The following is a 445885-nucleotide window of genomic DNA, read 5'->3' as shown; positions in this document are numbered from 1 at the left end:
TGCGGCAGCTTCGCGATGCCAAGCTGATGTCCCGCAGCGCCAGCGGCCCGAACTTCCTCAAGAAGCACGCGCCCTACCTGGAAGTCTCGCCCAACTACCTGCGGCTGAAGTGATGGAGATCGACTGGGCGCGGCCGTGGTTCGCGCCCTGGCGCGAACCGGGGCAGGCCGTGGCGCGGGCGGTCGCGGGCGGCGTTCCGCTGCAGGAGGCGCTGCAGGCCGCCGGCACCGCGCCCGTGCGCTTCGTGCCGCAGGAGGCGCTGCCTGCCGGGCGTGCCTACGAGCAGTTCATCTTCGAGGCGCGCGAGTGCCCGGTCCGGCCCGGGCTGCACGATTTCTTCAACGGTCTCGTCTGGCACGCCTTCCCGCAGGCCAAGTCCGCGCTGAACCGGCTGCAGGCCGCCGAGATCGCGCGCGACGGCGTCGCCGGGCGGCGCGGGCCGGTGCGCGACGCGATCACGGTGTTCGACGAGAACGGCGCGCTGCTGCAGGCGCCGCCGCCCTTGTGGGAGGCGCTGCGCGCGCGCGAGTGGCGGCGGCTGTTCGTCGAGCTGCGGCCGCTGTGGCGCGAGGCGCGGCTCGCGCTCTTCGGCCATGCGCTGCTGGAGCAGCTCGCCCGTCCGAGAAAAGGCCTCACCGCGCACGTGTGGTGCGCGCCCGCCGCTACGGAACCGGGAGCAGGCGGGGACGCCTGGCTGGCCGCTCAATGCAGGTCGGAAGTTCTCGCGGCCAAGCCGTTCACGCCGCTGCCGGTGCTGGGCGTGCCGGGCTGGTGGGCGGAGAACGAGAACTTTTCCTTTTATGATGACTCCCTCGTATTCCGTCCACGCAAGACGCCAGAACGCACCACAACAACAACGTCCGCGGGCCCTGCGCGCTCTTGATTCCGGTTCCTCCAGCCTCATCTGGAGGCGCGTGGGGTGAACGTGTTCCACCCTTCGGAGTTTTCCAGACAATGAAACGCATCCTCCTGTTCGTCCTGACCAACCTGGCGGTGGTGGTGGTGCTGGGCGTCGTCGCCAGCCTGCTGGGCGTCAACCGCTATCTCACCGCGAACGGGCTCAACCTCGGCGCCCTCCTGGGCTATGCCCTCATCATGGGTTTCGGCGGCGCGATCATCTCCCTGCTGCTGTCCAAGCCGATCGCCAAGTGGAGCTCCGGCGTCCAGGTGATCGACGGCAGCGAAGGCCCCGACGAGCGCTGGATCGTCGACACGGTGCGCCGCTTCGCCGACCAGGCGCAGATCGGCATGCCCGAAGTCGGCGTGTTCCACGGCGACCCGAACGCCTTCGCCACCGGCGCCTTCAAGAACAGCGCGCTGGTCGCCGTCTCCACCGGCCTGCTGCAAGGCATGACCCGCGAGGAGGTCGAGGCCGTGATCGGCCACGAGGTGGCGCACATCGCCAACGGCGACATGGTCACCATGACGCTGATCCAGGGCGTGATGAACACCTTCGTGGTGTTCGCCTCGCGCGTGATCGGCTACCTGGTGGACAGCTGGCTGAGCCGCGGCGAGGAGCGTCGCGGGCCCGGCATCGGCTACATGATCACGACCATCGTGCTGGACATCGTGCTGGGTTTCCTGGCGGCCATCATCGTGGCCTGGTTCTCGCGGCAGCGCGAGTTCCGCGCCGACCGCGGCTCCGCCCAGCTGATGGGCCGTCGCCAGCCCATGATCAATGCGCTGGCGCGCCTGGGCGGCATGGTGCCGGGCGAACTGCCCAAGAGCATCCAGGCCTTCGGCATCACGTCGGGCGTGGGCAAGCTGTTCTCGACGCACCCGCCGATCGAGGAGCGGATCGCGGCGCTGCAGCAGAGCGCGTAAGCGCGCCCGTTCCTGCCGTCATCCCCGCGAGGCGGGGAAACCAGTGAAGGGCCCGCGCACGCGGGCTCTTTTCTTTTCAAAGCCCTGGATTCCCGCCCCAGCGGGAACGAGGGTGTGCCGCGTTGCGGGATAATCGTCGGCGTGAAGCCCGCCAGGCCGCCGCTGGTGCAATCGCCGAAAGGCCGCACTGGAGGAACGTCCGGACTGCACAGGGCAGCGTAGCAGGTAACACCTGCCCACCGCGAGGTGAGGATCAGAGCAACAGAGACGAGTCCTTTGTCTTCGGCGCAAGCCGGGGATGGAGGGGTGAAACGGGCAATCTCTACGCGCAGCAATACCAAATAGGCCAGCGGCGACGTGGTCCCGCGGAGCTGGCGGGTAGGTAGCACCGAGCCGGCGGGGTGACCCCCGGCCCAGATGAATGGCGGTCACGCCTGGGCGACCAGGCGCACAAGATCCGGCGTATCGGCGGGCTTCACACTTTTCTATCGGCACGCCTGCGCGTGTCCTTCCTTGAGTTCCCGCGCGCGCAGCGCCGTGTCGGGATGGCTGCTCAGGAGGTTCATCCACGAGGGGCCTTCCCTGCGCGCCGCCTTCTCGCCCCCCGCTCCCGCGTCGATCCCGAGCAGCAGGTCCGCCATCGGCGCGGACGGCAGGCCGGCATGCCGCATCAGGCCCGCCGCGAAGCAGTCCGCTTCCGCCTCGTGTCCGCGCCGGTAGGCCAGCCCCGTGAGCAGCGAAGCGCCCGTGGACACCAGCGCCGAGACATCGCCCAGCGCCAGCCCCAGGCCGATGTTCAGCACGCCCTGTTCCACGATCATGCGCGTCGTGTGCCGGTGCATCACGTGGCCGATCTCGTGGGCGAGTACCCCGACGAGCGCGTCGTCGGACAGCTTCTGGTCCGCGGCCTGCTGCACCATCGCGTCGGTCATCACGATGGTGCCGCCCGGCAGGGCGAAGGCATTGGGCGGCATGCCGGAGCGGAACTGCAGCACCAGTCGCGGCTGGTAGCCGGCATAGCGGCGCAGCGGCGGCGCGACCTGCGCCGCCAGCGCCTCGAAGCGCGCGCGCAGTTCGGCCTGGCGCTGCGGCGGCAGCTTGCTGGGCTTGAGCCAGCTCGTGTCCATGTCGGCCAGGACACGCTGCGACAGCCCGAGCTCCCATTCCAGCGGCACCTGCCGCGTGAGCTGCGTCGCGGCCCAGGGCGTGCCCCAGCGATAGAAGGCGAGCAGGACGCCGGCCACCACGGCGAGCACCAGCAGGAAGGCGCTCCAGCGCGTCTGCATGCGCTGCGCCAGCGGAGCCCGGTGGCCTGCCGCCTGCACGGCCGCCTGCCAGCCGGCCGCGTCCGCGATCTCCAGGCTGCCGTGGTCCCCGAGGTCCACCACCACCTTGCGCGGCGCCCGGCGGCTGCTCCAGGCCTCGGGCCAGCCGACCTGGTCGTGCCGCAGCGGCGGCGGCACGCTGCCGCCATCGAGCGCCTCTAGGGCCAGCGTGGGACCGCGGGGGCCCGGCGCGAGCCGCACGCCGACCTCGCGGGCGCGGCTGCTGCGCCCGTCGAACCAGGCGCCGCGCAGCACCGGGTCCATCAGCCGACCAGCCCCAGCCCCACCGCGTCGGCGATGGCGTCGCCCAGGCCCTGTTCCTCGCGCGCCAGCTGGCCGGCGAGCTGGTCGAGCCCGCCCTTGACGTGCAGCGTCACGGACTCGGTCCTCATGCGGTATTCGGCGACCACCGCGAAGGGGCGGAAGAAGCCGAGGGTCAGCAGCGTGAGGAACACGTTGCGCAGGCGCAGGCCCATGTAGCGGCCGGCGCGCAGCTGGCAGCGGAAGCGGGCGACCTGGCTGACGCCGATGTTGTTCCACACCAGCTGGAACATGCGCGCCTCGCGGTAGGCGCGCGCCGGGGCCGAGGCGAGGAACAGCAGCAGCACCGTGCCGACGGCGATGGCCAGGCCGATCAGGACCGCCAGGAAGCCCGGCTTCTTCAGGCTCGCCAGGGCGGCGATCGACCCGCCGAGGCCCAGCGCGAGCACGACGCCCACCACCAGCAGCGTCAGCAGGAACACGCCCACCGTGGCGAGCCAGATCCGAACGAAGTCGCCGAACACCGGCTTCCAGCGCCCGGGCTGGCCGCCGATGCGCCCGCGCAGCACCAGCAGGCTCTTGTAGTTGTACTCGAGGCGCATCAGGCAGGCGACCGTGGCGAGCACGGCGGCGAGCACGTGGGCGAACAGGATGGACAGCCGCACCGCCAGCCGCGCCCCGGGCGATCCGTCTTCCGGCCACAGCGCCCCGATCGACATGAAGGCCGCGATCCAGGCCAGCGCGATCACGAACAGGGGCCAGCTCGCGCGGTACACCTCGCCCCAGCTGCCGGTGAACTGCAGGCGCACGCCGCGCCAGCGCGTGGCGTTGAGGCGGAAGCGCATCGCGCTGCCCCAGAACCAGGGCACCAGCGCGGCGCCGGCCAGCAGCATGAGCGAAGCGACAGTGTCCTGCCCGGTCTGTTCCGCGAACTTGAAGGCGCCATAGAGCACGACCAGCAGCACGAAGCCGATCACCATCTTGCGCTGCTGCGCCGTGAATTCGAGCGGGCTGCCGGCCACCACGGTGTGGCCGTAGAAGTACTGCGCGGTGCGGCGGCGGGCGAACGGCGTGTAGAAGCCGAGCGTCACCACCGACAGCAGCACGTTGACGATCCAGACGCGGAAGTACTCGCCGCCGCTGCCCGAGAACTCCACCGGGTAGCTGTCGATGCCCGGCCGCGCGCCCGGCCGCACCATGTTGTCCGCCATAGCCCTCCCCCCCACTGCGGCCAGTGTAGCCGGGGACGGTCAGCCGGCGAGTTGCAGCGCCTCGATCCGTTGCACGTGCGCCAGCAGCGAGCGCCTGGCCATCGGCCACATGCGCGGCGGCACGTCGGCGTAGGCCAGTTCCACCCAGTCGTCCAGCGTGCCGCCGGGGCGCTCGCGCATGGCGGCGACCACGCGCGACTCGCGGTGCAGCCGGTGCGCCTTGAGCTGCTCGATGGCCTTGCGGGCGGGGCCGAGGACGTGGCCGTGCGCGGGCAGGATGAACTCGATGCCGTGGCGGTCGCACGCGGCCATCAGGCGGTCCAGCGAATCGATGTACGCGTTCATGTCGCCGTCCGGGGGGTCCACCACCGTGGTGCTGCCATTGAGCACGTGGTCGCCGGAGAACAGCAGGCCGTCTTCCAGCAGGACCAGGCAGACGTGGTTGGCGGCATGGCCCGGCGTGTGGATCGCCAGCAGGCTGTGCTGCTGCCCGGCGCCCGCGACACTGAGGACCTCGCCGTCGGCGAGCACCCGGTCGGGCGTGAATTCGCTGGCGGCGCGCGCGGTGGGAGCGGAGGGCAGCCCGTAGATCGGCGGCTGGTTGCGGCACATCGCCTGCAGCGGACGCGCCCCCGGCGAGTGGTCCGGATGCGAATGGGTGCACACGATCAGGCGGATGTCGCCGCCCGCGGCGCGCCAGAGGCGCTGCTGGTGTTCGGCGTCCTCCGGGCCCGGATCGATGGCGATGTAGCCGGTCTCGGGGTCGCCCACCAGGTAGCTGTTGGTGCCGGGGCCGGTCATCACGCCCGGATTGGGCGCGGTCACGCGGGTGACGTTCTTCAGCAGCGGCACGGGCTGGTCGGTGCGCCAGTCCAGGTGGTGCAGCAGCTGGCCGTCGGGGCAGACGAGGGCCAGTTCGCCGTACTGCATCTCGTGCTCCATGAAGCGCGCCTCCGCGCCCTGCACGAAGCCGGCGCGCGGGCAGCTGGTCCACAGCGGCTGCTCGCTGGCGCAGGCGGCCAGCACGCCGTCCACCGTGCCGTAGGGGCGCAGGCGCTCCAGCGTGCGGATGGTCGGGAAGATCATGAAGAACTGGCCGGCCCGGTGCCGCTCCAGCGCGTCGGCGGGGCGCACCCACACGGGTTCGAACTGCTCCGCCTCGTCGGCCACCGGCGACTGGCCGGGCGGCATGCGCGCGACCAGGAAGGGCACGTCGAAGCGGCGCGGCAGGTCGCGGTCGGTGATCCAGTGCGCCAGCAGGAAGACCTCGTCGGCGGCGAGCACCAGTCCGCGCTGGTGGCACTGGGGAGCGAAGGGCGCGTGGCGGTCGAGGCCGGCGACTTCGCCCGGGGCGACGGGGCTGCCGTCGGCATGCCGGGCCAGCAGCACGCCCAGCTCCTCGAAGCTCTCGCGGATCGCGGCGATCGCCTGGGTCAGGCGTTCGTCCGACTGCGTGGGGCGCCGCGCCGCGAGCCCGTGCGCCTGCGCGTCGGCGGCGTCGATGCCGCCGCCGGGGAACACGTAGGCGCCGGGCGCGAAGCTGGCGGTGGGGGAGCGGCGGGTCATCAGGACCTCGAGCCCGGCTTCGCCGTCGCGCAGCAGCAGGACGGTGGCCGCCGGGCGCGGCACTGCGGGTTCACGCGGAGGGTGCAGAAGCTGGCTGGCTCGTACCATGCCGGCGATTACATCACGGAGGTGCCCGTGAACCCGACCCGCCGCATCCTCTTCGCCGCGCTGGCGCTGCTGGCCTGCGCCGCCGCGCCCCTGCAGGCCCAGACCGGGGACTGGCCGAAGCGGCAGCCGGTCAGGCTGGTCGCCGTGTTCCCGCCCGGCGGCTCGGTCGACCAGGTCTCCCGCATCCTGGCGCAGCAACTGACGACGCAGCTCGGGCAGACGGTGATCGTCGAGAACAAGGTGGGCGCCTCCGGCGTGATCGGCACGCACGCCGTGCTGTCGGCGCCGCCGGACGGCTACACGTATGCGGTGGTGTTCGACACCCACGGCGTCAACCCGAGCCTGATGCCCAGCATGCCCTACGACACGCGCAAGGACATCGCGCCCGTGATCGTGATCGGCACCGCGCCCATGGTGATCGCCACGCCGGCCGCCTCCGAGTACAAGACTTTCGCCGACGTGCTGGCGGCGGCGAAGGGGAAGAAGAACATCAGCTTCGGCTCGGTCGGCTCCGGCAGCCTGAGCCACCTGGCCATGGCCATGCTCGTGCGCCGCGGCGGCCTGGAGATGACGCACGTGCCCTACAAGGGCGGCGGGCCGCTGATGCAGGATGCCGTGGCCGGCCACGTGCCGCTGTCGGTGGCCTCGGTGTTCGTGACCAAGCCGCACATCGACAGCAAGCGGCTGCGGCCGCTGGCGGTGACCACCGCGAAGCGCGCGCCGGAACTGCCCGACGTGCCCACGGTGGCGGAGAGCGGCTTCCCCGACTTCGACGCGCGTGCGTGGTGGGGCGTGCTGGCCTCGGCCAGGGTGCCGCCGGAGATCGTGCACCGCATGAACGACGAGATCAACAAGGCGCTGCAGGTGCCGGAGATCGCGCAGAAGCTCGCCGGCCAGGGCATCGCGCTCATGGGCGGCAGCCCGGAGGCGGCCACGGCGTTCATCGACCGGCAGATCGAGACGTGGGCGGTGGTGGTGAAGGAGAACAACATCAAGCCGGAGTAGGCTTGCGAGCGGGACGGGACGGGACGGGGCGAGGCGAGGCGGGAACCGCGGCGGCCGCCATGGTGCCCGCTGCTTCTGCGCCGGGCCGGGACGGGCCACTGTCCGCCTCTGCGACTGTCCCCCGGCGCGGATGAGAGCCCCGGCCCGGACGAGGGCCGCGCCCGCGCCTCCTCCTTTATGTCGCCGAGTCGGACAGTGACCCGTCCCGGCCCTGCCGAGCGCGATCTCCGGAGGCCCTGGCCTTCTCGACCGCCCTCCGATCCGGCGCCGAGGCAACGGACGCAGGCGACAGCGTACGTGGAAGCCTCACCGCGACGGCAGCGCAGGCAGAAGCCAAAGCGCCTCAGTCTTCCGGGGTGACACCGAGCGCCAGCAGGAAGCGCGCGACCATGTTGTACGTCGCGATGGCGGAGGTGATCTCCACCAGTTCCGTCGTGTCGAAGCGCGCCTGCATGCGCGCGAACAGCGCGTCCTCGACCTTCACGTCCCGCGTCATCTGCGCTGCGTACTGCGCCACCAGCGCCTCGTCGCCCGCCAGCCCCTGCGGCTCGCCGCGCGCACCGGAGCGCACGTAGGCCTGCAGCGCGTCCAGCCCGGCCTGCGTGCCGCCGGCGGCCAGGTAGTCCGGCGCGTGGTGGTGGTACTCATAGTGCGCGCCGGTGAGGAGCGCCACGGTGCAGATGCCCAGCTCGCGCAACTGCCGGCTCGCGCCGAGGCCCGTGCGCACGGCCTTCAGGTAGGTGTTCCAGCCGCGCGCGAGCGGCTCGCTCCAGAGCAGGGCGCGGTCCAGGTTCAGGAGGGCGCCGCCGCGACGCTCCAGGATTGCCTGTACCAGTTCCTGCGGCTGCGGCTTGCGTTCGGGGGTCCAGTCGGGGATGCGCATGGCTCTCTCTCGTCCAGGGATCGACCCGCAAGAATAAGCTTCTGGTGGCACGGAGGCGCGCGGCTTGCCAGAATGGGGTATCGACCATTCCGGAGCCTTCGCTTCATGCGCCTGCCGATCGCACGCCGCGTCTTCGCCGCGGCCCTGTCCGTCCTGTCCGCCCTGTCCCTCGCCGCCTTCGCCCAGGCGCCCGCCGACTGGCCGCAGCACCCCGTCACCTTCGTCATGACCTTCCCGGCCGGCTCCGGCGTGGACGTGGTGGCGCGCACGATCCAGGAGCCGCTCGGCAAGGCGCTGGGGCAGCCGGTGGTGATCGACTACAAGGTGGGCGCGGCCGGCAACGTGGCGAGCGAATACGTGTCGCGCGCCAGGCCGGACGGCTACACGCTGGTGTTCGGCACCGCCGCCACGCACGGCGTGAACGCCGCCCTCTACAAGAAGCTGCCCTTCGACGTCGAGGCCGACTTCGTGCCGGTGGCGCCCATCCTGGACGTGTCCAACGTGCTCACCATCAATCCCGAGGTGATGGACGTGAAGACGCTGAAGGAGTTCGTGGACCTGGTTCGCGCCAATCCCGGCAAGTACAACTACGCCTCGACGGGGCAGGGCACCGGCACGCACATGGCCTTCGCCGAACTGAATTCGCGGCTGGGGCTGAACATGGTGCACGTGCCCTACAAGGGCGGGCCCGAGGCCATGCAGGCGGTGCTGAAGGGCGAGACCTGCTGCATCATGAACCAGGTGCAGACCGTGCTGACGCAGTACAAGGCGGGCAAGGTGCGGCTGCTGGGCGTGACGACGCCGAAGCGCGTGGCCGCCGTGCAGGAAGTGCCCGCGATCGCCGAAAGCGGAATCCCGGGCACGCAGGCCTTCGACAGCTCCACCTGGTTCGCGCTGTTCGCTCCGAAGGGGACGGATCCGGCCGTGGTCGGCAAGCTGAATGCCGCGGTGCGCCAGGTGCTGCAGCAACCGGAGATCCGCGCCAGGCTGGAGGGCGCGGGCAACACGGTGCGGCTGGAGACGCCGGAGCAGTTCCGGGTGACGGTGCGCAACAACCGCCAGAAGTGGGCGGAGGTGGTGCGGGCGGCGAACATCTCGATCGAGTAGGGCGCTGAGCAGGCGAAAACCAGACAACCGAACGCAGAGGGCGCAGAGGGTCCGCAGAGGGCGCAGAAAAATCCTTTGAAGGTTTGTTCTGCGGCTTTTGCGTACTTCTGCGCCCTCTGCGTTCGGTTGTCTGGTTTGTTTTCCTACACCCTCACCGCTCCCCCGGCGGCACATACCAGCGCGTCGGCAGCAACTCCGGCTCCTCCAGCGCCTGCAGGCGCGCCCAGTGCAGGTCCGCATCGGCCACGAACAGGTCGCGCGCGATGGATTGCGCCAGCCGCCCCGCGCCGATCGCCAGGCCGGGGATGTCCCCGGCCAGCGCGCCCTGGCTCATCGTGCTGCCCCAGTTGAACAGGTGGATGCCCGCGAGGGCCTGCGCATGCGCTGCGCCGGACCCGCGCAGTTCGAAGCCGGGACCGAGATAGGGGAAGCGCGCCGCCTCCGGGTGCGCCGCCGCCTGCTCCGGCCGCACGTGCCGGGCCCAGGTGTCGATCGCATCGACGTAGCGGGCCAGTTCCGGGCGCTCCAGCAGGTCCACGTCGAAGCCGGTGCCGAAGAGGACCGCATCGAACTGCTCGCTGCCCTGCGGCGTCACGACGCGGACGCCATCGCGCTGCGGCTGCACGTCCAGCCACGGCGTCGCCAGGCGCGCGCCGAAGCCCGCATGCGCATCGCAGCGCCGCACGGTCTCCCACGGCGGCGGCACCTGCTCGTCGAAGATGTAGGTGTAGAAGCGCCACTTGCGCTGGTCATCGAGCGACTCATAGCCGCGGAAGAAGCCCGGGAACGAGGTCCACTTGCTCTTGTTCACCTGCGGCAGGAAGGGTCGGCGCGCGAACAGCTCCACGCGCGCGCCCGCCTCCAGCGCGCAGGCCGCATTGTCGAAGGCGGAGGCGCCCGCGCCCAGCACGCCGATCCGGCGCCCGCGCAGCGCCTCGAAGGGGATCGCGTCGGCGGAGTGGAACACGCGGCCGGCCGCCAGCGGGTCCTCGCGGCGCAGGGAGGAGAACGCAGGCCAGCGCGGGGCGCCGCTGCCTTCGCGCCCGAGGGCCAGCACCACCTTGCGCGCCCACACGGTCTCGGGGCCGGCGGCGGATTGCAGGCGGGCCCGCAGCAGCCCCGCCTCGTCCTCCAGCGAGACCAGCGAGACGCCGTTGTCCACGCGCAGGCCGACCGTGTCGCGCACCCACAGCAGGTAGTCGCGCCAGTCCAGCCGGCCCACCTTGTGCAGCGCCGCCCAGCCTGCCTCGCCGTGCTGCGCCTCGTACCAGGCGCGGAAGGTCAGGGAGGGGACGCCCAGGTCGGGGCCGGTCAGGTGCTTGGGGCTGCGCAGGGTGACCATGCGGGCATAGGTGCCCCAGGGCCCTTCCTCGCCGCGGGCGGCGCGGTCGATCACGCGCACGTTGGCGACGCCCTCGCGCAGCAGCGCGCAGGCGGCGGTCTGGCCGCACATGCCGGCGCCCACCACCAGCACGTCGAGCACGGCCTGACCTTGGGGACCCTCGGCGGACGGGACCCAGTTCGCGGGCGGCAGGTTCAGGCGGGCCAGGTCGGCGCGAGCATCGCGTGCCAGGCGCGCCAAAGCTTCGGGCTGGCGTTCGCTGGCGACGGACTGCGCCGGGACCGGCGGCAGTTCGGAGAAGGAGGGGATCACAGGCTGATAATCCGCGGATGACGATTCAACTGGACTGCTATTACAGCCTGTCATCGCCGTGGGCCTATTTTGCCGGGCCGCAGTTGCAGGACATCGTCCGCCGCCATCGCGTGAAGCTGGTGCTGAAGCCCTACGACTTCCAGGCCGTGGTGGTGCAGACCGGCGGCATCCCGATCCGCACGCGGCCGCCGGCGCGGCGCAGCTACCACGCCGAGGAACTGGCGCGCTGGCGCGACTACCTGGGCCTGCCGCTGAACCTCGAGCCGAAGCACTATCCGCAGTCCATGCCGGCGGACCCCGAGTGGAACAAGTACGCCGGCTGGATGGTGATCGCGGCGCAGCAGCAGGGGCTGGACGCCTTCGTGCTGTCGCACGCGCTGCTGCGAGCCCTGTGGGCGGAGGAGCGCGACACCTCGCTCGCGGACGTGCGCATCCGGGTCGCCGAGGAGAACGGCTACGACGGCGCGGCGCTGCAGGCGCTGGAGCGCTCGGAGGCCGTGCAGCAGCAATACCGTGCCTACAGCGAGGAAGCGGTGCGGCTGGGTGTGTTCGGCGCGCCCACCTTCATCATCCCCGGCCACCCGGAGCGCTGGTGGGGCCAGGACCGCCTCTTCTTCGTCGACCGCGCGCTCGCGCAGCTGCGACAGCGCGGATAATCGCCGCATGCGCATCCGCTTTACCAAGATGCAGGGCGCGGGCAACGACTTCGTCGTGCTCGACGAAACACGCCAGCGCCTGAACCTCGCGCCGGAGCAGTACCGGCAACTGGCCGACCGCCACTTCGGCGTCGGCGCCGACCAGATCCTGAGCGTGCGGCCGTCGCCGGCGCCGGGGGTCGATTTCGAATACGTGATCCACAACGCCGATGGCGGCCAGGTGGAGCAGTGCGGCAACGGCGCGCGCTGCTTCGCCCGCTACGTCGTCGACAAGGGGCTGGTGCGCGGCGAGCGCATCCGGGTGCAGACGCTGTCCGGCGTGATCGAGCCCCGGCTCAATGCCGATGGCCGGGTCACCGTGGACATGGGCGCGCCGGTGTTCGACCTGCCCGCCGTGCCCTTCGATGCGGCGGGCCTGAGCCCGCACCGCGACGGCCAGTGGCAGAAGTGGCATCTCGCGCTGGAGGTCGAGGCCGGCTCGGAGATCGTCGCCGTGGCGGTGCTCTCCATGGGCAACCCGCACGCGGTGCAGGAAGTGGCCGACGTGGAAGCCGCGCCGCTGTGCGTCCAGGGCCCCGAGATCGAGAACCACCCGCGCTTCCCGAAGCGCGTCAACGCCGGATTCATGCAGGTCGTGGACCGCGGCCGCATCAAGCTGCGGGTCTGGGAGCGCGGGGTGGGCGAGACGCTCGCGTGCGGCACCGGCGCCTGCGCCGCGGTGGTGGCCGGCATCCGGCTGGGCCGCCTGGGCCCGCGCGTGGACGTGGAGACCCGCGGCGGCCTGCTCACCATCGAATGGGCCGGCGGCGAGGCGCCCGTGTCCATGACGGGGCCGGCGGTGACCGTCTTCGAAGGCGAAATCGAACTGCAGGACTGAATAGGATGATGGCCCACGACCCGATGACCCCGATCACCGAAGACGACATCGCGAACTACCTGGTCAACAGCCCGGATTTCTTCGAGCGCCATGCGCAGCTGCTGGCCTCGGTGCAGCTCACCAGCCCGCACGGCAACCGCGCCGTGAGCCTGCAGGAGCGCCAGGCCGAGATGCTGCGCGACAAGATCAAGGCGCTGGAGCACCGCATCATGGACATGGTGCGGCACGGCAACGACAACATGGTGATCTCCGACCGGGTGCACCGCTGGGCCCGCGCGCTGCTGCTCGTGACGTCCTCGCGGGCCCTGCCGGCGACGCTGGTGACCGAACTGCAGAACCAGTTCATGGTGCCGCAGGTGGCGCTGAAGGTCTGGGAGGTGGACGAGCGCTACCGGGAAGAGCCCTTCGCGCAGGGCGTCAGCGAGGACGCCAGGGCCTTCGCCACCTCGCTCGCCCAGCCGTATTGCGGCGTGGTGACCGGCATCGAGGCCGTGGGCTGGCTGGAGCAGCCGGACACGGCGATGTCGCTGGCGCTGATCCCCCTGCGGGCCGGCGCGGTCAACGGGGTGGCGCCGGCCTTCGGCATGCTGGTGCTGGCCTCGCCCGACCCGCAGCGCTTCGAACCGGGCATGGCGACGGACTTCCTCGAGCGCATCGCCGAACTCGCGAGTGCCGCGCTGTCGCGGCTGCGCCCGCGCTGAGTGCCATGGACGACGGCGGGCTGGTCGAGAAGTACCTCGAACACGTCCGCGTGCAGAAGCGGCTGGCTGCGCGCACGGTCGAACTCTATGCACTGGACCTGCAGAAGCTGTCGGAGAACGCCGCGAAGGCGGGCGTGCCCCTTGGCGAGGTGCAGAACGCGCACGTGCGGCGCTGGGTCGCCCAGATGCATGCCGGGCGCCGCAGCGGCCGCGGCATCGCGCTGATCCTCTCCGGCTGGCGGGGCTTCTATGCCTGGCTGGGGCGCGAGGGGCTGGTCAAGAGCAATCCGGTGCAGGACGTGCGCGCGCCCAAGGCGGCGAAGCCCCTGCCCAAGGCGCTGAGTGTCGACGACGCGGTGCAGCTAGCCGAGTTCAGCGAGGACGCGGCCGATCCCTGGCTGGAAGCGCGCGATGCGGCGATCGTCGAACTGCTCTATGGCTGCGGCCTGCGCGTGGGCGAGCTGGTCGGCCTGGACGTGCAGGCCAGCGGCAGCGCGAAGGGCTGGATCGACGCGCAGGCCGGCGAGGCGCACGTGCTGGGCAAGGGCAGCAAGCGGCGCACCGTGCCGGTGGGGTCCAAGGCGCTGGAGGCGCTGCGGCACTGGCTGGACCAGCGTGCCGGGGGGCGGGCTGCGGGCGACGCCGCGCTGTTCATCGGCCGCAACGGCGGGCGCCTGAGCGCGCAGGCGATCTGGGCGCGCCTGAAGCGGCGCAGCCTGCAGGCGGGGCTGGCCACGCCGGTGCATCCGCACATGCTGCGGCATTCGTTCGCCAGCCACGTGCTGCAGTCGAGCGGCGACCTGCGGGCGGTGCAGGAGTTGCTGGGGCACGCGAACATCGGAACGACGCAGGTGTACACGCGGCTGGACTTCCAGCACCTGGCGAAGGCGTACGACGCGGCGCACCCGCGGGCGAAGCGGAAGTAGCCCCCGCCCGTCCTTCCTTCGCCGGCGGGACTCCAGCTACACCACCTGCTCGCGCAACGCCCTCTTCAAAACCTTTCCATTCGCATTCCGCGGCAGGGGCTCCGCCAGCCAGCTCCAGCCGTCCGGCGTCTTGTAGTCCGCCAGTTCCGTCCTGCAGCGCGCCACCAGTTCCGCCCGCAGCGAGCCGCGGTCGCTCGCGCCCGGCGCATACACGAAGGCGTGGATGCGTTCGCCCAGCACGGGGCAGGGCACGCCCACTGTCGCGGCTTCCTGCACCGCGGGATGGCCCACCAGGCAGTTTTCGACTTCCACCGAGAACACCTTGTAGCCGCCGCGGTTGATCATGTCCTTCTTGCGGTCGTGCACGCGCAGGTAGCCCTCCGCGTCCAGGGTGCCGATGTCGCCCGACTGCCAGTAGCCCGCCGCGAAGCCCTCGGCCGTGGCCTTGGGGTTGTCCCAGTAGCGCGGCACCACCATGGGGCCGCCGATCCACACCTCGCCCGGCGTGCCGCGCGGGACCTCGCGGCCCTGTTCGTCCATCACGCGGATGTCGGCGCAGGGCAGCGGCTTGCCCACCGCCTCCAGCACGTCGGAGCCGGGCGGGGTCATGGTTGCCGGCGAGGCGGTCTCGGTGGAGCCGTAGGCGTTGAACAGGCGGATGCCCGGGCAACTGGCGCGCAGGCCCTCGATGGTGGCCGGCGCCATGGGCGCACCGCCGAAGCCCGCCAGCCGCAGCGACGAAAGATCGGTTCCGCGCAGCGCCGGGTCGCGCAGCCACAGTGCGTACATCGCCGGCACCATCAGCGTGTAGGTGACGCGTTCGCGCGCGACCAGGGCCAGCGAGGCCGCCGCCTTGAAATCCGCCAGCAGCACCACGCTGCCGCCGACGCCGGCCATCGCGAGGATCAGCGCCACCAGCCCCGTGACGTGCGAGCCTGGCACGGCGAGCAGGCCGCACTCGCCCGCGCGGAGGCCGAGGCCATGGCGGTAGTGCAGCACCGAGTGGACCAGGTTCAGGTGCGCGAGCACCGCCCCCTTGGGCGCGCCGGTGGTGCCCGAGGTGTAGAGGATCACGGCCGCTTCCTCTTCGCCCGGGGCCGCGTCCATGAAGCCGGCGGTGGGCTGGTCCAGCAAGGTCTCCCAGCGCATCCAGCCGTCGCTGGCGCTGGCGCCGGGCAGGCACACGCGCTGCAGCGGCTCGCCGTCGGCGAGCGCCGGCGGCACCAGCATCATCATCACGGGGTCGGCGATCACGACCGAGGCGCGGCACTGGTTGAGGATGAAGGCGATGCCGGGGCCGGCCTCGCGCATGCTGACCGGCACCAGCACGGCCCCCAGCCGCAGCACCGCGTGGGTGGCGATCACGAACTCGGCGCGGTTCGGCGCCAGCAGCACGACCCGGTCCCCCGCCTTCACGTCCAGCCTGCGCAGCCCCACGGCGAGCCGGGTGCTCTCCTCGCGCAGGGCTCGCCAGTTCCAGCGGCGCGGGCCGTCCACGAGCGCGGGCGCGCCCGGGTCCCGCGCCTCGGCGGCGGCCAGCAGGGCCGGCAGGTGGGGCGGGCGTTCGGCGAAGCAGCGCAGCACGCGGTCGTCGAAATGCCGCTCGTCGCGGAGGAGGACTTCAGGCCAGTGATTGCGGTTCATGCGGACGCCCCTCCCGGCCTCCCTGCCGGGCGAAAGAGAGTTGTCGCACCCCGCCGGCGCGGGCGGCTCGGGACTTTCCCGAGTGGGAAATGGCTCAGGCGATGGGCAGGAGCGTGGACAGGCCGCCGGCCTTGGACAGCATGAACACGGCGCGCCGGCTGTCCGCGGGGGCACCCGCCAGCAGCATCTCGAGGCGGCCGAGCAGCTGGACGGGATCGGTGCCATCCATGGGGATCAGCCCCTGGGCGACGCGGACCTGGGCCGACCATTCGAGCGGATGCCCCTTGAAGGGCATCAGGCAGCGCGCCACGATGCGCGGCCCGGCCTCGGCCACTTCCTCGGCGTGCAGCGGCCCTTCCATCAGCACGCCGAAGCGGTGCTCCGACAGCCGCGCCACCGTGTCGATCTCGCGCGCCACCGACAGCAGCCGGCCCGCCACGCGCAGCGTGAGTTCGCGCGCCGAATCCGGATCGAAGTCGCGCCGGATCTGCTCGATGTTGGAGATGTCCACCAGCAGCATGGCGCTGCGGAATTTCAGCCGCTGCGAACGCGCGATCAGCCGCACCAGGCGCTCGTGGAAGACCGCGGCGTTGATGAGGCCGGTGGCGGGGTCGATGCGGTCCAGCCCGTGGATGCGTCGCACGTGCTCGCGCCGGTGCTGGCTGCGCAGCACCATCACCACCAGCAGGATCGGCAGTTCGATGGCGATCGCGATCTGCATGCCGTGCGTGGTCCAGAAGCCGATCGGCAGCAGGCCGGCGGTGCGCGCCAGCGGAAAGAGGGCGCCGATCGCGACGGGGGCCGCGCCCACCAGCAGCCAGGGCGCGTAGCGGTCGCCGCGCAGCGCGGTCCACGCCACGACGCCGAGCCCGGCCACGGTCTCGGCGACGAAGTAGGCGATGATGAAGCGCATGCGCTCGATCGTCTCCGGCGTGGACATCATGTAGGCCGCCAGCGGCAGCGACAGCAGGCCGCCGGTGACCATCAGGCGATAGAGCAGCCGCGAGCGTTCGCGCAGGGAGACCAGTTCGGCCAGGAACAGCTGCAGCGAGGCGATGGCGAACAGCGGCAGCACCTGCGGCGCGAGGTTGTTCCACCAGGTCGCGTTGCCCCACGCGTGCAGGCCGGCCACCCCCGTGATCGTCGCCTGGGTCAGCGCCATCAGCACCGCCGACATCGCGTACAGGGTGTAGACGTGGTCCTTCATGGTGATCGCGCCGCCCACGGACAGCATCACCGCGAGCGCCACCAGGCCGAAATAGATGCCCAGGGCGAGCGAGATGCGCTGCTCGCTGCGCATCACGTGCTGGTCGCTGACGAACTGCATGGGCGCGCCGAACATGGTGCCGTTCTTGACCCGCACGTAGTGCACCTGCGGCGTCTGCGGCGAGACGACGACCGGCACGATGGGGTGCCGGTGCGGAAGCGGCCAGTTGGCGACCGGCACGCTGTCGCCCGCCGAGCGCTCCGTCCACTCGCCCGCGGCGTTCTGCACGTACAGGGTGACCCGGTCCACGCCGGGATAAGGGACCTCGAGGTACCAGCGCTCCGTGGTGGGAGTCGGGGGCACGGTGAAGCGCACCCAGAGCACCCGGCCCTTGTCGAGCCGGTAGATCGTGCTCGGGTCGGTCGCGTGCCAGGGGGTGCGGGCGTCGGCGGCCACGTTGGCGATGGACTTGGCGCCGGTGTTGTCCACCCAGGCTTCGCCGCTCTGGGCCAGCATGACCGGCTGGCGGCCCGGATCGAATGCGAGCACGGGGCCGGCCGCGGCCCGGCCGGCCACGAGCGTCATGGCCAGCCACAGCAGCAGCACGAGCGCCCGGCACACCCGGGACCTCCACGCCATCGACGTTCTCCTTCCGGCAGTTCTGTTGCACATTCTTACGCCTGAGCTGCCAGTCGACAATAGGGGCATGAAAGTCATTCGGTTGCGGGAGGGTCGCGAGCGCTCGCTCTTGCGTCGCCACCCATGGATCTTCGATTCGGCGGTCGCCAAGGGGGGGGCCGACCCCGGGGAAACCGTCAGGGTGGAGGGGAACGACGGCCGCTTCCTGGCCTGGGCGGCGTTCAGCCCGCAGTCGAAGATCCGGGCGCGGGCCTGGAGCTTCGAGGAGGGGGACCGGATCGATCCCGCCTTCTTCCGCCGCCGGTTAAGCGAAGCGCTTAGTGCACGCCAGAGGCTTAAGGTGCCGAGCGATGGCGTGCGCCTGGTACACGGCGAATCGGACGGCCTGCCCGGTTTCGTCGTGGACCGCTACGGCGATGTCCTCGTCGCCCAGTTCCTGTCGGCCGGCGCCGAAAAATGGAAAAAAGTTCTCGCCGACACCCTGCTGGATGTCTCGGGAACGCAACGCCTGTACGAGCGTTCCGATGCCAGCGCCCGCGGCCTGGAGGGTTTGCCGGAGGTCAGCGGCTGGCTGCGGGGCGACGGTCCAACCGAGCTGGCGATCGCCGAATCCGGCTGGAAGTTCGGGCTGGACGTGGCCACCGGCCACAAGACCGGCTTCTACCTCGACCAGCGCGAGAACCGCGCCCGCTTCGCCGAGTGGGTGCGCAGGCTGGGGGCGCAGCGCGTCCTGAACTGCTATTGCTACACCGGCGGCTTCACCGTGGCGGCGCTGGCGGGCGGCGCCGGCGAGGTGACTTCGATCGATTCATCGGGGCCGGCGCTGGAGCGCGCCCGGGCCAACGTCGCCCTCAACGGCTTCGACCCGGGCCGGGCGGAATTCCTGGATGCGGACGTCAACGCCAGCCTGCGCCGCTTCGTGGAGGCCGGCCGCCAGTTCGACGCGATCGTGCTCGATCCGCCCAAGCTCGCGCCCACCGTGGCGCACGCGGAGCGGGCCGCGCGGGCCTACAAGGACATCAACCGGCTGGGGCTGAAGCTGCTGGCGCCGGGAGGCGTGCTGTTCACGTTCTCCTGCTCCGGCGGCATCTCGGCCGACCTGTTCCACAAGATCGTGGCCTCCGCCGGCACCGACGCCGTCGTCGACGGCTACATCGCCGACCACCTGGGCGCCGCCCCGGACCACCCGATGACGCTGGCGTTTCCCGAGGGGGAGTACCTCAAGGGGCTGGTGGTGATCAGGAAATAACAGCCGAAATCCGGACATCCGGACGCAGAGGGCGCGAAGGGTACGCAGAGGACGCAAAAGAAGGCAAAGAATCCCTTAGGGGATTTCCTTTGCGTTCTCTGCGTACCCTTTGTGTCCTCCGCGTCCGGATGTTCTCGCGGCGCTAAACTGGGCTCAGTCCCCATTCGTACCCCATCATGAGCCTCATCCCCGCCACCATCCTCACCGGCTTCCTCGGCTCCGGCAAGACGACACTGCTCAAGCGCGTGCTGGGCGAGGCGCACGGGCAGAAGATCGCCGTGATCGAAAACGAATTCGGCGAGGAGAACATCGACAACGACATCCTGGTCTCCGAGACGAAGGAACAGATCGTGCAGATGAGCAACGGCTGCATCTGCTGCACCATCCGCGAGGACCTGCGCGCCACTTTGCAGCTGCTGGCCGCCAAGAAGCGCAAGGGCATGCTCGATTTCGACCGCATCGTGATCGAGACCACCGGCCTGGCCGATCCCGGCCCGGTGGCGCAGACCTTCTTCATGGATGACGAGATCGCCGAGAGCTACCTGCTGGACTCGATCCTCACCCTGGTCGACGCCAAGCACGCCGACAAGCAGCTCGACGAGCGCCAGGAGGCGCGGCGGCAGGTGGGCTTCGCCGACCAGATCTTCATCAGCAAGACCGACCTGGTGGGCCAGGACGAGGTCGATGCCCTCACGCACCGCCTCAAGCACATGAACCCCCGCGCGCCCCAGCGGGCGGTGCACTTCGGCGACGTGCCGATCAAGGACGTGTTCGACCTGCGCGGCTTCAACCTCAACGCCAAGCTGGATATCGACCCGGACTTCCTCAAGGAGGAAGACGAGCACGAGCACCACCATCACGACGATCACGACCACGAGCACGGCGAGCACTGCGACCACCCGCACCACCATCGCCACGACGACGACGTCAAGAGCTTCGTGTTCCGCTCCGAGCGCGCCTTCGACCCGATGAAGCTGGAGGATTTCCTGGGCGCGATCGTCAACATCTACGGGCCCCGCATGCTGCGCTACAAGGGCGTGCTCCACATGAAGGGCACCGAGCGCAAGGTGATCTTCCAGGGCGTCCACCAGCTCATGGGAAGCGACCTGGGCCCCAAGTGGGCCGAGGGCGAGATGCGCCAGTCCAAGATGGTCTTCATCGGCATCGAGCTCCCCAAGGACATCTTTTTGCAGGGGCTCGAGCAGTGCCTTGTCTGACGCGCCGCCGCGGCGCGGTCTGAAACCCCGCCGGGCGGCCCCGGGGCTACGCTGGCGCCCTTCATGCACCAGCATCCGCCGCCCGTGTTTGTCTCAGTTCTGCAACTGGCCGTATCCGCCTGTCCATGGGCGGCACGGGCGCATCATGACGAAAAGGAGGTTCACGGTCGTGCAGAGCCGAACAATCAGGGTATAAATCGCGGTCATGACGGCGTTGCACCTAGAAAAAAAGGCTCGTTGGCGGAGTTCGCACCGCGGCCAGCCTGCGCCGACGCGAGGAGACGGGAAGTGAAGGCTCAGCCCAAGGCCGCTGCCAAGACCACGAAGAAGACCGCGGCGAAGGCTCTGCCTGCGTCCAAGACCGCCCCCAAGCCGGTCGCCAAGGCCGTCAAGCCCGCGGCCAAGACGGCGGCGGTGAAGACTCCTGCCAGGACGGCGGTCAAGGCCGTCGCGAAGGCGCCTGCCAAGCCGGCCGCCAAGGCCCCGGCGAAGACCCCTGCCAAGGCCGCTCCGGTCAAGGCGGCCAGGCCCGCGGAGAAGGCCGCGCCCAAGGCCGCCAAGACGACGGCCGGCAAGGTGGTCGGCGCGGTGGCGAAGGCGGTGGTCACGGGCGCCAAGGCAGTCGTCGCCGCCGCCAAGAAGATCCCTGCCAAGGCCAGCCCGGTTCCCGCAAAGACCGCGCCGCCCAAGGCAGCCCAACCACCCGCGGCACCCGCACCCGCCGCAGCGAAGCCGGCCCCCGTGTCCGCGCAAGTCCCGAGGCCGGCGCCTGCCGCGCCGCGGGCCGCGCAGCCACCGGTCGTCAGCGCGCCCGCCGCTCCGGGTGCCGCCAAGGCAAGCTATATCCCCATGGCCACCCAATCCGTACTGACGCCCCCGCCGGTCGTCGCCATCAAGAAAGACCCGAAATTGGCGAACAACTGGAAGACCAAGTCCGCAGAAGAGCTCACGGATGAAGAAGTGCTCGCCATGCCGGACACCGAGTACATGAACGAGAAGCAGATGGCGTACTTCCGCCTGAAGCTGCTGCAGCTCAAACAGGACATCCTCAATAGCGCCGGCGAGACCACCGAGCACCTGCGCGAGGACACGGTGATCGTCCCCGATCCGGCCGACCGCGCCACGATCGAGGAGGAGCACGCGCTCGAACTGCGCACCCGCGACCGCGAGCGCAAGCTGCTGAAGAAGATCGAGCAGTCCATCGCCCGCATCGACGCCGGCGACTACGGCTACTGCGACGAGACGGGCGAGCCGATCGGCGTCGGCCGCCTGCTGGCGCGCCCCACGGCGACCCTGTCGCTCGAGGCGCAGCAGCGCCGCGAGTTGAAGCAGAAGATGTTCGGGGACTGACCCCTCCCTCGCTGACTCCTGCAGTACTCGCAACCGTCCATGCCGCAGAAAGACGATTCCGCGCCCAGTGGGTTGCTGTCCAGGGTGGTGCGGTTCGTCAAGAGTCCCGCCACCGCCTGGGGAGAGGGCAGCTCCGAAGCCGAGGGTGACCGCGAAAGCTCGTACTCCAAGCAGATGCTCAAGGAGATGATCGAGCGCAAGCGGCGCAACGACTTCGTGCGCAAGCGCGAGTTCGACATGCTGCGCAAGATGCGCCGCAGCGAGGTGCTGGCCGGGCAGGACCTGGGCCTGCGCCCGTCCTTCTTCCAGAGCTCGATGCCGTCCAAGCCGGACGACCGCGCCACCACGCTGAAGAAGATCGACGAGATCGAGGCGCAGATGTCCATGCAGTGGTGGAAGACCAAGCACGGCGGGCAGTCGCAGCAGCCCGCGAGCACGGGCTTCACCATGTCCTCGCACATGCCGCCCGAAGCGGTGCAGCAGCAGCCCGGGCCGGCCGCGACTTCCTATTCGCGCACCGCGCCGCAGCAACTGGGCACTGCGCCCACTGCGGCGACGCCGTTGCAGCAGCAGCCGCTGATGGAGTCGGTGCTGCCGAGGGGAGTGGCGCAGGCAGGCGGCATGGCGCCCCAGCCCGCAGCTGCCGCACGGCCCGCTGGCAGCGCGCCTGGGGCACCGGCGCGTCCGGCCGCCGCGGCGCCGCTGGACGGCGCAGCCGGTGCGCCCGCTGCGGCGCCGCCCCGCAACGACGCTGCCATCGCCGGCTCGCCGAGCGTGCCGAGCGTGTTCTCGCAATCCAAGCAGTATGCGATCCAGGTCGAGGAATTCGCCCACGACCCGGAACTGGAGGAGGCCTCGATCCGCTTCGCCAACGGCGACGACGAGGGCGCCGAGGCCGGCCTGCTGGAGGTGCTGGCCCCGCAGGGCTCGCGCGTGAACCACGACGAGACCTGGCTCACGCTGTTCGACCTCTATCGCGCCACCGGCAAGCAGGACCGCTTCGAGACCGCGGCCATCGAGTTCGCCGGTCGCTTCGGCCGTTCCGCCCCGCAGTGGTTCTCGATGCCCGCGATCGTGGGCCGCCTCAGCGCGCCGAGCACCATGGCGCCCTTGACCCCCGGCCAGACGGCGGCCGACTGGAATTCGCCGGCGATCTTCGGTTCGCAGACGGTCGCGGCGCTGAGCGCGGCGCTCGCGCGCGCCCCGCAGCCGTTCAAGCTGAACTGGACCAAGCTGAACTCCATCGTCGAATCGGCGATCGAGCCGCTCACCCGCCTGTTCACGCAATGGGCCGGCCAGTCCCTGCAGCTGCGCTTCATCGGCGGCGAGGCGCTGGAAAAGGTGCTGAAGGACAACACGCCCTCGGGCGACCGCGGCGTCAACCCCGCGTGGTGGAAGCTGCGCATGGAAATCCTGCGCGTGATGCACCGGCCGGACGAATTCGAGCTGGTCGCCCTGGACTACTGCGTGACCTACGAGGTCTCGCCGCCCTCGTGGGAAAGCGCACGCTGCGAGTTCAAGTCCATGCAGCCGGACGGCAGCCTCGCCACGCGCAACACCATCGTGGGCGAGGCCTTCCACGAGTCGGTCATGTCCAGCATCATGACCTACGGCGATTCGCAGCTGGCGGCAGTGACGTCGCAGATGTCCAGCGTGGCCACCGTGGAGTTCTCGGGCCAGGTGCTGGGCGACGGCAAGGAAGCGCTGGAGTTGCTGGACGCCAAGCTCGGCGACGCCGACGTGATGATCATCAACTGCGCCCGCCTGATGCGCATCGACTTCACCGCGGCGGGCACGCTGCTGAACTGGGTGACCGCCCGCGTATCGGAAGGCCGCCAGGTGCAGTTCGTCGAAGTGCACCGCCTGGTCGCCGCGTTCTACAACGTCATCGGCATCAGCGAGCACGCGCGCATCGGCATCCGGACCGACTGAGCCTGCCGCCCGTCCGGCGGCTTCGATGACAAAATGACTTGAGAAGGCGCAGGGCGCCCCAAGCTCTTCCTTTTGTCACCTCATCCCCCATGGAACAGTTTCACGGCACGACCATCGTCAGCGTGCGGCGCAAGGCCGCCGACGGCCGCTGGCAGGTGGCGATCGGCGGCGACGGCCAGGTGACCCTGGGCAACATCGTCATCAAGGGATCCGCCCGCAAGGTCCGCAAGCTCTACCACGACAAGGTGCTGGCCGGCTTCGCCGGCGCGACCGCGGACGCCTTCACGCTGTTCGAGCGCTTCGAGGGCAAGCTGGAGAAGCACCAGGGCCACCTCGTGCGCGCCGCGATCGAGCTCACCAAGGACTGGCGCACCGACCGCGTGCTGCGTCGACTGGAGGCCATGCTGGCCGTGGCCGACCGCGAGTCCTCGCTGATCATCACCGGCAACGGCGACGTGCTCGAGCCCGAGCACGGCATCGTCTCCATCGGCTCGGGCGGCGGCTACGCGCAGGCCTCGGCGCGCGCGCTGCTGGAGAACACCGAGCTAGGCGCGCGCGACATCGTCAAGAAGTCGCTCGAGATCGCGGGCGAGCTGTGCATCTACACCAACATGAACCACACGATCGAGGTGCTGGAATGAGCTCCATGACGCCCCAGGAGATCGTCTCGGAGCTGGATCGCCACATCGTGGGCCAGCACCAGGCCAAGCGCGCCGTGGCGATCGCCCTGCGCAACCGCTGGCGCCGCCAGCAGGTCGAGGAGAAGCTGCGCCCCGAGATCACGCCGAAGAACATCCTGATGATCGGCCCGACCGGCGTCGGCAAGACCGAGATCGCGCGCCGGCTGGCCAAGCTCGCCGATGCGCCCTTCATCAAGGTGGAGGCGACCAAGTTCACCGAGGTGGGCTACGTCGGCAAGGACGTCGATTCGATCGTGCGCGACCTCGCGGAGATGGCGGTGAAGCAGACGCGCATCGCCGAGATGCGCAAGGTGCGCACCCGCGCCGAAGACGCCGCCGAGGAACGCATCCTCGGCGTGCTGGTGCCGCCGGCGCGCGGCGAGGAGCCCGGCGAGAACACGGCGCGGCAGGTCTTCCGCAAGAAGCTGCGCCAGGGCGAGCTCGACGACAAGGACATCGAGATCGACGTGGCGGAGCCGAAGCCGCAGCTGGAGATCATGGGTCCGCCCGGCATGGAGGACATGACCGAGCAGCTGCGCGGCCTCTTCACGCAATTCGGCGGCACCAAGCGCAAGAGTCGCAAGCTCAAGATCGGCGAGGCGATGAAGCTGCTGGTCGACGAGGAGGCGGCCGGCATGGTCAACGAGGACGAGATCAAGGCGGCCGCGATCCAGAACGCGGAGCAGAACGGCATCGTCTTCATCGACGAGATCGACAAGGTCGCGTCGCGCAGCGAGGCCGCCGGCGCCGACGTGTCGCGCCAGGGCGTGCAGCGCGACCTGCTGCCGCTGGTGGAAGGCACGACCGTCTCCACCAAGTACGGGCCGATCCGCACCGACCACATCCTGTTCATCGCCAGCGGCGCCTTCCACCTGTCCAAGCCGAGCGACCTCATCCCGGAACTGCAGGGCCGCTTCCCGATCCGGGTGGAGCTCGGCTCGCTGTCGGTGCAGGACTTCGAGGCCATCCTCACGACCACGCACGCCTCGCTGGTCAAGCAGTACCAGGCGCTGCTGGCGACCGAGAACGTGCAGCTCACGTTCCAGCCCGAAGGCATCACGCGGCTGGCGCAGATCGCCTACGAGGTCAACGAGCGGACCGAGAACATCGGCGCCCGGCGGCTTTCGACGGTGATGGAGCGCCTGCTGGACGAGGTGAGCTTCGAGGCGACCCGGCTCGAAGGCCAGTCTGTGACGATCGACGCGGCCTACGTGGACGCGCGCCTCAGCGAGCTGAGCCGCAACGAGGACCTGTCGCGGTACATCCTCTGATTCCGTGAGGATTCACATGCAGAGCCTCACGTAAGTGCTTGCTCTGGAACGGTTTTTTCGGCGGCCTCGGGCCGCCGAATCGCTTCTAAGTGCTTGATTTCATTGCCAATTCTTACCGCCGCTCCCTTGCGATCCCCCTTTTTCCTGCTACAGTGCAAAAAAGTGCAATGAAGTGGGGGATTGTGGGAGTTCCCGCCGCGATTTGCGGTTTCGCAGTGAGGGCAGAACAAGGTGTTCCAGGGCGCGTCGTCGCTGAATCTCGATGCCAAGGGGCGGCTGTCCATGCCGACCCGGCATCGTGACGTCCTGGCCGCCACCGCCGCCAACCAGCTCACGATCACCCGCCACCCCCACGGCTGCCTGATGGTCTTCCCGCGGCCGGAATGGGAAAAATTTCGTGACCGCATCGCGCAGCTCCCCATGGACGCGCAGTGGTGGAAGAGAATCTTTCTGGGCAACGCCCAGGACGTGGAGCTGGATTCGACCGGCCGCGTGCTGGTGGCGCCCGAACTGCGTGCCGCGACCGGCATCGAGAAGGAAACGATGCTGCTGGGAATGGGAACGCACTTCGAGCTTTGGGACAAGGCGACCTACGAGGCGAAGGAGGCCGAGGCCATGCGCGGCGGAATGCCCGAAGCCTTCAAGGACTTCTCTTTCTGAAGGCAGGCGGTGGAAGGCAGATGGCAACACACCACCGTCTTGTTGAACGAAGCAGTCGACGCCCTCGTCACCAAGCCGGATGGAACCTACATCGACGCGACCTTCGGTCGCGGCGGGCACTCGCGCCTGGTCCTGTCGCGGCTGGAGCCGCAGGGCCGGCTCATCGCGTTCGACAAGGACCCCGAGGCGGTCGCGGTGGCCAATGCCATCGAGGACACGCGCTTCGAGATCCGGCACGAGGGCTTCGCGGCCCTGCGCGAACTGGAGGCCCGCAGCGTGGCCGGGGTGCTGATGGACCTGGGCGTCAGCTCGCCGCAGATCGACAACCCCGCGCGCGGTTTTTCGTTCCGTTCCGACGGCCCGCTGGACATGCGCATGGACCCCACGCGCGGCACCAGCGCCGCGGACTGGCTCGCCACCGCCCCGGTGGAACAGATGGCGGAGGTGATTCGTGAATATGGCGAAGAACGGTTTGCTTTTCAGATTGCAAAGGCGATTGCAGCTCGCCGGCAGGAGAGGGGGCCACTTGCCAGCACCTCCGAGCTGGCCCAGCTCGTGGCTGGCACGGTCAAAACCCGCGAGCCGGGCCAGGACCCTGCAACGCGCACATTTCAGGCTCTTCGGATTTTCGTCAACGCCGAGCTTGAAGAGCTGCAGGCCGCGCTAGAAGCAAGTCTCGACGTTCTCGAACCCGGAGGCCGGCTGGTCGTGATCAGCTTTCATTCGCTGGAAGATCGCATCGTGAAGCAGTTCATCGCGAAGCATTCGCGCGAGGAAGTGGACCGCCGCGTGCCCTTCGCCGCACCCAAGCCCATGAAGCTGAAGTCGGTGGAGCGCGTGAAGCCGAGCGCCGCCGAGGTGGGAGCGAACGCCCGCGCGCGCAGCGCCATCATGCGGGTGGCCGAGAGGACGGACGCGTGATGCTGCGCCTGAACCTCACGCTGCTGGTCGCGCTGGTCGCCAGCGCGCTGTACCTGGTGCAGGTGCAGTACGAGTCGCGCCGCCTGTACGCCGAGATCGAGCGGGCGGAGAACGACGCCCGCAAGCTGGGGAGCGAGAACGAGCGGCTGCAGGTGGAGAAACGCAAGCAGGCCACGTCGGCGCGCGTGGAGAAGGTCGCCCGCGAGCAGCTGGGGATGCGTCCGGCCACGCCGGCCATCACGCTGTACGTCACGCACAAGGGCGTGGGACAGGGGGCGTCGCAATGAGCGGTCGCGTCGTCGCCTACTCCTCCAGCCCGCTGCTGGCCAGCCGCACGCCCGTGTGGCGCAGCAAGTTCATCGTGGCCGGCATCGCGCTGGGCTTCCTGGCGCTGGCCGGCCGCGCTGCCTGGGTGCAGGTGTTCGGCAACGAGTTCTACCGCAAGCAGGGCGAGGTGCGCTTCGCCCGCACCCTGGAGCTGCCCGCCAACCGCGGCCGCATTGTGGACCGCAACGGCCTGCTGCTTGCGACCAGCGTGCCCGTGCCCAGCATCTGGGCCATCCCCGAGGACGTCGAGCGCGACAAGCTCAAGCTGGCCCAGCTCGCGAAGCTGCTGCAGCTGCCGCTGCCGGACCTGATGAAGAAGCTGGAGGAGGACGAGCGCAACTTCGTCTGGCTCAAGCGCCAGGTCGACGAGGCCACGGCCCGCCAGATCGCCGCGCTGGACATCAAGGGCATCTACCAGCGCAAGGAATACCGCCGCCAGTACCCCGAGGGCGAGGCCGCCGCGCACGTCGTCGGCTTCACCAACGTGGAGGACCACGGCCAGGAAGGCGTGGAGCTGGCGTTCGACAAGGAACTGGCCGGCCGTCCGGGCTCGCGCCGCGTCATCAAGGACCGCCTCGGCCGCATCGTGGAAGACGTGGGCGAGCAGGTGCCGCCGGCGGCGGGCAGGGACCTGCAGCTGTCCATCGACAGCAAGGTGCAGTTCTTCGCGTACCAGAAGCTGCGCGACGCCGTCGTCGAGAACAAGGCCAAGGCCGGCAGCGTGGTGGTGCTGGACGTGCAGACCGGCGAGGTGCTGGCGCTGGCCAACTACCCGAGCTACGCGCCCGCCAACCGGCAGAACCTCACGGGCGCGCAGCTGCGCAACCGCGCGCTGACCGACACCTTCGAGCCCGGTTCGACCATGAAGCCCTTCGTGGCGGCGCTGGCGCTGGAGAAGGGGCTGGTGCAGCCGACCACGCCGATCCAGACGGCGCCGGGCCGCCTCACCATCTCCGGCTCCACGATCAGCGACTCGCACCCGCACGGCGTGCTCACGGTCAACGAGGTGATCCAGAAGTCCAGCAACGTCGGCACCGTGAAGATGGCGATGCAGCTGCAGCCGCGCGAGATGTGGGACATGTTCAGCCAGGTCGGCTTCGGCCAGCGCCCGCAGCTGCCCTTCCCCGGCGCGGTGAGCGGCAAGCTGCGCGCCTGGAAGACCTGGCGTCCGATCGAGCAGGCCACCATGAGCTACGGCTACGGCCTGTCGGCCAGCCTGTTCCAGCTGGCCCGCGCCTACAGCGTGTTCGCCCGCGATGGCGAGCTCGTGCCCGTGACCTTGCTGAAGACTTCGAGCGGCACTCCGGCGGCCGGCATGCGCGTGCTGCAGCCCCCGACGGCGCAGGCCGTGCGCCACATGCTGCACCTCGTCACGCAGAGCGGCGGCACGGCGCCCAAGGCGCAGACCATGGGCTATTCGGTGGGCGGCAAGACCGGCACCGCGCACAAGCAGGAAGGCAAGGGCTATGCGGACCGCAAGTACCGCGGTTTCTTCGTCGGCGTCGCGCCGGTGGAGCAGCCGCGCATCGTGGTGGCGGTGATGATCGACGAGCCGAGCGCCGGCCGCTATTTCGGCGGCGACGTCGCCGCTCCGGTGTTCAGCGCCACCGTGCAGCAGACCCTGCGCATGCTGGGGGTGCAGCCGGACATGAACGTGAAACCGCAGATCCTGGTGCAGGCCGTGGAGGAGTCGTTCTGATGCGGGTCCTCCGCACCCCCCGGGAAGCCGCCGACTGGCTGCGCGCGCGCGTGGCCGGCGAAGTGCACTGCGACAGCCGCCAGGTCCAGGCCGGCGACGGCTTCATCGCCTGGCCCGGCGCCGCCACCGACGGCCGCAAGTTCGTGCCCGCCGCCTTGCAGCAGGGCGCGCGCGCCTGCCTCGTCGAAGCGGCGGGCAGCGAGGGGTACGGCTTTTCTTCGGAGGCGGTCGCCGCCTACGAAGGCCTCAAGGCCGCCACCGGCCCGATCGGCGCCCTGTTCTACGGCGAGCCGACCGCGCAGCTCGACGTGCTCGCCGTGACGGGCACCAACGGCAAGACCTCCACCGCGTGGTGGCTCGCCCAGGCGCTTGCCAACCTGCGGCCGCCGGTGCCCTGCGGGCTGGTCGGCACGCTGGGCATCGGCCGGCCGCCGCACGTGGAGCACACCGGCCTCACCACGCCCGACCCGGTGCTGATGCAGCGCCACTTCCGCCGCTTCCTCGCCGAAGGCGCGAAGGCCTGCGCGATCGAGGCTTCCTCCATCGGCATCGAGGAGCGGCGCCTGGATGGCACGCGCATCCGCGTGGCCGCCTTCACCAACTTCACGCAGGACCACCTGGACTACCACGGCAGCATGGATGCCTACTGGGCGGCGAAGGCGCAGCTGTTCCACTGGCCCGGGCTGCAGGCGGCCGTGCTGAACCTCGACGACGGGAAGGCCGAGGTGCTGGAACGCCAGCTCGAAGGTTCGCTCGACGTGTGGACGGTCTCCTGCGAGCGCCCCGCCCGCCTGCAGGCGCAGGAGATCGGCTACGGCGACGAGGGCCTGCGCTTCGTGGTGGCGGAGGGCGCCGAACGCCATCCGCTGCAGACGAAGCTCGTCGGCCAGTACAACGTGTCCAACCTGCTGGGCGTGCTCGGGATGATGCGCGCCATCGGCGTGCCGCTGGCCGACGCGGTGGCGGCCTGCACCGACCTGCTGCCGGTGCCCGGGCGCATGGAAAGGCTCCTCGTCCCCGGCCAGCCGCTGGTGGCGGTCGACTACGCGCACACCCCGGACGCGCTCGACAAGGGCCTGCAGGCCCTGCGCCCGCTGGCGGCGCAGCGGGGCGGCAAGCTGTGGTGCGTGTTCGGCTGCGGCGGCGACCGCGATGCGACCAAGCGCCCGCTGATGGCGGCGGTGGCGGAGAAGAACGCCGACCGCGTCGTGGTCACCAGCGACAACCCGCGCAGCGAGAAGCCGGAAGCGATCATCAGCCAGATCCTGCTGGGCCTGTCGCACCGCGAGTGCGTGCAGGTGGAAGTCGATCGCGCCCGCGCGATCGCCGAGACGATCGCCGCCGCCGACGGCGGCGACGTGATCCTGCTGGCCGGCAAGGGCCACGAGGACTACCAGGAGATCGCGGGCGTCAAGCACCCCTTCTCCGACCAGGCGCACGCGCAGAAGGCGCTGGAGGCACGCAGATGAGCGAGTCCATGTTCAGCCTGAAGCAGGCTGCCGAGTGGACCGGCGGCCGCCTGGTCGGCGACAGCGCCGTCGCGGTGCAGCGCGTGCACTCCGACACCCGCACGCTGCAGCCGGGCGACCTGTTCGTCGCGCTCAAGGGCGAGCGCTTCGATGCCAACGACTTCCTGGCCGATGCACGCGCCAGGGGCGCGGTCGCGGCGATCGCGCAAGCGGGCCGGCTGCCCGCCGGCATGCCCGGCATCGAAGTCGAGGACAGCAAGCTCGCGCTCGGCGAGCTGGCCCACGCCTGGCGCATGCAGTACAAGCTGCCGCTGATCGCGGTGACGGGCAGCAACGGCAAGACCACGGTGACGCAGATGATCGCGTCCATCCTGCGCGCCTGGCAGCCCGAGGCGCACCTGGCGACCCAGGGCAACCTGAACAACGACATCGGCCTGCCGCTCACCCTGCTGCGCCTGCGCGCCAAGCAGCGCATCGGTGTCATCGAACTGGGCATGAACCACCCCGGCGAGATCGGCTACCTCGCGCGCATCGCGGCGCCGACCGTGGCGCTGGTCAACAACGCCCAGCGCGAGCACCAGGAATTCATGGCGACGGTGGAAGCCGTGGCCCGCGAGAACGGCAGCGTGTTCGCGGCCCTGCCGCCCAGCGGCGTGGCCGTGTTCCCTGCCGACGACGCCTTCACGATGCTGTGGACGGCGCTGGCCGACGCGCGTCCCTGCATGACCTTCGGCGACGCGCGCGACACGGACGCCGACGTTTTCCTGGCCGGGTCTGAATGGCACCAGGAACACTGGCGCGTCGGGGCGGAAACCCCGGCCGGCGCCATTGCGTTCCGACTCCATATCGCCGGCCGCCACAACGTGCGCAACGCGCTCGCCGCGGCCGCCTGCGCTCTTGCCGCGGGCGTCCCGCTGCAGGCCATCCAGCAAGGGCTGGAGGCCTTCGAGCCGGTGAAGGGCCGCTCGCGCGCGCTCGGCGTGGCGCTGGCCGGCCGCACGCTGACCGTGGTGGACGACAGCTACAACGCCAACCCCGACTCGGTGCGCGCGGCCATCGACGTGCTCGCCGAACTGCCCGGCCCGCGCCTGCTGGTGCTGGGCGACATGGGCGAGGTGGGCAACCAGGGCCCGGCCTTCCATGCGGAGGTCGGGGACTACGCGCGCCAGCGCGGAATCGAGCAGCTCTTCACGCTGGGCGAGCAGGCGGCGGGCATGAATGGCACGCACTTCGCGGACCTCGACGGGCTCAACGCCGCGGTGCTGCTGGCGCTGGCGGGGACGGAAAGCGTCCTGGTCAAGGGATCGCGCTTCATGAAGATGGAACGGGTGGTCGAGGCGATCGCCGCGCACGCACGACAACAGGACAAGGGGAGCCCCGATGCTCGTTAGCCTGGCCTCGTGGATGCAAAGCCACGGTCACGAATTCGGATTCTTCCGCGTCTTCCAGTACATCACCTTCCGCGCCGTGATGGCGGCGATGACCGCGCTGCTGATCGGGATCATTTTCGGCCCCTGGGTGATCCGCCGCCTGACCGAACTGAAGATCGGGCAGCCGGTGCGCGAATACGCCATGCAGTCGCACCTGAAGAAGAGCGGCACGCCCACCATGGGCGGCGTGCTGATCCTGATCTCGGTGACGCTGTCGACCCTCCTCTGGTTCGACTGGACCAACCGCTTCGTGTGGATCGTGATGCTGGTCACGGTGGGCTTCGGCGCCATCGGCTGGGTGGACGACTGGCGCAAGGTGGTCAACAAGGACCCCGAGGGCATGCGCTCGCGCGAGAAGTACCTGTGGCAATCGCTGATCGGCCTGGTCGCCGCGCTGTACCTCGCCTTCAGCGTCTCGGAGACGACCAACGTGCGGGTGCTGGGGCTGTTCTTCGACTGGGTGCGCTCGGGCTTCGACATGAACCTGCCGCCCAAGGCGAACCTGCTGGTGCCCTTCTTCAAGGAGATCAGCTACCCGCTGGGCGTGTTCGGCTTCGTGCTCATGACCTATCTCGTCATCGTGGGCTCCAGCAATGCGGTGAACCTCACCGACGGCCTCGACGGCCTGGCGATCATGCCGGTGGTGATGGTGGGCTCGGCGCTGGGCGTGTTCGCCTACGTCACCGGCAGTGCCGTGTACTCGCGCTACCTGCTGCTGCCCCACATCCCCGGCTCGGGCGAACTGCTGATCTTCTGCGCCGCCATGGCCGGCGCCGGCCTCGCCTTCCTGTGGTTCAACGCCCACCCGGCCGAGGTGTTCATGGGCGACGTCGGCGCGCTCGCGCTGGGCGGCGCGCTCGGCACCATCGCCGTGATCGTGCGGCAGGAAATCGTGCTGGCCATCATGGGCGGGATCTTCGTGGTGGAAGCGCTCTCGGTGATGGCCCAGGTCATCTACTTCAAGTACACGAAGCGCAAGTACGGGGAGGGCCGGCGCATCCTGCTGATGGCGCCGCTGCACCACCATTTCGAGAAAACCGGCTGGAAGGAAACGCAGGTGGTGATCCGCTTCTGGATCATCACGATGCTGCTGTGCCTCGTCGGCCTGTCCACCCTGAAGCTGCGGTGATGGAAAGCTTGCGCGATCAGGACGTCCTGGTGCTCGGCTGCGGGGCCTCGGGCCTCGCCATGGCGCGCTGGTGCGCCGGGCAGGGCGCGCGCGTGACGGTGGCCGACACGCGCGAAGATCCGCCGCAGCTGGCGACCCTGCGCGAGCAGGTGCCGGATGCGGGCTTCATCGGCGGCGCCTTCACGGCCGAACTGGCGCAGGGCCGCCGGCTGGTGCTGCGCAGCCCCGGCCTGACGCCGGCGCAGGTCGCCCCGGTCGAAGCAGCGGCGCGCGCGCAGGGCATCCCCGTGCGCGGCGAGCTGGGCTTGTTCGCCGACGCGCTGGCGGCGATGCGCCAGGCCGATGGCTACCACCCCGCGGTGCTGGCCGTGACCGGCACCAACGGCAAGACCACGGTGACCTCGCTCACCGGCCAGCTCGTCGAGCGCAGCGGCAAGACCGTGGCCGTGGCCGGCAATATCGGCCCGACGCTGCTGGACACGCTGGCGCAGAAGCGCGAGGCCAATGCGCTGCCGCAGGTCTGGGTGCTGGAGCTTTCCAGCTTCCAGCTCGATGGCGAGACCGGCTTCGAGCCGACCGCGGCCACCGTGCTGAACGTGACGCAGGACCACCTGGACTGGCACGGCACCATGGAAGCCTATGCCGCCGCCAAGGCGCGCATCTTCGGCCAGACCGGCACCCTGGTCCTCAATCGCGAGGACCCGCTCGTGATGAAGATGCTGCCCGGACCGGTGCGCCTGAAGGGCGGCAAGTACGAGCAGCGCCGGCACGTGACCTTCGGCGGCGACCTGCCGAAGCGTCCGGGCGATTTCGGCCTGGAGGTCGTGCACGGCATGGCCTGGCTGGTGCGGGCGCACGAGGCCGACGAAACGGAACGACGCCGCAAGGATGCCGAGCAGGAAATCCACCTGCAGCGCCTGATGCCCGCGGACGCCCTGCGCATCCGCGGCCGCCACAACGCGATCAACGCGTTGTCCGCGCTGGCCCTGGCCACTTCCGCCGGCTGCCAGCTCGCGCCCATGCTGTACGGCCTGCGGGAATACCGCGGCGAGCCGCACCGCGTGGACCCGGTGGGCATCGTCAACGAGGTCGAGTACTTCGACGACAGCAAGGGCACCAACGTCGGCGCCACGGTCGCCGCCCTGCAGGGCCTGGGCGCCGAGCGCAGGCTGGTGATCATCCTGGGCGGGGACGGCAAGGGCCAGGACTTCGCGCCGCTGGCCGAGCCGGTGGCGCGCTTCGCCCGCGCCGCGGTGCTGATCGGCCGCGACGGTCCCCGGATCCGCGCCGTGCTGGAGCCCACCGGCGTGCCGCTGGCCGATGCCGCGACGATGGAAGAGGCCGTGCGCATCGCGACCCAGCGCGCCCACGCCGGCGACGCCGTGCTGATGTCCCCGGCCTGCGCGAGCTTCGACATGTTCCGCAACTATCCGCACCGCGCCGAGGTGTTCCGCGCCGCGGTGCAGGCGCTGGCGGACGAAACGGGCGCGATGCTGGACGGAGGCGAGGCTTGAACCTCTCGCTGCCCGACGCCCTCGCGGGCTGGATGCGCAATCCCTTCCGGCGTTCGACGGACGCAGCCTGGATGCCGTCGCAGCCGCGGGACAACCTCAGGATCCACGCCTTCGACCCGGGCCTCCTGTGGGTCACGGTGGCGCTGCTCGCCTGGGGCATGGTGATGGTCTATTCCGCCTCCATCGCGCTGCCGGACAACCCCCGCTTCGGCCGCTACGCCCACACCTATTTCCTCAGCCGCCACGCGCTGTTCCTCGTGTTGGCCTTCGTTGCCGGGCTGCTGGCCTTCCAGGTCAGGGTGGAAACCTGGGAACGCCTGGCGCCGTGGCTGTTCGTGGCCTCGCTGCTGCTGCTGATCGTGGTGCTGATCCCCGGGATCGGCAAGGGCGTCAACGGCGCGCGCCGCTGGCTGGCGCTGGGCCCCCTTTCGTTCCAGCCTTCGGAGCTCGCCAAGCTGGCGGTCCTGCTCTACGCCGCCAACTACATGGTGCGCAAGATGGAGGTGAAGGAGCGCTTCTTCCGCGCCGTGCTGCCGATGGCCGCCGCCGTCGCCGTGGTCGGCGTGCTGCTGCTGGCGGAGCCGGACATGGGCGCCTTCATGGTGATCGCGGTGATCGCCATGGGGATCCTGTTCCTGGGCGGCGTCAACGCGCGCATGTTCTTCCTGATCGCGGCGGTGATCGTCGTCGCCTTCATGCTGATGATCGCGTTCTCCGACTGGCGGCGCGAGCGGATCTTTGCCTACCTCGATCCCTGGAACGAGAAGTACGCGCTGGGCAAGGGCTACCAGCTGTCGCACTCGCTGATCGCCATCGGCCGCGGCGAGATCTTCGGCGTCGGCCTCGGCGGCAGCGTGGAGAAGCTGCACTGGCTGCCGGAAGCCCACACTGACTTCCTGCTGGCCGTGATCGGCGAGGAGTTCGGCCTGGTCGGCGTGCTCTCGGCCATCGTGGCGTTCCTCTGGATGACCCGCCGCATCATGCACATCGGCCGCCAGGCGATCGCGCTGGACCGCGTGTTCGCCGGGCTGGTGGCCCAGGGCGTGGGCATCTGGATCGGCTTCCAGGCCTTCATCAACATGGGCGTGAACCTGGGCGCGCTGCCGACCAAGGGCCTGACCCTGCCGCTGATGTCCTATGGCGGCTCCGCGGTGCTGTTGAACGTGGTGGCGATCGCGGTGGTGCTGCGCATCGACTACGAAAACAGAACTCTGATGCGCGGAGGCCGCGCATGAAGGTTCTGTTTCACCAAAACAGCACCAGCGCGAAGCGCTGCAAGACGCCGAAGGCGGCTTGGCTGATGCGCGGAGGCCGGGCATGACGGAACGCACGGCGCTGGTCATGGCAGGGGGTACGGGAGGCCACATCTTTCCGGGCCTGGCCGTGGCCGAAGCGCTGCGCCAGCGGGGCTGGCGCGTGCATTGGCTGGGCGCGCCGAACAGCATGGAAGCGCAGCTGGTGCCGCCGCGGGGCTTCCCGCTCGAGGCGGTCGACTTCGGCGGTGTGCGCGGCAAGGGTCTCAAGACCCTGGTGCTCCTGCCCCTGAAGTTGCTGCGCGCTTTCTGGCAAAGCATCCGCGTCGTACGCCGGGTGCGGCCGCAGGTCGTCGTCGGCCTCGGCGGCTACATCACCTTCCCGGGCGGGATGATGAGCGTGCTGCTCGGCAAGCCGCTGGTGCTGCACGAGCAGAACTCGGTGGCGGGCATGGCCAACAAGGTGCTCTCGGGCGTGGCCGACCGCGTCTACAGCGCCTTCCCGAACGTCATGCGCAAGGGCGAGTGGATCGGCAACCCGTTGCGCGACGCCTTCCTGCGCCAGCCCTCGCCCGAAGAGCGCTTCGCCGGCCGCGGCGGCCCGCTGAAGGTGCTGGTGGTGGGCGGCAGCCTGGGCGCCAGGGGCCTCAACGATGCCGTGCCCAAGGCGCTGGCCCTGATCCCCGAAGGCGAGCGCCCGCACGTGCTGCACCAGAGCGGCGCGAAGCAGATCGACGAACTGCGTGCCAACTATGCCGCCGCCGGCGTGCAGGCCGAACTCACGCCTTTCATCGACGACACCGCCAGCGCCTTCGCCGAAGCCGATCTCGTGATCTGCCGCGCCGGCGCCAGCACCGTCACCGAGCTCGCCGCGGTCGGTGCCGCGGCGCTGTTCGTCCCGTTCCCGCACGCGGTGGACGACCACCAGACCACCAACGCGAAGTTCCTGGTCGACGCCGGCGGTGGCTGGCTCGTCCAGCAACGCGATCTCACCCCCGAATCCCTGGCCACCCTCCTGCGCGGCACCGACCGCGCCGCGCTGCTGCAGCGCGCCGTGGCGGCCCGGAAGATGGCCAAGACCCAGGCGACCGAGCAGATGGTCGCCGCCTGCGAGGCCCTCGCACGATGAAACACGCGATCAAGCACATCCATTTCGTAGGCATCGGCGGCGCCGGCATGTCCGGCATCGCCGAAGTGCTGCGCAACCTCGGCTACCTCATTTCCGGTTCCGACATCGCCGACTCGCCCACGCTGGGGCGGCTGGCGGAGCTGGGCATCCAGACCTTCGTGGGCCACGCCGCGGCCAACGTGATCGGCGCCGATGCCGTCGTCACGTCCACCGCGGTGCAGCAGGACAACCCCGAGGTGGTCGCCGCGCGCAAGCGCAAGATCCCGATCGTGCCGCGCGCGGTGATGCTGGCGGAGCTGATGCGCCTGAAGCAGGGCATCGCGATCGCCGGCACGCACGGCAAGACGACGACCACGAGCCTGGTGGCGAGCCTGCTGGCCGAAGGCGGGCTGGACCCGACCTTCGTGATCGGCGGCCGGCTGAACAGCGCCGGCGCCAACGCCAAGCTGGGGTCGGGCGACTACATCGTGGTGGAGGCGGACGAATCCGACGCGTCCTTCCTCAACCTGCTCCCGGTGATGGCGGTGGTGACCAACATCGACGCCGACCACATGGACACCTACGGCCACGACTTCAACAACCTGAAGAAGGCCTTCCTCGAGTTCCTGCACCGCATGCCCTTCTACGGCACGGCCATCCTGTGCACCGACGACGAGGCGGTGCGCTCGATCATCCCGCAGGTGCAGTGCCCGGTGACCACCTACGGCCTGGGCGAGGACGCCCAGGTGCGCGCGGTGGACGTGAAGGCGGTCGGCCCGCAGATGCACTTCACGGTGCAGCGCCGCAACGGCGTCACGCTGCCCGACCTGCAGGTAAAGCTGAACCTGGTCGGCATGCACAACGTGCTGAACGCGCTGGCGGCCATCGCCATCGGCGTCGAACTGAACATCCCCGACGACGCGGTGGTAAAGGCGCTGGGCGAATTCCGAGGCGTCGGCCGCCGCTTCCAGAGCTATGGCGAACTGCCGGTGCCGGAGGCGCAAGGCGGGGGCACCTTCACCGTGATCGAGGACTATGGCCATCACCCGGTGGAGATGCGCGCCACGCTGGCGGCCGCGCGCGGCGCCTTCCCGGGACAGCGCATCGTGCTGGCCTTCCAGCCGCACCGCTACACCCGAACGCGCGACTGCTTCGAGGACTTCGTGCAGGTGCTGGGCACGGCCGACATCGTGCTGCTGGCGGAGGTCTACTCCGCCGGCGAGGAACCCATCGTGGCGGCCGACGGCCGCTCGCTGGCCCGCGCCGTGCGCGTGGCGGGCAAGGTGGAGCCGCAGTTCGTGGGCGAGATCGGCGAGATGCCGGCAGCGGTGCTGTCCACCGTGCGCGACGGCGACGTGGTGATGTGCATGGGTGCCGGCTCCATCGGCGGCGTGCCGGCGAAGCTGGTGGATGCGACGGGAGGGGCCAAGGCATGACGGGCCCGATCAATCCCAAGGACTTCGGCAAGGTGGCCGTCCTCATGGGCGGCAAGTCGGCCGAGCGCGAAGTGTCCCTCATGTCCGGCAGCGGCGTGCTGAAGGCGCTGCAGTCCAAGGGCGTGGACGCCCATGCCTTCGACCCGGCCGAGCGCGACCTGGTCGAACTGAAGCGCAAGAACTTCAGGCGCGTCTTCATCGCGCTGCACGGCCGCTTCGGCGAGGACGGCACGGTGCAGGGCGCGCTGGAACTGCTCGGCATCCCCTACACCGGCTCGGGCGTGATGGCCTCGGCGATCGCGATCGACAAGACGATGACCAAGCGCGTGTGGCTGGCCGAAGGCGTGCCGACGCCGAGGTACACGCTGCTGCGCCGCGGCGCCTACGAGCGGGAGCAGGTCATGAAGGTCCCCGACGACCTGGGCCTGCCGCTGATCGTCAAGCCGGCCCGGGAGGGGTCGTCCATCGGCGTGGCCAAGGTGCAGGGCTACTCGGAGGTGCAGGCCGCGGTCGATGCGGCCGCGGCGCTGGACGCCGACATCCTGTGCGAGCAGTTCATCGCCGGCGACGAGGTCACCTGCCCGATCCTGGGCACCGGCGACGGCGCCCGCGCGCTGCCCGTGATCCGCATCGTGGCGCCCGAAGGCAACTACGACTACCAGAACAAGTACTTCACCGACGACACCAAGTACCTGGTGCCCTGCGGCCTGCCGGAAGGCGAGGAAGCGGCGATCCAGGAGCTGGTGCTGAAGGCCTACCGCGTGCTGGGCTGCCGCGGCTGGGGCCGCATCGACGTGATGATCGACGGCGCCACCCGCAAGCCCTACCTGCTCGAGATCAACACCTCCCCGGGCATGACCGGCCACTCGCTGGTGCCGATGTCGGCGCGCGCGGCCGGCATCAGCTACGAGGACCTGTGCCTGCAGCTGCTGGCGGACGCCACGCTGGACCAGCCCGCGCAGGAGGCCGCGAAGAAATGAAGACCAAGCAGGCGACCCCGCCGCCTTTCGACGTCCGGCTGATGAACCTCACCGCCACGGTGCTGTTCGCGGTGTGCGGCGTCATGCTGGTGGCGGCGCTCGCCTGGTGGGCCGTGCGGCATCCCGTGTTCGCCATCCGTTCCATCGTGGTGCAGGGCGAAGTCACGCACAACAGCGCGGCGACGCTCCGGGCGAACGTCGCGCCGCGGCTGGCCGGCAACTTCTTCACCATCGACCTGGAGCAGGCGCGGGCGGCCTTCGAGGCCGTGCCCTGGGTGCGCAAGGCGGTCGTCACGCGGCAGTTCCCGGACAAGCTGCGCGTGCGGATCGAGGAGCACCGGGCCGAGGCTTTCTGGGGCGCCGATTCCGAGTCGCGCCTGGTCAACACCTTCGGCGAGGTGTTCGAGGCCAACGCCGGCGACGTGGAGCAGGACGACATGCCGCGGCTGGCGGGCCCGGACGGCTCCTCCCCGCAGGTGCTGGCGATGTACCGCTCGCTCGGTCCGCTGATGCAGCCGCTGGACCTGGCCGTGGAGCAGGTCGTGCTGACGGGGCGCGGCGGCTGGACCCTGCAGCTGGATAGCGGGGCGATCGTGGAACTCGGTCGCGGCACGCTGGACGAGGTGCTGGCGCGCAGCCGGCGCTTCGCCCACACGATCACGCAGGTCACTTCGAAGTACGGACGGCGGCCGGAGGCGCTCGTCGCGGCGGACCTGCGGCACGCCGACGGCTATGCAATCAGGTTGAGGGGCGTGGTGACCGCCGAAGCGGCGGCGCCACGGAGGAACTGAGGAACAACGAGGATGGCGAAGGATTACAAGGATCTCGTCGTCGGCCTGGACATCGGCACCGCCAAGGTGATGGCAGTGGTGGCCGAGGTCATGCCGGGCGGCGAACTGAAGATCGCGGGGCTGGGCGTCGCGCCCGCCAATGGCCTGAAGCGCGGCGTGGTGGTCAACATCGACGCCACGGTGCAGAGCATCCAGCAGGCGCTCAAGGAAGCCGAGCTGATGGCGGACTGCAAGATCACGCGCGTCTACACCGGCATCACCGGCAGCCACATCCGCGGCATCAATTCGAGCGGGATGGTGGCGGTGAAGGACCGCGAGGTGACGCCCGCCGACGTGGCGCGGGTGGTGGAGACGGCGCGGGCCATCAACATCTCGACCGACCAGCGCCTGCTGCTGGTGGAGCCGCAGGAATTCGTGATCGACGGCCAGGACGTGAAGGAGCCGATCGGCATGAGCGGCATCCGGCTGGAAGCCAAGGTGCACATCGTCACCGGCGCCCAGAGCGCGGCCGAGAACATCCTCAAGTGCGTGCGGCGCTGCGGGCTGGAGGTGGAGCAGCTGCTGCTGAACCCGCTGGCCACTTCGGCGGCCGTGCTGTCCGAGGACGAGAAGGAACTGGGCGTGGCCTGCGTCGACATCGGCGCCGGCACCACCGACGTGGCGATCTTCACCGGCGGCGCGATCCGCCACACCGCCGTGATCCCGATCGCCGGCGACCTGATCACGAGCGACATCGCGATGGCCTTGCGCACGCCGACCAAGGACGCCGAGGACATCAAGGTGGAGTCGGGCTATGCCAAGCAGCTGCTGGCCGACCCCGAGCAGCAGGTCGAGGTGCCCGGGCTGGGCGACCGCGGGCCCCGCATGCTGTCCAAGCAGGCGCTGGCCGGCGTGATCGAGCCGCGCGTGGAGGAGATCTTCTCGCTGGTGCAGCAGGTGATCCGCGAGTCGGGCTACGAGGAGGTCCTGTCCTCCGGGATCGTGATCACCGGCGGCAGCGCGGTGATGCCCGGCATGGTGGAACTGGGCGAGGACATCTTCCTGAAGCCGGTGCGCCGCGGCGTGCCGCGCTACGCCGGCGCGCTCGCCGACATGGTGGCGCAGCCGCGCGCCGCCACCGTGATGGGGCTGCTGGAGGAAGCGCGCCTGGCGCGGGTGCGCGGCGCCCGCGTGGCGCAGAAGCACGGCTCGGTGAAGACCGCCTTCGGCCGCATCCGCGACTTCATCGTGGGGAACTTCTGAAGCCATGACGAGATACAAGCTCTGGCTCGCGCGGGGCAGTCCCCCGCGAAAGGAGCGCTGGCGGTCCACCGATCCGCCCGTTCCGCGTTAAGCACCCCAACCAACAACATTCGCAAGTGGCAACTGCAGAGAGTCAGGAGAATCACATGAGCATCGAAATGATCGAAGTCGAGGAGTTCCACCAGGGCACGCAGATCAAGGTGATCGGTGTCGGCGGCGGCGGGGGCAACGCCGTGGCGCACATGATCGAGCGCAACGTGCAGGGGGTGGAATTCATCTGCGCCAACACCGATGCGCAGGCGCTCACGCGCAGCACCGCGCACAAGCTGATCCAGCTGGGTGGCACCGGCCTGGGCGCCGGCAGCAAGCCGGAGAAGGGCCGCGAGTGCGCCGAGGCCGCGGTGGAGGACATCCGCCAGGCGATCGCGGGCGCTCACATGCTGTTCATCACCGCCGGCATGGGCGGCGGCACCGGCACCGGCGCGGCGCCGGTGATCGCGCGCGTGGCCAAGGAGATGGGCATCCTCACCGTCGGCGTCGTCACCAAGCCCTTCGACTGGGAAGGCGGCCGCCGCATGACCAACGCCGACAGCGGCCTGTCCGAACTGGAAGCCAACGTCGACTCGCTGATCGTGGTGCTGAACGAGAAGCTGCTGGAGGTGCTGGGCGACGACATCACCCAGGACGAGGCCTTCGCGCACGCCAACGACGTGCTGAAGAACGCCGTGGGCGGCATCGCGGAGATCATCAACGTGCCCGGCCACGTGAACGTGGACTTCGAGGACGTGCGCACGGTGATGGGCGAGCCGGGCAAGGCCATGATGGGCACCGCGCTGGCCTCCGGCCCGGACCGCGCCCGCATCGCCGCCGAACAGGCCGTGGCCTGCCCGCTGCTGGATGGCATCGACCTCTCCGGCGCCAAGGGCGTGCTGGTGCTGATCACCGCGGCCAAGGGCAGCCTGAAGCTGTCGGAGTCCAAGCTGGCCATGAACACGATCCGCGCCTATGCCTCGGCGGACGCGCACGTGATCTACGGCACGGCCTACGACGACTCGCTGGGCGACCAGGTCCGCGTGACCGTCGTGGCCACCGGCCTGTCGCGCCAGGGCCAGCAGCGCCGCACGGCGCCCCCGCTGCAGGTGCTGCGCACCGGCACCGACAACGTGCCCTTCAACGTGCCGACGATCCACAACGCGGTGGCGGGCCCGGGCGCGATCGTGACGCGCGAGATGGACGGCCGCGGCGCCGCCGCCCCGCAGCAGCCGGACTACGGCGGCCTGGCCGTGCCGAGCGTGTGGCGCACCAACCGCTCTCAGGCCGCGGCCAAGGTGGACGCGCTGTCGAGCGGCGGGATGGACGACTTCGAAATCCCGGCGTTCCTGCGCAAGCAGGCGGACTGAACAACCAGATACCGAACGCAGAGGGCGCAGAGATTACGCAGAGGACGCAGAAGAACATCCAGAAATTGGGGTTTTCTGCGTCCTTTACGAGTCCTCTGCGACCTCTGCGTTCGGCTGTTCGGTTTTACTTCTCCTTCATAAGCCATTAACGGCTTCGCGCGAGGCTCAGCCGATGGCCTGGCTCTATCACGGACATGTGGAAAGTCAACGGGGGGCATCCCTGCCCGGCCGTAAAATGACGGCCATGCTGCGCCAGCGAACCCTCAAGACCCTGACCAAGGCCGTGGGCGTGGGCCTGCACAGCGGTCAGCGAGTGGAGCTGACGCTGCGCCCCGCCCAGCCCGATACCGGCATCGTGTTCCGCCGCACGGACCTCCCGTTGCCGGTGACCATTCCCGTGTCCGCCCAGGCCGTGACCGATACCCGCATGGCCTCCACGATCTCCAACGGCGGGGCCAAGGTCCACACCGTGGAGCACCTGATGTCGGCCTGCGCCGGCCTCGGGGTGGACAACCTGTACGTGGACATCACCGCGGAAGAAGTGCCGATCCTCGACGGCTCCTCCGCCTCCTTCGTCTACCTGCTGCAAAGCGCCGGCATCGAGCCGCAGGACGCGCCGCGGCGCTTCATCCGGGTCACCCGCCCGGTGGAAGTGCGCGAAGGCGAGGGCGAGAACCTGAAGTGGGCGCGGCTCGACCCGTACCACGGCTTCAAGCTCGGCTTCGAGATCGAATTCAACCACCGCGTGGTGAATTCCACCGGCCAGCGCTACGAGTTCGACCTGAGCTCGGGGCAGTACTCGCGCGACATCGCGCGTGCCCGCACCTTCGGCTTCACCAAGGACCTGGAGATGATGCGGGCCCGCGGCCTCGCCATGGGCGGCGGCATGGACAACGCCATCGTGGTGGACGACTACCGCGTGCTCAATGCGGACGGCCTGCGCTACGACGACGAGTTCGTGAAGCACAAGATCCTCGACGCCATGGGCGACCTGTACCTCATCGGCAAGCCCCTGCTGGCCGCCTACAGCGCCTTCCGTTCGGGCCACGCCCTGAACAACAAGCTGATCCGCGCGCTGCTGGCGGACCAGGACGCGTTCGAGGTGGTGAGCTTCGGCGACGAGCGCGAGGCGCCCGTCGGCTTCGCCCAGCCCGCGCGCGCCTGGTAGGCGTGGCCGTCGTCCGGACGATCGTCCTGCTGCTGCTCCTGACAGCGGGGGTCAGTTTCGCGATCTATGCCCTCACCGGGCAGGTGAAGTATCGGCGCTTCGGGCTGACCGTGCTGAAGTGGACGCTGCTGGCGGCGCTGGCCTTCTTCGCGGTGCTGTTCATCGATCGCGCGCGTTCGTAGGCCCGCTTCCGGTTGCAAAGGTCCGTTGCCTCGGGCCGGACCAGGGAGGGGACAGTCGCTGAGACGGACAGTCCCGGTCGGGTCCGGCAAGAAGGCAGCGAACTCGATCGGCAGCGGTCTTCCTAAACCACCCGTCCGGTCTTGTAGTAGCCCGTCTTCCGGCGCGCGACGCCGCCCGCCTCCTGGATCCTCGCCGTCGCGATCGCCGCATGTGCATGCGTGATCGCCAGCCCCAGCGCATCCGCCGCGTCCTTCCCCGGGATCCCGGGCAACTGCAGCAGCCGCTGCACCATCAGCTGCACCTGCGTCTTCGCCGCCTTGCCGGTGCCCGCCACCGCCAGCTTCATCTGCATCGGCGTGTACTCCGCCACCGACAGCGCATTGGCCACCAGCGCGGTCACGCACGCGCCGCGCGCCTGTCCCAGCAGCAGCGTCGACTGCGGATTGACGTTGACGAACACGATCTCGACCGCCGCCGCATCCGGCTGGTAGCGCGAGCGCAGTTCGCCGATGCCGTCGAACAGCACCTTCAGCCGCGCCGGCAGGTCGCCGCGCTCCATGTGCATGGTGCTGATCGTGCCGCTGGCGACGTACTGCAGCGCGTGGCCGTGGGCGTCGATCACGCCGAAGCCGGTGCGCTGCAGGCCGGGGTCGATCCCGAGGATGCGCATTAGAGAACCTCCCCCAGGCTCGTCCGCTTCGCGGCCTTCTCACCGTCCACCCCGAAAAAAAGCTGAAGCTTTTTCTCGGGGACCCCGCCGGCCCCCCTCCGCAAGCGGAGGGGGCGCGCGTCTTCGGGCGGCCGTGCGGCGCGCATCACGGCAGTTCCGCCGCGGACATGCGCGCCACGATGGTCGCGGTGCGCCCGGCCAGGTAGCGCGAGCCGGGCATCTTCTCGAAGCGCTTGGGCTGCGGCAGCATCACGGCGAGCCGGGCGGCCTCGTACGGGGTGAGCCGGCTGGCCGGCTTGCGGAAGTAGTGCTGCGCGGCCGCCTCGGCGCCGAACACGCCCTCGCCCCACTCCACGTTGTTGAGGTAGATCTCCAGGATGCGCTGCTTCGACAGCGTGTGCTCCAGCGCCATCGTGAGCACGAACTCCTGCCCCTTGCGCAGCAGGTTGCGCTCGCCGGACAGCAGCAGGTTCTTCGCCAGCTGCTGCGTGATCGTGGAGCCGCCCACGATCTTCGGCGGCCGGGCGCGCATGGGTGCGAACTGCGCCTGCCTCGCCGCCCGTTCCTCGGCCTTCTCGTTGCGCGCCCAGGCCCTCTCCAGGGCGTCCCAGTCCACGCCATCGTGCTCGGCGAAGGTGCTGTCCTCCGAGGCGATGACGGCGCGCTTGAGGTTGTCGGAGATGTGCGCGTAGGGGACCCAGTGCTGGCTCCAGCGCAGCTTGTCACGTTCGTTGGTGATGCGCCAGGCCTCCGAGCGCTGGAAGGTGGTGGACTCCGGGTCCGCGATGGCCATCAGCGCGACGCGGCCGACGAAGAACAGCTGCAGCGCGACGCTTGCGATCACGACCAGCCCCAGCCAGCGCAGGACGGCTTTCACTTCGCCAGCTCCCGCCGCAGTTCCGCCAGGACCTCGCCCGAAGGGGGCCGCACGCCGCGCCACACCAGGAAGGCCTCGGCCGCCTGTTCCACCAGCATGCCCAGCCCGTCGCGGCCGATCGCGCCATGCGCGCGGGCCCACTGCAGGAAGCCCTCGGCGGCGGGCCCGTACATCATGTCGTAGCCGAGGGCGCCGGGCCGCAGCACGGACGCCGGCACCGGCACGTCGGCGCCGCTCAGGCTGCTGGCCGTGCCGTTCACCACCACGTCGAAGCGGCCCACGACTTCGTCGAGCCCGCTGGCGGAGACTTCCACGCCGCCGGCCCGGGCCAGCTCCGCATGGCTCGCGACCAACGCCTGCGCCTTGCCCACCGTGCGGTTGGCGACCACGATGCGGCGCGGCTTCGCCTCGACCAGCGGCCCCAGCACGCCGGCCGCCGCGCCGCCGGCGCCGATCAGGAGCAGCTCCCGCCCGGCGAGCGCCACGCCCGCGTTGTGCTGCAGGTCGTGCACCAGGCCGACGCCGTCGGTGTTGTCGCCGTAGATGCCGTCCGCATCGAAGCGCAGCGTGTTGCAGGCGCCGGCGAGCTCCGCCCGGGCGCTGCGCCGGCCGGCCAGCGACGCGGCCTCGAACTTGAAGGGCACCGTGACGTTGCAACCGCGGCCGCCCTGGTCGCGGAAGGCCTGCAGCGCCGCCGCGAAGCCGTCCAGCGGCACCAGGCGCTTGCCGTACTCCACCGGCTGGCCGGTGAGGGCGGCGAAGCGGGCGTGGATCCACGGCGACCTGCTGTGCTCCACGGGATTGCCCATGACGCAATAACGATCCACGGGGCTCCTCAGCGGCTGGTGAGCTTCGTTTCCAGGGTGTCGTCGCGCGTGAACTTGAAGCGCGACACCACCACGATCTGGTCGGCCTTGTGCCGCATCGGCTCGTTGAAGCGGCCGAAGGGCCCGGCCGCGCGCGCGATGGTGGCGGCGCGGCGGTCGAGGGTGCGGTTGCCGGAAGTCTCCACCACCTCGGTGTCGAGCACCCGGCCGTCGTGGTTGACGGTCACGATCATCGTGAGCTCGCCGTACAGCTTGCGGCCCGCCGCCTCCGGGAAGTTGCTGGTGCCGCGTTCCTCGATCTTGCGGCGCAGCGAGTCGTAGTAGACCGCGTACACCTCCTCGCGCGTCGAGGGGCTGATGTAGCGCTTCTTGGGCCGGGCGTTTTCCTCGTTGATGCGCTTCTCGATCTCGGCCAGCAGCTTGACCAGGTGGCGCCGCTTCTCCTCGCGCGCGGCCGCTTCCGGGTTCGCGCGGGCCTGCTTGGGGTCCGCCGGCGGCATGGCCGCGAGGGTGCGCTTCAGGTTGGCGAGCATGAGCATCTGCTGCTCCTGCATCGTCTCGATCTTCTTCTGCTCGTCGTCCGCGGCGTCGCCGATGGACGTGAGGGCGGACGCGGGCAGGGGCGAGGTGGCGCGGCCGCTCTCGGCCTCGCCGCCGCCGGCCAGCGACGCCTGCGCGATGGCCTGCGCCTTGTCGACCCGCTCGTGGGTGCGCGCGTTGACCAGCACCACTTCCAGCGGCGTGTCCTGGAACACGCGGTTGAAACCTTCGGGGTCGACGATGCGCACCGTGAGCAGGGCCGCGTGCACGGCCACGGACATGCCCAGTGCGATCTGCAGGGTGCTGAGGGACTTCAGGTTCACGAACTCACGTCGGCGCCGGCGGGCGCGATAACCGGATTGTCCTCGGAAGTGTCCGTGACATCCACGGCGATCGCAATCGGACCCGCGACCGTTTCCTCTTCGCTGTCGTCTTCAACCGACGCCGGCGCGGCAATCGTATCGAGTCGTTGCAGCACCGTGCCGCTCACGTCCAGGGTGATCAGGTCGATCTCGCCCAGGCGCAGGCGCACCCGGGCGCCCCGCGGCAGGTCCGCCGCGCCGAGCAGCGGCAGCACCAGCGGCAGCGTGTCGGCGCGGGCGAGGTTGTCCTTGAAGACGGTGGCTTCCAGTTCGCGCACCCCGTTCTGCTGCAGGTACTTGAGCGTCCAGAAGCGCTCCATGCCGGCCTGGTGCCCGTTGTAGGCGCCGTAGGCGGCGTCGAAGCCGGAGATGATCGAGAACAGCTCCGCGTCCTTGGGCTTGAAGGGCGCCGCCAGGGCCGCCGTGCGCCCGTGGCGGGCCGCCGCGATGATCTGCCACTGGTTCACCAGGTCCGTGTAGCGGCGCAGCGGCGAAGTGCTCCAGGCGTAGCTCTTCACGCCGATGCCGGCGTGCGGCAGCGCCTTGGTGCCCATGCGCACCTTGACGCCGGGGGCCAGGCTGGCCTGGCTGCGGTAGATGCCGGGCACGCCGTTCTCGGCCAGCCACTGGCCCCAGGTGCTGTTGGCGAGGATCATGGCTTCGGCCACGATCAGGTCCAGCGGCGCGCCGCGCTTGCGCACGGTGATCTCCACCGGCTCCTCGCCCGTCGGCCCCTGCTCGCCGGCCGTCGGGACGCGGAAGTTGTAGTCGGGACGCGTGAAGTTTTCCGGCTTTCCGCGCAGTACTTCGCGCTGCGCCTTCAGCTGCTTCGCGAGCCGGAACAGGAAGGACAGTTCGGCGCGGAAACGCAGCGCCGGCTCCGGAATGCCCGCGCCGGGGGCGGTCGGGTCTTCCAGGAATTCCGCCGGCAGGTGTTCGTCGAGCTGGTCGTGGCGCAGGTTGACCGCGATGGGCACCCGCTCCAGGCGCGTTTCGCTGGCCTGCACCTCCAGGGTCGATTCGTCGTAGCGCACGTACAGCGACACGGCGGGGCAGTCGCGGCCTTCCAGCAGCGTGTAGGCCTGCACCACGTCGTCCGGCAGCATCGTGATCTTGTGCCCCGGCATGTAGACGGTGGACAGGCGCTGGCGCGCGAGCTGGTCCAGCGGCGTGCCGGTCTGGATCGCGAGGCCGGGCGCCGCGATGTGCACGCCCACGGTGACGGTGCCGGTCCCCAGCCCCTGCACGGACAGCGCGTCGTCGATCTCGGTGGTGCTGGAGTCGTCGACCGAGAAGGCCTGCACGCCCGCGAGCGGCAGCTCGTCGCGGATCGCCGGCGCGGCCAGGGGCGGGAAACCCGTGCCCTTGGGGAACCACTCCAGCAGGAAGCGCTTCCAGTGGAACTGGTAGGGCGAGGTGATGGCGCCCGCGCGCTGCAGCAGCGCCAGCGGCGCGGTCTGGGTGTTGCGCGAGGCCTCGACCACCGCCTTGTATTCGGGCGCGTTCTTGTCCGGCTTGAACAGGATCTTGTACAGCTGCTCGCGGATCTCCGGCGGGCAGCCGCCCGAGGCGAGTTCCGCGGCCCAGGCGGAAATCTGGGCCTGCAGCTGCTTCTTCTTCTCGATGGCGACGAGGGCCTGCTGCAGGATCTCGGCGGACGCCTTGCGGAAGCGCCCCTTGCCGGCGCGCCGGAAGTAGTGGGGCGCCTCGAACAGGCGCAGCAGCGCGGCGGCCTGCTGCACCAGGCTGGCGTTGGCGCTGAAGTACTCGCGGGCCAGGTCGGCGAAGCCGAATTCCTCCTCGGGGGCGAACTCCCAGGCGAGGTCCAGCTCGATGCCGGAGGCCTCGGCCTGCGCGTCGCGCAGCAGCTCCGCGGGTTGCGGCTTCTCGAACCTCAGCAGCACGTTGGCGGACTTGACCTTGACCCGCTTGCCGCTTTCCAGCTCGACCTGGGCCGAGGCATCGCTCTCGGACAGGACCCGGCCGCCCAGGAACTTCCCGGCATCTTCGAACAGAACGAACATTCCCCGATTTTCCCATGCGGGGGGGAGCCGTCCGTCCGGGCGGGCAATTCAACACCAGACAGCCGAACGCAGAGGGCGCAGAGGTTTCGCAGAGATCGCAGAAGAATTTCCCCCTTTATGGGGTTCTTCTGCGTCTTCTGCGGATCCTCTGCGCCCTCTGCGTTCGGCTGTTCGGTTTTGCCCTCTTCACGCGAGCTGCAGGAATCGCAGGATCTCCTCCACGTGCGCGTCGAAATCCGTCAGCCCGTGGTCGCTGCCCTCCAGCAGCTTGAGCCGGATGCCCGGATAGCGGGCCGTCATCTCGCGCCAGTCCAGGAGCTCGTCGCCCTTGGCGATCACGGCGAAGTAGCGCTCCGGGCGGGCCACCGGGCCGCGCTGCAGCGCCCGGAGTTCGTCGACGAAGGCGGGGGCGAAGTAGAAGTGCTGCGACGGGTCGTGGAAGGCCGTCTGCTCGCCGATGTAGCCGGCCAGGTCGCGGGCCGGGTCCACCGCCGGATTGAGCAGCACGGCGCGGCAGCCGGTGTCTTCGGCCAGGCAGGTGGCGTAGAAGCCGCCGAGCGAGGACCCCACCACGGCCATGCGCTCGCGCGGCCAGTCCCTAATGGAATCATGGATCAGCGCCATCGCCTCTTTGGGTGAGGGCGGCAGTTGCGGGCAGTTCCAGTCCACCCGCGGATGCCGCTCCTGCACGAGGGAATGCATGCGCTGCGCCTTGAAGGAGCGGGGCGAGGAACGGAAGCCGTGCAGGTACAGCAGGTGCGTGGTGTGCATCGGACGTATGGTATTCGTCAGCCTTGCGACATTGTCGCCACGGCCGTTCTTTGCCAAACTGACTCCTTCAGGAGAAAAGTGGTGGAACACACCGAGGCTGCGGCAGCAAGGGAGGCGTCGCAGGAGTTGATCGAGCGCAGCGTCGCCGTGATCGTGGCGCAGGCGCGCGGGGGGCTGGTCACCGCGCTGTTGATGGCTGCCCTGCTCGGGGTCATCGTGGTTCCCCATTCCGGCTGGCTCCTCTTCCTCGCGTGGTACGTCGTGTTCGCCAGCGGCATGCTGGCGCGGCAACCGTACTTCCGGTGGGTGCTGGCGCGCCACGGCACCACCGAGCGCGCGCTGCACCGCATCGCGGTGGGCGCGGCGGTGACGGGCTGGTTCGTGTCGACCCTCCTGCCCGTTTTCTCGCCCTACCTCGGCGTCACCGACGTCGGCGTGCTCACCATGATCGTGGTCTGCTGGATCTCGCTGGGCGTCTCGCTGCTGGCCGTGCGGCCGCGGGTCTACATCGGCTACCTGCTGGCCAGCATGGCCACCATCTACCTCGGCTGGGCGCAGCACGCCGATGCGGAGGCGATGGTGATGATGGCCGTCGCCATGGCGGTGGGCGCGCCGATCATGGCCCGGCTCGCCCGCACCCTGCACCAGCAGCTGATCGACCTCGTGGACGCCGGCCAGGACAAGGCCCGTGTCGTGGAGCAGCTGCGCCAGTCGCTGAAGAACCTGCAGGAGACGCAGCGCGCGCGCTCGCGCTTCCTCGGCGCAGCCAGCCACGACCTGCGGCAGCCGGTGCAGGCGCTGCTGTTCCTCTCCGACATCTTCCGCAAGTCCACCGACCCGGCACGGCGCGACGCCATGGCGCAGCAGATCATGCGCACGGGGCAGTCCATCGACGGCATGTTCCGCCACCTGGTGGATTTCGCGCAGATCGACGCCGGCACGATGAAGGCCGTGGTGCAGCCGGTGCAGCTGGAGCGGCTGCTGGCCTCGGCGAGCTCCGGCTTCGCCGAGAAGTGCGCCGCGCGCGGCCTGGGCTTCCGCATCGAGATCGCCGGCTCCTGCAACGTGTCGGCCGATCCGGTGCTGCTGGAGCGGATGCTGCGCAACTTCCTGGACAACGCCTTCAAGTACTCGCTGAAGGGCGAGATCGTGGTGCGCGCCGACTGCACGGGGCAGGAGGCAGTCCTCACGATCTCGGACCAGGGCGTGGGCATGGACCCGGACGACCTGGCGCAGGCCTGCAATGCCTTCTTCCGGGGCCGCTCCGCCGTGAAGACCGAGGCCGAGGGCATCGGGCTGGGTCTGGCGATTTCGCGGCACATGGCGGACCTGATGCAGACCGGGCTGGAGATGGACTCGCAGCCGGGGCAGGGCACCCGCGTCACGATGCACCTGCCGCTGGCGCGGGAGGCAGGGGCGCGGGCGCCGGCCGCGGCGGCGCACGGCGGGGCGCCGCTGAAGGGACTGCTGGTCGCGGTGGTGGAGAACGACCGGCTCGCGCGCGACGCCCTGGCGGCGTGGCTGCAGGAAGCCGGCGCGCGCGTCGCGGCCGGGGGCACGCTGGCGGAAGTGCAGCAGGTCCTGCAGGGCGAGCGCGAGAGGCCTGATTTCCTGCTGGCGGACTACCGGCTCGCCGAGGGCTCCGGCCTCGACGCCGTGGAGGCCCTGCGCGAGCGCTTCGGCCCGGTGCCGGCCCTGATCCTTTCCGGGGAGGCCGACATCCGCGAGCGCGGGCTGCCGCTGCCGGTGCTGCAGAAGCCGGTCGCGCCGGACCTGCTGCTCGAGACGATGCAGGCCACGCTGGCGCGCGAGCGGGCGCCGGCCCTGCATCCGGCGGCGTGACCGTGGCGGGCGCGCCGCGCTGTCGTGACTTCTAGCAGGCCCGCGTCGGGGCGGGTTCCAGGTCCCGCATGGTGAGGCCCGCGCGCGCGAGCGCATAGACGGCCTCGGTGCGGTTGGACACGACCAGCGCGTCCAGGATGTGCGCCACGTGCGACTTCACGGTCGTGTCGGACAGGCCGAGGTCGCGTGCGATCACCTTGTTCGGCTTGCCCTGCACGATCCCCAGCAGCACCTGGCGCTGGCGGTCCGTGAGGCGCGCGCCCAGGCGCGCCCAGGCATCCTGCTGGGCGCGGCTGGCCGGCGAGCCCACGCTGAGGCTCGTGGGCGGCAGGTACACGCCCCCGGACAGCACCAGCGTCAGCGCGGCGTGGAATTCGTCGCTGGGCGCGGACTTGGGCACGAAGCCGCAGGCGCCGAGGTCGATGCAGTCGCGCACGATCGCCGGGTCTTCGTTGCCGGAGAGCACCAGCACGGGCAGTTCCGGCAGGCGCATGCGGACCGCGCGCACGGAGTCGGTGCCCTGGTAGCCGGGCATCTGCAGGTCGAGGATCACCAGATCGAACTGCTGGCCCTCGCTGGCGCGCTGGAAGGCCGTTTCCAGCGCGGCGCATTCGACCACGTTCACCTCCATGCCGGTGTTCTGCAGCGTGTGCACGACGCCGCTGCGGTACAGGGGGTGGTCGTCGACGACAAGGATGTTCATGGGGTGCCTTCGGGGTTCGCGACGATGGTAGCAGCCGGGTTGGAGCCGAAAACTGTCCTTTTGGAGGATTGGACGGCCGCGGATGCGGCGGGCCCTGCCGGGATGGCCGCTCCCGGATAATCCCGCCATGGCCGCAGTCTTCGACAAACCCTCGGTGCGCCAGCGCCTCACCCCCATGCTCCAGGGGTTCGACGGGCCGCTGGCCTTCGCCGTCTTCCTGCTCGCCTGCGCCGGCCTGCTGACCATGTACAGCTCCGGCTACGACCACGGGGTGCGCTTCTACGACCACGCCCGCAACATGGTGCTGGCCGGCTCCATCATGTTCGTGGTGGCGCAGGTTCCGCCGCAGCGGCTGATGAGCTTCGCGGTGCCCTTGTACGTGGTCGGGGTCGGGCTCCTGATCGCGGTGGCGCTGTTCGGGATCACGAAGAAGGGCGCCCGGCGCTGGATCAACCTGGGAGTCGTGATCCAGCCCAGCGAGATCCTGAAGATCGCCATGCCCCTGATGCTGGCCTGGTGGTTCCAGAAGCGGGAGGGGCAGCTGCGGCCGCTGGACTACCTCGTGGCCGGCGCGCTGCTGGCCGTGCCCGTGGGCCTGATCGTCAAGCAGCCGGACCTCGGCACGGCCGTGCTGGTGCTGACTGCGGGCATGGCGGTGATCTTCTTCGCCGGCCTGTCCTGGAAACTGATCATCCCGCCGGTGGTGCTGGGCATCGTGGCGGTGGTGCTGGTGGTGTCCTTCGAGCCCATGCTGTGCGCCGACGGCTACCGCTGGCCCGTGCTGCACGACTACCAGCAGCAGCGCATCTGCACCCTGCTCGATCCCACCAAGGACCCGCTGGGCAAGGGCTTCCACATCATCCAGGGCATGATCGCGATCGGCTCCGGGGGCCTGTTCGGCAAGGGCTTCATGCAGGGCACGCAGACGCACCTGGAGTTCATCCCCGAGCGCACCACCGACTTCATCTTCGCCGCCTACTCGGAGGAATTCGGTCTGCTGGGCAACCTGTTCCTGATCGCCAGCTTCCTGTTCCTGGTGCTGCGCGGGCTGGCCATCGCCATCGAGGCGCCGACGCTGTTCGCCCGGCTGCTGGCCGGGGCGATCACCATGATCTTCTTCACCTATGCCTTCGTGAACATGGGCATGGTCAGCGGCATCCTGCCGGTGGTGGGCGTGCCGCTGCCCTTCATCAGCTACGGGGGCACCGCCATGGTGACGCTGGGGCTGGGGCTGGGGATCCTGATGTCGATCTCCAAGTCGAAGCGGCTGGTCCAGAGCTGAGGCTGCCGTGGCGCGCACGGTCGGCATCGTCGGCGTGGGCAACATGGGCGGCGGCATGGCCGCGCGACTGCTCGAATGCGGCTGGCGGGTGCAGGCCTGCGACCTGGTGGCGGACAAGGTGCAGGCGCTGGTGCGGCAGGGCGCGCGGGCCGCCGCCAGCCCGGCCGAGGCCGCCGACGGGGCCCAGGCCCTGGTCGTGTGCGTGGTGGATGCCGCGCAGTCGCGGGAGGTGCTGTTCGGCCCGCAGGGCGCGGCCGCGGCACTGGGGGCCGGTCGCGCCGTGCTGCTGTGCCCCACGATCGCGCCGGAAGACACGCAAGGGCTGGCCAGCGCGCTTGAAGAACGAGGCTTGGCGCCGATCGACGCGCCGATGTCGGGCGGGCCGGCCCGGGCGCGCGACGGGAGCATGAGCCTGATGGTGGCCTGCGCCGAGCCGGTGTTCCAGGCCAACCGCGAGTTGCTGGAAACCTTGTCCGGCCGGCTTTTCCGCATCGGCACGCGGGTCGGCGACGGCGCCCGCACCAAGCTGGTCAACAACCTGCTGGCCGGCATCAACCTGGCCGGCGCGGCCGAGGCCCTCGCCCTGGCCGAACGGCTGGGCCTGGACGCGGCGCGCACGCTGGCGGTGATCGAGCAGTCCAGCGGGCAGAGCTGGATCGGCTCGGACCGCATGCACCGCGCCATCGCCGGAGACTACGCGCCGCGGGCTCACGTCACCCTGCTGCAGAAGGACATCGGGCTGGCGCTGCAGGCCGCCCGCGAGGCGGGCTTCCCGGGGTGCCTCGGGCCCGTGGCGCACGAGGTCTTCAACCGCTCGGTGGCGGCCGGGGATGCCGGTCTCGACGACGCGGCGCTGCTGCGCCTGTTCCGCGGGGACACATGAGCGCGCCCCCACGCCCCAGCTGCCGCCCCGGCCCCTAGGCAAGCGCCGTAGCGGGCGCGACCGTCGCAAGCCGGGGGCGGCACCTACAATGGTCCGATGATCTCCCGCGAACCCACCATCGAGCGCCTGGCCACGGCCCGGGCGCTGCTGCTCGAACCCTTCGGCCTCGACGAAACGCACCTCTCGCGCGCCCTGGCGGAGATCCGCGCGCACCGCGTCGACGACGCCGACCTCTACTTCCAGTACACGCGCAGCGAGGGCTGGAGCCTGGAGGAGGGCATCGTCAAGACGGGCAGCTTCAGCATCGACCAGGGCGTGGGCGTGCGGGCCGTCAGCGGCGAGAAGACCGCCTTCGCGTACTCCGACGACATCTCGGAAACCTCGCTGCTCGATGCGGCGCGGGCCGTGCGGACGATCGGGGCGGCGGGGGACGGCGGGCGCGTGCACGTGCCGCCCCAGCAGGTGGCGGGCAGCCGCTCGCTCTACCAGGGGCTGGATCCGATCGCCACGCTGGACAGCACGGCGAAGGTCAAGCTGCTGGAGCGGGTCGAGCAGATGGCGCGCGCCAGGGACCCGCGCGTGGCGCAGGTGATGGCGGGCCTGGCGAGCGAATATGACGTGGTGCTGATCGCCCGCGCGGACGGCACCCTGGCCGCCGACGTGCGGCCGCTGGTGCGGCTGTCGGTCACCGTGATCGCGGAACAGAACGGACGGCGCGAGATGGGCACCGGCGGCGGCGGCGGCCGCTTCGGGCTGGCGTACTTCGACGACGAGCGCCTGCAGAGCTACGTGAACGATGCGGTGAAGGCCGCGCTGACCAACCTGGAGTCGCGGCCGGCCCCGGCCGGCCACATGACGGTGGTGCTCGGCCCCGGCTGGCCCGGCATCCTGCTGCACGAGGCGGTGGGCCACGGCCTGGAGGGCGACTTCAACCGCAAGGGCTCCAGCGCCTTCTCGGGCCGGCTGGGCCAGCGCGTCGCCGCCCCGGGCGTGACGGTGCTCGACGACGGCACCATCGCCGACCGCCGCGGCTCGCTCAACGTGGACGACGAAGGCAACCCGAGCCAGCGCAACGTGCTGATCGAGGACGGCATCCTGCGCGGCTACATCCAGGACTCGCTCAATGCCCGCCTGATGGGCGTGCAGCCCACCGGCAACGGCCGTCGCGAAAGCTACGCCCACATCCCGATGCCGCGCATGACCAACACCTACATGCTGGGCGGCGACAAGTCCGCCGAGGAGATCGTCGCCAGCATCGACAAGGGCCTGTACGCCACCAACTTCGGCGGCGGCCAGGTGGACATCACTTCCGGCAAGTTCGTGTTCTCGGCCAGCGAGGCTTACTGGGTCGAGAACGGCCGCATCCTCTACCCCGTCAAGGGCGCGACGATCGTCGGCAACGGGCCGGACGCGCTCACCCGCGTCTCCATGATCGGCAACGACATGAAGCTGGACACCGGAGTGGGCACCTGCGGCAAGGAAGGCCAGAGCGTGCCGGTGGGCGTCGGCCAGCCCACGTTGCGCATCGACGGACTGACGGTCGGCGGCACGGCCTGATTACCCCTGGCCCATTCTGGGCCATTTTGGCGCGGTGCAGCTCGGCCGCGGTGTGATACTTGGGGGTTAAGCGCCATGCCGAACCCGCCCCCGTCCACCACGCTGCGGCTCCCGATCGATCCGCTCACCAACCTGCCGAGCATCAATACGTTCGACGGGTTGAGCGATTTCCTGCGCACGGCCATCGCCGACGAGGACAGCCAGCTGTTTTCCGAGAGCATGGCGGCGCTGGCGCGGCAGGCCGAGATCGTGGTCTCGGACCTGCGCAAGAGCCGCCACCGCAACCGGGCCAGCCCCGTGCTGATGGACATGCTCACGGTGCTGCGCCAGCACCGCGCCTTCGTGGTGGAGCTCGGGCCCTCCTGGCGCGGCCTCTACGAATACGCGGCCTACCTGCAGGCGCTGAACAACTTCCGCGTCCTGATCGGCCAGTGGCTGCTCAAGGTCGCGCCCTGGGATGACGACCTGCCGGTGACCCCGGCGGACTTCGAACTGGTCGCCTGGCGGACCATGGGCGAGGGCATGCTGCTGGTGGACATGTACGAGCAGCTGCTGCTGCGCCCGGACGTCCCCGAGCCCCGTTCGGACTTCGACCGCCTGCGGGAAAACCAGGTCGCCCGGGTGCTCCAGTGGTGGCAGAAGCTGCGGCGGTGATGCAACGCGCCGACGATCGTGCTGGACAGCCCACCAGCCTGTGTTAAATTGACTCCATGCGTTCCGTTCGCGCCTTCTTTTTTGGCTACTTTTGGTTCTCCTGCGCCCCCGGCGGAAGAGAGATCTGAGCGTACCCGCAACAAACGCAAGGAATCCTCGAAAAACCGCCGGCAACCCCGGCGGTTTTTTCTTGGGCCCCCAAAACCAACCACCAGCGAGAACCGTGTCATGAACCCGCCCAAAGCAGCCGCCGCCGATGCCTGGCATGCGCACCCCGTCGACCGAACCAGCCAGACCGACGACCAACGCATCAAGGACATCACCGTGCTGCCCCCGCCCGAACACCTGATCCGCTTCTTCCCGATCCGGGGCACCGCGGTGGAGAGCCTGATCAGCGCGACGCGGCGCAGCATCCACAACATCATGGCGGGGCAGGACGACCGCCTGCTGGTGGTGATCGGGCCGTGCTCGATCCACGATCCGGGCGCGGCGCTGGACTACGCGCGCCGGCTGAAGGAGGCGCGCGACAAGTACCGCGATTCGCTGGAGATCGTGATGCGGGTGTACTTCGAGAAGCCGCGCACGACCGTGGGCTGGAAGGGCCTGATCAACGACCCGTACCTCGACGAGAGCTTCCGGATCGACGAGGGCCTGCGCATCGCGCGCCAGCTTCTCATCGAGATCAACCGGCTCGGCCTGCCCGCCGGCAGCGAGTTCCTGGACGTGATCTCGCCGCAGTACATCGGCGACCTGATCTCCTGGGGCGCCATCGGCGCGCGCACTACCGAGAGCCAGGTGCACCGCGAACTCGCCTCGGGCCTGTCGGCGCCCATCGGCTTCAAGAACGGCACCGACGGCAACATCAAGATCGCCACCGACGCGATCCAGGCCGCGGCGCGCGGGCACCACTTCCTGTCGGTGCACAAGAACGGCCAGGTCGCGATCGTCCAGACCAACGGCAACCGCGACTGCCACGTGATCCTGCGCGGGGGCAAGGCGCCCAACTACGACGCCGACAGCGTCGCCACCGCCTGCCGCGAACTGGAGGCCGCGAAGCTGCCGCCGGTGCTGATGGTGGATTGCAGCCACGCGAACAGCAGCAAGCAGCACGAACGCCAGGTCGTCGTGGCCAGGGACATCGCCGGCCAGATCGCGGGCGGCTCGCGGAATGTCTTCGGCCTGATGGTCGAGAGCCACCTGTGCGGGGGGGCCCAGAAATTCACGCCCGGCAAGGACGATCCCACCGGACTGGATTACGGCAAAAGCATTACCGATGCCTGCATCAGCTGGGACGAATCGCAGGAGGTGCTCGAAGTCCTGGCGCAGGCCGTGAAAGATCGCCGGAATCGGGCCTGAGGACTTGTTCACATTCAGTAACTAGTCCGGTATATTTGTTTCCACTCGGCCCGCAGGGGGGCGGGGGAGGGGACAAATGACGATCGAGGTGCCGGTACTGCGCCTGGGATTGGCCGGCTTTGGCGAGGCGCAGCAGAAGTTGGTGGAAGAGGCGGCGAAGGCCGCCTCCTCGCCGCGCGCCGCCTGGGAAACCGGCCCGTTCGCGGACGCGGACGCCTGGTGGCTGGAGGGCCGCCGCACCTTGCTGATGCCCAACAAGCACCTGCGGGTGCAGCCCGCCGTGCCGTCCGGCCGCTCGGTCCAGATCGCCCTGGCCGACGTGGACCGGCCGGTGGCCTTCTCGCTGCCGCTGGCGGCCCCCGATTTCAAGCCGGCCGTGAGCTTCGAGCTCGAGAACCGGACCGCCGCCGTGAAGGTCCTGCACCAGTTCGCCAGCTGGATGCAGCTCGCGCTGGCGCATTTCTGCCTGGGCTCCAGCATCGCCGAAAAGCAGCCGACCCTGGGCGCCGGCTCCTGGGAGGTCCTGCACGAAGGCGATCTCGTGGCGGTGGTGGACCTCAAGCTGGGCGCCGCGGTGGACCCGCAGGCGGGGCCGGCCGATTTCGACGACGCGACCTGGTGCGTGCGCGCGCACGGCGGCGTGGTGATCCCCCCGGGCTGGCCGCGCGCCAGCGTGTCGCAGCTGATGTGGCAGTACGCCCAGCGCACCCAGCGCGACCTGCTGCCGCCGCACTACCGGACCAGGCCGCTGTTCTTCCGCCGGCCGCCGCGGCTGGCGCAGCGGCAGCTGAAGGACGCCCACCTGCTGCTGATGCGCGAGCTGGTCGCGCAGCCGGGCATGGACTTCGAGGCGCTGCAGCACGCCACCGGCCTCGCCGACGCGCCGCTGGCGCGCTGCCTGTCGGCCCTGTACGTGGTCGGCTCCATCACATCGAACCCGCGCCGCGCGAGCGCGGCCACGCAGCTGGCGGCGGCGGTGCGCGACTCCGGGCCGCCGTCCCGCCAGAGCCTCTTCGAGTCCGTGGGGGACACGGTGCCGCGCCCCTCGGACCTGGCGCCGCGGCGGGCGCTGGACCTCACCGCACCGCTGCCGCTGATGCGGGACTAGGAGTCCCGGCTCCTAGCCGGCCCGGCCCAGGGCATCCAGCAGCGTCGCGTGGATGCCGCCGAAGCCGCCGTTGCTCATGCAGAGGATGTGGTCGCCCGGGCGTGCGGTGGCCACCACCTGGTCGACCAGTTCGGGCACGGTCGCAGCGACGCGCGCCTTGTCGCCCATGGACTGCAGCACCTCCTTCGGATCCCAGCCCAGGCCGCCGGCGTGGCAGAAGGACAGGTCGGCCTGCTCCAGGCTCCAGGGCAGCTGCGCCTTCATCATGCCCAGCTTCATCGTGTTGCTGCGCGGCTCGAACACCGCCAGTATGCGCTGCGCGCCGACCTGCCGGCGCAGGCCGTCGATGGTGGTGCGGATCGCCGTGGGGTGGTGCGCGAAGTCGTCGTAGACCGTCACGCCGTTGGCGACGCCGCGCACCTCCATGCGCCGCTTCACGTTGCGGAACTCGCGCAGCGCCTCCGCCGCGACGGCCGGCGTCACCCCGACGTGCTGCGCCGCGGCGATGGCGGCCAGCGCATTGAGCTGGTTGTGCACGCCGGACACCTCCCAGTGCACCTGCGCCGCGCGGTGGCCCTGTTCCAGCACGTCGAAGCGGGTCGGCTCGCCCTCGGCGCGGAAGTCGCTCACCGCGGCGCCGAAGCTGCGCACCTCGCTCCAGCAGCCCTGGTGCAGCACGCGCTGCAGGCTTTCCTCCAGCCCGTTGACGACGATGCGGCCGGTGGAGGGGATGGTGCGCACGAGATGGTGGAACTGCCGTTCGATCGCCGCCAGGTCGTCGAAGATGTCGGCGTGGTCGTATTCCAGGTTGTTCAGGATCGCCGTGCGGGGGCGGTAGTGGACGAACTTGCTGCGCTTGTCGAAGAAGGCGGTGTCGTATTCGTCGGCCTCGATCACGAAGGCGGTGTTGGGCCGCGCCATGTTGCCCAGGCGGGCGGACACGCCGAAGTTCAGGGGCACGCCGCCCACCAGGAAGCCGGGCTGCAGGCCCGCGTGTTCCAGGATCCAGGCCAGCATCGACGTGGTCGTCGTCTTGCCGTGGGTGCCGGCCACGGCCAGCACGTGCCGGCCTTGCAGCACGTTCTCGGCGAGCCACTGCGGGCCGCTGGTGTAGCGCAGCCCCTGGTCCAGGATGGCTTCCATCAGCGGGTAGCGGGGCGTGCCGTCGGCGGTGCGGGCGCGCGAGACCACGTTGCCCACCACCCAGACGTCGGGGTTCAGTGCCAGCTGCTCGGTGCCGAAGCCTTCGATCAAGTCGATGCCCAAGGCGCGGAGCTGGTCGCTCATGGGCGGATAGACGCCGGCGTCGCAGCCGGTCACCTTGTGTCCGGCCTCGCGCGCCAGGGCGGCGAGCCCGCCCATGAAGGTGCCGCAGATGCCGAGGATATGAATGTGCATGGGCCGCGATTATCGCGGCGGGGTGTAAGTCGGCCGTAACGGGGGAGGGGAACACCGAACATCCGAACGCAGAGGGCGCAAAGATTTCGCAGAGGGCGCAAAAAATGCCGAAATCAATTGAAAGGCATTCTTTGCGCCCTCTGCGGATCCTTTGCGCCCTCTGCGTTCGGCTGTCCGCTTTCGGCGGCCTACTTCGGGAACATCTGCCGCAGTTTCAGCTTGTAGAACTTGCCCGTCGACGTGCGCGGCACCGCCTCGATGAACTCGTAGCGTGCTGGCAGCTGCCACTTGGCGAAGCTGCGTTGCAGCAGGTGGGCGTCCAGTTCGCCGGGCTGCGTGGCGGCGCCTTTCTTCAGCACCACGCAGGCCAGCGGGCGCTCGCCCCATTTTTCGTGCGGGATGGCGATCACGGCGGCCTCGGCCACCGCGGGGTGCCCCATCAGGGCGTTTTCCAGGTCCACCGAACTGATCCACTCGCCGCCGGACTTGATCAGGTCCTTGGTGCGGTCGGTGATGCGCACGAAACCGAGATCGTCCACGCTCGCCACGTCGCCGGTGCGCAGCCAGCCGTCCGGCGTGAACTTGCCCGCGTCGCGCGGGACCTGGTGGTAGCTGCCCGTGATGAAGGGGCCGCGCACCTGGATCTCGCCGACGCTCCTGCCGTCCCACGGCTGCTCGCCCCCGTCGCCGACCACGCGCAGGTCCACCAGCGGCACCGGCACGCCGGCCATGGCGGCGCGCCGGCACTTCTCGTCCTCGTCCGCGCCCTGCAGCTCCGCGCGCGGATAGGAGATCGTGCACACCGGCGAGGTCTCGGTCATGCCCCAGCCCTGCTCGATCCAGATGCCGTGCCGGTCGAAGGCCCGGATCAGGGCCTCCGGCACCGCGGCGCCGCCCACCAGGGAGCGCATGCCGCGCGGCAGCTTCCAGCGGCCGTGATTCGGCGATTCGGGCTGCTGCGCGGCGTCGAAGGTCTGGATCAGCGACAGCCAGATGGTCGGCACGCCCAGCGACAGCGTCGGCGGCTCCAACTGCATCAGGTCCAGCAGGTCCTCGGGGTGCAGGTGCGGGCCGGGGAACACCAGCTTCACGCCCATCATCACCGCGCCATAGGGCATCCCCCAGCTATTGGCGTGGAACATGGGGGTGACCGGCAGGACGACGTCGGTGCCCCGCAGGCCCCAGAAGTCGCCCAGGCTGGCCACCAGCGTGTGCAGGATGGTGGAGCGGTGGGAGTAGGCTACGCCCTTCGGCCGGCCGGTCGTGCCGGACGTGTAGCACATGGCCACCGGATCGTCCTCCTCGTGCTCCGCGTAGCGGAAGCGCCCGGGGTCGGCGCCGGCCAGCAGCCGCTCGTAGTCCTCGAAGCCGGCCGGCACCTCGGCGCCCGAGAAGGGAAAGACGATCACCTTCTCGAACTGGTGCAGGCCGGCGATCTGCCGGTACAGGGGCAGCAGCACGTCGTCGACGACCAGGAAGCGGTCCTGCGCGTCGCTGGCGATCCAGCCGATCTCGTCCGGCGCGAGGCGCAGGTTGAGCGTGTGCATCACGCCGCCCGCCGCCGGAATGCCGAAGTAGCACTCCAGGTGCGCATGGTGGTTCCAGCAGAGCGTCGCCACGCGATCGCCCTTGCGCAGCCCCAGCTGCTGCAGCACGGCGGCCAGGGCGCGGGTGCGGCGGTGGAACTCGCCGTAGCTGTGGCGCCGCAGGGACTTGTCCGGCAGCCGGGAGACGATCTCGTTGCGGTGGAACAGCTGCCCCGCCCGTTCCAGCAGGTGGTTGAGCGACAGCGGCGTGGTCATCATCGTGCTCTGCATGCCTGTCTCCTCGGCGGCCGGATGGGGAGCCTGGGCGGCAGAGAAACGGGCCTGCGTTGGGCCTGCAAGGGGCTGGATGCTAGGCGCGGGAACGGGTCAAGCCCGGGCGGCTTGACCCGTTCCTGCAACGACGCAGCCGGCCCCTTGCAGGCCCAACCCTCCGGGCCGGGGCCTGGGAGCCTGCCATCCGTCGTTGCAGTCGCCCTTGCGTACGCAAAGTACGCGGCGGTCGACCGCGCCTAGGCTGGCAGGCTCCCAGGCCCCGGCGCAGGTCCGTTTCTCTGCCGCCCAGGCTCCTGGCGCACTGTACGGCTCCAGTGGGGCCCGGGCAATGCAGAATGCCCGGATGGACACCCTGCAGTCGGAAATCGCCGCCGCCGCCGCGCGGCTGGTGGTGGAGGAAGGCCTGGAATACGGGCCGGCCAAGCGGCGGGCCGTGAAGCAGATGGGCCTGAGCGCGCGCACCGCGCTGCCGGACAACGATGCGCTGGAAGACGCCGTGCGCGAATACATCGCGGTCTTCTGCGCCGACACCCAGCCGGCCGAACTCGCGGCCCTGCGCCGCCTGGCCCTGACCTGGATGGAGCGGCTGGCGGAATTCCGGCCCCACCTGGGGGGCGCGGTCTGGCACGGCAGCGCCACCCGCTTGTCCGACATCTACCTGCAGCTGTTCTGCGACGATCCGAAATCCGCGGAAATCGCCCTCATCGAGCATCGGGTCGACTACACGCCTCGCACGGTGACCGGCTTCCATGGAGAATCGGTGGAGGCGCTCAGTCTGAGCAGCATGAGCCCCGAGCTGGGGGAGCCGATCGGCGTGCACCTGCTGGTGTACGACCACGACGACCTGCGCGGGGCGCTGAAACCGGATACGAAGGGGCGCACCCCCCGCGGCGACCTGGCCGCGGTTCGTGCATTGGTGGAGGAAACTGGAAATGGATGAAGCAGTCAAGCCCGCCGGTTCGCCGGCGTCGGGTCGCCGGGGGCTGATCGTGGGCGTGGGCACGGCGGCGGTCCTGGCCGGCGCGGGCTACGCCTGGTGGCGTACGAAGCAGAAGCCCGCCGGCGGCGGCGCGCCGACGATCGACCAGTCCGGCGTGCAGCAGTTCTGGCCGCTGGAGTTCGAGACGCCACAGGGCACGAAGCTCGCCATGGCCTCCCTCAAGGGCAAGCCCCTGATCCTGAACTTCTGGGCCACGTGGTGCGCCCCGTGCATCGAGGAAATGCCGATGCTCGACAGCTTCTACCGCCAAAATTCGGCAAAGGGCTGGCAAGTGCTTGGACTTGCGATCGACCAGCCGAGCTCGGTGCGCAAGTTCCTGGAGAAGACGCCGGTCAGCTTCCCGATCGGCCTGGCCGGTTTCGGCGGCACCGACCTCACCAAGCAATTGGGGAACATGGCCGGCGGCCTGCCGTTTTCCGTGCTGTTCGATCCGGATGGGCGCGTGCGGCAGCGTAAAATGGGCAAGCTCTCCGAAGCCGACCTGCAGGCCTGGGTCGGTTCGGCCTGAGTGCACCCAGCCGCCTTCGCCGGCGGTCCCGAGGACGTCTCCCGCGTGAACTTCGTCCAACATAGTTGTATGTAGTTGACGCGAAAAGAGAGAAGTAGGCGGATTTTGCTGTAAATTCGCGTCCTCTCAAGAACGAGGCATCCCATGGACTTGCGCAAACTCAAGACGCTGATCGACCTGGTGTCGGAATCGAACGTATCCGAACTGGAGATCACGGAAGCGGAGGGCAAGGTTCGCATCGTGAAGGGCGGTCCTGCGACGGTGCAGGCCGGGCACATGCCGATGCAGATGCAGATGCCGATGCAGGCGAATGTCGGCGCCGCCCCGGCTCCCGCACTGGCCCCCGCTGCGGCGCCGGCCGCCGCGGCCCCCGAAGTCCCGAAGGGCCATGTCGTGAAGTCGCCGATGGTGGGAACCTTCTACCGCGCCTCCGCGCCGGGGGCCAAGTCCTTCGTCGAAGTGGGCAGCCAGATCAAGGAAGGCGACACCGTCTGCATCATCGAGGCGATGAAGATCCTCAACGAGATCGAGGCCGACAAGGCCGGCACCATCACCGAGATCCTGTGCGAGAACGGGCAGGCGGTCGAATACGGCCAGCCGCTGTTCGTCATCGAATAAACAATGTTCAAGAAGATTCTTGTTGCGAACCGCGGTGAGATCGCGCTTCGCGTCCAGCGCGCGTGCCGCGAACTCGGAATCAAGGCCGTGATGGTCTATTCCGAGGCCGACCGCGAAGCCAAGTACGTCAAGCTGGCGGAAGAGGCGGTGTGCATCGGCCCCGCGCCCTCGGCGCAAAGCTACCTGAACATGCCGGCCATCATCTCGGCGGCCGAAGTGACGGACGCCGAGGCGATCCACCCGGGCTACGGCTTCCTGTCCGAGAACGCCGACTTCGCCGAGCGGGTCGAGAAGAGCGGCTTCCAGTTCATCGGCCCGACGCCCGAGTCGATCCGCATGATGGGCGACAAGGTCTCGGCCAAGCAGGCCATGATCAAGGCCGGCGTGCCCTGCGTGCCGGGTTCCGAGGGCGAGCTGCCGGACAACCCGGCCGAGATCCGCCGCATCGCCAAGACGGTGGGCTACCCCGTGATCATCAAGGCCGCCGGCGGCGGCGGCGGCCGCGGCATGCGCGTCGTGCACACCGAGGCGGCGCTGGTCAACGCGGTGCAGATGACCAAGGCCGAGGCGCTGGCCGCCTTCGGCAACGGCGCGGTGTACATGGAGAAGTTCCTCCAGGACCCGCGCCACGTCGAGATCCAGATCCTGGCCGACAAGTACAAGAACGCCGTCTACCTCGGCGAGCGTGACTGCTCCATGCAGCGGCGCCACCAGAAGGTGATGGAAGAGGCGCCGGCCCCGGGCATCCCCCGCAAGCTGATCGAGAAGATCGGCGAGCGCTGCGCGGCGGCTTGCAAGAAGATCGGCTACCGCGGCGCCGGCACCTTCGAGTTCCTGTATGAAAACGGCGAGTTCTACTTCATCGAGATGAACACGCGGGTGCAGGTGGAGCACCCGGTGACGGAGCTCATCACCGGCGTCGACATCGTCAAGACGCAGATCATGGTGGCCGCCGGCGAGAAGCTGCCCTTCACCCAGCGCGACATCGTGCTGCGCGGCCACGCGATCGAGTGCCGCGTGAACGCCGAGGATCCCTACAACTTCATGCCCTCGCCGGGGCGCATCACCCTGTGGCATCCGCCGGGCGGGCCGGGCGTGCGGGTGGACTCGCACGTCTACAACAACTACTTCGTGCCGTCCAACTACGACTCCATGATCGGCAAGATCATCGTCCACGCGGACACCCGCGAGATGGCGCTCGCCCGCATGCGCAGCGCGCTGGGCGAGATGGTGGTGGAAGGCATCAAGACCAACATCCCGCTGCACCGCGACCTGCTGGTGGACGCCAAGTTCATGGCCGGCGGCACCAACATCCACTACCTCGAGGAGTGGCTGGCGCACCACAAGCGCTGAAGAATCATGGCCCCCACGCTCCGCACTTCGTGTCGTCGCTGCCCCCCGAGCGGGCCCAACTCGCCTTGGGGCGGCCCGGCGGCGAGTTGACGATGTTCGAACTGCGGCTGCTGTGCCCGGAAGAGCGCGTCGAGGCGGTCGGCGACGCGCTCGAGGCGCTCGATGCGCTGAGCGTCTCGGTGGAGGACGCCGACGCCCAGACCCCCGCGGAGCAGGCGCTTTTCGGCGAACCCGGGATGCCGCCGCCCAAGGAGGGCTGGCAGCGCTCGCTGGTCGTCGCGCTGTTCACCGAGGAGGCGCAGGCGCGGGAGGCGGCGCAGCTGCTGCAGCCGCAGGACTTCTTCCAGGGCTGCAAGCTCCTCGGCATCCAGGCCGTGCCGGACCAGGACTGGGTGCGCCTGACGCAATCGCAGTTCGAGCCGGTGGAGATCACGCCCACCTTCTGGATCGTGCCCAGCTGGCACGAGCCGCCCGCGGGGGCGCGGCAGGTGATCCGGCTCGACCCCGGGCTGGCCTTCGGCACCGGCACGCATCCCACCACCCGCATGTGCCTGCGCTGGATCGCGCGCCATGCGCCCGCGGGGCAGCGCGTGCTCGATTACGGCTGCGGCTCCGGCATCCTCGCCATCGGTGCGGCCAAGCACGGAGCGGCGCAGGTCGATGCAGTGGACATCGACGAGGCCGCGGTGCGTTCCACCGAAGCGAACGCGCAGGCCAACGGCGTGCAACTCACGGCCGGACTGCCGGAGCGCGCCAAGGGCCGCTACGACTCCGTGCTGGCCAACATCCTGGCCACGCCGCTGAAGGTGCTGGCACCCCTGCTCGCGAGCCACGTGGCCCCCGGCGGCGCGCTGGTCCTCGCGGGCATCCTGGCGCGGCAGGCGCAGGAGCTGAAGGACGCCTACGAGCCTTACTGCCAGCTGGACGTCAGCGACGAAGAAGACGGCTGGATCCTGATGACGGCGAAACTCTAGCCGCCATCTCTACAATCGCGGGCTCATGAGCCTGATCACCAGCTGCCCTGCCTGCGGGACCATGTTCCGTGTCGTGCCGGACCAGTTGAAGATCTCCGAGGGCTGGGTGCGCTGCGGCCATTGCAGCGAGGTGTTCGACGCCTCCGCCCACATGGTCGACGAATCGGTGCTGGAGCAGGTCCGCACGGCGGAAGCCGCCCGGCCGCCGGAGGTACCGTCCTTCCTGGCGGCGACGCCGCCCGCGCTGCGCCCGGAGCCCCCGCCGGCGGAGGCGGACAGCTGGCTGCCCTCCACCGGCTTCCCGGACAGCATGGACCCGGCCCCGCTGCCGGCCCCGGAACCGGCGCCGGCCGAGCCACTGGCGGCGGCGGCCGAGCGCACCGTCGCGCCTGCGCTGAAGCGGCAGGACGACTCCGGCTACCTGGACGCCGTCAGCCACGCCCTCGAACCCTCGCCCCTGGACGGGCCCTTCGTGTTCCGACGCTCGGACCTGATGGTCGACGACCTCGACCCGTCGACCCCGCCGGCGCCGTCCGAGCGCCGCCCGCGCGGGGAGGAGGACGAGGAGGAGTACACCGAGGAGCAGCTGCACGACGTCTCCTTCATGCGCCAGGCCCGGCGCCGCGCCTTCTGGCGCCGGCCGGCGGTGCGCGGCGGGCTCCTGCTCGCCGCCTTCGTGCTGGGCACGCTGCTCGCGCTGCAGGTCGCCTGGCACGACCGCGACCGGCTCGCGCTGCAGCAGCCGGCCCTGCGGCCGGCGCTCGCGCAGATGTGCGCGCTGCTGCAGTGCCGGCTCGGACCTCCGCGGCAGATCGAGTCCATCGTCATCGAGAGCTCCGGCTTCACGCGCGTGCGCAACGACATCTACCGCCTCGCGTTCACCGTGCGCAACACGGCGCGCACCCAGGTCGCGCTGCCGGCCATGGAGCTGACCGTCACGGACGCGCAGGACCAGGCGATCGCGCGGCGCGTCCTGCTGCCCGGCGAGCTCGGCGCGGCGGGCGAGGCACTCGCCCAGGGCGCCGAGTGGACGGGCGCGGTGGGCGTGTCGCTCACCATGCCGAACGCGTCGCGCGTGGCCGGCTACCGCCTGCTCGCCTTCTACCCCTGATCCTCCCCACCGAAAGAGAACCATGGCCGCCGTCATCTGCGGATCCCTCGCCTTCGACAACATCATGAACTTCGAGGGGCGCTTCGCCGAGCAGATCCTGCCGGACCAGCTGCACATCCTCAACGTCTCCTTCCTCGTGCCTTCGCTGCGGCGCGACTTCGGCGGCTGCGCGGGCAACATCGCCTACGCGCTGAAGCTGCTGGGCGGCGAGCCGCTGCCCATGGGCGCGGTCGGCAGCGACGGCGGCGACTACCTGCAGCGCTTCGACAAGCTGGGCATCCGCACCGAGTTCGTGCTGCGCGTGGACGACACCTACACGGCGCAGGCGATGATCATGACGGACCAGGACAACAACCAGATCACCGCCTTCCACCCCGGCGCCATGATGCAGGCGCACCAGGTGAAGGTGCCGGCGCGGCAGGACATCCGGCTGGGCATGATCTCGCCCGACGGCCGCGACGCGATGCTGCAGCACGCCGAGCAGTTCCAGGCCGCCGGCATCCCCTTCGTGTTCGACCCGGGCCAGGGCCTGCCGATGTTCGACGGCTGGGAACTGGCGAACTTCATCGAGCAGGCGACCTGGGTCACCGTGAACGACTACGAGGGCAAGATGCTCAGCGAACGCACGGGCTGGAGCAGCGCCGAGATCTCGCGCCGCGTGCGCGGCCTGGTGGTGACGCTGGGCGGCGACGGCTGCGAGGTGTGGGTCGACGGCGAGGTGACGCGGGTGCCGCCGGAGCAGCCGGCCGCCATCGTCGATCCCACCGGCTGCGGCGACGCCTGGCGCGGCGCGCTGCTGTACGGCCTGGAGCAGGGCTGGACGCTCGCGCGCTGCGCCGAGCTGGGCAACAAGGTGGGCGCGATCAAGATCGCGAGCCGCGGGCCGCAGAACTACACGCTGGACGGGCTGAAGCGCTAGTCGGAAAAGGCAAGACCGAACAGCCGAACGCAGAGGGCGCAGAGAGAGCGCAGAGGACGCAGAAGAACATCCGGAAGGAAGGGAAATCCTTCTGAGGTCTTTTCTGCGTCCTCTGCGTATCCTTTGCGCCCTCTGCGTTCGGCTGTTCGGTTTCTCCCTTCAAGACCCCCGCGCGAACGTCACCCCGCCGTCCACCACGATCGTCTCCCCGACGACGAAATCCCCCGCCCGCGACGCCAGGAAGATCGCGGCCCCCGCCATGTCCTCCGGCTGCCCGATCCGGCCCGCCGGCACCCGCTGCGCCACCTCGTCGCCGTGGTCGCGCGCCTGCTTGTTCATGTCCGACGCGAAGGGACCCGGCGCGATCCCGTTCACCACGATGCCGTCCTGCGCGAGCCGCAGGGCCATGCGCCGGGTGAGGTGGATGAGTCCGGCCTTGCTCGCCGTGTACGAGTAGGTTTCCCACTGGTTGACGGAGATGCCGTCGATCGAGGCGATGTTGATCACCTTGGCCGGCCGCTGCGCTGTCGCCGCCTTGCGCAGGTGCGCGTGCAGGGCCTGCGTGAGGAAGAAGGGCGCCTTCATGTTCAGGTCCACCACCTTGTCCCAGCCGCTCTCGGGGAAGGTGTCGAAGGCCTCGCCCCAGGCTGCGCCCGCGTTGTTCACCAGGATGTCCAGCGAGGGTTCGCGCTCCATCACCTGCGCCGCCAGCGCGCGCGCGCCCTCGACCGTGGACACGTCCGCCGGCAAGGGGACGCAGGGCCCGATCGCCGACAGCTCCTCGGCCGTGGCCTCGCAGGCCGCTGCCTTGCGCGCGCTGATGTAGACCTTCACGCCGTGGTGGAGGAAGCCGGTGGCGATCATGCGGCCGATGCCGCGCGAGCCGCCGGTCACGAGGGCCACGCGCCCTTGCAGGGAAAACAGGTCTTTCATCGGGGAACTCCTTTCGCGTCGGCGCAGCCTAATGCAGGCGCGCGCCGGCTCCAATCACCTTCAGGACAACCCCCAGCGCGTCGCTTTACTGCGCGCACCGACCGCCGCTGGCAAGGAGACGACATGCAGAGACGTGCCCTGGTTTCCCTCGCCGCGCTCGCGGCCCTCGGTGTCGCGGGCTGCGCGACATCCGTGTCCGACCCGCAGGCGGTGCTGCGCCAGGCCGACGTGGCCATGGGCGGCAGCCAGCTGAAGACGCTGCGCTTCGCCGCCAACGGCACCGGCGGCATCTTCGGCCAGGCCTACGTGCCCGGCCAGCCCTGGCCGCGCATCAACATCCCGACCTTCGCGCGCTGGATCGACTACGACAACGCGGCGATGCGCGAGGACTCCGTGCGCACGCGGGCCGAACCCAACGGCGGCGGCGCCTTGCCCCTGATGGGCACGGGCGAGCAGCGCGTCTCGGCCTGGGTGCGCGGCGAGCAGGCCTGGAACATGGTCGGACCGGCGCCGCAGGCGGCACCGGTCGCGCTCGACGGCCGCATCCACGACCTGTGGACCACGCCGCACGGCGTGATCAAGGCGGCGATGCGCAACAACGCGACCGTGCGGTCCGAGGGCGGCCTGTCCGTCGTGGCCTTCGCCCAGCCCGGCCGCTACCGCGCCACCGCGTACATCGGCGCCGACGGACTGGTGCAGCGGGTCGAGTCGGTGGTGCCGAACCCGGTGACCGGCGACACGCCCACCACCACGGTCTATTCGGGCTGGCGCGACTGGGGCGGCGTGAAGTTCCCGGCCCGCATCGTCCAGACGCAGGGCGGCCATCCCGTGTACGACCTGACCGTCACCGAGGTACAGGCCAACCCCGCGCTCGACATGCCGGTGCCGCCGCTGGTGGCGTCCTTTGCCGAGAAGGTGGACGCGCAGCAGGTCGCGCCGGGCATCTGGTACCTCGCGGGCGGTTCGCACCACAGCGTGCTGGTGGAGTTCGCGGACCACACCATGCTGATCGAAAGCCCGCTGTACGACGGGCGCTCGCTGGCGGTGCTGGCGGAGGCGCGGCGCCTCGTGCCCGGCAAGCCGCTGCGCTACGTGGTCAACTCGCACCACCACTTCGATCACGCGGGCGGCTTGCGCACCGCGGCCTCGGCCGGCGCCACGCTGGTGGTGAGCGAGCAGGCGCGGCCCTGGTACGAGCAGGCCTTCGCCACGCCGAACGCGATCCGCCCGGATGCGCTGCAGCAGTCCGGCCGGCGTCCCACGCTGCTGGGCATCAATGGCTCGCGCACCTTCAGCGACGCCTCGCGCACGGTGGAAGTGCGCTTCATCGAAGGCAGCGTGCACGCGCAGGGCTTCATGATGGCCTGGCTGCCGCGCGAGCGCCTGCTGGTGGAAGCGGACGCCTACACGCCGGGCGCGCCCAACACGGCCCCGCCTTCGCCGCCGAACGCGAACAACGTCAACCTGGTGCAGAACATCGAGCGGCTGGGATGGACCCCGGACCGGATCCTGCCGCTGCACGGGCGGATCGTGCCGTACACGGAACTGCGCACCTGGGTCGGGCGGAGTTGAAAACCTGACAGCCGAACGCAGAGGGCGCAGAGGATGCGCAAAGGACGCAGAAAAGACCAAAGACTTTTGAAGTTTCTTTTCTGCGTTCTCTGCGTATCCTCTGCGCCCTCTGCGTTCGGCCTCTTGTTTCTTCGCCCCTCAAACCCGCGTCTTGCGCCGCTCGAGCAACGCCAGGATCTCCCCGACGATCCCCTTGCGGAACGCCAGCACGCATATGACAAAGATCGCGCCGATGATCACCGTCACCCAGGCGCCGACCTTGTCCGCCAGCGTGTCCTGCAGCGAGATCACCAGCCCGGCGCCGATCACCGGCCCCAGGAAGGTGCCGACGCCGCCCAGCAGGCTCATGAGGATCACCTCGCCCGACATCGTCCAGTCCACGTCGGTCAGCGACGCCAGCCCCATGACCAGGCACTTCAGCGCCCCGGCCAGGCCCGCCAGCGTCGCCGACAGCACGAAGGCGAGCAGCTTGTAGCGGTCCACCTCGTAGCCGAGCGAGATCGCGCGCGGCTCGTTCTCGCGGATCATCTTCAGCACCTGGCCGAAGGGCGAGGTGACGATGCGCTTGATGCCGAGGAAGCAGGCGACGAAGACCGCCAGCACCACGTAGTACATGACGGTGTCGTTCGCGATCGGCAGGATGCCGAAGAGGGTGCCGCGCGGCACGGCCTGCAGGCCGTCCTCGCCGCCGGTGAAGGGCGCCTGCAGGCAGACGAAGAACACCATCTGCGCCAGCGCCAGCGTGATCATGGCGAAGTAGATGCCCTGGCGCCGGATCGCCACCAGCCCGAACAGCAGGCCCAGCAGGGCCGCCACCGCGGTGCCGCCCAGGATGCCGACGACGGGCGGCCAGGCCTGCACCTTCACCACCCAGCCGGTCACGTAGGCGGCGAAACCGAAGAAGGCCGCATGGCCGAAGGACAGCAGCCCGGTGAACCCGAGCAGCAGGTTGAAGGCGCAGGCGAACAGGGCGAAGCACAGCGCCTTCATCACGAACACGGGATAGAGGCCCACCAGCGGGGCCGCGATGGCCAGGGCCAGCAGCACCAGGTAGGTGACGAGCACCGCGGGGCTCGTGCGCACGGGCGCGGCGGCGGCCGGAGCGGCGGCCGTGACCGGCACCTCCTCGGCGACTGCGGCGGATGTCGTATTCAATTCAGTTCTCCCATCACGCCTGCGGCACACGCGCGCACGGCCGAATCCAGTGCCACCGCGGAACCGGCTTTGCCGGGCCGCGGGTGGCGCCCCCTCGAGGGGGAGGCGCCGAAGGCGCTTCGGGGGGGAGCCATATCCTCAGGCTTCCTTTCCGAACAGGCCCGCGGGGCGCACCATCAGCACGATCACCATGATCACGAACACCACGACGTTGGAGGCCTCGGGATAGAACACCCGGGTGAAGCCCTCGACCACCCCGAGCAGCAGGCCCGTGATCACCGAGCCGAGGATGGAGCCCATGCCCCCGATCACCACCACGGCGAACACCACGATGATGAGGCTGGAGCCCATCACCGGCCGCACCTGGATGACCGGCGCGGCCAGCACGCCGGCCAGTGCGGCCAGCGCCACGCCGGCGCCGTAGGTCAGGGTGACCATCATCGGCACGTTGACGCCGAAGGCCTGCACCAGCTTCGCGTTCTCGGTGCCGGCGCGCAGGTAGGCGCCCAGCCGCGTGCGCTCGATCAGGTACCAGGTGCCCAGGCACACGGTGATGGAGGCGAAGACCACCCAGGCGCGGTAGTTGGGCAGCACCATGAAGCCGAGGTTGGTGGAGCCGGCCAGCAGCTCCGGCACCGGATAGGACTGGCCCGACACGCCGTACTGGTCGCGGAAGATGCCTTCCAGGATCAGCGACAGGCCGAAGGTCAGCAGCAGGCCGTAGAGCGGGTCCAGCCCGTACAGCCGCTTGAGGAAGAAGCGTTCGATCACCACGCCCAGCGCGCCCACGATCAGCGGCGCGAGCACGAGCGCGGCCCAGTAGTTCACGCCCCACTTGTCCAGCATGATCCACGCGGCGAAGGCGCCCACCATGTACAGGGCGCCGTGCGCGAAATTGACGATGTCGAGCAGGCCGAAGATGACGGCGAGGCCGAGGCTCAGCATGGCGTAGAAAGCGCCGTTCACGAGCCCGAGCATCAGCTGGCCCAGGAAGGCCTGCAGCGGGATGCCAAAGATTTCGGTCATGGGGGCAGGGCAGAGGCCGGCCCCCTGCGGGGCCGGCGGTTCATCACATCAGGCTCGGGTCACTTCCACATCGCGCACTTGCTCTCGGCCTTGGTGGTCCAGGGCTCCTCGCCCTTGAACACCTGGACCACCTTGTAGTAGTCCCAGGGCTCGGTCGACTCCTTGGGCGACTTCACCTGCATCAGGTACATGTCGTGGATCACGCGGCCGTCGCCGCGCACCCAGCCGTTCTTCATGAAGACGTTGTTGAACTTCGCCTTCTTCATCTGGCCCAGCACCTTGTCGGCGTCGTCGCTGTTCACGGCCTTGACCGCGTTCAGGTACTCCAGGGCGGCCGAGTAGTCGCCGGCCTGCACGGAGGAGGGCATGCGCTTCATCTTGTCGAAGAACTTGCGGGCCCAGGCGCGCGTCTCCTGGCTCTGGTTCCAGTACCAGGAGTCGGTCAGGAACATGCCCTGGGTGGTGTTCAGGCCCAGCGAGTGGATGTCGTTGATGAACACCAGCAGGCCGGCCAGCTTCATCGTCTTGGTGATGCCGAACTCGTTGGCCGCCTTGATCGAGTTGATGGTGTCGCCGCCGGCGTTGGCAAGGCCCAGGATCTGGGCCTTGCTGCCCTGCGCCTGCAGCAGGAAGGAGGAGAAGTCGCTGGCGTTCAGCGGCGCCTTCACCGAGCCCACCACCTTGCCGCCGTTGGCTTCCACCACCTTGGTGGTGTCGGCCTGCAGCTGGTGGCCGAAGGCGTAGTCGGCGGTCAGGAAGTACCAGGTCTTGCCGCCCTGCTTGACCACGGCCGCGCCGGTGCCCTTGGCCAGGGCGGCGGTGTCGTAGGCCCAGTGCAGGGTGTAGGGAGAGCACTGCTCGTTGGTCAGCGCGGAGGTCGCGGCGCCCACCGAGATGAAGGGCTTCTTCTTCTCCTGCGCCACCTTGGCCATGGCCAGGTTGGTGCCGGAGTTGGTGCCGCCGATCAGCATGTCGACGCCTTGGGTGTCGAACCATTCGCGCGCCTTGGTGGCGGCGACGTCGGGCTTGTTCTGGTGGTCGGCGGAGATCACCTCGATCTTCTTGCCGCCGATGGCGCCGCCGAGTTCGGCGATCGCCATGCGGATGGCTTCCACGCTGCCCTGGCCGCCGATGTCCGCGTACACGCTGGACATGTCGGTGATGACGCCGATGCGGATCACGTCACCGGAGATCTGCGCCTGCGCCGGCATCGTGGCGCCGAACAGGGCGGCCGCACCCAACGCAGCGGCGGCAAACGTCTTCTTCACTTTCATGGCTTCTCCTTCGGTAAATGCGCCCGGCGTGCTCACACACCCAGGTATTCGTTGAGCATCGAGGCGTTGGCCGCGAGTTCCTCCTGGCGGAACTCGCGCACCATGCGCCCGTGCTCCATCACGTAGAACCGGTCCGCCAGCGGCGCGGCGAACCGGAAGTTCTGTTCGACGAGGATGATCGTGTAGCCCTTGGCCTTCAGCGTATGGATCATCTCGGCGAGCTTCTGCACGATCACCGGCGCGAGGCCCTCCGAGATCTCGTCCAGCAGCAGCAGGCGCGCGCCGGTGCGCAGGATGCGGGCCACGGCCAGCATCTGCTGCTCGCCGCCGGAAAGGCGCGTCCCGGGGCTGTTCGCGCGCTCCTTCAGGTTGGGGAACATCTCGTAGATCTCGGCGACGCCCATGCCGCCCTGGGCGATCTCCGGCGGCAGCAGCAGGTTCTCCTCGGCCGACAGGCTGGAGAAGATGCCCCGCTCCTCCGGGCAGTAGCCCACGCCGAGGCGGGCGATGCGGTGCGGCGCCAACTGGATCGCCTCGGTGCCGCGCAGGCGGATCGAACCGGTGCGTCGGCCCGTGAGGCCCAGGATGGCGCGCAGGGTGGTGGTGCGGCCGGCGCCGTTGCGACCGAGCAGCGACACGACCTCGCCCTCGTCGACGCTCATGTTCACGCCGTGCAGGACGTGCGACTCGCCGTACCAGGCGTGCAGGTTCTCGATGCGGAGCAGCTCGTTCGATGCCATCAGTGCGCCCCCTGCAGCTCGGCTTCGGTGGAGCCCATGTAGGCCTCGATCACCTGAGGGTTGCGCGACACCTCGGCATACGGCCCGTCGGCAATCACGGCGCCGCGCTGCAGCACCGTGATGCGGTCGGCGATCTTCGAGACGACGTTCATGTTGTGCTCGACCATCAGGATGGTGCGGCCGACGGAAACCTTCTTGATCAGGTCGGTGACGCGCGAGACGTCCTCGTGGCCCATGCCCTGCGTCGGTTCGTCCAGCAGCATCAGCTCGGGCTCCAGCGCCATCGTGGTGGCGAGTTCGAGCGCGCGCTTGCGGCCATAGGGCAGGTTGACGGTCAGCTCGTCGGCGAACTCCTGCAGGTCCACCGCGGCCAGCAGTTCGAGCGCGCGGCCGTGCAGGTGGTGCAGCGACTTCTCGGGCTTCCAGAAGTGGAAGGAGGTGCCCAGGTTGCGCTGCAGGGCGGCGCGCACGTTCTCCAGCGCGGTGAGGTGCGGGAACACGGCGGAGATCTGGAACGAGCGCACGATGCCGCGGCGGGCCGTCTGCGCGGGGCGCTCGTGCGTGATGTCGGTTCCCCGGTAGAGAATGTTGCCGCGCGTGGGGGCGAGGAACTTGGTCAGCAGGTTGAAGAAGGTCGTCTTGCCGGCGCCGTTCGGGCCGATCAGCGCGTGGATGTCGCCGCGCCTGACCTTCAGGTCCACGTTGTTCACGGCGACGAAGCCCTTGAACTCCTTGGTCAGGCCCTGGGTTTCCAGGATGGTTTCAGCGGACAAACGGGCTCCTTCGGGGGTCGTGGCCGGGCCGCGCCGGGCCGTCCAGTCGAAGGGGCCTATGGTGCTCATCGTGCTGCAACGCGAAAAGAGGGTCCAACCCTAGGTCCTCCTTCGTGCGGGGTCTGCAGGCTTGCAGGAGGCTGACTCGGCCCAACGGCGCGCGACAATCGACCAGCGCAACGCACAGGAGAGTCCCATGGACGACGAACGCGTACGGGTCGAAACGGATGGCCACGGCGTGGCCGAGGTCGCGCTGGTGCGCGCGGACAAGATGAACGCGCTCGACACGGCGATGTTCCAGGCGCTGGTCGACGCGATCGCGCGCCTGCGCGCCGACGCGAAGGTTCGCGCCGTGGTGCTGCACGGCGAAGGCCGCGGCTTCTGCGCCGGGCTCGACAAGGCCATGTTCCAGGGCCTCGCCGGCGGCGCAGTCGGCGACCTGGTCCCGCGCACGCATGGGCTCGCCAACCTCTGGCAGCAGGTCGCCTGGGGCTGGCGCGAACTGCCGGTGCCGGTGATCGCGGCGCTGCACGGCGTCGCCTTCGGCGGCGGCCTGCAGGTCGCGCTGGGCGCCGACATGCGCCTGGTTCATCCGGAGACGAAGCTGTCGGTGATGGAGGTGAAGTGGGGCCTGGTGCCGGACATGGCCGGCTGCGTGCTGCTGACCGAACTGTGCCGCCCCGACGTCGCGCGCGAGCTGACCTTCACCGGGCGCGTGGTGTCGGGCGCCGAGGCGGCGGTGCTGGGGCTGGCCACGCGCGTGAGCCAGGATCCCCTGGCGGAGGCACGGGCGATGGCGCGGCAGATCGCGGCCGGCAACCCGGATGCGATCCGGGCGGCGAAGCGGCTCTTCAACACCGCGACGCCGGTGGATGCGGCGAGGGTGCTGGTGGCGGAGGCCTTCGAGCAGCAGCGCCTGATCGGCAGTGCGAATCAGCGGGAAGCGGTGCAGGCGCAGTTCGAGGGGCGCCCCCCGGTCTTCGTCATTCCCGCGGAGGCGGGAATCCAGGGCGCCACGAAGTGAAGATGCGCCGCGGTGCGGCGCTTCCCCGGTCCCCTCGCTGTGCGGGGGCGACGACCAGGTGGAACGGGCTTCAGCGAACGACCAGCCGCGCGCCCGCGCTGGCAGGCCGTGCCTGGCCGATCACCGTCGCCTGCCCGAACCCGTGCTGCCGGAACACCGCCAGCACCTGGTCGACCGACTCCGGCGAGCACGACACGAGCAGCCCCCCGCTGGTCTGCGGATCCGTCAGCAGCGCGCGCTCCGCATCGCCGAGCCCGGCCGGGAGCGCCACGTCCGCGCCATAGCCCGCCCAGTTGCGCCCCGAGGCGCCGGTGACGAAGCCACCCTCGGCCAGCTCGCGCACGCCCGCCAGCACGGGCACCTTGTTCCACTCGATCTCGATCGACAGGTCGGCGCCCCGCGCCAGTTCGAGCGCATGGCCCGCCAGCCCGAAGCCGGTGACGTCGGTCAGCGCGTGCACGCCGGCGATGGCCGCGAGCTCCGGGCCGGGCGTGTTCAGGCGCGTGGTGGTCGCGATCATGCGTTCGTAGCCGGCGGCATCGAGCTGCTCCTTCTTGAGCGCGGCGGACAGCACGCCCACGCCCAGCGGCTTGCCCAGCACCAGCACGTCGCCGGCGCGCGCGTCGGCATTGCGCTTCACGCGCTTGGGGTGCACCAGCCCCAGCGCCACCAGGCCGTAGATCGGCTCGACCGAGTCGATCGTGTGGCCGCCCGCGATCGGGATGCCCGCGGCCTTGCAGACCGATTCGCCGCCTTCCAGGATGCGGCCGATGGTGGCCGTGGACAGCACGCTGATCGGCATGCCCACCAGCGCCAGCGCCATGATCGGCTTGCCGCCCATGGCGTAGACGTCGGAGATCGCGTTGGTGGCGGCGATGCGGCCGAAGTCGAACGGATCGTCCACGATCGGCATGAAGAAGTCCGTGGTGGCGATCAGCGCCTGTTCCTCGTTGAGCTTGTAGACGGCGGCGTCGTCGGCCGTCTCGATGCCCACCAGCAGTTCCGGCGGCACCGGCAGGCGCGCCGTGCCCTTGAGGATCTCGGACAGCACGCCGGGCGCGATCTTGCAGCCGCAGCCGCCGCCATGCGACAGGGAGGTGAGGCGGGGTTCGGCGGCAGTGGGCAGGGGAGCGTTCATGGGGCGGTGTCCAGTTCGTGCAGGAGGTTCAGGAGCGCGCTGCGCTCCGCGGCCGCATCGAACAGCGGCGCGCGCAGGGCGCATTGTGCGGCCAGCCGGCCGAGCAGATGGGACGCAGGGGCTTCCGCGCGCTGCCCCGCCCGGCAGGCCAGCAGAAGCTGGGCCAGCGCGCCGGCGTCGCCGTGCGCGAAATAGCCCTGGTAGTCGGGGCCCAGCATGCCGACGTTGCCTGGCACCCGGCTCGCCAGCACCGGCGTGCGGCCACGCACCGCCTCCAGGATCGCATGCGCCCCGCCTTCCATGGCGCTGGGGTGCACCAGCACGTGGGCGCGCCGGATCTCCTCCAGGGTCGCCGCGTGCGGCAGCGGGCCCAGCCACTCGTAGTGGGGGCAGTCGCGCTGGGTCGCGCGCGCCTCGTCGCCCAGCGCCGGCTCGGCCGTGGCATCGCCGATGTGACGGATCCGGATGTCGTCGCGCTGGCCCAGCAGGCGCGCCACGGCGAACAGGGTCTGGGGCGACTTCACTTCGCGCAGGTGGCCCACCGTCACGGCGGTGAGGGTCGCATCGTTCCGGTCCAGCGGAGGCAGGGCGGGGCTCGACTGGTAGATCACCCGCGCCTTGTCGCGCTGCCATGCCGGCAAGGCCTCGGGCCCGCATTCCTGCAGCACCACCAGCCGCTGCGCCAGCTCCAGCGAGCGCTGCGCGGCCGCATCGGCCAGGATGTCGCGGTACAGGTCGGTGCCGGTCAGCACCACGGCGAGTCCCCGGCCCGGATGGGCCTGCGCCCAGGCGGCGATGGGCGCGGCCGAGCGGCGCGCGTGCAGCGCCAGCATCAGCCCGTCGGCAGCCGCCGCGGCGTCCGGCCAGGCGTTGGTGATGCGAACCTCGCGCTCGCCCGCCAGCAGTTGCTGCCACCGCCTGGCCGTCCGCCAGTTGCCGTTGTTGGCGTCCGCGAGGGCGGGGCTTACGATGACCACCGATGAGGATTGAGGCATCCACCGGTTATAGCGCCGCGGCGCCGACCGAGGCACTCGCCTTGCGCCAGGGGCCGCCTTCCGCCGTGCGTTCCGCGCTGCGGGCGGCGCGCCAGCGCACCCTGCAGCTGGCGGAGGATTTCCGGCAGGCGCTGGGCCCCGCGCCGCACGTTCCCTATGCGCCGGAACTCAATCCGCCGCTGTGGGAGATGGGGCACGTCGCCTGGTTCCAGGAATGGTGGATCACGCGCAACCCGCAGCGGCACCTGGGCGTGCACGCCGACCCGGGCGCGCACCGACTGCCCTCGCGCGTGCCGCAGGCGGACGCCTGCTACGACTCGAGCCGGGTCGGTCACCGCGTGCGCTGGGAACTGCCGCTGCCCGATGCGGATGCGACCGGCGACTACCTCGCCCGGACGCTGGAGCACACCCTGCAGCTGCTGGGCGCGCTCGACGGGGCCGACGACGACAGGCTCTACTTCTTCCGGCTCGCGGCCGTGCACGAACAGATGCATGCCGAGGCCGCGGTGTACATGGCCCAGGCCCTCGGCATCCCGCTGCGCGAATGCCAGGAGCCGCCGCGGGTGGAGCACCTGGCCGAACTGCCGGTGGGGCCGCTGCGTTTCGGCATCGGCGTGAGCTGCGCCGGCTTCGCCTTCGACAACGAACTGCCGGCGTACGAAGTGGAGCTGCCGCGCTTCGAGATCGACTCCAGTCCGGTGAGCTGGGGCGCCTTCCTGCCCTTCCTCGAAGCGGGCGGCTACGAGGATCCGCAGTGGTGGACCGAGCCGGGCCGGACGTGGCTGGCGTCCCTGCGCGAACGCCGGCCCGCCGGCGTGCGCCGCGTGGCCGATCACTGGGAACAGATGCGCCACGGCAGCTGGCGCCGCCTGCGGGCGCAGGAGGTGGCCGTGCACCTGAGCGCCCACGAAGCCGACGCCTGGTGCCGCTGGGCCGGCCGGCGGCTGCCCACCGAGGCCGAATGGGAGTGCGCGGCCCTCACCCAGCCGCGCTTCCGCTGGGGCCAGGCGTGGGAGTGGACCGCCAGCCCGTTCGCGCCGTATCCGGGCTTCGTGCCGCACCCCTACCGCGACTATTCGCAACCCTGGTTCGGCACCCGCCGGGTGCTGCGGGGCGCCTCGCCGGCCACCGCGCCGGCGCTGGCCCATGCGCGCTACCGCAACTTCTTCGAGCCGCACCGGCGCGACGTGCTGGCCGGCTTCCGCAGCGTGCACGGCGCCCGGGTGCCGCCATGTCCCACCGGCTGAAGGGACGGCGGCAAAATCCTATACTTGGCGCCCTCCGCGCATGCCTCCCGCGCTGCCATCTGTTGCCCAATCCACCGGAAGAACCCATGACCCCGCAACTCTCGCGCCGCGATCTCGTCAAAGCCGCCTCCGCCGCACTGGTCGTGGGCGCCGGGCCGCTCGCGCGGGCCGAGGAGCCTGCCCGCCGCTTCGAACCCCGCCCCGCGGGATGGCGCAGCTTCGAGGTGACGACGACCGTGCAATTGCGCGAACCTTCCGGTGCGGGAATCGTCTGGCTGCCCGTCCCTTCGCTCCAGACCGCGTGGCAGCGCACGGCGGACGTGAGCTGGTCCGGCAACGCCAGCGACGTACGCCTCGCCGCCGACGGCGCGACCGGTGCCAAGGTGCTCGTGGCGCGCTTCGACGCCGGAACGCCGGACCCGCGCCTCGTGCTGACCAGCCGGGTGGAAACGCAGAACCGCGCCGTCGACTGGACGGCGGCGGCCCCCGCGGCCGCGGATCCCGCGGACCTGCGGCACTGGCTGCAGCCCAGCGAACTGATCACCACCGACGGCATCGTGCGCAAGGTGGCCACGCAGATCGTGCTGGGCGCGCGCAGCGACCGCGAGAAGGTGCAGCGCATCTACGACTGGATCATCGTCAGCACCTACCGGGAGCCCAAGGTGAAAGGCTGCGGCTCGGGCGACATCAAGGCGATGCTGGAGTCGGGCAGCCTGAGCGGCAAGTGCGCCGACATCAATGCGCTGTTCGTCGGACTGTGCCGCGCGGCGGGCGTCCCGGCCCGCGATATCTACGGCATCCGTCTGGTGCCCAGCGCCTTCGGCTACCGCGAACTCGGGGCGAACCCGGCCAGCCTCAAGGGCGCGCAGCATTGCCGGGCCGAGGTGTACCTGAAGGAGCAGGGCTGGGTGGCCATGGACCCCGCCGACGTCACCAAGGTCATGCGGCAGGAAACGCCGGAGTGGATCAAGGACGCCGGCCACCCCGTGGTGGCGCCTGTGCGCAAGGCGCTGTTCGGCAGCTGGGAAGGCAACTGGATGGGCTACAACAGCGCCAGCGACGTCAAGCTGCCCGGTGCGAAGCAGGGAAGGCTCGGTTTCTTCATGTACCCGCAGGCCGAAACCGCCGCCGGCGCACGCGACCCCTACGATCCCGACAGCTTCGCGTACCAGATCACGGCGCGCGAGATCACGGTCTGATCCGCCGATGAAGACACTTTCCGCTCCGGTTCCGCAGCAGCCCGCCGACGCGCCGGGCACCGCTCCGGTCCTGACGCTCGCCGGCATCGCCGCGCTGCTGTCGTCGGCCTGCTGCGTGATGCCGCTCCTGTTCGCGATCGTGGGCATCTCCGGCGCCTGGATCGGTCAGCTGCGGCGGCTCGAGCCCTGGTCCCTGGCCCTGTCGGCCCTGGCCGTCGTCTCGCTGGGGCTGGCCGGCTGGCGCCTGTATCGCCCGTCGGCTGCCGCCGCGTGCGACGCGACCGGCGACGCAGCCTGCCGCCGCGTCGGCGGCGCCGCCCGACGCTGGTTCTGGCTGGTGGCGGTCCTCACCCTGCTGCCGCTCGTGGTGCCGCTCGCGGCACCGCTGTTCTATTGAAGAGGGAGTGCTGACATGACCAAGTTCTTCACCGTCCTGGCTGCCGCGCTCCTCGTGGCCGCCGGCCCGGCATCGGCCGCGCCGCGCCAGGTGACCCTGAGCGTGCCGACGATGGACTGCGACACCTGTCCGGTGACCATCCGCATCGCGCTGCTGAAGGTTCCGGGCGTCAGCCGCGCGGTGGTGAGTTATGAGCGCCGCAATGCGAAGGTGACGTTCGACGACGCGAAGACCAGCGTCGCGGCACTCACCAAGGCGACCGAACAGGCGGGCTACCCGTCCTTCCCGGCCGACGACGCCAGATAGGCTGTCTACAGCTCCGCCACCCAGCGCGCAGCCTGCGGGCTGCTCCAGTCGAATTCGCCGGTCACGACAAAGCGCGCCCGGCCGCGCCGGTCGATGCCGATGGTGCTCGGAAAGATGCGGATGCCGAAGGCCTTCGCCGCCGCGCCCTCGCGGTCCAGCAGCACGGGCAGGTCCAGCCCCGTCGTGGCAATGAAGCGACGCACCGCGGCTTCGGTTTCGCGGTAGTTCACGGCCAGCAACTGCAGGCCGTCGGAGCCGCGCTCGCGGGCGAGTTGCTGCAGCGCCGGCATCTCCGCGCGGCATGGTTCGCACCAGCTGGCCCAGAAATTGAGCAGCACGGGCCGGCCGCGCGCGGAGTCGAGCCGCCACGTGCTGCCTTCGATCCGATCGAGTTCGAGCGCGGGGGTCTGGCGCTGGGGCGGCCAATCCCGGCGCGGGCTTTCCCCGCCGGCGGCGAACGCCGCGGGGAGCCAGGGCAGGCAGGCCGCGGCGAGCAGGCAGCGGCGACGGGTGGGAGGGAAGCTTGGAGCTGTCACGGGGGCGATGTCCGGCGCCCGGATCGTAGCGTCTGACGGCTTCCGGTGCCGCGCAAGGGCTTCCATGCCGCGCCGTCAGCGGGCCCCCGTCCGCTCGCCAGGCACCTGCCAGGTGGTGCCGTCGAACTCACCCACGACAGGGTCGGAACGGCGCTTCGCCGGCATCGCAGTGTCCGTGGGGGCGGCGCGACCATGCGATCTGCGGTGTAATCCGTCGTCGTCTCCGAAAGGGTCGCCATGAAAAAAACAACATCTTCAGCCGCGTCCTCGCCCAGGCGCGGCCCGCAACGCCGGGCTGCCGAAGTGGGCGCATGAGAGTCGCCCTCCACGCCGTCTCCGGCCGCCATCCGGGCGCGCCTGCAGCCAGTTGCCCGGCGCTGCGGCGGCTGACCCTGGAGGTCGAGCCGGGCGAGCAGCTGGCCGTGATCGGCCCCTCCGGCGCGGGCAAGACGACCCTGCTGCATCTGCTCGCCTGCGCGCTGCAGCCGGCCTCCGGCACCGTGCTGCTCGATGGCCAGAACCCCTGGAGCCTGACGACGCGCCGGCTGCAGCAGCTGCGCGGCTCGCTGTTCCTGGCGCCCCAGGTGCCGCCGCTGCCGCCGCGGCAGCGCGTCGTGACCTCGGTGCTGGCCGGCCGCCTGCCGCAGCAAGGCCTGTGGCAGAGCCTGCGCAGCCTGGTGTACCCGACCGGCATCGCGCAGGCCGATGCGGCACTGGAGCGCTTCGGCGTGTCCGACAAGCTGTTCGCACACGTCGACCGGCTCTCCGCCGGCGAGCGCCAGCGCGTCGGCCTGGCCCGCGCGCTGCTGTCGCAGGCGAAGCTGCTGCTGCTGGACGAGCCGCTGTCGGCGCTCGACCCCGCGTGTACGGCGAAGGCCGTCACCACGCTGACGGCGTCGGCCCGCGAGAGCGGCGCCACCGTGATCGCGACGGTGCGCGACGCGCCGATGGCGCTGCGGCACTTCCCGCGCATCGTCGGCCTGCGCGGCGCACGCCTGGTGTTCGACCTGCCTTCACCGCTGGTGACGGAGGAATTGCTGCGGGAGCTGTACGCGCAGGAGGGTGAGCCACAGCCCTCGCTGCCGCTGGACGAGCCGTCGCCGCAGCCGGCAGTCATGAACTGGCGCTGACGTGGCCGCCATCCTGCCGCGCCCGCCGGAGCATCGCGATCCGGCCTGGACCGCCCGCCTGTCCTGGACGCTGGCCGGCCTCGTGCTGCTGTGGCCGCTGCTGGTCTGGACCGAGTTCCGGCCCTGGCGGCTGTTCGCGCCGGACAGCCTGAAGCCCACGCTGAAGTTCCTCGCCGGCTTCGTGCCGCCGCGCGTCGACGCCGAATTCGTGGGGCTGGTGGTGCGCGAGACCTGGCGCACGGTGGCCATCGCCACCGCCGGCCTCACGCTCGCCCTGATGCTGGCGCTGCCGCTCGCGCTGCTGTCCGTGCGGGCCCTGTCGGTCTCCGGCCTGTCCGGCCGCATGGCGCCGTTGCCGGCCGTCGTGCGCCTTGCCTCCCGCGGACTGGCGCTCGTGCTGCGCAGCGTGCCGGAGCTGGTCTGGGCGCTGGTGTTCGTGCGCCTGGTGGGCCCCGGTCCCACGGCGGGGGTGCTGGCGATCGGCCTCACCTATGGCGGCCTGCTGGGCAAGGTCTACGGCGAGATCCTGGAGAGCAGCGATGCGCATGCCACCACCTCGCTGCTGCGCAACGGCGCCAGCCGCCTGCAGGCCTTCTTCTACGGCCTGTTGCCGCAGGAGACGGCGGAGCTCACGAGCTACACGGTCTACCGCTGGGAGTGCGCGATCCGCGCTTCGGCCGTGCTCGGATTCGTCGGCGTGGGCGGGCTGGGGCAGCAGATGGCTTCCTCGATGAAGCTGTTCAACGGCGGCGAAGTGGCGACCATGCTGGTCCTGTTCGTCCTGCTGGTGGCGGGCGCCGGCCGCCTCGGCGCGTGGCTGCGGCGGGTGCTGGCGTGAGGGACGACATGGCCGACTTCCAGACCAAGGTCGCCGCCAACGAGGTCTACCGGCTTCCGCCCAAGCTGTTCGACGCCCGTTGCCGCGTCTGCTGGTTCGTGGCCGCGGCGCTGGCGGTGGTGTTCGCGAGTTTCTGGTCGCTGGACCTGCAGTGGGCGCGTTTCCTGTCGCTGGACGCGCTGCGGCGCATGGGTCGCTTCGCGACCGAACTGCTGTCGCCCAACCTGCAATGGGCCTTCCTCGCGAAGCTGCTGCCCGCGGCGGCGGAGACGCTCGCCATGGCGATGCTGGGGACCGCGCTGGCCGCCGTCTTCGGCCTGCTGCTGGCGCTGCCCGCCAGCCGGCTGCATGCGGAGGACCCGGCGCGCTGGCGCGCAGTGGCGCGCCTGCTGCTCAACGTGCTGCGCAGCGTGCCCGAGCTGATGTGGGCCGTGCTGCTGCTGATCGCGGCCGGCCTCGGTCCCTTCGCCGGCACGCTGGCGCTGGCCGTGCACACCACGGGCGTGCTGGGGCGGCTGTTCGCCGAGGCCATCGAGAACGCCGCGCCCGGGCCCGCCTTCGCGCTGCGCGTGCGCGGCGTGCCGGAAGGCCGCGTGCTGCTCTACGCGACGCTGCCGCAGGTGCTCCCGCAGCTCGTGAGCTGCACGCTGTACCGCTGGGAGAACAACATCCGCGCGGCGGCGATCCTCGGCGTCGTCGGCGCCGGTGGCCTCGGGCAGATGCTCGCCTTGCACCTGGGCCTGTTCCAGATGGGCGAGACCGGCTCGGTGCTCGCGGCCATGATCGTGCTGGTGGCGATCGTGGACGTCGCCAGCTACGCCGCGCGGCGGGTGATGTCGCGGTAGACCGGCGCGGCGCGGGGACTGCAGCGGTGGCTTTGAAGCAGGTTGCGAAAACATGACAGCCGAACGCAGAGGACGCAGAGGATGCGCAGAGGACGCAGAAGGACATCCACCAAAGGCTTCCTTCTGCGTCCTTTGCGTCCCTTTGCGCCCTCTGCGTTCGGCTGTCGGGTTTTGACGGCGCCGACTACCGCACCGCCATCGGCTCGCCGAAGCCCTGCCAGGTCTTGCCGTCGAACTTCACCAGCTGCATGGTCTGGAAGGGCGCGAAGTCGCTCGCGCTGGTCTCCGCCACCACGCCGGGCAGCATCAGCGGGACCTGGAACTTCAGGCTCGCCGCCTGCTTCATCACGTTCTCGCGCGTCAGGTCGTTGCCGCACTGCTTCAGCAGCTGCACGACGAGCTGCGCCACCGCCATGCCGTAGGTGGCCGTGCCGTCCATCGGGTCCTCGCCGGGCAGGTACTTCTTCATGAAGGCGAAGTACTCCTGCATCGGCTTGTCGTTTGCCCACTTCGGGTCGGTGGGATCCTTGAAGTACTGCATCGAGATCAGGCCCACCGACTTGTCGAGGCCGGCCGGCTTCAGCACCGAGCCGACGCTGGAGGACACCTGGTTGAGGTAGTGCACCGGCTTCCAGCCGATGTCCGCCACCTTGCGGATCGCCTGGGCCGCGAACTTGGGCGTGGTGATGTTGAAGAACACGTCCGCGCCGGAGGACTGCAGCGTCACGATCTGCGAGTCGATGGTGGGGTCGGTGACCTCGTAGGTCGCCGTCTTCACCACCATGGCCTTGCCCTTCTCGCCCAGGCCTTCCATGAAGCCCTTGAGGTAGTCCTTGCCGTAGTCGTCGTTCTGGTACAGCACCGCGATCTTCGCGTTCGGCCGGCTGCGCAGGATGTCCTGCGCGTACAGCTTGCCCTCGCTCTGGTAGTTCGGGTTGAAGCCCATGGTCCAGGGGAAGTCCTTGGGGTCGTTCCACTTCGAAGCGCCGGTGGCCACGAACAGGTGCGGCACCTTCTTCTGGTTCATGTACTTGTGGATCGCCGAGTTGGACGGCGTGCCCAGCGTGCTCACCGTGAACAGCACCTCGTCCTGCTCCACCAGCTTGCGGACCATCTCCACCGTCTTCGGCGGGCTGTAGCCGTCGTCGAGGCTGATGTAGTTCAGCTGCCGTCCGCCGATGCCGCCCTGCTCGTTGACCATCTTGAAGTACGCCGCCTGCACCCGGCCGATGATCCCGTAGGCGGAGGCGGGCCCGCTGTAGGGGATCGTGTTGCCGATCCTGATCTCCTTGTCGCTGGCGCCGGGGCCGTACTTCTTCTGGCCCAGGGCGGGGAGCGCCGCGAGCGCGAGGCCCCCGGCCACAACGGTGCGTCTTTGCATACCCATGACAAGTCCTTTCAGGCGAGAAGGGCGGCGCTCAGGCCGCGGGATGGTCCCTGCCCGTGCGGCGCGCGAGGCGCTGCCGGGCCAGGCGCAAGGCGCCGGCGATGCCGGTGGGCATCACGTACATGAAGAGGATCATCAGCGCGCCGTAGATCGCCCACGGCGCGGCCTTGGAGACGTGGTCGGCGAGGTTCGGCACGAACTGGATGAAGAGGGCGCCCCAGAGCGCACCCGCGATGGAGGCGAGCCCGCCCACCACCATGCCCACCAGCAGCGAGATCGACAGGAAGATCGTGAAGCTGTCCGGCGCGACGAAGGCGACCGCGATCGCGCCCAGCGCGCCGGCCACGCCCGTGAACAGGGCGCTCACGCCGAATGCCAGCGACTTGTAGAGGCTGTTGTCGATGCCCATGCTGGCCGCGGCGATCGGATGGTCGCGGATCGCGATCAGGGCACGGCCCACGCGCCCGCGCAGCAGGTTCCAGCCGACCGCGAACATCGCCACCGCGACCAGCAGCGTGAACAGGTAGAGCCAGCGGTCGGCGTTGAGCTCGAAGCCGAACAGGGAGGCGAAGGGCGGCTCCGGCTTGGTGAGGATGATGCCCTGCACGCCGCCGGTCCATTCCTCCAGGTGCTTGTATTTCAGCAACTGCGGCAGCGCGACCCCCAGCGCGAAGGTGGCGAGCGCGAGGTACACGCCTTCGAGCCGCAGCGCCGGCAGGCCGAACAGGAAACCGGCGACCAGGCACACCGCGCCGGCGAGCGGGATGCAGGCCCAGTAGGGCACGCCGAACTTGTCCATCAGGATCGCCGTGACGTAGGCGCCGATGGCATAGAAGGCGCCGTGCCCCAGCGAGATCTGGCCGTTGTAGCCGGTGAGGATGTTGAGCCCGAGCAGCGCGATCGCGTAGATCAGCACCATGGTGTACTGGAACACGCGGTAGTTGCTGGAGAAGAAGGGCAGCAGGGCTGCCGCGAGCACGAGCGCGGCCAGCGCCGCGATCCCGGCCAGGGACGCGCCGCGCACCCCGCCCGCGAGCCGCGGCGACGCGACCGGCGCCAGTTCGGTGGGAGTGGCGGCCTTCATGCTCACACCCGCTGCACGATGACGCGGCCGAACAGGCCCGCGGGCTTGACCACCAGCACGCCCACGATCAGCACCAGGGCCACCGTGAGCTTCAGCTCGGTGCCGATCAGGTAAGCGCCCACGAGGTTCTCCAGCACGCCCACGATGAAGCCGCCGACCACCGCGCCGTGCGGGCTGTCGATCCCGCCCAGCAGCGCCGCCGCGAAGGCATAGAGGATCACGCCGGTCATCATGTTCGGCTCGAGGAACACGATGGGCGCGACCATCATGCCGCCGGTCGCGCCGATCGCCGCCGCCAGCCCCCAGCCGAGGGCGAGCATCCAGCCGACGCGGATGCCCACCAGCCGGCTCGACTCGGGGTTCTGCGCCGCCGCCCGCATCGCCAGCCCCAGCGGCGTGAAGCGGAAGAACAGGTACACCAGCAGCAGCACCACCAGCGTCACGCCGATCGCGCCAAGTTCGTGCGCCGACACGATGGTGAGGCCGAAGGGCGCGCGGCTCGGGAAGGGGCTCGGGAAGGACTTGATCGTGTAGCTGTAGATCCAGCCGGCCAGGCTGTTGAGGACCAGCAGCAGCCCGATGAACACCACGACCACGGTGAGCACCGGCGCGCGCTCCACCGGCCGGATCAGGATGCGTTCGATCGCCGCGCCGAGGACCAGCGCCAGTGCGACCGTCGCCAGGAAGGCGCCCCAGTAGGGCCAGCCGGCCTGCAGCATCGACCAGCACAGGTAGGTGGCGAACATCGCCATCTCGCCCTGCGCGAAGTTCACCAGCCGCGTGGCGTTGTGGATCATCACCAGCGCCAGCGCCAGGCTGGCGTAGATGCCGCCGGTGGCGAGGCCCGCGAACACCTGGTGCAGCACGGCTTCCATGGCGCTCCTTCAGTAGCCGAGGTAGGCGCGGCGCACCGCGTCGTCGTTCATCAGCTCGGTGCTGCTGCCGGAACGCACCAGGCGCCCGGTCTCCAGCAGGTGCGCGCGGTCGGCGAGGCGCAGCGCCATCGCGGCGTTCTGCTCCACCAACAGGATGGTGACCTGTTGCGTCCGGTTGATCTCGCGCATGGCCGCGAAGATCTCCTTCACCACCATCGGCGCCAGACCGAAGGAAGGTTCGTCCAGCAGCAGCAGGCGGGGCCGCAGCATCAGCGCGCGCGCCACCGCCAGCATCTGCTGCTGCCCGCCCGAGAGCGTGCCGGCCTGCTGGTGGCGCCGTTCCGCGAGGATGGGGAACAGCCGGTACACGCGGGCGGAGTCTTCCGCCAGGGCGCTGCGGTCGCGGCGCGCGTAGGCGCCCAGCCGGAGGTTCTCCTCCGTGCTCAGGTCGGTGAAGGTGCCGCGGCCGTCGGGCACGTGGGCGACGCCAAGCCGCACGATGTCCTCGGTGGCGCGGCCGTCGATGCGCTGGCCGCCGAAGCGCACCTCGCCGCCGGTGCGCACCATGCCGCACAGCGCGCGCAGCGTCGTGGTCTTGCCGGCGCCGTTGGCGCCCAGCAGGGCGGTGATGCTGCCTTCCTCGATCTCGAAGTCCAGGCCGTGCAGCACCTGGGTCGGGCCGTAGCCCGCGTGCAGCGCGCGCACCTGGAGCAGCGGCGCCGCCATCAGGCCTCCGCCCCCAGGTAGGCCTGGATCACCTCCGGGTCGCGCTGCACTTCGGCCGGCGTGCCTTCGGCGATCCGACGGCCGAAGTTGAGCGCGACGACGTGGTCCGACACGCTCATGACGAGGCCCATGTGGTGTTCCACCAGCAGCACCGTGAGCTGGAACTGGTCACGGATGGCGCGGATCAGGTCGCCGAGCGCGCCGACCTCCTCGTGGTTGAGGCCCGCCGCCGGTTCGTCCAGCAGCAGCAGCGTGGGCGCGCTCGCGAGGGCCCGCCCCAGTTCCACGCGCTTGCGGGTGCCGAAGGGCAGGTCGGCCACGGGCTTGCGCGCGACCTGCTCCAGCCCGAGGAAGCGCACCAGCTCGGCCGCGCGCTGGCTGCAGGCCTCTTCCTCGGCGGCCACGCCGGGCAGGCGCAGCGCATGCGCGAGGAAGCCCTTGCGCGTGCGCGCGTGCTGGCCCACCTTGATGTTGTCGAGCACGCTCATGCTGGCGAACAGGGCCAAGTTCTGGAAGGTGCGGCCCATGCCGAGGGCCGCCATGCGGTGCCGCGGCAGCTTCTCGAGCGGCTGGCCGTCGAAGGTGATGGCGCCTTGCTCGTAGGCATACAGGCGCGACAGGCAGTTGAAGAGGGTGGTCTTGCCGGCGCCGTTGGGACCGATCAGGCCGGCGATCTGGCCGCGCGCGACATCGAAGGAGACGTCGTCCAGCGCGGTGATGCCGCCGAAGCGCACGCGCAGCTTGCGCACCGACAGCAGCGGGCCGGCCGCGGGGGCCGGGGGCGGGACCGTGTGCGAATCCTGGCGAAGTTGCACGGGCTGGACCTCGGCCGGGCGGTGGAGGCCAGCATGCTTTCACGCAAAGCGGCCGGCCTTGGAGGGTGTTTTCCCGCAGCGCCTTCTTGCGATGCACAAAAGACAGGACAGCCAGGAGGCAGTTGGTCTTGGCGGTTTGGCCTTCAGTGGTCCCTGATTACACCGCGCGACCGCAGCTCCTGCAGCACGCGCCCCGTCAGGTCGCTGCAGCGTTGCCCCGCGAAGTCGTGCAGGTAGGCCGCCTCCGTTTCCGGGTCGAATGCGAGCAGCGCGCGCAGTTGCGCGCGGGCCCGCAGGAAGCGCGTCTTCACCACGTCGGCGGAGACCTGCAGGCCCTGCGCCGTGTCTTCCACGCTGAGGCCCTGCACCGCGCGCAGGATGAACACGCTGCGGTAGATGGGCGCGAGCGAGTCGATGGCCTGTTCCAGTTGGCGCAGCACCTGCAGGCGGGCGACGCGTTCTTCGGGCGACTCCATGGCGTCGCGGCCGTGAGGGTACTGCGCCATGTCGCTCTCCCCGCTCTCGAAGTCCTCGTTCCACGCCACCCACCGGCCGAGCCGGCGCTGCTGCGTGAGCGCCTGGTTGATCACGATGCGCGTGAGCCAGGTGCCCAGCGCCGCCTCGCCGCGAAAGCCCTGCAGGCCGGTGAAGGCGCGCAGCCAGGCCTCCTGCACGCAGTCCTGGGCCTCGGCGTCGTCGCGCACGATGCCGCGCGCGGCGCGGTACAGGAGGCGGTTGTAGCGGCGCATCATCTGCTCGTAGGCGCGCGCCTGGCCCTGCCGGAGCCCGGCCAGGAGCGCGCGGTCGTCGGGAGCGGTGATGGAGTGGTTCTCTGCTTCCGGCATGGTCCTCGGGCGGGTCCCCTCAGCTCACAGCGACTTCAGGTACTCCACGAGATCCGCCATTTCCTGCGGCGACAGCCCGAGCGTCCGCTTCGTGTTGTAGGTCGCGACCACCGCCGCCAGCGTGGGCGCCGAGCCGTCGTGGAAGTACGGGGCGTGCTGCCAGATCCCCCGCAAGGGCGTCGTGCGATACAGCTTGGTGGCGGAACGGTCCGCGTGGCTCGGCACCTCGGGCTCGGCCATCGAGTCCGACTTCGGATGCAGCGTCACGTTGGCATCGGTGAAGGTCGATCCCGAGTGGCAGGTGGCGCATTGCGCCCTCACGTTGAAGATCACCTGGCCCCGCGCCGCCGCGGCGGCATCGAAGGAGCCTGCCGGCGGCGCCGGCGGCTGCAGCGACAGTTGGTAGGCCTGCAGCGCAGGCAGCTTGGCCGTCACCAGGTCGTCGGTGCCGTTCTTCACGTTGAGGCTCAGGCGCGGCTCGGTGAAGGTGCCGTGGCCGCCGAACTGCGTGACCGCGACGTAGCGGTTCCAGTAGGCGATGTTGTCGCCGTCGCCGGTGAAGGTGGTCTTGTCGACGCCCTGCAGGCCGAACGCCGGCGGGATCACGGAGGGCTTGTTGAGGCCGTCGCCGTGGCCGGGCGTGCCGCCGTCCACGATATTGAAGCGGGCGTCGTACATGCCCGGGCCCCAGGAGTTGTAGACCGCCTTCTGTGCCGCGTTCAACGCGGGCGACAGCGCGATGATCGCGCCCACGTTGAGGGTGCGGTTGGGCCATCCATCCAGGCGCTTGCCGATGCCCTGGGCGAAGCTGTTGTCCACCGTGGAGTGGCAGATGGCGCAGGTGACGCCGAGGCGAACGAGGTGGTCCTTGCCGTCGGCGCCGGTCTGCACGTCGCCCTTCAGGCCGATGACGGCGTTCAGCTTGAGAAGCGCCAGCGTGGTGGCCGTGCTGTCGAGGTTCACCGTGCCGTTCTGGATGCCCTGCTTGACCGAATCGGGCAGCGCGTCCGCGTCGACCTTGAGGCCGACGGTCAGCGCCACGCGCGGCGTCACGGCCTGCTCGACGGGCTCGTTCAGGCGCAGCACGTCGGTGAAGAAGCTCTCGTCGCCGAAGGTCTCGGAGCGGAAGACCGTCTGTCCCTGCGCGACCAGCGCGGGGTCGGGCGGCGTGAAGTTGCTGCCGCCGGTGATGCCGCCCGAGCCGGCGAAGGTGCCACCGCCACCACCGCCGCAACTGGCCAGGCCGAACGCAGTCGCGGCTGCCAGCGCAACGGGTGCGACACGCGAGGAAACGAAACGAACCGTCGACTTCATGGGGCCTCCCGATTACTCCGCAGCACATTGGCGGAGTCGAAGCAATAGATGTAGCGACTTGGCACTACGTGACGGCGGCATCGAAAGAAATTGTTACGGCGCTGGCCCGGCTCGAAAGCCTGGAATGGGGCGTATAGGGCCTGCGTCCCCGTTGGGGAGCGCACCAGGCTAGGGTAAGTCCTCAGGCCGGAGCGCGGCCCGCCTCGGCCAGCAGTGCCCGCGCCAGCGCCGCCTTGGGGCCCTCGCTCCAGACCAGGCCCATGCGGCGCACCGGCGCCGGCGGCGGGAGCGGGATGCGCAGCACCCGCAGGCCCTCGGGCCAGGGCGGCGTCCAGTCCGGCACCAGCGCCACGCCGAGCCCCTGGTGGACGAAGGAGGCGATCGCGTTGAGCGCGTCGATCTCGATGCGCTCCTGCGGCTGGATGTGGTGCTCGCGCAGGTAGGCGTCGGCCATGCGGCCGCCCCACATGCTGCGGTCGTAGCGGATGAAGGGCTCGCTCGCCAGCAGGTCGAGCGGGTCGCGGCCCGCGAAGGCGGCCGGGGCCAGCACGCACAGGGGCTCTTCCGCCAGCACCTGCCAGCCGCAGGACTTGGGCAGCGTGAACTGCGGCTCCACGATCACGGCGGCATCGAGCACGCCGGCCGTCACGCGCTGGAAGAGGGTGCCCGAGTTGCCCGGTTCCATGTACACCGCGAGCTTCGGGTGCTTTTCGTAGAGCCCGCGCAGCAGGGGCGGCAGCAGCCCGGTCAGCGCGGAGGCGGAGACGCCGAGCCGCCACTCGCCGAAGGGCGCGTCGTCGTTGGCCAGGGCGTGCAGGTTGCGCACGTCGCGCAGCACGCCGCGCGCGTGGTTGAGGATGCGCAGGCCCGCTTCGGTGGGCTTGACGGTGCGGCCGGCGCGCCGCACCAGCGTGCTGCCCATGGCTTCCTCGAGCGACTTGACCCGGGCGGCGACGGCCGCGGGCGTCAGGTCGAGCCGGCGCGCCGCCTCGGCCATCGAGCCGCAGTCGACCACCATCACGAAGCTTTGCAGGAACTGCGTGTCCATCCGGAACAAAACTTCATTATCGATTGAATGTGGGAACGCACGATTGGTCGCGTCCGCGCTTGCGGCCATGATGGCGGGCCCAACCCGGAGACAAAGCCAGAATGAAGTTCACCCGCCGCGCCCTGTGCGCCGCCGCCGCAGCGGCCGCCGTGCTCCCCGCCTTCGCCGCCGGCTACCCGGACAAGCCCGTGAAGATCGCCGTCGGCTTCGCCGCCGGGGGCGGCGCCGACATCATCGCCCGCCAGGTGGGCACGCAGATGGGCGCGCAGGTCGGCCAGTCCTTCGTGGTGGACAACAAGCCGGGCGCCACCGGCACCATCGCCGCCACCTTCGTGGCCAAGGCGCCGGCCGACGGCTACACCATCTTCCTCGGCTCGCAGTCCACCATGCTGGTGGCGCCCGCCATCTATCCCAAGCTGGCCTTCGACCCGCTGAAGGACTTCACGCCGATCTCGATGCTGGTGTCGATGCCGATGATCCTGGCCGTGCACCCCAGCGTGCCGGCGAAGAACATGCAGGAGCTGATCGCGCTGGCGAAGCAGGGCAGGCTGTCCTATGCCTCCGCCGGCGCCGGGGGCCCCCAGCACGTCGCGGGCGAGCTGTTCAAGACGGGCCTGGGCCTGGACATGACCCATATCCCGTACAAGGGCGAGGCGCCGGCGCTGACCGACGTGGTCGGCGGCCAGGTTCCGGTGCTGTTCTCGAACGTGCCCGCGATCACGCCCTACCTGCAGTCCGGCAGGCTGCGCGCGATCGCCGTCACCAGCCTGAAGCGCCATCCCGCCTTCCCGGACGTGCCCACCATCGCCGAGTCCGCCAGGCTGCCCGACTTCGAGGTGCTGACCTGGTACGGCCTGTTCGCCCCCGCCGGCACGCCCGCGGACGTCGTGAAGAAGCTGCAGGACGAGGCGATCGCCGCGATGAAGTCGAAGGAACTGTCCGCCAAGGTGGCGGGCCAGGGCTTCACCGTCGTGGGCAGCACCAGCCAGCAATTCACCGACCTGATGAAGGCGCAGGTGCCGCGCATGGACAAGCTGGTCCGCGCGGCCAACATCCGCGCCGACTGAGGAGACCCGCCATGATCGAACTCTCCGCCAAGAAAGTCGCCGGCCCCATCATCCGCCTGCACCCCGACGACAACGTCGTGGTGGCGCGCGTGGACGTGGGCATCGGCACCCCGGTGCCCAGCGAGGGCTTCACCAGCCGCAGCCAGGTGCCGGCGGGCCACAAGCTCGCCGCCCGCGCGATCCGGGCGGGCGAGGCGATCCTGAAGTACAACGTGTGCATCGGCTTCGCCGCGCAGGACATTCCCGCCGGCACCTACGTGCACTCGCACAACGTCAGCTTCCGGGAGTTCGACCGCGACTACGCCTACGGCAGGGACTACGTGCCGACGCCGGTGCTGCCGGAGTCCGAGCAGGCGAAGTTCATGGGCTACGTGCGCGCGGACGGCGAAGTCGGCACGCGCAACTACATCGGCATCCTGTCCACGGTGAACTGCTCCGCGACCGTGGTGCACAAGGTGGCCGAGTGGTTCACCGAGGAACGCCTGAAGGACTTCCCCCACGTGGACGGCGTGGTGGCCCTGTCGCACGGCCTGGGCTGCGGCATGGAAATGAGCGGCGAGCCGATGGACCTGCTGCGGCGGACCATCGGCGGCTACGCCAGGCACCCGAACTTCGCCGCCGTGCTGATCATCGGCCTGGGCTGCGAGCGCAACCAGCTCTCGGGCCTGATGGCGCAGGAGGGCCTGGCGGCCGATTCGCGCCTGCAGACCTTCGTGATGCAGGAAACGGGCGGTACGCGCAAGACGGTGGAAGCCGCGGTGGATACGGTGCGGAAGATGCTGCCGCGCGCCAACGACGTGGCGCGCGTGCCCGTGCCGGCGCGGCACCTGAAGGTCGGCCTGCAGTGCGGCGGCTCGGACGGCTTCTCCTCGATCACGGCCAACCCCGCGCTGGGCGCGGCGATGGACATCCTGGTGCGCCACGGCGGCACCGCGATCCTGTCGGAGACGCCGGAGATCTACGGCGTGGAGCACACGCTGACGCGGCGCGCGGTGAGCCGCGCGGTCGGCGAGAAGCTGATCGAGCGCATCCGATGGTGGAAGGAGGAATACTCCCCCGGCCGCGACGTCCAGATCAACGGCGCCGTGAGCCCGGGCAACAACGCGGGCGGGCTCGCCAACATCTTCGAGAAGTCGCTGGGCTCCTCGATGAAGGGGGGCACCACGGGCCTGATGGAGGTGTACCGCTACGCGGAGCCGGTGAAGCAGCACGGCTTCGTGTTCATGGACACGCCCGGCTTCGACCCGTGCTCCGCCACCGGCCAGATCGCCGGCGGGGCCAACATGATCCTGTTCACCACCGGCCGCGGCTCGATGTTCGGCGCCAAGCCGGTGCCCTCGATCAAGCTGGCGACCAACACGCCCATGTACTCGCGCCTGACGGAAGACATGGACTACAACTGCGGCGAGATCCTCGACGGCACCAGGACGATGCCCGAAACGGCAGAGGAAATCTTCCAGCTCATGCTGAGGATCGCGTCGGGCGAGCGCAGCAAGAGCGAACTGCTGGGCCTGGGCGACCACGAGTTCGTGCCGTGGAACATCGGCGTGGTGAGCTGAACCGAGCGTGCGGCGCCGCCCAGGGTGGGCCGCCAAAAACCTGACACCCGAACGCAGAGAGCGCAGAGGATTCGCAGAGGACGCAGAAGAACATCCTTTCAAAGGAGTTTTCTGCGCCCTTTGCGAATCCTCTGCGTCTTCTGCGTTCGGCTGTCAGGTTTTCCTGTCCTGAAAGCCCGACCTCAAATCGGCGTATCCCTGAGCAGTTGCATTGCCTTCTTGTGCACGTGGTCCGCGGCCAGCCGGTACCTCAGCAGCCGGTCCGGTTCTTGCAACGCGCAGGGCGACTCGATGCACTCGATGGCGTCGGCGGCCTGGGTTGCCGCGCGCCATTCCTCGTGCAGGCGCTCGAACTCCCGCAGCAGCTCGCGCTGCACGGGTGGCATGGTCAAGGGCCGCGTGTTCATGGGGACCAAGTAGAAGTGAAGACCCCCTCGCTTCCCTTGACGCAAGTCATTTCCCAAGAGCGGGAACGCCGCATGGCGCCCCCGGTTGATCCAGCGCAATCCGGCGTCAGCCTCGTCAGCCGAGCGCCCCGGCGTTGGGCATCGTGAAGCCCACCTTGTCCAGCGCGGCCTGCAAGGTCTGCTGCTGTTCGGCATCCAGGTCGACCAGCGGCGGCCGCACGTGCGCCCAGTCCCTGCGGCCGGTCTTCCAGGCGATGGCCGCCTTCATGGCCGGGATCATGGGGAACTGCGCGAAGGCGGCGCGGGTCGCGTCCAGCGCCTTCTGCTGCGCGTCCGCATCGGAATCGCGCCAGCTCTTGTAAAGCTGGACGATCTTCGTCGGGTTGACGTTGGCCGTGGCCGTGATGCAGCCGGGGCCGCCGGCGCGCAGGTCCGCCAGCAGGAAGTTCTCGCTGCCCGCGAACACGTCGAAGCCCTGCGGCCCGAACTCCTCGATGAACGCCTTCGTGTTGTTCCAGTCGCCCGAGCTGTCCTTCATGCCGGCCACGACCTTGGGATAGGCCTTCAGCAGGCGCGCGACCAGCCCGCGCGGGATCGCCACGCTGGAGACCGGCGGGATGTGGTACAGGTAGACGCGCAGGCGCTCGTCGGCCACGGCGTCGATCACGCTGGCGAAGGCCCGGTAGAGGCCTTCCTCGCTCACGCCCTTGTAGTAGAAGGGCGGCAGCATCAGCACGCCGCCGACGCCGGCCTGCACGGCCATCTTCGTCAGCTCGATCGAGTCGCTCAGGGCGCAGCAGCCGGTGCCGGGCATCAGGCGCGCCGGCGGGATGCCCGCCTCCAGCAGGGCTTCGAGCAGCCGGCGCTTCTCCCCCACCGACATGGAGTTCGCCTCCGAATTCGTGCCGAAGACCGCCAGCCCGACTTCCTGGTCCAGCAGCCAGCGGCAGTGGCGGATGAAGCGGTCCGGGTCCGGCGTGTAGTCGGCGTCGAACGGGGTGAGGACGGGCGAGAAGACGCCCTGCAGGCGGGAGGGGGTGGCGGTCATGGTGGACGATTGTCGTGAGCCGGACCGCAAGATATTTTGTGTTCTGAAGATAAGGGGAGTGGGTTTCCCCCGAGCGCCGGGCTGCGCAAACTCGCAAGCTCTAGTGTCCTGTCCCACAAATATCTAGGCTCTCGTTCGGTGCATGCGGGGACGACCGCCGAGGGCCCCGCATGCGCCGAACCCTCCGGGCTGTCCCGTATCGGGCCGCATGCCGCGTTGCGTGCACGGGTCAAGCCCGCCAGGCTTGACCCGCGCCCGCGCCTTGCCTGCGGCCCGATACGGGGCAGCGAGAGCCTAGATATTTGTGGGACAGGACACTAGTTCCGAGCGAAACCAACAAGGAGACAGACAAGATGCCATCGATGCTGCGCCGCGCCCTCTGCGCCGGCCTCGCCACCGCCGCCCTGCTGCCCGCCGCCGCGCTGGCGGCCTGGCCGGACCATCCGGTGAAGCTGGTGGTGCCCTACCCGCCGGGCGGCGCGACCGACGTGATCGGCCGCATCGTGGCGCAGCGCCTCTCCACCGCGCTGGGCCAGCAGGTGGTGGTCGACAACCGCGGCGGCGCCGGGGGCAACATCGGCGCCGACCTGGCCGCCAAGTCCAGGCCGGACGGCTACACGCTGCTGATGGCGGCGATGACTTCGCATTCGACCATGGCGAAGCTGGAGCGGGGCAAGCTTTCGTACGACCTGGTGAAGGACCTCGTGCCGGTGCAGGTGGTGGGCTTCGTGCCGCTCGTGTTCGTCACGCATCCCTCGGTGCCGGCGCAGAATTTCCAGCAACTGGTGAGCTTCGCCAAGTCCAACCCGAAGAAGCTGACCTACGCCTCCTCCGGCGCCGGCGCCCCGCAGCGCATGGCGGTGGAGATGTTCCGCGTCCAGAGCGGCGCCGACATGATCCACGTGCCCTACAAGGGCAGCGGCCCGGCCATGACCGACCTCGTCGGCGGCCAGGTGCTGATGGCGGCGGAGACGGTGCCCGCGGCCCTGCAGCAGGTCAAGGCCGGCAAGCTGCGCGCCCTGGCCGTCACCACGCCGCAGCGCATCTCGATGCTGCCGGAGGTGCCGACCGTCCAGGAGTCCGGCTGGAAGGACTTCGAGGTGGTGTCCACCTTCGGCGTGATGGCGCCGGCCGGCACCCCGGCCGACGTGCTGGCCCGCCTGAACGCGGAACTGGGCAAAATCATGCAGGACCCCGCCGCGAAGGAGCAGTTCCTGCAGCAGGGCGTCTATGTCCTGCCGCCGCAGACCCCGGCCCAGGCCGCCGAGCGCCTGAAGGCCGAAGTCGCCAAGTGGGCGAAAGTGATCGACGAGACCGGCGTGAAGGCCGACGAGTAATTCCATGAGCCAATCCGACCAGCCCACGGGCATGCGCAAGGGCCTCACCAACTACGGTGACGCCGGCTTTTCGCTGTTCCTGCGCAAGGCCTTCATCAAGGGGGCGGGCCTGACCGACAACGCGCTGGACCGCCCCGTGATCGGCATCACCGACACCGGCAGCGGCTACAACCCCTGCCACGGCAACATGCCGCAGCTGCTGGAGGCGGTGCAGCGCGGGATCATGCTGGCCGGCGGCCTGCCGGTGAAGTTCCCGACCATCTCCATCGGCGAGAGCTTCGCCGCGCCCACCAGCATGTACCTGCGCAACCTCATGTCCATGGACACCGAGGAGATGCTGAAGGCGCAGCCGATGGACGCCGTGGTGCTGATCGGCGGCTGCGACAAGACCGTGCCCGCGCAGCTGATGGGCGCCGCCTCGGCGGGGCTGCCGGCGGTGCAGCTGATCACCGGCTCCATGCTGACCGGCTCGCACCGCGGCGAGACGGTGGGCGCCTGCACCGATTGCCGCCGCTACTGGGGCAGGTTCCGCGCGGAGGAGATCGACCCGCAGGAGATCTCGGACGTCAACAACCAGCTGGTGCCCAGCGTCGGCACCTGCTCGGTGATGGGCACGGCCAGCACCATGGCCTGCATCGCCGAAGCGCTGGGCATGACGGTGCCGGGCGGCGCCTCGCCGCCGGCCGTGACCTCGGCGCGCATGCGCGTGGCGGAGCAGACCGGCGCGCTCGCCGTGCAGGTCGCGAAGAGCCGCCTGACCATCGACAAGGTGCTGACGGAGAAGGCCTTCGAGAACGCGATGCGCGTGCTGCTCGCCATCGGCGGCTCCACCAACGCGATCGTGCACCTCACCGCCATCGCGGGGCGGCTCGGTTTCGAGGTGGACCTGCAGGCGCTGGACCGCATGGGCCGCGAGACGCCGGTGCTGGTGGACCTGAAGCCCTCGGGCCAGCACTACATGGAGCACTTCGATGCGGCCGGCGGCATGCCGGCGCTGCTGCGCGAACTCAAGCCGCTGCTGCACCTCGATGCGCTGACCGTCACCGGCCGCACGCTGGGCGAGGAGCTGGAATGCGCGGCCCCGCCGTTCAAGCAGGACGTGATCCGCCCGCGCGACAACCCGATCTATCCGCAGGGCGGGATCGCGGTGCTGCGCGGCAACCTCGCACCCGGCGGCGCGATCATCAAGCAGTCGGCGGCCGATCCGAAGCTGATGGAGCACGAAGGCCGGGCCGTGGTGTTCGAGGGCCTCGAGGACCTGGCGAACCGCATCGACAGCGAGGACCTCGACGTCCGGGCCGACGACATCCTGGTGCTGAAGAACATCGGTCCCAAGGGCGCCCCCGGCATGCCCGAGGCCGGCTACATCCCGCTGCCGCGCAAGCTGGCGCGCCAGGGCGTGAAGGACATGGTGCGCATCTCCGACGGCCGCATGAGCGGCACCGCCTTCGGGACCATCGTGCTGCACGTGACGCCGGAATCCGCCATCGGCGGGCCGCTCGCGCAAGTGCGCAACGGCGACCGCATCCGACTGTCGGTGAACCAGCGCGAGATCAGCCTGGAGGTCTCCGACGAGGAACTGGCGCGGCGGGCGAAGGAGCAGCCGGTGCGGGAGCCGGCCGCCGAGCGCGGCTACCGCAAGCTGTTCCTCGCCACCGTGACCCAGGCCGACAAGGGCGTGGACTTCGACTTCCTCGCCGCGCCCGACGTGCGCGGCCGCGTGCCGAAGGCCTGATCCTCACTCCCCCGCCCTGCGGGGGAGGGCCGGGGTGGGGGCGCTCCCCCGCTCCGCATGCGCCCTCAAGTCCATCCGCGGCGCCCGCCACGCCGCGAACGCGCCCAGCGCAGCGAAGCCCGCGAGCACACCGAAGACGATGTGGAACGCCTGCATCACCCGCGCCGGCTCCAGCTGGCCGACCTGCAGGCTGCCCTCGCTCGACCCCAGCAGCACGAACGCCAGCCCGCCGAAGGCGGCGGTCCCGAGCGTGGCGCCGCTGGAGCGCGTGAGCGACAGCAGCGCGGCTGCGGCGCCGAGCCGCTGCCGCCCCGCGAGGATCTGCGTGGCGAGCTGCGCATTGGGCATCACGGTGCCGAAGCCCACGCCGCAGAGCGCCGCCGCCGGCGTGATCACTCCCGGCAGCGGCGGCAGCAAGGCAAGCGCGAGGATGGCGAGCGCCGCCAGCGCCAGCCCGAAGGGCGGGAGCCGGCCGCTGGTGCCGGTGCGGGCGCTGTAGCGGCCGTTGAGCGTCGAACCGACCACGATGCCCGCGGTCAGCGGCAGCAGTTGCAGGCCGGCGTCGAGCGCGTTGGCGCGCAGGGCGACCTGCAGGTAGATCGGCAGCAGGAACAGCAGGCCGAACAGGGTGCCGGCGAAGCCCGCGACCGAGGCGCACACCCAGGGCACGCCCGGAAGCCGCAGGATGTCCAGCGGCAGGAAGGCATTGGCGTGCCGGCGCTGCTGAAGCGCGAGCGCCACGCCCGTGCCCAGCGCGGCGGCCGCGATCAGGGCGCTGGGCAGGGACACCAGCGCGAAGCCGTGCCCCACCTGCCCGAACCACACCAGCGCGCTGGCCGCGCACAGCGCGAACAGGACGAAGCCGAGCGGGTCGTAGGGCGCGTGCCGCTGCGCGGAGGGGTGGGGCCGCGGCAGCAGCGACATGCGCCAGAACGCGAGCGCCGCCAGCGGCAGGTTGGCCAGGAACAGCCAGCGCCAGTCGCCGTGATGCACGACGAAGCCGCCGATCAGCGGCCCGCCCACGCTGGAGGTCGTGAAGATGACGGCGAAGTAGCCCTGGTAGCGCGGCCGGTCCCAGGGCGGAACCAGCTCGCCGATCAGCGCCTGCGACAGCACCATCAGCCCGCCGCCGCCCAGGCCCTGCAGCACGCGCGCGGCGACCAGCAGCCGCAGCGAAGGCGCCAGCGCGCACGCGAGCGAGCCCAGCGCGAACATGACCAGCGCGACCAGCATGACGTTGCGCCGGCCGAAGCGATCGCCGAGCCGGCCGTACAGCGGCGCCATCACGGTGGAGGCGAGGAGGTAGCCGGCGGCGATCCACGAGGTCTGGGCGAGGCCGCCGAGCTCGGCCGCGATGCGCGGCGTGGCGGTCACCAGCAGCGTCTGGTCGACCGCGCCCATGAACATGGGCAGCATCACGGCGCTGAACAGTGCGGCGAAGGAGGAGCGCGCGGGCTCGTCCGCGGCCGCGCCGCGCGCGTCGGCATGCGCGTCCTCGGTGCCCGTGGTGGAGGAGGGCAGGCTGCCCTCGGAGAGAAGGTGCGGCTCGCCCGCGGCCGCGCTGGCGCCGCGGGCGGGCGGCAAGACTTCGTCGTCGCTCACCGGGCCATCCTAAGCGAGGCGGCGCGCGCCTGCAGGCGCGGGTGGGATCGCCCCTGCAGCCCCCGCTCGCGCCGTCCTGCGCTATCGTCCCCCGGATGCACACCCGGGCCATCCCCTCCAGCGGCGAGCCCCTGCCGGTGATCGGCTGCGGCACCTACATGGGCTTCGACCGCGCGCCCGGCAGCGCGGACTTCGCGCGCCTGCCCGCCGTGCTCTCCGGGCTGCACGCAGCGGGCGGCACGGTGGTGGACAGTTCGCCGATGTACGGCAAGGCCGAAGCGGCCGTCGGGCAGGCGGTGGAAGAGGCCGGCTTGCAGGGCCAGGTGTTCCTCGCCACCAAGGTGTGGACCCGCGGACGGGCCCCCGGCCTCCGGCAGATGGAGGACTCGCTGCGCCTGCTGCGCACGCAGCGCATCGACCTGGTGCAGGTGCACAACCTGCTGGATTGGGCGAGCCACCTGGCCACGCTGAGGCAGTGGAAAGAGGCGGGGCGCGTGCGCTACCTCGGGATCACGCACTACAGCGCCCCGGCCTACGCCGAGGTCGAGGAGGTGCTGCGCAGCGAGCGCCTGGATTTCCTGCAGATCAACTATTCCGCGCAGGAGCGCGAAGCCGAACGCCGCCTGCTGCCGCTGGCCGCGGAGCGCGGCGTGGCGGTGCTGGTGAACCGTCCCTTCGGCGGTGGCGGCCTGCTGCGCCGGCTGGGCGCGAAGCCCCTGCCCGCGTGGGCGGGCGAGATCGGCTGCGGCACGTGGTCGCAACTGCTGCTGAAATTCGCCCTCGCCCCGCCGGCGGTGACCTGCGCGATCCCGGGCAGCGGCTCGCCGGAGCACATGGCGCAGAACGCCGCGGCCGGCAGCGGCACGATCCCGCCGCCGGAGTTCTGGCGCGACAAGATGGACGCCTTCGCGGCCTGAGCCGGCCGGGCCACCTGCGGTTCCCCCGGATGGACGGGGCGGCACCGCCCCCGCAGGATGGCGGCCCATGAAGGACCAGCGAGTCCGCGCCCTTCCTTCCAGGAGACCCCGACGATGAAACTCGGCACCTTCATGATGCCCCTGCACCCGCCGGGCCGCATCGCCACCGAGACGCTGGCGGAGGACCGCGAGGCGATCCTGCTGGCCGACCGCCTGGGCTTCCGCGAGGCCTTCGTCGGCGAGCACGTGACGGACCTGTCCGAGAACGTGACCTCCTGCCTGATGTTCCTTGCGTCCCTGGCGCACGACACGAAGGACATCGTGCTGGGCAGCGGCACCATCAACATGCCCAACACGCATCCCGCGGCGGTGGCCGCGCAGGTGGCGATGCTGGACCACATGCTGGAGGGCCGCTTCATCATGGGCATCAGCCCGGGCGGCCTGATGTCCGATGCCGAGGTGTTCGGCAACTACCAGAGGAACCGCAACGCCATGTTCGTCGAGGCCATCGACATGGTGCTGAAGATCTGGGCCGGCGAGCCGCCCTACGACCTGCAGGGCGAGTTCTTCAAGGTGTCGACCAAGCAGACCTCCATCCTGGAGATCGGGCAGGGCGCGATCCTGCGGCCCTACCAGAAGCCGCATCCACCCATCGTCGGGACCGCGGTGGCGCCGTTCTCCGCGGGAGTGACCGAGATGGCCAAGCGGGGCTGGACGCCGATTTCCGCCAACTTCCTGCTGCCGGAGTGGGTGAAGACGCACTGGCCGAAGTACGTCGAGGGGCGCACGGCGGTGGGCGCGCAGGCCTCGCCGTCGGACTGGCGCGTGGCCAAGTCGATCTTCGTCGCCGACGACGACGAGGTGGCGCAGCGCTATGGCAAGAGCCCCGAAGGCCCGTATCACTTCTACTTCAGGCAGCTGGTGCGCAAGCTGGTGGGCTTTTCGGGACGCTCGAACCTGTTCAAGCTGGACCCGAACCAGCCTGATGGCGAGATCACGCCGGACTACGTGACGAACCGGCTGGTGATCGCGGGGACGGTGAACAGCGTGGTGGACCAGATCCTGGCCTTCCGCGAGCAGATCGGCGACTTCGGGACGCTGCTCTACGCCTGCCACGACTGGATGGATCCCGCGCTGGGAAGGCGCTCGATGCAGCTGATGGCGCAGGAGGTCATGCCGCGCGTGAATGCGGCGCTCGCGCAGTCGCCATGAGCACGGCGCCCCCAGGCGACCGCGCGGTCGCGTACCGCCTCCACGGCGCCCGCAGCTTGTCCTGACGCAAGGAATGGGGTCGCGCCCGACCCGGGCGCGCGCCGCCGTGCCAAGATCGGGGCACGCCGGCGCAGACCGGCGAGCGACACAGATCCGACAACGCGCCTGCCACCGGCCCCACCCCCGGCGCAGGACGAGGAGACATCATGCGGAACGCCCCCTTCGGGGACGGGCAGGCGCTCGCCCCGCCCGAGGTCGTGCGCGAGTCGCGCGCCGACGGCAGCTTCGTGCTGCGCCATCCCTCCCCCCTGCAGCCCTACGCGCGCTGCGTCGGCGACTGGCTGGAACACTGGGCGGCGACGACGCCCGATGCGCTGTTCCTGGCCGAGCGCGACGCCGCCGACGCCTGGCGCAAGCTCACGTACCACGAGGTCCGCGACCGGGTCGGCCGCATCGCGCAGGGCCTGCTCGATGCGCAACTCCCGCCGCGGCGCCCGGTCGTGATCCTTTCCGACAACGCGATCGAGGCGGCGCTGCTGGGCCTGGCCGCCATGCACGTCGGCCGCCCCTTCTGCACGGTCTCGAGCGCGTACTGCCGCCTGACGACGGACTACACCCGCATCGCCGGCATCCTCGACATGCTGCAGCCGGCGCTGGTCTACGCCGCCGATGCGCGCGTCTACGGTCCGGCGGTGCGGCATTGGGGCGGCAAGTGCACCCTGGTGTTCGGCGCGCACGCGCAGGAGGTGCCGGGCGCGCGACCCTTCGCGGCGCTGACCGAAGCCGGCGAAAGCGAAGCGGTCGCAGCGGCGTTCGCGGCGATCCGGCCCGAGCACCACGCCAAGTACCTGCTCACCAGCGGATCGACCGGCCAGCCCAAGGTGGTGGTCAACAGCCACCGCATGCTCTGCGCCAACCAGCAGATGATGACGCAGGCCTGGCCCTTCCTCGCCCGGCACCGGCTCGTGCTGCTGGACTGGCTGCCCTGGAGCCACACCTTCGGCGGCAACCACAACTTCCACATGGTGCTGGCGCACGGCGGCGCGCTGTACATCGACGAAGGCCGGCCGGCACCGGGCCTGGTCGAGAAGACCCTGCGCAACCTGCGCGAGGTGCGGCCCAACTTCCACTTCAACGTGCCGCGCGGCTTCGACATGCTGCTGCCCTTCCTGGAGGCCGACGAGGCCTGCGCGCGCGAGGTCCTGGGGTCCCTGGAAGGCGTGTTCTATGCCGGGGCCGCGCTGCCGCAGAGCATCTGGTCACGGCTGGAGGCGGTGGCGGCGCGGGTGCGCGACCGGCCGCTGTGGTTCACGTCCTCCTGGGGCGCGACCGAGACGGCGCCGGCGATCACCACGGTGCACTGGCGCATAGACCGCGCGGGCTGCCTGGGCCTGCCGCTGCCCGGCGCGGAACTGAAGTTCGTGCCCAACGGCGAGAAGCTGGAGCTGCGCGCCCGCGGCCTCAACGTCTTCCCCGGCTACCTGGACCGGCAGGACCTCACCGACGCGGCCTTCGACGACGAGGGCTACTACCGCATCGGCGACGCGGGCCGGCTGGTGGACCCGGCCGACATCGCGCAAGGCGTGGCCTTCGACGGCCGGGTGGCCGAGGACTTCAAGCTGACCACCGGCACCTGGGTGAGCGTCGGCACGCTGCGGCCGCGGCTCGTGACCGCGCTGGCGCCGCACGTGGCCGACGTGGTGGTCACCGGCCACGAGCAGGCGGAAGTCGGCCTGCTGGTCTTCCCCACGCCGCAGGCGAAGGCCTTGCCGGAGGCCGCGCTGGCGGCGCACGTGCGCTCGGTGCTGCAAAGCCTGCGCGACGAAGGCGCGGGCTCGGCGCAGACGCCCACGCGCGCCCTGCTGCAGGCGGAGCCGCCGAGCGCCGATGCCGGCGAGATCACCGACAAGGGCTACCTCAACCAGCGTGCGGTGCTCTCGCGCCGGGCCGCCGACGTGGCGGCGCTGTACGCGGGAGAGGATCCGCGCGTGATCCGCGCCTGACCCGGCGGGGTGACTTCCTCACTCCCCCCCGAGGGGCGAGGGAGAGGTTCAGGCCGCGGTGGTGACACGGATCCCGCGGATCTGCCCCGCTTCGCGCGACGGCGCCGGACGCGCATACGTGGCGGGATCGAACCTGTGGAGCAACTCCGCCTCGCGCATCCGCGCCAGCGCCACGTTCGCGAGCTTCACGTGCCCGAAGCCGCGCATCGCCAGCGGCAGCGCCGCGATCTCGGTCGCGGTCTTCAGACGCTCGGGCGAGAGCGCCGGCAACAGCGCTTCGATCCGCGCCCGGTAGGCCTCGACCAGTTCCCGCTCCATGCGCCGCTCCGCCGTGCGGCCGAACGGGTCGAACACCGTGCCGCGCAGGCGCCGGCCCTGCGCGAGCAGCTTCATGAAGGGCATCATCCAGCCCCCGAGCCGCACCTTGCGCGGCGGCTGGCCGTCCTTCGCGCGCGAGAGCGCCGGCGGCGCCATGAAGAATTCCAGCGCGATGTCGCCCTCGAACTGCTGCCGCAGGGTCCGCTGGAACTCGCCATCCGTGTAGAGCCGCGCCACCTCGTACTCGTCCTTGAAGGCCATCAGCTTCAGCAGCGACTGCGCCACGACGCGCGTGAAGGGCAGGGTGGCGTCGCCGCCCAGCGCCTGCTCGCGCACCCGCACCTTGGCCACGAAATCGGCGTAGCGGCGCGCAAGGCGCGCATCCTGGTAGCCCGTGAGGTGCGCCATCCCGCGCGCGACGATCGCATCCAGCGTCTCGGGCGCGGCGGGCGCGCCCACGGCCTCGCCGCGCAGCAGGGCCGCGATCGCCTCCGGCGCGCCCACGGCCAGCCGCCCCAGCGAGAAGGCGAGCTTGTTGTGCTCCACGGCCACGCCATTGAGCTCGATGGCGTGCAGCAGCGCTGGCAGGCTCACCGGCACCAGGGCGCGCTGCCACGCGGCGCCCAGCGCCACGATGTTGGAGAAGATCGAGTCGCCCAGGAAGGCTTCGGCGAGCGCCTGCGCGTCCAGGGTCTCGACCCGCTCGCCGCCGGCCGCGAAGCGCAGCTTCTCCAGCAGCAGCGGCACCTTCAGGCTGGCGTCCGGGTTGCGCAGGCTCTCTGCCACGGGCACCTCGTGCGTGTTGGCCAGGATGCGGGTGCGGCCGTGGCGAACCGTCGCCAGCGCATCGGGCGAAGCGCCCACCACCAGGTCGCAGGCGAGCAGGGCGTCTGCCTGCTGCGTGTCGATGCGCACCTGGTTGAGGCGCGAGGCGGTGTCCGCGAAGCGCACGAAGCTCAGGACCGAGCCGCCCTTCTGCGCGAAGCCCATGAAGTCCAGCACGCTGGCGCTCTTCCCTTCCAGGTGCGCGGCCATCGCGACCAGCGCACCGAGGGTGACGACCCCGGTTCCGCCCACGCCCGTGACCAGCAGGTCGTAAGGCGCGTCCCACACGTGCGGCGCCGGACGCGGCAGCGCGTCGACCTGCTCCATGAAGTGGGCGGCGCCGTCCGCCAGCACGCCCACCCGCTTGCGCGGCCGGCCCCCCAGCACGCCGACGAAGCTGGGGCAGAAGCCCTTGGCGCAGGAGTAGTCCTTGTTGCAGCTGCTCTGGTCGATCCGGCGCTTGCGCCCGAGCGGCGTCTCCAGCGGCTGCACCGCGACGCAGTTGCTCTGCACGGAGCAGTCGCCGCAGCCCTCGCAGACACGGTCGTTGATGACCAGCCGCCGCGCCGGGTCGACCAGCTCGCCCTTCTTGCGGCGGCGGCGCTTCTCGGCCGCGCAGGTCTGCTCGTAGATCAGCACGGTCACGCCCGGGGTCTCGCGCAGGCGCCGCTGGACCGCGTCGAGCGCATCGCGGTCGTGGAACTCCGTGCCGGCCGGAAAGCGGTTGCGGATAGCGGCGTACTTGCCGATGGCGTCCGACACCACCACGACCTGCTTCACGCCCTCGGCCTCGACCTGGCGCGCGATGCCGTCCACGCTGATGATGCCGTCCACGGGCTGGCCGCCCGTCATCGCCACGGCGTCGTTGAACAGGATCTTGTAGGTGAGCGTCGCGCGGGCGGCGACGGCCTGCCGGATCGCGAGGTAGCCCGAGTGGTAGTAGGTGCCGTCGCCCAGGTTCTGGAACACGTGCGGCACCTTGGTGAACATCGCGTGCGACACCCAGTCCACGCCTTCGCCGCCCATCTGGATCAGGCCCTCGGTGTCGCGGTCCATCCAGCTCGCCATGAAGTGGCAGCCGATGCCGGCCTGCGCGTGCGAGCCCTCCGGCACCTTCGTCGAGATGTTGTGCGGGCAGCCGGCGCAGAAGTAGGGCATGCGCTTCACGCTGTCGCTGTCGTTGGACAGCAGTTCCGGCAGGGTGAAGTCGCGCACCAGGTGCTGGCGGTCGAGGTCGGGGAAGTGGCCCACCAGCCACCGCGCGACGACCTCGATCAGGCGCGACGGCCGCAGCTCGCCGAGGGCCGAAACCAGCGGGCGGCCCTCGGTGTCGGTCTTGCCCACGATCGCGGGCCGCTCGCGCTCGTTGTAGAACATGGAGCGCAGCTGCTCCTCGACCACCGGGCCCTTCTCCTCGATCACCAGCACTTCCGACAGGCCGCGCGCGAACTCGCGCATGCGCGTGGGCTCGATCGGGTAGGTGAGGCCCAGCTTGTAGATGCGCACGCCGTGCGCGGCGAGGGTCTCCAGCGGCACGTCGAGACGCCGCAGCACTTCCAGCAGGTCGTAGTGCGCCTTGCCCGCCGTGACGATGCCCACCGTCGCGCGCGGGCTCTGCACCACGTGGCGGTCGATGCTGTTGATGCGGGCGAAGGCGCGCACCGCATCGAGCTTGGCGTGCAGGCGCTGCTCGATGGTCAGCGAAGGCAGGTCGGGCCAGCGGTAGTGCAGGCCGCCGGGCGGCGGGGTGTATCCCGTGAGCTGGCGCACGGTCCCGGCGTCCTGCCAGGTCGCGACGCGGGCGTTCACCAGGTCGAGGTCCACGGTCGCTCCGCTTTCCACCACTTCCGACAGCGCGGTGAAGCCGATCCAGTTGCCGGAGAAGCGCGAGAGGGACCAGCCGTACAGCCCGAACTCCAGGTACTCGGCGACGTTCGCCGGCGCCACGATGGGCGCGTGCCAGGACTGGAAGGCCTGGTCGCTCTGGTGCGGCATGGAGGAGGAGACGCAGCCGTGGTCGTCGCCCGCCACCATCAGCACGCCGCCGTGCGGCGAGGTGCCGTAGGCGTTGCCGTGCTTGAGCGCGTCGCCGGCGCGGTCCACGCCCGGCCCCTTGCCGTACCAGAGGGCGAACACGCCTTCGCAGGTGCGCTCCGGGTCGGCCTCGACGCGCTGGGTGCCCAGCACCGCCGTGGCGCCCAGCTCCTCGTTGATCGCCGGCAGGAAGCGCAGGCCGGCCTCCTCGAACTTGCGTCCGGCCTTCCACACGGCCTGGTCGAGCATGCCCAGCGGCGAACCGCGATAGCCGCTGAGGAAGCCGCGCGTGGCCAGGCCCGCTGCCGCATCGCGCTGGCGCTGCATCAGCATCAGGCGCACCAGGGCCTGGGTGCCGGTGAGGAAGATGGCGCCGCCGGGGGCCCACAGGCTGTCGGCGAGGCGGTAATCGGGGCGGACGATGGGGGACGGGCTCTCGGTACTGCGCTCGGCCATGACGGGTCTCCTTGGGGAGGCATAGCTTATTTGCCGCGGCGAGAAATGTGCTTCTTCTTTTCGCCGCGGGCCGCAGTATCGGAGAATCGTGTTCCCGAACAAGGCGAGAATCAGGAATGAATGAACTCGACCGTCACGACGTCCTCCTGCTCGCCGAACTGCAGCGCGATTCGCGCCAGACCGTACAGCAGCTCGCCGCCGCCGTCGGCCTCTCGGCCACGCCGGCCTGGAAGCGCGTGAAGGAACTGGAAGCCGCGGGCATCATCCGCGGCTACACCGCCCTGGTGGACCGCGAGAAGGTGGGGCTGTCGCTGTGCGTGCTGGCGGAGGTCAACCTGACGCGGCACAACGAGGACGACGTCCGCCGCTTCGAGCAGGCGGTGGCGGCCACCCCGCAGATCGTGAGCTGCTACGCCACCACCGGCCAGGCCGACTACGTGCTGAAGGTGCTGGTGCCGGACATCAAGAGCTACGAGGCCTTCCTCCACGAGACCGCGTTCAAGCTGCCGGGGGTGACCCACGTGCGTTCCAGCGTGGTGCTCAAGGAGGTCAAGGCCGAGGCGCGCCTGCCGCTGGAGGGCGCCGCCGGCCCCCCGCCCGCGCGCCGGCGCAGGGCCTGATGGGCGTTCGGCTCCGGCGTCGGGCATGGGTCCAAGGTCCAATGGGCCCGCCGGCATGGCGGTCCTAGGCTGGATCTCATTGCCCGACGAACCGGGAACGGGAAGGACTGCCAATGCACACCGCGCCGCTGCACGCCCGCAAGCAGGACCCTGTGCCACAGGCGCCGGAGGATGCTGAGTTGCAGCCCGCCGGCACGCTGGCCGCCGGGCACGAGGGCAGGAAGCTTTCGGAAAAGGCCTACGAGAAGCAGCTGAAGAAGCTGCACGTGGAACTCGTGGCCCTGCAGCAATGGGTCGTGGACCGCGGGCTGAAGGTCTGCATCGTGTTCGAGGGCCGCGACGGCGCCGGCAAGGGCGGCACCATCAAGGCCCTCACGGAGCGGGTGAGCCCGCGCGTGTTCCGGGTCGTGGCCCTGCCGGCCCCGACCGAGCGCGAGAAGAGCCAGATGTACGTGCAGCGCTACATGCAGCACCTGCCGGCGGCCGGCGAGGTGGTGATCTTCGACCGCAGCTGGTACAACCGCGCCGGCGTCGAGCGGGTCATGGGCTTCTGCACGGAAGAGGAAGTGCAGAACTTCCTGGGCATCACCCCCATGTTCGAGCGGGCGGTCGTCAATTCCGGAGTGATCCTCCTGAAGTACTGGCTCGAAGTCGGCATGGAGGAGCAGACCCGCCGGCTGAAGGCCCGTTTCGAGGACGGGCGCAAGATCTGGAAGCTCTCGCCGATGGACCTGAAGTCCTACGGCCGGTGGTACGACTACTCGCGGGCGCGGGACGCCATGTTCGAGGCCACCGACACGGGCTGGGCGCCCTGGTACGCGGTGCACTCCAACGACAAGAGGAGGGCGCGGCTGGCGATCATCGAGCACATCCTGAAGCACGTTCCCTACAAGAAGCTGCCGCGCGAGAAGCTGGAACTGCCCAAGCGCCAGAAGCGCGGGAACTACGTGGAGAGCGCGTTCCGCGTGAAGTTCATCAACGAGATGAATTGAGCCGTCCACCGGGCGTGGACCTTCCTTGATTTGCCTCAAGGACGCCGGATCCCTTAACATCTACCGATCGGTCGGCAATAAGCCGGGCCGCAAGGAGATCCGATGTACACGCAGGCCATGGACACCCAGGGCAAGGACGCGGACGCCCGCAAGCCGGTGCGGTCCGCCGAGGACGCGCAGCGCGAGGAGAAATTCGAGGCGCGCATCGCCGCCGGCGAATTCATCGAGCCCAAGGACTGGATGCCCGAGCACTACCGCAAGACGCTGGTGCGGCAGATCTCGCAGCACGCGCATTCGGAGATCGTGGGCATGCTGCCCGAGGGCAACTGGATCACGCGCGCGCCCACGCTCAAGCGCAAGGCCATCCTGCTGGCCAAGGTGCAGGACGAGGGCGGCCATGGCCTCTACCTCTATTCCTCGGCCGAGACGCTGGGCACCTCGCGCGACCAGATGATCGAGGCGCTGCACAGCGGCAAGGCCAAGTACAGCTCCATCTTCAACTACCCCACGCTCACCTGGGCCGACGTGGGCGTGATCGGCTGGCTGGTGGACGGCGCGGCGATCATGAACCAGGTGCCGATCTGCCGCTGCTCCTACGGACCGTACGCGCGCGCCATGATCCGCATCTGCAAGGAGGAAAGCTTCCACCAGCGCCAGGGCTTCGAGAGCCTGCTGACGATGATGGAGAAGGGCACCGATGCGCAGCGCGCGATGGTGCAGGACGCGGTGGACCGCTGGTGGTGGCCCTCCATCATGATGTTCGGCCCCCCCGACGACCAGTCGCCCAACACCGCGCAGTCGATGCGCTGGGGCATCAAGCGCGTCTCCAACGACGAACTGCGCCAGCGCTTCGTCGACGCCGCCGCGGAACAGGCGAAGGTGCTGGGGGTGACGCTGCCCGACCCGGCACTGAAGTGGAACGAGGAGCGGCAGCACCACGACTTCGGCGCGATCGACTGGGATGAATTCTGGCGCGTGATCGGCGGCCACGGGCCGTGCAACCGCGAGCGGCTCGCCGCGCGCGTGCAGGCCTGGGACGACGGCGCCTGGGTGCGCGAGGCGGCTCTGGAATACGCGCGCAAGCAGGAAGCGCGGGATCAGAAGGCTGCATGAAAACAAGACAGCCGAACGCAGAGGGCGCAAAGGATGTGCAGAGGACGCAGAAAAATATCCATATGAATGGTTCTTTCTGCGTCCTCTGCGTCCTCTGCGGCATCTCTGCGCCCTCTGCGTTCGGCTGTCTTGTTGTTCTCAAAAGGAATTGAAATGAGCGACGCGAAGCAAGAGTGGCCACTGTGGGAGGTCTTCATCCGCAGCAAGAGCGGCCTGGACCACAAGCACTGCGGCAGCCTCCACGCGGCCGACGGCCGGATGGCGATCCAGATGGCGCGCGACGTCTACACGCGCCGGCAGGAAGGCACCAGCGTGTGGGTGGTGCGCAGCGACCAGATCGTCGCCAGCGACCCGGGCGAGAAGGCCATGTACTTCGATCCGGCGGAGGACAAGGTGTATCGCCACCCGACCTTCTACCGGCTGCCCGACTCCGTGGACCACATGTGATGCAGGCCTCGATCCGGATCGCCGCTGGGCCCGCGCTCCAGTACCTCCTGCGCATCGGCGACAGCGCCCTGGTTCTCGCCCAGCGCCTCGCCGAGTGGACCGGCCACGCGCCGGTGCTGGAGGAGGACATCGCGCTGGCCAACATGGCGCTGGACCTGCTGGGGCAGTCCCGCGCGATCCTCTCGCATGCGGGCACGCTCGAAGGCGCGGGCCACGACGAGGACCAGCTCGCCTTCCTGCGCGAGGAGCGCGACTACCGCAACGTGACGCTGGTCGAACTGCCGCGCGGCGACTTCGCGTTCACCGTGGTGCGCAACACGATGATGGCCACCTTCTTCAGGCTGCTGTGGGAGCGGCTCGCCGCTTCGGCCGACACCGAACTCGCGGGCATCGCCGGCAAGGCGGTGAAGGAGGCGCGTTACCACCAGCAGCACGCAGCCGACTGGCTGGCGCGGCTGGGCGGCGGCACCGTGGAATCGCGCCGTCGCACGGAGAAGGCCTTGGCGGAACTGTGGCCCTACCACGCCGAGCTGTTCGCCTCCGACGAGATCGACGAGCACGCGGCCTCCTCCGGCCTCGGCCCGCGCTGGAGCGAGCTGCGCGAGCCCTGGAGCGCCGAGATGGCGCAGATCCTCGGCGAGGCCGGCTTGGCGCCGCCGGCGACCGTCCCCTTCCTCAGCACCGGCAAGCGCGGTGTGCACAGCGAGCACATGGGCTTCATCCTGGCCGAGATGCAGCAGCTGCAGCGCGCCTACCCCGGAGGCGTGTGGTGACGCGCACCGAGCGCGCCTGGCAGGTCCTGGACGGCGTCCTCGATCCCGAGGTGCCGGTGCTGTCCGTGCGCGACCTGGGCATCGTGCGCGACGTGATCGACCACGGCGCGGAACTGGAAGTCGTCCTGACCCCCACCTACTCGGGTTGTCCCGCGACCGAGGCGATCGAGCAGGGCGTGCTGTCCGCCATCGAAGCCGGCGGGCTCGGCCCCGCCCGCGCCACGCTGCGCCGCGCGCCGGCCTGGACCACCGACTGGATCAGCGACGAAGGCAGGCGCAAGCTTCGCGAGTACGGCATCGCACCCCCATCCCACGTCATTCCCGGGGAGGCGGGCCTCCAGGGCATCCGGCTGTTCCGGCGCAAGCCGGAGACGATCCCGTGCCCCCACTGCGGCAGCCCGCACACCGAGCGCCTCTCCGCCTTCGGCTCCACCGCCTGCAAGTCGCTGCACCGCTGCCTCTCCTGCCGCGAACCGTTCGAACACTTCAAGCCGATCTGATGAGCGCCCTGTTCCATCCCCTGCGCGTGCGCGCCGTCCAGCCCGACACCGAGGAAGCCGTGATCGTCTCCTTCGACGTGCCGCAGCAACTCCAGCCGGTGTTCGGCTTCACGCAGGGCCAGTACCTGACGCTGCGCAAGGAGATCGACGGCCAGGACCTGCGCCGCTCCTACTCGATCTGCGCCGGCGTGGACGACGGCGAGCTGCGGGTCGGCGTGCGCAAGGTCGCGGGCGGGGTGTTCTCGAACTGGATCAACGAGCACCTGAAGCCCGGCGACACCCTGCAGGTCATGGCGCCGCAGGGCCGCTTCTTCGTGCCCATCGAGCCGCAGGCGCAGCGGCACCACCTCGGCATCGCCGGCGGCAGCGGCATCACGCCCATCCTGTCGATCATGAAGACCGTGCTGGCGCGCGAACCGGCCAGCCGCTTCACGCTGGTCTACGGCAACCGCAGGCTGCGCTCCACCATGTTCAAGGAGGAGCTCGACGACCTCAAGGACCGCTACCTCGCGCGGCTGGCGATCCACCACGTGTTCTCCGACGAGCACACCGAATCGCCCGTCAGCATGGGCGTCATGAACCGCGACAAGCTCGGCGAGTTCCTGGGCACGCTGGTGCCGGCCGGCAGCGTCGCGCACGCCTACGTCTGCGGCCCCTTCCAGATGAACGACGAGGCCGAGGCGGCGCTGCTCGCCGCCGGCGTGCCCGAGGAGCGCATCCACATCGAACGCTTCGGCATCGCGCAGAAGGGCGGCGGCCACGTGGGCGCGGTGCTGCACCAGGCGCACGCCACCGACGCCGCCAAGGCCCGCGTCACCATCGTGCGCGACGGCCTGCAGCGCGAGTTCCTGTTCTCGCGCGAGCAGCCCAGCATCCTCGACGCGGCCTCGGCGGCGGGGCTGGAAGTGCCGTACTCCTGCACCTCGGGCGTCTGCGGCACCTGCCGCGCCAAGCTGGTGGAAGGCAAGGTGCGCATGGAGCGCAACTTCGCCCTCGACAAGAAGGAGGTCGCGGCGGGCTACGTGCTGACCTGCCAGGCCCACCCGCTGACCGAGCGCGTGGTGCTGTCGTTCGACGAACGCTAGGAGGAAGACGCGCTCATGGGCCGCGGACGCCATGCCGGCTACGACGGGCAGCGCGAATTGATCCTCGCGCGCGCGGCGGCCCTGTTCGCGCGCGGCGGCTATGCGGGCACGTCGATGAATCAGGTGGCGGAGGCCTGCGGCCTGTCGAAGGCGACCCTGTACCACTACTACCGCGACAAGTACGAGCTCCTCGTGAGCATCGCCGAGGGCCACGTCACGCGCCTGCAGGGCATCGTCGACGAAGCGCTGGCGGAGGAGGCCGCGCCCGCCGGCCAGCTGCGCATGCTGGTCCGCCGCCTCGTCGAGGAATACGCCAATGCGCAGAACGAGCACCGCGTGCTGACCGAGGACGTGAAGTTCCTCGAGGGCGACGACCGCGAGCGCATCCTGGCCAAGGAACGCGAGGTGGTGGCGGCCTTCGCGCGCGTGGTGGCGGCGCTGCGGCCGGACCTGCAGGATGCGGCCATGAGCACGCCCCTCACCATGCTGCTGTTCGGCATGGTCAACTGGATGTTCACCTGGATGAGGTCCGACGGCCCGCTCGCCTACGAGGAGATGGGCCCCGTCGTGACCGACCTCTTCCTCGGCGGCCTGCAGGCGGTGCAGGCGCCGCTGCGGACGGCCACGCTGGATTAGCACTGGCCGCATTGCGCGTAGCTCGCGCTTCGACTAGGGTGGCGGTCCGTCCAGCCCTTGGAGGCGACCGATGCTGCTGCCCAGCGCAAGAGTCCTGGCCCTCGCGGCCTGCGTGTCCACCGTCGTCGTCGCGGCCGGCTGCGTCGGTCCGGCGCTGGGCCCCGATGCGGGCACGGCACCCGCCTTCCAGGTCGATCCCTCGTGGCCGCAGCCGCTGCCCAATCGCTGGATCCTCGGGCAGGTCAGCGGGGTCGCCGTCGGGCCGGACGACCACGTGTGGGTGCTGCAGCGTCCGCGCAGCCTCACCGAGGACGAGGCCGGCGCGGCGCAGAATCCGCCGCATGGCGAATGCTGCCTCCCCGCCCCGCCGGTGCTGGAGTTCGCGCCGGACGGCCGCCTGCTGCGCTCCTGGGGCGGACCCGGCGCCGGCTACGAGTGGCCCGGCAACGAGCACGGCATCCACGTCGATGCCAAGGGCTTCGTCTGGGTCACGGGCAACGGCGACAACGACGGCCAGATCCTGAAGTTCTCGCCCGACGGCCGCCTCGTGCTGCAGATCGGCAAGACGGGCGCGCAGACCGGCAACGCGGACCTGACGCGCCTCGGGCGCGCCGCCTCGGTGGAAGTCGATGCGGCGGCCAACGAGCTCTACGTGGCCGATGGCTACCACAACCGCCGCGTGATCGTGTTCGACGCCGACACGGGCGCCTACAAGAGGCACTGGGGCGCCTATGGCCGGGCGCCGGTCGATGCCCGCCCGGAATCGCGCCGCAACGCGCCGCCGACCGAGCAGCAGCTGCAGCAGTTCGGCACGCCTGTGCATTGCGTGCGCGTCGCGCGCGACGGCCTGGTCTACGTCTGCGACCGCCTGAACAACCGCGTGCAGGTGTTCCGCAAGGACGGCAGCTTCGTCCGGGAATTCATGGTGGAGCCGCGCACCACGTCCAACGGCTCCGTGTGGGACATCGTGCTCTCGCGGGATCCCGCGCAGCGCTGGCTGCACCTCGCCGACGGCCGCAACAACCGGGTGCTCACGCTGGCCCGCGACAGCGGCCAGGTGGTGCGCACGCTGGGCCGGCCGGGCCGCTACGCCGGCGAGTTCCACTGGGTGCACGACCTCGCGATCGACTCGCAGGGCAACCTGTATGCCGGCGAAGTCGACACCGGCAAGCGGGTGCAGAAGTTCGCGCGGCGCTGACGACGTCAGGCCAGCAGGCGGGCCCACTCCGGCCCGGGTGGCGCGACTATGCGCGCGCGGCCCGGCAGCTCCATCCACTCGCAATGCAGCCACAGGCGCGCGGTGCCCAGCCACTGCGCCACCGCCCGGTTGTGCGCGCCCTTGCCGTGCGTGGTGTCGCCCACCAGCGGATGCGCGATGTGCTTGAAGTGGCGGCGGATCTGGTGGCGGCGTCCGGTGAGCGGCTCCGCGGCCACCAGCGCATAGCGGCTCGTCGCGTGCCGCGCATCGACCCGGAAGGGCCATTCGAAGCAGGCCAGGCGCTCGAAGCGGGTCACGGCGGCGATGCGTTCCTGGCCCTGCGAGGGCAGCTCCGGGTCGCGGGCCAGCGGCTGGTCGATCTCGCCGCGCTCCGGCGGCCAGCCGCGCACCAGTGCGAGGTAGCGCTTGCCCACGCGGCCCTCCTCGAAGGCACGGCCCCATTCGCGCGCGCCCTCCTGGTGGCGCGCGAACAGCAGCACGCCGCTCGTGCCCTTGTCCAGCCGGTGCAGGGGCCACAGCCACTCGCCGCGCTGGTCGCGCAGCAGCTTGAGGGCGCTGCGCTCCTCGCGCGCGTCCAGTCCGCTCGGATGCACCAGCAGGCCGGCGGGTTTGTCAATGGCCACCAGGTCGCTGTCGGCGTGAAGCACGGAAAGAGGCTGCGAGTCCATGGCCGGAAGTGCAACGAATCGTAGGAGGATTCCCACAGGAACGGTGGATGAGCCTGTGGAAAACAAGGTGCGGAAGTGGCGCGAGCCGCGCCACTGCTGGGGCTGGACGGAATGAGCATTCGGCAGGCACCCCGCGGCGGGATTCCCCGGCGGGGAGATCATCGCATCCTTCCGTGTCACTGCTGCGACAGGAGGGGATCGGCCCCGGGGGGGCCGCGCCGATCGCTGCGGCGATCGGCTCACCTCACGGCGGCGCGCGGGGCGCCGCGCGGATCAGGCGGTCGCGGCGTATTCGAGCGCGAGCTCGCCGTCGGTGTCGGGGTCCAGCAGGTCGTCCAGCAGCGGCAGCACCGCCATCGTCTCCTTCTGGATGTGCGAGACCTGGCGTTCGATCAGCTCCAGCGTGCCGAGGCGCAGGCGGTCCCAGGCCTCTTCGTCGACGACGCCCTGCGCCACTTCGCGCGCCAGCGGCAACAGTTCCCCGGCCACCTCGCGGATCGCCTCGTGCTCCTCGCGCATCAGCGCCGCGATGGATCCGTCGCCGGCCTCGGCGAGGCGCGGGAACAGCTGCTGCTCCTCGAATTCGAAGTGGCGGCCGATGTCCACCTCCATGCTGCGCGCGAACGCGTCCAGCAGCTGGCGCAGTTCAGGCGTCGCCGCCGGCGCGCCGGCGATGGCGCGCTCCATGCGTTCCAGGAGGTCGAGATTCCTGCGGTGCTCCTCGTCGAGCATGCGCCCGGTTTGCGTGGTCATGGTGCTGTCTCCTTGCGCTGTCGTTCGTCAAAGTTACCGGGATGCAGGCACTGCGGCTTGCGCCACCTCAAACACCCGCCGCGCGCAGCTTGCGCAGCAGATGGACGTGGAAGAAGGCGAAGGCGGCCGCCCCGCCCAGGCCGGCGAGGGCGGCCAGTCGCGCCAGCCAGCCGGCGTCCAGCGCGAGCGCGAGCGCGCATCCCGCGAGCGCGGCGAGGTGGCAGCCGAAGTGCACCTTCAGCGCCTTCTCGTGCGTGAGCATGGAGGCGGTGGGCCCGCGCCGCTTGCCCGCCGCCGCATGCAGCGCGCCGAGGAAGGGCAGGATGCGCTGCAGGATCCCCAGCAGGAAGGTGAGCAGCCACGCGATCATGGCGAAGGCGAACGCGGGTTCCGCGCGCGGCAGCGGGATGCCGCTCCACAGCACGGCGGCGAGCACGAGCGTCGCCAGCAGCGCGCACCAGCTCACCTTCAACAGCACGAAGGAGCGACCCAGTTCCTTGCGCATGCCGGTGGCGAGCGCGCGGCGCATCAGGTGCAGGTGCAGCAGCACGCCGGTGCTGCCGAGGGCCCAGGCGAGGGCGCGCGCCAGCGGCGGCAGCAGCCCGCACGCGGCGCCGGCCGCCAGCAGCAGGGCCGTCACCATCAGTGCGCACGAAGCCAGCTGCGTGCCCTCGCGCGGCGGCTGCGAGAGGGCGAACATGGGCACCAGCAGGTAGGACAGGCCCAGCGCCAGCAGCCCCATGAAGCCGAAGGGCGCGAACAGGAGGTGCAGCGGCAACGTCAGCTGGCGACCGGGCACCGGCCATCCGAGCCACGCCCCGGCCAGCAGCAGCGCGCTGGCCAGCAGCAGGAACAGCGAGACCAGCGCCGACCAGGCATGGGCGCACACGCCCGGCATGCCGCGCGCGCCGCGCAGGTGTTTCGCCGCGAGCGCGGCCCAGGTCGCCAGCGCCAGCGCCACCGCGCAGCCGCCGAGCGCCAGCAGCGGCGGCTGCGCGAAGCCCATGCCCAGCGCCAGCAGGGCCACGCCCGGCGTGTACAGGCGCCAGATCCACGCCAGGGCGCGGTCTCCCACCGGGGACTGCCGCGTCGCCACCGGCAGCAGTTGCGCCGCCGCGCCGAGCGCCGTCATGCCCAGCACGCCGAGCGTGAACAGGTGCAGCGCCGCCAGCGGCCAGCCCAGGCCGCCGCGGAAGGCCAGCCAGTCGCCGGGCGCGAAGGCCAGCACCAGCCAGCCCAGCACGTGGTAGGCGACCGCGGCGCCGAAGAAGCGCAAGGGCAGGGCCGCCGGCAGCAGCCGCCCGCTGGCACCGCCGAGGAAAGCTCCAGGCACGCTCATGCGATGGCCTTCAGGCGCAGCCGCACCTCGCCCGCGGGCGCGGCGATGCGCTCGGCTTCCCAGCCGATCTCGGCCAGCTCGGGATACAGCAGCATCGGCTCGCGGTCGTGATGCACCACCAGGGCCTCCTGCGCCGCCAGCGTGTGCACGCGCCGCAGGATGGCGACCAGGGGCTGCGGCGGCGGCAGGCCGCGCACGTCGATGTGCGCGAGGCCGTCCTCCATCCACTCGCGCGCGGCCGGGGCGTCGCTCATGAGGGCACGCGCGGCGCGTCCGCCTGCAGGATCACGGTGGTGCCGCGCCGCAGGGCCCGCAGCATTCCGAGCATCGTGCGCGCGGGCGTGAGCGCCAGCACGCCGGGCTGGGAGCTGAGCGTGAGCGCGAAGCGGTGCGGCAGCACGCGCGCGCGGCCGCCGCTCCAGACGCGCGGCTCGGTCCAGCAGGCGGGCGCCAGCGGGTCGCAAGGCCGTTCCGGGGCGGGAACCATGTCGCGCAGGTCCGCCGTCCAGGGCGTCCAGCGCGTCGCGCCGTTGCCATTGACCACCCCGGCGTGCGCGCGCGAACCGTCGAGCGCGAATTCCACCGCAGCGGCGCCTTCCTCGCCCTCGTGCGGCAGCGGCGCGCGCATCGGGACGGGGACGGCGCCGGCCCACATCGCACCGAGGAAGGCGATCGCGTGGTCCATGCCGTGGTCGCCGCGGAGCATGACCACTTCGCCGGCTTCGACGCCGCGCGCATGCCAGGCGCTGGCGGCCCGCGCCACCATCCTGCGCAGCTCGCCGTAGGACACGCTGCGCTGGCCGCAGACGAGTGCCGGCCGCGGCGTGGAGCCGCGCGCCAGCAGCAGGGCCGCGGCGTTGATGCGCTCTGCTCTCTCCATCCTGCCTCCTTCGCCTTACTCCCCAGGTCGTTGCTTTCAGGCCCCGGTCCAGAGCTCGTCGACGAGCCGGCGCACCAGGGCCTGCATCATGCGGCGCCGGTACTTCACCGGCGCGACGGTGGTCGCCAGGACGTTGCTCGTGGCCTGCACCGCCTTGGCGAGCGACTTCGTGGCCTCATCGTCCCACGGCCGGCCGACCACGCCCTCCGTCGGCACGACCAGCGGCGCCGAGTTGGTGCCGGTGATGGCCACGCGCAGGCCGGCCAGCCGGTCGCCGTCGCGGTGCAGCGCCACCGCGGCGCCGGCCAGCGGGAAGTCGACGGCGTCGCGCACCCGCGCCTTGGCGTAATCGGCGCGCCAGCCGGCGGCCGGCGGCACGACGACGGCGGCCAGCCACTCGCCTGGCTCCAGAGTCAGGCGGCGCTTGCCGTCCTCGACGAACAGCGCCGCCACCGGCTGCGTGCGCGCCCCGCCGGGGCCGACGATCTCGGCGCTCGCGTCGAGCGCGATCAGCGCCGGCGCCACGTCGCCGTGGTAAGTGGCATAGCAGCGGTCGCTCTTGACGACGACGTGGCACTTGTCGCCGCGGTGCTTGAGGCAGTAGCCGTTCCCGGCGCGCCACCATTCGCTCTGGTTGTAGAACACGCAGCGCGTGTCCTGGCACAGGTTGCCGCCGAGCGTGGCGGCCTCGCGGTGCGTCGGGCCGGCGACCAGGCTGGCCGCCGTCGCCAGCGCCGGCCAGCGGGCGCGCACCTCGGCATGGCCGGCCAGCGCGGCCAGCGTCGCCGCGGCGCCCAGGCGCAGGGAGCCGTCGGCCTGCACGGCGATGGCGTCGAGCGCGGCCACGGCCGTCAGGTCGACCAGCACGCGCGGCGTGCCGAGGCCGCGGCGCAGGTTGGGCAGCAGGTCGGTGCCGCCGGCCAGCGCCCGCGCCCCGTCTTCGGCCAGAGCGCGCGACGCCTCGTCGACGGTGGTCGGGCGCAAGGTGCGCAGTTCGTGCAGCGCGTTCATGTGTTCGCCCCCTTGGCGCTGCGCGCCGCCTCTGCCTTGTCCAGCAGTTCGACGATGCGGTCGGGGCTGAGCGGAAACTCGTCGCAGCTCACGCCTGCGGCCTCCTGTACCGCCTCGCGCAGCGCCGGCAGGATGCCAGCAAGCATGCCTTCGGACGCCTCCTTGGCGCCGAACGGCCCGTTCGGATCGACGCTCTCGACGATGATGACCTCGATGTCCGGGCTCTCGGCCATCGTTGGCACGCGGTAGTCGAGCAGGTTGCCGTGCATCATGCGGCCGGCGTCGTAGTCAGTCGCCTCCGACAGCGCCTGGCCCAGGCCCATCCACACGCCGCCCTGCGCCTGGCCTTCGACGGCCAGCGGGTTGAGCGCACGCCCGACGTCCACAGCCACCCACACCTTGTGCGCCGTGACCTTGCCGGTGAGCTCGTCGACCGAGGCCTCGACCACCTGCGCCGCGTAGCAAAAGCCCATGGTGGCGCCGATCGCGCTGCCGCGGATCTTCTTGTCGCCCTGGAACTCGATCGGGCAGGTGTAGGTGCCCTTGACCGTGACGGCGCCGGTGTCGACCATGGCCGCGCGCACCGCCTCGATCCAGGTCAGGCCGGCCTGGTCGCTGCCGCGCACGCAGAACACCTCGTCGCGCACCTCGATGTCGGCCTCGTCGGCCTTGAGCCGGCCGGCGGCGGCCTTCACCAGCAGCGCCCTCAGCTCGATGGCCGCGGCGATCGACGCGCGGCCGACCATGAAGGTCACGCGCGACGAATAGCTTCCGTTGTCCTTGGGCGTCACGGCGCTGTCGGACGAGATGACGCGGATGCGCTCCAGCCTGATGTCGAGCACCTCGGCGGAGCACTGCGCGGCCATCGTGCTCGAGCCTTGTCCGATGTCGGCGGCACCGGTGAACAGCGTCACGCCGCCGTCGAAGTCGAGCCGCAGTTGCACCGTGGCATGCGGCTCGCCGGTCCAGTGCTTGGGCGTCGACGTGCCGGAGACGAAGTGCGAGCAAGCCATCCCGAGGCCGCGGCCCTTGGGCATCCGGCCCTTGCGCTCGTTCCAGCCGGATGCCGACTTCACCTTTTCCAGGCACTCGGGCAGGCCGTAGCTGAGCACGTTCTGCGCGTACATCGTGCGGTAGGGGATCTGCGGCAGCAGGTTCTTCTGCCGCACGGCCAGCGCATCGAGGCCGAGCTCGGCGGCCATCTCGGTGAGCAGCGCCTCGAAAGCGGCGCGCGTGTCCACCGTGCCGTGACCGCGCATCGCGCCGCACGGCGGCGTGTTGGTGTAGACGCGCCAGGCGTCGTGCTTGATCGCCGGGATGTCGTAGAGGCCGTGCATCAGCGCCCCGGTGTAGAGGATCGTGATGATCCCGTAGCCGGCGTAGGCGCCGCCGGCCTGCGTCGCCTCGAGCGCGAGCGCGGTGATGCGGCCGTCGCGCTGCAGGCCGATCTTCATCTTCACCAGCGTCCACGGCCGGCCGCGGTGCGAAATGAAGGTCTCCTCGCGCGTCTGCAGCAGGCGCACGGTGCCGCGCGCCTTGCGCGCCAGCAGCGCGGCGATGATCTCGAAACTCAGGCACTCGGTGCGCGCGCCGAAGCCGCCGCCGAGGAACGGCTTGATCACGCGCACCTGCGACTCCTCGATCTGCAGGCAGGCCGCGACCTTGAGGTGCACGTAGTAAGGCACCTGCGTCGTGGTGTGCAGCGTCACGCCGTCGCGCTCGATGTCGTACTCGGCCAGCGTGGCGTTGGGCTCCATGTGCGCGTGGTTGACCTCGGCGAAGGTGAAGGTCTTCTCGCGCACCAGGTCCGCGGCGGCGAAGCCGGCGGCGGTGTCGCCGAACTCGGCGTGCACCTCGCGCAGCACGTTGTTCGCCTTGTCGGCGTGGATGGCGACCGCGCCGGCCTTCATCGCCGCCTTGGTCGTGATCATCGCCGGCAGCACTTCGTACTGGACCTCGATCAGCGCCAGCGCGCGCTCGGCGGTCGCCTCGTCGACCGCCGCCACCGCGGCCACCGGGTCGCCGCGGTAGCGCACCTTGCCGCGCGCCAGCGGGTACTCGTTCTCGGCGATCGGCAGCACGCCGAAGGGCACCGGCGTGTCCTCCCCGGTGCACACCGCGTGCACGCCCTCGAGCGCCTGCGCGGCGCGGGTGTCGATGGAGACGATCAGCGCGTGCGGATGCGGGCTGCGCAGGATGCGCCCGACCAGCGCGCCGGGCGCCGCAATGTCGGCCGTGTACCTGGCGCGGCCGGTGACCTTGTCGATGCCGTCGATCAGCGGCGTGCGCACGCCGATGCCGCCGGCGCGGGTCATGCGAGGGGTCATCATCGCGCGTCCTCCGCGGCGGCGGCCGCCTGCACCGACTCGACGATCTTCACGTAGCCGGTGCAACGGCACAGGTTGCCGGCCAGCGCCGTCTTGATCTCGTCGACCGACGGGTTCGGATTGCCGCGCAGAAGGCCTTCAGCCGCCATCACCATGCCCGGCGTGCAGAAGCCGCATTGCGCGCCCAGCTTGTCGTGGAACGCCTGCTGCACGCGCGACAGGCGCCCGTGCCGGGCCAGGCCTTCGACCGTCTCGACGCGCTTGCCCTCGACCTGGACGGCCAGGGTCGAGCAGGCCAGGCGCGGCCGGTCGTCGACGAGCACGGTGCAGGCGCCGCATTCGCCGCCGTCGCAGCCCTGCTTGGTGCCGGTGAGCTGCAGGATGTCGCGCAGCACTTCGATCAGCAGCGCGCCGTCGGCGGCGGCGACGGTGTGCTCGCGGCCGTTGACCTGCAGAGTGAGCAGACGCTTGGCCATTTCAGAGCACCTTCGGCCGCAGGTCGCGCACGCGCACGGCCTTGCCTTGCGAGCGGGCGACCGCGCCCGGCTCCAGGACCTTGACCCGGGTGCTGATCCCGCACTGCACCTTCACTGCGTGGATCAGCTCGCGCCCGAGTGCGGTGTAGCTGTCGGCGGCCACGCCCGGCTGGGCCTCGATCTCGATCGCCACCTCGTCCAGGATGCCTTCGCGCGTGACGACCAGCTGGTAGTGGGGCGTGAGCTGCGGCCGCCCCACGATGACCGCCTCGATGTGCGAGGGATAGACGTTGACGCCGCGGATGATCAGCATGTCGTCGTTGCGGCCGGTGATGCGCAGGATGCGCGCGTGCGTGCGGCCGCAGTCGCAGGGCTCGGTGGTGATCCGCGTCATGTCGCGCGTGCGGTAGCGGATCATCGGCAGGGCCTGCTTGGTCAGCGTGGTGATCACCAGCTCGCCGACCTGGCCCTCGGGCACCGGCTTGCCGGTCTCGGGATCGATCACCTCGAACAGGAAGTGGTCCTCCCAGCCGTGCAGGCCGTCGCGGCATTCGCATTCGCAGGCCACGCCGGGGCCCATGATCTCCGAGAGCCCGTAGACGTCGACCGCCTTGAGGCCGATGCGGGCCTCGATCTCGGTGCGCATCGCCGCGCTCCAGGGCTCGGCGCCGAACATCCCGATCCGCAGCTTGCCCTGGCGCAGGTCGATGCCCTGCTGCTCGGCGGCCTCGGCCAGCGCCAGCGCATACGAGGGCGTGGAGCAGAGCACGGTGGCGCCGAAGTCCTGCATCAGGGTGATCTGCCGCTCGGTGGCGCCGCCCGAGACCGGCACCACGACCGCCCCCAGGCGCTCGGCGCCGTAGTGCGCGCCCAGGCCGCCGGTGAACAGGCCGTAGCCGTAGGCGTTGTGCACCACGTCGCCCGGCCGCGCGCCGGCGGCGTAGTAGGAGCGGGCCATCAGGTCGGCCCACTGGTCCAGGTCCTGTGCGGTGTAGCCGACGACGGTGGGCTTGCCCGTCGTGCCGGACGAGGCGTGCAGCCGGGCGAGCTGCTCCGGCGGCCGCGCGAACAGGCCGAAGGGGTAGTGGTCGCGCATGTCCGTCTTGACGGTGAAGGGCAGCAGGGCCACGTCGTCCACGCTGCGCAGGTCGCCGCCGCGCACGCCGGCCGCTTCCATGCGGCGGCGCACCGGGGCGACGTTGGCATACGCGTTCTCGACCGTGTCGCGCAGCCGGCGCAGCTGCAGCGCGCGCAGCTGCTCGCGCGGCATGGTTTCCAGTTCGGGATGCAAGTGGCGCTGCGCGGCGGGGGTGGCTGCGGGGCGGACGACGGCTGCCATGGTCACTCCTTCAACGGGGGGCGGTGCGGGCCACGCCGCGCACGGGCATGCGCGGCAGCGAAAAACCTTGCTGGTAGGCGGTGCGCGTGACCAGCGTGAACTTGAAGACCCAGCCCGTGGCGGTGGCCAGCAGGCCGGCCAGCGCGAGGAGCGCGGCCGCCAGGGCGGGGACGGTGGAAGTCGTGGCGGCCAGGGCCAGCAGCGCGAGCGGTGCGGCGAGGCCCAGCCAGCGCATGGCGGGCGCGATGCTGTCGATGGCGCGCAGCGCGGGCGCGCTGGCTTGCTCGCCGAGCCGCAGGCGCCACAGGCGCCCCAGCAGGCCGCGGGCCAGCAGCAGCATGGCGAATGGCACGGCCTGCAGCAGCGGCGGGTTCGCCCAGGCCCCGAGCAGCCAGAACAGGCCCATGCCTTCGGTGAGCCCGGTCAGGACCAGCAAGGGCACGGTGAGCGGGTGCCGCCAGGTCGGGATGCCGCGCGCGGCGCCGAGGATGCGCGCCTGGCAGTAGAGGAACACGGCCGCGGCCACCGCGGTGGGCCACAGGCGCCAGCGCAACCCCGCGATGAGGCCCGCGCCCAGCACGAACAGCACGACCGCCGCCAGCGCCTCGCGCGACATCCAGGAGGTGCGCAGGTGCACGAACACGTTGACCGCGCGCAGCGGGCGGCCGATCTCCAGCCAGACGAAGAACAGGCCGAGGCCGACCAGCCCCAGGCCGGCCAGCACCAGGGGCACCACCAGCCCCGGGGGGGCGCACAGCGCGCCGAAGAACACCAGCCCCGACCCCGCGCCGCCGCAGATGAAGTTGCCCGAGGCGCGCCAGTCCCAGTATCCCTGCAGGCGCTGCAGATGCCGCGTGTTCATCGATCGACCTCCCCCAGCCTTGTTCGCTTCGCGGCCTGCGCCCCCGGGCGCCGGTGCGGCGCTCATGGCGTACGGTCCCACAGGTAATGGAAGCCGGGGCCCGTGCCCAGTTCCTCGTTGATGCGGAAGTGCTTGTGCGTGGCGAGCAGCCGCGACACGTTGCTCTGCGGGTCGTCCGTGTCGCCGAAGTGCAGCGCCTCGGCGATGCAGGAATTGACGCAGGCCGGCGTGGCTTCCGGGTCGACCCCCGGCTTCAGGCCCTTGGCCGTGCCGGCGTCGATGCGCTCGACGCAGAAGGTGCACTTGGTGGCCACCTGGCGCTTCGCTTCGTCCTCGCGCAGCTCCTCGTTGTCGGTGGGCTTGTCGCCATAGGCGAACACCCCCTTCGGCGAGAGGAAGCGGGCCTGGTACGGGCAGGCCACGGTGCAGTAGGCGCAGCCGATGCACAGGTCGTAGTCGATCGTGACCACGCCGTCCTCGCGCTTGCGCGTGGCGGTGGTGGGGCAGACGTCGGCGCAGGGCGGCTCGTCGCAGTGCTGGCACCCCATCGGGACGAAGGCGCGCTGCACGTCGGGGAACTCGCCCATCTCGATGTCCAGCACCCGGCGCCACTGCACGCCCGGCGGCGTGGCGTTGGCGTGCTTGCAGGCGGCGGTGCAGGTCTGGCACCCCACGCAGCGCCGCAGGTCGGCGACCATGGCCCAGCGTGTCATGCCGCCTCCTTCACGCGCTTGAGGCTCACGCGCACGAGGTCGGCGCCGGAACCGGTGGCATCCGTGAGGTCCATTCGCATGGGGGTGAGCGCGTTCATGCTCGGTACGTCGAAGTCCTTGGCCAGGGGTGTGGCCCAGTGGCCGAACTGCCCGATCGCCAGCAGGGTGTCGGGGCGGATGCCCTGGCGCAGCACGGCGCGGCCGCGGATGCGCGCCTCTGGCGTGGCGACCTCGATGGTGTCGCCCTCGGCGATGCCCAGTTCCGCGGCGGTGCCCGCGTTGAGGATCACGCCGCGGTGGCCGGCGATGTTGTCGGCCACTTCCTTGATCATCTGCATGCCCACGTTGCCGCCCCAGGCGTACTGCATGCTGCGGGCCGTGATCAGCCAGAAGGGATAGGCCGCGGGGCTGCCGCCCTGCTTCTCGACCACCGCGAGCCACGGCGCGCCGAAGTCCTTGCAGGCGGGCAGCGCCTGGTATTCCTTCAGCTGCTCGTCCCACCAGTCCATGCCGTTCTCGTGCAGGCGGCGGCCCAGTTCCACGCCGACGCGGGCGAGCCGCTCCTGGTAGGGCAGTTCGAAGCGCAGGCCGCGTTCCACCATCGTGGGATAGAGGTACCACTCGCTGCGCGGGAAGGGCCGGGTGGCGAGGCCGTGTTCCTTCCACCAGTCCAGCCCGTGCTGCTCGGCGCCCTCGGTCAGTTCGGCGCTGGCGGCGCGGCATACGGCGTCCCAGATCTCGTCGCGTGCGGGGAGGTGGTCGGTGGGCAAGGAGGCGTCGGCGTGCTCGTTCTTCAGCGGCACGCCGGCCGCGCCCTTGTTGATGGCGCGCACGTAGCCCTCGGTGAGGCCGGTGCGCGCCGCGAGCTCACTCGCGACTTCGGTGAAGTCGCGAGCCTCGCCGCGCGGCGCCACCACGGGCTGGCGCAGCGCGAAGCCCTGGTGGTCCCAGAACTGCTCGACGTACTTGGTGCCGCCGATGCGGATCAGCTGCAGGCTCTCCAGGTCCACCGCGTCGGGCAGCAGCACGTCGGCGAAGTGGTTGGTCTCGTCGCGGGTGTAGGCGAAGGCCACCACGAAGGGGAAGCGGGCCATCTTGTCGGCGATCGCCGCGGTGTCCCAGAAGGAGATCGCGGGGTTGGTGCGGTAGACGAACCAGACCTCCGGCAGCGTCACGCGCGGCAGGCCGGTCGGCGTGGCGTCGAGGAACATCCAGGAGAAGTGGGTCGGGCCCAGGGCCTGGCTCCAGGGGCCGTCGCTCGCCAGCGGCACCATGGTGCGGTAGGCGTTGCGGATGTTGGGCCGGGCCGACCAGTGCTCCTTGTCGGTCGGGTTCAGCTGGAAGTGCATGAAGCCGTCGGCGCCCGGCTTGGCGCTTTCCAGCCGCTGCGACATGGGGCGCGCCAGCCGCACGGTGGTGCCGATGGTGCCGCCGGGCACTTCCAGCGCGCCCACCAGCGTGGCCAGCACGGTGCGGGCCCAGCAGCATTCGTAGCCGCCCCACCCGTTGTTGACGGTCTTGCCGAGCGTGACCGCCACCGGCCGGTAGGGCAGGGTCTTGCCGTCGATCTCGATCGTCTCGCCGACGCAGGCGTGCTCCAGGTATTCGTTGGCGACCTGGCGGATCGTCTCGGCCGGGATGTCGCACACGCCGGCCGCCCATTCGGGCGTGTAGCCGGCCATGTGCTGCGCCATGCGGGTGAAGGCGGTCTGGCCGCACAGGAGGCCTTCGGCCAGCACCTCGCCGTCCGCGCCGGTCTCGATGGCGTCGACTTCGTACCCGCCTTCGAGCGCTTCGGCGATGCCGGGCACGTCGTGCGGCCGGGCCGAGCCCGTCAGCGTGTCCCACACCAGCGGCTTGCGGCTGGCGCGGTCGCGCAGGAAGTAGCCGTGCGGACCCACCAGATAGGGCGAGCCGGTGCGGCGGCCGAGGAATTCCAGGTCGAGTGCGCCGCGCGGCGACTCGTGCAGCATCACGTGGATCAGCGCGAACAGGAAGGCGGCGTCGCTCTTGGGCTTGAGCGGCACCCACTGCGCCGAGCAGGCGCCGGTGATGGACAGGTGCGGCTCCACCTGCACGCGCTTCATGCCGCGCTCGCGGGCGCGCGAGTGGCGCCAGATGCCCACCACGCCGCCCGAGGCCTCGATGTTGGAGCCGCAGGAGATCAGGTAGTTGCACAGGGGCGTGTCGGCCGACACGATGAAGGCGCGGTGCCAGTACTCGCCGTACAGGTGCTCGGAGTGGTAGCACTTGACGCCCTGGCCGGAGCCGAGGCCCATGTCCACCGCGCCCCAGGCCGCGAGGAAGGCCGGGAAGGTGCCCATGTAGGACTGCGGCGTGCCGCCGCCGCCGAAGCTGGCGGCCACGCGCGGATAGCCGGATTCGTCGGTGAGGCCGGTGGCGCGGATCGCATTGAGCTTGTCGGCGATCAGCGTCAGCGCCTCCTCCCACGAAATCGGGACGAAGCCCGGGTCCTCCTTGCGGCCCTTGCGCGGGTTGGTGCGCTTCATGGGCGTGAGGACGCGGTTCGGGTTGTAGGTCTTCTGGATCAGCCCGAAGGCCTTGACGCAGACCTTGCCGCCGCCCGGGTGCACGGCGGCGGCGCAGAAGTTGGGCTCCACCTCCGTGGCCACGCCGCCCTGCACCTTGACGGTGAGCAGGTCGGGGCCGGCCACGCACTGATAGCAGTACGTGGGCACCTTCCGGGTGGCAGCCACCGGGGTCATGCCAGGCCTGCCTTCTTCGCCTTTTCGGCGAGGCGCTGCTCGGTCGCGGCCTTGTCCACGACGAAGCGGTTGTGGACGGCGCGGCAGATCGTGTCGACGCCGTCGCTGCCGCTCACGGTGAAGGTCACGGCGCGCTTGTTGACCGCGCTGATCTCCACCTCCAGCGTGATCGGCATGCCGAGCAACGAGGCGGCCAGGTGGTCGATCTCGACGCGGGTGCCCACGGAGTCCTCGCCGGCGTCCAGGTGCTTGAGCAGCAGGTCGCGGCACGTTTGCTCGATGTCGCGCACCAGCGCGGGGGTGGCGTAGACGCGGGCTTTCTCGCCCATGAAGTCGATGGTGCGGTCGCGGGTGACTTCGAGTCGGGCGGTGTGCTTGACGCCGGCTTGCAGGGTGGCTTTCATGGTTTCCTTCGTTCAGGCGGATCCGAGGTAGGCGCGCTGCACCTGGGGGTCGTGCAGCAGGTCGCGGGCGCTGCCTTCCAGCACGATGCGGCCCGTCTCCATGACGTAGCCGCGGTCGGCCACGCCGAGGGCGGCGCGGGCGTTCTGGTCGACCAGCAGGATGGTGGTGCCCACTTTGCGCAGGGCGTGGATGCGGGCGAAGATCTCGGCGACCAGGCGCGGGGCCAGGCCCATGCCGGGCTCGTCGAGCAGGAGCAGGCGCGGGCGCGCCATCAGCGCGCGGGCGATGGCCAGCATCTGCTGCTGGCCGCCGGAGAGGTTGCCGGCGAGCTCGCGGAACTTGTCGCGCAGCACCGGGAACAGGTCCAGCACCGGCTCCATGTGGTCCAGGCTGCCGCGGGCGAAGGTGCCGAGCTTCAGGTTGTCCTCCACCGTCATGGGCGCGAACACCTGCCGGCCCTCGGGCACCTGGATGATCCCGGCCTGCACGCGCTGGCGGGCGTGCAGCTTCAGCAGGTCCGCGTCTTCGAACCGGATCTGTCCGCCGCTGGCCGGCTGCACGCCCGAGATCGTGCGCAGCAGCGTGGTCTTGCCGGCGCCGTTGGCGCCCACGATCGCGACCAGTTCGCCCGCGTTCACGCGCAGGCTCACGCCGCCGAGAGCGGGGATGCGGCCGTAGCGGCTGGCGAGCGAGGCGACTTCAAGCATGCGCTGCCTCCGCTTCTTCCGCCGGCGTCTCGGCGCTGCCCAGGTAGGCCTCGATCACGCCGGGATGGCTGGAGACTTCGTGCGGCGTGCCTTCGGCCAGCTTGCGGCCGTGGTCCAGCACCACGACGTGGTCGGAGACCTCCATCACCAGCGCCATGTTGTGCTCGACCAGCACGATGGTGGTGCCGGCTTCGGCCAGGCGCTGGATCAGCGCGTCGATCTCGCGCGCCTCGGTGGCGTTGAGGCCCGCGGCCGGTTCGTCCAGCAGCAACAGGCGCGGCTGCGCGGCCAGGGCACGCGCGATTTCGAGCCGCTTCAGCGCGCCGTAGGACATGGCGTCGGCCCGCGTGTCGTCCTGTCCGCACAGGCCCACCAGCCGCAGCAGGTCGTGCGCGGCCTGGCGCGATTGCGCCTCGGCGCGCTGCAGGGCGCGCGTGCGCAGCAGGGCGGCGGCCAGCGAATGGCGCTCGCGCAGGTGCCGCCCCGTCATGACGTTCTCCAGCGCCGTCATATTGAAGAACACCTGCAGGTTCTGGAAGGTGCGGCCGATGCCGGCCGCGGCGAAGCGGTGCGCGGGCTGGCCCGCGAGCTCCTGGCCTTCCAGCTGGATGCTGCCGGCATCGGGCCGGTAGATCCCGCTCAGCATGTTGATCAGGCTGGTCTTGCCGGCGCCGTTGGGGCCGATGACCGAGTGCACCGCACCGCGCTCGAAGCGCAGGTCGACGCCGCCGATCGCCTTCACGCCGCCGAAGGACTTCTCCAGACCCCGCACCGCGAGCAGCGTCATTGGAGAACCTCCCCCAGGCTCCGCACTTCGTGCTGCGCCTCCCCCCTCCGCGAGCGGAGGGGGCGAGCGCCTTCGGGCGGCCGTGCGGCGCTCATTGTGGCCTCCCGTTCCACCAGCGCGCCACGGTGGGCACCAGTCCCTGCGGGAACAGCACCATCGTGGCCACGAGCACGGCGCCGAAGACCATCATCTCGTAGTCCTTCAGCACGGTCAGCAGTTGCGGCAGCAGGGTCATGACGGCCGCGCCCACCACCGCCCCGAACACCGAGGCCATGCCGCCGAACACCACCATGATCACCAGCTCCACCGAGTGCAGGAAGGTGGCCTTGGCCGGGGTGATGAAGCCGGCGTAGTGGGCGGTGAGCGCGCCGGCCAGCGCGGCCAGCATGGCGGAGAGCGTGAACACCTGCAGCTTGAAGCGGGTGCAATCGATGCCGAGCGTCTGGGCCGCCACTTCCGAGCCGTGCAGGGCGCGCAGCGCACGGCCGTTGGGCGAGTCGATCAGGTTGAGCGCGAGCCACACCGTGCCCACCAGCAGCCCGCCCGCGATCCAGTACCAGGCCTGCTCGCCCTGCACGGCGAGGCCGAACAGCACCAGCGGCGGCACCGGCATCCCGTCCGGACCACCGGTCCACTTGTCTTCGGTGGTCAGCGCGATCGAGATGATCACGCCGAGTCCGAGGGTGGCCATCGCGAGCGGATGGCCCTTCAGCCGCAGCGTGGGCCGCCCGAGGACGTGGGCGAGGGCGCCGACGGCGATGCAGGCGCCGGGCAGCGACAGCCACACCGGCACCCCGTAGCGGGTGGCGAGGATCGCGCTGGCGTAGCCGCCCAGCGCGAAGAAGCCGGCGTGGCCGAGGCTGATCTGCCCGGCATAGCCGATCAGGAGGTTCAGCCCGACGCACACCACCGCGTTGATCGCGATCTGGATCGCGACCTCGTAGGCGTAGTTGTTCGGCAGCGCCAGCGGGGCGAGCACCACCAGCGCCGCCAGCAGCAGCGTGCCGCCGCTGCGCGGACGGGCCAGCCAGGCGCGCGCGGGCGCTGCCGGCGGTTCAGACGCGGTCGCTGCTGCGGGCACCAAGAAAGCCTCCGGGAAGGAAGAACAGGACGCCCAGGATCACCACGAAGGCGATCGCGTCCTTGTACGCGGACGAGACGAAGCCGGCGCCGAGCCCCTCGAGCAAACCGAGCACGAGGCCACCCAGCACGGCGCCGGGAAAACTGCCGAGGCCGCCCAGCATGGCGGCGGCGAACCCCTTGAGGCCCAGCATGATGCCGGCGTCATAGGAGGTGAAGGCGATCGGGGCGATCAGCACGCCGGCGACGGCGCCCAGGAAGGCCGCGAGCCCGAAGCTCGCGAACAGCACGGCGCGCGTGTTGATGCCCACCAGCAGCGCGGCGAGCCGGTTGAAGGAGGTGGCCAGCATCGCCTTGCCGGCCAGCGTGCGGCCGTAGAAGAAGCGCAGCGCGATCACCGCCAGCGCGGCGCCGCCCAGCACCCACAGGCTTTGCGGCAGCAGGGTGGCGCCCGCGAAGGCGATGGGCTCCTCGCCGGAGAAGGCCGGCAGGCGGAACACGCCCTTGCCCCACACCAGCTGGGCCAGCCCGCGCAGGAACAGCGAGACGCCGATGGTGATGATGATCAGCGTGACCGTGCCCGCATGGCGCGCCGGCGAGATCGCCACCCGCTCGATGACGAGCGCGACCACGATCGCCGCGGCCAGCGCGAGCAGGATGGCGAGCGGCAGCGACACGCCGGCCGCCACCAGCGTCGCGGCGCTCATGCCGCCCACCATCACGAACTCGCCCTGGGCGAAGTTGATCGCCCCGCTGGCGTTGAACACGATGGTGAAACCGAGCGCGACGAGCGCGTAGATGGCGCCAGCGGTCAGGCCGCTGGCGACGAACTGGAGCCAGGCTCCGCCCATGGTCGTGTCCCGCGGTCCGGCGTTACTTGGCCAGGGACCACTTGCCGTCCTTCACCTCCAGCATGCGGAAGGCGGTGAGGTCCAGGCCCATGTGGTCGTTGGCGTTCATGTTGACGACACCGCCGGTGCCGACGTAGCCGCGGGTGGCTTCCAGCGCATCGCGCACCTTGGCCTTGTCGGTCGAACCCGCGGCCTTCATCGCGCCCAGGGCGAGCATCAGGCCGTCGTAGGCGTGGCCGCCGAAGGTGGAGACGTCGCTCTTGAACTTGTCCTCGTAGTGCTTGCGGTAGTTGCTCACCACCGGCTTCTGCGGGTCGCCGGCGGGCAGGATGTCCGACACCAGCAGGGCGGCCGCCGGCAGGCGCACGCCTTCCGCGGCGGGGCCGGCCAGCTTGATGAACTCGCGCGAGGCGACGCCGTGCGACTGGTACAGCGGCGCCGTGAGGCCGACCTGGCGGTAGTTGCGCGTGACGATCGCCGGGCCCTGGCCGAAGCCGGCATTGAGCACCGCCTGCGCGCCGCTGGCCTTGATCTTGGTGAGTTGCGCGGTCATGTCGGTGTCGGTGGCGCCGTAGGTCTCGTCGGCCACCAGGTCCACGCCGTACTTGGGCGCGACCTTCACGCACTCGGCGCGCATGGACTTGTCGAAGCCGCCGCTGCCGGAGATCAGCGCCACCTTGGTGAGCTTGCGCGCCTGGGTGTCTGCGAAGATCTTCTCGCAGGCCATGCGGTCGGTGTGCGGCGTCTTGAAGACCCACTTCCTGGTCGGCTCGACGATCGGCACCGCGCCGGCCAGGGAAATGAAGGGCGTGCCGGACTGCTCGGCGAGCGGCACGGCGGCCATCGTGGCGCCGGTGGTGGAGCCGCCGACGATCACGTCGACCTTGTCCTGCTCGATCAGGCGCTTGGCGAAGGTGCGGGCCTTCTCGGCGTCGCCGGCGTCGTCGTAGGAGAAGAGCTGCAGCTTGCGGCCGAGCACGCCGCCTTCGGCATTGATGCGCTCCACGTACATTTCGAGGGTCTTGAGCTCCGGGTCGCCGAGGAAGGCGGCGGGACCGGTGACGGAGAGGAACGCGCCGATGCGGATCGCTTCCTGCGCCTGCGCACCGCCGGCGAACATGCCGAACGCGACCGTGGCCGCGACCGCAGGCCGCGCGGCGACCCTCATGAACGTGGAAAGGCCCATTGCTTTGTCTCCTGTCTTGTGGACCCCGGCTCGGTGGTTGGCTGGGGTTCGGGCCATTGTGGTAGCCTGATGCCGGAATTCCTTGATCTGCCACAACCTTGACCCGTACTGCATCTCCGCGCTTACCCTTGGCCCGCCGTCCGCGCGCGCCGATCCCGCCGACTTCCGGCGCCGTCACCGTGCGCGCCGTGCGCCGCTCCGACCTCGACCAGGTGATCGCGCTCGACGCGCAGGAAACCGGCCTGGAGAAGCGCGACTACTGGGAGCGCGTCTACAAACGCTACGGCCGCGCTGGCCGGGGCGAACAGAGCTGGTTCCTGGTGGCTGTCGCGGGAAACACCGTCGTCGGCTTCGTGATCGGCGAGGTGCGCGACTGGGAGTTCGGCTCGCCGCCGTGCGGCTGGCTGTTCGCCATCAACATCGAACAGGAAGCGCGCCAGGCGGGGATCGGCTCGCGGCTGATGACCAGCTTCTGCGACGGGTTGCGCGCGGCGGGCGTGCGCAAGCTGCGCACGATGCTCTCGCGCGACAACACGCTGGTGCTGTCCTTCTTCCGCAGCCAGGGCATGATGGCCGCGCCCATCATTCCGCTCGAGCTGGACGTGGCCGCCGCGGCCGGGAAGGGGCGCGCATGAAGCTGCAGGTCAACACCTTGCTGGCGCTCTACAGCGTCATGGAGTTCGCCGCGGACCCGCAGCGGCACATCCCGGCCTCCGAGATCGCGGACAAGTACGGCGTCTCGGCGCATCACCTGGCCAAGGTGCTGGCCGAGCTGGCGCGTGCCGGCGTGGTGATGTCGGTGCGCGGCGTTGGCGGCGGTTACCGCTTCACCGCCAACGTGCGGCGGCTGACGCTGATGGACATCATCCAGCTGTTCGAGGACTTCTCGCCGGTCCACCACCAGCACGGCGAGCCGGAGACGCCGGTGGACCGCGCGATCGGCCAGGTGATGACGGAGATCGACCAGATCGCGCGCGCGACGTTCAGCTCGATCACGGTGGCGACGATGCTGCGGCTGGTGGAGCGGCAGGGCTCGGGGGAGTAGGGGCGAAAACCGGACAGCCGAACGCAGAGGGCGCGAAGATACGCAAAGGACGCAGAAAAGACAAAGAAAACCTTAGAGGGTTTTCTTCTGCGTCCTCTGCGTAACCTTTGCGCCCTCTGCGTTCGGCTGTCCGGTTTTCGGCTTCAGGGCAGCGCCTGCACTTCCTCCGCCTGGATCAGGCGCATCAACCATTCCCATCCCCGGTCCACCTCGGCCTGCAGCGCGGCCACTTCGGCCTCGGCGAGGCCGCGGTAGCGTTTCTGCAGCGCCAGGTAGTCGCCGACCTTGCGCGGGCGCAGCGAGTAGTTGAGGGTGTACCGGCTCCCGTCCTCCACCTCGTACAGCGGGAACGCGCCGCACTCCACCGCGTAGCGCGCGGCCTGCAGGCCGCCGTCGTCGTCCAGCCCCCAGCCGTCGATGCAGGGCACCAGCAGCGTGAGGATGCGGAAGCCGCGGATCGCCTTGGCCTTCTCCACCTTGCGCAGCATGTCGTCCATGAAGCCCACGCTGGCCGTCGCCGCATACGGCACGCCGTGCGCCGCCATGATGCCCGTGAGGTTCTTCTTGCGCGTCGGCTTGCCCTCGGGCGTGGAACTCGTGCGGGCGAACAGCGGCGTCGAGGAGGACTTCTGCGCGCCGGTGTTCATGTAGCCCTCGTTGTCCAGGCAGACGTAGAGCATGTCCTCGTTGCGCTCCGCCGCTGATGACAGGCACTGCAGGCCGATGTCGTACGTGCCGCCATCGCCGGCCAGCACCACCACCTGCGTGTCGCTGCGGCCCTGCGCATCGAGCGCCCGCCGCAGCCCGGATGCGGCGGCGGCGCTCGCTTCCAGCGTCGGCTGGTACACCGGGATGCGCAGCGAGCTGTAAGGCTGCGGACCGGCGATGATCGCCATGCAGGAGGGCGGGATCACCGCCATGGTGTCGGGGCCCATGCGGGCGAGCACGTGGCGTGCCGACAGGGCTTCCATGCAGCCGGGACAGGCCGCATGGCCGGAGCACAGCATCGGGTCGCGGCGTTCAATGCGTTCCATGGTCACCCCCAGGTCGATTCGGGCGCGGCCGCACCCTGCAATGCCGCAGCCACCAGCTCGCGGATGCGCCGCGGCTGCACGTCGACACCGCCCACGCCCGCCAGCACCCCGTGCACGCGCGGCGCATCCGGCAGCCCGTAGAGGGCGGCACGGACTTCCTGGTGCAGGATGCCCCCGAGCCCCGGCGAGTGGTTTCGATCGAGCACCAGCACGTCCGGCACGCCGGCCAGCGCGACGCGCAGCGCCTGCTGCGGCAGCGGCCGGAACAGGCGCAGCTTCAGCAGGCCCGCAGCCAGTCCGTCCGCGCGCAGCTGGTCGATCGCCTCGCGCGCCGTGCCGCACATGCTGCCGAGCGCGACGACCACGATGCGCGCGTCCTCGCATCGGTAGCGCTCCACCAGGCCGTAGCTGCGCCCGGTGAGTTCGCCCCAGACCCGGTCCGCTTCCTGCGCCACTTCGAGCGCGCGCGCCATCGCCTCCTGCACCGCCTGCCGGTGGCGGTTGTACATGTCCGGGGTCACCACGTTGCCCCACCCGGAGGGCGCTTCCGTGTTCAGGTGGCGCACCCGCCGGCAGGCCGCGAGGTAGCGGTCCGCCGTCTCCTGCGAGGGCACGTGCACCGGCTCCAGCGAATGCGAGACGTAGAAGGCGTCGTGGCTCACCATCGCGGGCAGCTGCACGGTCTCGGCGATGCGGAAGGCCTGCAGCACGGTGTCCAGCGATTCCTGCGGGCTCTCGCTGTAGAACTGGAGCCAGCCGGTGTCGCGCTGGGCCAGGCTGTCGGTCTCGTCGGGCCAGAAGGCCCAGGGCGAGGCCACCGTGCGGTTGACGTTGCACATCACGATCGGTGCGCGCGCGCCGCTGGCGTAGTGCAGCACCTCGTGCATCAGCAGCAGGCCCTGCGAGGCGGTGGCGGTGAACACACGCGCCCCCGCCAGGGAGGCCGGGATGCAGGCCGCCAGCACCGAGTGCTCGGATTCGGGCGTGAGCACCTGGGCATGCAGTTCGCCGCGCGCCTGGAATTCCGTGATCAGTTCCAGGATCGGCGTCTGCGGCGTGATCGGATAGACCGGGATCACTTCGGGCCGGGCGAGCCGCGCCGCCCAGGCGGCGGCGTGGTTGCCGTTCAGGAGCAGGGTCTGGCCGTCGCTCATCGCAGTTCCTCCTGCAGGACCATCGAACCCGTGGGGCATTCACGGACGCAGATGCCGCAGCCCTTGCAGTAGTCGGCCAGCACCGCGTAGCCGTCCTGGCCGTGCGTGATGGCCAGGTCGGGGCAGAACTGGAAGCAGTTGTCGCAGCTGGTGCAGGTGCCGCAGGAGAAGCAGCGCGCCGCCTCCGCCTGCACTTCCCCGGGCGAGAGGGCCAGCTGCACCTCGTCGTCGCCCGCCACTCGCTGCGGCACGCCCAGGCGCTGGTGCTCCGGCCGCCGGCGTGGGGGGTGGTACCAGGTGGCGATTTCCTGCAGGCCCACCGGCTGCGCGGGGGGGACCTCCGTCCGCTGCGTCCCGCGCAGGGCGCGGTCGATGTCGAGCGCCGCCCGCTTGCCCATGCCGACCGCTTCGCTGAGGAAGCGTGCCATGCTGGCGAGGTCGCCGCCGGCCCAGACGCCCGGCAAGTCGGTGGCCTGCCGGGAGTCGACGCGCAGCAGCCCCCCGGCCGTGGCGCCGGCCGGGAACAGCGACAGGTCCGCATCCTGCCCGATCGCCGTCAGCACGGCATCGGCCTGCAGCGTGAACGCGCCCTCGCCGCTGGCCTCGACGCGCGGCGGCGCCCCGGCCGCGCCCGGCTCGAAGCGGACCCGCACGCATTCCAGCTGCAGGGGATCGCCCTCGACGCTGCGCACCATGGTGCTGTCGCACAGCAGCACGCCTTCCTCCAGCGCCTCCTGCACTTCCTCCCGTTGCGCCGGCATCGCGCTGCGCGCCTCCAGCGACACGACGGTGACGGAGCAGCCGTTGCGGCGCGCGCTGCGCGCGACGTCCATGGCGCTGCTGCCGCCGCCGATCACGACGATGCGTTGCCCCAGCCGCGGCGCGTCGCCCTCGGCGCAGCGGGCGAGATAGTCCGTGCCCTGCATCAGCCAGGGCGCCTGCGCGGGCAACTGCGGCAGCGCCCTGGGCCGGGCCGCGCCCAGCGCGAGGTACACCAGGTCGTGCCGCTCGCGCATCCGCTGCAGGTCCTCCGGGGTGCGCAGCGTGAAGCCGCAATGCACGTCGACGCCCAGCGCCACGATGCGCTCGATCTCGCCATCCAGCACGGCGCGGGGCAGGCGGTAGGCAGGGATGCCGTAGCGCATGAGGCCGCCCAGTTGCGGCTTCGCCTCGTAGAGGCTGACGCGCCAGCCGCGCCGGCGCAACTGGTAGGCGGCGGACAGCCCGGAGGGCCCGCCGCCGATCACGGCGACGTGCGCTTCCTGCGCCACGGCCGGCGGTTCGAACGCCCAACCCGCCTCCAGCGCGGCGTCGCCGACGGCCCGCTCCAGCCGGCACACGGACACCGCCTCGTCGTAACCGGCCCGGTTGCAGGCCGATTCGCAAGGGTGGTGGCAGATGCGCCCCGCGATGGCGGGGAAGGGATTGTTGACGGCCAGCACCTCCCAGGCGCGGCGCAGGTCGCCGGCGCGCGCATGGCCGATCCAGTCGGCAATCAGGCCGTTGACCGGACAGGCCTGGTGGCAGGGCGACGGGCGCGCCAGGTACTGCGGCATGGCCGCGCGCCAGGTGCCCGTCTTGAAGACTTCGGTTGTGCCCGTGGTCCAGGCGGTGGGGGGCAGGACGGTGCTCACGATGAAACCTCCTCGGCGCCGGCCGCCGCGTAGCCCAGCGCGCAGGCCGCGGCGTTGGCGTCGCCCTGACGGCCTTCCAGCAGCAGGTCGCGCAGGACCTCCAGGCGCGGCGAAGCCAGGGCCCGCGCCAATGCCCCGAGCAGGGCCGAGTTCACGATGCGTCCGAGTCCCTGCGAACGCGAGATCCCGATGGCATCGACCGGCAGCACCCGGTACCCGGGCAGGTTCTCCCGCCACTCGGCGGCGGTGTGGACCGAGTTCACCACGATCACGGTGTCGGGCCGCGCGCGCGCGAGCAGCGGCGGCTGCAGCAGGCTGGCATCGAAGCAGAGGATGGCGTCCGCCTTCTCGATGTCGCAGCGCAGCCGGATCGGCCGCTCCGCCACGCGGATGAAGGAACTCACGGGGGTGCCGCGGCGGGCTCCGCCGTAACTGGCGAAGGCCTGCACCTGGCGGCCCTCGGCGAAGAAGGCGCGGGCGAGCAGGTTGCCCGCCGTCTGCGCGCCCTGGCCGCCGCGGCCCTGGATCACGATCTGCAGCATGGCCGCGTCGTTCATTGTTGTCTCCTCAGCACAGCTTCGGCACCGCGGGGCGCGGAGGTTCTCCGCGCCCCGCGGTGCGTGTCTTCAGGCCGCGGGCAGGACCGCGGTCGCCTCCAGCTCGATGACCCCCGGGCGATCCAGCAGGTCGGCCACGAAGATCATGCTCATCGCGGGGTAGTGGCGCCCCATGCGCTCGCGCCAGATCGCGCCGAGCTCCTTGCGCGCGGCCATGTACTTCGGCTTGTCGCAGCAGAAGGCCGTGATGCGGCAGATGTGCTGCGGACCGCCGCCGGCTTCGCGCAGGACGGCCAGGATGTTGTCCAGCGCCTGCGCGAACTGCGGGGCGATCTCTTCGGAGTGGAAGCGCTGCTGCGCATCCCACCCCACCTGGCCGGCGAGGAAGACGATGCGGCCCGCGGCGGGCACTTCGATGCCGTTGGCATAGCCCTGGGCCGGCGCCCAGCCTTCGGGAAGGAGGGTTCTCATGCGTCAGTGCGGATAACGGGGTGGATCGGGATCGTCGTCCCAGCCGGCGGGCGGCTCGGGCACGCGCTTCAGCCAGTCCTGCAGCAGCACGATGTGCTCCCGCTCGTCGGCCTGCAGCCGCTCGGCGGCGCGGCGCATGTCGTCGCCCTCGCAGCGCTGCACCAGTTCGGCGAAGAAGTCGTGCGCGCGCTGCTCGGCGTCGAGCGCCAGGCGCAGCGCGTGCCACGGGTGCATCAGGTAGTGCGTTTCGTCGTAGGCCGGCGCCGAGGGCGCACCGGGCAGGCCGGGCGGCTCCGGTGCGCGCGTCCAGCCCATGGTGCGCAGGATCTCGGCTGCGTGCAGGGCCTCCTGGCTGGCCAGCCGCCGGAACAGCGCAGCCACTTCCTGGTTGTTGTGGGTGGCCAGCACATCGGCCAGCTCGCCATAGCGCTCGACCGCTTCGCGCTCCAGCGCATAGGCCTGGGCCATCAGTTCCGTCATGTCGCGCGGAGTGGGCACGTTGTGGATCCTCATGATTGCGACTCCGTTCAGAGGGCGAACTCCTCTTCCATCTGTTCCAGCGTGCGGCTCGGTTCGCCGGGACCGCCGCTGTAGGGCGCTCGGTGGCCCGCATAGAGCACGCCGATGTTGAAGCCGTCGTCGGTCATGATCCGCTTGGCGGCTCGGGCCGCGTCGTCGGTCGGGCCGACCGGCGCAGCATGGACCTGGTTCTTCCATTCCTTCTGCTCGGGGCGGAAGGTCACGCAGGGGCTCAGGATCTCGATGAAGGAGAAGCCCGGGTGGCGGATGCCTGCCGCGATGATCTCCGCCGTGCCGTTCTGGTCTCCGGCGAAGGCGCGCGCGACGAAGTTGGCTCCCGCGGCCAGCGCGATCACGAGCGGGTGGAACGAGCGCACGCCGGTGCCGCCCGGAGACAGCTTGTTGTCCCAGTCCGGCTCCGTGGTCGGCGAGGCCTGGCCCTTGGTCATGCCGTAGACGTGGTTGTCCATCACGATGTAGGTCAGGTCCACGTTGCGGCGGCAGGCGTGCAGGAAGTGGTTGCCGCCGATCGAATAGCCGTCGCCGTCGCCGCTGGCCACCAGCACCGTCAGGTCGGGCCGCGCGACCTTCAGGCCGGTGGCGGCGGCCAGCGAGCGGCCATGCACGCCATGGAAGCCGTAGCAGGAGGTGTAGGCCGGGATGCGCGAGGAGCAGCCGATGCCCGAGACCACCGCCACTTCGTGCGGCGGCCGCTGCACCAGCGCGAGGGCCTTGGTCACCGCATTGAGCACGGTGTAGTCGCCGCAGCCCGGGCACCAGATCGGCTTGGTCGCGGACTTGTAGTCGACAGGCGTGTACGGCTCGGCGACCGCGTCACTGGAGCACATGGCGCTCATTTCGTCTCCTTTCGGTCGGCAGCCCATTCGAGCAGGGCGGCACAGATGTCGGCGGGGCGCAAGGGCAGCGGGCCGGGGCGGTGGAAGCCGGCGGGATCGCCGGGCAGGCGCGCCACGCCCTTGAGGTAGCGCAGCAGCTGGCCTTCGTGGTTCTGCTCGACGACGATCACGCGTTCGACGCCGGCGAGCGCCTGCGCCATGGCTTCGGGCTGCAGGGGCGCGATCAGCCGCAGCACGATCACGCGGACCTCGACGCCGTGGGCGGCGGCGCGCCGCGCGGCTTCCCGCACCGGGCCGGCCGCGGACCCGAAAGCGATCACGGCCAGTGGCCCGTTGCCTTCGATGTCGGCCCAGCGGCTGCCGTACTCGTGCTGCATCAGCTTGCGCAGGCGCTTGTCCAGCTGGCGGCGGTGGTCGGCGGCCTGGCTGCTCGGCACGCCCGTTTCGCTGTGCTCCAGGCCGTCGGCGGTGTAGGTGTTGCCGGGCGTGCCCGGGATCGCCATCGGCGAGATCCCGCTGGGCGTGTCGCCATAGCGCTTGTAGTTCGGGGAGTCGGCTTCGGCCACGAGGCGCTTCGCGTTCGGAGCGGGCAGCTTCGGCATGTCGACGATCGAGCGCGACTGGCCCATGAACTGGTCGGACAGCACCAGCGCGGGCGACTGCAGCGCCTCGGCCAGTTCCACCGCCCACTGCGTCGTCTCGATGCAGTCGGAGATCGAGCTCGGCGCGAGCACCAGCCGCGGCGCGTCGCCGTGCAGGCCGCCCACCGCGAAGGAAAGATCGCTCTGCTCGCTCTTGGCCGGAATGCCGGTGGACGGGCCGCCGCGCATCACGTCCATGACCACGATCGGCACTTCGGCCGCGACCGCCAGCCCGATGCCTTCGGTCATCAGCGACAGGCCCGGGCCTGCCGTCGCGGTGAACGAGGGCACGCCGCCGAACGAGGAGCCGATGATCATGTTGATCGAGGCCAGTTCGTCCTCGGCCTGCAACAGCGATCCGCCCGCCTGCACCAGCGCCGGCGCCATCCACTCCAGCACTTCGGTGGCCGGCGTGATGGGGTAGGCCGCGACGAAGCGGATCCCGCCGCGGATCGCGCCGTAGCCCGCGCCTTCGTTGCCGCTCACCAGCCAGCGCTTGCCGTGTTGCCCGGCCAGGGGGCGTGCCTGCGGCGCGTAGTCGCGGGCCGCTGCCGCGCCTTCGCGCACCGCGCTCAGGTTGGCGTCGAGCGCGGCCTCGTTGCGGGTCCAGCCCTTGCGCACGGCCGCTTCGAGCGCCTCCACCTGGAGCCCCGACATCGCCCCCGTGATGCCGAGCGCCAGCATGTTGATCCAGCTGCCCGGGATGGCCTTGGCCATCTTCTTGAGCGGCAGCGACAGCACCCGCGCGCCGCTGCGGGCGAAGACCTCGGGAATCTCGCCGCCTTCGGAATCGCAGACCAGCAGGCCGCTGGCCCGCAGCGGGATCTCGTCGGCGAAGCGGTGCACGTTCTGCCAGTCGATCGCGAGCAGCACGTCGAAGGCATCGTCGAGCGACTCGAGCTGGGAGGTCGCGAGCCGCACCAGCGCGGCCGCTTCGCCACCGCGGATCTGCGGGCCCATGGTCTTGACCATGAGGCCGTAGAGGCCGCTTCGCGCCGCGGCTTCGAGCAGCCAGTTGCCGGCGCTCATCACGCCGCTGCCGCCGCTGCCGGCGATGGCGATGGACACGCTGTCGAGCGCGGTGGTGGGGGAGGGCGGAGCCGCCGTGCGCGGCCGGGACTCGCTGATCAGTGACGCATCCACGCTGTTTGTCTCCTCGGTGGTGATGGACCGAGTAAACGGTGAGGGGCGCGTCGGGACCTTGAACCAGATCAAGGTTTTGCTTCGAAACGGCACCCAGAATGCGCTAAATCGGCATTCGGGTACCTATTTACCGTTTGCCTGCGGGTTAACCCGGATTTGGAGGAGACAGATGAGCATCGATGCATACCGCTGGCTGATGACGGCGCCCCAGGAACCGATGGTGAAGCGGGACTTCCTCGCGACGCCAGGCGATGGCGAAGTGGTGGTGGAAATCGCGGGCTGCGGCGTGTGCCACACCGACCTCGGCTACTACTACGACGGCGTACGCACCAACCAACCCCTGCCGCTCGCGCTCGGCCACGAGATCAGCGGCCACGTCGTCGCGACCGGCGCCGGCGCCGAAGCGTGGAAGGGCAAGGCAGTGATCGTGCCGGCCGTGCTGCCCTGCGGCGAGTGCGACCTGTGCAAGCGCGGCCTCACCACCATCTGCCGCGCGCAGAAGATGCCCGGCAACGACATCCAGGGCGGCTTCGCCTCGCACATCGTGGTGCCTTCGCGCGGGCTGTGCCCCGTCGACGAGCAGCGGCTGGCGAAGGCGGGACTGGAACTGTGGCAGGTGTCCGTGGTGGCCGATGCCCTCACCACGCCTTACCAGGCGGTGCAGCGCGCGGGTGTCACGCCCGGCAGCCTGGCCGTGGTGATCGGCGCGGGCGGCGTCGGCGGCTACTGCGTGCAGGTGGCGAATGCCTTCGGTGCCAAGGTGCTCGCGATCGACGTCGATGATCGCAAGCTGGAGGCCATCGCCCGCTACGGCGCGGCGAAGACCCTCAACAGCCGCGGCCTGGATGCCAAGCAGGTCAAGCAGGCGGTGCAGGCCTTCGCGAAGGAGCACGGCCTGCGCCCCACCGAGTGGTTCATCTTCGAGTGCTCGGGCACGTCCGCCGGCCAGCAGAGCGCGTGGAACCTGCTGGTGCACGGCGCGACGCTGAGCGTGGTGGGCTTCACCATGGACAAGGTCGAAGTGCGCCTGTCCAACCTGATGGCCTTCGATGCGCGCGCGATCGGCAACTGGGGCTGCCCGCCCGAGCAATACCCGGCCGCGCTGGAGCTCGTGCTGGACGGCAAGGTGCAGGTCGCGCCCTTCGTCGAGGCGCATCCCCTGTCCGACATCAATCCCATTTTCGCGGCGGTGCATCGCCACGAGATCCGCGCCCGCGTGGTGCTGCAGCCCCGCTGATCCCAAGAGAGGAGACAGACCGAAATGAACGCCCCCATCGCTCCCGTGCTGGAGTTCAAGAACCACGACCTGGCGCCGCAGCCGAAGACGCCCGGCGTGCGCTACGAGAAGCGGCCGGCGCGCAGGCCGGACGGCTCCGTCGCGCCCGGCCTGTTCAACGCGTGGATCACGCTGGACAACCCGACGCAGTACAACTCCTACACGACGGACATGGTCAAGGCCGTGATCCTGGCGTTCAAAGCGGCCTCCAATGCGCGCGACGTCAACTGCATCGTCTTCACGGGCGTGGGCGACAAGGCCTTCTGCACCGGAGGCAACACCAAGGAGTACGCCGAGTACTACGCCGGCCAGCCGCAGGAATACCGCCAGTACATGCGCCTGTTCAACGACATGGTCAGCACGATCCTGGCGGCGGACAAGCCGGTGATCTGCCGCGTGAACGGCATGCGCATCGGCGGCGGCCAGGAGATCGGCATGGCCTGCGACTTCACCGTGGCGCAGGACCTCGCGAAATTCGGCCAGGCCGGCCCGAAGCACGGCTCCGCGCCCATCGGCGGCGCCACCGACTTCCTGCCGGTGATCGTGGGCGCCGAGCGCGCCATGGCGGCCTGCGTGCTGTGCGAGCCTTTCTCGGCGCACAAGGCCTACCAGATGGGGATGATCACCGACGTCGTGCCGGCCCTGAAGGTGGACGGCAAGTTCGTGGCCAACCCGCTGGTGGAAACCCAGCGCATGGTCGACGACTACGGCCGCAACGCCTACGGCGAGTTCAAGACCGGTGACGCGGCCAAGCAGGGCAAGGCGGTGCTCGCGAGCGGCGAAGTGGACCTCTCGCTGCTCGATCAGAAGGTCGAGGAGCTGTGCGCCAAGGTCCTCATGACCTTCCCCGAGTGCACGCTCAAGACGATCGAGGAGCTGCGCAAGCCCAAGCTGGCCGCCTGGAACGCGAACAAGGAGGACGCGCGCGACTGGCTGGCCCTGAACATGATGACGGAGGCGCGTTCCGGCTTCACCGCGTTCAACGAGGGCACGAAGGAGGACCGCGAGGTCGACTTCGTCCTGCTGCGCCAGAAGCTCGCCGCCGGCCAGAGCTGGATCGGCTCGCTGCACGACGAGATCCAGCCGAAGGCGAAGAAGGACTGAGATGGAGAACGACGCTCCCCTGAAGGTCTGGCTGGAACGCGACGGCGCGCTGCTGCGGCTGCGCCTGAACAAGCCCAAGGCCAACCTGGTCGATGCCGCCATGATCGCGGCGCTGCACGCGGCGCTGGGGCAGTACCGGCGCCACGTGATGCTGCGCGGCGTGCTGGTCGACGCCGAAGGCCCGCACTTCAGCTTCGGCGCCAGCGTGGAGGAGCACCTTCCCGACCGGTGCGCGGCGATGCTGACCTCGCTGCATGCGCTGCTGCTGGAGATGCTGGAGTTCCCCGTGCCCGTGATGGTGGCGGTGCATGGACAGTGCCTGGGGGGCGGCCTCGAACTGGCGCTTGCCTGCGGCCGCATCTTCGCCGCGCCCTCCGCGCAGTTCGGCCAGCCCGAGGTCAAGCTGGGCGTGTTCGCCCCGGCTGCCTCCGCGCTGCTGCCCTACCGAGTCAACCAGCCCGACGCCGAGGACCTGCTGCTCACCGGCCGTTCGATCGGCGCGGAAGACGCGCTGCGCATCGGGCTCGTGCAGGAAGTGGCGGAGGACCCCTCCGTCGCCGCCAAGGCCTGGTTCGACCAGCACCTGGTCGGCAAGAGCGCCGCGGCGCTCGCCTGCGCCACCGTCGCCGCCCGTGGCGTGATGCAGAAGCAGGTGCGCGAGCGCCTGGCCGAACTCGAACGCCTGTACCTCGACTGGCTGATGCGCACGCACGACGCCAACGAGGGCCTCGCGGCTTTCCTGGAAAAGCGCCAGCCCGCCTGGACCCATCAATGAAGGAGCGCTCGCAATGACTGCAATTACTCCCGTACAGGCGATCGTCGAGCGCTGCCAGGCGCTCTTCGACGACCTCGATTTCAACGCCGTCAAGCAATGGAAGGCGGCCGACCCGGCGCGCAAGGCGATCGGCTACATGCCCTGGTACGTGCCGCGCGAACTGATCCACGCCGCGGGCTTCCTGCCGGTAGGCATCCTCGGTGGCGGCGACAGCCTGGAAGTGATCCAGGGCGACGCCTACTACCAGAGCTACATCTGCCGCATCCCGCGCTCCACCATCGAGCTGGGGCTCACCGGCCGCCTCGACTGCATCGACGGCATGCTGTTTCCGTCGATCTGCGACGTGATCCGCAACCTCTCCGGCATGTGGCAGGTCCTGTTCCCCGAGAAGTACGTGCGCTACTTCGACGTGCCCCAGAACTACCAGGACAACGTCGGCGGCCACTTCTACATCCACGAGATGCAGGGGCTGCGCGAGGACCTGGCGAAGCTGCGCGGCAAGCCGATCACCGACGAGGAGCTCAATGCCTCGATCCGCGTCTACAACGACAACCGCGCGGCGGTGCGCGAGCTCTATGCCTACCGCGCGCAGAACCCGCAGCAGGCGCCCACCTCCGAGGTCTACCTGCTCGGGCGCGCCGGCATGGTGCTGCCGCCCGAGGAGCACACGCAGCTGATGCGCGACTACATCCGCGAGACCGACAAGATCCCGCGGCCGAAGCGCGACAACGCGCGCGTCGTCGTCACCGGCTCCTTCTGCGAGCAGCCGCCGCTGGCGCTGATCAAGTCGCTGGAGATGGCCGGCTGCTACGTGGTGGACGACGACTACATGCTGGTCTCGCGCTGGCTGCTGGACGAAGTCCCGGCCGACGCCGACCCGCTGGACGAACTGTCCAAGGCCTTCCTGCACCGGTCCGCCTCGATGGCGGCGAAGTACGACGCCACCCGCGCGGAGAAGGGCGTGTTCCTGCTCAAGCAGGTGAAGACCCGCGGCGCCGAGGGCGTGGTCTTCGCGGCGCCTTCGTTCTGCGACCCGGCCCTGCTGGAGCGGCCGATGCTGCAGGACGTGCTGGCGAAGAACAACATCCCGTACACCGCATTCAAGTACGCAGAGAACACCGGGCAGATGGCCCCCATCCGTGAACAGGCTGGCACCTTCGCCGATTCGATCAAGCTCTGGAGCGACGCAGCATGAACGACACCGTGATCCCGATGCCGGCCTCGAAGAAGGCCAAGCCGACGGCCGTCAAGGACGACGCGATGAACCTCCAGAAGGAGCTCATCAACGCGAACTACATGGACCTGGCGCAGGCGCACAAGCAGGGCCGCAAGGTCGCCGCGACCTTCGTGCCCGGCAACCTGAACGAGCTCCTCATGTGCTTCGACCTCGCGCGAAGCCTGCCCGAGACCAACGCGCTGCAGAACGGCATGCGCAAGAAGTCCGGCAAGTTCATCATGGACGCCGAGCGCGATGGCCACTCCGAGGACGTCTGCACCTACGTGAAGGCGGACCTGGGGATGATGATGGGCGGCGAAATCGGCCCCACCGGCGACCCGCTGCCGGTGCCCGACGTGCTGCTGCTGTCGTACACGGGCTGCTTCACCTTCATGAAGTGGTTCGAGCTGATCCGCCACAAGTACGACGTGCCCACGCTGATGCTGCACGTGCCCTACCAGGGCTCCGGCCGGATCGACCCGAACATGCGCGACTACGTCGTGCGGCAACTGAAGGAAACGATCATCCCGGGGCTGGAGAAGATCTCCGGCGTCAAGTTCGACATCGACCGCCTGCGCCAGTACATGAAGGAGTCGGTGAAGGCCGAAGACGACCTGGTGAAGGTGCTGCAGTCGGCCAAGAACCGGCCTTCGCCCATCGACGGCTACTTCGGCGCCGTGTACTACATCGGCCCGATCTTCACCGCCTTCCGCGGCACCCCGGAAGCGACCAACTACTACCGCGTGCTGCGCGAGGAGATCGAGCAGCGCGTCCGCGAAGGCCGCGGTCCGGTCACGCCCGAAGGCGACATGAAGAACGAGCAGTACCGGCTGATCGTCGAGGGCCCGCCCAACTGGACCAGCTTCCGCGACTTCTGGAAGATGTTCTACGACGAGGGCGCCGTGGTGGTGTCCTCCACCTATGCCAAGGTGGGCGGCCTCTACGACTTCGGCTTCCGGCACGACCCCGATCATCCGCTGGAGTCGCTGGCGGAGTACTGCCTGGGCTGCTACACCAACCTGAACCTGCCTTCGCGGATCGACATGATCTGCAACTACATCGAGGAGTACCAGGCGGACGGCCTGCTGATCAACTCGATCAAGAGCTGCAACAGCTTCTCCGCCGGCCAGCTGCTGATGATGCGCGAGGTCGAGAAGCGCACCGGCAAGCCGGCGGCCTTCATCGAGACCGACCTGGTCGACCCGCGCTACTTCTCCGCGGCCAACGTCAAGAACCGGCTGGAGAGCTACTTCCAGATGGTCAAGCAGAAGCGCACCACGGGCATCGGCGAAGGCGTCCGGCCGGTGATCCCGCTGCACTCGGTGCAATAAAAGGAGACGACCCATGCGCTGTTTCATCGGCATCGACCTGGGCTCGACGACCACCAAGGCGACGGTGGTCGACGAGAACCAGAACATCATCGGGCGCGGCATCACCAACTCGCGCTCCAACTACGACACCGCGGCGGCGGTCGCCAAGCAGGAGGCCATGCTCAATGGCCGCTTCTACCTCTTCCGGCAGGCACTGACGCGCACCGGCGCGCTCAACGGGGGGCTGGACACCTTCATCGAGCAGCTCGAACGCGACTTCCGCGCCGAGCAGTACCTCGAGCAGCTCGGTGACCTGGAAGAGACCTGCGTCAAGAACGTGGAGACCGGTCACTTCGGCGCCGCCAAGGGCGCGGTGGCCGAGGCGCTGCAGGAGGTGTTCCGCCGCCTGAAGGCCGAGGCGCACCTGCTGTTCGCGCCCGGCGCCAAGCGCAAGAGCGACTTCTTCCGCGACATCGCCGGCAGCCAGTACCTGGCCATCGGCGAGCAGGTGGCGAAGGAGGCCGGCACCCGCTACGAGTACCTGCTGAACCTGTTCGACCGCTCGATCATCGAGGTCGAGAACCACGTCTACGGCGACCAGATGCGGCACCACCTGCTGGCGGCGCTGGAGAACACGTTCAAGGCGCTGCCGGACACGGCGGACAAGCGCACCAGGGTGGAAGCGCCGATCAAGGGCGTGCTGGACACCACCATGGAAGAGACCTACGTGGTCGGCACCGGCTACGGGCGCGCGCGGCTGCCGTTCTCGAAGGAGCACGTGCGCTCCGAGATCCTGTGCCACGGGCTCGGCGCGCACGTGATGTACCCCGAGACGGCGACCGTGCTGGACATCGGCGGCCAGGACACCAAGGCGATCCAGGTGGACCCGAAGGGCATCGTGGAAAGCTTCCAGATGAACGACCGCTGCGCCGCCGGCTGCGGGCGCTACCTCGGCTACATCGCCGACGAAATGAACATGGGCCTGCACGAGCTGGGCCCCATGGCCATGAAGTCGACCAAGGCGATCCGCATCAACTCCACCTGCACGGTGTTCGCGGGCGCGGAACTGCGCGACCGCCTGAGCCTGGGCGACAAGCGCGAGGACATCATGGCCGGCCTGCACCGCGCCATCATCCTGCGCGCCATGTCGATCCTGGCGCGCTCGGGGGGCGTGCGCGACCAGTTCACCTTCACCGGTGGCGTCGCCAAGAACGAGGCGGCCGTGAAGGCGCTGAAGGAACTCGTGTTCGAGAACTACGGGAACCTGCAGCTGAACATCGATCCCGATTCGATCTACACGGGAGCACTGGGCGCCGCCACCTTCGCCTGGCGCGCGGTGATGGAAGAGGGCAAGACGGCGGAACACCGGGAGGCAGCATGACCATCCACACCATCGGCATCGACATCGGCTCGGGCGCCGTCAAGAGCACGCTGTTCCGCGTCGAGGCGGACGGCAGCGCCCACTGGGTCGCCAAGCGCTGCGAGCGGATCCGCCGGCGCGATCCCATGACGCTGGCGCAGGAGGGCTTCGACTCGGTGCTGCACGACGCCGGCCTGGCCGCCAACGACATCGAGTACATCGCCACCACCGGAGAGGGCGAGAACGTCAAGTTCTCCACCGGGCACTTCTACTCGATGACGACGCATGCGCGCGGCGGGGTGTTCCTGCAGCCCGGCATCGCCGCCGTGGTGGACATCGGCGCACTCAACGGGCGCGCGATCTACGTCGACCAGCGCGGCAAGGTGCTGGCGTACAAGATGACGTCGCAGTGCGCTTCCGGCTCCGGCCAGTTCCTCGAGAACATCGCCCGCTACCTGGGCGTGGCGGTGGAGGAGATCGGCAACCTGTCGAAGACCTCCGCCGACCCGGAGAAGGTCAGCTCGATCTGCGCCGTGCTGGCGGAGACCGACGTGATCAACATGGTGAGCCGCGGCATCGCCACGCCGGACATCCTCAAGGGCATCCACCTGTCGATGGCTTCGCGGATCGTGAAGCTGCTCAAGGTGACGGGCATCAAGACGGGCACCGCGCTGATCACCGGCGGCCTCGGCATGGACGAGGGCCTGACCGCCGCGATCCGCGAGGAGATGAGCAACGAGAAGGTGCCGGTGGAGGTCGCGACGCATCCCGACGCGATCTATGCCGGCGCGATCGGCGCGGCGCTGTGGGGCGCCTACAGGCACGCGAAGCTGCAGGAACTGCAGCAGCGCGCGGCCGCGTGATTCCGGAAGTGAGAGGAGAGTGAAATGGCTTTGCTGATCAACGACGACTGCACGGCGTGCGATGCCTGCCGTCCCGTGTGCCCCAACGAGGCGATCACCGCCGGGGACATCATCTTCGTGATCGACCCGCTGCGCTGCACGGAGTGCGTCGGCGCCGAGGACGAACCCCAGTGCAAGCTGGCCTGCCCGGCCGATTGCATCGTGCAGCACCCGGACTTCGTGGAAACGCAGGAAGAACTGCTGGAAAAGTACACCCAGCTGCACGGATAGCGCGCTCCCCCTTCCCCTCTGCCTCTCCCGCTTGCGGGAGAGGGCCGGGGTGAGGGTCCGCTAGACCTCCGCCGGTTCTCCCGCCAGTTCCTCCGGCGCCGTCTCCGTCCGCGCCGTCCCCAGCAGCTGCTGCATCCGCGCATCCTTCTTGGCCCAGAGCGCGTCGAGCCAGCGCCCGAAGCGCTTGCGCCCCTGCGAGTCCCCGGCGTAGTCCAGCCCCACGAATTCCGTGGGCACCGGCAGCGCCTCCAGGTGCACCGCCACGCGCTCCACCCGCCCGCAGGCGAAGTCCCAGAAGCTGGGGATGGTCGGCGAATAGGCGATCGTCACGTCGAGCAGCGCGTCGAACCTGTCCCCCATCGCGCCCAGCGTCAGCGCCAGCGCGCCGGCCTTCGGCTTCAGCAGGTGGCGGTAGGGCGAATTCTGCTGGCTGCGCTTCTCCGCCGTGAAGCGCGTGCCCTCGGCGAAGTTCATGACGCTGGTGGGCACCACGGCGAACTTGCGGCAGGCGCGCAGCGTCGCTTCCTTGTCGTCGGCGCGCCGCTGCGGATTGCGGCGCAGCGCCTCCTTGCCGTGGCGCTTCATGAAGGGGAAATCCAGCGCCCACCAGGCCAGCCCGATCACCGGGACGTAGATCAGTTCCTGCTTGAGGAAGAACTTCAGCATCGGGACGCGGCCGTGCAGGAGGTGCTGCAGCACGAAGATGTCGGCCCAGGACTGGTGGTTGCAGTTCACCAGGTACCAGTCGGTGCCGCGCGTCGCCGGCAGCTTGTCGACCTCCCACCGCGTGGGGTGCAGCAGGCGCATCCAGAGGCTGTTGCCCGCGACCCAGGCGTTCGCGATCCGGTGCAGGACGGGGTCGATCCGGCGCCGTACCGGCGTGAAGGGCAACACCAGCTTCAGCACGGCGAAGGCGAACAGGGGCAGGGAGCAGAGGACCGTGTTGGCGGCCAGGGCCAGCAACGCAATGCCGCCGCGAACCGGCGCGGGCAGGTAAATCAGGGGAGATCGCATGGAACGACGCATGCTACCGGGTGCACGGGCGCTTCCAGCCTCAATTGCCGGCTGTTTCTCGCGCCAGCCTGCCCCAGATCAAAGGCGCCCCGACCGACGGCCGCGCCCAGGGCCTGCAACCGTGACCATTTACCGGATTTCAGGCTCACGCACGGCCGCGGGTTGCCCATCCGCTCCATGGGCACGAAGGAGCTCGTCGACTTTCGCCCCGGTCCGGCCCCCAAGCCGCCGTGGCGTCGGCAGAATGAGGCCATGTCCGCGTCCACCCTGATGCCCGCGGCCTTCATCGGCCACGGCAGTCCCATGAACACGATGGAGCGCAACCGCTTCACGGAGCAGTGGGCCGCCTTCGGCCGGGCGCTGCCGCGGCCGCGCGCCGTCCTGTGCGTCTCGGCGCACTGGTTCATCCCCGGCACGGCGGTCACCGCCATGGAGCGACCGCGCGTGATCCACGATTTCTATGGCTTCCCGCCCGAGCTGTTCGCCTTCGACTACCCCGCGCCGGGCGCGCCCGAGGTGGCGCGCGAGATCGTGGAGGTGGTGAAGCCGGCGCACATCGGCCTGGACCAGGACAGCTGGGGGCTCGACCACGGCGCCTGGTCGGTGCTGACGCACGTTTTTCCGGCCGCCGACATCCCGGTGCTGCAGCTGTCCATCCACAGCGGCGAGGATCTCGGCTACCACGTGGACCTCGGCGCGCGGCTGGCGCCCCTGCGCGAGCGCGGCATTTTCATCCTCGGCAGCGGCAACGTCGTGCACAACCTGCGGCGGCTCGACTGGAACCGCCCCGACGCGGGCTACGAATGGGCCGAGCGCTTCGACGGCGCCGTCCGCAGCGTGATGACCTCGGAGCCGGCGAGCCTGCCCAGCGTGGAGCGGCACGCCGATTTCCCGCTGGCGGTGCCGACGCCGGAGCACTTCCTGCCGCTCGCCTACCTGGCCGGCCTTTGCCAGGCCGCGGGCGAGACGGCGAGCGTGTTCGCCGCAGGCGCCACCATGGGTTCGCTGACGATGACCAGCTACGTCCTTGGCGCCCCTGCGGCGCGCGCCGCCGACGGCGCCGCGGCGGGCGGCGGCGCGCCGCTGCCCGATCCGCACCGGATTCCCCCGGAACAGACCAACACCTGAAGGGCGGGGGAGGCCGAAGAGGCCAGTGTCGAGCAGTTACGTCTGTTGCACGGATGGGCTTGCTTCTCATCCGTGGGGCGGCAATCCTCCGCCCGTACATAAGACCGGAGGATTGCCACTCCATGGAGTGCGGACGGAACCCCCAAGAAGACGCGGACGAAACCAGCCAGGAAGGCGCGCGCTCCCTTTTCCTGCGCCTGCTGGAGAGGCTGAAGCGGGTCGACCCCCCGCCCTCCGGCGAGCAGGCGGCGCCCGATTCGCTGCTACCCCCGGGGCGGCGCAGCGGCCGCGGGACGGAGAGCCTGGAGCCTTACCTGAACCAGTACCGCAACAGCCGGCCCAGTTCGCTCGAGTGAGCGCCGGCTGAAGCCGGCCGCGGCCGGCTACTCCCCGATCCTGCAGCGGAACAGCTTCAGCGACCGCGGCGGGATGTGCGTGTGCGCCCCGCACGGGGACTTCCCGCTCGCCTCGTCGTTGCTGGTGTCCATCAGCAGTTCCCATTCCCTGCAGCCGGGGACTTCGGGCAGCTGGAAGTCCAGCGCCAGCGACGAGGCCGACAGGATCAGCAACAGGTGGTCGTCGCGCACCACCCGGCCCTGCCGGTCGGTTTCCGTCAGGCCGTTGCCGGCCAGGAACATGGCGAGCGACTGCGTATGCGGATTGCGCCAGTCCTCGTCGCTCATCGCCTCGCCATCGTGGCGGAACCACATGATGTCGCTGATCCCCGTGCCGCGGATCGGCCTGCCGGAGAAGAACTTCTGCCGGTGCAGCGCCGGATGCTCGCGGCGCAGCCGGACCAGGCGGCGCGTGAAGGCGAGCAGGCGCTCGTCCATGTTCCCCCAGTCGTGCCAGCTGGTCTCGTTGTCCTGGCAGTAGGCGTTGTTGTTGCCCCCCTGCGTGCGGCCGATCTCGTCGCCACCGCAGATCATGGGCGTGCCCTGGCTCAGGACCAGGGTGGCCAGCATGTTGCGCTGCTGGCGCGCGCGCAGCGCGTTCACCTCCGCGTCGTCGGTGGGGCCCTCGGCGCCGCAGTTCCAGGAGCGGTTGTCGTTGTGGCCGTCCCGGTTGTCCTCGCCGTTGGCGTCGTTGTGCTTGTCGTTGTAGCTCACGAGGTCGCGCAGGGTGAAGCCGTCGTGGGCGGTGATGAAATTGACGCTCGCCGAGGGCTTGCGGCCGTCGTCCTGGTACAGGTCGCTGGAGCCGGTGAGCCGGTAGCCGATGTCGTCGGCGAGCCCGCCGTCGCCCTTCCAGAACGCGCGCAGCGTGTCGCGATAGATGCCGTTCCACTCGGCCCACTTCACCGGGAAGTTGCCCACCTGGTAGCCGCCTTCGCCCACGTCCCAAGGTTCGGCGATCAGCTTCACCTGGCTGAGGACCGGGTCCTGGTGGATGATGGTGAAGAAGCCGGAGAGCTGGTCCACCTCGTGCAGGCCCCGCGCGAGCGTGCTGGCCAGGTCGAAGCGGAAGCCGTCGACGTGCATCTCCTGCACCCAGTAGCGCAGCGAGTCCATGATCAGCTGCAGCGTCTGCGGGTGCCGCACGTTGAGCGTGTTGCCGGTGCCGGTGTAGTCGAAGTAGAAGCGCGGGTTGTCGGGCACCAGGCGGTAGTAGGTGGGGTTGTCGACGCCCTTGAAACTGAGGCTGGGGCCCATGTGGTTGCCCTCGGCCGTGTGGTTGTAGACCACGTCCAGGATCACCTCGAGCCCGGCGCCGTGCAGCGCCTTCACCATCTCCTTGAACTCCCGCACCGCGCCCGGCGCATCGCCCTTGCGGAAGGCCGCGCTGTAGCGCAGTTCGGGGGCGAAGAAGTTGAGCGTGGAGTAGCCCCAGAAGTTGGTCAGGCCCTTCGCCACCAGGAAGGAGTCGTCGAGGTGCGCGTGCACCGGCATCAGCTCGATCGCCGTGACCCCCAGCTCCCGGAGGTACGACAGCATCGCCGGGTGCGCCAGGCCGGCGTAGGTGCCGCGCAGCTCCTGCGGCACGTCCGGGTGCCGCATGGACAGGCCGCGCACGTGCACCTCGTACAGCACGGACTGGTGCAGCGGGGTGTTGGGCGCGCGATCGCCGCTCCAGTCGAAGCGCGGGTCGACCACCACCCCCAGCGGCACGCCGCGCTGGTCTTCCTCCAGCCGGGCGTGGTCCTCCTCCGGCGCGCCGGTGCGGTAGGCGAAGAGGCCGCGCTCCGGATCTTCGAGGCCGTCGAGGGCCTTGGCGTAGGGATCGAGCAGCACGACGGCCGGGTTGAAGCGCAGGCCCTTGTCCGGCTCGTAGGGCCCGTGCACGCGATAGCCGTAACGCTGCCCGGGGCTGATGCCGGGCAGGTAGCCGTGCCAGACGAAGGCCTCGCATTCACGCAGCTGGATGCGCGTTTCCTTCCCCTGCGCGTCGAACAGGCACAGTTCGACCTTCTGCGCATTTTCGGAATAGAGCGCGAAGTTGGTGCCTTCGCCGTCCCAGGTGGCGCCCAGCGGATACGGATCGCCGGGACAGAGCGGCAGCTTGCCTTGTTGGAGTGTCGTTTCGCCCATGCCGCATCATGGCGCGACAGCACCCCCCGGGGACTGTAGGAACTTTTCGCCGCGTGGCTGGACGGTTGTCGACGTATCGCGTCCGGCGAAGGCCGGGACCCGCGCGCCCCGCAACCGCCGGGCAGCTCGGCCGTGTCAGGCAGGAGGAGGAGGCCGGTACCCCGGCCCCGTGCTCAGAGCTGGAGCCGGTTGAACTTCGTGCCTTCCAGGCTGAGGTTGGCCATGAAGCCCGACTGGTTGCGCACCAGGCCGATCACCTCGCTGCGCGCCGTCTGGGTGTCCACGCGACCGTCTGCACCGACGTTGACGAGCGCCACCGACGCATCCCCGCCGACGGTCCACCCGTTGCTCTGCTCGAACTTGCGCAGCGCCTCCTCCGTCATGAACAGCATGAAGACGGACTTGGACTGCGCCCCGGCCAGCAGGCCCGCGGAGCCGGCGCCGAGGCTGTAGTAGCCGGCGGTCTGCCCCTTCTTGCGCAAGGCGCCCTGGCCGTAGGAGCCGCCCACGATGAAGCCGGCCGTCACGACGTCGGGGACGACGAGAACGCCAGCCGCGCGGTCGACCAGCTCCTTGACCGAGGCGGAACGCTGGAGCTCGGCCAGCGCGTTGTCCACCTTGCCATCGATCTCCCGGCGCTTGGCGGCCGGGTCTACCGTAGTCGAGGCGCATCCCGCGAGCACGAGCGCGGCGGCGATCAGCAGGCTTCTTCTTGACATGCGTTCTCTCCTTGGACGAACGGTTGATTCTGATCGCCGTCCGTCCGGGCGGGGCTTGGACCAACGTCCAATGCCGGGTGGCGTGGGCGGGGAGGATCATGGAGCGCTTTGGCTCGCGCAACCGATCCGGGGGCGCACGTGACCGGGCGCCACGAAGAGGAGGAAACCCATGGGCACGCGCATCGAGAAGGACTTCCTGGGCCAGAAGGAAATCCCCGACGACGCCTACTACGGCGTGCAGACCCTCAGGGGCAAGGAGAACTTCCACATCACCGGCATCCCGATGTCGCTGGAGCCGGAGTTCGTCCGGGCATTCGGGTACGTGAAGAAGGCGGCCGCCCTGGCCAACCGCGACCTCGGCGTGCTCGATCGCCGCATCGCCGACGCGATCGTCGTCGCCTGCGACCGTCTCATCGGCGGCCAGATGCGCGACCAGTTCGTCACCGACTTCATCCAGGGCGGCGCGGGCACCTCCACCAACATGAACGCGAACGAGGTCATCGCCAACCTCGCGCTCGAGCACCTGGGGTACCGCAAGGGCGAATACCAGCACGTCAGCCCGAACGACCACGTGAACTTCGGGCAGTCCACCAACGACGTCTATCCCACCGCGTTCCGGCTCGCGCTGATCCTGCGGATCTCGAGCTACGCCGACGCGCTGCGCCGCCTGCAGGAGGCGTTCAACGCCAAGGGCCGGGAATTCGAGGGCGTGCTGAAGATGGGCCGCACCCACCTGCAGGACGCGGTGCCGATGTCGCTCGGCCAGGAATTCCACGGGTGGGGAACGACCATCGGCGAGGAGGTGCAGCGCATCGAGGAGGTGCGCTCGCTGCTGCGCGAGATCAACCTCGGCGCCACGGCGATCGGCACCTCCGTGACCGCCGCACCGGGCTACCCCGAGCTGGCGACGAAGCACCTCTCGGCGCTCACCGGCATCGAATTCATCCTCGCGGGCGACCTGGTCGAAGCGACCTCTGATACCGGCGCCTACGTGCTGCTGTCGGGCGTGCTGAAGCGCACCTCCTCCAAGCTCACCAAGATCTGCAACGACATCCGGCTGCTGGCCTCCGGCCCGCGTTGCGGCCTGAACGAGATCAACCTCCCGCAGTTGCAGCCGGGCAGCTCGATCATGCCGGGGAAGGTGAACCCGGTCATCCCGGAGGTGGTCAACCAGGTGGGCTTCCTCGTCATCGGCCTGGACCTCACCGTGACGCTGGCCGCCTCGGCCGGCCAGCTGCAGCTCAATGTGATGGAGCCGGTGATCACCTTCGCGCTCTTCACCTCCATCTCCACCATGCAGCACGCGGTGTCCACCCTGCGCGTCCACTGCATCGAAGGCATCACGGCCAACGTCGAACACTCGCGCGAGATGGTGCTGAACTCGCTGGGCATCGTCACGGTGCTCAAGCCCTCGCTGGGCTACAAGCAGTGCGCCGAGATCGCGCGGGAAGGCTACGAGACGGGCAAGTCGCTGCACGACATCGTCGTCAACGAACGCAAGCTCCTGACGCAGGAGAAGTGGGACGAGGTCTTCTCGTTCGAGAACCTCATCAGGCCGAAGTTCGAGCAATAAGAGCAAGCGAAGAGCGCGGGGCGGCCGCGTCGCGGCCGTGAGGAGGGCGCATGGCGGTTTCCATCATCCTGCAGTTTGCAGTGGTCCTGCTTGCGATCTGGCTCGGCGCGCGCTATTCGGGCGTGGGGCTGGGCCTGTGGGGCGGCGTGGGACTGCTCGTCCTGGTGGTGGTGTTCGGCGTGAACCCGACGTCGCCGCCGATCGACGTGATGCTCATCATCCTGGCGGTGATCATGGCCGCCTCGGTGATGGACGCCGCGGGCGGCATCGACTTCCTCGTGCGCATCGCCGAGGGCATCATCCGCGCCAACCCCCGGTATGTGACGATCGTGGCGCCGCTCACCACCTGGAGCTTCACCTTCGTCGCCGGCACGGGGCACATCGTGTACCCGCTGTTGCCGGTGATCTACGAGACGGCGCACCAGACCGGCATCCGGCCGGAGCGGCCGATGGCCGTGGCGACGATCGCGTCGCAGCAGGCGATCACGGCCAGCCCGGTGGCTGCGGCCACGGCCGCCATGATCGGCCTGTTCGCCGAGAAGGGCGTGCCGCAGTGGGGGCTGCCGCAGATCCTGATGATCTGCGTGCCGTCCACGCTGGTGGGCGTGCTCGCGGCGGCGATCGTGTCGATGTTCATCGGCAAGGACCTCGCCAAGGATGCGGAGTACCAGGCGCGGCTGAAGGAAGGCCGTGTCCCCCCACCCAAGGCGACGGAGCAGCGGCCGCCGCTGCAGCCGGCCGCGAAGGCCTCCGCGCTCATGTTTCTGGGCGGGGTGGCACTGGTGGTGCTGTTCGGGTTCTTCCCGGCGCTGCGCACCCTGCCGGGCGCCAAGGGGCCGCTGGCGATGCCGATCGTGATCGAGATCGTGATGCTCGCCGTCGCGGCGCTCATGCTGCTGGTGACCAAGGTCGATGTCGACGCGGTCCCCAAGACGCCGACCTTGCGCGCCGGCGTGGTCGCCGTGATCGGCATCTTCGGCCTGGCGTGGCTCGGCGACAGCTTCATCTCCGCGAACAAGGACATCATCGTTCCGGCCATCGGGCGCTTCGCGCAGGCGGCGCCGTGGACCTTCGCGTTCGGGCTGTTCTTCGCGTCGGTGCTGCTCTATAGCCAGGCGGCGACGACGCGGGCGCTGATGCCGCTGGGCATCGCGCTCGGCATCCCGCCGCAGTTCCTGATCGCGATGTTCCCCTCGGTCAACGGCTACTTCTTCATCCCGACCTACGGTTCGCTGATCGCGGCGATCAACTTCGACCTGTCGGGCACCACGCGGATCGGGAAGTACGTGCTGAACCACTCGTTCATGATCCCGGGCCTGGTGGCGACCGCCACCGCGGTGGTCACTGGCTTGTTCCTGGCCCGGGTGATGTTCTGACGGGATGGCCCGAAGGTCGTGCGCCGGCGCACGTCAAGGAATGGCGCAACGGCGCGGTGCTGCTTTGAGCAGCACCGCGGCCTTTGCGCTTCCCCTTATTGGACGTCCAGGTTCAGGACGGCCTCTCCGGTCCATTGCGCGCCGTTCGCCGTATAGGTCACGGTGAACGTGCACTGGAAGGCCCCTGCCTGGGTGGGATGACCGTCGATGGCCCCGGTCGCGCTGGACGTCACTCCGGCCGGCAATGTGCAGTTCCCCGGCTTGGGTGCGAACGTTGCCGTCACGGGCGGCGGCGGAACGAGCATGGCGGGGTTGGACGCCCACAGGGGCGTGATGGTGTTGAACGTGGCGTCGGCGCGCACGGAATTGCTGTCCGGATACAGGACGCGGCCAGGCACGCGGATCTCGTAGCTCGCACTCGCGCGTGCGCGGGTCCCGACGCCCGCCTTGGTGATCGTCGCCTCGACTTCGAAGTCCGTGGCGGGACTCACCCTGTTCGGGACGCCGGCAACGAGGCCCGTGGCGGAATCCAATGCGAGCCCCGGGGGCAGTGCGCCGCGGACCAGCGCGAAATTGCCCATGGTGTTGGATGAATCGGTGCGCGGCTGCAGCGCGGCGGGCAGCCCCAGGAAGAGGAGGCTGTCGCCGGAGGCGTTGGTGAGGGCCAGTGGCGGGTACGAGAACGTGGGCACGTCCACGTCCACGGAATAGGCCGTGGATGCCGTCTGGTAGACACCCAGGGGCGTGGTCAGCGTGGCGCCGATCTGCGCCGTGAACGAGCCTTGGGCGGCGAGCGTTCCGGAGATCACCCCCGAGGCCGGGTCGACAGCCAGGCCCGGCGCGAGCGTTCCGGACACGACGGAGTAGTTCCACGACGCGCCTGCAACCGGTGCCGGCCACCATGACAGGCCGGGAGCGCTCGACACGGCCGACCCCACGATTCCGGATGCCGGCTGGTACTGGATCCCGGGCCCCTGTGCGCCGATGCTTCCGGTGAAGTCGAGGGTGTTGGACACTCCCGCCGCGGACACGCGCGCCGTGAATGCGTAGCTGCCTTGCACCGTCGGCGTACCGGCGATCGTGCAGTTCCCGTTCAACTGCATCCCCGGAGGGATCTGTCCGCTGACCAGCGTGCAAGCCGGCGTGTGCCCCTCGAATCCGGAAAGCGCGGGTTGAACCTGGGCGGGCTGGAACAGCGAGAGGGTTTGCTGGGGGAAGCTGACGGAGACTTCGAGCGTCTTGTCGCCACTCCCCGAGCCGTCTGCGCCACCCCCGCCACCGCCTCCGCAGGCGGACACGAGCAATCCGGCCGCGACCGCGAGCCCAATGGGGTACTTCATTTTTCATCTCCTCTTTGCCGGAAGACTGCGAGTTTCCGGGCTGATTTACTTGTTGGATTTCGCCTTGGGTGCCCTTGGCCGAGGTCCTGGACGCTGTGCCAGGCGACCAACGCGTCGCCACGCAGTCGCACCCGCGGGCGAGTGTAGCGGGTGGCAAAGCTTGCGCCGGGCTGCAAGCGGTCGCCGGCAAGCTGCGTGTCAACTTTCGATCGCCCGCACGGAGGAGGGTTCTCTTATGCGACGACGGGCAGTGCACCTGCTTCGCTAGATCCGCCGCGCCATGTGCACGGACATCGACGGTCCGAGCTACCACCCAACTCAGACGGTCGAGTGCTGATATTCGCTCGGAAGGTGCTCGGCGCGCCCCGCATAGTCCGCGAGGCATGCAGCGCCGAAGCCAATGACGCCTCCGCCGAAGTCCAGGATGGCATGAGACGCAGCGGCTTTGTCGACAGGAATCCAGATCTGCACCATCTCAACGCAGGTCGCCACGGCAAGAATGCCGGCCGCGGTCTGCCACATGCCGCCCTTGGGCCAGGTGAAGCGGGTCATGAACCCGAGAACTCCAAAGGATAGGAGGTAGATGGGCTCCCACCCCGGTGCCACGGTGTCAAGGAAGTTGAGCACCCGTTGAATCCATTCGAACTCACGCGGTCCGCGCCCGCCGTAAGGCGCCACCACCCCGATGACTATGCTCACCGGCACCAGAAGGAGACAGGCTCGAAGCAAACCTTGAAAGACTACGCGCATGGCGGCCAATAGTAGGCACAGCTCCTAGGCTCCATGCGCCCGGAATTTCCCCGACTGGACAGCGTGGCGCTGGCGTGACAGCGATCATGCTGTCATGGGCAATTCAACCTGCTTCCCCGCAGCGGCAGCGCTGTGGCCATACAGATCGTCAGTCGGCAACCGGATCAGGGCCGCGGCTTCGGCGGGCGTGACGTACACCCAAGTTGCGTGCCGCGCGCGAATCTGGGGACGAAATGCGACGGCCCTTTTCCGGAACTCACAGCGATGCGCGGCCTCCTCCATGCGGAGGACTACGTACATGAGTAAGACGTACGATACGCGGAAATGCGCAAAGTCCGGAGGTCCCTGTTGCGGACCTGCCTTCTGCTGGTGCTTGTGAGCGTGATCGTTGGCATGGTGGTTCCGTCCAGCACCATCGAGTACGTGACGGGTGAGTTCGAGGGCGTTCAACAGGTACTCGATTTCCTCGACACGGTGGGTCCGGGGATGCAGCTTGACCATCTGGTCGCCTTTGCCGTTCTAGGTTTCGTGACCCATTTCGCGTGGCCCGTTGGGCGTTCGTGGCAGGTGGCGACTGCGATTCTTGCTGTCGGGACCCTCCCTGAAATCGTGCAAATCTGGATTCCCGGCCGTGAAGCCGCCGTTTCACACGCCGTCCTGAACATCGTGGGAGGAGTCATCGGCTTCAGCGTTGCTTGGCTATGTACCTATGCGTGGAGCGACCGAAGCCTTCCAAGCGATTCCATGCTTCGAACCATTGGTCTGGAGCCAACGCGGACCACAGACGCTACGGACCGATCGGTCTGCGATTTCTTGTGCCTGCAACCTCGCGCCGTGGGAGTTTGCAACGTCACTTCGCGCCCCTGTGAAAGAGCGAGTTTCGTCACTCAACGGCTGGCACGGCGCTTCACTTGGTAGTCCGCGCACGGCTGCGGCACATCCCAGATGTGTGTTGCCCGCGCGGCCGCGAAAAAGGCCCGGGCTGCAGCGGCCCGATGCCGGCGGTGCGTTACCGCTTCTCCATCGGTGGGCCGGACTCGAAGTAGGTGAGGCCGAAGCGGTCCCGGATGCGGGTCACGCTGGCGCGCGGAAGCGGTTGCACATTGCCCAGGGTCCCGGTGGTTGCACCGAGTCGCGGCCGGCGGACTGGTACTGGACGAGGGCTCGCAGTCCGGAAGGATTTGGGCAGCGTGCCTACAGATTGACTACAAGGCCACGGACAAAAAAGGGTCCGCTGCGCCTTCAATAGCAGCGGACCCTTGTCCTATCTGGTGCCGGAGAGAGGAATCGAACCCCCGACCTTCTCATTACGAATGAGCTGCTCTACCGACTGAGCTACTCCGGCGAAGCCTCGAATTATAAGCCAAAGTCCAGTACCTTCCCGCGCAGGACGCGCCCGGGCCGGTTTCCCGGCGCGCGCTGCGCAGGGAGACGCGCATCAACCGACCGGGGATCCCGGTCGCGTCAGCGAACTGTCGCTCTCCAGCTACACGCGCAAACTGTCGCAGCGGAAGCGGGCCCTGCGTGGCCGTGCCCGTGTCCCTTTCGCGCGCTTTCCGCCGCACCGCCAACCAGGACTGAACCTCCCCACGTCACTTCGTGTGGTACGAAGTGACCCGCTCCACCTCGTTCTTCGAGCCGAGGATCACCGACACGCGCTCGTGCAGCTTCTTCGGCTGGACGTCGAGGATGCGCTCGCGCCCGTTGGTGGCGGCGCCGCCGGCCTGCTCCACCAGCCAGCCCATGGGGTTGGCCTCGTACATCAGGCGCAGCTTGCCCGGCTTCTCCGGCTCGCGCTTGTCCCAGGGGTACATGAAGATGCCGCCGCGCGTCAGGATGCGGTGCACGTCGGCCACCATGGAGGCGACCCAGCGCATGTTGAAGTCCTTGCCGCGCGGGCCGTCCTTGCCGGCCAGGCACTCGTCGATGTAGCGGCGCACCGGTGCGTCCCAGTGCCGCAGGTTCGACATGTTGATCGCGAATTCCCGGGTGTCCTCCGGGATGCGGACGTCTTCCTCGGTGAGAACGAAGGAGCCCTCCTGGCTGTCCAGCGTGAACATCGCCACGCCGTCGCCCACGGTCAGCACCAGGGTGGTCTGCGGGCCGTAGATGCAGTAGCCCGCCGCCACCTGCTTGCTGCCGCTCTGCAGGAAATCCTGCTCGCTCACGCCTCCGTGGGGGCCGCCGTTCTCCGGCTTCTTCAGCACGCTGAAGATCGTGCCGATGGAGACGTTGACCTCGATGTTGGAGGAGCCGTCCAGCGGGTCGAAGAGCAGCAGGTATTCGCCCTGCGGGTAGCGGTTCGGCACCACGTAGATGCCTTCCATTTCCTCGCTCGCCATGGCGGCCAGGTGCCCGCCCCACTCGTTGGCGTCGATCAGCACCTCGTTGGCGATCACGTCGAGCTTCTTCTGCGCCTCGCCCTGCACGTTGTCGGTGCCGGCGGCGCCCAGCACGTCGCCGAGCGCCCCCTTGTTCACCGAGATGCTGATGCGCTTGCACGCGCGGGCCACCACCTCGATCAGCAGGCGCAGCTCCGACGGGATGTGCCCGTGGACGCGCTGCTGCTCCACCAGGTAGCGGGTGAGGGAAATGCGTTGGGTCATTGGTATGTTCTCCGTCCTTCCGAATTCATTCGGCCAGTGCGCGCGAAACCACCTCGCGCACGTCGTTGCTCAGGTCCGGCCGGGCGGCCACGCGGGCGATCGCCTCGCGGGCGGCGCTGCGCAGGGGCTCGGCCAGCTTCCTCCAGCGGTCGAGGGCGCGCGCCAGGCGCGCGGCCACCTGCGGGTTGATCGCATCCAGCTCGATCACGCGCTCGCTCCAGAACACGTAGCCGGCGGCGTCGCTGCGGTGGAAGGCGCCGGGGTTGCCGCTGCAATAGCTGAAGATCACGCTGCGCGCGCGGTTCGGGTTGCGGATGTTGAAGTCCGGGTGGTGCATCAGCTGCTTGACGATCGGCAGGATGTTGCCGCCGCGGTCCGGCGCGCCGGCCTGCAGCGCGAACCACTTGTCCAGCACCAGGGCCTCGTCCTTGAACAGGGCGTGGAAGCGCTGCAGCGCGGCGGCCGCCAGCTCGTGGCCGCTGATCACCAGCGCGGCCAGCGCGTTGAAGCGGTCGGTCATGTTCGACGCGTCCTTGAAGCGCTGGTAGGCCTTGCCCGGCCAGACCGGGTCGCCGTTCCTGCGCGCGGCCAGGCACAGGTGCGTGAGCGCCAGGCCGGCGAGCGCGCGGCGGCCGCCGGACACCGGGTCGGGGCGGAAGGCGCCGCTGTCCCTGTGCGTCTCGTAGGCCCATTCCCAGTCGGCGTACAGCGCGGTGGCGAGCTGCTCGCGCATCGCTTCACGCACCGCGTGGATGCGCTGCGGATCGACCACCTCCAGCTGCTCCGCGATGTAGGTCTCGGCGGGCAGCGTCAGCACCAGCTCCTTGAAGGCGGCGTCGAGCTGCGGGTGGCGCAGCACGCTGCGCATCGCCTCGATGAAGGGCGCATCGAGCTGCATGGGCGCGTCGCCGCGCAGGCAGGCGAGGGCGCGGCCGGTGGCCAGGCGCTGCGCCGCCTCCCAGCGGTTGAACGGATCGCTGTCGTTGGCGAGCAGCGCCAGCAGCTGGCGGTCGCTGAAGTCGTACTCCAGGATCACGGGCGCGCTGAAGCCGCGCAGCAGCGAAGGGACCGGCTCCTCGGCGTAGCCGGGGAAGGTGAGGGTTTCGCTCTGGGCGGTGAGCACGTGCATGCCGCTGGTGAGCTCGCGGCCGTCGGGCGCCAGCAGGCCCAGGGCCACGGGGATCACGAAGGGCTCCTTGTCCGGCTGGGCCGGCGTGGGCGGGCAGGACTGCGACAGCGTCAGCGAGTAGATGCCGGAGACCGCGTCGAAATTCGTCTGCACCCGCACGCGGGGCGTGCCGGCCTGGCTGTACCAGCGCTTGAACTGCTCCAGGCGCTGCGCCAGCTGCGATTCGGGGTTGGCGTCGGCGATGGCCTGGGCGAAGTCGTCGCAGGTCACGGCCTGGCCGTCGTGGCGCTGGAAGTAGAGCGACAGGCCCTTGGCGAAGCCTTCACGGCCCACCAGGGTCTGCATCATGCGCACGACCTCGGCGCCCTTCTCGTACACCGTCACGGTGTAGAAGTTGTTGATCTCCAGGTACTGGTCGGGGCGCACGGGGTGGGCCATCGGGCCGGCGTCCTCGGGGAACTGCGCGGTGCGCAGCACCCGCACGTCCTCGATGCGCTTCACGGCGCGGGCCGAGGCGTCGCCGGCCAGGTCCTGGCTGAACTCCTGGTCGCGGAAGACCGTGAGGCCCTCCTTCAGCGAGAGCTGGAACCAGTCGCGGCAGGTGACGCGGTTGCCGGTCCAGTTGTGGAAGTACTCGTGGCCGACCACCGATTCGATGTTGGCGTAGTCGGTGTCGGTGGCGGTGGCCTGGTTGGCGAGAACGTACTTCGTGTTGAAGATGTTCAGGCCCTTGTTCTCCATCGCGCCCATGTTGAAGTCGCTGGTGGCGACGATCATGAAGCGCTCGAGGTCGAGCGGCAGGCCGAAGCGGGATTCGTCCCAGGCCACCGAGGCCATCAGCGAGTTCATCGCGTGCTCGGTCTTGTCCAGGTCGCCGGGGCGCACGAACACCTGCAGCAGGTGGTCCTTGCCGCCCCGCGAGGAAATGCGCTGCTCGCGGCACACCAGCTGGCCCGCCACCAGCGCGAACAGGTAGCAGGGCTTGCGGTGCGGGTCCACCCACTTGGCGTAGTGGCGGCCGTCTTCCAGCTCGCCCTGGTCGACCAGGTTGCCGTTGGACAGCAGCACCGGGTAGCGCTGCTTGTCCGCGCGCAGCGTGACGGTGTAGCTGGCCATCACGTCCGGCCGGTCGAGGAAATAGGTGATGCGGCGGAAGCCCTCGGCCTCGCACTGCGTGAAGAAGGAATCGTTGCTGACGTACAGGCCCATCAGCTTGGTGTTCTTCGCCGGCGCGCAGGTGGTGAAGATCTCCAGCTCGAAGGGCTCGTTGCCGTCCGGCAGGTGCTCCAGCACCAGCTGGCCGTCTTCCATCTTGAATGAGGTTCCCTGCCCGCCCACCAGCACGCGAGCGAGGTTCAGTTCCTCGCCGTCCAGCCGCAGGGGCTGCGGCATGACGTCGGGATTGCGGCGCATGCGCATGCGATTGAGCACGCGGGTCTTGGCCGGGTCCAGGTCGAAGCACAGTTCCACGGAATCGATCCAGAACGCCGGCGGCTGGTAGTCGGCCCGGTGGATCACCTTGGATGTCCCTTCACGCATGGAGGCTCTCCAGAAAATCGTTGTTCATCAGTTCTTGGTAGTTCCGGGCCTGCGCGATCACGTGCGGCCCGGCGAGTTCTTCCGGGGAATGGGTGGTGCAGACGGCCACCGCGCGCATGCCGGCGCGCCGAGCCGCCTCGATGCCGAACGGGGCGTCCTCGAACACGATGCATTCCGCCGCCGGCGTGTGCACGCGGCGCGCCGCTTCCAGGAACAGGTCGGGTGCGGGCTTGCCGGCGAGGCCCTCGTCGCCGCCGACGATGGCGTGCGGCGGCTGGGCGAGCTCGAGGCGTTCGAGGGCGAAGGCGATGTTGGTCCTGTCGCCCGCCGTCGCCACCGCGATCTTCAGCCCGCGCTGCAGCGCCTGTTGCGCGAACGCCCGGAAGCCCGCCACCTCGCGAAACTCGCGCGCGAACACCTCGCGATAGATCGTTTCCTTCTCGGCGATCAGCGCCAGCGCGCGCGGCTCCCCGACCTCCGGTCCGAACAGCTCGCGGATGCACTCCACGCCGGTGCGGCCGGTGGTGCGGCGCAGGACCTCGGCGACCGGCATGGCGATGCCGTGCCGGCGCGTGAAGGCCTCCCAGCTGCGCGCATGGGCGGGCATGGAATCGACCATGGTCCCGTCCATGTCGAAGAGCAGGGCGCGCGCGGGAAGGGCCCCCACGCTCGTCACTTCGTGTACTTCGCTGCCCCCCGAGGGGGCCTTCGAACCCAGGGGCGGCCCGTCGGTTCTCATCACACGCCCTGCTTCAGCGAGGCCTCGATGAACGTGTCGAGGTCGCCGTCCAGCACCTTCTGCGTGTTCGAGATCTCGACGTTGGTGCGCAGGTCCTTGATGCGGCTCTGGTCCAGCACGTAGCTGCGGATCTGGTGGCCCCAGCCGACGTCCGTCTTGGAGTCCTCCAGCTTCTGCTGCGCCTCCATGCGCTTGCGCATCTCGAAGTCGTACAGGCGCGAGCGCAGCCGCCGCCACGCGACGTCGCGGTTGCTGTGCTGGCTGCGGCTGTCCTGGCACTGCACCACGATGCCGGTGGGCATGTGCGTCAGGCGCACCGCCGAATCGGTCTTGTTGATGTGCTGGCCGCCGGCGCCGGAGGCCCGGTAGGTGTCCGTGCGCACGTCCGCCGGGTTGATGTCGATCTCGATCGAGTCGTCGATCTCCGGATAGACGAACACGCTGGCGAAGCTGGTGTGCCGGCCGCCCGAGGAGTCGAAAGGCGACTTGCGCACCAGCCGGTGCACGCCAGTCTCCGTGCGCAGCAGGCCGAAGGCGTAATCGCCCTCGATCTTGATGGTGGCGCTCTTGATGCCGGCGACGTCGCCCGGCGTCTCGTCCTCCACCGTGTACTTGAAGCCCTTGCGCTCGGCGTACTTGATGTACTGCCGCAGCAGCATGGAGGCCCAGTCGCAGGCCTCGGTGCCGCCGGCGCCGGCCTGCAGGTCGAGGAAGCAGTTGCTCGGGTCGGCCGGCTGGTTGAACATGCGGCGGAACTCGAGGTCCTTGACGATGTCCTCGAGCTTGCGCGTCTCGGCCTCGATGGTCTGGAGGCCGGCCTCGTCGCCTTCCTCCTTGCTCATCTCGTAGAGCTCGAGGTTGTCGGACAGCTCGCGCTCCAGGTCCTGGATCACCAGGACCACGCCATCGAGCTGCTTCTTTTCCTTGCCCAGTTCCTGGGCCTTCTTGGGATCGTTCCAGACCGCGGGGTCTTCCAGCGCGGCGCTGACGGTTCTCAGGCGCTCCGACTTGGCATCGAAGTCAAAGATACCTCCGGAGATCGACGGTCCGAACCTGCAGGTCCTGCAGGGTGGTGCCGATGAGGTTGATGCGTTCTGCGTCCATTTGGGATGTTCCTTGGGAAACCGCGCATTTTCTCACGCCGCCTGCCGCGCAGGCTCCTGCGCGCGGACGGGCAGCGACAGCACGAATTCCGCCCCTTCCCCGGGGGTGCTGCGCACCTCCAGCCGGCCCTCGTGGGCCTGGGCGATCTGCCGGGCGATGTAGAGGCCCAGCCCCAGGCCGGGCACCTGGTTCGTGCCTTCGGCGCGCTCGAACTGCTCGAAGATGCGCTCCTGGTCGGCCGACGCGATGCCGAGGCCCTGGTCGCGCACCGACACGAAGGCCTCCGCTTCCTGCTCCCGCTGCCCCACGGTCACGGCCACCGGCCTGCCGCGGCCGTAGCGCAGGGCGTTGGTCAGCAGGTTGATGATCACCTGCTCGATGCGGAATTCGTCGCCCACGACGGGCAGCGCCTCGGGCGCGGCGATGGTGATCGCGACGCCGGCGCTGGCGGCCTGTTCCTGGATCGCCGCCACCACCTCCCGGCTCGACAGGGCGAGGTCGAAAGGGGCCGGGACCATCGCCAGCCGCCCCGTGCGGACCCGCGACACGTCCAGCATGTCGTCGAGCAGGCGCACCATGCTGCGGATCTGGCGCTCGTCGCGCTCCACCATCTTCAGCATGGTCGGGGCGTCCAGCCCCCTGGGCCCGCCCAGCATGCGCCGGCGCAGCTGCGTCTGCAGGTAGACCGAGTTGAGCGGATTGCGCAGCTCGTGCGCGATCATCGACATGAAGTCGTCGCGCATGGCCACGGCGCGCTGCAGCTCCGCCTTGGCGGCCTGCAACTCCTGGCGCTGGCGGAACAGCTCGACGAACACGCTGACCTTGCTCCGCACCGCCACCGGGTCCAGCGGCTTGTACAGGAAGTCCACCGCGCCGCTCTCGTAGCCGCGGAAGGCGTAGTTCAGGTCGCGGGCGGCGGCGCTCACGAACACGATGGGGATGGCGCGCGTGCGCTCGGTGCCGCGCATCAGCTCGGCCAGCTCGAAGCCGTTCATGGACGGCATCTGCACGTCGAGGATCGCGAGGGCGAAGGCGTGCTCCAGCATGAGGGACAGCGCCTCCTCGCCGGAGCGGGCGCTAAAGACGCGGCGGCCGGGTTCGCGGATCAGCGCCTCCAGCGCGACCAGGTTTTCCTGCAGGTCGTCGACCAGCAGGACGTTGGCGTCGGGGATGGGATCGGTCATCAGCGAATCGCAGTGTGCAGCAGCTGCCGCAGTCCTGCCAACGGCAGCACGTAATCGGGTTGGACCAGGCGCAGGGCCGCGGTCGGCATGGTCGGATAGGAAGCGTCGTGGGGGTCCTGCACGGCGGTGGTGCCGCCATGTCCGGCGATCCGCGCCAGCCCGCAGGCACCGTCCTCGTTGGCCCCGGTCAGCAGCATGCCGAGGACCCGGCTGCCCAACGAGTCGGCGCAGGATTCGAACAGCACGTCGATCGAAGGCCGCGAGAACAGCACCGGCGGCTCGCAGCTCAGCGAGAAGCTGCGGTCCGCCTCGACGAGCAGGTGGTAGCCGGCCGGCGCGACGTAGATGTGCCCGGGCCGCACCGGTCCGTGCGGCTGCGCCTCCGCCACCGGCACGCCCGCGCGCATGCTGAATACCTCGACCAGCCGGTTGGGGTGGCGTTCGGCCAGGTGCAGCACGATCGCGATGCTGGCCCGCATCGGCGGCAGCAAGCCATCCAGCAGGGTGAGCAGCGCGTCGACACCGCCGGCGGAGGCGCCGATGGCCACCAGCTCGGGGGCAGGGACCGGCTTCGCCGTCACGACAGCTCCGCGCGGCGCCGGTACAGGCGCTCGGAACGGCTCACCGGCTCGAAGGCCCCGGCGAAGGCCGAGAAATCCAGCGTCTCCCTCGAGCCCAGCCCGAGGAAGCCGCGGTGGGCCAGCGACTCGTGGAACAGGCCGAGCGCCCGGTCCTGCAGCCCGCGGTTGAAGTAGATCAGGACGTTGCGGCAGGAGACGAACTGCGTCTCGGCGAACACCGCGTCGGTGGCCAGGCTGTGGTCCGCGAAGGTGATCGCGTCGCGCAGCGACTTGTCCATCAGCGCGCCGCCGTAGGCCGCGGTGTAGTAGTCGCCGAAGCTGCGCTCGCCGCCCGCCTGCTGGTAGTTGCGCGTGAAGCCCTGCATGGCGTCGAGGGCGAAGATGCCCTGCCGCGCCTTTCCCAGGGAGGCGTGGTTGATGTCGGTCGCGTAGAGGATGGTGCGTTCCAGCAGCCCTTCCTCGCGCAGCAGGATGGCCATGGAGTAGGCCTCCTCGCCCGTGCTGCAGCCGGCAACCCACACCTTGAGCGAGGGGTAGGTGCGCAGCACCGGGGCAACATGCCTGCGGATCGCGAGGAAGTAGCCGGGGTCGCGGAACATCTCGCTCACCGGCACGGTGAGGTACTGCAGCAGTTCCGCGAACTGCCCGGGGTCGTGCAGCACGCGCTCCTGTAGCGCCGAGATCGAGGGCGCCCCCATGCGCTGCTGCGCCTGCCGCACCCGCCGCTGCAGCGAGGCCTGCGCGTAGTCGCGGAAGTCGTGGCCGTAGCGCAGGTACACCGCCTCGACCAGCAGGCGCAGCTCGATGTCCGCCACGCCGGAGCTCACTGGGTAACCTCCCCCAGGCTCCGCACTGCGTGCTCCGCCTCCGCCCTCCGCAAGCGGAGGGGGCGAGCGCCTTCGGGCGGCCGTGCGGCGCTCATGCTCGTTCCAGCTTGGGCATCCACACGCGCATCAGCGAGAACAGCCGCTCCAGTTCGATCGGCTTGGCCAGGTAGTCGTTGGCGCCCGCCTTGAGCGCCTTCTCCTGGTCCTCGCGCATCGCCTTGGCGGTCACGGCGATGATCGGCAGCTTCTGCCAGCGCGCGTTCTTGCGGATCTCGTGGGTGGCGGTGAGCCCGTCCATCTCCGGCATCATGATGTCCATCAGCACGAGGTCGATGCCGTCCGGGTCCTGCTCCAGCTTGCGCAGCGCCTCGACGCCGTTGCGCGCCACCTCCACCTCCGCGCCCTTGTGCTCCAGCGCGCTGGTGAGCGCGAAGATGTTGCGCATGTCGTCGTCCACCACCAGGATGCGGCGCGCCTCGAAGGCCTTGTCGCGGCTGCGCGCCGTGCGCAGCATCTTGCGCCGCTCGGAGGACAGCTGGTTCTCCACCTTGTGCAGGAACAGGGTGACCTCGTCCAGCAGGCGCTCGGGAGAGCGGGCGCCCTTGATGATGATGGAGTGCGAATAGCGCATCAGCTCCGCCTCCTCGTCGCGCGTGAGGTTGCGGCCGGTATAGACGATCACGGGCGGGAAGGAGCGGCTCTCGCCGGCGGCCATGCGGCGCAGCAGTTCCTGGCCGCTCATGTCCGGCAGCTTCAGGTCGATGATCATGCAGTCGAACACGGATCCGGACAGGGCCCGCAGCGCCTCGGCGCCTTCGGCGACCGCCACGATCTCGATGTCGCTGTCGCCGATCAGGGCCTTGACGCTGTCCTGCTGGCGCGGGTCGTCCTCCACCAGCAGCACCCGCTTGAGCTTCTGGCTCAGCTTGGCTTCCAGGCGCGAGAACACCTCCTTGAGCTGCTCGCGGGTGGCCGGCTTGTGCGCGTAGCCGATCGCGCCGAGCTGCAGCGCGGTCTCGGCGTAGTCCTCGACGGAGATCACGTGCACCGGCACGTGCCGCGTGCGCGGGTTCTCCTTCAGGTGCTGCAGCACCGCGAGTCCCGAGTCGTCGGGCAGCTTCATGTCCAGCAGCACCGCGTCGGGCCCATGCTCGGTGGCCAGGCGGCAGCCTTCGTCGCCGTGGTGCGCCACGAGGCAGCGGTAGCCGAGCTCGTGCGCCAGGTCGAACAGGATGTGCGCGAAGCGTTGGTCGTCCTCGATGACCAGCACCGTGCGGCGGCCGTCGGCCGGCCGCTCGCGGTCGTCGGGAAAGGAGGGCGCCGCGGCGGGCGCGGGCCTGGCGCTGGCGGCCGGGGAGGGCGCCGGCGCCGGCGCGGGCGTCGCCAGGCTGCGCGGGGGCTGCGCCAGCGCCGGCCGGTACTCCCGCGGCAGGGTGACGGTGAAGGTGCTCCCCTCGCCCGGCGCGCTGGCCACGGCGATGTCGCCCCCCAGCAGCCGCGCGAGGTCGCGCGAGATCGACAGGCCCAGCCCGGTGCCGCCGTACTTGCGGCTGGTGGTGCCGTCGGCTTGCCGGAAGGCCTCGAAGATCACTTCGTGCTGCGCCGGGGCGATCCCGATGCCGCTGTCGCTGACCTCGAAGGCGACCGCTCCGGGACCGGCGGCGCGCACCCGCAGCGTGACGCTGCCGCGCTCCGTGAACTTGACGGCATTGGCCAGCAGGTTGCGCAGGATCTGCTCCACGCGCTGGCGGTCGGTGTGCAGGGTCTGCGGCAGGTCCTCCGCCCGTTCCAGGCGCAGCTCCAGCCCCTTGCGCGCGGCCAGCGGTTCGAACATGGTGCGCAGGCCTTCGCACACGGAGGCGATGGACGCAACCTCCGGCCGCACTTCCAGCTTCCCGGCCTCGACCTTCGCGATGTCGAGGATGTCGTTGATCAGGTTCAGCAGGTCGTTGCCGGAGGTATGGATCGAGTCCGCGAAGCGGACCTGTTCCTCGGTCAGGTTGCCCTCGGCGTTGTCGGCCAGCAGGCGAGCGAGGATCAGCGAGCTGTTCAGCGGCGTGCGCAGCTCGTGCGACATGTTGGCGAGGAACTCGGACTTGTAGCTGCTGGCGCGCTGCAGTTCCTCGGCGCGTGCCTGCAGCGCTGCCTGTGCCTCGCGCAGCTGGTCGCGCTGGGTCTCCAGCCGCAGCGCCTGCTCGGCCAGCTGCTCGTTGGTCTGCTCCAGCTCGGCCTGCTGGCTTTCCAGGTGCGCCTGCGATTCCTGCAGGGCGCGGGACTGCTCCGCCAGTTCCTCGTTGGCCGTGCGCAGTTCTTCCTGCTGCGTCTGCAGTTCCTCGTTGAGCTGCTGGGTGCGCGCGAGCGCCTCCTGCAGCCGCTGGCGATAGCGCGCCGATTCGATCGAGGACCCGAGGATGCTGCCGATGCCGCGCACCAGCTCGCCGTCGCGCGCTTCCACGGGACGCATCCAGCCCAGCTCCAGCACGCCGGCGAGGCGGCCTTCGTGTTCCACGGGCGCCAGCAGCACCGAGCGGACCGTCGCCTCGCCGAGGCCGGAGCTGACGCGCAGGTAGTCGCGGGGCAGGTCGGCGAGCTCGATCTGCGTGCGCTGCGATGCGCACTCGGCCACCAGCGTGCGACCCTCCGCCACCCACTCGCCGGGCGCGCCGGCCCCGGCCGGCCAGCCCCAGGTGGCGGCGAGGCGCAACCCGCCGGGTTCGGGGATGTACAGCGCGCCCACGAGCACCCCGAGGTACTGCGCCAGCGACTCCAGTGCCGCGTGGCCGACGGCGCGCAGCTCCTGCTCGCCGGCCAGCCGGTCGGTGAGCCGCGACTGCCCCTCGCGCAGCCAGGCCTGGGCCTGCAGCGCCTCGGCCTGGCGCTGCTGTTCCTGCAGCGCCGCCTCGTAGGTCGACGACAGGCCGAGGAGGTCGCGGCGCCCCCGCCAGGCGAGCAGGCCGCCGATGGCCAGCATGAACAGCACGAAGGCTGCCGCGGTGGCGATCGCATTGCGGTTGGCCGCCGCGATGCGCTCGGCGCGGTCGCGCCGCTCGTGGCGGACGAAGTCGTCGAACTCGCGCCGCACCTGGTCCTTCAGGTCGGCGCCTTCGGAGGTGGAGATCTCGCCGTCGGGGTTGCGGCGCTTGCGCGCGATGCGGTCGCGCGCGTACTCGCCCCAGGCCGCCTGCAGGCCGGTGATGCGCTTGAGCCGCTCCAGCTGCTCGGGGTTGTCGCGCTCGGCCTGCCGCAGCTGCTCCATTTCCGTCGTCCACGGCTTGGCCGCGCGGTCGTGCTGTTGCAGGTAGCGTTCGTCCTGGTTCAGGAGGAAGCCTCGCACGCCCGACTCCATGTCGAGATCGTGGCGCTGCACGGCCGACGCGTGGGACAGCAGTTCGTCGCTGCGCTGGACCTCGCCGATGGCGGCGGCCAGGTAGGCGAGCAGGCCGAGGAACACCACCGCGCTCAGCACGCCTAGCAGGAGCGGCAGCGCGACGTTGCGGGTGAGGATGCGGCGGAAGGTGCCGGGTGCGTGGGGGCTGGTGAACGGCATGGCGGCCGGCCAGTGTGCCGGAAACACGCTCGGCCATGGGGGCGCGCGCCATGCAGAAGGGGCCCGGAGGCCCCTTGTGCGAAGAAATAGGCGGAAGGGCTTAACGCGCGGTGGCGGCGCCCAGGCGGGCCTGCGCCGTGCGGCTGCCCAGGGTGGCGGCGCGCTGCAGCCAGCGCACGGCCTGGTTCGGGTCCTGCTGCACCGTCGCGCCTTCGAGGTAAGCGATGCCGAGGAAGTAGCTCATTTCCATGCGGCCGAAGCGGATGCCCTCGTCGGTCGACTTGCCGGAACGCTTGACGATCATCGGCACGTCGCCCTTGCCGTCGGCGAAGGCCTGCATCTGGTCGATCGTGCGGGCGAAGAAGCGGTCGCGCGCCTGCGCGGCCTTGTCCTTGTCGGGCATGGTGCCCACCAGTTCGTCCGCCAGCACCGGCAGCACCTCGAAGGGCGTCATGCCGCCGCGCATGCGCGGGGAGTACCAGGCGCGCAGCATGGCCTTGTCGAGCGGCATCAGGCCGTCGACCTTGGCCGGGAAGTAGCTCAGGACCGTCTTGCCGGCCGGGTGGCCGCGCACGCCCATCACGTGCATGGACTCGTGGTAGGCGCAGCGCCAGGCATCGCGGTTGCGCATCTGCATGGCGGCGGAATCGATGCGGGTCTCGGTCTGGAAATTCAGGTAGGTCACGCAGGGCTGGTTGTCTTCCAGCATGTTGTCGGGCGTGATCTCGATGCTGACGTTGGCGACCTGGGCGGCGTCGGCGCGGTCGCTCACGTCGATCACCTTCACGCCGGCTTCGATGCCGGCGTCGCGCAGCGCCTGCAGGGTGTGCTGCTTGTGGGCGTTGACGTTGACGCCGAAGATGCGGACCTTGATGTCCTGTTCCCAGCGGACGAGGCGCGTGGGCGTGCCGCTCTGGTGCCAGAGCACTTCCCACATCGTGCTCATCCCCTGCTCGAACTCATCGGCCTGGGCGAGGCACGGATTCATCACCACAGCCGCCAGCAGGGCAGCGACACCCGACTTCCACATCGAGAGACCCCTCTATCGAAGAATCCCGACTATGGGGTAGGACGCCTCCTACGGCAAGGGGTGTTACGAACGATTGGTTGCACGCCCAGCAGCAGCTGGAAAATTTCACGTTTTTGCGCGGGGCTGCGCAGCGTCACCGGGGGTTTGTGCTAGGGGCGTGGAGGAATTCCTCGATCAGTTTCGCGAGCGCGGCTGGCTGGTCGTGGTGCAGCATGTGGCCGGCGTCCGCGACCTGGCCCATGCGCACGTCGGACACCGCCTTCAATCGTTCGTGGTATTCGGCCAGGGTGTAGCGGCCCTTCCACCAATGGCCGAGGCTGTCGTCGCTCGCCTCGACGCTGAGCACGGGTGCCGTGATCCGGCGGTACACGGCCAGGACCTCGTCCACGCGGTAGAGGCTGGCATTGACGATCTTGTGCGCCGGGTCGCCGAGCACGCGCCAGCGTCCGTTCGCGTCCTGGCGCGCCCAGTGGCCGGCCAGCCATTCGGCTTGCCCGCGCGGCAGGCGCCGGTTGTTCTTCATCAGGCGGCCGGCCACGCCGTCCAGCGTGTCGTAGGCGTTCAGGTCCAGCTCGCCGCGGTGGCAGGCCTTGAGTTCGTCGATCCACTTCGCGTAGCGGCCGGGCGCCTGTTCCGCGACGGTGGCCGGCATGCCGAAGCCTTCCAGGTTCACCAGCCGCCGGATGCGCTGCGGCCGCACGCCGGCGTAGAGCATCGCGATGTTGCCGCCCATGCTGTGGCCTACCAGGTCCACCGGGCCCTCGCCCGCGTAGCGATCGAGCAGGAAATCGAGGTCGGCCAGGTAGTCGGGGAACCAGTAGTTGTCCGCGTGCGGGACCTCGGTGAGGCCGTAGCCGCGCCAGTCCGGCGCGACCACGAAGCGCTCGCGCGCGAAGGCATCCACCACGAACTGCCAGGAGGCCGAGACGTCCATCCAGCCGTGGACCATCACCAGGGGCGGTTCGCCGGGCTGCGGTTCGCCCCAGGTGCGCACGTGGTAGCGCAGGTTCCGGATCGGGACAAACTCGCTGCGGGAGGCTCGCTTCGGTTGGTACATTCGGCCGATCATAAGGAGGGTGCAGCATGGAGCGCCGTCAGGGCCGCGACAACTGGGCCGCCATGCACGGCGGCTTCCGCTGGCAGGTGCCGGATTCCTTCAACATCGCGCAGGCCTGCTGCGGCCGCTGGGCCCGGGAGGCGGATGCCGGGGAGCGGGTCGCCATCGTGGCGCACGGCGCGGGCCGGGTGCTCACCTTCGCGCAGCTGCAGCAGGAGGCGAACGCCATGAGCAACCTGCTGCTGGGCCTCGGCGTGCGGCGCGGCGACCGGGTCGCGATCGTGATGCCGCAGCGCTTCGAGACCGCGGTCGCCTACATGGCGGTGTTCCAGCTCGGCGCGGTGGCCATGCCGCTGTCCATGCTGTTCGGCCCCGACGCGCTGGAATTCCGCCTGCAGGACAGCGAGGCCGTGGCCGCGATCTGCGACGAAAGCTCGATCGCCAACCTCGCGCAGGTGCGAGCGCTGTGCCCCTTGCTGCGCACGGTGGTCGGCGTAGGTGGCGCGGCGGCGGAGGCCGACATGGGCTGGGAGGCGCAGCGCGCCGGACTGCAGCCGGAGTTCGCGCCGGTGCCCACGCGGGCCGACGAGGGCGCGGTCCTGATCTACACCAGCGGCACCACGGGGCCGCCCAAGGGCGCGCTCATCCCGCACCGGGCGCTGGTCGGCAATCTCTCCGGCTTCGTCTGCAGCCAGAACTGGTTCGGCTTCGATCCGCGGCGCCCCGGGTCCGGGAGCGACGCGATCTTCTGGTCGCCCGCCGACTGGGCGTGGACCGGCGGCCTGATGGACGCGCTGCTGCCCTCGCTCTACTTCGGCCGGCCCATCGTGGCCTGCAGCGCGCGCTTCCATCCGGAGACCGCCTTCACGCTGCTGCAGGAGCACGGCGTGACCCACACCTTCCTGTTCCCGACCGCGCTGAAGGCGATGATGAAGGCGTACCCGCAGCCGCGCGCGCAATTCGATCTCAAGCTGCAGGCCGTCATGAGCGCGGGGGAGGCAGTCGGCGACGCGGTGTTCGCCTATTGCCGCGACCAGCTGGGCGTGACCGTCAACGAGATGTTCGGCCAGACCGAGATCAACTACGTGGTCGGCAACTGCGCGATGAATGGCCGCACCCAGGAGGGCACCGGCTGGCCGGCCCGCCCCAACAGCATGGGGCGGCCGTATCCGGGTCACCGGGTGGCGGTGATCGACGACGAGGGCAGCGAATGCCCGCCCGGCATGACGGGCGAGGTGGCGGTGCATCGCCTCGACGTGCACGGCGACCCCGACCCCGTCTTCTTCCTCGGCTACTGGAAGAAGGACGACGCCACGTGGCGCAAGTACACCGGCGACTGGTGCCGCACGGGCGACCTCGCCACGCGCGATGCCGACGGCTACCTCTGGTACCAGGGCCGCGCCGATGACGTGTTCAAGGCGGCGGGCTACCGCATCGGGCCGAGCGAGATCGAGAACTGCCTGGTCAAGCACCCGGCGGTGGTGAATGCCGCGGTGGTGCCCAAGCCGGACCCGGAACGCGGCGCGCTGGTGAAGGCCTACGTGGTGCTGGCCCCGCACGTCGCGGAAGCGCGTGCGATCGCCACGCGCGGCAGGGAGAGCTTCGACGCCGCGCTGATCGCCGAACTGCAGACGCACGTGAAGGACAAGCTCGCGCCCTACGAGTACCCGAAGGAGATCGAGTTCATCGACGCGCTGCCCATGACCACCACGGGCAAGGTGCAGCGGCGCGTGCTGCGGCTGCAGGAGGAGGCGCGGGCGCGGGCCCGCGCGCACTGATCCGCCCGTCGAGGCTCCTAGTGCATCATCAGCACGGGCAGCGTCATCGACTGCAGGATGGTGCGGCTGGCCCCGCCGAGGATCCACTCGCGGGCGCGGCTGTGGCCGTAGCAGCCCATCACCAGCAGGTCGGCGCCGAGATCGAAGGCGCGTGACAGCAGCAGCTCGCCGATCTGCTGGCGCTCGGCGCCGGCCCGGTCCCAGGTGAAGCGCACGCCGTGCGCGCCGAGGTAGCGCTCGAGGTCCAGCGGCTGGCCGCCGACCGGCGCCGGCGTTTCCTCGCCCCAGCTCAGCACGTGGACCCGCTTCGCCTGGCGCAGGAAGGGCAGGGCGGCCGTCACCGCGCGCGCCGCTTCCGGGGTTTCCTTCCACGCGATCGCGACGGTGCTGCCGATGGCGGCCGGCGCGCCGATGTGCGGCACGACCAGGGCCGGGCGGCCGCAGGCCAGCAGCACGGACTCGACGAAGTCCGCCGGCACCGACGCCGCGTCCTCGTCCGCGGGATCGCGCTGCCCGAGCACCAGCAGGTCCGCGAACAGGGCCTGCTGCGCGAACGTTTCGGTGATTGGAACGCGGCTGGTCTGGGCCCAGGCGGCCTCGGTGCCGGAAGCGCGCCGTGCCTCGTCGAACACCTTGCGCGCCTGGCTGCGGCGGCGCTCGTCGATCTCCGCCAGCGAGGCGGACAGGCCCGGCCCGCCGATCGCGGGCGCGTAGGGCAGTTCGGCGAAGCCCGGGGTCGCGGCATAGAGGGCGGTCACGGAAGCGCGCAGGTTCTTCGCGACCGTGTTCGCGGCTGCGAGGCGGCGCGCGGCGGCGAGCGTGGGGTCGAGGTGCACGAGGATCTGGCGGAGGTCGGCCGGCACGGTATCTCCTTTGCAAAGGATGGTTCGACGGTAGTGCGGCGGCCGGTGCCGGTATTGACGGGCCTCAACGGAACGCCGTAGGAGCGGTCTGTCCCCGCGATGCCCTGCCGTCCCGCCTGCCGGGGGTCGCCGGCCCGCTACCTTTCCCGCCATGGCAATGAACTGGCAGAAGGGAACCCTGTTTGCGCTGGGGATCGTCGTCGGTGTCGGCGCGGGCGTGGGTGGCGTGCTCGGCTGGCGGGGCGGCGACGCGCCGTCGGCGCCGCCGGCGGCGGCTCCGACCACGCGCACGATGGGCGCCGCCCCGGCAGCGCCTTCGGCCGCGGGGGCGCCCTCGGCCGCGGCCGCCGCGGCAGCCGGCGAATGCGACCAGAAGCCGATCCTGGGCCGCAAGGGCGAGGAAGACGGGCATGCGAGCCTGCAGGCCAGGCCGGCCGGCGCCAGCGACAGCGAGGTGGCCTCGCTGATCCTCGGCGGCAAGGAGGCTGCGGCCGCGGGCCGGCAGCGCGATGCCGAGACCGCCTTCCTCAACGCCTGCCGCAACGCCGCCCTGCTGCAGGGCGACGGCGTGCCGCTGGCGGATGCGATGTACCAGCTCGCGCGCCACTACGCCAACGCCGCCGCCTTCGGCGCCCAGCCGGCGAAGGAATTGTTCGAGCGGGCCGAGCGGCTCTACAGCGCCAGCCTGCAGGCCTATACCGCGCGCTACGGTGCCTCGCACGAGAAGACCCGCTTCGCCCAGGAAGGGCTGAAGACGGTGCAGCAGGTGACCGGGCGCAGCGGGCCGGTGCCGACGCTCGCCCGGGCGGTTCCCGCTCCCGCGCCTGCACCGGCGCCGCGGGTCTCAGCGGCGCCGGAGCCCGCGCCCGCAACAGCCGCTGCGCCGCCGGCTCCGGCAACGGCCGCGGCGCCCACACCGGCGCCCGTGACGCCACCCGCGGCGGCTGTGACGCCGCAACCCGTGCCTACGCCTGCCGCCACGGCGACAAAGCCTGCGGCAGACTCCACACCCGAAAAGGTCGCCGCCAGACCGAGGCCGGCGCAGGTGACGCCCCGCGCGTCCGAGGCCGCCCGCGAACACGAGCGCGCGAAGCCGCCTGAGCAGGACCTGGCACGCGCAGCACCCGAGCCGCGGCCCAGGCGCAGCGAACGTCCTCGCGCGAACTCCGTGGAACCCGTGCAGGCGCCGGAGCCCCGGTCGCCGGCGGCGGCCCGCGACGAAGCGCCGTCGGTGGTCGCCCAACCGCGCCGGGTCGCACCGCCGCCCGAGCCGCGGGCGATCGACGAGGTGCCCGCCCCGCGGACCCGCGAACTGCCGCCGCGCATCCGCGAGCCCGAGCCGGCCAGCGAACCGCTCGCCAGCCCCGGCGTCGCCAGCGGCAGTTCGAACGCGCCGCCGCCGGCGGAGAGCGCTTCCGAAGAGCCTTGACAGGCAGCGGCTTGCATCCAGCGGGCCTTGGGCCCGCTTCTTGCACTTTTCCCTCGTCTTCTTCGTCTGCGTCTGGAAACCGTTCTCCCTTCGTCGTCGTCCTTCGTTCAATGGAATGTTTTCTCGATCAAGCTTAAGAGCGTCTTAACAATAAAAAGGATTTTGAAATCGGATCGTTTTCTCGTTCGCTTTTGGAAGTAAGGGGAAGCCCCAACCAATGTTGAATTCGCCCCCGCAGGCGGGGAATTATCGCCCGCCCTCGGGTGAATTTCCCCATAAGGCAGGCACCTAAGTGCCCCCTCGCGGCACCTCCGTTCTCCCTCGTAAGAAGCACAAATAAGTTGCGACGCGGTGGGCGGGCACGCTTGATGCGCTTGCCCGCTTCGCGCACCTTTGCGCGAACGACGAGGAAGAGGACGAGATGATTGCAAGACGACAATTCCTGGGCGTCGGCAGTGCTGCGGCCGCCAGCCTGCTGGTTCCCATGGGTCTGCTGCCACGGGCGGCGCGCGCCCAGTCCGTGGCCCTGCTGGATCCGCTCACGCAACCCCGGTTCGTGAATCCCCTGCCCAATCCGCTGGCGCCCAAGTACCACTTCTTGCCCACCGGCATCGACGGGGCTTCCGGCCTGCCGCTGTTCGAGATCAAGGCGCAGCAGATCCGCCACGACGCCGGCCTGGTGGACCCGGTGACCGGCGCGCGGCTCACGCACACCGCGTGGGGCTACGGCACCGCGCTGCAGCCCGCGCTGTACCCGGGCTATACCTTCGAGCTGCCCAAGGGCCTGGCCGTGAAGGTCCGCTACTCCAACGCGCTCAACGGCGTCACCTACCCCGCGGACGTGCCGCTGGACCAGACCCTGCACTGGGCCGACCCCCAGAACAACGGCTCCCTCCCGGGCGTGCCGTACACCGGCCCCGTGCCGCTGGTTGCGCACCAGCACGGCGGCGACACCGCGTCGCTCAGTGACGGCCTGCCCGATGCGTGGGCCACGCCGAACAACGAGATCAAGGGACGCCTGTTTAACCCGCTGTACCAGTACGACAACTCGCAGGAAGCCACCCAGCTCTGGTACCACGACCACGCGGTGGGCGCCACGCGGCTCAACGTGTACATGGGTCTGGCGGGCAACTACTTCATCCGCGACGCCAACGAACTGTCGCTGAACCTGCCGAAGTACCCGTACGAGGTTCCGCTGCTGATCCAGGACCGCACCTTCCTGTCGAACGGCGAACTGTTCTACGCCGCGCAGGACCCGGAGACGCCGGACCTGCCGGTTCCCACCCACCTGCCCGAGAACTTCGGCAACACGATCCTCGTGAACGGCGTGGCCTGGCCGGTGCTGGACGTGGAGCCGCGCAAGTACCGCTTCCGCGTCCTGAACGGTTCGGACTCGCGCGTGTACGACATGACCCTGTCCAACGGCATGGCCTTCACGCAGATCGGGTCCGACCTGGGCCTGCTGAATTCGCCCGTGGCGGTGCAGATGCTGAGCGTCGCCCCCGGCGAGCGCTGCGACGTGATCCTCGACTTCGCGCGCATGGCGGGGCAGACGATCATCATCAACAACACCGCCAACGCCCCCTATCCGGGCGGCGACCCGGTCGATCCGGCAACCACGGCCCAGGTGATGGCTTTCCGCGTCTCCTTGCCGCTGTCCGGCGTGGCCGACCCGAAGATCCCGGCCAACCTGCGGCCGCTCTCGGGGCCCGTGCCAGTGCTGAAGGCCCCGGTGCGCACGCGCAAGATCCTGCTGTTCGAAGGCACCGACACGCTCGGCCGCCTGCAGACCATGGCCGGCATCGTGGATGCCACCCGGCCGAACCTGAACGGCACGCTGGTGTTCGACGACCCGATCACCGAGAACCCGAAGGTGGGGGACACGGAGGTCTGGGAGTTCTACAACACGACGGCGGATGCGCACCCGATCCACATGCACCTGGTGGACTTCCGCATCCTGAACCGGCAGGCGTTCACCGGCACGATCACGCCGAAGACGAACAGCGACGGCTCCGAGGGCGGGGTGCTCGACGAGCGGAGCATCAAGCTCCTGGGCAAGCCGCGCGTCCCGCCGGCCAACGAGCAGGGCAAGAAGGACACCGCCAAGATGTTCCCGGGCGAGGTCACGCGCGTGATCGCGAAGTTCAACCGCCCCGGCGAGTACCTCTACCACTGCCACATCCTCTCGCACGAGGACCACGAGATGATGCGGCCCTACTTCGTGGGGCCGATCCCGCCCGGCCGCTGATCGGCGCGCCGATTCTCATCGTGGCATCGGAAGGGCCCGGCGGGCCCTTCCTCCCGGGTGCGGCCGGAAGGCTTCACTTCGCCCGACGAACTGCCGGCGCAGCAGCGCCGCCTCGCCCAGGGGACTGAAGGAAGCCGCTGGCGCGGACAACCGCGCGCCGGAACCCAGCGGGGCCGCCTCTCCTCGAGGCGCCCTGAGAGGCATTCACGTTCGCATCCGCGGGCCCGGCACGCCGGGCCCGCTTTTTGCTGTTTTTGCTTCATCTTCCTCGCGTTCTTTCGGCAATCGCTCTTCTTCCTTTCCGCGCTTCCTCGCGCTTCATGATCAAGGCAACTTAAGGGGACATTAACGACAGAGAAGACTTTCGAGATCATTCGTTTTCTCATTCGCTTCAAGCCATCGCAAAGGCGGCTGCGTCGAGCGGTTATTTCTCCCCGCCATTGGGGAAGTGCTTACCCGACAGCGGGTAGAAATACCCAATGGAGTTGCAAATAACGCCTGGCGAGAAGTATTGTTTCCCCTCGTGAACCGCCCTCGGAAAGGGTGGAGGCCACCCCGGCACGCTTGATGCAACGGGGCCGGCACGCGCACTACAGCGCGATAACGAGGAAGAGGAATCCAATGATCGCGAGAAGACAATTCCTGGGGCTGGGAGGCGGCTTCGCGGCCGGCCTGCTGCTCCCGACGGGACTCATGGCCAAGACGGCGCGGGGGCAAGTCTCGCCGCTGCTGGACCCGCTGAAGCAGCCCAAGTTCGTCAACCAGCTGCCCAATCCCCTGGCCCCCAGCTACATCTACGCTCCCACGGGCATCGATGCGGCATCCGGCCTGAACCTGTACGAGATCACGGCGCAGAAGATCACGCACAGCGCCGGCCTGGTCGACCCGGTCACCGGGACGGCCCTGAGCTTCACGGCCTGGGCCTACGGCACCGCGAACCAGCCGCCCGTCTATCCGGGCCGCAGCTTCAACCTGCCGAGCGGCACCGGCGTCAAGGTGCGCTTCCGCAACGGGCTCGACCCCGCCACCGATACGTATCTCCCTGACGTGCCCGTCGACCAGACCCTGGACTGGGCCGATCCGCTCAACGGCGGCAACCCCGCCAACGCGGTCTACACCGGCCCCGTGCCGCTGGCGGCGCACCAGCACGGCGGGGACACCGAGTCCCTCAGCGACGGCCTGCCGGATGCCTGGTCCACCTTCGACAACCGGCGGGGCCGGCTGTTCCAGGACCTCTACACCTACGACAACACGCAGGAAGCCACGCACCTCTGGTACCACGACCACGCCGTGGGCGTCACGCGCCTCAACGTGTACATGGGCCTGGCCGGCAACTACTTCCTGCGCGACGCCAACGAGGCCGCCCTGCAACTGCCCGCGTATCCCTACGAGGTGCCGATCTGCATCCAGGACCGCACCTTCCTGTCCACCGGCGAGCTGTTCTACGACGCGGTGGACCCGGCCAATCCGCTGGCGCCGGTGCCGACCCACCTGCCCGAGAACTTCGGCAACGTGATCCTGGTGAATGGCGTGGCCTGGCCGGTGCTGGACGTGGAGCCGCGCAAGTACCGCCTGCGCGTGCTGAACGGCTCCGACTCGCGCGTCTACGACATGACCCCCTCCAACGGCATGCCCTGGGTGCAGATCGGTTCCGACCTGGGGCTGCTCAACGCCCCGGTGGCGCAGCAGACGCTGAGCGTGGCGCCGGGCGAGCGTTGCGACGTGATCCTCGACTTCGCCGGCATGGCGGGCCAGACGATCGTCATCCGCAACAATGCCAAGGCGCCTTATCCGAGCGGCGCGGCCGTGGACCCGAAGACGACGGGCCAGATCATGGCCTTCCGGGTCTCGCAACCGCTGTCCGCCATCCCGGACCGCCCGATCCCCGCGAACCTGCGCCCGCTGCTCGGCCCGGTGCCGGTGCTGGCCGCCCCGGTGCGCACGCGCAAGATCCTGCTGTTCGAAGGCACGGACACCGCTGCCCGCCTGCAGACCATGCTGGGCATCGTCGATGCCACCCGGCCGACGCTGAACGGCACGTTGGTGTACGGCGACCCGATCACCGAGAACCCGCAGGTCGGGGACACGGAGATCTGGGAGTTCTACAACACGACGGCGGATGCGCACCCGATCCACATGCACCTGGTGGACTTCCGCATCCTGAACCGGCAGAAGTTCAGCGGCACCATCGCGCCGAAGACCAACAGCGACGGCTCCTCCGGGGGCGTGCTGGACGAGGCGAGCATCAAGCTGTTGGGCCGGGCGCGCGCACCGGGGGCCGAGGAGGCGGGGAAGAAGGACACGGCCAAGATGTTCCCGGGCGAGGTGACGCGCGTGATCGCGAACTTCAAGCGCCCCGGCGAATACGTCGTGCACTGCCACATCCTCTCGCACGAGGACCACGAGATGATGCGGCCCTACTTCGTGGGCCCGATCCCGCCCGGCCGCTGAACGGCACGCCGATTCTCATCGTGACACCGGAAGGGCCCGCGGGCCCTTCCTTTCCCGCAGGAGAGCCCCCTTGTCCACGATCCGGAACTTCCTTCGCTTCGCCCCGCTCCTCGTGGCGCTCGCCCTGGCCGGCACCGCGCTGCGGGCCCGCGCCGGCGACGACGCGCACCACCACCACCATCAACACATTGCCGCCGCCGGCTACGAGCGCCAGGTGGCGCAATACCGGTTGCCGGCGATCGAACTCGTGCGCGCCGACGGCACGAAGGCCAGCTTCCCGCAGGAGCTCGACGACGGCCGGCCCGTCGTGCTCAACTTCATCTACACCAGCTGCACCGCGATCTGCCCGATCCTGAGCCAGAGCTTCGCGGAGTTCCAGCGCAGGCTGGGCGCCGAGCGCGAGCAGGTGCGCATGGTGTCGATCTCCATCGACCCGGAGGAGGACACGCCGCGGCGGCTGTCCGAGTACGCGCAGCGCTTCGACGCGGGGCGCCAGTGGGGCTTCTACACCGGCAGCAACGCCGCCAGCGTGAGCCTGCAGAAGGCCTTCCAGGCCTACTACGGCGGCAAGATGCACCACCGCCCCGTGACCTTCCTGCGCCCCGCGCCGGGCCAGCCCTGGGTGCGGCTGGACGGCTTCACCTCGCCCGACGAACTGCTGGCGGAGTACCGCCGCCTCGCGCCCCGGCACTGAAGGAGCTTCCATGCGCAGATCCTGGCGCGCCGCGTTCGGCGCACTGCTGCTGTCCCTGGTCGGAAGCTGGGGGGCGGCGGCCTTCGCCGCCGACGCCGCGTCGGCGCCCGGCGACCTGCTGGCCCTGGGCCGCGCGCTCTACCTGGAGGGCCGGCGCGCGGACGGGAGCCCGCTGGTCGCCGGGCGCGCGGGCGGCCTCCTGCTCACGGGCGCGGAGGCGGCCTGCGCGAACTGCCACCGGCGCAGCGGGCTGGGCGGCGCGGAGGGGCGCAGCTACATCCCGCCCGTCACCGGCGCGGCGCTCTTCACCGCGATGCCGGCCGGCAAGGGTCCCTCGGCGCTGGGCGACGGCCGGCCGGCGTACGCCGAGGCGAGCCTGGCCCATGCGCTGCGCGAGGGCGTGGACGCGTCCGGACGCAAGCTCGATTTCCTGATGCCGCGCTACCGCCTGGACGACCGCGAAGTGAAGGCGCTGCAGGCCTGGCTGCGCGCGCTGCCGCAGGCGCCCGTGGCCGAGGCCGGCGTGCTGCACTTCGCCACCGTGATCGCGCCGGAGGTGCCGCCCGAGCGCGGCGAGGCGATGGTGGGCGTGCTGCAGGCCTGCTTCGAGGAGCACAACGCCGGCCCGCAGCCGGAGCGCGGGCGCAGGAAGCTGGCGGCGGACATGCGCCAGCGCGAAGGGCGCAAGTGGCAACTGCACGTCTGGCAGCTGCAGGGGCCGCAGGACGGCTGGGAGCGGCAGCTCTCGCAGCGTGCGGGCGAGCAGCCGGTGTTCGCGCTGGTGGGCGGCATCGGCAGGCACTGGCAGCCGGTGCATGGCTTCTGCGAGCGCTCGGGCGTGCCCTGCCTGTTTCCGCACGTCGATGCGCCGGTGACCGACCCGGCGGGCTTCTACCCGCTGTACCTGGGCAAGGGCGCCCTGCTGGAGGCGGGGCTCGTGGCGCGCGACATCGCGCCGCGCGCCGAGGCGCGCGTGACGCAGGTCCTGCGCGAGGACGACGCGGCGGCCGAGGCGGCGGCGGAGGCGCTGCGGCGCGCGCTCGCGGAGCAGGGCATCGCGACGCGCGAGCTGCGCATCCCGGCGCAGGCCCCGCTCACGCCGGGGACCCTGGCGGCGGTGCAGCCGGACGACACCCTGATGCTGTGGCTGCGGCCGGCCGACCTGCAGCGCCTGGCGGCGGTGGCGCCCGTCGCCGCGCAGGTGTACGTGTCCGCGACCCTGGCGCAGAACGACAAGCTGCCCCTGCCCGAAGCGTGGAAGGCCCGCATCCTGGTGGCTTATCCCTTCGAGCTGCCGCAGCGGCGCGCCGTCCGCATCGGGCAGCTGCGCCAGTGGCTGCAGGCGAACGGCCTCGCGCTGTCCGACGAGCGCGTCCAGGCCGACGCCTACGTGGCCTGCAAGGCGCTGCGCACCGCCATGATGGAAGCCGAGGACCACCTCGGTCCGGACTACCTGGTGGAGCGGCTGGAAGTGAACATGGAGCGCAGCACCGCCACGGGGATGTATCCACGGCTGGCGCTGGGCAACGGCCAGCGCTTCGCCTCGAAGACGGGTTATCTCGTGCGGATCGACGACCGGTCGGGCGGGCTGGTGCCGGTGGGCGAGCGCACCACGCCCTAGCTAACTGTAGAGAATCTGGCAGTTCTCGCAGAAGAAGCTGCGCCTGTGGGTCTTCCCCAGGTGCGCCTTCTTCAGCGGGATGTCGCAGCGCGGGCAGGTGCGCTTCGTGTGCGCCAGCCAGTGCTTCTTCAGCTCGTACTGCTTCTTCCACTCGTAGAAGTCGAAGCTGTAGCGCCGCGCCTCGTCCACCAGCTCGCGCAGCTTCTTCGCCGGCAGCGCGCCGACGGTGGACAGCGGGTGCACGCGGATGCGGAACAGCACCTCGTTCTTGATGATGTTGCCCACCCCGGCAAAGAGGTCCTGGTCCAGCAGCGCGTCGCACACCAGCGTGCCGGGCTGCGCGCGCAGGCGCCGCAGCGCCAGCTTCGGGTCCCAGTGCTCCGACATGACGTCGGCCCACCAGTCGTATACCAGGTCCAGCGGCTCCTCGATGAAGCGCACCGAGCAGGCGTAGAAGTTGATCTCGCCGCCCCCGTCGAAGGCCAGCGACAGCCGCGGCACCGCCCAGCTCTTGGACTCGTTGATGCGGTAGCTCCCGAACAGCATGAAGTGCACGCGCAGGCTGAAGTCCGGCAGCTCGATCAGGAAATGCTTGCCCCAGCTGCGGAAGGCCTCCACGCGCTGGTCGACCAGCCGCTCCTTCTCGATGGTGGTGTTGCCCTGCACGGCCCGCACGGTCCGCCCCGCGAAGGGGGCCGCCTGCTCCTTCAGGATCACGATGGAAGGACCTTCCGGCATGGTTCGTACTATGCTCGACGGGATGCACTCCACGACAACGACGTAACACCATGCAAACCGTCCAGCTTGGCCAGAGCGACCTGGAGGTCTCGCCCATCTGCCTCGGCACCATGACCTTCGGCGAGCAGGTCACGGAGCGCGACACGCATGCGATCCTCGACCGCGCGCTGGAGCGCGGGATCAACTTCCTTGACACGGCGGAGATGTACCCGGTGCCGCCGCGGCGCGAAACCTACTCCACCACCGAGACCTTCATCGGCAACTGGCTGGCGGCGCGCCCCGGTGCGCGCGCGAAGATCGTGCTGGCCACCAAGGTGGCGGGCCCCTCGCGCGGCATGCCCTGGGTGCGCGAAGGGCAGGGGCTGGCGGCGGACGACATCCTCGCCTCCTGCGAAGCGTCCCTGCGCCGGCTGAGGACCGACACGATCGACCTGTACCAGATCCACTGGCCCGAGCGCCACGTGCCGGCGTTCGGCGAGCTCTACTACGACCCGAAGCGGGAGACCAGCCGCACCTCGATCGCCGAACAGCTGGAGACGCTGAACCGGCTGGTGCGAGAAGGCAAGGTGCGCCATGTCGGCCTGTCGAACGAAACGCCTTACGGGGTGCACGAATTCGTGCGGCTCGCCGAGCGGTTCGACCTGCCGCGCATCGCGTCCGTGCAGAACCCCTATTGCCTCACGAGCCGCGCGGTCGACAACGGCCTCGACGAGACGATGCACCGACTGGGCGTCTCGCTGCTGGCGTATTCGCCGCTGGCCTTCGGCGCGCTGACGGGCAAGTACGACGAAGCCGGCACCGGCGCAGGCGCGCCGCAGGGGCGGCTCGCGAAATTCGAGCGGATGCGCACGCAGCGCTGGGGCCGGCCGGAGGCGCTGGCCGCCGCGCGCCGCTACAACGCCCTGGCGCGCGAGCACGGCCTGACGCCCACGCGCATGGCCCTGGCCTGGTGCTACGGCAACTGGCGCGTGGCCAGCACGATCATCGGCGTGACCTCGCTGGCGCAGCTCGATGAGAACGTGGACGCCTGGGGCACCCCGCTGGCGCCGGAACTGCTGGCGGCGATCGACGGGATCCGCCGGGAGCTGCGCGACCCGGCGCAATAATTCCGGCATGGCCCGCAAGGAACACGTCAGCGAGACTCCCGCCACCGCCTTCCTGAAGGCGAACCGCGTCGCCTTCACCGAGCATCCCTACGAGTACGTCGAGCACGGCGGCGCGCAGCACAGCGCCGAGGTGCTCGGCTTCGACCCGTTCACGGTGGTGAAGACGCTGGTCATGGAGGACGAGAAGGCGCGGCCGCTGGTGGTGCTGATGCACGGCAACCGCACGGTGTCCACCAAGAACCTGGCGCGCCAGATCGGCGCCAAGTCGGTGGCGCCCTGCAAGCCCGAGGTGGCCAACCGCCACAGCGGCTACCTGGTCGGCGGGACCTCGCCCTTCGGCACGCGCAAGGCGATGCCGGTGTACGTGGAGGAGAGCATCCTCGCGCTGCCGCGGATCGTGCTCAATGGCGGACGGCGCGGCTACCTGGTGGGCATCGTCCCGCAGGAGGTCGTCAGGCTGCTCGGTGCCAAGCCGGTGAACTGCGCGCTGGAGGAATAGGTCCCTCCGGCTCGCGGCCGGCTTCCTGGACGGACCTGCGCCGCCGGGGGCGGCCCGGACAAGTGGATGCACAATAGCCGCCGTGCAGAACCTCGCCCCCCTCCTCGCCGTCCTGGCTTCCTATCTCCTCGGCTCGCTTTCCTTCGCCGTGATCGTCAGCCGGGCGATGGGGCTGTCGGATCCGCGCACCTTCGGGAGCAAGAACCCGGGCGCCACCAACGTGCTGCGTTCCGGCAGCAAGGCCGCGGCCATCCTCACGCTGCTGTTCGACGCCCTGAAGGGTTTCGCGCCGGTGCTGCTGGTGAAGCTGTACGGGCGCGACTACGGGATGGGCGACACCACCATGGCCCTGGCGGGCCTGGCGGCCTTCCTGGGCCACCTCTACCCGGTGTTCTTCCGCTTCCAGGGCGGCAAGGGCGTGGCCACCTTCATCGGCGTGGTGTTCGGCATCCACTGGCTGCTCGGCGTGGCGACGGGCCTCACCTGGATCATCATCGCCGCCTTCTTCCGCTACTCCTCGCTGTCCTCGCTGATCGCCGGGGTGTTCGCGCCGACCTTCTACCTGCTGGTGGCCGGCGGCCCGTGGTATGCCGAAGGGCCGGTGGCGATGGCGCTGTTCGTGATGGCGCTGCTGCTCGCCTGGCGCCATCGCGCCAACATCCAGCGCCTGCTGCAGGGCCGGGAAACGCGGCTGGGGGCGAAGAAGGATGCGCCCGCGGCGCACCATGCTCCGCACCCCCCGCACCATCACCACCACCACCATCACAAGCACTAGGACTCCTGCCGTTGCCCCCGCGGTTCGGCCGGCGCCGGGGCGGGCTGGTCAGGCGAGTTCGCCTGGATTGGCGCTCACTCCTGCTCGATCAGGTAGCGCGAGACGCGCGGCGGCTCCTCCCCGAGGTGGCAGGCGTTGCGCCTGTCGCGCAGCGCCACGTCCGCCGCGCTGATGCGGTCGAAGCGGCGCAGGTGTTCCGTCCACGACGGGTCGACGATCTGCTCCACGTAGCGCCCGGGCTCGTAGATGTCGTGCAGCAGCTGCCACTCCAGCGCGCCCTGGCGCAGTCGGCTGCGGCGGCTTTCCTGCATCAGGGCCAGGAATTCGTCGGTTCGCGCCGGGTCGATGCGGTATTCCACGCGGACCAGGATGCGGCCGGGGCGCGGCGGCTCCAGCATCTCCGGCACGCGCAGCGCGTGCGAGGGCGTGAGTTCCTCCTCGATGCCGCGGTCGATCTTGAGCCGCTGCGCCGCCAGCATGGTGGCGATGCTGGTGGCGGCCGAGACGGCCAGCGCGACCTGGATGGAACTCGAGGTGGCGACCTGGCCCCACAGCGCGGCGCCGGCCGCCGTGGACCCCATCAGCGCCATCTGGTAGACCGACATTCCGCGGGCGCGCACCCAGTCCGGCAGCGACATCTGCGCCGCGACCGTCAGCGAATTTGCCACCGTGATCCAGGCGGCGCCCGACAGCACCATCGCCGGCACGGCCACGTAGATGTTGGGCGCGAAGCCCACGACCACGGCGGCGAGCGCCTGCACCACGGTGCCGAGCAGCACCCGCCGCTGCAGCGGCAGCCAGCGGCGGATGTGCGGCATCAGCAGCGCCGCGATGATCGCCCCCGCGCCCATGGACGCGAGCAGCACGGTGAAGGTGCCGGCCCGGCCGCCAGGCAGGGCGCGGGCCACCAGCGGCAGCAGCGCCATCAGCGCCGTGGAATGCAGGAAGAACAGGGCGATCCGCAGCAGCACCGCCCGCAGGCGGCTGGAGTGCCAGACGAACTGCATGCCCACGCGCATGGCGCTCACCAGCGGCTCGCGCCCCAGCGGGCTTTCCTTGTGGACCCGCCGCCAGCGCATGATGGTCAGGGCGGCGAGGATCGAGATCGTGGCGTTCAGCACGAACACGTAGACGCCGCCCACGCTGGCCAGCAGCGCGCCGGCGATCAGCGGGCCGATGATGCGCGAGGCGTTCATGGCCACGCCGTTGAGGGCCAGTGCCTGCGCGAGCTGCGGCCGGGTGACGATTTCCGGCACGATCGCGGCGAACACCGGCCAGCGCATCGCCAGCCCGATGCCGTTGGCGAAGGTCAGGGCGAGCAGCAGGGGCGCCGTCAGCCGGTCCAGCAGGATCACGGCGCACAGCAGCGTGGCGATGCCCGCGACCCAGAACTGGGTGGCCATGAAGTAGCGCCGGCGGTCGAGCGTGTCCGCCAGCGCGCCGCTGGGGAGGCCCAGCAGGAACACGGGCAGGGTCGCCGCACTCTGCACCAGCGCCACCCACAGCGGCGAGGGCCCGATCGACGTCATCAGCCAGGCGGAGGCGACGTCGTTCATCCACATCGTCGTGTTGGCCGCCAGCCAGGTGAACCACAGCATGCGGAACACCGGCGTCTTCAGCGGGCCGAGCGCGCTCTCGGGCGGGCGCGAGAGGGTCGTGGTGCCGGAGAGAGTGGAGTCGGGCAAGGACTCAGTACCTGCGTTCGAGGACGAGCTGGTCGTTGAACCGCGTCATCTGGAAGCGGGTGAGGAAGCTGTTGCCCAGGAGGATGGGGCCGGAACTGGCCGGCAGCACCGAGGCGTCGACGTCGTACACCTCCACGTCGCCGACCCGCACCGAATTGAGCTTCACGATGTACATGGCGACCAGGCCGTTGGCGGTCTGCGTGCGGGCGACCTGCCCCTTGCGGTAGTCGATGCCGAGCCGCTCGGCCTCGTTGGCGCCCATCGAGACCGAAGTGGCGCCGGTGTCCACCAGGAACTGCACGGCGCGGCCGTTGATGGCTCCGGGGGTGAGGAAATGGCCGCCGGAGCCTGCCGTCAGCACGATCTTGCTGCCGCGCGCGGGGCCCGCGCCGCCGCCCACGCTCGCGGGCGCTTCGCCCAGGCGCAGGGTGTGACGCTGGCCATTGATCTCCACCACCGCCTGGTCGCCCTGCGTGGACAGGACCTTCACGCCCTTATGGCTCTCGCCAGGCGCCACGCTGCGGGGCGGCGCTCCGTCGACGATCAGCAGGGCCTTGTTCCCCAGCATGCCTTGCAGCGCGACGGACTGCGCCACGGCGGCGCCGGCCGCGAGGGCGAGGCAGATGGGAACGAAAGACTTCATGCTCAGTCGCGGAAATTGTCGAAGGACAACGGAAGCTGCGTCATCTCCTTGCGCACGAGGGCGATGGCCTGCTGGAGAACGTCGCGGTCCTTGCCGGTCACGCGCACCACGTCGCCCTGGATGGCGGCCTGCACCTTCAGCTTGCTGTCCTTGATGAGCTTCTGGATCTTCTTGGCGTCTTCCGAGCCGATGCCGTTGCGGATGTCGACCACCTGCTTCACCTTGTCGCCGCCCATCTTCTGCACGTCGCCGATGTCCATGAACTCGGCGGGCACCTCGCTCTTGGCGAACTTCGCCCGCAGCACGTCCATCAGCTGCTGCAGCTGGAAATCGCTCTCGCCGATGAGCGTGATTTCCTTCTCCTTGATGTCGATGGCGGCGGCCGTGCCCTTGAAGTCGAAGCGGTTGACGACTTCCTTGCTGGAATTGGAGACGGCGTTGTTCACCTTCACCATGTTCGGCTCGCACTTGATATCGAACGACGGCATGTCGAGATCCTCCTGCACCCTGTCCCTGTCGGTTTGGGCACAATTCTCCCATGATCGTCGAGTCGAACGCAGCGCTGCAGCCCTACAACACCTTCGGGATCGTCGCGAAGGCGCGCACGCTCCTGCGGGTCCGCGGCGCGGCCGACGTGCACGCCGTGCTGGCTCATCCGGACTACCGCGACGAGCCGAAATTCATCCTGGGCGGCGGCAGCAACATCGTGCTGACCGGCGACGTGAAGGCGCTGGTGCTGAAGGTGGAAGTGACCGGCCGGCGCGTGCTGGAGGACGGGCCCCGGTCCACCGTGATCGAGTTCGGCGCCGGCGAGAACTGGCACGACGCCGTGACCTGGACGCTGGACCAGGGCTTCGGCGGGCTGGAAAACCTGGCGCTGATCCCCGGCACCGTGGGGGCCGCGCCGGTGCAGAACATCGGCGCCTACGGCATCGAGCTGCAGGACCGTTTCGAGTCGCTCGACGCCGTCGACCTCATGACCGGGCGCGAATTCACGCTGGACGCCACCCAGTGCGCCTTCGGCTACCGCGACTCGGTGTTCAAGCATTCGCCGGCCCGCGACAGCGACTTCGGGCTGGCCGGCCGGGCCCTGATCCTGCGCGTGCGGGTGCGCCTGCCCAAGCCCTGGAAGCCCGTGCTGGGCTACGTGGACCTGCAGCGCAAGCTCGCGGAAAGCGGCGTGCAGACGCCCTCCGCGCGCCAGATCTACGACTGGGTCTGCGCCATCCGCAGCGCCAAGCTGCCGGATCCGCGGGTGATCGGCAATGCGGGGAGCTTCTTCAAGAACCCCACGGTCACCCAGGAGCAGTGCCAGGACATCATCGCCCGCGACCCCAACATCGTGCACTACCCCATGCCCGACGGCACGGTCAAGCTGGCCGCCGGCTGGCTCATCGATGCCTGCGGCTGGAAGGGCAAGTCGGTGGGGCAGGCGGGCGTGTACGAGAAGCAGGCGCTCGTGCTGGTCAACCGCGGCGGCGCCACGGGCGGGGAGGTGGTCACGCTGGCGCGGGCGATCCAGACCAGCGTGTACGAGCGCTTTGGGATCCGGCTGGAGCCGGAACCCGTGGTCGTGTAGCGCTCAGCTCTGGATCCGTTCCCAGGAGGCGGCGAATTCGTCGTCGGTGACCAGCACCCAGATCGCCAGCGCCGTCACCAGGCCGCCCGTCACCAGGGCGTTCTGCAGCGCGGGGGCCACGGCGTCGAAGCCGAGCAGCGCCGGGGTCATCATCAGCAGGGCGCCCAGGCCGGCGTCCAGCCATTCCTCCCAGGCCTGCGGCACCTGCATGGCCTCCAGGCTGGAGGCGATCAGGAGGGCGCCGATCGCCATGGTGCTGACCATGGCCACGACGACGTTCTGGTACCCGAGCACCCAGGGAGAGACGACCAGCCAGGCACCGAGGACGGCATTGACTGCGTCCTGCCAGTGCTTCACTCGCTTCATGGCGCACTCCTTTCGCCGCGCGCGGCGGCATCGCTATGACGGCGGCACGGGAACATCGTAATCCCGTGCGCGGCCGCAGGCTAGGGGGCGTGCGACGAAGCAGCTCAGTCGTTGCGCCGGTAGAAGGCCTGGACGGTGTCCCAGGCGACGGTCTGCAGGTGGCGCGCGACCGCCGGGTCGAGCCCCGCCGTGTAGCTGGAGCCCACCGGCGAGCGCTTGAACAGCGCCGCGTAGCTCGTCGCGGCGGCCAGGTAGGTGCCGGCCAGGCTGGGATGGCGCTTGTCGGCCACGTAGAGGTTGACGTCCGGCCGCTGGGCGACCGAGCGCGCGAAGGCCAGCCCGGCCGGGATGACGAAGGCGTCGTTGGCATTCGCCTCGCGGACGTAGGCCTCGGCCAGCTGCGCGGTCATCTCGGGCTTGTCCTGGTAGGCCCAGGACATGAAGTACACCGGCTTGGCGCCATGCTTGCGCACCGTGTCGGCGTTGCTCTTCGCGTACTTCGTGAACACGGGCGCGAGCTGCGGGTGCAGCGGGCACTGGCTGCAGTCCATCATGATCGCGACGTCGAACAGCCGCTCGATCTTGTTGAAGACCACGTTGTTGTTGGCGTCGAAGGAGTAGTTGCCGATCGCGTTCGGGCGGAAGTAGGCGTCGACGTCGTGCCAGTCGAAGCCCGAGCCGCTGATCGTCACGGAGGTGGCGCGATGGCGGAAGCCGGGCATGCCGGCCGCGATGAACTGGCCGACGTGGCCGTGCATGCTGTTGTTGTAATAGAAGAAGCTGTTGCCGATCCAGATCGCCGAGGCCGGGTCGCTGATGCCGGCATCGGTGAGTTTCGGCCGCGGCGCGCCTTGCGCGCAAGCGCCGGCGGCCGCGGCGGCGAACAGCAGGGTCAGGCAGAGGCGGGCGAGGTGCCGGGTCAGCTGCAGCATGAAGTCTCCTTGGGGGGCAGGCCGGCGCAGCTTACGCCCGTCGGCAGCGGGCCACATCGGCGCGGACCGCAATTGACGGGCGCCGCGGCTTCCCGATTTGGACCGGCCGGCACCGCGCGGATTTTCGATTTTGGGAAGCGCCGGGCCGAAGGATGGGCTGATGCGTGCGATTGTTGGCGGATCCCGGCGCCCCGGCCCGCGGCCCGGATCTTGCCTCGCAAGCCTCATAGAGCAAAACGCGCGGCCCGGACCGCGAATCCAAATGTCGATGCGAATCCTCCTGGCCCTGCTCCTCTTCCTGTCGGCTGCATGGTGGAGCCCGGTCCAGGCCCACGGCGGCAAGGAGCACGGCGTGCCGACGCTCGCCGCCCCGGCGGACCCGGCGCCCGAATCTCCCGCGCTGCCTGCCGAGGCCGCTGCAGCGGCCGAAGCGGCTGCGCCTGCCGAAGCCGCGGCGGCGGCACCGGAAGCCCCGGTCGAGAACATCATGATCCACCCCGGCATGCCGGAAGAGTGGGTGCAGGGCGCCGCCATCGTGATGCTGCTGATCGCCGTGTGGGCCGTGTTCGCGAAGGCCGCGAGCGAGTCGCCCGCGCGCAGCCTGAACCTCTCGCAGCTGCCGGTGGTCGGGCCGGTCGTGCGCTTCCTCAATCGCAGTCCCTATCCGCTGCTGGCCGCGCGGCTGGCCTCCGTCAGCGTGTTCCTGTTCATCATCGCGGCCGGCTTCTTCGGCACCGAGCATCCGGAACACAACATCGCCACCTCCTTCGTGTGGAACATCTGGTGGCCGCTGGTGATCGTGGCCGTGTTCTTCATCGGCTCCGCCTGGTGCGCCATCTGCCCGTGGGACACGCTGGCGGGTTGGATCGTGCGGCGCAGCTGGTGGAAGCGCGTGGCGCCCCACCCGGGCCTGAACCTGAAGGTGCCGCGCGCGCTGCAGAACGTGTGGATCGCGCTGCTGATGTTCATGGGCCTGAGCTGGCTGGAGCTGGGCGCGGGCGTCACCGGCAAGCCGGTGCTGACCGCCTCGCTGGGCGTGATCATGCTGGTGCTGTCCATCGTGTTCCTGCTGTTCTTCGAGCGCAAGGCGTTCTGCCGCTACGCCTGCCCGGTGGGCCGCACGGTGGGCTTCTACTCGCGCCTGTCGCCGATCGAGGTGCGGCCGGTGAACCAGTCGACCTGCGACAGCTGCAAGACCCTGGAATGCTTCCACGGCTCGCAGAAGATCGAACCCTGCCCCAGCAAGCTGGTGGTGGGCCGCTTCAGCGAGAACTCCTTCTGCCTGTCGTGCGGCAACTGCGTCCTGAGCTGCCCCTCGCAGAACGTCTCCTGGCGCCTGCGCACCATGGACACCGAGGCGAAGAAGGCCGGCACCCCCGGCTGGGACAGCGCCTGGTTCATGCTGGCCCTGCTGGGCATCACCATCTTCCACGGCATCTCCATGATCCCGCAGTGGAGCGAGTGGCTGCTGGCGATGGCCCGCCTCACGGGCGAGACCGGCTCGCTGTTCTTCAGTTTCGCCACCGGCATGCTGGCTTCCACCGTGGTTCCCGTGGGGGTCTACGCGCTGGCGATCTGGCTCGTGAGCCTGTGCGTGCAGGACGGCACCTCGTACAAGAAGCTGTTCGGTGGCTTCGCCTTCACCGCGCTCCCGCTCGCCTTCGCCTACCACCTGGCGCACAACATGGACCACCTGCTGGGCGAGGGCGGCGACGTGCTGCGCGTCATCGCCAACCCCTTCGGCTGGGGCCTGGCGCCGCTCACCAGCGCGCAGCGCCACGACATCATGATGCAGCAGGTGGTGCCCGAGACCGTGATGTTCGCGCTGCAGGCCGGCTTCATCGTGATGGGCTTCTGGCTGGCGGTGCAGATCGCGCGCTACCAGGCCCGCAAGCTGATCGCCGGCGATGGCCTGGTGGACCGGGCCCGCAAGATGCTGCCGCTGATCGGTTTCTTCGCCGTGGTCACCGCGGCCAACGTGTGGCTGCTGGCGCAGGACATGGAAATGCGTTTCTGAACCCGGGAGGGCCGACGACCCGGCCTCCGGTCCCGAGCGGCGGCGAATGGATCGCTACTCGGGCTGGAGGCCGGCGGCGTTCCGGGTTTCCGCCGGGGCCGCGCAGCCGCTCCCCTGGCGCAATCCCTTCAGGAAGGCCCGCCGCACGGTGCCCGCGGCAACGGCGGCGGTATGGTCCCTGGCGTAGCGGTCCGCGCCGGTGAGCTTGCGCACCCACCCGCGGAAGGGAAGCACGCCTTCCGTGGTGTTGCGCAGGGCGCCGATCATGGCCTCGGTCGCCTCGGTCGTGCCGCGTTCCACCAGGCCCGGATTGGCCCCCGTCGCGGCCGTGTCCAGGTCGGCGCCGAGCGCGGCGTCCAGCAGTTCGATCTCCGCGGCCAGGGCCGGGCAGGACAGGTCTGGCGGGGTGGCGTAAGGCGCCTGGCGCGCGGCGGCGAGGGCCGGCGGCAGCGGCGTGCGGACCAGGTTCAGATCGACCAGCGGGGCGATGAAGGCCTCGCCCAGCCTTTTCTCCATGGAGGCCGACGAAGCGCCTGCAGGCGCTGATGCTGGCGCCCGCGCCGCGGACGCCGCGGCGTCGCCCGCGGCGTCGGGCGCGGGCTGGGTTGCCGGCGTCGCGCAACCGGTGACCAGCACCACGACCAGCAGGGGCAGCAGCAGCCTCATGGCGATGGCGGAAGGCGAACGCCTTCCCGCCAGTGCCATTCTTGTCGCTCGCGGCGCCGGCGTCGACCCGAGGGCCTGCGCCAGATCAATGAAACGCGGAGAAGCCGCCGCTTCCGGGCTGGCGGGGGCCGGCCGGCGTCAGTGCCGGGCCTCGACGAAGCCGCCCTCGCGCGCCTCGTGGGGCAGCGACCAGCCGAAATACACCTCCACGTCGGTGATTTTCCCGTCGCGGATGGTGAGGATCTCCGTATTGCGGAAGCCGTGCCCCTCGCGGGTGTGGCCCTCGTAGGTGACGACCACCTCGTCGCCGGCGGGGATCAGGCGCACCAGGGTGAAGGACGCCGTCCACTCGCTGTTCGGCCAGCAGCGCGCGAAATAGGTGGGGCGGTCGATGCGGTTGTCCAGGGGGCTCGTGAAGTGGAAGTCCTCGGCGACCAGCGCCTCGATGGCGGCACGGTCCTTCCGCACGTAGGCCTCGTACGCGGCGCGGGCGACTTCGATCGGGTCGCGTGACATGGGACTCCTTGCGCTCAGACGAGGGCCTTCAGGCGGCGATGCTCCTCGAGGGTGAGCACCTGCGGCGCGGCCTTGGGCTGCCCCGTGGCGGGATCGAAGAAGGGATTGCTGCGGTACCGGCCGCCGAGGCGCGCCACCGCCAGCCGCGCGACGAAGCGCAGGATGGTGGTGAACGAGCGCAGGGTCGACGAGGCGGGCGGGCGGCCGTGCGCGCTCTGGCGGTCCGCCCGCAGCCGCACCGGGCCGAAGGCCGCATCGAGATCGCGGCCCTCGCCCTCCAGCGCGGTATGGACCAGCCCGAGGTGCGACAGCCGGATGTCGCGCGGCGTGTTGCCGATCGGCGTGCGGCAGCAGCTGGTGAACCAGCGCAGCGTGCCCTTCGGCGTGAGCGACATGCAGGCCAGGTGTTCCGCGCCCTGCAGCAGGCGCACGTCGCGCGGGCTGACCGCGACGATGTCGGTGCCGCCGTGCGCGTCCAGCATGCCCGGTGGCGGGCCCAGGAAATGCGCGAAGGCCTGGCAGTCCTTGCAATAGCAGACGGCGCGCGTGCCCCGCTCCGGGTGGACCACTTCGGCCCGGAAGCTGCCGCAGCGGCACCGGACGGGGTGGGGCGCGGACATGGCTACTGCAGCACGAACACGACGCCCAGGGCGCCGACGGAAAGGACGCGGTCGCCTGCCCGGGTGTACGAAGCGACGCCCAGGGAGTGGTAGTTGGAGGCGAACGCGGCCAGGGCGCCGAGCCCCAGCAGGCCCGCGACGGGGCTGCGCTCGCCGGTCACGTCCCGGATCGTCTGGCGATGGCGCTCGGGCGAGGGATTCAGGAGGAGGGACAGGACCAGCGCGGCTCCCGCCACCAGCGCGGGTACGAGTTTGCTCTTCACCATGCGGTCAGGTTAGCCGGAAATGCGCAGAGGGGGCGGCGGGAGGATGTGAAACATCGCAACAGCCCGACAATGGAAAAGGCGGCCGGTGGCCGCCTTTTTTCCAATGCCCCTGGACCCCCCGCCTGCGCGAGGGTACGAGGAGGGCGCCTGGACGACGCGAGGCGCGTCAGTCCTTGCCCAGCGACGGCAGGGGGGCGTCCCCGCCGGAAGTCAGCAGGCCCGTGCGCGCGTAGATGCCCAGCTTTTCGCGCGTGTCGCTGATGTCCAGGTTGCGCATGGTCAGCTGGCCGATGCGGTCCTTGGGGGTGAAGGGCGCGTTCTCCACCTTCTCCATCGACAGGCGCTCCGGCGCGTACGTGAGGTTGGGCGACTCGGTGTTCAGGATCGAGTAGTCGTTGCCGCGGCGCAGTTCCAGCGTCACTTCGCCCGTGACCGCGCGGGCCACCCAGCGCTGGGCCGTCTCGCGCAGCATGATGGCCTGCGGGTCGAACCAGCGGCCCTGGTACAGCAGGCGGCCGAGGCGGCGCCCGTTGTCGCGGTACTGCTCGATCGTGTCCTCGTTGTGGATGCCGGTGACGAGCCGCTCGTAGGCGATGAACAGCAGCGCGAGACCGGGGGCCTCGTAGATGCCGCGGCTCTTGGCCTCGATGATGCGGTTCTCGATCTGGTCGCTCATGCCCAGGCCGTGGCGGCCGCCGATGCGGTTGGCTTCCAGGAACAGTTCGACCGGGTCGCCGAAGGTCTTGCCGTTCAGGGCGACCGGCTGGCCTTCCTCGAAGCGCACGCGCACCTCTTCGGCCTTGACCTGCACTTCGTCCTTCCAGAAGGCCACGCCCATGATCGGGTTGACGATCCGGATGCCGGAGTTCAGGTGCTCGAGGTCCTTCGCCTCGTGGGTGGCGCCCAGCATGTTGGAGTCGGTCGAATAGGCCTTCTCCGCGGACATCTTGTAGCCGAAGCCCGCCGCCGTCATGAACGCCGACATCTCGGCGCGGCCGCCCAGTTCGTCGATGAAGGCCTGGTCCAGCCAGGGCTTGTAGATGCGCAGCGCCGGATTGGTCAGCAGGCCGTAGCGGTAGAAGCGCTCGATGTCGTTGCCCTTGAAGGTGCTGCCGTCGCCCCAGATGTGGACGTCGTCCTCCTTCATCGCCGCGACCAGCATCGTGCCGGTGACGGCGCGGCCCAGCGGCGTGGTGTTGAAGTAGGTGACGCCGGCGGTGGAGATGTGGAAGGCGCCGCACTGCAGGGCGGCGATGCCTTCGTGCGCGAGTTGCTGGCGGCAGTCGACCAGGCGGGCCTTCTCGGCGCCGTATTCCATCGCCTTGCGCGGGATGGCGTCGTAGTCGGGCTCGTCGGGCTGGCCCAGGTTGGCCGTGTAGGCGTAGGGGACCGAGCCCTTCTTGCGCATCCAGTGGAGCGCGGCGCTGGTGTCCAGGCCGCCGGAGAACGCGATGCCGACCTTCTCGCCGAGGGGCAGGTTTTCGAGGATGGTGCTCATGACTGCTTTCAGCCGAAGTGGCAGATGTAGTGGTAGGGCTCGGTCGTGCGGATCTCGAAGCTGGAGTTGGCCGGCACCGAGAACTTCTCGCCCGCTCCGGACTTCTTCCACTCGCCCGTGCCCGCCAGCTTGTACTCGCAGGAGCCGGCCACGCACTCCATGATCTCCGGCGCGCCGGTGTTGAACGTCAGGCTGGCGGGCAGGATCACGCCCACGGATTTCTTCGTCCCGTCAGCCAGCGTGATGCTGTGGCTGACGCACTTGCCGTCGAAGTAGACGTTCGCTTGGGTCGCGACGGCGACGCCGTCGAATTTCTCGGTGGTCATGGCGGGGAGGGGAGTGCTTCGGGGGAAACCCTCGATTTTAGGCGAGTGCCCGGACGCCCCCTTGCGGACCGGGCCGAAAAGAAAAACCCCGCAGCGCGGGGTTTTTCCAGGGTGAGCCGCGGGGCTCAGCGCCAGCGGCCGTGACCATGGCCGCTGAACACGAAGCCCAGCGACACGCCGACCGGCGGGTAGTAGTACGGCCGGTACGCCGGGTACACGGGATACGGGTAGGCCGGAGGATAGGCGGCCGCCGGATAGGCCGGATAGGGCTGCACGACCACCGGCGCGGCCAGCACCTGCGGCGCCCCCGAGGGCAGCACCTGCGGCGCGGGAACGGGCTGCGGCGCCACGGCGACCGCGCCCTGCACGGGCGGGGCGCTCACGGTGCCCGCGACGCCCTGGGCCGGCGCGAACGGCGCCGACGGCGCCATGCTGCCCTGCGCCACCGGGGAGACCTGCAGGCGGACCGTCGGGCCCGGGTCGTACGGCAGGCGCGTGGCGTACTGGCGGCCGCCGTATTCGTAGACCACGTCGTAGCCGACGGTGCGGTTCTCGATCGTGTTCTCGGTGGTGCAGGTGGGCGTGGCGGCCTGCTGCGCGCGCATGTTGTTGGCCTCGACGCTGTTGCCCAGGAGCGCGCCGCCGATGGTGCCGATCAGCATCGCCGCGGCGGTGCCGGAGCCGTGGCCGACGGCGCTGCCGAGCGCCGCGCCGGTGATTCCGCCGGCGAGGCCGCCCATGCCGGAGGTGTAGGGCTGGGCCTGGACCATGCCCGGGGCGCAGGTCTGCCGCGGCACGGTGACCTGCTGGACCACGGGGGTGGCGGAAATGACGTTGCCGACTTCCTGCGCGGCGGCACCGAAGGCGACGAGGCCGAGGGCCGCGAAAAGGACGGAATGTTTCATGGCAAGAACTCGTTCTGAACTGCTGGTGCCCAAAGTCTAGACACCCGGCCCAGCCGTTGCCACCCTTTACGGTAAAGCGGCGGTAAAAATGCCCCGCTCAGGTACTCGTTCGCGCTTTCCACGCGGCGGCGTCGAAGCCGACCGTCACGGCGCCGTCCGGCCACTCGACGATAGGCCGCTTGATCACGCTGGGCTGCGCCAGCATCAATGCGCGCGCCCCGCCTTCGTTGCCGGAGCGCAACTGCGCGTCGGCGTCGAGCTTGCGCCAGGTGCTGCCCTGGCGGTTCAGCAATCTTTCCCATCCCGCGGCCTGCAGCCACGCATCGAGCCGGCCGGGCGGCACGCCGGCCTTCTTGAAGTCGTGGAAGGCGTAGTCGACGCCCTGGTCCGCCAGCCAGGCGCGGGCCTTCTTCACCGTGTCGCAGTTCGGGATGCCGTAGAGGATCGCGGTCATGCGGCATCTTAGACAATCGCGCCATGAACCAACTGAGCGACTGGCTGGCGCACTGCGAGCGCCTCCATCCCAAGAACATCGACCTCGGCCTCGAGCGCGTGCAGGCCGTGGCGCAGCGCCTGGACCTGCGCTTCGAGTGCCCCGTCGTCACCGTCGCCGGCACCAACGGCAAGGGCTCCACCTGCGCGATGCTGGAGGCGATCGCGCTGCAGGCGGGCTACCGCACCGGGGTCTACACCTCGCCGCACCTGGTGCACTTCGAGGAGCGCTGCCGCATCGGCGGCGAGATCGTGCAGGCCCAGGACCTGCTGCCCCATTTCGAACGGGTGGAGGCGGCCCGGGCGGCGGGCGGCGTGGCGCTGACCTACTTCGAATTCACCACGCTGGCGATCCTGAACCTGATGGCGGCCAGCGGCCTCGACCTGGCCATCCTCGAAGTGGGCCTGGGCGGGCGGCTCGACGCGGTCAACGTGATCGACACCGACTGCGCGATCGTCACCAGCATCGACCTGGACCACCAGGAGTTCCTGGGGCCGGACCGCGAGAGCATCGGCCGCGAGAAGGCGGGCATCCTGCGCGAGGGCAGGCCGGCGATCGTCAGCGATCCCATGCCGCCGCACAGCGCGATCCAGTACGCCGGCGCGCTCGGCGCGGACCTGTGGCTGCTGGGGCGCGACTTCAACTTCTCGGGCGACAAGCAGCAGTGGGCCTGGGCGGGGCGCGGCCGGCGCTACGCGGGGCTCGCCTATCCGGCCCTGCGCGGCGCCAACCAGCTGCTCAATGCCTCGGGCGTGCTGGCGGCCTTCGAGGCGCTGCGTTCGCGCCTGCCGGTGACGGCGCAGGCGATCCGCAACGGGCTGGCGATGGTGGAGCTGCCCGGCCGCTTCCAGATCGTTCCCGGCCAGCCGGTGCTGGTGCTGGACGTGGCGCACAACCCGCATTCGGTGGCGGCCCTGGCGGCGAACCTCGACGCGATGGGCTTCTACCCCACCACGCATGCCGTGTTCGGCGCCATGGCCGACAAGGACCTGGGGCCGATGCTGGCGAAGATGGGGCCGCTGGTGGACCGCTGGTACTTCACGGACCTGCCGACGCAGCGGGCGGCGTCCGCCCGCGCGCTGCGGGAGCGCTGGCAGGCCGCGCCGGGGCGGCGCGACGTGCCCGCGAGCACCCACGCGAGCCCCGAGGATGCCCTGCGCGCGGCCACGGCCGCTGCCGAGCCCACTGATAGAATCGTCGTGTTCGGATCGTTCTACACGGTGGGCGGCGTGCTCGCGCATGGCGTGCCTCGCCTCTCCTCCAAACATCTGGGCTGATTCGCCCTTCCCGATGCCCCTGTTCAAGTTGCGCAAGAAGGTCGACGAACCGAAGGCCGCGCCATCCCCCGCCGAAAGCATCGAAGTGATGCGGCGGCGCGCCCGCCACCGCCTGATCGGCGCCGTGGTCCTGGTGCTGGTCGGCGTCGTCGGCTTCCCGCTGCTGTTCGACACGCAGCCCCGCCCGGTGGCGGTCGACATCCCGATCGAGATCCCCGACCGCAACAAGGTCAAGCCGCTCCCGCCCCTGCCGCCCCTGCCGCCCGCGCCCGCGCCCGCCGCGACGGGCAAGGTCGCGGCCCCGGCTGCGAGCACGCCGATGATCACCGAGAGCCGCCAGGAAGCCGGCCTGCCGCCGGTCACGGCGCCGAAGGCCGAAGCGGCCAGGATCGAAGCGCCGAAGGCTGAACCGCACAAGGCCGAAGCGCCCAAGGCTGAACCGCCGAGGGCCGAAGCGCCCAAGGCCGAACCCAGGCACCCGCAGGAGGCCGCCAAGGCCCAGGCCCTGCTGGAAGGCAAGTCGGTCGACACGGCCGGGGGCCTGCGCTACGTGGTGCAGGTCGGCGCCTTCGCCGAACGGGACAAGGCGCGCCAGGCCCAGCAGAAGCTGGATCGCGCGGGACTGAGGAACTACACCAACGTCGCCGAGACCAGGAACGGGCCGCGCATCCGCGTCCGCGCCGGCCCCTTCGCCTCGCGCGCGGAGGCCGATCGCGCGGCGGAGAAGATCAAGGGCCTGGCGCTGCCGGCCGCGGTGCTGTCGCTGTAGTGGCGGTCCTGGACTGGGTGGTGGTGGCCGTGCTGGCGGCGTCGGTGCTGCTGGGCCTGTGGCGCGGTCTCGTGTACGAGGTCCTGTCGGTGCTGAACTGGGTGGCGGCCTTCCTGCTGGCCCAGTGGCTGGCGCCGAAGGCGGCAGCGCTGATGCCCCTCGGCCACGCGGGCGAATCCATCCGCTACGCTGCGGGGTTCGCGGTGGTGTTCATCGCCGCGCTGTTCGTGGGCGGGCTGCTGGCCTGGCTCGTGAAGAAGCTGGTGGCGGCCACGGGGCTGGCGCCGGTGGACCGCGCGCTGGGCGGCCTGTTCGGGCTGGTGCGCGGCGCGGTGGCCGTGCTGGCCCTGGCGGTGGTGGTCCATCTCGCCGGCTTCAAGGACAGCGGGTGGTGGACGGAATCGGTGACGGCCGGCGTGGCGACGGCGGCCTTGCGTGGATTGAAGCCGGTGGTGCCCGAGCGGTTCGGCACCCATCTCCCGGCGTGAAGGAAAGCGAAACACTATGTGCGGAATCGTCGGGGTCGTCAGCCAGGGCCCGGTCAACCAGCTGATCTACGACGCCTTGCTGCTGCTGCAGCACCGGGGCCAGGATGCCGCCGGCATCGTCACCCAGCAGGGCCGCAAGGTCTACATGCACAAGGCCAAGGGCATGGTGCGCGACGTGTTCCGCACCCGCAACATGCGCGCGCTGCCGGGCAACCTGGGCCTGGGGCAGGTGCGCTACCCCACGGCCGGCAACGCCTTCAGCGAGGAAGAGGCGCAGCCCTTCTACGTCAACGCGCCCTTCGGCATCACCCTTGCGCACAACGGCAACCTCACCAACGCGCAGGCGCTCAAGGCCGAACTGTTCTCGACCGACCACCGGCACATCAACACCGAGAGCGACACCGAGGTGCTCGTGAACGTGTTCGCGCACGAACTGGAACGGACGACGCGCGGCCTGCCGCTCGCGCCCCACGACGTGTTCGCGGCGGTGGCCAACGTGCACCGGCGCGTGCGCGGCTCCTATGCGGTGGTGGCGCTGATCGCGGGCCACGGCATGGTCGCCTTCCGCGACCCCTTCGGCATCCGGCCGCTGTGCATCGGCAAGGGCGCGGGCGGCACCGTGATGGTCGCCAGCGAGTCGGTCACGCTGGAAGGCACGGGGCACAGCCTGGAGCGCAACGTCGCGCCGGGCGAGGCGGTGTTCATCGACCTGCAGGGCAAGGTGCACACGGCGCAATGCGCGCAGGACCCGAAGCTGGCGCCCTGCATCTTCGAATTCGTCTACCTCGCGCGGCCCGACTCCGTGCTGGACGGCATCTCCGTGTACCAGGCGCGCCTGAACCTGGGCGAGACGCTCGCCAAGCGCGTGATCTCCACGGTGCCGCCCAACGAGATCGACGTGGTGATCCCGATCCCCGAATCGAGCCGGCCCAGCGCCATGCAGCTGGCCCAGCTGCTCGGCATCCCCTACCGCGAGGGCTTCGTCAAGAACCGCTACGTGGGCCGCACCTTCATCATGCCGGGCCAGTCGGTGCGCAAGAAGAGCGTGCGCCAGAAGCTCAACGTGATCCAGAGCGAGTTCAAGGGCCGCAACGTGCTGCTGGTGGACGACTCCATCGTGCGCGGCACCACCAGCCGGGAGATCGTGCAGATGGCCCGCGACGCCGGCGCCCGCAAGGTCTACATGGCCAGCGCCGCGCCGCCGGTGCGCTTCCCCAACGTGTACGGCATCGACATGCCCACGGCCACCGAGCTGGTGGCGCACGGCCGTACGGTGGAGGAGGTGCGCGAGATCATCGGCTGCGATGCCCTGATCTACCAGGACGTGGAAGGCATGAAGAACGCCATCGGCAAGCTCAACCCGCGGCTCGACGGCTTCGACGCGTCCTGTTTCGACGGCGTGTACGTCACCGGCGACATCAACCCGGAGGACATCGCCCGCATCAACGAGGCGCGCATCGGCCAGGAAGACCCGCTGGAAGAGAGCGCTTCGCGCCTGTCCATCCCGAATCCGCAGGAGGCCTGAGCATGAAAGGCAAGACCCTGCCTCAGGGGCTGCGCCGCGAGACGCTCGCCGTCCGCGCGGCGCTGCCGCCCAGCCAGTGGGGCGAGAACTCCGAGGCCCTGTACCTGACCAGCGGCTTCGTGCAGCCCGACGCCGAGACCTCGGCGCACCGCTTCGCCAACCCGCAGGAAGGCTACACCTACGCCCGCACCTCGAATCCGACGGTCACCAGCTTCGAGCTGCGCCTGGCCGCCATGGAGGGCACGGAGGCCGCGATCGGCACCGCCACCGGCATGGCCGCCATCCTGCTGCTCGGGATGGGCACCCTGAAGGCGGGCGACCACGTGGTCTGCTCGCGCTCGGTGTTCGGCTCCACGATGAACCTGTTCGCCAAGGAATTCGGCAAGTTCGGCGTGGAAAGCACCTTCGTCTCGCAGACCGACCTGCAGGAATGGCGCGCGGCGCTGAAGCCCCACACGAAGCTGCTGTTCGCCGAGACGCCGACCAACCCGCTGACCGACGTGTGCGACATCGCCGCGCTGGCCGACCTGGCGCACAACGCCGGCGCGCTGCTGGCGGTGGACAACTGCTTCTGCTCGCCGGCCCTGCAGCGCCCCACCGAGCTGGGGGCGGACTTCGTGATCCACTCCGGCACCAAGTACCTGGACGGCCAGGGCCGCGTGATGGCCGGCGCGCTCTGCGGCTCCGCGCGCTGGATCAACGACGTGTTCGCGCCCATCGTGCGCACCGCCGGCATGACGCTGGCGCCGTTCAACGCCTGGGTGGTGCTCAAGGGCCTGGAGACGCTGGACATCCGCATGAAGCAGCAGTGCGCCAACGCGCTGCAGGTCGCACGCTTCCTGGAATCGCATCCGGCCGTGACGCGCGTGTACTACCCCGGCCTGGAGTCGCATCCCCAGCACGCGCTGGCGATGCGCCAGCAGTCGGGCCTGGGCGGCGCCGTCGTGTCCTTCGACGTGAAGGGCGCCGACCCGGCCAGCCTGCGCCGCAATGCCTTCAAGGTGATCGACAGCGCGCAGGTCATGAGCATCGCCACCAACCTCGGCGACACCAAGTCGATCGTCAGCCATTCGGCCACCACCTCCCACGGGCGGCTCACCGAGGACCAGCGCCAGGCGGCCGGCATCGGCCAGGGCCTGGTACGGCTGGCCGTCGGCCTCGAACATCCCCTCGACATCCAGGACGACCTCTCCCGGGGTCTGGACGCGCTGTGAAAGTCAGAACCCGCTTCGCCCCTTCGCCCACCGGCTTCATCCACCTGGGCAACATCCGCTCCGCGCTCTACCCGTGGGCCTTCGCCCGCTCGCAGGGCGGCACCTTCATCCTGCGCATCGAGGACACCGACCTGGAGCGCTCCACCCAGGCCGCGGTGGACGTGATCCTGGAAGGCATGCGCTGGCTGGGGCTGGATCCCGACGAAGGCCCGTTCTACCAGATGCAGCGCATGGACCGCTACCGCGCGGTGCTGGCGGAGATGCGCGAGAAGGGGCTGGTCTATCCCTGCTACATGAGCGTCGCGGAACTGGACGCCCTGCGCGAGCGGCAGATGGCGGCCAAGGAGAAGCCGCGCTACGACGGCACCTGGCGCCCGGAACCCGGCAAGACCCTGCCGGCCCTCCCCGAAGGCGTGCAGCCGGTGTGGCGCTTCCGCAATCCCATCGGGGGCAAGGTCGTCTGGGACGACAAGGTCAAGGGCCGCATCGAGATCAGCAACGACGAACTCGACGACCTGGTGATCGCGCGCCCGGACGGCACGCCCACGTACAACTTCTGCGTGGTGGTCGACGACATCGACATGGGCATCACGCACGTGATCCGCGGCGACGACCACGTGAACAACACGCCGCGCCAGATCAACATCTTCCGCGCCCTCGGCCAGGAGCCGCCGGTGTTCGCGCACCTGCCCACGGTGCTGAACGAGCAGGGCGAGAAGATGAGCAAGCGCCACGGCGCCAAGCCCGTCACCTGGTACCGCGACGCCGGCTTCCTGCCCGACGCGATGGTCAACTACCTGGCGCGCCTGGGCTGGTCGCACGGCGACGACGAGATCTTCGGCCGGGAGCAGTTCCTGCAGTGGTTCGACCTCGACCACCTCGGCCGCAGCGCCGCGCAGTTCGACGACGCCAAGCTGCGCTGGGTGAACGCGCAGCACATGAAGCTCATGCCCGACGAGGCGCTGGCCGTGCTGGTGAAGGACCTGCTGGCGCAGCGCGGCGTCGCGGCCGATGCACGCCTCCCCGCGATCTGCGGCCTGTTCAAGGACCGTTGCGACACCACGCTCGCGCTGGCCGACTGGGCGCAGCGCTTCCATGCCGACGTGCAGCCCGATCCGGAGGAAGTGCGCAAGCACATCACCGAGGGCGTGCGGCCCGCGCTGGGCATGCTGGCGAAGATGCTGGAAACCTGCCCCTGGACCAAGGACGACATCGCCCAGGCGATCAAGGAAACGCTGCGCGCCACCGGCCTCAAGATGCCGCAGCTCGCCATGCCCGTGCGCGTGCTGGTGATGGGAACGGCGCAGACCCCCTCGGTCGATGCGGTGCTCGCGCTCAGCCAGCGCGAAGTTGTTGTCGAGCGCCTGAGGAAGGGGTGATTTTCAGTGTAGAATTCAAGGCTCGACACCTGCAGGGGGTATAGCTCAGCTGGGAGAGCGCTTGCATGGCATGCAAGAGGTCAGCGGTTCGATCCCGCTTACCTCCACCACAGTGTCGAACGGAGTCCAAGAGGTTTTCGACCCTATCGTCTAGAGGCCTAGGACATCACCCTTTCACGGTGAGTACCGGGGTTCGAATCCCCGTAGGGTCGCCAAGTTTTGCTGGCACTTGTGTCCGAAAGGCAGAAGTCAGCAACCGACGCGGAGTGGTAGTTCAGTCGGTTAGAATACCGGCCTGTCACGCCGGGGGTCGCGGGTTCGAGTCCCGTCCACTCCGCCAGTCATTCGAGACACGGGCTTCGGCCCGTGTTTCTTTTAAGTCAGAGAGACGGATCCACGCGGGGGTATAGCTCAGCTGGGAGAGCGCTTGCATGGCATGCAAGAGGTCAGCGGTTCGATCCCGCTTACCTCCACCAGGCATCCGTTGGTTGGTCAGTCAGTCCAGGTTACGACCCTATCGTCTAGAGGCCTAGGACATCACCCTTTCACGGTGAGTACCGGGGTTCGAATCCCCGTAGGGTCGCCAAGTTTGGCCGGCGCTTGCGCTCGAAGGAGCGGAAAGCCGGCACCGACGCGGAGTGGTAGTTCAGTCGGTTAGAATACCGGCCTGTCACGCCGGGGGTCGCGGGTTCGAGTCCCGTCCACTCCGCCAGACCTGCAAAGCCCCGCTGAATCAGCGGGGCTTTTTTCTTTCCGCCTGGTCGTCGCCGCGCCTCGCCCGTTCGCATGAAGCGTCCGCGCCGCGTCACCGTTGCGAATTTCACCATCCTGCTTGCTTTTGCTTACAGGCGGTCGCCGACCGGAACTGCCGGGCGGTTGGGCGGTCAACCCTGCTCGATGACAAGGCCAGTATTTCGTGCCAGAGGCTCTGTGGGGCCAGTGAGGGCCTTGCGCCGGGCAGGTTCCGCGCGGGCAGATGCAGCAACGAATGCCCCAGCCTGTCAAGTCGCACAAAGCCTGAGGATGCGACACCGCTTATCTTATTTCGTGGCACTTTCGTGCCGAGTTGATCGTGACGAATTGCAAGTTCGTGGCGAATCCTTCAATAATGAAAACGCCTTTATGAGTTGTGGCGTCAGTGGGGTCTTGGGCAGCCCGAGAACTGACACCAGGAGGATCTCCGTGAAGCCTCTCGCCGGATTGCCTGGCGACCGCTTGAGTTTCCCGACGGGCCTGCGCCGTGGCCGGTGGCGCTGGCCCCGCTTTGCCTCGACCGCGGCCACCTCCCAAGCCATTGAAACCGCGCCGCCAAGCCAGCCTGTGCCCGCAGTAGCCCCCGTCCCATCGGCCAACACGAAAGAGCCCCGTCCGGCTGCGCCGGTGCGGCCCTTCAACCTGTTGCGGTGGTTCTCCATCGCCAGTCTCGCGGCGCTGCTGCCGGTGGCCGCCGTGACGGGCACGGTGCTGTCCCACTTCGTGACCCAGCAGGCGCTGCAGCGCGACGCCCTGCTGACCGCGCAGTTCATCTACAACTGCCTCGGCGTCGAGGCCGCGCAGATCGGCGCCGTCAGCCTGGTGCCCTTCCTCGATCCGCGCGGGGATACGTGGAGCGCGGGCCTGTCGCCGAAGGTGGTGGCGCAGGCGCGGTCCGAGGTGTACGAGCACCTCGAAACCCTGCCCGACGTGCTGCTCACGAGCGTGTACGCCCGCGACGGCAAGATCGTCTGGTCGACCAACCGCGACCTGATCGGCACCTTCACGCACGAGAACGAGGAGCTCAGGGAGGCTTTCGCCTCCAAGATGGACGTGGCCAAGCACCACGCCGGCAACATGTCGGAGCGCTCGGAGCAGCGCTTCGTGGTGGAGCCCAGGGAATTCTTCATCGAGAACTACGTGCCGCTGACCGACCCCAAGGGCGAGGTCGTCGCGGTGGTGGAGGTCTACAAGGAGCCGCGGCACCTGATGGACTCGATCCGCGCGGGCCAGCTGCTGGTGTGGATGACCACCCTGGCCGGCGGCGTCGTGATCTACCTCGGCCTGTTCAGCATCGTGCGGCGCGGCTCGCGCGTGCTGCAGCAGCAGCAGAAGCAGCTGCTCGAGGCGCAGTCGCAGGTGTTCGCCGGCGAGATGGCCACGGCGCTGGCGCACAGCCTGCGCAACCCGCTGGCGAGCGTGCGCTCCAGCGCGGAGCTCGCCGCCTGTACCGACGACCTGCCGGTGCGCAAGAACGCGCAGGACATCATCACCCAGGTCGACTTCCTGTCGCAGTGGGTACGGGAGTTGCTCCTGTACTCGCGCCCGATCATGGGCGAGACCGAACCCGTGGACCTCTGCGCCATTCTGGACACCCTGCTGGCCTCCTTCGCGCCCACCTTCGATCGCTCCGGCGTGCGCTTGCACTGGGAGCGCGGCGAGGTCTGCGGCACGCAGGTGCAGGGCAACACGTCGCTCGTGCGGCAGGCCCTGCACAGCGTGATTTCCAACGCCGTGGAGGCCATGCCCCGCGGCGGCGACCTGCGCATCGAGATGCGCAAGGTGAAGAATCCGGACGGGGTGGACCTGGTGTTCAGCGATTCGGGGGTGGGGATGACGGAGCAGCAGCTGGAAACGGCCTTCCGGCCGTTCCACACCACCAAGTCCCATGGGCTGGGGGTGGGGCTTCCGATGTTGAAGCGAGCGATGGAGCGCTTCGGTGGTTTCGTGGCGCTGAGCAGCGAGCCGAACGTGGGCACGCAGGTGCGCCTGCATTTCAAGGGATAGGAAGAGAGCAATGGGCAAGACCGTACTGGTGGTGGAAGACGACGCCATCCAGCAGGCCAACATCAGCGCCTACCTGACGCGCAACGGCTGGGAGGTGCAGGCCTGCAGCACCGCCGAGGAAGCCCTTGGGTTCTTCGAGACGCTCCATCCCGACGCGGTGGTGACCGACCAGCGCCTGCCGCGCATGACCGGCATCGAGCTGCTGACGAAGCTGCGCGAGAGCGACCCGCTGGCCAAGTGCATCGTGATGACGGGCGACGACAGCGCGCAGACGGCCGTCGCGGCCATGAAGGCCGGCGCCTACGACTACGTGTGCAAGCCGGTGTCGATGGCGGAACTGAACCTGCTGCTGGAGCGCGCCGTGGGCACGGCCAAGATGGAGCAGGCGCTGCAGTTCCACCAGCAGCGCCAGGCGAGCGGCGCGGGCCTCGCCGCGCTGGTCGGCGACTCCGCGGCCATGCAGGAGATGAAGGCCACCATCCGCCAGGTGCTGGAAGCCGAGCGCCGCGTGGCCGACGGCGACCTGCCGGCGGTGCTGGTGCACGGAGAGACGGGCACCGGCAAGGAGCTGGTCGCGCGTTCCATGCACTTCGACGGCGCCCGAGCCAACGGGCCCTTCGTCGAGATCAACTGCGCCTCGATCCCCTCGCACCTGCTCGAGTCCGAACTGTTCGGCCACGAGAAGGGCGCGTTCACCGACGCCAAGGAGCGCCGCACCGGCCTGGTGGAAGCGGCCGATGGCGGCACGCTGTTCCTCGACGAGATCGGCGAGATCGACATGTCGCTCCAGGCCAAGCTGCTGAAGCTGCTGGAGGAAAAGACGGTGCGCCGCATCGGCGCGGTGAAGGAGCGCAAGGTCAACCTGCGCATCATCAGCGCCACCAACCGCGACCTCGCGGCCATGGTCAAGCAGGGCACCTTCCGCAGCGACCTGTATTTCCGCCTGCGCATCATCTCGGTCAACGTGCCGGCCCTGCGCGACCGCGGCAACGACATCCTGCTGCTCGCGCGCCACTTCCTGCAGTCGCACGGCCGCCGCTACGGCAAGCCGAACCTGCGCTTCAGCCCCGACGCCGAGAAGAGCCTGCTTGAGTACTTCTGGCCCGGCAACGTGCGCGAGATGCGCAACATGCTGGAGCAGACGGTGCTGCTGGCGCCCACCGACACGATCGGCGTGACTCAGTTGGCCCTGTGCCCGAGCCTGGCGCCGGAGTCGAAGTTCGAGCGTGACTTCCGCGGCTGCAACGAACCCTGCATGTCGGTGCCCAAGAGCGGCGCGGACATGGCCGACCTGGCGGAGATGGAGCGCACCCTGGTCGTGAAGACGCTGGAGCGCACGGGCTGGAACGTCACCAAGTCCGCCAAGCTGCTGGGCCTGTCGCGGGACATGATGCGTTACCGCATCGAGAAGATGGGCCTCCAGCGCCCGGTGGACCAGCCCGGGTCGGGCTTCGGGACGCTGCAGGAGTACTGATTCGTCCACCGGCCGCCGCGCGGCCGGCCTGTCGAGGGTTGGGCACGGGTCCGCAAGGGTCCGTGCCCTTTTCAATGGGCTCCGGCGCCGCGCGCCATGAAAAAGGGCCGGCATGCGCCGGCCCTCTGCCTCCTCAGGCCCTCCTCGTCATCGGATCGATCCCGCCAGCTCGAAGATCGGGATGTACATCAGGATCACCACCACGCCGATCACCGCGCCGACGAACACCATCAGCAGCGGCTCGAACAGGCGCACGAACCATTCGATCCAGCGGCCCATCTCCTCGTCGTAGAAGTCCGCCGTCTTCTCCATCATCGCGCCCAGGTTGCCGGCCTGCTCGCCGGCGTGCAGCATGCGCAGCGCCACCGGCGTGGACAGGTGGTTGGCCTCGAAGGCCTGCGACAGCGGCTGCCCCTCGCGCACGCGCTGCGCGGCCTGGTCCAGCAGGACGCCCATGCGCGCCCCGATCAGCCCGCGCGCCATGCCGATCGCCTGCAGGATCGGGATGCCGCTTTGCAGCAGGATGCCCAGCGAGCGATAGAGGCGCGTCACGTGGTACAGGAACACCCGCTCGCGCACGCCGGGCAGGGCCAGGATGGCCTGTCCCAGCGCGGCCCGCACGGCGGTGACCTGCCACAGGCCCGCCGCGACCGCGGCCAGCGCGACCGCCGACAGGGCGAGGGCGCCCACGTGCTGGTTGATCATGCTGCCGAAATTCATCAGCACCTGCGACAGCCAGGGCAGCTTGGCGCCCACCTCGCCGAACACCGTGCTGAAGCGCGGCACGACGTAGCCCACCAGGAACAGCAGCACGCCCATGCCCACCAGCAGCAGCAGCACCGGGTAGACCGAGGCGCTGACGATCTTCTGCGTGAGCATGTCGATGCGCGTGCGGTAGGCCACGTAGCGCTGCAGGCCGCCGTGGATGGCGCCGGTCTTCTCGCTGGACTGGATCAGGGCCACGTACAGGTCCGGGAAGGTCCCGGGGAACTGCGCCAGCGCCTGCGAGAACGACTTGCCTTCGTAGAGCAGCCGTACGATCGACGCGAGCACCTTGCGCGTGCCGCTGTCGTGCTCCTTCTCCGCGAGGCTCTCCAGCGCCGTGATCAGCGACAGGCCGGCGCTGAGCAGCGTCGCGAGCTCCTGGCTGAACAGCACCAGTGGGAAGTCCTTGCTGCGCCCGATCGACGTGCCCAGCGAGGCCAGCTTGCGCACCGGCGCCACCGCGATGACGCGCAGGCCCTGGTGCTCCGCCTGCTGGCGTGCCGAGTCGAGCGTGCCCGCGTCCAGCGTGAGCTGGATGATGCCCCGGCGCCCGTCGAGGGCCTTGACCTGGAATTGCATGGTCCGCGCTCCGCGGGATCAGTAGGTGATGTCGGCGTTTTCTTCGGTGCCGCCGGGGGCGCCGTCCTTGCCGAAGGACATCAGGTCGAATTCGGCGGTGTCGCCGGGCGACTTGTAGACATAGGCGCGGCCCCAGGGATCCGCCGGGACGGTCTTGGCCAGGTACGGGCCGCGCCAGCGCGCCTCGTTGGCGGGCGCCGCGCTCAGGGCGGCCAGGCCCTGCTCGGTCGTGGGGTACTTGCCCACGTCGAGGCGGTACATGTCGAGCGCCTTGACGATGCTGGCGATCTGGGTCTGGGCCGCCTTGCCCTCGGACTTGCCGAGCTGGCTGAAGTAACGCGGGCCCACGATGCTGACCAGCAGGCCGAGCACGACCAGCACGACCAGCAGTTCGAGCAGGGTGAAGCCGCGCCGCAACCGGCGCGACTGGCAGGGGTGGGGAATTTGGCGCATGGAGAGTCCCTATGGTTTGTTGGCTTGCAAGCCGTCGCAAATTTGGTGCCCGCGTAAGGAGGTGCTGGCGTGGGACTTGCGACTGCGATCACAGCACCGGCTGCAGGGCCGGTCAATCCCCCGGAGCCCCAGTCGATGTCCGATCCACGTACACGCTGGCGCCTGCGGGCCGGCGCCGCCGCCTTGTGCTGCGCCGCCCTCGGCGCCGCCCAGGCCGCACAGGCGCCCATCCAGGTCACGGATGAAGGCGACGAAGGCTTGCTTTTGAGCAATCTTGACGGCCCGTTCGAACCCGAACCTGCGGTCCCGGGGGCCCCGCGCGCCGCCACGCCGGCCCTGGCGGCGGCCACCGCCGGCAAGTCCGGCACGCTCGCGAAGCGGCGCGAGGCCTGGTCCCCCCTGGTGAGCGCCGCTGCGCGCACCCACGGCCTTCCGGAGGCGCTGCTGCAGGCCGTGATCGAGACGGAGTCCGGCTTCAATCCGGCGGCCGTCTCGCCCAAGGGCGCGCTGGGCCTCATGCAGCTGATGCCCGGCACGGCCCGCACCCTCAATGTCGCCAACCCGCGCGATCCTGCCGCCAACGTCGACGGTGGCGCCCGCTACCTGAAGGATCTGCTCGCCCGCTTCGGCAACAACCTGGCGCTGGCGCTGGCCGCCTACAACGCCGGCCCCGGCGCCGTGGAGCGCACCGGGGGCATTCCGCGCAATGCCGAGACCCAGGCCTACGTGCCCCGCGTGATCTCGCGCTACCACCGCCTCCAGAGCGGCGCGGACTGAACCGCCTTCCGGTTCCCTGGGGGAACGGGGTTCCGCACCCCCACCCAATCGTGGGGAATTCCCCCGGTCCCATTCCCCACCGTCTTTTCCCGTTTCCACGCCCTCCAGCCTGTCCTTAGGGTTTTGTCGGAGCTTTGATCTACATCAAAGAACTTCCGAGCACCTCTGCCGTCCCGGGTGTGCCCACCCCCCGCGGTCCTAGGTGCCGGAATGCGAGGCACTTTCGTTCTTGGTCTGGCCCTTGCGTAACACGAGTTACATCCGCGCTGTGTTTGCAGCACGGGGACACAACCGAGGAGAAGTGCAGATGAACAGGAAGAAAGCTCTCGCAGTTTCGGCATTGATGCTGGGACTGGCCCTTTGCATGCCGCGCGCCTGGTCGCACGGCGACGGGCACGAGGGGCATTCCTCGAAGCCGCCGGCCTCGGTGACGGGCAAGCCCGTGCGCCCCGTGGACGCGCAGCTGGTCGACCAGGACGGCCGCAAGCTGCGCCTGGCCAGCGACGCGCTCGCCGACAAGATCGTGGTCGTCGGCTTCGTCTACACGAACTGCACCGACATCTGCCCGATGGTGTCGCAGACCTTCGCGCAGCTGCAGGCGAGCCTCGCGCCGCTGATGGAAAAGAAGGTGCGCCTGGTGTCCATGACGGTGGACCCGGTGCGCGACACGCCGGCGCGCCTGAAGGAGTACTCGGCGCACTTCGAGCCGAAGGCGGGCTGGCTGTGGCTCACCGGCGATGTCAGCAACGTCGCCCAGGCGCTGCAGTCCTTCGGCATCCACATCACGAGGCCGGAGAACCACCCGGCCCAGATCCTGGTCGGCGACGCGAAGAGCGGCCGCTGGACCCGCCTCTACGACGTCGACCGGCCGCAGCAGGTGCTGGCCAAGGTCGACGAACTGATCGCAGCGCAACGCGCCACGAAGTCCGCAGCGGACGAAGGCGCGGGACGCGAACCGTGCAACCGGGCAGCGCCGCAAGCGCTGTCCACGGGAGCAAAGCCTGGCTGTGTCGCTCAGCCTGGTTGATCGCAGTACCAGCGACAAAAACCAATGAACGTGGGCAAGCGTAATCCGGTAGTTGCTCGCGATCACCATCACCCCTTGACAGGAAAGACTAATTTCATGAAACCGAAGCGCAACATGATTTCGGCGGCGGTGGTCCTCGCCATGGCTGCCGCGTCCGCCACCACGGCCTACGCCGGCCTCGAGCGGCTGGGCCCGATCGACCGCTCCCCGCAGGTCGGCGGCTTCCCGGCCTGGTTCCAGGACAAGTCCGGCATCACGATGGAGTTCTGCGCTCCCTCGACGCAGGGCGAAGTGGATGGCGGCTGGTGCCTGCTGCTGCCGGGCGACGTCACCATCCCCGAGCAGTTCCCGAGCAACTACTTCGACGAGCATTTCTATTTCGCGACCGACAACGTGCTGCTCGATGCCGGCACCGGCCTGAAGGCCACCCTGGTGCTGGCGCTCGAGTCCGCCTTCGTCAACGGCGCGCCCGTCGACGGCGACCAGATGGTGTTCACCCGCCTGCGCGTGAACATCCCGCGCCTGCCCTTCGACGGCGACTACCGCGTGATCACGCCCTTCTCGGACGTGAGCTACTACGACCAGGTCGCCGGCGGCCGCATCTTCGACACGCTGGACATCGGCACGAGCTGCCCGACCACGTTCGAGTGCGCGCTGAACGGCACCCTCGGCCCCTTCCTGCTGCCCTCGGCCTCGGCCGGCGGCGCCGAAGTGCCCCCGATGCCCGACCTGCAGAGCGCCCCCGCCGGAACCGACCCGTTCTACGATGCGGCCGTCGCCGCCGGCGCCGCTCCCGCCGCGAACCCGGGCACCGGCAAGAAGTACATCGCCGACCCCGGCCGCGTCGGCGCGGTCACGGGCAGCCCGCTGCCGCCCTACACCTCGTACGAGATCGACTCGTCCGGCGCCACCTCCGGCACCCCCGTCACGCGCAACCACAACACGTTCCGCATCGAAGTGCGCGTTCCGTCGCCCACGCATGACGGCCACGTGTTCTATACGGCCGACGGCGAAACCAACTTCACGATGATGGGCCGCCTGATGACCGGCGTGATCCCCGGCAACGTGTCCAACACCCGCTCCACCTACAAGGCGGACGCGAACGGCGCTCTCACCGACCTCGACGTGTTCGCGCAGGCCTCGCCCACCGTGCAGGCCCGCATCCCCGGCCAGCCGGTGCAGCCGCTGGTGACCCCGGTGATCTCCTTCTACGACCAGGCCTGCGGCGGTGCCCTCACCACCGATCCGGCCACCGGCCTGACGAAGGTGAACGCCGGCCCGTACACCGCGCCTGTCGGCACCGCCCACGACATGGGCAACACCGGCCACGACTTCTGGGGCCAGAGCTCGCCCGGCGCCGCCGTGCCGAGCCACGTGTGCATCGAGGACACCAGCTCGCGCAACGCCGCCGGCCAGGTCGTCCCGTCGTACACGCTGGTGCCGGTCACCGACCACGTGATCATCAACACGGCCCACTACGTCGGTCCCGAGAACGGCACGCTGACCGTCGCCGCCGTGTCCAGCGACCCGACCGCGACCCTGACGCTGGCCGGCTACGGCCCCGGCGATGCCGCGACCCCCGGCGTTTCCATCGGTGTCGGCGCGGGCGCGGGCCTGGAGCTGTCGGGGACGTCCGCCCAGGTGCTGGCCCTGAAGGCCCCGCCGTCCCAGGTGAACGTCGTTTCGTCCAAGGGCGGCGCCGTGCTGCGCAAGGTCGACACCGCCCACGGCGCCGCCATGCTGGTGGGCCAGCCGGCGGCCGTGAACGACGCCGCCTCGGTCAACGAGGACTGCTCCGCGGAAGCCGCGACGATCTGCCCGGCCGGCCAGGGCGTGCAGATCGACCTGCTGGCCAACGACCAGGTCCTGCTGAACGGCGTGATGACCAGCCTGCGTGACGCCGTCTCGCAGAACCTGGCGACCGTGACCGTCACCGCGCAGGCGCCCCGCCTGGGCCTGGCGAGCGTGTCCACCAGCGGTGTCCTGACCTACATCCCGAACGCCAACGCGAACGGCATCGACAACGTGAACTACACGGTGACGGTGGACGGCCAGGTCTCCAACCAGGCCGTGGCCGCGATCACCATCACCCCGGTGAACGACAAGCCGGTGGCCGGCAACCAGACCATCAACGGCGTCGTCGCGAAGACCAACGTGATGAACCTGCTGCTGGGCGCGACCGATCCGGACGGCGCCACGGACGTGAAGGATGCGGTGCTCACCACGTGGCCCGCGCAGCTCGGCCCGCAACCGACCCCGGTGAACGGCTCGATCTCCTTCAGCCCCAACGCCACCGGCAACTTCACCTTCGGCTACCAGGTGAAGGACGCCGCCGGCCTGCTGTCCGACAACACGGCCACCGGCACGGTGACGGTCGTCGCCGCCGAGGACATCCAGTTCACGGTGCAGGACTACCGCGCGGCCAAGCTGCGCTGGACCGTCGGCGGGACGGACCTGGTGCGCGCCGGCCAGCGGATCACCATCGCCTACGCCAACGGCACGTCGCGCAACGGCGAGATCTGCAACGGCACCGACGCCATCCCGGCGTGCGTGGTCGGCACCGCCGTCGTGGACGGCACCGGCGCCTGGTTGTTCGACCAGATCATCGCGGGTGGCTCGACGCAGGATCCGCGTGGTTCGTACTGGCCCACCAACAGCCGTCCGACCAGCATCCGTGCGTTCTCGAGCGCCCCGGTGCTCGGTGGCTCGCGGACCACCGCCATCACCTTCCGCTGATCGGGAGGACGAGCGATGACCCACGACCGAGGACGCAACGACTGTGTGTCTACACGCAGCAGGTGTCCCCGGTCGTGGGGGAATTTCCCCGAGTCGCCGCGGGCGTGGGTGACGCAGACCGAAAGGCGGCCCCCACCGCCGATCGCGTGTGCCGTCCCTGCGGGTCGGCGGCGACAGTGAAGGAGCTGGAACGCGGGCAGCACTCTCGTCAGGGGGTGCTGCCCGCGGCCTTGAGGTGGGCCCGGATTGTGCAATTGGTACTACGTCGCTGGGGCAAAGGCCCACGGCGACTCCATAACCACACAACTCCTTTTAGAGGGGCACCCCACATGAAGCATCAACGCAACCTCATCGCCGCGGCAGTCCTGCTGTCGTTCGCGACCACCCCCGCCTGGGCCGTGCTGGAACGCATGGGCCCGGTCAACAACGCACCCTCGGTCGGCGGCTTTCCCGCCTGGTTCCAGGACAAGACCGGCATCGCGATGGAGTTCTGCGATCCGAGGACGGCGGCCGAAGTCGATGGCGGCTGGTGCCTGCTGCTGCCCGGCGACGTCGTCATCCCCGAGACCTTCCCCACCAACTTCTTCGACGAGCACTTCTACTGGGCGGCCGACAACGTCATGCTCGATGCGGGCAACGGCTTCCGCGCGAAGCTGGTCATCGCCCTCGAGGCGGCGTTCGCCAACGGCGCCCCGGCGCCCGGCGACCAGATGACGTTCGCTCGCCTGCGCGTCTTCATGCCCAGCCTGCCCTTCGACGGCGACTACCGCGTGATCACGCCGTACTCGGACGTGACCTACCTGGGCCAGAGGGCCGGCGACCGCATCTTCGACACGGTCGACATCGGCACGGCCTGCATCGCGACCTTCGAGTGCACGCTGAACGGCCCGGTGGGCCCCTTCCTGCTGCCGTCGCCGGCGGCCGGCGGCGCCGAAGTGCCGCCCATGCCCGACCTGCGGGCCGCCGCTCCCGGCACCGATCCGTTCTACGACCAGATGGTCGCGCTCGGCGCCGGCCCGACCGCCGATCCCGGCACCGGCAAGAAGTACATCGCCGATCCGGCGCGCGTCGGCACCGTCACCGGCAGCCCGCTGCCGGCCTTCACCGCACGCAACACCGACGGCACGACCGCCCTGCGCAACCACAACACCTTCCGCGTCGAAGTGGCCGCCCCGTCGCCCACCAATGATGGCGCCGTGTTCTACACGCTCGACGGCGAGAGCAACTTCACCCTCATGGGCCGCCTGATGACCGGCACGCTGGCCGGGCAGGTTTCGAAGGCGCGTGCCACCTACAAGGCCGACGCCGCCGGCACCGTGACCAACCTGGACGTGTTCGCGCAAGCCTCGTCGACCTCGCAGTCGCGCATCCCCGCCACGACGCAGGCGCCGGCGGTCAAGCCGAACCTGCAGTACTACGACGTGCCCTGCGCGGGCGCCCTGGTCACCGATCCGGTCACCGGCGTGGTCACCGTCAGCGACGGCCCGTACAGCGCGCCGGCCGGCGTGCCGCACAGCATGGCCTCCACCGACCCCGACTACTGGGGCCAGAGCCAGCCCGGCGGCCTGCCGCCCAGCCACGTCTGCATCGTCGACCAGAGCGCGACCAACGCCACCGGCCAGGTCGTCCCCGCCTACTACCTGCGCCCCGTGACCGACGACGTGCAGATCAGCGTCGCCAACTACGACGGCGCCGCCAACGGCACGCTGACCGTCAACGCGGCGTCCAGCGACCCGACCGCAGTGCTGACCCTGGCCGGCTACGGCCCGGGCGTCACTGCCGGCACGACTGTCGGCAGGGGTGCGGGCACCGGCCTCGAACTCGCCGGCGGCGCGGCCAGCGTCTCGGCCCTCGCGGCTCCGCCCTCGCAGGTGCAGGTGTCGTCCAACAAGGGCGGCTCGGTCCTGCGCACCACCAACACCGCCACCGGTGCGGCCGTGATCTTCGGCGTGCCCACCGCGGTGGCCGACACCCTCGGCATGTTCGAGGACTGCTCGCCGACTGCCGCCCTGGCCTGCGCCGCCGGCCAGAACGTGACGATCGACCTGCTGGCCAACGACGTGATCTCGCGCGGTGGCGTGCTGACCAGCATTCGCAGCGCGATCGCCAGCGGCGCGGTGGTGTCGGTCACGGCCTCGGCGCCCCGCCTCGGGACGGCGACGGTGACGGACGGCGTGCTGACCTACGTGCCGAACGCCAACGCGAGCGGCGTCGAGGCGATCAACTACACGGTCACGGTCGATGGCGCGGTGTCCAACCAGGCGACGGCGACGATCATCATCAACGCGGTGAACGACACGCCCGTGGCCGGCAACACCACCGTCGGCGCGGTGGTGGGCAAGCTGAACGTGATGAACCTGATCGGCAGCTCCACCGACCCGGACGGCAACGGCGACGTCAAGGACGCGGTGATCGTGACCTGGCCGGCGGGCATGGGCACCCAGCCCGTGCCGGTGAACGGCGTGATCAGCTACACCCCCACCACGACCGGACCCAAGACCTTCACCTACCGGGTGACGGACGTGGCCGGTGCGCAGTCCGCCAACCTCGCGACCGGCACGGTCAACGTGGCGGCCAACGAACTGATCACCTTCGGCAAGCACCAGTTCGTGCAGAACAAGAACCGCTGGACGATCGACGGCACCGACAACATCATCCAGGGCCAGACGATCACGGTGGTGTACGAGAACGGCACGCTGGTCGGCGCCGCGGCGCCCTGCAACGGCACCGCGACCAACCCGAACTGCGTGATCGGCACCGCCGTGCTCGATGGCCTGGGCAACTGGGCGATGGACAAGCTTGTCCCGGCGACCGGCGCGATCAACCCGAAGTCCGGCACCAGCGTCTGGAAGGTGGCGCCCACCTTCATCCGCGCGTTCTCGACGCTGCCCTCGCTGGGCGGCACGGCCGCGATCGACATCGTGTTCAAGTGATCTGAAAGATTCGCAAGGAGAGCGAAGTTGCCCGCCCGGAAGCGCCAATCCTGCATGCCCTCACCGGCATGGCGCTTCCGGGTCGGGCGTTTTTTTCGCCGGCGCATCGTGAGCGCCACCCGGATGTCCTGCGGCGACGCACTCACCGCGTTCGCACGCTGATCCCCCGGCGGGCCAGCGGCCCGCAGCCCTCCTGCCGGAGGCGATCGGGCGACCCGGACCCTCTTAATTCCACGTTAAGTTCCCTGACCCAAGCTCACGGCATGGAACACGGGCAGGAAGACGATCACCCCAAGGCATTGTTGCTGCGGCGACTGGAGCAGGAGGTCGCGCGCGTGCATCCGTTGCGCGCCGCGGACGTGGCGCTGCTGGTCGGCCGCCGGGCCCGCGACCTGGTCCGGGATTCGGAGCGCCCCGCCGAGACGCGGCATCTTCCGGCGGACCTGCGCCTGCAGTCGCACCTGCGCCAGGTCGTGGCCATCGTCAGCATGGCGTCGAGGCACTGCGACAGCCTGTCCGAGGCCCTGCACTGGTACCGCAACGCCAAGCTGGCCGGCGAAGGTGGGCGGACCCCCGAGGACCTGACGGCCCAGGGCAGGCAGTCGCAGGCGTGCCGCAGCCTCGCGCTGCAGGCAGCCAACGAGGACAGTTGCTTCAGCGCTTCGTGCTGATCACCGGGCCGGGTCGTACCGGCGCGGGCGCAGGCGCGGTCGTGCCGGGAGTTCCACCGGCGGTTCCACCCGCAGACCCACTCGGAGTCCCACCGGGAGTCCCACCCGCAGTCTCAGCGGCGGTTCCACCTGCGGTCGCGTCAGCGGCCGTGGCCGGCGCGGCGGTGCCCGGAGCGGCGGTGCCGGGAAAGGCGGTGCCTGGGAAGGCGGTGCCCGCAGCGGCGGGACTGGTGGCGCCACCCGCGGTGGCTCCCGCAGCACCCGCTGCACCCGCGGCCGTCGGGCGGGACGGCGAGCCCGGCAGGTTGTCCGCGATGAACAGCCAGTCGGAGTAGCGGGTCGTTCCCTTGAAGTCGCGGAACTTCACGGGGAAGTTGTCCTGCTTCAGCGGCGTGTTGTCGGAGTGGCTGCGCACGCCGCCGATGCGTCCATCCTGCGACAGCACGACGTCGAAGCGTTCGCGCGTGATCGGGTCCGCGTACAGCTGGCGCAGGTGGCGGCGCGGCACGGGGAAGCGGCGGTCCTCCACCAGGTCCTCGAGCTGCGAGGGGAACTGGCGCACGCCCGGCGACTGGTTGTAGTAGGCCTTGATGGCGCGCGCGTACTGGTTGCCCGTCCACAGCAGCTCGCGCTCCCGGGCGCGCCGGCTGGCAAGGGTCCAGGTCTCGCCGGTGCCCGCGAGGCCGAGCCCCAGCAACACCAGCAGGAACAGGACGCCGAAGTAGGTGAAGCCGCCCTGCCGACGCGGGGCCTTACCAGCTCGCATAGGGAGTGCCGTCCTTGGCGTTGCCCGGCGCGCCGCTGTGCACGTCGCGCACGCCGCTGGCCTGGCCCGCCTCGCCGCCCATCTCCAGCACCCACTGGTCGGGCATGCCTGTGATCGGGTCCGACGGGATGCTGCGCAGGTACTTCGCGGTCACCAGTTCCTGCAGGTTCTCCGGGTACTTGCCCAGGTCGCCCTTGTAGTGGTCGATCGCCGTGCGCATCACGGAGAGGCTCTGCCGCAGCGAGGTTTCCTTGGCGTTGTCCAGGCTCGCGAAATAGCTCGGCACCGCGATGGTGAGGAGGGTGCCGACGATCGCGAGCACGATCAGCAGCTCGATGAGCGTGAAGCCCCTGGTGCGTGCGGTGCGGGTGACCATGTCACCACTCCTTGTAGTAGCTGCCGTCCAGGGCCTTGCCGTCGGACAGCGAGCGGACGTCGAAGACGTCCTTGCCGTCGCGCGGGGCGTCGGGCGGCGTGTCGGAGGCGCGCAGGCCCCAGGTCTGCGTCGCGGGGAGGCTGCCGTCGGCGAACGGGTCGCGCGGGACGCGGCGCAGGAAATAGATCTTGCCGCCAGTCGGGCTGGCCTTGTCCACCACGCCGTTGGCCAGCATGTCCAGGTTCGCGGGGTAGCCCGTGTCGCTGGCGGCCTTGGCGATGCGGCCGGAGTCGGCGGCGTCCTTGTAGGCGTCGATGGCGTCGCGGATCTGCATCAGGGCTGCCTTCAGGTCCTGTTCCTTGCCCCGGCGCACCACGGTCTCCGCCACCGGCGCGGCCAGGGCCGCGAGCAGGCCGATGAGGGCCACGGTGATCACCAGTTCGATCAGCGTGAAACCGCGGGCGCGTCGCATCTCAGGGCTGCTCCACGGAGAGATCGACGGAGGTTGCGGCGGGCGACGGGACGATGCGGTTGTTGGGGCCGATCGCGGAGAAGCCCGTCACGCGAAGCGGCGCCGACGGCGTCGCCGCGATGCCCTGCAGGCGCACCTGCACGAGCGTGCCTTCGCCGCTGGAGCCCTCGCCGCCGGCCGGCCGCGACACCCCGACGAACACCATGCCTGCCGTTTCGTCCTTGCGCGCCGAGAAGGTGGTCTGGGCGCCGTCGGTCTTCAGCACCTCGCCCTCCGTCACGTCCACCAGCCTCACGAACTTCGGGTCGTAGGCGATCTGGAAGGCGGTGCTGACCAGGGGCTGGCCCGCCTTCAGGTGCAGGGTGAGCGTGGTTTCCTCGCCGACCTTGATGCTGCTTTCGCCCTCGATGGCCAGCGTCACGGGGCCCGAGGCCGGCGCGCTGCTCTGGGGGGCCGACGGAGCGGCCGGCGTGCCGGGGGCGGCGGGAGCCGCGCCGGGCGCACCCGGTGCCGTCACGGGCGCGGCCGGGGTGGCCGTGCGGCCGCGGGTCGGGCCGCGCGAGCCCGTGCCCAGCGGCGTCGCGCCGGCCGGCGTGCCGGTGGCGGGAGCAGAGCCGGTGGCGCCGCCACTCGCTCCCGGAGGCGCCGTCAGCATGACGGCATCGGGCGCGCCGGCGGCGCCGGGCAGCGTCTCGCTGCCCTGCAGCGCCAGCGACAGCGGCCGCGAGCGCAGGCTGCCCTCGGTGCCGGAGGCGTACTCCAGCTGGTAGGGCGGCAGGTAGGGCGTGTTGCGCACGATGCGCGGCGTGATCGACAGCACCAGCTCGCGCTTGGCCCAGGTGTCCTTCTTCGAGCCGAACAGGCGGCCGGCCACGGGGATGTCGCTCAGGCCGGGGATGCCGTCGCCGCTGCCGCCGTGGTCGCTGCGGATCAGGCCGGCCAGGATCTGCGTCTCGCCGTTCTTCAGGCGCAGCGAGGTCGAGGCGTTGCTGGTCTTCACGCGCACGAGCGTTGTGCCGTTGTTGGTGGAGCCGGCGTCCTGCGAGTCGCTCACTTCCAGCACCAGCTTGATCGCGACCTCGTCGCTCTGGTAGATGGTGGGCTCGACCTCCAGCTTGATACCGGTGTCCAGGTACTGCACCGTCTCGGTCGTCACCGGACCCTGCGTGGACGGCACCGAGGTGGCGTTGACGATCGGGATGCGGTCGCCGATGTGGATCTTGGCCTTGTCCTTGTTGCGCACGCGGATGCGCGGAGAGGCCAGCGTGTTCACGTCGGTGGTGGTCGTCTGGGCGGTGGCGCTGACGGTGCGGTCGAGGCCGATCTGTCCGCGCGGGATGTTCCGGTGCAGGTCGCTCAGGAGCGATGCGGGGTTGCCGTCGACGTTCAGCACGCTGAAGGTCGAGGGCCAGGTGATTCCCAGATCGAGCAGGCGGTCGCGCGAGACGTCGAGCAGTTCGACTTCCAGCACCACCTCGCCCTCGGCCTGGTCCTGCGCCTGCAGCAGCTTCTCGGCCAGCCGCACGGCGTCCGGCGAGTCGCGCATCGTCAGCGAGTTCAGCTTCTCGTCGATGAACAGGTCCTTGGTCTTCAACATGGTCTTGATCAGGGTCTGCGCCTGCTTGACGTCCATGTTGGTGATGAAGAAGGTGCGGATCACCCAGTCCTGGTACTCGCGCAGCTTGGCCGGCGAGTTGGGATAGACCAGGACCGTGTTGTCGTTGATGACCTTCTTTTCCAGCTGGTTCTGCGCCAGCAGCAGGTCCAACGCGTCCTCCACCGCCACCTGGCGCACGAAGATCGTGGCCTTGACGTCGGTCTTCACGTCCTTGTCCAGGATGAAGTTGATGCCCGTCGTGCGCGACAGGGCGTCGAGGATCATGCGGATGTTGGCGTCGCGGAATTCCAGCGTGACGGGCCGGGTGAACTTCGTGCGCAGGCGCGGGTAGGTGCTGGTGGTGCGCGCGTGCTCCAGCTCGATCTCGCGGCGCAGCGCCAGCGCGTCCGGCGCGGCCGGGTCCAGCGCCAGGATCTGCGCCAGGTGCTTCTCGGCCAGTTCCACGTCGCCGCGGCGGAAGGCCGCGCGGGCCTGCTTGATCATGTCGTCGAGATTGCGCCGCTGCTCCAGGGTGCGCATCGCGTCGATCGCGCGCGTGTTGCGGGGGCTCAGGTTCAGCACGCGCTGGTACGCCTGCAGCGCGCCGTCGTAGTCGCCGGCGATGCGCAGGCGGTCGGCACGCGACAGCAGCATCGCGATCACGCGTTCCTGCTCCAGCACCAGGGTGGAGCGGTACTGCGGCTCATTCGGCGAGTTCGTGGCCGCCTCGCTCAGCCGCGCCAGCCCTTCCTCGTAGCGCCCGGCGTCGATCAGTGCCTGGCCTTCCTTCTGTGCCTGCTGGGACGCGCAACCTGCGAGAGCGATGGAGAGAGCGATGGGTGTCAAAAGCCAGCGGCGTGCGTACTCCGTGCGAAACATCAAGACTTTCCGATCGTTATGGTTTGTTGAACGTTCATCGGCAGGTAGGTGAACAACACCGTGGTCGCTTCGATGCGGTCGACGCGGTACTGGCCGTCGATCACATCGCCTGCGGCGACCGCGTACAGGCGTTCCCCGCGCTGCAGGAACACCTTGGGCTTCCCGTCGTCGATCCGTCCCAGGAAGGAGAATGGAACGGGCGGTGCGGCGGGAGGCGGAGGAGGAGGAGGCGGCGGCGGCGGGGGAGCCGGCGGCGGCGGCGGCGGGGGCGGCGGCGGCGGAGGCTGCCACGAATTCGCCGCGAACGGCCCGGCCGGCGCCGCGGAAGCGGCCGCTTCCGGCGGGGTCGCGGTGTCGGGCGTGGCCGCCGCGGAGGCCGCGGCGGTGGCTGCCACGGCCCGCAGGCTCGCCAGCGGCGCCGAGGCGCCTTCGACGCCCGCCATCGCGACGGTGGCCGAGGCGGCACGCTTGGCCCCTGCGGCCCGCGAGACGCTGGCCACCGGCTCGGGCGCCGGGGCGGGCTGGAGGTAGTCGTACGCGGCGAGCGCGCCGGCGCCGCCGAGGAAGGTGGTCCAGAAGATCAGGCGCTTGCGGTCCATTTCAGCGCCTCGTGAGGAAGAGGGACAGTTGCACGCGGGCTTCCACCTGCGTCTCGCCGATGTTCTGGCGCTGCAGGGTCACGTCGTCGAGCGCGAGGCCCGGCACGGTCTTGAGCGACTCGGTGATGAAGCGGCGGACCTGCTCGTAGTTGCCCTTCAGGGGCAGCGTGATTTTGTAGCGGACCAGTCCGGCGGTCTGCAGCTCGGCGCCGCTGTACTCGCCGTGCATCAGCGAGAGCTTCTCGGCGTTCGCGGCGGCGTAGATCCGCTCGACGGACTGGGTGACTTCGGCGACCGCCGGCAGCGTCGCGTAGAAGCGCTCGCGGCGCTGGGCGGGCGTCAGCGGGGCGGCTTCGGTGCCGCTGCGCACGGCCTCGGCCTTGCGCTCCGCGCGCTGCACCTTCAGCTCGCTGGCCTGCAGCTGCTCGCGCAGCGGCAGCAGCATGCCGGCGCCCCAGGCGAGGCCGCCGGCGAGCATCAGGGCGCCGATGGCCCCCGGCCAGCGCAGCGCCAGCAGCTTCTCGGCGAGGATCAGCTTAGGGATTTGCATTCTGCACTCCCCACTGGGCCAGGATGTGGAAACGCACGGGCGTGAAGGGCATGTCCTTCATCACGGTGTGATCGGACAGCACCACGTGCGCGAGCCCCGGGCTCTGCTGCAGCTGGCGCTGGTAGGCCAGCATGGCGTCGAGGTTGCGCGCCTCGGCGTGGATCTTCACCTGGCGGCGCTGCGCGTCGGGCGTGACGGACAGCAGCGCCACGTCCTTCGAGCGGGCCGACTCGAGCGCCCCGAACAGCGTGTCCCAGGGCAGGCGGGACTTGTCCAGGAACTCGCGCGCGGCCTTCACCGGCGCTTCGTCGGGCTCGTTGCCGGTCAGCGCCGAGGCGCCGCCGGGGGCCTGCACCTTCGCCAGCCGGGCGGCCTGCGCGGCGCGCTGTCCATCGAGCTCGTGTTGCAACTGGCCGAGGCCGGCGAGACCTGCGGCGCCGGCGAGGAGAAGCAGCCAACCGGTCGCGCTGGGCGCCGGCTTGCGCTGGAAATCGAACTGCAGGGAGCGCATTTCAGTTCACCGACATGGCCATGGCAAGAAAGGGATCGTCGGCGCCGTGCGGCAAACCGAGCGTGCGCGGGGTCACGCCCTGGCAGGGCGGTACCTTGAGCGTGTCGAGGCCCGGCGCATGCACGAACACGGGCGGCATGCCCTCGTCGGCCAGGCCGGCGAGCTGCGCCTCGCGCTCGATCAGGTGGGCGAGCTCGTGCGGCAGCGCCGTCGTGGCGGTGTTGCGCAGGCTGCGCCAGCGCCCGCCGGTGGCGACCAGCACGCAGCTGCGCGACGGCTCCGCCAGCACGAACATGAAGTCGCGCGCGCCGACGGTGCGGCGCATCCGGTCGAAGGCCGCGGACAGGTAGGGCTGCACCGAGACCAGCTTCAGCCTCGAGGCGGCCACCGCGCTGCGCAGGCCATGCAGCAGCGTCGAATCGATGCCGGCCGCGATGCGGGCGCTGCCCGCGCGCTCGCGCCCGATCAGGATCTCCCGGCCGCCGGCGTCGTTGCCGAAGGTCTCGTCGAACAGGAGGCCAGCGTAGGCGGCGAGCTCGGACGGCCGGCTCACCTCGGCGCGCCAGGGCAGCAGCACGTACTGGACGAAATGGTTCGACAGCACGATGGTGATGTCGCCCCTGCCGATCTCGGGCCGTGCCAGCAACTCGGACAGCGCCAGCAATGCGGCCTTGGCCGTGGGCTGCTGGCAGGGCACCTGCGCATGCAGCTCCGGCGGCCGGCGCCAGCCGGCGCGCCGCGCCAGCACCACGCGGTCGGGCCCCACCACGGCGGTGAAGCGCTCACGCAACAAACGTGACACGATTGATCTCCTGCAGGGTCGTTCGGCCCGCCGCCACCAGTGCCACCGCGGACTCGCGCAGGAAGCGCAGGCCACGCTTCTTGGCGGCCTCCTTCACGCGGGCGATCGGCTGGCGGTCGATGATCAGCTGGCGCAATTCGTCGTCGAACAGCAGGATCTCGGCGATGGCGGTTCGGCCGCGATATCCGGAGCCGCGGCAACGGCCGCAGCCCTTGCCCACGACGAAGTGGTAGTCCTTGACGGCTTCGGGATCGAGCCCCGACTCCACGAGTTCGGCGATGCCGGGCTTGTGGGGCGCGGCGCAGCTCGAACACACCTGGCGCAGCAGGCGCTGCGCGAAGATGCCGTTCAGGGCCGACACCACGCTGTACGTGTCCACGTTCATCTGGTTCAGGCGCCCGATGACGTCGAACACGTTGTTGGCGTGGATGGTGGTGAACACCAGGTGGCCGGTCAGCGCGGACTGCACCGCGATCTGCGCGGTCTCGGCGTCGCGGATCTCGCCCACCATGATCTTGTCCGGGTCGTGGCGCAGGATCGAACGCAGGCCGCGGGCGAAGGTCAGGCCCTTCTTCTCGTTGACCGGGATCTGCAGCACGCCGGGCAGCTGGTATTCGACCGGGTCCTCGATGGTGACGATCTTGTCCTGCCCGTTGTTGATCTCGGAGATCATGGCGTACAGGGTGGTCGTCTTGCCGGAACCGGTGGGGCCGGTCACCAGCACCATGCCGTAGGGCTCCTTGGCCAGCCGGCGCATCACGCGGATGTCGTCGTCCTCGAAGCCCAGCGAGCTGAGTCGCACGCCCTGGGCGCTGTCCGCCAGGTCCTTCTTGTCCAGGATCCGCAGCACGGCGTCCTCGCCGAACACGCTGGGCATGATCGAGACGCGGAAGTCGACCGGGCGGCCCTGGATGCCGACCTTGAAGCGGCCGTCCTGCGGGACGCGGCGCTCGGCGATGTCCAGTTCGGCCATCACCTTGATGCGCGAGATCACCTGTTCGGCCATCTCGACGCCCTGGGCGCGGCTGATGTGGACCAGGACGCCGTCGACGCGGTACTTGATCGCCAGCCCGCTGTCGGTGCTTTCCAGGTGGATGTCGCTTGCGTGGGCCTTCAGGGCGTCGTACAGCGTGGAGTTCACCAGCTTCACGACGACGCTGGAGTCCTCGTCGATGCGGACCAGCGACAGGTTCTCGACGTGCTCGCCGGCGACGCCTTCGCCATGTTGCGCGGTGGCGACACTGTCGACCGCCCGGAACTCCTCCTCGTGCCGCGCCAGCAGGGCGGCGAGGTCGGCCGGGTGGGCCAGGTAGAGGGGCGCCCCGCCCAGGCGGGCGTCGAACCAGGCCACGAGGGCGTTGTCGAAGGGGTCGGCGAACACGCCGACCGTCTCCCCCGTTGCCAGCCGGACGACCGTGCATTCGCGTTGCAGCGCCTTGGTCAGCGGGATGGTGCTGAAGTCGGGCGTGCTCGCGAACAGCAGGGAGCTCGGGAGCCAGGGGTAGTGCAGGGTGGTGGCCACCGCCTGGAGGAAGGCGGCGGGGTCGAGCCCCATCACCTCCTCGAGTTCGGCGATGACCCGGCGCCCGGAGGAGGCGGCACGCTCGCGCGCGGCCTTCAGAAGGCCCGGCGCGACGCCGCCCGTCTCCGGCAGCGCGTGGAGCAGGGGGGTACCGATTTTCTCCTCCTCACTTTTTCGCAGAATTCGCAGCCTGGAAGGCCGCGCTGCCCTTCTCGAGGAAAGACAGGACCGATTCGATTTCGCCGTCCGTCAACTTCAGGTTCGGCATCGCGATTTTGTTGTACTTCTCATACAGGGCCGTGGCAATCGGGTCCTTCTCCGACAGCATCGCGTCCGGCTCCTTCAGCCAGCGTACCAGCCAGCCACGCTGGCGCGTGCGGGTCACGTGGGTCAGGTCCGGGCCGATGGCGCGGGCCGATTCGTTCGGCTGGCCCACCGTGTGGCAGCCCACGCAACGCGTACGGAACATCTCCTCGCCCTTGGAAAGTTCGGGCAGCCGCACCGGCGCATTCGCGTACGACGGGTTCTGCTGCGCCGGCTTCACTTTCCAGTTGCTCAGCCAGCTACCGAGCTGGGTGGCGAGCACTTCGGCATTTTCCATGGGGGAAGCCTTCTGCCAACGTCCGGTGGCCTGGTTTCCGATGATGACCGCCAGATCGTGGTCAATTTCACCGAGCTTGGCCTTCTCCTTGTCGACCGGGGGCATGTAAAGGCCAAGCCGGTTGCGCAGCAGGTCGATGTCCTTCTGCTTGCCGGTGAGGAAGGTCCAGCCGGGGCCGACGTTGAATTTCGCTGCATAGGCCTTGAGCGCTTCGGGCGTGTCGTTGTCCGGGTCGATCGAGATCGAATAGAAAAAGACGTCCTTTCCCATGCGCTCGGGGCCGATCAGGTCCTGCACCTGGCGCAGGCGGGCGGTTTCCATTCCGCAAGCCGCCGAGCAGCCAGTAAAGATGAAGTTGATGGCGACGACCTTGCCCTTGATCAAGTCGTCGAAGAAACGCACCTGCTTTCCGTCCTGGGTGACGAGCGGCACGTTCGGGAAGTAGTTGCCGCCCCAGGGGTTCTGGGAGCTGTTGGCAGCCCGGGAGGGGACGTTCCACCAGATGCCGGTGATCACCAGCAGGAAGAGGACCGTGCGGAGGAGATCGCGAAGGGTGACGGGGATCATGGTTATTTCCTCTCTCTTTATTGACCGGGAGACTGCATGCAAGAACCGCGCTAGCTCGAAGGGCGGGTGGTGCGCCGGTGCCGCATCCACCCGCCCGCCTACTTACTCACTCACTGCTCATTGGCCACCGAAGGTGCCGGAGCCCGTGCGGAAGGTGGGGATGCCCACCGACGGCGCGTACTCCACCCCATCCCACGTCGGCAGCGGCGTGGGCATCACCACGAACTGGCCGGGGCGCTCGATGTCCCACCGGACCAGCATGGCGTTGTCCTCGTGCTGCGTGTTGTGGCAGTGCTCCACGTAGGTCCCGGCGAACTCGCGGAAGTGCAGGGCCACGTCCAGGACGCCGCTGCTCTCGGGGCCGCCGCCCACGCGGTAGACGTCCTTGCGAGACCACTTCTCCCACTCCGGCGGCGGGGCGCCATCACGCGAAAGGATGATCCCTTCCTCGAAGTGGATGTGCACCGGGTGATCCCAGCCACCGCCGGACTTGATGCGCCAGACTTCCAGCGTGCCGTCGCCCGAGAAGCCGGCGTCGGTCGGGCCGTTCGCCAGTTCCGGGGCACCGCTGATACGCCGCGGGTTGGCGTGGTAGGAGATGCCGCCGTCGGCCTTGACCGTCCACGGGTTGACGTCCGTGCCGCTGGAGCGGCCGAACTCGAACACGCGGAAGCGGGCGTTCGCGAGCTTCGCCTGGTCGGCGGGGTTGCTGCGATCCAGCCAGAGCGGGATCATCTTCTTGCCGGCGGCCTTGCCGGGCTTGGCGGGCTCGTACTCGGCCGGGTTCATGCTCAGGTCGGTGCCGCTGTACGCCTGCACCGTCAGCTGCAGCGCCTTGCCGACGGTCGGGTCACCCTTGTCCCACTGCGTGCCGTTCTTCAGGACCGCCTTGTAGGTCTCGCTCAGGATGTCGGCCAGCGGGACCTTGCGCTTGGCGATGATGCCCGTCTGGTGCTCCATCGTGTTGACCAGGAACAGCTTGGTGCCCGGGGCGAACTTGGAGAAGTCCACGACGATGTCGTAGCGCTCCGCGATGGCCTGGGTGGGCAGCTGGCCCTTGTGCTCCGCCTTGTTGCCGTTGCCGTCCAGGTCCATGGACCCGTCGAACGGAACTGCGTGCTCCAGGACGTTGCCGTCGTTGGAGATCAGGTGGAACGGCACGCGGTTGTACGAGACGCCGGAACCCGCCGGACCCTTCATCTCGCCGCTGGAGCCCTTGACCTCGGCGACCAGGGCCAGCGCCAGGTAGCGCGACACGGAGCCGTTCAGGATGCGGAAACGGTACTTGCGCGCCCGCACGTCCAGCACCGGCTTGTACTGCCAGTTGGTCAGCAGCTGGTCGCCGATGAAGCCGTCCTTGTTGAAGGGGTTGAACCAGAGCTGGCCGGTCTTGTCCCAGGCCTTGTCGCCGATCACCAGGTTCACGTCGTAGTCGCGGTTGCCCCAGGGCAGCGCGGAGCCGGACGGGAAGCGCAGGTTGACGCCGTCGTTGAACGCCTCGTTGCCGCGGTCCAGGCCCGAGTAGTAGTTCATCATCACGGCATTGCCCTTGTAGACGTTCTGCGCCGTGAAATCGATCATGTGGTCGTGGAACCAGTGGGTGCCCACCGTCTCGCGCCAGTCGCCGCGGATGTTGATCTTGCCGTTGACGCAGTTCTTCAGGCCCGGATTGGCATCGTTCACCCACAGCTGCTCGCCGTCGGCGCAGGGGAAGGAAGCGCGCGGGTCGGTGGCGGACGTGTTGATCGAGTCGTAGCCGGCGAGCTGCAGGGGCCAGCGGTAGTCGTAGAACTGGCCGGGGAAGAAGAAGGCGTTGGCGAAGCCGTCGCTCTCGGCCGGCGAGTGGCCGTTGTGCTCGTGCGTCGAGATCGTGTGCAGACCGAAGCCGCGGTTGGCGGAGGGATCGATCGGCAGCGCGTTGTAGTGGCGCATCAGCATCGGCTGGCCGTGACGGGCCATCAACAGCTTCGGGGGCAGCGTGCCGTCGAAGGTCCAGATCGAGTGCTTTTCCTGCACCGGCATGTTCGGGTGGATCTTGATCTGGATCCCCTTGGTCGTGCCGTCCAGGCCGGGCAGGCCCGCGGTGTTGTGGTACAGGCCGCCGGGCCCGAACTCGCCCACCTGGTACTTGTGCATCTGGAGGCTGTCGCGGATGCCGCCGTTGGGACGCGAGGGAGCCTGCACGGTCTTGAAGAAGACCTGCGGGTAGAACTCGTTCCAGCGCTGGTGCGCCCAGCCCTCACCCTGCGGACGGCCTTCGCCCGGGGGGTTGGTCAGGAAGCGGCCCAGGTACTGCTCGATCTCCGACTTCCAGGGGTTGCCGATGGAGGTGTTGGCCTCGCGGGTCGGGAACGGGGAGATGCCGGCCTGCTTCAGGAAGGCGTCCATTTCGGCCGTGTCCGGCGCGCTGCGCGCGACTTCGGAATCCTGGAACGGCGCGGCGCCGGCCTTGGGCAGGGGGAAGGGCAGCGTGCCCGCCTGCACGGTGGGGTCCAGCTTCTCGGGACCGAACTCTTCGAACATCAGCATCTTCTGCGTGAAGGGAAGGGCGCCGAAGAGGGGGCTGGGATAGCCGTTGGTGGGGTAGTTGAACGAGCTCAGCTCGTCGCGCTGGATGAAGTTCTCCGCGGACAGTTCCTGCTTGTGCATGTAACCGCCGGGGATTTCCATCGCGCCTTCGTTCGGCTCCGGCTGGTCCAGCAGCTGCTGCAGGGCCTGGGTCGGATCGGCGGGTTGCTCCGTGCCCGCGGACGGATCCGTGGCCGGCGGGTTGCCGAAGTAATCCAGGCCGGCGGCCATGCCGGTGTTGAGGCTGAACGTGCTGATGGCGGCCACGCACACGGCCGTCAGCATGAACAACGGTTTGCTGGCGGCTTTCTTCCTCCGCCCCTTTTCGATGCTCGAATTCATAGTGTTAGCGCTCCTGAAGGTGTTTTTTTCGCGTTGCGTTTTGCAACGCGTCCTGGTCTCCTGCAACAAAGGCGTCGCATCAACCATGCCAACGCTGATACATCGAGAAACAGGTTCGTACACACTCGCGAAAATCCTCCCGAATCGGCCTGTCGGAGGAGCCCGAAGGTGCCGCACCTGTGGGTCATGGCCCGGGGGTGGGGAAAAACCCCCGGAATCCGCCATCCGACTACGGTCGAGCAGCCTCGAGGGCCTGTGCCGGCATGGGAAATGCCGGAATCGCGGCAGTGCCGCGTTGGGGAACCTGGGGGGAAAGGTTGGGGAAAGCGGGGGGAAACCCCCGGGGACGCCCCGGGCTCAGGCCGGGTGCGTGCCGCAGTTGCAGCGGCCGGCTTCCTGCTGCAGCCACTGCTCCATCTCGGCCAGCGCGAACGGCTTGTACAGCACGTGGTTGATCTGGTGCTGGCGCGCCTGCGTCACCACGATCTCGCCGGTGTGGGCGGTCATGAGGATGCAGCCGCAGCACTGGTGGCGGGCGCGGATCGCGCCCAGGGTCTGGAAGCCGTCCATCCCGGGCAGCTCGTAGTCCATCAGCAGCAGGCAGGGGCGAATCCGCTCGAATGCTTCCAGGGCGCCCTCACCGCTGCGGGCGAGCTGCGCCTGCCAGCCGTGGCGGCGCAGGTATTCCTGCAGGTTGTTCCCCAGCAGGTGCTCGTCTTCCACGATGAGAACCGATCCCCGAGACACGGTAATTCCTTGCTTTTGCCGACGCGACAGTGCAGTGGTACCAGCACGTGCCATGCCATATTTACAAAGGCAGCTCCGGTCCGTCAGGGAGGGGAAGAAAGGGCGGCGACCTCCCAGCCGCCCCCGAGGGCACGGATGAGGCGGACGGTCGCCTGGTACTGGGCCGAGCGCACCTGCAGGGCGTCGCGCTCGTTGCGCAGCTCCGTCCGGCGCGCGTCCAGCACGTCGAGCTGACTGGCCAGCCCGCTGCGGTAGCGCGATTCGGCCAGCGTCGTCGCCCGCCGGCCGAGATTCACGGCCGTGGTGGCGGTCTGGGACTGGTTGGCCAGCAGCTGCACGGAGGCGAGCTGGTCTTCGACCTCGCGCAGCGCGACTAGGATGTGTTCGCGGTAGTCCACCGCGGCCGCCTCGAGGTCGGCGTCCGCCTGCAGGATGCCCGCTTCGCGCCGGCCGCCGTCGAACAGGACGGCGCCCACCAGCCCGGCGATGCCCCAGGCGCGGGTGGAAGCCTGCAGCAGCTGGGCCAGGTCCGGGGAGGCGGAGCCGCCGGAGGCGGTCAGCGTGAGGGTGGGGAACCAGGCGGTGCGCGCCAGGCCGGCGCGCGTCTGCGCCGCCTGCACCCCGCGCAGGGCCGCCGCGATGTCGGGCCGGCGCGTCAGCACGGTGGCCGGCACGCCCGGGGGGATGGCGGGCAGGGGCGCGCGCCAGTCGCGCGGCGGCAGTTCGAAACTCGAGGCCGGCACGCCGGTCAGCAGGGCCAGCGCGTGTTCGAGCTGGATGCGCCGGCGCTGCAGCGCCTGGCCATCGGTTTCGATCGCGGCCAGTTCGGCCTGCGCGCGCACGAGCTCCAGTTCGGCCACCGAACCGGTACGCAGGCGCTGGCTGGTGATGGCGACGGTGTCGCGCCAGGACCGGGCCGCGGCGTCCACGATCGCCCGTTCGGCGTCCAGGGCCCGCAGCTCGAAATAGGCCTGGGCCATGTTGGCCTGCACCAGCAGGCGGGTGTCGCGCAGCAGCGCCTCCTGCGCCTGGGCGTCCAGCCTGGCCGCGTCCACGCCCTGCTGTAGGCGGCCGAACAGGTCGGCCTCCCAGCTGAAGTCGGCCAGCAGGGTGAACAGGTTGCCCTGGGTTCCCGCGGCGTTCTCGATCGGGCCGGCCTGGCGGCTGGCGCCGGCGCGCAGTCCGACCTGCGGATTGCGCGCGGCCTCGGCCCCGCGCACCAGCGCACGGGCACGGGCGAGGCGGGCCGCGGCGGACTGCAGGCTGGTGTTGCCGGCCGCCGCGGTGGCCTGGAGTTCGTCGAGCACCGGGTCCTGGAAGACCTGCCACCACGCCTCGGTGGCGGCCGGCGTGGCGGCGGGTGCGCTTGCCGGTGCGGCATGGCGGAACGCGGCGGGCAGTGCCGGCTCCGCCGGCTGCCCCGTGGGCGCCGACGCGCAGCCGCCCAGCGCCAGCACGAGCAGCAGCAGGGCGGGGCGCAGGGCGGCGACGGGACGGCGGGAAGTCATGGCTTGGCGCGTTCTCCGGAAGGAAGGAATCGGGGGCGGATGCCGGTGAGCCATCGGCCCCCGCGAGAGACCTGGAGCCTCGGCTTCAGATTCCCCCGCAACGGCTGATCGGCGGCACGTAGCTCACCTTGTCATCGTCGGCGCCGTAAGGGCGACCGTCCAGGTAAACGCAATTCACGGGCCTGCGCGGGATGAATTCTTTCTCGTGCCTTTCGAGTTCGCCCGGCTTGGCGAAGTGGGGGAAGGTGGGGAAAGCAGTGGGTGCGATCACCCAGATTCCCCAATCACCGGGGAACGGGTCCCGGAGCGACAGGCCGGCGAGGGTGCGGGCGCGATGCATTGCGGGGGAGGGAAGAAGGGGGGAGGAGAGGAGAAGGCGGGGGCGGATGTCGGTGAGCCATCCGCCCCCTGGGGACTCAAGGGGCCGTCTTCAGGGGCTCAGATCCCCACACAGCGGCTGATGGGCGGCACGTAGCTGACCACCGTGTTGTTGAGCAGGCTGCTCTTGGTGCCCCTGCCAGCGCGAACGTTGGATTTGATTTTCATGGCTAACTCCTTGTCGAGGGTTGGGTGTGCTCTAGGCACTTTGGGGTTTGCCGGTCACCCGGCGATATGGAACTGCAATTACCGTTCCAGGCAGGAAGTCGAAAGTACGCATGAAAAACAAGCGGGGCGGACGCTTGTGAGCGTCCGCCCCGCAGGGTGGGGAGGAAGGCGTGCGCCTCAGATTCCCACGCAGCGGCTCACCGGCGGAACGTAGCTGACCACCGTGTTGTTGATGAGGCTGCTCTTGGTGCCCTTGCCGGCGCGGACGTTGGACTTGATCTTCATTGCTATCTCCTGTCGAGGGTGCGTTGACTTCATGTGCTCTGGGCACTTCTTTCATTGCCGGCCCGATGCCGGCAATGCATCCGGCCTGCGTCGGTGCAGGACTCAGGCCTGGATTCCATCGTGGATCTCCAGGCGTTCGCGGGTGATCGTCACCCGGACGCCGAGGAGTCGCTCCAATTCGTCGAGCAGGTGCGGCAGCCGCCGCGCCTCGTCGCCCTGCAGCAGGACGTGGATGTCCACGTCGGTGGCGCTGAAGGGCCGGCTGGGTTGCTCCCGTCCCAGCAGGGTGTTGATGCGCCCCTGCGTCTCGCTCGCGAGGCAGAGGGTCTGCTGCGTGCGGGCGAAGCAGTGCATCAGCGTGTCCACCAGCAGGTCGACGCTGCCCGCGTCGCCGCCGTCCTCGCCGCTGCAGCGGCGTTGCAGCACCTTGCGCAGCGCTTCCGACGGCGCGCGATGCTGCTCGCCCAGGCGACCCGAGACGCGTTCCGGCAGCGACTGCCGCACCGGGTCGCCGAGGCCCGCCGCGCACTGCGCGTAGATGTCGGCGTAGACGCGTTCACGGTTCGCGCGCCACTCCTCGGTGGCGTGGAACGTCTCGTTGCGCAGGATCTCCGCCTTGTCGCGCAGATAGGTGTCGATCTGGTCGAGCGTGGCGGTGCGCGGGCCGATCCAGTCGTGCACCACCTGCGCCATCCGGGCGTAGGTGCGGGTCATGATCGGCCATAGCGAGAAGATCACGGCGAAGTTCTGCAGCCCCAGCAGCCCGTAGTCGATGGCGGGCTCCATGTCGGCCAGCGCCTGCTTCACCGGTTCCGCCAATTCGGCGTTGGCGAACTGCTCGCGGTCGCCGCCCTCGACCAGCACGCGCAGGAACTGGTCCACCATCGCGGTCGGGCCGGCGCACACGCCCTGCGTCGAATGGAAGGAGTAGTTGCGCTCGGCGTAGGCGTGGATGTCGGCGACGCTGACGCGCGTGTCGGGCGACATCGTCGCTTCGGCCACGGGCACGAACAGCATCTGGTGCGTGGTCATGCGCAGGCCGTCGGTGACGCGGAACATCGCGGACAGCACGGGGTGCAGCTTCCCGTTCTCCACGCGGCCGTCGTTCTTGACCAGGGGGTAGGTGGCCACCGCCAGCACCAGGGTGGACAGCCGCTCGACGTCGCCCAGGGTCATGCCGGCCCGGGCCGCGGGGAAGCGCTTCAGGTAGGCATCGCGGACCTGCAGCAGGGCCGCCATCGCCGGGGCCCAGTGGGCGCGCATCGCCTTGAGCGCGCTCACGTTCATGGGCTTGTCGTCCAGGTAGCGGCTGCCCGGATAGATGCAGGTGCGCCAGCGGGTCGGAACGTCCAGGCGCAGCGGGCGCGGGAACACGTTGGCCTCGCCGACCTGGCGGCCGTCGGTGTCCAGCGCGATGTGGGCCACGCGGAACACGGGCACCACCAGCTCCAGCCAGCCGGGCTCCAGGGCGCGGCCGGTCAGTTCGCGGGTGATCGCCTCGCATTCGTCCCAAGTGCGCGCTCGCTCGCTTTGCGCCACGGGCAGCGGCGAGGGCTGGTCCTTGCCTTCCGGGCCGCCGGCCACGCTTTCGTCGGCCTCCGTGCCCTGGACCAGCACGCCTTCGGCGACCAGCGCCTCCAGCAGCTCGCGCACCCGGGGCCAGTCGTAGCCGACCGTCCACTGGACCGAGCTGCCGGCGATGAAGCTGGCATGCTTGGCCAGGGTTTCGCCGAATCCGAACAGTTCCGGCTCGTCGAAGATGACTTCCTTGGGTCCGCAATAGAGGTGCAGCTCGCGGGCGCCGTCGCCGCCGGCCGCATACTGCACCACCACCCGCTTGTTCAGCGGCAGGAACAGCTGGTCGTGGGGCTCGATCCTCACTTCTGTCTCCTCCGAGGATCCGTCATCCTCCGGTGGGGCCGACTGTACGGTGGCATGGGCGAAGGGGCACACCCCCGCGCTCGCGGCAGGATGGCCCGGGACGGCAGGGGTTTGCTGGAGGTTCGACATGGGACGGATCCTAGGCATCTCCCCCAAGGCAGACCACGGCGGAGATGCGCGATTTGACGGCTCATTGGGTATGCCGGATGCGGCACCTTGGTGCCTTGCGAAATACGGTCGCGCTGCTACATTGCCTCCTAGGGGCTTTTTGTTTCAAAGTGTTTGCACGCTCTCCGCGGTATGAAGACCTTCTTTTTCCGGTTGTCGCTCTCGCAGCAATTCATGCTGCTGAGCTTTCCCATCCTGCTCGCCGGGACGCTCTTCATCGGCCGCTGGATCGGCCAGCAGGTCGAAGACAGCGTCGTCCACCGCGTGGGGGGCGTTACGGCGCTGTACGTGGACAGCTTCATCGCGCCGCACGCGCAGGCCCTGCTGCGCAGCGACGACCTCCCGGAGAGCGACAAGGACGCCCTGACGGCGTTGCTGAACAACACCGCCCTGGGCAAGCGCATCGCCGGCCTGAAGATCTGGCGTCCCGACGGCATGGTCGTCTACAGCAACGAGCCGGGCCAGATCGGCCAGCGCTTCGAGCTGGAAGACGGCCTGATCGCCGCCCTGCGCGGCGAGATCTACTCCGAGATCTCGGAGCGCATAGAGACCACCAAGCACGGCCAGCCGCTGCCGCGCGTGATCGAGACGTACACCCCGATCCGCGCCGACCGCCAGGGCAAGATCATTGCGGTGGCGGAGTTCTACCAGCACCCCGAGGAGGTCGACCGCGAGGCCGGCGTGGCGCAGCGCCAGAGCTGGATGACCTTCGCGGCCACCATGCTCACGATCTACCTCGCGCTGTTCGCGGTGGTGCGCCGCGGCAGCGAGACCATCGTGCGGCAGCAGCGCGACCTGAGCGAGAAGGTGGCGCAGCTCACCGCGCTCAACGCGCAGAACTCGCTGCTGCACCAGCGCGTCAAGCGGGCCGCCGAGCGCGCCACCGCGCTGAACGAGAACTTCCTGCAGCGCCTCTCGGCCGACCTGCACGACGGCCCCGGCCAGGACCTCGGCTTCGCCCTGATGCAGCTGAAGACGGTCGACTCGACCTGCCCCGGCACGTCCGGCGACAAGTGCGCGGCCGGCAACCTGGAGCCGGTGCGCGTCGCGGTGCAGTCGGCGCTGACCGACCTGCGCGCGATCTCCGCCGACCTGCAGCTGCCCGACATCCGCCATCTCTCGCTGCCCGAGCTGGCGGCGCGCTCGGTGCGTGACTACGAGACCAAGACCGCCTCGAAGGTGCAGCTCGATTGCACGGTGCCCGACGTGGCGGCGTCGATGCGCGTGAAAATCACCCTGTGCCGCGTGCTGCAGGAATCGCTGGCCAACGTCTACCGGCACGCCCACGGCAAGAACGCCCGCGTGAAGGTGAGCGGCGACGCCGAGACGCTGGTGATCGAGGTGAAGGACGACGGACCCGGCTTCCAGCCGGGCAACAGCCGCCGCCATGGCCGCCTGGGCCTGGCCGGCATGCGAGAGCGGGTGGAGGTGGCGGGAGGGACGTTCACCATCCAGTCCGCGGCGGGCCAGGGCACGACGGTGCGGGCCACGCTCCCATTGACGACGAACGAGGAGGAGTTGCATGTCTGACCGTATCAGCATCGTGGTGGTGGACGACCACCCCCTGTTCCGCCAGGGGGTCGTCTCGGCCCTGCAGGGCGAGCCCGATTTCCAGGTCGTGGGCGAGACCGACTCGGGCGAGCAGGCGTTGCAGCTGGCGCGCACGCTGATGCCGCAGGTGATGCTGCTGGACGTCAGCATGACCGGCTGGAACGGGATCACCACCGCGGAGAAAGTCAGCATCGCCTGTCCGGCGACGGCGATCGTCATGCTCACGGTCTCGGACGACAAGGACCGCCTGCTGGCCGCCTTCAAGGCCGGCGCCCGAGCCTATGTCCTCAAGGGCGTGTCGGCCCAGGAGCTGGCACGGGTCGTGCGTGCGGCTGCGGCAGGGGAGGTTTACGTGTCGCAATCACTCGCCGGAGAAATGCTGGTCTCGCTGACCCAGGGCAAGGCGCCCGATCCGCTGCAGGAACTGACCGCGCGCGAGCGCGAGATCCTGGCGCTGATCGGCAACGGATTCACCAATCGCCAGATCGGCGAGAAGATCTTCCTGTCCGAGCAGACGATCAAGCATTACGTGACCAACATCCTGCAGAAGCTGCAGGTGCGCAGCCGGGTCGAAGCCGCCCTGCTGGCCAATCGGCACGACCGCGGCACACGCTGACGTCCGTGGAAGTGTCATGCCGACCCGTTTCGTCCGCACCACACGATCGCTGGCGCACGATGGTGGCCGCCGCCCGCTGATCGGCTTCCTGGCCGCGGCCCTGCTGCTGGCCGCCTGGCTCGCCTGGTTCCTGTTCGGCCGCGTCACCGTCTACGAGATCTCGCGCCAGGCGCGGCTGGAGGTGCAGCAGTCCGCGCACCCGATCGCCGCGCTCGTCCAGAGCCGCATCGCCACCAATCCGCTGGTGCTGGGGCAGGAGGTCCGTGCCGGGGACCTGCTGATCGAGCTCGATGCCCAGGCCGAGAAGCTGCGGCTGAAGGAGGAGCAGTCGCGGCTGGAGACCCTGATCCCCCGCATCGCCTCGCTGAAGAAGGAAGTGGCGGCGCTGGAGCAGGCCGCCGCCCGCGAGCGCGCCGCCGCGCAGGCCGCGTCGCAGGGCGCCGCCTTCCGCACCCGCGAAGCTGCCGCCGCTGCCGACTTCGCGCGCGAGAACGAGCGCCGCCTGAAAGAGGAAAGCGCCCTCGGCGGCGTGGCCCAGATCGAGGCCGTGCGGGCCCAGGCCGAGTCGCTGAAGCTCGCCGCCAGCCGCGAGGCTCTGGCGGCGGAGCAGCGCCGCCTCGGCACCGAGGCCGAGGCCCGTGCCTTCCAGCAGCAGGCGCAGGTCGAGTCGCTGCGGCGCACGATCCTGTCCATGCAGGGCGAGGCGCAGGCCGCCGAGTCCACCATCGCGCGCCTGGGCGAGGAGATCGAGCGCCACACCGTGCGCGCGCCGGTCAGCGGCACCATCGCCGACGTCGCCGTGCTGCGCACCGGCGCCTATGTCGCCGCGGGCCAGAAGCTGGCCACGGTCGTCCCGCACGGCGGGCTGATCATCGTGGGCGACTTCGTGCCGGCCGCGGTGCTGGGGCGCATCCGGCCCGGCCAGGCCGCGCGCCTGCGCCTCGACGGCTTTCCCTGGGCGCAGTACGGGATGATCGACGCCCGCGTCGTGCGGGTCGCCGGCGAGGTGCGCGACGGCCTCGTGCGGGTCGAATTCGAGCCCTCGCAGCACGGCGCGGGCAGGCTGGTCCTGCAGCACGGCCTGCCCGGTTCGATCGAGGTCGGGATCGAGGAGGTCTCGCCGGCGCAGCTCGTGATGCGCACCGCCGGCCGCTTCGACACGCCCCTGCCCGCCGCGGCCCCCATGGCGGCGCGCGACCTCACGGCAACGCAATGAGCGCCGCACGGCCGCCCGAAGGCGCTCGCCCCCTCCGCTTGCGGAGGGGGGAGGCGGAGCACGCAGTGCGGAGCCTGGGGGAGGCGTCCCAATGAGCGCCGCACGGCCGCCCGAAGGCGCTCGCCCCCTCCGCTTGCGGAGGGGGGAGGCGGAGCACGCAGTGCGGAGCCTGGGGGAGGCGTCCCAATGAGCGCCGCCGTGTTCGCGCCGGGACGACGCTGGATCGTCCCCGAGGTCGTGCAGACCTCGGCGATGGACTGCGGGCCCGCCTCGCTCAAAAGCGTGCTGGAGGGCTTCCGCATCCCGGTCAGCTACGGGCGCCTGCGCGAGGCCTGCCAGACCGACGTGGACGGCACCTCCATCGACACGATCGAGGTGCTGGCCAACCAGCTCGGGGTCGCCGCCGAACAGGTGATGATCCCGCTGGACCACCTGTTCCTCGATTCGGCCCGGGCGCTGCCCGCGGTCGTGGTGGTCCGCCACTCCGATGGCGCGACGCACTTCGTCGTCGCGTGGCGCCGCGTCGGGCCGTGGGTCCAGGTGATGGACCCGGCGGTGGGCCGGCGCTGGATCCGCTGCACGCGCCTGCTCGAAGAAGCGTTCCGCCACCAGACGCACGTGGGCGCGGGCGCCTGGCGCGAGTGGGCGGCCTCGGACGACTTCCTCGATCCGCTGCGCGAGCGGCTGGCGCGCCTGGGCGCCTCGCGCGCGCAGGCGGCGACGCTGGTCGACGAGGCGCTGGCCGACGCCACCTGGTTCGGCCTGGCGGCGCTGGACGCCAGCGTGCGCTTCATCGCTTCCGTGATCGACGCCGACGGCCTGCGCCGCGGCGCCGAGGCCATGCAGGTGACCGAATCGCTGTTCCGCGACACCCATCGCAGCACCGGCGACATCTTCCGCGTCATCCCGCCGCGCTACTGGTCTGCCCACGCCTGGGACGAACTGGGCGAGGACGGCGAGTTGCAGCTCACGCTGCACGGCGCGGTGCTGGTGCGCCTGAGCGGCCGCACGCCGGCCGACGCGGCGGAGAGCCCCGAGGCGCTGAAGTCGCCCGAACTGAGGGCCGCGCTCACCGAGAAGCCGGTGCATCCGATGAGGCTGGTGGCCTCGGTGCTCGCCCGCCAGGGCCGGCTCGGCCTGTTTGCACTGGCCGGCGCCATGGCCGTCTCCGCTGGTGCGGTGCTGATCGAGATGCTGATGTTCCGCGGCCTGTTCGAGGTGTCCACCGCGCTCGCGCTGGCGAGCCAGCGGCTGCTGGCCTTCCTCGCGGTGCTCGCCTTCGGCGGGCTGCTGCTGGTGTTCGAACTGGGCATCGCCGCCGAGGTCCTGCGGCTCGGGCGCCACCTCGAAGCGAGCCTGCGCGTGGCCCTGCTGGAAAAGCTGCCGCGCCTGAGCGACCGCTACTTCCACAGCCGCTCGGTGTCCGACATGGCGGAGCGCAGCCACAGCCTGCAGATGCTGCGACTGCTGCCCGGGTGGGCGCTCCACATGCTGCAGGCCGTCTGCGACCTGGCGTTCACGCTGGTCGGCGTGGCGCTCATCGACCCGGAGAGCCTGCCGCTGGCGCTCGCGGTGTCCGCCGCCGCCGTCGTCATCCCGCTCGTGATGCAGCCGCTGATGAACGAGAGCGACCTGCGGGTGCGCAACCACGCGAGCGCGCTGCACATCTTCTACCTCGACGCGCTGCTGGGGCTGGTGCCGATCCGCTCGCATGCGGCCGAGCCCGCGGTGCGGCGCCGGCACGAAGGGCTGCTGGTCGAATGGGTGCGCGCGGGCCGCGCGCAGATCACCGTGTCGCTCGGCGCGGGCGGCCTGCAGTCGCTGGTGTGCGTCGCACTCGGCGCCTGGCTGCTCGTCTCGCACTTCGGCCGTTCGCCGACGGTGAGCGGCGCCGACCTGCTGCTGGTGTACTGGACGCTCAAGCTGCCGGCCGTGGGCCATTCGCTGGCGGACCTCGCGCACCAGTACCCCGCGCTGCGCAACGTGCTGGTGCGGCTGCTGGAGCCCTTGAACGCGCCGACCGAAACGCCGGACGCCGCGCCGCGGCAGGCGGGCGACGCCGCCGCCGGGAACGGCCCCGTCGCCATCGCGGTGGAAGGCGGCAGCGTGCTGGCGGCCGGCCACACCATCCTGGAGGACCTCGAGCTGTCGATCGCGGCGGGCGAGCACGTCGCGATCGTCGGCGCCTCCGGTGCCGGCAAGTCGAGCCTGCTGGGCCTGCTGCTCGGATGGCACCGCCTGGCCGATGGCACGCTGCGGTTGGACGACGCGACCGCGGGCGCGGCGGCCATCGAGCGCCTGCGCCACGCCACCGCGTGGGTGGACCCGGCGATCCAGCTGTGGAACCGGTCCTTCCTCGACAACCTCGTGTACGCCTCCGGGGGCACGGCGCTGGACCAGGTCGGCCCGGTGCTCGATGCGGCGCGCCTGCGCGGCTTGCTGCAGAAGCTGCCCGCGGGCCTGCAGACCCATCTCGGCGAAGGCGGCGCGCTGGTGTCCGGCGGCGAGGGCCAGCGGGTGCGCCTCGCCCGCGCCCTCCTGCAGCAGGACGTGCGGCTCGCGCTGCTGGACGAACCCTTCCGCGGCCTCGACCGCAGCCAGCGGCGCGAACTGCTGGTGGAAGCGCGCGCGTGGTGGAAGGACGCGACGCTCCTGTGCGTGACGCACGACGTCGCGGAAACGCAATCCTTCGACCGCGTGCTGGTGGTGGAGGGCGGGCGCATCGTCGAAGACGGCCGCCCGGGCGAGCTGGCGCAGCAGGACTCGCGCTACCGCCAGATGCTGCTGGCCGAGGAGGAAGTGCAGTCGCGCCTGTGGGCGGACCCGCGCTGGCGTCGCATCCGCGTCGAGGACGGCGGCTTGCGCGCCGACGAAGGAGCGGTGGCATGAATGAGGTGCTGGACGTGCGGCCGCTGTGCTGGCCGGTGCAGCGCCTCGGCGAGGCGATGGAGGAACTGGCCCGGCGCGCGCGCCTGCGCGTGGCCACGGCCGAGGGCCCGCAGGTCCCCGCCACGCTGGCGGCCGACGGCGCGCAGGAGCAGGCCCGCTGGCTCGAATGGGCGGCGCACCGCCTCGGCCTCGAAGCCGAGGCGCTGGACGCGCTCGCGCCCGAACTCGATTCGCTGCTGCGCGGCGCCGCGCCGGCGCTGCTGCGCGTCGGGCACGACGCCGGCGAAGGCTTCCTGCTGCTGCTGAAGTCGCGCGGCGACAGGGTCCACCTGGTCGGCCCGGACCTGCGGATCCACCGCGTCGCCATCGCGGCGCTGCGGCGTGCCCTCTGCGCGCCCTTCGAGGCCCCTTTTGCGTCGGAGGTCGACAAGCTGGTCGACGCCGCCTCGGTGCCCGCCGCGCGGCAGGCGAGCGTGCGCTCGGCCCTGCTGCGCGACCGGCTCGCCACCCAGGAGGTCGCCTCCTGCTGGATGCTGCGGCTGTCGCCGGCGCGCGGCTTCTGGGACCAGCTGGCGCAGGATGGAATGCGCGGCCGCGTGCTGCCCATCGTCCTCGTGTTCGGGGTGCTGTATGGGCTGGAGGTCCTGTCCTGGACGCTGATCGGGCAGGGCACGCTGCACGGGCGCGTCGACGGCGGCTGGCTGGTGGCGTGGACGCTGCTGGTGCTGTCGCTGGTGCCGCTGCAGTGGCTGGGCGGCTGGCTCGACGCGCGCTTCGCGCTCGATGCGGGACGCATCATGAAGTCGCGCCTGCTCGCCGGCGCCTTGCGCAGCGACGTCGAGGCGGTGCGGCGCCAGGGCGCGGGCGAACTGCTCGGGCGGGTCCTGGAGTCGCAGGCGCTGGAATCGGTAGCCCTCAACGGCGGCTTCGGCGTGCTGGTGGCGCTGCTGGAACTGCTGTTCGCCGCGAGCATCCTGGCCGCGGGCGCCGGCGGCTCGCTGCACGTCGCGCTCCTCCTGGGCTGGGTGGCGCTCACGCTGGGCCTCAGCTGGCGCTACCTCGGGCGGCTGCGCCACTGGACACTGGAGCGCCTGCGCATGACGCAGGCCCTGGTGGAGCGCATGGTGGGCCACCGCACCCGGCTCGCGCAGGAGCAGCCGGCCCGCCGCGACCACGAGGAGGACCAGGAGCTCGGGAGCTACCTGCGCACGTCGCAGGTGATGGACCGCGCGGTGCTGCCCGTCGTCGGCGCGATGCCGCGGGGCTGGATGCTGGTCGCGCTGGCCGGCATCGCGCCCGCCTTCGTCGGCGGCACCGCGTCGCCGGCCGACATCGCGATCGCCCTCGGCGGCATGCTGCTGGCCGGCCGCGCGCTGACCGGCATCTCCACCGGCCTGTCGGCGCTGGCCCGCGCCACGGTGGCCTGGCAGCAGGTCTCGGGCTTCTTCGGCGCCGGCGAGGAGGGCGCCCGCACGCCCTTCCTGCCCGCGTCCAGCAGCGAGGGCCAGCACGCGCACCGGCTGGTCGATGCGCGCGAACTGAGCTTCCGCTACCCGGCGGCCGCCAAGCCCGTGCTGCGCGACGTGGACCTGGCGATCACCCGCGGCGAGCGCATCCTGCTCGAAGGCTCCTCCGGCGGCGGCAAGTCCACCCTGGCGGCGCTGCTCACCGGCCTGCGCCAGCCCGCCTCCGGTTCGCTGCTGCTCGCCGGCCTGGACCGACAGACGCTGGGGCAGAACTGGCACCGGCTCGCCGCCGAGGCCCCGCAGTTCCACGAGAACCACATCCTCACCGGCACGCTGGGCTTCAACCTGCTGATGGGGCGCAACTGGCCCGCCAGCGAAGAGGACCTGGCCGAAGCGCGCTCGCTGTGCGAGGAGCTGGGGCTGGGCGACCTGCTCGAACGCATGCCCGCCGGCCTCGCGCAGACCGTCGGCGAGACCGGCTGGCAGCTCTCCCACGGCGAGCGCAGCCGGATCTTCCTGGCCCGCGCGCTGCTGCAGAAGGCGCAGCTCACCGTCCTCGACGAGAGCTTCGCCGCGCTCGATCCCGAAACGCTGGGCCGCTGCCTGCGCACCGCCTTCGAGCGTGCGCCGACCCTGATGGTGATCGCCCACCCATGAATTCCACCGCCATCGCCCAGCTCACCCGCGAGCGCCTGCGCGCCTCGCCCAATTTCGTGCTGGCCTTCAGCCAGGACGGACGACCCTACGTCGCGCAGGAGACCGAGCCCTATCTCCAGTACTGGCTGTCGCAGCGCTATCGGATCCTGCTGTCGCTGTTCTCCGGCCCGCGCGGCGCCACCGGCGCGCAGGTGGTGGAAGCCTATTTCCGGCTCACCGACTCGGAGCCGCAGGAGGCGGAGCGCAAGCGCGTGCTGAAGGCCGTGGCCGACATGCGTCAGGCCGGCGTGCTGGTCGGGACGCGCGACGACGTGTCGCGCTACGACGCCCGCATGGCGCAGGACTACCTGCGGCACCGTCCCTTCCCCGCCGACCTCGCGAGCTTCCTGGTGCGGGAGACCGGAATCGGCCCCCAGACGCGCGTCCTCGACCTGGCCGGCGGCCCCGGCAGCCTCGCGCTGCAGCTGGCGCAGGTGCCGGCCAACGTGACGCTGATGGACCTCTCGCGCGGCTTCGTGCGGGCCGCGCGGGCGACGGCCGCCGGGCGCGGCGTGGCGCTGGAGGCGATCCACGAATCGGCCAACCGCCTGATGTACAGCGACGCGGAGTACGACGTGGTCACGCTGTCGCAGGCGATCCACTGGCTCGACGACGTGCTGGTCTGCCGCGGCATCACGCGCACCCTGGCGCCCGACGGCAGCTTCCTCGTGATCCAGGCCACCATGGACCTCGACGACGCGCACCCGCTCGCCTTCGTCTTCGGCAAGGATTCGATCCTGGGCCGCAAGGACCCCCAGCCCTTCCCGCAGCAGGTGCAGGCGCTGGCGCGGCGGCTGTCGCTGCTGTTCGAGGCGCTGGACGCGCCCGACGTGCACCGCCACGACCCGACGCAGCGTTTCGCCGGCGAGGAGGCGGCGCCACCCGCGCGCGTGGTGCCGGCGAAGGTGTCCTTCTTCCGCCAGCGCCGGCCCTTCGACCTGGGCTACGCGCGCGCGTTCCTGTCCGACGAACACATCCGGCCCACCGGCCTGGCGCCGGAGCAGTTCTGGGCGGACGTGGAGGCGCGTTGCGCCGCGGCCACGCCGCGGCAGCTGGAAGGCCACTTCGACTGGGCGGTGCTGCACTTCCGCCGCGGCGGCGTGCCGGGCGTGCCGGCCGATTTCGGCGCGTGCGAAGTGCAGTCCCTCGCGTGGGAGCCGGCGCAGGATTGAGCTGCCGGGTCGACAGGCCCGCCACCTCATCCAAATGAAGGAGAGCCCGGCGGGAAATGCTACGCTCGCGGCGTACGAATCGCCGCATGTCGTCCCTTCCCCTTCCCGATCAGGCGCCCGCCCCGGTCCCTTCCGAGGCCGGCGCCGCGGAGGCGCCCCCGCCCGCCGAGGCGCCGCACAAGCTGCACCCCTTCGGGCTGGTGGCGCTGGTGCTCGTGGTGGGGGTGCTGGTGACGCTCCTGTCCTGGGACGTCGCCCACAATTTGTCGCGCAGTGCCGAGAACCGCCGTTTCGAATACCGCACCAGCCGCATCCTGACCGACATCCGGCACGGCCTGCAGACCGACGAGATCCTGCTGCGCTCGGTGGCCGGCCTGTTCAGCGTGGGCGGCGGCATCTCGCGCCAGCAGTGGCGCGACTACTTCGACGCCCTGGAGTCGGGCACCCGCTCGCCGGGGCGCCTGTGGCTGGCCTTCGCCCAGCGCGTGCCGGCGGCGGAGCGCGAGGCCCACGAGCGGCAGGCCCGCGCCGAGGGGATCGCCGGCTACGGCGTGCGCGCGGCGCAGGAGCGGCCGTTCCACTATCCGCTCGCCTACTTCCGCGCCTTCGGCACGCCGGATCGCAGGCCGCTGGGCCTGGACCTGCAGGATGACCCCCTCGCGCAGGAGGCGATGAACCGGGCGCTGCAGAACGGCAGCGTGGTCCTGACGGGGCCGCTCACGCTGGCCACGCCGAAGGGGGCGGGCGGGCAGATCTGGGCCATGCTCGTGCCGGTGTACGCCGGCGGCGCGGTGCCCACCAACCCGGTGGCGCGCCAGCAGTCGGTGCTGGGCTTCCTGGTCGAGGCCTTCGACACCATGCAGCTGGTGGAAAGCGCGCTGGGGCCCGATGCCTCGGTGATCGGCCTGCGCGTGCGCGATGGCAACGTGCCGGTGTTCGGCAGCCGCGAGCTGGAGGCGCGCGCGGGCGCGCGTCCGGCCCTGCAGCGCACGGCCGAACTCGATTTCGGCCAGCGGCGCTGGAACATCGAGTTCCTTTCGCTGCCGGGTTTCCAGGCCGACGTCGGCGGCGACCAGTCCTGGGTGATCCTGGTGCTGGGCTTCGCGATCAGCGCACTGATGGCGGGCCTGCTCGGATTGCAGGCGAACCTGCGGGCGCGCGCGCTGCGGCAGGTGGAGCAGCGCACGCAGGCGCTGCGCGGCGCGCTGGCGCAGCGCGCCGACAGCGAGGCGCGGATGCGCGCCGTGTTCGACCACGCGCTGGACGCGATCATCACGATCGACAGCCGCGGCACCGTGCAGAGCTACAACCCGGCGGCCGAGCGCATCTTCGGCTGGATCGCCGACCAAGTGATCGGGCGCAACGTCAACATGCTGATGCCCTCGCCGGACCGCGAGCGGCACGACTCCTACCTGTCCAACTACCTGGGCGGCGGCAAGCCCAAGATCATCGGAATCGGACGGCTGGTCACGGGGCGGCGCAAGGACGGCAGCACCTTCCCGATGGAACTGGGCGTGAGCGAGATGCCGGTGGGAGGGCAGCGCCTGTTCTGCGGCATCGTGCGCGACGTGACGGAGCGCATGGCGTCGGAGCAGGCCCTGCAGCAGGAGCGCGCGATGCTGGAGCAGCGCGTGGCCGAGCGCACCGCGGTGCTGACCGAGACCAACACCGCGCTGCAGGAGGAGATCGTCGAGCGCAAGCGCGTCGAGTCGGAACTCATGGGCGCGCGCGAGCAGGCGCTGCAGGCGGCGGAGGCCAAGGCGGCCTTCCTCGCCAACATGAGCCACGAGATCCGCACGCCGATGAACGCGGTGATCGGCATGACGGCGCTGCTGGAGGACACGCAGCTCGATTCGGAGCAGCGCTCCTACGTGCAGACCATCCACACCAGCGGCGACGCGCTGCTGTCCACCATCAACGACATCCTCGACTTCTCCAAGTCCGAGTCCGGCATGCTGGAGCTCGAGCAGCGGCCCTTCGAGATCGGCGTGTGCATCGAGGAAGCCTTCGACATGCTGGCGCCGCGCGCGGCCGACAAGGGCATCGACCTGCTGTACGAGATCACGGACAACGTGCCGCACTGGCTGGTGGGCGACTCGACGCGGCTGCGCCAGGTGCTGGTGAACCTGCTGTCGAACGCCGTCAAGTTCACCGACCGGGGCGAGGTCTGCCTCACCGCCAGCGTGCTGCGGCGCGAAGCCGAGGAGGTGCACCTGCGCTTCGCGGTGCGCGACACCGGCATCGGCATCCCCGCGACCCACATGGAGAGCCTGTTCAAGGCCTTCTCCCAGGGCGACACGTCCACCACGCGCCGCTTCGGCGGCACCGGCCTCGGCCTCGCGATCAGCGCCCGCCTCGTGCACATGATGGGCGGCGACTTCAAGGTGGAGAGCGAGGAGGGCAAGGGGTCCACCTTCTCCTTCACCATGCGCGCCGGCATCGCGCAGAACGTGCCCACGGCGCAGTACCGCACCGGCCGCGCGCCCGAACTGGCGGGCCGCCGCGTGCTGCTGGTGGACGACAACCCGACCAACCTGCACATCCTGAAGACGCAGTGCACGCGCTGGGGAATGGAGGTGGAGTGCGCCACCCGCGGCACCCATGCCCTGGCGCTGCTGGAAGCGGAAGGCCCCTTCGACGTCGCCGTGCTGGACCTTCACATGCCCAACATGGACGGCCTGCAGCTCGCCCGCGCGATCGTGGCGCAGAAGGGCGAGGGCGCCCCGCCGCTGGTGCTCCTGTCTTCCTCGCCGGGGCGCGGCCGCGACTTCTCGGCGATGAAGCTGTTCGCCGCGACGCTGGCCAAGCCGGTGAAGCACTCGAAGCTGTTCGCGGTGCTCGACGAGGTGATCCACGACCGCCGCGCGCCGCCGCCCGCGGCCGCGGCGCAGCTCATCGACCACTCGCTCGCCAAGCGGCTGCCGATGCAGATCCTGGTGGTGGAGGACAGCGACATCAACCGCAAGCTCGCAGTCGGCATGCTGCGCAAGTTCGGCTACTCGCCGGACGTCGCGCAGGATGGTTCCGAGGCGGTCGAACGGGTGCGGCACCTGCGCTACGACCTCGTGTTCATGGACCTGCAGATGCCGGTGATGGACGGGCTCGAGGCCACCCGCCTCATCGTGTCCACCGTGCCGGCCAACCGGCGTCCGCGCATCGTCGCCATGACCGCCAACGCGCTGCCGGCGGACCGCCAGCGCTGCATCGAAGCGGGCATGGACGACTACATCGCCAAACCGATCCTGCCGGTGTCGGTGCAGCAGCTGATCGAGCGCTGGGCGCCGCAGCGCAGCGCGCCCGTTCCCGACCCGCTGGACGCGCTGATCGACGAGGCCATCCTGAAGGAACTCGCCGCGCTCGACGAGCCGGACTCGCCCTCGGTGGTGCGCGGCCTGATCACGGACTACCTGAACGAAACGCCGGCGGCACTCAGCGCGATCAAGCAGCACCTGCACAACGCGAACATGGAGGAACTGCGCCGGCGCGCGCACAAGCTCGCGGGGACCAGCGCGAGCCTGGGGGCGAAGGGCGTGGCGGAGGTCTGCTATCGCCTCGAGCACAGCGTGACGCGGGGGGAGACGTCGGTGCTGCCGGGGCTGGTGGAGGAACTCGAGATGCGGTTCACGCGGACGCGGGCCGCCTTGCAGCAGCGCATCGGCTGACGCTCTCCCTTTCGCCGCGGCTCAGCGCCGCGTGCCGTCGTCGGCCAGGCCGGGCGGCCGGGCATCGGGCGGCGACGCCAGGGTCTGCAGGATCGTCTCGAGCTGGGCGCTCATGGGCAGGTCCAGGCTCACGCCCGACTGCGGCAGCCGGCGCAGGAACCAGCGCTCGTAGCGGCGCTCGATCTCGCGGTCCTCGGCCAGTTCGCGCAGGGTGTCGTCGACCAGCTTGGCGAGCTGGGGATCGCCCTTGCGGTACATGATGCCGTACGGGTCGTACGAGAGGAATTCGCCGACGACGAGGTAGTCGGCCTGCAGCTTGTGCTGCGCGAGCAGCCCGTACAGCAGCACGTCGTCGGTGGCGAAGGTATCGACCTTGCCGCTGGTGAGCTGCTCGAAGGAGGCCTCGTGGTCGGGGGCGGTGACGAGTGTCATGGCGATCCTGAACCGCGCCGCGAGGTCGCGCATCGCCTTCTCGTTGGTCGTGCCGGCGGTCACCACGACGCGCTTGCCGCCGAGGTCGCGGAACGAGCGGATCGCCGAGCCCTTGCGCACCAGCAGCTTGGTGCCCGAGACGAAGATCGTCGGCGAGAAGGCGACCTGCTTCTGGCGCTCGAGGTTGTTGGTGGTCGACCCGCATTCGAGGTCGACCTGGCCGCCGACGACCGCGGCGATGCGCGTCTCGGAGGTCACCGGCTGCCACTTCACGGTGAGGGTGCGGCCCACGGCCTCGCCGATGGCGTCGACCAGCAGCCTGCACAGGTCGATCGAGTAGCCGATCGGCTCGCCGCGCGGCGACAGGTAGGAGAACGGGATCGACGAGTCGCGGTGGCCGAGCGCGATGATGCCGGTCTCGCGCACCTTGGCGAGCGTGCCGGTCAGGCGCAGCGGCGCCTCGGGCGACTGCGCGTGCGCAGTCGCGGCCGCGAAACACGCAAGCGCGGCCGCGAGCAGCGCGGCGGGCAGGGCGCGCACGGTGGCCACCTCAATCGGCGAGCGCATGCCCGCGTGCCGTGGCCTCGGCCTCGATCGCGCGCAGGTTGCGGTCGGCCTCGGCCTGGGTCATCAGCTCGCCTTCCCACTTGGCGACGACGGCGGTGGCGATCGAGTTGCCGACCGCATTGGTGGCCGAGCGGCCCATGTCGAGGAAGGTGTCCACGCCGAGGATCAGCAGCAGGCCCGCCTCGGGGATGTTGAACTGGTTCAGCGTCGCGGCGATCACCACCAGCGAGGCGCGCGGCACGCCGGCCATGCCCTTGGAGGTCAGCATCAGGATGAGGAGCATGGTGACCTGCGTGTGGATCGGCAGCGCGATGCCGTAGGCCTGGGCGATGAACAGGACGGCGAAGGTGCAGTACATCATCGAGCCGTCGAGGTTGAACGAATAACCCATCGGCATGACGAAGGCCGAGATCTTGCGCCGCACGCCGAAGCGATCGAGGGCGTCCAGGATCTTCGGATAGGCCGCCTCGGAGCTGGCCGTGGCGAACGACAGCAGGAACGGTTCCTTGACCAGGACCAGCAGCCGGAACACGCGCGGACCGAGGAACACGAAGCCGGCCGCGACGAGCACGGCCCACAGCAGGAACAGCCCCAGGTAGAAGTCGGCCATGAAGACCGCGAACTTGACGAGGATCTCCAGCCCGTTGACGGCCACCGTCGCCGCCATCGCGGCCATCACGGCGATCGGAGCCAGGTTCATGACGTAGCCGGTGATCTTCAGCATCGCGTGCGACAGCTCGTCGATCGAGGCGACCAGCGTCTTCGCCCGGTCGCCGAGCGCCGCCAGCGCCACGCCGAAGAACATCGAGAACACGACGATCTGCAGGATCTCGTTGTTCGCCATGGCTTCGGCGAAGGACTTGGGCACCAGGTGGCTGACGAAGTCCTTGAGCGTGAACTTCGAGGTGGCGAGGTTGGCCGACGCGCCGATGTCGGGCAGCGGCAGGCCCAGGTTGAGACCCGGCTGGAGCAGGTTGGCCATGATGAGGCCGAGGACCAGCGAGACCAGCGAGGCGGTGAGGAACCAGGCGATCGCCTTGCCGAACACGCGCCCGACGGAGGCCGCGTCGCCGATGTGCGCGATGCCGACGACGAGGGTGGAGAACACGAGCGGCCCGATCAGCATCTTGATCAGGCGCAGGAAGATGTCCGAGAAGATCGACACGTAGCCGGCGATCTGCGCGGCGGTCTTCTTGTCGGGCACGTTGGCGAAGATGGCCCAGCCGATCAGGATCCCGAGCACCATCGCGATCAGGATCCAGCCTGCCATCGGGAACTTCTTGCGCGCCGGGGCCAGCGGAAGACCGTTCGCGGTCTGCACATGAGCTGTCATCGCCGTACTCTCCATTGTCGCGCCGGAGGCAGGGAATCTATGCCCGCTCGGCCCATCAGTCAACGGCCTCCCGGCTACGGGGATACCCTGCCGGTCCCGGCGCGGAATGACGAAGACTGCGGGAGTCGGCCGGCCCAACGAAAACGCCCGGCCGAAGCCGGGCGTCCCGCTCTGGAGCGGCCCTTGCCGCAGCCGCGGCGACGGTTCTCCCGCCTTACTTCTTGCCGATGTGGGCCACGCCGCCGAAGCTGCCGACCCACAGGCTGCCGTCCGCGCCGGTGTCCATCGAGAACACGGCATTGGAGAACAGGCCGTCGGCGGTGGTCAGCGGGGCGCTGAACTTGTCGTCCCGGAACTTGGTCACGCCGGCGTTGGTGCCGACGTAGAGGTCGCCGTCCTTGGCCTGGTGCAGCATGAACACGTGGTTGCCCGGCAGGCCGTCCTTGACCGTGTAGTTGCGGAACTGCTTGCCGTCGAAGTGCGCCAGGCCGCCGCCCCAGGTGCCGGCCCACACGGTGCCGTCCTTCGCGGCCACCAGCGAGACGATGTAGTTCGGGTTGTACGCGGTGTCGATGCCCTGCAGCCCCATCTCCTGCTTCTGGCGGGCGTGGTGGCTCGAGACCTTGGACGGGTCGTTCTTGAACGCGAGGTCGTCCTTCACCACTTCATAGGGCGCGCCCTGGCCCTTGGCGTGATTCCAGTTGTCCCACTTGCCCTCGACCCAGCGTGCCAGGCCGCCTTCGGTGGCCAGCCACACGATGCCGTCCTTGCCCTCGGCCAGGCCGTAGACCCAGTCGTTCGGCAGGCCGCCCTTGGTGGAGGCGACGGTGTGCAGTTCCCACTTCGTGCGGTCCTTCAGGTTGCCGCCCTTGATGCGGTTCACGCCCGACCAGGTCGCGATCCAGACGTCGCCGTTCTTCGTCTTGAGCACGTCGTAGACGAAGGCATCGCCCAGGCCGTCGGGGATGTTGAAGGTTTCCATCTTGCCGGTGGCTTCGTCCATCAGCGAGAGGCCGCCGCCGTAGGTGCCCACGGCCAGCTTGCCGTCCAGGCGGCTGATGTGGAACACGCCGTTGGACAGCAGGCCTGCGCGCGTGTCAAACAGCTTGTATTCGTCGGTCTTGGTGTTGTAGCGGATCACGCCGCCGGAAGTGCCGACCCAGACCGTGTCGCCTTCGGCCAGGATGTCCTTGACGTTGCGGTTGCCGACGCGGAAGTGCACGAACTTCGCGTTCGGGTCGATCTTGACCTTGCCCTCCGTCGGGGGCGCGCCGCCTTCGGCGACCGGGGGATGGCCCGCGGGGGCCTGCACGTTGCCGGCGGGCGCGCCTTCCGGCGCGCCGCCCATGGCCTGCTGGCTGCCGGCGGCGGCCACCTGCGGGGCGGCGGGGCTGGCGGCCTTGCGGCCGAGGGTGTAGGCACCGGCGATGACGCCGCCCAGGGCGATGACCAGCACCGCCATCGTCTTGTGACCGAACTGCATGTGAGCTCCTAAATTTCGTTGTCGGGTCGGGCCTAGCGGCCGATGCGGGCCACGCCCTTGCGGGTGCCGGCCCAGACTTCGCCACTCGGGGTGACGGCGAGTGCGTAGACGTTCTCTTCCAGCAGGCCTTCCTTGCGGCCGAAGTTCTGCCAGTTCCTGCCGTCCCAGCGGGAGACGCCGCGGTTCGTGCCGAACCACATCGCGCCGTCCTTCGTCTGGGCGATCGAATACACGATGTTCCCCGCGAGGCCGTCCTTGGAATTCATGTTCGTCCACTTCTTGCCGTCGAACCTGGCGATGCCGCCGCCCCAGGTGCCGGCCCACACGTTGTCCTGCGGATCGACGTGGATGGCGAACGTGTAGTTGGGGTTGTAGGTCGGGCGGCCCTCGTTCATCGTGGCGAGGTCGTGGCGCGAGCGCGTGCCCAGGCCCGTGTTGGTCGAGAAGGGGAGCTGGTCGGTGTTCGGCGCGCCGAGGCCGTCCTTGTGCGTCCAGCTCTTCCAGGTCTTGCCGTCGAACATCGACACGCCGCCCTCGGTGCCGAACCACACGCGGTCCTGCTTGTCGACGCCGAGGCCGTAGACCCACTCGTTGATCAGTTCGCGCACGTAGTTGGTGAACTTGCCGGTCTTGGCGTCGACCCGGCTCGTGCCGGCCCAGGTGCCGATCCACAGCGTGCCGTCCTTCTGGCTGGCGAAGCAGTAGACCCAGTAGTCGGCCAGCCCGTGCATCGGGAAGAAGGTCTTCCACTGGCCGTTGTTGTAGCGGGAGACGCCGCCGGCATTGGTGCCGAACCACTTGTTGCCCTGGTGGTCGACGCCCACCGAGAACACGTATTCGTTGGCGAGGCCTTCCTTGCGGGTGAAGGTGCTGGTGGGCTTGAGCGACTTGAGGTCGACCTCGTGCACCCCGGAGGAGGTGCCGACCCACATCACGTTGCGCTTCTCCTCCAGCTTCAGGGCCCGCACGTAGACGCCTTCGCCCACCTCGAAGGAGTCGAGCACGCGCCAGGCGCCGGCCGCGGGCTTGCCGCCATTGGGTTGCTGCGCGAAGGCCGCGGTGCCGGCCAGGAGCGCCAGGGACAGCGCGGCGCGCCGGGAGATCGTTCTTGTCATCAGCTCAGGGTCCTCAGGAAGGCGATCACATCCAGGATCTGCTGGTCCCGGAGGATGCCGAAATAACCGGGCATGGCGCCCTTGCCGTTCTTGATCGACAGGAGCACTTGCATGTCGGGCCGCATCAACGACTCGACCCGGCGGAAATCGGTCGCCGCGGGCATGACCGGGGGAGCTCCCCTGGCGCCGTGGCACACGGCGCAGTGGGTCGCGTAGAGGGACCCCCCCTTGGTGATGTCCGCCGCCCCGGCGGGTGCGCCCAGGAGTGCCAGCAAGGCCGCCATGCAGGCCATTCCCGTTCGCGGGAATGACGGCCGCCGCAGCGCCAGAATCGAGATCAACGGGCCGCCCCCTGCGTGCCGGCCTGGGCTGCCGCCAGGGCGCGCGCGCGCTCGTCGTAGGCCTTGGCCTGTTCCAGGTCCTTCGGCAAGCCCAGGGTGCCCGTGCGGTAGGCCCGCGCGAGCGCATCCAGCGCCGGCGCATGGTTCTTCTTCTCGGCCTTGCGGTACCACTCGAGGGCGGTCGCGGCGTTCTTCTCGACGCCCGCGCCGTCGGCATAGGCGCGTCCCAGGCCATATTCGCCCGCGGGCTCGCCCTGGTCGGCCGACTTGCGGTACATGACGACGGCTTCCTTTTCGAATTCGGCCGATCGCAACAGGTCGCCCAGGCGGGCCTGCGCCTTGGCATGGTTCTGGTCGGCGGCCTTGCGCATCAGGTTCATGCCCGTCGGAAGATCGCCGGCGAGCAGGGCGGCCTCGCCCTGCGCGAAGTCCTCGGCGGGCCCGGCGTACAGCGCCGTCGCAGCGAACAGCGCACCCATCCACAGGGTGCACCGGAGAAGGAGGCGGGTGGTGGCGGCGTTCATTCCCCATCCTCTGCAAGAACCGGGCCCATGCCCTGGTGTGCTCCGGACGCGGATTCGCGCGTCGATTGTCGCGCGATCCCGCCAAGGGCGCGCCTAAGCCATGACGACGTCGCGCCTTATGGCTCGGCGGTGGATTGCGCGCCGCGCGCCTGCTCGTGTTCCTCCAGCTTGCGGTACAGGCTGGACAGGCCGATGCCCAGGCGCTGCGCCGCGGCGCGGCGGTCGCCGCCGCACTCCTCGATCGCGCGCAGGATCAGGCCGTGTTCGAAGTCCCGCACCTGCTCGCGCAACTGGCCCCGCCCGGTCGCCAGGGGCGCGGCGGCGCCCACCGGCGTGGAGGGCGTGATGTTCGGCGGCAGGTCGGCCACCGTGATGCGGCCCTCGTCGGCCAGGATGGTGGCGCGCTGCAGCACGTTCTCCAGCTCGCGCACGTTGCCCGGCCAGTCGTAGCTCACGAGGATCTCCTCGGCCTCCGGCTCCAGCATGAGCTTGCCGGCGACGCCGAAGCGCTCGCCGCCGCGCGCCAGCAGGTAGCGGATCAGGGCCGGGATGTCCTCGCGCCGCTCGCGCAGCGGCGGCACCGTGACGTGGAAGCCGCTGATGCGGAAGTACAGGTCCTCGCGGAACCGGCCGTCGTCGACCATGGCCTTGAGGTCGCGGTTGGTGGCCGCGACGATGCGCACGTTGACCTTGCGGACCTGCTCGCTGCCCAGCGGCCGGATCTCGCGCGCTTCCAGCACGTGCAGCAGCTTGACCTGCAGTTCCAGCGGCAGCTCGCCGATCTCGTCGAGGAAGATGGTGCCGCGGTCGGCTTCCAGGAACAGGCCCTTGCGCGCGCGGTCGGCCCCGGTGAAGGCGCCGCGCACGTGGCCGAAGAATTCGCTCTCCAGCAGGTTCTCGGGGATGGCGCCGCAATTCACCGGGATGAAGGGCGCGCCCGCGCGCTGGCTCTGCTGGTGGATCGAGCGGGCCGTCACGCCCTTGCCGGTGCCGCTCTCGCCCGTGATCAGCACCGTGCTGTCGGTGGGGGCCACCTTGGCGATCAGGCGATCGAGCTGCTTCATGGACGGCGACACCGAGGGGCAGCGGTCGTCGCTGCGGCCCACCACCAGCTTGCGCAGGGCCTCGTTCTCGCCGCGCAGGCCGCGCAGGTCGGCGATCTGCGCCAGCCGCTGCAGCAGCTCCTCGGAGCGCAGCGGCTTGATCATGTAGTCGGTGGCGCCGGCCTTCATCGCCTCCACGGCGGTGTCCACCGAGGAGAAGGCGGTCATCATGATGAAGGTGGTGTCGTAGCCGGACTTGCTGGCCTCGCGGACCACCTCGATGCCGGTCAGGTCCGGCATGTTGATGTCGCACAGGGCGACCTCGACGTCGCCCTTGGACAGGCGCATGAGGCCTTCGCGGCCGCTGCCCGCGGTTTCGACGGTGTGGCCGGCGCGCGTCAGGCTCGCGGCGAGGATCTGGCGAATCGCGGGTTCGTCGTCGATGACCAGGATCTGCAGCGAGGAGCTCATGCCGGCTAGTTTACCGGGAGCCTGTCCTGTTCGAGCGGCAGCCACAGAGTGACCCGGGTGCCGCCCTCCGGCAGGGGTTCCAGCGCGATCCGGCCCCCGTGCTCCTCGGCGACCGCGCGGCACAGCGGCAGGCCCAGGCCCGTGCCCTGGCCCGCGGGCTTGGTGGTGAACAGCGGCTCGAAGGCGCGCGCGCGCACTTCGTCCGTCATGCCGCAGCCGTTGTCGTCCAGGCGCAGCTCGATGCCGCCGTCGGCCTCGCGGGTGGCGATCTCCAGCCGCGCCGTGTGGGCCGGCAGGCCGGCGGTCGCGTCGGCGGCGTTGGCCACCAGGTTGATCAGCAGCTGCACCAGCCGGTCGGCGCAGCAACTCACCGCCGGCAGCATGGGATCGAGCGAGGTGTGGACCTTCACGTCCTCCAGCCGCGGCTCGTAGCGCAGCAGGGCGAGGCCCTGGGTGACGATCTCGTTGACGCTGGCGAGCTGCCACTGCGCCGCGGGGGTGGCGGCCAGCCGGTTGATCTCGCGCGTGATGGCGATCAGGCGCGCCGTTTCCTGCAGGATCGGCCTGACGTCGCTGCCGTCGTCGCCGGCCTGTGGGGCCGGGCCCGCGCCGCGCGCCTCCAGCAGCGCCCGCGCATAGCCGTCGATGGCCGCGATCGGGTTGCCGATCTCGCGGATCACGCCGGCGGCCATCGAGCCGATGGTGGCCAGCTTCTCCCGGTGCATGACGTGGCGGCGCTCTTCGGCCAGGGCCTGCTCGCGCTTGCCCAGGGCCACGGCCAGGCTGTCGACGGCGTCGCCCAGTTCGCGCAATTCGTCGCTGCGGGCCAGCGGCCTGCCGGCGCTGCGGTCGCCGGTCAGGATCGCCAGCGCGCGGGCGCGCACCGTGCCGATGTCGCCGGCCAGGCGCGAGAAGAACAGCAGGGCCAGCGCGCCGATCGAGGTGATGCCCACCCAGGCCAGGGTGGCGATGGTGACGGTGCTGCCGTCGATGTAGTGCCGGGTGGTCGCCAGGTGCTGCTGGCGCTCGGCGGCGGCGGCGAGCAGCTGCCCGTCGATCGCGGCGAGCCGGACGCGGTCGGCGCCGTCGCGCATGGCGTCCTGCCGGTTCTCCAGCAGCTGCTCGTAGCGCCCGTGCGCCGCTTCCAGGTTCTCCAGGTGCGACTGCGCGGCGCCGCGGAACAGCAGCGCGGAGGTGACCATCACGGTCGCCAGGATGATCAGGGCGAGGATGGCCAGCACGCCGATGGCGCGCAGCGACATGCGCCGCGGCCGCAGCGGCGCGGGGAGCTTGCCCGCCAGTTCCGGAAGGGGGGTGGCGGTGGTCATGGCGGTCATGCGTCTTTCAGCAGGCGGTCCAGGTCGGCGCGCACGGACGGGGCGTCCCAGTCGCGCGCGCCGATCCAGCAGGCCAGCACGCCCCCGTCGCGCGCGACGACGAAGGTCTGGGGCAGGGCGTCGAGCCCGAGCTGCCGGACCACCGGCTCGCGCGGCCCGATCACGGCGCCGTGCAGGCGCGCCGCCCGGTCGGAGAGGTATTCGCGGACGGCGAACAGGTCGTCCGACAGCGCGATGGCGGAGACCTGCACGCCGCGGCCCGCCAGCGCCAGGCCGAGCCGTTCCAGCGCCGGCAGTTCCGCGCGGCAGGGGGCGCACCACAGCGCCCAGAGATTGAGGATGCGGGCCTGCCCGCTGGCGGCGGGCAGGGTGGCGGGCCGGCCGTTCAGCTCGGTGACGGGGAGGGCCGGCCAGCGGGGCCGGTCTGCGGCGACGGGAGGGCGGTCGCAGCCGCTGAGGCAGGCAGCGAGCGCGGATGCGATCGCGGCCCGCCGCCTCACTTCACGACCTCGCTGATCACCAGCTTGACGTCGCGGGTGCCGACCTTCACCGGGCCCAGCGTGCCGGTCAGGTCGCCGGGCTGCGGCACGGCATTGCCGGACTTCGAGATCCGCGCCACCAGCTGCACCTGCGGGCGCAGCGAGAGGCGCGACTCGGGCGACATCGCCAGGGAGTCGTCCAGCTTGAACTGCAGCGGGAACTTGTCGGCCGGCGCGCGCAGGATGGCCAGCGGCATGCGGCTGCCGTCGGCCGGCCGGGCGTACACGAACAGGGTCGCGCCCTGCGGCACGCTGCCCTTGACCGCATCGGCGACGCTCACGCTGCCTTCGACGGTGGCGTTCGGGTTGGCCGGGGCGCTGTCGGCCGGCGACGCGGCCGGCGCGGCGGCCGCGGCGGCCGCCATCGTCGCCGGCGCCTTGCCGCCGCCGCGGGCGGCTTCGGCCAGGGCCTGGTCGATGTTGGCCTGGATCGAGGCGGCCGGCTGCGAGCCCGGCGGCACCGTGGCCAGCAGCTTCTTCCACCAGCCGGCGGCGCCGTTGAAGTCGCCGCGGTTGAAGGAGGCGGTGCCCTTCAGCGAGAGCGCCTTCTGGTTCTGGGGATCGAGTTTCAGCGCCTCGTCCACCAGCTTCTCGGGCCGGCCTTCGAGGCTGCGGCCGTTGACCATGGCCAGCACGTCGGCGTAGTCGGCCAGCATGTTGGGGTCGCCCGCATTGAGCTTGTAGGCGCGGTCGTAGGCCTGCGCCGCTTCCGGCAGGCGCTGGAACACGACGTACGAGCGGGCCAGCATGTGCCAGCCGTTGGCGTCGTTCGGGTTCTTCTCGAGCTTGGTGGCCAGGGCCTGCACCATGGACTCGATCTGCTCCTGCGACATCGCGTGGCCGCCTTCCTGGCCGGCCGCCTGCTGCTCGCTCTCCGGGTGCAGCGCCGCCGGCGTGCCCAGCACGGCATAGGTCACCAGCGCGCCGACCGGGATCAGCGCGGCGATGGTGGCGACGAAGGCGCGCGACTGCGGCTTCTGCGTCACCGGCTTCGCGTCGCTGACCTCGCCCACTTCCTCGATCACGCGGGTCTGCAGTTCCTCCAGCGCCTGCGCGTGCTGTTCCTTGGTGAGCGTGCCCTGCGCGAACTCGGCGTCGATCTGCGCGCGCTGGTCGCGGTAGGCGGCCATCGGCGACAGGCCGGCGCGGGTGGTGGCGGGCCGCAGCAGCGGCGGCAGCACGAACAGCAGCGCACCTGCGAGCAGCAGGGCGACGCTGGCCCAGAAAGCAATGGTCATGAACGGATCTCCGGCTCGTCGGCGAGCAGTCGGGCGGCCTGGCGGCGTTGTTCTTCGGTGAGGTGGGGCGCTTCCGCGACGGCCTGGCGGCGGCGGCGCACGATCAGGACGGCGGCGCCGATGCCGATGGCCATCAGCACGAAGGGGCCGGCCCACAGCAGGTAGGTGGTCGCCTTCACCGGCGGGCGGTAGAGGACGAAGTCACCGTAGCGCTCCACCATGAAGTCGAGGATCTGCCGGTTGCTCTTGCCCGCCTTGAGCTGCTCGCGGATCTGGTTCTTCAGGTCCACGGCGAGGCCGGCGTGCGAGTCGGCGATGGTCTGGTTCTGGCAGACGAGGCAGCGCAGTTCCAGGCCGATCTCGTTCACGCGCTTTTCCAGCACCGGGTCGTCGGCCATCTCCGGCGCTTCGGCGGCGCGCACCGAAAGGGCCACGCAGAAGGCGGCGAGCAACAGGATGGCGAGGCGTCGCAGGTGGATCATGCCTTGGCCCCCGCGAACCGGGCGGCCGCCTTCTCTTCGCGCGCCACGCGGTAGCGGCGGTCGGTGACGGCCAGCAGGCCGCCCAGGGCCATCAGCAGGGCGCCGCCCCAGATCCAGTCGACGAAGGGCTTCACCTGCACGCGCACGGCGAAGCTGTTGTCCTCCAGGGCCTCGCCGATGGAGACGTACAGGTCGCGGGTCAGGCCGGTGTCGATGGCCGCCTCGGTCATCGGCATCTGCGACGCGGTGTAGAGGCGCTTCTCGGGGTACATGGTGTCCACCACGCGGTCGCCCTTCGAGACCTTCACCACGCCCTTGAGGGCGATGTAGTTGGGACCGTTGTACTCGCCCATGCTTTCCATGGTGAAGGTGTAGCCGCCCAGGACCGCGCTGGTGCCCGGAGACATCTTGACGTCCTTCTCGGCTTCCCAGGCCTTGACCATGGTGACGCCGAAGATGAAGACGGCGACGCCCAGGTGCGCGAGGAGCATGCCCCACTCGCCGCGCGGCAGCAGCTTCGGCGCGCGCGCCAGGCGCTGCGCGACGTTGCCGCCGGCATGGCGGGTGCGCTCCAGCACCATCGTGACGGTGGCGCTGACGATCCACGCGGACAGCAGGATGCCGAAGGAGGCCAGCAGCGAGCCGCCGGAAGCGATGGAGACGCCCGCGGCCACGGCGCTGGCGACCAGCGCCCACTTCAGGCGCTTCACCAGGTCGGGCAGGGTGGCTTCGCGCCAGCGCGCCAGCGGGCCGACCCCCATCAGGAAGACGGCGGGCGCCATCAGGGGCACGAACACGGCCTCGAAGTAGGGCGGGCCGACGGAGATCTTGCCCAGCTCCAGCGTGTCGAGCAGCAGCGGGTACAGGGTGCCCAGCATCACGCTGGCGGCCGCCACGGCGAGCAGCACGTTGTTCACCAGCAGCATCGACTCGCGCGAGACCGAGGAGAAGCCGCCGCCCAGGCCCACCTTGGGCGCGCGGGCCGCGAACAGCGTGAGCGAGCCGCCCACCACCACGACCAGGAAGGCGAGGATGAAGATGCCGCGCTTCGGGTCGGTCGCGAAGGCGTGCACGGAGGTCAGCACGCCCGAACGGACCAGGAAGGTGCCCAGCAGGCTGAAGGAGAAGGCGAAGATCGCCAGCAGGACGGTCCAGGAGCGGAACACGCCGCGCTTCTCGGTCACGGCCAGGGAGTGGATCAGCGCGGTGCCGACCAGCCAGGGCAGGAAGGAGGCGTTCTCCACCGGATCCCAGAACCACCAGCCGCCCCAGCCCAGCTCGTAGTAGGCCCACCAGCTGCCGAGCGCGATGCCCATCGTGAGGAACATCCAGGCCACGGTGGTCCAGGGGCGCGACCAGCGCGCCCAGGTGGCGTCCAGCCGGCCGGACAGCAGCGCCGCGATGGCGAAGGCGAAGGCCACCGAGAAGCCGACGTAGCCCATGTACAGCATCGGCGGGTGGATCACCATGCCCGGGTCCTGCAGCAGCGGGTTGAGGTCGCGGCCTTCCGCGGCGGCCGGCAGCAGCCGCGTGAACGGATTGGACGTGAACAGCAGGAAGGCGAGGAAGCCGGAAGCGACGAGGCCCATCACGCCCAGCACGCGGGCGACGAACACGCCCGGCAGCCGGTTGCTGAAGATCGACACCGCCACGCCCCACACGCCCAGCATCAGCACCCACAGCAGCATCGAGCCCTCGTGGCCGCCCCACACCGCGGCGACGCGGTAGGGCGTGGGCAACTGGGTGTTGGAGTGCTGCGCCACCACCAGGATGCTGAAGTCGTTGTTGACGAACGCCGCGACCAGCAGCGCGAACGCGATGGCGACGAACAGGAACTGGCCCTGGGCCGCCGGTTGCGCCACCGCCATCCACGCAGGGCGCCCCTTGGCGGCGCCCGCGAGGGGCAGGATGCCCTGCGCCAGCGCCAGCATCAGCGCGACGATCAGGCAGAAGTGGCCGATTTCACCAATCATTGTTGCTCCTTGGCCGGCGTCCGGGCGCTGCCGCCCTCCGCACGAGCCGATCCGAAATACCGCGTTCCGGCTTCACGCTCGCGCGTGAACGCTTGCAGGCGCGCGAGCACCAGGGCGCCCGCAGTCATGCAGAACGCCATCGTCATCAGGGCCATGGCCCCGGTGACCAGGGGCGAGCGGCCGACGCTGGCGGCGGCGCGCTCGTGCAGGGTCTGCCACCAGTCCACCGAGAGGTAGATGATGGGGATGTTCAGCGCACCGGTCAGGACCAGCACGGCACCCGCGCGCTCGGCGCGGTCCGGCTCCTCGATCCCGCGACGCAGCGCGACCAAACCTGCGAAGAGTAGCAGCAGCAGCAGTTCGCACACCAGTCGCGCGTCCCAACCCCACCAGCCATGTGCCTGCTGGCTGGCCAGCCCGGTCCACAGGGCCAGGATGGCCGCCGCGGCGCCCACCGGGGCGATCGCGGCCAGCGTCCCCTCCGGCAGCCGGGCCGGGCTCTGCAGCGCGGCGACGGCGGCCGCCACCGCTGCCCCGTAGAGCAACAGCGACAGCCACGCCGCGGGGACATGGACTAGAACGATCGTGTAATCGGCCAGAGGTTCCGGCGCCCGCAGGCCGATCGTCGCTGCCGCCAGGCTCAGCAGCAGCGCGCCCAGGGCCAGCCCGCGCACGACGCTGCGCGCAGCGGGCTTGGACCAGGTGGTGAGGGACGTGGGCACGGCGAACAAGGCGGACTCCTGACCACGCGTCAGTGCACGGACCGTGCCAGCCGGAAAACGCCTCCGGGACCTCGCGGAGGGCAGAAAGCTTCCCGGCCGCAGGATGGGCCGGTCGTACTTTCCCGGAAACAGGAAGCAACGAGGGTTACGGACGCGGCGAAGGGGTGGCCTGGGAGGTCGCCGTCGGGGCGTGCCGGCCGAGCTTCCCCTCCCACTCCCACAGGGCCGAACGGGCCTTGGCGGCGTAGGGATCGTCGCTGCGTGCGAAGTGCAGGTAGGTGCGCATGGCCCCCAGTGCGCTTTCGTAGTCCTGTTGCGCCTCGTAGGCGATGGCCAGCCCGTAGTAGGCATTGGCCTGGCGCGGGTTGAGCTCGATGGCGGCGTCGAAGAAACTGCGGGCCGCATCGGGCCTCGCCTGGCCCAGCAGGGCGTAGCCCATGTTCACGTGCGCCTCGGGCATGCGGGGGGCGAGTTCCAGCACCCGGTGCAGGGCGGTGATGGCGTGGTCGTACTGCTTCGCATGCAGCATCACCACGGCCTGTTCGAAGCGCTGACCGAGCTCGCGGTCCTGCATCTGGCGCTGATGCTCCAGTGCGCTGACCTCGCCCGGGTCGGCGGCCCACTTCACGAGGCCGGCCACCAGGGCCAGCGCCACGATCAGGATTGCCCCCACCAGTGTCGTATTGGGTCTGTTCATACCGCCCCCTTGTGCGGCGCGAGGGACACGAAGGGCACCCCGAAGAAGGTGAGGAAGGCCAGCACGAACACGCCCAGGATCATCAGCGCCCCGGCGCGCGGGCCGAGCTTCCAGGTGAGGCGGGCGTGGACGGCGCCGACCAGGGCCACCCAGGTCACGAAGGCCCAGGTCTCCAGCGGATCCCAGGCCCAGAAGCGCCCCCAGGCGTCCTGGGCCCAGACCGCTCCGGCGATCAGCATCAGGCTTTCGAACACCAGGGCGATCAGCATGAAGCGCCAGGCGAGGCGGTCGAGCGCGGCATCGGGCGGCATGCGGCGGAACCAGCGTTGGCCGCGCGCGCTCCCGCGGCCCAGCAGCACGCCGGCCAGGCCGGTGGCCACCAGCGCGCAGGCCAGGAAGATCTTGCCCATGGCCACGTGCAGCCACAGGATGGGCATTTCGTAGGTGGCGGGCAGCCGCGTGTCCGACGTATCGGAAACCAGCAGCCACACCCCCATCACGCTCAGCAGCGAGAGCACCACCGGCGCGCTCTCGCGCAGCACGGGCACGCGCAGGCTGAACAGGCGCCAGAGCAGTCCCAGGCTCAGCAGGCTGCTGGCGAGGATCTCGAACAGGCTCAGGAAGGGACCGTGGCCGACGCGGCTCCAGCGCAGTGCGATCCCGAGCGCCAGCACGCCCAGCGCCACGTCGTGCAGCGACAGCGCCATCAGGGGTGCGCTTCGCGGGGTCGCGCCGGCGGTGGCGGCCAGGCGCCAGGCGAGCAGGGCGGAGCCGGCGACCAGCAGGGCGCCGAGGTAGAGCACCCAGGTATCGGTGGGCATCGTTGCCATGTTCATGCGGGAGCTCCAGGCAAGGCGGGTGCCAGCCCTTCGACGCGCTTCCACAGGTGCCACGCGAGCCCGGCCACGCCGAGCAGCGCAATGCACAGCAGCGGGACGAGGGTCGGGTCGTAGAAGATGCGATAACCCATCCATCCGGCCAGCAGTTCGTAGCGCAGCACGCCGGCCGCGGTGACCACTTCCTGCCCCGGCCGCAGTTCGTGGCGCTGGCCGGCGAGTTCCGCCACCAGCACCGCATCGGTCGTGGCGGGGGCGAGCGTCCAGCCGTTGGCCTCGTCCAGCGGCCGGGTGCGCAGCGCCAGGCTCCAGGCGGCGCCACCCGGCGCCTTCCAGTGATGGACCTGCTGCCCCTCGTTGGCCGGATAGGACGGGAGCATGATCGCGCCCGTGACCGGCGGCGCGCCGGCGCCCGTCCAGGTGAGCACGGGCGCGAAGCCCTTGTTGGCCGTGGTGTAGAAGCGGTAGCCGTCGAGCACCATGGGGGTGTCGTCGCCGATTTCGCGCCACTGCCCCTCGCCCGGCAACTCGACCCGGCTGCTCGTGTGCCTGCGATGCACGCCGGGGGCGTAGGTGACCGTGTAGGGCCCCTGCAGGAAGGCGAGGCGCTGCAGGCCGTCGCCGTGCCAGGGGCCGCGCGAGTCGGTCTCCACGGCCGCCGGGTCGAACTCCTGCCCGTCGGCGATGAACAGGTGCCCATCGAAGTGCGTCAGGCGGCCCCAGGCCACCAGCAGCAGGCAGGCGAGCAGGCACCCGTGGAACAGCCCGAGCCCGCCGCGCCGGAGGCGCGGAAAGACCCACAGCGCCGCGGACAGGTTCAAGGCAAGCACCGCCAGCGGCGCGGCGATCAGCCAGGCCGCCAGCGCCGGCCACGCCTGGGCGGCGCACACGCCGGCCCCCAGCGCGGCGAAGCCGGCCACCGTGAGACGCGGCGAAGCGAGCAGGCGGTCAAGGCCCATTGGCGCAGGTGGCTTTCATCCAGTCCTTGCCGGCCGTCCCGGTGGGCGGGCCGCAGTTGCTGTCGGCCCAGCTGCCCGGGGTGCCGAAGGATTTGACCCTCAGGACCGAGTTGAGGTAGTAGGGCGCCTTGGTGTACGGCTTGGTGTTGATCACCGTGCCGGCCGCCAGGCCCGCTTCGGGACCCACGTCGTTGAGGTTCACCAGCAGGGAGCGGTTCTTCCAGCCGTGGGGCACCGCGATGTGGCACCAGGTGCATTCGATGCGCCCGATCCGGTTGACGTGGTAGTTGTGCAGGTTGCCCTTGCCGGTGCTGCCGTCGTAGAAGCCACTGCGCCGCCCGCTGTCGTTGCTCGTGTTGTACACCGCAGTGGCGTGGCACTTGAAGCAGAGCAGGGTGCCGCTGTCCCCGTTGCCGCTGCCGACGCCCCAGGTGCCCTTGAGGATGAAGTTGTTGGTGGAGCCGTGCGGTCCCCACGGGGCGGTGCCCGTGGGCACCACGGTGCCAGTCCCCGTGTTCGAGCCGTGGCAGTCCGAACAGTACATCGTCTGGGCCCCGATGTTGGTGGTGTTGGTGCCCCAGGGCGCGAGCCACGGGTTGGTGCCGGTGATGCCGCGCGTGGCCAGCGCGCGGCCGGTCGGGGCCATCACCGGGTGCCAGGAGCGGTGGTTCCGGGTCTGGTAAACCCCGGTCGCCCCGCTGTCCGAGGTGGACGCCGGCTCGCCGGTATGCCCGGCCGGCGCCTGGAACTCCATCGACTGGTCGGTGAACTGGATCAGGGAGTTGGTCCCCGAGGGCGTGCCGCCGCCGCTGCTGCCCAGATTGGGGGGGGTGGTGTACGCGTACGTCGAGTGGCACTTCATGCAGATCTGGTACTCGCGCGTGACATACGTACTGCCCACCGCCTCGCTGGCGCCGACACCGCCGTCACCGCGCTTGACGTCGAAACTCGTGGGCGGCGTGCCGAAGGCCTTGCCACCGTAGACCGGTTCCACGCCATAGCCGCCCTTCAGGACGCCCGAGGCGATGTTGGTGTGGGTTCCGGTCGCGGGGTTGTGATCGTGGGCGCCCCCGGCGTCCGGCGTGGTCGGATCGGCGTTGAATTTCCGGTTCTTCACGACCCGGTGCGGGTTGTGGCAGTCGGTGCACTCGACGTGGCGGTTGAGCGAATTGGTGCGGCCCAGCAGGGCGGGATCTTCGTAGAAGTCCTTGCCGCGCCGGGTGCCGGTGCCGGTGCCGATGTCGTGCACCTCCGAGCCCGTCTGCTGCTCGGTCGACTTGATCGGCATGTGGCGCGCCAGCGCGAAGTCGTCCTTGATGTTCGGCACCTGGGCGACGTTGGTCAGCGCGCTCTGGGCCAGGGTGGCGTGGCACTGGTAGCAGGTCTCCTCGATGGCGGAATTGCCGCCGGCCTTGGGGATGGCCGTGCTGTCGGTGCCCTCGCGCAGCAGCCGCCGCGCGCCCTGCACCGTGTGCGTGTCGTGGCAGTTCAGGCAGGCGGCGCGCCAGACCGGCAGGTTGGCCGGGAACTCGCGCTGCGCCGCGGCGGCGGCGGTGTATTGCTCGTCGGCGACCAGCGGGTTCGCGTGCGCCGACAGCGCCCAGGTCTGGCCGGCCTTGTCGTGGCAGGCGAGGCAGAAGATGTCGTTGGTCTCGTTGAACTGGGCGCCGGTGGGCTGCTGCGTCTCCTGCAGCCGGTTCAGGCGCAGGAACTTGCCGGCGCCCTTGTTCGCATCGGTCTCGCGCAGGTGCGGGTCGTGGCAGGTGGTGCACTGCATCTGCCCGTTCTCCAGCGGCAGCTTGGGCTTGGTCTGGCCGCGCACGCGGGTGCCGACGTTCACGCCGTCGGGCGCGCGCAGTTCGCCGTCATTCGTCGCCAGGGTGGCGTCGTAGGTGAAGGAGATCGGGTGGTCGTTGCTCAGGTCGGTGCCGAGGTTGCGCGTGAACCCGGTCGTGGTGCCCGCGCCCGCCGGCATGGTGCCGCCGGTGGCGGTGCCGGTCATGGTGATGGCCTGGTTGGCCTTGCCGTTGACCACGTTGACGTTGCCGATCGCCATCGTGCCGTCATGGCAGGACAGGCACAGGCGCGACAGCCCGCCCGGCCCCGCCGACAGTTCGGTCAGGTTGGCCTCGAGCGAGCTGGAACTGTAGGTGGTGTAGGTCGCCCCGGAAAGCTTGCGGTTCCACAGCGGCGCGCCGACGATGTTCTCGGCGGCGTGCGGCGTGTGGCAGAAGACGCAGATCTGCGACTCGGTGGTCGCCTTGACGGTGTTGGTGCTGTTGGCGGAGAGGTTGTGCTTCGTGTTCCGGATGTCGGAGACTCGGGCCGACAGGGCCGGGTCGGCCGGCGCGAACCACGTCGCCAGCGCCACCACGAAGAACATCCCTACTGCCAGACGCCGCATTCAATTGCCTCCGAGAAACTGGAACACCGCCACCCGCGCGTTGAACATGTCCGCCACGTAGATGCGGTTGCGCGCATCGATCCACACGCCGGCGGGCAGGTAGAAGCGGCCGGACTCGCTGTCCGTGCCGGTGAGCGACATCAGCAGCCGGCCCCTCCGGTCGTACACGAGCAGGGTGTCGTGCATCGATTCCACCACATAGAGGTTACCCTCATCGTCCGCCGCGACCCCCTTGGGCCGGACCATGTTGCCCACGTAGATGCCGCGCTGGCCGAAGCCCAGCACCGGCTTGCCCTCGGCGTCGAAGCCCTGCACGCGTGCATTCAGGGAGTCGGCCACGAGCAGGACGCCGTCGCTCAGCGCCAGGTGGGTCGGGTAATTCAGCTCGCCCGGGTCGTCGCCACGCTTGCCCCAGGTGGCAATGTGGCGGCCGTCGTCTTCGAACACCTTGATGTCGTGGGCGTGGGTGTCGGCCACGTAGATGCGGCCGCTGCGGGCGTCGCGCGTGATGCCCGTGGGGCGCTGCAGCACCCCGGCGCCGAGTTCGCCCAGCGAGCGGCCATCCATGCCGAGACGGAAGACGCGCCCCAGGTCCGAGTCGGTGACCAGCAGTTCGCCTTCCCGCCCTTGCACGATGGCGATCGGCGATGCGAAACGGGTGCCGGGGCCGGCGCGGTCCCAGAACTCCAGCTTGCCGCCGGCCTCGTCGAACACGAAGACGCCGGCGCGGCCCACGTCGGTGACGAGGACGCGCCCCAGGCGGTCGACCGTGCCGCTCTGCGGCCGCACCAGCATCAGGGGCTGCTCCGTCGAATCGCCCAGCCCCACGATCCAGGCCAGCAGGCGGCGGCCCGCGCCGGGCTGGCTGCCGTCCTTGGGCCGGAAGTTGGATTCGCCCTGCAACTGGCCGACATAGCGGTAGCGCGGGACTTCCTGCGTCTCGGGGGAGGGGAACAGGCGCACCGCGCCCTCGGCCGGCGCATCCAGCCGCATCTCCAGCGGCTCGCTGGCGCAGGCCGCCAGCAGCAGCGCGGCGCAGCCGGCCAGCAGCGCTCGCCCGAGCTTCATCGCCGCCGCTCCGGGGGCGCTTCCATCGACGGCGGCGCGACCATCAGCACCTGCACGCGGGCGTTCTGGCTGTCCGCCACGTACAGCAGGTTGCCGTCCAGCGCCATCGATTCGATGCGGCCGAACCGCGACGGGCCCGCGCCCCGGCCGCCCGCCACGCCCAGCAGTTCCTCGCCGCGAAAGACCTTGATCGTCTGGTCGGCCTCGTCGCTGACGAAGACGCGGCCGCTGCCGTCGACGGCCAGGGCCCGCGGCTGCACCAGCTGGTGCTCGGCCAGCACTTCGACGAGGACGCCCCGCGGATCGAACACCATCACCTGCTGGGCGAGCCGGTCGAGCACGTAAAGCCCGCGCGGACCGAGCGCCATCGCGGCGATGCTTTGCAGCGGCAGCGGATGGCGGCCGCCGAGCCGCCCCTGGACCTGCCCGAGCGCGTCGAAGACCAGCACCTGGGCGGTGGCGGAATCGCCCACCAGCACCCGGCTGCGGTCCTCGGGCACGGCCACGGCGACCGGACGCGGGGCGTCGACCTCGTCGGCCCAGCGGCGCACGATGCGCCCGCGCGCGTCGTACTGCACCACCATGCGCTCGGCCGGCAGCGCCACCCAGGCGCTGAAGTCGCTGCCAAGCTGCATGGAGGCTCCGGCGTCGGCTACGCCGCCGCGGAAGGTCGTGAAGGGCGCCATCGCGTCGCGCGCGCGCTCGACGCGCCAGAGGGTGCGGGCCCCGGCATCGGCGACCAGCAGGACGCCGTTGCGCGCGGCCACGCCGACCGGCTGCACGAAGTCGTTGCGGCCGCCAAGCAGCCGTGCGACCTGCGGCGGCGACTGCGGGTCGAGCCGCCAGCCGCCGGTGAGACTGAGCCAGTGGGACAGGATGGCGCCGCCGGTCCCGCCGGGCGGGGACGCGACAGGCTGCGCGCCATCGACGGCGGCGCAGCCGCCGAGTCCCAGCGCCAGGCCGGTGCCCGCCAGAGTGAACGCGCGGCGGCGCAGGGGAGCATTCACCATTTGCCGGGACCCTTCGTTTGGGAATCGCCGCGGATGCCGGGTTCGATGCCCGGCTTGCCCGAGTGGCACAGGTCGCAGCGGTCGGGGGACCACGCCACCTGGCCGTTGTGGCACATGCCGCAGAACTTGCCGTTGATGATGTCGTCCATCAGCACCCGGTTGGCCCCGGCCCGCATCTTGAAGCCAAGCTCGGAATGGCACACCTTGCAGCGAAAGCGGATGCGATGGAACCAATGGGGAAACACCACCGGCCGCACACCGGCCTTGGTGGAGGTCTGGTCCAGCACGACGTCGCCGTACTCGGCGCGCGCCGGCAGTGCAGCGGCCAGCGCCAGCGCCAGTCCCAGCACGAACAGCCAGGGCCACGCCCTCATGGCACGTTCGCATCCCGGACCAGGCCCTTGCCGAAGGCCTGGTGCTCGGGGCTGCCCCGCTCGACGCTGTGGCATCGCTTGCACTCGGTGAGCGGGAAGGCCACCGCGCCGTGGCACAGGCCGCATTTCTCGCCCGACAGGATCAGCAGCATGTTGATGCGGGTGGTGCCGGCGGCGCGGGCGAACAACTCGTCGTGGCAGTTGCTGCAATCGAGCCAGAGGGTGTGCTGGCGATGCGGGAAGCGCACCATCGGCATCTCGCCGGTATTGCGCAGCAGGACCTCCGTGGTCCGCAGGTTCACCTTCGTTTCGGGCAGGATGTTGGTGCGCGGCTGGATCAGCCCGCGGTCCAGCGCGTCCACCCAGCGGACCCGGGCGCCCACGGTGTCGCGCGGCAGCGCCTGCAGTGCCTCCGTCGGTTCCTGCAGCACGCCGACGGCGGGGCTGTGCGGGTCGTGCACGTCGTCGGCGCCGATCTTCTGCCAGAGCCCCGGCGCGGCGGCCAGGGCCAGGGCGCCGGCGCAGGCGATCAGGGCCGCCAGCAGCCAGCGCACCGGCCCGGCGGCGCGCCAGAAGGCGCGCGCCCGGCTGGCGCTGCGGCGGCTGTGGCCATGACCCATCGTCACCCCGGGATGTACACGCCCGCCGCCCGGATCGCCTTGACCAGCTCGCGCGTGGACTCTTCCAGCGTCTTGATCGCCGCCGGATGGTCCTTGCGGGCGGCCTCGGCTTCGGCGCGGGTGCGCAATTGCGCGGCCGAGGCCACGGCCTGGTCCACCATCGCGTCGGTGCCGCCGCCGCGCTTTTCCTTCAGCAGCATGTCGACCAGCATGCGGTGGGTGTCGTTGCGGTCGATCTCGTAGTGGTATTCCTCGGCCGGCGTCGCGAAGTTGAGCGAGCGCACGACCGTCTCGCCGCCGCGCATGGAGCCGATCGCCGCCTTCACCGTGAGATAAGCCTGGTCGATCGAGCGCCGCGCCTCGGGCAGCCGCCCGGCCTGCGCCTGGCGCTCGGCCTCGGCGATCATGCCCTCGACCTGGCGCGTGGTCTCGCCGGCGCGGGCCTGGTTCTTCTCCGCCGCGATGCGCTTCTGGGCTTCCAGCAGGGCGCGGGTGGATTCCACGCGTGCCTGGTAGTCGGTGCGCTGCTTGGCATCGGCGACCTGCTCCGGCTTGGCCAGGCGCACCGCCTCGATGAAGGCGCGCGAGGATTCGTCCAGCAGCTTCGCGCTGCCCTCCAGGTCGCCGGCCCGCAGGGCCTCGCCGGCCTTGGCGTGCAGCTCGCGCGCCTTGGCGCGCCGATCGGACGCCTCGCGGATCCCGCTCGCCTCGATCTGCTTCGCCGCGGTGGACGAGTCGATCAGCGTCGCGGTGGAGCCGAGCTTGCGTTCGAGCTGTTCGCGATCGGGCGGCACGCGCGCCGTTTGCGCGCTGGCGGCCGCCATGCCGAGACAAAGGCACACGGCCGAGACGACGGCGCGCAACGTCCTTGGACGCAAGGTGTTCATGGTGTGCTCATCGATTGAGGTACGGCGAGGCCCGCCGCCTGCAGGGCGCGACGCAGGGAGTCCGTGCCCTCCACGATATCGCGGATCGCCGCGATCGGATCGCGGCCGAACTGCGCTTCGCCCCGCTCGCGCAGTTCGTGCGCCTGGGCGACCTGCCGGTCCACCAGCGCGCGCGCCTCGGGCGAGGGGCGGTATTCCAGCATCGCGAGCGGCACCAGGCGCTCGAACTCGCGAAACCGGTTCAATTCGAAATCGAACTCCTCGCGCCGGTTGGCGAAGCGGCGGTCGTACACGATGGTGTGGCCGGCGAGCCGCAGGGAGGCGTCCTTCAGCAGCAGCATCAGGGCCCGGTCCATCTGCCGGTTGGCCTCGATGTACTTGTCGGACTTCGCCAGCGCCACGGCCTGGTCCACCAGGGTTTCGGCCGCCCGCAGGTTCTGCTCGCTCTCCGCCCGCTTGGCCGCCGGCGCGTTGGGCAGCGCGATCTGCGCCGTGCGGCGCAGGGCCGCCACGCTGTCTTCCAGCTGCGAGTAGCGGGCGCGTTCGGCGGCCTGCTGGGTGCCGGGATCCGGCACCAGCTGCTGCGCCTTGCTGATCTCGTAGATCGCTTCGTTCAGCAGGGCGTCGGCGGCGCGGAGCTGGCCTTCGGCGCTCAGCTCCTTGGCGTGCTGAGCGAGGTCGCGCGCCTTGGCGAAATGCCGGCGCGCTTCCTCGTTCTGGCTGTTGGCGATGCGTGCCGCCACCGGCGACTCGTTCAGCACGCGGTTGAGCATTGCGGCCTTCTGTTCCACCTGCTGCGCCGAGATCTGGCGCACCGGCTGCTCGCCGGGCGGCTGCCCGGCGCCCTGCTGCGCGTACGCCATCTGCGCCGACGCCAGCACCAGGGCGGCGGGGGTGAGGAACAACCTGCTGCTCATGCTGCCTCCGGGGTGCGCGTCACTGGCGCGGTGCCGCCTCCGGCGCGCCCGCCGTGGCGGTGCTCTTCGGCTTGGAGTGGCACAGGCGGCATTCCGACACCGGGAAGGCGACCTTGCCGTGGCATACGCCGCACTGCTGCCCGAGCAGGATGCCGGCCATGCTGATCTGGTTGGCGCCCTTCTGCGGCTTGAAGATCGCGGGGTGGCAGTTGGAGCAGTCCAGCCATTCGGTGTGCTGCTTGTGCGGGTACACCACGTCCGGCATGGAGCCCTTCACCTCGCGCACGATGTTCAGGTCCATCACCGCCGGCGCGACCTTGTCGTCGACGCGGTCGGCGCGCGGCTTGATCTTGCCTTCGCGCAGCGACTTGACCCAGTCCACGCGGTTGCCCGCATTGCTGCGGTTCAGTTCGGTGAACGCGGTGTTCGGCGGCTGCAGGGCCATGGTGCCGTCGTTGCTCGGATCGTGGATGCCGTCTTCCGCCGGGGGGCGGTTGCGCAGCGTCGGCCGCATCAGGCGGTTGAAGGTGTTGACGCCGCCGGCGGCTGCGGGTGGCGCCGCCGCGGTCGTGACGGCCGGCGCGGGTGCGGCCGGGGCCGCAGCCGCCGGTGCGGCAGCGGCCGGTGCGGCAGCGGCCGGTGCCGCAGCGGCCGCGGGCGCGGCTGCGGGTGCCGCGGCGGCCGCAGTTGCGGGCGCCGGCTTGGCCGCCGCCGCAGCCGCGGCGGGCGCCGGCGTCGCGGTCTTCGCAGCCGCCGTCGGGGCGGGCGCGGGCTTGGCGGCAGCCGCCGGTGCAGCCGCCGGCGCAGGCGCGGCGCCGCTCGACTGGGACAGCATGTAGGCGATGGCGTTCTGCAGCTGCGCGTCGGTCAGCGACGGATTGCCGCCGCGGGGCGGCATGGCGCCGCGGCCGTTCTTCGCGCTGTTCAGCAGGGGACCCACGCCGCCGGCCGAGCGGGCCTTCCAGGCGGCGGCATCGCCGACCTTCGGGGCGCCCAGCACGCCGGTGCCGTGGCAGGCGACGCAGGCGCCTTCGTAGACCGCCTTGCCGGCGGCGGCATCCTGGGCCGCGGCGGGGCCGGCGATCCAGGCGAGGGCGGAGGCGGCCAGTGCCGCGAGTGCGATACGGGCCTTCATCACTTCTTCTCCCCGGCAGCGGGCGCCACCAGCGAGTTGGTGGTGCTTTCGTGGACCTGGGTCGGCGTGCCCGGCTTGGCGGAGTGGCACATGTTGCAGTTCTCGATGCTCCAGGCGACTTCGCCGTTGTGGCAGGCGCCGCAGAACTGGCCGTCGATCACCTTGACCATGTTGATCTCGTTGCCACCGGCCTTGAACTTGAAGCCCAGGTCGGCGTGGCAGACCTTGCAGCGGAAGCGGATGCGGTGGAACCAGTGCGGGAACACCACCGGCCGCATGCCGGCCTTGTCCGAGTAGTTGTTGATCACCACGTCGCCGTACTCGGCGCGCGCTTCGGTGGCCACCAGCCCCGAAAGGATCGCGCCGCCGAGCAGGGCCACGGCGGCCACCCGGGTCGCCAGGGTCGTTCCCTTTCTCAATCTTGCCATCTCACCCTCGTGTTTGAATTGATCTCGCCGCGGGCCTATTGGCCGAAGTTGCGCTGGATCCGCAGCGTCAAGGATTGCAACCGACGTCCTTCCACTTCCGACAGGCGCAGCACCAACTGGGTTTCGATCCGGCCGATGGCGTAGTCCAGGCGGTTTTCCCAGAGGCGAGTCTCACGATCGGGAAGGAATGTCAACGTTCCGGGCTGTCGGAGCACATCCTGGGCCAGCCTGAGGCGCGAAAGGAAGCGCAGCCGCGGCACGCCGAACAAACGCTGGTTGACGAAGCTGATCTCGGCACTGGTGCCCGTGTTGCCCGTGCGTGCGATCACCACCGCCGGATCGACCAGTTCGCTCGGACGCTGGTTGGTGCGCTGGTAGGTCAGGTCGCCGACCAGCGAACTGTAGCGGTCGAATTCCAGGGATCCGGAAAGCTGGAAGTTCAATAATTGAAACCGGGCGTGACCGCCGCCCAGCTCCATCGAATCATTGTACGACGCGCGCGCATACGCACTGCGCTCGCCGCGCGCGAGCTGCCAGGTGGCCGCCACCCCGTTCACCATCACCTGCGTGTCCGCGAGAGCGGCGAGCCGGGGATCGTCGGTGCGCTGGGTGCCGTTGATGTGCGTGGCGGCGAGGCTCTGGTTGGCAGTCAGGTCCAGCGACGAGCCCGCCATCGCGATGGGAAGCGTGAGCGAGTGCCCGATCTGGGCGGCGAGGGCATCCTGCCGTTCGGAGTCCTGGCCGCTGACGGAGTTGAGGGAGGTGCCCAGCGTGGCGCCGCCGAACCAGTCGTAGCGCGCGGCGCCGAACTGCAGGGAGTCGCCCTGGTAGTTCGCACCGAACGATGCGTTCAAGCCGGTGCTGCTGTTGCCCCCCAGGGCGCGCCCGAGATTGAGCGCCCCGTTGGCGGTCAGTCTCAGGTTCGGATTGAACTGGTAGTTCGCGCCGAGCGTCAGCGCGGCGGCGTCCAGGCCGGTGTCGCCGACGCCCTCGCGCAGCGCGATCCCGCGGGCGCTGCCCGTCAGCGTCAGCGGGGAATTCGCGCGCTGCCAGATCCCGATGCTGGTTCCCTGGAGCACGGAGATGTCGCTCACGCCGGTGGCAAACAGGTCCTCCGTGCGGCTCCAGTTCACCGTGCTGTTCACGGACACGCCGGAGGAGGGCGCGTAGTTGTGCTGCGTCGTGAGCCCGGTGAAGCGGCTCTCGTCCTCACGGCCGATCGAGCGCGCCTGGTTGTGCGACAGCGAGACCGTCAGGTCGTTGTACTTCCAGCGCGTGTTGAAGTCGCCGTTGAACGCGTCCGAGGTGCTGCGGAAGCCCGTGCCGGATTGCTCGCGGCGGTCGAAGGTGCCGCTGAGCGCGTACGCGCCCGAAACCGGCCGGTACCGCTGCGAGAAGCCGACGTTCTGGGTGCGGAAGTTCAGGTTGGAGGAGAGGCCGCTGTCGGTGCGGCTGTCGTTGCTCTCCACGTGGAATTCGAACGGGAAGCGGCTGAGCGGAAACAGCTCGAGCCGCCCGGCGCCGGTCACGAAGCGTTCCTGCGAGCGGATGCGTTCGTGCAGGGAGCCGTCGGAGTCGAAGCCGCCGCTGGTCTTCTCCTGCGTCCAGTCGCCGGTCACGTTGAGCGAGCCGTTCAGGCGCGCGAACCACGGCTGGTAGATGTAGGTGGCCGCGGAGAGGTTGGCGGTGAGCAGGTTGGACAGGGAACTGCTGCGGCCCTGGTCGCGCAGGGAGTGCAGTTCATAGGCCAGGAAGCCGGACCAGTGCAGCGGCGGCACGACCCAGTCGGTCTCGGGCTCCTTGGTCTCGCCGGCGAGCGTCGGCGTCGGCCAGGCCGCGTCCGGGCGCAGGTCGGCCGGCACCTCTTGCTGCGCCTGCGCGCTGCAGGTGGCCGCCGCAGCAAGAGCGACGAGGGAGAGCGAGGGCCAACGGGTCAAGCGCATTCACCGCCCATGCCGGCTTCAGCGTGCCGGTGCCGCTTGCTCCGCGCTGGCAGCCAGGGGCAGGAAGCGTGACTCGTCGAACTGGACCGGCGTGGCGCGCCGCAGCGACGCCAGCAGCTCGGTCCACGCGGCCTCGCCCTGGTCCCGCATGTACAGGTCGCGTGCGCGCTCGCGCACGGCGTCCAGCGGGTTCAGCATCGGCGACTTGCGCTCCTCGAGCTGGAGCAGCGCGACGCCTTCCAGCAGCACCACCGGCTCGCTGATGTCGCCCGGCTTCATGGCGTCGAGCGCGAGCTGCGCCGGCTCGGGCAGCATGCCGCGGTGGATGAAGCCCATTTCGCCGCCGCGGGGGGCGGACGCATCGCCGGAATGCAGCTTGGCCGCTTCCTCGAAGGAGGCGCCGCCGCGCAGGCGCTTCAGGATCGCCGCGCCTTCCTGCTTCGCGCCATCCCACTTCGCCTGCGGCGAGGAGGGGTCGACCTTCAGCAGGATCAGGCGGATGCGCACCTGCTCCGGCGACGTGAACTTGTCCGCGTGCTCGCGGTAGTAGCGCTCCAGTTGTTCGGCCGAGGGCGGGGCGACGGTCTTCACCTGCTGGGTGAGCTGCTCCATCACGTTGTCGCGCTCCAGCTTGGAGGTGAGTCCCGGCAGCACCTGCGGGCGATTGGTCTTCCACTGGGGGCTGTCGCGATAGCGCTCGTCGTAGCCGGCGATCGTCTGCTGCACGGCGGCCGCATCGGGCTTGATCTTGCGGCGCTCCGCCTCGCGCGCGAGCAGGATGGCGTCGACCAGATTCTGCGCCACTTCGCGCTGCAGGCGCGCGACTTCCCCTTCGGGCGGCTTGCCATGATAGAACTTGCCGCGCGCGGCCTGCGCGAACGCCGCGTCGTACTCCTGCTGGCTGATGACCGTGTCGCCCACCTTGGTGAAGACGGCGCTCGCCGCGGCCTGCGTGCCATGCGGCGCCGGCTGCGCCGCGACGGGCGCCGGTGCGGCGGCGGCGAAATGGAACGCGGCGAGCGTCACGCATGCCGCGGCCAGTGCGCGGCCGCTCCGCAGGGTAGGTGACTGGTGGTTCATGGCAGGCGCCTCCGACAGGGGTCAAAAAAAAGGGGCCATCGGCCCCGAGGTACTACTGACTTGCAAGACATGTGCCGGACTGGCGTCCGGCACATCCTTCAACCTTACTTGGTGTGGCAGGCCAGGCAGACCGCGCTGTTCGCGTTGCTGATACGCAGGAACGTGGCGTTGGTGGTGTGCGGGTCGTGGCAGCTGGCGCACTCGACGAACGGTTCGGCGACGGTCTGGCCGACGTAGCCGGCGCTGGCGGCGCGGGTGTACAGCAGCAGGTCGGTCTTCTGGCGGGTGCCGTTGGCGGTGCCTTCGGTATCGACCCACCACACGGTCGTGCCGTTCAGGTCGGTGTTGGCCGGCGCCTTGAAGTCCGGATCCTTGGTCGCGGCAGTCTTCGCGTTGACCGTGATGCCGCCACCGCCGTACTGGATGCCGATCGGGTGATCGTTCTTCAGGTCGGTGCTCAGGTTGGTGATGCCGGCGGGCATCTTGCCCGAGGCGCCGACGGCGGCGTTCCAGGAGCCGCCCGTCCAGGTGGCGTCGCCGGTGGTGCCGGAACCCGGCGCGTTGATGACCGCGCTCATGGAGGTCACGCCGTCATGGCAGGACAGGCAGGCGATCGAGACCGAGCCCACGGGGGCCGTCTTGCCGTCCAGCGAGGAGGTGCCCAGGCTGTCGTAGGTCGTGAAGGAGCTCGGGGCCGGCAGCGTGCGGTTCCACAGCGGAACGGCGGCGCTGGTGTCGGCACCGTGAGGCGTGTGGCAGAACACGCAGATTTCGGCGGTGCCGCTGAACTTGTTCGTCCCCGTGCCGTTCGAGCCGAGGTTGTGCTTCGTGCCCGCGATCTGCGCCATCGCCGGAGCGCTGGCCATCACGCCCGCGAAGGCGACGGCCAATCCGATCGCCAGGGAGCCGAGGCCCCTCTTCGTGGTCGCCTTCGCGACCCATTGGTTCCAGCCCATATCCATCTCTCCATCAAGTTGTTGACGTTGGGGACCCTCCCGCAACCTCGCATGGCTCACTGCACCTTGCGTGCCAAGCTCCGGAAGTTCCCCTTTGATTGCAAAAGGGTATTGCCGTTTGACGTGCGTCAAGCTTTCGAAGGCCTGGCTTCCAACAATCGGGAAACGGGTCATTCGCGATTCCCGGAAGCTGGCAGCTAGCGGGAACCGAGTTGCTTGGCGGCGGGGGCGCCAGCGGCGGGGGTGCCGGCGGCGGGGGCGCCAGCGGCGGGGGTGCCAGCGGCGGGCGCACCAGCAGCGGGGGCGGGTGCTCCGTAGCGCGCCGTGGCGGGCAGGTGCGCCGGCCGGAACACTTCCACCTTGCGGAAGAACTGGTCGACCATGTACACGCGGCCGTCGGAGTCCACCGCGATGCCGGCCGGCAGCATGAACCTCGCCGGCGCGTCCGCGTTGCCGCGGATGCCCACGTCGAGCAGCAGCGCCCCTTCGGGGTTGAAGATCTGGAAGTTGCCGAAGGCGGCGTCGACCACGTACAGGTTGCCCTGGGCGTCGGACGCGATCTCCTTCGGGCGGGAGAACTGGCCGCTGCGGCGGCCGATGGTGCCGAAGGTCTTGACGAACTTGCCGTCGGCGTCGAACACCTGGATGCGGAAGTTGCCTCCGTCCACCACGTAGACCAGCCCGTCGGGCCCGAGCGTGATGTCGCGCGGCAGGTTGAACTCGCCGGGACCCTCGCCGCGTTTGCCGAAGTCGAACAGCAGCTTGCCGCTGTCCAGGTCGACCACGCTGACCTTGTGCTGTTCCTCGTTGGAAACGCCGCCGGCATCGACCACGTACAGGCGCTTGCGGGCGGAATCGACCGCCAGGCCGACGGGCCGCGCCCACTTGATGCCTTCGCCCAGGGCGCGCAGGAACTTGCCGTTGGGATCGTAGACATGCACCCGCTTGAGCGTGCCGTCGACGACGTACAGGTTGCCGGTGGCGTCCAGTTCGAGGCCGAAGGGCATGCGCAGCGCGCCCGGATCCTCGATGCCGATGCGCGTCATGCGCTTGGCGTTCAGGTCGAACATGACGACGTTGCGCGCCACCGTGTCGCCGACGTAGATGCGGCCGTCCCGTGCCGCCACGCCGTAGGGCTTGTCGAGGCCCTGTCCGGTGCGCACCTCGCCGGTTACCATCCGGCGCAAGGCGCCGTCCTTGTCGTCCGCGACGACGTCGGCGCTGCTGTGGATGGCGCGTTCCCAGATGAAGCGCGGGGCTTCGGGCGGCGGCGGGAAGACCGGGATCTCCTGCTTGGCCACAGGGACCTTGGGGGCTTCGGCGCACCCGGCCAGGAACAGCGCGCCGACCATTCCCAGAACCGCACAGGCGTGGCTCGCTTTCGAGAATCGGGGTTTCATATGCGGGAGGCCTCCAGGGTCGATTGCGGCGCGCAGGCCGGGACGAGGGTACAAACGCAAGCGTCATGCCACGCCGCCCGCGAGGTGGCACTGAAGTTGCACGGAGGGCCGGATCTGATTGGAGTGCACATGGTGACAAGACAAAAACCGCACGGTTCCGGCCGGTCCTGGGCTGCCGCCGTCCTGTTCGTGCTGGCCGGCTTCCTCGGCGGCGGCGCGATCGCCGGCGACCGCGGCCCCGACCCGGCGCAGCAGACGCCCGCGGCCCTCTATCACAACTACTGCTCCGTCTGCCACGGCGACCAGGGCGACGGCAACAGCCGCGCCAAGGGCAGCCTGCGGCCCCCGCCGCGCGACTTCACCAGCGCCCAGTCGGCGCAGGAGCTCACCCGCGAGCGCATGATTTCCGCCGTCAAGAACGGCGTTCCCAATACCGCGATGGTCGGCTGGAAGTCCCAGCTCACCGACGCGCAGATCTCCAAGGTGGTCGACTACGTGCGCGACACCTTCATGCGTCCCAGCGTGGCCGCCGACGCGAGCCGCGGCCGCCAGATCTACGCCCGCGTCTGCTCGGTGTGCCACGGCGACCAGGGCTCGGGCTCCATGTGGGCCAGCGCCAACCTGAATCCGGCGCCGCGCGACTTCGCGTCGCCCGCCGCGAAGGCCGATCTCACCCGCGACCGGATGCTGACCTCGCTGTCCAATGGCCGTCCGAACACCGCCATGCAGGGCTACGCCGGCCGCCTGAGCCGCGAGGACATGGAAGCCGTGGTCGACTACATCCGCGGCGCCTTCATGCGCATCCCCGAGGCCAACGCCAACATCTCCGGCACGCATGCGCGCGGCGCTCCCGTGCCCGAGGCCAAGAAGGGCGCCGAGGCGAACAAGCAAGAGCACAACCACGAACATCACCAGCACGGCAACGCCGACGCCGAGGACCACGCCGCCCACGGCCACGGCCCCGCGGTCCTGGACAAGGACGGCAAGGTGGACATGAAGGCGAAGTTCGCCGGCGGGCTGGTCGGCAACTTCGAGAAGGGCAGGAAGTTCTACGACGACAACTGCGCGACCTGCCACGGCGTCAAGGGCGACGGCCAGGGTCCGCGGGCCTACTTCATCAACCCGAAGCCGGAAGTCTTCATCAACGCCAAGTCGCGTGCCGCCTTCAACCGCCCGACGCTCTACGACGCGGTGGCCACCGGCCGGCGCGGCACCGAGATGCCCGCGTGGGACAAGGTGCTGACCAAGCAGGAAATCGCCGACGTCGCGGAGTACGTGTTCCGCGCCTTCATCCGACCGGAAACGAATGTCGCCAAGAAGAAGTGAATGGCTGCCGGCGCTGCGCCGCCTGGCCGCGCCGGTCTTCCTCGCAGCCGCCGTCGCGCTCGGCGGCTGCGGCGAGCGTGCCGCCGAGACCGCGAAGACCGCGGCCGCACCGGCGGCGCCCAGTGAAGCCACGCTGAAGCTGGGGCGCGACGTCTACAACTACCGCTGCTACTTCTGCCACGGCTACTCCGGCGACGCGAAGACGCTGGCGGCGAGCTACCTCGACCCGAAGCCGCGCGACTTCCAGGCCACGAAGGCGGAGGAGATGCCGGTCGAGCGCATCCTGGCCGCGGTGAAGCACGGCAAACCCGGCACCGCCATGAAGGGCTTCACCGGGATCCTCGACGAGCGGGAGATGCAGGCCGTCTCCGAGTTCGTGCGCGACGAGTTCCTCCTCAAGCGCGCGCCCAACACCCGCTACCACACGAAGGAAAACGGCTGGCCCGACCACGAGCGCAACGCCGTGGCCTTCCCCTTCGCGAAGGGCGAGCTCGCGATCGACACGCCCTGGGAGCAGCTCACGCCCGAGCAGCAGAAGGGCATGCGCCTGTTCCGCAGCGCGTGCATCACCTGCCATGACCACGGCAAGGTGAACGACCCCGGCAAGGTGTGGGAATCGCGGCCCGTGAGCTTTCCGCGCGATGCCTACTGCACCACTTGCCACCAGGACGTGCCGCGTTCCGAGCCGAGCGGCGTGACCCACCCGCAGCGGCCGGCGACGCACACCTTCGCGGAGCGCGACGGCTCGGTGCCGCTGCATTCGCCGGAGCGGGCGGCGCAGCAGGTCGGCGCGAACTACGCGATCCACGACAAGCCGCCGGTGCTGGTCGGCGCCAACGCGCAGGAACTGCAGGGCGAGCGCCTGTTCCAGAAGAACTGCGCCTTCTGCCATGCCGGCGACGGCACGGCCAAGGGCTGGATCGGCAGCTTCCTGGAGCCGCACCCGCGCGACCTCACGAGCACCGAGCAGATGCGCGGCATGACGAAGCAGCGCCTGCTGCATTCGATCCGCGAGGGCTTGCCCGAAACCTCGATGCCAGCCTGGAAGAGCGTGCTCACCGAGGGCGAAGTCGAAGCCGTGGCCGCCTACATCGCGCGCGCGTTCCATCCCGTCGAGGGCGTGCGGACGTCGCAGGCCGGGAAGTAGTGGCGAGTAACCGAGAGCCCCAAGAAGAAGGTTCTTTCACTGATTTCCGGGGAGGCTGCTGGACGGGGTTCGATTCCGCCGGATGAGGGAATCCTCGGGCGCGCAGTGGCTTTCTTGCCGGACCAGAGCGGGGCTGTCCGTCTCTGCGACTGTCCCCCGGCGCGGGTGAGAACCGCGCCCCGGGTGAGCGCGGCGCCCGCGCCTCCTCCTTTATGTCGCCGAGCCGGACAGCCCCGCTCTGGTCCTGCGCCGCGCCATGCTCGTCGCAGCAGCTCCGTTGACGCGGGCCGCAAGCCGTCCCCGCAGAAGCAGGTGCGCGAGGGGAACTGCCTGATTCGCGCAGTGCGCAGGCCCGTCCTGGTCCGGCCCACTGGCAACGGAACGACCAGTGGCTGACCGCGCCAATACGAAGCACAGTGCGCTCTCCGCCGGCGAAGAACCAAAAAAAAAGCGGCCCAGAGGGCCGCATGAAGAAATCGGGCTGGAAAAGAGGGCGCCGGAGGGCGCCCTTGGTTCTTTACTTGGCGGCGGCGGTGATGTAGTCCACCGCGGCGGCGATGTCCGCGTCCGTCAGGTCGGCCTTGCCGCCCTTCGGGGGCATGGCGTTCTTGCCCTTCACGACGGAGGCCACCAGGGCGGCCTTGCCCGTCGCGATGCGGGGGGCCCAGGCGGCCTTGTCGCCGAATTTCGGGGCACCGGCCACGCCAGCAGCGTGGCACATGGCGCAGGTCGTCTCGTAGACCGTCTTGCCATCGGCGGCCATCGCCGTCGAAGCCACACCCATCGTCGCGAGGACCAGCAGTCCACCAGCAATCAACTTCATCTTCAGAATCTCCAGGTTGCGGGATTGAAAAAAGGCGCCCAGCGTACTCGCAAACGACATGCCGGCTGGGCAAGGAGGGCCGTCCCGGCCCCCCGATCCGCCCGAATTATTGACGAGCCTCAAGATTCTGCCCCCGTGGCTGACGGCAGACTTGCAGTCGTCCCGCCGGCAAATCCCGCGGGAAAGAATGGCCGGGCTGAGGTTTTCCTGCGATTGGGAAGCCAGGCCCTGCCTTTCCTGCGTTTGACCTCCCTCAACCGTGCGCGCCGCGCCAAATGTCGCCTCGCCTCGCCGGTGCAGGAGAATGCCGGGCATGCTCACTGCCCATAGCCTGACCTGCGTGCGCGGGACGCGGCCGCTGTTCTCCGGCGTGGAGTTCGCTGTCGCGCCCGGCAGCTGGGCGCACATCCGCGGCCCCAACGGGGTCGGCAAGACCAGCCTGCTGCGCATCCTGGCCGGCCTGGCCCAGCCCGAGGAAGGCGAGGTGCGCTGGAACGGCGAGAAGATCGGCAGCGAGGACTTCCGCCGCGAACTGATGTACCTGGGCCACCGGGCCGCCGTGAAGGACGATCTCACGGCGCTGGAAAACCTCACCTTCTCGGCGGAAATGGATGGCGTGGCGATCACCCGCGAGCAGGCCGAGGACGCCCTGGTGCGCTTCGGCCTCGCGGGCCGCGAGGACCTGCCGGTGCGCTTCCTGTCGGCGGGCCAGAAGCGCCGCGTCCTGCTGGCCCGCACGGTCACGCGGCCGGCGAAGCTGTGGATCCTCGACGAGCCCTTCACGGCGCTCGACGTGAAGGCGGTGGATTTCGTTTCCCATCTGGTGGCGGACCACGTCAAGGCCGGCGGCATGGCCGTGCTGACGAGCCACCAGGCGATCCCGCTGCCCCCCGGGCAGGTGGTGGAGCTATGAATTCGGTGACACGACATGATGCGGCCATGGGCACGGCCCAGGGCGGCGGCGGTGGCTTCTCGCTCACCGCGTTGACGAGCGTGCTGCGCCGCGACCTGCTGCTGGCCATGCGGCGCAAGTCGGAGGTGCTCACGGCCCTGTTCTTCTTCCTGATCGTGAGCAGCCTGTTCCCGCTCGGGATCGGGCCGGAGCCGGCGCTGCTGCGCAAGATCGGCCCCGGGGTCCTGTGGGTCGGCGCTCTGCTGGCAACGATGCTGGGCCTGCAAAGGATGTTTTATTCCGACCATCTGGACGGAACGCTGGAACAAATGGTGCTCTCGAGCGCTCCATTGCCTCTGCTGGTGATGGGAAAGGTCATCGCCCACTGGCTCGTGTCGGGTTTGCCGGTCGTCGTCCTGGCGCCTATCCTGGGCCTGCAGTTCGACCTCGACCCCGGGGCGCTGTGGATCCTGGTCCTGGGCCTGCTGATAGGTACGCCCGTGCTGTCGCTGATCGGGGCGGTCGGGGCGGCGCTGACGCTGGGGGTGCGCGGCGGCGGCGCGCTGCTGAGCCTGCTGGTGCTGCCGCTGTACATTCCCACCCTCATCTTCGGGGCGGGCGCGGTCCAGGCCCACCTGTCGGGGCAGGGGGCCGGCGGGCACCTGTCGCTGCTGGGCGCGCTTCTTGCGCTGGCCTTGTTTTTCGTGCCATGGGCGACGACCGCCGCCCTGAGGATTTCGCTGGAATGAGTTCTCGACTGATCAACTGGTTCAAGCTGTCCAGCCCCTACAGCTTCTTCCCGGTCGCCGGGCGCCTGATCCCGTGGTTCTGGGCGCTCACGCTGCTGTTCGGCCTGGCGGGGCTGTACGTGGGCTTCTTCGTCGCTCCGACCGACGCCACCCAGGGTGACAGCTACCGGATCATCTTCCTGCACGTGCCGGCGTCCTGGATGTCGATGTTCATCTACATCGTGATGGCCTTCTGGGCCGGCATGGGCATGGCGTTCAACACCCGGCTGTCGTCCATGTGGGCGCTGTCGCTGGCGCCCACGGGCGCGCTGATGGCCTTCCTGTCGCTGTGGACCGGCGCCCTGTGGGGCAAGCCGACCTGGGGCACCTGGTGGGTCTGGGACGCCCGCCTGACCTCGGAACTGATACTGCTGTTCCTGTACCTGGGATTCATGGCGCTGCACGCGGCCATCGACGAGCCGCGCCGCGCCGACCGTGCCGCCGCCGTGCTGGCGCTGGTGGGCGTGGTCAACGTGCCCATCATCTACTTCTCGGTGAAGTGGTGGAACACGCTGCACCAGGGCTCCTCGGTCTCGATGACCAAGGCCCCTTCAATGGCACAGACCATGCTTTGGGGTATGTTGCTGATGGCCCTCTGCTTCTGGATGTACTCGATCGCCGCCGCCCTGATCCGCCTGCGTGCCATCATCCTGGAACGCGAAGCGCACACCGACTGGGTGCTGCGCCTGCCGGAGGCCACGGCATGATCTGGAATTCGATGGCCGACTTCTGGCACATGGGCGGCTACGGCCTGTATGTTTGGGGCAGCTTCGGCGTCTGCGCCGTGGCGCTCGTATGGGAGCAGGTGCTGCTGAAGAAGCGCACCCAGGCGATCCTCCGCAGCCTGCGGCGGCGTGCGCGGGCGGAAAAGATGGACCGGGAACTGGCATGAAGAACTGGAAGAAGCGTGGCGCGATCGTCCTGGCGGGCGTGGCCGCCGTCGGCGTGGCCTCGGCGCTGGTGCTCAATGCGCTGAACAGCAACATCGCCCTCTACATCACCCCCACCGAGGTGATCGCCGGCAAGGCGCCGGAGGGCCGGGCCTTCCGCATCGGCGGGCTCGTGAAGGAAGGCTCGCTCCAGCGCAAGGACCTCGTCGCCACCTTCGTCATGACCGACACGGTGAAGGACGTGACGGTCGCCTACAAGGGCCTGCTGCCCGACCTGTTCAAGGAAGGCAAGGGCGCCGTGGTGCAGGGCAAGCTCGATGCGTCGGGTCAATTCGTGGCCAGCGAGGTGCTCGCCAAGCACGATGAGAACTACATGCCGGCCGAGGCGAAGGACGCCATCGACAAGGCCAGGAAGGTCGATGCTTCCACCAAGCACGTGAGCCCGTCGACGCTGAACAAGCAATGAAAGTCAAGCACCTCATCCCGCTCGCGATCTTCCTCGTGATCGCGATCTTCCTGGGCATCGGCCTGACGCGCGATCCGCGCAAGCTGCCGTCGACCTTCATCGACAAGCCGGCGCCCGCCTTCCGCGTGCCGCAGGTGCATGCGGCGGACAAGACCTTCTCGCCCGAAGACATGAAGGGGCAGGTCTGGATGCTGAACGTGTGGGCGTCGTGGTGCACGGCCTGCCGCGTGGAGCACCCGTTGCTGGTGGAGATCGCGCGCTCCAACGCGGTGCCGCTGATCGGGCTGGACTACAAGGACAAGCGCGAGGACGCGCTGAAGATGCTGGAGCAGCAGGGCGACCCGTACAGGCTGTCCGCCTTCGACCTCGATGGGCGGGTGGGCATCGACTTCGGCGTCTACGGCGTGCCCGAGACCTTCATCATCGACAAGAACGGCGTCATCCGCCACAAGCAGATCGGCCCGATCACGCCCGAGGCCCTGCAGAACGAGATCCTGCCGCTGATCGCGAAGCTGAAGGCGGCGTAGGGAAGGCACTCGAAACCAGGCAGCCGAACGCAGAGGGCGCAGAGGTTACGCAGAGGGCGCAGAAGAACAGCCAATAAGAGTGATCTTTGGCTGTTCTTCTGCGCCCTCCGCGCTTTCTCTGCGCCCTCTGCGTTCGGCTGTCTGGTTTTGAATGCACTACCATCCGGCCGATGGATCTCTCCCGCTTCCCCCGGCGTCGCTACACCCCGTTCGCGACGCCGATCGAATTCCTTCCCAATTTCAGCCAGGCGCTCGCTGCCTCGTGTCCCGGCGGCAAGGGGCCGCGGGTCTGGGTCAAGCGCGACGACATGCTGGGGCTGTTTCCCGGCGGCAACAAGACGCGCAAGCTGGAGTTCCTGGTGGCCGACGCGCTGGCGCAGGGCGCCGACACGCTGGTGACCTGCGGCGCGCCGCAGTCCAACCATTGCCGCATCACCCTGTCGGCCGCCGTCAAGGAAGGCCTGAAGTGCCGCTTCGTGATCGAGGAGCGCGTGCCCGACAGCTACCGCCCCGACGCCAGCGGCAACAACTTCATGTTCCGCCTGCTGGGCGTGGAGGCGGTCACCGTGGTGCCGGGCGGCAGCAACATGGCCGCCGAGATGCAGAAGGTGGCCGAGGACCTGGCCCGCGTCGGGCGCAAGGCCTACATCATCCCCGGCGGCGGCTCCAACGCCATCGGCGGCCTGGGCTACGTCGCCTGCGCCCAGGAACTGCAGCAGCAGTTGTTCGCACAGGGCGTGCGGATCGACCGCCTGGTGGTCGGTTCCGGCAGTTCCGGCACCCACGGCGGCCTGGTGGCCGGCTTCCTGGGCAACAACATCCCCATCCCCATCACCGGCATCGGCGTCAGCCGCGACCCGGCCGACCAGCAGCCGCTGGTGCTGAAGGAAGCCCAGGCCGTGCTGGACCTGCTGGGCGTCGGCCTGGTGGTGCAGCCGGCGGACGTCCACTGCGTCGGCGGCTACTGGCAGCCGAAGTACTCGGTGCCGAACGCCCGCATGGTCGAGGCCGTCCAGATGCTGGCCCGCACCGAGGGCATCCCGCTGGACCCGGTCTACACCGGCAAGATCATGGCCGGCCTGATCGGCCTGGCGCGCGAGGGCGTCCTGCGCCCCGACGAGAACGTCCTGTTCCTGCACACCGGCGGGCTGCCGTCCCTGCACGCCTACGAGCCGGAGGTGCTGGGCGAGCGCAAGGACCTGCCCGCCTGATCCTGCCACCCAGGCTCCCCGCTCGACCGGCCGGAAGGCACGGATTTCGCGGCCCGGCGGCCCTTTCGGGGGTGGCGCGCCGGCCCCCGCGGCTGCAAAATGGCCCCGACGGTTAACCATGAGGGGAATGGGGACGTGCTTTCCGCCACCGCGCCGTTCGCGGCCGGCTTCAGCCTGCGCAAACGCTTCGCCGTCACGAGCCTGCTCGTGATCGTCGGCATTGCCCTGGGCCTGGGCTGGCTCCTGTCGGACATGCTCACCGAGCGCATGCTGCGGCGCGAGGGCGAGGTCAGCATGGAGTTCATCCGCAACCTGCTGGTCACGGACCACTCGGCCGCATTCCTGAACCACCCGCAGGACAAGGAATTGCGCGATCGCTTCATGGGCTCCATGGAGCACCTCGAGACGATGACCGAGCCGGTGCGTGCCAACGCCTTCAGCGCCGACGGCACGGTGGTGTGGTCCACCGACAAGGCCCTCATGGGCCGGCGCGACGCCGACAACCCCGAACTGCAGGAGGCCCTCCACGGCGACCTGGTGGTCCACAGCGGCACCCTCGGCAGCTCGCACGAAAAGCTGGAGCACGAGGGCCTGTCGCAGCAGACGCACTACTACGTCGAGAGCTACATCCCGATCCTCGCCGGCGACAAGTCGACGAAGGTCATCGGGGTCCTCGAGCTGTACAAGATCCCCGTGCAGCTCAGTGCCGCGATCCACGCGGCGGTGCTGCAGCTGTGGGTGGCCTGCGCCGGCTCCGCCGTCGTCCTGTTCCTCGCGCTCAACGGCGTGGTGGGCCGCGCGGACCGCGTGATGCGGGAGCAGCAGGCGAGGCTGTCGGAGTCGCAGGCGCTGGCGAGCGCGGTGGAACTGGCCGGCGCGGTGGCGCACAACCTGCGCAATCCGCTGGCGTCGATCCGCACGGCCGCCGAGATGATGGACGGTTCGCCGGCGCACCAGGCGGAACAGCAGGAGCACCGCGACGACATCATCGCCTCGGTGGACCGCGCCAACCGCTGGATCACGGAGCTGGTGCGCGTGTCGCACGCCACCCAGCTGCCGCTCGCGCCGGTGCCCCCCACGCCGATGTGGCACGACTGCCTCGAGGAACTGCAGCCGGAGATGAACCGCCAGCGCGTCGTCTGGCACCTGCAGGAGGGCGACGCGCCGGACGTGGTCGCGCATGCCCCGATGCTGCGGCAGATCCTCCTGAGCGTGCTGGCCAACGCGATCGAGGCGATGCCGCGCGGCGGCCCGCTCGCGATCTCCTGGCAGGAGCAGGAAGGCCAGCTGCACATGACGGTGGACGATTCGGGTTCCGGCATCCGAGAGGAGGTGCGGCAGGCGCTGTTCCGGCCCTTCTTCAGCACCAAGAGCGGCGGCCTGGGCATCGGGCTGGCGCTGGCGCGCCGGACCCTCGCGCAGTGGCAGGGCACGATCGACCTGTTCTCGCGCCCCAACGGCGCGGGCACCCGGGTGGTGATCACGCTGCCGGTGGCGGGGGAGGAAGGGAAGGACTGAAGTCATGGCACAACTGCTGGTCATCGAGGACGAACTCGTTCTCGCGAAGAACATCGCGCGCTACTTCGAGCGCCAGGGCCACACGGTGGCGGTGGTCCACGACGGCGAGGCCGGCCTGCAGACCGCCTGCGAGCTGCGGCCCGACGTGGTCATCGTCGACTTCCAGCTGCCGGGCCTCAACGGCCTGGAGGTGATCCGCGAGCTGCGGCGCCTCGACGACGAGATCCGCATCGTGATGATCACGGGCCACGGCACCATCAACATCGCGGTGGAGGCGATGAAGGCCGGCTCGATGGACCTGCTGACCAAGCCGCTGTCGCTCGCCTCTCTCGACGAGGTCGTGCAGCGCGCGGTGCGCGAGCGCGCCGGGCGCTCCATGCTGCGCTACTACCAGCAGCGCGACCACCAGCACTCCAGCGTGCAGTCCCTCATCGGCGAATGCCCGCAGATGCACGCGCTGCGCGAGATGATCCAGGCGGTGGCCGCCTCCGAGCCCTCGGACAATTCACCTGCCCCTCCGGTGCTGGTGCAGGGCGAAACCGGCACCGGCAAGGAACTGGTGGCGCGCGCCTGCCACCTGGCCAGCCCGCGCAGCGGCGGCCCCTTCATCGAGGTGAACTGCGCCGCGCTGCCGGCCAACCTGATGGAGGACGAGCTGTTCGGCCACGAGAAGGGCGCCTTCACCGACGCGCGGGCGCGCAAGGTGGGCCTGATCGAGGCCGCCGACGGGGGCACGCTGTTCCTCGACGAGATCGGCGAGCTGGAGCTGTCGCTGCAGGCCAAGCTGCTGCGCGTGCTGGAGAACTACAAGGTGCGGCCGATCGGCTCCGTGCACGACCGCAAGATCAACGTGCGGATCGTGGCGGCCACCAACCGCGACCTCGCCGCGGAGGCCCGCGCCGGGCGCTTCCGCAGCGACCTCGTCTACCGCCTGAGCGTGTTCCAGGTGCGCATCCCGCCGCTGCGCGAGCGCGGCGACGACGTGCTGATGCTGGCGCACGAGTTCCTGCAGCGCCTCGGCACGCGCTACGGCCGCCCGCCGATGAAGCTGGAGGGCGCGACTGCCGCGGCGCTGTGCACGTATCCCTGGCCCGGCAACGTGCGCGAGCTGCGCAACTGCCTGGAGCGGGCGGTGCTGATGCAGCGCGGCCCCGTGCTGCTGCCGGAAGACCTCGGCCTGCTCGCCAGCGCCGAAGCCCTGATGCCGGCGTCGGCCATCCAGGCGCCGCCGCCCGGGCCGATCGCCACGCGGGCGCCCGGCGTCGTGCCGCTGGACTCGGTGGAACGCGAGCACCTGCTGCAGGCGCTGGAGACGCACGGCTGGAACGTGAGCCTGGCGGCGCGCGCGCTGCAGGTCACGCGCGACACGCTGCGCTATCGCATGGCCAAGCATGGCCTGACGCGCCAGCCGCGCTGACAAGCACTATCCCTGCGAGGCGTGCTCCGGGAATGGAGGCGCGGGGCTGCAATGCCGTGGGCCTCGGATGCACGGAGCTGACGCTGGTTCCGAACGACTCCAACTCGCCGCTGCCGACGCTGGACCCCACACGCTTGCTCGCGATCCGGTGCGCCATCGGCGTTACACCGTAGGAATTGGATACGGAAATGGGTGCGCGCACGCACCCGGCACCACCGTGCCGTTTTGGGTGACATGACGCAAACGCTGCCTCCGCGGGGCGCGCAATCGTGAAGTAGTGGGCACAAACGCCATGGCACGCCTCCTGCAAAGAGAGAGTGCGAGTGCAACTACACCGCTTCCAAAACCCCACACATCACTTTACGAGGCATCCATGAAGAACCTGTTCAACCTGTCCGCCGTCTGCGCTGCCGCCCTGCTGGCCACCGCCGCCACCGCCGCCACCGCCGCCCCCGTGCTGTCCACGAGCGACCGCTCCGTGGCCGGCCTCGCGTCGCAAGGCGCCGTCTTCGCCCGCGAGAAGTCGGAAGGTGCGCGTGGCAAGGACCCGCATGCCATCCAGGGCACGGACGACGTGCTCGCCCGCGAGAAGTCCGAAGGCGCCCGCGGCAAGGACCCGCACGCCACGCAGCGCGCCGACGAAGTGCTCGCCCGCGAGAAGTCGGAAGGTGCGCGCGGCAAGGACCCGCACGCCACCCAGGGCACGGACGAAGTGATCGCCCGTGAGAAGTCCGAAGGCGCGCGCGGCAAGGACCCGCACGCCACCCAAGGCACCGATGAAGTGATCGCCCGCGAGAAGTCCGAAGGCGCGCGCGGCAAGGACCCGCGCGCCACCCAAGGCACCGACGAAGTGATCGCCCGCGAGAAGTCCGAAGGTGCGCGCGGCAAGGACCCGCACGCCACGCAAGGCAACGGCGAGGAACTGGTCGCGAAGGCCGAGCAGAGCCACGGCGGGCATTCGCGTCCGGCCGGCAAGGGCGGCGCCTGAGCGGGGCCATCGTGCGCAAGGCAACGGTCCTCGCGCTGCTCGCCGGCCTCGCGGCCGGCGCGCAGGCCGCGCCGGAAGGCGGCGTCGACGTGCGGGTGGCGGACGAAGTCTCCACCGGCAGCTTCGCCAAACCCTCGGGCGTCCCCATGCACCAGACCACCGTGCGGCTGCGCTATCGCGCCGAGGGCTGGAACGCGCAGGCGGAACTGCCCTGGCGGCGCCTCGCGGGGACGCAGCCCGGCGGCCTGACGTCCCTCGCGGACGCCGGCCCCGGCCCCGGCCGCGGCGACCTGCGGCTGAAGGTGGCCGTGCCCCTGCGGGCGGCCACCGGCGATGCCACCGGCTTCGACCTCGTCATGCGGGTGAAGACCGGGCACGCACCCGCCGTGGCCGGTGTCGCCGCCAGTGACGCCGGGCAGTCGATGCACCTGGAAATGCAGCGGCCCCTGGGCACGTGGAGCGCGTTCGGCCATGTCGGCATCCGCCGCGCCGGCACCCTGCCCGGCGAGTCCGCCGGCCGCCATGCGTGGGAAGGCGAAATCGGCGCCTCGCGCCTGCTCACGGGTCGCCTCGAAGCGGGCGCCTTCCTCGACCTGCGGCAGCGCATGCCCACCTCGGACGCGCGGCCGGAGGCCAGCCTGTTCGCGGGCGTGCGCGAGGGCGACTGGCGCTGGGACTTCTTCCTCAGCCGCGCCTTCGCCCGCGACCGCAACGACGTCTCCGCCGGCCTCGTGCTGCGCACCGCCTTCTGAAACCGCTCCCCTGCGGGGGCGCGGCCTTTCCCATCGCCAGCGGCGCGACGCCGTGGCACCATCCGCGCTACCCACCGGGAGCCAGGATGACCCTCCACATCGGCATCGTCGCCTGTTCCGCCGAAGGCGCGGCACTGTGCTATCGCACGATCTGCACCGAGGCCCCCGCGCTGCTCGGGCCGCATCGCCATCCCGAGGTGGCCATGCACACGCCCTCGCTGCACCGCTACGTCGCCTGCCTCGACGCGCACGACCTCGAGGGCGTCGCGGCGCTGATGCTGGAATCTGCGCACAAGCTCGCACGCTGCGGCGCGGACTTCCTGATCTGCCCCGACAACACGATCCACCAGGCGTTCGCGCGCGTGGCGCCGCGCTCGCCGCTGCCCTGGCTGCACATCGCGGAGGTGGTGGCGCGCGAGGCGGTGGCGCGTGGCCACCGGCGCATCGGCATCCTGGGCACGCACTGGCTGGTCGCCAGCGAGGTCTATCCCGAGCAGTTCGCGGCGCAGGGCCTTTCCTGGGTGCGTCCTTCCGATAGTGAGCGCGACGAGGTCGGCCGCCTGATCATGGAGGAACTGGTGTGCGGCGTGCAGCGGCCGGAGCAGGTCGCGCTGCTGCAGGGCGTGATCGCGCGCATGCGGGACCAGGGCTGCGACGCCGTGGTCCTCGGGTGCACGGAGCTGCCGCTGGTGCTGGACGACTCCAACTCGCCGCTGCCGACGCTGGACTCCACGCGCCTGCTCGCGCGTGCCGCGATCCGCCGCGCGATCGCCGTTACACCGTAAGACTTCGATACGGAAGTGGGTGCGCGCACGCACCCGGCACCACCGTGCCGTTTTGGGTGACATGACGCAAACGCTGCCCCCGCGGGGCGCGCAATCGTGAAGTAGTGGGCACAAACGCCATGGCACGCCTCCTGCAAAGAGAGAGTGCGAGTGCAACTACACCGCTTCCAAAACCCCACACATCACTTTACGAGGCATCCATGAAGAACCTGTTCAACCTGTCCGCCGTCTGCGCTGCCGCCCTGCTGGCCACCGCCGCCACCGCCGCCCCCGTGCTGTCCACGAGCGACCGCTCCGTGACCGGCCTCGCGTCGCAGGGCGCCGTCTTCGCCCGCGAGAAGTCGGAAGGTGCGCGTGGCAAGGACCCGCGCGCCACGCAAGGCACGGACGACGTGCTCGCCCGCGAGAAGTCGGAAGGCGCCCGCGGCAAGGACCCGCATGCCACGCAGCGCGCTGACGAAGTGATTGCCCGCGAGAAGTCGGAAGGTGCGCGCGGCAAGGACCCGCATGCCACGCAAGGCACCGATGAAGTGATTGCCCGTGAGAAGTCCGAAGGCGCGCGCGGCAAGGACCCGCACGCCACTCAAGGCACCGACGAAGTGATTGCCCGCGAGAAGTCCGAAGGCGCGCGCGGCAAGGACCCGCACGCCACTCAAGGCACCGACGAAGTGATCGCCCGCGAGAAGTCCGAAGGCGCGCGCGGCAAGGACCCGCACGCCACCCAAGGCACCGACGAAGTGATCGCCCGCGAGAAGTCCGAAGGCGCCCGCGGCAAGGACCCGCATGCCACGCAAGGCACCGATGAAGTGATCGCCCGTGAGAAGTCCGAAGGCGCGCGCGGCAAGGACCCGCACGCCACGCAAGGCACCGACGAAGTGATCGCCCGCGAGAAGTCCGAAGGCGCCCGCGGCAAGGACCCGCACGCCACCCAGGGCACGGACGAAGTGATCGCCCGTGAGAAGTCCGAAGGCGCCCGCGGCAAGGACCCGCACGCCACGCAAGGCACGGACGAAGTGATCGCGCGTGAGAAGTCGGAAGGCGCCCGCGGCAAGGATCCGCACGCCATCCAGGGCACCGACGAAACGGTTGCCTGAGCGAGTCGGCGATGCGCAGCGCAAGCCTCTTCCTCTTGCTCGCCGGAGTCGCCGGCGCTGCCTCCGCCGCCGGCGCACCGGCGGCGGACGATCGCCTCGAGATGCACGTCACCCACGAGGTCACGACCGGCGGCATGGACGAGCCCTCCGGCGTGCCGGTCCGGCAGTCCACGCTGGGCGTTCGCTACCGGGCCGAAAACTGGACCTTGCAGGCGGACGTGCCCTGGCGGCGCGTGGCCGGCCTGGGCGAAGCCGGCACGCCGCGGCTGCCTGGCACACACGACACGGAGCAGGGCCTGGCCGAAGCGCGCGTGAAGGTCGTCGTGCCCTTGCGGCAGGCCGCACCCGACGACACCCGCCTCGACCTGGTGCTGCGCATGCAGACCGCAAGCAGCGCTGCCGTCGGCGGGGTGAGTCCCGGCAACGCCGGGCAATCACTGCGACTGGCGATGCAGCGCGCGCTTGGGGACTGGAACGTATTCGGCCACCTCGGCTGGCGTCGCGCCGGCACCCTGCCTGGCACCGATCCCGGCCGCAATGCGTGGCACGGTGAAGTGGGCGTGTCGCACCCGCTGGCGTCGCGCATCGAGGCCGGGGTCTACGCGGACCTGCGGCAGCGCGTGGGCACCGAAGGGGCGCTGCCCGAGGCGACGCTCTACACCGCGCTGAACGACGGCGACCGGACCTGGCAGGCCTTCGTCAGGCGCGCGTTCGCTTCGTCCGCGCCGGACGTCGCGATCGGCCTGAGCTACCGGACGGGCTTCTGAGCCTTCACTCCGCGGTGATGTTGTTGGCCTTGATCAGGGCGCCGTACTTCGCGAGCTGCGCGCGCATCGCCGTCCCCAGTTCCTCCGGCGTCGTCCCGCGCGGCGTGAGGCCCTGCGCATTCAGCTTGTCGCGCACCTCGGGGTCGGCCAGCGCCTTCGCCACTTCGGCCGACAGCCGCTGCACGACCTCCTTCGGCGTTCCCGCGGGCGCCATGATCGCGAACCAGGAGTTGAACTCGAAGCCCGGCAGGCCGGACTCCGAGACCGTCGGCACGTCAGGGAACTGCGGCATGCGCTTCGGCGTCGTCACGCCGATCAGGCGCAGCTTGCCGCCCTTGACCAGCGCGCTGACGGTGGCGATGCCCTGGAAGGCCGCGTCGACCTCCTTGCCGGCCACGCCCATCGCCGCCTGCGTCGCGCCCTTGTAGGGCACGTGCTTCATCTGCACGCCGGCCTGCGAGGCGAACAGGGCCATCGCGATGTGCTGCGGGCTGCCGTTGCCGCCCGAGCCGTAGTTCACCTGCCCGGGCGACTTCCTCGCCACCGCGACCAGGTCGGCGGCGCTCTTCTCCGGCGCGTCGGTGGGCACCACCAGCCCCCATTCGACCGTCGCCACCAGCGAGACCGGCTCGAAGTCCTTCACGATGTCCCACGGCATCTTCGCGTGCATGTTCGGCAGCATGGTCATGATGCTGTCGTTGAAGCCGCCGAGGGTGTAGCCGTCGGGCGCCGCCTTCGCGACCTCGCCCGCGCCGATCAGGCCGGCTGCGCCCGGCCTGTTGTCGATCACGATGGACTGGCCGACGTTCTGGCCCATCTTCTGCACCACGATGCGGGCGGCGTTGTCGACGGCGCTGCCCGCGGCCAGCGGCACGATCATGCGGATCGGCCTGGAGGGCCACGCACCCTGCGCCTGCGCGAGGCTGCAGGCGCACAGGCCGGCCAGCAGGGCCAGGGCGAAGCGGCGGGTCGGGGTGGACATGGTGGGTCTCCTCCGTGTTCTTCAGCTCTCGGCCAGCGGCGGGATGGCGAGCTCGCGCGCCAGGGCGTCGAGCTGGGTGCGCAGGGTGGGCGACAGCGCCAGGCCGTCGCGTTCGTTGGCGATGCGCCTGGCGTGGCTCTGCTCGCCCGGCAGCCAGATGCGCTCCACGCCCGGCATGCGCTCGCTGGCGCGCAGTTCGCGCGCCAGCTTGTCCACGCGGGCCTTGAAGTCGTCGACCTCGCCGAAGGCATCGGGGTCGATCACGAGGATCGCCTGGCCGGTGTTGGTGGGCGTCTTGTCGTCGTGGTTGAAGTCGATCACCTCGCTGCCCATGGCCGCGCCGTTGAGGCTGCCGGCCAGCAGGCCGATCACCAGCGCGAGCCCATAGCCCTTGTAGCCGCCGATCGGCAGCAGGAAGCCTTCCTCGGCGCGCCTGGGGTCGGTGAGCGGCCGGCCCTGGCGGTCGATCATCCAGCCCTCGGGCATGGCCTCGCCGCGCTGCGCCCTGGCCTTCACCTTGCCGTAGGCGGCGACCGTGGTGGCCATGTCCAGCACCACCGGCGGCTCGCTGCCGGCGGGTACGGCGACGGCGATCGGGTTGGTGGACAGCAGCATGTCAAGCCCGCCCCAGGGCGGCAGGTGGTTGGCGTTGCCGACCGCGAAGTACATGCCGACCATGTCGTGCTCGAGCGCCATGCGCGCGTACAGCGATGCCGGCCCGGCGTGGTTGGAGGCCCGCGCGCCCACCCAGGCCACGCCGCACTGGCGCGCCTTGGCGATGGCGACCTGCGCGGCCTTCTTCATGACCAGGTGGCCCATGCCGTTGTCGCCCTCGAGGAGGGCCATGGCGGCCTTCTCCTTGGCGATGCGGATGTGCGGCCGCACGTTCACGCCGCCGGCGCGGATGCGGCGCGCATAGGGCACCAGCCGGATCACGCCGTGGCCGTCGGACCCCTGCATCTCGGCCTCCGTCATCAGCTGGGCGACCGTGAGGGCGTCCTCGGCCGGCAGGCCCAGGCGCTCCATGGCCGCATGGATGAAGCGGCAGACCTTGGTGGCGGGAATGCGGGAATCAGGCATGGGTCATTCTCTGCATCAGGGCGCGCACGGCGCAATCGGGGCTGCTGAGGACGGGGCAGGGCAGTTCCGCCTGCACGATGGGCAGGGCGGCGGCCATCGAGAACTGCGCCAGCATCACGGCGTCGCAAGCCTCCAGCGCGCGCGCCGCCGCCGCGACCTTGCGGTGGTGCTCGGCCGGTCGGCCCTGCGCGAGATCGTCCATCGCTTCCGGCACGAACACCGTGCGCAGGTCGATGGCGATCCCGCGCCGGCGCGCGGTGTCCTGCAGCTCCTCGGTCATGGACGGCAGCGAGGCCTGGAAGGTCGCGACCAGGCCCAGGTGCAGGGGCCGGCGGCCGGGCGCGAGGGCCAGCGCCTGCTCGAACATCGCTTCGTTCGGCTTCAACGTGGGCAGCTTGGTGGCGCGGCCCGCCGCCTCGATGGCGGGTCCGAAGGCGGAACAGGTGAACAGGATGCCGTTGGCGCCGGCATGCTGCGCGTAACGCGCCAGGTCCTCGAAGCGGCGGACCAGGTCCGCGGTGAGGCGCCCGGCCTGGGCCCGGTCGTGCGACAGGCTGTCATCGAGCAGGTTCATCGCGCGCACCTGGGGCCAGTGCCGCTGGATGGCGGCCTGGATCGGCTCCATCGCCAGCGGGGTGGCGTGGATCAGGGCGATGCGGGGCGCGGCGGACATCCGCCGCATGCTATCGGCGCGGCGCGCGCCGGGCATGCGCGTGAACCCGCAGGTTTCAGGCCGTCCCGATGGCGGCACTCGCCGCGGAATAGCCAGGCGGGTCGACGAGCGTCATGGGTGCCCCTCGCGCGCATGCCAGGCAAAGGCTGCGGCGCGGCCACGCCTCCTTTGGGCAGCCGCCGGCGTGAATCCTCCGCGCTGGCAGGTGCAAGCGGATGCAAAGCGCGTCCCGTCCTACAGCGCCGGCGTGCGTTAGTTCCTAGCATCTCTCACATGAGCAAGAGAAGCGGGCCGCACGCCAGGGCCCATGCGAACGACGACGACCGTCCGGGCCGGGCCCCGGACAAGAAGCCCGCGCGCTACAGCCGGGCCGAATACGCCAAGGTGCTCGCCTTGCAGGACGAGGTGGCGCGCGCGGATGCCGACTACCAGCGGCTGCGCAACGCCTACCTGGACATGGCGCAGAACGAACCGACCCACGAGGTGGGGCTGGCCATGATCGGCGCGGACATGGACCGTGCCCATGCGCGCCTGCAGGCGCTCATCGGCCTGCCAAGGCTGCCGTTCACGCACGAGCCCAGCGCGGTGATGCGGCGCGAGGCGCAGCGCCTCGGCGACGAAAAGCACTGACGGTCGCCGCGGTGCCCGACTACAGGCGGTCGGCCGCGCCTCCGAAGGCCGCGTGCCGCCCGTCGGCGCACGATGCTGCCAAGGAGCTTCGCATGCGTCTTGACGACATCGATCCCAGCCTCCGCGCAGGGGAACCCCTGCTGGAGAGCCTGGAGGACGGATTTTCCCCGCCGCCGTCGGCGGAGGGCCCGCCGGTAGCCGAGGCGGAACCGGCGGCATCGCCGGAGCCGGCGCTCGGCTCCAAGAGCCCCTTCTGAGCCATGAACCCTTCCACCATCCCCACCCATCCGGTCGAGCCGGAGCCGTATCCCAGCGAAACGCCGGGCGAAGCGCCGTCGAATCCGTCGCAGCTCCCGGTCGAGCCGGAGTTCGGGCAGGCCCTGCCCCCTGCGGAGCCGGAGGATCCGGGGGTGAAGAAACCCAAGATCTGAACTCGAACAACGCAGGAGTCACGATGCCTTACATCCGCACGCCCATGGGTGTCACCCCGCCGGCGCCGGGGCTCGAGCACGAGGAGCCCGAATTCACCCCCGCCGAGGAGGACATCCCGACCGGCGACAGCGCGAGCGCGGTGACCGACCGCAACACCGCGCGTGAGGAGCGCCCGCTGCGCAGCCCGGAACGGGAATGAACTGGAATGCACCGACGCCGCCGCCGGCGCCGGTCGACGCCCCCAAGCCGGCCAACCCCGAGCCGACCGCCCCGCCGATCGACCCGGAAAAGGGCCGCGTGAAGACTCCCGGCGAACCGGGCAAGTCGGAGCACCCGAAGCAATAGCCTCAGTTCGCGGCCAGCAGGCCCTGGGCGTCGTCGTCGGGGCTGTCGACGGGCGTGGCCTTGGCCAGCGCCATCCAGACACCGAACGGCAGCCCCGCGCGTGCCGGCCGTTGCGCGGGCCGGGCGACCGTGAGCCGGTTTCCGGGGGCGGCGAGTATCACGCCGTATCCCGCCGGCACTTCGTCGGGCTCGCCGACCGGTCGGCCGCGCGCATCCGCCCCCAGCACGTACCAGCATTCACCGAGATCGCGGTAGGCGGCGCGCTTGGCCTCCTGCCGCAGGTCCGCCAGCAGGTCGGCGCGGCGTACCTTGATCTCGTGGACGATGGGCTCGACGTAGCTCTCCACCGAGGTGTGCCGGATGGAGAACACGTCGGGGCGCGCGACGCACCAGCGCAGTGGCCGCTCCGCGTCGCCGGTCGCGACCTGCGCCCGCAGGCTCAGGCCCGTCCACGCCAGCCGGCCGGCCCGCGCCATCTCCTGCGCCACGCGCCGCACCAGGGTCTCGTGCGCCGACAGCGCCGAACGGTTGCGGACCAGCATGGAGGCCAGCCAGCGCATCCCGGCATCGGTGACGCGCAAGGTCTCGGGGCCGGCCCCCGCGCGAACCCTTTCCAGCAGGCCGGCGGCCAGCAGGTCGATCTCCAGCGCGTCCTGGCAGGGCCAGCCCGCCGAACGGTAGATGTCGCGCAGGCGCCGGCCGTGCGCGCGCGTGAGCGCCGGGGCGGGCGAGAGAGGTGAGGGGGCGGGATCGCTGACGGCCATCGGAACGTGCCAGTGTAGAACGGTAGGTACTCTCCCACGCCTGTACGCGCATTCTGCTTATCGTCGCGCCTGAGTGGGTGCCCACAATGATCCGCATGGTTGAGAAATCGATGCAGTCCTCGCGCATGACCATGCCTCCCGCCGGCCTGGTCCCCGTGCCTTCCGTGCTGTACGGCATCACGGCCGTGCGCATGGAGGGCAGCCAGATCGCCGAAGTCATGATGGGCATGATCGACCCCGGGCTGCAGCAATGGGACCTTCGGCCCGCGCCCACGCGGCTGGTCGAGGTGGTGGACCGCCTCGTGGAGGGCGACACCGTCGTCACCCTGTTCCCCACCGAGCGCGGCACCCTGCAAATGGGTTCTCAGGTGAAGGTCGACGTGCTGCCCGAAGGCACCGAGACGCTCGCCGCGGCGGAAGAGCGCCCCGGCCGCCGGCTCACGGACCTGCCGCGGTTCTGATCCGCCCATCCTTCCCGCTCACGCCTGCGGGCGCAGCGCGTGCAGCTTCAGCAGCCCTGTCGACAGGGCGGTGCCGCACACCACGATCGCGCCGCAGGCCAGCATCCAGGGCGTGACCTTCTCGCCGAGGAACAGCAGGCCGTACACGATCGCGAAGACGGGCACGAGGAAGGTCACCGCCAGCGTGCGCGCCGGCCCGGCCTGCTCGATCAGGCGGAAGTACAGGACGTAGGCGATGCCGGTGCACAGCAGCCCCAGCACGGCCACGGCCAGCCAGGCGCGGCTGCCGGGCAGTTCCGCCGGCCAGGCCCAGAGCGCCGGGAGCAGCAGGGCGGCCGCGGAGCCGATCTGGCTGCCGGTGGCCGTCACCAGGGGCGGCAGGCCCTTCAGGAAGCGCCGGGTGGCGCTGGCCGCGACGGCATAGCAGACCGTCGCCCCCAGGCAGGCCAGCACCGCCCAGGCCGGGGCGATGCCGGATGCATTCGGCTTGAAGCTGGCGCCGTCCCAGGCCAGGAGGGCGACGCCGAGGAAGCCGATCCCCAGGCCCAGCACCCGCGTGCCGGTGGGCCGGTCCTTCAGCCACGCCCAGGCGACCAGCGCGCCGAACAGCGGCACCGTCGCATTCAGGATCGCCGACAGCCCTGTCGTGATCGCCAGCAGGGCGAAGGAGAACAGGGCGAAGGGGATGGCGGAGTTGACGATGCCGACCAGGCACACGGCCAGCCAGTTGTCGCGGAAGGCCCGCGCGTGGCCCTTCCACAGCATGAGCGGAATGAGGAAGGCGGCGGCGATGGCGACGCGCATGGCCGCCGTGGGCAGGGGACCGAACTCCACCACGGCGAAGCGCATGAAGAGGAAGGAGGAGCCCCAGATCGCCCCGAGGACGACGAAATCGACGATGGAAGAGAAGGACATGACTTGCAGACCAGGGCCGGGAGCCTAACCGATCGCCCCTTCCAGGCGCAGCAGCGCGGTCTTTCGCTCCAGCCCGCCCGCATAGCCCGTGAGGCCGCCGCCGCTGCCGACCACGCGATGGCAGGGCACCACGACGCTGAGCGGGTTGCGGCCGACGGCGGCGCCCACGGCGCGCGCGGCGCTGGGCCGGCCGACGCGGCGCGCCAGTTCCGCATAACTGGTGGTGCCGCCGCGCGGGATCGCGAGCAGCGCCTTCCACACGTCCTGCTGGAAGGGCGTGCCCGCCTGCAGGTCCAGCGGCAGCTCGAAGCGGGAGCGCCCGCCCGCGAACCAGGCGGCGAGCTGCGCGATCGCCTCCCGCAGCACCGGGTGCTGCGGGTCCTCGCGCCAGTCCCGGTTGTCGGGGCCGTGGCGCTGGCCGACGAACCAGACGCCGGCCAGGCCGCGATCGGTGGCGGCCAGCAGCATGGTGCCCAGGGGGCTTTCGTAATGCGTGAACGCGACGATGGCTTCGTTCATCTCAGTTCTCCAGCAATCCGTTTGGGTCCGATCCAGTGCCACCGCGGAGCCGGCTTTGCCGGGCCGCGGGTGGCGCTCCCTCGAGAGGGAGGCACCGAAGGCGCTCCGCGGGGGAGACTTCCAGCGCGCTCCAGGCGCGCACGACGGCGTAACTGCGCCATGGTTTCCAGGCCTGCGATGCGGTCTCCGCCTCGCGCGCCGGTTGCCGGCTCTGCTGCACGCCCAGCGCCTTGTGCAGGGCGACGTCGCCGGCCGGGAAGGCATCGGGCCAGCGCAGCGCCCGCATCGCGATGTACTGCGCGGTCCAGTCGCCGATGCCGGGCAGCTCCTTCAGCGCCGCCGTGGTCGCCGCGACGTCCGCGCCCGGATGCAGCGAGACGCGGCCTTCCGCCACCGCCCGCGCGATGGCGACGATTGCCGCCTGGCGTTGCCGCACGATCCCGATCTGGCCGAGCGCATCGCCTTCGGCGGCCGCCAGCACTTCGGGGGCCGGGAACAGCTGGCGCAGGCCCGCGTGCGGCGTCGCGATGGGCGTGCCGAAGCGCTGCACCAGCCGCTGCGCCAGCGTGCGGGCCGCGGCCACCGTGATCTGCTGGCCGAGCACCGCGCGCACGGCCAGCTCGTAGCCGCTCAACGAGCCCGGGACGCGCAGGCCGTCGCCCTGGGGGAAGCTGCCGTGCAGGCGGGCGTTGATCGCGTGCGGGTCGGCATCGAGGTCCAGCGCGGCCCGCACGCGCCGGATCAGCAGCGGCAGCACGCCGTGCAGCGACTCGCCGACCCGCAGCACGACCTGGCACTGCGCCTCGTCGAAGTCGGCGCTGATCCAGCCCTCCCAGCGCCGCCCGTGGGCGTCCAGCGCCAGCGTGCGGGCCAGTTGCCGCTCGCCGACGGCCTCCACGCCCTCGATGGCGCGCGTGCGGAAGAAACCCAGCATCGCGGCGACGTCGTAGGGCGGCCGGTAGCCGAGCCGCACGATGCAGTTCGCCTCGCGCGCCGCGCCTTCGCGCCGCAGCGCGTTGGGACTCATGCCGTAGTGGGCCGTGAACACCGCGTTGAAGCGGCGCACGCTGGCGAAACCGCTCACCAGCGCGACCTCCGTGATGGGCATGGGCGTGTCCGCCAGCAGCTGCTTGGCGCTGAGCAGCCGGCGCGTCTGCAGGTACTGCAGCGGCGACACGCCGAGCTGCAGCTCGAAAATGCGGCGCAGGTGGCGGTCGCTGATGCCGAGGCGGCGGGCCAGGCCATCGACCGAAGGCACCTCGCCGCCCCACGCTTCGGGCTCGTCGAGCAGGCGCGCGGCCTGCTGGGCCAGCGTCGCGCTCGCGTCCTGCAGCGACCAGCGCAGCCCCTGCGGCGCCAGCTCGGGGCGGCAGCGCAGGCAGGGCCGGAAGCCGGCGCTCTCGGCCTGCGCCGCCAGGGCGAAGAAGCGGCAGTTCTCGCGCCGCGGCGTGCGCACGCGGCACACCGGCCGGCAGTAGATGCCGGTCGAGGTGACGCCGGTGAAGAACGAGCCGTCGAAGCGCGCGTCGCGCGTCTTCAGCGCCAGGTAGCAGGCGTCCGAATCGAGGGGGGGCTCGGCGGGGTTCATGCGGTCCATGATACGCAGCGCCCCGGGCCGGACTAGCCGTTTTCGGACATGTTCCCGCGGGCCGCCGCCCTAGAATGCCCCCGACCCGATTCCAACCAGGCACGCAGAACCCATGCAACTCAGCCCCAGCATCTTCAAGGCTTACGACGTCCGCGGCATCGTTCCCTCGACCCTGACCGAGGAAGTGGCCGAGGCCCTCGGCCGCGCCTTCGGCACCATCGCCCGCAAGGAGGGCGAGCAAGCCGTCGCCGTCGGCCGCGACGGCCGCCTCAGCGGCCCCTCGCTCAGCGCCGCCCTCGTGCGCGGGCTCGTGGCCGCCGGCGTGGACGTGATCGACGTCGGCATGGTCACCACGCCCATGCTCTACTTCGCCGCCAACACGATCGCCAGCAGCGGGATCCAGGTCACGGGCAGCCACAACCCGAAGGACTACAACGGCTTCAAGATGGTGCTGGCCGGCCGCGCGATCTACGGCGACGAGATCCAGGCCCTGCGCCGCATGATCGAAAGCGAGGACTGGGACCAGCCGCCGCGGCAGGGCGCGATCCGCAACGTCAACGTCCTCGCGCCCTACCGCGACCGCATCAAGGGCGACATCCGGCTGGCCCGGCCGCTGAAGATCGTGGTGGACTGCGGCAACGGCGTGGCCGGCGCCTCCGCGCCGGACATCTACCGCGCCATCGGCTGCGAGGTGATCGAGATGTACAGCGAGGTGGACGGCAACTTCCCGAACCACCACCCCGACCCGAGCAAGCCGGAGAATCTGCGTGACCTGATCGCGAAGCTGAAGGAGACCGGCGCCGACCTGGGCCTGGCCTTCGACGGCGACGGCGACCGCCTGGGCATCATCACGCGCGAGGGCAACAACATCTATCCGGACCGGCAGATGATGCTGTTCTCGCAGGACGTGCTGTCGCGCGTGCCGGGCGGGTCCATCCTGTTCGACGTGAAGTGCACGCAGCGGCTCGCGCCCGCCATCGCGGCGGCCGGCGGCAAGCCCGTGATGTACAAGACCGGCCACTCGCTGATCAAGGCGAAGATGAAGGAGCTCGGCTCGCCGCTGGGCGGCGAGATGAGCGGCCACATCTTCTTCAAGGAGCGCTGGTACGGCTTCGACGACGGCACCTATGCGGGTTGCCGGCTGCTGGAGATCCTGTCGCGGCATCCGGACCCGAGCGCCGTGCTCAATGCGCTGCCCACCAGCTACTCGACGCCGGAACTGAACGTGAAGTGCGAGGAAGGCGAGCCGCACCGCGTGGTGGCCGAACTGGTGGGCAAGGCCCGCTTCCCGGACGCGCAGGTCTCCACCATCGACGGCCTGCGGGTGGACTGGACCGACGGCTTCGGCCTGATCCGGGCCTCCAACACGACGCCGGTGCTGGTGCTGCGCTTCGAGGGCCACACGCCGGAGGCGATGCATCGGATCGAGAACGAGATGCTGGCGCTGCTGCGCAGCGTGAAACCCGACGCGCAGATCGGCGAAGCGGCGCATTGAAGCCCCTGAAGCGCCCTTCTTGAACATCCTCATCGTCAAACTCTCCTCGCTCGGCGACGTCGTGCATGCCATGCCGGCCGTGCAGGACCTGCGCGCGGCCTTCCCCGCCGCGCGCATCGACTGGGTCGTGGAGCGCGGCTTCGCGCCCCTGGTGGAGCGCTGCGAGGGCGTGCGCCGGGCCATCCCCTGCGAGCTGCGGCGCTGGCGCAAGGCGCCGCTGGCGCGCGTCACGCGCCACGAATGGCGCGCGTTCCGCGAAGACCTGCACCGCGAGCGCTACGACGCCGTGATCGACCTGCAGGGCCTGACCAAGTCCGCGCTGGTGGCGCACATGGCGCGCCTGGCGCCCGGCGGCCGGCGCTACGCCATGGCCAACCGCACGGAGGGTTCCAGCTACGAGGCGCCGACGCGCTGGGTCGCCGACGTGGCGGTGCCGGTCGACCCGCAGTCGCACGCGGTGCAGCGCTCGCGCGAGCTGTGCGCCCGCGCGCTCGGCTACGCCGCACAGGGCACGCCCCGCTTCGGGCTCGGCCGCGCCGGCGGCGAGCGCGACGACACGGTCGTCCTGATCCACGGCACCTCGCGCGACGACAAGTGCTGGCCCGAGCCGCACTGGCTCGCGCTCGGCGCCCGCCTGCTCGCGCAGGGGCATCGCATCGGCCTGCCGCACGGCAGCGAGGCGGAGCGCGAGCGCAGCGAGCGGATCGCGCAGGCCCTGGGCCCGGGCGCCGAGGTCTGGCCGAAGCTGTCGCTCGACGCGCTGACCGCTCGCATGGCGCGCGCCGCCGGCGCCATCGGGGTGGACAGCGGCCTCAGCCACATCGCCGTGGCGCTGGACCTGCCGCACGTGCAGATCTACAACTTCGACACCTCCTGGCGCACCGGCCCGCTGGACGCCGTGCGCCAGCGCAGCGTCTACGGCTCGCCGGCCCCCGGCGTGGACGCCGTCTGGCAGGCCTGGCAGGCCGTCACAATCCCCGGATGATCCGGCCGCTGTACTCCCTGGTGCTGATGGGCGTCCAGCCCCTGCTGCGCCGCAAGCTGCGGCGGCGCGGCGTGGCCGAGCCGGGCTACCTCGAGCACGTCGAGGAGCGCTTCGGCCTCTACGAGGGGACGACCGAGCCCGGCCGGCTGTGGATCCACGCCGTGTCGCTGGGCGAGACGCGGGCCGCCGCCATCCTGATCGAGGCGCTGCGCCGCGTGCGGCCCGGACTGCGCATCCTGCTGACGCACGGCACCGCGACCGGCCGCGCCGAGGGGAGGCGCCTGCTGCGCGAAGGCGACGCGCAGGCCTGGCTGCCCTGGGACACGCCCAAGGCGGTGCGCCGCTTCCTCGAGCACTTCCGCCCCAGTGCCGGCATCCTGATGGAAACCGAGGTCTGGCCGAATCTCGCGGCGGCCTGCCAGGCGCGGGCGATCCCGCTGGTGCTGGCGAACGCCCGCCTGTCGGAGAAGTCGCTGGCGCAGGCGCGCCGGCTCGCCCGCCTGTCGCGTCCGGCGTACGGCGCGCTGCGCGCCGCGTGGGCGCAGACCGAGAGCGATGCGCGCCGGCTCGCGCAGGCCGGCGCCACCGTGCACGGCGTGTTCGGCAACCTCAAGTTCGATGCCGATCCCGCCCCGGCGCTGCTGGCCCTGGGGCGCGACTGGCGTTCCACCTCGCAGCGCCCGGTGGTGATGTTCGCCAGTTCGCGCGAAGGCGAGGAGGGCGAGTTCCTGCGGGCCATCGCGGCGTTCCCGGGCGTGCAGTGGCTGCTGGTGCCGCGCCATCCGCAGCGCTTCGACGAGGTCGCGGCGATGACCGTGCAGGCGGGCTTCACGGTCTCGCGCCGCAGCGCCTGGGACGATGCGCCGGCCCCGGCGCAGGTCTGGATCGGCGATTCGCTGGGCGAGATGGCGATGTACTACGCGCTGGCCGACGTCGCCCTGCTGGGGGGCAGCTTCGCGCGCCTGGGCGGGCAGAACCTGATCGAGGCAGCCGCCTGCGGCTGCCCGGTGGTGATGGGGCCGCACACCTTCAACTTCGGCGAGGCGGCGGAACTGGCGCTGCAGGCCGGCGCGGCGCGGCGCGTGGATTCGATGGAAGAGGGCGTGCGGGCCGCGGTGGACCTCGTGCGCGACCCGGCCGCGCGGGCGGCGGCGGTGCAGGCCAGCGAAAACTTCGCCGCGGCCCACCGAGGGGCGGCGGACCGGACCGCGCAAGGCGTGTTGAAGTTGATCGGGGCGTAGCGCGCCCCGTCGCCCGGTCAGCGCGTCAGCAGCGTATTCAGCCGCGCCAGGTCCTCGGCCTGCAGCGTTCCGTTGGCCTGCCGCAGCCGCAAGTGCCCCAGCAGCACGTTGTAGCGCGCCTGCGCGAGGTCGCGCTTGGTCTGGTACAGCTGGCTCTGCGCGTTCAGCACGTCGATGTTGATGCGCACGCCCACCTGGTAGCCCAGCCGGTTCGCATCCAGCGCGCTCTGGCTGGACGCCTCCGCCGACTCCAGGGCCCGCACCTGGTTCTGCCCCGAGAGCACGCCGAAGTACGCCGTGCGCACGGCCTGGGCGACCTGGCGGCGGGTCGCCTCCAGGTCGGCGCGCGCCTTGTCCTCCAGGGACAGCGTCTCGCGGATGCGGTTCTCCACCGCGTAGCCGGTGAACAGCGGCCAGTTCAGGGCGAAGCCGATGGCGCCGTTGTTGACGTTGGCGTGGTCCGTCGCGCGGGTGCCGACGGAACTGCCGCCGAGGGTGTGCGTGACGCCGTAACTGGTGGTCAGGTCCACCGTCGGCTTCTTGCCGGCCTTGGCCTTCTCGGTCTCGAGCTCGGCGATCTCCACCGCCTTGCGCGCCTGCCGGATCGCGGGGCTGAACTCCTCCGAAGCGGAGACCCAGGGGTCGGGGCTGGCGGGGTTCGGCGGCGGCAGTTCCAGCGGCGTGATCAGCGGCGCGGGATCCACGTCGTTGCGCCCCACCAGCGTGTCCAGCGCGATCTTCTTCACGCGCAGGTCGTTCTCGGCCGCGATCTCGCCCGCCACCACCAGGTCGTAGCGGGCCTGCGCCTCGCGGGTGTCGGTGATGGTGGAGGTGCCCACCTCGAAGTTGCGCTTGGCGGAGGCGAGCTGTTCGGCGGTGGCCGCCTTCTGCGCCTTCACGGAGGCCAGGGTGTCCTGCGCCGACAGCACGTCGAAGTAGGCCTGGCTCACGCGGATCATCAGGTCCTGGCTGGCCGCCGTGAGCAGGTATTCGGCCAGTTCCAGCTGGCGCTGGCCCTGGCGGTAGGTCGCCACGTTGGCGGGCCGGTACAGGGGTTGCGAGGCGCTGAGCGTCGCCTGCTGGTTGGTGAAGTCGCGGTCCACCTGGGGATTGCCGGTGATGCGCGTGTCCAGGAGGTTGCGCGTCAGCCCCGCCGACACCGACGCCTGGGGGAGGATGCCCGCGCGGGACTGCTCCGCCCGCGCGACGTTGGCGTCGTACTGCGCCCGGGCCGACTGCCAGTTGGCGTCGTACGCGCGCGCGGCCTCGTACAGCTCCAGCAGTCCCTCCGCCCGGGCAGGGCCCGCCAGCACGAGCCCCATCGCCGCCATCACGGGCAGCCGCCGCCACACATTCATGCTCCGTCCTTTTTCAGTTCCGGCCTTGTCGCAACGCCTTGTAACACAGCTCAGTAACGGGCGACAAATGGATCGTGATCGCGCGACCAGGCATCGATGCCGCCCGCGATATTCGCCACATCGTCGTAGCCGTTCTGCGCCAGGAACAGGGCCACCTGCTGGCTGCGCATGCCGTGGTGGCACAGGCAGGCGATGGGCCGGTCCGCGGGCAGTTCCGCGAGGCGGGCGGGGACCTCGTTCATCGGCAGGGCCAGCAGGTCGAAGCCGCGCGGGGTGACGCTGGCGGTGCGCACCTCCCAGGGCTCCCGCACGTCCAGCACCAGCGGACGCGCGGGCTGCGCCTGCAGCCAGGCGTCCCAGTCGGCGGGGCGGACCTGCTCGATCATGCGTGCGTCAGAAGTGGAAGCGCGAGGGCTCCGGGAAGTTCGCCAGCCGCGGCGCGACCGTGTCCCAGGGCTGCTTCGTCTCCCAGGAGGCCTCGCCGGTGCGGGTGATGAAGGTGGCGCGCATCATCGGGGCGTTGCCGGCGATGGCGGCCAGCCGGCCGCCGACCTTCAGTTGCTGCAGCAGGACCTGCGGCACCTCGAAGACCGACCCGGACAGCACGATGGCGTCGAACGGCCCTTCCGCGGCCAGGCCCTTGGAGCCGTCGGCCTCGCGCACCTCCACGTTGCGCACCCCGGCCTTCTGCAGGTTCTCGCGGGCCACGCGGGCCAGTTCGGGCTGGATCTCCAGCGTGATCACGCGCTGGGCCCGGCTGGCCAGCAGGGCGGCCATGTAGCCGGAGCCGGTGCCGACTTCCAGCACCTTCTCGTGGCTCTTGGGCGCCACGTCCTGCAGCATGCGGGCCTCCACCTTGGGCGCCAGCATGCTGTAGCCCTTGCGCATGGCTTCCTCGGTGTCCGGCAGCAGCGGGATCTCCATGTCCACGAAGGCCAGGGCCCTGTGGGCGGCCGGCGCGAAATCCTCGCGCCGGACCTCGTGCAGCAGGCCGAGGACGTCGAGGTCCAGCACGTCCCAGGGGCGGATCTGCTGCTCGATCATGTTGAAGCGGGCGCGTTCGATGTCGATGGGCGCGGTCATGGCGAATTCCTCTTCCTCTGGTCTTGCGGTCAGGACAAACCACCGATTTTAGAAGCCGGCTGGGCGGCCGCCCCGGCGCCGCCCCCGGCCGGCCGGCGGCCCCGGCGCAACCATTGCGCCAGGTCATCCAGATAGCAGTAGACGACCGGCACGACCACCAGGGTCAGCAGCGAGGACGTGACCACCCCGCCGATCACCGCCTGGCCCATGGGGGCGCGCTGCTCGGAGCCTTCGGTCAGGGCGAAGGCGAGCGGCACCATGCCGAACACCATCGCCAGCGTGGTCATCAGGATCGGCCGCAGCCGCACCCGGGCGGCCTGCAGCAGGGCCTCGCCGCGGGCCAGCCCCTGCTCGCGCAGGCGGATGGCGAAGTCCACCAGCAGGATGGCGTTCTTGGTCACCAGGCCCATCAGCATCACGATGCCGATCACCGAGAAGATCGACAGGGTGGAGCGGAAGGCCATCAGCGCCAGCACCACGCCGATCAGCGTGAGCGGCAGCGAGGTCATGAGCGCCAGCGGCTGCAGGAAGCTGCGGAACTGGCTGGCCAGGATCATGTAGATGAAGATCACGGCCATCGCCAGCGCCGACACCGCGTAGCCGAAGGACTCCTTCATGTTCTTCGTCGAGCCGCTGAACTGGTAGCGGTAGCCGGGGGGCAGGGCGATGCCGTCCACGCGCTTGCGGATGTCCTCGGAGATCTCGCCGGCGGCGCGCCCGTAGGCGTTGCCGTTGATGGACACCTCGCGCGTCAGGTCGCGCCGGTTGATCTGGTTGGGGCCGGTGCTCTCGCGCACGGCGGCCACCTGCTTGAGGCGCACGATGCGCGGGCTGCCGTCGCCCTGCGTGCCGGTGGCGAAGGGCAGGCGCTCCAGGTCCTGCGGCGCGGCGCGCACGTCTGGGGCGAGCCGCACGTTGACGTCGTAGGTCTGGTCGTCGGGGGCGCGCCAGTTGCCCACCGTCTGGCCGGCCACCAGCGTGCGCAGCGAGCCGGCGATCTGCGCCACCGAGAGCCCGAGGTCGGAGGCGGCGTCGCGCTTCACCTCGATGGCGATGGTCGGCTTGTCCGGCTTGACGCTGGAGTCCAGGTCCACCAGGCCGGGGACGTCGCGGATGCGCTGCAGCACCAGCTTCGACAGGCGCTCCAGCTCCTGCAGGTCCGGGCCCATGAGCGAGAACTCGATCTGCTTGTTGCCGCCCACGGCGTCGAGCAGGCCGGCGTGGGTGACGGTGATGCCGGGCACCTGCTTCAGGCGCTCGCGCAGCACCGCCGCCATCTGCTCGACGCTGCGCTTGCGGTCCTTGCGGTCGACCAGGCGCACGTACAGCGACGCGTAGATCTTGCCGGCGTTGCCCGTGTTGATCGTGGCCAGCGTGTAGCGCACCTCGGGGAACTCGCGCACGATGGTCTCGACCTGGCGCGCCTTGGCCTCGGTGAGCTCCAGCGAGGAGCCGACGGGAGTGTAGAAGGTGAGGCTCGTTTCCGAGAAGTCGGCCTTGGGAACGAACTCGGTTCCCAGCAGCGGCACCATGGCGACGCTGGTGGCGAAGATGGCGACCGCGCCCAGCAGCGTCGCCAGCCGGTGCGCCAGCGACCAGCGCAGGATGCCCTGGTAGGCCTGCGCGAGCCGCTCGGTGCCGGTGTCGAACAGGCCCGTCACGCGGCCGATGGTGCGGTCGTAGAAGGACAGTCGCTCCTTCCTGCGGCCGTGCACCGCGACTTCCGGGTCGTGCCACACGGAGGACAGCATCGGGTCCAGCGTGAAGCTCACGAACATGGAGATCAGCACCGCCGCCACGATCGTGACGCCGAACTCGTGGAAGAACTTGCCGATGATGCCGCCCATGAAGCCGATCGGCAGGAACACGGCGACGATCGAGAAGGTGGTGGCGAGCACCGCCAGGCCGATCTCCTGCGTGCCGTCCATGGCGGCCTGCCAGGCGCCCTTGCCCATCTGCAGGTGGCGCACGATGTTCTCGCGCACCACGATGGCGTCGTCGATCAGCAGGCCCACGCACAGCGACAGCGCCATCAGCGTCACCATGTTGATGGAGAAGCCGAAGGCGTACATGAACAGGAAGGTGCCGATCAGCGCGATCGGCAGCGTGAGCCCGGTGATCACCGTGGAGCGCCACGAGTTCAGGAACAGGAACACGATCAGCACGGTCAGCAGCGCGCCCTCGACCAGCGTCTGGCGGACGTTGTTGACGGCGACGCGGATCGGCCGCCCGGCGTCGGTCACGGGCTCCAGCTTCACGCCCGGCGGCAGTTGCGCCTTCATCTCCGCCAGCGCGGCCTGCAGGCCGTCGATCACGGCGATGGTGTTCTCGTCCTGCGCCTTCAGCACCTGCAGCACCAGCGTGCGCTGGCCGTTGTAGAGGGCGAGGCTTTCCAGTTCCTGGCCGGCGTCGCTGATGCGGGCGACCTGGTCCACGCGCACCGGCGCTCCGGCGCGGCGGGTGATGATGATCTTGCCGAAGTCCTCGGGCCGCTGCATGCGCGCGTCGACCTGCACCACGCGTTCCTGCGCCAGCGAGCGGATGGCGCCGACCGGCAGGTCCTGGTTCTCGTTGCGCACCGCCGTCGCGACCTGGTCGGCCGTGATGCCCAGGGCTTCCATCGCGGCCGGCTGCAGGTAGATGTTGATCTCGCGCTTGGTCCCGCCCACCAGCGTGACCGAGCCGACGCCGCGCACGTTCTCCAGCCGCTTCTTGAGCACCTGGTCGGCCCAGTTGGTGAGTTCCACCGCGCTGAGCGGGCGGCCGCGGCTCGCATCCGGCAGCACCGCCAGCGACCAGACCGGCCGGCTCGCCGGGTCGAAGCGCAGCACGCGCGGCTCCTTCACCTCGGTGCGGAAGGTGGGCCGGACGGCGGCGATCTTCTCGCGCACGTCCTCGGCGGCCTTGCGCCCGTCGACGTAGAGCTGGAACTCGATGATGACGATGGACTGGCCCTCGAGGCTGCGCGAGGTGAGGGCGTTGATGCCGGCGATGGAGTTCACCGCCTCCTCGATCTTCTTGCTGACCTCGCTCTCGACCACCTCGGGCGAGGCGCCGGGGTATTCGGCCGTCACCACCACCACCGGGAAGTCGATGTTGGGGAACTGGTCGACGTGCAGCCGCTGGTAGGAGAACGCCCCCAGCACCACGATGGCGAGCATCACCATGGTGGCGAACACGGGATTCTTCAGGCTGACGCGGGTGAACCACATGGGGTCTGGAACCTGGAGGCTAGAGGCTGGGGCCGGTACCGGGGGACTTGCCCCCTCTCCCGCCCGCGGGAGAGAGCTGGGGTGAGGGTGCCGCCTGCGTGAACTTCACGATCGTCCCCTCCTGCAAGGCCCCCACGTGCCCGCGAATGACCACGGCCCCGGCCTGCACCCCCGTCACCGCCACCCAGACCTCCTTGCTCGCCTCCCCGCGCGCGCCGGTTTCGACCCCGCGGTGCGACACCTTGTTGCCTTCCACCACCTGCACGTAGGGCGCGGGCTTGTCCGTCCGCACCGCATCCAGCGGCACGGCCAGCGCCGAGGTCCGTCCCAGCGCCAGCGTGCCCTGCGCGAACAGCCCCTGCCGCAGCCCGGTGGTCTCCGCCAGCGTCAGGTAGGCCAGCACGCTGCGGCTGCCGGCCTGCGCGCTGGGATTGATCCGCGCCACCCGCGCGGCGATGGTGCGCACGTGGCCTTCCACCTGCAGTGCCGCTTCCTGCCCGACCCGCACGTCCACCGAATCGGCCGCGCTGAGCGTCGCTTCCAGCTCCAGCCGGTCCAGGTCCACGATCTCGATCACCCGGCCGTCCACGGCCACGCGTTCGCCGGGCTGCGCCAGCCGCTGCGCCACCACGCCGGAGATCGGCGCACGCAGCACCGTGTCCTCCACCGCCTTGCGCGCCACGTCCACCGCGGCCAGGGCGGCCCGGTGGGTGGCCTGGGCGGCGGTGACGTTGTTCCACGAGGTGTCCAGGGCCGACTTCGAGATGAAGCCCTGGTCCACCAGCGCCTTGTTGCTGTTCCACTGGCGCTCGGCGATCTCGATCTGCGTGCGCGCCGCGTCGGCCTGCTGCTCGGCCTGGCGCAGCCGCGCCTGCGGGTCCACCGCGTCGACGCGGGCCACCACCTGGCCGGCGCGCACCGGATCGCCTTCGCGCAGGGTCAGTCCCTGCAGCTCGCCCGGCATGCGGGCCTTGACGAAGGCGGAGTTGACCGCCTTGAGCGAACCCGACACGGGCAGTCCGCGCTGCAGTTCGCGCGGCTCGGCCCGCACGACGTCGGTCGCGGCCAGCTCCACGAAGGGCTCCACCCGCTGCGCCGCCGCCGGCGCCTGCGCGACCTGGACCGCCCGCCGCGCGCCCAGCATGCGCCAGGCGCCCAGGGTCACCACCACGGCGAGAACACCGAGCAACAGCCAGCGCCAGCGCTTCATGGGCGGCTCCCGGGACGGACGCAGAGGCCCAGCAGCAGGTTCTCCACCTGCGTGTCGATGTAGCGCTGCGGGTCCAGCGGATATTCCTGGGGCACGCAGGCGCCCAGCGAGTGCTTCATCATGATCAGGAACATCATGGGCGCGACGATGCTGAAGACCGTGTACTCGATGTCCAGCGGACGGAATTCGCCGCGGTCCACGCCCCGCTGCAGGATGCGCCGCATCAGCTGGTTGGCGGGCCGGATCACCTCCTGCTGGTAGAAGCGGGCGATGTCGGGGAAGTTGCGCGCCTCGCCGATGATCAGCTTGGTGATGCCGGAGGCGCGCGTCGAGCCGATGCGCTCCCACCAGACGCGCATGCAGTAGCGCACCATCTCCGCGGTGCTGCCCTCGAAGGATGCGAACTCCTGCTCCCACTCGGCGAAGCGGCCGGAGATGTTCTCGCGCACGACGGCCTTGAACAGTTCCTCCTTGCTCGGGAAGTAGAGGAACAGCGTCCCCTTGGACACGCCGGCGCGGGCGGCCACCTCCTCGGAGCGGGTGGCGGCGAAGCCCTTCTCCACGAACAGTTCGAGGGCGGCGGCCAGCAACTCGCCCGGCCGCGCCTCCTTGCGGCGGCCGCGGCGGGGCGAGCGTTCTTCTTCGGGGGCGAGTTCGGAAAGGGGCACGGACAAGAGGCGCGCTCCGGTGGTCGAAAGGGAGTTAATGACTGACTGGTTAGTAATGTAGTCAGCTGCCCGTGGCGGGTCAAGCCAACCCATCCGTCGCAAACCGCAGGCCGACGAGCGGGTTCAGCCCGCGGTCCGCGCGACCAGGTTCGCCAGCCACTCGCGGATCACCTCGCGGCAGGCCACGAAGCCTCGGGTGGAAGGCAGCCACTCCAGCAGTTCGCTCTCCTCGGGAAGCATCAGCCCCGTCGGGGCTGGAACGACCTCGAAGCCGGCCCGGCGGAACGCCGCCGTGGCGCGCGCGATATGGGTGGCGTCGGTGACCAGGGCAATGCGCCGGATGCCGTCGCGGCCGGCGATCTCGGCCATGCGCCTGGCGTTCTCCGCCGTGTCGCGCGAGGTGTCGTCCAGCCAGCGCAGCCCCAGGCCGTAGTCCTCCTGCAACACGCGGCGCGCCACGGCGCCTTCGCTGGGCGCGCCGGAGCGGCCGGCCCAGCCCACGCCGCCCGCGAAGGCGAGCGGCTTGCCGCTCTGGCGCGCCAGCCGGACCGCGTAGCGCAGTCGCGCGAGGGTCCGCGGATGGGGCTGTGGCTCCCCGTATTCCGGGGCTTCCGGCAGGACGCCGCCCCCGAGCACGACGATCGCCTGCACCCCCTGCAGGTCGGCCGCCTGCACCGGCGCGACCGGCGGCAGCAGTTCGCGCGCGAGCAGGGTCCCCATGGCATGGCTGCCCAGCGCCAGCGCGATCACGATGCAGGCGGCGGCGAGTCGCAGGCCCGCCTTGCGGCCCCGCCTCGCGGCCAGCAGGCCCGCCAGCGCGAGCAGCAGCGGACCGGTCGGCGGCAGCACGAGGGCGGTCAGGATCGGCTTCAGTTCACCCGGCAGCAAGGGTTTCCCCGGTCTCGGCGTCGTCGTGCATGGGGCGGGATGGTAAGGCAGGCCCGGGGCCACTAAAGTCGGTCCTCCAAGGAGAACAGGCATGGCAAGCGAGACACGGACCATCGTGCTGGGTGGCGGCTGCTTCTGGTGCACCGAGGCGGTCTACAAGGAAGTGCGCGGCATCGTCGACGTGGAGTCGGGCTACAGCAACGGCCAGGCGGAGCGTCCGAGCTACGAGCAGGTCTGCACCGGCCGCACCGGCCACGCGGAAGTCGTGAAGCTCACCTACGACCCAGCGCAGATCAGCCTGCGGCAGATCCTGGAGATCTTCTTCGTGGTGCACGACCCGACCCAGCGCGATCGCCAGGGCAACGACGTCGGCACGCAGTACCGCAGCGGCATCTACACCACGACGCCGGAACAGCAGCAGGAGGCCGACGACATGATCCGGCAGATGAGCCAGGAAAAGCTGTTCGGCAAGCCGATCGTCACCGAGGTGAAGCCCCTCGCCAACTACTGGCCGGCCGAGGACTACCACCAGGACTTCTTCGAGCGCAACCCGACCCAGGGCTACTGCATGGCGGTGGCCGCGCCCAAGGTGGCGAAGTTCCGCAAGACCTTCTCGGAGCTGGCGCGCCGGTGATCCAGACGCACGAGCTCGCGTACCGGTATCCCCGCGGGCCGGCCCTCCTCTTCCCCGACACCGAGGTCGCCCAGGGCGGCACGCTGCTGCTGCAGGGGCGATCGGGCGTCGGCAAGTCGACCTGGCTGTCGCTGGTCGCGGGGCTGCTCACGCCTTCCGCCGGCCGCGTCCGGGTCGCGGGCCAGGACCTGGCGGCGCTGCGGCGCGGCGAGCGCGACCGCTGGCGCGGGCGCACCATCGGCTTCCTGCCGCAGCGCCTGCACCTGAGCGACGCGCTGTCGGTCGAACGCAATCTCGCGCTGGCCTTTTTCGCCGCCGGCGTGCCCGAGGATCGCAGTGCGGTCCGCGCCGCACTGGAGGCGCTGGACGTGGGCGATCTCGCGCAGCGCCGCCCGCACCAGCTGTCGGGCGGACAGGCGCAGCGGGTGGCGCTCGCGCGCGCGATCCTGCTGCGCCCGCGCGTGCTGCTGGCCGACGAACCGACGGCCAGCCTCGACGACCAGGCCGCCGCCGCCGCCGTGGCCCTGCTGCGCGCGACGGCGCAAGGCTGCGGCGCGAGCCTCGTGCTGGCCACGCACGACGCGCGGGTGCGCGAGGCGCTGGCGGGCGCGCAGGTGCTGCGCCTGGAAGCGGCGGAGGCCACGGCATGAAGCTGCTGGCGCTGGCCTTCCGCTACCTGTGGGCGCGGCCGCTCGCGACCGTCCTGAACCTGCTGCTGCTCACCCTCGGCCTGGCCTCCATCACCTTCGTCGTGCTGGTGAGCGAGCAGGTGCAGGGCGCCTTCCGGCGCGACCTGGCCGGCATCGACCTGGTGGTCGGCGCCAAGGGCAGCCCGATGCAGCTGATCCTGGCGGGCGTGTTCCACGTCGACGTGCCGCCCGGCAACGTCAAGCTGGCCGACGTGCAGGCGCTCGCGGCGAAGCCGCAGGTGGCGCAGGTGATCCCCATCAGCCTCGGTGACAGCTACCGCGGTTTCCGCATCGTCGGCACCACGCCGCAGTACCTGGCGCACTACCGCGTGCAGGTGGCGCAGGGGCGGGTCTGGTCGGCGCCCATGGAGACCGTGCTCGGCGCGCAGGTGGCGAAGGCGCTGGGGCTCGCCGCGGGCCAGCGCTTCGTCGGGGGCCACGGCCTCGCCGGCGGGCAGGCGCACGCCGACAGTCCCTACACCGTCACGGGCGTGCTGGCTCCCTGCGGCTGCGTGCTGGACCGCCTGATCCTCACGCCGACGGAGTCGGTCTGGCAGGTGCACGAGAAGCCGCACGCCGGCGGCAGGGCCCACGACCCGGCCGGGCACGACGAGGACGAGGACCGCGAGGTGACGCTGGCGCTGGTGCGCTACCGCACGCCCCTGGCCGCCGCCGCCTTGCCGCGCTACGTGAACAGCGAAACTCCCCTGCAGGCGGCGGCGCCGGCCATCGAGGTCACGCGCCTGCTGCGCATGCTGGGCGTGGGCCGCGAGGTGCTGCAGGGCGTCGGCGCCGTGCTGCTGCTGACCGCCGCGCTGTCGGTGTTCATCGCCCTGTGGACCGCCGTTCGCGAGCGGCGCGCCGACCTCGCCATGCTGCGCATGCTGGGCGCATCGCCGGCGCGGGTGGCTGCCCTGCTGCTGGCCGAAGGCCTGTGGCTGGCCGTGCTGGCGAGCGTGCTCGGGCTGGCGGCGGGCCATGCCCTGGCCGGCGCCGTCGGCGCGGTGCTGGCGTCGCAGCAGTCGCTGCCGCTGTCGGGCGCGGTGTGGCTGCCGCAGGAGGGGTGGATCCCGGTGGCGGCGCTGCTGACCGCCGGTGCGGCCGCGCTGATCCCGGCCGTCAGCGCCTACCGGGTCGATGTCGCGCAACTCCTGCAGCGCCGGTGATCCCTTGGCAGAATACGAAGCCTCGAGGAGCTAGCCATGCACAAGATCGTCCCTGTCGTCCTGGCCGCCTCCCTTGCCGCCGGCGCGGCCTGGGCCCAGATGTCCGCCGTCCCGCAGGGCACCGGCGCCGGCGTGCACAGTCCGCTGAGTCCCTTCCCGCCGTTGCAGGAGCGCGGCGACGTGGTGCCGTGGTCGCTGCTGACCGCCGTCTCGACGAAGAACGAGAAGAACCGGCTGCTGCCCGTGTTCACCCAGGAGCAACTGGCGCTGAACCAGAAGCCGCAGCGCATCCAGGGCTTCATGATGCCCCTGGAGCCGGGCGACCGGCAGACGCACTTCCTCCTCAGCTCGGTCCCGCTCACCTGCCAGTTCTGCCTCCCGGGCGGCCCCGAAAGCATGGTGGAAGTGAAGGCGAAGACCCCGGTGAAATACACGATGGAGCCCGTGACCGTGGAGGGCAGGTTCGTGACCCTCACCGACGACGAGTACGGGCTGTACTACCGCGTGACGGAGGCGGTGTCGGTGAAGTAGACCGCTAAAACCTAACAGCCGAACGCAGAGGGCGCAGAGAAAGCGCAGAGGGCGCAGAAGAACATCCAGAAGGAGGGAAATCCTTCTTCGGGTCTTTTCTGCGTCCTCTGCGTATCCTTTGCGCCCTCTGCGTTCGGCTGTTAGGTTTGAATGCCTAAGGCGCCAATCGCTCCCGCACCCACGCGCCATCCCCGAGCCGGTACCGCAGCCGGTCGTGCAGCCGGCTCTTGCGGCCCTGCCAGAACTGCCATTCGTCCGGCACCAGCCGGTAGCCGCCCCAGTGCGGCGGGCGCGGGGGATGGAGCAGGAATTGCGCGCTGTACTTCGCCGCATTCGCGACCAGCACGCTGCGCCCCGGGATCACCTGGCTTTGCGGGCTCGCCCAGGCGCCGATGCGGGAATCGAGCGGGCGGGTGGCGAAGTAGGCGTCGCTTTCCTCCGCGTCGGTCTTCTCCACCCGGCCCTCGATGCGCACCACGCGTTCCAGCTCCACCCAGTGGAACTGCAGCGCGGCGTACGGGTTGCCCGCCAGCTCCTGCCCCTTGCGGCTCTCGTAGTTGGTGTACCAGACGATCCCGCGCGCGTCGTAGCCCTTGACCAGCACGATGCGCGTGCTGGGACGCAGGTCGCTCGCGACCGTGGCCAGCGTCATCGCGTTCGGCTCGGGCACCTGCGCCGCGATCGCCTCGGCCAGCCACTGGTCGAACTGCTTCAGGGGATCGGCATGCGATGCCTCCTCGCTCAGTTCGGCGCGTTCGTAGCTCTTTCGCAGGTCGGCGATGCGTTCGGACGGGCTGGTCATCCGGCCATTGTCGCATTCGGTGCTACCGTGGCATCCCATGGCATCACCGACCGTCCTCGTGCTTGCATCCGGCCGCGGCGAGCGTTTCCTCGCCTCCGGCGGCAAGGGCTCCAAGCTGCAGGCGCTGCTGGCCGGCAAGCCGGTGATCGAGCACACGCTGGCCGCCGTGCGCGCCAGCGGGCTGCCCTTCCACGTGGAGGCGGCGGGCCATCCGGGCATGGGCGACTCGATCGCGGCCGGCGTGCGCGCGACCGCCGACGCGCGCGGCTGGCTGGTGCTGCCGGCGGACCTGCCGCTGCTGCGTCCGGAGTCGCTGCGCGCGGTTGCCGCGGCGCTGCAGCGGGCCTCGATCGTGCTGCCCTTCCACCAGGGCACGCGCGGCCACCCGGTCGGCTTCGCGCCGGAACACGGGCCCGCGCTGATGGCGCTCACCGGCGCGGAGGGGGCGGCCGCCATCGTGCGCACGGCGCAGCCGCTCAAGCTGGAACTGGAGGACGAGGGCATCGTCACGGACATCGACACGGTGGAAGACCTCACGCGTGCCGAGCGCCTCTTCAACCGGCGCCGCCGGCGGCAGGGGGAAGAAGGCTCTTAGGAGCCAGGGTGGCACAGAAACGGGCCTGCGCCGGCTCCTAAGCCTTCTGCTCCGACGTGATCTTGCGCAGCAGCCGCTCGAGGTTGCGGTCGCGGATGTCGTGCCGCTTCAGTTCCTCGAAGGTGCGGTGGGCGTAGTCCAGCGTCGTGCCGTAGATGCCCGAGGCGGCCGCGAAGATCGCGCGGTACTCCTCCTCGCTCAGTTCGCCCGTGTGGCTGGGGCTCTTGCGCGAGAGCGTGAAGGCCAGCGAGCGCACCGGGCCCTGCGGCGTGTGCGCGGTCAGCCATTTCGGGTCGTACACGGCCAGGGTCATCTCGCGCTTCCACAGCTGCACCAGCGTCCGCGCGCCATGCTCGCTGGGGATGCGGAACACCACGCCGCGGCAGCAGCCACCCGTGAGCAGGCCGAACACGAGGCCGGGCCGCTCGGGCGTGCCGCGGTTGATGCGGCTCCACATCTTGAGCGCGCGATGCCAGCCATGCACGCGCGCCGGGCGACGCTCGGCGAAGTCGAACTCGGGCCGCCAGATGAGCGAGCCGTAGCCGAACACCCACAGGTCCTCGCGGCCGCCCCATTCGGCGAGCGCGCGCTCCAGCATGTGCTGGGGGTCGCGCAGCGGCTTCAGGGTCTGGCTCACGCTGCAACTCTAGCGGAACGGCAACCGCCCGGATGTTGGTAACCGGTTCGTACCCGCCGCCGGGCCACAAGCCCGGAACCGCGGGGTACGATGCCCTCGACCTGTTACCGCATGACCATGAAACTTCATCCCGTGCTGGAGGCGGTGACCCGGCGCATCCGCGAGCGCAGCGCCCCGGGCCGTTCCGCCTACCTCGCCCGAATCGACAAGGCTGCCGCGGCCGAGCGCGGAGCCGACCGCATGGGCTGCGCCAACGTCGCGCATGCCTTCGCCGGCATCCCGCCCAGCGACAAGTTCCGCGTCGTCGCCGAGCGCGCGCCGAACATCGCCATCGTCAACTCGTACAACGACATGCTGTCGGCGCACGCACCGTACGGTTCGTTCCCGCAGGTGATCAAGGACGAGGCGCGCCGGCACGGCGCCACGGCCCAGGTGGCTGCCGGCGTGCCGGCCATGTGCGACGGCGTCACGCAGGGCACGGCCGGCATGGAGCTGAGCCTGTTCTCGCGCGACACCATCGCGCTGGCCACCGCCGTCGGGCTCAGCCACGACGTGTTCGACGCGGCGCTGATGCTGGGCATCTGCGACAAGATCGTGCCCGGCCTGCTGATCGGCGCGCTGCATTTCGGCCACCTGCCCACCGTGTTCGTGCCGGGCGGGCCCATGCCCAGCGGCTTGTCCAACAGCGAGAAGGCCAGGGTCCGCGAGCAGGCGGCGCAGGGCCTGGTCGGCCGCAAGGAGCTGCTGGAAGCCGAGGAAAAGGCCTACCACACGCAGGGCACCTGCACCTTCTACGGCACCGCCAACAGCAACCAGATGCTGATGGAGGCGATGGGCCTGCACGTGCCTGGAGCGGCCTTCGTGAACCCGAACACCGAGCTGCGCGAGGTGCTCACGCGCGAGGCCGTGCGCACCGCGCTCGGCATCCTGAAGGCGCGCCGCTTCACCCCGATCGGCCGCATGGTCGACGAGCGCTGCATCGTCAACGCCATGGCGGCGCTGCTGGCCACCGGCGGCTCCACCAACCACCTGATCCACTGGGTGGCGGTGGCGCGCGCCGCGGGCATCTCGATCGACTGGAACGACTTCGACGAGCTGTCGTCCGTGGTGCCGCTGCTGGCGCGCGTGTACCCGAACGGCACGGCCGACGTGAATCAGTTCCAGGCCGCCGGCGGCCCCGGCTTCGTGATCCGCGAGCTGCTCGATGCGGGCCTCATGCACGAGGACGTGCTGACGGTGCGCGAGGGCGGCTTGCGCGAGTACACGCGCGAGCCGGTGGCGGCCGCGGAGCGCGGCCTCGCGTGGAAGGACATCGGTCCCTCGCGCGAGGAGTCCGTCGTGCGTCCTGCCGGCAAGCCCTTCAGCCCCACCGGCGGCCTCAAGTTGCTCACGGGCAACCTGGGCCGCTGCGTGATCAAGGTGTCGGCCGTGCCGGAGGACCGCCACGTGATCGAGGCGCCGGCGCGCATCTTCGACAGCCAGGAGGCGCTGCAGGCGGCGTTCAAGGCCGGCGAGCTGGATCGCGACGTGGTCTGCGTGGTGCGCTGGCAGGGCCCCCAGGCCAACGGCATGCCCGAACTGCACAAGCTGACGCCGCCGCTGGCGGTGCTGCAGGGCAAGGGCCACCGCGTCGCCCTGGTCACGGACGGCCGCATGAGCGGCGCGTCCGGCAAGGTGCCGGCCGCGATCCACGTCACGCCGGAAGCCGCCGCGGGCGGCCCGCTGGCGCTGCTGCGCGACGGCGACGTGGTGCGGCTCGACGCGCCTGCGGGAAAGCTGGAGGCGCTGGTCGACCCGGCGGAATGGGCGCGGCGCGAGCCGGCGCGGCTGACGGGCGAGCAGGCCGACGCCAACGGCCACGGCGTGGGCCGGGAACTCTTCGCCGGTTTCCGGCGCAATGCAACGATGGCGGAAGAAGGCGCCTGCACATGGCTATGAAACCCCTCTCGGCGCGGCCGACGTCCAGGGAAGTGATGGAGGACGCGCCGGTCATCCCGGTGATCGTCCTGAACGACGTGGCGCACGCCGTGCCGCTGGCGCGCGCGCTGGTGGCTGGCGGCATCCGCATGCTGGAGGTGACGCTGCGCACTCCGGTGGCGCTGGCGTGCATCGAGGCGATCGCGAAGGACGTGCCCGACGCGGTGGTCGGCGCCGGCACCGTGCGCAGCGCCGCCGACGCGCAGGCCGCGGCGCTGGCCGGCGCGCGCTTCGCGGTGAGCCCCGGCTACACCCGCGCGGTCGGCAAGGCCTGCCACGACCTGGAACTCGCGCTGCTGCCCGGCGTGGCCACCGGCAGCGAGATCATGATGGCGCAGGAAGACGGCTACACCGCGCTGAAGTTCTTCCCCGCGCTGCAGGCCGGCGGGACCGCCATGCTGAAGGCCTGGCACGGCCCGTTCAACGACGTGCGCTTCTGTCCCACGGGCGGCATCACCGCGCAGAACGCGCGCGAATTCCTCGCGCTGCCCAACGTGGCCTGCGTCGGCGGGTCCTGGATCTCGCCGGCCGACGCCCTGGCGAGCGGCGACTGGGCCCGCGTCACCCGCCTTGCCGCCGAAGCGGCGGCCCTGCCGCGCGGATGAAACGGCGGGCGCTGCTGCAGGCGGCGCTCGCTTCCGCGGCCTTGCCCGCGCGAGCGCAGCAGGACCAGTCCATCGCGGCGGCGATGAACGACCTGCAGGTGCGGGTCGAGCGCGACGTTCCCTACGGCGAGGATCCCCGCCAGCGGCTGGATGCCTACCTGCCGGGCACGTCGGGCGGACCCCTCCTGCTGTTCGTGCACGGAGGTGCCTGGCGCGGCGGCGACAAGCGTTCCGTGGGGGTGCTGCCCAAGGTGCGCTACTGGACGGCGCGCGGTTACGTCGTGGTTTCAGCCAACCACCGCTTGCTGCCGCAGGCGCATCCGCTGGCGCAGGCCCGCGACGTCGCGCGCGCCCTCGCGCTGGTGCAACGCCGCGCCTCTGGCTGGGGAGCCGATGCGGCGACGCTCGTGCTCATGGGGCATTCGTCCGGCGCGCACCTCGTCGCGCTGCTGTCCGCCGAGCCGGCGCTGGCGCGCGAGCAGGGCGCCAATTCCTGGCGCGGCACGGTGTGCCTGGACAACCCCGCCTTCGACGTGCCGCGGCTGATGGCCGAGCGCCACGCCACGCTGTACGACCGCGCCTTCGGCAGCAACCATGCGTACTGGCGGACCGTGTCGCCGCTGCACATGGTGGCGCGGGACGCGCGCCCGATGCTGGCGGTGTGCTCGCGCCGCAGCGGTGCCGCCCGCGCGCAGGCCGAGGCGTTCGCGGAACGCGCCGGCCGCATCGGCGCGAAGGTGCAGGTCCAGCCGGTGGACAAGGGCCACATGGACGTCGACCGCCAGTTGGGCCTGCCGGGGCCGTATTCGGAATCGGTGGAGCGCTGGATCGCTTCGGTCCTGTAGCCGCAAGAATGGGACCTTGGTCCAATGGGCGCTGCGGAGCGTCCGAATCACCATTTTGGGGATTCGAGGAGATCCACATGGCAATGGGACTACCGGCGCGCGCAGCCTTTGCCGCCGCGTGCGTGGCATTGGCAGCCGCGAGCAGCATGGCCCGCGCGGACGAACTGCCGCTCGTCACGGGCAAGCAATGGACCGAGTCGTCGGACCAGGTCAAGAAGGCCTACCTCATCGGCATCGCCAACGTCATCCAGGTCGAGCGCGCCTACCACGCGGGCAATGCCCCCCCGGATGCCCAGAGCGTTCTGCCGCGCATGGCGAAGGGGCTGCAGGACCAGACGCTCGACAGCGTGCGCGAGGGGCTCGATCGCTGGTACGCGTCGCACAGGGACCAGCTCCAGAGACCGGTGATCGAGACGCTCTGGTTCGAGATGGCCCTGCCCGGGCTGCAAAAAGCCCGATAGCGGAGAAGCACGATGAAGCGAGTCGCATGGATGGGAGTGGTGGCCTTGTCTGCGGGCCTGACGGCATGCACGTCGATGACTCCACAGCAGCAGGGCACGGTCTCGGGCGCGGCCATTGGCGCCGCCGCGGGCGCCGGGATCGCCGCCATCGCCGGGGGCAGCGGCTGGACGGGCGCCGCGATCGGCGCCGTGGCCGGCGGCGTGGCCGGCAACATCAAGGGCAGCAAGCAGCCCCAGTGACGCAGGGGCGGGGGACGGGTCGGCTGCGATGGCGCTGGCGCGCTAAGTGTGAAGGTTCAATAGGTTCTTGCGGGTGTCCACCCGGAAAGGTTTTGAGAGACTGGGAATCGCCAAACCCCCCGTCAACTCAACTTTCCTAACCGGATGAACACCCATAAGAATGCCCGATTGACGTACCTTCGTCGCCTGGAAATGGTCCAAGACATCCTCGAAGGTGGCTTGTCCGCCTCGGAGGCGGCTGCCAAGCAGGGTGTTAGTGGCGTGACCGCGCGCAAGTGGCTGGGCCGCTACCTCGCTGATGGAGCAGCGGGTTTGTTGGACAAGTCCTCCCGGCCCGACAAGTCACCGCGCGCCATCGCGCCCCATGTGGCCCTTGCCATCGTGGAACTGCGCCGAAAGCTGTTGCTGCAAGCGCACATTGCGTCATACATGGGCGTGTCCAAGGCTACGGTGAGTCGCGTGCTGCGCCGCGCCGGCCTATCCCGCCTGAGCGATCTGCGACCCGAAGAACCCGTGCAGCGGTACGAGCGGGAGAACCCCGGCGAGCTGCTGCACATCGACATCAAGAAGCTGGGGCGCTTCGACAAGGTCGGCCACCGCATCACTGGCGACCGCCGTCAGCGCGCGCGTGACATCGGTTGGGACTACGTCTTCGTGGCCGTTGATGACCACAGCCGGGCGGCTTTCACTGCGGTGTACCCAGACGAAAGCCGGCACAGCGCCGCGGCTTTCCTGCGCGCAGCCGTGGGCCAGTTCAACAGCTGGGGCGTGCCGATCCAGCGCGTGCTCACGGACAACGGCATGTCGTTCCACTCGGCGCTGTTCTCCGAGGCTTGCCTCGAATTGGGCATCACCCAGAAATTCACCCGAGCCTACCGGCCCCAGACCAACGGCAAGGCCGAGCGCTTCATCCAGTCGGCCTTACGCGAATGGGCCTACGGGCGGACCTACCAGAACTCAGAGCAGCGCAGGCACGCGCTGCCGGCCTGGACCCACTTCTACAACTGGCATCGCCCGCATCACGGAATTAACCTGGCGCCGCCCGTGTCCCGCCTTTCGATTTCTCGAAAGAACCTGTTGACACTTCACAGCTAAGCCGCCGATTCCCGCTGGATCAGTTCGATCTTGTACCCGTCCGGGTCGGTGACGAAGGCAATCACCGTGCTGCCCCCCTTCACGGGCCCCGGTTCGCGCGTGACGTTGCCGCCCGAAGTGCGGATGCGCTCGCAGGCCGCGTAAACGTCGGGAACCCCGATCGCGATGTGGCCGTACGCCGTACCCATCTCGTACTTGTCGACCCCGTAGTTGTAGGTCAGCTCGATCTCGGCGTGCCCGGGATTGCTCCCGTAGCCCACGAAGGCGAGCGAGTACTTCTGGTCCGGCCGGTCCGTGGTGCGCAGCAGTTCCATGCCGAGCACCTTGGTATAGAAATCGATGGCGCGCTGCAGGTCGCCGACGCGCAGCATGGTGTGGAGGAGACGCATGCTGGCATTATGAGTGCCGCTGCTCGTCCTTGCAGCCGTGCACGAGTCGAATTCCGCCTACGTCCCGCTGAACCCTCTGCCGCGATAGTTCCGTCCTCATGATCCGCGCCGCCGCACTCGTCGTGCTCCTGATGCTGGCGGCCGCCACCTGGGCGCAGTCGCCGCCCGCCTTCGACCTGGAGGTGCGCGCGCCCGGCCCGCTGAAGGAACTGCTGGAACGCCACCTGGAACTGCGCCGCTACCGCGAGGTGAGCGACCTCGACGATGCCGAGATCGCGCGCCTGGTGGTGCTGGCCGACCAGGACGCGCGCGAACTGCTGGCCACGCAGGGCTACTTCGCGCCGCAGGTGCGCATCGCGCGCGAACCCGGGGAGCGCACCCGGCTGGTGGTCGACGTGCAGCCGGGCGAACGCGCCGTCGTCGGCGAGGTGGACATCGCCTTCGAGGGCGACATCGCGGGCAGCCCGGACGCCGATGCCGCGACCCAGCGCGACACGATCCGGCGCGACTGGGAACTGCCCGTCGGGCGCCCCTTCACCCAGCCCTCCTGGGAGCAGGCGAAGTCCAAGGCGCTGCGCGCGCTGCTCGCCCGCCGCTACCCCGCCGGACGCATCAGCTACAGCCTGGCCGACGTCGATGCCGCCAGCGCGCGGGCGAAGCTCGGGCTGAAACTCGACTCGGGCGCGCTGTTCCGCCTCGGCCCCGTGCGCGTCACCGGCATCGAGCGCTACGATCCCCTGCTGGTGGAGCGGCTCGCGCGCCTGCCCGAAGGCGCGGTCTACGACCAGGAAAAGATCGTGCAGGCGCAGTTGAGGCTGGCGGGCAGCGGTTACTTCGATTCGGCCTTCATCTTCGTCGACCCTCTGGCGCCGGACCCGCAGGCGGCGCCGGTGCAGGTCACCGTGCGCGAGGCACCGCTGCAGAAGGTGATCCTCGGCCTCGGCTTCACCACCGACGGCGGTCCGCGCGCGACCCTGGAGCACAGGCACAACCGGGTGCCGGGCATCGGCTGGCAGGCCATCACCAAGCTGCAGGTCGAGGACAAGAACCCCTATGCGCAGACCGAATGGATCGGCACGCCCGACCCCAAGGGCTGGCGCAAGTCCGTGCTGGCGCGCGCCGAGCGCCTGGACGACGGCCGCCTGGTCACCTACAGCCAGCGGCTGCGCGCCGGCCGCTTCCAGAACTCGGACCACATCGACCGCAATGTCTTCCTGCAGTACGAGCGCTCCTCGGTCGACAACCCGAACAACGTGCCGCTGACGCCGGCGGACACGGGCGACGGCTCCGCCGTCACCATCAACTACGCCTGGACCGGCCGCTACTTCGACAACCTCACGTCCCCGACCAGGGGCTTCGGCATCGCCGTCGAACTGGGGGCCGGCGTCACGCTGGAGGGCAACCAGCATCCGTTCCAGCGCACCGTGGTGCGCTGGCTGGGCTTCCGGCCGCTCGAGAAGGGCCGCCTGCAGTTGCGCGCCGAAGGCGGCGCGGTGCTCGCCTCCGGTTCGGCCACGGTCCCGTCGACGCAGTTGTTCCGCACCGGCGGCGACAACACCGTGCGGGGCTACGGCTTCCTCGACATCGGCGTGCCCCTGGGCGACGGCCTGGTGGGCCCGGGCCGCCTGATGGCGCTGGGCAGCGTGGAGTGGCAGCGGCCCATCCAGCGCGGCGGCCGCCCGACCGAATTCGAGGGCCTGCTGTTCGTCGACGCCGGCGCCGTGGCCGACCACGTCGGCGACCTGCGGCCCCGGGTGGGCGTGGGCACGGGCGTGCGCTGGCGCAGCCCGGTCGGGCCGGTGGAGATGGCGATCGCCTACGGCGTCGAGCCGCGCCGCTTCCACCTGCACTTCACCGCGGGGTTCGTGTTTTGAAGGCGCAGGCGCTGCGGGCAGCCCGCTGGACGGTGCGCGTCCTCGTCGGCTTCGTCCTGCTCCTGATGCTGCTGGCGGCCCTGGTCTGGTGGTGGGCCGGGCAGGAGGGCTCCCTGGAAGCCGTGCTTCGGCGCATCAGCGGCGGCCCGCTGACCAGCGAGGGGGTGGAGGGCTCGATCCGCAACGGCTGGAAGATCCGCCGCATCGTATGGGAGCGCGACGGGCTGCGGCTGGAGGCCGAGGACATCGTGCTCACGTGGCAGCCGCTCGCCGTGTTGAACAAGACCCTGCAGCTCGATCGCGTGCAGGTGGCGCGTGCCCGCGTGCTGGACCTGCGCCCGCCGAGCCCGGATCCGCTGCGGCCGCCCACCGACCTGCGCCTGCCGTGGCGCGTGAGCGTCGACGAGCTGCAGGTGGGCGAGTTCGCTTACGAGGGCCGCTTCCAGCTGCGGGCGAGCGGGTTGGCCGCCGGCTATGCCTTCGACGGCCTGCGCCACAGCGTCGCCCTGCGGTCGCTGCGGATCGCGGGTGGGGACTACCGCGGCGAGGCGCGGATGCTCGCGCTGCCCCCCATGACGCTCGATGCCAACCTGGCCGGCCGCTTCGCCGCGCCGGTGCCCGGCCGCGACGAGCAGGTGCCGATCGACTTCCGCCTGCAGGCGGCGGGCCCCGCCACGCGCATCGACGCGCGCGCGCAGCTGCAGGTGCTGCAGCCGCGTGCCGCCGCCGCCGGCGAGCTGCCGCAGGCGACGGCGACGGCGCGCATCACGCCCTTCGACGAGATGCCCGTGCCGCAGGCCGAGGCCCGGTTCCGCCAGCTCGATGCGGCCCTGTTCTGGCCGCAGGCCCCGCGCACGCGCTTATCCGGGCTGGTCGAAGTGGCGCCGCAGCCCGATGCGAGCTGGAGCCTGCGCGGCGACGTTCGCAACGCGCTGCCGGGGCCGTGGGACGCCGGCCGCTTGCCGATCGAATCGCTGCGCGCCGAGGGCGACTGGCGCCGCGGCATGGCGCTGGTGCGCAGCCTGCAGGCGCAGGCGGGCGGCGGCACGGTCACCGGCAGCGGCAGCTGGAAGGAGCGCGGCTGGCACTTCGAAGGGCGCGTGGAGGACGTCGATCCCTCCCGGCTGCATGGCCGGCTGGCGCCGCTGCCGCTCACGGGCCCGCTGGAGCTCGAGGGCGAGAACGACGCGATCGGCTTCGTGCTCTCCCTGCAGGCGGGCCCGCCGCGGCCGCGCCGGGCCCGCAACGGCACCGACGGCGTGCTGGCCGCCGCCGACGCGCTGGAACTGCGTGACGTGTCGGCGCAGGGCCGCTGGGCCGGCGGCACCCTGTCGCTTCCCATGCTGCGGGTGCGCACGGCCGATGCCACACTGGACGGCAAGCTGGAGCTGCAGACCAAATCCTGGGCGGGCAGCGGCGAGCTCCGCCTGCAGGCGCCGGGGCTGCAGGCGAACGCCAGCGGCAGCCTGGCGGAGAGCCGCGGCCAGGGCAGCGCCGACGTGGCCGCGGCCGACCTCGCGCAGGCGCAGCGCTGGCTGGCGCGCTGGCCCGGGCTGGGCGCCGCGCTCAAGGGCCTGGCCCTGCGCGGCAACGCGCAGGCCCGGCTGGCCTGGCAGGGCGGCTGGAGCGATCCGACGGTCGACGCACGCGTCACGGCGCGCTCTCTGATGTGGGAGCCGCCGCCTCCGGGGCCGAACGCCACGCCGCCGTGGGAACTGCGCGAAGCGGCGCTGACGGTGCAGGGCAAACTGCGCAACGCGGCGCTGGACCTGGGCGCGCAGGTGCAGCAGGGCCAGCGCAAGTTCGATCTCTCGGCCGCCGGGCAGCTGGCCGGCACGCTGGGCGCGGCGCCCGACTGGCGCGGCGAGATCGCGCGGCTCGCGCTCACGGTGCAGGATCCGGCGCTCACGCCCGACCCGTGGCGGCTGCAGCTGCAGCGCCCCGTGCAGTGGCGGTCGGCCGGGGACAGCTTCACGCTGTCCGCCGGCGAGGCGTTGCTGCACGCCCCGAAGCTGCGCAGCGGCGCGGCCGCGACCGATGCGGTGCTCACCTGGACGCAGGTGCGGCGCGAGCGCGGCCAGCTCTCCACCGCGGGGCGGCTGGCCGGCCTGCCGCTGTCCTGGGTGGAGCTGTTCGGCGGCCCGCAGCTGGCGGGCTCGGCCCTGTCCGGGGACCTGGTCTTCGACGCGCAGTGGAACGCGGTGCTGGGGCAGGCGCCCCGCATCGAGGCGTCCATCGCGCGCGTGGCCGGCGACGTCACCGTGCTGGCGGAAACGCTCGACGGCAAGGCGACGCGCGTCGCCGCCGGCGTGCACGACGCACGTGCGGTGCTGACGACGCAGGGCGAGCAGGTCGTGCTCGCGCTGGTGTGGGACAGCGAGCGCGCCGGCCGGGCGCAGGGCGAGATCCGCAGCCGGCTCTCGCGCACGCCGGAGGGCGGCTGGGAATGGCCGGAGCGGGCGCCGCTGAGCGGCCGCGTGCAGGCGCAGTTGCCGCGCATCGGCGTCTGGTCGCTGCTGGCGCCGCCCGGCTGGCGGCTGCGCGGCTCGCTGAAGGCGGACATCGAGATCGGCGGCACGCGCGCGGTGCCGCAGCTGTCCGGCCCGGTGGAGGCCGACGACCTCGCGCTGCGTTCGGTGGTGGATGGCATCGAGCTGCGCAACGGCCGGCTGCGCGCGCAGCTTTCCGGCCAGAACTTCATCGTGAGCGAATTCCTGCTGCGCGACCGCGAGGAGGGCGCGGGCGGCAACCTGTTCGCCTACGGCGAAGGCTCGTGGACGCCGGCCGGCCCGGTCTTCGAGGCCCATGCGCAGCTGACGCAGCTGCGCGCCAGCATCCGCAGCGACCGCCAGCTGACGGTCTCGGGGGCGGTGGACGCCCGCGTGGACCGCAACGGCACGACGGTGACGGGCCAGCTGCGCGTGGACCGGGCCCGCATCCAGATCCCGGACGAAACGCCGCCGCGGCTGGGCGAGGACGTCGTGGTGCGCAATTCCCCCGGCGCCGAGCTCGTCGGGGCCACGCCCCGGCTGCGTCCCGAAGCCAGCGAGGGCACCGGCCGCACGCTGACCATGAAGGTGAGCTTCGACATGGGAGACGACTTCCGCCTGGCCGGCCGCGGCCTCGACACGCGGCTGGCCGGTTCGGTGGAGATCCGGGGCGGGGCAGGGGGCATGCCGCAGATGGTCGGCCTGATCCGCACCGCCGGCGGCCACTTCGAGGCCTACGGCCAGCGCCTGAACATCGAGCGGGGCGAGCTGCGCTTCACCGGGCCGCCCGACAACCCCGCGCTCGACATCCTGGCGGTCCGGCCCATCCTCACGCCCAAGGTGGGCGTGCAGGTGAGCGGGCGCGCGCAGGCGCCGCACGTGGAGTTGTACTCCGAGGCGGGCTACTCGGAGTCCGAGACGCTGTCCTACCTGCTGCTGGGCCGCTCCGCTTCCAGCGGCGGCACCGAGACCGCGTTGCTGGAGCGCGCCGCCGGCGCGCTGATCGCGGGCCGCGGCGGCACCGGCAAGGGCATCGCGGGCACGCTGGGGCTCGACGACATCAGCGTGCGCTCGGACAGCACCGCCGGCGCCGTGGTGCGCGTGGGCAAGCACTTCGCCGACAACTTCTACGCCGCCTACGAGCGCAGCCTCGAGGGCACCATGGGCACGCTGTTCATCTTCTACGACGTGTCGCAGCGCTTCACGCTGCGCGCCGAGGCGGGGCAGCGCGCGGGCATCGACCTGATCTTCACCTTCACCTTCGACGGCTTCGGCCGGCGCAAGGCGAGCGAGCCGGTGCGCTGAGCCGCTTCAGCGCAGGTCGAACACCAGGCAGGTGGTCGTGGCGTGCGCGTACAGCGTGCCGTCCGGGCCGGTCAGCCGCGCCTCCGCGGTCGCCAGCTGGCGGCCGCAGTGCACGATCTTGCCTTCGGCCCGCACGCGCTGGACCTTCGGCCCGATCGCGCGCACCAGGTTCACGCCCAGTTCCGCCGTGGTGTAGGCGCGGCCCGCCGGCATCATCGTGTGCACGGCGCAGCCCAGGGCGGAGTCGAGCAGGCTGGCGTACCAGCCGCCGTGCACGCCGCCCATGGGATTGGCGTGCGCCGGGCCGGGCGTGCCCTGGAACACGGCGCGGCCCTCGCCGACTTCCACCAGCCGGAAGTCCAGCGTGCGCATGATGGTCGGGGCCGGCAGCTCGCCCCGCAGCATGGCCTGCATCACCTCCAGCCCGCTGCGCCCGGCGAATTCGCCGGCGGGCACGGCGCCCCAGCCGGCGCCGGCCTGCAGCCGCGCCTCCACCTCGCGCTCGCGCGCCAGCCATTCCTCGAGTCGGTCGTCCATTCCGCGTGCTCCACTGAAAGTTGCATATGCAATGATTGCAGGTACAATAATCCGCATGGACGCCGCCGTCAAGCCGCAGGGCTGCACCAACCTCAAGCTGCGCCAGCTGATGCGCCGGGTCGCGCAGCTGTACGACGCCGAGGTGGGCAAGACCGGGCTGCGCGGCACGCAGTACTCGCTGCTGTCGTACGTGGTGAAGCTGGCGCCGGTGCGCCCGGTGGACCTGGCCCGGGCGATGAAAGTCGATGCCTCCACGCTCACGCGCAACCTGCGCCCCCTGGTCGACGCGGGCTGGGTCACCCTCGGCGCCGGGGAAGACGCGCGCAGCCGGCGGGTCGAGGCGACGGCGAAGGGGCGCGAGAAGCGGCAGGAAGCGCAACGCCGCTGGCGCGTGGCGCAGGAATCCCTCAACCAGCGGCTGGGCACGCAGCGCGTGCTGGCGCTGCATGCGCTGCTCGACGAGTGCCAGGAACTGCTGGCCGACCTTCCCGCCGAAGAGGACCGCTGAGCCGCGGCCGCGACTGGCTCAGCGTTTCCGCCGGCCTACATGGCCGTTGCGTTTCCACCGTCCTGCGCCATCAGGAAGCGCCGCATGGCTCATGCGTCGAAGTACTACCATCGGACTCACATGACAAGTGCAGAGTATTATCATGTCTGCCAGCCACGACGACCGCATGGAAGAGAAACCCGCACGCCTCACCGTCCTCATCGACGCGGACAGGAAGAAGGCGTTCGAGGCGCTGTGCGCCTCCCAGGACATCACGGCCTCGCAGGTCGTGCGCCAGCTGATCCGCGAGTACCTCACGAGGCACGGGGTGCGCTGGAGCCCGGGCAGCGCCGACACCGCGGCCGACTAGGCGCGCGGGCCCCCGGGCAGCGGAAAGCAATTACACTCTGATTAACATCAGGGAGTCCCGTTCGCCCATGGAACTCAAGACCGCCCGGCTCACCGTCCTCATCGATCCGGGGAAGAAACAGGCTTTCGAGGAACTGTGCCGCACGCAGGACATGACGCCGTCCCAGGTCGTGCGCCGCCTGATCCGCGACTTCATGGAACAGCAGGAGGCCCAGGCGCCGCGCCGGGCGCCGGTGCGCAAGGCGGCCGCGGCGCGCCGCGCGCGCTGAGCGGGGCCGCTACACCGGCACGGTGTAGTTGAGGGTCATGCGCCCGCCGTCCACGACCACGATCTCACCGGTGACGTAGCTGGCCGCGTCGCTCGCGAGCCAGGCGACGACGTCCGCCACCTCCCAGGGCTCGCCCAACCGCTTCATGGGCGTGCGGCCCATGATCCGCTGCTTCGCTTCCTCGCTCGTGAGCACCGCCTTGGCGGCCAGCTCGGTGGCGATCGTGCCGGGCGCCACGGCGTTCACGCGCACTCCCTTGTCGGCCAGCGCCAGCGCCATCACCCGCGTGAGCTGGTTGATGCCGCCCTTGCTGACGTTGTAGCTCGCGATGGTGGGGATGGTCAGCACCGCGTTGACGGAACTCATGTTGACGATGGCGCCGCCGCCGGTCTTGACCATCCCGCGCGCCACCGCCTGCCCCATGAGGAAGGAGCCCTTCAGGTTCACGCGCAGCACGGCGTCGAAATCGGCCTCGGTCACGTCGAGAAAGTCGGCCGCCTTGAAGATGCCGGCGTTGTTCACCAGCACGTCGATGCGGCCGTGCGCGCCCATCGCCTGCCGCACCAGCGCGTCGACCTGCGCCGCGTCGCCGACGTCGCAGTGGACGTAGAGGCCGCCGACGTCCTTCGCCACCGCCTGCCCGCGCGCATCCTCGATGTCGCTCACGACCACCTGTGCGCCGTCGCGCGCGAGGCGACGGGCGCAGGCCTCGCCGATGCCCTGGCTGGCGCCGGTGACGATGCAGACGCGGCCGGCAAGGCCGAAGTTGACTCGGGTGGAAGACCGGGGGGCGGGCGCGTTCATGCGCGCATCGTACCTGCCCACGCGTCGGCGAAGGCGCGCGCGACCCGCGCGACTTCGCCGGCGTCCGTGCCCGGCCGGTAGAGCGTGGAACCGATGCCGAAGCCGTTCGCGCCGGCCGCCAGATACCCGGCCATGGTGGCAGGCGCGATGCCGCCGACGGGCAGCAGCGGCACCGCCTGCGGCAGCACCGCGCGCAGCGCCTTGACCGTCGCCGGCGGGATCATCTCGGCCGGGAACAGCTTGAGCCCGGTGGCGCCGGCCGCGAGCGCGGCGAAGGCTTCGGTGGGCGTCATGACGCCCGGCAGGCACACCATGCCGGACCAGGTGGCGGCGCGCACCACCTGCGGATCGAAATGCGGCGAGACGACGAGGCGCCCGCCGGCCGCGTGCACCTGCCGCACCTCGTCTTCGGTGCGGACGGTCCCGGCGCCGACCACCGCTCCCGGGAAGCGGCGGGCCAGGCGGGCGATGCTCTCCAGCGGCTGCGGGGAATTCAGCGGCACTTCGAACAGGCGCCAGTTCGCGTTCCACAAGGCGTCGCCGACGGCGTCGACTTCCGCCGGCGCGATGCCGCGCAGGATCGCCACCAGCGGCAGGTCTTCCAGCGCGCGGCGCCAGGCTTCGGCGAGCGCGGGGTTCACGGCCGGTTCCCCAGCTGCCGCGCGAGCGACCAGTGCCCGCGCCAGGTGGCCTCGGAGCCGAGCCGGCGCGCCTCGCAGCCCAGGCCGCGCAGCGCCAGTGCATACCGTTCGGTGAGCGCCGGGCTGCCGATCAACACCACGTCCAGTCCGTGCAGGGCGTGGGTGCGCAGCTCGTCGCCGATCACCAGCCCGGAGAGGTAGCTCGGAAGCGCCGGCTGCGGCAGTCGGTCGAACAGGGCCAGCGTGCGGGTGCTGAAGGCGCCGTGCAGGATCGAGCGGGCCTGCTGCGCGTGGCGCACGCCGCGCAGGAAGGCGGCTTCGTCGAGCGCGCCGTCCTCCGCGGGCAGGCTGCGCGCGAGGATGGAGTGCTGGCGCAGCAGCCCGTAGACCTCGCCCGACATGAAGGTGGCGAAGTTCAGCACCCGGCCCTCGGCCACGCGCACCCATTTGCAGTGCGTGCCGGGCAGCACGAAGACGCCGTCGCGCAATTGCAGCAGGTCCATCGCGCCGAAGACCTGGACCTCCTCGCCGCGCAGCACGTCGGGCGTGCCGAGGAAGTCCACCGAGAGTCCCGGGACCAATGCAATCTTTCCGGGCGCGATCCAGGCCAGCGCCCGGGCCAGTTCGTCGAAGCCGGCGGGACAGGGGCAATAAGGCGCCTCCTGCCAGCCCTGGCGACTGCCCGCCATGCCGCTGATCAGGCACAGGGCGCCGGGGAGGTCCAGCCAGTCGCCGCAGCTTTCGCGCAGCACGGCGGGGAAGGCGCCGGCCGGCACGCCGAGGATGCCGCGCGGGGAGCGGCGCTCCTCGACCACGGCGCCCTCGCCGTCGATGCGCGCGACGCGCAGGGACGAGGTGCCCCAGTCGACGGCGACGAGGTTCATGTCACCTCAATGGTTGTCCCGCGGCACGAAGGCCCCGCGCTTGCCCACCAGGAAGTCGAGGTCCGCGCCTTCGTCGGCCTGCAGCACGTGGTCCGTGTAGAGCTTCCAGTAGCCGGAAGCCAGCGCCGGCTGCGGCGGCTTCCATTCGGCCAGGCGGCGCTTCAGTTCCTCGTCGCCGATCGCCAGGTGCAGCCGGCGCTTCGGCACGTCCAGCTCGATGATGTCGCCGTTGCGCACGACGGCCAGCGGCCCGCCCGCGGCGGCCTCCGGCGCCGTGTGCAGCACCACCGTGCCGTAGGCCGTGCCGCTCATGCGGGCGTCGCTGATGCGGACCATGTCGGTGATGCCCTTGCGCAGCACCTTGGGCGGCAGCGGCATGTTGCCCACTTCGGCCATGCCGGGGTAGCCGCGCGGGCCGCAGTTCTTCAGCACCAGCACGCAGTTCTCGTCGACGTCCAGGTTCTCGTCGTCGATGCGCCGGTGGAAGTCCTCGATGTCCTCGAACACCACGGCCCGGCCGCGATGCACCATCAGCGCCGGGGTGGCGGCGCTGGGCTTGATCACCGCGCCGCGCGGCGCCAGGTTGCCGCGCAGCACCGCGATGCCGGCCTTCTCCTTGAAGGGCGCCTCCAGCGGCAGGATCACTTCCTTGTTCCAGTTCTGCGCGCCCTCGATGTTCTCGCCCACGGTCTTGCCGTTGGCCGTGACCGCATCCAGGTGCAGGGAGTCGCGGATCTCCTTCATCACGACCGGCAGGCCGCCGGCGTAGCAGAAGTCCTCCATCAGGTGCTGGCCCGACGGCTGCAGGTTCACCAGGCAGGGCATCTCGCTGCCGAGGCGGTCGAAGTCCTCGATGGCGAGCTCCACGCCGATGCGGCGCGCGATGGCGATCAGGTGGATCACCGCGTTGGTGGAGCCGCCGATGGCGGCCAGCGTCCGGATCGCGTTCTCGAAGGCCTTGCGCGTGAGGATGGACGAGAGCTTCTGGTCCTCGTGCACCATGTCCACGATGCGGCGGCCGGCCATGCGGGCCAGCACGTTGCGGCGGCCGTCCACGGCGGGATAGGCCGCGTTGCCCGGCAGGCCCACTCCCAGCGCCTCCACCATGCTGGCCATGGTGGAGGCCGTGCCCATGGTCATGCAGTGGCCGTGGCTGCGGTGCATGCAGCTTTCCGCTTCGAAGAAGTCCTGCAGCCGGAGCGTGCCGGCGCGCACCTGTTCGCTCATGCTCCACACGCCGGTGCCCGAGCCGAGTTCCTGGTCGCGCCACTTGCCGTTGAGCATGGGGCCGCCGGAGACGCCGATGGTGGGCAGGTCCACGCTGGAGGCGCCCATGACGAGCGAGGGCGTGGTCTTGTCGCAGCCCATGAGCAGCACCACGCCGTCGATGGGGTTGCCACGGATCGACTCCTCGACGTCCATGCTGGCCAGGTTGCGGTACAGCATGGCGGTGGGGCGCAGCAGCGTCTCGCCGAGCGACATCACCGGGAATTCGAGCGGAAAGCCGCCGGCCTCGTAGACGCCGATCTTCACCTGCTCCGCGAGCGTGCGGAAGTGCGAGTTGCAGGGCGTGAGCTCGCTGAAGGTGTTGCAGATGCCGATCACCGGCCGGCCGTCGAACTGGTCGTGCGGCACGCCCTTGCCCTTGACCCAGCTGCGGTAGGCGAAGCCGTCGCGGTCCTGGCGGCCGAACCATTGCTGGGAGCGCAGCTCCTCGGGCTTCTTTCTCTTCATGGCTGCCTCATTCCTTCACCGCGCCCGTCAGGCCGGACACGTAGTACTCGACGAAGAACGAATAGATGATGGCCACCGGCAGCGATCCGAGCAGCGCGCCGGCCATCAGCGGACCCCAATGGTAGACGTCGCCTTCGACCAGTTCGGTCACCACCGCCACCGAGACGGTCTTGACTTCGGACGAGGAGACGAAGGTCAACGCGTAGATGAACTCGTTCCAGGACAGGGTGAACGCGAAGATCGCGGCGGAGATCAGGCCCGGCACCGACAGCGGCAGGATGATCTTCCACAGGATCTGGAAGCGGGTGGCGCCGTCGATCAGGGCGCATTCCTCCAGCTCGTAGGGAATCGAGCGGAAGTAGCCCATGAGCAGCCAGGTCGCGAACGGGATCAGGAAGGTGGGGTACGTGAGGATCAGCGCCCAGCGGGTGTCGAACAGCCCCAGCTTGAACACGATCGCCGCCAGCGGGATGAACAGGATCGAGGGCGGCACCAGGTAGGCGAGGAAGATCGACAGACCCACCTGCTTGGCGCCGCGGAAGCGCAGCCGCTCGATGGCGTAGGCCGCGAACACCGAGCAGAGCAGCGAGACGAAGGTGGAGACGATCGACACCACCATCGTGTTCCAGAGCCACTCCGGATAGGAGGTGTGGAACAGCAGCTTGTTCAGGTGCGCCAGCGTCGGCTTCACGATCCAGAACGGATTGCCGTCGCGCGACAGCAGTTCGTTGTCCGGCTTGAATGTCGTCACCGCCATCCAGTAGAACGGGAACAGCAGCACGATCACGAAGAGCAGGAGCGGGATGTAGAGGGTGACCGTCCGCTTCGGCAGCGAACCGAGGTAGGCCATGCCCTGGCTGTCGTTGTCCTGCTTCATTGAACCTCCCCCAGGCTCCGCATTTCATGCTCCGCCACACCTCTCACCCCACAAAAATGCTGAAGCATTTTTGTGAGGACCCCAGAGGCCCCCCTCCGCAAGCGGAGGGGGCGAGCGCCTTCGGGCGGCCGTGCGGCGCTCATTCGTCGCTCGCGCCCTGCTGCCAGGCCCGCCGCTGCAGGCCGAAGTAGGAAAAGAGGATGGCCGCCAGCAGGAAGGGCACCATCGCGATCGCGATCGCCGCGCCTTCGCCCAGCGCCCCGCCCGGAATGGCGCGCTGGAACGACAGCGTGGCCATCAGGTGCGTGGCGTTCAGCGGGCCGCCCCGCGTGAGCACGTAGATCAGCTGGAAGTCGGTGAAGGTGAACAGCACCGAGAAGGTCATCACCACCGCGATGATCGGCGTGAGCAGCGGCAGCGTGATGTAGCGGAAGCGCTTCCAGCCGCCGGCGCCGTCGATGGCCCCCGCTTCGTAGAGCGAGGGCGGGATGGTCTGCAGGCCCGCCAGCAGCGTGATCGCCACGAAGGGGACGCCGCGCCAGATGTTCGCCGCGATGGTGGAGAGCCGCGCGTTCATCGGGTTGCCGAGGAAGTCGATGTACTGGTCGATCAGCCCCATCTTCATCAGCGCCCAGCTCACGATGGAGAACTGCGAGTCGTAGATCCACCAGAAGGCGATGGCCGACAGCGCCGTGGGCACGATGTAGGGCAGCAGGATCACCGTGCGGAAGAAGGTCTTGAACGGGATGCGTTCGTTCAGCAGGATCGCCAGCCACAGCCCGAGCCCGAACTTGATGATGCTGGCGACCACCGTGTAGAAGAAGGTGTTGAACAGCGCCAGCCGCGTGACGCTGTCGCCCCACAGGAAGGCGTAGTTCTCCCAACCCACCCAGTGGCCGCCGCGGCCGATCTTGGTGTCGGTGAACCCGAGCCAGACGCCCAGCCCGAGCGGGTAGGTGAGGAACACCAGCAGCAGCACCCCCGCGGGCAGCATGAACAGCAGCCCGAGGAGGTTGCGGCTGTTGCCCAGCCGGCTCAGCGCGGAAGTCCGGGCGCGGCCGGCGACTTCTTCCGGGGGATGGAGCGCGCCCGCTTCCACGGCGGCCTCAGACCTTGTAGTAGCGGTCGGCGCGCTGGGCCGCGCGCTGCATCGCTTCCTTGGGCGTCTTGGCGCCGCTCACGGCCTCGGCCACCATGTCCTGCACGATGAAGTCGGCCAGCGCGCCGGCGGAGGCGTAGCCCAGCTTGCCCATGTAGCCGGCCGGCCGCATGTTCTTCACCGCGTCGCGGTAGGGCGTGTGCTTGGGATCGACCGTCCACACCGCGTTCTTCTCGTAGGCGCGCAGCGGCTGCGAGATGTAGCCGCCGGCGGCCTGCATCCAGGGGCCGTACTGCTCCTCTTCCATCATGAAGCGCACGAACTCCTTGGCCGCCTTCGGGAACTTGGAGTGCTTGAACACCATCTGGTTGAAGAACAGGTGGTACTCGGTGGGCACGCCCACGGGGCCGATCGGGAAGGACGCGTGCTGGATGTCGGAGGCCAGTTCCTTGACCTTGGGGTCGGTCGAGTTCTTGGCCGCGTAGTAGATCGAGATGCCGTTGTTGGTGGCCGCGATCTGGCCGTCGAGGAAGGCCTTGTTGTTGTTCGGGTCCAGCCAGGACAGCGTGCCGGGGATGAAGGTGGCGTACAGCTCCTTGCCGTATTCCAGCGCCTTGAGCGTCTCGGCGCTGTCGATGGTCACCTTGTTGCTCTTGTCCACCAGCGCCGCGCCGAAGGCCCAGATCAGCCACTGCGTCCAGCCGCTGTCGCCGGTGGCGTGGCCCAGCGCCATGCCGCCCGGCGTGCCCTTGGCCTTGAGGGCCTGGAACATCTTCAGGAAGCCGTCGGTGTCCTTCGGGAAGGCGTTGACGCCGGCGGCCTTCAGCAGGCTGTCGCGGTAGACCATCATGGAGCCGGTGCCGCCCAGGGGCACGCCGATCCAGCGACGACCGTCCGGCCGCAGGTAGGCCTCGCAGGCGGGATACCAGCCGCCGTACTTCTTGCCGAGGTAGTCGGCCACGTCCGTCATGTCGACCAGCTTCTCGGGGTAGAGGTTGGCGTCGTCGTTGGTGGACAGGATGATGTCCGGGCCGGCGCCGGTGTTGGCCGCGACTGCCGCCTTGGGCCGCACGTCCTCCCAGCCCTCGTGGTCGAGGCGGACCTCGATGCCGTACTTGTCGCTGAACTTCTTGACGTTGGCGATGTAGGCGTCTTCGTCGCCCTGCACGAAGCGCTTCCAGCGCAGCACGCGCAGCTTCGCGCCCTTCTCGGGCTGGTTGTTCCACTGCGCCTGCGCGAGCGACGGCCACAGCAGCGGCAGCGCCACGGCGGCCGCCCCGGCCGAGGTCTTCTTCAGGAACTTGCGACGATTCGTCATCGAGGTCTCCTTGGAGTGAAAAGTGGTAGGCCAGCCGCCGAGGGCGCTGCGCTCACTGCGCGAGGCGCATGCCGCTGGCGGGATCGAACAGGTGGGCGCGCGCCGGGTCGGGGCGCAGCCGGATGATCTCGCCGGGGCGGAAGGCATGGCGGTCGCGGAACACGCTGGTGACCTCCACGCCGGCGAGCTTGGTGAACACCTGGGTGTCGGCGCCGGTGGGCTCCACCACCACCACCTCGCCGGACACGCCTTCGCCCTCGGCGGCGAGCTGCATGTGCTCGGGGCGGGTGCCGTAGATCACGCTCTGGCCGTCCTGCGCCGCGAGCGCGGAAGACGGCGCCGGCAGCGACGCCCCGTCGCCGAACTCGATGCGGGCGCTGCCGTTGGTGCGGCGCACCACGCCCGGCAGGAAGTTCATCGCCGGCGAGCCGATGAAGCCGGCCACGAACTGGTTGGCCGGATGGTCGTACAGCTCCAGCGGCGAGCCGGTCTGCTCCACCACGCCGTCGCGCATCACGACGATCTGGTCGGCCATGGTCATGGCCTCGATCTGGTCGTGCGTCACGTACACGGAGGTGGTCTTCAGGCGCTGGTGCAGTTCCTTGATCTCGGTGCGCATCTGCACGCGCAGCTTGGCGTCGAGGTTGGACAGCGGCTCGTCGAACAGGAACACCTGCGGGTCGCGCACGATGCAGCGGCCCATGGCGACGCGCTGGCGCTGCCCGCCGGAGAGCTGGCGCGGGTAGCGATCGAGCAGGGTCTCGAGGCCGAGGATCTCCGCCGCCTTCTTCACCCGCTCGTCCGCCACCGACTTCGGCTGCTTCGCCAGCATGAGGCTGAAGGCCATGTTGTCGCGCACGGTCATGTGCGGGTACAGCGCGTAGTTCTGGAACACCATGGCGATGTCCCGCTCCTTGGGCGTGAGCCCGTTGACCACGCGGCCGCCGATGCGGACCTCGCCGCGGCTGATCTCCTCGAGCCCGGCGATCATGCGCAGCAGGGTGGACTTGCCGCAGCCGGAGGGCCCCACCAGCACCGCGAACTGGCCGTCTTCGATGTCGATGTTGACGCCCCGGATGATGTGCGCCGCGCCGAAGAACTTCTCGACGTCCCGGATCTGTACGTTGGCCATCGTCCCCGCTGGTGAACAGAAGCGACGCACCTTGTAGCACGGAAGGAAAATGGCGCGCATCGCGGGTAAACCCGCGCCGCGCTCGGCCACGAAGCGCAGGCTCTCAGGCGGGCAGCGCGTCGGCCTGCATCTCTCCCGAGAGCAGCACGCGGTGGCCTGTCGCGACCGGTACCGCGCGCAGCAGCGCCCGCGCCACCTGCCGCGCGGCGATCGGGCGGAAGTCGGCGGGGATCACGGGCCGCAGCCAGCGCCCCACGTGCAGGCCGATCCGTTCGCCGGCGCGTTCGGGCTGGCCGAGGGCCTCGCGGTCGCCCACCAGCAGCGAGGGGCGGGCGATCACCACGCCCTCGTAGCCGAGGCCGGCGATGGCCTCTTCGAGTTCGCCCTTGACCCGGCTGTAGAAGATGCGCGAGCCGGCGTCGGCCTTCATCGCGCTGACCAGGCCGATGCGCCGCGCACCCGCGACCTGCGCGGCGCAGGCGACCGCGAGGTTGGCATCGAAATCGACGGCGCGGAAGGCCGCCTCGCTGCCCGCCACCTTGATGGTGGTGCCGAGCGCGAGATAGGCTTCGTCGATCGGCGGCAGCGGCGGCAACTGCGCGAAGTCGACGGTGTGCACCGTCAGCTTCGGGTGCTGCAGGTCGAGGGGCCGGCGGGCGAGCGCGTGGACGGCCGCCACCTGGTCGTCGGCCAGCAGGCCCCGCAGGAGTTCCCGCCCGACCAGCCCCGAGGCGCCGGCCACGAGTGCGGCGCGGCCTGCGGCGGAAGGGCCCGGCGTGCTCATCGCCGGATCATGCCATCGAAGGCACGACCGGGAAGTGACCGGCTAGCCGAGCAGGTCGCGCAGCGCGGCGTCGTACAGCGAGGTGAGGTTGTCCATCACCTCGAACACGCGCTCGCTGGTGGTGGCCACCGTCTGCAGGGCGTCGGGGCTCGGCGCCTTGGCCAGCGCCCCTTCATAGAACAGCCACTGCGCCTTCGCGAGCTCCAGTTCGTTGCGGATGGTGGGCGTGCCGATCGGCGCCGACTGCAGCGTCGCCAGCGCCTGCGCGAACTCGGCGCGGGCGCCCGCGAGCTGCGCGCGCACCGCCGGGGTGTCGTGGCCGGCGGCGGCGAGGAAATAGGCGCGGGCGGCCCGCTGCGACAGCATGCGCTGGCGGCCGGCGAGGTTCACGATGCGCGCGCTGCCTTGCTGGGCCTGCGTCTCGAAGGCCTTGGTCAGGCGGTCGGCCGCTTCCAGCACCACGTCGGCGCTGCGGGCGACCTCGAGGGCGTCCTTGCGCGGGGCGGCGCAGACCTCCAGCAGGCCCTGGCAGTCCTTGTCGAGCGTCTGCAGCAGGCGGCGCTGTTCACCCGCCAGCGGGGCGGCGCCGAGCTCGGTCAGGCTGGAGGCCAGCAGCTGCCGGGTCGAGGTCTGGATGTCGCGTGCGCGTTCGGGCAGCACGCTGAGCGCGCCCTGGACGTAGGCCTTGGACAGGCGCTGCGACAGCGCCCGCATCTTGCCGGAACGGTTGATCGCCTGGCTGAGCGGCAGCGCCTGCGCGGTGGCAGGCAGGGCCAGGGCGGCCCCGGGCAGCAGCAGCAGGCTGCCGCAACGGACGAAGCCGCGGCGGCGGATCCCAACGGGTTGGCCTTGTGACATGGTGCGTTCTCCCTTCGCTTTCCTTGGGGAGAACTCTAGGCGGCAGCACCGCCACTGCCCATCCACCGGCAGGACGAGCGCGCATCGTCCGAACGAGGGGAGACCCTCGTCCGGAGGAACTATGCCGCCTCAGCGGCCGAAGCGCGCCGGGCTGCCGTTGCCGTTGCCGCGGCTGCGGTCCGGGCGACCGCCGCGACGACCGCCGCGGCCCATGCTGTCGACGCTGGTGCGCAGCGGATCCGGCTGGCCGTTCGACTGGTTATGCTGCGCCGGGGCTTCGCGCACGACGAAGGGGCTGCGGCTTTCGTGCGCGCCCAGGCGCGGCTGCTCTTCGTCCTCGCGGCGCGGCGCGCGCGGCTGGGCGTTGCCATTGCGGGCGCCGTTCTGGCGCGGCGGGCGGGCCGCCTGCTGCTGCGGCTGCTGGGGCTGCTGGGACCGGCCCTGCCCGTTGCCGCTGCCCCGGCGGGCCGGCTGGCCATTGCCTTCGGCCTGGCGGGGCTCGCCTTTGCCGCCGCGCCGGCCGCCGCCGGAGGGCTGCTTTTCCTTGTTCTCGCGGATGCGCTGCATCATCTCGCTGCGCGCCGCCTTGGCCGCGGCGTTGAGCACCTCGCGCGAAGGCGGACGGCCCTTGCCGCCCCACAGGACCTGGCGGCCCATGGCGATCGGCTCGGCCTGCTCGCCGGCCTCGGGGCCGAAGCCCTCGACGTCCTGCACCGGGATCGTCTGCTTGGTGAAGCGCTCGATCTCCTGCATGAAGCCTTCCTCGTCCAGGCAGACCAGCGACACCGCCTGGCCTTCGCGGCCGGCGCGGCCGGTACGGCCGATGCGGTGCACGTAGTCCTCGGGCACGTTCGGGATCTCGTAGTTCACCACGTGCGGCAGGTCGTCGATGTCGATGCCGCGGGCGGCGATGTCGGTGGCCACCAGGGCGCGGATCTCGCCGCTCTTGAAGCCGGCCAGCGCCTGCGTGCGCGCGGTCTGGCTCTTGTTGCCGTGCAGCGCCATCGCGGTGATGGAGTGCTTGTTCAGGAAGTCCGCCACGTGGTTGGCGCCGAACTTGGTGCGCGTGAACACCAGCACCTGCGACCAGTCGTGCTCCTGGATCACGTGGGCCAGCAGTTCCTTCTTGCGCTCGCGGCCGACGGGGTGGACTACCTGGGTGATGCGCTGCACCGTGGTGTTGCGCGGGGTGACCTGGATGCGCTGCGGCTCGCGCAGCAGGCCGTTGGCCAGTTCCACGATCTCGTCGCTGAAGGTGGCGGAGAACAGCAGGCTCTGCTTTTCCTTCGGCACCAGGGCCAGCACCTTCTTCACGTCGTGGATGAAGCCCATGTCCAGCATGCGGTCGGCTTCGTCCAGCACCAGGATCTCGACGGTGGACAGGTCCAGGTGGCCCTGCTGGTGCAGGTCCAGCAGGCGGCCGGGCGTGGCGACCAGGATGTCGACGCCCTTCCTGATGCGGTCGATCTGCGGGCTCATGCCCACGCCGCCGAAGATCACCGTGGAGGTGAGCGGCAGGTACTTGCCGTAGGTACGGATGGACTCTTCCACCTGCGCCGCGAGTTCACGCGTGGGCGTGAGCACCAGGGCGCCGACGCCGTCCTTGCCGAACTTGTTGGTCTTGCCCTGTCCCTTGGTGAGCTTGTGCAGCATGGGCAGGGTGAAGGCGGCCGTCTTGCCGGTGCCGGTCTGGGCGCCGGCGAGCAGGTCGTGACCCGCGAGCACCGCGGGAATGGCCTGGGCCTGGATGGGGGTGGGGGTCTCGTAGCCTTGCTCGCGAACGGCCTTGAGAATGGCCGGAGCGAGGTTCAATTCGTCAAAATTCATTGAGCAATAAAGCGCCTTCCCGGGCGCTGGGGCATCGGCCGTTCCGGGCCGCGCGGGCCGGATCCAGTCAAGGCAGATGAAGGTTCGAAGGATGGGAGCCGGCGGGCGCAGGGCCTGCGTCGTCCCCAGCGAATCGCTGAGCCCGCGGGCTACTGGGGAGCCGCGAGAACCACTATTGTCGCATGGATCGGGAATCGGTGCCGGCGCGCGTGCGGTCGTTGCGCCGATACACCGCACGTCGGGCGCAAATCGTCACCCGTCCTGCCAAAAATTGGCGCACGGCCGAGCCGGACCCATAATCGGGAAACCGACCCGGGCATCAGGATTACATGGCCAAGATGATGAAGCTGCGGCTGGGCGTCTCCGACGATCCCACCGCGTTGCAGCCCTCGCTGAGCGACTGCCTCGGCGCCATGCTGCAGCAGGCCGACGTCCTGGTCACCCACGTCCTGAACGGGCTGGAACTCGGGACCAGCGCCAGCGGCCCCCAGCGCATCAGCGCGCTGCAGACTCCGCCGGTGAAGCTGGCCGTCCACGAACTGCACGCCGGGGCGACCGACGTCAAGGCGACTTTCGTGAAGGAATTGACGCGCCTCGTCTACGAGGGCGGCGGCAAGGAGCAGGTCGCCACCGAGGTGCTGCGCTTCCAGGACCTGCAGCTGTTCGAGGACGAGGAACTCGATCAGAGCATCGAGATCGCGCGGGCCCAGCAGGAAGTGGCGATGGCGGTGGACGACACGCTGCCGCCGCTGGACGCCCTGATCAGCACCATGATGGGCTGGCGCACCATCCAGCCCGGGCTCAACCCGCTGCGCCCGGAAGTCTTCGTGCGCTCGCTGCAGCACACCCTGGCCCGGCACGTCAAGGAGGCCGGCGCGCGCGAGGCGCTGATCACCCCCGCGGCCGGCCTGCTGGGGGTGAACCTGCGCCGGCTGTACCGCGAGCTGGCCGACTGGCTGCGCTCCACCGGCATCGAGCCGGCGGTGCCCGTGGGCGGCCGCATCAACCGGGCCACCGGCGCCAGCGGCGCGCCGGTCACCGACAGCGTCGCCAAGACCCTTCTGACCCTGGATCGCCTGCGCAAGCTGCTGGCGGGCGACTTCGACCAGCCGCGCAAGGCGGAATTCCTGCACACCATGCCGGCGTCCATGGCGCTGCTGCAGGACCTGAAGAAGGCCGACGAACTGGTCAAGCGACTGGAGCAGCGGCCCAGGCCGGTGGCCGCGCCGGAGCAGCCCGTCGACATGCTGGCGGAAGCGGACAAGCCGGCGGCGCCAGCCCACCGCATCGGCGAACAACTGGGCGAGGAGGTCGTCCGGCTCATGTTCGACAACCTGCTGGAAGACCGCCGCCTGCTGCCCTCGCTGAAGCGCCAGCTGCGCGAGCTGGAACCGGCAGTGCAGCGCCTCACCAAGGAGGATTCGCGCTTCTTCAGCGACCGCAACCATCCGGCGCGGCAACTGCTCGATCGCATCATCCAGCGCAGCCTGGCCTTCCCCTCGGAGGACGACGCGGGCTGGGAGCGCTTCCTGGCGTCCCTGCAGTCGATCGACCGCTGGCTGGAAAGCACGGTCATGGACGCGGACACCTTCGGCGAGATGCTCGACGAGCTGCAGGCCCAGTGGAGCGAGCAGGACCAGGGCGCGCGGCAGAAGCGCGAGGAAGCGGCCCGCTCCCTGCTGCACGCGGAGCAGCGCAACCTGCTGGCGCAGAAGCTGGCGGCCGAATTCGCCGGGACGCTGGACGGCCTGGACGTCGCGGATTTCATCCGCGACTTCCTGAAGAACGCCTGGGCACAGGTGGTGGCGGAGGCGCAGCTCAGTTGCGACGACGGCTCCTCCGATCCCTACGGCTATCGCGCGATGGTCGAGGACCTGATCTGGAGCGTGCAGAAGACCACCGCGCAGCGGGGGCGTGCGCGCCGGCTGGTGCAGATGATCCCGGCGCTGCTGCAGCGCCTGCGCGAGGGCCTGGGGCGCATCGGCTATCCGCCGGAGCTGACGCAGCGCTTCTTCGACCACCTGATCACGCTGCACCGCGCCGCGGTGCAGGAAGGGCGCGACGCCACCGTGCAGGCCGCGGCCGATGCGGCCTGGGCCGAACAGTCCCAGTTCCCCGAGGAAGCCGAGGACGAAGTCCAGATGTGGCTGGACGAGAACGAGGCGCAGGAATCCGGCTTCATCGAGGAGGAGGCGGACCTGGGCACCCACTATGCCGCTTCGCCCGAGGCACCGCGCCAGGAGGAACTGCGGGCCGAGCAGGACGCCGCGCGGGCCCGCCAGGTGCCGGCGCAGGAAGAGGGCCCGGCGGATGCGGGCGCGGTGATGCCCGAGGAGCTGCGCATCGGCGCCTGGGTCGAGATCCGCATCAAGGGCGACTGGGTGCGGGCCCAGCTCACCTGGTGCAGCCCGCACGCCACGCTGTTCATGTTCACCTCGATCGGCGGCGCCGCGCACTCGATGTCCCGTCGGACCATGGACAAGCTGCGCACCAACGGCCACCTGCGGGTCGTGGCCGACCGCCCGGTGGTCGACGAGGCCCTGGACCAGGTCGCCCAGGCGGCCCTGAAGAACAGCGTGGAGCGCCCGCCGGAGGGTTGAGGAAAACCAGACAACCGAACGCAGAGGGCGCAAAGGTTACGCAGAGGACGCAGAAGAACGGCCAATAGAAAAATATTTCGGCTGTTCTTCTGCGTCCTCTGCGCTTTCTCTGCGCCCTCTGCGTTCGGTTGTCCGTTTTTGAGGCTCCCCTGACCGGCACGCGATTTCGTGATGCGGGATAATCACCGGTTTCCCGCAAAAACTCCTATGGCCCAGTACGTCTACACCATGAACCGCGTCGGCAAGATCGTGCCGCCGAAGCGGCAGATCCTGAAGGACATCTCCCTCAGCTTCTTTCCCGGCGCGAAGATCGGCGTCCTGGGCCTCAACGGCTCGGGCAAGTCCACGCTGCTGAAGATCATGGCCGGCATCGACAAGGAGATCGAGGGCGAGGCCATCCCGATGCCGGGCATCAAGATCGGCTACCTGCCGCAGGAGCCCCAGCTCGATCCGGAACAGACCGTGCGCGAGGCCGTCGAGGGCGGCATGAGCGAGGTGATGGACGCCAAGAAGCGGCTGGAGGAGGTGTACGCCGCCTACGCCGAGCCGGACGCCGACTTCGACAAGCTGTCGGAGGAGCAGCAGAAGCTGGAATCCATCATCGCCGCCGCCGGCGCCGAGAGCGACCACGAGCACCAGTTCGAGATCGCGGCCGACGCGCTGCGCCTGCCGCCCTGGGAGGCCGTGATCAAGAACCTGTCCGGCGGCGAGAAGCGCCGCGTGGCCCTGTGCCGCCTGCTGCTGTCGAAGCCCGACATGCTGCTGCTGGACGAACCCACCAACCACCTGGACGCCGAATCGGTGGAATGGCTGGAGCAGTTCCTGGCCCGCTTCCCCGGCACCGTGGTGGGCATCACCCACGACCGCTACTTCCTGGACAACGCCGCCGAGTGGATCCTGGAACTGGACCGCGGCCGCGGCATCCCCTACAAGGGCAACTACTCCACCTGGCTGGAGCAGAAGGAAGCGCGCCTGGAGCAGGAGCAGCGCACCGAGGACGCCCGCACCAAGGCGATGAAGAAGGAACTGGAGTGGGCGCGGCAGAACCCCAAGGGGCGCCAGGCCAAGAGCAAGGCCCGCCTGGCCCGCTTCGAGGAGCTGTCCGACTACGAATACCAGAAGCGCAACGAGACGAACGAGATCTTCATCCCGGTGGGCGAGCGCCTGGGCCATGAAGTCATCGAGTTCGTGAACGTCTCCAAGGCGTTCGGCGACCGCGTGCTGATCGACGACCTGAGCTTCAAGGTGCCGGCGGGCGCCATCGTCGGCATCATCGGCCCCAACGGCGCGGGCAAGTCCACGCTGTTCAAGATGATCTCCGGCAAGGAGAAGCCGGATGCGGGCGAGGTGAAGATCGGCAAGACCGTGCAGATGGCCTTCGTCGACCAGCACCGCGACGAGCTGGCCAACGAGAAGACCGTGTGGGAGGACGTTTCCGGCGGCCTCGACATGATCAACATCGGCAAGTTCACGATGGCCAGCCGCGCCTACTGCGGCCGCTTCAACTTCAACGGCGGCGACCAGCAGAAGAAGGTCGGCCTGCTGTCCGGCGGCGAGCGGGGCCGCCTGCACCTGGCCAAGACCCTGCTGCAGGGCGGCAACGTGCTGCTGCTGGACGAACCCTCCAACGACCTCGACGTGGAAACGCTGCGGGCGCTGGAAGACGCGCTGCTGGAATTCGCCGGCAGCGTGATGGTGATCAGCCACGACCGCTGGTTCCTGGACCGCATCGCCACCCACATCCTGGCCGCGGAAGACGAGGGCAAGTGGGTCTTCTTCGACGGCAACTACCAGGAATACGAGGCCGACAAGCGCAAGCGCCTGGGCGAGGAAGGTGCAAGACCGCACCGGGTGCGCTATAAAGCCCTGAAGTAAGCTCTTCGGAGGGGCTCGCCGCCATGCGCGGCCCACAGCAACCGCACTACCAGGCGCTGTACCGCGCCTGCATCAAGGAGGCCGCCGCGCAGGGCCAGGGCCTGATGCAGGCGGCGCTCGCCCGTGCCCCGGGCGAGCTGCGGCAGGTGGCCGCGGCGCTCGCGGACGTGGTGGAGCGCGGGCTGCTGCTGGAAGCCTGCGACGTCCTGCGCGACCAGCAGCCGGCGCTGGTGGAGTCCTTCCCGCAGGCCCTGCTGGCCGAATTCGCCCACGCCATCGCCGGCGACCGCGGCTCCCCCCTCAGCTTCGAATCGCTGCCCTTGCTGGGCGACGAGCAACTGCAGGACAACACGGACCTGGTGCGCGCCTGCGCCGCGCTGGAAGAGGCCGTGCGGCCGCAGCTGGCGGAGCTGGAGGGCACGCTGGCCGAGGCGCAGCTCACTCCCGTGGGCGGCGCCCAGGGCCATCCCCTGCGGCCCGAGGTCTACGTGCGCAGCATCTACCGCCTCGCGCGCCAGAGCCCCGTCTCTCCCGCCGTGCGCCGGCGCTGGCTGCGCCACCTGCCGGGGCTGATGGCGCCGGAACTGGCCCGCATCTACGCCGGCATCGCGCAGCGCCTGCGCCCCGAGGAGGCCATCGGCGTGCCGGCCCGCGCGGCGGTCCGCGAGGACCTGGACCGCGCCACCCAGCTCACGATCCGCGAGCTGCGCAAGCTGATGGCCGGCGAGCCGCGCGAGGCCGCCAGGAGTGAGGGCGCGGTGTTCCACGAGACCGAGTTCTCCCACACCGTCCCGGCGGCGCTGGAGATGGTGCAGGACATGCGCAAGGTGGACCAGCTGATGCTGCGGCTGCGCCAGCGCCAGGCCGCCATGCCGGGCCGCGAGCGGGACAGCCTGGAAGCCTTCCGCGCGGCGCTGCGGCAGGAGGCACGGCGCCCCGCGCAGGAGCTGGGGCTGGAGGTCGTGCACCTCATGATCGAGAACCTGGTGGCGGACCCACGGCTGCTGCCGGGCGTACGCACCGTGGTGCGGGAACTCGAGCCGCCGCTGCTGCGCCTGGCGCTGGTGGATCCGCGTTTCTTCAGCGACCGCGGCCATCCGGGTCGCCAGCTGCTGCAGGAGATCACGCAGCGCAGCCTGGCCTGGAGTTCGGCGAGCGAGCCGGGCTTCTCCGTCTACATGGACACCCTGCAGCAGGCCACCGATGCCTTGCTGGACGCGCACGCGGGCGGGCCGGAGTCCTTCGAGATCGCGCTGCTGGCGCTGCAGGAGGCGTGGCACGAGGCACAGCCGCGCAGCCGCCGCAACCGCGAGCGGGCGGTGCGCGCCCTGATCCGCGCGGAGCAGCGCAACCTGCTGGCGGAACGCCTCGGGCGCGAGATCCTGGAGCGGCGCGAGGCGCAGGGCGCGCCGGCCGAAGCGCTGGCCTTCCTCACGGGGCCCTGGGCCCAGGTGCTCGCGCAGGCGCGGCTCACCGATATGAGCGCTTCGGAGGATCCGGGCGGCTATGGCTGGGTGGTCACCACGGTCCTGTGGAGCGTGCAGCCTGCGCTGGTCGGCCGCGCGGCCCGCCAGCAGGTGCAGATGGTGCACCGGATCCGCGAAGGCCTCGCCAGCATCGACTACCTGCCGGCCGACACGCAGCGCTGGCTCAAGCTGTTGTCCGCGCTGCGCGATTTCGCCCTCTCCGCCGCGACAGGCAGCCCGCCTCCGGTCGCGGAGGCCAGGGGAGTGGAGCGGGTGAGCACCTGGCTGGCGCCACTGGAGATGCATGAATCCGGCTTCGTGCCCGACGCGCCGGTCGTGCTGGCGACCACGGTGCCCGAGCCGCCGGATTCGCTGCCCGTGCAGGATCTCGTCATCGGGTCCTACGTCGACCTGCTGCGCGCCGAAGGTTGGGAGCGGTGGCAGCTCACCTGGTCCAGCCCGCACGGCCTGCTGTTCCTCTTCAGCCACGCCAGCGGCGCGACCCGCTCGATGACGCGCGGCAGGCTGAACCAGGTGCTCTCGCAGGGCGCGCTGCGCCTCGTGTCCGCGCATCCGGTGGTGGATGGCGCGCTGGATGCCGTGGCGCGAGCGGCCTGGCGCAATACCTCGAACTAGTGTCCTGTCCCACAAATATCTAGGCTCTCGTTCGGTGCATGCGGGGATGATCGGTGGTTGGCCAGAGTGGGTCCAGCCTGGCCGGCTGGACCCACTCTGGACGACCGCCGAGGGCCCCGCATGCGCCGAACCCTCCGGGCTGCCCCGTATCGGGCCGCATGCCGCGTTGCGTGCACGGGTCAAGCCGGCCACAGGCTTGACCCGCGCCCGCGCCTTGCCTGCGGCCCGATACGGGGCAGCGAGAGCCTAGATATTTGTGGGACAGGACACTAGGCCTGCCAGACCCCGTAGCCCCGTTCGCGCAGGGCGATCCCCAGCTCCACTTCCATCTCGCAGGCCGCGTGGTAGGGCATGGGGTTGTACACCTCGTACAGCTGCGGCAGCAGCTTCAGCCCGTGCTCGCGCACGAAGGTGTTGGCCTGGATGCCGGCCTTGTGCTTGTCGAAGCGCAGGTCGGGGTCGAGGCCGGTCATGCCGACGTACACGAAGGGCATGCCCGGCACGTAGCCGGGATTGCAGCGGCGGAAGCGCGCGTTGTTCCACACCGCGTCGGCCAGCTGCACCACGTACACGTGGTAGTGCTGCGCGTCGCGGCGGGCCATCGTCAGCGCGCGTCGGCCAGGCGCCAGCCGCCTTCCACGCGCACCTCGCTGCGCAGCGAGTTGGCGATGTAGCAGCGCTCGTGCGCCACTTCGTGCAGCTGGCGGACCGCCGCGTCGTCGGGAGCGCGCGGGCCCGAGAACGTGACCTGCGGGTGCAGCACGACGGCGAGGATGCCCTGGCGGCCGAAGCCGATCGGCCCCATCTGCGCCTCCGCCGCGTCGCTGTAGCCGTCCACCACGTAGCCCTGTTCGGCCGCCAGCGAGAGGAACCACAGCATGTGGCAGCTGGAGGTCGCTGCCACCAGGGCTTCCTCGGGGTCGACCGCCGCCGGATCGGACCACGGCACGCGCACGGAGTGCGGCGAGCTCGACCCGCGCACCACGGCGCCGCCGTCGAAGCGCCAGTCGTGCGCGCGGCTGTACTGGCCGCCGCGGAACGGCGCCTCCCCCCGGGACCATTCGACGACGCAACCATAGCGGGACATGGCGGCTCCTTTCAGGCGGGCGGCAGGGCGGCGAGCGCGCTGCGCTCGGTCTGAGCGAGGTGGGCCTGCAGCACCTTCAGCGCCGCCTTCGCGTCGCGCCGGCGCACCGCGCGGATCAGGGCATGGTGTTCCTCGTGCCAGCCCTGCGCGCGCGTGCCGGGCTTCAGACGCGCGAAGTAGTAGCGGTCGACCTGGAAGCGCAGGCGGCGCACGATGTCCATCGATTCGCCCCGCTGCGCGGGCGCATAGAGCGCCTCGTGGAACTCGCGGTCGCCCGCGATCCAGTCCGCCACCGAGCCTGCCTTGTCGAGGGCGGCCTGGATGGTCTCCACGCGGTTGATCGTGGCGGGCGTGTGCAGCGGCACCGCCTGGGCGAGCACGTCGGCTTCGATGAGGCTGCGCAGGCGGAACAGTTCGCGCAGGTCGGCGGCATTCACGGTACGGACGTACATGCCCTTGTTCGGGACCATGCGCAGCAGGCCCTCGGCCTGCAGCTGGAACAGCGCCTCGCGCACCGGCACGCGGCTGACGCCCAGCTCGGCGGCGATCTCTTCCTGCCGCAGCGCCTCCCCCGAAGCCCAGCGGCCCTGGTCGAGCGCCTGCCTCAGCAGCCGTGTAACGGCCGAGGAGGTGGTCTGGGCAATGGAAGAGGCTGGCACGGAGTCGATTTATACATGTATACAATTTCGCCTACAAGCAAGCCATGGTGGGAATACAACAGGCGCGCCGCACCCGCGGCTGCATGGTTTGCGCGCGTGAATATTCAGCAGATCAGGTTCGCCGCCAGAGCCACGCGCTGCCTCTTCCGCGTCCTGCCGCGCCTCAGCGGCAAGGTGCGCGACACCCTCGATTCGCCCCCTCAGCGCAAGAGTTTTTCACGATTACGGCGCCTGTAGGACGGGACGCCGCGACTCCCCGAACTTTCGCCGACATGGCCCGCTCTGTAAGTCTTGTTTGCAATTTCAAGGCAAGGGGACCAGGGCATGAAAGAGCGCGCTGCTTCGCGTGGGTCGGTGCACAACATGGTGATGCTGGCGGGTCTGGTGAGCGTGGCGCTCACCGGCTCGATGGGTACGTCGCCTGCGCCGACCTCCGACACCCTGGCCCAGCGTTGGCAGGCCGGCAAGGTCGCCGAAGCGCCGGCGCCCGGGCAAGCCCAGCCGCTGCAGCTCGCGGCCGCCGCGGGCGCCGTCCCCGCCACGCCGTTCAACACCCTGAAGATCGAAACCAGCTACTACGAGCAGCTGCGTTCGAAGCTCAACTGGCTGCCGGTGCGCTATGCGGGCAACGTCCTCCAGACGCCCGACGTCCCTTCCCGCCTGCTGCTGGCGAAGTCCGCGGCGCAGCGCGCCGGCCTGTCCGAAGTGGGCCTGAGCTACCTCGACGTGTACGGCATCATCAACGCCGAAACCTCCTGGATCCCGCGCATGGGCGCCAGCAAGGACGGCACGCCGAACCTGGGTATCGCGCAGTTCGAGCCGGCCACCGCCAAGGCCGTGGGCCTGACCGACCCCAGCGACCCGGTGCAGGCCGTGCACGCGCTCGCCGTGCACCTGAAGGACGCCGCGAAGTGGAGCGCCAAGCGCCTCTCCGGGCTCGATCTCCCGCCCGAGCAGTACGCGCTCAAGCTGCGCGAAGGCGTGTCGATCTACTACAACCTCTCCAGCAAGGGCCGCAACGCCTGGAACGGGCGCAACACCAAGAAGCTGCCGATCGAGACCCAGCGCCACATCGCCAACGCGCGCATCGGCGCCCGCGAGGCCGGCGAACTGGAAGGGCAGCTGAGCGAGCTGCGCGGCCGCATGGCGGATCGCGGCGTGATGACCGCCTCCTTCCGGGGCAACTGATCGCCCTCGCACCGCACGGAGAAGCCGGCCTCGCGCCGGCTTTCTTCATGCGGCCGCGACGCGCTCCTCCTGCCGCGCCTTGCGCCGCACCGCGTCGATGTTGTTGCGCAGGGCGTAGAGCTCGTCGGCATAGGACAGGGGCACGGTGATGCGGCCGACGCGTTCGTCGAGGGCATCGAGTTCGCGCAGCACGGCGGGCGCCTCGCGGGGCGCGGCCTGCAGCCGGTTCTCGATGTCGCGCAGCTGGCCGTACCAGCGGAACACGCGCGAGCGGATGCGGAACTGGTACAGCGGCGGCACGATGCGCGACAGCGGCAGCAGCACCGCGAGGATGATGCCCAGGGCCAGCCACATCCGTTCCACCAGGTTGGCGAGCCAGAAGGGCAGCCAGCGCTGCAGGAAGGGCTTGCCGCTGCGGTAGGCCCGTTCGGCCTCGGGCGCCACCGGGTACTCGCTGTGGTCCGTGTTGGGGAAGCTGCCGGCGCGGTTGAACCAGCCGGCGGGGCTGTGCAGGTCGCGCGCGGCCTGCGCGAACAGCTGCAGCAGCGCCGGATGCGTGCCCTCGCGCGCCAGCAGCGAGGTGGTGGTCGCCACCAGGCGGATGTCCTGGGGCGGCTGGTCCTTGGCCAGGTCCACGATGCCGCGCGGCAGCACGGCGGGGACCAGGAAGGGGAAGCGGCGCGAATAGGCGTCGCTCTGCGCGAAGTCCATCAGGCGCACGCCGGGCGTCTGCAGCAGCATCTGCACCATCTGCGATTCGGGGGCGGAGGCGAACACGATCGCGTCCAGCTCCCCGTTCAGGAAACCCATGGTCGACGCGGTCTGGTCCAGGCGCGTCAGCAGCGGGCTCTTCGGGTCCATGTTGTTCGCCTCCAGCAGCCGGCGCATCAGGAAGGGTGCTCCGCTGCCGCGGGCGCCGATGTTGACCCGCCGGTCCTGCAGCTGCGTCAGCGAAACGAGCGTACCGCCCGGGGCGTTCTTCGCCGCCTCCTCGCGATAGAACAGCCACAGCGGCTCGACGAACAGGCTGCCCAGCGAGACGATGCCGCTTTCCTCCTTCGCGTTGCGGTCGCTGCCGCCGCCCTGCACGAAGCCGAGGTCCGCCTTGCCGGCGCGCAGCAGCTTCAGGTTGCTGGGCGAGCCCTCGCTCGCCACCAACTCCACCTCGATGCCGTAGGCCTTCAGGGCCTTCTGGTAGCGCTTGCCGAATTCCTCGTAGGCGCTCTGGCCCGGTCCGGTGGCGAGCGTGACCTTCTTCGGCGGGTTGGGATCGAGCCACCAGTAGGCGAGCGCCAGCAGGCCGACGGCCAGCAGCAGCACCGGACCCGCGGAGATGGCGAGGTCGCGCAGGGAGACCAGCGTGTGACGCAAGGCGCGCACCGGCTTCATCCGAGTTCGCCGCACGCCGGCAGGTGGAGCCCGGCGATGTCGATGCCGCGGGCCGCGCGCACGGCGCGCACCACGGCCAGCGCACAGGCCTCGGCCGCCATGGCGGCGAGCGTCATCAGGCCCGGGCTGCGCCCGCTCTCGCCGGTGCCGAGCGCGAACAGCGTGTCGCCGTCGAACAGCGTGTGCGCCGGATTGATCGCGCGCGCGAGTCCGTCGTGGCCCACCGTCGCCAGCCGCGCGGCCTGCGCCTTGGTGATCACCGCATCGGTGGCGATCACGCCGATGGTCGTGTTGGTGCCGGCCATCACCGGCCGCGGCGCCTCGCCGCGCAGCAGGGCGCGGCGCGCATCGAGCAGCTGGCTGCCGTCGGCGCTGCGCGCACCGGCCAGCACGCGGCCGCTGTCCGGGTCGAGCACGTCACCCAGCGCGTTGCAGGCCACCAGCGCGCCCACCGTCACGCCGTCGACCGTGACCGAAGCGGAGCCGATGCCGCCCTTCATGGCGCGCGGCAGGCCGAAGATCTTGCCCACCACGGCGCCGGCGCCGGCGCCCACGTTGCCTTCCTCGGGTGGCATCCGCGAGGCCGCCTGGCAGGCCGCATAACCCGCGGCCGCATCGGGGCGGATGCGGTGGTCGCCGAGCGGCAGGTCGAACAGCACGGCGCCGGGCACGATCGGGACCCGCGCCGGCCCGACGGCGAGGCCGATGCCCTGTTCCTCGAGCCAGCGCATCACGCCGCCCGCGGCGTCGAGGCCCCAGGCGCTGCCGCCGGACAGCAGCACCGCATGCACGCGTTCGACCGTGTTGGCCGGGTGCAGCAGGTCGGTTTCGCGCGTGCCGGGAGCGGCGCCCCGCACGTCGACGCCGGCGACCGCGCTGCCGCGCGCGAGCACGACCGTGCAGCCGGTCGGCCGGCGCGGATCGGTGAAGTGGCCGACCTCGATGCCGGCCACCTCGGTGATGGAAGAAGTCATGGATCGATTATGGGTGCCGCCTTTCCCCAGCTCGACAGCGCAGCGGCATTCGCGCAACGGCACTCCCCCGGGGGATGTAACCGATCTACCATCCGGGGCCATGAGCCCGACACGAACAACTCTACCGGTCATCGCCTACTTCTCGATGGAGATCGCGCTGGAGGAGGGCATCCCGACCTACAGCGGCGGCCTCGGCGTGCTGGCCGGCGACATGATGCGCAGCGCGGCCGACCTCGGCGTGCCCATGGTCGCCGTCACGCTCGCCAGCCGGGCCGGCTACTTCCGCCAGGAGATCCACGACGGCGCGCAGGTCGAGCGCGCCGAGCACTGGGATCCGGCCCTGCGCTGCCGGCGCCTGCCGCTCAAGGTCGTGGTGCGTGTCGGCAGCCGCGACGTGTGGCTGGGTGCGTGGCAGTACGACGTCCCTTCCGCGCGGCGCGCGCAGATGGGCGTGCCGGTGATCCTGCTCGACACCGACCTGCCCGAGAACAACGAGGAGGACCGCACGCTGACGCACTGGCTGTACGGCGGCGACACCACCTACCGGCTGCGGCAGGAGATCGTCCTGGGCGTCGGCGGCGTGCGCATGTTGCGCACGCTGGGCCTGAAGGTGCAGAAGTACCACCTCAACGAGGGCCACTCGGCGCTGCTGACGCTCGAACTGCTGCGCGAGCTCGGCGCCTCGGAAGCGAGCGGTCCGCTGCTCGACGAGGCGATCGCGAACGTGCGCAGCCAGTGCGTGTTCACGACCCATACGCCGGTGGAAGCGGGCCACGACCGCTATTCCTATCCGCTCGCCGAGCAGTGGCTGGGCGGTCTGGTGGACCCGCGCATCCTGCGCTCGCTCGGCGGGCCGGAGCGGCTGAACATGACGCGGCTCGCGCTGGCCACCTGCGGCTGGGTGAACGGGGTGGCCGGGCGCCATGCGGAGACCTCGCGCGCGCTCTTCCCCGGCTACGAGGTGCACGCCATCACCAACGGCGTGCACGCGCAGCGCTGGACCTCCGAGCCCTTCCAGATGCTCTACGACCGCTACATCCCGCAGTGGCTGCACGAGCCCGAGCTGCTGGTGCGGGCGCTGCGCATCCCCCAGGACGAGATCGTCGCCGCGCACGCGCAGGCCAAGAACGCGCTGCTGGATTCCGTGGCGGGACTCGCGGGCGGCTCGCGGCTCGATCCGTCTCTCTGCACGATCGGCTTCGCGCGCCGCATGACCGATTACAAGCGCCCGGGCCTGCTGTTCTCCGACCTCGAGCGCATGCGCTCCATCGCGCGGCGCTTCCCCTTCCAGGTGATCGTGTCCGGAAAGGCGCATCCGCACGACCAGCCCGGGCACCGGCACATCGAGCAACTGCACAGCTGGGCCGGGGAGCTCGCGGACACCATCCCCGTGGTGTTCATCCCCGACTACCGGCTGGAGGTGGCGCGGCGAATGGTGAGTGGCGTGGACCTGTGGCTCAACACGCCGCAGCCGCCGCTGGAGGCCTCCGGCACCAGCGGCATGAAGGCCGCGCTCAACGGCGTGCCGAGCCTGAGCGTGCTGGACGGCTGGTGGATCGAAGGCTGGGAGGAGGGCATCACCGGCTGGGCCATCGGGATCGACGGCGGCGACCATGACGCGCACCGCCACGCGGCCTCGCTGTACGAGAAGCTCGAGACGACGGTGCTGCGCACTTTCTACGAGCACAGGCCGGCCTGGTCGATGATCATGAAGTCGGCCATCGCGCGCAACGGCTCCTACTTCAACAGCCACCGGATGATCCGGCGCTACGCCTCCGAAGCGTACTGGGGCTGATCCCGCCCGCGCGGCCGCCATGGCTCGCGCGGCTGTTGTCGACGCGCCCGCCCGGCGCCCGCACTTGCAGGCCCTTGACGAGGGTCAATCCCGACTGGCGCCGCGCGCGTCAATCTGTCCTCGACGATGCGATTGACCTTTCTCGGAGCCGCCGGCACGGTGACCGGCTCCAAGTACCTGCTGGAACATGACGGTCGCCGCGTGCTGGTCGATTGCGGACTGTTCCAGGGCCTCAAGCAGCTGCGCCTGCGCAACTGGGACCGCCTGCCGCTGCCCGCCTCGCAGGTCGATGCCGTGGTCCTCACGCACGCGCACATCGACCACAGCGGCTACCTGCCGGCGCTGGCGAAGCAGGGCTTCCGCGGCCCCGTGTTCAGCACCCCCGCGACGCAGGAGCTGGCCGCGCTGCTGCTGCCCGACTCCGGCCACCTGCAGGAGGAGGACGCCTTCTATGCCAACCGGCACGGCTTCTCCAGGCACAGCCCCGCCTTGCCGCTCTACACCGAGCAGGACGGGCGGCGGGTGCTGCAGCAGTTCCGGCCGCGCGGCTTCGGCGAGGCCTTCGAGCCGGTGCCGGGGCTCACGGTGCGCTTCAGCCCCGCCGGCCACATCCTCGGCGCCGCCAGCGTGCACGTGGCCTGGAACGGCGGCTCGCTGCTGTTCTCCGGCGACCTGGGGCGCGACGAAGACATCCTCATGCGGCCGCCTGCGCCGCCGCCGGCCGCCGGGCACGTCGTGATCGAATCGACCTATGGCGACCGCCTGCACGCGCGGGAGGACGTGGCCGCGACGCTGGCCGAGACGGTCCGGCGCACGGCCGGGCGCGGCGGCATCGTCGTCGTGCCGGCCTTCGCGGTCGGACGCGCGCAGGCGCTGCTGTACCTTCTCGCGACCCTGAAGCGCGAGCGCCGCATCCCCGACCTGCCGCTGTTCCTGAACAGCCCCATGGCGGCCGACGTGACCGACATCTACCACCGCCACCACGGGGAGCACCGCCTCGACGCCTCGCAGTGCGAGGCGATGTGCCTCTGCGCGCGCGTGGTCAACACGGTGGAGGAGTCGCGCAAGCTCAACGAACTGCGCTTCCCCGCCGTGATCGTCTCCGCCAGCGGCATGGCGACCGGCGGCCGCGTGGTGCACCACCTCAAGGCCTTCGCACCGGACCGCCGCAACACGATCCTGCTGGCCGGCTACCAGGCCGCGGGCACCCGCGGCGCGGCGCTTGCCGAAGGCGCGCGCACCCTCAAGATCCACGGCGACTACGTGCCCGTGCGAGCCGAGGTCGTGAGCCTCGGCTCGCTGTCGGCGCACGCCGATCGGGAGGAGCTGCTGCGCTGGATAGGGCGGCTGCCGGGCGCCCCGCGGCGGGTGTTCGTCACGCACGGCGAACCGGTTGCCGCCGACCGCCTGCGGCTCGCCATCGAGGAGCGGCATCGCTGGCCCTGCACCGTGGCGGAGCAGCTGCAGGCGGTGGATTTGTGAAGTCGGGGAGCTGAAGGGCATGCACATCGTCGGGCGCTTGCTGCGCATCAATCTCGCGCTGTGGGGCCACGTGCTTTGGTGGGTCCTGGTGCACTTCGGGCTGCGCCGGACGCGGGTCTCGCCGGCGCGGCGGCTGGCCGGAGTGCTGGAGAGCCTGGGCACCACCTTCGTCAAGCTGGGCCAGGGGCTGAGCCTGCACCGCGAGTTCCTGCCGGACGACTACGTGCAGGAACTGCAGCGGCTGCAGGACCACGTCGAGCCCTTCGACGCGGCGCTGGCCCGCGCCGAGGTGGAGCGCTCGTTCGGACCCATCGCCCAGGTGTTCGCCTCCTTCGACGAGCAGCCCTTCGCCGCCGGCTCGATCGCGCAGGTGCACCACGCCGCGATGCGGGACGGCCGGCAGGTCGTGGTCAAGATCCGCCGGCCCGGCATCCGCCGCACGATCGAGGAGGACACCCGCATCCTGCGCTGGTTCATCCGCAGCGTTCTGTGGCTGCTGCCCTCGGCGCGGCGCCTGCGGCCCTACGACCTCGTCGACGAGCTGGCGCGCAACCTGGCGCGCGAGATCGACTTCCGCCAGGAGGCGACGAACAACCGGCGCTTCGGCGAGATCTTCCGCGGCTCGCCGGACATCACCGTGCCGGGCGTCATCGACGACCTCTACACGGAATGGGTCATGGTGCAGGAGATGGTGCACGGCCGCCGCATCGACGATCCCGCGCTGGCCGACCAGGGCCCGCGCCTCGCCCGCGCGCTGGTCGAGGCCTACCTGTGGATGTTCTTCCACGAGGGCGTGTTCCACGCCGACCCGCATCCGGGCAACCTGATCGTGTGCGACGGCGGGCGGATCTGCCTGCACGACTTCGGCCTGGTCGGTTTCCTCGACCGGGGCACCCGCCTCAACCTCGTCGCCTTCATGCTGGCCTTCTCGCAGCAGGACGCCGACTGGGTGCTGGACGCCTTCCTCGACCTGGGCGTGCTGGCCGGCCACATCGACCGGCAGGAGCTGCGCATCGGGCAGGAGGAGATCATCCGCGACTATGCGCGCCGGCCCCTGGGCGAGTGGTCCTTCGGCGAGGTGTTCCTGCGCGTGACGCGCATGGGGCACGGCCACAGCATGCGCATGCCGCACCACCTGCTGGTGCTGATGCGGGCGATGTTCCTGATGGAAGCCAACGTGCGCCGGCTGGACCCGGAGTTCAACCTGGTGCAGGGCCTGTTCACGCGCGCCGCGGCGGTGCTGCGGGACTCGGAATCCAGCAGCCCGGTGGTGCCGGTGGACCGGCTGAAGTTCGAGGCGCTGCTGCTGGCGCGCCAGGCGCCGCGCAGCCTGGGCCGCATCGTGCACGAGTTCCGCGAGCTGGCGCAGGGCTGGGAGGCCCGCGCCTGGCGCGAGGAACGCGGCCGCCGCCACAGCGATCCTTCGCGCCGGCTGGCGGCGGCGGTGGCCGCCGTGGGCCTCTACCTCGCGTCCTCGTGGCTGCTGGTGCAGCGGCCCGGGCCGGAGCTGCTGGGCCTGCCCCTGCTGCCGGCCACGGGCTTCCTCTTCGCGGGGCTGCTCACCTGGACCTGCGTGCGCAGGGAGTGAGCCGCCCGCCCAGGCTCCCGGCTCAGAAGTGCGTCGACACGCCCACCACGAAGGCCCGGCTGGTCGTGAGCTGCACGCCGTTGACGTACTGGTACAGCGGCAGCTGGTAGTACGCGTAGGCCAGGAAGCGCTCGCCCAGCTTGTAGCTCAGGCCGGGGCTGAGGTAGACGAAGCGGCCGCCGCTGTCCTCCGGCTCGGCCTCGGCTCCGCTGTCGCGCTTCTTGAACACCGTGTTGAGCTGCACCAGGGCCGAGAAGCGCTGCGTCACGGGATGCGCGTAGCCCAGGTCCAGGCCCAGCTGCGCGCCCGGCTTGAAGTTGTCGTGCGAGTTCAGCGGCTGCTGCAGCCGCGCCTGCGCGAACCAGGCGGCACCGGTGGCGGCGATCTGCTGGTGGTAGTAGGCGCCCAGGATCAGGTCGGTGGTGCCGCTGCCCGGCTGCAGGCTGCGCTCGGCGATGTCGCCGTCGTCGTTCGCCACGTCGGTCTTGCCGGTGGGCAGCTTGAGCCCGAAGAAGGCGCCGGCGGTGCGCGGCGCGGCGTCGGAACCGGACAGCGCTTGCTGGTACCGGCCGACCACCTGCACGTCGCCCAGCTCGCGGAACTTCCACTGCTCGGGGATGACCTCGGCGCCGCCGTGGTGGTTGTGGATGTGGAAGTGGTCGCGATCCACGAGAGGCAGGATCGCCGAGACGCCCCAGCCGGACGCCCAGGTGTAGTTGTAGGTTCCGACGAGGTTCTTGTTGAAGGTGTGGACTTCGTCGTGGTGGCCGGGGATCTCGCCGACGGCGACCTTGCGGGAGCCGGCGCGCGGCTGGTCCTGCTTGATGTCCTCGTAGCGGAGGTCGAACGAACTGCCCTCGGCGAGGCCGGTGGTGCCGACGCCCCAGTCGGTGTTGATGGAGCAGAAGGCGGAGCCGCAGCTCGCCTGCGCACTGCCCGCGAACGCGGCCAGCAGGGCGAGGACGAGCGGGGCCGGCGAAATCTTGCGGGCACGGAAGGTGGAAGCGGCTTGCAGGCAAGCCCCATGGATCGGATGCACGGTATCTCCTGATGCGAAAAGGATCGAGCGCCGCGCTGGGCGGCGGAAAGACGAAAACGCGGGTCAGGAGAGAAGGGGCGGGCCGCGCGCCGGCGGGGGCGCGTCGGTGCGCACGCGCGGGGGAGCAGCCCCCGGTGCGGCGGCGGGATCGGTGGCGACTTCGCCGGCTGGTGCGGGCGCGAACTGCGTGGGCGGCGGGGCGGCCCCGTGCGCGCACAGCGGGCAGTGCGACGGCGAGCCCGAGGCGTGCCCTGCGTGGACATTGACGGCGACCTCGGTGTCGTCGCCCGCGGACTCCTCGGCCGCGTGGCCGTGGTGGCCTTCGTGGTCGACATGCGCGCCGGCGAGGGCCGCGGCGACCTGCGCGTCGCCGGTCCCCAGCGCGGGCGGCACCCCCGTGGTGGCCATCGCCACGAACCACAGCAACAGCCAGACCGCCAGGAGGCGGCCGAAGCGGCGGGCGTTGCGCAGTCCGTGCATGCTCAGACGTTCTTCTACGGCAGAGTATGCCCCGGTGGGCGTGCGATTGTCGGATGAACTGCTCGGATTTGACGAATGTCAGCCCGGCGGCTGGCGGCGGCGCAACGCGTTCCCTAGAATGGTTGGCATGCACAGGAGATCGCTGCTCGCCGCGCTGGCCGCCATGGGCCTGGCACCGGCGTGGGCTTTCCACGCGCTGCCAGAGAAGTTCGATTCCGCCCGCGACGCCGCGGCGGACCTGGAGCAGGCGCTGGTGCTCGCACAGGCGCAGCGCAAGCTGGTTTTCGTGGACGTGGGCGGCGAGTGGTGCTCGTGGTGCCACATCTTCGACCGCTTCGTCGCTGCGCATCCCGAGGTGCGGAACGCGCTGGCGGAGCGCTACATCGTGCTCAAGGTGAACTGGTCCCCGCAGAACCGCAACGAGAAGCTGCTCTCGCGGTTCCCGAGGCCAAGGGGCTATCCGCACTTCTACGTGCTGGACGACAGCGGGAAATTGCTCGCGTCCCAGGCGTCCGGCGAACTCGAGGCCGGCAAGGACTACGACGAGGCCAGGGTACTGGCCTTCCTGCGCCGGCAGCCGGCGGCCTCCTGACCGCCAGCCGGGCGCGCGGCGCCCTTACTTGGCCGCCTCGATGTGGGTGACGACCATCGCGCCCTTGTCGGACTCGGCGTGGAAGCGCACCTTGTCGCCCGCCTTCAGGCCCTTGAGCTGCTCGGGCTTGGTGGCGCGGAACACCATGGTCATGGCGCCCATGTCGAGGTTCTCGATGCGCTCGTGCTTGAGGGTGACCTGGCCCTTGGCAGCGTCGACCTTCTTCACCTCGCCCGCGGTCATCGCGGTGGCGGCCTGCTTGGCGGGCTCGCCGGCGGCCCAGGCGCCGGACAGCGCGCCCAGGGAAAGCGCCGCGGCCAGGACGTAGTGGATTCGTTTGCTCATGGAAAGACCTTCTCGAACGGTTGCTGCAATGTAACGCAAGCATGCAGGAGGCAAGCCGGAGGCCGGTTGAGCCGCGTCAACCGGGCCGGCCACTGACCCTGCGTTACTCCACGGCCGCCGCCGCGTCCGCCGGCACGGCTTCTTGCTGGCGCCGCGCCTGCCGCCGCAATTCCCATTCCTTGACCAGCGCATAGATCGCGGGGATCACGCCCAGGGTCAGGACGGTCGAGGACAGCATCCCCCCCACCATGGGCGCGGCGATGCGGCTCATGACCTCCGAGCCCGTGCCGGTGCCCCACAGGATGGGCAGCAGGCCGGCCATGATGGCCACCACGGTCATCATCTTGGGCCGCACCCGCTCCACCGCGCCTTCCATGATGGCGTGGTAGAGGTCGGCGACGCCGGGCCGGCGGCCTTCCAGGGCGCATTTCTGCCGCACCTGCGCCCAGGCGTGGTCGAGGTAGATCAGCATCACCACGCCGGTCTCCGCCGCCACGCCCGCGAGCGCGATGAAGCCCACCGCGACCGCCACCGACAGGTTGTAGCCCAGCGCCCACATCAGCCACACGCCGCCGACCAGCGCGAAGGGCACGGACAGCATCACGATCAGCGTTTCCGTCAGGCGCCGGAAGTTCAGGTACAGCAGCAGGAAGATCGTGAGCAGCGTGACCGGCACGACGATCTTCATGCGGTCGGCCGCCCGCTCCATGTACTCGAACTGCCCGCTCCAGGTGGCGTAGTAGCCGGGCGGGAACTTCACCTGCGCGGCGACGGCCTGGCGCGCCTCGGCCACGTAGGAACCGATGTCGCGGTCGCGGATGTCGACGTAGATGTAGGCGGACAGCAGCGCGTTCTCGGTGCGGATGCCGGGGGTGCCGCGGGCCACCTGCACCTTCGCCACCTGCCCCAGCGGCACCATCGTGCGGCCGTCCAGGGTGGGCACCAGCACTTCGCGCTCGATCTGCTGCGGGGTGGAGCGCAGGTCGCGCGGATAGCGCACGGTCACGCCGTAGCGCTCGCGGCCTTCCACCGTGGTGGTGACGATCTCGCCCCCCAGCGCGGTGCCGATCACGTCCTGCAGCTCGCCCACCGAGAGTCCGTAGCGCGCGAGCTGGGCGCGGTCCGGTTCGATGTTCAGGTAGGAGCCGCCGGTGATGCGCTCGGCGAAGGCCGAACTCGTGCCGGGCACGTTCTTCACCACGGACTCGATCTGCTTGGCGAGTGCTTCCATTTCCACCAGGTCCTTGCCGAACACCTTGATGCCGACGGGCGTGCGGATGCCGGTGGACAGCATGTCGATGCGGGCGCGGATCGGCATGGTCCAGGCGTTGGCGATGCCGGGGAACTGCAGCGCCTTGTCCATCTCGGCGATCAGCTTGTCCGTCGTCATGCCAGGGCGCCAGGCGGACGGGGGCTTGAGGTTGATGATCGTCTCGAACATCTCCACGGGCGCCGGGTCGGTGGCGGTGCCGGCGCGCCCGGCCTTGCCGTAGACCGAGGCGACCTCGGGGAAGCTCTTGATGATCTTGTCCTGCGTCTGCATCAGCTCCGCGGCCTTGGTGATGGACATGCCGGGCAGCGAGGAGGGCATGTACAGCAGCGTGCCCTCGTCGAGCGCGGGCATGAACTCGGTGCCCAGCCGGCTGGCGGGATAGAGCGTCGCCACCAGCAGCAGCAGGGCGCCCGCGATGGTCGCCTTCTTCCAGCGCATCACGCCCGCGATGAGGGGACGGTAGGCCCAGATCAGGAAGCGGTTCACCGGATTGCGCGCCTCCGGCAGGATGCGCCCGCGGATGAAGATCAGCATCAGCACCGGCACCAGCGTCACCGACAGCAGCGCCGCGCCCGCCATCGAGAAGGTCTTGGTGAAGGCCAGCGGCGCGAACAGGCGGCCCTCCTGCGCCTCCAGCGTGAACACCGGCAGGAAGGACACGGTGATGATCAGCAGCGAGAAGAACAGGGCCGGGCCCACCTCCTTGCACGCGGCCAGCATCGCCGCCGCCCGCTGCGCCGGCGTGTGCCGGGCCGGCAGCCGCTCCAGGTGCTTGTGCGCGTTCTCGATCATCACGATCGCCGCGTCCACCATGGCGCCGATGGCGATGGCGATGCCGCCCAGGCTCATGAGGTTGGAGTTCATCCCCAGCAGCCGCATGGCGATGAAGGCGATCAGCACGCCGACCGGCAGCATCAGGATGGCGACCAGCGCCGAGCGCACGTGCAGCAGGAACACGATGCACACCGCCGCCACGATGAGGCTTTCCTCGACCAGGGTGCGGGTCAGGGTGTCGATCGCGCGGTGGATCAGGTCCGAGCGGTCGTAGACCGGCTCGATCGTCACGCCGGCCGGCAGGCCGGAAGAGATCTCGGCGATCTTCTGCTTCACGTTGCCTATCACTTCCAGCGCGTTCTGCCCGTAGCGCGCCATGGCGATGCCGGAGACCACCTCGCCCTCGCCATTGAGCTCCGCCAGGCCGCGGCGCTCGTCGGGCGCCAGTTCCACCCGGGCGATGTCGCGGATCAGCACCGCGGTGCCGCCTTCCGTCTTGACCGCGAGCTGCTCGATGTCCGGGCGGCCGCGCAGGTAGCCCCTGCCGCGCACCATGTACTCGGTCTCCGCCATCTCCACCACCCGGCCGCCGACGTCGCGGTTGGAGTCGCGGATCACCTGCGTCACCTTGGCCAGCGGGATGCCGTAGCTGCGCAGCTTCGCCGGATCGACCGTCACCTGGTAGGTCTGCACGAAGCCACCGACCGAGGCCACTTCGGCAACCCCGTGCGCCTTGGTGAGCTGGTAGCGCACGAACCAGTCCTGCAGGCTGCGCAGCTCGGCCAGCGTGCGGTCCTTCGCCAGCAGCACGTACTGGTAGACCCAGCCCACGCCGGTTGCGTCCGGCCCGAGCTGCGGCGTCACGCCGCGCGGCAGCCGGCCGGCGGCGAAGTTGAGGTACTCCAGCACGCGGCTGCGCGCCCAGTAGATGTCGGTGCCGTCCTCGAAGATCACGTAGACGAAGGAGGCGCCGAAGAAGGAGAAGCCGCGCACCACCTTCGACTTGGGCACCGCCAGCATCGCGGTGGTGAGCGGATACGTGACCTGGTCCTCCACCACCTGGGGCGCCTGGCCGGGGAATTCGGTGTAGACGATCACCTGCACGTCCGACAGGTCGGGCAGGGCGTCGAGCGGCGTCTTCGCGATCGCGACCACCCCGCCGAGAATCGCGAACAGCGTGGCCATGAGGACCAGGAAGGGATTGCGTCCCGACCAGGCGATGAGCTTGGCAAGCATCGCGGGCTCCTTCAGCGGTGGGTGATCGAGGTGATCACCCATTCGCCCTGCTGCCGCTCGACGAACTCGAAGTCGACCTGGATGCCGGGCCTGAGGCCGCGCAGCAGGCTCTCGTTGGCGACCCTGAACTCCATGGTCATCGCCGGCCACTTCAGGCTGGCGATGGGGCCGTGCTTCAGGCTCACGGTGCCGGCCTTCGCATCGATGCCGTCGACGCTGCCCTGGCCCTTGTGTCCCGCCGCCGGCGCGCTGGCGGAGGCGGCGCCGAGCGCCGGCACGCCGTGGCCGGCATGGCCGCCGAGCGAGTGCACCGCGGCCTTCAGGTTGCTCTCGGCGTCGATCAGGAAGTTGGCTGCCACGACCGCCTGCTCGCCCTCGCGCAGGCCTTCCAGCACCTGCACGTAGGCGGCGCTGCGGGCGCCGAGCTTCACCTCGCGCGGCTCGAAGCGGCCCTCGCCCAGCTGGACCAGCACCACGGTGCGCGTGCCGCTGTCGATCACGGCGGAATCCGGCACCGTCAGCACCGGCCGCGGATCGCCGGCGGGCAGTTCCACCTGCGCGAACATCGCGGGCTTCAGCAGCTGGCCCGGGTTGGCCAGCTCGATGCGCACGGGCACCGTGCGGGTCTCGGCCTTGAGCGTGGGGTACACGTAGGTGACGGTGCCGGGGAAGGTCCGCTCCGGGTAGGCGTTGATGCGCACCGCCGCCCTGGCGCCGGGCCGCATCGCGGCGATGTCCTGCTCGAAGACGTCGGCGATGACCCAGACGGCGCCGAGGTCCGTGACCTGGTACAGCATCTCGCCGGCGCTGAAGCGCATGCCCTGCACGGCCTTCTTCTCGGTGACGATGCCGCCCACCGGCGAGCGGAAGGTGACGGTGCGGCGCACTTCGCCCGTGCGGGCCAGCGCCTCGACCTGGTCCGGCGGCAGGTCCCAGTTGCGCAGCCGCGCCAGGCTGGATTCGGCGAGCTGCTTCATGCCGGCGGCGGCGTCGCTGCCGGCAGTGGCCAGCGAGCGCATGCCCTGCACCGCGATCGCGTACTCGCGCTGCGCCGACACCAGCTCGGGGCTGTAGACCTCGAACAAGGGCTGGCCGCGGCCCACCGGCTGGCCGGTGGCGTTCACGTGCAGGCGCTCGACGTAGCCCTCGAACTTGGCGGTGACGGTGTAGACGCGGCGCTCGTCCGGCTCGACCCGGCCGCTCGCGCGCACCGTACGGGCCAGCGGCCGCAGGGCCACGGCCTCGACCCGCACGCCCAGCTTCTGCACCTTGTCGGCGCTGATGCGCACCTGGCCGGCGCTGCCGCGGTCGGCCTCCTCGCCTTCGTAGACCGGGAGGTAGTCCATGCCCATCGGGTCCTTCTTGGGCGTGGCGGAGGTGTCCGGCAACCCCATCGGGTTGCGGTAGTAGAGGATCCGGCGTTCGCCTGAGGCGGGCGTGGCCGGGCCGGAGGCGCCGGGCGCGGCGGCGGTGCTGGCGCCGGCCGGATGCTGGCGCGCCTCCCACCACCTGCCGCCGACCGTACCGGCGACCGCCATGGCGAGGGCAAGGGCGAGGACGGTCGTGTTCTTCACAGCGCTTCTCCCAGGGTGCGTTCGATCTCGGCGATGCGCATCTGCTGCTCGGCCTGCACCTTCAGCAGGTCCAGCCGCGCCTTGCGGGTCTGGCGCTGCGCCTCCAGCAGGGTGGCGAAATCGACCTTGCCGTTCTCGTAGGCGGCCACGGCGGATTGCAGGACCAGCTCCGACTGCGGCAGCTGGCGGGTGGCGATCAGCACCTCGTTGCGGCGGGCCGCGTCCAGCGCCGAAAGCTGCTCCTCGAGGTCGGCGGCGGCCTGGTTGGCGGCCGCCTCGGCGCGCGCGCGGGCTGCTTCCAGCATGGCGGCGGCTTCGCTCTCCTGCGCGCGGCGCACGTCCTGCTGCAACGGGATGTTCATCTCCACCATCACGCCCCAGGTCGTGATGCGCGAGCCCACCTGGGTGGGGAAGACGCCGACGTTGAAGTCCGGATAGCGGTTGCGCTGGGCCAGGTCGCGGTTGGCCTGCGCGGCCTGCAGGCGCGCGGCTTCCGTGCGCACGGTGGCGTTGCTCTCGCGCACGCGTGCGGCCAGGGCCTGCGGCTCCAGCGCAGGGGCGAGCACCACGGGCAGCGCGCGGGGCTCCGCCAGGCCGGCGGCCGGCGCGCGGCCCAGCAGCGCGTTGATGCGCGCCTGCAGCTGCCGCTTCTCGTTGGCGGCGGCGATCAGCTCGGAGCGGATCGCGGTCTGCTCCAGCTGGGCGCGGATCGCGTCCTGCTGGGGCGCCAGCCCGCTGGCGTAGCGCGCCTGCGCCACCTGCTCCAGGCGGGTGACCAGCTCCAGCAGCTCGCCGGTGATGCGCTCGTTGTGCGCGGCGAGGTAGTACTGGGCGAAGGCCGTGCGCAGGCGCATCGCCTGCTCGGCCCAGGTGGCCGTGGCGCGCGCCTCGGACTGGCGGGCGTCGGCGGCCGCGGCTTCCCGCCGCAGCTCGCGCTTGCCCCAGTAGGGCAGCTGCTGCATGAACGTGTACTTGGTCTCGCCGACCTTGGACGGCAGCAGGCTGAAGCCGGCGTCGTTGCCGTAGTTGTTGATGTTCATGAGCTCGACCCGCAGCACGGGGTCGGGCAGGGCGCCGGCCGGCTGCACGCGCTGCGCCGCCGCCTGCGCCTCGTGCCGCATGGCGGCGAGCTCGGGGTTGTGCTGCCGCGCGTAATCCAGCAGCGACGGGAGGTCGGCACCCAGCGGCGCGGTCTGCGCCACCGCCCACGCGGGGGCGGCGAGCAGCAGGAGGAAGCTTGCGCGCAGCCGGGACGGGCTGCAGGAGGAAAGCATGTTCTTCTCCGGAGGGCCAGGACGCGGCGAAAGCCGCGGGGCGGCGGGCCGGTGGCCTGCCGCGGACGCGTGCGGACACGCGGGCGCTAGAGCGCCAGCCTCAGGAAGAAGATGGGGATGTCGTGGCCGCTGCCCGGATCGGGCGAGGCGGCCGGCCAGGGCGCCGGTTCGGCGCCGGGTTCCCAGGCCAGCATGGACAGCACCAGCGGCGCGGGCAGGGCGGCTGCCGGCTGCACGGCCGGCACGGAGACGGTGACCGGCTCGCTCCAGGCCTCGATGGCCTTCATCTCGGCGCAGCACTCTTCGCAGTCGATGTACACCTTGGAGGTACAGGTGTGGGCGAAGGCCACGCCGGTCGCGAACAGCCAGGCCAGCAGCACGAGGGCGGCGAAGCGGGGAAGCCGTAGGCGAAGGGCGGTCATGCGCGGGAACCGGTTGCATCGAATCATAACCGGCGCCCGGCACGGTCCCTTGATGCCGCTCAATGGCGCTCGGCCGAGGCGATCCGCGGCGTCGCGCAGGGGGTGCTCTAGGCCTTGTTGTACGAGGCGTAGACCTTGGTGGTGCCGCCCTTGCCGACCAGCAGAACGTCGTAAGGGTCCTTGCGGCCCTGGTACACGGGGGCGTCCATGCCCGGCGAGCCGACCGGCATGCCGGGCACGGTGAGGCCGACGGCCTCCGGCTTTTCCTTGAGCAGCCTGCGGATCTCGCGGGCCGGGACGTGGCCCTCGACGGCGTAGCCGCCGACGATGCCGGTGTGGCAGGAGGCGAGGCGCTCCGGCAGGCCCATCTTCGCGCGCAGCGCGTCGTTGCCGCCGGAATGCACCTTCACCGCGAAACCGTTGGCCTGCAGGTGCCTGGCCCAGTCCTCGCAGCAGCCGCATTCGGGAGCCTTCCAGATCTCGACCAGGACCTTGGCGGGCTGCTGGGCCATGGACGCGAAGGGCAGGGCGGCGAGAGCGGCCAGCAGGCTGCGGCGGGTGGGCTTCTCGTTCATGAATGCTTTCCTGTGATACGGACTGCGCATGGACAGGCATGCGCCGGGAGGTATGTTACGGTGCAAGATAGCCGTGGGATCGACGAAGGACAAGTCCTACAGTTGATCCGGAAGATGCTGACAGGGGCGTAACGCTGGGCTTCCTACAGTGACAGCTTGCACCGGCAGCCCGCCGGAACCCTGGACCAACCGACACCGACAGAGGATCCCCATGAACGCTGAAACCTCCACCGAGAACCCCTTCCCGACCAGCACCGAGTCGTCGGGCGGCACCGGTGCGGCGGGCCTGAACGGCGAAGCGAGCCGCGTCCGCCGCATGGCCCAGAGCCTGCACGAGGCCGTCGACTCGCTGGAACAGAAGATCGGCTCGGGCAGCGAGCGCGTGATGGGCCTGCAGGAGGAATACGGCAACATGGCCCGCGACCAGGTCCGGGCCAACCCGCTGGCCGCCCTGGGCGTGGCCTTCGCCGCGGGCTTCATCGTCGCACGCATCCTGCGCTGAGCCTCTTTCGCCCGTTGCATCCGGGCATCGCCGCCAGCCTGGCGGCGGCGGCGCTGTTCGGCGCCGCCGCCCCGCTGGCGAAGCTGTTGCTGGCGCAGGTCGATCCCTGGCTGCTGGCCGCCTTGCTCTATCTCGGCTCCGGCTGCGGGCTGGCCCTGTGGCGGGCGCTGCGCCGGGAGCCGCCGGTGCGCCTGGCGCCGGGCGAAGCGCGCTGGTTCGCCGGCGCGGTGCTCGCCGGCGGAGTGGCCGGCCCCGTGCTGCTGATGCTGGGCCTCGCGCGCCTGCCGGCCTCGCAGGCTTCCCTGCTGCTCAATGGCGAGGCGGTGCTGACGGCCCTGCTCGCCTGGGTCGTGTTCCGCGAGAACGTGGACCGGCGGGTCGGCTTCGGCATGGTGGCGATCGTGGCCGGCGGCGTCGTGCTGGCCTGGCCCAGCGCGGCGGCGGGCGCGGCGTCCGGCGCCGCCGCCCTGCTGGTCCTCGGCGCCTGCCTCGCGTGGGCCGTCGACAACAACCTCACGCGCAAGGTGTCGCTGGCCGACGCGACCTGGATCGCGATGGTGAAGGGGCTCGCCGCCGGCGGCACCAACCTCCTGCTCGCGCTGGCCCTGGGCGCGCCCTGGCCGCCCGGGTCCGTGGCCGGCGCCGCGGGCCTGCTGGGGTTCTTCAGCTACGGCGTGAGCCTGGTGCTCTTCGTGCTGGGGCTGCGCTCGCTCGGCACTGCACGCACCGGCGCCTACTTCTCGGTCGCGCCTTTCTTCGGCGCGCTGCTCGCGGTGCTGCTGCTCGGCGACCCGCTGGACTGGCGCCTGGGCGCCGCCGCGGCGCTGATGGCGCTGGGCGTGTGGCTGCACGTCACCGAGCGCCACGAGCACCTGCATTCGCACGAAGCGCTGGGGCACGCCCACGAGCACGTGCACGGCGGCGACCCGCACCACGACCACGCGCACGTGCCGCCGGTGCCTCCGGGCACGCGGCACAGCCACCCGCACCACCACGAGCCGCTGCTGCATTCGCATCCGCACTACCCGGACGCGCACCACCGGCACGAGCACTGAGGAGGATCGCCCGCATGCCGCGCCGCCCCGTCAACGTCCATTCCGCCTACCACGCGCACGTCTACTTCGATGCGGACACCGTGGACCAGGCGCGTGCCCTGTGCGAGGAGGCCGGGCGCCGGTTCAAGGTCGCCGTCGGGCGCGTGCACGAGAAGAACGTGGGGCCGCATCCGCGCTGGAGTTGCCAGCTGGCGTTCTCCGCCGCCGAATTCGAGCGCCTGGTGCCGTGGCTGGAGGCGCATCGCAACGGCCTCGACATCCTGGTGCACGGCCTCAGCGGGGACGCGCTCAGGGACCACACCGAGTACGCGTACTGGCTCGGCCAGGACTGGCCGCTGGACCTCGAGGCGCTGCGCTGAAGGGCCAGGGCGGCCTCGCGTCGCATCCGTGACCCCGCCCGGGCTTCTCCCCATGCAGCCGGGCCGGGCTTTGGCTAAGGTTCGCGGCTCCAGCAGACAGAATCCCTCCATGGACCGCCCGCACTTCAAGTCCTGGCCGCGCCGCCTGCCCCGCGCCCTCACGCCGCCCGCCACCTCGCTCTGGGACAACCTCGCCACCAGTGCCCGCCGCTATCCCGACAAGCCCGCGGTGGTGTTCTTCGGCCGCGTGCTTCCCTATGCCGAAGTGCTGCGGCAGGCCGAGCGCCTCGCCGCGCGCCTGCACGCCCTGGGCGTGCGCAAGGGCGACCGCGTGCTGCTGGACATGCAGAACTGCCCGCAACTGCTCATCGCGCACTTCGCCATCCTGCGCGCCAACGCGGTGGTCGTGCCGGTGAACCCGATGAACCGCGCGGAGGAATTGAAGCACTACATCACCGATCCCGACGCCCGGGTCGCGATCACCACCGGCGACCTGGCGGCCGAGATCGCGAAGGCCAACGCGCAGCTGCCGGTGGGCGAGCGGCTCGCGCACCTGGTCGTGACGCAGTTCACCGATGCCTTCGATCCGCAGGCGCCGCACACCGGGCCCATGCCGGAGGCGTGGAAGTCCTGGCTGCTCACGCGCCATCCGCTGCCGGAACTGCCGGGCGGCCAGGTGCTGGCCTGGACCGACGCGCTCGCCAACGAGCTGCCGCTGCCGCCGCTCGAGGTGGGGCCCCAGGACCTGGCCGTGCTGCCCTACACCAGCGGGACGACGGGCAACCCGAAAGGCTGCATGCACCCGCACCGCAGCCTGATGCACAACGCGCTGGCGAGCTGCTTCTGGGGCAACGCCACGCCGGAAGCGGTGACGCTGCTGGTGGTGCCGATGTTCCACATCACGGGCATGGTGAGCCTGATGCACGCCAACATCTACATCGGCGCCACCATCGTCATGATGCCCCGCTGGGACCGCGACCTGGCCGGCTGGCTGATCTCGAACTGGAAGGTCAGCACCTGGACCAACATCCCGACGATGGTGATCGACCTGCTGGCGAGCCCGAACTTCCCGCAGTACGACCTGTCGAGCCTGCAGCACATCGGCGGCGGCGGCGCCGCGATGCCGCAGGCCGTGGCGCAGCGCCTGCAGGAGCAGTTCGGCCTGCGCTACGTCGAAGGCTACGGCCTCACCGAGACGGCCGCGCCCTCGCACAGCAATCCGCCCGATGCGCCGAAGCAGCAGTGCCTGGGCATTCCCTTCCTCGGCTGCGACGCGCGCGTGGTCGATCCCGAGACGCTGAAGGAACTGCCACCCGGCGAGCAGGGCGAGATCATCATCCACGGCCCCATGGTGTTCGACGGCTACTGGAAGCGGCCGGAGGCCACGCAGGCCGCCTTCATCGAATTCGAGGGCAAGCGCTTCTTCCGCTCGGGCGACCTGGGCCGCACCGACGAGGACGGCTACTTCTTCCTGACCGACCGGCTCAAGCGCATGATCAACGCCTCGGGCTACAAGGTCTGGCCGGCCGAGGTGGAGGCCCTGATGTTCCGCCACCCCGCGATCCAGGAGGCCTGCGTGATCTCGGCGCGCGACAGCTATCGCGGCGAGACCGTGAAGGCCGTGGTCGTGCTGCGGCCCGCGCATCGCGGGCAGGTCAGCGAAGAGGACATCGTGCAGTGGTGCCGCGAGAACATGGCCGTGTACAAGGTGCCGCGCATCGTGCAGTTCGTGGACGCGCTGCCCAAGAGCGGCAGCGGCAAGGTGATGTGGCGCGCGCTGCAGGAAGCCGAAGCCCGCGCGTGACGCCGGACAAAGCACGACGCAACTGTCGGAATCAGCCTACAGGGGGCCCGTTGCGCAGCCGTTAGGATCGTTGCGCAGCCGCTTCCCGTCCGCGGCCATTGCCACCGGATGAGACGCCCAGTACCCCTCGCTTTCCACCCCGCACAGGCGCGTGCCTCGACCGGCAGCCCCGGTCTCGGCGCCGTCCTGGGTGGCGGGCTTCCCGGCAAGCGCCTGTCCCTGGTCGAGGGCAGTCCGCGGGTGGGCGTGCGCGAGGGAGCGCGCTGATGGAACTCCGCGTCCTGGTCCACGCGCCCCGCGGCCGCGATGCCTCGGTGGTGCAGCGCATGCTGCAGCACCAGGAGATCACCTCGCACGTGTGCGCGACGGAGGACGAGCTGCTGCAGTCCCTGGTCGAAGGCGCCGCCGCCGTGATCCTCACCGAGGAAGCGCTGCCGGAGCTGCTGTCGGACGACCGGCTGCTGGACTGGCTGAATGCGCAGCCGCCCTGGTCCGACTTTCCCTTCGTGGTGCTGGCCACCAAGCGCGAAGGGCATCGGCCGGAGAAGGACTTCCGTTCGCTGCACAGCCTCGGCAACCTGGTGCTGCTGGAGCGGCCGCTCAATGCCGAAACGCTGGTGAGCGCGGTCGAATCCGCGGTGCGGGCGCGGCGGCGGCAGTACGCGGCGCGCGAGCACCTGGAGGAACTGAAGCGCACGCGCGGCGAACTGGAGCGCCTCAACGGCGAGCTGGAAGACCGCATCCTGCTGCGCACCCGCGAGCTGGCCAGCGCCAACGACCGGCTGATGAAGGAGATCAACGAGCGCGAGCGGGCGCAGGCGGCGCTGACGCAGGTGCAGAAGATGGAAGCGATCGGCCGCCTCACCGGCGGCATCGCGCACGACTTCAACAACCTGCTGCACGTGGTCAACATGAACCTCGAGCTGGTCTCCCTCTATGCCAAGGAGGAGAAGGTCAAGCCCGTGGTGGACCGCGCCAAGAGCGCGGCGCGGCGCGGGGCGCGCCTCACCAACCAGCTGCTGTCGTTCGCGCGCAGCCAGTCGCTGCTGCCCAAGCTCACGCGGGTCAACCAGCTGCTGCTGGGAATGAAGGACCTGCTGGAGATCTCCGTCGGCTCCGCGGTGGAGGTGGAGCTGGACCTGTGCGAGGAAGACGCCACGGTGGTGCTCGACCCGAGCCAGATGGAGATGGCGATCCTGAACCTCGCGGTCAATTCGCGCGATGCGATGGCGCAGGGCGGCAAGCTGAAGATCACCACGGGCACGCGCTTCCTCGACGAGGACCGCGACCTGCCCCCGGGCGACTACGTGCTGGTGAGCGTCACCGACACCGGCGGCGGCATTCCGGCCAACGTGCTGCCCAAGGTGTTCGATCCCTTCTTCACCACCAAGCCGCTGGGCCGCGGCACGGGCCTGGGCCTCAGCCAGGTCTATGGCTTCGCCCGCCAGTCCGGCGGGCTGGCGCGCATCCGCAGCGAGGAGGGCCAGGGCACCACGGTGGAAATGCTCTTCCCCGAGGCTGACGGCGATACCGACGAGCAGAGCGTGCAGAAGCAGCAGCCGGCGGTGCCGGCGCTCGCCGGGGCCTGCCACATCCTGGTGGTGGAGGATGACCCGGACGTGCGGCGCGTGATCGTCGAGTGCCTGAGCCTGATCGGCTACAAGGTCACGGAGGCGGCCAACGGCGGCGAGGCGCTGGCCTCGCTGGCGACGGTGAAGCCGGACCTGCTGGTGGTGGACTACGCCATGCCCGACATGACCGGCGCCGAAGTGATCTCCGAGGCGCGCAAGCTGGTGGGCGACGTGCCGGTGATCCTCGCGACCGGCTATGCCGACATGGCCGCCGTGGAGCGCCTGGCCGGCAAGCCGAAGATCCTGCGCAAGCCCTTCGACATCGCGGCGCTGGGCGATGCGGTGAGCAGCGTGCTGGAGGCCGCCCGGGAGGAGGCGGGGAGCGTCTGACTCACCGCTTCTTCATCAGCAGCGTCCCCACCGTCAGCCCGAGCGCGAAGAACGCATACACGTTCGCCATCTCCGGACGCCCCAGCCGGTGCTCGAAGCCCGGCGTCAGCCGCTTCGGCGTGAGCTGGTAGTCGACGACGCAGGCCACCGTGGCCGCCGTGACCGCGCCGGCCAGCGCCGGGACCGGCGACTTCGCCTCTTCGCGCGCGCCCCACGCCTTCGCGTGCAGCACGGCCCAGAAGATGGCCGCGACGTGGTGCGTGACATAGCCCGTCAGCGTGTACTTCAGGCTGGCTTCGTCCTGCCGCAGGGCGCGGTCGCCGAAGAACCAGTGGCTCACCGCGTTGACCGGGGCGGCAGGCTGGTTGCGCCGGTAGCCGGCCCAGGCCAGGTACCCTGCCGAGAAGGCGCTCGCGAGGCTGCCGGACACCAGGCCCTCGCGCAAGGCTTGTTTCCAGGTTGGCATGCCGTGAGTCTAGGTAATGCCGGGCAATCCGTGGCGCCCCGCTTGCAAGGCGTAACGCTAGACTGGGCCTGCCATGCGCGTCCTGCTGACGGGTTCCACCGGCTTCATCGGCCGCGCTGTCGCGCAGGCCCTGCGCCAGCGCGGACACACGGTCGTTCCTGCAATGCGCCGGCCGTCTCCGGGCCGGGTCGACTTCGTGCAGGCCGACTTCGCCAGTGTGCCTTCGCGCGACTGGTGGCTGCCGCGGCTGGAGGGCATCGACGCGGTGGTCAACGCGGTCGGCATCCTGCGCGAGCAGCGCGGGCAGACCTTCGAGGCGCTGCACCATCGCGCCCCCGCCGAACTCTTCCATGCCTGCGACGCGGCCGCCGTGCGCAGCGTGGTGCAGGTTTCCGCCCTGGGGGCGGACGAGCATGGCCGCACGGGCTACCAGCGCAGCAAGAAGGCGGCGGACGACGTGCTGCGCTCCCTGCCGCTGCGCGCCGCGATCGTGCAGCCCTCCCTGGTCTACGGCCCGGGCGGCGACAGCGCGGCGCTGTTCAACAAGCTCGCGGTCGCGCCGCTGCTGCCCTTTCCCATGGGCGGGCGCATGCCGGTGCAGCCGGTGCACCTCGACGACGTGGTGCAGGGCGTCGTGCGCCTGGTCGAGTCGCCGCCGGAAGAAGTCGCGACCTATGTCTTCGCCGGGCCGCGGCCGCTGGCGCTGGCCGGCTATCTGCGCGAGTTGCGGCTCGCCATGGGCGAGAACCCGCGGCAATGGGTGATCCCCATCCCCGCCTTCCTGTTCCGCGCCGGGGCCACCCTGGCCGGCGTCCTTCCCGGGAGCATGCTCGATCGCGACACGGCCGACATGCTGCTGGCCGGCAACGCCACCCAGCGCAACGGCCTGCCGGCGCTGCTCGGGCGCGCGCCGCGCGCCCCGGCGGACTTCATCGCCGGGCCCGTCCGCGAGAGCGCCCGGCGCGAAGCGACGCTGGATCTCTGGCTGCCGGTGCTGCGGCTCGCGCTCGCGTTCCTGTGGATCTGGACCGCGATCGTCTCCTTCGGCCTGTACCCCGTGCGGGACAGCTACGCCCTGCTGGCGCGCGTGGGCCTGCACGGCACGCCCGCCACCCTGGCCCTCTACGGCGCGGCCCTGCTCGACCTGGTCCTGGGCCTGCTCACGCTGGCCGCGCCGGCACGCTGGCGGCGCGGGGTGTGGCTCGCGCAGCTGGCGCTGGTCGCCGGCTACACCGTGCTCATCACGCTGTTCCTGCCCGAATACTGGCTGCATCCCTACGGGCCGATCGCCAAGAACCTGCCCATCCTCGCCCTGATCGCGCTGCTGTGGTCGCTGGAGCCGCCGGCGCGCGAAGGAAGGCACTGATGGACTACCTCGTGGTGAAGTGGCTGCACGTGCTGTCGTCGACGATCCTGTTCGGCGCCGGCGTCGGCTCCGCCTTCCACCTGTTCGCCTCCTCGCTGCGCGGCCACACGGGCGGCGCGGCCGCTTCGGCGCGCAACGTGGTCGCGGCCGACTGGCTGTTCACCACGCCCAGCGCGGTCGTGCAGCCGGTCACCGGGCTGTGGCTGATCCACCTGATGAAGATCCCGCTGTCCACCCCCTGGGTGGCCTGGTCGCTCGCGCTGTACGCGGTGGCGATCGCCTGCTGGCTGCCGGTGGTGGCGATCCAGATCCGCATGCGCGGGATGGCGGTGGAGGCCGAGCATGGCTGCGAGCCCCTGCCGGACGCCTACCGCCGCCTGTTCCACTGGTGGAAAGGGCTCGGCTTCGGCGCCTTCTTCCCCTTCCTCCTGATCTTCTGGCTGATGGTGGCCAAGCGCCTGCCCTGGGCCGGGTGAATTCCGAATGAGCCAGGACGAGATCCTCGATTGCCTCGTGATCGGCGGCGGTGCCGCCGGTCTCACCGCCGCCGTCTACCTGGGCCGCTACCGGCGCCGCGCGCTGGTGCTCGATGCCGGCGGCAGCCGGCTGGCGAAGATCCCGCGCACGCGCAACGTGCCGGGATTCCCGGAGGGCATCGAAGGGCCGGAGCTGCTTCGCCGCATGCAGGAGCACGCCCGCATCTACGGCGTGCCCACGACGCACACGGAGGTGCGGCGCATCGAGAAGCTGGAGGACGGCAGCTTCCGCGCGGAAAGCGACCGCGGGCAATGGCGCGCGCGCTTCGTGCTGCTGGCGACCGGAGCGCGCGACGTCGAGCCGGAGATCGACGGCCTGCACGAGGCCATGCAGGCCGGCCAGGTGCGCTTCTGCCCGGTGTGCGACGGCTTCGAGACGCAGGGCCAGCGCGTCGCGGTGCTGGGGCGCGCGGGGCACGGCCTGCACGAATCGCTCTTCATCTCGGGTTTCGGCAACGAGGTGACCTGGCTGGCGATGGCGACGCAGGAGGAGGTCGATCCGCGCGAGCTGGCGCGGCTGCGCGATGCCGGCGTGCGGCTGGCGGACAGCCCCCCGCATCGCATCGACTGCGGCGTGGACTGCGGCGTGCGCGTGGCCCTGCAGGACGGGCAGGTGCTGGAGTTCGACACGCTCTATCCCGCGCTCGGCCTGCACCATGCCTGCGACCTCGCCACGCGGCTCGGCGCGCGTTCGTGCCCGGACGGCCAGCTCGAAGTGGACGTGCACCAGCAGACCACGGTGGACGGCCTCTATGCCGCCGGCGACGTGGCGATGGACCTGAACCAGATCAGCGTGGCGGCGGGGCACGCCGCGATCGCCTCGACCGCCATCCACAATCGGCTTTAGGATGGCGCCCCAACGAAGCCCGGAGGAGCCGCCATGAAGATCACCGGCGTCGAGCCGTTCATCCTGCACGTGCCCGTCACGGGCGCGCAGATCGCCGACAGCACGCACACCATCACGCACTGGGGTGTGGTGGGGGCGCGGGTGGACACCGATGCGGGCCTGTCCGGCTACGGGTTCACCGGCACGCACGCGCACCTGCCGGGCGACCAGCTGATCGCGCGCTGCATCGCCACCTGCCACGCCCCGCTGCTGGTGGGCGAGGACGCCGGCGAGGTGCAGCGGCTGTGGCACAAGCTCGCGCGCCATCCCGCGCTGCAGTGGATCGGCCGCGCCGGCATCACCACGCTGGCGCAGGCGGCGATCGACGTCGCGCTGTGGGACCTGAAGGCGAAGGCGCAGGGCCAGCCGCTGTGGAAGCTGCTGGGCGGGCCGGTGCGCGAGCGGGTGCGCGCCTACAACACCGACATCGGCTGGCTGTCGATCGCCGATGCCGAACTGGTGAAGGGTGCGGTGCGCGCGGTGGAGCAGGGCTTCAGCGGCATCAAGATCAAGGTGGGTTCCACCGTCGAACGCGACCTGCGCCGGCTGGCGGCGGTGCGCGCCGCGATCGGCCCCGAGGTCACGCTGGCGGTGGACGGCAACGGCAAGTGGGACCTCGCCACCTGCCTGCGCTTCTGCCGCGGCGCCGAAGCGCAGGACGTGTACTGGTTCGAGGAGCCGCTCTGGTACGACGACGTGAAGGGGCACGCGCAGCTCGCGCGCGCCACCCGCATCCCGCTGGCGCTGGGCGAGCAGCTCTATACGCAGGACGCGTTCGCGGAGTTCTTCCAGCAGCAGGCGATCCACTGGGTGCAGCCCGACGTGGCGCGCATGGCGGGGCTGACGGAGGTGCTGCGCGTGTGCGACGCCGCGCACGGCCACCGCCTGCCGGTCGCCCCGCACGCGGGCGACATGAGCCAGGTGCACATGCATCTCGCCTACGCGCATCCGGCCGTGCAGGTGCTGGAGTACATCCCCTGGATCAAGGACTGCTTCACCGATCCGGCGGAGGTGGTGGATGGCTTCTTCCGCCTGCCGCAGCAGCCCGGGGCGGGCACCACGCCGACGCCGCAGGCCTGGGAACGGTTCCGCCAGGCCACGGCCTGAGGCGTCCCATGCAGGTCCACGCCGAGACCGATCTGGGCAAGCCGTCGCACGGCTGGCGCCGCCGCGCCTACGAGGTCATCTTCGAGTCGGACACGCCGCAGGGCCGCGCCTTCGACAAGTGGATCGTGGCCGCCATCCTGGTGAGCGTGGTGGTGGTGATCGTCGACAGCGTTCCGGCCTTCCGCGCGCGCTTCCGAACGGCCTTCGACGTGGCGGAATGGTTCTTCACGATCCTGTTCACGGTCGAATACATCGCCCGCGTGGCCAGCGTGGAGCGGCCCTTGCACTACATGCGCAGCTTCTTCGGCATCGTGGACCTGATGTCGGTGCTGCCCACCTACCTGGCGATCCTGCTGCCGGAGACGCATGCCCTGATCGACGTGCGCATCCTGCGGCTGCTGCGGGTCTTCCGGATCTTCAAGCTGACCGACTACATCGTGGAGTACCAGATGCTGGCGGAGGCGCTCGCCGCGAGCCGGCGCAAGATCCTGGTGTTCCTTTCGGTCGTGCTGATGGTGGTGCTGATCCTCGGCACGCTGCTGTACGTGGTGGAAGGGCCCGAGCACGGCTTCAAGGACATCCCGACTTCGGTCTACTGGGCCGTGACGACGATCACCACCGTCGGCTTCGGGGACATCACGCCCAAGACGGAAGCCGGACGCTTCATCGCGTCGGTGATGATGCTGCTGGGCTGGGGGACGCTGGCCGTGCCCACCGGCATCGTGACGGCTGAAATGACCGCGCGGCGCTTGCCGCCGCCGGGGCCGGAGCGGCTGTGCGGGAATTGCGGGGTGGGCGGCCATGCCGCCGATGCGCGCTACTGCCGCATGTGCGCCGCACCGCTCGTCCGGGTCCCCCGGGAAAACGCGGAGCCCGCCGCATCGCCGCCGCGCTAACGTGGCCTCCCCTTTTCCAGAGGAGTCCGCCATGCGTCAAATGCTCGTCCTGGTCGCCGGTGTCGTCCTGTCCGCTTCCGCCTGGGCGCACAACTGCCCGAATGAATGGAAGGCCATCGACGCCAAGCTGGCCACCAATCCGAGCCTCTCGAAGGAGCAGATGGAGAAGGTGACCGCGCTGCGCAAGAGCGGCGAGGACCTCCACAAGGCCGGCAAGCATGCCGAGTCCATGAAGGACCTCGGCGAAGCCAAGAAGATCCTGGGGATCTGAGCGCCGGCGCGCGTTCAGTCGCGCGCGATCTCCGCCCCGCGCTGCGCCAGCAGTTCGCGCAGCACCGAGCGGTGGCAGTGCTGCTCGTCGTCGCAGTAGCACCCGACCGAGAACGAGGCCTGGTGCGACAGCGCGGCCAGCAGGTCCAGCACCCGGCTCGCGTCGGGCTGGTTCATCTCGGCCTGGTACTTGCGCTTGAACGCGGCCCATTCCTTGTCGGTCTGGGCCGCGCGCCCTTCCGCCATGAGGTCCGCGCTGGGCGCGAGGTTGGGCAGCCAGGTGTCGTAGTAATCGCGGCTGGCGAATTCCTCCTTCGGCACGCCGCGCGGCGGCCGCCGCACCGTGCCGAGGCGCAGGCCTTCCCCGGGCGCACGCGGGGTTCCGAGCTGGACGATGCGGACGGGCATGGGCAAAGCGTAGCAGGATCAGGTCGAGCCGTCGTTCTTCAGGCCGAGCACTTCGACGCGCTGGATGGAGGGCGGCTGCGCGAACAGTTCGTCCGCCTTCGCCATCAGCGCCTTCGCGATCGGGCCTCCCAGATGGTTGTCCACCCCCTGCTGGTCGTGGAAGGCGTCGAACACGGCGAACGTGCCCGGCGCCAGTCGCAGCGCGAACCAGATCGGCGTGGTGGCCTCCTCCCTCGCCATGCTTAGCCCGGCCTGCAGGAACGCGGCGACTTCCTCTTCCTTGCCGGGCTTCGCCTCCAGCCGGACGTACAGCGAGTGCTTGATCATGGAGTTCTCCTTGGGGACATCGCCACGCTGGCGACGGGGTCGACTCTAGGCCTGGGCCGACAGGGGTGAAACTGTCAAAATGGACTCGTTTCATAGCATTCGGGCCAAACCGTGGAGATCGCGATCCTGGCGCTGGACGGCGCCTTCGACACCGGCCTCGCCACCGTCCTGGACGCCTTCGCCACCGCGAACGAGCTGGCGCAGCTGCAGGGCCTGGGCTCGCTGCGCTTCGACACCCGAGTGGTCGGCATGCGGCGGCGCGTGCGCACCGCGCAAGGCATGCAGGTGCCCGTGGCACCCGCCGAGGCGGTTACCGCGCCCGACTGGGTCGTGGTCCCCGCGATCGGCGCCAAGATGCCCGGCCCCCTGCAGCAGGCGCTGGCGCGTCCCGACGTGGCCGACGCCGGCGCGGCGCTGCGCGAGTGGCGCACCGGCGGCGCGCGCGTCGCGGCGGCCTGCATCGGGACCTTCGTGCTGGCCGAGTCGGGTCTGCTCGCGGGGCAGCGCGCGACCACGACGTGGTGGCTGGTGCCGGTGTTCCGCCAGCGCTATCCGCGCGTGCAGCTGGAGCAGTCGCGCATGGTGGTGGCTTCCGGGCCCTTCCTCACCGCCGGCGCGGCCCTCGGCCACATGGACCTGGCGCTGGCGCTGGTGCGGCAGTCCAGCCCCGAGCTGGCCGCCACGACCGCGCGCTACCTGGTCGTGGATGCGCGCGCCGCGCAATCGGCCTATGCCATCGCCGACCATCTCGCGCACAGCGATCCGCTGGTCGAACGCTTCGAGGCCTGGGCGCGGCAGCGGTTGGACCAGGGCTTCTCGCTCGACGAGGCCGCCAGCGCGCTGGCGACCAGCAAGCGCACCCTGGCGCGCCGCATGAACGAGGTGCTGGGCAAGTCGCCGCTGTCGTACTTCCAGGACCTGCGGGTGGAACGCGCGGTGCACCTGCTGAAGACGAGCCGCGCCAATCTCGATCGCATCGCGGAGCAGGTCGGGTACGCCGACGGCATCACGCTGGGCACGCTGCTGCGCCGGCGGCTCGGAAAGGGCGTGCGCGAGATCCGCGGCACGACGGCCTGATGGCGGTTATCCTGCGGCGCAGGTGCCGGAGGAAACGATGAAAGTCCTCATGTTCTACGAGCTGGCGGAGGGCGGCCTCGCCAAGGCGCCGGCGCACTTCGCCAGCCACCAGGCGCGCATGCGCGAATTCCACGGCCGGGGCGTGCTGCTGATGGCGGGGCCCTACGGCACGCCGCCCGTGGGCGCGCTGGGAGTCTTCACCTCGCGCGCGGCCGCGGAGGAGTTCGCCCGCGACGATCCCTTCATGCTCAATGGCGTGGTGGGGCGCTGCACGATCCACGACTGGAACGAGGACCTCGCCTGAGCGCGGACAGGCCGTCGCGCCGACAATCGGCGCATGTCCCGTCCCCTGCGTCTCTCCGTCCTCGACCAGTCCGTCGCCTGCGTCGGCCGGCCCCAGGACGAATCCATCCGCCACACCGTCGCCCTGGCCGAGCACTGCGAACGCCTCGGCTACGAGCGCTTCTGGCTCAGCGAGCACCACAGCCTGCCCGCCATCGTGGGCACCGCCCCCGAGGTGCTGATGGCCGCGATCGCGGTGCGGACCGCGCGCATCCGCATCGGCAGCGCCGGCGTGATGCTGCCGCACTACTCGCCCTTCAAGGTCGCGGAGCAGTTCCGCGTGCTGGACGCCCTGGCGCCGGGCCGCATCGACCTCGGTGTGGGCCGCGCGCCCGGCAGCGACCACCGCACCGCGCGCCTGCTCAACCCCGATCCGCGCTCGGCCAATCACTTTCCGCAGCAGGTGCGCGAACTGCAGGCCTGGGTGAGCGGGGAGGAGATGCCCGAAGGCCACCCCGGCCGCGGCATCCAGGCGCTGCCGCGGGCCGTCACCGCGCCGCAACTGTGGATGCTGGGCAGCTCCAGCTACGGCGCGCAGCTGGCCGCGCACTACGGCCTGCCGTATTCCTTCGCCCACTTCATCAGCGACGGCGAGGGCTGCGCGGAGGCGCTGGAGCTGTATCGCCAGCTGTTCAAGCCGGGGCTCGTCCAGCGCCCCGAGGCCAACGTCTGCGTCTGGGCGCTGGCCGCCGACACCGAGGAAGAAGCCTGGCGGCTGTTCGCCAGCCGCGAGCGGGCCCGCGTGGACCGGCAGACCGGCCGCTTCGGCCCGCTGCTGCCGCCCGAGCAGGCGGTCCGCCCCTACGACGCAGCCGAGGAGGCCTTCCGGCAGGGGCTGCGCGCGCGTTCCTTCGTGGGGACGGGGGAGCAGGTGGTGCAGCGGCTGCGCGCGCTGGCCGAGGCGCTGGAGATCGAGGAGGTGGTGGTGATCACCTGGACCTGGGATCCGCTGGCGCAGCGCCGCTCGTACGAGCTGCTGGCCGGGGCGGCAGGGTTGTCCTAGGGGCTTGCGTCCCCGCCATCCAGCCCGAGCATGGAGGCGACGATGGCGAGCAGTTCCGCGCTGTCGGCCATCTTGGACACCGTGGGGTACTCGCCGAACACGCCGGCCAGGTCCGGCGCCTGCTCCGGCGAGAGCAGGGCGGTGAGATAGACCAGGGGAATCCCGGCGGTGCGGGGCTCCTGCGAGAGGGCAAAGGCGACCTCATCGCCCTGCATGCCGGGCATGTCGATGTCGCACAGGATCACGCCCGGTGCTTCCTCGCACGCGAAGGCGACGGCCAGCCGGGGATCCGTCAGCGCGACGACGCGGAAGTCTGCGCCGAGGCGGCTCGCGATGGCCCAGGCGACGGCCTCGTCGTCGTCGACGACCAGGATGCAGGGCTTGGCCTTCTCCGGGTCGGGCAGGGGGCGCAAGGGCATGGCGCAGCCAGAAGGGCGTTTCCTGCGATCATAGGCGCCCCGCAGAACACGCACACGCGAGGAGACACCGAATGTTCCCCACCACGATTGCCGGAAGCCTGCCGAAACCCGGGTGGCTGGCCGAGGAGCACAAGCTGTGGCCGCAGTGGCGCGAGCAGGGCGACGCGCTGCGCCAGGCGAAGGCCGACGCCACCCTGCTGTGGATCAAGGCCCAGGAAGACGCGGGGCTGGACATCGTCACCGACGGCGAGCAGTCGCGCCAGCACTTCGTGCACGGCTTCCTCGAGCAGGTCGAGGGCATCGACTTCGCGCACAAGGTGGAGATGGGCATCCGCGCCGACCGGTACAAGGCGATGGTGCCCCAGGTGGTGGCGCCGCTGCGCCTGAAGGGCCGCGTGCACGCCTTCGAGGCGCGGCTGGCCCGCGCGCACACGCGGCGCAAGCTGAAGTTCACCTTGCCGGGGCCCATGACGATCGTCGACACGGTGGCCGACCGCCACTACGGCGACCGGGTGAAGATGGCCTTCGCCTTCGCCGAGCTCCTGAACCAGGAAGCCCTGGCGCTGCAGGCAGACGGCGTGGACATCATCCAGTTCGACGAGCCGGCCTTCAACGTCTACATGGCGGAGGCGGCCGAGTGGGGCGTGAAGGCGCTGGAGCGCGCCGCGCAGGGCCTCACCTGCAAGACCGCGGTGCACATCTGCTACGGCTATGGCATCGAGGCCAACGTGAAGTGGAAGAACACGCTGGGCGAGGAATGGCGCCAGTACGAGCAGGTGTTTCCCGCCCTCGCCGCCAGCCGCATCGACCAGGTGAGCCTCGAGTGCTACCACTCGCACGTGCCGCCCCACCTCATGGGCCTGCTGAAGGGCAAGGACGTGATGGTGGGCGTGATCGACGTCGCCAGCGACGAGGTGGAGACGCCGGAGCAGGTGGCCGACACGATCGGCAATGCGCTGCAATTCGTTGCCCGGGAACGACTGTTTCCTTGTACCAACTGCGGGATGGCCCCGATGGACCGCGAGATCGCGCTGAAGAAGCTGCAGGCGCTCGGCCTCGGCGCCGCGCTGGCACGCGAGCGCTACGGCAAGTAGCCGCTCACCAGCTTCTTGTCGGACAAAGCCTCGTGCAGTCCTATCCGGATTCCTACATTGCGCTTTCGCTCCGCTTGGGTAGAAAGCACAACCATAAGGACTCCGGAGCTCAGGATGGAAGTACGTGCGAGGCGTGTCCGAAATTCCTGCGCCCTCGCGGTCGCGCTCGCGGCCCTGGCGGCGTCAGCGGCCGAGGGCGATTACCGCAACCTCACCACCGGCGCCGCGCTGCGGCCCGGCATCTACGGGCGCATCGAGCTGCGCGGCAGCGCGGCACCCCCGCCCGTGATCTATCCCGAGCCGGTTCTGGCGAACAGCGCCGTCGATCGTGTCCAGCGCGAGCCCGTCTACCTCTACGTGCCTCCCGGGCAGGTGCGCAAGTGGAAGCTGCACTGCGCGAAATGGTCGGCCTGCGACGAGCCGGTGCTGTTCGTGCGGGTCGACCAGAGCCCCAGCCGCTGGGGCCAGTGGCGGCAGCGGCGGGACGAGCTCGCCGGGCGCGCGCTCCAGCCTTCGCATTGAGGAGACGGGCGCCCCCGTGGCGCGGAGCTCTGTGCTGTAATGAAACGGCAGGGGACGGATCGACGAGCGCCGCTTCGGGCTGGCGCACCAGCCAGGAGAACCGCAGCGCATGTCCATGAATGCCTTGCCTGCCGCCGTGCGCGGCGTCCGGCCCGCCCTGGCGGCGCGCCACGCGCGGGTTCGCGCGCACAGTCTGGCGCTGGCGGCGCCCCTCTCGGCCGAGGACCAGTGCGTGCAGGCCATGCCCGACGCGAGCCCGACCAAGTGGCACCTCGCGCACACCAGCTGGTTCTTCGAGGCCGTCGTGCTCGCGGCCCATGCGCCCGGCTACCGCCCTTTCGATGCGCGCTGGGGCCATCTCTTCAATTCCTACTACGAAGCGCTCGGCAGCCGGCATCCGCGGCCGCAGCGCGGGCTGCTGACCCGTCCCTCGCTCTCCGAGGTGCACGCGTACCGCGCGCATGTCGACGAGGCGGTGCAGGACCTGCTCGCGTCCGCCGATCCCGCGGCGTGGCCGCAGGTGGAAGCGCTGGTCGAACTGGGGCTGCAGCACGAACAGCAGCACCAGGAACTGCTCCTCACCGACATCCTCTACGCGCTGTGGTGCAACCCGCTGCTGCCGGCGTATGCGGCCCACGAGGCGGCCTCGCTGCGGCTGGCGCCGCTGCCGCTGCACTGGGTCGCGGGGCCGGAGGGCGGCGTCGCCATCGGGCATGAAGGCGAGGGCTTCGCCTTCGACAACGAGTCGCCCCGGCATCGCCAGTGGCTGCAGCCCTACCGCATCGCCGACCGGCTGGTGAGCTGCGGCGAGTACGCGGAGTTCATCGCCGACGGCGGCTACCGCACGGCGTCGCTGTGGCTGTCGGACGGCTGGGCGCTGGTGCAGTCGCAGCAGTGGACCGCGCCGCTGTACTGGCTGGCGCCCGGCGACCCGCGCGCGCCCTCCGCGCAGTGGCAGGTGTTCGGGCTGCACGGGCTGCGCCCGCTCGACGCGGCGGCGCCGGTGAGCCACCTGAGCTTCTACGAGGCCGCGGCCTATGCCGAATGGGCCGGCGCCCGCCTGCCCACCGAAGCCGAATGGGAAGCGGCGGCCGCGCGGCCGGGCCTGCACGAGCTGCACGGGCACGTGTGGCAGTGGACCCGATCCTCCTACGACCCTTACCCGGGCTATCGCCCCTGGGCCGGCGCGATCGGCGAGTACAACGGCAAGTTCATGGTCGGCCAGCTCGTGCTGCGCGGCAGCAGCGCCGCGACGCCGCCGGGCCATGGGCGCGACACCTATCGCAATTTCTTCCCGCCGGCGGCGCGCTGGCAGTTCAGCGGCCTGCGGCTCGCAAGGGACGGTGCATGACGGACGAATTCGCGCGCGACCTCCTCGTGGCCCTGAAGGAGCGGCCGCACCGCATCTCCCCCAAGTACTTCTACGACGCCGAAGGCTCTCGCCTCTTCGACCTCATCTGCGAGCTGCCGGAGTACTACCCGACCCGCACCGAGCTGGGCATCCTCGAACGCAGCGTCGCGGAGATGGCGGCGCTGGCGGGGCCGGGCGCCGAGATCGTCGAGTTCGGCGCCGGTTCGCTGCGCAAGGTGCGGCTGCTGCTGCAGGCCTTCGACGCGCCGGCGCGCTACCTGCCGATCGACATCTCCGGCGATCACCTGCGCGATGCCGCGGCCTTCCTGCGCAGGGAATTCGCGGGCTTGGAGGTCCAGCCGGTCGTGGCCGACTACACGCGCACGCTGCAACTGCCGCCCGCCGGGCGGGGCCGGCGGATCGGCTTCTTCCCCGGCTCCACCATCGGCAACTTCACGCCCGAGGAGGCCCTGGCCTTCCTGGGCGGCGCGGCGGAGCTGCTGCGCGGCGGCGCGCTGCTGCTGGGCGTGGACCTGGTGAAGGATCCGCAACTGCTGCACGCCGCCTACAACGATGCCCAGGGCGTGACGGCCGCGTTCAACCTGAACCTGCTGGCGCGGGCCAACCGCGAGCTGGGCGCCAACTTCGTGCTCCCGCAGTTCGCGCACTACGCCTTCTACAACGCGCCGCTGCAGCGCATCGAGATGCACCTGGTCAGCCGCACGCGGCAGGCGGTCGCGCTGGGCGGCGAGGGCTTGGTGCTGGAGGAGGGCGAGAGCCTGCACACGGAGAACTCGTACAAGTTCACCATGACGGGCGTGCGGACGCTGGCGCAGCGCGCCGGCTTCCGGCCCGGGCCGATCTGGACCGATCCGGAGAACCTGTTCAGCGTGCACTGGCTGCACGCCCCGCCAAGGAGCCAGGCATGAAAGCGACGTGGAACGGCGTGACCGTCGCCGAGAGCGACGACACGGTGCTGGTCGAGGGCAATCATTACTTCCCGGCCAGCGCGCTCAAGCGCGAATACGTGACCTTCAGCAACCACCACACGAGCTGTCCCTGGAAGGGCGAGGCGAGCTACTACTCGCTGCTGGTGAACGGCGAGCTGAACCAGGACGCGGTCTGGTACTACCCCGAGCCGAAGCCCGAGGCGCAGATGGTGAAGGACCGGGTGGCGTTCTGGAACGGCGTGAAGGTCGGGTGACGCCGGCGTTCAGGCCGGCTGCATCCGCACCCCCGCGCGCTCCGTCTCCATGTTCCTCGCCAGCAGTTTCACCAGCGCATAGACCGTGTCGATGTGCGGCGTCGCCGTGCCGGTGAGGCGCGCGAGCTCCGCGACCGATCCCACCAGCGCGTCGATCTCGGGCGCGCGGCCGGACTCCACGTCCTGCAGCATAGAGGTCTTGTGCCTGCCGACCTTCTCGGCGCCGGCGATGCGCTTTTCCAGCGGCACGCGGAAGGTGATCCCGAGCTTGCCCGCCACCGCCTGCGCCTCGCGCATCATGCTGGCGGCGATCTCGCGCGAGAGCGGGAACTGGCAGATGTCCACCAGGGTCGAGTGCGTGAGGCTGCTGATCGGGTTGAAGGTGAGGTTGCCCCACAGCTTCAGCCAGATTTCCGCGCGGATGTCTTCCAGCACCGGCGCCTTGAGGCCGGCCCGCTGGAAGACCTCCGAGATGCGGGTGACGCGGTCGCTCACGCGGCCATCGAGCTCGCCCAGCGGGAAGCGGTCGCCCTCGATGTGCTTCACCACGCCGGGCGCGAGCAGCTCGCACGCCGGATAGACCACGCAGCCGATCACGCGCTCCGGCGGGATCTGCGTCGCGAGCCGCCCCTCCTGGTCCACGCTGCGCACCGCACTGCCTTCCAGCGCGCAGCCGGTCTTGTGGAAGTACCAGAAGGGGATGCCGTTCTGCATCGTCACCACCGCGGTCCGCGGCCCCATCAGCCGGTCCAGGTGCGGCGCGACGTCCGCCACCTGGTGCGCCTTGGTGGCGAGGATCACGAGATCCTGCTCGCCGGCCTCCTCGTAGCGCTCGGTCGCGCGCACGTTGCGCGCCACGTGCTGGCTGCCGTCCGGCAGCACCAGCCGCATGCCCGCATCGCGGATGGCCGCGAGATTCGCGCCGCGCACGATGAAGGTGACGTCCTCGCCGGCCAAGGCGAGTTTCACGCCGACATAGCCACCGATGGCGCCGGCGCCGATGATTGCGATCTTCATGCTCCCTCCTGCGGGAGTAAGGGGTTACTGGAGGCGGTTCGTCAGCCGGCCGATGCCGGCGATCTCGACTTCGACGGTGCAGCCGGGCTTCATGGAGCCCACGCCGACCGAGGTGCCGCAGAGGAGGATGTCGCCGGGCAGGAGGGTCATGTCCTGCGAGATCAGGCTCACCAGTTGCGCGACGGAAAAGCGCATGTCGCTGATCGGGTAGTCCTGCCGCACCACGCCGTCGAGCAGCGTGCGCACGGTGAGCCTGGCGGGATCGAGCCCGGTCGCCACCGCCGGCCCGAAGGGGCAGAAGGTGTCGAAGCCCTTGGCACGCGACCACTGCGCGAACGAGGCGTCGCGGTTCAGGATGTCGGCCACCGTCACGTCGTTGGCGCAGGTGTAGCCGAACACGTGCGCCATCGCCTCGTCCTCGCTCACCTGCTTGCAACGCTTGCCGATCACGATGCCCAGTTCGCCCTCGTAGACCACCTTGCCGGTGCCGGGATGGCGGATGGTGCCGCCCGGCTCCAGGTAGGAGTTGGGCGTCTTGATCAGGTAGAGCGGCTCTTCCGGCGCGGCCAGGTTCAGCTTCTCGCCGAGCGCCTTGAAGTTGTTCCACAAGGCGATGACCTTGCTCGGCTGCACCGGGGTGAGCAGGCGCACGTCGGCCAGCGGCACCGTGCGGTCGCCGCGCTGCGGATATTCGAACATGTCGCCGTGCCAGAGGCGCACTCGCTCGCCTTCCAGCGTGCCGAAGCGGACCGTGGCGCCCTCGAGGAAGCGTACCCAGCGCAGTTGCATGACGGCTCCCTCAGGCGGCGAGGAGGACGGAGCCCTGCTTCGCCGCGTGGTGCTCGTACGCGGCGAGGCAGCGGGCCTTGGTGCTCTCGATCGCGTCGACGAGGAAGTCGAGGTCGTAGGCCCTCAGCAGGTGCGGCTGCTCGTGCTGGACCCAGTCCTTGAGTCCGGCGCGGCCGTAGCGGTGGATGGCGGCGAAGGCCACCGGGTCCCAGTGCCAGCTCAGGTCCAGCAGGTGGAAGGCCGCGTTGTAGGCGTGGCGGTGGGCTTCGGAAGCGGCGTCGGTGGCCGCGGGAGAGTGCAGGTCTTGCAGCACGTCGATCTCCTTCAAGTTCGTTGAGGCTTGAAGGCAATGTAGGGAGATCGACGAATAAAGGATAGTTAAAGTATTTGATGCGAACCATCACATCGAGGTGATGGTTCGCAGGCGGCTCGCTCTTAGAGCGCGTTCGCCGGCTGGCCGGCCAGGTGGCGCACGTCCTGCGTCGTGGACGGGCGGGCGGCCAGGAAGGCGGAGCCGCTGTCCTCGCGCGTCATCGCGGCGACGGCATCGCGGCTGCCGATGTACTCGGCCTGCACTTCGGCGCGGCTGCGGGTGCTGCGGAACGACTTCAGCGGGTTGTACGAGATCGAATAGGGGTTCACGCCCGCCTGCTTGTATGCGGCCAGTTCGGCCTGCACGGCGGCGCGGGTGGCCTGTCCGGCGGCCCCGGCCGCGAACTGGCCGCTGGGGTCGGCGTCCTGGGCCTGGGCGGCGAAGGCGGCGAGGGACAGGGCGGCGATCACGAGACTGGAGCGGTTCATGCTGGTCCTTTCGGAGGGGTTGCGTTGACGATGGAAGGACTTTATTCCTCTCAAGCTGCGCAAAAAAGAGCGTCACGAACAATCCTCCATTGCAGCTGGTGCAATAATCCGGACATGGATCGACTCCAATCGATGCGGGTGTTCCAGGAGGTGGTGGACGAGGGCGGCTTCGCGGCGGCGGCCCGCAAGCTGGACCTGACGCCGGCGGCGGTGACGCGGCTGGTGAGCGACCTGGAGCGGCACCTGGGCGTGCGCCTGCTGCAACGCACCACCCGGCGCCTTTCGCTCACGCCGGCGGGCGAGGCCTACCTGCAGCGCCTGCGACCCATCCTCGGCGACATCGAGGAGGCCGACGCGATCGCGCACGCGCACAGCCGCGAGATGAGCGGCACCGTGCGCGTGCTGGCCCTGCCGGGCATTGCGACGCACATCATCGCGCCCGCCATCCCCGAGTTCCAGCTCCGGTATCCGGAGGTGGTGCTCGAACTGCACGTGCACGACGTGGTCGATCCGGACGTCGAGGACTACGACCTCACGGTCGTGACGGGCGGCGTGCCCATCCACTCCAGCGCGGTCGCGCGCACGGTGGTCGCCAGCGAGGCGGTCTTCTGCGCCGCGCCGGCCTACCTGGAACGCTTCGGCGAGCCGGCCTCACCGCAGGACCTGGGCGCGCATCGCTGGCTCCGCGTGCGCACGCCCGGCATGCGGCTGCGCGCCATGACGCTGATCGATCCCACGCAGCGGGACCGCACCCTGGAAGTGGAAGTGCCCGCGGTGGTGCACTCGAACCACATGGATACGCTGCTGCGGGCCACCATCGCCGGCGCGGGCATCAGCAGCCAGCCGGCGGGCCTGATCGCGCCGCTGCTCAAGAGCGGCGAACTGAAGCGCGTGCTCGCGCCGTGGGTCACCGGCCGCATGAGCATCGTGGTGGCCGTGCCCACCCGCAAGTACATGCCGGCGCGCACGCGCGCCTTCGTCGATCACCTGGTGGAGTCCACGCAGCAGGCCCTCGCCGACCTCGAACTGGCCAGGACCGCGGCGGGCGCGTAAGGGCGCGCTACGCCCGGGCGGGCACCAGCCGCAACCCGATCCAGGCCGCGCCGATGACGGCGTTGACGGGCACGCTCAGCGCGCTGGGCACGTAGAAGACCACGGAGAAGGCGGGGGCCTGCAGCAGCCATTCGACGACGGCACCGAGCGCGTAGAAGAACAGGCCCCACCACATCCAGCGGCGCATGTACGTCGGCAGCCAGCGGGCCTGGTCGCGGTTGTGCCGCCACGCGGCGGAGCGCTCGAAGAGGTTGCCGCGGTTGACGTCCTTGAAGAGCCAGCCGAAGAAGAAATAGCGGTACAGCAGTGTGCTGAAGGACATGATTCGTTCACCCGATGCCGGGCGATGGACCGCCATCGCCGGCTCAGGGCATGTTGCGACGTTGTAGCGCGGCGCTTCGTGCGTGTCCATGCCCACCCGGCGTAGGACCCCCGCGAAGAGGCCGCCGGTTGACGATTCTCAACCGGGAGCAACCGACAGGTCCCAGCAGCGGGGCTGCGCGCCCCGCCTTCAGCGTTGCAGGCCCAGGGCGAGCAGGCCGGCCACGACCAGCGCCAGCCCGCGCTGTTCGGCCCGCGCGAGCTTCTCGCGCAGCAGCCGGCGCGAGACGAGGTAGCTGAAGACCACTTCCACCATCCCCAGCGTGCGCACGTTGGCGGCGGTGGTCAGCGCGAAAGCCGTGAACCAGCCGATGGAGGCCAGCGCGCCCGTCGCGCCCGCCAGCGTGGAGATGCGCCAAGCCGTCACAGTGGCCCGCAGCGACTGCGGTGAGCGCAGCACCAGCCAGCCGCCCAGGAGCACGGTCTGGAGCGTCTGCGCCAGCAGCACCCCCCAGGCGCCCGCGAGCCAGGCCGAGGTGTCCGGCAACTGCAGGGCCGCGCCGCGGTAGCCGATCGCGGACAGGGCGAAGCCCGCACCCGAGGCGAGGCCGAACCAGGCGGCCCGCCCGGTCCAGGCGCCGCCTTCCACCGCGCCCGCTTTCTGCGGCAGCGACAGCATCACCACGCCCGCGGTCGCGAGGGCGATGGCCACCAGCGTCCAGCCGCCCGGGAGCTCGCGCAGGAACACCGAGCCGAACAGGGCGACCTGCAGCGCGTCGGTCTTGGAATAAGCCACGCCGACGACGAAGTTGCGCTCCTTCATCGCCGACAGCAGGAAGGCGGTGGCGGCGAGCTGGCCCAAGGCCCCGAGCAGCAGCCAGCCGGAATAGGCCGGGCCGAATGGCGGCAGTGGCGCAGCCGTCGCGGGCAGGAGGTGGAGGGCGGCGACCCACAGGGCCGCGAAGGGAATGCCGTAGAGGAAGCGCGCGAGCGTCGCGCCCAGCGTGCCGGCCTGGGCGACCAGGGAGCGCTGGGCGGCGTTGCGCGCGGTCTGCGCCAAGGCCGCCCACAGCACGATGGGCAGCCAAAGCCAGGACGGCGCGCTCAATGCGTGCAACTGCCGCCGACAGCTCGGGTGAAGAACTGGCCCCTGGCCAGCGCCAGGATGCCGCTGGCGTCGATGATGCGCAGCTCGTCGCCCTCGGCCAGCAGTTCCATCGTGTGGTCACGCTGCGGATCGGCGCGCAGGATGGGCCCATCCATGTGGCCGGTCAGCTCGTGCACGCGGCCCCGCTTGATCAGCTTGGCTTCCACGCGCTGGTACTCCTGGGCGATGTCCAGCACGTAGTTGCGCAGCAGCCCGGCCCCGCACCACAGGCCCGCCACCATCACGGGCGCGCGCACGGTCACCGGCGCCGGCGAGGCGGCCAGCGCAGCCGGGGAGAGGGTGGCGGCGCCCAGCAGGGCCGCAAGGGCGACGAAGGGACGGGCGAGCGACTGCATGGCGCGCAAGATACCACTGCTCGAGCGGGGCCGCGGCGCGAGCCGCTAATGAGTGCCTCGGCCGTGGGGGCGCATCCGGACCGGCCGGGGCGGCCGGGGCGGGGGGCCCAGGTACATCGCATCGGACCAAGTCGCCAGCCACCGGGGCCGCCAGGCCACCAGCAGGCTCACCAACGCGCACGTCCAGGAGGCTTCCCCCAGCGCCAGCAGGATGGCGGCCACCCGCTGCAGTTCCCCGGGCGTCCCGGCCAGCGCCGGCCCGAAGACGATGCCCAGCACGCCGCAGGCGCCCAGCGCCAGCATGGGCACCGCGAACGCGCGCCCGAGCATGTACGCCACGGGATGGTGGCCGAGCGCCCGGCGCACGCCGTGGCCCAGCAGCAGCGTCAGCGTGGCCGGCAGCAGGCCGCTCCACACGATCAGGTGCAGGGCGTGGGCCGGCGACGCGTCCATGGTCAGGAGGGTGCTCGCCCCGGCCAGCGTCAGCACCGGGATGGCGAGCGGCCACCCCAGCAGCAGCACGGCCAGCGGCGCGCCGGACCATTGCAGCGGGAAGGGCAGGGCGGCCAGCCCGGGCCAGCTCCAGAGCCACGGCAGCACCGTGAGGCAGGCCAGGAAGGGCGTGGCCAGCGGCACCTGTCCCCCGTGCGGGCGCAACAGCCGCCACGGCCGCACGGCCAGCACCGCGCCCCAGGCGAGCGCCAGCAGGATCGCTTCGATGGCGGCCCGGGACGGCACGGCGGCCCTAGCGGCCGCCCGTGCGGATCTTGCCCTCGCGCACGTAGCGTTCGTATTCGTCGCGCGTGATGGCGGCGGTGCCGGCGTTGCCCTCGCCGTCCTGCCAGTGCAAGGTCACGCTGTCGTCCGCCACGTCGATGTCGACGTCGCCGTCCGGCACGGGCACCAGCACGCCGTCGCCGGCGCGGAAGCAGACTTCTCCGCGGATCATCGCGTGTTGCGACATGGGCTCCCCTTTGCTATGCGATGACCAGTTTCCGGGCCGGTTCGGGCCCGCCCGTGTCGGAGGACAGCGCGTGTTCTTGCGGGACGGCCGTGGCGTCTCGACAATGCCGGCATGACCACGATCACGTGGCTGCTGTCAGGGTTGGTTGCGGCGTTGGCCGCGGCGCTGGTGCTCGCCGTGGAGCTGTGGCGCCGCTGGCGCAGCCGCGGGCGCGCGGACGAGCGATTCACCCAGCTGGCGCACGCCGTGCCGCAGATCGTGTTCATGGCCGACCGGCGGGGCCAGGTGAGCTTCCTGAGCCACCGCTGGGTGGAGGTGACCGGCATCCGTCGCCGGGAGGCCATCGGGGAAGGCTGGCAGCAGGCGCTGCACCCCGAGGACCGCGAACCGATGCTGGAGAGGCTGCGCGAGATGGTACGCAAGGGCCAGGAGTTCCAGCACGAGCACCGGCTGCGCACGCGCGACGGCAGCTACCGCTGGCAGCTGCTGCGCGCCGTTCCGCTCGACGAGGGCGGCCAGCCGGCCGCATCCTGGCTCGGCACCGCGACCGACATCGACGATCTGAAGCGCGCGCAGGAGCAGGCGCGCGTGCAGGCCGAGCGCCTGCGCATGGCCAGCCGCCTCACCCGCACCGGCCACTGGCGCGCGGACCTGGCAACGCAGCGCCTGGCGCTCTCGGAAGAGGCTGCCACGGTGCTGGACCTGCCGCCCGATGCCGAGCCCACGCTGCAGGAGATCTTCGCGCTGCTCGCGCCCGACTCGCTGCCGCGCGCCACCAGCGCGCTCAAGGCCTGCGTGGAGGAGGGCCGGCCCTTCGACGTCGAGGTGGCCCTGGTCACGCAAACCGGGCGCCAGTTGTGGGTCCGCACGCTGGGGGAGCCGGTGCGCTCCGGGGACGGACGGGTGGTGGCCATCGAGGGCGCGCAGCAGGACATCACCCTGCGCATGCTGATGATGGAGGAGATCCGCCGCCTCAACGCCAGCCTGGAGGAGCGCATCGCCGAGCGCACCGCGCAGCTCGCGCGGCAGGAGGCGCTGTTCCGCACCCTGGCGGAGCAGGCCCCGCTGCCGTTCTGGACGGTGGATCCGCGGGGCCACGTCACCTTTCTCAGCCGCGCCTGGTACGAGCTGGCCGGCGGCGCGCCGCCCCAATGGCAGGGCGACCGGTGGCTGGCGCGGGTCCATCCCGACGATCTGCCCGCGGTGCGGCACAACTGGATCCGCAGCATGGCGACGGGCGCGCCCTACACCGGCACGCGGCGCATCCGGGCCCGCGACGGCAGCTACCACACCATGACCTACCGCGCGGTACCGGTGCGCGACGCGGGCGGCGCGATCCTGTTCTGGGTCGGCGTCGACACCGACATCACCGACCTGATGGCAAATGACGCGGCGCTGCGGCTCGCCAACACGCAGCTGGAGGCCTTCTCGTATTCGGTGTCGCACGACCTGCAGTCGCCGCTGCAGCGCGTGGCCTCCTACGCGCGGCTGCTGCAGCAGGAACTGGCGCAGTGGCCGGAAGGCCGCGCGCACCACTACCTGGACCGCATCCAGGCGAACGCCGACACGATGGCGCTGCTGATGGAGGGCCTGCTGGCGCTGGCGCACGTGTCGCAGGTGGAGATCATCCGCGCCGCGGTGAACCTGAGCGACATGGCCACCGACATCCTGCAGCGGCTGCAGGCGGAGCACCCGCAGCGCACCGTGGGCTGGCTGGTGGAGCCGGGGCTCTCGGTGATGGGCGACGTGCGCCTGATGCGTTCGGTGCTGGAGAACCTGATCGGCAACGCCTGGAAGTTCACCGGCGGCACCCCCGACGCGCACATCGCCGTCGGCGGCTCGGCCGCGCGCGGCGAGTACTTCGTGCGCGACAACGGCTGCGGCTTCGACATGGCCTATGCGGGGCGGCTGTTCGGCACCTTCCAGCGTCTGCACGCGGCCGACGAGTTTCCGGGCACCGGCATCGGGCTGGCGACCGTGGCGCGCGCCATCACGCGCCAGGGCGGACGCGTGTGGGCGCAATCCGCGCCCGGGCAGGGCGCGACCTTCCACTTCAGCCTGCCGCCGGGCTGAAGGAAAGCCCCTGTCGCCGGAGGTCCTGTCGATTCCGGCCGCCGCGGATCGTCATAAGGTCGGAGCCGACTTCGTGGCCCACACAACCCAGGAGAGACATGCCATGCCCGTCCTCGACAGCTACCTGTTCTTCAGCGGCAACTGCGCGCAGGCGATGCGCTTCTACGAACGCACCCTCGGCGGCAAGCTGGAAAACGTGATGACCTACGGCCAGTCCCCCGACCCGGAACACTGCCCGGCCGGCGCCAAGGACATGGTGATGCACAGCAGCATGAAGCTGGGCAACCGCACGCTGATGGCCTCGGACGTGCCGCCCACCATGGGCCCGAAGCCGATGGCCGGCTTCGCGCTGTCCCTCATGTACGAGTCCGCCGACGAGGCGCGGCGCATCTTCGAGGCGCTGGCGCAGGGCGGCAGCGTCACGATGCCGATGACCAAGACCTTCTGGGCCGAGACCTTCGGCATGCTGGTTGACCAGTTCGGCACGCCCTGGATGGTGGGCGGCGGCATGCACGGCGCGTGACGGATGCCACGAACGCGCGGCCCGGTGTTGGCTGCGCGCATCGTCGAAACGAGATGTAGCTGCTTTTCCCCGCCGCCCGCGACAGCATTGCGGGCAAATGGGGGAACGGATGAGTCGTTGGGGGAAGGGCGCGCTGCTCGTGCTGGCCGCGCTGGGGGCGGTGTACGCCGGCGCGCAGCCGACGGCGTACCGCTGCAAGGTGGGCGGCACCGTCACGTATTCGCAGCTGCCCTGCCCGGGCGGTGGCGGGCGCGAGGTCGGCGCGAAGCCGCACCGCGTCACGGACAAGGCCAAGGAGCCGCCGCAGGATCGCGCGGTGCTCGCCAAGCGCGCCTCGCTGACGCCGGAGGACCGGCAGGAGTGCCGCGCGCTGGACCAGCGCCTGCGCGAGGAGGAGCGCGCGCTGCAGAAGCTGGGTCCGGCGGCGACGATCCAGGACGAGATGCCGCTGGTGTACTCGAAGAAGAAGTTCCGCGAGCTGAAGTGCTAGAACTCGAAGCGAGGGTCGGCGGCGGAGAGGATCCGGTTCGCCGCCGTCGTGGCCCCCGCTTCCCGCAGCGCTTGCGCCAGGGCGTCGAGCAGCGCGGGCATGTCCTGCCGGGCCGTGGCATGCACGGCCTCGCAGACGACCAGCACTTCGCGCGTGCCCTCGCGCACCGCTGACAACCCGCTTTGCCGATGGGTCCAGCGGCGAGCGTGGGCGTTGCCCTGCGCGTCGACGAAACTCACCTCGCCCGGCTCGGGGTGCTCGAGCTCGCCGCCGAAGGCGAGATAGCGCTCGCTGCCTTCGGCCGGGCACACCTGCAGCCAGTCCCGGATCTGCGCCACGTCCAGTGCCGCCACCGGCGTCGCGAAGGCCATGGAGACCGCGTTGCACAGGTCGATCAGCGGGTGGATGCGCGGCATCTGGCCCTCCTTGCGCAGGCGCCGCAGCAGCGATTCGGAAGCGCAGCGGTACTGAGTCGGCTTCAGGCCCATGCGCGCGAACACGCGTCGCCAGGCCTGGATTTCGGGCAGCTCCGATTCGCTGCCCGCCGCCGCCAGGCGCTCGCGCGCGACCGCTTCGAAACGCGCGGCCTGCGCTTCGGCGGCGAGGTCGGCGCGGATGCCGCGCGCGAACAGCACGCCGGCGACCAGTTCGGGATGGGCAGCCCAGATCGCGGGATGGTGGCTGAAGTGCATGCAGCCAGTGTGTATGCCGCGTACCGGCGCGTCTTGAACGTTATTGCAGGCGGCGCTGCGCGTCCTGCCAGGCGCCGGGGGTGAAGCCGAACTGGCGCGAGAAGAGCCGCGTGAGGTGGCTCTGGTCGGCAAAGCCCGAGGCCGCCGCGGTTTCGGCCAGGGACCTGCCCTGCCGGATCAGGCCGCGGGCCCGCTCGCAGCGCTGCTGGAGCAGCCAGGCATGCGGGGTGCAGCCGACCTGGGCGGCGAAGCGGCGCAGCAGCTGGAAGCGGCTCACGCCCGCCAGCCCGGCGAGTTCCGCGAGCGTGGGCGGCGCGAGCAGGTCGGCGGCGAGCCGCTCGCGGACCTTCGCCAGGGCCAGCGCGCCGCTGGCGGCCGGCGCGCGATGCGTCGTGTGGCGCAGCAGCAGGCCGCAGGCCTGCACGAGGGCCTCCTCGCAGGCGAGCGCCTCGGCGTGGCCGCGCCGCCAGTCCCGCAGGGTCCGCAGGAGCTGCCTCGTCTGCGTCTCCAGCTGCGGGTCCGACAGCACCGGCTGCGTGATCGCCAGGTCGCCGGTGGACCGGTCGAGGGCCTGCAGCAACCCCGGATCCACGTACACCGTGCACCAGGTGCGCGAAGGGCCGCCCAGCGGCCGGCCATCGTGCATTTCGCCCGGATTGGCAGTCACGATGTCCCCGGCGAAGGCGTCCACCGTGCCGCGCCCGCTGCTGGAACGGTGCGCTCCGGCGTCGACCACGCCGAAGCCGAAGGTGCCGTGCGAATGGCGCCCGTAGTGGCGGGCGCTGCGGATACGGGTGGCGTACACGCCCTCCCAGGGGGAGCCCAGGACTTCGCATTCGTGCTCGGGGGGCGCGCGCATGGAGGCCATCCTGCCATGGCGGCCGGATCCGGCGAAAAGTGACCCCGGTCAAGAGGGGGGCGCAGGGGCGGGTGTTAAGCTGGCCGTTTTCCCTTCCAAGTAGAGACAAACCCTCATGCCCGGACTGCTGCCCAACGTCGATCCCGAAGGTCTGCTCGAGTTCTCGGTCGTCTACACCGACCGCGCGCTCAATCACATGTCCCGCAGCTTCCAGGGCGTGATGAAGGACATCTCCGCGATCCTGAAGGAGGTCTACGGCGCCCATTCCGTAGCGCTGGTGCCGGGCAGCGGCACCTTCGGCATGGAATCGGTGGCGCGGCAGTTCGCCGGCGGCAAGGACGTCCTCGTGCTGCGCAACGGCTGGTTCAGCTTCCGCTGGACGCAGATCTTCGAGATGGGGCGCATCCCGAAGTCGGAGACCGTGCTGAAGGCGCGCCGGCAGGGCAGCGGCGCCACCGCCCCGTGGGCGCCGGCGCCGATCGCCGAAGTGACTGCCGCCATCCGCGAGAAGAAGCCCGCGGTGGTGTTCGCGCCTCATGTCGAAACCGCCGCCGGCATCATCCTGCCCGACGACTACATGCGCGCCGTGGCCGACGCCGTGCACGCGGTGGGTGGCCTGTTCGTGCTGGATTGCATCGCCTCGGGCGCGATGTGGGTGGACATGAAGGCCGTGGGCGTGGACGTGCTGATCTCCGCGCCGCAGAAGGGCTGGAGCAGCTCGCCGTGCTGCGCGATGGTGATGCTGTCCGAGCGCGCCCGCCAGGCGATCCAGGACACCAGCGGCAGCAGCTTCTCCATGGACCTGAAGAAGTGGCTGCAGATCATGGAGGCGTACGAGGGCGGCGCCCACATGTACCACTCCACCATGCCGACGGATGCGCTCACGCGCCTGCGCGAGGTCATGAAGGAGACGCAGGCCTATGGCTTCGCCCGCGTGAAGGCGGAGCAGGAAGACCTGGGCCGCAAGGTGCGCGCGCTGTTCGAGGGCCGCGGCCTGCCGAGCGTGGCCGCCGAGGGCTTCAAGGCGCCGGGCGTGGTCGTGAGCTACACGACCGACCCGGACCTCCAGTCCGGCCGGAAATTCCTCGACGAAGGCCTGCAGACCGCCGCGGGCGTGCCGCTGCAGTGCGACGAGGGGGCCGAGTTCAAGACCTTCCGCATCGGCTTGTTCGGCCTCGAGAAGTGGCACCACGTGGACCGCACGGTGGGGCACCTGAAGGAAGCGCTCGACCGGCTGGGCGTGGTCGCGCCGGCGAAGGCGGCGTAGCCCGCGTCGTTCCCGCGCAGGCGGGGACCAGGGATCCGGGAAGCGGCCGCGAGGCCGCTTTTGTTTGGTTCTTCACCGAATTCCGGGGAGACCAAAAGATGGCTGCCACGGTTGGCCGGTTGCCTCCGACCCGGACCAGGACGTGACCGTCCGCCTCTGCGACTGTCCCCCGGCGCGGATGAAAAGCGTGCCCCATCTGGCGCCGCGCCCGCGCCTCCTCCTGATATTGTTTCCATCGCTCCCGCCGCGCTGAGGGAGCCCGGGCGGATGCCCCCGTTCTCCTCCTTCGGCGAAAAGCCTGTCATTAAGAGTGGGGGCCACCCGGATTCGACGCAGTAGCTCGAATGGTGTCTTGGGGCACCGCCGGCACTGGCCGGTGGTGACCTCGCATATCAGGACGTGCCAGTCGAATATGCGCGCTAGAGAAGGAAGCCCGTAAGGTGAAATCGAAGCTCGGTGTGGACATCAGCAAGGCGAAGTTCGACGTTGCGTTGCTGCTGGACGGCAAGAAGTATCGCTCCAAAGTGTTCAGCAACACTGGCGCCGGCTTCCGGGCGCTTCTGGAGTGGATAGCGTCCAACGTGCCCGGCGGACAGGCCAACGTTCACGTGTGCATGGAAGCCACCGGCGTGTACCACGAGAGCCTGGCGCTGTTCCTGCATGAGCAGGACATCGACGTTTCGGTGGTCAATCCGATGTTGGTCAAGAGGTTTGTCGAATCTGAAGGGGCTCGCTCCAAGACCGACAGCGCCGATGCGAAGGCGCTGGCGCGGTATGCCGATCGCACGCAGCCCGAACTCTGGCAGGCGCCGTCTCCAGCAGTGAGAAAGCTGCAGGCGCTCGTGGGCCGGCTGGAGACCTTGAAGGGGATGCGGCAGGCCGAAGACAATCGTCTGGAGGTGGCCCACGAGGCTGTGCGCTCCTCGCTGCTGGAGATCATCTCGCAGCTAGACGCAAGCATCGAGGAGGTGCGCGCGCAGATCCGCCAGACGATCAACGACGATCCGGATCTGAAGTCGCGCCGCGGTCTGCTGGAGACCATTCCCGGCCTGGGGGACAAGACGATTCCGCAGCTGCTGGCGTACATCGGCCGCCCGGAGCGGTTCAAGAGCGTCAAAGCGCTCATTGCGCATGCCGGCTTGGCGCCGATGATTCAGCAGTCGGGCACTTCGCTGAACAAGAAAAGGGGCACTCATCCCATGGGCCACGAGGCGCTGCGGCATGCTCTTTACTTCCCAGCGATGGTCGCGGGCAAATACAACCCCGTGATCGCCAGATTCTGGCAGCGCCTCAAAGAGCAGAACAAGCCGGGCAAGGTCATCGTCGTGGCGTGCATGCACAAGCTGCTGGCCATCGCCTATGGCGTGCTGAAGTCCGGAAAGCCGTTCGACCCGGCCAGGTCGCTTGCCACACCGACTTGACAACCACAATGGTGTCTTGATGTCGCCGAGTCGGACGGTCACGCCCTGGTCCTCCGCGGCGCGGGCGCGAGCGCACCGTCCATCAGTGAGCGCGCTTCGAGCGTCGGCGACCGCGCCAACCGAAGCCGCACCCTTGCGATCGACACGGGCTGGTCCGGCCCGAGCGGCGCGACGTTCACCGAACACGGCTCCCAGCGGTTGCCGGTCGCAGATTGGCGAGTGTTGCGTCGGGCCGCGCCTGGCCTACCTCCGCAGCATCTTCGCAACCAGGAACCCGAACGCCAGGGCTCCGCCGACGGCCAGCCAGGGTGTCGCCGCCATGCGTTTCTCCACGGCGCGTTCGACCTGCGTCACGGGCTCGGGCAGGGCCTGCTCCTCTGCGGGCAGCGCCTCGGCACCGGAAGGCGCCCATCCGTCGGCGTACACGCGCGGCTCGGCATCGAATTCCAGCACGGCGGGTTCGTCCGCGTCGGCCCGTTCCAGCAGGTCGCCGATGTCGGGCAGGTGCGTGTCACCGGTGAGCTTGAGGCGGTTCTTGGGATGCGGCATGGCTTCCATCCTTTGTTTTTTCGTGTTCGATGGATGCCAATCTAGGAAGGTGCGCGGCAGCACGGCGTAGGAAAGGACCCGGAGCGCGCCTGCGTGCTGTCCCGCGGCGCTGGGCGGGGGCGGCGCTCAGTTCGGTGCGGGTGCCGGCGCCGCGATGCGAAGCGCCGTGGCCACGAAGGCCTGCACGGCGACGCGGGCCTCGTCTTCGAAGAAGTGGGATTCGCCGCGCACGAGGATGACCTCGCCGCGTGGCCGCCCCTGGACCTGCAGCAGCACGCAGCCGTCGAGGCAGGCCACGCACAGTCCGGGCGTGGTGTCGAGCCAGAGCGTTTCGTGCGGATCCAGCGCGTGCGTGGGCTGCGCCGGCACCTCGCCGGCCCGGACGAGGAAATCGTCGAACAGGCCGAACCAGCTGCTGGCGAACTGCTCGAACTGGAGGCGCAGGGCGGGCAGGCTGGCGGACAGGGCGTTCATGGCGGCTTCCTCGTCTGGGTCTGGCGCTCGCCGGGAATGCGCCGGGGTGGAACATTCCCGGGAGACAGGAGGCATCGTCCCGAAGGCGCAAGGGGCCGTGTGGAGTGCGGCCTCTAAAACCTGCTCCTTTTGAGCGAGCGCCGGGTACCGGCCGCAGCCGCGGTCTTCAGGACCTCAGCTTGCGGCCGACGTGCCCTTCCACCGAGTCGATCTTGCTGCGAAGGCGCGAGTCGGTGCCGGCGCGGTAGTCCATCTTCAGGTTCATGCCGATGCGCTTGCAGTCGGCCTGCAGTGCGCGGAAGCAGTCGGTGACGACGCCCATCACGACGTCGAAGTCGCCCTCCAGGATCGTGCCCATCGCGGTGAGCTGGTAGCTCACGCCGCTGCGGTCGACGATGTCGAGGATGCGGGCCACGTGGCGCGAGAGGCTCTCGCCCTCGCCGGTGGGCGTCATCGCGAATTCGAGCAGGACCATGGGTGTCGTTCCTCCGGTGGAATGCCCGCCATCTTGCCCCTTTGTCGCTCCCGCGGCCACGCGACGCAAAAAGGGCTTCGCCGCTGGCAGCACGTTGGTGCCGAGATGCGCGGGGTTTGACCTGCGTCAGCGGTCGATGGGCCGCTTGCTGGCTTCATTGCGGCACCGGCAGGACAGCAGTCCGTCGCTGCCGAAGAACAACGAGGGGACATCGTGGGCAGCAAGAACATTCCGGGCCGCGCCGAGACGTGGATGAACGCCACGCGGCTGGCCTTCGCACTTTCCAGCTACTTCGTGCTGCACGCGCTCGCGATGCGTCCCCGCGCGCTGGTCACCGACCCCAGCCAGTTCGGCCCCGCGCTGCCGGGGATCCTGCTCGGGTGGCTCGCCGAAAGCCTCGAGTTCGTCGTGCCGGTCGTGCTCCTCTTCGGGCCGGCGCTGGCGCGCCATGCGCGAAGCTTTTTCGCGCCGAGCGCCTGCGTGCCGGTGTGCGTGGAGCAGGGCATGAGCCGATTCGAATACGAGCAGCTGGCCGGCAGCGGATTGCGCTTCCCGCGGCGAGCGCGTACGGTGCCTGCGGAATCCGCGGCGCGCGGTGCACCGGACAGCGGGCGTCCCCCGCTGTCCGGGCGCATCGCTGCTTGAATCCTGCCTTCCCCCCGGACCTTACTTGCCGAACGAATCCTTCAACCCGGTCACGCGGTTGAACACCGGCCGTTCCCCCGCCGCGTGGTCCTTGCGGTCCGCCACGAAGTAGCCATGGCGCTCGAACTGGAACTTCTGGTCCGGCTTCGCACGACCCAGTGAGGGCTCCACGTACGTCGTCACCACCTTGAGCGAATCCGGATTGAGCTCCTCGAGGAAGTCCTTCTCCCCGGCACCCGGCTGCGGCACCGAGAACAAGCGGTCGTAGAGACGCACTTCGGCCTTCACGCCGTCGGCCACGCCGACCCAGGTGATGTTGCCCTTCACCTTCACCGCGTCGGCGCCGGGCGTGCCGCTCTTGGTGTCGGGGACCAGCTTTGCCTGCACTTCGGTGATCGCGCCGGCGGCATCACGGGAAGCGCCGACGCACTCGACGACGTACCCGTACTTCATCCGCACCTTGTTGCCCGGGAACAGGCGGAAGAAGCCCTTGGGCGGCGTGTCCTCGTAGTCGCTGCGCTCGATCCACAACTCGCGCCCGAACATGAACTCGCGGCGGCCGCGGTCCGCGTCGTGCGGATGCACGGGCGCGGAGCAGGGCTCCAGGTGACCGGCGCCCATGATTTCGTCCCAGTTCGCGATGACCATCTTCACCGGGTCCAGCACCGCCATCGCGCGGGCGGCCTTGGGGTCGAGGTCGTCGCGCAGGGCGATCTCGAGCGTCGAGTAGTCGATCCAGGAATCGGCCTTGCTCACGCCGATGCGCTCGGCGAAGAGCTGCAGCGACTCGGGCGTGTAGCCGCGCCGGCGCAGCCCCACGATGGTGGGCATGCGCGGATCGTCCCAGCCGGTGACGACGCGCTGGTCCACCAGCTGCTTCAGCTTGCGCTTGCTGGTGACCACGTAGGTCAGGTTCAGCCGCGCGAATTCGTACTGGCGCGGCGGCGGGGTGTTGACCAGCCCGCCGGCGGCGAGGTGGTCGACGAGCCAGTCGTAGAAGGGCCGCTGGTCCTCGAACTCCAGCGTGCAGATGCTGTGGGTGATGTTCTCCAGCGCGTCCTCGATCGGGTGCGCGAAAGTGTACATCGGGTAGATGCACCAGGCATTGCCGGTGTTGTGGTGCTCCGCGTGCTTGATGCGGTAGATGGCCGGGTCCCGCATGTTGATGTTGGGGCTGGCCATGTCGATCTTCGCGCGCAGCACCGCGGCGCCGTCGGGCAGCTTGCCCTCGCGCATCTCGCGGAAGCGCTGCAGGTTCTCCTCGATCGAGCGGCTGCGGTAGGGGCTGTCCACTCCCGGGCGGCCGAAGTCGCCGCGGTTCACGCGCATCTGCTCGGGGGTCTGCTCGTCCACGTACGCGTCGCCGGCCTCGATCAGGTACTCGGCCGCGCGGTACATGAAGTCGAAGTAGTCGCTGGCCTGGTACAGGTGCCGGGTGCCGGCGGCGTCCCACGTGTAGCCGAGCCACTGCACCGCATCCTTGATGCTCTCGACGTACTCGATCTCTTCCTTCTCGGGGTTGGTGTCGTCGAAGCGCAGGTGGCAGATGCCGCCGTAGTCCAGCGCAAGCCCGAAGTTCAGGCAGATGCTCTTGGCATGGCCCACGTGCAGGTAGCCGTTGGGCTCGGGGGGGAAGCGGGTGCGGATCTTCGCGGGGTCGGCCGCACCTTCCCGGTGATGCGCCGCATCGCCGGGCGTGCCGCCCCAGTGCCGGCCGGCATACGTCCCTTGCTCCAGGTCGCGTTCGATGACCTGGCGCAGGAAGTTGCTCGGGCGCACGGCGGGTTCTTTGTCGGTCGGGAGAGCCATATCCACCCGATTTTCGCATGGGGGTCCCGGCGCCCCCGGGACCCTGCCGAAGCGAGGCAAAGAGGGGAATAAACAACGCCGAGTGACGAAGTGCCGCTTTGGCCGGACGAACGGACTGTCGAGTTACGCCCGGCAACGCATTTGACGTTCAGGCCGTAGGTAGCGCTCGTGAACGCGACGTTAAATCAGTGAGCGGGGTTGTTGTCCCGCGCAAAGCAGGAACCTCATGCAAAGGAAACTCTTCCGTCCTCTCGCCGCCGTCGCCCTGGTGGCCCTCGCCGCAAGTGCGGCCCAGGCCCGCGACAACGTCTTCTGGTCGGTCGGCATCGACGCTGCCCCTGGCGTTTCGGTCGGCGTCGGCAACGTACGGCCCGCGGTGATCGCACCGGCGCCCGTCCTGATCGCACCGCAGCCCGTGTATGTGGCCCCTCGCCCCGTGGTCGTGTCGCGGCCCGTGGTCTTGATGGAGCCCGAACCCGTCTACGTCGTTCCTGGCAGGCACAAGGGGCACCACAAGCACCACCACCACCATCACGACTGAGTTCCGGCGGGGGGTCGTCGCCTCGTAACGACCCAGGATCTCCAAGCGTATTGGCCCCGGCCCACCGGCCGGGGCCTTCTTTTTTCCTGGGCCCCTTGCTCGATGGGTGGTCGCTGCGCCGTCCCGCGTGATGCGATTCGTCTTGCCGTGCTACCGGTGGTGCTCGTCTTTCGAAGGCTGGTCGTCCGGCGTCGGGAAGGGCGTCGGCAACAGGGCCTTCAGCCGGAGCTGGTCGCGCAGGTGGGGCCGCACGCTCTCGGCGCCGTGCCCGCTGTGTCCCCTTGCGGTCGCCCGCTCCACGAAGCCCTTCTGGTTCGCCGGTGCGCTTGCCCGTCGACCGCCCGGCGAGCGCCGGCCTTCCGGGTCGCCGACGTTGCTGGGTTTTCCGTCTTTCATTACGTTGTTCCTCTGAGTGAGTCACAGCGTAAGGGCCGTGTGAAGCTTTACATGCCGGTTGTGCCCGGCGGTAAGCGTCGGACTCCTTCGACCGAGCCGTAGTCCGCAGCGAAATGCAGGTACGAAAAAAAGAACCCCCAGGCAGGGCCTGGGGGTAACAATGCCAGTCGCGGGACGGAGGGCCGGACCAGCTCACCCCGGAGGAGGAGGGGACTCAGAGGAGTCGGGGTGACCGGGACGAAAGTCGCAATTCGCTTTGTGGGTCTGCAAGCGCCTTTCGTGCAATTCGATGTCTGGTAGTAGAAGCGCCGCCCGCGTCATACCCTGTAGGACGTCGCCCACAGCCTCTGCCAGACGATTCCGCCAGCTCCCGGAGCGTCCATTTCCGGACGAGCAACGCGCGGGTCGGCGCGCCCTACATGGCCTTGAACAAGTGCGCGTACACACGGCTCACGGGGAGCCGTTCCTTGCGGGCGCGCAGGGCCAGGTGCAGCTTGCCGGCCTCGTCGCGATGCACGCTCTCGATGGCCGTTGCGCGCACGACGGTGCCGCGATGCACCTGCCAGAACAGCTGCGCGTCCAGCTGCGGCAGCAGCTCCTTCAGGGGCGTGCGCACCAGCACCTCGCCGTCTTCCGTGACGACGCGCACGTACTTGTCGGCGGCTTCGAAGTAGACGACCTGCTCCACCGGCACGAGGCGGATGCTGGCGCCCACGCTGGCCTGGATCACCTTCAGCAGCGGCTGCGGCGCAGCCGGCGCGGCGCTCGCCTGCAGCAGGTGGCGCAATTGCCCCAGCGTGGCTTCCAGCGCGCCGCCCTGCGGCTGCCGCTGAGCCAGCGCGTGGCGCAGCTTGTCGACGGTCCTGCGCAGGCGCGCGGGCTGCACCGGCTTCAGCACGTAGTCGACGGCCTGGGCATCGAACGCCTGCAGCGCGTACTGGTCATAGGCCGTCACGAACACGAGCGCGGGAAAGGGCGCGTCCTGCGGCCAGGCGTCGGCCAGTTCGGCGGCGGCTTCGAGGCCGCCCTGGCCCGGCATGCGGATGTCGAAGAACAGCACGTCGGGGCGGTGCTGCAACGCGCTGCGCACGGCCGAGGCGCCATCGCCCACCATTTCCAGCACCTCGAGCTCGGGCCAGGCGGCGGCGAGCTCCAGGCGCAATGCCTGGGCCAGCAGCGGCTCGTCCTCGGCGATGACGGCGGTGGCCTTCATGCGGCCAGCGGCAGCGCGATGCGCGCCTGCGCGCCGCCCGCGTCGGTGGCGAAATCGAGCGAGGCCCGCGCGCCGTGCAGCGAGGCCAGCCGCTCGCGGATCTGGACCAGGCCGAAGCCCTTGCCGCCGCTGTCGTAGCCGTTGGTTCCGACGCCGCTGTCCCGCACCTCGATCACGACGAGCTCGCCTTCGCGGCGGGCGCGCACGTCGATGCGGCCGCCCTCCACCTTGGGTTCCAGCCCGTGCTTGATGCTGTTCTCCACCAGCGGCTGCAGCAGCAGCGCGGGCACCGGCACCTGCGCCAGCTCCTCGGGCAGGTCCAGCGTGTAGGCCAGCCGCGGTCCCATGCGGATCGCCATCAGCGCGAGGTAGTCCTGCACGCGGTCGAACTCGGTGCGCAGCGGGTGCGAGGTGGCGCGCGAGGCGTCCAGCGTGGCGCGGAGGTAGGCGATCATGTGGTCCAGCATCTCCTGCGCCCGCGCCGGGTCGACGCCGATCAGCGCCCGCAGGTTGGCCAGCGTGTTGAACATCATGTGCGGCTCGAGCTGCGTCTCCAGCAGCTTCAGCCGTGCCTCGCTGGCATGGCGTTCGGCCTCGCGCATCCTGCGGGCCAGGTACTCGCTCTTGTTGCGGGCATAGAACCAGTAGCTGCCCACCGAGCCCGCGATGAAGGTGATCAGGACGTCGGAGCGCAAGTCCGCCGCGCTGTGCACGCGGCCGTGCGGCCCGTACAGGTCGAAGGCCCGGCAGGCCAGGTCGCCGAGCCTGCCGCCGACGAGCCAGCCGGCCGCGATCGCCACGGCGACCAGGAGGAAACCGGTCCCGCCGCTGGGCCACCCCGTTTCGCGCGCCGAGGGAATGAACACGCGCCCGATGTCCACGATCGCCCAGATGGTGATGCCGATCAGCAGCGAATACACCACGGGCGGCGCATAGGGCCGATCCGGCGTGAACGCGTACTGCAGCGTGGCCACCGCGATGCAGAACGCGGTCGTCTGCAACAGGTTGCGCAGCTTGGCGAGCCAGTCGATGTTCATGGCCGCGGCAGGCGTTCGTGCTCGCGGCGCAGCCGCTCGCGCTCGCGTTCCAGCAGGCGATCGCGCAAGGCGCTGCCCTCGCCGAGGAGGAACACCGCCGCGCCGTGCAATGCCAGTCCGAGGCCCCAGCCAAGCAGCGGGAACACCGACCAGGGGCGGCTGCCGAATCCATGGCTGGACAGGGCGAAGAGGAACAGGTTCACGACGACGTACACCAGCGCGTGCACGTACCACCCCAGCTTGGCCGCCGCGCGCTTGTGGGCGAGGCGCTCGAGTTGGTCCGGGGGCAGGGGAGCCATGGTCGCGTTCATTTTAGGGGAGCAGGTGTTGGAGGAAGAAGGCGGCGATGCTGCGATCCACCGCGGGAAGGACGGCGCGATCGAAGCCCGGCGGATCGGCGAGCAGGTCGGCCGCGATCGCGTTGAGGCGTTCGACCGGCGGCGCCGGGGAAAGCAGTGCGCCGTGGCCGCCGTCGGGCAGGTCCGCCAGCAGCGTGCAGCGCGGCGCGCAGGCCGCCAGGATGGTCGCGGAATGGAAGCGCGGCACCAGCCACTTGTCGCGCCCGGCGGTGACGAGCGCCAGCGGCACGCGCGGTTGCGCGAGCGAGGACGCATCGAAGTCGGCCGCCATCGGCACGCCGGCCACCACGGCCTGCACGCGCGGGTCCTCGTGCGTGTACCAGGGCGCGTCGGCGAAGCGGTGCCGCAGCACCAGCAGGGCGGCCTTCTTCTTCAGGCCGTCGAAGGCATTGCCGTTCAGGGCCGCGTACTCGCCGACGCAGGCCGCGAAGTCGTCGCCGATGTGCGCTTCGCAATGGCGCACGAACTGCGCGGGAGACCAGCGGCCGCCCGCCATCGCAAGCGCCGTGTGGCCGCCGGCGGACATGCCGTACACGCCCACGCGGTCCAGCGCCAGCAGCGCGGCGAGCGCCGGCGTCCTGGCGACCGCATCGATGGCGCGTGAGACTTCGCCTGGCCGCAGCTTCCAGCTATCGGGGCCCGGATCGCTGTGGTCCAGCGAGTGGTCGCCGTGGTGCCGCGGCACCGCGACCACGAAGCCGGCGTCGACCAGGACCCGCGCCAGGTCCGCATGGACCCAGGGATTGCCCCCCGAGCCGTGCGACACGACCACCAGCCGCCCGTTGCCGCGGATCGGCGGGGCCTGCTCCGCCAGCGACAGCGTGAAGGGGCCGCGCTGCACCGGCCGCTCGGTCTGTGCCGTGGGATGGAAGACGGTCACCGGGCCGTCGCCGTCCACGCCGGGCAGCGTGGCGAGGCCCATGCCGGCCTGGGCGGCGAGGCTGCAGGCAGCGAGGGCGAGGCTGGCGAGGAGGCGGGCGTTGCGCATGGGGTTCTCCTGCTCAGGCGGCGGCCAGGGACGGTTGCGGGCGCAGCGCCAGCCGCCACAGCCGCGCGGCGCGTCCGGCGAAGACGCCGCTGAAGGCGCCGTAGAGCGCCGCCGCCGGCAGGGCGAAGGCGCGCTCCTCCGCCAGCAGCGGGTGCAGCGCGAGCTGCACGGACACGGCGTAGCGGGTGAGGAACACGGCCAGGAACAGCGCCAGCGGCGCCCAGCTGCCGGCCAGGTCGAAGGTGCGCGTGCCGCGGTCGTACCAGGCCGCGGCCGGGCGCCGCGCCAGGATCGCCGTGGCGACGCCGAACGCGATCAGCCACAGGACGAGGGCTTCGGCGATCAGGGGCGAGCGGCCGAAGGCGGAGACGCTGCCCCACAGGCCGAACAGCGCCATGCCGACGGGCGGGCCCGTGACGGCGCCCAGGCTCGCGGTGCGGTCGCGCGACTGCATCCAGCCGAGCACCACCAGCCCGGCGAGCAGGCCCCACACCCACGGCGGCGTGTTCTGCGCGATGGGCGCCAGCGGCGCCAGCCTGCCCCAGAGCAGCCGGCCCAGGTAGCGCTGCGGCAGCAGCGTGAACAGGCCGGCCACGACGCAGGCGCCGAGGTACAGCAGGCGCATCGTGCGCGCATGGGCGGCGATGTTGCCGCGCGCCAGGAAGCGGAAGGCCTGGACCAGCGAGAAGATCGTCAGCGGCACCAGCAGGTGGATCGGCGTGAAGCCGGCGATGTTGGGCATCTGGCGGTCGCGGATGAAGAGGGCGCTGGTCGCGGTGACCAGCATCAGCGTCACCCAGGCGTAGCCGAAGGCGCGGTGCAGGCGCGGGCGCTGGCGGGCGCCGAGCCGGGCCCACAGCGCGACCGGTCCGGTGGCGACGGCGCCCAGGGCGGCGCCCAGGTGCAGGGTGATGGCGGGGGTCAGTTCCATGGGTTCTCCTGGGGGTGCGGAGCCGACTGTGCGCGGCGGGCTCGTCCCGGGCCACGGGCCTGCGACGAAGCGCCGGAAGCGGGGAGCGAAACGCGCCTGCGGCGGCGCGAAAGGCCGCGGCCGCGCTGACGAACGGATGGGCTCTTCCTACAATGGATGCATGCCAAAGCTCTCGTGGAAGTCGGGTGCTGCCGCGGCCCTCGTGCTGGCCGGCGCCGCCGCGGCCGGATGGTGGTGGACGCAGGGGCGCGCGCCGGAGCCCGGCTACCGCACGGCGAAGATCGAGCGCGGACCGATCCAGGCGAGCGTGTCGGCCTCCGGCACGGTCAACCCGGTGACGCAGGTGTCCGTGGGCACGCAGGTCTCCGGCCAGGTCAAGGAACTGCTGGTCGACTTCAACTCGGAAGTGAAGGCAGGACAGCTGATCGCCACCATCGACCCGGAGACCTTCGAGTACCGCGTGCGGCAGGCGCAGGCCGATGTCGACGCCGCGCAGGCCGCCGTGCTGACGGCGCAGGCCAATGCGGCCGCCATGCGCGCCGCCGCGTCGCGGGCCCGCGTGGATTTTGCCGAGGCACAGCGCGACCACGAGCGCAAGAAGTCGCTGGTGGAAAAGGCCTTCATCGCGCAGAGCGAGGCCGAGAAGGCGCTGGCGCTCGTCAACACCACGCGCGAGGGCGTGGCGTCCGCCGAGGCGCAGCAGGGCGTGGCCCAGGCGCAGGTGCAGAGCGCGCGGGCCAACGTGGCGCAGCGCCAGGCCGCGCTGGCGCAGGCCCGGGTGGACCTGCAGCGCACCAGGATCACCTCGCCCGTCGACGGCATCGTGATCAAGCGGACGGTGGAACGGGGCCAGACCGTGGCGGCGAGCCTGCAGGCGCCGGAGCTGTTCGTGATCGCGCAGAACCTGCAGGACATGCAGGTCGAGGCCAGCGTCGACGAAAGCGACGTGGGCCGCATCCGCCTGGGCCAGCGCGCCACCTTCACCGTCGATGCCTTCGCCGGCCAGACCTTCGAGGGCGAGATCCGGCAGGTGCGCAAGGCGGCGCAGAACGTGGCCAACGTGGTGACCTACGTGGCCGTGATCGGCTTCTCCAATGCCGGCGGCCGCCTGCTGCCCGGCATGACGGCCAACGTGCGGGTCGTGACCGACACGCGCGACAACGCGCTGAAGATCCCCAATGCGGCCCTGCGGGTGCGCATCGCGGGCGTGGAGCCGGCGGGCGCGGCGCCGGCCAGGCCTGCGTCGGCCCCGGTGGGCACGAGCGAAGGCGGCAATGCGATGCCGGCGGCGTACGCGCAGCCAGCGCCACCCGCGGCCGGCGGGCCCGGCGCCGGTGGGCCCGGCGCCGGCACGGAATTCCGCAACCGGCTCGTCGCCGAACTGCAGCTCGCGCCGGAGCAGGTCGCCCGGGTCGATGCGATCTACGCCGAGCTGCGGCCGAAGTTCGCGCAGCTGCGCGAGCTGGCGGAGGAGGAGCGCGGCAAGGCGCGGGAAAAGCTGCTGGCGGACATCCGCGCGCGCATCGGCGAGGTGCTCACGCCGCAGCAGAAGCCGAGGTACCAGGCGCTGGTCGCCGAGGCCGCCGGCCGCGCCAGCACGCGCGGGCGCATCTACCTGCTCGATGCGTCGGGCAAGCCGAAGGCCTTCAACGTGCGGCTCGGGATCACCGACGGCAGCAGCACCGAACTGCTGCCGCCCGACGCGGCCGAAGTGAAGGAAGGCGCCGCCGTGATCATCGGCGTCACCGCCGGCGACAAGCCCAAGGCGCCCACGAGCCCCAGGATGTTCTGATGGCCCTGATCGAAGCGCGCGACCTCACCAAGGTCTACGCCATGGGCGACCAGACCGTGCACGCGCTGCGGGGCGTGTCGCTGGACATCGCGGCGGGCGAGTTCGTCGCGATCATGGGCGCGTCGGGCTCGGGCAAGTCGACGCTGATGAACATCCTCGGCTGCCTCGACCTGCCCACCAGCGGCCACTACCTGCTCGCGGGCGAGCCGGTGGACGCGATGGCGCCCAGCCAGCTCGCGTCGATCCGCAACCGCCGCATCGGCTTCGTGTTCCAGCAGTTCAACCTGCTGCCGCGCACCAGCGCGCTGGAGAACGTGGAGCTGCCCATGGTGTACGCCGGCGTGCGCGCCGCCGAACGCCGTGTGCGCGCGCGGGAGGCACTGGAGCGCGTGGGCCTGGGCGAGCGGGCCGGCCACACGCCGGCCGAACTCTCCGGCGGCCAGCAGCAGCGCGTGGCGATCGCCCGCGCCCTCGTCAACCGGCCGCAGCTGATCCTCGCCGACGAACCCACCGGCGCGCTCGACTCGCAGACCAGCGAGGAGATCATGCGCCTGCTGGCCGCGCTCAACGCGCAGGGCATGACCGTCGTGCTCGTCACGCACGAGAGCGACATCGCCGGCTGGGCGCGGCGCCGCATCGTGTTCCGCGACGGGCAGGTCCTGGAAGACAGGACCGGCAGGTCCGGTTCGGATTCCGATCTTTCCCAGCTGCAGCCGGCATGACCCTGCTCGCCGCCTTGCGCTCCGCCCTGCGCGCGCTCGCCGCCAACAAGCTGCGCAGCGTGCTCACCATGCTCGGGATCATCATCGGCGTCGGCGCCGTGATCACGATGATCGCGGTGGGCCGGGGCGCGACCGATCGCGTGCAGGAGCAGATGAAGGGCCTGGGCTCCAACCTGATGATGGTGCTGCCGGGCGGCATCACCGCCGGCGGCGTGCGCCTCGGCGCGCAGACCGGCCAGGGGCTGACCGAGGAGGACGCTGCCGCCATCGCGCGCGAAATCCCGGAGGTGCAGGTCACCGCGCCCAACCTGCGCACCGGCGCGCAGGTGGTCGTGGGCAACACCAACTGGAGCACCTCGATCTACGGCACCACCAACGAGTACCTGGAGGCGCGCGACTGGCCGCTGGCCGCCGGCCGGCCCTTCGAGGCGGCGGAGATCGCCGGCTCGGCCAAGGTGGCGCTCATCGGCCAGACCGTCGCCCAGCAGCTGTTCGGCGATGCCGATCCGCTCGACCAGGTGATCCGCGTGAAGAAGGTGCCGATGACGATCGTGGGCCTGCTGGAACGCAAGGGCCAGAATTCGCTGGGGCAGGACCAGGACGACGTCGTCATCGTCCCGCTCGGCACCTATCGCAACCGCATCCAGGGCGGCAACCCCGGCAGGCTCAAGCGCGTCGGCTCCATCAGCGTGAAGGTGCGCGAAGGCGAGGACATGAAGCGGGTGGAGGAGAACATCCGCGAGCTGCTGCGCCAGCGCTTCAAGGTGCAGCCCGGCGCGGAGGATCCGTTCGCGATCCGCAACCTCACGGAGATCCTGCAGGCCCAGGAAGCCTCCAGCCGCGTGATGACGCTGCTGCTGGCCGCCGTCGCCGGCATCAGCCTCGTGATCGGCGGCATCGGCATCATGAACATCATGCTGGTGAGCGTGACCGAGCGCACGCGCGAAATCGGCCTGCGCATGGCCGTGGGCGCCCGCGGCCAGGACATCCTGGCGCAGTTCCTGATCGAGGCCGTCACGCTGGCCATGGCCGGCGGGGCCATCGGCGTCCTGGTCGGCGCGATCGCGACCTGGGCGGTGGGCCACTTCGCCGGCTGGCAGGTCAGCATGACCGGCGGTTCCATCCTGCTGGCGGCCGGTTTCTCCGGCTTCGTCGGCGTGTTCTTCGGTTTCTATCCGGCCCGCCGCGCCGCGCGGCTGCTGCCGATCCAGGCGCTGCGCTACGAATGACGCAGCCAGGCTCCCTTCGTTCCCGCGCTCCTGTCAGCCCCAGACGCGGCGGTGTTTCTCCGCCAACTGGTGCTGCCGCACCATGATCTTGGGCACGTCGGGATGCATCGGGCTGATCTCTCTCATGGCCCAGCGGTAGAAGGCCTGGGCAACCACCACGTGGAGCAGGTGCAGGATTTTCATAGGCCCAATGTGGCAGCAGGCCCTCGGCAAACCTGTAGGCACGCCGCGCAACGGTGCCACGCGCTTTCCGACATCGCCTGTCGGACGGCACGGCGCGCGGCCGCATAATCCCGCCTTTTGCCGGAGATTTCGCGTGGATGGAGTGTTGCTGGTCAAGGCCGCGATCATGGGCATCGTGGAGGGACTCACGGAATTCCTGCCGATTTCCAGCACCGGCCACCTGATCCTGGCGGGGCACCTGCTGGGGCTCAGCGGGGAGCGCGACAAGGTGTTCGAGATCGCCATCCAGACCGGCGCCATCCTGGCCGTGATCCTCGTGTACTGGCAGAAGATCCGCGAGACCGTGGTCCAGCTGCCCAGCGAACGCAGCGCGCAGCGCTTCGCGCTCAACGTGCTGGTGGCCTTCATCCCGGCGGTGGTGCTGGGCCTGGCGCTCGGCAAGGCGATCAAGTCGCACCTGTTCACGCCGGGCGTCGTGGCCACCACCTTCATCCTGGGCGGTTTCGTGATCCTCTGGGCCGAGGGCCGCCGTCATCCCAAGGTGCGGGTGCAGGAGGTGGAGGACATGCGCTGGACCGATGCGCTCAAGCTCGGCCTGGTGCAGTGCCTGGCGCTGATCCCGGGCACCAGCCGCAGCGGCGCGACCATCATCGGCGGCATGTTGCTGGGGCTGTCGCGCAAGGCCGCGACCGACTTCTCCTTCTACCTCGCGATCCCGACGCTGATCGGCGCCGGCGTGTACAGCCTCTACAAGGAGCGCGCAGCGCTCAGTGCCGACGATGTGCCCATGTTCCTGGTGGGCCTGCTGTTCTCGTTCGTGAGCGCCTGGCTGTGCGTCCGCTGGCTGCTGCGCTACATCTCCAGCCACAGCTTCACGCCCTTCGCGTGGTACCGGCTCGCCTTCGGCGCGATCGTGCTGCTCACTTCCTGGACCGGCTGGATCCAGTGGGCCGGGACCTGAGCCCGCGCCGCCGCGCATAGGGCCGCCAGCGGCCTTCCGGCTGCGCCAGCCGGTCGGCCACGATGCCCAGGACATCCGGGTGGGTCGGCATGCCGAGGTGGCTGGCGTGCACTGCGACGTTCTCGGCATCCGGTCCGGGCCGCTCCAGGCAGCCCTGCCAGCACACGACGCCATCGCTTTCGCTGTAGATCGAGGTGACCGGGACCGGCGGACGCTGGCCCAGCCGCTGCAGCAGGGCGGGCGTGAGCTGCGCCAGGCTGCCGCCCATGAGGCGGTAGAGGGTGCCCGCGTGGTTGCCGTCGCCGATCGCCTTGTGCGGCGTGGCGAGCGTCACGACCTGGCGCACGCACTCGGGGCAGTGCTTGGCGATCTCGCGCGCATAGACGCCGCCCAGGCTCCAGCCGACCAGGCTGACCTTGCGCTCGTGGCGGGCGTGGATCTCGCGCACGCGTGCCGCCAGCGCGGCCAGCCAGTCGTCGAAGCGACCCTCGGGCCCCGTGTTCACGCCGAGTTCCCAGTCGTAGACGTCGTAGCCGCAGGTCTTCAGGTGGGCGCGCAGCGGCGCGGTGGTCATGGAGCCGGCGCCGAGGCCGGGATAGACGACGACCGGGTGCCCGTCGCCGGCCACGACGGCAGGTTGGTTCCACCGGACGGCGCAGAACTCGAGCACCGCCCGGAGGGGTTCGGTGGCCAGCAGGGCCAGGGGCGGGGCGCGGAAGCCGAGGGACGAAGGCATGCCCTCAGTGTTCGGCTAGCGGACGAACGGTCCCGTGGGAATCGGAACGACGCCGGTGTAGGACGCTGGCACATCCGGGCCGTCGCCAAACGGAAGGAATCCGCTTAGGGCAGCGGCGGAAAGGCACGCAGCGCGGCTTCGATCGCGGCCGCGGTGGCGAGCGGCTTCTCCATCGGGAACAGGTGGGAGCCGTCCAGCATCGCCATGCGGCCCTGCGTGATGCGCTGGGTCATCGCCAGGCCGACCTGGCCGATCTCCTCGGACTGCAGGCCGCCGATGAAGCCGGCCGGGCAGCGCAGCGGGTGCTGGCGCAGGATGCGCTCCAGGTTGTCCGGCAGCGTGTTGTAGATCGCGGTCTCGACGTCGCGGTCGAAGGCCAGCACGCGCTCGCCGCCCTTGTCCTGCGTGCCGTGGGCGATGTAGTCGGCCAGCACCTGCGGTTCCCAGCGGGCGAAGGCCTTCTTGTGGCAAAAGTGCTCCAGCGCCTCCTCGCGGGAGGGCCAGCGGTTGCGCCGCTTGCGGCTCACGGCGCCGGGAGTGAGCGAGCCCACCAGGGGCGTGCGCTTGACGGCCCGCAGGGCATGCGACTTCCAGCCGCCCACCAGGGGCGAGTCGAGCAGCAGCACGCCGCGGGCGAGCTGCGGATGGCGCGCCGCGCACAGGATGCTCAGGAAGCCGCCCAGGGAGTGGCCGACGAAGAACGCGGGTTCGCCGGCCCTGCCGGTCTCGCGCTCCGCGAAATCGTGCAGCTGCTGCACGAGGTGCGGCCAGTTGTTGGTGACGGGGTAGTCCGCCTCGTGGCCGAACTTCTCCACGGCCTTCACGGCGAAGCCGCGCGAGCGCAGTTCGCGGAAAAGGAGGCTGTAGGTGCCGGCGGGGAAGCTGTTGGCGTGGGAGAAGACGATGAGCACTAGATCAGTTTTTCTTCCGGCGTCGAGATCTTCTTCAGCGGCTTGCTGCGCCCGCCCGCGTGCGTGCGCAGCGGCGTGTCCGTGTGGCTTTCGTCCCAGACCGGGTCTTCCAGGCTGTCGAACACCTCGCGCAGCTTCTGCCCCCAGCCGAGGTGCAGCATGCGGAAGTAAGGGTTCTGCACGTCGATGCAGACCACCTTGTCGGTCTCGAAGCGGTTCGCCTCGTACACCACCAGGTCCAGCGGCGGGCCCACCGACAGGTTGGACTTCATCGTGGAGTCCATCGACACCAGGGCGCACTTGGCTGCCTCGTCGAGGTCGGTTTCCGGCGTGATCACGCGATCGAGCACCGGCTTGCCGTACTTGTACTCGCCGATCTGGAAGTAGGGCGTCTCCGCCGTCGCCTCGATGAAGTTGCCGGCCGAATAGACCTGGAACAGCCGCATCCCCTCGCCGCGGATCTGGCCGCCGAAGATCAGGTTGACGTTGAACTCCACCCCGGAGTTCTTCAGCGACCCGGCATCGCGGTCGTAGACGTGGCGCACGGCCTGCCCCAGCACGCGGCAGGCGTCGAACATGCTGGTGGCGTTCCAGATCGTGATCGCCTCGGAGCTGTTCGTTTCCTTCAGGTGCTCGACCTGCAGGATCTCCCGCACCGACTGCGCGATGCTGAGGTTGCCCGCGGACAGCAGCACCATGAAGCGGTCGCCGGGTTTCTCGTAGACGATCATCTTGCGGAAGGTGCTGATGTTGTCCACGCCCGCGTTGGTGCGCGAGTCGGACAGGAACACCAGGCCCGCATTGAGCTTGATGCCGACGCAGTAGGTCATGGCTGGATCAGTTTCTTCAGGGTATAGAGCGCGTCGAGGGCATCCCGGGGCGTGAGCGCGTCGGGGTCCAGCGCGGCGAGGGCGGCCTCCACCTTGCTGGGCGCGGGCGCATCCGCCACGGGCGGCGGCGCGAACAAGTCTACCTGCTCGCGGCTTTGCTCCTGGTGCTGCTCCAGCGCGGCCAGGGCATGGCGGGCGTGGTTGACCACGCCACTGGGCATGCCCGCCAGCCGCGCCACCTGGATGCCGTAGCTGCGGCTGGCGGGCCCGGGCTGGATCTCGTGCAGGAACACGATGTCGGCGCCCGATTCGGTGGCGCCCACGTGCACGTTGAGCGCGCAATGGTGCCTGGCCGGGAATTCGGTCAGCTCGAAATAGTGGGTGGCGAAGAGCGTGAAGGCCTGGGTCCGGTCGTGCAGGTGGGCGGCGATGCCGGAGGCGAGCGCCAGGCCGTCGAAGGTGGAGGTTCCGCGGCCGATCTCGTCCATCAGCACCAGGCTCTGCGCCGTGGCGCCGTGCAGGATCTGCGCCGCCTCGGTCATCTCCAGCATGAAGGTGGACTGCGCGTTGGCGAGGTCGTCGGCCGCGCCGATGCGGGTGTGGATCGCATCCATGGGCCCGAGCCGGCAGGCCTGCGCCGGCACGTAGGAGCCCATGGCGGCCAGCAGGCAGACCAGCGCCACCTGCCGCATGTAGGTCGACTTGCCGCCCATGTTGGGGCCGGTGATGACCTGCATGCGCTGCTTCGGGCCCAGGCGGGTGTCGTTCGGGATGAAGGCGCCGGAACTGGTTTCGGCCAGCCGCGCCTCGACCACCGGGTGGCGGCCCTGCGCGATCTCGATTCCCGGTTCCTTCATGAACTGCGGGCGGCACCAGTTCAGGGTGAGCGAGCGTTCGGCCAGGGCGCACAGGGCGTCCAGGCTGGCGAGCGCGCGCGCCAGCCGGCCGAGGGCGGGCACGTGCTCCTGCAGCGCGTCCTGCAGCTGGTCGTAGAGCCACTTCTCGCGCGCCAGCGCGCGCTCCTGCGCCGACAGCGCCTTGTCCTCGAAGGCCTTGAGTTCCGGGGTGATGAAGCGTTCGGCGTTCTTGAGGGTCTGGCGCCGCTTGTAGTCGTCGGGCACCTTGTCCAGCTGGCCCTGCGTGACCTCGATGTAGAAGCCGTGCACCTTGTTGTACTGCACGCGCAGGTTGGCGATGCCGCTGCGGGCGCGCTCGCGCGTTTCCAGCTCCAGCAGGAAGCCGTCGCAGTTGTCCTGGATGGCGCGCAGTTCGTCCAGTTCGGCGTCGTGGCCGGTGGCGATCACGCCGCCGTCGCGCACCAGGGCGGAGGGATCCTCGCGCAGGGTGGCCGCCAGCCGCTCCACGCAGCCGGGCGGCGGCAGCAGGTCGTGCGCGGTGTCGGACAGCAGCCCCGGCAGGCCCTGCACGTGGGCCGAGAGCTGCAGCGCCTTGTCCAGCGCCCAGCGCAGGCCGACCAGCTCGCGCGGGCGCACCTGGCGCAGGGCGATGCGGGCCGTGATCCGCTCGACGTCGCTCACGCCCTTCAGCTCGGCGCGCAGCTTCTGCCACAGGCCCTCCCGCAGGCCGGCGATCGCGTCGAGGCGCTGGGTGGCGACGGCGCGGTCGCGCGGCGGCTCCAGCAGCCAGGACCGGAGCATGCGGCTGCCCATGCCGGTCATGCAGGTGTCCAGCAGCGAGAAGAGGGTGGGGCTGTCCTCGCCGCGCAGGGTCTGCACCAGCTCCAGGTTGCGGCGCGTGGCCGGCGGCAGCTCGATGCGCTCGCCGTCGCGCACAACCTGCAGCTGGCGCACGTGCGAGAGCGAGCGGCCCTGCGTGTGTTCGGCGTAGGCCAGCAGGGCGGCGGCTGCGGCATGCGCGTGCGGCAGCTCGTCGGCGCCCCAGGCGGCCAGGCTCGCGGCCTGCAGCTGCTCCAGCAGCTTGCGCTGCCCGAGGCCGGGGTCGAACTGGAAGTCGGGCCGCTGCGTCAGCGGCACCGGGCCGCGCAGCAGCTGCAGCCGGTCGCGGAAGACGGGCGTGATGTCGGCGGCGTGCAGCAGTTCGCTCGGGGCCACGCGGACGATCCAGTCGCCCAGGGCATCGCCGTCGCATTCGGCCAGCTGCAGCGCGCCCTGCGTGACGCTGAGCCAGGCGAGCCCCACCTTGTGGCGCGGGCCCTGGTGCACGGCCAGCAGGACGGCCTCGGACTTCTCGTTCAGGAGCTCGGTGTCGGTGAGGGTGCCGGGGGTGACCACCCGGATCACCTTGCGTTCCACCGGGCCCTTGCTGGCGCCGACCTCGCCGACCTGCTCGCAGATGGCCACGGATTCGCCGCAGCGGATCAGGCGCGCGAGGTAGCTCTCCACGGAGTGGAAGGGCACGCCCGCCATCACGACCGGCTCGCCGGCCGACATGCCGCGCCGCGTGAGGGTGATGTCCAGGAGCCGCGCGGCCTTCTCGGCGTCGTCGAAGAACAGCTCGTAGAAGTCTCCCATGCGGTAGAAGACGAGCGTGTCGGGATACCCCGCCTTGATGGCGAGGTACTGCGCCATCATGGGCGTTACGGGCTTCGGCTGCTCGTCCGTAACTGCTTGATTTTCCTTGCTCGACGCTTGCAACTCGTTGTTTCCTCGACGTTTTCGCCCTACTGGGCGCCGCGATTCATCGCCCGCCTACACCCGCCTAAACCCGGCTACACTTCACGCCGTAGCGTAGCTTTTTCTGGTGCTGCTCCAGAACCTACGCCGGCAGGGGCGAAAAGCTACGCTGCTGGGGGTCAAAAAGCTACGCTCGCCCATCTGTAGGCCCGCACACGCTATGACCTTCGACGCCCGCTCCGCCAAGCTGTTACAGGCTGGCCAGCACCTCATTCTGCACGAGCACCCCGGGCTGAGAGTCGAGCGCTCGACCGCCAAGTGGGCCTGGATCTACCGCTACAAGAGCCCTGTCGACACCGGCATGCGGCAGGTCAAGATCGGAGAATGGCCGAAGCTGGCCTACGACCAGGCGGTCGGCGAATGGCGCAAGCTCAAGGAGCGGCGCGAGGCCGGCGAGGACCCGGCGCTGCAAAAGCGCAAAGCCCGCGCGGAGGCGCGCCGACCGCCAGCGGAGTCCGCCGGGCCCTACCTCGTGCGGCAGCTCGTGCAGGACTACCTCGCTGGCCACATCGACCGCAGCCGCAAGCCCAAGGGCCGCGCCGAGGTGAGGCGGGTGCTCGAGCGCGAGACGGAGCCGATCGCGGACCGCCCGGCCGACCTGCTGCTGCGCAGCGAGGCGTTCGACCTGATCGAGAAGCTGGCCGACAAGCCCGTGCTGGCCAGCCAGGTGCGCCAGGAGATGGGCGCGGCCTACGACTACGGCCTCGACAGCGGCAAGCTCAAGGAAACGACGCCGAATTGGTGGCGCCAGATCATGCGCGGCAAGCTGCGCAGCAAGGGCAAGAAGATCGCAGGCAAGCACGTCGGGACGCAGAAGCGAGCACTAAGCGAACCGGAACTCGGCGGGCTGATCAACTGGTTGCCCAACTTCAGCAAGACCATCGCCGACGCGCTGACGCTGTACCTGTGGACCGATACCAGGGGAGCCGAGATCGTGGCCATCGAAAAGACGGAGATCCGCGAGGAGGCGGACGGGCTGTGGTGGCAGATCCCGAAGGAGAAGACCAAGAACGCGCGGCACGAGAACGCGACCGACCTGCGCGTGCCTCTGGTGGGCCGGGCCAAGGCCGTCGTGCTGAGGCGCATGCAGCAGACCGACCGCTGGCTATTCCCGAGCGAGACCGGAAGGGATGAGCCGATCGCTCAGAAGGTCATCCAGAGCGGCGTCTACCATCACCAGCCCTACTGCAAGACGGTCGACAAAAAGCACAGTGGCGGCCGCCCTCGGCTGCCTGTCACCCACTGGTCGCCGCACGATCTGCGGCGCTCGATCCGCACGCTGCTCGCCAGTATGGGCTGCCCTGAGCCGGTGGCGGAGGCCATCATGGGCCACATGCCACCTGGCATCGTTGCGGTCTACAACGTCTACGGCTACGACGCGGAGCGGCGGGAGTGGCTTACGGCGCTGGATGCGAAGCTGGAGCAGCTGGCGCTGCAGGCGCAGAGCTAGGCCGGCGCGGCTTCTTCGCGCCGGTGTTCGGCGGGCACGGCTGGTCGGAAAGCGGCCGGGAGCGCGCCCACTCGAGGATGTCGTCGATGAAGTAGCCCACCCGGCGGCCGGCCAGCTGCCGCGGCTTCGGAAACCTGCCCTGCCGGATCTCCTCGTCAATGACGGTTTCCGAGAGGGTCGTCAGCTCCGCGACCTCGGCCTTGTCGAAGTACAGCCTTACGTCCACGGCTATCCTTTCTTCTCGGGCTGGGGCATTGCCACGCCATCGGCGGGAAGCGCGTCCAGCACCTGCAACAACTCGGCGGCGAACGGGTTTTCGTCGTACCCGCCTTCGCCGAGCGTGCCTTCCTTGACACGATGCCGTAGCGCCTCGATGGTGGTTTCTTCGGGCTCCCACTGACCCTCCAGCCCGTAGCAGGAGCAGTGGCTCCCGTTCACTTCGTAGAGCTTGCCGTCGCGGCGGAACAGCACGAATGCGTAGCCCTCGTAACTCGGCGTGCCGTAGCTGGCGAGCAGGATCTCCGCGCCCTTGAACTCCGGCTTTTCTTCGACCGGCATGGCATCCGGCTCGCGGTAGGCTGACCAGCGAGAGTCGTCGAATTCGGTGAAAACATCCGTCACCGACTGCCCTTCCCAGTTGTTCAACAGGATGGGGTTCACCGCTTCTCTCCTTGATCGTTTTGGGGTATTGCCACGCCATGGGGATCGGCGAGGGCTTCGCGGGCCACGCGAGCCGCCCGGCCGAGGTCGTCAGCACGCACCCCCTGCGGGTCCATCCCGGCGATCTGCCGCAGCGCGGAGCGCATCACCATCCGGTCGTATTCGGCGGCGATGACCTCGGGCGGATCGCGCAGCGCCTTGGCCTGCAAACTCTCCCCCACGCCAGCGGTCACGCTCCAGCCGCATCGCTCGCACTTCATGCAGTCGATCAGCTTGCCGGGGCCTGCTGGGCTGCACGTCCCCTCGTCGCTGCAGTCCATGGTCTGCCCCATGGCCTTGCCGGGCTTCATCGCGCCGCCGCACTTGCGGCACGCCTGCACGCCAGAAGCGGTTGCGGTCAGAGCGCACGGAGGGTGGTGCGGATCGCCGCACGGCTCCTTGAAGCGGTCCACTTTGCATCGCGGGCAGATCCACTTCGGCTCAGGCGCAGGGGCCGCCGGCACGCCACGGGCGATTGCCTGCTCCAGTTCGGCCATGTGGCGCAGCGCGTCGTCCTTGCCGGGCGACTTCGGCAGACGCTCGATGTCCCGCCGCAGCATCGCCAGCTCCTCCACGGGTGCAGCCGCTGTCACGCCAGCGGCGGGCAGCGGTTGCCAGTGCGTCGGGGCGCGCCACTCGTTGCCGTCGTAGCCGACCGTCCAGCCCTCGCCGCCCTCGCGAGCCGGCGCGCCGTCGCTGTCATAGGTGTCGGGCCACTTGACCCAGCAGGCCGCGCCGACCCGGTTCCCTTCGCGCAGGATGACCTCGCGGCCGTCTTTCGGCGCCGAATTGATGGGCCGCCACGCATCGGCTTGCCGCACCACCGCCACGCCAGTGGTGGAGCGCGCCTCCCCCAACTCACGCACGAGCTGCTCGCGCTCGTATTCGTGGTTCGTCTGCATGGAGAGAATGCGGCTGCGCTGGTCCTTCACCACGGCCTGCAGCCCGGCGACGGTGGCTGTCAGGTGGTCAACGTCGCTGGCCATGCCGAAAGCCGGAATCTCTCGCCAATGCGTCGGCTTGACGTAGACCGGCGCGCGCCGGTCGGAGTCCTTCCAGTCCGGGTTGCCCATGTTGGTCCATTGAGCGAGAAGGAACGATTGGCGGTCTTGGTCCCACTGGAGCGCCTCGGCTCCCATGTACGCGGCCATCCGACGCTGCCACAGCATGCCGTGCACCTCCTGCCACAGACCCTCGTCTTCGTCCTTGTTCGGAGGGATCACCTCGTGCCCACGACACAAGTAGAACTTCCCAACAGGGTCATTCGGCAGCCTGACCAGCGTACTGATCCAGCCGTCTTGGCGGGCCTGATCGTCGCGGTAGGCGGCGACCACGTTGTCCGGGTGGTGGTGCGGCGTGTCCTTGCCGCAGATCGGGCACGCGAAGGTGCCACGCGCTTCCGTCGTGCCCGTCATTTCGTTTCCTTGGGTTGGTTGGTAAGGGGTATTGCCACGCCATCCTTGGGTGCCGGTAGGAATGGCGTTCCGTCGAGCTTGCACACGTCCTTGAGCAACCGCGCATTCAGCGACCCGCCGGGGTGCCTGACGCGGATGAACACGCGGATGCCGCTGGGAGTGACGGGAGGCCACACGTAGTAGCCGACGACGGTGTGCTCCACCCAGGAGTCGGGCCGTGCGAGGTGGATCAGCACGCGCTCGCCTATCTTCGGGAGGACGTCGCCTGCGACCGGCTCCAGGTCGCCTCGTGCCCACTTGAAGGCCGCAAGGGTGTCGGCCCAGACCACATCGAAGGACACGTTCCGGTCGTAGCCGGCCGCATCCTTCGCCTTGTCCAGCCAGCGAGTACGGGCCGCCGCCGCTTCGCGCAGCGAGTCCAACTCGCGTTCGGCAGCGCCGGCACGGCGGTCGGCCTCGTCGCGCTCGGCACGCATGGCATCCAGATCGCGCAGGGCTTGCGCGTGTTGTTCATCGAACATCGTCAAGTCCTTTCACGCCATCACCGGGCTTCGGCCGGTTGCACTCCCCGGCGATGCAGCCGCGCAGACCGCTGGCATGGCGCTCGCAGTGGCGGCCCGGCATGCAGGGTGCGGGCCGCGCCATCGCGCGCAGCTGCGACGGGTTCGGCAGGGGTGGGTCGTCGTGTTTCTGGTCCATCACGCGGCCTCCAGTTCCGGCAGGCGGTGCGTGCGGTCGAAGGTCTCGATCACCTCCTGGTAGTAGGCGCGGGCGTGGCGCACCTTCTCCCACATCGCCGCTTCCTTCTCGATGTCGCGCGTCACCAGCCAAGTCGTCAGGCGCATGTGCTCCGGCACGTGGCCGACCATGTGCATCTGCAGGGGCTCGTAGCCGATCAGGTGCTCGGGGGTGTCCACCAGGGCGTAATTCACCTCCCACTCCCCGGCGTCCCACAGGGCCATGTACCCGCGCATCTGCCACTCGTAGAGCTTGTCCTCGCAGTCCGCGACCGCGATCGGGAAGGTGGCGATCGACCAGGAGCACTTCAGGTCGTGCCCGCGGCGGCGCGGCGCGTCGAACAGGTCGCACTCGCCGGTGATCCAGTCGTTCTGCCGGCGCTCGGCGTTCTTCGACAAGGACAGCCCGCGCACCCGGTTCAGCAGGGCGATGCCGTCCTCTTCGACGAGGAGGCCCTTCTCGGTCTGCTTGCTGGAGAACTCGAAGTCGACACCGAAGATCTCCTGCGCGACCAGCTCGCGGATGTAGGTCCGCGCGCCGACCGAGAGAGGCCCTTCGGCCTTGGATCGTGGTTCGGTCATGAGCTTCCCGATGGAGCTGCAGCGGAACTTAACCATGTGCGGCCTCCGCGGCAGGCTGCTCCGCCTGCTTGCGCAGTTCCGCGCCGCGCGCCTGCACCGCCTTGGCGAACTGCTGGTAGCCCTCGCGGTCGCGGGCCGTGTTGAAGGCGTGCGCTCCGTCCTTTGACACCTTCGACATCTCGCCCAGGCTGGCCGCATTCTTGGCCTTCGCGAGCCAGTGCCCGCGCAGGCCGGCGCCGCCCATCCCCTCGGCGGGTGCCTCGGTGCTGATGCGCAGCCCTTCCACGTTGGCGGTGCCGAACTTCACCTGGCTGTCCACGTACACGGTCACGCGCACGTCGTTCCAGTCGTCGATGAACGCCGAGCCGGTGAGCTGGCGCATCGTCTTGCTGTTCGTGGCGTTCAGGATCATCGGCTTCAGGGGCTCGCCCTGCCGGATCTCCTTCTCCGCGAAGTAGGCGGTGTTGAACAGGTCCTTCGTCTTCTTGGTGCGATCCTTCTCCAGGCGCACGCACTTGATCGTGAGGACTGTCGGCTCCACGATGTCGGCGCTCGCCAGATACGGCGAATCGAACGCCTTCCGGTAGTGGGTCTTGTCGGTCACGACTGCACCTCGCTCATCTCGATGGCCTGCAACTGCTGGATCTCGCGCATGATCTGCGTCACCCGCGCGCCCATCTCCGCGCGAACCTGCTCCAGTTCCTTCTGCTTGGCAGCGAGCTTGGCGGAGCGCGGATCGAAGCCGTCCGGCACTTCGACGGTGATGGCCTCCTCGCGCACCACGACGCGCTCCGTGTCCTTGTATTCGCGAGGGTCGTATGCCAGCCAGCCCCACCGCCTTTCTTCCGGCCAGTAGTCGGCGGTTTGGTAGACGAGGAATCCCTTGAGTTGAATCTGGGCCATGTTCAGTTCTCCAATTCGGCTTCGGTTTCTTCTTCGCTCTCCGGCGCGCAGGGCGATCCCGGCCCGGTGTGCCCGAGGCAATCTCGGCACCAGTGGCCGCGCAGGCGGCGGCGTTCGGCGCGGTCCTCCGCGCGCAGTTCGGCGGCGTCCATGTCGTCCCACTCAGCGAGCACAGCGGTCCTCCAGTTCGGCGATTCGGGCCAGCACGCAAGGCAAGTCCCGGTGATGCACCGGCAGCTCGGATCGGGCCCATTTCAGGTGGGCCAGCTCCAGCTGCACGGGCAGCAGGCGGAAGAAGCGTGCGGCGGCGCGGATCACGCGGCCACCCTGCAGAAGGCGGTCCAGAGCACCAGCCCACAGAGGACGGCGATCTCAGGCCAGTAGGTGCGGGCGATGGCGGCCAGCGCGCGGCGCGATGCGGCGCGGTGCTCTTCTGCGCAGGGGCCGCGGCCTTGGTTGCAGGCGGTCTCGCGCATCACAGGCCCGCCTTTCGGATCTCGTCCAGGTCGATCTCCTCCGGCTTCTGCGCGAGCGCAGGCACGACTTCCACCCGCTCGCCCACCTCCGCGAGGTCCAGGTGCTGCATCTGCGCCGAGCAGGCGTCTGGCGCCATGCAGGAGAAGGACAGGCGAGGGGAGCCGCGGCGGCCGATGTTCACGGTGAAGGCTTGCAGGCGGGCGGTCATGCGTGCCTCCGGAACTCGACCACCCACAACCACGGGTTCGCCTGCCAGCTGCCGGGGCCGTTCACGGCCGCCCAGACGGCTCTGTAGTGCTCCCGCGGCGTGGCGTTGTACTGGTAGCCCGGGATCGAGCCGTGGCCGCCGGGGCAACCCTCGGCCACGCAGTCGGCGTCGCTGATCTGGTGCAGGCGCTCCACGCGCACGCCGGTGACCTCCAGCGAGATCCGGCTGGCCGCGCGCGGCATGTGGATGCTGGGCCGGCGCTTGAAGCCCCACGCCTTGAAGTCGGCGGCTTCCTGCTCGCTGATGCCGTCGGCGTCGAAGTAGTAGGGCGCCCAGGTGTCGGCGCCCTCGCGCATCATCTGCGGCGTGCGCTCCGGTCGCTGCCAGCCGTTCTCGCGTACCCACAGCCGGTCGCCGGGCTGGCCGTAGGGGCAGACCAGTCCACTCTCGCCGTCATCCCACCATGCACCGAAGACTTCGGGGCCGGGTTGCTCGTCACCGTAGCGGTCGACGACCGTCTGGTGGAAGTGCTCCACGGTGACGGCCGCCTCGTCGCTGGGTTGCACTCGCATGGCGCGCCGCGTCTGCGTCTTCGTGCCGGCCAGCAGCGCGCGCACCATCGGCGCGGAAAATAGGATCGGGCGCTCTTTCATGCGGCCCCCAGGCAGTAGATCGCCAGCGCAACCCACATCACCAGCAGCGCGACGCCGCCGACCCAGAAGGCCGGGCCCACCAGCAGGCCGGGGCCTTCAGAGCGGTCGAAGTCTTCGCTCATGCCGCACCTCCAGCCTTGGCGATGTGCTGGCTCTCTTCCAGCGAGCACCGGGCCCCGCTGGTGCCGTCACGCAGGACGGAGCAGCGAGGGGAGAGCCGTTCGGCCATGAACGCGACATGCCTCTGGCATGCATGCGCCAGAGACTCAGCGTCGAAGGACTGGCGCACGTTGTAGGCGCGGTCGCGCGGCGACTTGCGCACGCTGATCGAGATCAGGTGGTAGGTCACGCCGCCACCTCTTCGCGATGCGCCGTCTGCCGGTCGATCTTCCGGGCCTGCAGCAGCAGCTTCGCGGCTTGCGTGCGGGCTTCGGCGTCCCCGTTGCGCAGCGCGTCAGCGCAGGCGCGCAGGTAGAGCGCGTGTGCATGGACCGTCGCTTCTCGTGCCATCTCGTCCTCCAGCGCCCTTTGGTGGGCGACGGGAGGATTATTAAGTTAACTCAAATCAAGCGTCAAGTATGCTCACGATACCCGTTGAGTGCACTTGGGATTGAGGCAACAAAAATGCCCGCGCAGTGCGGGCCTTGTTATGTGTTGTTCCGAGCTTGCCGGGCTTACGGGCGGCGGCCGTGCTTCTGCATGTACTCCGTCTCCAGCTTCTCGCACGTGGCGGCAACGAACCTGGCCGCGGACGGCTCCAGTGACTTGCGCGCCTGGTCTTGCCAGCACAGCTGGATCGCGCGCCGGTCGACCTCGCTGCCCCCGTCCGTGCTGGACAAGTTCGGGACCGAGCCGCCGAAGTAGATCAGGGCGGACAGCATCCCCCCGATGCCGACGACCCATGGCCATAGGCGTGTCGGACTCTCAATTCTCGCCGGCTCGCCATCGGGCCACGCGACCGCTGGCGTTGGTGGCGGCTTGGCCGGTGTTCGCGGTGCGCCGCACTTCACGCAGGCGCTTGACTTGTCGCTGATGAGTGCTTTGCACTCAGGACAGGACACAAGTGACATTGATGCTTCCCCCTTCCTCGCGCTGTTTTTTTAGTCTGGCTTCCACTTGCTGGGCGACACCACGGCCGACACCGCCTGGACAGAATCCAGTTCGTCGACGTAGATGGTCTGCCGCTCCCCGCTGTTCACAGATAGGACCTCGATGCAGTCGGAGCGCTGATAGAGCAGCTCCTTTACCATCTTCTGGCCGTCCAGCATCTTCACCAACACGTACTCGCCTACGGCTGGGGCCGCGTTGGGCTCCACGAGTACAAACCAGCCATCTCGAATGGCTGGGGCCATACTGTTCCCTCGAACCTTTAATGCGTAGGCATTAAGGTCGTTTGTCGCGATGTTGATGTGCCCATCCCCCGCTCCGGGAATCGAACTGATCTCCTCGTAGAAGCCCCTCTCCCCCATCTTCGCCATCCCGACGACGGGTACTGAACGGACCCCGGAGCGCCGACCAGCATATAGAGGCGGCAAGTCTGTGGCTTGAGCTGACTCAACTCTCTTCGGCCCTCGTCCACTAATTAACCAATTTGCCCGATAGCCGGTGACACGTTCCAACAGGATGGCGGTGTCCCCCTTGAGGGTCTTTGTCTGACCTGTCAACCATAGGCTTACGGCGGAGCTGGTTACCCCAACGGCTTTGGCAAGTTCGGCTGACGAGCGCTCCCCCATCGCCTCGCGGATTCGATCTTTTAGGCTCATCTCTTCGATTGGGCCAGTCAAATCGTCAAGTTCACTTGCCGCCATCTGTTGAGTGTGCTAAAACCTAGGCCGATGAAGACTGCACGAGCAATCAAGTTGGCTGGAAGCCCTTCGGCCCTCGCCAAGCTCCTGGGCATCACTCCGAGCGCCATCTCCCAATGGGGAGACGAGATTCCGCCTCTGCGGCAGTACGAGCTGAGGGATCTCCGCCCCGAGTGGTTCCAGTTGAGGGTCAGTGTCCCTGCTTCCTGTTCGGCGCGCAAGTCTGCTAAAGGCGCTTGATTGGGCCGAAACGATCCCCCGATGGTGCCGATCAACAAGTCCTCCCTCCCCGCTCCGGCGGGCTTCAGCCTGGGCCTTCGGGCCCGGGCTCTTTCTTTCACCGATGTCTCCAAGGCGCGTGACGAGCGCGTTTCCCCGGGCCGTGTGGCTCGGGGCTTTTTCTTCGATGGCTTCGCTGCGTCCCATGCAGCGCAGTCTCCTTTTTTTGTCTCGCGCTGAGACGGCAACAGACGGGAACCCGACATGGCATCTGTTTCTCCGGCCCAAATGACCCTCTCTTTCGAGCCCGCGCTGCCGGATCGCTTCGCCACGCTGCGCGCCTTCGTGGCGCACCGGGCGAGCGTCACGCACAAGTCCATGAAGACGCAGGCGGCGGACATGGACATGGCCCCGTCGACGCTCACGCGCAAGCTGAACCCCGCCGACGGCGACACCCAGCGCTTCAACGTCGACGACTTCGAGTCCTGGCTGCAAAGCACGGGCGAGGCGGCGTCCGTCATCGAGTACCTGTGCGCCAAGTACATGGACACGCCGGAGGCCCGCCGGGCCCGTCTGCTGGCGAAGCTGGAGGGCACCGTCCCCGAGCTGCTGCAGATGCTGGCTCAACTGAAGGAGTCGGCAGCATGACCGCCGCCCTTTCTTCTTTCTCCGCCGCCGAGGGCATACAAGTGGCCGAGTTTGATCTTGGTCAAAAATCTGGCGCAAGCCAAGACACCAAGAGGGTATGTGGCGCGGCACCAAGGTGCCCTTCTTGCAACGTGTCGCAACAGGCCCTTGACGCGGCCAGGAGCTTCCGGGCCACGGGCGTGAAGCCGCAGAACCCGTTCGCCGGCTTCAAGTTGGAGGCCGCGTGGCGATCCGCGTTCGAGCGCTGGCTGCTGGCCCTGTCGGCGGCCGAGGGCGAGGAGGGCTCGGCATGAACACCAAGCCCGGAAAGCTGGAGATCGGCCCCCTCACCTACGGGCGTGCCGGCAAGCACTACAAGCTGCCGCAGCAGGAATTCCAGCAGCCCTCGCGCGTCACCAACGCGAACGCCAAGGGCACCTACAGCCAGCAGAACGACTGGGCCGGCTCCGCTCTGCGCACCGGGTGCCTCGACTTCCTGAAGTGCCCGAGTAGGGGGGGTGGGCTGATGCGCACCGCTGTCGCTGAGACCTCGTTGGAGGCGTTCCACAGCCTTCCGGTCGCCGACTACCTCGCGCCGAAGGAGGCGGCCGTCCTGGCGCTGTTCACCGGCCCGGAGGTGCGGCTGTCGCGCCAGCAGATCGCGCAGATCGCGCCGATGCCGATCAACTGCGTCTGCGGCCGCGTCGACTCCCTGCTGGCCGGCGGCCACCTGGAGGAGGCCGGCACCCGGAAGGACCCGCACACCGGCAAGTCCCAGAAGCTGCTGCAGCTGCCGCGTTCGGCGCAGGGCGAGCTGCTCGGAGGCGCCGCATGAACCAGCCGGCTCCCTCCATGACCGACGAACAGCGCGAATCCGAGATCCGCCGCGCTGGCGAGGAAATGCAGCGCGCCTATGCGCAGTACACGAAGCACGGGTGCCTGTCCGATCTCGGCCGCGCGCACCACCTCCTGGGCCGGATGGGTGCCCTGATCGAGGGGCGCTCGCCGGAGCAGGTTGCCCGCATGGAAGCCGAGCGCGGCCTGCACTTGCCGGCCTGCGCGAATGAGGAGAGGGGCGCCTAAGTGGCGACAGACGCACGCATTTCGACGGGCCTCCCGTTGCACCCGAAGACGAAGAAGCTGATCCGCAAGCTGGGGCAAGCCGCCGGCTGGAACCTGGTGTGCCTGTTCCTGTGGGCCGCCGCCAACCGTTCCGACGGCGACCTCTCCGGCCTCTCCGCGGAGGACATCGAGATCGCCGCTGACTGGGAGGGCGACGAGGGAGCGTTCGTTGCGGCGCTGGTGAATGTCCGCTTCCTCGACGGCGAGGACGGCTCCTACACCCTCCACGACTGGGCCGAGCACAACCCGTGGGCCGCCGGTGCCGAACTGCGCTCGGCCAAGGCCCGCTGGAATGCTGCGAAGCGCCACCATGGGGTTGCTGAAGCTGACCGCCAAGTACCCGAGTACGCTGCTATCCGTAGCGCCTCGCATGCTGACAGCAATGCTGGCAGCACTGCTGAAGGTGACGAGCAGCATGCTACTAGCATGCACGGCGTCGACGGCAGCAATGCTCCGTCTCCGTCTCCGTCTCCGTCTCCGTCTCCGTCTCCGTCTCCGTCTCCGTCTCCTACCTCACTACGTTCGGAAGAGAGCGCGGCAAAGCCGCGAACCACTCGGCGGAAGAAGCCCGAGCAAACCCTGCAGGCATACCTCGACGTCTGCAAGGCTGCCGGTCAGAAGCCTCTGCCCGTGGACCACCCGATCCGCGCGTGGTGCGCCGATGCGGGTATCACCGACGAGATGTTGCAGGTCGCGTGGTGCGTCTTCCGCGACGACCACATCTCCGGCAAGAGCAAGGACAAGACGCAGAAGGACTGGCCGGCGCACTTCGCGAACAGCGTGCGGCGCCGCTGGTACCAGCTCTGGTTCATCGGCGACGACGGCCCGGCGTGGACGTCCAACGGCCTGCAGGAGAAGACGGTTCTCGAGGAGCGCCAGCGGGCGCGGGAGGAGGGCGCACATGCACCCGCGTGACCTGAACCCCGGCTCGCTTCTCTGGCTGCCGGAGGTCGAGGCATCCGTGCTGGGGAGCCTTCTCCTGGACAACGGCGCGTGGGACCGCGTCGGCGACATCCTCCAGGCGCGGCACTTCGGCGCCGACCACGCGGTCATCTTCGACGTGATCGCCTCGCTGGTGGTCGCGAACAAGCCGGCCGACGTGATGACGGTCTACGAGGAGTTGGTGAAGCTCGGGAAGGCCGAGGAAGTCGGCGGGCTGTCGTACCTGAACTCGCTGCAGCAGACGGTCATGAGCTCGGCCAACGTCCGGCGCTACTCCGAGATCGTGCTGGAGAAGGCTCTCCTTCGCGGGCTGATCGAGGCGGCGGAGAAGGTCAAGGCCCTGGCGCTGGAGCCCGGTCCGATGACGGTCGCCGAGCGTCTGGACCAGGCGCAGTCCGCGCTGCAGTCCGTCCAGGTTCAGGGCGGGCGCACCATGCCGACGGCGATCTCCGAGTCGGTGGTAGCTCTGCTGGATCGCATCCAGAACCGCGCCGACGGCACCGAGCCGCGCGGGATCTCCACCGGAATCAGCGACATCGACCGGCTGCTGGGCGGCGGACTCAAGGGCGGGAAGCAGGTCATCGTCGCGGCGCGGCCCTCCATCGGCAAGTCGTCGCTCGCGCAGCAGTTCGCCTTGAACGCGGCGCGCGCCGGCCATGCCGCGGCGATCCTCTCGCAGGAGATGCCGAAGGACGATCTGGTGGAGCGCGGCGCCGCGAACCTGGGCCGCCTCGACCTGAGCCGGATCATTTCCGGTGACCTGGCGGACGACGACTGGAGCCGGCTCACCGAGGCGGTGGAGCACATGCGCGGCCTGCCGCTGTTCCTGGACGACCAGGCCGCGCTGACGCTGGCCGACATCCAGGCGAAGGCCCGCGCGCTGAAGCGCCAGCACAACCTGAAGGTGCTGATCCTCGACTACATCCAGCTCTGTGCGGCCGGAGACAAGGACAACCGGCACCACCAGATCGAGCAGCTGTCGCGTGGGCTGAAGGCGCTGGCCATGCAGTTGGACATCACGGTCATCACGCTGTCGCAGCTCAATCGCGAGGTGGAGAAGCGCACCAGCGGCCGTCCGGTGCTCAGCGACTTGAAGGAGTCCGGCTCCATCGAGGAAGACGCCGACGTGGTGATGCTGCTCTCCCGCATGGGGGAGGAGAAGGACGGCTTCCGCGTCATCCACTGCGACATCCCGAAGAACCGGCAGGGCAAGACCGGCGGGGTGACGCTGGGATTCCAAGGCCAGTACCAGGAGTGGACGGCCACGGTGGCGCCGCCCGAGGAATACAGCCGGCCGGTCCGCCGGCAATACACGCAGGAGGTCTGAGGTGCGGAATGACACCAGAGCACAAGCGAACGATCTGGAACCACGTCCGGGAGATGGCGACGTCGGATCCGGCCTATGCCCTGACGGCCGCTGCGTGGTATGCGCAGAACGAACCCTGGCTGTTCAAGGACCTGCGGCGGCATCTGCAGGAGTGGATAGCGGCGAACCAGCCGGCGGACTCACCGAGCGGCAAGCCGTCGTGATGGACCTGATCGTCGCCGGCCTGACCGGCAAGGAGATCGCCCGGGAGATCGGCGTCGCCTACCGCACGGTGGAGCACCACATGATCCTGGCGCGCCAGAGGCTGGGCGGCGTGAACATCGCGCGCGCCGCCGTGCTGTGGGACCGGATCCGGAGGGCCGCCTGATGCGCCGCGCCGCGAAGGTCGATCGAAACCAGCCGGAGATCGTCGCCGCGCTGCGCCGCATCGGCGCCGACGTGTTCAGCCTGGCCGCGGTGGGCGACGGCATCCCGGATCTCCTGGTGGGTTTCCGCGGCACGACGTACCTGCTGGAAGTCAAGGACGGCAGCAAGCCCCCGAGCGCGCGGCAA

General features: G+C 70.1%; 437 protein-coding genes, 7 tRNA genes, 1 other RNA gene and 3 pseudogenes (2 of these 448 running past the window's edge). 216 read left to right on the top strand and 232 right to left on the bottom strand.

The genetic code is table 11. The features are described from left to right. The 4 genes from JJ685_RS07535 to rnpB form a co-directional block, all read left to right on the top strand. Window positions 1-113: the 3' portion of an NYN domain-containing protein gene (locus tag JJ685_RS07535; RefSeq protein ID WP_201673558.1), read on the top strand. Its footprint begins 598 nt before the window's first position; only the last 113 of its 711 coding nucleotides appear in the window; its start codon lies off the left edge, out of view; its stop codon occupies window positions 111-113. Next, entirely contained in the window at window positions 113-883 is a 771-nt protein-coding gene (locus JJ685_RS07530; protein ID WP_201673557.1) for a DUF3025 domain-containing protein, read from the top strand. The genes JJ685_RS07535 and JJ685_RS07530 overlap by 1 nt, the downstream gene beginning before the upstream one ends. Before the next feature lie 71 nt (window positions 884-954). Further along, window positions 955-1824 (top strand): protease HtpX, encoded by an 870-nt coding sequence (gene htpX, locus JJ685_RS07525; RefSeq protein ID WP_201673556.1) that lies wholly within the window; start codon window positions 955-957, stop codon window positions 1822-1824. A 143-nt stretch (window positions 1825-1967) separates the two neighbouring features. Beyond that, an RNA gene (gene rnpB / locus JJ685_RS07520) (RNase P RNA component class A) lies at window positions 1968-2305 on the top strand. Between the two features lie 4 nt (window positions 2306-2309). On the opposite strand, the gene JJ685_RS07515 is transcribed toward rnpB, so the two are convergent. From JJ685_RS07515 to JJ685_RS07505, 3 genes are read right to left on the bottom strand one after another with little or no spacing between them, the layout of a single operon-like run. Beyond that, window positions 2310-3413, bottom strand: a complete 1104-nt coding sequence (locus JJ685_RS07515; RefSeq protein ID WP_201673555.1) for a M48 family metallopeptidase — start codon at window positions 3411-3413, stop codon at window positions 2310-2312. Continuing rightward, the gene (locus JJ685_RS07510) at window positions 3413-4621 is read right to left on the bottom strand and encodes a YjgN family protein (RefSeq protein ID WP_201673554.1); all 1209 of its coding nucleotides are present in this window, start codon (window positions 4619-4621) and stop codon (window positions 3413-3415) included. The genes JJ685_RS07515 and JJ685_RS07510 overlap by 1 nt, the downstream gene beginning before the upstream one ends. 39 nt (window positions 4622-4660) lie before the next feature. After that, the gene (locus JJ685_RS07505) at window positions 4661-6295 is read right to left on the bottom strand and encodes an MBL fold metallo-hydrolase (protein WP_201673553.1); all 1635 of its coding nucleotides are present in this window, start codon (window positions 6293-6295) and stop codon (window positions 4661-4663) included. Between the two features lie 27 nt (window positions 6296-6322). Here JJ685_RS07505 and JJ685_RS07500 point away from each other — a divergent pair, with 27 nt between their 5' ends. After that, window positions 6323-7300 carry a tripartite tricarboxylate transporter substrate binding protein gene (locus tag JJ685_RS07500; protein ID WP_201673552.1) on the top strand — a complete coding sequence of 326 codons (978 nt, stop codon included), beginning with the start codon at window positions 6323-6325 and terminating at the stop codon, window positions 7298-7300. A gap of 343 nt (window positions 7301-7643) precedes the next feature. Here the strand turns inward: JJ685_RS07500 and JJ685_RS07495 are convergent, their stop codons facing one another. Then, window positions 7644-8183 carry a carboxymuconolactone decarboxylase family protein gene (locus JJ685_RS07495; protein WP_201673551.1) on the bottom strand — a complete coding sequence of 180 codons (540 nt, stop codon included), beginning with the start codon at window positions 8181-8183 and terminating at the stop codon, window positions 7644-7646. Between the two features lie 105 nt (window positions 8184-8288). On the opposite strand from JJ685_RS07495, the gene JJ685_RS07490 reads away from it, so the two are divergent. After that, on the top strand, window positions 8289-9290 hold the full coding sequence (locus tag JJ685_RS07490; protein ID WP_236598701.1) for a Bug family tripartite tricarboxylate transporter substrate binding protein: 1002 nt from the start codon (window positions 8289-8291) through the stop codon (window positions 9288-9290). Between the two features lie 151 nt (window positions 9291-9441). Here the strand turns inward: JJ685_RS07490 and JJ685_RS07485 are convergent, their stop codons facing one another. Continuing rightward, on the bottom strand, window positions 9442-10944 hold the full coding sequence (locus JJ685_RS07485) for an FAD/NAD(P)-binding protein (RefSeq protein ID WP_201673549.1): 1503 nt from the start codon (window positions 10942-10944) through the stop codon (window positions 9442-9444). A gap of 17 nt (window positions 10945-10961) precedes the next feature. On the opposite strand from JJ685_RS07485, the gene JJ685_RS07480 reads away from it, so the two are divergent. Genes JJ685_RS07480 through JJ685_RS07465 form a run of 4 tightly spaced genes read left to right on the top strand, consistent with a single transcriptional unit; the run spans window position 10962 to window position 14104 of the window. After that, a complete protein-coding gene (locus JJ685_RS07480) occupies window positions 10962-11600 on the top strand; it encodes a 2-hydroxychromene-2-carboxylate isomerase (RefSeq protein ID WP_201673548.1) in 639 nt (212 codons plus the stop codon). 7 nt (window positions 11601-11607) lie between these two features. Continuing rightward, window positions 11608-12477 carry a diaminopimelate epimerase gene (dapF, locus tag JJ685_RS07475; RefSeq protein WP_201673547.1) on the top strand — a complete coding sequence of 290 codons (870 nt, stop codon included), beginning with the start codon at window positions 11608-11610 and terminating at the stop codon, window positions 12475-12477. A gap of 8 nt (window positions 12478-12485) precedes the next feature. Continuing rightward, on the top strand, window positions 12486-13178 hold the full coding sequence (locus JJ685_RS07470; protein ID WP_201673546.1) for a DUF484 family protein: 693 nt from the start codon (window positions 12486-12488) through the stop codon (window positions 13176-13178). Between the two features lie 5 nt (window positions 13179-13183). Further along, window positions 13184-14104 carry a tyrosine recombinase XerC gene (locus JJ685_RS07465; protein WP_201673545.1) on the top strand — a complete coding sequence of 307 codons (921 nt, stop codon included), beginning with the start codon at window positions 13184-13186 and terminating at the stop codon, window positions 14102-14104. A 36-nt stretch (window positions 14105-14140) separates the two neighbouring features. Here the strand turns inward: JJ685_RS07465 and JJ685_RS07460 are convergent, their stop codons facing one another. Both JJ685_RS07460 and JJ685_RS07455 read right to left on the bottom strand, forming a co-directional pair. After that, entirely contained in the window at window positions 14141-15748 is a 1608-nt protein-coding gene (locus tag JJ685_RS07460) for a class I adenylate-forming enzyme family protein (RefSeq protein ID WP_201673544.1), read from the bottom strand. Between the two features lie 94 nt (window positions 15749-15842). Then, window positions 15843-17594 (bottom strand): sensor domain-containing diguanylate cyclase, encoded by a 1752-nt coding sequence (locus tag JJ685_RS07455; RefSeq protein ID WP_201673543.1) that lies wholly within the window; start codon window positions 17592-17594, stop codon window positions 15843-15845. Between the two features lie 67 nt (window positions 17595-17661). Here JJ685_RS07455 and JJ685_RS07450 point away from each other — a divergent pair, with 67 nt between their 5' ends. The 23 genes from JJ685_RS07450 to JJ685_RS07340 all read left to right on the top strand — a co-directional run bounded on the left by JJ685_RS07450 (window position 17662) and on the right by JJ685_RS07340 (window position 44002). Beyond that, complete coding sequence (locus JJ685_RS07450) at window positions 17662-18843, top strand: class I SAM-dependent rRNA methyltransferase (protein WP_201673542.1); 1182 nt, start codon at window positions 17662-17664, stop codon at window positions 18841-18843. 176 nt (window positions 18844-19019) lie between these two features. Then, window positions 19020-20060, top strand: coding sequence for a CobW family GTP-binding protein (locus tag JJ685_RS07445; protein ID WP_201673541.1), 1041 nt, complete (start codon window positions 19020-19022; stop codon window positions 20058-20060). A 288-nt stretch (window positions 20061-20348) separates the two neighbouring features. Beyond that, window positions 20349-21410: an RNA polymerase-binding protein DksA gene (dksA, locus tag JJ685_RS07440; RefSeq protein ID WP_408015455.1), complete on the top strand. Its 1062-nt coding sequence runs from the start codon at window positions 20349-20351 to the stop codon at window positions 21408-21410. 39 nt (window positions 21411-21449) lie between these two features. Beyond that, complete coding sequence (locus JJ685_RS07435) at window positions 21450-23342, top strand: STAS domain-containing protein (protein ID WP_201673539.1); 1893 nt, start codon at window positions 21450-21452, stop codon at window positions 23340-23342. An 89-nt stretch (window positions 23343-23431) separates the two neighbouring features. Further along, entirely contained in the window at window positions 23432-23983 is a 552-nt protein-coding gene (gene hslV / locus JJ685_RS07430) for an ATP-dependent protease subunit HslV (protein ID WP_201673538.1), read from the top strand. Then, complete coding sequence (gene hslU, locus JJ685_RS07425; RefSeq protein ID WP_201673537.1) at window positions 23980-25293, top strand: ATP-dependent protease ATPase subunit HslU; 1314 nt, start codon at window positions 23980-23982, stop codon at window positions 25291-25293. Before hslV ends, hslU begins: the two co-directional genes overlap by 4 nt. 231 nt (window positions 25294-25524) lie before the next feature. Next, window positions 25525-25953 (top strand): division/cell wall cluster transcriptional repressor MraZ, encoded by a 429-nt coding sequence (gene mraZ, locus JJ685_RS07420; protein ID WP_201673536.1) that lies wholly within the window; start codon window positions 25525-25527, stop codon window positions 25951-25953. A 9-nt stretch (window positions 25954-25962) separates the two neighbouring features. Next, window positions 25963-26874 (top strand): 16S rRNA (cytosine(1402)-N(4))-methyltransferase RsmH, encoded by a 912-nt coding sequence (gene rsmH, locus JJ685_RS07415; protein WP_201673535.1) that lies wholly within the window; start codon window positions 25963-25965, stop codon window positions 26872-26874. After that, window positions 26874-27161 (top strand): cell division protein FtsL, encoded by a 288-nt coding sequence (gene ftsL, locus JJ685_RS07410; RefSeq protein ID WP_201673727.1) that lies wholly within the window; start codon window positions 26874-26876, stop codon window positions 27159-27161. Before rsmH ends, ftsL begins: the two co-directional genes overlap by 1 nt. Then, complete coding sequence (locus tag JJ685_RS07405) at window positions 27158-28900, top strand: peptidoglycan D,D-transpeptidase FtsI family protein (RefSeq protein ID WP_201673534.1); 1743 nt, start codon at window positions 27158-27160, stop codon at window positions 28898-28900. Before ftsL ends, JJ685_RS07405 begins: the two co-directional genes overlap by 4 nt. After that, window positions 28900-30369 carry a UDP-N-acetylmuramoyl-L-alanyl-D-glutamate--2,6-diaminopimelate ligase gene (locus JJ685_RS07400; protein ID WP_201673533.1) on the top strand — a complete coding sequence of 490 codons (1470 nt, stop codon included), beginning with the start codon at window positions 28900-28902 and terminating at the stop codon, window positions 30367-30369. The genes JJ685_RS07405 and JJ685_RS07400 overlap by 1 nt, the downstream gene beginning before the upstream one ends. Beyond that, window positions 30366-31760 carry a UDP-N-acetylmuramoyl-tripeptide--D-alanyl-D-alanine ligase gene (locus JJ685_RS07395; protein ID WP_236598699.1) on the top strand — a complete coding sequence of 465 codons (1395 nt, stop codon included), beginning with the start codon at window positions 30366-30368 and terminating at the stop codon, window positions 31758-31760. The genes JJ685_RS07400 and JJ685_RS07395 overlap by 4 nt, the downstream gene beginning before the upstream one ends. After that, on the top strand, window positions 31750-32928 hold the full coding sequence (gene mraY, locus JJ685_RS07390; protein ID WP_201673532.1) for a phospho-N-acetylmuramoyl-pentapeptide-transferase: 1179 nt from the start codon (window positions 31750-31752) through the stop codon (window positions 32926-32928). Before JJ685_RS07395 ends, mraY begins: the two co-directional genes overlap by 11 nt. Next, complete coding sequence (gene murD / locus JJ685_RS07385) at window positions 32928-34442, top strand: UDP-N-acetylmuramoyl-L-alanine--D-glutamate ligase (RefSeq protein WP_201673531.1); 1515 nt, start codon at window positions 32928-32930, stop codon at window positions 34440-34442. The genes mraY and murD overlap by 1 nt, the downstream gene beginning before the upstream one ends. Continuing rightward, window positions 34439-35677, top strand: a complete 1239-nt coding sequence (gene ftsW, locus JJ685_RS07380) for a putative lipid II flippase FtsW (RefSeq protein ID WP_408015454.1) — start codon at window positions 34439-34441, stop codon at window positions 35675-35677. Before murD ends, ftsW begins: the two co-directional genes overlap by 4 nt. Window positions 35678-35759: 82 nt before the next feature. Beyond that, entirely contained in the window at window positions 35760-36824 is a 1065-nt protein-coding gene (murG, locus tag JJ685_RS07375; RefSeq protein ID WP_201673530.1) for an undecaprenyldiphospho-muramoylpentapeptide beta-N-acetylglucosaminyltransferase, read from the top strand. Further along, a complete protein-coding gene (gene murC / locus JJ685_RS07370) occupies window positions 36821-38239 on the top strand; it encodes a UDP-N-acetylmuramate--L-alanine ligase (RefSeq protein WP_201673529.1) in 1419 nt (472 codons plus the stop codon). The genes murG and murC overlap by 4 nt, the downstream gene beginning before the upstream one ends. Then, on the top strand, window positions 38236-39219 hold the full coding sequence (locus tag JJ685_RS07365) for a D-alanine--D-alanine ligase (protein WP_201673528.1): 984 nt from the start codon (window positions 38236-38238) through the stop codon (window positions 39217-39219). The genes murC and JJ685_RS07365 overlap by 4 nt, the downstream gene beginning before the upstream one ends. Beyond that, entirely contained in the window at window positions 39216-40010 is a 795-nt protein-coding gene (locus tag JJ685_RS07360; RefSeq protein ID WP_201673527.1) for a cell division protein FtsQ/DivIB, read from the top strand. Before JJ685_RS07365 ends, JJ685_RS07360 begins: the two co-directional genes overlap by 4 nt. A gap of 12 nt (window positions 40011-40022) precedes the next feature. Next, on the top strand, window positions 40023-41252 hold the full coding sequence (gene ftsA / locus JJ685_RS07355; protein WP_201673526.1) for a cell division protein FtsA: 1230 nt from the start codon (window positions 40023-40025) through the stop codon (window positions 41250-41252). Between the two features lie 146 nt (window positions 41253-41398). Next, window positions 41399-42652, top strand: coding sequence for a cell division protein FtsZ (ftsZ, locus tag JJ685_RS07350; protein ID WP_201673525.1), 1254 nt, complete (start codon window positions 41399-41401; stop codon window positions 42650-42652). A 244-nt stretch (window positions 42653-42896) separates the two neighbouring features. After that, window positions 42897-43820 carry a UDP-3-O-acyl-N-acetylglucosamine deacetylase gene (gene lpxC / locus JJ685_RS07345; RefSeq protein WP_201673524.1) on the top strand — a complete coding sequence of 308 codons (924 nt, stop codon included), beginning with the start codon at window positions 42897-42899 and terminating at the stop codon, window positions 43818-43820. 2 nt (window positions 43821-43822) lie between these two features. Next, complete coding sequence (locus JJ685_RS07340) at window positions 43823-44002, top strand: hypothetical protein (protein ID WP_201673523.1); 180 nt, start codon at window positions 43823-43825, stop codon at window positions 44000-44002. Window positions 44003-44124: 122 nt separating this feature from the next. Here JJ685_RS07340 and ruvC read toward each other — a convergent pair whose 3' ends face one another. The 6 genes from ruvC to JJ685_RS07310 form a co-directional block, all read right to left on the bottom strand. Further along, complete coding sequence (gene ruvC / locus JJ685_RS07335; RefSeq protein WP_201673522.1) at window positions 44125-44673, bottom strand: crossover junction endodeoxyribonuclease RuvC; 549 nt, start codon at window positions 44671-44673, stop codon at window positions 44125-44127. A gap of 145 nt (window positions 44674-44818) precedes the next feature. After that, window positions 44819-45550 carry a monofunctional biosynthetic peptidoglycan transglycosylase gene (gene mtgA / locus JJ685_RS07330; RefSeq protein WP_201673521.1) on the bottom strand — a complete coding sequence of 244 codons (732 nt, stop codon included), beginning with the start codon at window positions 45548-45550 and terminating at the stop codon, window positions 44819-44821. After that, window positions 45547-46377: a shikimate dehydrogenase gene (aroE, locus tag JJ685_RS07325; protein WP_408015453.1), complete on the bottom strand. Its 831-nt coding sequence runs from the start codon at window positions 46375-46377 to the stop codon at window positions 45547-45549. Before aroE ends, mtgA begins: the two co-directional genes overlap by 4 nt. A gap of 8 nt (window positions 46378-46385) precedes the next feature. Continuing rightward, window positions 46386-47198: an energy transducer TonB gene (locus JJ685_RS07320; protein ID WP_201673724.1), complete on the bottom strand. Its 813-nt coding sequence runs from the start codon at window positions 47196-47198 to the stop codon at window positions 46386-46388. 38 nt (window positions 47199-47236) lie between these two features. Further along, entirely contained in the window at window positions 47237-49303 is a 2067-nt protein-coding gene (locus JJ685_RS07315; RefSeq protein ID WP_201673520.1) for a ribonuclease catalytic domain-containing protein, read from the bottom strand. A gap of 186 nt (window positions 49304-49489) precedes the next feature. Beyond that, complete coding sequence (locus JJ685_RS07310) at window positions 49490-50074, bottom strand: YqiA/YcfP family alpha/beta fold hydrolase (RefSeq protein ID WP_201673519.1); 585 nt, start codon at window positions 50072-50074, stop codon at window positions 49490-49492. 81 nt (window positions 50075-50155) lie between these two features. On the opposite strand from JJ685_RS07310, the gene JJ685_RS07305 reads away from it, so the two are divergent. Next, window positions 50156-51916, top strand: coding sequence for an ATP-binding response regulator (locus JJ685_RS07305; RefSeq protein WP_201673518.1), 1761 nt, complete (start codon window positions 50156-50158; stop codon window positions 51914-51916). A 31-nt stretch (window positions 51917-51947) separates the two neighbouring features. Here JJ685_RS07305 and JJ685_RS07300 read toward each other — a convergent pair whose 3' ends face one another. Then, window positions 51948-52619 (bottom strand): response regulator, encoded by a 672-nt coding sequence (locus JJ685_RS07300; protein WP_201673517.1) that lies wholly within the window; start codon window positions 52617-52619, stop codon window positions 51948-51950. Between the two features lie 127 nt (window positions 52620-52746). Between JJ685_RS07300 and rodA the strand changes: the two genes are divergently transcribed. The 6 genes from rodA to JJ685_RS07270 all read left to right on the top strand — a co-directional run bounded on the left by rodA (window position 52747) and on the right by JJ685_RS07270 (window position 59459). After that, complete coding sequence (gene rodA / locus JJ685_RS07295; RefSeq protein ID WP_201673516.1) at window positions 52747-53901, top strand: rod shape-determining protein RodA; 1155 nt, start codon at window positions 52747-52749, stop codon at window positions 53899-53901. A 7-nt stretch (window positions 53902-53908) separates the two neighbouring features. Beyond that, window positions 53909-54784, top strand: coding sequence for an NAD(P)-dependent oxidoreductase (locus JJ685_RS30240; RefSeq protein WP_330901712.1), 876 nt, complete (start codon window positions 53909-53911; stop codon window positions 54782-54784). Between the two features lie 96 nt (window positions 54785-54880). Further along, window positions 54881-56341 carry a metalloprotease TldD gene (tldD, locus tag JJ685_RS07285; RefSeq protein WP_201673515.1) on the top strand — a complete coding sequence of 487 codons (1461 nt, stop codon included), beginning with the start codon at window positions 54881-54883 and terminating at the stop codon, window positions 56339-56341. A 75-nt stretch (window positions 56342-56416) separates the two neighbouring features. Beyond that, the gene (locus JJ685_RS07280) at window positions 56417-56995 is read left to right on the top strand and encodes a hypothetical protein (protein ID WP_201673514.1); all 579 of its coding nucleotides are present in this window, start codon (window positions 56417-56419) and stop codon (window positions 56993-56995) included. A 228-nt stretch (window positions 56996-57223) separates the two neighbouring features. Then, window positions 57224-58351: a 3-deoxy-7-phosphoheptulonate synthase gene (locus JJ685_RS07275; protein WP_201673513.1), complete on the top strand. Its 1128-nt coding sequence runs from the start codon at window positions 57224-57226 to the stop codon at window positions 58349-58351. A 76-nt stretch (window positions 58352-58427) separates the two neighbouring features. Beyond that, entirely contained in the window at window positions 58428-59459 is a 1032-nt protein-coding gene (locus JJ685_RS07270; RefSeq protein ID WP_201673512.1) for a hypothetical protein, read from the top strand. Window positions 59460-59471: 12 nt separating this feature from the next. On the opposite strand, the gene mpl is transcribed toward JJ685_RS07270, so the two are convergent. Next, complete coding sequence (gene mpl, locus JJ685_RS07265; RefSeq protein ID WP_201673511.1) at window positions 59472-60857, bottom strand: UDP-N-acetylmuramate:L-alanyl-gamma-D-glutamyl-meso-diaminopimelate ligase; 1386 nt, start codon at window positions 60855-60857, stop codon at window positions 59472-59474. Between the two features lie 188 nt (window positions 60858-61045). After that, window positions 61046-62674: a long-chain fatty acid--CoA ligase gene (locus JJ685_RS07260; protein ID WP_201673510.1), complete on the bottom strand. Its 1629-nt coding sequence runs from the start codon at window positions 62672-62674 to the stop codon at window positions 61046-61048. Between the two features lie 346 nt (window positions 62675-63020). On the opposite strand from JJ685_RS07260, the gene JJ685_RS07255 reads away from it, so the two are divergent. The 7 genes from JJ685_RS07255 to JJ685_RS07225 all read left to right on the top strand — a co-directional run bounded on the left by JJ685_RS07255 (window position 63021) and on the right by JJ685_RS07225 (window position 69160). Beyond that, on the top strand, window positions 63021-63617 hold the full coding sequence (locus tag JJ685_RS07255; protein ID WP_236598698.1) for a hypothetical protein: 597 nt from the start codon (window positions 63021-63023) through the stop codon (window positions 63615-63617). Next, window positions 63610-64185, top strand: coding sequence for a TlpA family protein disulfide reductase (locus JJ685_RS07250; RefSeq protein ID WP_201673508.1), 576 nt, complete (start codon window positions 63610-63612; stop codon window positions 64183-64185). The genes JJ685_RS07255 and JJ685_RS07250 overlap by 8 nt, the downstream gene beginning before the upstream one ends. 144 nt (window positions 64186-64329) lie before the next feature. Further along, the gene (gene accB, locus JJ685_RS07245; RefSeq protein ID WP_201673507.1) at window positions 64330-64803 is read left to right on the top strand and encodes an acetyl-CoA carboxylase biotin carboxyl carrier protein; all 474 of its coding nucleotides are present in this window, start codon (window positions 64330-64332) and stop codon (window positions 64801-64803) included. Between the two features lie 3 nt (window positions 64804-64806). After that, window positions 64807-66156 (top strand): acetyl-CoA carboxylase biotin carboxylase subunit, encoded by a 1350-nt coding sequence (gene accC, locus JJ685_RS07240; protein ID WP_201673506.1) that lies wholly within the window; start codon window positions 64807-64809, stop codon window positions 66154-66156. A gap of 92 nt (window positions 66157-66248) precedes the next feature. Continuing rightward, entirely contained in the window at window positions 66249-67130 is an 882-nt protein-coding gene (prmA, locus tag JJ685_RS07235) for a 50S ribosomal protein L11 methyltransferase (RefSeq protein ID WP_201673721.1), read from the top strand. Between the two features lie 25 nt (window positions 67131-67155). Further along, window positions 67156-68241, top strand: coding sequence for a DUF3426 domain-containing protein (locus JJ685_RS07230; RefSeq protein WP_201673505.1), 1086 nt, complete (start codon window positions 67156-67158; stop codon window positions 68239-68241). A 22-nt stretch (window positions 68242-68263) separates the two neighbouring features. After that, a complete protein-coding gene (locus JJ685_RS07225; protein WP_201673504.1) occupies window positions 68264-69160 on the top strand; it encodes a carbohydrate kinase family protein in 897 nt (298 codons plus the stop codon). A 159-nt stretch (window positions 69161-69319) separates the two neighbouring features. Here the strand turns inward: JJ685_RS07225 and JJ685_RS07220 are convergent, their stop codons facing one another. Then, on the bottom strand, window positions 69320-70093 hold the full coding sequence (locus tag JJ685_RS07220; RefSeq protein WP_201673503.1) for an SDR family oxidoreductase: 774 nt from the start codon (window positions 70091-70093) through the stop codon (window positions 69320-69322). Window positions 70094-70216: 123 nt separating this feature from the next. Here JJ685_RS07220 and JJ685_RS07215 point away from each other — a divergent pair, with 123 nt between their 5' ends. Further along, the gene (locus tag JJ685_RS07215; protein WP_201673502.1) at window positions 70217-71665 is read left to right on the top strand and encodes an MBL fold metallo-hydrolase; all 1449 of its coding nucleotides are present in this window, start codon (window positions 70217-70219) and stop codon (window positions 71663-71665) included. A 138-nt stretch (window positions 71666-71803) separates the two neighbouring features. On the opposite strand, the gene JJ685_RS07210 is transcribed toward JJ685_RS07215, so the two are convergent. The 5 genes from JJ685_RS07210 to JJ685_RS07190 form a co-directional block, all read right to left on the bottom strand. Further along, entirely contained in the window at window positions 71804-72748 is a 945-nt protein-coding gene (locus tag JJ685_RS07210; protein WP_201673720.1) for a branched-chain amino acid ABC transporter permease, read from the bottom strand. A 210-nt stretch (window positions 72749-72958) separates the two neighbouring features. Beyond that, complete coding sequence (locus JJ685_RS07205) at window positions 72959-73846, bottom strand: branched-chain amino acid ABC transporter permease (RefSeq protein ID WP_201673501.1); 888 nt, start codon at window positions 73844-73846, stop codon at window positions 72959-72961. Between the two features lie 59 nt (window positions 73847-73905). Further along, complete coding sequence (locus JJ685_RS07200) at window positions 73906-75120, bottom strand: ABC transporter substrate-binding protein (RefSeq protein ID WP_201673500.1); 1215 nt, start codon at window positions 75118-75120, stop codon at window positions 73906-73908. A gap of 32 nt (window positions 75121-75152) precedes the next feature. Beyond that, window positions 75153-75860, bottom strand: coding sequence for an ABC transporter ATP-binding protein (locus JJ685_RS07195; protein WP_201673499.1), 708 nt, complete (start codon window positions 75858-75860; stop codon window positions 75153-75155). Further along, the gene (locus tag JJ685_RS07190; RefSeq protein ID WP_201673498.1) at window positions 75860-76633 is read right to left on the bottom strand and encodes an ABC transporter ATP-binding protein; all 774 of its coding nucleotides are present in this window, start codon (window positions 76631-76633) and stop codon (window positions 75860-75862) included. The genes JJ685_RS07195 and JJ685_RS07190 overlap by 1 nt, the downstream gene beginning before the upstream one ends. Before the next feature lie 196 nt (window positions 76634-76829). Between JJ685_RS07190 and JJ685_RS07185 the strand changes: the two genes are divergently transcribed. Continuing rightward, window positions 76830-77657, top strand: a complete 828-nt coding sequence (locus tag JJ685_RS07185) for a crotonase/enoyl-CoA hydratase family protein (protein ID WP_201673497.1) — start codon at window positions 76830-76832, stop codon at window positions 77655-77657. A gap of 70 nt (window positions 77658-77727) precedes the next feature. On the opposite strand, the gene selD is transcribed toward JJ685_RS07185, so the two are convergent. After that, window positions 77728-78795, bottom strand: a complete 1068-nt coding sequence (selD, locus tag JJ685_RS07180) for a selenide, water dikinase SelD (RefSeq protein ID WP_201673496.1) — start codon at window positions 78793-78795, stop codon at window positions 77728-77730. After that, a complete protein-coding gene (gene senB / locus JJ685_RS07175) occupies window positions 78792-79772 on the bottom strand; it encodes a selenoneine biosynthesis selenosugar synthase SenB (protein WP_330901711.1) in 981 nt (326 codons plus the stop codon). The genes selD and senB overlap by 4 nt, the downstream gene beginning before the upstream one ends. Window positions 79773-79774: 2 nt before the next feature. Here senB and senA point away from each other — a divergent pair, with 2 nt between their 5' ends. The 4 genes from senA (at window position 79775) to merP (ending at window position 82939) form a co-directional block, all read left to right on the top strand. After that, window positions 79775-81037 carry a selenoneine synthase SenA gene (gene senA, locus JJ685_RS07170; RefSeq protein ID WP_201673494.1) on the top strand — a complete coding sequence of 421 codons (1263 nt, stop codon included), beginning with the start codon at window positions 79775-79777 and terminating at the stop codon, window positions 81035-81037. 86 nt (window positions 81038-81123) lie between these two features. Then, window positions 81124-82236 (top strand): transglutaminase-like domain-containing protein, encoded by a 1113-nt coding sequence (locus tag JJ685_RS07165; protein ID WP_201673493.1) that lies wholly within the window; start codon window positions 81124-81126, stop codon window positions 82234-82236. 7 nt (window positions 82237-82243) lie between these two features. Beyond that, complete coding sequence (locus tag JJ685_RS07160; protein WP_201673492.1) at window positions 82244-82633, top strand: mercuric transporter MerT family protein; 390 nt, start codon at window positions 82244-82246, stop codon at window positions 82631-82633. Window positions 82634-82648: 15 nt separating this feature from the next. Further along, window positions 82649-82939, top strand: a complete 291-nt coding sequence (gene merP, locus JJ685_RS07155) for a mercury resistance system periplasmic binding protein MerP (RefSeq protein ID WP_201673491.1) — start codon at window positions 82649-82651, stop codon at window positions 82937-82939. A gap of 5 nt (window positions 82940-82944) precedes the next feature. On the opposite strand, the gene JJ685_RS07150 is transcribed toward merP, so the two are convergent. Continuing rightward, window positions 82945-83475 (bottom strand): TlpA disulfide reductase family protein, encoded by a 531-nt coding sequence (locus tag JJ685_RS07150; protein ID WP_201673490.1) that lies wholly within the window; start codon window positions 83473-83475, stop codon window positions 82945-82947. A gap of 311 nt (window positions 83476-83786) precedes the next feature. Between JJ685_RS07150 and JJ685_RS07145 the strand changes: the two genes are divergently transcribed. From JJ685_RS07145 to phnE, 3 genes are read left to right on the top strand one after another with little or no spacing between them, the layout of a single operon-like run. Beyond that, complete coding sequence (locus JJ685_RS07145) at window positions 83787-84605, top strand: phosphonate ABC transporter ATP-binding protein (RefSeq protein ID WP_201673489.1); 819 nt, start codon at window positions 83787-83789, stop codon at window positions 84603-84605. A 1-nt stretch (window position 84606) separates the two neighbouring features. After that, window positions 84607-85443: a PhnE/PtxC family ABC transporter permease gene (locus JJ685_RS07140; RefSeq protein WP_201673488.1), complete on the top strand. Its 837-nt coding sequence runs from the start codon at window positions 84607-84609 to the stop codon at window positions 85441-85443. Between the two features lie 8 nt (window positions 85444-85451). Further along, entirely contained in the window at window positions 85452-86288 is an 837-nt protein-coding gene (gene phnE / locus JJ685_RS07135; protein WP_201673487.1) for a phosphonate ABC transporter, permease protein PhnE, read from the top strand. Window positions 86289-86472: 184 nt separating this feature from the next. Here the strand turns inward: phnE and JJ685_RS07130 are convergent, their stop codons facing one another. The 8 genes from JJ685_RS07130 to JJ685_RS07095 form a co-directional block, all read right to left on the bottom strand. Continuing rightward, window positions 86473-87669, bottom strand: coding sequence for an ABC transporter substrate-binding protein (locus JJ685_RS07130; protein WP_236598696.1), 1197 nt, complete (start codon window positions 87667-87669; stop codon window positions 86473-86475). 37 nt (window positions 87670-87706) lie between these two features. Further along, a complete protein-coding gene (locus JJ685_RS07125) occupies window positions 87707-88759 on the bottom strand; it encodes a branched-chain amino acid ABC transporter permease (RefSeq protein WP_201673485.1) in 1053 nt (350 codons plus the stop codon). Between the two features lie 2 nt (window positions 88760-88761). Next, a complete protein-coding gene (locus tag JJ685_RS07120; protein WP_201673484.1) occupies window positions 88762-89634 on the bottom strand; it encodes a branched-chain amino acid ABC transporter permease in 873 nt (290 codons plus the stop codon). A gap of 9 nt (window positions 89635-89643) precedes the next feature. Next, entirely contained in the window at window positions 89644-90360 is a 717-nt protein-coding gene (locus JJ685_RS07115) for an ABC transporter ATP-binding protein (RefSeq protein ID WP_201673483.1), read from the bottom strand. Then, the gene (locus tag JJ685_RS07110) at window positions 90360-91175 is read right to left on the bottom strand and encodes an ABC transporter ATP-binding protein (RefSeq protein ID WP_201673482.1); all 816 of its coding nucleotides are present in this window, start codon (window positions 91173-91175) and stop codon (window positions 90360-90362) included. Before JJ685_RS07110 ends, JJ685_RS07115 begins: the two co-directional genes overlap by 1 nt. A gap of 143 nt (window positions 91176-91318) precedes the next feature. Further along, window positions 91319-92020: an RNA polymerase sigma factor gene (locus JJ685_RS07105; protein ID WP_201673481.1), complete on the bottom strand. Its 702-nt coding sequence runs from the start codon at window positions 92018-92020 to the stop codon at window positions 91319-91321. A 24-nt stretch (window positions 92021-92044) separates the two neighbouring features. Then, entirely contained in the window at window positions 92045-93334 is a 1290-nt protein-coding gene (locus JJ685_RS07100; protein WP_201673480.1) for a c-type cytochrome, read from the bottom strand. Window positions 93335-93515: 181 nt separating this feature from the next. Continuing rightward, a complete protein-coding gene (locus tag JJ685_RS07095; RefSeq protein WP_201673479.1) occupies window positions 93516-94382 on the bottom strand; it encodes a LysR family transcriptional regulator in 867 nt (288 codons plus the stop codon). Window positions 94383-94483: 101 nt separating this feature from the next. Between JJ685_RS07095 and JJ685_RS07090 the strand changes: the two genes are divergently transcribed. Next, window positions 94484-95449, top strand: coding sequence for a Bug family tripartite tricarboxylate transporter substrate binding protein (locus JJ685_RS07090; RefSeq protein WP_201673478.1), 966 nt, complete (start codon window positions 94484-94486; stop codon window positions 95447-95449). Between the two features lie 11 nt (window positions 95450-95460). Then, a complete protein-coding gene (locus JJ685_RS07085) occupies window positions 95461-97008 on the top strand; it encodes a UxaA family hydrolase (RefSeq protein WP_201673477.1) in 1548 nt (515 codons plus the stop codon). Window positions 97009-97190: 182 nt separating this feature from the next. On the opposite strand, the gene JJ685_RS07080 is transcribed toward JJ685_RS07085, so the two are convergent. Together JJ685_RS07080 and JJ685_RS07075 are read right to left on the bottom strand one after the other, a co-directional pair. After that, window positions 97191-97400, bottom strand: coding sequence for a hypothetical protein (locus JJ685_RS07080; protein WP_201673476.1), 210 nt, complete (start codon window positions 97398-97400; stop codon window positions 97191-97193). A gap of 130 nt (window positions 97401-97530) precedes the next feature. Then, window positions 97531-98463 (bottom strand): dihydrodipicolinate synthase family protein, encoded by a 933-nt coding sequence (locus tag JJ685_RS07075; protein ID WP_201673475.1) that lies wholly within the window; start codon window positions 98461-98463, stop codon window positions 97531-97533. 353 nt (window positions 98464-98816) lie between these two features. Here JJ685_RS07075 and JJ685_RS07070 point away from each other — a divergent pair, with 353 nt between their 5' ends. After that, entirely contained in the window at window positions 98817-99800 is a 984-nt protein-coding gene (locus JJ685_RS07070; RefSeq protein ID WP_201673474.1) for a tripartite tricarboxylate transporter substrate binding protein, read from the top strand. Between the two features lie 4 nt (window positions 99801-99804). After that, complete coding sequence (locus JJ685_RS07065) at window positions 99805-101535, top strand: IlvD/Edd family dehydratase (protein WP_201673473.1); 1731 nt, start codon at window positions 99805-99807, stop codon at window positions 101533-101535. A 3-nt stretch (window positions 101536-101538) separates the two neighbouring features. Here JJ685_RS07065 and JJ685_RS07060 read toward each other — a convergent pair whose 3' ends face one another. Next, a complete protein-coding gene (locus JJ685_RS07060; RefSeq protein ID WP_330901709.1) occupies window positions 101539-103137 on the bottom strand; it encodes an MFS transporter in 1599 nt (532 codons plus the stop codon). 95 nt (window positions 103138-103232) lie between these two features. Here JJ685_RS07060 and JJ685_RS07055 point away from each other — a divergent pair, with 95 nt between their 5' ends. From JJ685_RS07055 to JJ685_RS07045, 3 genes are all read left to right on the top strand, one after another. Continuing rightward, a complete protein-coding gene (locus JJ685_RS07055; RefSeq protein WP_201673472.1) occupies window positions 103233-104054 on the top strand; it encodes an aldo/keto reductase in 822 nt (273 codons plus the stop codon). Window positions 104055-104168: 114 nt separating this feature from the next. Further along, on the top strand, window positions 104169-105266 hold the full coding sequence (locus tag JJ685_RS07050) for an LLM class flavin-dependent oxidoreductase (RefSeq protein ID WP_201673471.1): 1098 nt from the start codon (window positions 104169-104171) through the stop codon (window positions 105264-105266). 206 nt (window positions 105267-105472) lie between these two features. Then, entirely contained in the window at window positions 105473-107269 is a 1797-nt protein-coding gene (locus JJ685_RS07045) for a feruloyl-CoA synthase (protein ID WP_201673470.1), read from the top strand. A 48-nt stretch (window positions 107270-107317) separates the two neighbouring features. On the opposite strand, the gene JJ685_RS07040 is transcribed toward JJ685_RS07045, so the two are convergent. After that, window positions 107318-110902, bottom strand: coding sequence for an indolepyruvate ferredoxin oxidoreductase family protein (locus JJ685_RS07040; RefSeq protein ID WP_201673469.1), 3585 nt, complete (start codon window positions 110900-110902; stop codon window positions 107318-107320). Between the two features lie 116 nt (window positions 110903-111018). Between JJ685_RS07040 and JJ685_RS07035 the strand changes: the two genes are divergently transcribed. The 9 genes from JJ685_RS07035 (at window position 111019) to JJ685_RS06995 (ending at window position 118266) form a co-directional block, all read left to right on the top strand. Beyond that, on the top strand, window positions 111019-111522 hold the full coding sequence (locus JJ685_RS07035) for an Lrp/AsnC family transcriptional regulator (RefSeq protein ID WP_201673468.1): 504 nt from the start codon (window positions 111019-111021) through the stop codon (window positions 111520-111522). 113 nt (window positions 111523-111635) lie between these two features. Next, window positions 111636-112514: a polyphosphate kinase 2 gene (gene ppk2, locus JJ685_RS07030; RefSeq protein ID WP_201673467.1), complete on the top strand. Its 879-nt coding sequence runs from the start codon at window positions 111636-111638 to the stop codon at window positions 112512-112514. A 102-nt stretch (window positions 112515-112616) separates the two neighbouring features. Continuing rightward, on the top strand, window positions 112617-113627 hold the full coding sequence (gene paaA / locus JJ685_RS07025) for a 1,2-phenylacetyl-CoA epoxidase subunit PaaA (protein WP_201673466.1): 1011 nt from the start codon (window positions 112617-112619) through the stop codon (window positions 113625-113627). Between the two features lie 153 nt (window positions 113628-113780). Next, window positions 113781-114074, top strand: a complete 294-nt coding sequence (gene paaB, locus JJ685_RS07020; protein WP_201673465.1) for a 1,2-phenylacetyl-CoA epoxidase subunit PaaB — start codon at window positions 113781-113783, stop codon at window positions 114072-114074. Then, a complete protein-coding gene (paaC, locus tag JJ685_RS07015) occupies window positions 114074-114847 on the top strand; it encodes a 1,2-phenylacetyl-CoA epoxidase subunit PaaC (RefSeq protein WP_201673464.1) in 774 nt (257 codons plus the stop codon). The genes paaB and paaC overlap by 1 nt, the downstream gene beginning before the upstream one ends. After that, the gene (gene paaD / locus JJ685_RS07010; protein ID WP_201673463.1) at window positions 114841-115347 is read left to right on the top strand and encodes a 1,2-phenylacetyl-CoA epoxidase subunit PaaD; all 507 of its coding nucleotides are present in this window, start codon (window positions 114841-114843) and stop codon (window positions 115345-115347) included. The genes paaC and paaD overlap by 7 nt, the downstream gene beginning before the upstream one ends. Then, on the top strand, window positions 115347-116432 hold the full coding sequence (gene paaE / locus JJ685_RS07005; RefSeq protein WP_201673462.1) for a 1,2-phenylacetyl-CoA epoxidase subunit PaaE: 1086 nt from the start codon (window positions 115347-115349) through the stop codon (window positions 116430-116432). The genes paaD and paaE overlap by 1 nt, the downstream gene beginning before the upstream one ends. A gap of 15 nt (window positions 116433-116447) precedes the next feature. Then, window positions 116448-117068: a TetR family transcriptional regulator gene (locus JJ685_RS07000; protein ID WP_201673461.1), complete on the top strand. Its 621-nt coding sequence runs from the start codon at window positions 116448-116450 to the stop codon at window positions 117066-117068. A gap of 70 nt (window positions 117069-117138) precedes the next feature. Next, window positions 117139-118266, top strand: coding sequence for an NHL repeat-containing protein (locus tag JJ685_RS06995; protein WP_201673460.1), 1128 nt, complete (start codon window positions 117139-117141; stop codon window positions 118264-118266). Between the two features lie 5 nt (window positions 118267-118271). Here the strand turns inward: JJ685_RS06995 and JJ685_RS06990 are convergent, their stop codons facing one another. From JJ685_RS06990 to JJ685_RS06905, 18 genes are all read right to left on the bottom strand, one after another. Next, window positions 118272-118934 carry a pseudouridine synthase gene (locus JJ685_RS06990; RefSeq protein WP_330901708.1) on the bottom strand — a complete coding sequence of 221 codons (663 nt, stop codon included), beginning with the start codon at window positions 118932-118934 and terminating at the stop codon, window positions 118272-118274. Window positions 118935-119228: 294 nt separating this feature from the next. Next, complete coding sequence (locus JJ685_RS06985) at window positions 119229-119708, bottom strand: hemerythrin domain-containing protein (protein WP_201673458.1); 480 nt, start codon at window positions 119706-119708, stop codon at window positions 119229-119231. A gap of 67 nt (window positions 119709-119775) precedes the next feature. Next, window positions 119776-121047 carry a hypothetical protein gene (locus tag JJ685_RS06980; protein ID WP_201673457.1) on the bottom strand — a complete coding sequence of 424 codons (1272 nt, stop codon included), beginning with the start codon at window positions 121045-121047 and terminating at the stop codon, window positions 119776-119778. Beyond that, a complete protein-coding gene (locus JJ685_RS06975; protein WP_201673456.1) occupies window positions 121044-121301 on the bottom strand; it encodes a DUF2249 domain-containing protein in 258 nt (85 codons plus the stop codon). The genes JJ685_RS06980 and JJ685_RS06975 overlap by 4 nt, the downstream gene beginning before the upstream one ends. Next, on the bottom strand, window positions 121298-121927 hold the full coding sequence (locus JJ685_RS06970) for an AMP-binding protein (protein WP_201673455.1): 630 nt from the start codon (window positions 121925-121927) through the stop codon (window positions 121298-121300). The genes JJ685_RS06975 and JJ685_RS06970 overlap by 4 nt, the downstream gene beginning before the upstream one ends. Before the next feature lie 36 nt (window positions 121928-121963). Next, entirely contained in the window at window positions 121964-122938 is a 975-nt protein-coding gene (gene hcrB / locus JJ685_RS06965; RefSeq protein ID WP_201673454.1) for a 4-hydroxybenzoyl-CoA reductase subunit beta, read from the bottom strand. Then, on the bottom strand, window positions 122935-125268 hold the full coding sequence (gene hcrA / locus JJ685_RS06960; RefSeq protein ID WP_201673453.1) for a 4-hydroxybenzoyl-CoA reductase subunit alpha: 2334 nt from the start codon (window positions 125266-125268) through the stop codon (window positions 122935-122937). Before hcrA ends, hcrB begins: the two co-directional genes overlap by 4 nt. Then, on the bottom strand, window positions 125265-125741 hold the full coding sequence (gene hcrC / locus JJ685_RS06955; protein WP_201673452.1) for a 4-hydroxybenzoyl-CoA reductase subunit gamma: 477 nt from the start codon (window positions 125739-125741) through the stop codon (window positions 125265-125267). Before hcrC ends, hcrA begins: the two co-directional genes overlap by 4 nt. A gap of 1 nt (window position 125742) precedes the next feature. Next, window positions 125743-127080, bottom strand: a complete 1338-nt coding sequence (locus JJ685_RS06950) for a phenylacetate--CoA ligase family protein (RefSeq protein WP_201673451.1) — start codon at window positions 127078-127080, stop codon at window positions 125743-125745. A 10-nt stretch (window positions 127081-127090) separates the two neighbouring features. Further along, a complete protein-coding gene (locus JJ685_RS06945) occupies window positions 127091-127942 on the bottom strand; it encodes a DmsC/YnfH family molybdoenzyme membrane anchor subunit (protein ID WP_201673450.1) in 852 nt (283 codons plus the stop codon). Window positions 127943-128004: 62 nt separating this feature from the next. Beyond that, on the bottom strand, window positions 128005-128655 hold the full coding sequence (locus JJ685_RS06940) for a 4Fe-4S dicluster domain-containing protein (RefSeq protein ID WP_201673449.1): 651 nt from the start codon (window positions 128653-128655) through the stop codon (window positions 128005-128007). Continuing rightward, the gene (locus JJ685_RS06935) at window positions 128652-131381 is read right to left on the bottom strand and encodes a molybdopterin-dependent oxidoreductase (RefSeq protein ID WP_201673448.1); all 2730 of its coding nucleotides are present in this window, start codon (window positions 131379-131381) and stop codon (window positions 128652-128654) included. The genes JJ685_RS06940 and JJ685_RS06935 overlap by 4 nt, the downstream gene beginning before the upstream one ends. Continuing rightward, on the bottom strand, window positions 131378-131785 hold the full coding sequence (locus JJ685_RS06930; RefSeq protein WP_201673447.1) for a thioesterase family protein: 408 nt from the start codon (window positions 131783-131785) through the stop codon (window positions 131378-131380). Before JJ685_RS06930 ends, JJ685_RS06935 begins: the two co-directional genes overlap by 4 nt. A gap of 12 nt (window positions 131786-131797) precedes the next feature. Beyond that, window positions 131798-132493, bottom strand: a complete 696-nt coding sequence (locus tag JJ685_RS06925; RefSeq protein WP_201673446.1) for an ABC transporter ATP-binding protein — start codon at window positions 132491-132493, stop codon at window positions 131798-131800. After that, window positions 132486-133280, bottom strand: coding sequence for an ABC transporter ATP-binding protein (locus tag JJ685_RS06920; RefSeq protein WP_201673445.1), 795 nt, complete (start codon window positions 133278-133280; stop codon window positions 132486-132488). The genes JJ685_RS06925 and JJ685_RS06920 overlap by 8 nt, the downstream gene beginning before the upstream one ends. 91 nt (window positions 133281-133371) lie before the next feature. Next, a complete protein-coding gene (locus JJ685_RS06915) occupies window positions 133372-134361 on the bottom strand; it encodes a branched-chain amino acid ABC transporter permease (RefSeq protein ID WP_330901725.1) in 990 nt (329 codons plus the stop codon). Next, window positions 134336-135211, bottom strand: coding sequence for a branched-chain amino acid ABC transporter permease (locus JJ685_RS06910; RefSeq protein ID WP_201673444.1), 876 nt, complete (start codon window positions 135209-135211; stop codon window positions 134336-134338). The genes JJ685_RS06915 and JJ685_RS06910 overlap by 26 nt, the downstream gene beginning before the upstream one ends. A gap of 22 nt (window positions 135212-135233) precedes the next feature. After that, on the bottom strand, window positions 135234-136397 hold the full coding sequence (locus JJ685_RS06905; RefSeq protein ID WP_236598694.1) for an ABC transporter substrate-binding protein: 1164 nt from the start codon (window positions 136395-136397) through the stop codon (window positions 135234-135236). Between the two features lie 128 nt (window positions 136398-136525). Between JJ685_RS06905 and JJ685_RS06900 the strand changes: the two genes are divergently transcribed. Then, window positions 136526-137032, top strand: a complete 507-nt coding sequence (locus JJ685_RS06900) for a GNAT family N-acetyltransferase (protein ID WP_201673443.1) — start codon at window positions 136526-136528, stop codon at window positions 137030-137032. Further along, complete coding sequence (locus tag JJ685_RS06895; protein WP_201673442.1) at window positions 137029-137442, top strand: RrF2 family transcriptional regulator; 414 nt, start codon at window positions 137029-137031, stop codon at window positions 137440-137442. The genes JJ685_RS06900 and JJ685_RS06895 overlap by 4 nt, the downstream gene beginning before the upstream one ends. 143 nt (window positions 137443-137585) lie before the next feature. Here JJ685_RS06895 and JJ685_RS06890 read toward each other — a convergent pair whose 3' ends face one another. From JJ685_RS06890 to JJ685_RS06855, 8 genes are all read right to left on the bottom strand, one after another. After that, complete coding sequence (locus tag JJ685_RS06890) at window positions 137586-138476, bottom strand: thiamine pyrophosphate-dependent enzyme (protein WP_201673441.1); 891 nt, start codon at window positions 138474-138476, stop codon at window positions 137586-137588. A gap of 2 nt (window positions 138477-138478) precedes the next feature. Further along, window positions 138479-139630 (bottom strand): transketolase C-terminal domain-containing protein, encoded by a 1152-nt coding sequence (locus tag JJ685_RS06885; RefSeq protein WP_201673440.1) that lies wholly within the window; start codon window positions 139628-139630, stop codon window positions 138479-138481. Beyond that, complete coding sequence (locus JJ685_RS06880; protein WP_201673439.1) at window positions 139627-141264, bottom strand: FAD-dependent oxidoreductase; 1638 nt, start codon at window positions 141262-141264, stop codon at window positions 139627-139629. The genes JJ685_RS06885 and JJ685_RS06880 overlap by 4 nt, the downstream gene beginning before the upstream one ends. Continuing rightward, entirely contained in the window at window positions 141261-141821 is a 561-nt protein-coding gene (locus JJ685_RS06875; protein WP_201673438.1) for a 2-oxoacid:acceptor oxidoreductase family protein, read from the bottom strand. Before JJ685_RS06875 ends, JJ685_RS06880 begins: the two co-directional genes overlap by 4 nt. A gap of 69 nt (window positions 141822-141890) precedes the next feature. After that, window positions 141891-142292 carry a RidA family protein gene (locus tag JJ685_RS06870; protein WP_201673437.1) on the bottom strand — a complete coding sequence of 134 codons (402 nt, stop codon included), beginning with the start codon at window positions 142290-142292 and terminating at the stop codon, window positions 141891-141893. 3 nt (window positions 142293-142295) lie between these two features. Continuing rightward, window positions 142296-142805: a ferritin-like domain-containing protein gene (locus JJ685_RS06865; protein ID WP_201673436.1), complete on the bottom strand. Its 510-nt coding sequence runs from the start codon at window positions 142803-142805 to the stop codon at window positions 142296-142298. 14 nt (window positions 142806-142819) lie between these two features. Beyond that, window positions 142820-143668 (bottom strand): 2-oxoacid:ferredoxin oxidoreductase subunit beta, encoded by an 849-nt coding sequence (locus JJ685_RS06860; protein WP_201673435.1) that lies wholly within the window; start codon window positions 143666-143668, stop codon window positions 142820-142822. Next, window positions 143665-145452, bottom strand: coding sequence for a 2-oxoacid:acceptor oxidoreductase subunit alpha (locus JJ685_RS06855; RefSeq protein ID WP_201673434.1), 1788 nt, complete (start codon window positions 145450-145452; stop codon window positions 143665-143667). The genes JJ685_RS06860 and JJ685_RS06855 overlap by 4 nt, the downstream gene beginning before the upstream one ends. 169 nt (window positions 145453-145621) lie before the next feature. On the opposite strand from JJ685_RS06855, the gene had reads away from it, so the two are divergent. Genes had through JJ685_RS06815 form a run of 8 tightly spaced genes read left to right on the top strand, consistent with a single transcriptional unit; the run spans window position 145622 to window position 153626 of the window. Next, a complete protein-coding gene (gene had, locus JJ685_RS06850) occupies window positions 145622-146689 on the top strand; it encodes a 6-hydroxycyclohex-1-ene-1-carbonyl-CoA dehydrogenase (RefSeq protein ID WP_201673433.1) in 1068 nt (355 codons plus the stop codon). 24 nt (window positions 146690-146713) lie between these two features. Beyond that, on the top strand, window positions 146714-147832 hold the full coding sequence (gene oah, locus JJ685_RS06845) for a 6-oxocyclohex-1-ene-1-carbonyl-CoA hydratase (protein ID WP_201673432.1): 1119 nt from the start codon (window positions 146714-146716) through the stop codon (window positions 147830-147832). 1 nt (window position 147833) lies between these two features. After that, window positions 147834-148607, top strand: a complete 774-nt coding sequence (locus tag JJ685_RS06840) for a cyclohexa-1,5-dienecarbonyl-CoA hydratase (protein WP_201673431.1) — start codon at window positions 147834-147836, stop codon at window positions 148605-148607. Window positions 148608-148620: 13 nt separating this feature from the next. Continuing rightward, entirely contained in the window at window positions 148621-149802 is a 1182-nt protein-coding gene (gene bcrC, locus JJ685_RS06835) for a benzoyl-CoA reductase subunit C (RefSeq protein ID WP_201673430.1), read from the top strand. Next, a complete protein-coding gene (gene bcrB / locus JJ685_RS06830) occupies window positions 149799-151154 on the top strand; it encodes a benzoyl-CoA reductase subunit B (protein ID WP_201673429.1) in 1356 nt (451 codons plus the stop codon). Before bcrC ends, bcrB begins: the two co-directional genes overlap by 4 nt. Before the next feature lie 13 nt (window positions 151155-151167). After that, complete coding sequence (bcrA, locus tag JJ685_RS06825; RefSeq protein WP_201673428.1) at window positions 151168-152514, top strand: benzoyl-CoA reductase subunit A; 1347 nt, start codon at window positions 151168-151170, stop codon at window positions 152512-152514. Continuing rightward, the gene (bcrD, locus tag JJ685_RS06820) at window positions 152511-153356 is read left to right on the top strand and encodes a benzoyl-CoA reductase subunit D (protein WP_201673427.1); all 846 of its coding nucleotides are present in this window, start codon (window positions 152511-152513) and stop codon (window positions 153354-153356) included. Before bcrA ends, bcrD begins: the two co-directional genes overlap by 4 nt. A 24-nt stretch (window positions 153357-153380) precedes the next feature. Continuing rightward, window positions 153381-153626 carry a YfhL family 4Fe-4S dicluster ferredoxin gene (locus JJ685_RS06815; RefSeq protein WP_201673426.1) on the top strand — a complete coding sequence of 82 codons (246 nt, stop codon included), beginning with the start codon at window positions 153381-153383 and terminating at the stop codon, window positions 153624-153626. Between the two features lie 60 nt (window positions 153627-153686). On the opposite strand, the gene JJ685_RS06810 is transcribed toward JJ685_RS06815, so the two are convergent. Beyond that, window positions 153687-154640 (bottom strand): acyltransferase, encoded by a 954-nt coding sequence (locus JJ685_RS06810; RefSeq protein WP_201673425.1) that lies wholly within the window; start codon window positions 154638-154640, stop codon window positions 153687-153689. A 252-nt stretch (window positions 154641-154892) separates the two neighbouring features. Between JJ685_RS06810 and ygiD the strand changes: the two genes are divergently transcribed. Continuing rightward, window positions 154893-155768: a 4,5-DOPA-extradiol-dioxygenase gene (gene ygiD / locus JJ685_RS06805; RefSeq protein WP_236598693.1), complete on the top strand. Its 876-nt coding sequence runs from the start codon at window positions 154893-154895 to the stop codon at window positions 155766-155768. A 122-nt stretch (window positions 155769-155890) separates the two neighbouring features. Then, window positions 155891-156124, top strand: a complete 234-nt coding sequence (locus tag JJ685_RS06800; RefSeq protein ID WP_201673423.1) for a hypothetical protein — start codon at window positions 155891-155893, stop codon at window positions 156122-156124. Window positions 156125-156151: 27 nt separating this feature from the next. Here the strand turns inward: JJ685_RS06800 and glgX are convergent, their stop codons facing one another. Both glgX and JJ685_RS06790 read right to left on the bottom strand, forming a co-directional pair. Further along, window positions 156152-158296 carry a glycogen debranching protein GlgX gene (gene glgX / locus JJ685_RS06795; protein ID WP_201673422.1) on the bottom strand — a complete coding sequence of 715 codons (2145 nt, stop codon included), beginning with the start codon at window positions 158294-158296 and terminating at the stop codon, window positions 156152-156154. A gap of 173 nt (window positions 158297-158469) precedes the next feature. Beyond that, window positions 158470-159015, bottom strand: coding sequence for a BPSL1445 family SYLF domain-containing lipoprotein (locus JJ685_RS06790; RefSeq protein ID WP_201673421.1), 546 nt, complete (start codon window positions 159013-159015; stop codon window positions 158470-158472). A 169-nt stretch (window positions 159016-159184) separates the two neighbouring features. Between JJ685_RS06790 and JJ685_RS06785 the strand changes: the two genes are divergently transcribed. Beyond that, window positions 159185-160588, top strand: a complete 1404-nt coding sequence (locus JJ685_RS06785) for an aspartate ammonia-lyase (protein WP_201673420.1) — start codon at window positions 159185-159187, stop codon at window positions 160586-160588. Between the two features lie 50 nt (window positions 160589-160638). Beyond that, window positions 160639-161964 (top strand): anaerobic C4-dicarboxylate transporter family protein, encoded by a 1326-nt coding sequence (locus JJ685_RS06780; RefSeq protein WP_201673419.1) that lies wholly within the window; start codon window positions 160639-160641, stop codon window positions 161962-161964. 95 nt (window positions 161965-162059) lie between these two features. On the opposite strand, the gene JJ685_RS06775 is transcribed toward JJ685_RS06780, so the two are convergent. The 3 genes from JJ685_RS06775 to JJ685_RS06765 form a co-directional block, all read right to left on the bottom strand. Continuing rightward, window positions 162060-163304 (bottom strand): putative Ig domain-containing protein, encoded by a 1245-nt coding sequence (locus JJ685_RS06775; RefSeq protein WP_201673418.1) that lies wholly within the window; start codon window positions 163302-163304, stop codon window positions 162060-162062. Window positions 163305-163622: 318 nt separating this feature from the next. Beyond that, the gene (locus JJ685_RS06770) at window positions 163623-163856 is read right to left on the bottom strand and encodes a hypothetical protein (protein WP_201673417.1); all 234 of its coding nucleotides are present in this window, start codon (window positions 163854-163856) and stop codon (window positions 163623-163625) included. A 282-nt stretch (window positions 163857-164138) separates the two neighbouring features. After that, on the bottom strand, window positions 164139-164555 hold the full coding sequence (locus tag JJ685_RS06765) for a hypothetical protein (protein ID WP_201673416.1): 417 nt from the start codon (window positions 164553-164555) through the stop codon (window positions 164139-164141). Between JJ685_RS06765 and JJ685_RS30375 the strand changes: the two genes are divergently transcribed. Next, complete coding sequence (locus tag JJ685_RS30375) at window positions 164448-164972, top strand: VanZ family protein (protein ID WP_408015459.1); 525 nt, start codon at window positions 164448-164450, stop codon at window positions 164970-164972. The genes JJ685_RS06765 and JJ685_RS30375 overlap by 108 nt on opposite strands. A 351-nt stretch (window positions 164973-165323) precedes the next feature. Here the strand turns inward: JJ685_RS30375 and JJ685_RS06760 are convergent. The 11 genes from JJ685_RS06760 to JJ685_RS06710 form a co-directional block, all read right to left on the bottom strand. After that, window positions 165324-165399: transfer RNA gene (locus tag JJ685_RS06760), tRNA-Thr, on the bottom strand. A 247-nt stretch (window positions 165400-165646) separates the two neighbouring features. Further along, the gene (locus JJ685_RS06755) at window positions 165647-166660 is read right to left on the bottom strand and encodes a class 1 fructose-bisphosphatase (RefSeq protein ID WP_201673415.1); all 1014 of its coding nucleotides are present in this window, start codon (window positions 166658-166660) and stop codon (window positions 165647-165649) included. 25 nt (window positions 166661-166685) lie between these two features. Then, the gene (gene pepN, locus JJ685_RS06750) at window positions 166686-169328 is read right to left on the bottom strand and encodes an aminopeptidase N (RefSeq protein ID WP_201673414.1); all 2643 of its coding nucleotides are present in this window, start codon (window positions 169326-169328) and stop codon (window positions 166686-166688) included. Further along, the gene (locus JJ685_RS06745) at window positions 169321-169995 is read right to left on the bottom strand and encodes an HAD family hydrolase (protein ID WP_408015452.1); all 675 of its coding nucleotides are present in this window, start codon (window positions 169993-169995) and stop codon (window positions 169321-169323) included. Before JJ685_RS06745 ends, pepN begins: the two co-directional genes overlap by 8 nt. 71 nt (window positions 169996-170066) lie before the next feature. Continuing rightward, a protein-coding gene (prfB, locus tag JJ685_RS06740; RefSeq protein ID WP_201673412.1) for a peptide chain release factor 2 occupies window positions 170067-171171 on the bottom strand; the annotation gives its coding sequence in 2 pieces (ribosomal slippage) (window positions 170067-171089 and window positions 171091-171171; 1104 coding nt in all). Between the two features lie 32 nt (window positions 171172-171203). Then, the gene (locus tag JJ685_RS06735) at window positions 171204-172355 is read right to left on the bottom strand and encodes a hybrid sensor histidine kinase/response regulator (protein WP_201673411.1); all 1152 of its coding nucleotides are present in this window, start codon (window positions 172353-172355) and stop codon (window positions 171204-171206) included. After that, a complete protein-coding gene (locus JJ685_RS06730) occupies window positions 172355-172936 on the bottom strand; it encodes a chemotaxis protein CheB (protein ID WP_201673410.1) in 582 nt (193 codons plus the stop codon). The genes JJ685_RS06735 and JJ685_RS06730 overlap by 1 nt, the downstream gene beginning before the upstream one ends. Continuing rightward, entirely contained in the window at window positions 172933-173763 is an 831-nt protein-coding gene (locus tag JJ685_RS06725; RefSeq protein WP_330901707.1) for a CheR family methyltransferase, read from the bottom strand. Before JJ685_RS06725 ends, JJ685_RS06730 begins: the two co-directional genes overlap by 4 nt. 91 nt (window positions 173764-173854) lie before the next feature. Further along, on the bottom strand, window positions 173855-177310 hold the full coding sequence (locus JJ685_RS06720) for a response regulator (RefSeq protein ID WP_201673409.1): 3456 nt from the start codon (window positions 177308-177310) through the stop codon (window positions 173855-173857). Between the two features lie 100 nt (window positions 177311-177410). Beyond that, entirely contained in the window at window positions 177411-178340 is a 930-nt protein-coding gene (locus tag JJ685_RS06715) for an SEL1-like repeat protein (protein ID WP_201673408.1), read from the bottom strand. Window positions 178341-178473: 133 nt separating this feature from the next. Next, window positions 178474-179397, bottom strand: a complete 924-nt coding sequence (locus JJ685_RS06710) for an alpha/beta fold hydrolase (protein ID WP_201673407.1) — start codon at window positions 179395-179397, stop codon at window positions 178474-178476. 26 nt (window positions 179398-179423) lie between these two features. Here JJ685_RS06710 and JJ685_RS06705 point away from each other — a divergent pair, with 26 nt between their 5' ends. Continuing rightward, complete coding sequence (locus JJ685_RS06705; protein ID WP_201673406.1) at window positions 179424-181175, top strand: acyl-CoA synthetase; 1752 nt, start codon at window positions 179424-179426, stop codon at window positions 181173-181175. Window positions 181176-181192: 17 nt separating this feature from the next. Here JJ685_RS06705 and JJ685_RS06700 read toward each other — a convergent pair whose 3' ends face one another. Then, complete coding sequence (locus tag JJ685_RS06700) at window positions 181193-182038, bottom strand: universal stress protein (RefSeq protein WP_201673405.1); 846 nt, start codon at window positions 182036-182038, stop codon at window positions 181193-181195. Between the two features lie 151 nt (window positions 182039-182189). On the opposite strand from JJ685_RS06700, the gene JJ685_RS06695 reads away from it, so the two are divergent. From JJ685_RS06695 to JJ685_RS06675, 5 genes are all read left to right on the top strand, one after another. Beyond that, window positions 182190-183467: a hypothetical protein gene (locus tag JJ685_RS06695; RefSeq protein ID WP_201673404.1), complete on the top strand. Its 1278-nt coding sequence runs from the start codon at window positions 182190-182192 to the stop codon at window positions 183465-183467. A 421-nt stretch (window positions 183468-183888) separates the two neighbouring features. Then, entirely contained in the window at window positions 183889-185715 is a 1827-nt protein-coding gene (locus JJ685_RS06690; protein WP_201673403.1) for a multicopper oxidase family protein, read from the top strand. 621 nt (window positions 185716-186336) lie between these two features. Further along, window positions 186337-188166 (top strand): multicopper oxidase family protein, encoded by a 1830-nt coding sequence (locus JJ685_RS06685; protein WP_201673402.1) that lies wholly within the window; start codon window positions 186337-186339, stop codon window positions 188164-188166. A gap of 70 nt (window positions 188167-188236) precedes the next feature. Next, window positions 188237-188860: an SCO family protein gene (locus JJ685_RS06680; protein ID WP_201673401.1), complete on the top strand. Its 624-nt coding sequence runs from the start codon at window positions 188237-188239 to the stop codon at window positions 188858-188860. A gap of 10 nt (window positions 188861-188870) precedes the next feature. After that, the gene (locus JJ685_RS06675; RefSeq protein WP_201673400.1) at window positions 188871-190481 is read left to right on the top strand and encodes a c-type cytochrome; all 1611 of its coding nucleotides are present in this window, start codon (window positions 188871-188873) and stop codon (window positions 190479-190481) included. Here JJ685_RS06675 and JJ685_RS06670 read toward each other — a convergent pair whose 3' ends face one another. Beyond that, the gene (locus tag JJ685_RS06670; protein ID WP_201673399.1) at window positions 190482-191219 is read right to left on the bottom strand and encodes a DNA-formamidopyrimidine glycosylase family protein; all 738 of its coding nucleotides are present in this window, start codon (window positions 191217-191219) and stop codon (window positions 190482-190484) included. Between the two features lie 50 nt (window positions 191220-191269). Between JJ685_RS06670 and JJ685_RS06665 the strand changes: the two genes are divergently transcribed. The 3 genes from JJ685_RS06665 to plsY all read left to right on the top strand — a co-directional run bounded on the left by JJ685_RS06665 (window position 191270) and on the right by plsY (window position 193599). Next, window positions 191270-192325 carry an aldo/keto reductase gene (locus tag JJ685_RS06665; protein WP_201673398.1) on the top strand — a complete coding sequence of 352 codons (1056 nt, stop codon included), beginning with the start codon at window positions 191270-191272 and terminating at the stop codon, window positions 192323-192325. 7 nt (window positions 192326-192332) lie between these two features. Next, window positions 192333-192824 (top strand): aminoacyl-tRNA deacylase, encoded by a 492-nt coding sequence (locus JJ685_RS06660; protein ID WP_201673397.1) that lies wholly within the window; start codon window positions 192333-192335, stop codon window positions 192822-192824. Between the two features lie 82 nt (window positions 192825-192906). Continuing rightward, window positions 192907-193599: a glycerol-3-phosphate 1-O-acyltransferase PlsY gene (plsY, locus tag JJ685_RS06655; RefSeq protein WP_201673396.1), complete on the top strand. Its 693-nt coding sequence runs from the start codon at window positions 192907-192909 to the stop codon at window positions 193597-193599. Between the two features lie 74 nt (window positions 193600-193673). Here the strand turns inward: plsY and JJ685_RS06650 are convergent, their stop codons facing one another. Genes JJ685_RS06650 through JJ685_RS06640 form a run of 3 tightly spaced genes read right to left on the bottom strand, consistent with a single transcriptional unit; the run spans window position 193674 to window position 196415 of the window. Then, complete coding sequence (locus JJ685_RS06650; protein ID WP_269117361.1) at window positions 193674-195284, bottom strand: MFS transporter; 1611 nt, start codon at window positions 195282-195284, stop codon at window positions 193674-193676. Between the two features lie 4 nt (window positions 195285-195288). Beyond that, entirely contained in the window at window positions 195289-195927 is a 639-nt protein-coding gene (locus JJ685_RS06645) for a retropepsin-like aspartic protease family protein (RefSeq protein WP_201673395.1), read from the bottom strand. Window positions 195928-195929: 2 nt separating this feature from the next. Next, window positions 195930-196415 carry a YajQ family cyclic di-GMP-binding protein gene (locus tag JJ685_RS06640; RefSeq protein WP_201673394.1) on the bottom strand — a complete coding sequence of 162 codons (486 nt, stop codon included), beginning with the start codon at window positions 196413-196415 and terminating at the stop codon, window positions 195930-195932. A gap of 50 nt (window positions 196416-196465) precedes the next feature. Between JJ685_RS06640 and murB the strand changes: the two genes are divergently transcribed. Continuing rightward, the gene (gene murB, locus JJ685_RS06635) at window positions 196466-197506 is read left to right on the top strand and encodes a UDP-N-acetylmuramate dehydrogenase (protein ID WP_201673393.1); all 1041 of its coding nucleotides are present in this window, start codon (window positions 196466-196468) and stop codon (window positions 197504-197506) included. Window positions 197507-197509: 3 nt separating this feature from the next. Here the strand turns inward: murB and JJ685_RS06630 are convergent, their stop codons facing one another. Then, window positions 197510-197872 carry an SPW repeat domain-containing protein gene (locus JJ685_RS06630; RefSeq protein WP_201673392.1) on the bottom strand — a complete coding sequence of 121 codons (363 nt, stop codon included), beginning with the start codon at window positions 197870-197872 and terminating at the stop codon, window positions 197510-197512. A gap of 104 nt (window positions 197873-197976) precedes the next feature. Beyond that, the gene (locus tag JJ685_RS06625; RefSeq protein WP_201673391.1) at window positions 197977-198804 is read right to left on the bottom strand and encodes an SGNH/GDSL hydrolase family protein; all 828 of its coding nucleotides are present in this window, start codon (window positions 198802-198804) and stop codon (window positions 197977-197979) included. A 268-nt stretch (window positions 198805-199072) separates the two neighbouring features. Here JJ685_RS06625 and JJ685_RS06620 point away from each other — a divergent pair, with 268 nt between their 5' ends. Then, complete coding sequence (locus tag JJ685_RS06620) at window positions 199073-200821, top strand: 4Fe-4S binding protein (RefSeq protein ID WP_201673390.1); 1749 nt, start codon at window positions 199073-199075, stop codon at window positions 200819-200821. 54 nt (window positions 200822-200875) lie between these two features. Here the strand turns inward: JJ685_RS06620 and JJ685_RS06615 are convergent, their stop codons facing one another. The 8 genes from JJ685_RS06615 to JJ685_RS06580 form a co-directional block, all read right to left on the bottom strand. Next, on the bottom strand, window positions 200876-201526 hold the full coding sequence (locus tag JJ685_RS06615) for a hypothetical protein (RefSeq protein ID WP_201673389.1): 651 nt from the start codon (window positions 201524-201526) through the stop codon (window positions 200876-200878). Window positions 201527-201625: 99 nt separating this feature from the next. Then, window positions 201626-202003, bottom strand: a complete 378-nt coding sequence (locus tag JJ685_RS06610) for a nuclear transport factor 2 family protein (protein ID WP_201673388.1) — start codon at window positions 202001-202003, stop codon at window positions 201626-201628. A 14-nt stretch (window positions 202004-202017) separates the two neighbouring features. Beyond that, entirely contained in the window at window positions 202018-202623 is a 606-nt protein-coding gene (locus JJ685_RS06605) for a DUF6151 family protein (protein ID WP_201673387.1), read from the bottom strand. Between the two features lie 2 nt (window positions 202624-202625). After that, the gene (locus JJ685_RS06600) at window positions 202626-202889 is read right to left on the bottom strand and encodes a hypothetical protein (RefSeq protein WP_201673386.1); all 264 of its coding nucleotides are present in this window, start codon (window positions 202887-202889) and stop codon (window positions 202626-202628) included. Window positions 202890-203055: 166 nt separating this feature from the next. Continuing rightward, a complete protein-coding gene (argG, locus tag JJ685_RS06595; protein WP_201673385.1) occupies window positions 203056-204387 on the bottom strand; it encodes an argininosuccinate synthase in 1332 nt (443 codons plus the stop codon). A gap of 8 nt (window positions 204388-204395) precedes the next feature. Further along, on the bottom strand, window positions 204396-204713 hold the full coding sequence (gene ppnP / locus JJ685_RS06590) for a pyrimidine/purine nucleoside phosphorylase (RefSeq protein WP_201673384.1): 318 nt from the start codon (window positions 204711-204713) through the stop codon (window positions 204396-204398). 125 nt (window positions 204714-204838) lie between these two features. After that, on the bottom strand, window positions 204839-205618 hold the full coding sequence (locus JJ685_RS06585; protein ID WP_201673383.1) for a glycine zipper 2TM domain-containing protein: 780 nt from the start codon (window positions 205616-205618) through the stop codon (window positions 204839-204841). A 97-nt stretch (window positions 205619-205715) separates the two neighbouring features. After that, entirely contained in the window at window positions 205716-206072 is a 357-nt protein-coding gene (locus JJ685_RS06580; protein ID WP_201673382.1) for an arsenate reductase, read from the bottom strand. Between the two features lie 23 nt (window positions 206073-206095). Between JJ685_RS06580 and folC the strand changes: the two genes are divergently transcribed. The 14 genes from folC (at window position 206096) to JJ685_RS06510 (ending at window position 216997) form a co-directional block, all read left to right on the top strand. Then, the gene (gene folC / locus JJ685_RS06575) at window positions 206096-207388 is read left to right on the top strand and encodes a bifunctional tetrahydrofolate synthase/dihydrofolate synthase (protein ID WP_201673381.1); all 1293 of its coding nucleotides are present in this window, start codon (window positions 206096-206098) and stop codon (window positions 207386-207388) included. Window positions 207389-207401: 13 nt separating this feature from the next. After that, window positions 207402-208157, top strand: coding sequence for an SPOR domain-containing protein (locus JJ685_RS06570; RefSeq protein ID WP_201673380.1), 756 nt, complete (start codon window positions 207402-207404; stop codon window positions 208155-208157). After that, entirely contained in the window at window positions 208157-208645 is a 489-nt protein-coding gene (locus JJ685_RS06565) for a CvpA family protein (protein WP_201673379.1), read from the top strand. The genes JJ685_RS06570 and JJ685_RS06565 overlap by 1 nt, the downstream gene beginning before the upstream one ends. A gap of 16 nt (window positions 208646-208661) precedes the next feature. Beyond that, a complete protein-coding gene (gene purF, locus JJ685_RS06560) occupies window positions 208662-210170 on the top strand; it encodes an amidophosphoribosyltransferase (RefSeq protein ID WP_201673378.1) in 1509 nt (502 codons plus the stop codon). Between the two features lie 2 nt (window positions 210171-210172). After that, the gene (locus JJ685_RS06555) at window positions 210173-211384 is read left to right on the top strand and encodes an O-succinylhomoserine sulfhydrylase (RefSeq protein WP_201673377.1); all 1212 of its coding nucleotides are present in this window, start codon (window positions 210173-210175) and stop codon (window positions 211382-211384) included. Further along, window positions 211381-212763: a glutamate--tRNA ligase gene (gene gltX / locus JJ685_RS06550; RefSeq protein ID WP_201673376.1), complete on the top strand. Its 1383-nt coding sequence runs from the start codon at window positions 211381-211383 to the stop codon at window positions 212761-212763. Before JJ685_RS06555 ends, gltX begins: the two co-directional genes overlap by 4 nt. Window positions 212764-212797: 34 nt before the next feature. Next, a tRNA-Ala gene (locus tag JJ685_RS06545) sits at window positions 212798-212873 on the top strand. A 29-nt stretch (window positions 212874-212902) separates the two neighbouring features. Next, window positions 212903-212978: transfer RNA gene (locus tag JJ685_RS06540), tRNA-Glu, on the top strand. Between the two features lie 48 nt (window positions 212979-213026). After that, window positions 213027-213103, top strand: a tRNA-Asp gene (locus JJ685_RS06535). Between the two features lie 60 nt (window positions 213104-213163). Further along, window positions 213164-213239 (top strand) — tRNA-Ala (locus JJ685_RS06530). Window positions 213240-213273: 34 nt separating this feature from the next. Next, window positions 213274-213349: transfer RNA gene (locus JJ685_RS06525), tRNA-Glu, on the top strand. Window positions 213350-213398: 49 nt separating this feature from the next. Further along, window positions 213399-213475 (top strand) — tRNA-Asp (locus JJ685_RS06520). Window positions 213476-214143: 668 nt separating this feature from the next. Then, on the top strand, window positions 214144-215523 hold the full coding sequence (locus JJ685_RS30235; protein ID WP_201673375.1) for a sensor histidine kinase: 1380 nt from the start codon (window positions 214144-214146) through the stop codon (window positions 215521-215523). A gap of 10 nt (window positions 215524-215533) precedes the next feature. Next, complete coding sequence (locus JJ685_RS06510; RefSeq protein ID WP_201673374.1) at window positions 215534-216997, top strand: sigma-54-dependent transcriptional regulator; 1464 nt, start codon at window positions 215534-215536, stop codon at window positions 216995-216997. Between the two features lie 147 nt (window positions 216998-217144). Here JJ685_RS06510 and JJ685_RS06505 read toward each other — a convergent pair whose 3' ends face one another. Together JJ685_RS06505 and gspG are read right to left on the bottom strand one after the other, a co-directional pair. Beyond that, entirely contained in the window at window positions 217145-218341 is a 1197-nt protein-coding gene (locus tag JJ685_RS06505; RefSeq protein WP_201673373.1) for a type II secretion system F family protein, read from the bottom strand. Window positions 218342-218359: 18 nt separating this feature from the next. Beyond that, window positions 218360-218794 carry a type II secretion system major pseudopilin GspG gene (gene gspG / locus JJ685_RS06500; protein ID WP_201673372.1) on the bottom strand — a complete coding sequence of 145 codons (435 nt, stop codon included), beginning with the start codon at window positions 218792-218794 and terminating at the stop codon, window positions 218360-218362. A 135-nt stretch (window positions 218795-218929) separates the two neighbouring features. Here gspG and JJ685_RS06495 point away from each other — a divergent pair, with 135 nt between their 5' ends. The 5 genes from JJ685_RS06495 (at window position 218930) to JJ685_RS06475 (ending at window position 226938) form a co-directional block, all read left to right on the top strand. Next, window positions 218930-219571 (top strand): lytic transglycosylase domain-containing protein, encoded by a 642-nt coding sequence (locus JJ685_RS06495; protein WP_201673371.1) that lies wholly within the window; start codon window positions 218930-218932, stop codon window positions 219569-219571. Window positions 219572-219878: 307 nt separating this feature from the next. Continuing rightward, the gene (locus JJ685_RS06490; protein ID WP_201673370.1) at window positions 219879-220598 is read left to right on the top strand and encodes an SCO family protein; all 720 of its coding nucleotides are present in this window, start codon (window positions 219879-219881) and stop codon (window positions 220596-220598) included. A 96-nt stretch (window positions 220599-220694) separates the two neighbouring features. Continuing rightward, on the top strand, window positions 220695-223334 hold the full coding sequence (locus tag JJ685_RS06485; RefSeq protein ID WP_201673369.1) for an Ig-like domain-containing protein: 2640 nt from the start codon (window positions 220695-220697) through the stop codon (window positions 223332-223334). Window positions 223335-223663: 329 nt separating this feature from the next. Beyond that, window positions 223664-226267, top strand: coding sequence for an Ig-like domain-containing protein (locus JJ685_RS06480; protein WP_201673368.1), 2604 nt, complete (start codon window positions 223664-223666; stop codon window positions 226265-226267). 263 nt (window positions 226268-226530) lie between these two features. Then, window positions 226531-226938, top strand: coding sequence for a hypothetical protein (locus tag JJ685_RS06475; RefSeq protein ID WP_201673367.1), 408 nt, complete (start codon window positions 226531-226533; stop codon window positions 226936-226938). Here JJ685_RS06475 and JJ685_RS06470 read toward each other — a convergent pair. From JJ685_RS06470 to JJ685_RS06405, 14 genes are all read right to left on the bottom strand, one after another. Beyond that, on the bottom strand, window positions 226922-227704 hold the full coding sequence (locus JJ685_RS06470) for a hypothetical protein (protein WP_201673366.1): 783 nt from the start codon (window positions 227702-227704) through the stop codon (window positions 226922-226924). The two genes, JJ685_RS06475 and JJ685_RS06470, sit on opposite strands and share 17 nt — an antisense overlap. Beyond that, complete coding sequence (locus JJ685_RS06465) at window positions 227691-228080, bottom strand: type II secretion system protein (RefSeq protein ID WP_201673365.1); 390 nt, start codon at window positions 228078-228080, stop codon at window positions 227691-227693. The genes JJ685_RS06470 and JJ685_RS06465 overlap by 14 nt, the downstream gene beginning before the upstream one ends. A gap of 1 nt (window position 228081) precedes the next feature. Beyond that, window positions 228082-228552 carry a type IV pilin protein gene (locus tag JJ685_RS06460; protein WP_201673364.1) on the bottom strand — a complete coding sequence of 157 codons (471 nt, stop codon included), beginning with the start codon at window positions 228550-228552 and terminating at the stop codon, window positions 228082-228084. 1 nt (window position 228553) lies between these two features. After that, a complete protein-coding gene (locus JJ685_RS06455; protein ID WP_201673363.1) occupies window positions 228554-231028 on the bottom strand; it encodes a secretin and TonB N-terminal domain-containing protein in 2475 nt (824 codons plus the stop codon). Further along, a complete protein-coding gene (locus JJ685_RS06450) occupies window positions 231028-231627 on the bottom strand; it encodes a hypothetical protein (protein WP_201673362.1) in 600 nt (199 codons plus the stop codon). The genes JJ685_RS06455 and JJ685_RS06450 overlap by 1 nt, the downstream gene beginning before the upstream one ends. 1 nt (window position 231628) lies before the next feature. Further along, window positions 231629-232177, bottom strand: a complete 549-nt coding sequence (locus JJ685_RS06445) for a hypothetical protein (RefSeq protein WP_201673361.1) — start codon at window positions 232175-232177, stop codon at window positions 231629-231631. Beyond that, window positions 232164-232688 carry a hypothetical protein gene (locus tag JJ685_RS06440; protein ID WP_201673360.1) on the bottom strand — a complete coding sequence of 175 codons (525 nt, stop codon included), beginning with the start codon at window positions 232686-232688 and terminating at the stop codon, window positions 232164-232166. The genes JJ685_RS06445 and JJ685_RS06440 overlap by 14 nt, the downstream gene beginning before the upstream one ends. Window position 232689: 1 nt before the next feature. Then, on the bottom strand, window positions 232690-233490 hold the full coding sequence (locus JJ685_RS06435) for a hypothetical protein (protein ID WP_201673359.1): 801 nt from the start codon (window positions 233488-233490) through the stop codon (window positions 232690-232692). Further along, window positions 233471-235045: a GspE/PulE family protein gene (locus tag JJ685_RS06430; RefSeq protein ID WP_201673358.1), complete on the bottom strand. Its 1575-nt coding sequence runs from the start codon at window positions 235043-235045 to the stop codon at window positions 233471-233473. The genes JJ685_RS06435 and JJ685_RS06430 overlap by 20 nt, the downstream gene beginning before the upstream one ends. Window positions 235046-235178: 133 nt before the next feature. Next, window positions 235179-236180 carry an SCO family protein gene (locus JJ685_RS06425; protein ID WP_201673357.1) on the bottom strand — a complete coding sequence of 334 codons (1002 nt, stop codon included), beginning with the start codon at window positions 236178-236180 and terminating at the stop codon, window positions 235179-235181. Between the two features lie 117 nt (window positions 236181-236297). Further along, entirely contained in the window at window positions 236298-239033 is a 2736-nt protein-coding gene (locus JJ685_RS06420; protein WP_236598692.1) for a multicopper oxidase domain-containing protein, read from the bottom strand. Window positions 239034-239447: 414 nt separating this feature from the next. Further along, on the bottom strand, window positions 239448-239837 hold the full coding sequence (locus tag JJ685_RS06415; protein ID WP_201673356.1) for a response regulator: 390 nt from the start codon (window positions 239835-239837) through the stop codon (window positions 239448-239450). Window positions 239838-239920: 83 nt separating this feature from the next. Beyond that, on the bottom strand, window positions 239921-241345 hold the full coding sequence (locus JJ685_RS06410) for an efflux transporter outer membrane subunit (RefSeq protein WP_201673355.1): 1425 nt from the start codon (window positions 241343-241345) through the stop codon (window positions 239921-239923). 933 nt (window positions 241346-242278) lie between these two features. Next, on the bottom strand, window positions 242279-244057 hold the full coding sequence (locus JJ685_RS06405) for a hypothetical protein (protein ID WP_201673354.1): 1779 nt from the start codon (window positions 244055-244057) through the stop codon (window positions 242279-242281). A 300-nt stretch (window positions 244058-244357) separates the two neighbouring features. On the opposite strand from JJ685_RS06405, the gene JJ685_RS06400 reads away from it, so the two are divergent. From JJ685_RS06400 to JJ685_RS06370, 7 genes are all read left to right on the top strand, one after another. After that, window positions 244358-245755 carry a sensor histidine kinase gene (locus tag JJ685_RS06400; RefSeq protein ID WP_201673353.1) on the top strand — a complete coding sequence of 466 codons (1398 nt, stop codon included), beginning with the start codon at window positions 244358-244360 and terminating at the stop codon, window positions 245753-245755. Further along, entirely contained in the window at window positions 245748-246392 is a 645-nt protein-coding gene (locus JJ685_RS06395; protein WP_201673352.1) for a response regulator, read from the top strand. Before JJ685_RS06400 ends, JJ685_RS06395 begins: the two co-directional genes overlap by 8 nt. Window positions 246393-246408: 16 nt before the next feature. Then, window positions 246409-247608: an HlyD family secretion protein gene (locus JJ685_RS06390; RefSeq protein WP_201673351.1), complete on the top strand. Its 1200-nt coding sequence runs from the start codon at window positions 246409-246411 to the stop codon at window positions 247606-247608. Between the two features lie 186 nt (window positions 247609-247794). Next, a complete protein-coding gene (locus JJ685_RS06385) occupies window positions 247795-250497 on the top strand; it encodes an ATP-binding cassette domain-containing protein (protein WP_201673350.1) in 2703 nt (900 codons plus the stop codon). Then, window positions 250494-252620, top strand: coding sequence for an ATP-binding cassette domain-containing protein (locus JJ685_RS06380; RefSeq protein ID WP_201673349.1), 2127 nt, complete (start codon window positions 250494-250496; stop codon window positions 252618-252620). The genes JJ685_RS06385 and JJ685_RS06380 overlap by 4 nt, the downstream gene beginning before the upstream one ends. After that, entirely contained in the window at window positions 252617-253831 is a 1215-nt protein-coding gene (locus tag JJ685_RS06375) for a class I SAM-dependent methyltransferase (RefSeq protein ID WP_201673348.1), read from the top strand. Before JJ685_RS06380 ends, JJ685_RS06375 begins: the two co-directional genes overlap by 4 nt. An 86-nt stretch (window positions 253832-253917) precedes the next feature. Beyond that, complete coding sequence (locus JJ685_RS06370; protein WP_201673347.1) at window positions 253918-257493, top strand: response regulator; 3576 nt, start codon at window positions 253918-253920, stop codon at window positions 257491-257493. Between the two features lie 21 nt (window positions 257494-257514). Here the strand turns inward: JJ685_RS06370 and JJ685_RS06365 are convergent, their stop codons facing one another. The 29 genes from JJ685_RS06365 to JJ685_RS06225 form a co-directional block, all read right to left on the bottom strand. After that, on the bottom strand, window positions 257515-258492 hold the full coding sequence (locus tag JJ685_RS06365) for an amino acid ABC transporter substrate-binding protein (RefSeq protein ID WP_201673346.1): 978 nt from the start codon (window positions 258490-258492) through the stop codon (window positions 257515-257517). Then, window positions 258476-259825, bottom strand: coding sequence for a dicarboxylate/amino acid:cation symporter (locus JJ685_RS06360; protein ID WP_201673345.1), 1350 nt, complete (start codon window positions 259823-259825; stop codon window positions 258476-258478). The genes JJ685_RS06365 and JJ685_RS06360 overlap by 17 nt, the downstream gene beginning before the upstream one ends. A 214-nt stretch (window positions 259826-260039) precedes the next feature. Further along, window positions 260040-261308 (bottom strand): ligand-binding sensor domain-containing protein, encoded by a 1269-nt coding sequence (locus JJ685_RS06355; protein ID WP_201673344.1) that lies wholly within the window; start codon window positions 261306-261308, stop codon window positions 260040-260042. A gap of 32 nt (window positions 261309-261340) precedes the next feature. Beyond that, window positions 261341-262423 (bottom strand): ligand-binding sensor domain-containing protein, encoded by a 1083-nt coding sequence (locus JJ685_RS06350; protein ID WP_201673343.1) that lies wholly within the window; start codon window positions 262421-262423, stop codon window positions 261341-261343. Beyond that, a complete protein-coding gene (locus JJ685_RS06345) occupies window positions 262423-262707 on the bottom strand; it encodes a c-type cytochrome (protein WP_236598690.1) in 285 nt (94 codons plus the stop codon). The genes JJ685_RS06350 and JJ685_RS06345 overlap by 1 nt, the downstream gene beginning before the upstream one ends. A 53-nt stretch (window positions 262708-262760) precedes the next feature. Next, entirely contained in the window at window positions 262761-263288 is a 528-nt protein-coding gene (locus JJ685_RS06340; RefSeq protein ID WP_201673342.1) for a tetratricopeptide repeat protein, read from the bottom strand. Between the two features lie 116 nt (window positions 263289-263404). Next, window positions 263405-264802 carry a sigma-54-dependent transcriptional regulator gene (locus tag JJ685_RS06335; protein WP_201673341.1) on the bottom strand — a complete coding sequence of 466 codons (1398 nt, stop codon included), beginning with the start codon at window positions 264800-264802 and terminating at the stop codon, window positions 263405-263407. A 5-nt stretch (window positions 264803-264807) separates the two neighbouring features. Beyond that, window positions 264808-266139 (bottom strand): sensor histidine kinase, encoded by a 1332-nt coding sequence (locus JJ685_RS06330; RefSeq protein ID WP_201673340.1) that lies wholly within the window; start codon window positions 266137-266139, stop codon window positions 264808-264810. Continuing rightward, the gene (locus JJ685_RS06325; protein ID WP_201673339.1) at window positions 266136-266639 is read right to left on the bottom strand and encodes a TlpA family protein disulfide reductase; all 504 of its coding nucleotides are present in this window, start codon (window positions 266637-266639) and stop codon (window positions 266136-266138) included. The genes JJ685_RS06330 and JJ685_RS06325 overlap by 4 nt, the downstream gene beginning before the upstream one ends. Continuing rightward, a complete protein-coding gene (gene ccmI / locus JJ685_RS06320; RefSeq protein ID WP_201673338.1) occupies window positions 266636-267916 on the bottom strand; it encodes a c-type cytochrome biogenesis protein CcmI in 1281 nt (426 codons plus the stop codon). The genes JJ685_RS06325 and ccmI overlap by 4 nt, the downstream gene beginning before the upstream one ends. Then, window positions 267913-268398: a cytochrome c-type biogenesis protein gene (locus tag JJ685_RS06315; protein WP_201673337.1), complete on the bottom strand. Its 486-nt coding sequence runs from the start codon at window positions 268396-268398 to the stop codon at window positions 267913-267915. Before JJ685_RS06315 ends, ccmI begins: the two co-directional genes overlap by 4 nt. After that, window positions 268395-270371: a heme lyase CcmF/NrfE family subunit gene (locus tag JJ685_RS06310; protein ID WP_201673336.1), complete on the bottom strand. Its 1977-nt coding sequence runs from the start codon at window positions 270369-270371 to the stop codon at window positions 268395-268397. Before JJ685_RS06310 ends, JJ685_RS06315 begins: the two co-directional genes overlap by 4 nt. Continuing rightward, window positions 270368-271093, bottom strand: coding sequence for a cytochrome c biogenesis protein CcsA (gene ccsA, locus JJ685_RS06305; protein ID WP_330901724.1), 726 nt, complete (start codon window positions 271091-271093; stop codon window positions 270368-270370). The genes JJ685_RS06310 and ccsA overlap by 4 nt, the downstream gene beginning before the upstream one ends. Window positions 271094-271238: 145 nt before the next feature. Then, complete coding sequence (locus JJ685_RS06300; RefSeq protein ID WP_201673334.1) at window positions 271239-271790, bottom strand: tetratricopeptide repeat protein; 552 nt, start codon at window positions 271788-271790, stop codon at window positions 271239-271241. After that, window positions 271787-272626: a cytochrome c biogenesis protein gene (locus JJ685_RS06295; RefSeq protein ID WP_201673333.1), complete on the bottom strand. Its 840-nt coding sequence runs from the start codon at window positions 272624-272626 to the stop codon at window positions 271787-271789. The genes JJ685_RS06300 and JJ685_RS06295 overlap by 4 nt, the downstream gene beginning before the upstream one ends. After that, entirely contained in the window at window positions 272623-273585 is a 963-nt protein-coding gene (locus JJ685_RS06290; protein ID WP_201673332.1) for a cytochrome c biogenesis protein ResB, read from the bottom strand. Before JJ685_RS06290 ends, JJ685_RS06295 begins: the two co-directional genes overlap by 4 nt. After that, window positions 273575-275989: a cytochrome c3 family protein gene (locus tag JJ685_RS06285; RefSeq protein ID WP_201673331.1), complete on the bottom strand. Its 2415-nt coding sequence runs from the start codon at window positions 275987-275989 to the stop codon at window positions 273575-273577. The genes JJ685_RS06290 and JJ685_RS06285 overlap by 11 nt, the downstream gene beginning before the upstream one ends. Continuing rightward, entirely contained in the window at window positions 275990-277057 is a 1068-nt protein-coding gene (locus JJ685_RS06280; RefSeq protein ID WP_201673330.1) for an NHL repeat-containing protein, read from the bottom strand. It abuts the gene before it with no gap. Further along, on the bottom strand, window positions 277054-278067 hold the full coding sequence (locus JJ685_RS06275; RefSeq protein ID WP_201673329.1) for an NHL repeat-containing protein: 1014 nt from the start codon (window positions 278065-278067) through the stop codon (window positions 277054-277056). The genes JJ685_RS06280 and JJ685_RS06275 overlap by 4 nt, the downstream gene beginning before the upstream one ends. Further along, on the bottom strand, window positions 278061-278441 hold the full coding sequence (locus tag JJ685_RS06270; protein WP_201673328.1) for a c(7)-type cytochrome triheme domain-containing protein: 381 nt from the start codon (window positions 278439-278441) through the stop codon (window positions 278061-278063). Before JJ685_RS06270 ends, JJ685_RS06275 begins: the two co-directional genes overlap by 7 nt. Next, on the bottom strand, window positions 278438-279061 hold the full coding sequence (locus JJ685_RS06265) for a c(7)-type cytochrome triheme domain-containing protein (RefSeq protein ID WP_201673712.1): 624 nt from the start codon (window positions 279059-279061) through the stop codon (window positions 278438-278440). The genes JJ685_RS06270 and JJ685_RS06265 overlap by 4 nt, the downstream gene beginning before the upstream one ends. A 2-nt stretch (window positions 279062-279063) precedes the next feature. After that, complete coding sequence (locus tag JJ685_RS06260; RefSeq protein ID WP_201673327.1) at window positions 279064-279948, bottom strand: hypothetical protein; 885 nt, start codon at window positions 279946-279948, stop codon at window positions 279064-279066. Then, complete coding sequence (locus JJ685_RS06255) at window positions 279945-280865, bottom strand: hypothetical protein (protein WP_201673326.1); 921 nt, start codon at window positions 280863-280865, stop codon at window positions 279945-279947. Before JJ685_RS06255 ends, JJ685_RS06260 begins: the two co-directional genes overlap by 4 nt. Window positions 280866-280884: 19 nt before the next feature. Continuing rightward, on the bottom strand, window positions 280885-282000 hold the full coding sequence (locus tag JJ685_RS06250; protein WP_201673325.1) for a c(7)-type cytochrome triheme domain-containing protein: 1116 nt from the start codon (window positions 281998-282000) through the stop codon (window positions 280885-280887). Further along, the gene (locus JJ685_RS06245) at window positions 282000-282428 is read right to left on the bottom strand and encodes a c(7)-type cytochrome triheme domain-containing protein (protein WP_201673324.1); all 429 of its coding nucleotides are present in this window, start codon (window positions 282426-282428) and stop codon (window positions 282000-282002) included. Before JJ685_RS06245 ends, JJ685_RS06250 begins: the two co-directional genes overlap by 1 nt. A 35-nt stretch (window positions 282429-282463) precedes the next feature. After that, on the bottom strand, window positions 282464-284371 hold the full coding sequence (locus tag JJ685_RS06240; RefSeq protein WP_201673323.1) for a hypothetical protein: 1908 nt from the start codon (window positions 284369-284371) through the stop codon (window positions 282464-282466). A gap of 18 nt (window positions 284372-284389) precedes the next feature. Then, window positions 284390-285451, bottom strand: a complete 1062-nt coding sequence (locus tag JJ685_RS06235; RefSeq protein ID WP_201673322.1) for a peptidylprolyl isomerase — start codon at window positions 285449-285451, stop codon at window positions 284390-284392. A 104-nt stretch (window positions 285452-285555) separates the two neighbouring features. After that, window positions 285556-286407 (bottom strand): cytochrome c3 family protein, encoded by an 852-nt coding sequence (locus JJ685_RS06230; RefSeq protein WP_201673321.1) that lies wholly within the window; start codon window positions 286405-286407, stop codon window positions 285556-285558. Window positions 286408-286604: 197 nt separating this feature from the next. After that, window positions 286605-287759 carry a 6-bladed beta-propeller gene (locus JJ685_RS06225; RefSeq protein ID WP_201673320.1) on the bottom strand — a complete coding sequence of 385 codons (1155 nt, stop codon included), beginning with the start codon at window positions 287757-287759 and terminating at the stop codon, window positions 286605-286607. 177 nt (window positions 287760-287936) lie between these two features. Between JJ685_RS06225 and JJ685_RS06220 the strand changes: the two genes are divergently transcribed. Continuing rightward, window positions 287937-289133 (top strand): c-type cytochrome, encoded by a 1197-nt coding sequence (locus JJ685_RS06220; protein ID WP_201673319.1) that lies wholly within the window; start codon window positions 287937-287939, stop codon window positions 289131-289133. After that, window positions 289114-290280 carry a c-type cytochrome gene (locus JJ685_RS06215; protein ID WP_201673318.1) on the top strand — a complete coding sequence of 389 codons (1167 nt, stop codon included), beginning with the start codon at window positions 289114-289116 and terminating at the stop codon, window positions 290278-290280. The genes JJ685_RS06220 and JJ685_RS06215 overlap by 20 nt, the downstream gene beginning before the upstream one ends. A 517-nt stretch (window positions 290281-290797) precedes the next feature. On the opposite strand, the pseudogene JJ685_RS29675 reads toward JJ685_RS06215, so the two are convergent. After that, window positions 290798-291046 (bottom strand): annotated as a pseudogene (locus JJ685_RS29675) (c-type cytochrome); the annotation flags it as partial. A 370-nt stretch (window positions 291047-291416) separates the two neighbouring features. Here JJ685_RS29675 and ccmA point away from each other — a divergent pair. From ccmA to JJ685_RS06140, 14 genes are all read left to right on the top strand, one after another. Beyond that, window positions 291417-292016, top strand: coding sequence for a cytochrome c biogenesis heme-transporting ATPase CcmA (gene ccmA / locus JJ685_RS06205; RefSeq protein ID WP_201673316.1), 600 nt, complete (start codon window positions 291417-291419; stop codon window positions 292014-292016). 26 nt (window positions 292017-292042) lie between these two features. Next, window positions 292043-292744, top strand: coding sequence for a heme exporter protein CcmB (gene ccmB / locus JJ685_RS06200; RefSeq protein ID WP_201673315.1), 702 nt, complete (start codon window positions 292043-292045; stop codon window positions 292742-292744). Beyond that, window positions 292741-293490 (top strand): heme ABC transporter permease CcmC, encoded by a 750-nt coding sequence (gene ccmC / locus JJ685_RS06195; protein WP_201673314.1) that lies wholly within the window; start codon window positions 292741-292743, stop codon window positions 293488-293490. Before ccmB ends, ccmC begins: the two co-directional genes overlap by 4 nt. Beyond that, window positions 293487-293675 carry a heme exporter protein CcmD gene (ccmD, locus tag JJ685_RS06190; RefSeq protein ID WP_201673313.1) on the top strand — a complete coding sequence of 63 codons (189 nt, stop codon included), beginning with the start codon at window positions 293487-293489 and terminating at the stop codon, window positions 293673-293675. Before ccmC ends, ccmD begins: the two co-directional genes overlap by 4 nt. Beyond that, window positions 293672-294139, top strand: a complete 468-nt coding sequence (gene ccmE / locus JJ685_RS06185; RefSeq protein ID WP_201673312.1) for a cytochrome c maturation protein CcmE — start codon at window positions 293672-293674, stop codon at window positions 294137-294139. Before ccmD ends, ccmE begins: the two co-directional genes overlap by 4 nt. Then, on the top strand, window positions 294136-294666 hold the full coding sequence (locus JJ685_RS06180; protein WP_201673311.1) for a DsbE family thiol:disulfide interchange protein: 531 nt from the start codon (window positions 294136-294138) through the stop codon (window positions 294664-294666). Before ccmE ends, JJ685_RS06180 begins: the two co-directional genes overlap by 4 nt. A gap of 170 nt (window positions 294667-294836) precedes the next feature. Further along, the gene (gene cuyA, locus JJ685_RS06175) at window positions 294837-295877 is read left to right on the top strand and encodes a D-cysteate sulfo-lyase (RefSeq protein ID WP_201673310.1); all 1041 of its coding nucleotides are present in this window, start codon (window positions 294837-294839) and stop codon (window positions 295875-295877) included. Window positions 295878-296012: 135 nt separating this feature from the next. Further along, window positions 296013-297395: a sensor histidine kinase gene (locus JJ685_RS30230; RefSeq protein WP_201673309.1), complete on the top strand. Its 1383-nt coding sequence runs from the start codon at window positions 296013-296015 to the stop codon at window positions 297393-297395. A gap of 4 nt (window positions 297396-297399) precedes the next feature. Continuing rightward, window positions 297400-298812 carry a sigma-54-dependent transcriptional regulator gene (locus JJ685_RS06165; protein WP_201673308.1) on the top strand — a complete coding sequence of 471 codons (1413 nt, stop codon included), beginning with the start codon at window positions 297400-297402 and terminating at the stop codon, window positions 298810-298812. Between the two features lie 373 nt (window positions 298813-299185). Beyond that, window positions 299186-299800, top strand: coding sequence for a hypothetical protein (locus tag JJ685_RS06160; RefSeq protein WP_201673307.1), 615 nt, complete (start codon window positions 299186-299188; stop codon window positions 299798-299800). 11 nt (window positions 299801-299811) lie between these two features. Next, window positions 299812-300552: a hypothetical protein gene (locus tag JJ685_RS06155; RefSeq protein WP_201673306.1), complete on the top strand. Its 741-nt coding sequence runs from the start codon at window positions 299812-299814 to the stop codon at window positions 300550-300552. 86 nt (window positions 300553-300638) lie between these two features. Next, the gene (locus JJ685_RS06150) at window positions 300639-301337 is read left to right on the top strand and encodes an aspartate/glutamate racemase family protein (protein WP_201673305.1); all 699 of its coding nucleotides are present in this window, start codon (window positions 300639-300641) and stop codon (window positions 301335-301337) included. A 200-nt stretch (window positions 301338-301537) separates the two neighbouring features. After that, complete coding sequence (locus JJ685_RS06145) at window positions 301538-302431, top strand: hypothetical protein (protein WP_201673304.1); 894 nt, start codon at window positions 301538-301540, stop codon at window positions 302429-302431. Window positions 302432-302442: 11 nt separating this feature from the next. Further along, window positions 302443-303198, top strand: a complete 756-nt coding sequence (locus JJ685_RS06140) for a hypothetical protein (RefSeq protein ID WP_201673303.1) — start codon at window positions 302443-302445, stop codon at window positions 303196-303198. A gap of 4 nt (window positions 303199-303202) precedes the next feature. Here the strand turns inward: JJ685_RS06140 and JJ685_RS06135 are convergent, their stop codons facing one another. Genes JJ685_RS06135 through JJ685_RS06125 form a run of 3 tightly spaced genes read right to left on the bottom strand, consistent with a single transcriptional unit; the run spans window position 303203 to window position 305933 of the window. Next, entirely contained in the window at window positions 303203-304180 is a 978-nt protein-coding gene (locus tag JJ685_RS06135) for a Bug family tripartite tricarboxylate transporter substrate binding protein (protein ID WP_201673302.1), read from the bottom strand. A 21-nt stretch (window positions 304181-304201) separates the two neighbouring features. Further along, window positions 304202-305260, bottom strand: coding sequence for an Ldh family oxidoreductase (locus JJ685_RS06130; protein ID WP_201673301.1), 1059 nt, complete (start codon window positions 305258-305260; stop codon window positions 304202-304204). Beyond that, window positions 305253-305933, bottom strand: coding sequence for an aspartate/glutamate racemase family protein (locus tag JJ685_RS06125; RefSeq protein ID WP_201673300.1), 681 nt, complete (start codon window positions 305931-305933; stop codon window positions 305253-305255). The genes JJ685_RS06130 and JJ685_RS06125 overlap by 8 nt, the downstream gene beginning before the upstream one ends. 273 nt (window positions 305934-306206) lie before the next feature. On the opposite strand from JJ685_RS06125, the gene JJ685_RS06120 reads away from it, so the two are divergent. The 5 genes from JJ685_RS06120 (at window position 306207) to JJ685_RS06100 (ending at window position 307340) form a co-directional block, all read left to right on the top strand. Then, window positions 306207-306563 carry a hypothetical protein gene (locus tag JJ685_RS06120; RefSeq protein WP_201673299.1) on the top strand — a complete coding sequence of 119 codons (357 nt, stop codon included), beginning with the start codon at window positions 306207-306209 and terminating at the stop codon, window positions 306561-306563. A 92-nt stretch (window positions 306564-306655) separates the two neighbouring features. Then, the gene (locus JJ685_RS06115; RefSeq protein WP_201673298.1) at window positions 306656-306820 is read left to right on the top strand and encodes a hypothetical protein; all 165 of its coding nucleotides are present in this window, start codon (window positions 306656-306658) and stop codon (window positions 306818-306820) included. 3 nt (window positions 306821-306823) lie between these two features. Next, the gene (locus tag JJ685_RS06110) at window positions 306824-306994 is read left to right on the top strand and encodes a hypothetical protein (protein WP_201673297.1); all 171 of its coding nucleotides are present in this window, start codon (window positions 306824-306826) and stop codon (window positions 306992-306994) included. A 23-nt stretch (window positions 306995-307017) separates the two neighbouring features. Beyond that, entirely contained in the window at window positions 307018-307194 is a 177-nt protein-coding gene (locus JJ685_RS06105) for a hypothetical protein (protein ID WP_201673296.1), read from the top strand. Continuing rightward, on the top strand, window positions 307191-307340 hold the full coding sequence (locus JJ685_RS06100; RefSeq protein ID WP_201673295.1) for a hypothetical protein: 150 nt from the start codon (window positions 307191-307193) through the stop codon (window positions 307338-307340). The genes JJ685_RS06105 and JJ685_RS06100 overlap by 4 nt, the downstream gene beginning before the upstream one ends. Window positions 307341-307342: 2 nt before the next feature. Here the strand turns inward: JJ685_RS06100 and JJ685_RS06095 are convergent, their stop codons facing one another. Further along, entirely contained in the window at window positions 307343-308104 is a 762-nt protein-coding gene (locus tag JJ685_RS06095; protein ID WP_201673294.1) for a hypothetical protein, read from the bottom strand. A 95-nt stretch (window positions 308105-308199) separates the two neighbouring features. On the opposite strand from JJ685_RS06095, the gene JJ685_RS06090 reads away from it, so the two are divergent. Continuing rightward, the gene (locus JJ685_RS06090; protein WP_201673293.1) at window positions 308200-308565 is read left to right on the top strand and encodes a hypothetical protein; all 366 of its coding nucleotides are present in this window, start codon (window positions 308200-308202) and stop codon (window positions 308563-308565) included. 18 nt (window positions 308566-308583) lie between these two features. On the opposite strand, the gene JJ685_RS06085 is transcribed toward JJ685_RS06090, so the two are convergent. The 3 genes from JJ685_RS06085 to JJ685_RS06075 are packed head-to-tail and all read right to left on the bottom strand — an operon-like array spanning window position 308584 to window position 311596. Next, a complete protein-coding gene (locus tag JJ685_RS06085) occupies window positions 308584-309480 on the bottom strand; it encodes a DMT family transporter (protein WP_201673292.1) in 897 nt (298 codons plus the stop codon). A 24-nt stretch (window positions 309481-309504) separates the two neighbouring features. Beyond that, window positions 309505-309999 carry a methylated-DNA--[protein]-cysteine S-methyltransferase gene (locus JJ685_RS06080; RefSeq protein ID WP_236598689.1) on the bottom strand — a complete coding sequence of 165 codons (495 nt, stop codon included), beginning with the start codon at window positions 309997-309999 and terminating at the stop codon, window positions 309505-309507. A 1-nt stretch (window position 310000) separates the two neighbouring features. After that, a complete protein-coding gene (locus tag JJ685_RS06075) occupies window positions 310001-311596 on the bottom strand; it encodes a DNA-3-methyladenine glycosylase 2 family protein (RefSeq protein WP_408015450.1) in 1596 nt (531 codons plus the stop codon). A gap of 103 nt (window positions 311597-311699) precedes the next feature. Between JJ685_RS06075 and JJ685_RS06070 the strand changes: the two genes are divergently transcribed. The 3 genes from JJ685_RS06070 to JJ685_RS06060 are packed head-to-tail and all read left to right on the top strand — an operon-like array spanning window position 311700 to window position 315308. Continuing rightward, complete coding sequence (locus JJ685_RS06070; protein ID WP_201673290.1) at window positions 311700-313082, top strand: phosphomannomutase/phosphoglucomutase; 1383 nt, start codon at window positions 311700-311702, stop codon at window positions 313080-313082. Window positions 313083-313101: 19 nt separating this feature from the next. Then, window positions 313102-314067, top strand: coding sequence for a lipopolysaccharide heptosyltransferase I (waaC, locus tag JJ685_RS06065; protein WP_201673289.1), 966 nt, complete (start codon window positions 313102-313104; stop codon window positions 314065-314067). After that, complete coding sequence (locus JJ685_RS06060; protein WP_201673288.1) at window positions 314064-315308, top strand: 3-deoxy-D-manno-octulosonic acid transferase; 1245 nt, start codon at window positions 314064-314066, stop codon at window positions 315306-315308. The genes waaC and JJ685_RS06060 overlap by 4 nt, the downstream gene beginning before the upstream one ends. 17 nt (window positions 315309-315325) lie before the next feature. On the opposite strand, the gene JJ685_RS06055 is transcribed toward JJ685_RS06060, so the two are convergent. The 7 genes from JJ685_RS06055 to JJ685_RS06025 all read right to left on the bottom strand — a co-directional run bounded on the left by JJ685_RS06055 (window position 315326) and on the right by JJ685_RS06025 (window position 323727). Continuing rightward, window positions 315326-316666 carry a TolC family outer membrane protein gene (locus tag JJ685_RS06055; protein ID WP_201673287.1) on the bottom strand — a complete coding sequence of 447 codons (1341 nt, stop codon included), beginning with the start codon at window positions 316664-316666 and terminating at the stop codon, window positions 315326-315328. Between the two features lie 50 nt (window positions 316667-316716). Continuing rightward, entirely contained in the window at window positions 316717-317052 is a 336-nt protein-coding gene (locus tag JJ685_RS06050; RefSeq protein WP_201673286.1) for a rhodanese-like domain-containing protein, read from the bottom strand. A gap of 7 nt (window positions 317053-317059) precedes the next feature. Beyond that, window positions 317060-317749, bottom strand: coding sequence for a protein-L-isoaspartate O-methyltransferase family protein (locus JJ685_RS06045; RefSeq protein WP_236598688.1), 690 nt, complete (start codon window positions 317747-317749; stop codon window positions 317060-317062). Window positions 317750-317778: 29 nt separating this feature from the next. Continuing rightward, window positions 317779-320961, bottom strand: coding sequence for an efflux RND transporter permease subunit (locus JJ685_RS06040; RefSeq protein WP_201673285.1), 3183 nt, complete (start codon window positions 320959-320961; stop codon window positions 317779-317781). Window positions 320962-320980: 19 nt separating this feature from the next. Further along, window positions 320981-322171: an efflux RND transporter periplasmic adaptor subunit gene (locus tag JJ685_RS06035; RefSeq protein ID WP_201673284.1), complete on the bottom strand. Its 1191-nt coding sequence runs from the start codon at window positions 322169-322171 to the stop codon at window positions 320981-320983. Further along, the gene (locus tag JJ685_RS06030) at window positions 322168-322845 is read right to left on the bottom strand and encodes a TetR/AcrR family transcriptional regulator (RefSeq protein ID WP_236598687.1); all 678 of its coding nucleotides are present in this window, start codon (window positions 322843-322845) and stop codon (window positions 322168-322170) included. Before JJ685_RS06030 ends, JJ685_RS06035 begins: the two co-directional genes overlap by 4 nt. 117 nt (window positions 322846-322962) lie before the next feature. Next, window positions 322963-323727 (bottom strand): YdcF family protein, encoded by a 765-nt coding sequence (locus tag JJ685_RS06025; RefSeq protein ID WP_201673282.1) that lies wholly within the window; start codon window positions 323725-323727, stop codon window positions 322963-322965. A gap of 91 nt (window positions 323728-323818) precedes the next feature. Here JJ685_RS06025 and msrA point away from each other — a divergent pair, with 91 nt between their 5' ends. From msrA to JJ685_RS06005, 4 genes are read left to right on the top strand one after another with little or no spacing between them, the layout of a single operon-like run. Further along, a complete protein-coding gene (gene msrA, locus JJ685_RS06020; protein WP_201673281.1) occupies window positions 323819-324361 on the top strand; it encodes a peptide-methionine (S)-S-oxide reductase MsrA in 543 nt (180 codons plus the stop codon). Beyond that, complete coding sequence (locus JJ685_RS06015; RefSeq protein ID WP_201673280.1) at window positions 324358-325011, top strand: ABC transporter ATP-binding protein; 654 nt, start codon at window positions 324358-324360, stop codon at window positions 325009-325011. The genes msrA and JJ685_RS06015 overlap by 4 nt, the downstream gene beginning before the upstream one ends. Further along, on the top strand, window positions 325008-326216 hold the full coding sequence (locus JJ685_RS06010) for an ABC transporter permease (RefSeq protein ID WP_201673279.1): 1209 nt from the start codon (window positions 325008-325010) through the stop codon (window positions 326214-326216). Before JJ685_RS06015 ends, JJ685_RS06010 begins: the two co-directional genes overlap by 4 nt. A 36-nt stretch (window positions 326217-326252) precedes the next feature. Beyond that, a complete protein-coding gene (locus JJ685_RS06005) occupies window positions 326253-326747 on the top strand; it encodes a DUF3299 domain-containing protein (protein WP_201673278.1) in 495 nt (164 codons plus the stop codon). Window positions 326748-326901: 154 nt separating this feature from the next. Here JJ685_RS06005 and pdxH read toward each other — a convergent pair whose 3' ends face one another. Continuing rightward, window positions 326902-327549: a pyridoxamine 5'-phosphate oxidase gene (gene pdxH / locus JJ685_RS06000; RefSeq protein WP_201673277.1), complete on the bottom strand. Its 648-nt coding sequence runs from the start codon at window positions 327547-327549 to the stop codon at window positions 326902-326904. A gap of 37 nt (window positions 327550-327586) precedes the next feature. Between pdxH and JJ685_RS05995 the strand changes: the two genes are divergently transcribed. Continuing rightward, the gene (locus JJ685_RS05995) at window positions 327587-328144 is read left to right on the top strand and encodes a nucleotidyltransferase family protein (protein ID WP_236598686.1); all 558 of its coding nucleotides are present in this window, start codon (window positions 327587-327589) and stop codon (window positions 328142-328144) included. A 37-nt stretch (window positions 328145-328181) separates the two neighbouring features. Here JJ685_RS05995 and JJ685_RS05990 read toward each other — a convergent pair whose 3' ends face one another. Beyond that, complete coding sequence (locus tag JJ685_RS05990) at window positions 328182-328742, bottom strand: gamma-glutamylcyclotransferase (RefSeq protein WP_201673709.1); 561 nt, start codon at window positions 328740-328742, stop codon at window positions 328182-328184. 156 nt (window positions 328743-328898) lie between these two features. Here JJ685_RS05990 and edd point away from each other — a divergent pair, with 156 nt between their 5' ends. The 6 genes from edd to JJ685_RS05960 all read left to right on the top strand — a co-directional run bounded on the left by edd (window position 328899) and on the right by JJ685_RS05960 (window position 334004). Beyond that, window positions 328899-330719 carry a phosphogluconate dehydratase gene (gene edd / locus JJ685_RS05985; protein WP_201673708.1) on the top strand — a complete coding sequence of 607 codons (1821 nt, stop codon included), beginning with the start codon at window positions 328899-328901 and terminating at the stop codon, window positions 330717-330719. Beyond that, window positions 330716-331363: a bifunctional 4-hydroxy-2-oxoglutarate aldolase/2-dehydro-3-deoxy-phosphogluconate aldolase gene (gene eda / locus JJ685_RS05980; RefSeq protein ID WP_201673707.1), complete on the top strand. Its 648-nt coding sequence runs from the start codon at window positions 330716-330718 to the stop codon at window positions 331361-331363. Before edd ends, eda begins: the two co-directional genes overlap by 4 nt. Further along, window positions 331360-332208, top strand: a complete 849-nt coding sequence (locus JJ685_RS05975; protein WP_201673275.1) for an alpha/beta hydrolase — start codon at window positions 331360-331362, stop codon at window positions 332206-332208. The genes eda and JJ685_RS05975 overlap by 4 nt, the downstream gene beginning before the upstream one ends. A gap of 77 nt (window positions 332209-332285) precedes the next feature. Further along, window positions 332286-332669: a hypothetical protein gene (locus JJ685_RS05970; protein WP_201673274.1), complete on the top strand. Its 384-nt coding sequence runs from the start codon at window positions 332286-332288 to the stop codon at window positions 332667-332669. Window positions 332670-332681: 12 nt separating this feature from the next. Beyond that, window positions 332682-332909 carry a YMGG-like glycine zipper-containing protein gene (locus JJ685_RS05965; RefSeq protein ID WP_201673273.1) on the top strand — a complete coding sequence of 76 codons (228 nt, stop codon included), beginning with the start codon at window positions 332682-332684 and terminating at the stop codon, window positions 332907-332909. 144 nt (window positions 332910-333053) lie between these two features. Further along, complete coding sequence (locus JJ685_RS05960) at window positions 333054-334004, top strand: IS481 family transposase (protein ID WP_201673272.1); 951 nt, start codon at window positions 333054-333056, stop codon at window positions 334002-334004. On the opposite strand, the gene gloA is transcribed toward JJ685_RS05960, so the two are convergent. After that, window positions 334001-334393 (bottom strand): lactoylglutathione lyase, encoded by a 393-nt coding sequence (gloA, locus tag JJ685_RS05955; protein WP_201673271.1) that lies wholly within the window; start codon window positions 334391-334393, stop codon window positions 334001-334003. The two genes, JJ685_RS05960 and gloA, sit on opposite strands and share 4 nt — an antisense overlap. Window positions 334394-334491: 98 nt before the next feature. Between gloA and JJ685_RS05950 the strand changes: the two genes are divergently transcribed. Further along, window positions 334492-336267 (top strand): autotransporter assembly complex protein TamA, encoded by a 1776-nt coding sequence (locus JJ685_RS05950; protein ID WP_201673270.1) that lies wholly within the window; start codon window positions 334492-334494, stop codon window positions 336265-336267. Then, on the top strand, window positions 336264-340061 hold the full coding sequence (locus JJ685_RS05945; RefSeq protein WP_201673269.1) for a translocation/assembly module TamB domain-containing protein: 3798 nt from the start codon (window positions 336264-336266) through the stop codon (window positions 340059-340061). The genes JJ685_RS05950 and JJ685_RS05945 overlap by 4 nt, the downstream gene beginning before the upstream one ends. Window positions 340062-340067: 6 nt before the next feature. On the opposite strand, the gene JJ685_RS05940 is transcribed toward JJ685_RS05945, so the two are convergent. Then, window positions 340068-340598, bottom strand: a complete 531-nt coding sequence (locus tag JJ685_RS05940; RefSeq protein ID WP_201673268.1) for a PaaI family thioesterase — start codon at window positions 340596-340598, stop codon at window positions 340068-340070. A gap of 55 nt (window positions 340599-340653) precedes the next feature. On the opposite strand from JJ685_RS05940, the gene JJ685_RS05935 reads away from it, so the two are divergent. The 3 genes from JJ685_RS05935 to JJ685_RS05925 all read left to right on the top strand — a co-directional run bounded on the left by JJ685_RS05935 (window position 340654) and on the right by JJ685_RS05925 (window position 341723). Beyond that, window positions 340654-341106 carry a MarR family winged helix-turn-helix transcriptional regulator gene (locus JJ685_RS05935; protein ID WP_201673267.1) on the top strand — a complete coding sequence of 151 codons (453 nt, stop codon included), beginning with the start codon at window positions 340654-340656 and terminating at the stop codon, window positions 341104-341106. 166 nt (window positions 341107-341272) lie between these two features. Continuing rightward, window positions 341273-341455 (top strand): ribbon-helix-helix protein, CopG family, encoded by a 183-nt coding sequence (locus tag JJ685_RS05930; RefSeq protein ID WP_201673706.1) that lies wholly within the window; start codon window positions 341273-341275, stop codon window positions 341453-341455. Between the two features lie 67 nt (window positions 341456-341522). Then, window positions 341523-341723, top strand: a complete 201-nt coding sequence (locus JJ685_RS05925; protein ID WP_236598685.1) for a CopG family transcriptional regulator — start codon at window positions 341523-341525, stop codon at window positions 341721-341723. Window positions 341724-341732: 9 nt separating this feature from the next. On the opposite strand, the gene JJ685_RS05920 is transcribed toward JJ685_RS05925, so the two are convergent. The 11 genes from JJ685_RS05920 to JJ685_RS05870 form a co-directional block, all read right to left on the bottom strand. Then, window positions 341733-342527, bottom strand: a complete 795-nt coding sequence (locus tag JJ685_RS05920; RefSeq protein WP_201673266.1) for an SDR family NAD(P)-dependent oxidoreductase — start codon at window positions 342525-342527, stop codon at window positions 341733-341735. After that, window positions 342524-343168 (bottom strand): 2-dehydro-3-deoxy-6-phosphogalactonate aldolase, encoded by a 645-nt coding sequence (locus JJ685_RS05915; RefSeq protein ID WP_201673265.1) that lies wholly within the window; start codon window positions 343166-343168, stop codon window positions 342524-342526. Before JJ685_RS05915 ends, JJ685_RS05920 begins: the two co-directional genes overlap by 4 nt. Next, on the bottom strand, window positions 343165-344052 hold the full coding sequence (locus JJ685_RS05910; RefSeq protein ID WP_201673264.1) for a 2-dehydro-3-deoxygalactonokinase: 888 nt from the start codon (window positions 344050-344052) through the stop codon (window positions 343165-343167). The genes JJ685_RS05915 and JJ685_RS05910 overlap by 4 nt, the downstream gene beginning before the upstream one ends. 6 nt (window positions 344053-344058) lie before the next feature. Further along, complete coding sequence (locus JJ685_RS05905; RefSeq protein WP_201673263.1) at window positions 344059-345786, bottom strand: IlvD/Edd family dehydratase; 1728 nt, start codon at window positions 345784-345786, stop codon at window positions 344059-344061. Between the two features lie 7 nt (window positions 345787-345793). Beyond that, a complete protein-coding gene (locus JJ685_RS05900; RefSeq protein ID WP_236598684.1) occupies window positions 345794-346663 on the bottom strand; it encodes a carbohydrate ABC transporter permease in 870 nt (289 codons plus the stop codon). 139 nt (window positions 346664-346802) lie between these two features. Continuing rightward, window positions 346803-347657, bottom strand: coding sequence for a carbohydrate ABC transporter permease (locus tag JJ685_RS05895; RefSeq protein ID WP_201673704.1), 855 nt, complete (start codon window positions 347655-347657; stop codon window positions 346803-346805). A gap of 112 nt (window positions 347658-347769) precedes the next feature. Further along, window positions 347770-349080: an ABC transporter substrate-binding protein gene (locus tag JJ685_RS05890; RefSeq protein ID WP_201673262.1), complete on the bottom strand. Its 1311-nt coding sequence runs from the start codon at window positions 349078-349080 to the stop codon at window positions 347770-347772. A gap of 52 nt (window positions 349081-349132) precedes the next feature. After that, entirely contained in the window at window positions 349133-350212 is a 1080-nt protein-coding gene (locus JJ685_RS05885; protein ID WP_201673261.1) for an ABC transporter ATP-binding protein, read from the bottom strand. Window positions 350213-350315: 103 nt separating this feature from the next. Beyond that, on the bottom strand, window positions 350316-350996 hold the full coding sequence (locus tag JJ685_RS05880) for a Rossmann-fold NAD(P)-binding domain-containing protein (RefSeq protein WP_201673260.1): 681 nt from the start codon (window positions 350994-350996) through the stop codon (window positions 350316-350318). A gap of 42 nt (window positions 350997-351038) precedes the next feature. Further along, window positions 351039-351854 (bottom strand): type IV pili methyl-accepting chemotaxis transducer N-terminal domain-containing protein, encoded by an 816-nt coding sequence (locus JJ685_RS05875; protein ID WP_201673259.1) that lies wholly within the window; start codon window positions 351852-351854, stop codon window positions 351039-351041. Between the two features lie 129 nt (window positions 351855-351983). Beyond that, window positions 351984-353681 (bottom strand): DEAD/DEAH box helicase, encoded by a 1698-nt coding sequence (locus JJ685_RS05870; RefSeq protein WP_201673258.1) that lies wholly within the window; start codon window positions 353679-353681, stop codon window positions 351984-351986. 329 nt (window positions 353682-354010) lie between these two features. Between JJ685_RS05870 and JJ685_RS05865 the strand changes: the two genes are divergently transcribed. From JJ685_RS05865 to JJ685_RS05855, 3 genes are all read left to right on the top strand, one after another. Continuing rightward, entirely contained in the window at window positions 354011-356281 is a 2271-nt protein-coding gene (locus JJ685_RS05865; protein ID WP_201673257.1) for a DUF1631 family protein, read from the top strand. Window positions 356282-356488: 207 nt separating this feature from the next. Next, window positions 356489-358156 (top strand): energy-dependent translational throttle protein EttA, encoded by a 1668-nt coding sequence (ettA, locus tag JJ685_RS05860; protein WP_201673256.1) that lies wholly within the window; start codon window positions 356489-356491, stop codon window positions 358154-358156. Between the two features lie 23 nt (window positions 358157-358179). Continuing rightward, entirely contained in the window at window positions 358180-360258 is a 2079-nt protein-coding gene (locus tag JJ685_RS05855) for a DUF1631 family protein (protein WP_201673255.1), read from the top strand. Between the two features lie 269 nt (window positions 360259-360527). Here the strand turns inward: JJ685_RS05855 and JJ685_RS05850 are convergent, their stop codons facing one another. Genes JJ685_RS05850 through JJ685_RS05840 form a run of 3 tightly spaced genes read right to left on the bottom strand, consistent with a single transcriptional unit; the run spans window position 360528 to window position 362004 of the window. Then, entirely contained in the window at window positions 360528-360860 is a 333-nt protein-coding gene (locus tag JJ685_RS05850; protein WP_201673254.1) for a hypothetical protein, read from the bottom strand. A 2-nt stretch (window positions 360861-360862) separates the two neighbouring features. Then, window positions 360863-361345: an OsmC family protein gene (locus JJ685_RS05845; RefSeq protein WP_201673253.1), complete on the bottom strand. Its 483-nt coding sequence runs from the start codon at window positions 361343-361345 to the stop codon at window positions 360863-360865. A gap of 11 nt (window positions 361346-361356) precedes the next feature. Beyond that, window positions 361357-362004 (bottom strand): GntR family transcriptional regulator, encoded by a 648-nt coding sequence (locus JJ685_RS05840; RefSeq protein ID WP_201673252.1) that lies wholly within the window; start codon window positions 362002-362004, stop codon window positions 361357-361359. Between the two features lie 324 nt (window positions 362005-362328). Between JJ685_RS05840 and JJ685_RS05835 the strand changes: the two genes are divergently transcribed. Next, entirely contained in the window at window positions 362329-363192 is an 864-nt protein-coding gene (locus JJ685_RS05835; protein ID WP_201673251.1) for a lysozyme family protein, read from the top strand. 45 nt (window positions 363193-363237) lie between these two features. On the opposite strand, the gene JJ685_RS05830 is transcribed toward JJ685_RS05835, so the two are convergent. Both JJ685_RS05830 and JJ685_RS05825 read right to left on the bottom strand, forming a co-directional pair. Further along, on the bottom strand, window positions 363238-364581 hold the full coding sequence (locus tag JJ685_RS05830; RefSeq protein ID WP_201673250.1) for a TAXI family TRAP transporter solute-binding subunit: 1344 nt from the start codon (window positions 364579-364581) through the stop codon (window positions 363238-363240). After that, entirely contained in the window at window positions 364578-365555 is a 978-nt protein-coding gene (locus tag JJ685_RS05825; protein ID WP_201673249.1) for a P1 family peptidase, read from the bottom strand. Before JJ685_RS05825 ends, JJ685_RS05830 begins: the two co-directional genes overlap by 4 nt. A gap of 100 nt (window positions 365556-365655) precedes the next feature. On the opposite strand from JJ685_RS05825, the gene glgP reads away from it, so the two are divergent. The 3 genes from glgP (at window position 365656) to JJ685_RS05810 (ending at window position 370420) form a co-directional block, all read left to right on the top strand. Then, window positions 365656-367350 (top strand): alpha-glucan family phosphorylase, encoded by a 1695-nt coding sequence (gene glgP / locus JJ685_RS05820; RefSeq protein ID WP_201673248.1) that lies wholly within the window; start codon window positions 365656-365658, stop codon window positions 367348-367350. Window positions 367351-367476: 126 nt separating this feature from the next. Next, window positions 367477-368832 carry an MBL fold metallo-hydrolase gene (locus tag JJ685_RS05815; RefSeq protein WP_201673247.1) on the top strand — a complete coding sequence of 452 codons (1356 nt, stop codon included), beginning with the start codon at window positions 367477-367479 and terminating at the stop codon, window positions 368830-368832. Window positions 368833-368851: 19 nt separating this feature from the next. After that, window positions 368852-370420, top strand: a complete 1569-nt coding sequence (locus JJ685_RS05810) for an ABC1 kinase family protein (protein WP_201673246.1) — start codon at window positions 368852-368854, stop codon at window positions 370418-370420. A 22-nt stretch (window positions 370421-370442) separates the two neighbouring features. Here JJ685_RS05810 and JJ685_RS05805 read toward each other — a convergent pair whose 3' ends face one another. Next, entirely contained in the window at window positions 370443-371459 is a 1017-nt protein-coding gene (locus JJ685_RS05805) for a transporter (protein WP_201673245.1), read from the bottom strand. Between the two features lie 63 nt (window positions 371460-371522). Continuing rightward, entirely contained in the window at window positions 371523-371939 is a 417-nt protein-coding gene (locus tag JJ685_RS05800) for a DUF2946 family protein (protein WP_201673244.1), read from the bottom strand. A 127-nt stretch (window positions 371940-372066) separates the two neighbouring features. Here JJ685_RS05800 and JJ685_RS05795 point away from each other — a divergent pair, with 127 nt between their 5' ends. Next, window positions 372067-372531, top strand: coding sequence for a thioredoxin family protein (locus tag JJ685_RS05795; protein WP_201673243.1), 465 nt, complete (start codon window positions 372067-372069; stop codon window positions 372529-372531). Window positions 372532-372555: 24 nt separating this feature from the next. Here the strand turns inward: JJ685_RS05795 and JJ685_RS05790 are convergent, their stop codons facing one another. The 6 genes from JJ685_RS05790 to JJ685_RS05765 form a co-directional block, all read right to left on the bottom strand. After that, complete coding sequence (locus tag JJ685_RS05790) at window positions 372556-372876, bottom strand: copper-binding protein (RefSeq protein WP_201673242.1); 321 nt, start codon at window positions 372874-372876, stop codon at window positions 372556-372558. 103 nt (window positions 372877-372979) lie between these two features. Further along, the gene (locus tag JJ685_RS05785; protein WP_201673241.1) at window positions 372980-376159 is read right to left on the bottom strand and encodes an efflux RND transporter permease subunit; all 3180 of its coding nucleotides are present in this window, start codon (window positions 376157-376159) and stop codon (window positions 372980-372982) included. An 11-nt stretch (window positions 376160-376170) separates the two neighbouring features. Beyond that, window positions 376171-377733 carry an efflux RND transporter periplasmic adaptor subunit gene (locus JJ685_RS05780; RefSeq protein ID WP_330901705.1) on the bottom strand — a complete coding sequence of 521 codons (1563 nt, stop codon included), beginning with the start codon at window positions 377731-377733 and terminating at the stop codon, window positions 376171-376173. Further along, a complete protein-coding gene (locus tag JJ685_RS05775) occupies window positions 377730-379007 on the bottom strand; it encodes a TolC family protein (RefSeq protein WP_201673240.1) in 1278 nt (425 codons plus the stop codon). Before JJ685_RS05775 ends, JJ685_RS05780 begins: the two co-directional genes overlap by 4 nt. An 86-nt stretch (window positions 379008-379093) precedes the next feature. After that, window positions 379094-379429 carry a hypothetical protein gene (locus tag JJ685_RS05770; RefSeq protein WP_201673239.1) on the bottom strand — a complete coding sequence of 112 codons (336 nt, stop codon included), beginning with the start codon at window positions 379427-379429 and terminating at the stop codon, window positions 379094-379096. A 107-nt stretch (window positions 379430-379536) separates the two neighbouring features. Next, entirely contained in the window at window positions 379537-380004 is a 468-nt protein-coding gene (locus tag JJ685_RS05765; protein ID WP_201673238.1) for a DUF411 domain-containing protein, read from the bottom strand. Window positions 380005-380215: 211 nt separating this feature from the next. Here JJ685_RS05765 and JJ685_RS05760 point away from each other — a divergent pair, with 211 nt between their 5' ends. The 5 genes from JJ685_RS05760 (at window position 380216) to JJ685_RS05740 (ending at window position 385685) form a co-directional block, all read left to right on the top strand. Beyond that, the gene (locus JJ685_RS05760; protein WP_201673237.1) at window positions 380216-380506 is read left to right on the top strand and encodes a hypothetical protein; all 291 of its coding nucleotides are present in this window, start codon (window positions 380216-380218) and stop codon (window positions 380504-380506) included. A 14-nt stretch (window positions 380507-380520) separates the two neighbouring features. Next, a complete protein-coding gene (locus JJ685_RS05755) occupies window positions 380521-381561 on the top strand; it encodes a DMT family transporter (protein WP_201673236.1) in 1041 nt (346 codons plus the stop codon). 14 nt (window positions 381562-381575) lie between these two features. Beyond that, window positions 381576-381920: a DOPA 4,5-dioxygenase family protein gene (locus JJ685_RS05750; RefSeq protein ID WP_201673235.1), complete on the top strand. Its 345-nt coding sequence runs from the start codon at window positions 381576-381578 to the stop codon at window positions 381918-381920. A gap of 109 nt (window positions 381921-382029) precedes the next feature. Further along, window positions 382030-383724, top strand: a complete 1695-nt coding sequence (locus JJ685_RS05745; protein WP_201673234.1) for a long-chain fatty acid--CoA ligase — start codon at window positions 382030-382032, stop codon at window positions 383722-383724. Between the two features lie 266 nt (window positions 383725-383990). Continuing rightward, window positions 383991-385685: a response regulator gene (locus JJ685_RS05740; protein ID WP_201673233.1), complete on the top strand. Its 1695-nt coding sequence runs from the start codon at window positions 383991-383993 to the stop codon at window positions 385683-385685. 1 nt (window position 385686) lies between these two features. Here the strand turns inward: JJ685_RS05740 and JJ685_RS05735 are convergent, their stop codons facing one another. Then, a complete protein-coding gene (locus tag JJ685_RS05735; protein WP_201673232.1) occupies window positions 385687-386151 on the bottom strand; it encodes a hypothetical protein in 465 nt (154 codons plus the stop codon). A gap of 73 nt (window positions 386152-386224) precedes the next feature. Between JJ685_RS05735 and JJ685_RS05730 the strand changes: the two genes are divergently transcribed. From JJ685_RS05730 to JJ685_RS05705, 6 genes are read left to right on the top strand one after another with little or no spacing between them, the layout of a single operon-like run. Next, window positions 386225-387517, top strand: coding sequence for an SDR family oxidoreductase (locus JJ685_RS05730; RefSeq protein ID WP_201673231.1), 1293 nt, complete (start codon window positions 386225-386227; stop codon window positions 387515-387517). Next, window positions 387517-387993, top strand: a complete 477-nt coding sequence (locus JJ685_RS05725; RefSeq protein WP_201673230.1) for a DUF2269 family protein — start codon at window positions 387517-387519, stop codon at window positions 387991-387993. Before JJ685_RS05730 ends, JJ685_RS05725 begins: the two co-directional genes overlap by 1 nt. 7 nt (window positions 387994-388000) lie before the next feature. After that, a complete protein-coding gene (locus tag JJ685_RS05720; RefSeq protein WP_201673229.1) occupies window positions 388001-388900 on the top strand; it encodes an NAD(P)/FAD-dependent oxidoreductase in 900 nt (299 codons plus the stop codon). A gap of 33 nt (window positions 388901-388933) precedes the next feature. After that, window positions 388934-390046 carry a mandelate racemase/muconate lactonizing enzyme family protein gene (locus JJ685_RS05715; protein WP_201673228.1) on the top strand — a complete coding sequence of 371 codons (1113 nt, stop codon included), beginning with the start codon at window positions 388934-388936 and terminating at the stop codon, window positions 390044-390046. Between the two features lie 8 nt (window positions 390047-390054). Next, complete coding sequence (locus tag JJ685_RS05710; protein ID WP_201673227.1) at window positions 390055-390942, top strand: ion transporter; 888 nt, start codon at window positions 390055-390057, stop codon at window positions 390940-390942. A 31-nt stretch (window positions 390943-390973) separates the two neighbouring features. Further along, entirely contained in the window at window positions 390974-391213 is a 240-nt protein-coding gene (locus JJ685_RS05705; RefSeq protein WP_201673226.1) for a hypothetical protein, read from the top strand. Between the two features lie 14 nt (window positions 391214-391227). Here the strand turns inward: JJ685_RS05705 and JJ685_RS05700 are convergent, their stop codons facing one another. Both JJ685_RS05700 and JJ685_RS05695 read right to left on the bottom strand, forming a co-directional pair. Further along, window positions 391228-391620, bottom strand: a complete 393-nt coding sequence (locus JJ685_RS05700) for a DUF488 domain-containing protein (protein WP_201673225.1) — start codon at window positions 391618-391620, stop codon at window positions 391228-391230. A gap of 18 nt (window positions 391621-391638) precedes the next feature. Then, window positions 391639-391947, bottom strand: coding sequence for a putative quinol monooxygenase (locus JJ685_RS05695; protein ID WP_201673224.1), 309 nt, complete (start codon window positions 391945-391947; stop codon window positions 391639-391641). Window positions 391948-392058: 111 nt separating this feature from the next. Here JJ685_RS05695 and JJ685_RS05690 point away from each other — a divergent pair, with 111 nt between their 5' ends. Genes JJ685_RS05690 through JJ685_RS05680 form a run of 3 tightly spaced genes read left to right on the top strand, consistent with a single transcriptional unit; the run spans window position 392059 to window position 394369 of the window. Further along, complete coding sequence (locus JJ685_RS05690; RefSeq protein ID WP_201673223.1) at window positions 392059-393024, top strand: GlxA family transcriptional regulator; 966 nt, start codon at window positions 392059-392061, stop codon at window positions 393022-393024. A 37-nt stretch (window positions 393025-393061) separates the two neighbouring features. Continuing rightward, on the top strand, window positions 393062-393328 hold the full coding sequence (locus tag JJ685_RS05685; protein ID WP_201673222.1) for a YciI family protein: 267 nt from the start codon (window positions 393062-393064) through the stop codon (window positions 393326-393328). A 33-nt stretch (window positions 393329-393361) separates the two neighbouring features. Next, a complete protein-coding gene (locus JJ685_RS05680; RefSeq protein WP_236598683.1) occupies window positions 393362-394369 on the top strand; it encodes an LLM class flavin-dependent oxidoreductase in 1008 nt (335 codons plus the stop codon). Here JJ685_RS05680 and JJ685_RS05675 read toward each other — a convergent pair. Then, window positions 394366-394788 (bottom strand): response regulator, encoded by a 423-nt coding sequence (locus JJ685_RS05675; protein WP_201673221.1) that lies wholly within the window; start codon window positions 394786-394788, stop codon window positions 394366-394368. The two genes, JJ685_RS05680 and JJ685_RS05675, sit on opposite strands and share 4 nt — an antisense overlap. A 71-nt stretch (window positions 394789-394859) precedes the next feature. Here JJ685_RS05675 and JJ685_RS05670 point away from each other — a divergent pair, with 71 nt between their 5' ends. From JJ685_RS05670 to JJ685_RS05650, 5 genes are all read left to right on the top strand, one after another. After that, window positions 394860-395882 (top strand): methionine synthase, encoded by a 1023-nt coding sequence (locus JJ685_RS05670; RefSeq protein WP_201673220.1) that lies wholly within the window; start codon window positions 394860-394862, stop codon window positions 395880-395882. Window positions 395883-395996: 114 nt separating this feature from the next. Further along, window positions 395997-396404 carry a hypothetical protein gene (locus JJ685_RS05665; protein WP_201673219.1) on the top strand — a complete coding sequence of 136 codons (408 nt, stop codon included), beginning with the start codon at window positions 395997-395999 and terminating at the stop codon, window positions 396402-396404. A 115-nt stretch (window positions 396405-396519) separates the two neighbouring features. Continuing rightward, a complete protein-coding gene (gene egtB / locus JJ685_RS05660) occupies window positions 396520-397755 on the top strand; it encodes an ergothioneine biosynthesis protein EgtB (protein ID WP_201673701.1) in 1236 nt (411 codons plus the stop codon). Then, a complete protein-coding gene (gene egtD, locus JJ685_RS05655; protein WP_201673218.1) occupies window positions 397752-398684 on the top strand; it encodes an L-histidine N(alpha)-methyltransferase in 933 nt (310 codons plus the stop codon). Before egtB ends, egtD begins: the two co-directional genes overlap by 4 nt. Then, window positions 398681-398959 (top strand): DUF427 domain-containing protein, encoded by a 279-nt coding sequence (locus JJ685_RS05650; protein WP_201673217.1) that lies wholly within the window; start codon window positions 398681-398683, stop codon window positions 398957-398959. The genes egtD and JJ685_RS05650 overlap by 4 nt, the downstream gene beginning before the upstream one ends. Before the next feature lie 9 nt (window positions 398960-398968). Here the strand turns inward: JJ685_RS05650 and JJ685_RS05645 are convergent, their stop codons facing one another. The 4 genes from JJ685_RS05645 to JJ685_RS05630 all read right to left on the bottom strand — a co-directional run bounded on the left by JJ685_RS05645 (window position 398969) and on the right by JJ685_RS05630 (window position 401566). Next, the gene (locus JJ685_RS05645) at window positions 398969-399976 is read right to left on the bottom strand and encodes a 2-dehydropantoate 2-reductase (protein ID WP_201673216.1); all 1008 of its coding nucleotides are present in this window, start codon (window positions 399974-399976) and stop codon (window positions 398969-398971) included. A gap of 24 nt (window positions 399977-400000) precedes the next feature. Next, a complete protein-coding gene (locus JJ685_RS05640) occupies window positions 400001-400765 on the bottom strand; it encodes a fumarylacetoacetate hydrolase family protein (RefSeq protein ID WP_201673215.1) in 765 nt (254 codons plus the stop codon). A 10-nt stretch (window positions 400766-400775) separates the two neighbouring features. After that, window positions 400776-401078, bottom strand: a complete 303-nt coding sequence (locus tag JJ685_RS05635; RefSeq protein ID WP_201673214.1) for an HAD family hydrolase — start codon at window positions 401076-401078, stop codon at window positions 400776-400778. A gap of 122 nt (window positions 401079-401200) precedes the next feature. Next, window positions 401201-401566 carry a DUF4148 domain-containing protein gene (locus tag JJ685_RS05630; protein WP_201673213.1) on the bottom strand — a complete coding sequence of 122 codons (366 nt, stop codon included), beginning with the start codon at window positions 401564-401566 and terminating at the stop codon, window positions 401201-401203. Between the two features lie 114 nt (window positions 401567-401680). On the opposite strand from JJ685_RS05630, the gene JJ685_RS05625 reads away from it, so the two are divergent. Next, window positions 401681-402619 (top strand): LysR family transcriptional regulator, encoded by a 939-nt coding sequence (locus JJ685_RS05625; protein WP_201673212.1) that lies wholly within the window; start codon window positions 401681-401683, stop codon window positions 402617-402619. A gap of 7 nt (window positions 402620-402626) precedes the next feature. Here the strand turns inward: JJ685_RS05625 and JJ685_RS05620 are convergent, their stop codons facing one another. The 5 genes from JJ685_RS05620 to JJ685_RS05600 form a co-directional block, all read right to left on the bottom strand. Beyond that, complete coding sequence (locus JJ685_RS05620) at window positions 402627-402941, bottom strand: hypothetical protein (RefSeq protein ID WP_236598682.1); 315 nt, start codon at window positions 402939-402941, stop codon at window positions 402627-402629. A gap of 189 nt (window positions 402942-403130) precedes the next feature. After that, the gene (locus tag JJ685_RS05615; RefSeq protein ID WP_236598681.1) at window positions 403131-404048 is read right to left on the bottom strand and encodes a DMT family transporter; all 918 of its coding nucleotides are present in this window, start codon (window positions 404046-404048) and stop codon (window positions 403131-403133) included. Further along, a complete protein-coding gene (locus JJ685_RS05610) occupies window positions 404045-404452 on the bottom strand; it encodes a hypothetical protein (protein WP_201673209.1) in 408 nt (135 codons plus the stop codon). Before JJ685_RS05610 ends, JJ685_RS05615 begins: the two co-directional genes overlap by 4 nt. A 36-nt stretch (window positions 404453-404488) precedes the next feature. Beyond that, entirely contained in the window at window positions 404489-405181 is a 693-nt protein-coding gene (locus JJ685_RS05605) for a hypothetical protein (protein WP_201673208.1), read from the bottom strand. Between the two features lie 7 nt (window positions 405182-405188). Further along, window positions 405189-405407, bottom strand: coding sequence for a hypothetical protein (locus JJ685_RS05600; protein WP_201673207.1), 219 nt, complete (start codon window positions 405405-405407; stop codon window positions 405189-405191). 111 nt (window positions 405408-405518) lie between these two features. Between JJ685_RS05600 and JJ685_RS05595 the strand changes: the two genes are divergently transcribed. The 3 genes from JJ685_RS05595 to JJ685_RS05585 all read left to right on the top strand — a co-directional run bounded on the left by JJ685_RS05595 (window position 405519) and on the right by JJ685_RS05585 (window position 408493). Beyond that, the gene (locus tag JJ685_RS05595; protein WP_201673206.1) at window positions 405519-407480 is read left to right on the top strand and encodes a PAS domain-containing sensor histidine kinase; all 1962 of its coding nucleotides are present in this window, start codon (window positions 405519-405521) and stop codon (window positions 407478-407480) included. Between the two features lie 103 nt (window positions 407481-407583). Beyond that, window positions 407584-408003 carry a VOC family protein gene (locus JJ685_RS05590; RefSeq protein WP_201673205.1) on the top strand — a complete coding sequence of 140 codons (420 nt, stop codon included), beginning with the start codon at window positions 407584-407586 and terminating at the stop codon, window positions 408001-408003. A gap of 109 nt (window positions 408004-408112) precedes the next feature. After that, window positions 408113-408493: a hypothetical protein gene (locus JJ685_RS05585; RefSeq protein WP_201673204.1), complete on the top strand. Its 381-nt coding sequence runs from the start codon at window positions 408113-408115 to the stop codon at window positions 408491-408493. Here JJ685_RS05585 and JJ685_RS05580 read toward each other — a convergent pair. Together JJ685_RS05580 and JJ685_RS05575 are read right to left on the bottom strand one after the other, a co-directional pair. After that, complete coding sequence (locus tag JJ685_RS05580; RefSeq protein WP_201673203.1) at window positions 408490-409185, bottom strand: B3/B4 domain-containing protein; 696 nt, start codon at window positions 409183-409185, stop codon at window positions 408490-408492. The two genes, JJ685_RS05585 and JJ685_RS05580, sit on opposite strands and share 4 nt — an antisense overlap. 40 nt (window positions 409186-409225) lie before the next feature. Further along, window positions 409226-410044, bottom strand: coding sequence for an AraC family transcriptional regulator (locus JJ685_RS05575; protein WP_201673202.1), 819 nt, complete (start codon window positions 410042-410044; stop codon window positions 409226-409228). A 115-nt stretch (window positions 410045-410159) separates the two neighbouring features. Here JJ685_RS05575 and JJ685_RS05570 point away from each other — a divergent pair, with 115 nt between their 5' ends. Both JJ685_RS05570 and JJ685_RS05565 read left to right on the top strand, forming a co-directional pair. After that, on the top strand, window positions 410160-411311 hold the full coding sequence (locus JJ685_RS05570; RefSeq protein ID WP_201673201.1) for an aminotransferase class V-fold PLP-dependent enzyme: 1152 nt from the start codon (window positions 410160-410162) through the stop codon (window positions 411309-411311). A gap of 440 nt (window positions 411312-411751) precedes the next feature. Next, a complete protein-coding gene (locus tag JJ685_RS05565; RefSeq protein WP_201673200.1) occupies window positions 411752-412732 on the top strand; it encodes an IS110 family RNA-guided transposase in 981 nt (326 codons plus the stop codon). Window positions 412733-412975: 243 nt separating this feature from the next. Here the strand turns inward: JJ685_RS05565 and JJ685_RS05560 are convergent, their stop codons facing one another. The 3 genes from JJ685_RS05560 to JJ685_RS05550 all read right to left on the bottom strand — a co-directional run bounded on the left by JJ685_RS05560 (window position 412976) and on the right by JJ685_RS05550 (window position 414230). Further along, complete coding sequence (locus JJ685_RS05560) at window positions 412976-413281, bottom strand: hypothetical protein (protein WP_201673199.1); 306 nt, start codon at window positions 413279-413281, stop codon at window positions 412976-412978. A gap of 126 nt (window positions 413282-413407) precedes the next feature. Then, window positions 413408-413755 (bottom strand): PH domain-containing protein, encoded by a 348-nt coding sequence (locus JJ685_RS05555; RefSeq protein WP_201673198.1) that lies wholly within the window; start codon window positions 413753-413755, stop codon window positions 413408-413410. Between the two features lie 166 nt (window positions 413756-413921). Further along, the gene (locus JJ685_RS05550) at window positions 413922-414230 is read right to left on the bottom strand and encodes an MTH1187 family thiamine-binding protein (RefSeq protein ID WP_201673197.1); all 309 of its coding nucleotides are present in this window, start codon (window positions 414228-414230) and stop codon (window positions 413922-413924) included. 213 nt (window positions 414231-414443) lie between these two features. Here JJ685_RS05550 and JJ685_RS05545 point away from each other — a divergent pair, with 213 nt between their 5' ends. Next, window positions 414444-414875 (top strand): hypothetical protein, encoded by a 432-nt coding sequence (locus JJ685_RS05545; protein WP_201673196.1) that lies wholly within the window; start codon window positions 414444-414446, stop codon window positions 414873-414875. A 21-nt stretch (window positions 414876-414896) separates the two neighbouring features. Here JJ685_RS05545 and JJ685_RS05540 read toward each other — a convergent pair whose 3' ends face one another. Then, window positions 414897-416684 carry a glutamine--tRNA ligase/YqeY domain fusion protein gene (locus JJ685_RS05540; protein ID WP_201673195.1) on the bottom strand — a complete coding sequence of 596 codons (1788 nt, stop codon included), beginning with the start codon at window positions 416682-416684 and terminating at the stop codon, window positions 414897-414899. 226 nt (window positions 416685-416910) lie between these two features. Between JJ685_RS05540 and JJ685_RS05535 the strand changes: the two genes are divergently transcribed. Beyond that, entirely contained in the window at window positions 416911-417225 is a 315-nt protein-coding gene (locus JJ685_RS05535; protein WP_201673194.1) for a hypothetical protein, read from the top strand. Window positions 417226-417375: 150 nt separating this feature from the next. On the opposite strand, the gene JJ685_RS05530 is transcribed toward JJ685_RS05535, so the two are convergent. From JJ685_RS05530 to JJ685_RS29660, 7 genes and pseudogenes are all read right to left on the bottom strand, one after another. Continuing rightward, window positions 417376-417621 (bottom strand): hypothetical protein, encoded by a 246-nt coding sequence (locus tag JJ685_RS05530; RefSeq protein ID WP_201673193.1) that lies wholly within the window; start codon window positions 417619-417621, stop codon window positions 417376-417378. Between the two features lie 415 nt (window positions 417622-418036). Then, window positions 418037-418834 carry a LytR/AlgR family response regulator transcription factor gene (locus tag JJ685_RS05525; RefSeq protein ID WP_201673192.1) on the bottom strand — a complete coding sequence of 266 codons (798 nt, stop codon included), beginning with the start codon at window positions 418832-418834 and terminating at the stop codon, window positions 418037-418039. Beyond that, window positions 418831-419871: a sensor histidine kinase gene (locus JJ685_RS05520; protein WP_201673191.1), complete on the bottom strand. Its 1041-nt coding sequence runs from the start codon at window positions 419869-419871 to the stop codon at window positions 418831-418833. Before JJ685_RS05520 ends, JJ685_RS05525 begins: the two co-directional genes overlap by 4 nt. Beyond that, on the bottom strand, window positions 419868-420170 hold the full coding sequence (locus JJ685_RS05515; RefSeq protein WP_201673190.1) for a 2TM domain-containing protein: 303 nt from the start codon (window positions 420168-420170) through the stop codon (window positions 419868-419870). Before JJ685_RS05515 ends, JJ685_RS05520 begins: the two co-directional genes overlap by 4 nt. 13 nt (window positions 420171-420183) lie before the next feature. After that, entirely contained in the window at window positions 420184-421218 is a 1035-nt protein-coding gene (locus tag JJ685_RS05510; protein ID WP_201673189.1) for an alpha/beta hydrolase family protein, read from the bottom strand. Between the two features lie 13 nt (window positions 421219-421231). Next, window positions 421232-421729: pseudogene (locus tag JJ685_RS30225) on the bottom strand (DUF6622 family protein); the annotation flags it as partial. Window positions 421730-421750: 21 nt separating this feature from the next. Beyond that, window positions 421751-422149: pseudogene (locus JJ685_RS29660) on the bottom strand (DUF2306 domain-containing protein); the annotation flags it as partial. A gap of 160 nt (window positions 422150-422309) precedes the next feature. On the opposite strand from JJ685_RS29660, the gene JJ685_RS05500 reads away from it, so the two are divergent. The 3 genes from JJ685_RS05500 to JJ685_RS05490 are packed head-to-tail and all read left to right on the top strand — an operon-like array spanning window position 422310 to window position 425892. Further along, a complete protein-coding gene (locus JJ685_RS05500) occupies window positions 422310-423941 on the top strand; it encodes an efflux RND transporter periplasmic adaptor subunit (protein WP_201673187.1) in 1632 nt (543 codons plus the stop codon). Further along, window positions 423941-424663 (top strand): ABC transporter ATP-binding protein, encoded by a 723-nt coding sequence (locus tag JJ685_RS05495; protein ID WP_330901704.1) that lies wholly within the window; start codon window positions 423941-423943, stop codon window positions 424661-424663. Before JJ685_RS05500 ends, JJ685_RS05495 begins: the two co-directional genes overlap by 1 nt. Beyond that, window positions 424660-425892, top strand: a complete 1233-nt coding sequence (locus JJ685_RS05490) for an ABC transporter permease (protein WP_201673186.1) — start codon at window positions 424660-424662, stop codon at window positions 425890-425892. Before JJ685_RS05495 ends, JJ685_RS05490 begins: the two co-directional genes overlap by 4 nt. A gap of 33 nt (window positions 425893-425925) precedes the next feature. On the opposite strand, the gene JJ685_RS05485 is transcribed toward JJ685_RS05490, so the two are convergent. Beyond that, window positions 425926-426075, bottom strand: coding sequence for a hypothetical protein (locus tag JJ685_RS05485; protein WP_201673185.1), 150 nt, complete (start codon window positions 426073-426075; stop codon window positions 425926-425928). A 133-nt stretch (window positions 426076-426208) separates the two neighbouring features. Here JJ685_RS05485 and JJ685_RS05480 point away from each other — a divergent pair, with 133 nt between their 5' ends. After that, the gene (locus tag JJ685_RS05480) at window positions 426209-427036 is read left to right on the top strand and encodes an undecaprenyl-diphosphate phosphatase (RefSeq protein WP_201673184.1); all 828 of its coding nucleotides are present in this window, start codon (window positions 426209-426211) and stop codon (window positions 427034-427036) included. Here the strand turns inward: JJ685_RS05480 and JJ685_RS05475 are convergent. From JJ685_RS05475 to mutS, 4 genes are all read right to left on the bottom strand, one after another. Continuing rightward, complete coding sequence (locus JJ685_RS05475) at window positions 426996-427772, bottom strand: esterase/lipase family protein (protein ID WP_201673183.1); 777 nt, start codon at window positions 427770-427772, stop codon at window positions 426996-426998. The two genes, JJ685_RS05480 and JJ685_RS05475, sit on opposite strands and share 41 nt — an antisense overlap. Before the next feature lie 104 nt (window positions 427773-427876). After that, entirely contained in the window at window positions 427877-428683 is an 807-nt protein-coding gene (locus JJ685_RS05470) for an alpha/beta hydrolase (RefSeq protein WP_201673182.1), read from the bottom strand. Next, window positions 428683-429513, bottom strand: a complete 831-nt coding sequence (locus JJ685_RS05465; RefSeq protein WP_201673181.1) for a proteasome-type protease — start codon at window positions 429511-429513, stop codon at window positions 428683-428685. The genes JJ685_RS05470 and JJ685_RS05465 overlap by 1 nt, the downstream gene beginning before the upstream one ends. Then, window positions 429510-432065 carry a DNA mismatch repair protein MutS gene (gene mutS / locus JJ685_RS05460; RefSeq protein ID WP_201673180.1) on the bottom strand — a complete coding sequence of 852 codons (2556 nt, stop codon included), beginning with the start codon at window positions 432063-432065 and terminating at the stop codon, window positions 429510-429512. The genes JJ685_RS05465 and mutS overlap by 4 nt, the downstream gene beginning before the upstream one ends. A 262-nt stretch (window positions 432066-432327) precedes the next feature. Between mutS and JJ685_RS05455 the strand changes: the two genes are divergently transcribed. After that, complete coding sequence (locus JJ685_RS05455; protein WP_201673179.1) at window positions 432328-433617, top strand: tyrosine-type recombinase/integrase; 1290 nt, start codon at window positions 432328-432330, stop codon at window positions 433615-433617. Here JJ685_RS05455 and JJ685_RS30370 read toward each other — a convergent pair. The 18 genes from JJ685_RS30370 to JJ685_RS05370 form a co-directional block, all read right to left on the bottom strand. Continuing rightward, the gene (locus JJ685_RS30370) at window positions 433565-433843 is read right to left on the bottom strand and encodes a helix-turn-helix transcriptional regulator (RefSeq protein ID WP_201673178.1); all 279 of its coding nucleotides are present in this window, start codon (window positions 433841-433843) and stop codon (window positions 433565-433567) included. The genes JJ685_RS05455 and JJ685_RS30370 overlap by 53 nt on opposite strands. A gap of 2 nt (window positions 433844-433845) precedes the next feature. After that, complete coding sequence (locus tag JJ685_RS05445) at window positions 433846-434277, bottom strand: hypothetical protein (RefSeq protein WP_201673177.1); 432 nt, start codon at window positions 434275-434277, stop codon at window positions 433846-433848. Then, window positions 434274-435731 (bottom strand): DUF551 domain-containing protein, encoded by a 1458-nt coding sequence (locus tag JJ685_RS05440; RefSeq protein ID WP_201673176.1) that lies wholly within the window; start codon window positions 435729-435731, stop codon window positions 434274-434276. The genes JJ685_RS05445 and JJ685_RS05440 overlap by 4 nt, the downstream gene beginning before the upstream one ends. Continuing rightward, window positions 435728-436252 carry a hypothetical protein gene (locus JJ685_RS05435; RefSeq protein ID WP_201673175.1) on the bottom strand — a complete coding sequence of 175 codons (525 nt, stop codon included), beginning with the start codon at window positions 436250-436252 and terminating at the stop codon, window positions 435728-435730. The genes JJ685_RS05440 and JJ685_RS05435 overlap by 4 nt, the downstream gene beginning before the upstream one ends. Next, on the bottom strand, window positions 436242-436430 hold the full coding sequence (locus JJ685_RS05430; RefSeq protein WP_201673174.1) for a hypothetical protein: 189 nt from the start codon (window positions 436428-436430) through the stop codon (window positions 436242-436244). The genes JJ685_RS05435 and JJ685_RS05430 overlap by 11 nt, the downstream gene beginning before the upstream one ends. Beyond that, window positions 436430-437050 (bottom strand): hypothetical protein, encoded by a 621-nt coding sequence (locus JJ685_RS05425; RefSeq protein WP_236598680.1) that lies wholly within the window; start codon window positions 437048-437050, stop codon window positions 436430-436432. The genes JJ685_RS05430 and JJ685_RS05425 overlap by 1 nt, the downstream gene beginning before the upstream one ends. A gap of 28 nt (window positions 437051-437078) precedes the next feature. Continuing rightward, the gene (locus JJ685_RS05420) at window positions 437079-437654 is read right to left on the bottom strand and encodes a hypothetical protein (protein ID WP_201673172.1); all 576 of its coding nucleotides are present in this window, start codon (window positions 437652-437654) and stop codon (window positions 437079-437081) included. Then, the gene (locus JJ685_RS05415; protein ID WP_201673171.1) at window positions 437651-437953 is read right to left on the bottom strand and encodes a hypothetical protein; all 303 of its coding nucleotides are present in this window, start codon (window positions 437951-437953) and stop codon (window positions 437651-437653) included. The genes JJ685_RS05420 and JJ685_RS05415 overlap by 4 nt, the downstream gene beginning before the upstream one ends. 2 nt (window positions 437954-437955) lie before the next feature. Further along, complete coding sequence (locus JJ685_RS05410; RefSeq protein WP_201673170.1) at window positions 437956-438105, bottom strand: hypothetical protein; 150 nt, start codon at window positions 438103-438105, stop codon at window positions 437956-437958. A gap of 10 nt (window positions 438106-438115) precedes the next feature. Continuing rightward, complete coding sequence (locus JJ685_RS05405; RefSeq protein ID WP_201673169.1) at window positions 438116-438271, bottom strand: hypothetical protein; 156 nt, start codon at window positions 438269-438271, stop codon at window positions 438116-438118. Continuing rightward, the gene (locus JJ685_RS05400; protein ID WP_201673168.1) at window positions 438268-438429 is read right to left on the bottom strand and encodes a hypothetical protein; all 162 of its coding nucleotides are present in this window, start codon (window positions 438427-438429) and stop codon (window positions 438268-438270) included. The genes JJ685_RS05405 and JJ685_RS05400 overlap by 4 nt, the downstream gene beginning before the upstream one ends. After that, complete coding sequence (locus JJ685_RS05395; RefSeq protein ID WP_201673167.1) at window positions 438429-438638, bottom strand: hypothetical protein; 210 nt, start codon at window positions 438636-438638, stop codon at window positions 438429-438431. Before JJ685_RS05395 ends, JJ685_RS05400 begins: the two co-directional genes overlap by 1 nt. After that, entirely contained in the window at window positions 438635-439291 is a 657-nt protein-coding gene (locus tag JJ685_RS05390; protein WP_201673166.1) for a hypothetical protein, read from the bottom strand. Before JJ685_RS05390 ends, JJ685_RS05395 begins: the two co-directional genes overlap by 4 nt. Continuing rightward, window positions 439288-439413, bottom strand: coding sequence for a hypothetical protein (locus JJ685_RS30050; protein WP_269117360.1), 126 nt, complete (start codon window positions 439411-439413; stop codon window positions 439288-439290). The genes JJ685_RS05390 and JJ685_RS30050 overlap by 4 nt, the downstream gene beginning before the upstream one ends. Next, window positions 439410-439640 carry a hypothetical protein gene (locus tag JJ685_RS05385; RefSeq protein WP_201673165.1) on the bottom strand — a complete coding sequence of 77 codons (231 nt, stop codon included), beginning with the start codon at window positions 439638-439640 and terminating at the stop codon, window positions 439410-439412. The genes JJ685_RS30050 and JJ685_RS05385 overlap by 4 nt, the downstream gene beginning before the upstream one ends. After that, window positions 439637-439801, bottom strand: a complete 165-nt coding sequence (locus JJ685_RS05380; protein ID WP_201673164.1) for a hypothetical protein — start codon at window positions 439799-439801, stop codon at window positions 439637-439639. Before JJ685_RS05380 ends, JJ685_RS05385 begins: the two co-directional genes overlap by 4 nt. 164 nt (window positions 439802-439965) lie before the next feature. Then, entirely contained in the window at window positions 439966-440172 is a 207-nt protein-coding gene (locus tag JJ685_RS05375; protein ID WP_201673163.1) for a hypothetical protein, read from the bottom strand. 219 nt (window positions 440173-440391) lie between these two features. Beyond that, entirely contained in the window at window positions 440392-441099 is a 708-nt protein-coding gene (locus tag JJ685_RS05370) for a helix-turn-helix transcriptional regulator (protein WP_201673162.1), read from the bottom strand. A gap of 27 nt (window positions 441100-441126) precedes the next feature. Between JJ685_RS05370 and JJ685_RS30365 the strand changes: the two genes are divergently transcribed. The 11 genes in view from JJ685_RS30365 to JJ685_RS05315 are tightly spaced (at most 48 nt apart) and all read left to right on the top strand, a layout consistent with a single transcriptional unit that may run on beyond the window. Next, window positions 441127-441336, top strand: coding sequence for a Cro/CI family transcriptional regulator (locus JJ685_RS30365; RefSeq protein WP_201673161.1), 210 nt, complete (start codon window positions 441127-441129; stop codon window positions 441334-441336). Window positions 441337-441357: 21 nt separating this feature from the next. Further along, a complete protein-coding gene (locus JJ685_RS05360) occupies window positions 441358-441555 on the top strand; it encodes a hypothetical protein (RefSeq protein ID WP_201673160.1) in 198 nt (65 codons plus the stop codon). Window positions 441556-441603: 48 nt separating this feature from the next. Then, a complete protein-coding gene (locus JJ685_RS05355) occupies window positions 441604-441963 on the top strand; it encodes a hypothetical protein (RefSeq protein WP_201673159.1) in 360 nt (119 codons plus the stop codon). Then, entirely contained in the window at window positions 441960-442256 is a 297-nt protein-coding gene (locus tag JJ685_RS05350) for a hypothetical protein (protein WP_201673158.1), read from the top strand. The genes JJ685_RS05355 and JJ685_RS05350 overlap by 4 nt, the downstream gene beginning before the upstream one ends. Further along, entirely contained in the window at window positions 442253-442777 is a 525-nt protein-coding gene (locus tag JJ685_RS05345) for a hypothetical protein (protein ID WP_201673157.1), read from the top strand. Before JJ685_RS05350 ends, JJ685_RS05345 begins: the two co-directional genes overlap by 4 nt. A 17-nt stretch (window positions 442778-442794) precedes the next feature. Further along, complete coding sequence (locus JJ685_RS05340; protein WP_201673156.1) at window positions 442795-443025, top strand: hypothetical protein; 231 nt, start codon at window positions 442795-442797, stop codon at window positions 443023-443025. Continuing rightward, entirely contained in the window at window positions 443026-443979 is a 954-nt protein-coding gene (locus JJ685_RS05335) for a hypothetical protein (RefSeq protein ID WP_201673155.1), read from the top strand. It abuts the gene before it with no gap. Further along, window positions 443966-445333 carry a replicative DNA helicase gene (locus tag JJ685_RS05330; protein ID WP_201673154.1) on the top strand — a complete coding sequence of 456 codons (1368 nt, stop codon included), beginning with the start codon at window positions 443966-443968 and terminating at the stop codon, window positions 445331-445333. The genes JJ685_RS05335 and JJ685_RS05330 overlap by 14 nt, the downstream gene beginning before the upstream one ends. An 8-nt stretch (window positions 445334-445341) precedes the next feature. Beyond that, window positions 445342-445536, top strand: a complete 195-nt coding sequence (locus JJ685_RS05325; protein WP_201673153.1) for a hypothetical protein — start codon at window positions 445342-445344, stop codon at window positions 445534-445536. Next, window positions 445536-445700: a LuxR C-terminal-related transcriptional regulator gene (locus tag JJ685_RS05320; RefSeq protein WP_201673152.1), complete on the top strand. Its 165-nt coding sequence runs from the start codon at window positions 445536-445538 to the stop codon at window positions 445698-445700. The genes JJ685_RS05325 and JJ685_RS05320 overlap by 1 nt, the downstream gene beginning before the upstream one ends. Then, window positions 445700-445885, top strand: partial view of a hypothetical protein gene (locus tag JJ685_RS05315; protein WP_201673151.1) — the 5' portion only. It continues 108 nt past the right edge of the window; the window shows 186 of its 294 coding nt (coding positions 1-186); it begins with the start codon at window positions 445700-445702; the stop codon falls past the right edge of the window. Before JJ685_RS05320 ends, JJ685_RS05315 begins: the two co-directional genes overlap by 1 nt.

Origin of the sequence: Ramlibacter monticola (genome assembly GCF_016722785.1) — a bacterium.
Lineage (GTDB): Bacteria > Pseudomonadota > Gammaproteobacteria > Burkholderiales > Burkholderiaceae_C > Ramlibacter > Ramlibacter monticola.
This window is presented reverse-complemented; position numbering and strand designations above follow the sequence as displayed.

Coding starts and splice junctions, on each gene's coding strand:
- JJ685_RS06865 (WP_201673436.1), bottom strand. CDS start 142,805: ATGAGGATCCACAACGTGCCCACTCCGCGCGACATGACGGAACTGATG.
- JJ685_RS07445 (WP_201673541.1), top strand. CDS start 19,020: ATGAGCCTCATCCCCGCCACCATCCTCACCGGCTTCCTCGGCTCCGGC.
- JJ685_RS06120 (WP_201673299.1), top strand. CDS start 306,207: ATGAGCAAGAGAAGCGGGCCGCACGCCAGGGCCCATGCGAACGACGAC.
- JJ685_RS06615 (WP_201673389.1), bottom strand. CDS start 201,526: ATGGCACTGGCGGGAAGGCGTTCGCCTTCCGCCATCGCCATGAGGCTG.
- purF (WP_201673378.1), top strand. CDS start 208,662: ATGTGCGGAATCGTCGGGGTCGTCAGCCAGGGCCCGGTCAACCAGCTG.
- JJ685_RS06940 (WP_201673449.1), bottom strand. CDS start 128,655: ATGACACGCTGGGCCATGGTCGCCGACCTGCGGCGCTGCGTGGGGTGC.
- JJ685_RS07255 (WP_236598698.1), top strand. CDS start 63,021: ATGGACACCCTGCAGTCGGAAATCGCCGCCGCCGCCGCGCGGCTGGTG.
- JJ685_RS05515 (WP_201673190.1), bottom strand. CDS start 420,170: ATGGCTCCCCTGCCCCCGGACCAACTCGAGCGCCTCGCCCACAAGCGC.
- JJ685_RS06705 (WP_201673406.1), top strand. CDS start 179,424: ATGGAGCGCCGTCAGGGCCGCGACAACTGGGCCGCCATGCACGGCGGC.
- JJ685_RS05940 (WP_201673268.1), bottom strand. CDS start 340,598: ATGGACGACCGACTCGAGGAATGGCTGGCGCGCGAGCGCGAGGTGGAG.
- JJ685_RS05905 (WP_201673263.1), bottom strand. CDS start 345,786: ATGAAGAGAAAGAAGCCCGAGGAGCTGCGCTCCCAGCAATGGTTCGGC.
- JJ685_RS06885 (WP_201673440.1), bottom strand. CDS start 139,630: ATGAGCGACGGCCAGACCCTGCTCCTGAACGGCAACCACGCCGCCGCC.
- JJ685_RS05685 (WP_201673222.1), top strand. CDS start 393,062: ATGAAAGTCCTCATGTTCTACGAGCTGGCGGAGGGCGGCCTCGCCAAG.
- JJ685_RS05700 (WP_201673225.1), bottom strand. CDS start 391,620: ATGCCCGTCCGCATCGTCCAGCTCGGAACCCCGCGTGCGCCCGGGGAA.
- JJ685_RS05475 (WP_201673183.1), bottom strand. CDS start 427,772: ATGCCTTCGTCCCTCGGCTTCCGCGCCCCGCCCCTGGCCCTGCTGGCC.
- JJ685_RS06975 (WP_201673456.1), bottom strand. CDS start 121,301: ATGAGCGACGCCCCGGCCGCGCGCGAGTGGATGGAGGACGGCCTCGCG.
- JJ685_RS07395 (WP_236598699.1), top strand. CDS start 30,366: ATGAGCGAGTCCATGTTCAGCCTGAAGCAGGCTGCCGAGTGGACCGGC.
- JJ685_RS06690 (WP_201673403.1), top strand. CDS start 183,889: ATGATTGCAAGACGACAATTCCTGGGCGTCGGCAGTGCTGCGGCCGCC.
- JJ685_RS06465 (WP_201673365.1), bottom strand. CDS start 228,080: ATGGTCACCCGCACCGCACGCACCAGGGGCTTCACGCTCATCGAGCTG.
- JJ685_RS05715 (WP_201673228.1), top strand. CDS start 388,934: ATGAAGATCACCGGCGTCGAGCCGTTCATCCTGCACGTGCCCGTCACG.
- JJ685_RS05740 (WP_201673233.1), top strand. CDS start 383,991: ATGGAACTCCGCGTCCTGGTCCACGCGCCCCGCGGCCGCGATGCCTCG.
- JJ685_RS07115 (WP_201673483.1), bottom strand. CDS start 90,360: ATGGCGGCGCCGCTGCTCCAGGTGCGCGCGCTGCACGCGGGCTACGGC.
- ppnP (WP_201673384.1), bottom strand. CDS start 204,713: ATGACCACCGAGAAATTCGACGGCGTCGCCGTCGCGACCCAAGCGAAC.
- JJ685_RS07360 (WP_201673527.1), top strand. CDS start 39,216: ATGAAGACCAAGCAGGCGACCCCGCCGCCTTTCGACGTCCGGCTGATG.
- JJ685_RS06245 (WP_201673324.1), bottom strand. CDS start 282,428: ATGGCAAGATTGAGAAAGGGAACGACCCTGGCGACCCGGGTGGCCGCC.
- JJ685_RS06715 (WP_201673408.1), bottom strand. CDS start 178,340: ATGTGGAAGTCGGGTGTCGCTGCCCTGCTGGCGGCTGTGGTGATGAAT.
- JJ685_RS06040 (WP_201673285.1), bottom strand. CDS start 320,961: ATGTGGTTCACCCGCGTCAGCCTGAAGAATCCCGTGTTCGCCACCATG.
- egtB (WP_201673701.1), top strand. CDS start 396,520: ATGAATGCCTTGCCTGCCGCCGTGCGCGGCGTCCGGCCCGCCCTGGCG.
- JJ685_RS05900 (WP_236598684.1), bottom strand. CDS start 346,663: ATGAAGCAGGACAACGACAGCCAGGGCATGGCCTACCTCGGTTCGCTG.
- ettA (WP_201673256.1), top strand. CDS start 356,489: ATGGCCCAGTACGTCTACACCATGAACCGCGTCGGCAAGATCGTGCCG.
- JJ685_RS07145 (WP_201673489.1), top strand. CDS start 83,787: ATGAGAGTCGCCCTCCACGCCGTCTCCGGCCGCCATCCGGGCGCGCCT.
- JJ685_RS07490 (WP_236598701.1), top strand. CDS start 8,289: ATGCGCCTGCCGATCGCACGCCGCGTCTTCGCCGCGGCCCTGTCCGTC.
- murC (WP_201673529.1), top strand. CDS start 36,821: ATGAAACACGCGATCAAGCACATCCATTTCGTAGGCATCGGCGGCGCC.
- murD (WP_201673531.1), top strand. CDS start 32,928: ATGGAAAGCTTGCGCGATCAGGACGTCCTGGTGCTCGGCTGCGGGGCC.
- JJ685_RS05375 (WP_201673163.1), bottom strand. CDS start 440,172: ATGCTGTCCGCCCTGATCTACTTCGGCGGCTCGGTCCCGAACTTGTCC.
- JJ685_RS05325 (WP_201673153.1), top strand. CDS start 445,342: ATGACACCAGAGCACAAGCGAACGATCTGGAACCACGTCCGGGAGATG.
- JJ685_RS07270 (WP_201673512.1), top strand. CDS start 58,428: ATGACGATCGAGGTGCCGGTACTGCGCCTGGGATTGGCCGGCTTTGGC.
- JJ685_RS06780 (WP_201673419.1), top strand. CDS start 160,639: ATGGCGGTTTCCATCATCCTGCAGTTTGCAGTGGTCCTGCTTGCGATC.
- JJ685_RS05930 (WP_201673706.1), top strand. CDS start 341,273: ATGGAAGAGAAACCCGCACGCCTCACCGTCCTCATCGACGCGGACAGG.
- JJ685_RS06810 (WP_201673425.1), bottom strand. CDS start 154,640: ATGCGATCTCCCCTGATTTACCTGCCCGCGCCGGTTCGCGGCGGCATT.
- JJ685_RS05835 (WP_201673251.1), top strand. CDS start 362,329: ATGAAAGAGCGCGCTGCTTCGCGTGGGTCGGTGCACAACATGGTGATG.
- JJ685_RS06385 (WP_201673350.1), top strand. CDS start 247,795: ATGAGCGCCGCCGTGTTCGCGCCGGGACGACGCTGGATCGTCCCCGAG.
- JJ685_RS06085 (WP_201673292.1), bottom strand. CDS start 309,480: ATGTCCTTCTCTTCCATCGTCGATTTCGTCGTCCTCGGGGCGATCTGG.
- JJ685_RS06495 (WP_201673371.1), top strand. CDS start 218,930: ATGTCCGATCCACGTACACGCTGGCGCCTGCGGGCCGGCGCCGCCGCC.
- JJ685_RS06895 (WP_201673442.1), top strand. CDS start 137,029: ATGAAGCTGCAGGTCAACACCTTGCTGGCGCTCTACAGCGTCATGGAG.
- JJ685_RS06310 (WP_201673336.1), bottom strand. CDS start 270,371: ATGATTGGTGAAATCGGCCACTTCTGCCTGATCGTCGCGCTGATGCTG.
- JJ685_RS06125 (WP_201673300.1), bottom strand. CDS start 305,933: ATGTCCGCCGCGCCCCGCATCGCCCTGATCCACGCCACCCCGCTGGCG.
- mraY (WP_201673532.1), top strand. CDS start 31,750: ATGCTCGTTAGCCTGGCCTCGTGGATGCAAAGCCACGGTCACGAATTC.
- JJ685_RS05645 (WP_201673216.1), bottom strand. CDS start 399,976: ATGAAGATCGCAATCATCGGCGCCGGCGCCATCGGTGGCTATGTCGGC.
- JJ685_RS05395 (WP_201673167.1), bottom strand. CDS start 438,638: ATGACCGCCCGCCTGCAAGCCTTCACCGTGAACATCGGCCGCCGCGGC.
- JJ685_RS30050 (WP_269117360.1), bottom strand. CDS start 439,413: ATGAGCGAAGACTTCGACCGCTCTGAAGGCCCCGGCCTGCTGGTGGGC.
- JJ685_RS07000 (WP_201673461.1), top strand. CDS start 116,448: ATGGGCCGCGGACGCCATGCCGGCTACGACGGGCAGCGCGAATTGATC.
- JJ685_RS06290 (WP_201673332.1), bottom strand. CDS start 273,585: ATGGGCCTTGACCGCCTGCTCGCTTCGCCGCGTCTCACGGTGGCCGGC.
- JJ685_RS06800 (WP_201673423.1), top strand. CDS start 155,891: ATGGAGTGCGGACGGAACCCCCAAGAAGACGCGGACGAAACCAGCCAG.
- JJ685_RS06425 (WP_201673357.1), bottom strand. CDS start 236,180: ATGATCCCCGTCACCCTTCGCGATCTCCTCCGCACGGTCCTCTTCCTG.
- ppk2 (WP_201673467.1), top strand. CDS start 111,636: ATGCACACCGCGCCGCTGCACGCCCGCAAGCAGGACCCTGTGCCACAG.
- ccmB (WP_201673315.1), top strand. CDS start 292,043: ATGGGCACGGCCCAGGGCGGCGGCGGTGGCTTCTCGCTCACCGCGTTG.
- JJ685_RS05935 (WP_201673267.1), top strand. CDS start 340,654: ATGGACGCCGCCGTCAAGCCGCAGGGCTGCACCAACCTCAAGCTGCGC.
- JJ685_RS05720 (WP_201673229.1), top strand. CDS start 388,001: ATGAGCCAGGACGAGATCCTCGATTGCCTCGTGATCGGCGGCGGTGCC.
- JJ685_RS05990 (WP_201673709.1), bottom strand. CDS start 328,742: ATGCTGGAGCGCGCGCTCGCCGAATGGGGCGGCCGCGAGGACCTGTGG.
- JJ685_RS06140 (WP_201673303.1), top strand. CDS start 302,443: ATGCGCAGCGCAAGCCTCTTCCTCTTGCTCGCCGGAGTCGCCGGCGCT.
- JJ685_RS06925 (WP_201673446.1), bottom strand. CDS start 132,493: ATGCTTGAAGTCGCCTCGCTCGCCAGCCGCTACGGCCGCATCCCCGCT.
- JJ685_RS05910 (WP_201673264.1), bottom strand. CDS start 344,052: ATGAACCTCGTCGCCGTCGACTGGGGCACCTCGTCCCTGCGCGTCGCG.
- JJ685_RS06335 (WP_201673341.1), bottom strand. CDS start 264,802: ATGAGCTCCTCGCTGCAGATCCTGGTCATCGACGACGAACCCGCGATT.
- JJ685_RS06070 (WP_201673290.1), top strand. CDS start 311,700: ATGCAACTCAGCCCCAGCATCTTCAAGGCTTACGACGTCCGCGGCATC.
- JJ685_RS05500 (WP_201673187.1), top strand. CDS start 422,310: ATGCCAAAGCTCTCGTGGAAGTCGGGTGCTGCCGCGGCCCTCGTGCTG.
- ruvC (WP_201673522.1), bottom strand. CDS start 44,673: ATGCGCATCCTCGGGATCGACCCCGGCCTGCAGCGCACCGGCTTCGGC.
- JJ685_RS05350 (WP_201673158.1), top strand. CDS start 441,960: ATGACCGCCGCCCTTTCTTCTTTCTCCGCCGCCGAGGGCATACAAGTG.
- JJ685_RS06445 (WP_201673361.1), bottom strand. CDS start 232,177: ATGCAAATCCCTAAGCTGATCCTCGCCGAGAAGCTGCTGGCGCTGCGC.
- JJ685_RS06790 (WP_201673421.1), bottom strand. CDS start 159,015: ATGTCAAGAAGAAGCCTGCTGATCGCCGCCGCGCTCGTGCTCGCGGGA.
- JJ685_RS06235 (WP_201673322.1), bottom strand. CDS start 285,451: ATGAACCACCAGTCACCTACCCTGCGGAGCGGCCGCGCACTGGCCGCG.
- JJ685_RS30365 (WP_201673161.1), top strand. CDS start 441,127: ATGAAGACTGCACGAGCAATCAAGTTGGCTGGAAGCCCTTCGGCCCTC.
- JJ685_RS06815 (WP_201673426.1), top strand. CDS start 153,381: ATGGCTTTGCTGATCAACGACGACTGCACGGCGTGCGATGCCTGCCGT.
- hslV (WP_201673538.1), top strand. CDS start 23,432: ATGGAACAGTTTCACGGCACGACCATCGTCAGCGTGCGGCGCAAGGCC.
- JJ685_RS06095 (WP_201673294.1), bottom strand. CDS start 308,104: ATGGCCGTCAGCGATCCCGCCCCCTCACCTCTCTCGCCCGCCCCGGCG.
- JJ685_RS07185 (WP_201673497.1), top strand. CDS start 76,830: ATGGACGACGAACGCGTACGGGTCGAAACGGATGGCCACGGCGTGGCC.
- JJ685_RS05970 (WP_201673274.1), top strand. CDS start 332,286: ATGGCAATGGGACTACCGGCGCGCGCAGCCTTTGCCGCCGCGTGCGTG.
- JJ685_RS06010 (WP_201673279.1), top strand. CDS start 325,008: ATGAAGCTGCTGGCGCTGGCCTTCCGCTACCTGTGGGCGCGGCCGCTC.
- JJ685_RS07260 (WP_201673510.1), bottom strand. CDS start 62,674: ATGCAGAGCACGATGATGACCACGCCGCTGTCGCTCAACCACCTGCTG.
- JJ685_RS06580 (WP_201673382.1), bottom strand. CDS start 206,072: ATGACCGCGATCCTCTACGGCATCCCGAACTGCGACACGGTGAAGAAG.
- JJ685_RS07215 (WP_201673502.1), top strand. CDS start 70,217: ATGCAGAGACGTGCCCTGGTTTCCCTCGCCGCGCTCGCGGCCCTCGGT.
- JJ685_RS07315 (WP_201673520.1), bottom strand. CDS start 49,303: ATGTTCGTTCTGTTCGAAGATGCCGGGAAGTTCCTGGGCGGCCGGGTC.
- JJ685_RS05345 (WP_201673157.1), top strand. CDS start 442,253: ATGAACACCAAGCCCGGAAAGCTGGAGATCGGCCCCCTCACCTACGGG.
- JJ685_RS06355 (WP_201673344.1), bottom strand. CDS start 261,308: ATGCAGTTCGGTCACAAGACGATGGCGGTGCTGGTCATCGCCCTGGGC.
- JJ685_RS06470 (WP_201673366.1), bottom strand. CDS start 227,704: ATGCGAGCTGGTAAGGCCCCGCGTCGGCAGGGCGGCTTCACCTACTTC.
- JJ685_RS05775 (WP_201673240.1), bottom strand. CDS start 379,007: ATGCTTTCCTCCTGCAGCCCGTCCCGGCTGCGCGCAAGCTTCCTCCTG.
- JJ685_RS06775 (WP_201673418.1), bottom strand. CDS start 163,304: ATGAAGTACCCCATTGGGCTCGCGGTCGCGGCCGGATTGCTCGTGTCC.
- JJ685_RS05770 (WP_201673239.1), bottom strand. CDS start 379,429: ATGACCGCCCTTCGCCTACGGCTTCCCCGCTTCGCCGCCCTCGTGCTG.
- JJ685_RS06365 (WP_201673346.1), bottom strand. CDS start 258,492: ATGCGCTCGCCGATTGAGGTGGCCACCGTGCGCGCCCTGCCCGCCGCG.
- JJ685_RS07300 (WP_201673517.1), bottom strand. CDS start 52,619: ATGAACATCCTTGTCGTCGACGACCACCCCCTGTACCGCAGCGGCGTC.
- JJ685_RS06665 (WP_201673398.1), top strand. CDS start 191,270: ATGCAAACCGTCCAGCTTGGCCAGAGCGACCTGGAGGTCTCGCCCATC.
- JJ685_RS07085 (WP_201673477.1), top strand. CDS start 95,461: ATGATCGAACTCTCCGCCAAGAAAGTCGCCGGCCCCATCATCCGCCTG.
- JJ685_RS07125 (WP_201673485.1), bottom strand. CDS start 88,759: ATGAAGGCCGCCACTCCCACCGAACTGGCGCCGGTCGCGTCGCCGCGG.
- JJ685_RS05725 (WP_201673230.1), top strand. CDS start 387,517: ATGGACTACCTCGTGGTGAAGTGGCTGCACGTGCTGTCGTCGACGATC.
- JJ685_RS06345 (WP_236598690.1), bottom strand. CDS start 262,707: ATGGCGGCCTTGCTGGCACTCCTGGGCGCACCCGCCGGGGCGGCGGAC.
- JJ685_RS07435 (WP_201673539.1), top strand. CDS start 21,450: ATGCCGCAGAAAGACGATTCCGCGCCCAGTGGGTTGCTGTCCAGGGTG.
- JJ685_RS05760 (WP_201673237.1), top strand. CDS start 380,216: ATGAACGCTGAAACCTCCACCGAGAACCCCTTCCCGACCAGCACCGAG.
- JJ685_RS05390 (WP_201673166.1), bottom strand. CDS start 439,291: ATGAAAGAGCGCCCGATCCTATTTTCCGCGCCGATGGTGCGCGCGCTG.
- egtD (WP_201673218.1), top strand. CDS start 397,752: ATGACGGACGAATTCGCGCGCGACCTCCTCGTGGCCCTGAAGGAGCGG.
- JJ685_RS05670 (WP_201673220.1), top strand. CDS start 394,860: ATGTTCCCCACCACGATTGCCGGAAGCCTGCCGAAACCCGGGTGGCTG.
- glgX (WP_201673422.1), bottom strand. CDS start 158,296: ATGGGCGAAACGACACTCCAACAAGGCAAGCTGCCGCTCTGTCCCGGC.
- JJ685_RS06090 (WP_201673293.1), top strand. CDS start 308,200: ATGGTTGAGAAATCGATGCAGTCCTCGCGCATGACCATGCCTCCCGCC.
- JJ685_RS06080 (WP_236598689.1), bottom strand. CDS start 309,999: ATGAACGAAGCCATCGTCGCGTTCACGCATTACGAAAGCCCCCTGGGC.
- JJ685_RS05735 (WP_201673232.1), bottom strand. CDS start 386,151: ATGCCAACCTGGAAACAAGCCTTGCGCGAGGGCCTGGTGTCCGGCAGC.
- JJ685_RS05560 (WP_201673199.1), bottom strand. CDS start 413,281: ATGCCGCATCCCAAGAACCGCCTCAAGCTCACCGGTGACACGCACCTG.
- JJ685_RS05765 (WP_201673238.1), bottom strand. CDS start 380,004: ATGAACGAGAAGCCCACCCGCCGCAGCCTGCTGGCCGCTCTCGCCGCC.
- JJ685_RS06220 (WP_201673319.1), top strand. CDS start 287,937: ATGGTGACAAGACAAAAACCGCACGGTTCCGGCCGGTCCTGGGCTGCC.
- JJ685_RS05330 (WP_201673154.1), top strand. CDS start 443,966: ATGCACCCGCGTGACCTGAACCCCGGCTCGCTTCTCTGGCTGCCGGAG.
- JJ685_RS06860 (WP_201673435.1), bottom strand. CDS start 143,668: ATGAGCGCCATGTGCTCCAGTGACGCGGTCGCCGAGCCGTACACGCCT.
- JJ685_RS05370 (WP_201673162.1), bottom strand. CDS start 441,099: ATGGCGGCAAGTGAACTTGACGATTTGACTGGCCCAATCGAAGAGATG.
- JJ685_RS05995 (WP_236598686.1), top strand. CDS start 327,587: ATGGCATCACCGACCGTCCTCGTGCTTGCATCCGGCCGCGGCGAGCGT.
- JJ685_RS06340 (WP_201673342.1), bottom strand. CDS start 263,288: ATGAACGCCGCCACCACCCGCCTCCTTCTCCGGTGCACCCTGTGGATG.
- JJ685_RS06035 (WP_201673284.1), bottom strand. CDS start 322,171: ATGAAGCGCTGGCGCTGGCTGTTGCTCGGTGTTCTCGCCGTGGTGGTG.
- JJ685_RS05705 (WP_201673226.1), top strand. CDS start 390,974: ATGCGTCAAATGCTCGTCCTGGTCGCCGGTGTCGTCCTGTCCGCTTCC.
- JJ685_RS07465 (WP_201673545.1), top strand. CDS start 13,184: ATGGACGACGGCGGGCTGGTCGAGAAGTACCTCGAACACGTCCGCGTG.
- JJ685_RS07450 (WP_201673542.1), top strand. CDS start 17,662: ATGAAAGTCATTCGGTTGCGGGAGGGTCGCGAGCGCTCGCTCTTGCGT.
- JJ685_RS06620 (WP_201673390.1), top strand. CDS start 199,073: ATGCGAATCCTCCTGGCCCTGCTCCTCTTCCTGTCGGCTGCATGGTGG.
- glgP (WP_201673248.1), top strand. CDS start 365,656: ATGAGCCCGACACGAACAACTCTACCGGTCATCGCCTACTTCTCGATG.
- JJ685_RS07165 (WP_201673493.1), top strand. CDS start 81,124: ATGACCCCGCAACTCTCGCGCCGCGATCTCGTCAAAGCCGCCTCCGCC.
- JJ685_RS30375 (WP_408015459.1), top strand. CDS start 164,448: ATGGTGGTTCCGTCCAGCACCATCGAGTACGTGACGGGTGAGTTCGAG.
- mutS (WP_201673180.1), bottom strand. CDS start 432,065: ATGATGGCGCAGTACCTCGCCATCAAGGCGGGGTATCCCGACACGCTC.
- JJ685_RS06110 (WP_201673297.1), top strand. CDS start 306,824: ATGAACCCTTCCACCATCCCCACCCATCCGGTCGAGCCGGAGCCGTAT.
- JJ685_RS05590 (WP_201673205.1), top strand. CDS start 407,584: ATGCCCGTCCTCGACAGCTACCTGTTCTTCAGCGGCAACTGCGCGCAG.
- JJ685_RS06400 (WP_201673353.1), top strand. CDS start 244,358: ATGAAGACCTTCTTTTTCCGGTTGTCGCTCTCGCAGCAATTCATGCTG.
- JJ685_RS05410 (WP_201673170.1), bottom strand. CDS start 438,105: ATGGACGCCGCCGAACTGCGCGCGGAGGACCGCGCCGAACGCCGCCGC.
- JJ685_RS06105 (WP_201673296.1), top strand. CDS start 307,018: ATGCCTTACATCCGCACGCCCATGGGTGTCACCCCGCCGGCGCCGGGG.
- cuyA (WP_201673310.1), top strand. CDS start 294,837: ATGGATCTCTCCCGCTTCCCCCGGCGTCGCTACACCCCGTTCGCGACG.
- JJ685_RS05845 (WP_201673253.1), bottom strand. CDS start 361,345: ATGTCCCGCTATGGTTGCGTCGTCGAATGGTCCCGGGGGGAGGCGCCG.
- bcrB (WP_201673429.1), top strand. CDS start 149,799: ATGAACGACACCGTGATCCCGATGCCGGCCTCGAAGAAGGCCAAGCCG.
- JJ685_RS05455 (WP_201673179.1), top strand. CDS start 432,328: ATGACCTTCGACGCCCGCTCCGCCAAGCTGTTACAGGCTGGCCAGCAC.
- JJ685_RS05380 (WP_201673164.1), bottom strand. CDS start 439,801: ATGGCACGAGAAGCGACGGTCCATGCACACGCGCTCTACCTGCGCGCC.
- folC (WP_201673381.1), top strand. CDS start 206,096: ATGAACCAACTGAGCGACTGGCTGGCGCACTGCGAGCGCCTCCATCCC.
- JJ685_RS05730 (WP_201673231.1), top strand. CDS start 386,225: ATGCGCGTCCTGCTGACGGGTTCCACCGGCTTCATCGGCCGCGCTGTC.
- JJ685_RS05680 (WP_236598683.1), top strand. CDS start 393,362: ATGTCCCGTCCCCTGCGTCTCTCCGTCCTCGACCAGTCCGTCGCCTGC.
- JJ685_RS06670 (WP_201673399.1), bottom strand. CDS start 191,219: ATGCCGGAAGGTCCTTCCATCGTGATCCTGAAGGAGCAGGCGGCCCCC.
- hcrC (WP_201673452.1), bottom strand. CDS start 125,741: ATGGCCAAGCGTCTGCTCACTCTGCAGGTCAACGGCCGCGAGCACACC.
- JJ685_RS06685 (WP_201673402.1), top strand. CDS start 186,337: ATGATCGCGAGAAGACAATTCCTGGGGCTGGGAGGCGGCTTCGCGGCC.
- murB (WP_201673393.1), top strand. CDS start 196,466: ATGATCGTCGAGTCGAACGCAGCGCTGCAGCCCTACAACACCTTCGGG.
- JJ685_RS06875 (WP_201673438.1), bottom strand. CDS start 141,821: ATGAACGACGCGGCCATGCTGCAGATCGTGATCCAGGGCCGCGGCGGC.
- JJ685_RS06160 (WP_201673307.1), top strand. CDS start 299,186: ATGAAGAACCTGTTCAACCTGTCCGCCGTCTGCGCTGCCGCCCTGCTG.
- JJ685_RS06180 (WP_201673311.1), top strand. CDS start 294,136: ATGAAAGTCAAGCACCTCATCCCGCTCGCGATCTTCCTCGTGATCGCG.
- JJ685_RS07320 (WP_201673724.1), bottom strand. CDS start 47,198: ATGTCCGTGGCCGTGCACGCGGCCCTGCTCACGGTGCGCATCGTCGAC.
- JJ685_RS07035 (WP_201673468.1), top strand. CDS start 111,019: ATGAATGAACTCGACCGTCACGACGTCCTCCTGCTCGCCGAACTGCAG.
- JJ685_RS07200 (WP_201673500.1), bottom strand. CDS start 75,120: ATGAAAGTGAAGAAGACGTTTGCCGCCGCTGCGTTGGGTGCGGCCGCC.
- JJ685_RS06985 (WP_201673458.1), bottom strand. CDS start 119,708: ATGACCACGCAAACCGGGCGCATGCTCGACGAGGAGCACCGCAGGAAT.
- JJ685_RS05360 (WP_201673160.1), top strand. CDS start 441,358: ATGGTGCCGATCAACAAGTCCTCCCTCCCCGCTCCGGCGGGCTTCAGC.
- JJ685_RS06055 (WP_201673287.1), bottom strand. CDS start 316,666: ATGAATGTGTGGCGGCGGCTGCCCGTGATGGCGGCGATGGGGCTCGTG.
- JJ685_RS06585 (WP_201673383.1), bottom strand. CDS start 205,618: ATGAAACATTCCGTCCTTTTCGCGGCCCTCGGCCTCGTCGCCTTCGGT.
- JJ685_RS06935 (WP_201673448.1), bottom strand. CDS start 131,381: ATGACCCCGGTGGCTGCCACCCGGAAGGTGCCCACGTACTGCTATCAG.
- JJ685_RS07225 (WP_201673504.1), top strand. CDS start 68,264: ATGGCCGCCGTCATCTGCGGATCCCTCGCCTTCGACAACATCATGAAC.
- JJ685_RS06510 (WP_201673374.1), top strand. CDS start 215,534: ATGGGCAAGACCGTACTGGTGGTGGAAGACGACGCCATCCAGCAGGCC.
- JJ685_RS05875 (WP_201673259.1), bottom strand. CDS start 351,854: ATGTCACAAGGCCAACCCGTTGGGATCCGCCGCCGCGGCTTCGTCCGT.
- ftsZ (WP_201673525.1), top strand. CDS start 41,399: ATGAGCATCGAAATGATCGAAGTCGAGGAGTTCCACCAGGGCACGCAG.
- ygiD (WP_236598693.1), top strand. CDS start 154,893: ATGTCCGCGTCCACCCTGATGCCCGCGGCCTTCATCGGCCACGGCAGT.
- JJ685_RS06905 (WP_236598694.1), bottom strand. CDS start 136,397: ATGGGCCTTTCCACGTTCATGAGGGTCGCCGCGCGGCCTGCGGTCGCG.
- JJ685_RS06225 (WP_201673320.1), bottom strand. CDS start 287,759: ATGGTCGGCGCGCTGTTCCTGGCCGGGTGCGCCGAAGCCCCCAAGGTC.
- JJ685_RS06645 (WP_201673395.1), bottom strand. CDS start 195,927: ATGAAGTCTTTCGTTCCCATCTGCCTCGCCCTCGCGGCCGGCGCCGCC.
- JJ685_RS06280 (WP_201673330.1), bottom strand. CDS start 277,057: ATGAAGCTCGGGCGAGCGCTGCTGGCCGGCTGCGCCGCGCTGCTGCTG.
- JJ685_RS06555 (WP_201673377.1), top strand. CDS start 210,173: ATGAAAGGCAAGACCCTGCCTCAGGGGCTGCGCCGCGAGACGCTCGCC.
- JJ685_RS05785 (WP_201673241.1), bottom strand. CDS start 376,159: ATGCTTGCCAAGCTCATCGCCTGGTCGGGACGCAATCCCTTCCTGGTC.
- JJ685_RS05890 (WP_201673262.1), bottom strand. CDS start 349,080: ATGACGAATCGTCGCAAGTTCCTGAAGAAGACCTCGGCCGGGGCGGCC.
- JJ685_RS05320 (WP_201673152.1), top strand. CDS start 445,536: ATGGACCTGATCGTCGCCGGCCTGACCGGCAAGGAGATCGCCCGGGAG.
- JJ685_RS05750 (WP_201673235.1), top strand. CDS start 381,576: ATGCCGCGCCGCCCCGTCAACGTCCATTCCGCCTACCACGCGCACGTC.
- JJ685_RS05550 (WP_201673197.1), bottom strand. CDS start 414,230: ATGGTCCTGCTCGAATTCGCGATGACGCCCACCGGCGAGGGCGAGAGC.
- JJ685_RS06350 (WP_201673343.1), bottom strand. CDS start 262,423: ATGACAAGAACGATCTCCCGGCGCGCCGCGCTGTCCCTGGCGCTCCTG.
- JJ685_RS06505 (WP_201673373.1), bottom strand. CDS start 218,341: ATGCAATTCCAGGTCAAGGCCCTCGACGGGCGCCGGGGCATCATCCAG.
- JJ685_RS06630 (WP_201673392.1), bottom strand. CDS start 197,872: ATGAAGCGAGTGAAGCACTGGCAGGACGCAGTCAATGCCGTCCTCGGT.
- ccmE (WP_201673312.1), top strand. CDS start 293,672: ATGAAGAACTGGAAGAAGCGTGGCGCGATCGTCCTGGCGGGCGTGGCC.
- JJ685_RS06890 (WP_201673441.1), bottom strand. CDS start 138,476: ATGGAACGCATTGAACGCCGCGACCCGATGCTGTGCTCCGGCCATGCG.
- JJ685_RS05870 (WP_201673258.1), bottom strand. CDS start 353,681: ATGAATTTTGACGAATTGAACCTCGCTCCGGCCATTCTCAAGGCCGTT.
- JJ685_RS06285 (WP_201673331.1), bottom strand. CDS start 275,989: ATGCGGCGTCTGGCAGTAGGGATGTTCTTCGTGGTGGCGCTGGCGACG.
- JJ685_RS05965 (WP_201673273.1), top strand. CDS start 332,682: ATGAAGCGAGTCGCATGGATGGGAGTGGTGGCCTTGTCTGCGGGCCTG.
- JJ685_RS07280 (WP_201673514.1), top strand. CDS start 56,417: ATGCCGAACCCGCCCCCGTCCACCACGCTGCGGCTCCCGATCGATCCG.
- JJ685_RS05630 (WP_201673213.1), bottom strand. CDS start 401,566: ATGAACCGCTCCAGTCTCGTGATCGCCGCCCTGTCCCTCGCCGCCTTC.
- JJ685_RS05575 (WP_201673202.1), bottom strand. CDS start 410,044: ATGCGCGCGCCCCCCGAGCACGAATGCGAAGTCCTGGGCTCCCCCTGG.
- JJ685_RS06420 (WP_236598692.1), bottom strand. CDS start 239,033: ATGCTGACGGCCGTGTGCGTGGCCGCCATCAGCACGTTCAGCCTCAAC.
- selD (WP_201673496.1), bottom strand. CDS start 78,795: ATGAACGCTCCCCTGCCCACTGCCGCCGAACCCCGCCTCACCTCCCTG.
- JJ685_RS06770 (WP_201673417.1), bottom strand. CDS start 163,856: ATGACCCGCTTCACCTGGCCCAAGGGCGGCATGTGGCAGACCGCGGCC.
- JJ685_RS05960 (WP_201673272.1), top strand. CDS start 333,054: ATGAACACCCATAAGAATGCCCGATTGACGTACCTTCGTCGCCTGGAA.
- JJ685_RS05525 (WP_201673192.1), bottom strand. CDS start 418,834: ATGAAGGCCACCGCCGTCATCGCCGAGGACGAGCCGCTGCTGGCCCAG.
- JJ685_RS05540 (WP_201673195.1), bottom strand. CDS start 416,684: ATGGCTCTCCCGACCGACAAAGAACCCGCCGTGCGCCCGAGCAACTTC.
- JJ685_RS07045 (WP_201673470.1), top strand. CDS start 105,473: ATGCGGAACGCCCCCTTCGGGGACGGGCAGGCGCTCGCCCCGCCCGAG.
- JJ685_RS05665 (WP_201673219.1), top strand. CDS start 395,997: ATGGAAGTACGTGCGAGGCGTGTCCGAAATTCCTGCGCCCTCGCGGTC.
- JJ685_RS06430 (WP_201673358.1), bottom strand. CDS start 235,045: ATGGGGCTCGACCCCGCCGCCTTCCTCCAGGCGGTGGCCACCACCCTG.
- JJ685_RS07515 (WP_201673555.1), bottom strand. CDS start 3,413: ATGGACCCGGTGCTGCGCGGCGCCTGGTTCGACGGGCGCAGCAGCCGC.
- ccmC (WP_201673314.1), top strand. CDS start 292,741: ATGAGTTCTCGACTGATCAACTGGTTCAAGCTGTCCAGCCCCTACAGC.
- JJ685_RS07510 (WP_201673554.1), bottom strand. CDS start 4,621: ATGGCGGACAACATGGTGCGGCCGGGCGCGCGGCCGGGCATCGACAGC.
- JJ685_RS05625 (WP_201673212.1), top strand. CDS start 401,681: ATGGATCGACTCCAATCGATGCGGGTGTTCCAGGAGGTGGTGGACGAG.
- JJ685_RS07455 (WP_201673543.1), bottom strand. CDS start 17,594: ATGGCGTGGAGGTCCCGGGTGTGCCGGGCGCTCGTGCTGCTGCTGTGG.
- JJ685_RS06165 (WP_201673308.1), top strand. CDS start 297,400: ATGGCACAACTGCTGGTCATCGAGGACGAACTCGTTCTCGCGAAGAAC.
- JJ685_RS07505 (WP_201673553.1), bottom strand. CDS start 6,295: ATGGTACGAGCCAGCCAGCTTCTGCACCCTCCGCGTGAACCCGCAGTG.
- JJ685_RS05830 (WP_201673250.1), bottom strand. CDS start 364,581: ATGAAGCCGGTGCGCGCCTTGCGTCACACGCTGGTCTCCCTGCGCGAC.
- JJ685_RS06570 (WP_201673380.1), top strand. CDS start 207,402: ATGCCCCTGTTCAAGTTGCGCAAGAAGGTCGACGAACCGAAGGCCGCG.
- JJ685_RS05745 (WP_201673234.1), top strand. CDS start 382,030: ATGGACCGCCCGCACTTCAAGTCCTGGCCGCGCCGCCTGCCCCGCGCC.
- gspG (WP_201673372.1), bottom strand. CDS start 218,794: ATGCGCCAAATTCCCCACCCCTGCCAGTCGCGCCGGTTGCGGCGCGGC.
- JJ685_RS05695 (WP_201673224.1), bottom strand. CDS start 391,947: ATGATCAAGCACTCGCTGTACGTCCGGCTGGAGGCGAAGCCCGGCAAG.
- prmA (WP_201673721.1), top strand. CDS start 66,249: ATGTTCGAACTGCGGCTGCTGTGCCCGGAAGAGCGCGTCGAGGCGGTC.
- JJ685_RS05585 (WP_201673204.1), top strand. CDS start 408,113: ATGAGTCGTTGGGGGAAGGGCGCGCTGCTCGTGCTGGCCGCGCTGGGG.
- JJ685_RS07100 (WP_201673480.1), bottom strand. CDS start 93,334: ATGAAGTCGACGGTTCGTTTCGTTTCCTCGCGTGTCGCACCCGTTGCG.
- pdxH (WP_201673277.1), bottom strand. CDS start 327,549: ATGACCAGCCCGTCCGAACGCATCGCCGACCTGCGAAAGAGCTACGAA.
- lpxC (WP_201673524.1), top strand. CDS start 42,897: ATGCTGCGCCAGCGAACCCTCAAGACCCTGACCAAGGCCGTGGGCGTG.
- JJ685_RS05880 (WP_201673260.1), bottom strand. CDS start 350,996: ATGAGCACGCCGGGCCCTTCCGCCGCAGGCCGCGCCGCACTCGTGGCC.
- JJ685_RS06475 (WP_201673367.1), top strand. CDS start 226,531: ATGGAACACGGGCAGGAAGACGATCACCCCAAGGCATTGTTGCTGCGG.
- ccmI (WP_201673338.1), bottom strand. CDS start 267,916: ATGACCATTGCTTTCTGGGCCAGCGTCGCCCTGCTGCTCGCAGGTGCG.
- dapF (WP_201673547.1), top strand. CDS start 11,608: ATGCGCATCCGCTTTACCAAGATGCAGGGCGCGGGCAACGACTTCGTC.
- bcrC (WP_201673430.1), top strand. CDS start 148,621: ATGACTGCAATTACTCCCGTACAGGCGATCGTCGAGCGCTGCCAGGCG.
- JJ685_RS05530 (WP_201673193.1), bottom strand. CDS start 417,621: ATGAAAGACGGAAAACCCAGCAACGTCGGCGACCCGGAAGGCCGGCGC.
- JJ685_RS07195 (WP_201673499.1), bottom strand. CDS start 75,860: ATGGCATCGAACGAGCTGCTCCGCATCGAGAACCTGCACGCCTGGTAC.
- JJ685_RS07365 (WP_201673528.1), top strand. CDS start 38,236: ATGACGGGCCCGATCAATCCCAAGGACTTCGGCAAGGTGGCCGTCCTC.
- JJ685_RS06390 (WP_201673351.1), top strand. CDS start 246,409: ATGCCGACCCGTTTCGTCCGCACCACACGATCGCTGGCGCACGATGGT.
- mpl (WP_201673511.1), bottom strand. CDS start 60,857: ATGCACATTCATATCCTCGGCATCTGCGGCACCTTCATGGGCGGGCTC.
- JJ685_RS06265 (WP_201673712.1), bottom strand. CDS start 279,061: ATGGGTCATGGCCACAGCCGCCGCAGCGCCAGCCGGGCGCGCGCCTTC.
- JJ685_RS07470 (WP_201673546.1), top strand. CDS start 12,486: ATGGCCCACGACCCGATGACCCCGATCACCGAAGACGACATCGCGAAC.
- JJ685_RS07495 (WP_201673551.1), bottom strand. CDS start 8,183: ATGCGCATCCCCGACTGGACCCCCGAACGCAAGCCGCAGCCGCAGGAA.
- JJ685_RS06485 (WP_201673369.1), top strand. CDS start 220,695: ATGAAACCGAAGCGCAACATGATTTCGGCGGCGGTGGTCCTCGCCATG.
- argG (WP_201673385.1), bottom strand. CDS start 204,387: ATGAGCACCATCCTCGAAAACCTGCCCCTCGGCGAGAAGGTCGGCATC.
- JJ685_RS06970 (WP_201673455.1), bottom strand. CDS start 121,927: ATGGAGAGAGCAGAGCGCATCAACGCCGCGGCCCTGCTGCTGGCGCGC.
- JJ685_RS05920 (WP_201673266.1), bottom strand. CDS start 342,527: ATGAACGCGCCCGCCCCCCGGTCTTCCACCCGAGTCAACTTCGGCCTT.
- JJ685_RS07250 (WP_201673508.1), top strand. CDS start 63,610: ATGGATGAAGCAGTCAAGCCCGCCGGTTCGCCGGCGTCGGGTCGCCGG.
- JJ685_RS07090 (WP_201673478.1), top strand. CDS start 94,484: ATGAAGTTCACCCGCCGCGCCCTGTGCGCCGCCGCCGCAGCGGCCGCC.
- JJ685_RS05640 (WP_201673215.1), bottom strand. CDS start 400,765: ATGCAACTGCGCTGGGTACGCTTCCTCGAGGGCGCCACGGTCCGCTTC.
- JJ685_RS06375 (WP_201673348.1), top strand. CDS start 252,617: ATGAATTCCACCGCCATCGCCCAGCTCACCCGCGAGCGCCTGCGCGCC.
- JJ685_RS06380 (WP_201673349.1), top strand. CDS start 250,494: ATGAATGAGGTGCTGGACGTGCGGCCGCTGTGCTGGCCGGTGCAGCGC.
- JJ685_RS06060 (WP_201673288.1), top strand. CDS start 314,064: ATGATCCGGCCGCTGTACTCCCTGGTGCTGATGGGCGTCCAGCCCCTG.
- JJ685_RS05415 (WP_201673171.1), bottom strand. CDS start 437,953: ATGGCCCAGATTCAACTCAAGGGATTCCTCGTCTACCAAACCGCCGAC.
- JJ685_RS06370 (WP_201673347.1), top strand. CDS start 253,918: ATGTCGTCCCTTCCCCTTCCCGATCAGGCGCCCGCCCCGGTCCCTTCC.
- JJ685_RS07205 (WP_201673501.1), bottom strand. CDS start 73,846: ATGACCGAAATCTTTGGCATCCCGCTGCAGGCCTTCCTGGGCCAGCTG.
- JJ685_RS06640 (WP_201673394.1), bottom strand. CDS start 196,415: ATGCCGTCGTTCGATATCAAGTGCGAGCCGAACATGGTGAAGGTGAAC.
- JJ685_RS06150 (WP_201673305.1), top strand. CDS start 300,639: ATGACCCTCCACATCGGCATCGTCGCCTGTTCCGCCGAAGGCGCGGCA.
- JJ685_RS07120 (WP_201673484.1), bottom strand. CDS start 89,634: ATGGAAGCCGTGCTGCACCAGGTGTTCGCGGGCCTCGCCACCGGCGGC.
- JJ685_RS06735 (WP_201673411.1), bottom strand. CDS start 172,355: ATGACCGATCCCATCCCCGACGCCAACGTCCTGCTGGTCGACGACCTG.
- murG (WP_201673530.1), top strand. CDS start 35,760: ATGACGGAACGCACGGCGCTGGTCATGGCAGGGGGTACGGGAGGCCAC.
- edd (WP_201673708.1), top strand. CDS start 328,899: ATGAAACTTCATCCCGTGCTGGAGGCGGTGACCCGGCGCATCCGCGAG.
- JJ685_RS06455 (WP_201673363.1), bottom strand. CDS start 231,028: ATGTTTCGCACGGAGTACGCACGCCGCTGGCTTTTGACACCCATCGCT.
- JJ685_RS06295 (WP_201673333.1), bottom strand. CDS start 272,626: ATGAACATGGCAACGATGCCCACCGATACCTGGGTGCTCTACCTCGGC.
- JJ685_RS05555 (WP_201673198.1), bottom strand. CDS start 413,755: ATGAACGCCCTGTCCGCCAGCCTGCCCGCCCTGCGCCTCCAGTTCGAG.
- JJ685_RS06410 (WP_201673355.1), bottom strand. CDS start 241,345: ATGACTTCCCGCCGTCCCGTCGCCGCCCTGCGCCCCGCCCTGCTGCTG.
- JJ685_RS05580 (WP_201673203.1), bottom strand. CDS start 409,185: ATGCACTTCAGCCACCATCCCGCGATCTGGGCTGCCCATCCCGAACTG.
- JJ685_RS06240 (WP_201673323.1), bottom strand. CDS start 284,371: ATGCGCTTGACCCGTTGGCCCTCGCTCTCCCTCGTCGCTCTTGCTGCG.
- JJ685_RS05825 (WP_201673249.1), bottom strand. CDS start 365,555: ATGACTTCTTCCATCACCGAGGTGGCCGGCATCGAGGTCGGCCACTTC.
- JJ685_RS05570 (WP_201673201.1), top strand. CDS start 410,160: ATGCCCGGACTGCTGCCCAACGTCGATCCCGAAGGTCTGCTCGAGTTC.
- JJ685_RS06300 (WP_201673334.1), bottom strand. CDS start 271,790: ATGAACAGACCCAATACGACACTGGTGGGGGCAATCCTGATCGTGGCG.
- JJ685_RS06315 (WP_201673337.1), bottom strand. CDS start 268,398: ATGATCCACCTGCGACGCCTCGCCATCCTGTTGCTCGCCGCCTTCTGC.
- JJ685_RS05925 (WP_236598685.1), top strand. CDS start 341,523: ATGGAACTCAAGACCGCCCGGCTCACCGTCCTCATCGATCCGGGGAAG.
- bcrA (WP_201673428.1), top strand. CDS start 151,168: ATGCGCTGTTTCATCGGCATCGACCTGGGCTCGACGACCACCAAGGCG.
- hcrA (WP_201673453.1), bottom strand. CDS start 125,268: ATGATGACCCCTCGCATGACCCGCGCCGGCGGCATCGGCGTGCGCACG.
- htpX (WP_201673556.1), top strand. CDS start 955: ATGAAACGCATCCTCCTGTTCGTCCTGACCAACCTGGCGGTGGTGGTG.
- JJ685_RS06255 (WP_201673326.1), bottom strand. CDS start 280,865: ATGAGCAGCAGGTTGTTCCTCACCCCCGCCGCCCTGGTGCTGGCGTCG.
- JJ685_RS06920 (WP_201673445.1), bottom strand. CDS start 133,280: ATGACGCTGCTCGCGGTGCGGGGTCTGGAGAAGTCCTTCGGCGGCGTG.
- JJ685_RS05865 (WP_201673257.1), top strand. CDS start 354,011: ATGGCCAAGATGATGAAGCTGCGGCTGGGCGTCTCCGACGATCCCACC.
- JJ685_RS05855 (WP_201673255.1), top strand. CDS start 358,180: ATGCGCGGCCCACAGCAACCGCACTACCAGGCGCTGTACCGCGCCTGC.
- JJ685_RS05520 (WP_201673191.1), bottom strand. CDS start 419,871: ATGAACATCGACTGGCTCGCCAAGCTGCGCAACCTGTTGCAGACGACC.
- JJ685_RS07105 (WP_201673481.1), bottom strand. CDS start 92,020: ATGCCGGAAGCAGAGAACCACTCCATCACCGCTCCCGACGACCGCGCG.
- bcrD (WP_201673427.1), top strand. CDS start 152,511: ATGACCATCCACACCATCGGCATCGACATCGGCTCGGGCGCCGTCAAG.
- JJ685_RS05600 (WP_201673207.1), bottom strand. CDS start 405,407: ATGTCGCAACACGCGATGATCCGCGGAGAAGTCTGCTTCCGCGCCGGC.
- JJ685_RS07480 (WP_201673548.1), top strand. CDS start 10,962: ATGACGATTCAACTGGACTGCTATTACAGCCTGTCATCGCCGTGGGCC.
- JJ685_RS06145 (WP_201673304.1), top strand. CDS start 301,538: ATGAAGAACCTGTTCAACCTGTCCGCCGTCTGCGCTGCCGCCCTGCTG.
- paaB (WP_201673465.1), top strand. CDS start 113,781: ATGAGCGACGCGAAGCAAGAGTGGCCACTGTGGGAGGTCTTCATCCGC.
- JJ685_RS05675 (WP_201673221.1), bottom strand. CDS start 394,788: ATGCCCTTGCGCCCCCTGCCCGACCCGGAGAAGGCCAAGCCCTGCATC.
- msrA (WP_201673281.1), top strand. CDS start 323,819: ATGGCAAGCGAGACACGGACCATCGTGCTGGGTGGCGGCTGCTTCTGG.
- JJ685_RS05400 (WP_201673168.1), bottom strand. CDS start 438,429: ATGCGCGAGACCGCCTGCAACCAAGGCCGCGGCCCCTGCGCAGAAGAG.
- JJ685_RS05425 (WP_236598680.1), bottom strand. CDS start 437,050: ATGACCGAACCACGATCCAAGGCCGAAGGGCCTCTCTCGGTCGGCGCG.
- JJ685_RS06840 (WP_201673431.1), top strand. CDS start 147,834: ATGGAGAACGACGCTCCCCTGAAGGTCTGGCTGGAACGCGACGGCGCG.
- ftsA (WP_201673526.1), top strand. CDS start 40,023: ATGGCGAAGGATTACAAGGATCTCGTCGTCGGCCTGGACATCGGCACC.
- JJ685_RS06115 (WP_201673298.1), top strand. CDS start 306,656: ATGCGTCTTGACGACATCGATCCCAGCCTCCGCGCAGGGGAACCCCTG.
- JJ685_RS05355 (WP_201673159.1), top strand. CDS start 441,604: ATGACCCTCTCTTTCGAGCCCGCGCTGCCGGATCGCTTCGCCACGCTG.
- JJ685_RS06360 (WP_201673345.1), bottom strand. CDS start 259,825: ATGACAGCTCATGTGCAGACCGCGAACGGTCTTCCGCTGGCCCCGGCG.
- JJ685_RS05895 (WP_201673704.1), bottom strand. CDS start 347,657: ATGCTGCCCGCGGGGGTGCTGCTGCTGGTGTTCCTCACCTACCCGCTC.
- JJ685_RS06870 (WP_201673437.1), bottom strand. CDS start 142,292: ATGAGAACCCTCCTTCCCGAAGGCTGGGCGCCGGCCCAGGGCTATGCC.
- JJ685_RS06695 (WP_201673404.1), top strand. CDS start 182,190: ATGGCAATGAACTGGCAGAAGGGAACCCTGTTTGCGCTGGGGATCGTC.
- JJ685_RS07220 (WP_201673503.1), bottom strand. CDS start 70,093: ATGAAAGACCTGTTTTCCCTGCAAGGGCGCGTGGCCCTCGTGACCGGC.
- JJ685_RS07230 (WP_201673505.1), top strand. CDS start 67,156: ATGAGCCTGATCACCAGCTGCCCTGCCTGCGGGACCATGTTCCGTGTC.
- JJ685_RS06460 (WP_201673364.1), bottom strand. CDS start 228,552: ATGCGACGCGCCCGCGGTTTCACGCTGATCGAACTGGTGATCACCGTG.
- accC (WP_201673506.1), top strand. CDS start 64,807: ATGTTCAAGAAGATTCTTGTTGCGAACCGCGGTGAGATCGCGCTTCGC.
- JJ685_RS06945 (WP_201673450.1), bottom strand. CDS start 127,942: ATGAACACGCGGCATCTGCAGCGCCTGCAGGGATACTGGGACTGGCGC.
- JJ685_RS06330 (WP_201673340.1), bottom strand. CDS start 266,139: ATGACCGCCATGACCACCGCCACCCCCCTTCCGGAACTGGCGGGCAAG.
- JJ685_RS07460 (WP_201673544.1), bottom strand. CDS start 15,748: ATGAACCGCAATCACTGGCCTGAAGTCCTCCTCCGCGACGAGCGGCAT.
- paaE (WP_201673462.1), top strand. CDS start 115,347: ATGAGCGCCCTGTTCCATCCCCTGCGCGTGCGCGCCGTCCAGCCCGAC.
- JJ685_RS06785 (WP_201673420.1), top strand. CDS start 159,185: ATGGGCACGCGCATCGAGAAGGACTTCCTGGGCCAGAAGGAAATCCCC.
- JJ685_RS06075 (WP_408015450.1), bottom strand. CDS start 311,596: ATGGACCGCATGAACCCCGCCGAGCCCCCCCTCGATTCGGACGCCTGC.
- JJ685_RS05710 (WP_201673227.1), top strand. CDS start 390,055: ATGCAGGTCCACGCCGAGACCGATCTGGGCAAGCCGTCGCACGGCTGG.
- JJ685_RS06910 (WP_201673444.1), bottom strand. CDS start 135,211: ATGGGCGGAGCCTGGCTCCAGTTCGTCGCCAGCGGCCTGACCGCTGGC.
- JJ685_RS07055 (WP_201673472.1), top strand. CDS start 103,233: ATGCACACCCGGGCCATCCCCTCCAGCGGCGAGCCCCTGCCGGTGATC.
- JJ685_RS06675 (WP_201673400.1), top strand. CDS start 188,871: ATGCGCAGATCCTGGCGCGCCGCGTTCGGCGCACTGCTGCTGTCCCTG.
- JJ685_RS07530 (WP_201673557.1), top strand. CDS start 113: ATGGAGATCGACTGGGCGCGGCCGTGGTTCGCGCCCTGGCGCGAACCG.
- accB (WP_201673507.1), top strand. CDS start 64,330: ATGGACTTGCGCAAACTCAAGACGCTGATCGACCTGGTGTCGGAATCG.
- JJ685_RS06395 (WP_201673352.1), top strand. CDS start 245,748: ATGTCTGACCGTATCAGCATCGTGGTGGTGGACGACCACCCCCTGTTC.
- JJ685_RS07070 (WP_201673474.1), top strand. CDS start 98,817: ATGCCATCGATGCTGCGCCGCGCCCTCTGCGCCGGCCTCGCCACCGCC.
- hcrB (WP_201673454.1), bottom strand. CDS start 122,938: ATGAACGCGCTGCACGAACTGCGCACCTTGCGCCCGACCACCGTCGAC.
- JJ685_RS05975 (WP_201673275.1), top strand. CDS start 331,360: ATGAAACGGCGGGCGCTGCTGCAGGCGGCGCTCGCTTCCGCGGCCTTG.
- JJ685_RS07040 (WP_201673469.1), bottom strand. CDS start 110,902: ATGGCCGAGCGCAGTACCGAGAGCCCGTCCCCCATCGTCCGCCCCGAT.
- JJ685_RS06250 (WP_201673325.1), bottom strand. CDS start 282,000: ATGAAGGCCCGTATCGCACTCGCGGCACTGGCCGCCTCCGCCCTCGCC.
- JJ685_RS05790 (WP_201673242.1), bottom strand. CDS start 372,876: ATGAGCAAACGAATCCACTACGTCCTGGCCGCGGCGCTTTCCCTGGGC.
- JJ685_RS06710 (WP_201673407.1), bottom strand. CDS start 179,397: ATGTACCAACCGAAGCGAGCCTCCCGCAGCGAGTTTGTCCCGATCCGG.
- senA (WP_201673494.1), top strand. CDS start 79,775: ATGAGGATTGAGGCATCCACCGGTTATAGCGCCGCGGCGCCGACCGAG.
- paaA (WP_201673466.1), top strand. CDS start 112,617: ATGTACACGCAGGCCATGGACACCCAGGGCAAGGACGCGGACGCCCGC.
- JJ685_RS06230 (WP_201673321.1), bottom strand. CDS start 286,407: ATGGGCTGGAACCAATGGGTCGCGAAGGCGACCACGAAGAGGGGCCTC.
- JJ685_RS06600 (WP_201673386.1), bottom strand. CDS start 202,889: ATGGTGAAGAGCAAACTCGTACCCGCGCTGGTGGCGGGAGCCGCGCTG.
- JJ685_RS07065 (WP_201673473.1), top strand. CDS start 99,805: ATGAGCCAATCCGACCAGCCCACGGGCATGCGCAAGGGCCTCACCAAC.
- tldD (WP_201673515.1), top strand. CDS start 54,881: ATGATCTCCCGCGAACCCACCATCGAGCGCCTGGCCACGGCCCGGGCG.
- JJ685_RS06045 (WP_236598688.1), bottom strand. CDS start 317,749: ATGACCGCGCCCATCGACATCGAACGCGCCCGCTTCAACATGATCGAG.
- JJ685_RS06450 (WP_201673362.1), bottom strand. CDS start 231,627: ATGGACCGCAAGCGCCTGATCTTCTGGACCACCTTCCTCGGCGGCGCC.
- ftsL (WP_201673727.1), top strand. CDS start 26,874: ATGCTGCGCCTGAACCTCACGCTGCTGGTCGCGCTGGTCGCCAGCGCG.
- JJ685_RS06660 (WP_201673397.1), top strand. CDS start 192,333: ATGGCCCGCAAGGAACACGTCAGCGAGACTCCCGCCACCGCCTTCCTG.
- JJ685_RS06490 (WP_201673370.1), top strand. CDS start 219,879: ATGAACAGGAAGAAAGCTCTCGCAGTTTCGGCATTGATGCTGGGACTG.
- JJ685_RS07310 (WP_201673519.1), bottom strand. CDS start 50,074: ATGCACACCACGCACCTGCTGTACCTGCACGGCTTCCGTTCCTCGCCC.
- JJ685_RS05885 (WP_201673261.1), bottom strand. CDS start 350,212: ATGGCCAACGTACAGATCCGGGACGTCGAGAAGTTCTTCGGCGCGGCG.
- JJ685_RS06260 (WP_201673327.1), bottom strand. CDS start 279,948: ATGAACACCTTGCGTCCAAGGACGTTGCGCGCCGTCGTCTCGGCCGTG.
- JJ685_RS06625 (WP_201673391.1), bottom strand. CDS start 198,804: ATGCTGCAGCTGACCCGGCACCTCGCCCGCCTCTGCCTGACCCTGCTG.
- JJ685_RS05495 (WP_330901704.1), top strand. CDS start 423,941: ATGGCCCTGATCGAAGCGCGCGACCTCACCAAGGTCTACGCCATGGGC.
- JJ685_RS05430 (WP_201673174.1), bottom strand. CDS start 436,430: ATGGACCAGAAACACGACGACCCACCCCTGCCGAACCCGTCGCAGCTG.
- phnE (WP_201673487.1), top strand. CDS start 85,452: ATGGCCGACTTCCAGACCAAGGTCGCCGCCAACGAGGTCTACCGGCTT.
- JJ685_RS07075 (WP_201673475.1), bottom strand. CDS start 98,463: ATGACCGCCACCCCCTCCCGCCTGCAGGGCGTCTTCTCGCCCGTCCTC.
- ccmA (WP_201673316.1), top strand. CDS start 291,417: ATGCTCACTGCCCATAGCCTGACCTGCGTGCGCGGGACGCGGCCGCTG.
- JJ685_RS05795 (WP_201673243.1), top strand. CDS start 372,067: ATGCACAGGAGATCGCTGCTCGCCGCGCTGGCCGCCATGGGCCTGGCA.
- oah (WP_201673432.1), top strand. CDS start 146,714: ATGAACGCCCCCATCGCTCCCGTGCTGGAGTTCAAGAACCACGACCTG.
- JJ685_RS05440 (WP_201673176.1), bottom strand. CDS start 435,731: ATGACGGGCACGACGGAAGCGCGTGGCACCTTCGCGTGCCCGATCTGC.
- JJ685_RS06720 (WP_201673409.1), bottom strand. CDS start 177,310: ATGCCGTTCACCAGCCCCCACGCACCCGGCACCTTCCGCCGCATCCTC.
- JJ685_RS05510 (WP_201673189.1), bottom strand. CDS start 421,218: ATGCGCAACGCCCGCCTCCTCGCCAGCCTCGCCCTCGCTGCCTGCAGC.
- ccmD (WP_201673313.1), top strand. CDS start 293,487: ATGATCTGGAATTCGATGGCCGACTTCTGGCACATGGGCGGCTACGGC.
- JJ685_RS05815 (WP_201673247.1), top strand. CDS start 367,477: ATGCGATTGACCTTTCTCGGAGCCGCCGGCACGGTGACCGGCTCCAAG.
- JJ685_RS06755 (WP_201673415.1), bottom strand. CDS start 166,660: ATGACCCAACGCATTTCCCTCACCCGCTACCTGGTGGAGCAGCAGCGC.
- gloA (WP_201673271.1), bottom strand. CDS start 334,393: ATGCGTCTCCTCCACACCATGCTGCGCGTCGGCGACCTGCAGCGCGCC.
- pepN (WP_201673414.1), bottom strand. CDS start 169,328: ATGCGTGAAGGGACATCCAAGGTGATCCACCGGGCCGACTACCAGCCG.
- JJ685_RS06980 (WP_201673457.1), bottom strand. CDS start 121,047: ATGAGCGTGCCTGGAGCTTTCCTCGGCGGTGCCAGCGGGCGGCTGCTG.
- JJ685_RS05950 (WP_201673270.1), top strand. CDS start 334,492: ATGATCCGCGCCGCCGCACTCGTCGTGCTCCTGATGCTGGCGGCCGCC.
- JJ685_RS05800 (WP_201673244.1), bottom strand. CDS start 371,939: ATGCACGGACTGCGCAACGCCCGCCGCTTCGGCCGCCTCCTGGCGGTC.
- JJ685_RS06100 (WP_201673295.1), top strand. CDS start 307,191: ATGAACTGGAATGCACCGACGCCGCCGCCGGCGCCGGTCGACGCCCCC.
- JJ685_RS06130 (WP_201673301.1), bottom strand. CDS start 305,260: ATGCCTGATTCCCGCATTCCCGCCACCAAGGTCTGCCGCTTCATCCAT.
- JJ685_RS07405 (WP_201673534.1), top strand. CDS start 27,158: ATGAGCGGTCGCGTCGTCGCCTACTCCTCCAGCCCGCTGCTGGCCAGC.
- JJ685_RS07050 (WP_201673471.1), top strand. CDS start 104,169: ATGAAACTCGGCACCTTCATGATGCCCCTGCACCCGCCGGGCCGCATC.
- JJ685_RS06995 (WP_201673460.1), top strand. CDS start 117,139: ATGCTGCTGCCCAGCGCAAGAGTCCTGGCCCTCGCGGCCTGCGTGTCC.
- hslU (WP_201673537.1), top strand. CDS start 23,980: ATGAGCTCCATGACGCCCCAGGAGATCGTCTCGGAGCTGGATCGCCAC.
- JJ685_RS06480 (WP_201673368.1), top strand. CDS start 223,664: ATGAAGCATCAACGCAACCTCATCGCCGCGGCAGTCCTGCTGTCGTTC.
- JJ685_RS05465 (WP_201673181.1), bottom strand. CDS start 429,513: ATGACCTACTGCGTCGGCATCAAGCTCAATGCGGGCCTGGTGTTCCTG.
- JJ685_RS05340 (WP_201673156.1), top strand. CDS start 442,795: ATGACCGACGAACAGCGCGAATCCGAGATCCGCCGCGCTGGCGAGGAA.
- rodA (WP_201673516.1), top strand. CDS start 52,747: ATGGCCGCAGTCTTCGACAAACCCTCGGTGCGCCAGCGCCTCACCCCC.
- JJ685_RS06765 (WP_201673416.1), bottom strand. CDS start 164,555: ATGGTCAAGCTGCATCCCCGGACCCACCGTGTCGAGGAAATCGAGTAC.
- JJ685_RS05435 (WP_201673175.1), bottom strand. CDS start 436,252: ATGTTCGATGAACAACACGCGCAAGCCCTGCGCGATCTGGATGCCATG.
- JJ685_RS05810 (WP_201673246.1), top strand. CDS start 368,852: ATGCACATCGTCGGGCGCTTGCTGCGCATCAATCTCGCGCTGTGGGGC.
- JJ685_RS05650 (WP_201673217.1), top strand. CDS start 398,681: ATGAAAGCGACGTGGAACGGCGTGACCGTCGCCGAGAGCGACGACACG.
- JJ685_RS06930 (WP_201673447.1), bottom strand. CDS start 131,785: ATGAAAGCCACCCTGCAAGCCGGCGTCAAGCACACCGCCCGACTCGAA.
- JJ685_RS07160 (WP_201673492.1), top strand. CDS start 82,244: ATGAAGACACTTTCCGCTCCGGTTCCGCAGCAGCCCGCCGACGCGCCG.
- eda (WP_201673707.1), top strand. CDS start 330,716: ATGAAACCCCTCTCGGCGCGGCCGACGTCCAGGGAAGTGATGGAGGAC.
- JJ685_RS06605 (WP_201673387.1), bottom strand. CDS start 202,623: ATGTCCGCGCCCCACCCCGTCCGGTGCCGCTGCGGCAGCTTCCGGGCC.
- JJ685_RS06135 (WP_201673302.1), bottom strand. CDS start 304,180: ATGTCCACCCCGACCCGCCGCTTCGCCCTGGCCCTGCTGGCCGGCCTG.
- paaC (WP_201673464.1), top strand. CDS start 114,074: ATGCAGGCCTCGATCCGGATCGCCGCTGGGCCCGCGCTCCAGTACCTC.
- JJ685_RS06215 (WP_201673318.1), top strand. CDS start 289,114: ATGTCGCCAAGAAGAAGTGAATGGCTGCCGGCGCTGCGCCGCCTGGCC.
- JJ685_RS06610 (WP_201673388.1), bottom strand. CDS start 202,003: ATGTCACGCGACCCGATCGAAGTCGCCCGCGCCGCGTACGAGGCCTAC.
- JJ685_RS05595 (WP_201673206.1), top strand. CDS start 405,519: ATGACCACGATCACGTGGCTGCTGTCAGGGTTGGTTGCGGCGTTGGCC.
- JJ685_RS06050 (WP_201673286.1), bottom strand. CDS start 317,052: ATGATCGAGCAGGTCCGCCCCGCCGACTGGGACGCCTGGCTGCAGGCG.
- JJ685_RS07275 (WP_201673513.1), top strand. CDS start 57,224: ATGAACCCGCCCAAAGCAGCCGCCGCCGATGCCTGGCATGCGCACCCC.
- JJ685_RS06950 (WP_201673451.1), bottom strand. CDS start 127,080: ATGGCAGCCGTCGTCCGCCCCGCAGCCACCCCCGCCGCGCAGCGCCAC.
- JJ685_RS06270 (WP_201673328.1), bottom strand. CDS start 278,441: ATGAGGGCGTGGCCCTGGCTGTTCGTGCTGGGACTGGCGCTGGCGCTG.
- JJ685_RS05485 (WP_201673185.1), bottom strand. CDS start 426,075: ATGAAAATCCTGCACCTGCTCCACGTGGTGGTTGCCCAGGCCTTCTAC.
- JJ685_RS06275 (WP_201673329.1), bottom strand. CDS start 278,067: ATGGTGAATGCTCCCCTGCGCCGCCGCGCGTTCACTCTGGCGGGCACC.
- JJ685_RS05490 (WP_201673186.1), top strand. CDS start 424,660: ATGACCCTGCTCGCCGCCTTGCGCTCCGCCCTGCGCGCGCTCGCCGCC.
- JJ685_RS05850 (WP_201673254.1), bottom strand. CDS start 360,860: ATGGCCCGCCGCGACGCGCAGCACTACCACGTGTACGTGGTGCAGCTG.
- JJ685_RS06005 (WP_201673278.1), top strand. CDS start 326,253: ATGCACAAGATCGTCCCTGTCGTCCTGGCCGCCTCCCTTGCCGCCGGC.
- had (WP_201673433.1), top strand. CDS start 145,622: ATGAGCATCGATGCATACCGCTGGCTGATGACGGCGCCCCAGGAACCG.
- JJ685_RS06440 (WP_201673360.1), bottom strand. CDS start 232,688: ATGCGCTCCCTGCAGTTCGATTTCCAGCGCAAGCCGGCGCCCAGCGCG.
- JJ685_RS07130 (WP_236598696.1), bottom strand. CDS start 87,669: ATGCAAAGACGCACCGTTGTGGCCGGGGGCCTCGCGCTCGCGGCGCTC.
- JJ685_RS07400 (WP_201673533.1), top strand. CDS start 28,900: ATGCGGGTCCTCCGCACCCCCCGGGAAGCCGCCGACTGGCTGCGCGCG.
- merP (WP_201673491.1), top strand. CDS start 82,649: ATGACCAAGTTCTTCACCGTCCTGGCTGCCGCGCTCCTCGTGGCCGCC.
- JJ685_RS05620 (WP_236598682.1), bottom strand. CDS start 402,941: ATGTCCTTCAGCACACTGCTGTACCGCTATTTCTTCTTCGGCTGGCTC.
- JJ685_RS05535 (WP_201673194.1), top strand. CDS start 416,911: ATGCAAAGGAAACTCTTCCGTCCTCTCGCCGCCGTCGCCCTGGTGGCC.
- JJ685_RS07095 (WP_201673479.1), bottom strand. CDS start 94,382: ATGGACACGCAGTTCCTGCAAAGCTTCGTGATGGTGGTCGACTGCGGC.